Below are 383,135 nucleotides of genomic sequence, written 5' to 3' on the forward strand. Positions count from 1 at the left end.
CGCGCCCGTCGTCTCGCAGGAGCCGGCACCCGTCCTCATGGCGCAGGCCAGCGACGGCGGTGTCCGCATCTCGCAGATGGAAGAGGAGATGCGGCGGCTGACCGGCAAGGTCGAGGAGCTGTCCTTCCTCGTGCTCCAACTCCAGGAGCAGCTCCGCAAGTCGCAGGAGGACAACGAGTTCCGCTTCCAGGACCTGGAAGGCAAGGGCTCGGGCAGCGCGGCCAAGCCTGCCGAGCGCCGCACCGAGATCACCCCGGCGGTGCCGACCGGCGGCGACCGCGTGGCCTCCGCCGCGCCGCCGAGCGCCAACGATGCGACGGCGCCCGCTTCCGCCGCGCCGCAGACGGACGAGATCGGCGCGCTGCTCGGCGATACCAGCTTGAACGAGCCCGCAGCGCCCGCCACGCCACTGCCCGGCTCGTCCCAGGTCGCCTCCATCGCCACCAACGGCCCGGTGGAGATGTATTCGCTCGGCTACAACTACATGCTGGCGGGCGACTACCAGCTCGCCGAGAACACGTTCCGCCAGTACACCCAGACCTATCCGAGCTCGCAGGACGCGGCCGACGCGCAGTACTGGCTGGGCGAGGCCCTCTACGCCCAGAAGAAGTACCGCGACGCCGCCGAGGTCTTCCTGAACGCGCAGAAGGCGCATCCCAAGAGCGGCAAGGCGCCGGAGATGATGCTGAAGCTCGGCATGTCGCTCGCCCGCCTCAACAATCGGGAGACGGCCTGCGTCACCTATGCCGAGGTCGGCAAGCGCTATCCGGAGATGAGCTCCAATGTGAAGCGCAAGCTCGAGGGCGAGGAAAAGGCCGCCAACTGCGCCTGACGCCCCGGCGTCCCTTGCCATGACATCCGAAACGGCCGAGGCGATCCGCATCGCGCTCGGCCGTTTCGCGTCGGCACGGGCGCCGCTCCGCCGCATCCTTCTCGCGGTCTCGGGCGGCCCCGACTCCCTGGCGCTTCTGCTCGCCTGCGCCGATCGCGCGCTCCCTGCCGAGGTGGCGGTCGCAACGGTGGATCATGGGTTGCGGCCCGGCTCGGCTGCGGAGGCAGCATTCGTCGCGGGCCTTTGCCGCGATCTCGGTCTGCCGCATCGCACGCTTGTCTGGCGCGAGGCGGCCTGCGCGCGCGGCAACCTGATGGAGGCCGCTCGCGACGCGCGATACGCGCTGTTGGCGTGCGAGGCCGCGCGGGTCGGCGCCGATGCGATCCTGGCCGCTCACCATGCCGACGACCAGCTCGAAACGCATCTCCTGGCACGTGCCCGCGGTGCGGTGGGGGCCGGCCTCGCCGGCATGCGGCCCTGGCGGGATCTCGAACCGGGCCTCGCGCTGTTGCGCCCTTTCCTCTCGCTTCCCAAGCGCGTGCTCGAAGAGGCCGTGGCCCGCGCCGGGCTGGACCCGGTGCGCGATCCGACCAACGCGGACGAGCGCTATCGCCGCGCCAGGGTCCGTCGGGAGCTTGCCGACGGCCTTCACGACACCTTGGCGCTGGCGGGGTCCATCGCTTCCGCCGGCCGCCTGCGCGAGGCCGAGGATGCCAAACTCGGCGAGCGCATCGACCGAGCCGCCTGGGACGGGCGGCTGCACTCGGACGATGCCGGGGTCGTGACCTTCCGGCCGGAGGGCGACGATGGGATTCTCTGGGCGAGGCTCCTGACGGCGGCGGGCGGGGCGGCCCGCCCGCCGGACCGATCGGCGGTGGCGCGCCTGATCGCCCGCTTTTCCACGGAGGGCGCTTCGGCGGCCACGCTGAACGGCTGCCGGATTGAGCGGGGGGAGGGCACGTTCCGCCTGACGCGGGAGTTCGGACGCACCGGGCCACCGTCCCTGGAGCTTGGAGCCGCCGATGCGCGATGTTTCGACCATCGCTTCGATCTTACAGGCTCTCCGCCTCCCGGCGCCGCGCGTGTCGTCGCCTTGGGACGCCTCGGCCTGGGAGGCGACGTTCAGCGCACGCTGCCCGTCTGTGTCGATGCGGCGGGTGATCCGGTCGCCACCCATCCGGCCCTCGGCGAGCGCTTCGCATCGCTGCCCGCGCTCGCTCTGCGGCAAAGGGTCGGATGGCGTATCGCCATCGATCTGCCGGGCTTTCCGGGGACTCGATTAACCGCCGAACCCCAAATTGCCGCAAATCCGTTGAAGCCTGTTGGCAAGGATTTGGCGGCCACCTATCTTCGATGCCGTGTCTAGGTTCGGCCACCGTAAATGGATGGGCGTATCGAGGCGTCATCCCAGGACGGATAATGAACCAGAACTTCCGGAATTTCGCCCTTTGGGCGATCATCGCGCTTCTGCTGATCGCGCTGTTCCAGCTGTTTTCGAACGGCTCGCAGAACGCGAACACGCGGGAGATTCCCTATTCGCAGTTCCTGTCGGACGTCGATTCGGGCCGTGTGCGCTCCGTGACGATCCAGGGACAGCGCATTTCCGGGAGCTATACGGACGCGTCCAGCCCGTTCCAGACCTTCTCGCCGGGCGATCCGCAGCTGATCCAGCGCCTGGAAGGCAAGAACATCACGATCAACGCCAGCCCGCCGTCGGACAATACCAACCCGATCTGGTCGATGCTGCTGTCCTTCGGCCCGATCCTCCTCATCCTCGGCGTCTGGATCTTCCTGATGCGGCAGATGCAGGGCGGAGCCGGCGGCAAGGCCATGGGCTTCGGCAAGTCCAAGGCCAAGCTTCTGACCGAGGCGCACGGGCGCGTCACCTTCGCCGACGTCGCGGGTGTGGACGAGGCCAAGCAGGACCTCGAGGAGATCGTCGAATTCCTGCGCGAGCCGCAGAAGTTCCAGCGCCTCGGCGGCAAGATTCCGCGCGGCGTGCTGCTCGTCGGCCCTCCGGGCACCGGTAAGACGCTGACGGCACGCGCCGTCGCGGGCGAGGCCAACGTGCCCTTCTTCACCATCTCGGGCTCCGACTTCGTCGAGATGTTCGTCGGCGTCGGCGCCAGCCGCGTGCGCGACATGTTCGAGCAGGCCAAGAAGAACGCGCCCTGCATCATCTTCATCGACGAGATCGACGCCGTCGGCCGCCATCGCGGCGCGGGCCTGGGCGGCGGCAACGACGAGCGCGAGCAGACCCTGAACCAGCTCCTCGTCGAGATGGACGGCTTCGAGGCGAACGAGGGCATCATCCTCATCGCAGCGACTAACCGTCCGGACGTGCTCGACCCCGCTCTCCTGCGTCCCGGCCGCTTCGACCGTCAGGTCATGGTGCCGAACCCGGATGTCGGCGGGCGCGAGAAGATCCTGAAGGTGCACGTGCGCAACGTGCCACTGGCTCCGAACGTCGATCTGCGCACCATCGCGCGCGGCACGCCGGGCTTCTCGGGCGCCGACCTCGCCAACCTCGTCAACGAGGCGGCGCTGATGGCGGCCCGCCGTTCCAAGCGCCTCGTGACGATGCTGGAGTTCGAGGACGCCAAGGACAAGGTCATGATGGGCGCCGAGCGCCGGTCCATGGCCATGACCGAGGAAGAGAAGAAGCTCACCGCCTATCACGAGGCGGGCCACGCCCTCGTCGGCATCTACGTCCCGCACAACGATCCGCTGCACAAGGTCACGATCATTCCGCGCGGCCGGGCGCTGGGCGTCACCATGAATCTGCCGGAGCGCGACCGCTACGGCATGCGCAAGATCGAGATGGAGGCGCGCCTCGCCATGATCTTCGGCGGCCGTGCCGCCGAGGAGATCATCTACGGGCTCGACAACGTCACGACGGGCGCGTCCAACGATATCCAGCAGGCCACCAACATGGCCCGCGCGATGGTCATGGAATACGGCATGAGCGACAAGCTCGGCCGCCTGCGCTACCGCCAGAACCAGGAAGAGGTCTTCCTCGGCCATTCGGTCTCGCAGCAGCAGAACATGTCGGAGGAGACGGCGCGGCTGATCGACTCCGAGGTGCGCGGCATCATCGAAGTCGCCGAGAACCGGGCGCGCGCGGTTCTGCGCGAGCACATCGACGATCTCCATACCCTGACCAACGGGCTTCTCGAGTACGAGACCCTGTCGGGCGACGAGGTGCGCGATCTCCTGGCCGGCAAGACGCTGGCCCGCGACATGGGCGACGACACGCCGCCCTCGCGCGGCTCGGCGGTGCCTAAGGCCGGTTCGGTCCGTCCGTCCGGTCCGCGCGACGACAAGGAAGGCGGGCTGGAGCCCCAGCCGACCGCCTGACGCCGGCAGGCGCCGGAGCGAACGATACGAGGCGGGCCTTCGGGTCCGCCTTTTTCGTGCCGATGGTGCGCTGCTCGCGGCTCGACGGCACACTGACATTCTTTTTTACTTTCTGAGCCATGCTCGCGACTCTACAGCGAAGCGAACGGACCAGCGGGGACGACATCCATGACGAAATCCTACTTCGGGACGGACGGCATCCGGGGCCTCGCCAATCGGCACCCCATGACGCCGGAGATCGCGATGAAGGTCGGCATGGCGGCGGGCCTCGCCTTCAAGCGCGGCAACTACCGGCACCGGGTGGTGATAGGCAAGGACACGCGCCTTTCCGGCTACATGCTGGAGCCCGCGCTCTGTGCCGGCTTCACCGCCGTGGGCGTCGATGTGCTGATGCTCGGCCCGATGCCGACCCCGGCCGTCGCCATGCTCACGCGGTCGATGCGCGCCGACATCGGCGTCATGATCTCCGCCTCGCACAACCCGTTCGAGGACAACGGCATCAAGCTCTTCGGGCCGGACGGCTACAAGCTGTCCGACGAGCTGGAAGCCGAAATCAATCGGCTCATCGACGAGGACCTGTCCTCGCGCCTCGCGGTCGGTGCCCATCTCGGCCGCGCCAAGCGCTATGACGACGGCGGCCGCGACCGCTATGTCGAGTTCGCCAAGCGCACGCTGCCGCGCGAGATGTCTCTGGACGGCGTGCGGGTCGCGATCGACTGCGCCAACGGCGCGGCCTATCGCGTGGCTCCGGACGTTCTCTGGGAGCTCGGCGCTGAGGTCGTGAAGATCGGCGTCGATCCCAACGGCACCAACATCAACCTGAACTGCGGCTCCACCAGCCCGGCGACGCTCTGCGCCAAGGTGCAGGAAGTGCGCGCCGACATCGGCATCGCGCTCGACGGCGACGCCGACCGCGTGCTGATCGTGGACGAGCGCGGCGAGGTCGTGGACGGCGACCAGATCATGGCCGTGATTGGCGAGGCCTGGGCGCAGGACGGGCGTCTGGCGGCCGGCGGCATCGTCGCCACCATCATGTCCAATCTCGGGCTGGAGCGGTTCCTGGGCGAGCGCCAGATCCAGCTCGCCCGCACCAAGGTCGGCGACCGCTACGTGGTCGAGCACATGCGCCAGCACGGCTACAATGTCGGCGGCGAGCAGTCCGGCCATATCGTCCTGTCCGACTTCGGCACGACGGGCGACGGCCTCGTGTCGGCGCTGCAGGTGCTGGCCGTCGTGCGCGGCGCGGGCGGCACGGTTTCGGAGGTCTGCCGCAAGTTCACGCCGGTGCCGCAGGTGCTGAAGAACGTCCGCTTCGCCGGCGGCGCGCCGCTGGAGAAGCAGCGGGTGCAGGACGCCATCAGCGCCGGCCGCGACCGGCTGGGCGAGGGGGGGCGCCTGGTGATCCGACCCTCGGGCACCGAGCCCCTGATTCGCGTCATGGCGGAAGGCGACGACCCGCAGCTCGTCGATTCCGTCGTCGACGAGATCATCGGCGCGCTCAAGCGCGAGGCGGCCTGAAGCAAGGGCCGTTTACCATTCCGCCGCGGTAAACGGTCTTTTAATCATTAATCTTTAGATTTCTCATCATTGCGGAACCCAAGCCGCGACCTGTCGTGAAATCTGGAGAGAACGATTATGCTACGGCTTGCGCTTGGCCTCCTGGCCTCCGCCGCACTTCTTCCGACGCTGGCCCAGGCGGCCGACATCATTGAGCCGATCCCGGTCGTCGAGGAAGTGCCCTATAGCGGTTGGTACATCCGCGGCGACGTCGGATACAACTTCGAGTCCAAGACCGAAGGCAAGTGGGCCTTCTACAACATCTATCCGGGCGTCGAGGGCATCGACGACCACTACCGCTACGACGAGCTGCGCCTGTCGGATGCGGCGACCTTCGGCGTCGGCGCCGGCTATCGCTTCACCGACTCCTTCCGCGTGGACGCTACGGTCGACTACTTCCGCGCCGACGCGGACGGCAAGACCAAGTGCCCGCTCATGATCCTGACGGACAAGGCGCACGGCCTCGGCCCGTTCGACGAGTGCAACTACCAGGACAGCTCGAAGGCCGACGTCTGGACGATCATGGCGAACGCCTATGTCGACCTGCCGAGCTTCGGCATCGTCACGCCCTACCTCGGCGCCGGCGTCGGCACGGCCTACGTGAAGTACGACGACGTGAAGTCGCAGGAAGTCTGCCCGCCCTGCAAGGCCGGCTACACGCCCTATTCCGGCAGCCACGAGGGCCTGGACGACTGGCGCTTCGCTTCCTCGCTCATGGCCGGCGCGAGCGTCGACCTGACGAGCCAGCTGGCGCTCGACATCGGCTACCGCTTCACCAAGGTCTGGGAAGGCGACTCCTGGTCCTACGACAAGCAGGACAAGCAGTACGGCGCCACCGGCGTCCAGACACGCGACGACGGCTTCGACATCCACACCGTCCGCGCCGGTCTGCGCTACAGCTTCTTCTAAGCCGCAGCCGAACGAGACATTCAGAAAGGGCCGTCCCTCGGGGCGGCCCTTTCTGCGTCTGGCCGCCTGCCCGGAAAGGGCAAAAGCTTCGCCAAAGGTTAAGCGACATGGTTAACCGGGGATTAACGGATGGCGGCGATGCTGGGCTTCGAGACGCCCGGCCTGGAATGCGCGGGGCTTCTCCCATTCGCATCAGGAAACCGTTGCCATGCGCGTCGCCCGTATCCTTCTCGCCGGAAGTCTCCTGGCCGCTTCCGGCCATGCCCTGGCCGCAGACATGGACATTCTCGACGCGCCCGAGATCGCCATCGTGACGCCGAACACCGGCTTCTACCTGCGCGCCGACGTCGCCTACGGTTTCGATGCCTCCTTCGGGGGGACGCAGCGCCTTTCGCGCTTCGGCAGCACGATCACCGATCGCACCCGCGGCTGGGATCTGGACGGTGGGTTCGGGGCGGGGGCCGGCATCGGCTATAAGGCCAGCGACCTCCTGCGCTTCGACGCGACGATCGACTACTGGCGGCGGGATGTCGAGGCCGCCAACGGCGCCGGCTGGTTCTGCGGTTTCGGCCCGGCCTGCGGCGCGCGCGACCGGGGCGAGATCGAAGCGGTCGAGCTGATGGGCAACGCCTATCTCGACCTCGGCACCTTCGCCGGCTTCACGCCCTATGTCGGCGGGGGCGTCGGCGCGGTGCACGTGAGCTATTCCGACGTGACGGGCGCGGCGACCTGCCCGGGGGGCTTGACCGCCTGCCCGGCGCTGGGCGCCGGCGCACGCTACGGCGGCGAGGACTCCTGGCGCTTCGCCTATGCGCTCTCGGCCGGCGTCTCCTACGACGTTACCGAAAAGATCGCCATCGACACCGGCTATCGCTACCTCAACGTCCAGGACGGCGACGCCTATCGCTTCGAGCCGGCCGCCGGCACGCTTCTGGCCAGCGACGACGACGGCTTCGACCGGCACACGATCCGTGCCGGTCTGCGCTTCCGTTTCGACTGACCTGGGAATCAGGCCCGGTTGTCGCGCGCCCCTTGCGCGTCGCGGACGAACTGTGACACGCGGCCGGCTTCCATCGGGCTGCCGATGCGCTGCGCCTTCTCGTTCTCGACGGGGTTCATCCCCCCATGCGCGGTGCGCCCGGAGCTCGGCCGCCGGGCGCTGCGCGACGCGTTGGCGCGCTTGAGCTTGAGCGCGCGCCGGGCGTTCCTCTGGAGGGCGGTCGATGCCTCCTGATGCTCGCGCCGCGTCCGCTCCTTGTTGAGGCGTGCCAGCGCTTCGGACAGGACTCCGGCCTTCTGCCGCATGCCGGAATTCTCCGGCTCGCCCGGCCCCTGGCCCCGGCGGGCCGCGCCGCGCCGGCGGTTGGCGATCTCGCGCGCGCGGTCGCGGCGCTCGCGCAGGCGCTGGGTGAGTTCGTTGATCTCGGTGTGGCCGAGTTCGCGAAGGGCCGGGTAGTGGGTCTCCGCCACGAGCTCCAGTTCGTCCTTGTCCAGAACCCGTCGCTCGAGGCTACGTCCTGCTGCCATGGTGATCCTCCGTTCCGGTGATTGGCGAAGGCAAAACCGTCGGGAACCGCTCCCGTTTCATAGATTAGGTGTGATCGTCGCGTGACCGTCTTGCGATTGTCACTTGACCCTCGGTCGTGACGGGCATATCCGCACACTTGGGACACGCCTCCCCAACGAGGCGCTTCTATCTGTAAGGATAGCTTTTGATGGCGACTATCGCACCGCCGGCCGCTCGTCCGGCCAATCCCCGCTTTTCCTCTGGTCCTTGCGCCAAGCGTCCCGGCTGGACGCTGGATGCGCTGAGCGACGCGCCGCTCGGCCGTTCGCACCGCGCCAAGGTCGGCAAGACCAAGCTCGCCCAGGCGATCGACGACACTCGGGCCGTTCTCGGCGTTCCCGCCGACTACCGGATCGGCATCGTGCCGGGTTCGGACACCGGCGCGGTCGAGATGGCCATGTGGTCGCTTCTCGGCGAACGCCCGGTGGACATGCTGGCCTGGGAAAGCTTCGGCGCCGGCTGGGTGACGGATGCGGTGAAGCAGCTGAAGCTCGCCGACGCCCGCGTCTTCGAGGCGCCTTACGGCGAGATCGTCGATTTCGGCCAAGTCGATTTCGACCGCGACGTAGTCTTCACCTGGAACGGCACGACGTCCGGCGTGCGCGTGCCGAATGGCGACGCCATCCCGGCGGACCGCAAGGGCCTGACCATCTGCGACGCGACTTCGGCCGCCTTCGCGCAGGACCTTCCCTACGACAAGCTCGATGTCGTGACCTTCTCCTGGCAGAAGGTTCTGGGCGGCGAGGGCGCGCACGGCGTCCTGATCCTCAGCCCCCGCGCCGTGGAGCGTCTCCAGACCTACAAGCCGGCCTGGCCGCTGCCGAAGATCTTCCGCCTGACCTCCGGCGGCAAGCTGATCGAGGGGATCTTCAAGGGCGAGACGATCAACACGCCGTCCATGCTCTGCGTCGAGGACTATCTCGACGCGCTCCAGTGGGCGAAATCGATCGGTGGCCTGGAGGCCCTGAAGGCCCGCGCCGACAAGAACCTGGCCGTCATCGACCGCTTCGTCGCGCAGAACGACTGGATCGGCTTCCTCGCCAAGTCCGCCGACATCCGCTCCAACACCTCCGTCTGCCTCCAGTTCACGGCGCCCGAGATCTCGGGTCTGTCGAAGGACGAGCAGGACGCCTTCGCCAAGGGCGTCGCCTCCAAGCTGGAGAAGGAGGGCGTCGCCCTCGACATCGGCGCCTATCGCGACGCGCCTCCGGGCCTGCGCATCTGGGCCGGCGCGACGGTGGAGGCTTCGGACCTCGAAGCGCTCATGCCCTGGATCGCCTATGCCTACGAGGCGCAGCGCGCGACGCTGGCGCAAGCCGCCTGAGCTGACGGCACGGCCCGCCTCGACGAGGGGCGGGCGCTTTCCCCATCTTTCGTTTTCAAAGCGCTTTCGGGCGCCCATGCTGCAGGAGAAGCCTGATGGCTCCGCGCGTTCTCGTTTCCGACAAGCTGTCCCCGACCGCCGTCCAGATCTTCAAGGACAAGGGCGTCGAGGTCGACTACCTGCCCGACCTCGGCAAGGACAAGGACAAGCTCCTCGAAGTGATCGGCCAGTATGACGGCCTCGCCATCCGCTCCGCCACCAAGGTGACGGAGAAGGTGATCGAGGCCGCGCCGAACCTGCGCGTCATCGGCCGCGCCGGCATCGGTGTCGACAATGTCGACATTCCGGCCGCCAGCCGGAAGGGCGTCATCGTGATGAACACGCCCTTCGGCAACTCCATCACCACGGCCGAGCATGCCGTCGCGATGATGTTCGCCGTCGCCCGCCAGCTTCCCGCCGCCGACGCCTCGACGCAGGCCGGCAAGTGGGAGAAGAACCGCTTCATGGGCGTCGAGATCACCGGCAAGGTGCTGGGCGTCGTCGGCTGCGGCAACATCGGGTCGATCGTTGCCTCGCGCGGCGTCGGCCTGAAGATGAAGGTGATCGGCTTCGACCCGTTCCTGTCGGAGGAGCGCGCGGCCCAGCTCGGCATCGAGAAGGTCGAGCTGGAGGACCTCTTCAAGCGCGCCGACTTCATCACCCTCCACACGCCGCTGACCGACAAGACGAAGAACATCATCGACGCCAAGGCGCTCGCCACGATGAAGAAGGGCGTGCGCATCATCAACTGCGCGCGCGGCGGCCTGATCGTCGAGAAGGACCTCGCGGACGCGATCAAGTCCGGCCATGTGGCTGGCGCCGGCATCGACGTGTTCGAGACGGAGCCGGCGACCGACAGCCCGCTCTTCGGCCTCGACAACGTCGTCTGCACGCCGCATCTCGGCGCCTCCACCACGGAGGCGCAGGAGAACGTCGCTCTCCAGGTGGCCGAGCAGATGGCGGACTATCTCGTGAAGGGTGCGGTGTCCAACGCGCTCAACATGCCCTCGATCACCGCCGAAGAGGCGCCGATCCTGACGCCCTACGTCAAGCTCGCCGAGATCCTCGGCTCCTTCGCCGGCCAGCTCACCGAAGAGCCGATCGACGCGGTGGAGATCCTCTACGACGGAGCGCCGGGCAACATGAACATCCGTGCCCTCTCGGCCGCGGCGATCGCGGGCCTTCTGAAGGCGCAGGTGCAGACGGTCAACATGGTCTCGGCGCCCCTGATGGCCAAGGAGCGAGGCATCGCCGTGTCCGAGGTGCGCCGCGACAAGTCGGGCGTCTTCGACGGCTACATCAAGGTGACCGTCACCACCAAGAAGCAGACGCGCTCGGTGGCCGGCACGACCTTCTCGGACGGCAAGCCGCGCTTCATCCAGATCAAGGGCATCAACATGGAGGCCGATGTCGGCCGCTACATGCTCTACACGGCCAACAAGGACGTGCCGGGCGTCATCGGCCAGATCGGCACCGCCTTCGGCAAGGCCGGCATCAACATCGCCAACTTCCATCTCGGCCGCGACGAGCAGGGCGGCAGCGCGATCGCCATCATCTATCTCGACGGGCCGCTGACCGAGGACTTCCTCGAAGAGCTGCGCGGCCTGAACGCCATCGGCCAGGCGAAGATGCTGACCTTCGACGTCTGACCGTTCGGCAGGAACATAGGGGGGCGGAGCGGGAAGACGCTTCGCCCCTTTTTGCGTCAGGCCGCGCCGCTCGCCCCCCGCTTGCCGCGCTCGGCAAGCGCGATGCCGCCGAGCACCATCGCCAGCGCCGCCAGGTGGTAGGCATGGAAGGGCTCGGCGAGGACCAGCACCGCGAGGATCGCGCCGAAGACAGGCACCGTGTTGACGAAGAGATTGGCGCGGTTCGCCCCGATCAGCTCGATGCCCCGAATATAGAGCGCCTGGCTGAGGATCGACGGAAACAGGATCGAGAAGGCGAGGACGGCGAGCCCCTGAGCGTCCGGCACCGTGGTTCGCCCTGCCCAGAACTCGACGGCCAGAAGTGGCACCGCGCCAAGCGCGCCCCCGAGACTGACCGCGAAGATCGAACTCAGCCAGTGGACGCGCGGCTTGCGCGACAGAAGGATGGTGTAGGACCCGAAGACCACGGTCGCCGCGAGGATCAGGGCGTCACCCCGGTTGAGGTCGAGCAGCAGGATCGTCTCGAGATGGCCGTGCGAGGCGACCAGCAGCACGCCGACGAGCGTCAGCAGGAAGCCGACGACCTGCAGCGGTGTCACGCGGACGTGGAAGAAGAGGAACATGCCGACGAACACGACCAGCGGCATCGAGGCCTGGATGATCGTGGCGTTGATGGCGCTTGTGTAGCTCATCGCGATGTAGAAGAGCGCGTTGAAGCAGGTGAAGCCCAGGAAGCCGATTCCGACGAAATAGGGCAGGTGCCGCCTGATGATCGGCGCCTCGCGCCGCAGATGCGGCCATGCGAAGGGCAGAAGCACGAGAATGGCGCCGACCCAGCGCAGAAGCGTCAGCATCATCGGCGAGATGTGGCCGACCGAGAGCTTGCCCGCCACCGCGTTGGCGCCCCAGATCAGGGCGGTGACGAGAAGCAGGAGGTAGGGGTGACCGAGGCGCTTGAGCATGCCGAATGCTTTCGCGGATCGCAGCGCCACAGGCAATCGTTTGTCCGACTTAAATATCGTGGGCGTTTGGGAAAAAGCCTTGCCGCGACCTCGCGCGGCGCACGCGGCTTGACTATAGTCCGCCGCGTTTGCGCCGCCGGACCCCCGACGGGTCCTTCGCGCGCCCGAAGTTCGGCATCACAGGGGCAGGAAGCCCCGAGGAGACTGCATGGCTAACGTCGTCGTCGTCGGATCCCAGTGGGGAGACGAAGGGAAGGGCAAGATCGTCGATTGGCTCTCGGAGCGGGCCGACGTCGTCGTGCGATTCCAGGGCGGCCACAATGCCGGACATACGCTGGTCGTCTCCGGCGTGTCCTACAAGCTCTCGCTGCTGCCCTCCGGCGTGGTGCGCTCGGGCAAGCTGTCGGTGATCGGCAACGGCGTCGTCTTCGATCCGCACGCCTTCGTCGCCGAGAAGAAGCGGATAGAGGGGCAGGGCGTCTCGATCACGCCGGATTCCCTGCGCATCGCCGACAACGCCGCCTTGATCCTCTCGCTCCACCGCGAACTCGACGCCGCGCGCGAGGCGGCAGCCGCTGGCACCAAGATCGGAACCACGGGGCGCGGCATCGGCCCGGCCTACGAGGACAAGGTCGGCCGCCGCGCCATCCGCGTCATGGACCTCGCCGAGCCCGAAGCTCTGCCCGAGCGCATCGAGCGCCTGCTGGCGCACCACAACCCGCTGCGCAGGGGCCTCGGCCAGCCCGAGGTCGAGGCATCTGCGATCCTGGAGGAGCTGACCTCGGTCGCCGCCGAAATTACGCCCTATATCGACCGCGTCTGGCGGCTTCTGGACGAACGCCGCAAGGCCGGCGACCGCATCCTGTTCGAGGGCGCGCAAGGCACGCTGCTCGACATCGACCACGGCACCTATCCGTTCGTCACCTCGTCCAACACGGTGGCGGGCCAGGCGGCGGCGGGCTCCGGTCTCGGGCCGTCCAGCCTCGGCTTCGTGCTCGGCATCACCAAGGCCTACACGACGCGCGTCGGCGAAGGCCCGTTCCCGACGGAGCAGGACAACGAGGTCGGCGAGTTCCTGGGCACCAAGGGCCACGAGTTCGGCACGGTGACGGGCCGCAAGCGCCGCTGCGGCTGGTTCGACGCGGTTCTGGTGCGTCAGGCCGTCGCGATCAACGGGATCCACGGCCTCGCCCTCACCAAGCTCGATGTGCTCGACGGCATGGACGAGATCCGCATCTGCACGGCCTACGAACTGGACGGCGAGCGGATCGACTACTTCCCGGCGAGCCTTGCGGCGCAAAAGCGCGTGAAGCCGGTCTACGAGACCTTCGAGGGCTGGAAGGGCACCACGGCGGGCGCCCGCTCCTGGGCGGACCTTCCGGCCCAGGCGGTGAAGTACGTGCGCCAGATCGAGGAACTCGTGGGCGCGCCGGTCACGCTCCTGTCCACCTCGCCCGAGCGCGACGACACGATCCTTGTCCGCGATCCGTTTCAAGATTAATGAAAGCTTGATATAAGGTCGCTAGGTTCGTTCGAACTTTCGGCTGCGCCGTGCGGCCCTCGCGTCTCCATGCGAGGATCGTCCACAACCGGGAGGGGAGGCGACCCGCCTTCCTTCCGCCGGTCCTTTCCCGTAGCGATTCCCTGGCAGGCGGGATCGACCTGCGAGATGGGCCGGACGGGTGCTGGATCGCCGCTCTGGCTCGATCCGTTCCCGGTACCGACCTCGAGTGAGTGCAGCGCTTCATGGCGAATCTGACCGCCGTCCTCCGCAAGACCATCGACGGCTTGCCGAATGCCACGCCGCAACTGCGGGCCAAGGTCTACGAAAAGGCCCGGGCGGCCATCACCCGCCAGATCCAGTCCGCCGATCCGCCGCTGGCCGAGCACGTGGCGGAGCAGCGCTACCGCGTGCTGGAGGAGGCGATCGCCGAATCTGAGGCGCATTACCTGGCGCTGAGCGGGGAAGGGGTGGCGCAGGACGCGCCGTCGCCCCCGCCCGAGGCGCCGGAGCCGCCGCGCGCCGCACCCGCCGCGCCGCCGCCGCCCGCGCCGGTGCGCGAACCCCCGCCGCCTCCGTTTCCGCGCGCGACGCCCACGATGCGGCCGCCGGCCGCGCCCGCGCAGACCTTTGCGCCGTCGCAGCCGGAGCGTGCTTCGCCTCCGGCTCCCGAAGCGCCGCGTTTCGAGCGCTCGAGCGAGGCACAGCGGCCTTCCGGCCTGGAGCCGTCCGTTCCCGTGGAGCCGCGCGCGTCGGACGAGATGGATGCGCCCGTCGGCGTGATCGGTCCGGCACCGGCCGAGCCGCCGCTGCGCCAGACGCGCCCCGACGCCGCCGCCGAGCGGCTGCCAGTGCCCGACCGCGCGCCCCGCACCAACCTTCGCCCCGCAAGCCCCATGCCGGCGCCGGCGGAGAGCCGCAGCGCCTCGCCCTCGCCGGGCGCCATCCTGTCCGGCATTCCGGAGGCCGATCTCGCCGCTCCGCGCTATCCCGCACGGCGTGCGACCGCCCGCAACCGCACGCCGCTGATGGCGGCCGTCGCCGTGGTTGCGCTGCTCGGGCTCGGCGCCCTCGGCTGGGCCTATCTCGACGACATCCGTTCCGTGGTGCTCGGCTCGCCGCAGACCGCCTCCGCGCCTGTGGGAACCGGACAATCGACGGACAGCGCCGAGGCGCCGGCCCCGACCGACGGCACGGTGCCCGAAACGGCCGCGCCGCCGAGCGGCACCGTGACGGACGTGGCGCCGGCCACCCCGACCACGACGCCGCCCGCGCCGGGCGGACGCCAGTTCACGCAGCGCCTCCTGCCCGACGGCACCGAAGTGGACGAAGGTCCGGGGGCGAGCGCGCCCAACGCCTTTGAGGAAGGTACTGACGTCGCGGCGGCCACCATTGCCGCGCCGACCGAGACGGCGCCCCCAGCCGCCGCGGCGCCCGCCACGGTGCCGGAGGCCGCACCCGCTACGCAGCCGCCCGCCAATGCGCCCACGGGAACCCCGGCTGCCGTGCCCGTCGGCCAGCGCGCGGTCTTCTACGAGGAGCGGTCGGCCGACCGCGAGGGTACGCAGCAGAGCGGCAACGTGGTCTGGAGCCTGGCCAGCGAGCCGCCCGCCGACGGGCAGCCGCCCGAACCCGCCATCCGGGCGAGCGTCGACGTGCCGGACTCCAACCTGCGCATGACCATGACCATCCGGCGCAACGCCGACGCGACCCTGCCCGCCAGCCACGTGATCGAGATCATGTTCGACACGCCCGCCGGCTTCCCCGGCGGCGCGATCGAGAACGTCCAGCGTCTCGCCCTCAAGCCGACGGAGCAGGCGCGCGGCGAGCCGCTGATCGGCGTCGCCGGCAAGATTTCCGACGGCTTCTTCATCATCGCGCTGAACGATCTGCCGCAGGCGGTCCAGAGCAACCTCGCCCTTCTCGGCCGCGAGGAGTGGATCGACATCCCGATCGCCTACGCGTCGGGGCAGCGGGCGCTGATGTCGATCGAAAAGGGCATCACCGGCGACCGGATCTTCCGCGAGGCCATCGAAGCCTGGAACGGGCGCACCTGAACGAGAAAAGGCCGGTCCCGCGAGGGACCGGCCTTTTTGTTTCGCCCTGCGCCGCCAGCGTCAGGCGTGGGCGTCTTCCACCACGCGCAGCGAACGGCGGGCGGCCTCGGCCGTGTCCTGCACGGCCTTCTGCACCTTCTCGAAGGCGCGCACCTCGATCTGACGCACGCGCTCGCGGCTGATGTCGAACTCGCCCGAAAGCGCTTCCAGCGTCAGCGGATCCTCCGCAAGGCGGCGAGCCTCGAAGATGCGCCGCTCGCGGTCGTTGAGCACGTCCATCGCCTGGTGCAGCATGCCGCGACGCTGCTCCAACTCGTCCTGCTCGACCAGGATATCCTCCTGGCTCTCGGACTGATCGACCAGCCAGTCCTGCCACTCGCCCGACTCACCCTCCGTGGCGCGGATTGGCGCGTTGAGCGAAGCGTCGCCCGACAGGCGGCGGTTCATCGAGACCACTTCCTCCTCGGACACGCCGAGGGAGGTCGCGATCTGCTGGACCTGATCCGGACGGAGGTCGCCCTCGTCCAGCGCCTGGATGCGGCTCTTCATCTTGCGCAGGTTGAAGAACAGGCGCTTCTGGTTCGCGGTGGTGCCCATCTTCACGAGGCTCCACGAGCGCAGGATGTATTCCTGGATCGACGCCTTGATCCACCACATCGCATAGGTCGCCAGCCGGAAGCCGCGGTCGGCGTCGAAGCGCTTGACCGCCTGCATCAGACCGACATTGCCTTCCGACACGACCTCGCCGATCGGCAGGCCGTAGCCGCGATAGCCCATCGCGATCTTCGCCACGAGGCGCAGATGGCTCGTCACCAGCTTGTGCGCCGCGTCACGGTCGTCGTGCTCGGCATAGCGCTTGGCCAGCATGTATTCTTCGTTCGGTTCCAGCATCGGAAAACGCCGGATCTCGTCGAGATAGCGGCTGAGGCCGCCTTCGCCCGACGCGATGCTGGGAAGATTGGCTCTCGCCATATGGAACCCTCCTTCTGCCTGGATCGCTCGTATCCCGAGCCAATCGGCCGCGAGGTGCCCTGAAGGCGCACCCCGCCGAGCTTCGATATGGTGACTCTATGCCCCGATTACACGGCCTGAACGGGGCGAACGAAGGTTACATTTCGTTCACTTGAAGAAGACGGCCACAGGACGGTCGCGCCGGTATCGCGCGGCCGGTCACGCGTCCAAACGGGCCAAGGCGTCCAGGAGTTCCTGCATGTCGTCCGGAAGATCGGTCTCGAACTCCAGCGCCTCGCCGCTGACCGGATGCTCGAACGCGAGGCGGAAAGCATGCAGCGCCTGGCGGGGAAAAGCCGAGACCACGTCGCCGACATCGCCCAGCTTCTTCGCCTTGGTGCGGAAATGCGCGCCGTAGACCTCGTCGCCGATCAACGGGTGGCCGATATGGCTCATGTGAACGCGGATCTGGTGGGTGCGGCCGGTCTCCAGGATGCAGGCGATTAGCGAGGCGTTGGCGCCCTCGGTGCCGAAGCGCTCCAGCACTTCGAAATGGGTCACGGCATGGCGGGCATCCGGCCGGCCCTCCGGCACGACTTGGCGCTTCGTGCGGTCGGAGTTGGAGCGCCCGAGCGCGGCCTCCACCGTGCCGACGGGCCGTGACGGCACGCCCCAGACCACGGCCTGGTAAGCGCGCTCCATGCGCCCGTCCTGGCCATGGGCGGCGAACTGCTTGGCGAGCGAGCGGTGCGCGGCGTCGGATTTGGCGACCACCATGACGCCGCTCGTGTCCTTGTCGAGCCGGTGAACAATGCCCGGCCGCTTCACCCCGCCGATGCCCGACAGCGTGTCGCCGCAATGGAAGAGGAGCGCGTTGACCAGGGTGCCGGTCCAGTTGCCGGGGCCGGGATGGACGACGAGGCCGGCCGGCTTGTCGAGGATGACGAGGTGCTCGTCCTCGAAGAGGATGTCGAGAGGGATGTCTTCGGGGGTCGGTTCGGGCGCCTCGGCCTCCGGCAGTTCCAGACGCACCGTCTCGCCGGCGACCACCTTGCGCTTCGGAAGGAGGACCGGTGCGTCATCGATCCGCACCTGTCCGTCCTCGATCAGGGACTGGAGGCGCGAGCGCGACAACTCGCCGCCGAGCGCTGCGGCCAGGAACTGGTCGAGGCGGCGGCCGGCGTCCTCTTCGCCGACGCGGAACTCGCTTGCGTCGGTTTCGTCTCCCCCTGTACCAACGATCGACATCTGACACTCCAGCGGCGCGGGAAAAACGTGACGGGAAACCTAGACAGCGGCAGTGCGCCGAACGATCCGGCCTTCGAGAAGGTGCGGCGCAAGATGGTCCGCCTGCTGGCGATCTCCATCGCGGTCCTGTTCGTCGGGCTTATCGCGGTTCTCAGCGCCGTTGTCTATCGCACCTCGGACGGCGAGGGCGCCCGCCGGGCCGGCGGCACGCTGCCGCCGGTCGCGATCGGGGTCGGCGCCCGAATCACGAATGTCGCGCTCGACGGAAACAACGCGCTCCTGACCGTGGAGCGGGCCGACGGCGGACAGGATCTGATCCTCCTCGACCTCGCGACCGGCACTGTGGCCTCGAGATACCCCGTCCAGGCGGCGGAGCCGGCGCCCGCCAACTGAACGGCAGATTCCGCTTGCCAAGCCGGAACGGGCTGGCTATATCCCCGATCACTGGTTCGCGCCCATCGTCTAGCGGTTAGGACGGCGCCCTCTCACGGCGCAAACAGGGGTTCGATTCCCCTTGGGCGTACCAGTCGATCTTCCTGCGATTAGAATGGTTCGAGCGATCCGGCGGCTTCCGTCCGACGAACCTCCTGCATTTGCTTCCCACACTGCGAACCGTTTTCCGCGCATGGGCGTCGAATCGCACCGTGCTCTTGGGGGCCGTCTCGAACGGTAGGGCAGGGGATGAAGCGGGTGGATCGAATTGCCGGATGGGCGGTGATGGCGGCCGCCGTGGCGGGTTGCCGGACCGCCGAACAGGTCGAGCAGGACCGGAGCGCGTCTGCGAGTTTTCCAGGGACGCACGATGGCGGACTTCAGCAACGAGACTGGCCCGACGCCCCCGACCTTCCAGGCGATCATCTGCGGGCGCGTGTACGTCGTGACGGTCCGCCCGTCGTCTCGAGCTACGGCGGCTATTCCAAGGTCACGGCCTGCCGCCTGCTCATCCAGACCAAGCCGACCGGGACGGCTGATGCGTGGACGATCGGCGAGACGACCCTTACCGGCCCGTGCGGCCTGCTTCCGATCTGAGGGACGCCCCATACCGGTGCCGTGTGCGACGCGGACGCAAAAAATGGCCGCACGTAGCGGCCCCTCCTTTATCGGCTCCAAGACGATCGTTCAGTCCCGCATCTCGGCTGGCACCGTGCCGTCGTTCTCGACGGCCTTCTTCATCAGCGCCTTCTGAAGCCAGACGTTCATGATCGCGCTGTCGCCTGGATCGCCGGTGTAGCCCAACTCGGGCGCCAGCTCCTTGCGCTCGGTCTGGCTGCTGTCGAGCCCGAGCGCCTTCACGGTGTCGCCGACCGAATGGCTCCATTCAAGCTTCCCGCCACTATCCCTTACGGCCTTGTCGAGCGTGGCGGCGGCGTCGACGCCTCGCGCCAGCGTCAAAACGGTGGATGCGCTGCCGCCCGACGTCGGTGCCGTCGTCTGCGGTGACACCGGCGCCGAAGACGTTGGTGCACCTGCCGCAGGGGGGCGGAGCTGATAGGTGCCTGCGGCTCGGGTAACGAACCGGACGGAGCCGCATCGGTCCGGTCCGCATGACGAGGGCAAGCGGTCCGATTGAGCAGGCTGTCTGGACGACAATAGACGTTTGCGCCCTCGACGTTTCGACCCTGTTTTTCCTTAGCCGAAGGCGCAAGCGACCGTCTCCTAACGGGACGGTGATGATCGGCTGATAGGAACGAGGCTCCCAACCGGAGGCCTTCCGTGATCCCTTCGCCCCTCAGCGACCGCATGTATCGGCTCATGGTCGAGGCTGTGACGGACTACGCGATCTACATGCTCGATCCCGATGGCGTGGTGCTGAACTGGAACGCGGGGGCGCAACTGGCGAAAGGCTACCAGGCGCACGAGATCGTCGGATGCAATTTCGCGACCTTCTACCCGCAGAAGGAGCGCGACCGAGCCATTCCCGAATTAAACCTCGCGCACGCTCGCGAGCACGGACGATTTGCAGACGAAGGCTGGCGACTGCGCAAGGACGGCACGCAGTTCTGGGCGCATGTCGTGATCGATGCGATCCACGATGAGGCCGGGGGGCTGATAGGCTTCACCAAGATCACCCGCGATATGACGACGCAGCGCGAGACCGAGCATCGCCTGGCGCATCAAGCCGGCCACGATGCGCTGACGGGGCTCTTCAACAGAGCGAACTTTCTCGAACGTCTCGACAACGAAGCCCCGCAACTCATCTACGGCGGAAGCCTTGCGGTGCATTACATCGATCTCGACCGGTTCAAACCCGTCAACGATTCCTTCGGACACGCCGTCGGCGATCATGTCCTTCGAACGGTCGGGGCGCGGCTGAAGGCGGTCATCCCAGCGAAGAGCATCGTTGCCCGTCTCGGAGGCGACGAGTTCGCGGTCGTCCAACTCGGTTCGCCGACAATGGAGGATGCGTTAGCGCTGGCCGGTCGCATCGTGGAGACGCTGTCTGAACCTATTCCCGTTCGCAATGCCATCGTCGTCATCGGGGCAAGCGTCGGCGTTGCCCATGCACCGAGCCATGGACACGAGGCCGCGGACCTCCTTCGGAACGCAGACTTGGCCCTCTACGCCGCAAAGGAGAAGGGACGGGGACGCTTCGAGGTCTACGATGAGAGCATGAGTGCGCAGGCTCTGTCGCGCGGCGTGATGGAACTAAAGCTACGACAGGCCCTGAAGCTGCACGACTTCGACGTCCACTACCAGCCTGTCGTCGATGCCAGGACGCTGCAGACGGTCGGCTACGAAGCTTTGCTGCGCTGGCAGGACCAGACAGGCACGCAGATCTCGCCAGCGGAGTTCGTTCCGCTGGCGGAAGAACTCGGGCTGATGCCGGAGCTCGGCGCATGGGTGCTGCGAACGGCCTGCCGCGACGCGGTCAACTGGCCTGGGGAGACATCGGTCGCGGTCAACGTGTCCACGACCCAACTGCGCGACCGCAGCTTCATTGAGGTCGTCAAGGCGACCTTGGCCGCCTCACAGCTTCCTCCGCACAGGCTGGAGCTGGAAATCACCGAAACGGCCGTCCTCTCGGACCCGGATCTCGCCAACGAGATTCTGACGGAACTTCGTGCCCTGGGTGTCGGGATCGCGCTCGACGACTTCGGAACCGGTTTCTCGTCGTTGCGGATGGTGAAGGAATTGCCGCTGACGCGCATCAAGATCGACCGCAGCTTTGTCACGGGCATCAACGAGACGAGCAAGTCGACGAGCGTCGTCCGCTCGGTGATCACGCTTTGCGAAGCCTATGGTCTTTCCACGACGGCCGAAGGGGTCGAGACGGAGGAACAGCTGGCCGCCCTCCAGATGCAGAACTGCGGCCACTTGCAGGGCTATCTTCTCGGCCGCCCGCAACCCGAGGCGTATTGGCGCCGGTCGGGTTCTGACCGTTCCAAGTCTCTCGGCGGCGGCTAGCAGAACCAGAATCGGCACCGCTTCATCCACCGCTGCGCCTTCCACTGCGCGAGATCCTACCGGTCCATCATCTCGATCGGGAAGAAACACGCGCTGTTGGCCGGTCCTCGGGCTCCTTGAGCCGCTTCTCCTGATCGGACTTCAGGCCGCCGCACATCTCGTGCCAGCGAAGTCAGGTGAACCGCGTCACGTCGATCGTGCGGATCACCTCCGCCACCGGTCGCCCTTGCGACACCAGAACGTCCACCTGCCGGGGCTTCGCGACGATCTCTCCGGGATGGTGCTTCTTCCTTGGCATTCCTGGCATCTCCGAAGACTCAAAAAGCCGACTTCAGGGAGGGCCGCTCTGCAGGGGCAGACCAGTATCGCTTGTCTGCACGTTCAGTTTGTCGGATTGGGCGGGGCGGCGCTCGTGCGGAGATAAGTGATGACTGGGAATGGCACCGGCAGTCCTGCCGTGATCGACATCACCGATCCGCAGGACGAGCGAATCGCGGGCTTTCGCGACGTGCGCGAGCGCGACCTGACCCGTGCAGGACAGTTCATCGCCGAAGGCTCGGTGGTGCTCGACCAGATCCTCGCCTCCCGCCGCTTTCGAGCGGTATCGCTCCTGGTGCTGCGCGAGCGGCTGGCCGGCCTCGTGCCGCGCCTCGGCGCGCTGCCGGCCGGGGTGCCGATCTACTGCACGGAGCGCGCGGTGTTCGACCGGATCGCCGGCTTTCCCGTGCATCGCGGGGTGATGGCTCTGGCGGAGCCGGTCGCCTCGACGGCTGCGGCCGACCTCGATGCGGCGCTGGCCGCGACGCTGGCTGCGAGCGGCAGCGTCGTTGTCGCCTGCGGCCTGTCCAACCACGACAACATGGGTGCGATCTTCCGCAATGCGGCGGCGTTCGGGGCGGGGGCGGTGATCCTCGACGAGCGCGCCTGCGACCCGCTCTACCGCAAGGCCATCCGGGTGTCGGTCGGAACCGTGTTCACGGTGCCCTTCGCGCGCTGGGGCGGCGCTTCCACCATAGTTGAGCGGCTCGGCGGGCTGGGCTTCGAATGCCTGGCGCTGTCGCCGGGCGCGGCCGAGCCGCTGCGCGGCATCGGTGGCCGGCAGGCGCGGGCGCTGTTTCTCGGAGCGGAAGGCGAAGGGCTGGACGCAAGGGTCATGGCGCGTTGCCGGCCGGTGCGCATCGAGATGGCACCCGGTCTCGACAGTCTCAACGTCGCGACTTCCGCCGCGCTCGTCCTGCACCACCTGTTTTCGCCGGCGTCGTCCTGACCGGCTTCTCTTCGTCCTGAAGGCGGCGGACGCGGTCTGCGAGGAGCGGCTCGCCCGCATCGGCCGCAGGCGGGGGCGCATCGGCGATCATCCGGGCGAGCTGCGAATCGGCGCCTTCGACCTTGATGCGCTCGTGGATGACGCGGGCGGCGATATCGCCGATCCGCTCCCGGATCTCCGCATGTTCGGCGTGGGAGGCAGGCGTCTTGTCCGCGCTGCCGCGCGCGATGGCGGCTCGCAGGCGGCTGTTCCCCGAAGGCGCGGCATCCGGCTCGGAGACGGGAGCCGGGGCGTCGAGTTGGGGCTCGGCCAGCGGCTTCGGCAAGGCCATTGCGGCCACAAGGGGCATGGTGGCCGCCGCGCCTGGGGCCTCGGCCGGGGCAGGTGGAAGGGGGGCGGGCGTCAGCTCGACGATGCGCGCCTCGGCTGTGGCCAGGCGGAACCGCTGCTCGTCGAAGGCCTGGCTGAGGCGCTGGAACTTGGCGTCCAATGCGGCGAGCTCGCTTTCGCGTCGCTCAAGCCTCCCCCGAAGATCCTGCCGTGTGGCAAGAAGGGCGTCGCGCTCGGCGACGAGCACGCGCAGATCCTCCTCCAGGCGACCGGCGCGACCGGCGCTTTCCGCGATCTCCCGTTCCAACTCGGCTTGCCGGGCGCGGAGCTGGCCGTTCTCCAGGATCGCGCGCCCGGCCTCGGCGCGCTCGCGCACGGCCGCATCCTGCACGGCGCGGTGGCGCATGGCGTCGCGATGGATGTCGAAGGCGGCGCGGGCCCGGACGGCGTCGAGTTCGCCGCGCATCTCGCGCACCGTTGCGGGGATCGTCGCGTGGAACTCCCGCCGCGCCAGGCGTTGCGCGTTGCTCCAGAGGATGGGTGCGAAGATCAGGGCGACGAAGCTGGCGACCAGCGCGCCGAGCGCGAAGACAAGCGCGGTTGCGATCATGGACTACTCGACCTCGTGCCTGGCTCGCGCGATCGAAGACCGAGCCGCCGCCGCGAAACGGCAACGGTGCGCCAAAGGGTCCCCACCCGACTTCTTACGTCAAGTCCGCCCGGTCTGCCTAGAAGGTCAGAACGGGTTCCAGGTCGCCGAAGGTGTCAGCTTGAGGTAGCCGACGTTCACGCCGAGCCGAGCGCCGACGCCGGTGCGGATCGGGACGAGCGTGATCGCGTTGCGCTGAAGGAAGGTCATGCCGACGCCGCCGACGAGATAGGCGCTGCCGCTGACGCCGATATAGCGGCCGTAGACGCCCTCGACGGACGGCAGGTTGTAGACCAGCATCATGGTGCGCGCGCCGTCGCCTCCGGCGTCGAACCCGACGGACGGCCCCTGCCAGAAGATGCGGTGCTCGCCCGCGTTCTTGGTGAAGAGCGTGCCCTCGCCGAACCGGAGGCCGCCGATAAAGGCGCCCGAGCCCTCTTCGCCGAGGATGTAGCCGTTGGGCAGTCCGCGTTCCTGGAAGGCCCGCTCGATCACGGTGGCGAGGCCGCCGGCTGTGGCGCCGAAGAAGCGATGCCCCTCGCCGACGATCTCCTCCATCGTGTAGCCGCCGCTCTGCTGCGCGGCGGCCGGCGTCGGGGCGAGCACGACGGCGGCGGGAAGGGCGGCTGCGGCCATGGCCGCGAAGGCGAGGCGGCGGACCAGCCGGATCGTGCGTTTCATCGGTCGAATCCTTCCGAAAGCTCTGGGTGCCTGGACGCAGGTCTCTCCACAACTTGCGCGCTCCATGGTTTCCGCTTTGCTAACGCGTCGCGAAAGTCGGTCGCGCGGGTGTCGTTCCGGCGCCACAGGCGTCGGAAAGGCTGCGATCGCCGCGCCTATGCCTCGCGGGGACGGCGGACGCGTGATAGTGCGATCGTGTCGAATTTTCATCGAATGTTAACCAAGACGGAACGCCGATGACGAACCTGCCCGCATTGTCCGCGCCGGATCTGGCGGCCCTCCTGGCCAGCCGCCTCTGCCACGACATCATCTCTCCGGTGGGGGCGATCCAGAGCGGGCTCGAGCTTCTGGACGACATGCCGGACGATCCGGAATCCATGGCCCTCGTCCGCAGCTCGACGAAGAGCGCGGTCGCAAAGCTCCAGTTCGCCCGCATCGCCTACGGCGCTTCCGGCTCGTCCACCGCGCAGATCGACATGGGCGACGCCAAGACGGTGGCCGAAGGCCTCATGTCCTTCGAGAAGGCGAGCCTCCAATGGACGGGCGAGCGGGCCTATGTGCCGAAGAACATCGCCAAGCTCGTGCTGAACCTTCTGGTCGTCGCCAACGCCTCGGTGCCGCGCGGGCGCGAGGTGGAGGTGACGATCGAGCAGTTGGAGCCGGTCGCCCGCTTCACCATCGCCGCGCGCGGCAAGCCGCTGCGCGTGCCGGCCAAGTTCCGTGAGCTCCTGGCCGGCGACGCGACCCCGGATTCGATCGACGCCCATGGCATCCAGCCTTACTACGCGCTGCTCCTCGCCCGTGAGGCAGGGCTGACCGTCTCGCTGGAGCAGGGCGAAGAATCGGTCCTCTTCCGGGTGGAGCCGGCCGCGCAAGCCGCGGAGCCTTCGCTCGAAACCGACGGACCGCGTTGAGGAAACGTTCGCCTTCCCTGTGAACCGCTCCCTAAAGAACGGCTGCTAGGCTCCATTCGAAGTGCCGGATTGGGTCCGGCGGATCGGAGCCGCGTCATGTCCACCTGCCTCGTCATCGACGAATCCAGCATCGTCGCCAAGGTCGCCAGCCGCATCCTGTCGGGTCTCGATCTGCAGACAGTCGCGGCGTCCACGGTCCTGGACGCCTCGCGGCTCCTGGCCGAGCCGGCGGCGGCAGCGCCGGCGCTGGTGCTCCTGTCCGCCTCGCTGCAGGGGACGACGGTGGACGCAAGCGTCAAGGCGCTGCGGGCCAACCCGAAGACCGCCAGGGCGAAGATCCTGGTCTCGCTGGTAGAGTCCAACCTTGGCACCATGACGCGGGCCAAGCGCGCGGGGGCCGATGGCTTCATCTTCCGCCCATTCGACCGCGCCTCGCTGATCGCCTGGGTGGAGCCCTTCCTCGAGGCGAAGGAGCCGGTCGCGGCCTGACGCCGGCACCGTTCCCGACAAGCGAAAGCCCGCCGTCCGGTAGGAGGCGGGCTTTCGTCGATGCGTGTTCGGATGGGATCAGGCGGCGCGGGTGTCCGATTCCGGCTCGCGCAGCACGTAGCCGCGGCCCCACACGGTCTCGATGTAGTTCTTGCCCTCGGTGGCGGTGGCGAGCTTCTTGCGCAGCTTGCAGATGAAGACGTCGATGATCTTCAGCTCGGGCTCGTCCATGCCGCCGTAGAGGTGGTTCAGGAACATTTCCTTGGTGAGCGTCGTGCCCTTGCGGAGCGAAAGGAGCTCCAGCATGGCGTATTCCTTGCCCGTCAGGTGGACGCGCTGGCCGTTGACCTCGACCGTCTTGGCGTCGAGGTTGACCGTCAGGTCGCCGGTTACGATGACCGACTGGGCGTGACCCTTCGAGCGGCGGACGATGGCGTGGATGCGGGCGACCAGCTCGTCCTTGTGGAAGGGCTTGGTCATGTAGTCGTCGGCGCCGAAGCCCAGGCCCCGCACCTTGTCCTCGATGCCGGCCATGCCCGACAGGATGAGGATCGGCGTCTTGACCTTGGCTAGGCGCAGCGTGCGCAGCACCTCGTAGCCCGACATATCAGGCAGGTTCAGGTCGAGAAGAATGATGTCGTAGTCGTAGAGCTTCCCAAGGTCCACGCCCTCCTCGCCGAGGTCGGTCGTGTACACGTTGAAGCTCTCGGACTTCAGCATGAGTTCGATGCTTTGCGCGATCGCGCTGTCATCCTCAATCAAAAGAACGCGCATCAGTTAAATCCTCTGCATCAGCCCGGCCGGGGCGGGTCTTCCGACTGGGTTGGAGTTCGTCTCGAAGCTGAAGGCATCGTGCCAGTGAATGGTTAACAATGCCTTCCGTCCCGATCCTCTGTTCAACCGAGTCTTTCGATCTGTGTCCGCATCGCGGCGAAGGTGTGGGATTGCGATCCGTGTGATGACCCTGTCCCCCTTGCGTCGCTTTGAACCCGATCGATTTACCCTGCCTTAAATCATCCATGGCTATGATTAACGGCACGCGTAAACAGACGGTTAAGGTCTAGCCGACGAGGCTTGCCCGAAGCCGCCGATGCACCGCGAAACGGGGGCTCATGTTCCAGAACCCCTATGGAACAAGGAGGTGAGGGCGTCATGGCCAAACGTGATAATCTGGTGCGGCTGACGCGCTTCAAGGTCGCCGAGAAGCGCAGGCAGGTCGACCAGTTGCAGATGATGCACAACGAATTCGAGCGGATGGCTGGCGAACTCGACGCCCAGATCGCGAGCGAAGAGAAGAAGTCCGGCATCACGGACATCAACCATTTCGCCTATCCGACCTTCGCCAAGGCCGCGCGCACCCGCCGCGACAACCTGACGAATTCGGTCGGCGATCTGCGCATCCAGATGAACGCCGCGCGGATCGCGCTGGAAGAGGCCGAGGCCGAACTCGTCAACGCCGAGAAGCTGGAGCAGCGCGACGCAGGCGAGGATCGCCGCACCGCCGTCGCCTGAGGCGACCGCCAAGACTTCAACGAAAAAAGGCCCGAGCGCTTGGCGCCGGGCCTTTTTCTTTTGTCCTGTCGACACGCAAGCAGGATGCGGCCACGAAAAAGGCCGGCACCTTTCGGGCCGGCCTGATCTCGTCTCACCGAAGTCGGATCGATCAGTGGAAATCGATCTTCTTGCGGTATTCCTGGAGCTGCGTCGTGCGCAGACCCGCAAGGCCGTGGCTGTCGATCGAGGCCTGCCACGAAAGGAACTCTTCCACGGTCAAGGTGTATCGCGAGCATGCCTCGTCGAGGCTGAGCAGCCCGCCGCGCACCGCCGCGACCACTTCCGCCTTGCGGCGGATCACCCAGCGCCTCGTATTGGAGGGGGGGAGGTCGGCGATCGTCAGCGGACTTCCATCGGGTCCAATGACGTATTTCACTCTTGGTCTAACCTGATCGGTCATTGAACTCTCTACATTACGCAAAGACCTAATCGCCATCCGAAGCTAGACCAGCGGCTCTAAACATTCCGCTAAGCCCTTAGTAGCAATTCGATAACAGGTTGAATCAAGCTTCCCCTGCGCCCAGATGGAACGGCGGAACACGGCGCCCGTGCCTGTCCGGCCCAAGCAAAACCAAGTGGTTGGCACGCCGGGGCGGGCGCATTAGAAGAAAACGAACTGCCGGCCCGGCCGGCGCAGCCGAGTTTGCCTGCCATGCTGAACAGCCTCGACCTGCACAAGGCACCCGCCGAGACGCGTGTCGTGGTCGCCATGTCCGGCGGCGTCGATTCGTCGGTGACGGCCGCGATTCTGAAGGACGAGGGCTACGAGGTCGTCGGAATCACGCTCCAGCTCTACGACGGCGGCGCCACGCCCAAGCGCGCCGGCGCCTGTTGCGCGGGCCAGGACATCGCCGACGCGCGCCGGACGGCGGAGATCCTCGGCATCCCGCACTACGTTCTCGACTACGAGCAGCGGTTCCGCGAAGCGGTCATCAACCCGTTCGCCGAAAGCTATCTTGCAGGCGAAACGCCGATCCCCTGCGTCGCCTGCAACCAGACGGTCAAGTTCCGCGATCTTCTGGCCACCGCGCGCGATCTCGGCGCCGATGCGCTGGCGACGGGGCATTACATCCTGTCGCGGCCCAACGGCGGACATCGGAGCCTCTACCGCCCGGCCGACCTCGACCGCGACCAGAGCTATTTCCTCTATGCGACGACGCAGGAGCAGGTCGATTTCCTGCGCTTTCCGCTCGGCCGGCTGACCAAGCCGGAAACGCGCGAGATCGCCGCCCGCTTCGGCCTCGGCGTCGCGTCGAAGCCCGACAGCCAGGACATCTGCTTCGTGGCCAACGGGCGCTACAGCGACGTCATCTCGCGGCTGCGGCCGGACGCCGGGGAGCCGGGCGAGATCGTCCATGTGGATGGGCGGTCGCTGGGGCGGCACAGCGGCATCGTTCATTTCACCATCGGCCAGCGGCGCGGCCTCGGCATCGCGTCGGGCGAGCCGCTCTATGTCGTGGGCATCGACGCGCGGACCAACCGCGTGACCGTCGGCCCGCGCGCGGCGCTCCAGACGCGGCGGCTCGCGCTTCGTGCGGTGAACTGGCTCGGATTCGCGCCCATGCCCGCCGCCGGCGGGGAGGGAATCGACCTCTTTGTGCGCATCCGCTCCACGCGGCCGCCGGCACCCGCTCGCCTCGTCGCCAGCGAGGACGGGATGCCGGTCGTGGAACTCCTGGCGGGAGAGGACGGCGTGTCGCCCGGTCAGGCCTGCGTCTTCTATGCGGGAGAAGGCGAGGGCGCGCAGGTGCTCGGGGGCGGCGTCATCGCCCGCACCGAGCGCGGCGCCCTCGTCGATGCCGCGGCCGGCGAAAGCCTCGTCGCCTAAGGCTGAACAGCGCGCGGCGAGGCGGTCTGGAGAATGCGGACCGTTTCGACCGCCTCGTCCGCCCCCGTGCGGGGCGCCTCGCGCGTCTCCACGCAGTGGAGGAAATGGCGCAGCTCGCGGTCGAGCGGCAGGCCGGGCTCGGTTTCCAGATAGTCCGGGTCCGCCGCGCGGAAGGCGAAGGCGTCACCCTCGCGCCAGACGCGGTGGCCATGGAACGCGAGCTTCTGCCCCTCGGGCGCGAGGTCGTCGAAGGTCAGCATGCCTTCCGTGCCGATGACGGAGAACCGCCGGTCGCGGAAGGGCGAGACGCGTGAGACGTGGATCTCGGCGGCAATACCGGATGGGAACCGCAGCACGATGTCGGCCGCGTCGGTCTCGTCGCTGAGGACCGTGCGGCGCAGGGTCTCGATCGAGGCGGGATGTTCGCCCGCGATCCGCAGCACCAGCGACAGGTCGTGGGGCGCTAGGTCCCACACCGCGTCCATGCCGAGAAAGCGGCCGAGGCCGAGACGCGTCGAGACGATGTGGCGCACCGCTCCGACGCGTCCCTCGCGCACCGCCGCGTCCAGCCGCTCGAACACGGGATGGAAGCGAAGGACATGGCCGACCATGAGGATACGTCCCGCCTCGCGGGCCGCCTCGGCCGTGCGCGCCGCATCGGCCGGGTCGAGGCCGATCGGCTTCTCGATCAGGACGTCCTTGCCGGACGCGAAGGCGCGCCGCGCGCTCGGCCCGTGCAGCGAAGGGGGCAGGGCGAGGACGAGCGCATCGATAGAGCTGTCCGCGAGCACCGCGTCGAGATCGAGCGCAGGCACGGAGAAACGGGCGGAAAGCTCGGCGGCCTTGGACGGGTTGGCGTCGGACAGGGCGGCGAGGGCGCCGATCTCCTTCAGGGTGCGCACATGGTTCTGGCCCCAGTGCCCACAACCGACGACGGCGACGCGCGGTGTCATGACAGCTCCATCCGCATTCCTCATGGGCGCGTGCCTATCGCCCGGCGGAGGCCTCCGCAAGCGCGGCCGGAACGGGGACTTTCTCCGGCGCGGTCGTCAGGTCCGCCATCCAGTCGAAAAACGCGGCCGGCGGCATCGGCCTGGCGATGAGGTATCCCTGCAGGGCATCGCAGCCGGCCGAGCGCAGGAACTCCCGCTGTTCTTCGGTCTCGACGCCCTCTGCGATGCAGGGGAGGTCGAGCGAGCGGCACATGGCGATGATGGCGCCGAGCAGATCGCGTCGCGCGAGCGCGTTGTCGCCCGATACGAAGCTCCGGTCGATCTTGACCCGCCCGATCGGCAGTTCTCGCAGGTAGCTGAGGCTGGCGTGACCCGTGCCGAAGTCGTCGATCGCGACCTGGGCACCCATCGCATTGAGCAGGCCGAGCGATTCGCGCGCGGCTGCGAAGTCGCGCAGCATGGCCGTTTCCGTCAGCTCGAAGACGATGCGCGCGGGCGCGATGCCCGATTGGCGCAGGCGCGAGACGAGCGACAGGATCGTGCCGGGCGAGGTAAGGTCGTGCGCCGAGAGATTGAAGCAGATGCTGACCGTTTCGGGCAGGCGCGCCGCGCCCTCAAGAGTCTTCTCGAAGAGCTTCACCGTCAGGCGGTGCACCAGGCCCGCCCGCTCCGCGACGGGAATGAACACGGCCGGGCTGATCGCGCCGAGCGTCGGCGACGACCAGCGCGCGAGCGCCTCGACGGCCGAGACCCTGTGCGTTCGCGCGTCGATCACGGGCTGGAGATGGACGCAGAGTTCACTGTCGAGGTCGGCGCCCTGAAGCGCGGCCTCGATGGCCCGGTCGGAGCGCACGGCCGCCTCGTGGGCGGCGGAGTAGAGCGTCGGCTGACCACGCCGCGCACTCTTGGATTGGTAAAGCGCGTAGTCCGCGCGCTCGTAGAGCGAATCCGTCATCTCGTTCGGGATGTCGGCCAGCGCGACGCCGCAGGACGCGCCGATCGAGACCGAGACGTCGTCGCGGCAATAGGGCTCCGACAGGCGTCGGCAGAGTTCGTCGAGCCGCCGCATCGCCGTTTCGCCGTCGGCTTCGATCAAGAAGGCGAACTCGTCGCCGCCCACGCGTGCGACACTCTCAGTTCGTGAAAACTCGGCCGTCAGGCGCTGGCCGACCTCGGTCAGGATGCGGTCGCCGATGATGTGGCCGAACGTGTCGTTGGCGGCTTTGAAGCGATCGAGGTCGATCACGCCGAAGGCGAGCGGCGGACTGGCCGCCGTGCGGCCGGCCAGGCGCGCCTCCACCTCGGAGAAGAAGAGCCGGCGGTTCGGCAGTCCGGTCAGCATGTCGGTATGCGCGAGCACGGTCACCTCGCGGTTCAGCCGGTCCATCTCGGTCTGGCTGCGTACGAGCTTGGCGAAGGCCGAGAATCCATTGAGCAGCACGCGGAGCGCGACCAGCGACACCAGGAGGATGTTCAGGGCGATCGCGATATAGACTGGGCTCGGGGACAGGACGAGGTAGTAGAAAAAGTAGGGGACGGTCGTCGATGCGGCGACCAGGATCGCCCCTTGCGGGAGGTGGGAGAGGCAGAAGATGCAGCCGATCACCGTGATCCCGACGAACATGGCCACGTGCGCGCGCTCGTCCGGCCCGCCGAACCGCGTCAGGCCCAGCGCCCACACGATATAGGCCACCGACAGCAGGCAGCCGAGGAGGATGGTCCGCCGCAGGATCCGCAGGACGGCGGCGCGGTCGAAATCGAGCGGGTCGTAGCGCAGCCAGGTAACGGCGCGGATCCCGCTCACCGCGGCCAGCGCGCCCGGAACCCATACCGACATCCATGCCGGTGCGACGCCCATATGCGTATAGCCAAGGGCCATCGCGTTGACGCTGAGGAGGGCATAGAGCAGAGGCACCTGCGAGCGAAGCTCGTCGAACTGCTTCGCCGCCACGTCCGGATCGACCGAGGACAACGTCAGCCACTGGAATGCGCGAAGGACCATGAGGTGCCCGGTGCCGATAATCACATTCACGACATTGTCGGGCAGGTCTTGAGATTCCATGATTCGAGCGCCGAAAAGCGCTGTCGAATCAAACGAACGTCTGAAACGTACAAAGGCGCGGGGATGTCGTGGTCGGTGAGAGAAGGCTTGGTAGCAGTGGGCAGATTTGAACTGCCGACCTCCGGGTTATGAATCCGGCGCTCTCACCAACTGAGCTACACTGCCACGCGGATGACGGGTCTTTGCCACATCCGAAGCGCCCGCCGTTGTGCAACGGCGGGTTGGGGGCGATATACGGACGCTCCGGCGCGCCTGTCAAGACGGATCGGCGGCGGGGCGTGGCGTTTCCGGGCGAGGGGTAGATGCAGAGCTTGCCGGTCGGGTTCTTCGAGCAGGACGCCGTGTCGCTGGCGCGGGCGCTGATCGGCGCCGAACTCTATGTCGAGGGGGCGGGCGGTCGGATCGTCGAGACCGAAGCCTACCGCGCGGACGATGCCGCGTCCCATTCGTTCCGCGGCGTGACGCCCCGGAACCGCGCGATGTTTGGGCCGGTCGGGCACGCCTATGTCTACCGGTCCTACGGCATCCACTGGTGCCTCAACATCGTGTGCGACGGGGCGTCGGCGGGCAGCGCCGTGCTCCTGCGTGCGATCGAGCCGCTCGCCGGTCTCGACGCCATGAGCCGCCGGCGAGGGACGCGAACCGCCCGGCTCCTGTGCTCCGGCCCTGGACGGCTGACCCAGGCGCTCGGCATCGACGGCGGGCATGACGGCCTGGCCATCGACCAGGCGCCCTTCGCCTTCGCGCCATCGGCCGTGGCGCACCCCGTGCAGGCCGGCCCGCGCATCGGCATCACCAAGGCGGTGGACGAGCCCTGGCGCTTCTGCCTGGCGGGCTCGCCCTGGCTCAGTCGCCCCGTCCGCATCGCGGCGGGATAGTCGCTCGTTTGTCATGGACGGTGCCCGCGAGGCCCTGTAGGTCCTCGGCGTTCCATGCCCGTAGTCCGTGATCAGCGAGTCACCATGTCGCCGCGACCCGCCCCCACCGCCGTTTCCCGTCGGTCCGCCCTTCTCGGCGTCGGGTTCATGCTGCTCGGCTGCTTTATGTTCTCGGTCAACGACGCGATGGGCAAATGGCTGGTCGGCACCTATTCGGTGGGCCAGGTGCTGCTCCTGCGCAGCATTTCGGCGCTTCTGATCCTCGTCTACTTCCTTCGCCGGGTGGACCTGCGCAGCGTCGTTCGGCCGGAGCGGCCCGGCCTTCATTTCCTGCGCGCGGCGGGCTCGGCTTTGGAGACGGGCTTCTTCTATTGGGCGCTGAGCTATCTGCCGCTGGCCAACGTCATGACCTTCTATCTCGCGGGGCCGATCTACGTGACGGCGCTTTCGGCCCTGATCCTGAAGGAACGCGTCGGCTGGGTGCGCTGGAGCGCCGTGCTGGTGGGGTTCGGCGGCGTGCTGATCGCCCTGGGGCCGGATCTCGCGAGCGCCGGCTGGCCGGCGCTGATCGCGGTGGCCGGCAGCTTCTGCTACGCACTGCTCATGATCTCGACCCGCATTCTTTCCGGTGCGGGCGAGACGACGCTGATCACCTGGCAGACGGTGATGGCGCTCCTGTTCGGCGCGATCCTGGCGCCGATGCACTGGGTCGCGCCCACGAGCTTCGACCTCGGCTTTCTGTTCCTGCTCGGCATCGTGGCCATGGCCGCGCACGCCGCCGTCAACCGCTCGCTGCTCCTGGCGCCCGCCTCGACGGTGGTGCCCTACCAATACACGCTGATCGTCTGGGCGCTCCTGTTCGGTGTCGTGATCTTCAACGAGACCCCGCGCACCTCCATGCTGATCGGCGCGGCCGTCATCACCGCTTCGGGCGTCTTCATCTTCCTGCGAGAGCAGCGGTTGAAGGCCGGCGGGGCGACCGAAGCGGCGGCCGGCACAGCGGGGGCGCCGGACGACATCCAGATTCCGCCGGCCAAGGGCTGAGCCTTCCACAACGAAAACCGCCGACCCGCGTGAGCGGGCCGGCGGTCGTTGACGGAGGCGAAACCGGGCAGGCGACCCGCCTCCGCATCCGGCCCCCGGCGGCAGGACATGTGTGCCGGGGACCGAACGGTTCGATCAGTTGAAGCGGAACGAGGCCTTGGCCCAGACCGTGTGGAAGTCGAAGTCGTCGTCGGAGACGACGCCGAGATCGCCGTAGTCGGCATTGTTGAAGGTCTGCGCGAGATCCTTCGACCCGAGGTTGGTGTAGAGATATTCGAGCCCGAGGCTGAAGTTTTGTGCCACCAGGAAATCCGCGCCGGCGCCGACGGCATAGCCGACGCGCGTGTCGGAGTTGGAGACCCCGCCGACGAAGGAATTGACGATCGTGGTCTCGACATCGCCGAAGGCGACGCCGCCGGTGGCATAGACGAGAACCCGGTCGAAGCCCGCGCCGGCCCGGAGGCGGGCGGTGGCGAGGTAGTCGAGTTCCTGGCGCGCGGCGATGGTGTTGACGCCGTCGGTCAGGCCGCCGTAGCGCTCGACATCGACATAGGACAGGTCGGCCACCGCACCGATCACGAAGGTGCCGCCGCCGAGCGAGGCGGCGAGCTCGTAGTCGTAGCCGATATGGACGCCGCCGATGAAGCCGTCGCTGTCGTCGTTGAAGCTCGACACGCCGGGCAGCGAGGCGAAGGGGACGCGCTGCTCGGGCGTGGCGGGGATCGCCTCGACGGCCGGGGAACCGGACGTCGCCGGCTGGTCAGGCGTCGCCGGGACCGGGTCCACGGCGGGCGAGCCGGGATTGGCGGGGATGACCGTCGTGCGGCCGGGGATCTCCACCGCGACGGCCGCACCGAGCGCGGCGTTCGGGTCGCCGCCGGCGGCCGCGATCGCGGCCGAGAGTTCGGCGCGCGTCAGTTGCTGCTGCGTCACCACGCCGCCGGATTCGATCGCGCCCGAACAGGCGGCGGCCGGGCCAGCGCCGGCGCAGGCGAAGGAGAATTCGGTGCCGGGCAGGGTCACCGTCTGCTCAGGCGTCGCCGGGACCGCCGGGCGACCGGGCGAACCGGGATTGCCGGGAATGAAGGGCGTCGCGGGCACCGCGTCGCGGCCGGGACGGCCGGGCGAGCCGGGGATCACCACGAAGATATCCGGAAGGCCGGAATTGCCGGCATTGAAGGCGCCGCCGAGCTGGCCGCCCACATAAAGGCCGGTCCAGGTGGGCGCGGCGACGAGCACGGGCTCTTCGGGGGGCGGGACGTAGTCGACGATGTCGGCGGCCAAAGCTTGGGTCGTGGCCGCAGCCGACAGCGCCAGGAGGGCTGCGAGCTTCTTCATGGAAATCTCCGAAAGGTCGGCGGAAGGAAAGAGGGCGGGTCCGGGCGCGCCTGGGGAAGGGCGCGCCCGGCTGGATCGCTCGCGCGATTACGGCGTGCCGGCGTTGCCGTTCGAGCCCGAGCCACCGGTGGTGGTCGTATTGTTGTTGGTCGTGGTGGTCGACGAGGTGTCGCCAGCGACGATCGTGATCGAGCCGGGCAGGCCGTTCGTGATCGTGCCAGTGTTGACCGCGCCGATGGCCGTGGTGGCCGTGCCGGCGATCGCGACCGAGGTCGCGCCCGAGATCGTCACGCTGCCGTCGACGACGGCGTTGTTGACGGCCAGGTTCGCGGCCACGATGGCGGCCGGACCCGAGGCCAGGCTGTCGGTGACGTTGTTCGCGATGTCGGACGTGGCGCCGTCGATCAGCAGTGACGTCGCGGCGGCAGCGGCGCTGGCCTCCGTGTTCGACGTCGAGGCGGCCGAGTTGGCGGCTGACGACGAGAAGTCGACATTCGCGCCGACGGTGTCCTCGGTGGACGTGTCCGAGAACTCGCGGGTCGACAGCGCGGCGAGCGAGGTGACGCCGGTGCTGACGGCACCGATCGCCGTGGTCTGGATTACGTCGGTCGAAGCGATGCTGGTGCCCAGGATCTCGAGGCCGAGGTCGACCGCTGCGGAGGCGCCGACGCCGACCGCCGGGATGATGCCGGTGCCCGGGGTGATGGCGAGAGACGCGGCCGTCGATGCATCCACATCCAGGCCGATGCGCTGCGCGTTCAGCGCAACGTCGACGCCGAGAACGTCGATGTCGAGCAAGCCCTCGGTGGAGAGATCGACGCTGCCGTCTACCGTGTTGTTGTTCACGGCCGCGTTGATGTAGACGCCGCCCAAGCCGTCCGTGTCGGCAGCAACGTCAGCCAACGTGCCGTCGAGGTCGATGATGACGTCCACGGCCTGGGCGTTGGCGCCCGTCGCGAAGGCGAGAATCGCGAGTGTCGAAGCGCCCGCGAGAATGATCTTCTTCATGCCATAACTCCAATTTATCTCTGGAGCCGCCCGCTCCCTGACCTGGCGGCGTGGTAATTGGACAGGTGTCTTCGATGGGGGACCTGTCGTCTTCGGCGGGGCGTTGCAGCGCTCCGCCGAAATCCTGTCAGTTGGTGAGGACGGCCTGCGCCTTGGCGCGCTCGATCGCGCTCTTGTCCTCGCCGTTGGATGCCGGGAACGCGCCGCGGCTGTCCGGATTGGGATTGTCGGCGGGCGGCGTGCCGGGGCTCGCGGCATCGGCCGCCGCCTGCATGGAGGCCGCCGCGGCCGCGCGCGTCTCGGGCCGCGAGGGCACGGTGATGGGCGCGGCGACACCTGGTAGCGACGCCGCTGCGGCCTGCGCCGTCTTGGTGTGGTCGATCTGGCCGTGCGCCCGGTCGATGTAGGAGCGGCACTCGGCGTAAGTGCCGGGCTTCATCACCTGCGTCAGCAGCTCGAAGGTCGCGAGATAGACCATCTGGCGCAGCGCGAAGTGGATCGCCTCGCGCTCGCGCCCCCCGATGTCGGCCGAGACCAGCTTGTCGCCGACGAAGCGGCCGACGCCGATGCCCGCTTCCGACGAGAAAATCTGCTTGTTGAGCGGCACGTTGGCGACGATCCGGCCCGAGCCGGCTTCGGTCAGCGACACGTCGAGCCCGACCAGGATGCGGTTCTGGCGGTAGCGGCCGCCGACGCCCGCGACCTCCACCTCGGCACCCGAGCCGGGGATGAAGTCGAGCGAGTTGATCGAGCCCGTGATGTAGAAGTTCGCCGGAACGATGCGCCTCTGGTCGCGGATGCGCCACTCCACCTCGACCGTGGTGATGCGCGGATCGCGCCGGTTGACGACGGTGGTGCCGGCCTTGAACAGAGCCGATTGGACCATGTCGCCGGCTCCTTGCGTGATGAACTTGCCGACGCCGCCGTCGGTGAAGCTCTCCTTGCCGGTCTGGTCGGAGACCGCCCCGACGGCGAAGACGAGGTTCGGCGCGATCTTCCCCTTCAGGCAACTGAGCGCCTTGTCGAAGGGCGTGACGATGTCCGAGATCGGCGGCCCGTCGACCAGAACCGCGTTGCTCTTCACGCTGGCGAGGCCAGGGGCACCGGCGCAGCCGGCGAGAAGGGACGTCGCGACGAGAGCTGCGACGAGGCGAGACGCGCGCACCGGTCGAGCCCTCAGTTGCACGTCGATGCACCGACGTCGCGCGGCCGGCTGTCGATGCTGACCGAGCCGTTCAGGCAGCCGTGGTTGGACGACGTGTTGCTGAGGTTCAGCCCGATATCGACGGCGTCCTTCACGTCGATGTTGTTGGTGGCCGTGTTGACCGAGCCGATCGTCGTCGTCTGCTGCCCGATCTCGGTCGAACTGGAGCTGTTGTTGGTGACGTTGTACTGCGGCGCCTTGCTGATGCTGTCGTAATAGTCGCCTTCGCCCTTGCGGATGATATCGGCTTGCAGCAATCGCAGGTTGCGATCGGCATTCGACTTGAACCCGTAGCTGCCGCTCCAGTCGACGGCCGCGTTGTTGGTGGTCTGCGCGTTCGCGGCTGCGACTGGAAGACCGAGAAGAATGACGGAGCCGAGGCAGGCGCTGCCGATCGATCGCAACATGGTCGTTTGCCCTTTTCCGGCCAAGCCGCGGCGTTCCCCGCGATCCGAGATCCCGAGAGTGCGTCTGCTGCTGGCTTGTTCTCTGGTGCTCGGCCAATCCCCCGGCCGTTCCCTCGAAGGGAGCTATCCACGGACTGCTCTCGACCTGCAACTATAAAGTGCAACCTTGTCTCAAGAATGCAACCTGTGTTGCTCGGTAGGCACAACCTTCGAGGGTGTTGGGAGGTGGGGTGGCGGAAGGGTTTCTTTGCCCCGTTTTTCCCCTTCCGGCCGCGTGCCGACACGATCTCCCCCTCACCGGAGATCGCTCGCCATGTCCCAATCGCCCCGCCTGTCCCTGCCGCTGCTGATGCCCCAGCAGGCGCAGCGTCACCTCACCCTGAACGATGCCTTCCGCCTGCTGGACGTGCTGGTGCAGACCGCCGTCGTCTCGGCCACCCGGAGCGACGAGCCTTCGTCACTCGTGGAAGGCGAGCTCTACATCCTTCCGCCGAGCGCGGCCGGCGCCCATTGGGGCGAGATGGAGCCGGGCTCGCTGGCGCTAGTCGAGAACGGCGGCTTCGTGGAGATTGCACCCGTGAAGGGGCAGATCGCCTATGTCGCCGATACGAGGACGCTGCTCCTCTTCGACGGTGCCGCCTGGGATCCCGAACCCTTCGCGCGGGACGAGTGGCCGGCGATCGGCATCAACGCGGAGCCCTCGACCGCGAACCGCCTGACCGTCGCGGCCGATGCGGAACTCCTCACATACGACGCGCGCACGCCGGGCTCGGGCGACGCGCGCAAGGTCGTCAACAAGCAGGCGGCGGAGCGCACGGCGTCCGTCCTGTTCCAGACCGGCTTTTCCGCCCGGGCGGAGCTCGGGCTGATCGGCGAGGACCGGCTCGCCCTGCGCGTCTCGGCGGATGGAGAGACGTTCCGGTCGGCCCTCAAGGCCGATGCCGCGCAGGGGTACGTTTCGGTGGCGCAGGAAGCGGCGCCGGTCTGTGCCCTCGACGTGGGTGGCGCGGTGCGCGTCGCGGCCTATCTGAAGAGCGCGCTGCCGCCGGCCAGCGCGGGGGCGGGGCAGGTCGTCTTCGTGTCCGACGAGGCGGGCGGCGCGGTTCTGGCCTTCAGCGACGGCGCGGCTTGGCGAAGGGTCACGGATCGCGCCATCGTGACCTGAGGCGCGCGGTCGGGACTGGCCCGCCAGCTTGGCGCCGGGCAAGGCATGCCACAGCCTTGGGCCGGCGACCGGCGAATCGTCGCCGGGCATGCTTTGGAGTGATGATCGAATGTCGATGTGGGCGATCGGGTTGATGACCGGAACGGTGCTCGACGGCAATGTCGACATCGCCATGCTCTGCACGGACGGCGAGACGATCCACGAATTCGGTCCGACCCTGCTGGCGCCGTATCCAAGGGACATCCGCCCGCTCCTGAAGGAGACGCTCGCCGCCGCTGCGCGCTGGAGCTTCGAGGGTCCCGAGCCCGCCATCTTCGATACGGCCGAGGAGGCGCTGACGGTCGCCCAGTCGGACGCGGTCGCCGCCTTTCTGGAGGACGAGGGCCTGCCGAGCGTCGACTGCGGCGTGATCGGCTTCCATGGCCAGACGGTGCTCCATCGCGCGCCTGCGGGCGACCGCCCCGGCGACACCCGCCAGCTCGGCGACGGAGAGGAGATGGCGCGACGGCTCGGCATCACCGTGGTCTACGATTTTCGTAGCCGCGACGTGGCTTTCGGCGGCCAGGGCGCGCCGCTCGCCCCGATCTATCACAAGGCGCTGCTCGCCCGGATCGGGGCCGGCGAGGACACCGCCTTCCTCAATCTCGGCGGTGTCGCGAACATCACCTGGGTTTCGGCCGACGGCGAGATGCACGCCTTCGACACCGGCCCGGCCAACGCCCCGCTGAACGACTGGGTGCAGGCGCATGCGAAGCGCGACATGGACCGCGACGGGCTCCTCGCCGCCGCCGGCCATGTGGACGAGGCGCGGCTGGCCAAGCTGCTGGAGCACCCGTATCTCTCGGCGCCATACCCTAAATCCCTGGACCGAAACGACTTTACGTCTCACATGGCCGACGGGCTGTCGCTGGAGGACGGTGCTGCGCTCCTCACCGCCTTCACGGCAGGCGCCGTCGGAAAGGCGCTGGACCGCCTGCCGCGGCGCCCGCGCAGGCTGGTCGTCGGCGGCGGCGGACGGCGCAATCCCGTGCTGATGCGCGAGATCGCGAAGCGGTCGGGCGCCGAAGCGGTGGATTGCGATGCGCTCGGTCTTCGCGGTGACGCGATCGAGGCGGAGTGCTTCGCCTTCCTGGCGGTGCGCGTGCTGCGCGGCCTGCCGATCAGCTTTCCCTCCACGACGGGCGCCCCGCAGCCGCTCACCGGCGGGCGCATCGCGCGCCCGGTCGGGGTTCCCAGCGCGTCCTAGGCGCGCGAAAAGCACGCATCCCTTCCTTTCCACGCATCCAAGCCGCCCCAACTGCGTTCCCGATTTGGAAACGTTACAGGAAGCGGACGACGATGCGACTGAAGGTCAACGGATCGGAGCACGATCTCGACGTGGATATCCGCACGTCGCTGCTCGATGCCCTGCGCGATCATCTCGCGCTGACGGGATCCAAGAAGGGCTGCGACCATGGCCAGTGCGGCGCCTGCACGGTGCTGGTCAACGGGCGCCGCGTGAACTCCTGCCTCACGCTTGCGGTCATGCACGAGGGGGACGAGATCACCACGATCGAGGGCCTCGGCGCCCCCGGCCACCTGCATCCGATGCAGGAAAGCTTCCTCCATCATGACGGTTACCAGTGCGGCTACTGCACGCCCGGCCAGATCGTCTCCGCCGTCGGCATGCTGGGCGAAGCGCGCGACAACTGGCCGAGCCATGCGTCCGAGGCGCTGGACGGCCCGGTCGAACTCACGGACGCCGAGATCTCCGAGCGCATGAGCGGCAATCTCTGCCGCTGCTCGGCCTATCCCAACATCGTGGACGCCATCCGCGATGCCAGCGGAAAGGGCGCGGCATGAAGACCTTCGACTACCAGCGCGCCACCAGCGCCGCCCAAGCCGCCTCCGTGGCCGCCGATGCCGCGACGAAGTTCATCGCCGGCGGCACCAACCTCCTCGACCTCATGAAGCTGCAGGTGGAGACGCCGAGCCGCCTGGTCGACATCACACGGCTGCCGCTCAAGACGATCGAGGCGGACGGGGAGGGGCTACGGATCGGCGCCCTCGTCACCAACAGCGATCTCGCCGCCGACGAGCGCATCCGCCGCGACTACGCCGTCCTGGCGCGCGCGCTGCTTTCGGGCGCCTCAGGCCAGCTCCGCAACAAGGCGACGACCGGCGGCAATCTCCTCCAGCGCACGCGCTGCGGCTACTTCTACGAGACGAGCGCCCGCTGCAACAAGCGCGAGCCGGGCTCGGGCTGCGACGGACGCGGCGGCTTCAATCGCATCCTCGCCATTCTCGGCACGTCCGAGCACTGCATCGCGACCCACCCGTCCGACATGGCGGTGGCTATGCGCGCGCTGGATGCCGAAGTGCTGACGATCAAGGCGGACGGCACGGAGCGGCGCATTCCGATCGCAGATCTGCACCGTCTGCCGGGAGATGCGCCCCATATCGAGACGAACCTCGAGCCGGGCGAGCTGATCACCGCCATCCGCCTGCCGAAGCCGCTCGAAGGGCGGCATCTCTACCGCAAGGTCCGCGACCGGGCATCCTATGCCTTCGCGCTCTTCTCCGTGGCGGCCGTTGTCCGGATGGACGCGGGGCGGATGGCCGACGTGCGGCTCGCCTTCGGCGGGATCGGCACGGTGCCCTGGCGCTCGAAGAGCGTCGAGGAGGTGCTGATCGGCGAGGAGCCGGGCGAAGTCGTCTTCGCTCGGGCGGCCGATCTCCTTCTCTCCGATGCCCAAGGCTACGGCAACAACGACTTCAAGATCGACCTGGTGCGCCGGACGCTTCCGGCGGTGCTCGCCGACGCCGCGCAGGGAGGGGTATGATGGACACGACCAACAGCTTCAAGATGGACGAGCCGATCGGCGAGACGCGGCTCGACCGCAACGTCCAGAACGTCATCGGCAAGGGCGTCGACCGGTTCGAAGGGCCGCTCAAGGTCTCGGGCCGGGCGCCCTATGCCTATGAGAACCTTCCCGGCGAGCGCGTGGCCTACGGCTACATGGTGCTGTCCACCATCGGTTCGGGCAAGGTGAAGTCGATCGAGACGATGCGCGCGCGCTCGGCGGCCGGTGTTCTCACCGTGATCGTCGACAAGCGATCCCCGCGGGCCGCCGCCGATCCCAACGACGCCGCGCCCAAGCCCGCGGCGGGCGAGGTGACCCATTACGGCCAGCCGCTCTGCCTCGTGGTCGCGGAAAGCTACGAGGTGGCCCGCGACGCGGCCAGGCTCGTGGAGGTCGAGTACGAGAGGGAAGAGGGGCGATACGATCCGATCGCCGACCAGGACAAGGCGCATCGCCCGCCGGACGGTGCCACGCCCGCGACCACGGAGAAGGGCGACTTCGAAACCGCCTTCTCCCAGGCCGCAGTCACGCTGGACGCGACCTACACGACGCCGAGCCAGAGCCACTCGGCCATGGAGCCGCACGCGGCCGTCGCGCACTGGGAGGGGAAGAAGCTCAAGCTCTACGGCTGCTACCAGCTCGTCTCCACCAATGTCGGGCAGCTCGCCAAGGCGCTGGGCATTTCCAAGTCCGATGTCGAGATCGTCGCGCCCTATATCGGCGGCGGCTTCGGCGGCAAGCTCGGCATCGGCCCGGAATCGGTCTTCGCGGCCATGGCGGCGCAGGAAATAGGGCGCCCGGTCAAGATCGCCCTCACGCGGCAGCAGGTGTTCCAGACCACCTCGCGCCGCTCCGACACGATCCAGCGCATCCGCCTCGGCACCACGGCGGACGGCGTGATCACGGCCATCGGCCACGACACGATCGCGAGCAACACGCCGGGGGACGAGTTCTTCGAACCGGCCGGTATTTCCACCGTCTTCCTCTACGGCGGCGAGAACCGGCGGATCACCCATCGTAAGACCGACGTGAACATCCTTCTGTCGTCGTCCATGCGGGCGCCCGGCGAGGCCGTCGGCATGCTGGCGCTGGAGAACGCGATGGACGAGATGGCCGAGAAGCTCGGCCTCGACCCGATCGAGTTCCGCAAGCGCAACGAACCGGAGGTCGATCCGCAGGACGGCCTGCCCTTCTCCTCGCGCAAGCTGGTGGAGTGCATGGACGTCGGCGCGAAGCGGTTCGGCTGGGACAAGCGCAACAAGGAGCCCGGCACGCGTCGCGAGGGCGAGTGGCTGGTGGGCATCGGCATGTCCACGGCCTCGCGCAAGAACCTCCTGCAGCAGTCGTCGGCGCGCGTCACCTTGTCGGCCGCCGGCGAGGCGCTGGTCGAGACCAACATGACCGACATCGGGACGGGCACCTATACGGTTCTCCAGCAGATCGCGGCCGAGATGCTGGGCCTGCCGCTGGAGAAGGTGAGCGTGAAGCTCGGCCATTCCGGCGACCCCGACGCGCCGGGCTCGGGCGGTTCCTGGGGCGCCAATTCCTCGGGCTCTTCGGTCTTCGTTGCCTGCGAAGGCATCGTCGAGGCGATAGCCAAGAAGCTGAAGGTGAAGCCGGACGAGCTGACGCTGAAGGACGGCACGGCGATCGCCGGCAACCGGCAGACGAGCTTCGTCGACATCCTCGCCGGCGAGCCCATCTCGGTGACCGGCACGTTCAAGCCCGGCAAGGCCTTCCAGAACACGCATCAGGCCAGCTACGGCGCGCATTTCTGCGAAGTGGCGGTCAACGCCTATACCGGCGAGACGCGGGTCCGACGCCTCCTGACCGTGGCGGCGGCGGGCCGCATCCTCAACGAGAAGACCGCGCGTTCGCAGTGCCTCGGCGGCCAGATCTTCGGCATCGGCACGGCGCTGACCGAAGAGCTGGTGGTCGACAAGCGCTCCGGCCTCATGGTCAACCACGACCTCGCCGAATACCACGTGCCGGTGAACGCCGACGTGCCGCAGCTCGATGTGGTGTTGCTCGAGGAGCGTGATCACGCGGCGAGCCCGCTAGCCGGCAAGGGGATCGGCGAACTCGCGATCAGCGGCGTCGGCGCGGCCGTCACCAACGCCATCTACAACGCCTGCGGCGTGCGCGTGCGCGACTACCCGATGACGCTCGACAAGGTGCTGCGAGGGATGCCGCGCGCGAGCGTGTCGCAGGCGGCGGAGTGAGATCGCCGCGCCGTTTCAGATAGAGAGGCTGCGGCGCTGAGAGGCGCCGTGGCCTGCTCGATATGGACGCGGCCTCAATCCCCCGCACCCGTCATCCTCGGGTCAAGCCCGAGGATGACGGCTTTCCGGGGTGGGGTACCAATTGGAAACCCGGCCCCTGCCAACCAGCTCCGAGGCTCGTTGGCCCTCACCCAAGCGGCCCCTCCGCCCACATCGTATTCTCCCGCGCGACGATGGCGCCGTATTCGCCGATCACGGCGGAGGCCATGCGGTGGCCGGCTTGCGCCGCCTTTTCGAGCGATCCGCCCTTCAGCACTACCGCCATGGCCGCGCCGTTGAAGCTGTCGCCGGCGGAGGTCGTGTCCACGATGCGCTGCGCCTTCCGGCCCGCGACCTCGCGGAGCTTGCCGGGCTCGGCCACCACGGCCGGATCGCCGCCGGACTTCACGATGGCGGCCGAGGCGCCGAAGCCGAGAAGGCGCTCCGCCGCGGCATGGGCGTCGCGGTCGCCAAAGAGCGCCTGCTCGTCGTCGAGCCCCGGCATGGTCAGGGTGGCGGCGCCGTGGGCGCCGGCGATCGTCTCGCGCGCGGCGTCGAGGCTCTCCCACAGGCGGGGGCGGTAGTTGCCGTCGAAGCCGACGATGCGCCCGGCCGCCTTCATCGCGCGGGCGAGCGAGAGGAGGCGCTCGCGGCCCGCGGGCGGAAGGATGGCGAGCGAGATGCCGGTGAAGTAGAGCGCGTCGAAGCCGGAAAGGTCCCGTGCCAGCGCTTCCTCGCGTCCGTCGGTGAACAGCCGGCGCGCGGCCGCCGCCGAGCGCCAGTAAGCGAAGGACCGCTCGCCTTGGCTGTCGCGGCTGATGGCGTAGAGACCGGTCGTTTCGCCGGGGGCGAGGTGGACGTGCTCCGTCTCGACGCCCTCGGCCTCGATGAAGGCCGGGATCTCGCGGCCGAAGGGATCGTCGCCAAGCCGGGTGACGTAATGCACCGCGACGGCCCTGTCCGATCCGAGGGCGCGGCGGCAGTAGACGGCGGCGTTCAGCGTATCGCCGCCGACCGTCCTGTGCATCGTGCCGGGCGCCTCGCCGGGCTTCTCGTAGAGTTCGATCATGCACTCGCCGAGAAAGGCGATGCGAGCGGCGGCCATCAGTTCGCCTCCGCCAGGAAGGCGTCGATGCGCTCCGCGCTCGGCATGGCGCTGCGGGCGCCGAAGGACAGGCAGGCGAGCGAGGCGGCCGCTACGGCGCGCCGGATCGCCTCGGCCATGTCCAGCCCGGCGTCGAGCCCGGTCGCCAGCACGCCGCACAGCGTGTCGCCGGCGCCCGTCGTGTCCACCGGCTCGATACGCGGCGCGGCGAAGCGCTCGACAGCGCCTTCGCGGGTCACGAGGAGGGCGCCGGCACCGCCAAGCGTCGCCAGGACGGACAGGTCCGTCGCAGCCGCTACGGCCTTTGCGGTCTCCTCCGGCTCGCTCGGCGAAAGACCGAGGATGCGGGCCGCTTCGTCCAGCTCGTGTTCGTTGACGATCAGGAGGTCGGTGGACTGAAGGAGGTCCTTCAGCCGCGCCGCTTCGACGCCTTGCGGCACGGGCGCGAGGTTCAGGATGACGCGCGCGCCGACGCCTCGTCCGGCGCGCGCGGCGGCCACCGTCTCGTCGAAGGGCAGCTCCATCTGGAGGACGAGGACGGAGGAGCCGTGCTCCCAGCGGCCGGTGAGCTGGCTGGCGACCACCGCGCGGTTGGCGCCGCTCGCAACCGTGATGGCGTTCTCGCCGTCGGCGGCCACCGAAATGAAGGCGCAGCCCGTCGGCTCGTCCAGTCGGGCGAGGCTGGCGACGTCGATCCCCTCGTTCGCGAGCGCCTCGGCCTCGCCGTTCCCGAAGGCGTCGCGCCCCACGGCGCCGACGAAACGGACCCGCCCGCCGGCGCGGGCGGCGGCTACCGCCTGGTTCGCGCCCTTGCCGCCCGAAAGCTGCTCGTAGCCCGGCGCCAGGACCGTCTCGCCGGGCTTCGCGATCGCGGCCACCTTGCAGACGAGATCGACATTTACCGATCCGAACACGACGATCATGGCGCAGCTTCTCCCTTGGCTCTTCCTGCTCCGTAGCGAAGAGGCGGGAGGGGAACAAGCGCGGCGCTGGACAAGAGCGTATCGCGCGTCGACAAGACGTCATGACCATCGATCGAGCCCCGTCCGACCTCGACCGCGTGCCGCGCCTGCGCCTCGTCTTCGGCGAGCGGCGCATCGTCGGGCCGGGGCGGGCGGACCTTCTGGAGGGCATCGCCGAAACCGGGTCGATCGCCGGGGCCGGACGGCGCATGGGCATGAGCTACAAGCGCGCCTGGAGCCTGGTCGAGGAGCTGAACGCGACCTTCGATGCGCCGCTGGTCTCCATGAGTCGCGGCGGCAGCGGCCATGGCGGCGCGGCGCTGACCGAACTCGGCGGAGAGGTGCTGGAACGCTATCGCCGGATGCAGCGCCTCAGCGACGCGGCCATCGCGGACGATCTGGAAGCCCTGGCGCGCCGGTTGGGGCCTGGGACAGGCGATATGTCCGATCGGAAATAACGCTTGCCGAGCGGGCGGGCGCCTAGCTAGCCTAGCGATATGTCCTCTTGGCCATATCGGTGCGCTCCATGATTCGCAGCCTTGCCCATGCCGTTTCGCTGTCGGTTCTCGGCCTCGCGCTCCTGCCGCCCAGCGCCCTCGCGGCTTCGACGCAGGTCGCGGTCGCCGCCAACTTCGCGGACGCCGCCAGGGAGATCGCCGAGGCCTTCAAGGCGATGACGGGCGACGAGGCGGTGCTCTCCTTCGGCTCGACCGGTCAGTTCTACACGCAGATCACGCAGGGCGCTCCGTTCGAGGTCTTCCTGGCCGCCGACGACGCGCGGCCGAAGCGGGCGGTGGACGAGGGCTACGGCATCGCGGGCACGGTCTTCACCTATGCGATTGGCCAGCTCGTCCTTTATTCGACCGAGGCCGGAAAGGTGACCGGCGAGGATACGCTGAAGGCGGACGGCTTCGCCAAGATCGCCATCGCCAATCCGGAGGCCGCGCCCTACGGCGCCGCTGCGATCGAGGCGATGAAGGGATTGGGGGTCTACGAGACGCTGCAACCCAAGATCGTGCAGGGCACGTCGATCGCCCAGGCCTACCAGTTCGTGGAGACCGGCAATGCCGAACTCGGCTTCGTCGCGCTGGGGCAGGTGATCCGAGCGCAAGGCGGCTCGCGATGGGACGTGCCGCAATCGCTCTACACGCCGATCCGGCAGGACGCGGTGCTCCTGAAGACGGGCGAGGGGAACGCGGCGGCCAAGGGCTTCCTGGAGTTCCTCCGCTCGCCGGAGGCCGTCGAGATCATCCGCAGATACGGTTACCGCACGGGCGAGTAGGGCTGGATGGACTGGAGCGAACTCTGGTCGCCGATCCGGCTGACGCTGGAACTGGCGACGCTGACGACCTTGCTTCTTCTAGTGATGGGGACGCCGATCGCCTGGTGGCTGTCGCGCTCGCGCGCCTGGTGGAAGGAGGCGGTGGCGGCCGTCGTCGCCCTGCCGCTCGTGCTGCCGCCGACGGTTCTGGGCTTCTATCTCCTGATCGCGCTGGGGCCGAGCGGCCTCGGCGGCTGGTTCGGCCCGTTCTTCGGACTGCGCACCTTCGCCTTTTCCTTTCCCGGCCTGGTGCTGGGCTCGGTGGTCTATTCCATGCCCTTCGTGGTCCAGCCGATCCGCAACGCCTTCGAGGCGGCGGGCGAGCGGCCGTGGGAAGTGGCGGTTACCTTGCGCGCCTCTCCGTGGGACCGGTTCTGGAGCGTCGCCGTGCCGCTCGCACGGCCGGGCTTCCTGACGGGCGCGGTGCTCGGCTTCTCCCACACGGTCGGCGAGTTCGGCGTGATCCTGATGATCGGCGGCAACATTCCCGGCACGACCAAGGTCCTGTCGGTCGCGATCTACGACTATGTCGAGACGCTGCAATGGCAGAAGGCGCATGTCCTGGCGCTCGGCATGCTGGTCTTCTCCTTCCTGGTAATCTTTTCCGTCTCGATGCTGGAGCGCCGGCGCGGCGGTCTCCTGCGATGATCGCGGCGGCGTTCCAGGGGCGGCTCGGCGGCTTCTCGCTGGACGCCGCGTTCCACGCGCCGATGCGCGGTGTGACGGCGCTGTTCGGCCCGTCCGGCTGCGGCAAGACGACGATCCTTCGATGCGTCGCCGGGCTCCAGCGGCTGGACGGTGTTCTACGGATCGGCGGCGAGGTCTGGCAGGAGGGGGGGACCTTCCTCGCGCCGCATCGGCGCCCGGTCGGCTACGTCTTCCAAGAGGCGAGCCTCTTCGCGCACCGCTCGGTGCGCGGCAACCTCCTCTACGGCTTCGAGCGCGCCACCCGCGGCGCGAGCGGACCTCCGGCGATCGGCTTCGACGAGGTCTGCGACCTTCTCGGCCTCGACCGGCTGATCGACCGGTCGCCGCGCCATCTGTCGGGCGGCGAGCGGCAGCGGGTGTCGCTCGGCCGGGCGCTCCTTTCGCAGCCGCGCCTCCTCCTGATGGACGAGCCGCTCTCGGCGCTCGACGCGATGGCCAAGGCGGAAATCCTGCCCTACTTCGAGCGGCTCCACGCGCGGCTCGACTTGCCGATCCTGCTCGTGACGCACGACATCGCCGAGGTCGAGCGTCTGGCGGACCGGCTGGTCCTGCTGCGGGCTGGACGTGTCGAGGCCGAGGGGCCGCTCAACGATCTCCTGACCGATCCGGCCTTGCCCTTCGCCCGCACGCGCGGCACCGCCGCGGTTCTGGTCGCGCGGGTTCTCGGGAAAGAGCCGGGCGATGGATTGCTGCGGCTCGATCTCGACGGACAGGCGGTGCTGGTCGCGGGCGTCTCACCGGAAGCGGGCACCGCCGTCCGGCTGCGGGTGGCGGCCTCGGACGTCAGCCTAACTCTGGACCGGCCCTCGCGGTCCACGATCCTCAACGTTCTCGCGGCGCGGATCGTGACGGTCGCCGAGGCGGGGGAGGCGGAGGTCGCCGTGTCGCTGGCCCTGCGCGACGGGGCGGGGCAGCGGCTCCAGGCCCGCATCACCCGCCGCTCGCTCGACGCGCTGGCGCTCGCGCCCGGCATGGACGTCTTCGCCCAGATCAAGGGCGCCTCGCTCAGCGCCTCGCCGAGCGGCTGCGCCCCTGAGTGACGGGCCGGTCAGTCGATATAGAACGACCGCCGGCCCTCGCGCAGGGCTTCGTCGCGCGTGACGCCGATATCGCGCAACTGATCGTCCGAGAGGTCGAGCAGCGCGCGACGGCTGCGACGCAAGCCGGCCTCGCGCTTCAGGCGGGCGAGCGAGCGGAGAGCTGCCTCCCAAGGCGAGATAATCCTCGCAGGGCGATCGCACCGCGATCCGATTGTACCCCTCGAATACCAAAGCTTCAGCCAGGCGGCCATGATTGTACCCCAATTTATCATTCGGGATGGGTTACAATCTGTACCGTTGACCCTGATTGTGAGGCAAGATACGTTCTTGTCACCATGACAAATTGGCTTCCCACGATTGTCGCCGGTGACGGTCCGTACTATGCGCGGCTCGCGGACGCGATCGAGACGGCCGTGGACGATGGCGTCTTGGCGCCGGGTGCGCGTCTGCCGCCTCAGCGGAACCTCGCCTTCGACCTAGGGGTGACAATCGGTACAATCGGGCGAGCCTATGCGCTCCTGCGAGAGCGAGGCCTGGTGAGCGGCGAGGTCGGGCGCGGCACCTATATCCTCGATCAAGGGAGAGGCCAGGCGGATCGTCCCAGCCTGGCCTTTTCGTCCTTCGGCGGCACGCGGCTCACAGACGCGCCGCCGGGCAAGCTGCGGATGGACACGACCGCCGCGCCCGATCTCGGGCAGGACGCCGTGGTCGGCCCCTTGTTCGCCGAGATCGCGCGGGAGAACCCGCTGGAGATCGCCAGCTATTCGCGCACCCATCTCAACTCCTGGCTGGAGGCTGGCGTGCGCTGGCTGGGGCGCAACGGCTGGAGGCCACAGCCGGACGACATGGTGCCGACCCACGGCGCGCACGCGGCCGCGCTCGCGGTGATCGCGGCGATGACCGCGCCGGGCGACCGGGTCGCCTTCGAAACGCTGACCTACAGCCAGATCAGCCGCAGCGCCCGGCTGATCGGCCGGCGAACGGTGTCGATGGAGATGGACGAGCACGGCCTCGTTCCCGACGACTTCGAGCGCGTCTGCGCCCAGCAGCACCCCAAGCTCGCCTTTCTGATGCCGGCCGGGCACAACCCGACGCTCGCGATCCTTCCCGAGGACCGACGCCGCCAGATTGCGGACATTGCCCGGCGGTACAATGTCTGGCTGATCGAGGACGAGGTCTATGGCGGAACCACGGGCGATCCGACGCCGCTCCTGGCGAGCCTCGCCCCGGAGCGCACCTTCGTCGTCGGGGGGCTGTCGAAGAGCGTGGCGGCGGGCGTTCGCGGCGGATGGGTGGCTTGTCCACCCAACGTCGCACAGCGCTTGAAGGTGACGCACAAGCTGACGACCGGAGGGCTGTCCTTCATCCTCGCCGAGGCCGGCGCGCGCCTCGTGCTGTCGGGCGCGGCGGCCGAGCTTCGGGATCGCGTCACGGGCGAGATCGCGGCGCGTGAGGGCCTGGCGCGTCAGATCCTGGCCGAACACGAGTTCACCTCGCACCCGCATCTGCCGTTCCTGTGGCTGAAGCTGCCGTCGCCTTGGCTGTCAGGAACATTCAAGGCGGCGGCAGCGCGCGACAACGTGCTGATCGACGACGAGGACGAGTTCAAGGCCGACCGGCTGGAGCGCAGCTTCCACCGCGTGCGGATCGCCTTCTCCTCCGTCGATCGGGCGGCGATCGTGGCAGGCTTCCGGCGTGTCGGAAGCCTTCTCGAGTCGGGCGCGGCCGGCTACGACGGCGAGGTCTGAGCGCAAAAAGGGCGCCTCGCGGCGCCCTTTTGCTGCACATCCTCAGTGGGCGGGCTTCGCCTCCGGCGGCGTGGAGCCCGCGTCCTTCGTCTTCGGCTTCTTGTCGCGCGCGAGCAGCTTGTAGAACAGCGGCACGAAGAAGATCGCGACGAAGGTCGCCATCAGCATGCCGCCAATCACGCCCGTGCCGATCGAATGCCGGCTGGCCGAGCTGGCGCCGGTGGCGATGGCGAGCGGCACGACGCCGAGGATGAAGGCCATCGACGTCATGACGATCGGGCGGAAGCGCAGCTTGGCCCCTTCGAGTGCGGCGTCGAAGGCCGATAGACCTTCCTCGCGCTTCAACTGCGCGAATTCCACGATCAGGATCGCATTCTTGGCCGCAAGGCCCACCAGCGTCACCAGACCGATCTGGAAGTAGGTGTCGATCTCGAGCCCGCGCAGCCAGATGGCGAGCAGCGCACCGAACATGGCGAAGGGCACGGCGAGGATCACCGCGATCGGCAGCGACCAGCGTTCGTACTGCGCCGCCAGGATCAGGAACACCATGACCATGCCGAAACCGATGGCGATGGCACCCGTACCGCCGGCCTGGATCTCCTGGTAGGCGGAGCCGGTCCAGGCGATCTCGTAGCCCTCGGGAAGGGCCTCGGCCGCCGCTTCCTGCATCGCCTGGAGCGACTGCCCGGACGAGTATCCGGGAGCCGGGCCGCCCGAGACCTTGGCTGCGTTGAAGGCGTTGAAGCGCTCGATCAGATCCGGGCCGACGATGCGCTTGGTGATCAGGAGTGAATCCAGCGGCACCATGGAGCCGTTGGAGGCCTGGACATAGACGAAGCGCAGGTCCTCGGGCTTCTCGCGGAAATCGGACTCCGACTGAAGCGAAACGCGGTAGTTGCGGCCGAGCAGGGTGAAGTCGTTGACGTAGAGCGAGCCGAAGGTCGACTGCATGGTCTCGAAGATGGAGGCGATGGGAACGCCGAGCGCCTTCGCCTTCTCGCGATCGACGTCGATCTGGTACTGCGGCACGTTGGCCTCGAACGTGGTACGCACGCCCGAAAGCTCCGGCCGTTTGGCGGCCGCCGCGACGAGGGACTGCGTCGCCTCGATGAGCCCTTGGCTGCCCTGGCCGGTCCGGTCCTGGACGAAGAGGTCGAAGCCGCCCGTGGTCGAGAGGCCCTGGATCGGCGGCGGCGAGAAGGCGAGCACCATGCCGTCCTGGATGCCTGCGTTCATGCCGATGAAGGCGCCTGGCAGGTTCCGCGCGTCCATCGACGGATCGGTGCGCTCGGACCAGTCCTTGAGCGTCACGAAAGCCGCGCCCGCGCTGGACTTCTGCGAACCGGACAGGAGGTCGAAGCCGGCAAAGGCGACGACATCCTCGACCGCCGGGTGCTGGCGAATGTTGGCCGACACCTGGTTCATCACGTCGGTTGTCCGCGACAGCGAGGCGGCCGGCGGCAGCATGGCGACCGCGAGGTTCGTTCCCTGGTCCTCGTCCGGCACGAGCGAGGACGGAATGGTCTGGAAGAGATAGACCGTGCCGCCGATCAGCGCGAAGAACAGGACGAGCGACAGGAACGCCCGGCGCATGAAGAAGGCGACGCCGTGGCCGTAGGCGTTCGTCAGCTTGTCGAACATCCGGTTGAACCAGCGGAACGGCGCCAGCGGCTCCTTGTGCTCCTTGCGCAGGATCAGGCCGCAGAGCGCGGGCGTCAGCGTGAGAGCCACGATGCCGGAGATCGTGACCGAGGTCGCGATGGTCACGGCGAACTGCCGATACATCGTGCCCGTCAGGCCACCCAGGAAGGCGACGGGGATGAAGACGGCGCAGAGCACCAGAACGATGGCGATGACGGGCGAGGTGACCTCGCTCATCGCCTTGGCTGTCGCGTCCTTCGGGTTCAGTCCCTCGTCGCGCATGATGCGCTCGACGTTCTCGAGCACGACGATCGCGTCGTCCACGACGATGCCGATGGCGAGAACGAGCCCGAACAGCGTGAGGAGGTTGATCGAGAAGCCGAGAGCCAGCAGGACGCCGAAGGTGCCGATGATCGAAACGGGCACCGCGATCATCGGGATCAGCGTCGCGCGGAAGCTCTGGAGGAAGAGGTAGACCACGACCAGGACGAGCACCATCGCCTCGATGAACGTGTGGATCACCGATTCGATGGAGGCGTTGATGAACTTCGTCGTGTCGTAGGGGATCGCGTAGGTGATGCCGTCCGGGAACGACTGCGACAGCTCCGACATGCGCGTATTGACGGCCTCCAGCACGTTCAACGCGTTGGCGCCCGGCTGGAGATAGAGGCCGATCGGGATCGTCTCGTTGCCGTTGTAGGTGGCGTTGAAGGCGTAGTCCTGCGCCCCCAGCTCGACGCGCGCGATGTCCTTGAGAAGCAGCGAGGCGCCGTTGGCGTCGGAGCGGATGATGATGTTCTCGAAGGCCTGCGCGTCCGGCAGGCGGCCGGCGGTCGTCACCGAATAGGTGAAGGCCAGCGGCGTGTTGGATGGCTGGGCGCCGAACTGGCCGGCGGCGAACTGGGCGTTCTGCTCGCGGATCGCGTTGGCGACGTCGCCGGGCGTGAGCTGGTACTGGGCGAGCTGGTCGGGGCGCAGCCAGATGCGCATGGAGTAGTTGCGCTGCCCGAAGAGCTGCGCGTTGCCGACGCCGGGCACGCGCTTCAGCTCGTCCAGCACGTAGAGGAGTGCGTAGTTCGAGACATAGGTCGCGTCGTAGCGCGGGTCGGACGAGGACATGGTCGCGACCGCGAGGATCGACGAGGACTGCTTCGTCACGGTCACGCCGAGGCGCTGCACCTCGGCGGGAAGGGACGAGATCGCCTGCTGCACGCGGTTGTTGACGTTGATGGTCGCCTGGTCGGGATCGGTACCCGATTGGAACGTGACGTTGATGGTCGAGGTGCCCGCCGAGGAGTTCGACGAGTTCATGTAGATCATGTCCTCGACGCCGTTGACGACCTGCTCGATCGGGGCCGCGACGGTCTGCGCCACGGTTTCGGCGGAGGCGCCGGGATAGGTCGCGGCGATCTGCACCTGCGGCGGCACGAGCTCGGGATACTGCTCGATCGGCAGCGAGCGCATGCCCGCAAGGCCGGCCAGAAGGATGATGATCGAGATGACGGCCGCAAAGACCGGCCGGTCGACGAAGAAGCGGTTCACTGAGCGGCTCCGGCCTGGGGCGCGGCGTCGGCGGCCGCCTGCTGGGGCGCGGCGCCCTCGGCGCCCGCCTGCGGCTGGCCTTGCTGGGGCGCCTGGCCCTCGGTCGGGGTCACCGGCGAGCCAGGGCGAACCTTGATGACGCCGATGGTGACGATGCGGTCGCCGTCCTTCAGGCCGTCGGAAATCAGCAGTCGGCCCTCAAGCTCGCGCCCCACGGTGACCGGGCGCACCGCCGCGACGTTCTTGTCGTCCAGCGTGTAGACGAAGGTGCCCTGCGGACCCTGCATCAGCGCCTCGGTCGGGATGGTCACGGCGTTGGGGACGACGATGCCCTCGATCTCCACGCGCACGAACTGGCCGGGCAGGAGCTGACTGTCCGGATTGGGCAGAACGGCGCGCGACAGGATCGTACCCGTCGACTGGTCGATGTTGGAGGAGGTGAAATCGATCGTGCCGGTCTGATCGTAGTTGGTGCCGTTGCCGAAGCGAACGGTGACGCGCAACTGATCGAGCGAACCTTCGGCCTGCCCGGACTCGATCATGTTGCGGATGGAGAAGGCCTCCGAATCGGCGGCCGAGAAATTGACATAGGCCGGGTCGAGCTGGGTGATCCGCGTCAGGAGATCGCCGGTGTTGAGGAGCGAGCCCTCCGGCACCTGTTCGAGGCTGGTGATGCCGCTGGCCGGCGCTTCGACGGAGGCGTAGTCGAGCGAGAGCGTTGCGGTCTGGAGCTGCGCCTCGGCGGCGGCGACCTGCGCGTCGGCCAGGAGGCGCTGCGAGGTCGCGTCGTCGAGCGTCGCCGTGGAGGTCGCGCCCGAGCGCACGAGGGCCTGGGTCCGCTCCTGCGTGCGGACGGCGTTGGCCTGCGTTGCCTGCGCCTGCTGCAGTTGCGCCTCCGCCAGGGCCACCTGCGCCTCGAACGGGCGACGGTCGATCTCGAACAGGAGGTCGCCCTCGTTGACGCGCGAGCCCTCGTTGAAGGCGCGCCGAAGCAGGATGCCGCCGACCTGGGCGCGGACTTCGACCTCACGCGACGAGGCGACGCGCGCGGGATACTCGAAAGTGACCGGCACGTTCTCCGCCTTCACGGTCGCCACCGTCACGGCGGGGGGAGGGGGAGCGGCACCGCCGCCGGGCGCCTGCGCCAGCGCCAGCGCGGGGGCGACGAATGCCAGAAACACTGCCGTCGACAGGAGAAGGGAAGAACGAGGCATCGGGAACTCCGGGAGGCCGGACCGCGCAATCCAGCTTGAAGATGCGGCTACATACATTCATATATGGATGTATTCAAGGAGGCGATGGTGCGGCGAACCAAGGCAGAAGCTCTCGAGACGCGAAGCGTGATTCTGGATGCCGCCGAGCAGGAGTTCTTCGAGCGGGGGGTAAGTCAGACAAGCCTCACCCACATAGCGTCGCGGGCCGGACTGACGAGGGGCGCGATCTACTGGCACTTCTCGGGCAAGAGCGACCTGTTCCTGGCCATGCACGAGCGCGCCTACCTGCCGCAGCGCGTCTTTCTCGACAGCCAGAACCTCCTCTCCGACGAGCGCCCGCTGGCGGCGCTGGAGCGCACGATGCTGGAGAGCATGCGCCGGTTCGTCGCCGACGAGCGGGCCAAGCGGGTCTATTCGATTTTGGTTCTGCGCTGCGAGTATGTGGGAGAGATGGAAAACGTCATGTGCGCCCATCGCGAGGGCGAAGACCACATGATGGCGGTGATCGTCGCGGCCTTCGAAAAGGCGCGCGACCGGGGAGAACTGCGGGCGGGCCTCTCGCCGGCGCTCGTGACCAACGTGTGCATGGGCGCGATGACCGGCCTTCTGACCGAGTGGCTCCGACAGAACGAGAGCTTCGACCTCGTCGCGGCCGCCGAACTAGCCCTGAGCGGCCTGTTCGACGGCCTGCGAACGGTGCGGCTGGCCAAGAGCGCCTGATCTAGAACGGCATGGCTGGCACGGCTCGAAGGGCCATCAGGCGGCGGACCGCGATGTGGCGATTGAGGTCGTAGCCGGGGTCGCCGCTCCGCGCCCTGCGCCGAAGGCGGGCATCCTCCGCCGCCAACGCCTTCCATGCCTCAATGGAATAGGGGTTCGCGCCGGCGGCCGCGGTGTCGGGTGTCAGATGCCGCCGCAGCCCTTCGCCGAAGCGACGCACCTCCTGTCGGAGGCGTTTCTCGAATCGCAGGATCGCTTCGTCGCTCGGATGCATGTTGAAAATCCACGTTGAAGCCGCAGCTTCGACGCCGCCGCTGCCGCGTGGACTGAATTCCTAGAGCCGGCTGTGGATTCCGGGGATATCTGACGTGCGAGGTCAGCCGTCTCGGGCTTTGCGAACGGTGGCGTTAAAGAAAATATTCCTACACCCGTTCCGGCCTTGTTAGCGTTCGCTCATCGCAAGCCACGGAGTCCCGTCATGTCCCCCCGTTTCGACCGAGCCACTGTCGCCCATCTCCCTCCGCCCGCCGGCCGCGGCAACTTGGGCGGACAGGGGCGGCTCCAGTGCCGTGTCGCGATCGATATCGTTTCGGCGTTCCTGGGCGTGCCGGCCGCCGACATCCTGTCCGAGCGGCGCGCGCAGGCACCCATCGCCCGTGCACGGCATGTCGCGATGTATCTTGCCCATGTCAGCTTCCAGCTTTCGCTGAACGCGGTGGCGAACGGCTTCGGGCGCGATCGCAGCAGCGTGTCCTACGGGGTCGCGCGGGTCGAAGACGGGCGCGACGACCGCGCCTTCGACGCCATGCTCGGCCGGATGGAGGCGCTTGCCCTGTCCTGCCGCCGCCTGATGATCCCCGGCGCCGCCGACGAGGACTTCTGACCGATGGCGGCGAGCGACGAATCACCGCTCACCCGGCTTGCATCCCGCAAGGGCACCGACGGAAAGCCGTACCTTTCCGCACCCGAAGTGGCGGCAGGCGAGCGTCTGCGGATCGACTTCACCCGCGGGGGCCTCAGCCCCAGCGTCACCCAGCGCTGGGACGACGCGCCGCGCACAGGCGGGCGGGCAGGGCCGACCGACCTGTCGGACGCGGTTCTGGATTGCCGGCGTCGGGTGGAACTGGCGCTGAAGGCGGTCGGCCCGGAACTGTCAGGCGTTCTGCTCGACGTCTGCTGCTTCCTGAAGGGGACCGAGCGGGTCGAGGCCGAACGGCAGTGGCCGGCGCGGTCGGCCAAGCTGATGCTGAAGGCCGGCCTTTCGGCCCTCGCCCGGCACTACGGGCTGGTGCACGAAGCGGAGGCGGGGCGCGGAGCGATCCGCGCCTGGAAGGGCTGACTGGTCAGGCGGCTTCCATCGCGGCACGGGCGTCGGCCTGGATGCGCCGGACCATGGAGCGAAGGCCGTTGGAGCGCTGCGGGGTCAGGTGATCCTGGAGGCCGATGCGCCCGAAGAGGGCTTCGGCGTCGAGCGTCAGAATCTCCGGCGCCGTGCGCCCGGAGTAGAGCGAGAGCGCGACGGCGACGAGGCCCTTCACGATATGCGCGTCGGACTGGCCGGCAAAGGTGACGTGCGGAGGCGAGGCGTCGTCGGTCCGGCTGGTAAGCCAGACCTGGCTGACGCAGCCGGGCACCTTGGTCTGCTCGTTGCGATCCGCCTCCGGCATGTCCGGAAGTTCGCGTCCGAGTTCGATCAGGTAGCGGTAGCGGTCTTCCCAATCGTCGAGAAGCTCGAAGTCGGAGACGATCTCGTCGATGTCGCGCATGATGTCCTCTTTGCCCGGGCCTCATATAGGCCGGCGGACAGCGCTTGTCAGGCGGGACTCAGCCGGCGGGGGCGACATAGGGGCGCGGCGGCGGCACGGCGAACCCGTGCGCCGGATGCGGGCGCTCGTGCGGCACCCCGCCGGACGCCGGCTGTGCGACTTCCGCGGTCGCGGCCGGCAGCACGGGACCCGGCTCCGTCGCTGGGGCGGCGACGCTGCCGGCCGCGAGCCCGTAGACGAAGGTCATCCCGTCCACGATGCGCGCGCCGGCGAACCGGATCGCGTCGCGCCCGCTTTCGCAGGCCATCGGCGCGCGATCGCAGAAGCCGCCGATGTCGGCGGCCGCCTGTTGCGCGGCGAAGGCGAGGGCGCCGGCCGAAAGGCCTGCCGGCACGCCCGCTTCGTCGCCCGGTCGGGGGGCGAGGAAGAAGAGCGCGAGGCCGATCAGGAAGGCGAGCTTCAGGAGGAGGCGCATTTCAAACCCGATGTCTCCGCATTGTCCCGTCGCCCCACGTTCCGAACGCATGGGCGTCGTATCGGCACAATGGGGCCGCGCTCCTTGGCGGCTGCTTCAGGACTTAACTCAAATTCGATCGATCCGTTTCGAACGGTCGCCCGCCCGGCCCGTGCCGTGGCCTCCGGCACAGCCTCCAAACCCTTGTGAACAAGGGATTTTCGGTCGGATCGGATCGTTAACCACGATCCCAATCGACGCATCGGGCATCGCGACGGCGGGCGAGGGCGGGCGTTTGCCTGCCCGGCTTATGGCTTCCTTAAAAGGTTAAGCCCAATCTCCCATCCATGGTGATTGACGGTTCGGAGGACCCATGAGGGGTCCGTTGATCGAACCGCCGCATGTGGATTGACGATGGCGCATACGCGAAACAGCCGGGAAACCGGACCATCGACCGGCTTCTGGAGCGGTGTCGGCCAAGGGCTCGACCGCGTGTCGGAAACGGTCGGCGCTTCGGTCGGGACGCCGGGCATGCGCCGCAACGGCCGGCTGGCCGCCGGCCTGATCGGCGCGAGTCTTCTGGCCGCCGTCCTGTCGCCCCTCGCGCTGGTCGTGCCGGGCGGCGCCGCCGCCCTGCCGGTTCTGCTCGGCACGGCCGTGGCGTTGCTCGCGCTCGCGAGCGCGCTGGCCGCCGGCGCGGAACTCGACCTCGTGCTGGTCGGCCTCCACCTCGTCGCCTCCGTGGTGCTCGGTCTCGTGGCGATCGCGCTGGACAGCCTGTGGCCGCTGGTCCTGGTGGCCGTCGGCCCGATCGAGGCCTGGAGCGCCGGCGCCGGCGTGCGTGCGCGGCTGATGGCACCCGCGGTTCTTGCCGCGATCGGCCTGACGGGGTTCCTGTCTCTCCACGGCATGGGGCCGGCGGGGCAGGGGCTGGCCGGATACACGCTCGCCCTGCCGCTCTGCGCGGCCTATGCCACCTTCGTCGCCTGCCGCGCCGTCTTCGGCGCGCGGGCCGAAGGGGCGGCCGACGGCGAAATCCTGGCGACGCTCGACGTGGACGGGATGACCGTGCCGCACGGCGGTGCCGCGTCCCAGGCCTTCGTGCACCGGCTCCACCTTCTCGACCGCGTGGCGTTCCTGCGCGCCCTCGACGACCTGCGCGCCGGCGCGCCGACCCGATCGCTGTCGCTTCGGCTGCGGGTGGACGGCGAGACCTTCCGCGCGGCGGACCTGCTGATCGAGCCGGTTCGTGGCAAGACGGGCGCTCTGGAGGCGATCCTGGTGCGCGAAACCCAGAGTTCCGGCGCTCCGTCCGGCGAAGGGCAGACGGACGCAGGCCGTCAGGCCGCCTTCATCGCGACCGTCTCGCACGAGCTGCGCACGCCCCTCAACGCGATCGTCGGCTTTGCCGACATGCTGGACCAGGAACTGTGCGGCCGCCTGACGGACCCCCGCCAGAAGGAGTATGTCGGGCTGATCCGCCGGTCGAGCGAGCACCTGCTCGGCGTGGTCAATGGGCTTCTCGACATGTCCAAGATCGAGGCCGGACGCTACGAGCTGCAGCTCGAGGCATTCTCGCCGGCCGAGATCGTCGCGGCGTCGGCCGAGATGGTGCAGGGCCTGGCCGAGCGGAAAGGGCTCCGGCTCACGGTCCACGCGCCCGACACGGCCGGAACGCTCATAGCGGATCGTCACGCCTGCCGGCAGATCCTCGTCAACCTGCTTTGCAACGCGGTGAAGTTCACGGATCGCGGAACGGTCTGCCTGACCGTGGTCCAAGACCCCGACTTCCTGACCTTCACGGTCAGCGACACGGGCATCGGCATCGCGCAGGAGGACATCGCGCGCCTCGCGCAGCCCTTCGTCCAGCTTTCCCAGGGCGCCTCGCGGCGCTACGAGGGAACCGGGCTCGGCCTGTCGCTCGTGAAGGGGCTTGCCGAACTCCACCACGGCAGCCTCCACATCCGTAGCCAGCCGGAGCGCGGCACCACCGTCACCGTCCGTATTCCGACCGACTGCGCCGAACGGATCCAGGCCGCCCGAACCCATTCCGACAATATCGTAGCGTTGACCGATGCCCGCAAGAAAACCAGCCTCCTCCGCCAAGATGCGCAAGCCCTCCGCACGGCGTGACCCTGCCGGCGGTCTCGCCGGGCAGGTGGCGCTGCTGGCCGCCCGCGCGTCGCTGGCCGGACTGGCCGCCGGCGCGCGGATCGTCGCCGCGCGCCCGGCGTTGTTCGGCGGCATCGCGGTGTTCTCCATTTCGGCGGGTCTCGTCGCCGACAACGCGCTGAACCGGCAGGCCGGCCCGCACCGGCATCCCATGCTGGTGACGCGCGGCTTCGAGCCGCAGGCGCCGGCCGTCCGCCCCGTTCGCGAGGCGGCGGCCAAGCCCGCGCCGATCGGCAACGACCCCCGCATCCTCGCTTTTCCCCTCGTGCGCGAGGTGCAGTCGCTCCTCGCCGAACAGGGTTATTACTCGGCCGAGGTGGATGGGCGTGCGGGCCAGGCCACGGACCTCGCGATCCGCGCCTTCCAGAAGGATCGGGGCCTGCGCGTCGACGGCATGGCGACCCCGCTTCTCCTGACGCAGATCCGCGCGGCGGGTCAGGTCGAGGAAATCGATCCGACGCAGGTGGCGAGCCTGGAGAGCCCGGACGTCGCGTCCGACGCGTCGGGCGGCGGCGGCAGCGAACTCGTGCGGCAGATCCAGGCGGGGCTGTCGGACGCCAAGGTCGCCGACCTTCGGGCGGACGGCATTCTCGGCGAGCGTACCAGGGCCGCGATCCGCACCTTCCAGGCATTGGAAAGCCTCGACGTGACCGGCGAACCCTCTCAGGAGGTGCTCGACCGTCTGCGCGCCATCGCGGCGCGCTGACCGACGGGATGCGCCTGACGAGCGAGATGTTCGCGGCCTATCTGGTGCGCCGCGTGTTTTCGGATGGAGGCTTCGCGGCCGTGGTCCGCAAAGGGGCGGACGCGGCCGGCGCGGTGTTCCTGGTGCTGCGCGACCGGACGGGAGGCATCCGCCTTCTCGGCCCGGCGCCCCAATCCATGGCCGACGAGAAGGGCGACCGGCGCTTCGTGGTCGAGGACATCGCCGACGAGACGGCGCTCGACGCCCGCTTAACGCGGGAGGCGCGCTTCGACCCCGACTTCTGGGTTGTGGAACTCGAGACCGACCGGCCCGAGCGCTATCTCACGATCGTCGAGGCCGACTGACGGTCTCGCGTCAGTTGCCCGTCTTGCGGGCCGCCGGCTGCTCGGTGCGGCGGCCGAACTCGCGGCGGACGGGCTCGAAGGAGCGGATTCCCTCGGCGGCGCCGAGGCGCGGCGCCGGCTGAAGCCGCGCGGCGTTGACCATGGAGCGGCAGTCCTCGCTCTTCAGGGTCCGGTAGAAGAGCGCCAGCTTGTCGAAGGCCGACACGTCGAGGCCGATGAAGGGCTTGAGCATCATCAGGATGCTCATGGCGTCGGCGGACGTCACCTTCAGCGCCTTGAGAGCGACCGCCAGCCGTTCGCCGGTGGCATCGGCCGCGATTTCGAGCACCGTGCGCGCGTCGATCGGCAGGGCCTGTGCCAGCATGTCGTAGAAGGCGGCTTCCTGCCGCTCCATCGCGAGAAGCATCAGGGCTTCCAGGTCGAGCGGCTGGGTCGGGGGCGGCGTGCGGCCCGTCAGCGCGAGACGACGAAGGGCCTCGCGGACGCCATCGACCGAGGGGCCGGGGCGGCGCTTGGGCGGCGCGGGCTCGAGGAGCGGCGTCTCGGCCAGAAACTCGGGCGAAAGAGAGGGGCTGGCAGAGGACGCCGGAGCGGCGGCGGGGCGCTCGCCGGCGGTATCCGCCTCGGCCGCGGCCGGCTCGGCCGGGGCGGGGGCGACGCGCTGTTCGGGGCCCTCGGCGCGGCGGACGCGGTTGTCCAGAAGACGCAGGACACGCTCGTCGCCCGAGCGGCGCAGCCGGGTGATGTCGGCGTCGTCCAAAGCCGGGCTCGAGATCAGGAAGGGGGCGGAGACCTCGATGGATTCGCCGAGGAGGAGATCCACCAGCGCGCGCGGCACGCGCATGGAATGCGACAGCGCGGCCGCCACGTTGCGGCGCGTGTCCGTGTCGATCCGTGTCCAGAGGGGAACCACCAGCCGGGCCATCTCGTCGGCCTGCCGCTGGCTTGGGTGGCGCAGGGCGCCGTAGGCCGTGATGGCGGCCGTCACCACCGTGTCGAACTGCTGGACCGACTGACGTTCGAGGGATCGGAAGATCCGCGGGGCGGCGTCCTTCATGGGGCTCCAGGCGTATGTGCGGGTGAGAACCGGCGTCCGGTAGAGTTAGACGGAATCTCTTAGCAACCTGTTAACCCTGCGAAGCCTGCCCCCGGCTTGCGCAGCCCCTGGAACGCCGCGAAACCGGTCTCTGTTCGACGACGTTTCATCCACACGTTGCGCGGTCAGCGCCGGACAAGGCGACTGCGACAAGGTGGCGGCGGGAGGCGATGCGAGTCTTGCGGATCGCCCGGCGGAACCGGAAATGGAACGTCGGCGCCTCCCGGTCATATCGGAATGGGCTTCGGGAAGGGGGCGAGGGAATGAACAACGTGCATCGGCTCGTCGTCCCAAAGCGGGACGAGACCCGCCGGACATCGACTCCGCTCACCCAGCGGATGGGCGAGGTGCTGATCCTGCCCTGCGTGCGATACGAGCGGATCGAGACGCCCTCGACCTGGCGCGCGTCGACCGGCGCCGTCGGCCACGAAGGCCGGCTCCAGGACCTCACGGCCTGACCCCACCAAGCCTCAGCCCGCGGGGCGGCCCGCTTCCTCGTCCGTCGCGGGGCGGCAGGTGATGGAGCGCACGAAGCGGTCCACGAAGGGGCGCTCGCTTTCGCTGCCCACCAGCGAGCGGACCATGACGTATCCTTCCTGCGTCGGCAGTTCGACCGAAATGGTCTGATCGGGAAGTTCCGACCCTTCCACGCGAGCGAGATCGAGCTGTTCGCGCGTGCCGACGAGGAGGTCGAGCGCGCCTTCCAGCGCGACGCGCTCGCTGATGCTGTAGAGGTTGTCGCCGTTGCGGGCATAGACCGATGCGGTCCAGAAGCCGGTGCGCTCGTCGGCCATGATGCGCGCCGGGCCCCCTTGCAGCGAGAAGCGGCAGGCGGCGTCGATGAAGGCGGGATCCACGAAGGTGAAGCCGGCCGCCTGGGCCGCGCCGTCGGGCTGGCCGGGCCTGTCCTCGATGCGGACCACGGCAAACAGGTCTCCGAGCCGCGACAGGCGGCCCCAGGCGTCGTTTTCGGCCTGCATGGGGATCGAGAAGATGATCGCGATATGGACGATCGCCGCGCCGACCAAGCCGACGAGCAGCGCAAGAAGGAGCTTACCCATCCGCCAGGCACCCCGTGCGCACGATAAAGGGCATGGCGATGGGAGCGGCTCCGATATCCGTGCTGATCGGGGTGTCGTAGAAGGTGAGGGCGAGAACGAAGCCGCCGGTGCCTTCCACCGCGAGCCAGTTGCCGGGCTGCGCGCGCGGGCCGACCGAGATCACGGTGCGGTTGTCGTCCGAGCGCATCCAGTTCAACGACACCAGCCGGGACGGGCGCCCCTCCGCGACGGGGATCGGGCGGCCGTCGAAGTCGAAGGCGGACAGGGTGGCGATACGGGCGGGCGGGTAGGCGCCCTCCAGCCGGTAGTCGCATTCGCGGCGAAGCTCGCGCCCCTGCGTATCCACCCTGGCCTGGAAGGCGACGCCTTCGCCGAGGCCGAGCGTCAGGTCGCCCGTGCGGGCTAGACGAGCCTTCGAATAGGGGTCGGCGGCCGGCGAGCCCGCCGTGCGGTTGGCGTGCCAGGGGCCGACGACCTGAATGTCGGCGCCCTCGAAGCTTTCCAGCATGCGGGCGGCCGACCAGGTGCCGAGACCGAGGGCCACGCCGATCGCCAGAAGGGTGAGGAGGATGAAACGCATGGACGGTGTATGACCCCGATCCGACAAGGGCACCAGAGGGAGCGACGGTTCGGTGCCGCCACTCCCCTGCCGACTTGGCGCCTCAGCGGCTGACGCTGGGAACCGAAGTTTCGGGACGGGAGGCTGCGAACTTTTCCAGACCGGCCGGCTCCAGCGTGATCAGGAGCTTTTCGAGGTCGGACAGGACGCGCCGAGTGTTGTTGTTGATGAGGCTCGGCCGGGCGATCTGCGGCGCCGCCTCGCCCTCGGGCTTCGGCACGTCGATCGAGCCGGGAGCCGGGATCGGATCGTCGATGAACGGGATGGGTCTGAGGTCGATGCCCTGATGGGCGGCTTCCATGAAGCGCTGCCAGGTCATGGCGGGCAGGCCGCCGCCGGTGAGCTTGTTGGTCGGCCGGAAACTGTCGTTGCCGTACCAGACGGCGGCGGTGAAGTTGCCGGTGAAGCCGACGAACCAGGCGTCGCGATAGCTCTGGGTGGTGCCGGTCTTGCCGCCGGCGCGGGTCATCGACAGGCGGGCGCGGCGGGCGGTGCCGACCTCTGGAATGCGCACGAACATCTCGTTCATGCTCTTCACGGCCTGTTCGGACAGGACGCGGCGGCGTGGCGGCATGTCGCGCTCGGCGTCCCAGAGCACATGGCCCTCGGCGTCGCTGATCTGCTGGATCGCATGGCGGTTGGAGGTGAGGCCGCCGGCGGGGAAGACCGAGTAGCCGGTCGCCTGATCGAGGATGGTCACCTCGTTGGTGCCGAGCGCGATGGTCTTGTCGCCGCGCAGTGGGGTCTCGACGCCCATGTTGCGGGCGAGCTCGGCGACCTTGCCCGGCCCGGACTCCTGGCTGAGCTTGACGGCGACGGTATTCAGCGAGCGGGCCATCGCATCTTGGATCTGCAGGCGGCCGGCATATTTCAGGCCGTAGTTCTGCGGCGACCAGTTGCCGACGCTGACCGGCCCGTCGACGATCATGTCGGTCGGCTTGTGGCCGTTCTCCATGGCCAGCGCATAGACATAGGCCTTGAAGGACGAGCCCGGCTGGCGAAGCGCGCGGGTGGCGCGGTTGAACTGGGAGAGGCCGTAGTCGCGGCCGCCGACCATGGCGACAACGCCGCCGTCGTCGGCGATCACGGCCATGGCGCCTTCGTCCACGCCAAAGGTCTTGCCGAACTGGCGCAGGTGGAAATCGACCGATTCGTCGGCGAGCTGCTGGAGGCCCATGTCGATCGTGGTGCGCGCGACGAAGGTGCGCTGGGGCAGGTCGGCCGCGATGCGCTGGATCTCCTCGAAGGCGAAGTCGAGGAAGTAGTCCGGCGACTTGATGACGGAGCGATCCACCGCCGTCGCCGGATGGCGACGGGCGGCGACGACCTGACCCTCGGTCATGAAGCCGGAATCCACCATGGCGCTGAGAACCACGTTGGCACGGGCGCGGGCGGCCGGCAGGTTGTTGTGCGGGGCGTACTGCGTCGGCGCCTTGAAGAGGCCGGCGAGCATGGCGGCCTCGGCGAGGTTCACGTCGCGGATGTTCTTGCCGAAATAGAACTCGGCCGCCGCCGCCGCGCCGTTGGCGCCGCCGCCCATGTAGGCGCGGTCGAGATACATGCCGAGGATCTGGCGCTTGGTGAGATTGGCCTCGAGCCAGAGCGATAGGAAGGCCTCGTTGATCTTGCGCTCGAGCGAGCGCTCGTTGGACAGGAAGACGTTCTTGGCGAGCTGCTGGGTGAGGGTGGAGCCGCCCTGCACGACGCCGCCGGCCCGCGCGTTCTGGCCGAGCGCGCGACCGAGGCCGATGAAGTCGATGCCCCAATGCTCGAAGAAGCGGCGGTCCTCGGTGGCCAGCACCGCCTTGACGAAATGGTCGGGCAGCTCGTCGATGGGCACGGCGTCCGCCTTCAGGATGCCGCGGCGGCCGATCTCGTTGCCGTGCCGGTCGAGGAACAGGACGGAGTAGTCCGCCTGCTGCGGCAGGCCGGCGACCGTCTTCTTCATGGCGGGCTGGGCGAGGACGAGGAGAACGACGAAACCCGCGAGGCCGATGGTCAGCGTCTCGCAGCAGAGCTCGACCACCACGCGGTTGAAGCCGCGCACGCGCAGGCGGCGCGAAGCGATCGTGACGCTTTCCCATGTGCCGGAAAGGCCATGAAAAATCCGCCAGAGCGTGGTATCGAGCCAAGCATCGACTTCCATCAGTCGAGACGGGGCGCGCCGGCCCTTCGGCTTGGACGAGAACAGTTTCGGCACGGTCAGCCTATCCCCCGGCGCGCCGCCGCGACGCGTCGGGCCATCTTACAAGAACCTGTCGGCGAGACAATCAGCCACCGGCGCCGCCGGTCCCGAAAGACTGCCCATTCCAACATTAAATGGGCGGATCCGAGGCGCGGTCGACGGGGTCCATGGATCGCAGAGCAAGATGAACGAAACACCCTTCTGGACGCGGAAAACGCTGGAGGAGATGACGGCGGAGGAGTGGGAGCGGCTGTGCGACGGCTGCGGCCGCTGCTGCCTGAACAAGCTCGAGGACTGGGATACGGGCGAGATCGTCTGGACCAATGTCGCCTGCCACATGCTGGACGGCCAGAGCTGCCGCTGCGCCGACTACGAGAACCGGCACGCGACCGTGCCGGACTGCGTCACCCTCAACCCCGAACTCGTGCGGTCCATCGCCTGGCTGCCGCCGACCTGCGGCTACCGCCTCGTGGCGGAAGGGCGGCCGCTCTACTGGTGGCACCACCTCGTGTCGGGCGATCCGGACACGGTGCATGCGGCCGGCATTTCGGTGCGCGGGCGCACGGTAAGTGAGGAGGGCATGCAGCCGGAGGACTACGAGGACCACCTGGCGGCATGGCCGGGCGAGGACCCCGAAGAGGGCGAGATGGGGGCGGATAGGAAAATCGTCTGAATTAGGAAAATAGTCATTGACAGCGTGACGGTGCCGCGATAGGTTTAAGGCACAGTCGAATTGGTGCGCTTCAAGGGCGGTCGCTTCCCGAACGGGAACGGCCGCCCTTCGCGTTTCGGGGGATGGTCGCATGGGGAAGCCGGACGAGACGCTGCTGTCGGAGCGCCTGTTCGCGGCGCTGACGGCAGAGGTCGGGGCGCTGGAGAAGCGGCCGCGGCGCGTGTCGGAGACGCCGGGCGAGCCGGTGCCGAAGAAGACGGCGGCGGAGCGCGCGGCGGAAGCCAAGGCGCGGGTCGAGGCGATCTCGCAGCTCACCCGCACGCTGGAGAAGCTTCTGGAACTGCGCCAGCTGGAGGCGCTGTCGCGCGAGACCGGGCGCCGCGAGGACGAGGCGGAGGCCGAGCACTTGCGAGCCGAGATGATGAAGCGCCTCAGGGCGATCGACGCGCGGCGGGACGGGGAGGCCGGACTGGTCGAGGCGGTCGCGTCGGGCGCCGGGGCACTCGGCTGATGGACGGCGACTTCTGGACGGAGATCGAGCGGGAGCTGGAGGAGCGGCCGGCGCATGTGCTGCGGCGCGCGCTGCCGCCCTGGACAGCCTTCGCGCGGGCCGCACAGCTTCCGCCGCCGGGCGACTGGCGGCAATGGCTGCTGATCGGCGGGCGCGGCTCGGGCAAGACGCGGGCAGGCGCGGAATGGGTGCGGGCCATGGCGTTGGGCGAGGGGCCGCTGGCACGATGCGTCCACGGGCGCATCGCGCTGGTGGCCGAGACTCTGGGCGACGCGCGCGAGGTGATGGTGGAGGGCGAAAGCGGGCTGCGGTCGCTCGACTACGCGACGCGGCCGGTTTTCGAGGCGTCGCGGCGGCGGCTGGTCTTCGCCAACGGCGCGGTGGCGCAGGTGTTCTCGTCGGAGGACCCCGACGCTCTGCGCGGCTATCAGTTCGACGCGGCCTGGGGCGACGAGCTCGGCAAGTGGACCCATGCCGACGGCTGCTTCGACAACCTGCAGCTGGCGCTGCGGCTGGGGGAACAGCCGCGCATGGTGCTGACCACGACGCCGCGCGCGGTGCCGATCCTGAAGCGGCTCCTGGCGGAAGAGGGGACGGCCGTGACGCGGATGCGGACAGTCGAGAACGCCGGCAACCTCGCGGCCGGCTTCGTGGCGGCCATGGAGGCGCGCTACGGCGGCTCGCGGCTGGCGCGTCAGGAACTCGACGGCGAGATGATCGAGGCACGCGAGGACGCGCTGTTCGACCGGGCGGCGATCGATCGGCTGCGGGTGCGGGTCGCGCCCGAACTCCGGCGCATCGTCGTCGCGGTGGATCCGCCGGCCTCGTCCGGCCGGGCGTCCGACGCCTGCGGGATCGTGGCGGCGGGGCTGGCGGGGGACGGCACGATCTACGTGATCGCCGATCGGAGCCGGCGCGGGCTGAAGCCGCCGGAATGGGCGCAGGCGGCCGTTTCGCTCTATCGCGAACTCGAAGCCGACCGGATCGTCGCCGAGGTGAACCAGTGCGGCGAGATGGTGGAGGCAGTCCTGCGGGCGGTGGCGCCGGACGTGCCCGTCTCTGCCGTGCGGGCCAGCCGAGGCAAGTGGGTGCGGGCGGAGCCCGTGGCCGCGCTCTACGAACAGGGGCGCGTGCGGCACGCCGGCAGCTTCGCCGACCTCGAGGACGAGCTGTGCGACTTCGGGCCGGACGGCCTGTCCAACGGCCGCTCGCCGGACCGGCTCGACGCCATGGTCTGGGCGGTGACGGCGCTGAGCCGGCCGCAAGCCGAGCCGCGCATCCGGCGTCTGTAGTTCCAGAGCTTTACATTCTTCCGTTCAACGGAGACTTGAGATGGGTTTGACGACGAGGCTGAGAGCCCTGGCGGGGCTGGCGCCTGCGCCGCCGGGCGCGCCGGAAGTGCGATCCGGGTCGGCCGGCGGGGCGCTGGTGTTTGCCGGGGCGAGCGACGAGGCTGACTGGACGGAGCGATCCTACGGGTCGCTGGCGCGGGCGGGCTTCATGCGCAACCCGCTGGTCTATCGCTGCGTCCGGCTGATCGCTGAGACGACGGCAGCGGTGCCCTTCGTGCTCTATGAGGGGCGGCGCGAGGTGGAGGCGCACGCGATCCTCGATCTCCTGCGCCAGCCGAACGGTTTGCAGGACGGGGCGGGACTGGTGGAGACACTGGTCGGACACTTGCTCCTTTCGGGCGCGGCGCATGTCGAGGCGAGCGTGCTCGACGGCGTGCCGCGCCAGATCCATGCGCTGCGGCCGGACCAGGTCCGCACGGTTTCTTCGGCCGACGGCTGGCCGGAGGCGTTGGAGCATCGGGTCGGCGGGCGGGTGCGGCGCATTCCGCTGGACGGGGACGGTGGGCGGCCGGCGCGGGTGCTGGCGATCCGCCTGTTCCACCCCTTGAGCGAAGCCGACGGGTTCGCGCCCGTCGGTGCGGCGCAGACGGCGCTCGACCTGCACAACGCGGCGACGCGCTGGAACAAGGCGCTGCTCGACAATTCCGCCCGGCCGTCCGGCGCGCTGGTCTATCAGCCCGGTGACGGCGGCAACCTGTCGGGCGACCAGTTCGAGCGGCTGAAGACGGAGCTGGAAAGCGGCTATGCGGGCGCGGCGCGCGCCGGGCGGCCGATGCTGCTCGAAGGCGGTCTCGACTGGAAGGCGATGGCGCTCTCCCCGCGCGACATGGATTTCATGGAAGCGCGCAACGGGGCGGCGCGGGACGTCGCGATCGCCTTCGGCGTGCCACCCATGCTGCTCGGCATCCCGGGCGACAACACCTATGCCAATTACGCCGAGGCCAACCGCGCACTGATCCGGCTGACAGTGCTGCCGCTGGTGGCGCGGCTGTCGGCGGCGCTCGGCAACTGGCTGGGCGGGTTCTTCGACGGCGAGGCGGGGCTGCGGCTCGGCTTCGACGCGGACCGGATCGAAGGCCTGTCGGTCGAGCGCGAAGCGCTCTGGGCGCGGCTCGGGGCGGCAGGTTTCCTCGACGACGACGAGAAGCGCGAGGCCGTAGGCTACGGCCCGCGTGCTTCGCGAACACGGGGGTGACGGGATCATGGATGCGATGACGGGGGACGTGGCGTCCCCGCTGGCGCTGTTCGGCGCCAAGCTGGCGGGCGCGGTGGGAGGCTCGGTGATCTCGATCGCCTACCTTCTTCCGAAGGGACGGAGCGAGGCGCTGGCGCGGTTCTTGACCGGGGCGGTGACGGGCGTCGTGTTCGGCGGGCCGGCGGGGATCGCGCTCGGCGATCACCTCGGCCTCACCGGGCGGATCGGCGCGGCCGAGCTGCTCCTGATCGGGTCGGCGGGGGCGAGCCTCTCGGCCTGGTGGGCGCTGGGCGCGCTGCAGCGCTTTGCCGAAGGGCTCTGGGTGCGCCCGGCGCGGAGGGCGGAGCGATGACGCGGGTGCCTTCGATCAAGCGGACGATGCCGCTGCCGACCGCCGCCGACGACGAGCCGGGGGTGATCCGGGGTTATGCGAGCCTTTTCGATCGAACCGACCGGGCGGGCGACCGCATCCAGCGGGGTGCCTTCGCCCGCTCGCTGGAGGAGCGCACGGCGGCGGGCGTGCGCATGCTCTGGCAGCACGATCCGGGCGAGCCGATCGGGCGCTGGACGACCCTGCGCGAGGACGCGAGGGGGCTCTATGCCGAAGGGCGGATCGAGCTCGGCAGCCAGCGCGGGCGCGAGGCGCTGGCGCTTATGCGCGGCGGGGCGATCGACGGCTTGTCGATCGGCTTCCGCACGCGGCGCGCCCAGCCGCTGCGCGACGCGGCGCGTCGGCTCCTGACCGACATCGACCTTTGGGAAATCTCGCTCGTGACCTTTCCCATGCAGGAGGCCGCGCGGGTTCGCGAGGTGCGCGGGCTGGCGCTCGACTGGGCCAAAGCCCTGCGCGAGGCGGCGCGGCGGATCGCGCCGCGCGGGTTCGCGGCCGGGACCTGAGGGGTTTCCCCTTTCGACTTTTCCTTGAACCCCGCGGCCGGCCCCCGGCGCGGGGTTCGCTTTTTCCAGCCTGAGGAGACGACATGCAGACCAATATCCAGGGTGCTCCCGAGACCAAGGCCGAGGGCGGTCGCGAGGGCGCCGAGGCGCTGAACGATCTCATGGGGGCCTTCGAGGCCTTCCGCGAGGCCAACGAGGAGCGCGTCGCCAAGCTCGAGAAGCGCATGAGCGCCGACGTGCTGATCGGCGAGAAGGCCGACCGCATTTCCAAGGCGATGGACGAGCACGAGCGGCGCCTGGAGCGCCTGGTGCTCAAGGGCATGCGCCCGCCGGCCGGCGGCGGGGAGACCGCGAGCGGCGAGCCGAGCGAGCACCGTTCGGCCTTCGAGGCCTATGTGCGCGGCGGCGACGAGACGCGGCTGCGCCGGCTGGAGGAGAAGGCGATGTCGGGCCTGGTGGGTGCCGACGGCGGCTTCCTGGTGCCGGCCGAGACCGAGACCGAGATCGGCCGACGGCTAGCGGCCGTCTCGCCCATCCGCGGGATCGCCAGCGTTCGCACGGTCTCCTCGGCCGTGCTGCGCAAGCCCTTCGCGGTGAACGGGGCGCAGACGGGCTGGGTCGGCCAGACCGACGCCCGGCCGCAGACCAGCGCGCCGGAGCTGGCCGAGCTGAGCTTCCCGACGATGGAACTCTACGCCATGCCGGCCGCAACCAACGCGCTGCTCGACGACGCGGCGGTCAACATCGACGCCTGGATCGGCGAGGAAGTGGAGCAGGCCTTCGCGGCGCAGGAAGGCGCGGCCTTCGTGACGGGCGACGGCGTTTCGAAGCCGAAGGGCTTCATGACCTATCCGACTGTGGAGGAGACAGCCTTCGCCTGGGGCAGCGTCGGCACGGTCTCGACCGGCGCGAACGGCGGCTTCCTGGCGGGCGCGGCGGGCGATGCGCTGATCGACCTGATCTATGCGCTGAAGGCCGGCTACCGGCAGAACGCCAGCTTCGTGATGAATCGCCGTACGCAGAGCGCGGTGCGCAAGCTGAAGGACGGGGACGGAAACTACCTATGGGCGCCGCCCTCGGCCGTGGGCGCGCGGGCGACGCTGATGGGGTTCCCTGTCGTAGAGGCCGAGGCGATGCCCGACATCGAGACGGGAGCCAAGGCCATCGCCTTCGGCGACTTCGGGCGGTTCTATCTCGTGGTGGACCGGCAGGGCGTGCGTGTGCTGCGCGACCCCTACAGCGCCAAGCCCTATGTCCTGTTCTACACGACCAAGCGCGTGGGCGGCGGCATCCAGGACTTCGACGCCGCCAAGCTCCTGAACTTCGCGGCCTGACGACGGGCGGGGCCGGGCGGGCGGGCGGCCGCCCGGCTCCTTCTCCATGCGAACCCAGGATGGGACACGAGATGATCTGGATCGACGAGGGGGCGGCTGGCGCCGAGCCCGTGACGCTGGCCGAGGCCAAGGCGCATATCCGCGTGGATCGCGCGGACGAGGATGCGGGCATCGCGGGTTTCGTCCGCGCCGCGCGCGAGACGATCGAGGCCCGCACGGGACTGGTGTTGGCGAAGCGACGGTTCCGGCTGTGCCTGGAAAGCCCCGGCATGGCGGACCTAGCGCTGACACGCCGGCCGACGCGCGTGGTGGTCGCCGCGCGCATCTTCGGCGAAGACGGCGTGCCGGAGGATGTGGACGCGGCGACCATACGGATCGCCGCGGGCGGATCGGCCCTGCGTCTGCCGCCGGCACTGACGGGCCGGAACGGGCGTGACATCGAGATCGAACTCGACATGGGCGTGCCGACGGTGCCGGACATGCTGAAGCTGGCAGTGCTTCATCTCGTCGCCGTATCCTACGAGATGCGCGGTGCGGCGCCCGCCGCCATGCAGCCGGCCGTGCTGCCGCCATTGGTGCGCGGGCTGCTGGCGCCCTATCGGCGGGTCGGCTTGTGATGGTGCCGCTGTTTCTGGACGCGGGGCTGCTGCGCCACTGCGCGGCGATCGAGCGCAACGAGATCGTGGCCGATGCCTTCGGTGGCGGACGGGATAGCTGGGTCGAGATCGGCGAGACCGCCGTGCGGCTGGAGCCGCTGGACGTGGACAGCGAGGAGCGGCTGGGGCAGCGGGTGGGCATTGCCACTCATCGCGTGACACTGCGGGCGCGGCCCGGTCTCGACCGGGGCATGGCGTTCCGTATCCGTGGGCGGCGCTTCGTGATCCGCACGCTGCACGACCCGGACGAGACGGGGCGATACCTCGTGTGCCGTTGCGAGGCGGAGGCATGATCGCGCACGTAGACCTGCGGCTGCGGCGCGAGGCGTTGCGGGGGCGGATGTGCGACGCGCTTCGGCGCAAGATCCTGCGCAAGGCCGGCGAGGCGCTGGACGAGACCGAGGGCGCTCGGCCGGACCTGGTTCCTGACGAAAAGTTAACGGGCGATCGGCCGCCCGACGGGTTATCACGCAATGTATGAGATTGTATATTCCTGTGACCCGAGGAGCGAAGAGGACTGAATGCCATGGCGCATCCCAGCGCTGAACTCCAGACGACCATCGTCTCGACCCTGACCGGCGACCCGGCGCTTCTGGCGCGGCTCGGCGGACCCAAGGTCTTCGACCGCGTGCCCGAACGGGCGGCGTTTCCCTATCTTACCCTCGGCCGCACCGCGGTGGTGGACTGGTCCACCGGTACCGAGGACGGCGCCGAGCACATCCTGACGCTGCACGTCTGGGCCAAGGGCGGCTCGAAGCAGGACACCTACGAGATCATGGATCTCGTCTCGAACAAGCTGCACGACCAGGCGCTGCCGCTCAACGGCCACCGGCTGGTCAACCTGCAGCTCCAGTTCGCCGAGGCGCGGCAGGAGCCGGACAGCCCGGCCTATCACGGCATCCTGCGCTTTCGCGCGGTGACCGAGCCGCTGGCCTGACATCACCGACATCACTGCAGTTTTCGCGAAGGGCGGTCCGAAGGGGCCGCCCTTCTTCGTTTGGCCGACAGGAAAGGAACGATCATGGGCGCGCAAAGGGGCAAGGATCTCCTGTTGAAGGCGGACCCGGAGGGCGACGGCACGTTTTCGACGCTGGCGGGCCTGCGCTCGCGGCGGATTTCGTTCAACGCGGAGACCGTGGACGTGACCGATGCGGAGAGCGCCGGGCGCTGGCGCGAGCTGCTCGGCGGGGCAGGCGTGCAGCGGGCTTCGCTCTCGGGCTCAGGGATATTCAAGGACGCGGCCTCCGACGCCTCGCTGCGCCGACTGTTCTTCGAGGGAAAGGTCGCGGCCTTCCAGGCGGTGATCCCGGACTTCGGTACGGTTACGGGGCCCTTCCAGGTGACGGCGCTGGAATATGGCGGCGAGCACAACGGCGAGGTCTCGTTCGAGGTGTCGCTGGAATCGGCCGGCGCGCTCGTGTTCGCGGCGCTCTGAGATGGCGGCGAACCGGAGACGCGGCGAGGTGGAGGCCGTGCTGGACGGGCGGGCGCACCGACTCTGCCTGACGCTGGGGGCGCTGGCCGAACTGGAGGACGCCTTCGCGCTGGACGACGTTTCTAGCCTGGCGCAACGCTTCGGCTCGGGCCGGCTGTCGGCGCGGGACCTGACGCGTATCATCGGCGCTGCCCTGCGCGGCGGCGGCACGCCGGCGACCGACGAGGAGGTCGCCGCCATGGCGATCGACGGCGGGGCGGCGGGCGCGGCTCGGATCGCGGCCGACCTCCTGACGGCCGCCTTCGGCGGGCCGGAGGAGCCGGCCGCCCGCCCTTGAGCGCCGCCGCGCCGGACGAGGCCTCGAGCGCGGCGGCTTTTCCCTGGGACGAACTGTTCGCAACGGCGGTGTGCGTCCTGCGCATGACGCCGGACGCGGTTTGGCGGGCGAGCCCGCGCGAGCTGGCGCTGGCGCTGAGGCCCTTCGCCGCCCTCTCGGAGCCGCCCAGCCGGGCGCGGCTCGACGAGCTGATGCAACGCTTTCCCGACCGGAGGTGAGACATGGTGGACGAGGTGGACGCGCTCCGCATTTCGGTGGAAGCCGACACGGGCGGCTTCGAGCGGGCGCTCAACGATCTTTCGACGCGCGCCAACGCGTTCGGCGCGGCGCTGACGGCGGCCTTTCGCGGGGCGGCTGGGGGCGGGCGCTCCCTCGAGGGCGTGCTGCGGCAGCTCGGCGGGCGGATTTCGGCGATCGCGCTGGACGCCGCGCTGAAACCGCTGACGCAGATGGCCGGCGGCCTGTTCGGGCAGGTTCTGTCCGGCATCGGCGGCGGGGCGGCGCGCGGCGGCAGTTCGGCGCCGGGCGGTATCGTGCCGTTCGCCAAGGGCGGAGTCGTGCGGGCGCCGACATATTTTCCGAGCGGCGGGCGGATCGGGCTGATGGGCGAGGCAGGCGCGGAGGCGATCCTGCCGCTTCGGCGCGGGCCGGACGGCTCGCTCGGCGTCGCTGCACCCGGCGGAGCGCAGGGTCGGGCGGGGCCGTCGGTGGTCTTCAACGTGACGACGCCGGACGCGCCGAGCTTCAAGCGCGCGGAGGTGCAGATCCAGGCGATGCTCGCCCGCGCGGCGATGCGCGGTCAAAGGGGGCTCTGACGATGATCGCCTCGTTCAGCGAAGAGCGGTTTCCCTTGCGCGTCGCCTTCGGCACGACGGGCGGGCCGGAGCGGCGGACGGACATCGTGCGCCTGTCGAGCGGCTACGAGAACCGCAATCAGCGCACGCGCCATTCCTGGCGGCGCTACGATGCGGGCTCGGGCGTGCGCAGCGTCGAGGACCTTGTCACGGTGCTCCACTTCTTCGAGGCACGGCGCGGGCGGCTCGTCGGTTTCCGTTTTCGCGACCCGTTCGACGCGTCTTCGGCGGTCGGCGGTGCGACGCCCTCGGCCGGGGATCAGCCGCTCGGGGTCGGAGACGGCACGACGAAAGAGTTTTCGCTCGCCAAACGCTACGGCTCGGGCGCGGCTGAGTATCTGCGGCCGATCGAGAAGCCGGTGCCGGGGAGCGTGCGGGTCGGCGTGGACGGCGCGGCCGTCATGGCAGGGATCGTGATCGATGCGGCGAAGGGGACGGTGACGTTCGCCACCGCCCCGGCAGAAGGTGTCGTGCTCACGGCCGGGTTCGAGTTCGACGTGCCCGTGCGCTTCGACTTGGACCATCTCTCCATCAACGTCGCCGCCTTCGAGGCCGGCGACATTCCCTCGATCCCGCTGGTGGAGATCCGGCCATGACCGGGATGTCGGACGCGTTTCGAGAGCGGCTGCGCCGGCCGGCGACGACGCTGGCGCAGGCCTGGCGCGTGAAGCGCACGGACGGGCGGGTGTTCGGCTTCACCGACCACGACGAGGACCTCACATTTGCGGGCACGACATTCTCGGCCCGGACGGGGTGGACGGCCGGCGAAGCGGAGGCGGCGCTGGGGCTGGCCGCCGGGACGCAAGGTGTCGAGGGCGCGCTTTCGTCGGAGGCTGTCTCGGGTGCGGACATCGCGGCTGGGCTCTTCGACGGCGCGAGCGTCGAGGTGTTCCGCGTCGATTGGCAGCGGCCGGAGCAGCATCTGCTCGTCGAGGTCGCGGACTTCGGCGAGATCACGCGGACCGATACGGGGATGACGGTGGAACTCCGGGGACTTGCGGCGCGGCTCGACCGGCAACGCGGGCGGTTCTATCGCCGCCGCTGCGACGCGGCGCTCGGCGACGCCCGGTGCCGGGTCGACCTGGGGCCCTGGACGCGGATGGGGGCGATCGTCTCCGTCGGCGACGGCAAAGTGGTGCTGGACGGGCTCGGGAGCTTCGACCTCGGCCCTTTCCGCGAGGGGCGGCTTCTGGTCGGCTCGGAGCCGGCGCGCACCGTGGCGTCGCTGCGGACGGGCGAGGGCGGGGCGCTGGTGGTGGATCTCGTCGAGGCGCCGTCGCCGGACTGGGCGGCGGGGGACATAGCGCGGCTGGTGGCTGGATGCGATCGGAGCTTTACGATCTGCCGCGAGCGGTTCGACAACGCGCTGAACTTCCGGGGTTTTCCGCATATCCCCGGCACCGACGCGGCGCTGGCGGTGGCCAAGAGCGACGGCCGGCACGACGGTTCGGCGGTGGTGCCGTGAGCGCGCGGGAGCGGGCGCTCGCTGCGGCGCGCGGGTTTCTTGGTACGCCCTACCGGCACCAGGGGCACCGGCGGGGCGTGGGGTGCGACTGCCTCGGGCTGGTGCGCGGCGTCTGGCGCGAACTCTACGGGCGTGGGCCGGAGGCGCCGGGACCCTATTCGCCGGACTGGGCGGAGACGGGCGACGGCGATCCACTGATGGAGGCGGCGCGCCGGCATTTCCGCACGGTGCCCATGGGCGGGGGGCTGGCCGGCGATGTCGTGCTGTTTTGCTGGCGGAACGCCGGTCCGGCACGCCATTGCGGCATCCTGGACGAGGCGGATGCGGCCGGGCCGCGGCTGATCCATGCCTACGAGGGCACGTCGGTCGTGTCCTCGCCGCTGACGCCCGGCTGGGCCGGGCGGATCGCGGGCACCTTTCGCTTTCCCGACGAGGTCTGAACCATGGCGACCATTCTTCTGCAGGCGGCGGGCGGCGCGCTCGGCGGACTGATTGGCGGTCCGTTCGGCGCGGTCGCGGGCCGGGCGCTCGGGGCGCTCGGCGGCTATGCGATCGACAACCGGCTGATGGGCGGCACCGGACGGCAAGAGCGCGGGCGGCTGCACGCGAGCCGGGTCATGGAGGCGGACGAGGGCGGCGGCGTCGCGCGGGTCTACGGCACGGCGCGGGTGGCGGGGCAGGTCATCTGGACGACGCGGTTCGAGGAGGTCAGCCAGACGGAACGGCAGGGCGGAAAGGGCGGCGCGGCGCGCGGGCCGGCGACCACGGTCTACAGCTATTACGGCAACGTGGCGGTGGCGCTCTGCGAGGGGCCGATCGCCTCTGTCCGGCGCATCTGGGCGGACGGGGAGGAACTCGACCTTTCGCAGATCCCGTGGCGGCTGCACCGCGGCACGGAGACCCAGGCGCCCGACCCGCTGATCGAGGCGAAGCAGGGCGCAGGACGGGCGCCGGCCTATCAAGGGCTCGCCTATCTCGTGTTCGAGCGCCTGCCGCTGGAGCGCTGGGGAAACCGCATCCCGCAGATCTCCTGCGAGGTGATCCGCCCCGTCGGCGCGTTCGAGAGCCGCATCCGGGCGATCACCATCATTCCCGGCGCCACGGAGCACGGGCTCGACCCGCTGGTGGTGCGCGAGCGGATGGGGCCGGGGCAGGATCGGCTCCTGAACCGGAACATGCTGCACGATGAAAGCGACTTCTCCGCCTCGCTCGACGAGCTGACGGCGCTCTGCCCGAACCTCGAACGGGCGGCGCTGGTCGTGGCTTGGTTCGCGGACGACCTGCGAGCCGGGCGGGCCACGTGCCGGCCGGGTGTCGAGACGGTCCTGTGCGACGAGACGGAGGTTTGGAGCGTCGGCGGGACGGGGCGCGGCGGAGCCCGGGTCGTCAGCCAAGTCGACGGCGGTCCGGCCTACGGGGGCACGCCGTCGGACGCGGGGGTGATCCGCGCGATCGGGGCGCTGCGGGCAAAAGGGTTGAAGGTGACCTTCTATCCCTTTCTCCTGATGGACGTTCCGCTCGGCAACGGGCTGGCCGATCCCTATGGCGCGGCAGAGCAGGCGCCGTTTCCCTGGCGCGGGCGGATGACGCTGGATCTGGCCGAGACGCAGGCCGGCACGGCGGATCGAACGGCGGCGGCGCGCACGGATATCGAGCGGTTCGTCGGTTCCGCGCAGGTGGCGGACTTTTCGAGCGACGGCGAGGTCGTCGCCTATGGGGGGCCGGTGGAATGGTCGTACCGGCGGATGATCCTGCACCAGGCGCATCTCGCTCGCGCGGCCGGCGGCGTGGACGCCTTCGTGATCGGCTCGGAAATGCGCGGGCTGACGCGATTGCGCGACGAGGCCGGGCGGTTTCCCTTCGTGGAGGCGCTGGTGGTCCTGGCGCGGGACGTGAAGGCGATCCTGCCCGGCGCGCTGGTGACCTATGCCGCAGACTGGAGCGAGTATTTCGGCTACCTGCCGGGAAACGGCGACGTATTCTTCAACCTCGATCCGCTCTGGGCGGAGCCGGCGATCGGGGCGGTCGGCATCGACAACTACCTGCCGCTGACGGACTGGCGGGACGAGGCGGGCGACAGCCTCCAGGACGGCATGGCTTCGCCCTACGATGTCGAAGGGCTCGTCGCCGGAATCACGGGCGGGGAACATGCCGACTGGTTCTACGCCGACGGTGCGGCGCGGGTGGCGGGCGAGCGGAGCGCGATCACGGACGGGCTCGGCAGGCCCTGGGTCTTTCGGGCAAAGGACATCCTCTCCTGGTGGAGCGAGCCGCATCGCGAACGGCGGGCGGGCGTCGAGGCTGCGGCGCCGACGCCATGGGTGCCGCGATCGAAGCCGATCTGGTTCACCGAGCTCGGCTGCCCGGCGATCGACAAGGGAGCGAACCAGCCCAATGTCTTCGTCGATCCGAAATCGGCCGAGAGCGCGCTTCCGCATTTCTCGACGGGAGCGCGGGACGACCTCCAGCAGCGGCGCTTTCTCGAAGCGCACCAGCGGCACTGGGACGAGGCGGTGCCGGGTTTCCAGCCGGAGCACAATCCGCTCTCGCCGCTCTATGGCGGGCGGATGGTGCCTGCGGGCGCGGTTCATCTCTGGACCTGGGACGCGCGGCCCTTTCCGGCCTTTCCCGAGCGTGGCTCGCTCTGGCGCGACGGGGACAACTGGCAGCGCGGCCACTGGCTCAACGGCCGGCTCGGTCGTGCACCGATGGACGGACTGATCGCCGCGCTGCTGCGCGACCATGGGTTCGAGGCGTTCGATGTTTCCGAGGTGGACGGGATGGTCGGTGGGTTCGTGGTGCCCGGACCGGGTTCGGCCCGCGGCGAACTCGAGGAGCTGATGCGGCTGACGGGCGTCGAGGCCTTCGCGCATGCCGGGGTACTGCGGTTTCGATCGACGGCGCGACGGAGCCGACAGGGCGAGGCCGTGGCGCTGGTCGATGCGGACGACGAACCGATCTTCGAGGTCCGGCGCGTCGAGGACGGCGCGGCACCGGGCGAGGTCGTGGTGGGTTTCAGCGACGGCGAGCGGGCCTATCGGCCGGCCGCAGCCGAGGCCGTGCTGCCCGGCCAATCGCAGCCGGGGCAGGCGAGTGTGGACCTGCCGGTGGTGCTGACGGAAGGCGAGGCGCGAGGCCTGGCGCGCGGGCTGCTCGATCGGGAGGCGGGCGAGCGAGAGATGGCACGCTTCGCGCTGTCGCCGGCCGCCATCGAGGTCGGAGCGGGTGACCGGCTGGCGATCGATGGGCGGCCGGGCGTGTGGCAGGTGACACGGATCGAGGACGGCCTGTCGCGCCGGGTGGAGGCGCGGCGGATCGGGCGGCGGGGCACGGCTTCGGCGATTGCCCCGTCCGAGCGCCCGGCCGAAGGGCCGGGACCGGTCTTCGCCTCGCGGCCCGTGGTGGCGCTGCTCGACCTGCCCGTGATCGACGGGGGTAGGGGCGGCGCGGCTGTGGCGGTCTCGGCGCGGCCATGGATGCCCTATGTTGTGATGGCTTCGGCGACGGGATCGGGACATGCGGCGAGGGCAACAGCTTCGGTATCCGCCACGCTCGGACATCTGGCGGCGGCGCTGGGACCGGGGCGCGAGGAGATCCTCGACCGGACGCACGCGCTCGTCGTGGACCTCGTGGCGGGAAGCGTTTCCTCGCTGGCGCCCGCGCTGGTGGACGCCGGCGGAAACACTGCGGCCGTGCGGGCGTCGAACGGCGCCTGGGAGGTGCTGCGTTTCCGCGAGGCGGAAGAGATCGCGCCCTCGCGCTTCCGCCTGAGAGGCCTGTCGCGCGGGATAGGCGGGACGGGCGAGGAGGCGGCGGCGGGAGCCGCGGCCGGCGCGCTCTTCGTTCTCCTCGACCATGCGGTGGAGAGTCTCGGCATCGCGGATGGCGAAGCGGGGACGGCGATCGACTGGCGCACGGTGCCGCTCGGTCGGACGCTGGACGACGCGGCGGCCGACCGGCGCACCGCCGCGCTCGGTCGGCGGGCACTGCGGCCGCTGTCTCCGGTGCACCTGCGGGGGCGGCTGGACGGGTCGGGCCTCCGACTCGTCTGGATCCGGCGGACGCGTTCTGCGGACCCGGCCTGGGACGGCACCGACGTTGCGCTGGGCGAGGAAAGCGAGGCCTATCGCGTCACTTTGATGGGGGGAACGACGGGGGCGGAGCTGACGGTCGGCGCGCCCGGCCTGACGCTCTCGGTCGCCGAACTCGAAGCGCGTCTCGGCGGACTGCCGGACACGATCGCCGTGGAGGTGGCCCAGCTCGGGCAATCCTACGGCCCAGGGGCGCCGGCGCGGCTCATGCTGGCGCGGCGCCCGTAATCACCAGAAGGAGTGGAAGCATGGACGAGATCAAGAACTGGTATCAATCGCGGACCGTCTGGGGCGCGGCGCTGGCGCTGACGGCTTCGCTGGCCGGGCTGTTCGGCGTCGAAGTCGTGGGCCTCACCAGCGAGGAGGCGGTTACGGCGTTGACCGCGGCGGCGAGCGCCGTCGGCGCGGCGGTCGCGATCTTCGGGCGCTTCGACGCGCGCACGCGGATCCGCTGAGGCGGCGGGGCGCCCGCGAGGCGGGCGTCCCGTTCATTCGACATTCAGCACGCGGTCCCTAGTGTTGCAGCCAACAGAGCCTTGGATGTGCCATGACCCGCCCCGCACCCCGCCGTCTCGTCGCGGCCACTCTCCTCGCCATCGCCCTGTCGGCCACGACAGCCTCGGCGCTGCCGATGCGACCGACCGAGGGAGGATCGGTTGCGGCCTGGGACGATCCGGGGGCCGTGCTAATGGCGCAAGGGGGCGGATGCTCGGCCGCCGCCGCCCAGGCCTCCGCTCAGTCGGGCGGACAGGTCCTTTCGGTGAGGGCGACGCAGCAGGGCGACAGGACGGTCTGCGTCGTCACCGTGCTGATCCCCGCGAGCGACGGAAACCGGCCTCGCCGTCAGACCATCACGATCGAGCAGTAGACCGCTCTTCATGACGGCAAGCAGTTTCGGGACGAGACCACCATGCGCATCCTGATCGTCGAGGACGACGCGAACCTGCGGCGGCAGCTTGCCGAGGCGCTGGCTGGGGCCGGCTACGTCGTCGACCAGGCATCGGACGGCGAGGACGGGCACTTTCTCGGCGACACCGAAAGCTACGACGCCGTGATCCTGGACGTCGGCCTGCCCAAGATGGACGGCATCAGCGTGCTGGAGCGCTGGCGGCGGGAAGGACGGGCGATGCCGGTTCTGCTCCTGACGGCGCGCGACCGCTGGAGCGACAAGGTGGCGGGGATCGATGCCGGCGCCGACGACTACGTCGCCAAGCCCTTCCACATGGAGGAGGTGCTGGCGCGGGTGCGGGCGCTGATCCGGCGTGCGGCCGGCCACGCCTCGTCGGAGATCCACTGCGGGCCGTTGCGGCTCGACACGAAATCCTCGAAGGCCAGCCTCGACGGCACGCCGCTGAAGCTGACCTCGCACGAATATCGGCTCCTGTCCTACCTCATGCACCACCAGGGCGAACTGGTGTCGCGGACGGAGCTGATCGAACATATGTACGATCAGGATTTCGACCGAGATTCCAATACGATCGAGGTCTTCATCGGCCGGCTCCGACGCAAGATCGGCGGCGACATGATCGAGACGGTGCGTGGACTCGGCTACCGCATGCAGCACGGCGGCTGACCTTGGACGAGGCGGCGGCACCGATCGAGCGACCCGCGCCGCCCTCGCGCTGGGGGCGGCTGGCGCAGAGCCTGACCTTTCGCGTCGTGTCGCTGTCGAGCGTCTGGGTGGTGGCGGCGTTCCTGGTGGTCGCTGGGCTGATCTCCGGCCTCTACGAACGGACGGCGCAGTCGGGCTTCGAGGCCGTGGTGCGGGCGCAGCTCTACAACCTCATCAACTCGGTGACGGTTGACGAGGCGGGGACGCTGTCGGGCGTGCCGAACCTCGGGGACCTGCGCTACTCGCAGCCGCTGTCGGGATGGTACTGGGAGGTGATTCCGGCGAGCGCCAACACGGACGGACGGCTCGCCTCGTTCTCGCTCGGGCCGCGCAAGATCGCGGCGCAGCCGACGGAGCTCGTGCCCTTCGACATGCAGTATCGCCGCGACTACCGGACCGAGGGGCTCGACGGCGAGACGCTCTATGTCGAGGAAGCGGAGGTCGTCCTCGATCAGGACAACCACGCCGCGCGCTTTCGTGTCATGGGAAATGCCAGCGTGGTGGAGTCCGACATCGCGGCCTTCGACCGCAAGATGGCGCTCTATCTCGGCTTCTTCGGCCTCGGCTCGATCCTCGTCAACGCGCTCGCCATTCTCGTGGGCCTGCGTCCGCTGACGGGCGTGCGCCGCGCGCTGGCGGACGTGCGCGCGGGGCGTGCCGAGCGGTTGAAGGGAAATCTGCCGACGGAAATCCGTCCGCTGGCGTTGCAGATGAACGCGCTGATCGACAACAACCGCCGGATCGTGGAGCGGGCGCGCACGCAGGTCGGGAACCTCGCCCATTCGCTCAAAACGCCGGTCGCGGTGCTCTTGAACGAGGCGGCGGCGATCGGCGGGGAGAAGGGGCGGATCGTCGGCGAGCAGAGCGAGATCATGCGCCGGCAGGTTCAGCATTACCTAGACCGCGCGCGCGTGGCGGCGACCGACGGCGCGATCGCGCGCACGCCCGTCGTGCCGGTTCTCGACCGCTTGCTGCGGGTCATGCGGCGGCTGAACCCTGGCATCGCCTTCGACCAGCGCTGGGCGGGCGACGCGGGGGGCATCGTCTTTTCGGGCGAGCAGCAGGACCTCGAAGAGACGGTCGGCAACATCCTGGAAAACGCGGCCAAGTATGGGCGCGGGCGGGTCGTCCTTCGGCTCGACGCGGCCGACGACGACCGGTTCCGCATCGTGGTGGAGGACGACGGTCCGGGACTCTCGGACCAGGAGATGGCGGAAGCCACGCAGCGCGGCCGCCGCTTCGACGAGCAAAGCGCAGGGAGCGGGCTCGGCCTCTCGATCGTGGCTGATACCGTTTTGCAATACCGGGGATCTTTTCGCCTGTCGCGATCCGAAATCGGAGGATTGCGGGCGGAGGTGACCTTGCCTCGCGCGCCCGGCGCGCCGATGTCCTGACGCGACGAGTTGTTCTGGCAGCATGGGCCGCGCAGGCGGCGGACGGACGAATGCCGAGATTTTGGACCATCTGTGTCGTTGCCGCCGCCCTGCCGATCCTGTCGGGATGCCTGACCAGCGCGCCGCGCACGGCCCCCGAGCCGCTGTCCGAACGCGCGGCGGCGCTGCGAGGCAGCATCGCGCCGACAAGCAGCGTCAAGCTCAGCACCTCGGCCGAACAGCGCGCGCTGCAGGCGCAATATCAGGCGCTCCAGTTCGGAACGGTGGGCCAGCCCGTCGGCTGGGAGGCGGACGGCTTCAAGGGCGAGATCACGCCGACGCAGCTCTACCGGGTGGGATCGCAGGATTGCCGCGGCTACACCCATGTGATCTCCCGCGGGGCATCGAAGGTGCGCCAGGTCGGGAGCGCCTGCCGCTCGGGCAGCGATCTCTGGACGCCCGTCGCCTGATGTCGATTTGAATGGGATTTGTCGTCGAGGGTTGTTAGAGCGGTCCTAAACGGGAGCCGGACTATCCGGCCTCGGTTGCCGGGGGCTGTCCGCATTGCGGATCCCGGTTTTTCCGCATGCTTCGACCGCCGGCAGGCTTGCCGGTTCCTGGGAGCCTCGATGCTGTTCTGGCTCATCGCCTTCGTCCTCGCTACCGTCGCGACGCTTGCCATCGTCTTCCCGCTGTTGGGACGTGCTCCGCGCACGACTGCTGCGCGCGACGCCTATGACGAGGAGGTCTACCGCGCGCAGCTCGAGGAGTTGCGCGAGGACGAGGCGCGCGGAGCCGTAGGGCCGCAGGAGGCCGCCGCATCGCGTGCGGAGATCGGTCGGCGACTTCTCCGGGCGCACGAGGCTGCGGAAGCGGCAGGCCCGGCGCGCTCCCACAACCGGACCGCGGTCATTGCCGGACTGACTGTCGCACTTCTCCTGCCGGTTGGGAGTTTCCTCTTCTACGACCGCTGGGGGTCGCCCGAGGTTCCGGACCAGCCCTTGGCAATGCGCGAGCCGAGCGGGGGAGAACTGAACATCGAGACCGCCGTCGCAGAAATCGAGCGACGCCTCGCGGAAGAGCCTGACGACGCCGCCGGGTGGAGCGTCGTGGCGCCGGTCTATCTGCAGATGGGGCAAGGACAGAAGGCGGCGACCGCCTTTCGCAACGCGCTCCGGCTCAATCCGCCGACCGCGCAGACGGTGGCAGGCCTCGGGGAAGCGCTGGTGCAGGCCGCCGACGGACGGGTGACGCCGGAAGCCGAGGCGGAGTTTCGACGCGCGCTGACGCTGGATGCCGGATGGGTTCCCGCACGCTTCTTCCTCGCCCTGGCGCTGTCGCAGCAGGGCCGGTCGGCCGAAGCCGTGGATGCCTGGAGCGAGCTGCTGAGGACCGGGCCGCCGGACGGCGCCTGGCGTCCGGTCGCGGAAGCGGCGCTCGCCGACGCGCGCTCCAGTCTCGCGGCGCCCCCCGTCCCGGGCGCTCCGGGGCCGACGCCGGACGACGTGCGGGCGGCCGAAGGGCTTTCGGACGGAGATCGGCAGGCCATGGTGCAGGGCATGGTGTCGGGTCTGGCCGAGCGGTTGAAGGCAGAGCCCCACGATCCGGACGGATGGAAGCGCCTCGTGCGGTCCTACGTGGTATTGGATCAGCGAGACCAGGCGCTTGCGGCACTCAGCCAGGTGCGCGCCGTATTCCCGGCGGCTTCGCCTGAGCTTATGGATATCCTGAGCTTCGCACGAGGGCTCGGGCTTGAGCCGGACACGACATCACCATGACGCGGAAGACGAAACGCCTTGCCGGCCTGTTCGGTATCCTGGCCGTGGTCGCGACGGCGGCAGGGCTCGTGCTGACGGCGCTGTCGGACAGCGTCGCCTTCTTCAATTCGCCGACCGACGTCGTCGCCCGCCTGCCGGGCGACGGGCAGCGGATCCGTCTCGGCGGCATCGTCGAGGCGGGCACCGTGCAGCGCGGCGAGGACCAGCGCGTGACGTTCCGCGTGACCGATACGCTGCAAAGCGTGCCGGTGGTCTATTCCGGGCTGCTGCCGGACCTCTTCCGCGAGGGGCAGGGCGTCGTGGCCGAGGGGCACCTCGGAAGCGACCGCGTGTTCGTCGCCGACACGGTGCTTGCCAAGCACGACGAGACCTACATGCCCAAGGAAGTCGTGGACGACCTGAAGGCGCGCGGCCTGTGGAAGGACGGGGCCATCGTCTCGTCGACGGGCGCGCCGGCGACCGGGGGAGCCGGGCTGTGATCGTCGAACTCGGGCATTTCGCGCTGGTGCTGGCGCTGGGCACCGCGCTGGTCCAGTCCGCGCTGCCGCTCCTGGGGGCACGGATCGGCGATGCGCGGTTGATGGAGACCGGGTCGGCGACCTCGGTCACCGGCCTCGCGCTCCTCGCCTTCGCCTTCGGCGCGCTGACGGCCGCCTATGCGACCTCGGACTTCTCGGTGCTCAACGTCGTCGAGAACTCCCATTCCGCCAAGCCCATGATCTACAAGATCACCGGCGTCTGGGGGAACCACGAGGGTTCCATGCTGCTCTGGGTGCTGATACTGGCGCTGTTCGGCGCGCTGGTGGCGCTGTTCGGCCGGGATCTGCCGCCCAGCCTCAAGGCGACCGTGCTCTCGGTGCAGGGCTGGATCTTGACGGCCTTCCTGCTGTTCATCCTCCTGACGTCCAACCCGTTCACCCGCGTCGTGCCGGCGCCGTTCGAGGGCAACGACCTCAATCCGATCCTGCAGGACATCGGTCTCGCGATCCATCCGCCGCTGCTCTATCTCGGCTATGTCGGCTTCTCGATCGCCTTCTCCTTTGCCGTGGCGGCCCTCATCGAGGGACGGCTCGACGCCGCCTGGGCGCGCTGGGTGCGCCCGTGGACGCTGCTGGCATGGCTGTTCCTGACGGGCGGGATCGCGATGGGCTCCTACTGGGCCTATTACGAGCTCGGCTGGGGCGGCTGGTGGTTCTGGGACCCGGTCGAGAACGCCTCATTCATGCCCTGGCTCTCGGGCACGGCGCTGCTGCACTCGGCCGCGGTGATGGAGAAGCGCTCGGCGCTCAAGGTCTGGACCGTGCTCCTGGCCATCCTGACGTTTTCACTCTCGCTGCTCGGCACGTTCATCGTGCGTTCCGGCATCCTGACGTCGGTTCACGCCTTCGCGGTCGATCCGGCGCGCGGCGTGTTCATCCTGATCATCCTGTGCCTCTTCATCGGCGGCTCGCTGGCGCTTTTCGCCTTCCGGGCGGGCGAGTTGGAGAGTGGCGGCCTGTTTGCGCCGATCTCGCGCGAGGGGGCACTGGTCTTCAACAACCTCTTTCTGACGACGGCGACGGCGACCGTGCTGATCGGGACGCTGTATCCCCTGTTCCTGGAAGTGTTCACCGGCACGAAGATTTCGGTCGGTGCACCGTTCTTCGATCTGACCTTCGGGCCGCTGATGGTGCCGCTTCTTTTCGCACTGCCGTTCGGCCCGCTGCTCGCCTGGAAGCGCGGAGACTTGCTTGGTGTCGCGCAGCGGCTTTATGCGGCGGTCGGTGCGTCGCTGTTCGTCGTGATCGTGGTGATCGCGATGAATCACGGCACGAAGATTCTCGCCGCCTTCGGCATCGGGCTCGCGGTCTGGGTCATGGCGGGGGCGCTTGTCGATCTCGGCGCGCGCGCGGGATTTGCCAAGGTCGGCCTGCGCACCGGATGGTCGCGGCTCGTCGGCCTGCCCCGGTCGGCCTTCGGCACGGCGCTCGCGCATTTCGGGGTGGGCGTGACGCTGCTCGGCGTCGTATGCGTCAGCGCCTTCGACTCGGAGACCGTGACGACCATGGCGCCGGGACAGACGGTGCCTGTTGCCGGGTACGAGCTGCGCTACGAGGGGCAGACGCAGCGCGAGGGGCCGAACTATCGCGAAGATGTCGGCCATTTCACGCTGCTCGACGGCGATCGGGAAGGCGCCGTCATCAACAGTGCCAAGCGCTTCTATCCCGCCCGTCAGATGCCGACCACGGAAGCGGGCATCCACACGCTCGTCTTCAGCCAGATCTACGTGTCGCTGGGCGACACGGCGGCCAATGGCGGGGCGACCGTCGTGCGCATCTGGTGGAAGCCGATGGTGACGCTGATCTGGCTCGGCTGCGTGGTGATGGCGCTCGGTGGCCTGGCGTCCTTGAGCGACCGGCGTCTGCGGGTCGGCGCGCCGGCACGGCGCCGTGCGGCAAAGGCGGCCTGACATGCGGAGCGCAACGCTCCTCGGCGCCTTGGCGATCGCGGCGTCCACCGTGTGGGCCGGGCCGGCCGCGGCGGTGCAGCCGGACGAGATCCTGCCAGACGCGGCGATGGAGCAGCGGGCGCGCGACCTTTCGGCGGGGCTGCGCTGCATGGTCTGCCAGAATCAGTCGATCGACGAATCGGACGCGCCCTTGGCGCGCGACCTTCGCCTCCTGGTTCGCGAGCGGATCGAGGCGGGCGACAGCGACGAGGACGTTCTCGACTATCTCGTGGCGCGCTACGGGGACTTCGTGCTTCTGCGCCCGCGCGTGCGGTGGGATACGGCGCTTCTCTGGGGGACGCCAATCCTGCTTCTCGGCGCCGGGATCGTGCTTCTGCGGCGGTCGAGCCGCCGACAGGCGCATAGTCCGCAAGTCGCCGGCCTGAGCGCCGGGGAGGAGGCGCGGCTGGCCGAGATCGTGGGCGACGTCGGCGCCGGCGCCGGCAAGGCCTCCTGAGCCCACAACCTTACCAAGCTTTCATTCGCGCGAAAACTTGCCGTAACGTTGCGACCCCTAGTTTCCAGCCATCAGACGGGCCGAACGGTCCTTGTCGGCGGAATTCAACGAGGGTCTCGCAAATGAGCATGAACTTCAATCAGAGCAAGCGCCGCCTCTCCACGGCGGTCCTCGCAGCCGGCGTGGCCGGCGCCGTCCTTGCGGGCGGTGTGATGTCCGGCGTCGGCCCGAGCTTCGCTGAGCCCGTGACGGTGCAGCCGACCGGTCAGAATCCGGGATTCGCCGACGTCGTCGAGAAGGTTTCGCCCGCTGTCGTGTCGGTGCGGGTGCGCGAGCAGGTTCGCCCTGCGAGCGACGACGGCAGCCGCGCCGAATCGCCCTTCGACAACCTGCCCGAGAATCATCCGCTGCGCCGCTTCTTTGAATTCGGCAATCCCGGCATGCCGGGTTCGCCGGACCGCCAGGCGCCGCGCCGCAGCCCGCGCCAGGGTATGGCGCAGGGGTCGGGCTTCTTCATCTCGGACGACGGCTATCTCGTCACCAACAACCACGTGGTCGAGGGCGGTAGCGACTACACGGTCGTGCTCGACGACGGGACGGAGCTGAAGGCCGAGCTCATCGGCGCCGACTCGCGCACCGACCTCGCCCTGTTGAAGGTGGACGGGGGTGATCGGAAGTTCACCTACGTGAACTTCGCCGACGACTCGAAGGTCCGCGTCGGCGAGTGGGTGGTGGCTGTCGGCAACCCGTTCGGCCTCGGGGGCTCGGTGACGGCGGGCATCGTCTCCGCGCGTGGCCGCGACATCGGCGCCGGCCCCTACGACGACTTCATCCAGATCGACGCGGCGGTGAACCGCGGCAACTCGGGTGGGCCGGCCTTCAACCTCGAAGGCCAGGTGATCGGTGTGAACACGGCGATCTTCTCGCCTTCGGGCGGCAATGTCGGGATCGCCTTCGCGATTCCCGCCTCCACCGCCAAGAGCGTGGTGCAGTCGCTGCGCGAGAACGGCAACGTCCAGCGCGGTTGGCTCGGTGTCCAGATCGCGCCGGTAACGGAGGACATCGCCGAGGCGTTGGGCCTCAGCGCCGACGAAGGGGCGATCGTCACCCTTCCCGACACGAACACGCCGGCCGTGAAGGCGGGCATTCAGACGGGCGACGTGATCACGGCCGTCAACGGTCAGACGATCAAGGGTCCGCGCGAGCTGGCGCGTAAGGTGGCCGAGTACCGGCCCGGCACGACGATCGACGTCAAGGTGTGGCGCAACGGCGAGGCGCGTGACATCAAGGTCGAGCTCGGCAACCTGTCCAGCCTCGACGAGGCCTCGAACAGCAGCGGCAGCAGCAATGTCCCGGTCAACCCGTCCTCGCTGCGCGGCTACGGCCTGACGCTCACCCCGTCGGATCAGGGCGACGGTGTCGTGATCACCGAGGTCGATCCGGACTCCGAAGCCGCCAACCGTGGTGTCTCTGCCGGTGACACGATCGTGGCCGTGAACGGCACGTCGGTGAAGTCGCAGCGCGAGGTCGAGGAGGCGATCAAGAAGGCGGGCGAGGCGGGTCGCAAGGCGGCGCTGTTCCAGCTCCGCAGCGGCGACCAGAACCGCTTCGTCGCACTGCCGATCAGCGGCAGCTGATCGCCCGGCGCCTCATGACACGTAATGGGGCGGCGCGAGCCGCCCCTTTCCGTCAGCCCCTTTGAAGGAATATGACGATGACGATGTCCGCGCCGTCCCCTAGATCGGATCTCATGCGCATCCTCATCATCGAAGACGACCGGGAGGCCGCCTCCTATCTCATCAAGGCGCTGCGCGAGTCGGGCCATGTTCCCGATCATGCCGCGGACGGGGAGACCGGCCTGCACATGGCTCTCACCCAGGCCTACGACGTTCTTGTCGTGGACCGCATGCTGCCGCAGCGCGACGGGCTTTCGGTGATCTCGGCCCTGCGCGAGAAGGGCAACGCGACGCCGATCCTGATTCTCTCGGCGCTCGGCCAGGTGGACGACCGGGTGACCGGCTTGCGGGCCGGCGGCGACGACTACCTGACGAAGCCCTATGCCTTTTCCGAGCTTCTGGCCCGGATCGAGATCCTCGGGCGCCGGCGCGGTACCAAGGATGTCGAGACCGTCTATCGCGTCGGCGACCTCGAGCTCGACCGCCTGTCCCACGAGGTGCGGCGCGCCGGCAAGCCGATCACGCTTCAGCCGCGCGAGTTCCGACTGCTCGAATACCTGATGAAGCATGCCGGGCAGGTGGTGACCCGGACCATGCTGCTTGAGAACGTGTGGGACTACCACTTCGACCCGCAGACCAACGTGATCGACGTGCATATCTCTCGGCTTCGGTCGAAGATCGAGCGCGACTTCGGCGAGCCGCTGCTGCATACGGTGCGCGGGTCGGGATACATCGTCCGCGCCGGGGACTGAGGGTCCTTGCGCCGACCCACAATCCTTCGCATCCGCGAGCTGATGCGCGTGACCGCCGTTCGGCTCTCGGCGGTCTATCTCCTTCTCTTCGCGCTCTTCGCTGCGATCCTCCTCGTCTACGTGACGGAGACCGCGACCTCGATCCTGCAGACCCAGAGTCGTGACGCGATCGCCGACGAGATCGAGGTTCTCGACCGCATCTACCAAACGACGGGAATTTCGGGGATCGTGCGGGCGATCGACCGCCGCGCCCGCCAGCCCGGTGCGCCGCTGTATCTCGTGACCGACGGTACGGGATTGATCCTCGCCGGCAACGTCCAGAGCCTCGAGGCCGGCGTCCTCGACAAGCCGGGCTTCAAGACCACGCCCTTCCGCTACGCACGCTTCACCGAGTCGGAACAGGACCGCTACCACATGGCGGTCGCCGAGGTGGTGCAGCTTCCCAACGGCCTGCGCCTGCTCGTCGGTCGCGATCAGACGGACCAGGAGCGCATCCGGCTGATCGTGCGCAACGCCCTGATCCTCGCGCTGCTTCTCATGAGCTTCGGGGCGCTTCTCGCCTGGTTCCTGGTCGGGCGCACGGCTCTGCATCGGCTCGATCGGATGTCGGCGGCGACGGCGCGCATCATGGCCGGCGACCTTTCGGAGCGGCTTCCTGTGACCGGAACCGGCGACGAGTTCGACCGCCTGTCGGAAAAGCTCAACGTCCTCCTCGCGCGCATCGCCCTCTTGCAGGAAGGGCTGCGGCAGGTATCCGACAACATCGCCCATGATCTGAAGACGCCGCTGACGCGGCTGCACAACCGCGTAGAGGCGGCACTCGGCGACGAGACGCCCGAGCGCACCGCGCGCCAGGCGATGGAAGCCGTCCTGTCGGAAGCGGACGGCATGATCCGCACCTTCGACGCGCTTTTGATGATCAGCCGCGTCGAAGCCGGCTCCCACCCCGCGTTGAAGACGGAGGCCGACCTGTCGGCGATCGTTGCCGAAGTCGCCGAACTGTACGAGCCGTTGGCCGAGGATGTGGGCGGACGGCTAATCGCGGAGGCCCCCGAGCCGGTGGTGGCGCCGGTAAGCCGCGAGCTGATGGCCCAGGCTGTCTCGAACCTCCTCGACAACGCGCTGAAATACGGGCTGTCCGATCGGCCGCTGGAAATCCGCGTCTCGGTCGAGACGCGGGAGGCGCATTGCCTGGTCACGGTGGCGGACAACGGCAACGGCGTGCCCGTGGACAAGCGGGGACGGGTGCTGGAACGCTTTTACCGCCTCGACGAAAGCCGGTCCAAGCCAGGCTCGGGCCTCGGGCTCTCGCTGGTGCAGGCGATCGCCTCCATCCACGGCGGCAGCCTTTCGCTTGACGACGCGGGTCCGGGTCTCAAAGTCACCCTGGAGATTCCGCTGGAAAGGGTGGCGCAGACGCATGACGGAGCCCGCGCGACGTGAGTTGAGGATCGGCGGAACCGCCGCCCTTCGTCCGACCTCCGAGGAAGAGGCGAAGCGCCGGCTTGCCGAGCTTGGACTGCGCGCGCGGGAAGAGGGGCTCGACCGGCTCGCCGGCTGGCTGGACGTGGGGAAGGACACGGACGCTTGGCGTCTCGGTGCCGCCCTGTCCCTTTCTCCCCATCTGACGGCGCTTGCCGAACGCACACCGGCTGTGCTCGACCGGCTCTTCGAGGAAGACGCCGGGGACCGCATCCGCGCGATCATCGACGAGCTGGGCCACGCCGTGCCGCCCGGAGCCTCGGAAGCGGCGGAGATGACGCTGCTGCGACGGGCCAAGGCCGAAGCGTCCCTGTTGATCGCGCTCCGCGACCTCTTCGGAGTCGCCGACGCCGCGCGCACGACGGCCGATCTGTCCGACCTCGCGGAGGCGGCGATCCGCCGGGCACTGCGCTTCTGCCTCGCCGACCTCCATGCTCGTGGCCAACTCGCGTTGCCCGATCCCGACGAGCCCGAGACGGGCTGCGGCCTGACGGTGCTCGGCATGGGAAAGCTCGGCGGGCGCGAGCTGAACTATTCCAGCGACATCGACGTCATCCTCTTCTTCGAGCCCGACGCGCCTGCCATCCGCGACCCGATGGAGAGCGTCGAAATGTTCTCGCGGCTCGGCCGTCGCCTGGTGCGCATGATCGGAGAACGCACCCGGGACGGCTACGTCTTCCGGACGGACCTCCGCCTCAGGCCGGACCCTTCCGCCATGCCGCTGGCGATCCCCATTCCCTCGGCCCTGATCTACTACGAAGGGACGGGGCGCGACTGGGAGCGCGCCGCTATGATCAAGGCGCGGCCGGTCGGCGGAGATCCGGAGGTCGGCGCCGCCTTCCTGCGCGACATCGCGCCCTTCGTCTGGCGGCGCTATCTCGATTTCGTCGCCATCGCCGACATCCAGGCGATGAAGTCCAAGATCGATCGCCATCGCGGCTTCGAGGGGATCGCGACGGCGGGCCACAACGTGAAGCTCGGCCAGGGCGGGATCCGCGAGATCGAGTTCTTCGCGCAGGCCCAGCAACTGATCTCCGGCGGCCGGCTCCCCGCGCTGCGCACGCGGCGGACCGACGAGGCGCTGGCGCGGCTGGCGAGCGAAGGGTGGGTGGCGCCCGACGTGGCGGCGGAACTGACGGAGGCCTATTGGTTCCTGCGCCGGGTCGAACATGCGATCCAGATGGTCGCCGACGAGCAGAGCCACACGCTGCCGACGATTGCCGAAGAGCTGACCCGCATCGGGCGGCTCTGCAACTTCGACGGCCTCGCCGATTTCGAGGCCGCCCTCCTGAAGCGGCTTCGTCTTGTGCAGAGCCGCTTCGCCCAACTGTTCTCGGAAGGCCGGGCCAAGCCCGAGGACGAGACGGTGGTCGACGCCCTCCTGGAGGACGAAGGCGACGAGGCGGCCTTGGCGTGGCTCGGCGAGCGCGGTTACGCGCGGCCCGCGGATATCGGGCGGATCGTCCATCGCTGGGGGTCGGGGCGCTATCGCGCCATGCGCTCGGACGCGGCGCGCGAGCAGTTCGTCGTCGTCCTGCCGTCGCTCCTGGAAGCCTTTTCCGGCGGCGCCGATTCCGACGGGGCGCTGGCCGCCTTCGACCGGTTCCTCGAAGGACTGCCGTCCGGCCTGCAGTTCTTCTCGCTGATCGCCTCCAACCCGCGCCTTCTCGACCTTCTAGCCCGCATCATCACGGCGTCGCCACGACTGGCCGAGACGATCGCGCGCCGGCCGCATGTCTTCGACGCGCTGCTCGATCCGGCCTTCTTCTCCGAACTTCCGACCCGCGATCTGATTCACGAGCGGCTGACCGCCTTTCTCGCCGACGCCCGCTTCTTCGAGGAGCGGCTGGATCGCCTGCGCATCTTCGCGTCCGAACAGCGCTTCCTCGTGGCGGTCCGGCTGCTCTCCGGCGTCCTGGAGGGCGAGGCGGCGGGACTTGCGTTCTCCGACCTTGCCGAGGCCATCCTGCGTGAGGTGTTGAAGGCGGTGGACGGCGAGTTCGTGCGAATGCACGGGCGGGTGGCGGATGGGCGCATCGCCGTCCTCGGCCTCGGACGCCTCGGCTCGCGCGAGCTGACGGCGAACTCCGACATCGACCTGATGCTTCTCTACGACCACGACCCAGAGGCAGAGGCTTCCGACGGGCCGAGGCCACTGCCCGTTTCGACCTACTATGCCCGGCTGACCCAGCGGCTGATCTCGGCGCTTACTTCGCCCACCGCCGAAGGGGTTCTCTACGAGGTCGATTTCCGGCTTCGGCCTTCAGGCAACAAGGGGCCGCTCGCCACGCAGATTGGCGCGTTCCGAAAATACCAGGCCGAGGCCTGGACCTGGGAGCGCATGGCTTTGACGCGCTCGCGCCCCGTCGCGGGCGAGGAGGGGCTTTGCGAGGAGATCGAAGAGGCGGTGCGCGAAGCGATCCGAGCGCACCAGGACGATCCGCTCCTGACCGACGACGTCGCCGACATGCGTGCCCGGCTCGATGTCCAGAAGCCGCCCCGCGGGGCGCTGGACCTCAAGCGCATCCCCGGCGGGCTGACAGATCTCGAGTTCCTGGCGCAATGGGGCATCCTGACCGGACGCGTGCCGCTGGGTCTCGTCGGTCAGCCGACGGTCGCGGCGCTGGAGGTGCTTCGCGCGGCGATGCTGGAGGCGGAGCCGCGCGTGGATGGTCTGGTCGAGGCGATGAGCGAGATGACCCGCATCATGCAGATCCTGCGTCTCGGCGGCGACAAGGCGTTCGGCGTGGCGGACCTGCCCGGTCCGCTCGCCGACCGCATCGCCGCCGGGCTCGACCTTGCCGACCGTTCGGGCATCGAGCCGCAGGTGGCACAGAGGGCGCAGGATGTGCGCGAGGTGTTTGCGGCACTGATCCCCTATCGCAGGGACGCCGGAAGCTGATCCAGTTCAGGCCGCGCGCGAGAGGGCGGCGGCGGGTTCGGCCGAGGCTTCGAGGCAGCCGGGGCAGGGCAGGCGGAAGCTCACGGCGGTGCCACGGCCCGGTCGCGACGTGATCGACATGGTTCCGCCCTGCAGCTCGATCAGCGAACGGGCGATCGCGAGGCCGAGGCCGGTGCCCTTGTGGGTGCGCGTCAGCTCGTTCTCGACCTGCTCGAACGGCTTGCCGAGACTCTTGAGCGCCTCGCGCGGGATGCCGATACCGTTGTCCACGATGGTGATCACGGCGTGCTGCCCGCGTAGGCGGGTGCGGACGCGCACCTCGCCGCCCGGTGCGGTGAACTTCACCGCGTTGGCGAGGAGGTTGAGCATGATCTGCTTAGTGGCGCGGCGGTCGCCCATCAGCGGCAGCGCGTCCGGGATCGCGACGCCGATCGCGAGCGACTTGGAATGGGCCGGCACCTCGACGATCCGGATCGCTTCGGCGACGATGGCGGGCAGGTCGATCTCCTCGTGGGCCAGGACCAGCCGGCCGGCCTCGATCTTCGACATGTCCAGGATGTCGTTGATCAGCTTCAGAAGATAGTGGCCGCTCTGATGGATGTCGGCGGCGTACTCGGTGTACTTGCCGTTGCCGATCGGGCCGAAGCTCTCCTCGCGCATGATCTCGGAGAAGCCGATGATGGCGTTGAGCGGGGTGCGCAGCTCGTGGCTCATGTTGGCGAGGAAAGTGGTCTTCGCCTGGTTCGCGCTCTCGGCGCGCTCCTTCTCGATCATGTAGTTCCGGTTCAGCTCGGCGAGCTGGCGCGCCTTCGCCTCCGCGTCGCGGCGGGCGGTGGAAAGGTCGTTGATCGTCGCCATGAGGCGGCGCTCGGAATCGGACAGGCGCTCCTGGTGCACCTTGAGCTGCGTCACATCCGTGCCGATCGAGACGTGGCTTCCGTCGCCTGTCACGCGCTCCGAGACCTGGAGCCAGCGCCCGTCGGCCAGCAGCGTCTCTGTGGCCCGCTCGCCGTAGACGAAGCTCGGGCTGGTGAGCTTGCGCTCCTCGATCGGCCGGCGCGCCTTGGCGCGGACGGCCTCGAAGGGCGTGCCCGGACGCACGTCCTGGTCGGTGAGGCCGAAGACTTCCTGGTACTTGGTGTTGCAAAGGACGAGCCGGTGATCGGCGTCCCACAGCACGAAGGTCTCGGAGATGTTCTCGACGGCGTTCTGGAGGCGGATGTTCGCCTCGTCGGTCATTCGGGCGAGGAGATGGTTCTCGCTGATGTCGACGGCGACGCCGATGAGGTGGATCTCGTTGTCGGCGTTGCGCACCACTTCGGCGCGGGCGCGCAGCCAGATGTACTGGCCGTCCACATGGCGCATCCGGAACGAGCGCTCGATGTTGCCGACGCTGCCCGAGGCGATCTGGCGCGCGAACTCGAAGAAGGAGCCGTCGTCGGGATGCAGGAGGTTGGAAACCTCCGCAAAGGACAGGACGCCGTCGCGCGGCGCGAGGCCCAGCATCTCGTACATGGAACGCGACCAGAACATGCGCCCACGCGACAGGTCCCAGTCCCACAGGCCGCATCGGCCACGCGAAAGCGCGGTTTCCACCCGCTGATGCTGTTCGGTGAGAAGGCGGTCGGCCGCCACCGCGCGCGTCGCCTGGCGGAAGTAGGCGACGAGAATGGCGAGGAGCACCAGCGCGGTCACGCAGAATAGCGTCACGTTCAGCGAGACCGACCGGCGCCAGTCGGCGAAGACGTGGGACTCCTCGCGCACCAGAACGACGCTGCCGAGCGGGCCTGAAAGGAGAGCGGAAGCCGCCATCGCAGCCTTGCCGGCCCAGCGCACTTCCAGGACGCCCGCGCGCTCGCCGAAGACGAGAAGCGGCTGGCCGCCGTCGACCAAGGTGTCGATCTCGCGGCCGAGCGCCGTCTCGTGTCCCGGGGTCGTGGCGACGACGCGCCCGCCCTTGTCGGCGATCAGGGCGACGAGGCCGTTCGCCTTCACGAAGAGAGGCAGGGCGCTGTTGACGAGGATCTGCGCACGGGTCGTCGGATCCTCCGTGCGCGCGTCCAGGGCCGCATCCTCGGCACGCAGGAGGCTGGAGGCGATCTGCAGCCCTTCGCTCGCGCGTTGCTCCAGCGTGTCGTGTTCCTCGACGACGAAGGCGAGGCGCGCCATCGCGAGGACAACGAGAAAGGCGACCACGAAATAAGGAATCGCGCTGCGGAGCATGGGCTCCAGCTCGGCGATCCGGTCGAGGGCAGGGGTCGTGATACGCAGGCGCTGGCGCCGGAGGAGGCTCGTCAACTTCTCCGAAGCGAGGGATGAATCATCCCTAGCCGGAGCGCTTGTCGCGTCCGAACCCATCAAATCGACCCCTCGTCGCCGCATCTGACCCGAGCGCCGCAAGCTCGAATCCGACCCGTAATGAATCAGACGGGGACTCCGATGTCCAGAAGCGCGAGACGAGCTTCGCGCTTCCGATCAATCCCGATTTCTGATTGTTGCACGACTTCAACAGGGGTTTTCCAGAGCTTTCGCCTGTTGTGGTTAACAAACCATTTCGAGCGAAAATTTCAATCGGATGTCATGCAAGCGTGCGTTCCAGGATGTCGCTGAGGTCGCGCGAGAGGCTCGGCCGGGCGGCTAGGTCTGTGAGCGCGGCCCGTGCCTGCTCCCGGCGCACGGGCTCGAAGGAGCGCCAGGAGCGGAAGGCCGTCGCGAGCCGCGCCGCCGTCTGCGGGTTGAGACGGTCGAGTTCGGCCAGCCGCTCGGCGGTCCAGCGATAGCCTTCCCCGTCGGCGCGATGGAAGACGCGCTGGTTGCCCGTGGCGAACCCTCCGATCAACGCCCGTGCCCGATTGGGATTGGCGAGGCTGAACTTCGGATGGCCTGCCAACTCGCGCACCGCATCGAGCGTGCCGGGCTCGGGCACCGTCGCGCGCAGCGTGAACCATTTGTCGAGAACCAGCGGGTCGCTCTCGAAGCGGCGGTAGAATTCGTCCAGCGCCCCGGCGGTCTCGGGCGCGTCGGGGAAGCGATGCGCGAGGATCGCGGCGGCGGCCATACGATCGGTCATGTTGTCCGCCCGGCCGAACGCCTCGCGGGCGAGAGCAGGCGTCCCCTCGGCGGCGCTGAGGAACATGAGGAGCGCATTGGACAACGCCCGTAGCCCGGCACTTTCGGCGTCGGCGCTGAACGCTTCGCCCGGCCGAGCCAGCGCGTCCCGCACCCTACGGAACGTGTCGGCACCGTTCCGCGCCACCGCGCGGATCATCGCCTCGCGCGCGGTATGGACCGCTTCCGGATCGACATTGGTCCCGACCAGCCGGGCGATCTCGGACTCGCCGGGCACGGCGATCATCTGAGCCCGCAGGGCCGGCTCCAGCCGCTCCTCGGCCGCACAGTCGACCAGGATCTCGATGAGACGCGGATCGAATTCGGCCGAGGCTCCGGCGGCGGCGTCACGAAGCGCCTCGCCCGTGAGGTCGGTCAGCGCGCGCCAGCGGCCGAAGGCGTTGGGGTCGAGGCGGGCGAGTGCCAGGCGGTCCTCGCGGCTCTGTTCGTGGCGCAGCGTCACGGGCGCCGAGAAGTCGCGCAGGATCGACAGGCGCGGCCGCTCGGACAGGTTCTCGAAGACGATCTGCGCTTCGGCCGTCGTCAGGTGGATGACGTCGCCCTCGACCTCCGCCGTGCCGGCCGACGGCTCTGCCGCGAGGTCGGTCCCGTCCCGCCCGACGAGACCGAAGCGGACGGGCATGTGCAACGGTTCGGTGCCGGTGCCGGCCGCGCCCTTGGCGAGGCTCTGGCGCAGCGTGATCGTCAGCCTCCCGTCGGAGAAGCTTTCGCGCACCTCCAGTTCCGGTGTGCCGGCCTGGTCGTACCAGAGGGCGAACTGTTCGAGGTCGGCGCCGGTCGCCTCCGCGAAGCAGGCGAGAAAGTCCTCGATGGTCGCCGCGTCGCCGTCGTGCCGGTCGAAGTAAAGGTCCATTCCGGCGCGGAAGCCTGCTTCCCCGAGGATGGTGGCGAGCATGCGGACGAGTTCGGCGCCCTTCTCGTAGACGGTCGCCGTGTAGAAGTTGTTGATCTCGCGATACTGCCGGGGGCGCACGGGGTGCTGCAGCGGCCCCTGGTCCTCGGGGAACTGCTGCGCCTTGAGCCCGTGGACGGAGGCGATGCGCTTGACCGTGCGCGAGCGCTCGTCGCCGCTGAACTCCTGGTCGCGATAGACGGTCAGCCCTTCCTTCAGGCAGAGCTGGAACCAGTCCCGGCAGGTGATGCGGTTGCCCGTCCAGTTATGGAAGTACTCGTGGGCGATCACCGTCTCGACGCCGGCATAGTCGCCGTCGGTGGCGGTGTCGGGCGCCAGCAGCACGTATTTGTGGTTGAAGACGTTGAGGCCCTTGTTCTCCATCGCCCCCATGTTGAAATCGGAGATGGCGACGATGTTGAACACGTCGAGATCGTATTCGCGGCCGAAGCGGCGTTCGTCCCAGATCATCGAGCGCTTCAGCGCGTCCATCGCGTAGGTCGCGCGGTCGGCAAGGCCGGGTTCGGTATAGACCGCGAGATCGACGGGGCGCCCGCTCGCCGTCTCGAACCGGTCCTTGAGGACGTCGAGCCGTCCGGCCACCAGCGCGAAGAGATAGGACGGCTTGGGATGCGGGTCGTCCCAGACGGCGAAGTGCCGCCCGTCGCCGAGGTCGCCGCTCTCGGACGGATTGCCGTTGGCGAGGAGGATCGGCGCCGCCTCGCGCTCCGCCTCCAGCCGAACGCGATAGGTCGCCAACACGTCCGGCCGGTCGAGGAAATAGGTGATGCGGCGGAAGCCTTCGGCCTCGCACTGCGTGCACCAGATCCCGTTGGAGCGGTAGAGCCCCATGAGTTCGGTGTTCGCCTCCGGCTGGAGACGCGTCTCGATCCGGAGCACGAAGGGCTGCCCGGCGGGCGGCAGGTCGCGGACCGCAAGCCTGTCGGGCGTTGCGGAGAAGCGCCCTGCATCGGCCGGCGCGCCGTCGATCTCGAGCGAGACCAGCGTCAAGGCGTCGCCGTCGAGCTCGAGCGGGACGGCCGGGTCCGCATCGGCCGCGCGTTCGGCGTGGATCGCCGTCACGACGTCGGCCCGGCCTTCCGTCAGCGAGACGAGCATCTCGATATGCCGGATCCGGAAGGCGGGCGGGCAATAGTCGGAAAGGCGGATCACTTGGCCGTCGTCGGTGCGCTGCATGGCGGAGGCGTCTCCCGTTTCGTCGAAGACTGGGATAGTCGCCGCGACGATGGTTGCCAACCGGCGCCGGCGCTCACGCATCTCTCCGGTTCGTCGCGAAAGGTGAGGCGGACTTATGGTTTCTTGCCTCGACGCTCGGGAATCGGCCGCCTAAGAAGGTTGCGACGCCGCCACGCCTGCCGGCCAGCGACGGTGCCAGATTCGTCCGAAGGCGTGGCCGCGCCATCCCCAGCCGAAGCCGATCCGTCGTCATGAATGCCTTGCCTGCCGACTCCTCCACCCTGAGACCCATGCTCGGCATCGGCCTCAAGGTGATCTCCGTCACCGTCTTCGTCGCCATGCAGACATCTCTGAAGGGGCTGGGAACCGAGATCCCCGCCGGGCAGCTCGTGTTCTTTCGCTCGTTCTTCGCGCTGGTGCCGGTGCTTCTCTATCTCTGGTGGCTCGGCACCTTGAAGACGGCGCTGGATACGCGGGACGTCGGCGGCCACTTCCTGCGCGGGGCCATCGGCGTCACCTCCATGGGTTTCGGCTTCTACGCGATCGGCCGGCTGCCCTATCCGGAATGGGTGACCCTGTCCTATGCCGCGCCGCTCCTGACGGTGGTCTTCGCCGCGCTGTTCCTGCGCGAGCAGGTCGGGCGCTTCCGATGGACGGCCGTCCTCGTCGGCCTGTGCGGGATCATCGTCGTCATCGCGCCCACCCTGTCGCTGGAAGTGGGCTCCCTTTCCGGCGAAGAGCGGCTCGGCATGATCGCTTCGCTGGCAGGCGCCGCCTTCGCCGCGGTCGCGATGATCCAGGTGAGGCGGCTGGTGCGCACCGAACCGACGGCGACCATCGTCGTCTATTTCTCCATCTGCAGCAGCGTCATTGCCCTCGCGAGCCTTCCCTTCGGCTGGGTCTGGCCCTCGCCCGCCCAGGCGGGACTGCTGATCCTCGCGGGCCTGTTCGGCGGGATCGGCCAATTGCTGCTGACCGCCTGCTACCGCTATGCCGAGGCGTCCACCATCGCGCCGTTCGAGTACACGTCGATGCTCCTCGCGGTGCTGATCGGAGCGCTGCTCTTCGAGGAGGTCGCGAGCCCGACCACCGTGCTCGGCGGAGCCATCGTCGTGTCCGCCGGCGTCTTCATCATCCTGCGAGAGCACCGGCTCGGACTCGAGCGGAAACGGGCACGGCGCGTGTCTCCGTCGCAGAACTGAAAAGGGCGCGGACCTTTTGGCCCGCGCCCTTGATTGCCTGCCGGAAATTCAGGCCTCAGTAGCCGTAGGCCCACGACTTGTTGCTGGAGTCGTAGGAGTACATGGCCGCATCGGAACCCGGCACCGAGAAGTTGCTCGGAGCTTCGGTCACTGCCGCCTCGCCCGCGTCCGACCGGCCGAAGCTCTGGCGGTTCGGGGCGCCGAACGTGCTGCTCTCCGCAGCTTCGCCGCGCTGCATGCGCTGTTCGTCCCAGGCCTTCTGGCGCTGGTCTTCCTGATAGCGCACGGCCTTCTCCTGGCCGGTGAGCATGGGCTGGGTCTGCTGCGCCTGGGCGACCGTTCCGAGCCCGGCGGTGGCGATCAGCGTGGCGGCGATCATGGTCATGGTCTTCATGATCGGTGTTCCTCATCCTTCGGTTTGGCGCCGACCGTCCCGTTAGGCGGTCGGCTTCACCATCGGTTCGGCGGACTAACGCCCGACGCCGGCCATGGTTTCAACAAACCGTAATACAGGCTTCCGATCGTGCGGTCTGAGCTGATGCCCTGCATCAGACAGTCTCGCCAAGCCTCTGGCGGAGCGTCTGGAAATCGCGCCACGCCAGGCGCTTCTGCCCGGGTTGACGCAGGAGAAAGGCCGGATGGAGCATCGGCATCACCGGCACCTCCGTGCCGTTGGGTGTCGTCAGCGACAGCCAGCGGCCGCGCAGCCGCGTGATGCCCTCGTCCGCCCGCAGGAGCGCCCGGCAGGAGGAGGACCCGACGCAGACGACGATCCGCGGCTTGACCAGTTCCACATGGCGCAGCGTGAAAGGCAGGCAGGCTTCGGTCTCCGCGGGCGTCGGCGCCCGGTTGCCGGGCGGGCGCCAGGGCACAGTGTTGGTCACGCGCACCGCCTCGCGTTCGAGGCCGATCGCGGCGAGCATGCGGTTCAGGAGCTGGCCGGACTTGCCGACGAACGGTTCGCCCGCCAAGTCCTCGTCGCGCCCCGGCGCCTCGCCGATGAACATCACCGCCGCGTCTTCCGCACCGTTGCCGAAGACGAGGTTCTTGGCGGTCTGGCGCAGGCCGCAGCCGGTGAAGGCCGCGAGCATTTCCCGCAACTCGTCGAGCGAGGCGGCCCGTGCCGCCTGTTCGCGCGCGGAAGCCGCGGAGGCCGCATCGGCGTCGGGCGGAATCAGCGAAGCACGGGGTGCGACGGCGGGCCGCGTCGCTTCCACCGCGCCCTGAACCTCAGCCGGCTTCGTGTCCGCGACCGGCGCGCGCCGACGGCTCGCCTCCGCTTCCGTCTCGGCGAAGCGGTCGCGCGGCATGTCGCCCACGAAGGTGGAAACGCCGGCCAGTTCGTACCAGGCGAGCAGGGCGCTCCATTCGTTCGGTGCGGTTGTCGCGTCGGTTATAGACATGGCCCAGCATAACGGCCATCCGATCGAAACGCACGCGCATCCCTGCTCGGATGACGTTTACGTAAGAAATCGAGTGTCGCGGCCGCGCGAATTCCTATATGTGCGGCATGGATTTGTTGGACTCGTTCCAGATACCGCCAGGACGGAGGACCTTGCCCGTGTCAGAAGCAGCCGCGCAGCGCGAGTCGATGGAGTTCGACGTGGTGATCGTCGGGGCGGGTCCTGCGGGTCTGTCCGCGGCGATCCGGCTGAAGCAGGCGAACCCGGATCTGTCCGTCGTGGTGCTGGAGAAGGGCTCCGAGGTCGGCGCGCATATCCTGTCCGGCTGCGTCCTCGATCCGTCCTCGCTCGATGTCCTGCTTCCCGAATGGCGTGTCGAGGAGACGCCGATCCGCCAGCGCGTGACGGCCGACAAGTTCTACGTCTACGGCCCGCACGGCTCCGTGCGCCTGCCGAACTTCGGCCTGCCGAAGCTGATGGACAATCACGACAACTACGTCGTCTCGCTCGGCCTCGTCTGCAAGTGGCTGGCCGAGAAGGCCGAAGCTCTGGGCGTCGAGATCTATCCGGGCTTTGCCGCGACCGAACTCCTGTTCGACGAAGCGGGCGCGCTGCGGGGCGTCGCGACCGGCGACATGGGCATCGAGCGCTCCGGCGAGCCGGGGCCGAACTACCAGCCGGGCATGGAACTGATCGGCAAATACGTGCTGATCGGCGAGGGCGTGCGCGGCTCGCTCGCCAAGGAACTGATTGCCCGCTTCAATCTGGCGAAAGAAGCCGACGCGCCGAAGTTCGGCATCGGCATCAAGGAGCTGTGGCAGATCGATCCGGCGAAAGCCAAGCCGGGTCTCATCCAGCATTCGTTCGGCTGGCCGCTCGACATGAAGACCGGCGGCGGCTCGTTCCTCTATCACCTGGAAAACAACCAGGTTTACGTCGGCTTCGTCGTCCACCTGAACTACGCCAACCCCTATCTCAACCCGTTCGAGGAGTTCCAGCGCTTCAAGACGCATCCGGACATCGCCGAGCTTCTGGAGGGGGCCAAGCGCCTGTCCTACGGCGCGCGGGCCATCTCGGAAGGGGGCTACCAGTCGGTGCCCAAGCTCGTCTTCCCCGGCGGCGCGCTGATCGGCTGCTCGGCGGGCTTCGTCAACGTGCCGCGCATCAAGGGCGTGCACAATGCGATCTCCAGCGGCATGCAGGCGGCCGATGCGGCTGTCGAGGCGATCGCTGCGGGCCGGGCGCAGGACGAGCTGGCGCCCTACGAAGCCGGCTGGCGCGCTTCGCCGATCGGGCGCGACCTCTTCCGGGTGCGCAACGTCAAACCGCTCTGGTCGAAATACGGAACGGCGCTCGGCATCGTGGCGGGCGGGCTCGACATGTGGGCGCATCAGCTCATGGGCCGTTCGCTCTTCGGCACCTTGAAGCACGGCAAGACGGATGCGGCCTCGACCGAGCCGGCGGCCAAGCACAAGCCGATCGCCTATCCGAAGCCCGACGGGGTGCTGACCTTCGACAAGACCTCGTCGGTGTTCCTGTCCAACACCAACCACGAGGAGGACCAGCCGGTCCATCTCAAGGTGAAGGACATGCGCCTCCAGAAGACGTCGGAGCACGACGTCTATGCGGGCCTCAGCCAGCGCTACTGCCCGGCCGGTGTCTACGAGTGGATCGAGGAGGGAGCGGACGCGCCGCGCTACCAGATCAACGCGCAGAACTGCGTCCACTGCAAGACGTGCGACATCAAGGACCCGAACGGCAACATCACCTGGGTGCCGCCGCAAGGCGCCGAAGGGCCGGTCTACGGCACGATGTGAACGAACGCCGCGCGCTATCCGCGCGCGGCGACCGCCGTCTGCGGCGCATCGTCCGGGGGCGTCACCGAAAACCGCACCAGCACCGGCAGGTGGTCCGAATCTGTGGCGGCCGGGCGCTCGATGCCGTGGATGGTGACGGTCGGCGATACCAGGAGGTTGTCGATCCCGACGCCGACATAGCGCGCGACCTCGCCCGGCAGGGCTTCCAGCATCCAGGTCGGCCCGATGCCGGGCACCACCCGCGTGCCGGTCGTCTCGGCATAGGTCTGAAGAAACGCGCTCCAGCCGACGGCGTTGAAATCGCCCGCCAGGATCAGCGGGGCCGGCAGTTGCGCCAGCGTGTCGCGCACGCTCGCCAGCCGGCGCCACTGGCCGCGCGGCCATGGCCAGAGCTGATGGTGCGAGGCGACCGTCACGGCGACGCCGTTCAGGTCGATCCGCGCGGCGGCCAGCGAATCGCCGACATTGCAGAGCGGCTTCGACCCCTCCACGAAGGGGCGGCGCGAGAGGATGGCCGAATCGCCGTGGAAGCCGTCCGCCTCCAGGCAGACCGCCTGGAAGGGATACATCGCCTCCAGCGGCGCCAGCGATTCCCGCCAATCCCCCGTCAGTTCCTGCAGCGTCACGATGTCGGGACGCGCGTCGGCGATGCGGCGGATCGCTTCCGCATGGTCGCCCGCGTTCCACAGGAGGTTCATCTGCAGGAGCGTGTAGGTCGGCGCGCCGTCCGGCGCCGGGTCGCGCATCGGCAGCAGGTAGGGCAGGGTCGAGTAGAGCGCCACGCCGGCCACGAGGGCTCCGGCCAAGCCGCTCGCCCAGTGGCCGAGGAGAAGGGCGAGCGCCGACAGCACGAGCAGTCCGGCGGCCAGATGCGCCCGAAAATGCGACAGCGTGTCGAGCGGCTGCGCCCAGCGGCCGCCGAAGCCAAGCACGAGCGCGAGGGCGGCACACAGGATCAGCGCGTTCAGCACGAGGCGTCCTTGAGGCGGCAGGATTCGAGCGGTCATCGGGCGCTTACTGGAAGGCCGACTCGAAGAAGGACCGCAGCTTGCGCGAATGGAGGCGCTCGACCGGCATGTCGGCGAGGCTCTGCATCGCCCGGATGCCGATCTCGAGATGCTGCGCCACCTGCCGCTTGTAGAACTCGGTCGCCATGCCCGGCAGCTTCAGCTCGCCGTGCAACGGCTTGTCGGAAACGCAGAGGAGCGTGCCGTAGGGCACGCGCAGCCGGTATCCGTTGGCCGCGATCGTCGCCGATTCCATGTCGAGCGCCACGGCGCGCGACTTCGACAGGCGCTCCACCGGCTCGGTCTGGTCGCGCAGCTCCCAGTTGCGGTTGTCGATCGTGGCGACCGTCCCGGTGCGCATGATGCGCTTGAGGTCGTAGCCCTCCAGCCCGGTCACGTCTGCGACCGCCTGCTCCAGCGCCACCTGCACCTCCGCGAGCGGCGGGATGGGCACCCAGGCGGGAAGGTCGGCGTCCAGCACGTGATCCTCGCGCACATAGGCGTGGGCGAGCACGTAGTCGCCGAGCGCCTGCGTGTTGCGAAGGCCGGCGCAGTGGCCGAGCATCAGCCAGGCGTGCGGACGCAGCACGGCCACATGGTCTGTGATCGTCTTGGCGTTGGACGGGCCGACGCCGATGTTCACCATCGTGATGCCGTTGGAGCCCGGCCGGGTCAGGTGATAGGCCGGCATCTGCGGCAGGCGCGGGGGGCTGAGACCCCGCTCCGGCTCGCTCGAACCCGCCAGCGTCACGACGTTGCCTGGCTCCACGAAGCTCTCGTAGCCCCGGCCGCCGTCTCGCATCAGGAGCTGCGCCATGGCGCAGAACTCGTCCACGTAGAACTGGTAGTTCGTGAACAGGACGAAGTTCTGGAAATGCTGCGGGCTGGTCGCCGTGTAGTGGGCGAGGCGCAGGAGCGAATAGTCCACGCGCTGGGCCGTGAAAGGGGCGAGGGGCAGCGGCTCGCCGGGCTTGGGCACGTAGTTGCCGTTGACGATCCGGTCGTCGGTCGCCTCGAGATCGGGCACGTCGAAAATGTCGCGCAGCGGCTTGTCGAGCTTTTCCGCCAGCGCCCCGTCGACATAGGTGCCCTCGGGCAGTGCGAAATGGAGCGGGATCGGCGTCTTCGACAGGCCGACCTCGATCGGCTGGCCATGGTTCTTCAGAAGCTGCTCGAACTGCTGGACGAGATAGTCGCCGAAGAGCTCCGGCCGCGTGATCGTGGTGGCGTAGTGGCCGGGGCCGGGCACGAAGCCGAAGGACAGGCGCGAATCCACCCGCGCATGGCCGGCGGTGCGGATCGCGACCTGCGGATAGAAGGCCCGGTAGCGGCGCGACGTGTCGCTCGTCTCCAGCACCTCGTCGAAGCGTTCGCACAGGAAGTCCACCGAGGCCGCGTAGATGCGCTTCAGGGCATCGACGGCCGCCACCGCGTCGGTGAAGGCCTCGGCCTTGATCGGCTTGGGGGTGAGCGGTTCGGGGGCGGGCGGTGCGAAACGTTCTGTCATGGCCCTGTTTAGCGGAGGACCGTGACAGGCGAAATGGGGACTATCGAACGCAGACCGCGCCCTTCTCGAAACAGCCCTGGCTCGCCGTGGCGAAGTGGCTGTGGCCGGCCCGGTCCGCCGAGACCAGCGCGGAGAAACTCAGCGCGAAGAGGGCCATGAGCGACGTGACGATGGACAGGCGGACGATCATGGCGGTCTCCTCGGTTCTCCCTGTGCCCATCCTTGCCCACCCTAGCTGAATCTGGGCTGGAGCCGCCGTTCAGCCTCCATTCACGCAGCGTTCGGTGAGCGATCGTTCCGGGGACGCGGCCCCGGACTTGCCGGAGCGATACGACGGCACCCGCACGCCGACGAACGCCTTGACCCTCACGGGACGTGAGGGCGTATCGGGTGGTCCTGCGGACAGGCGCGGGAGGAGGAGAATGGCGGCGTACACGGTCAGCGACGTGGCAGCGATGGCGCGGGTCTCGATTCGCACGCTGCACCACTATCACGAGATCGGCCTGCTTCTTCCCGCGTTCACGGGCGCGAACGGATATCGCTACTACGGGCGCGCAGAACTGCTGCGGCTTCAGCAGATCCTGATCCATCGAGAACTCGGCATTCCCCTGGCCGAGATCGGTGCGATCCTCGATGCCGAGGGCTTCGATCGTTTGACGGCCCTGAAGGCGCAGCGCGAACGCATCACCAGGCAAGTGGCCCGATCCGCCGAGATGTTGAGGACGATCGACCGCACGATCGCCGAACTGGAAGGAGATCGCATCATGAAGAACGAGGACCTTTATTCGGGGATCGTCGATCCCGACCGGCAGGCCGAATACGAGGCTTGGCTGGAAAAGACCTACGGCGCGGAGCTGCGGGAGCCGATCGAGACGAGCCGGCGGCGGGTGTCGAGCCTGACCCCGGCCGAGCGGGAAGCCCTGATGGCCGAACTGAGGGGGATCGAGACCGAGCTGGCCGAGGAAATGCGCAAGGGAACGCCCCCGGACTCGGAGACGCTCCACCCGTTGATCGCGCGTCATCGCGCGTGGGTGGAGGCGAACTGGGGTCGGTCGGCGTCTCCCTCGGCCTATGCCGGGCTGGCGGACCTTTATCTGTCCCATCCCGATTTCGAGGCACGTTTCGAGCGCATCGAGCCCGGCTTCGCCCGCTTCCTTGCCGGCGCGATGAAGAGCTGGGCCGCTCGGCCGTAGCCCCGCTGCGGCCCGCGCGTCCCTTCGCGAGGATCGGCCGGCCAGGACGGACAGAGCCGGGTACGATTTACGATCCGATGCTCTAGGTTGGGCTTCATCGCAATGCCCGGAGGCTCGCCCCATGGTCGAACAGACGAAGCCCATCGAACTGCACTACTGGCCGACGCCGAACGGATGGAAGGTCTCGATCCTCCTGGAGGAACTCGGCGTTCCCTACGAGCTGAAGCTCGTCAACATCGGCGCCGGCGACCAGTTCAAGCCGGAGTTCCTCGCGATCTCGCCCAACAACCGGATGCCGGCGATCGTCGATCCCGAAGGACCGGGCGGCCAGCCGATCTCGGTCTTCGAATCCGGGGCGATCCTTCAGTATCTCGCGCGCAAGTTCGGTCGCTTCTACCCGACCGACGAGCGCAAGCGCGTCGCGGTCGACGAATGGCTGTTCTGGCAGATCGGCGGCCTCGGGCCGATGGCCGGCCAGGCACACCATTTCCGGCAGTACGCGCCGGAAAAGATCTCCTACGGTATCGACCGATACACCAACGAGGTCAACCGCTTGTACGGCGTCATGAACAAGCGGCTCGAAGGTCGGGAGTTCCTGGCCGACGAATACTCGATCGCCGACATGGCCTGCGTCGGCTGGATCGTGCCGCACAAGAACCAAGGTCAGGACCTCGACGACTTCCCCAACCTCAAGCGCTGGTTCGAGACGCTGAACGCCCGCCCGGCGGTGGAGCGGGGGCTCGCCGTCGGCAAGGCGGAGCGCGAAAAGCTCAACCTCGCCCAGGACAAGAGCGCGCAGAGCGTCCTGTTCGGCCAGCGCGCCCGCTGACCGCTCAGTCCTTGAACAGGAAGACGAAGGCGATCGCGAGGTAGACGCCGACATAGATCCACGCCCAGCGGCGGAAGCTCTCGGGCGTGGATCGGTCCGAGCGCTTGCGCAGCCAGGCGTAGAGGCGGATGTCAAGCATGCCGAGCGGGATGGCCAGCAAGAGGGCGCCGATCACGGTGGCGAACCACATCGCCACCGGGCCGAACGGCAGGTAGGTGTGCATCCCCATGATGACCGGCACGTGGCAGAGATAAAGCGCGTAGCTCCAGTCCCCGAGCTTGGTGGCGATGCGCGTGAAGACGGTGTCGCGCTCGCCCCGAAACTCGGGGCTCATCGCGAGGCCCACCAGCACCACGGCGGCGGCGGAGGCGAAGAGGCGCGGGACGCCGAGGCCGTCGGCTTGCGCCGCGATGGCCGATAGCGCAACCGCCACGGCGGCCAGCGCCGGCTGGAACGTGTGCCGGCGCGCGAGCGAGGGAATGAGGAGGCCGCCCGCGAATGCGGCGCTCGCCGCCACGAAGGGCATCTCGTAGATCCACAGAACCAGCCGCGCCTGCTGCTCCGGCGCGAAGAGCGCGCCGCCGACCGCCAGCATCAGCCAGACGACCGCGATGGCGTTGAGATGCCGCGTCCAGCCGGCGACGGCGATCAGGAACAGGACGACGTAGAAGAACACCTCGAAGACGAGGGTCCATTCCACCGCGAGGCGGTAGTTCGCGTTGGTGCCGACCGGGACGAGCGACAGGGCGCGCGAATCGACGCCGGCATCGAGCCCGAAGGCGAAGGGCAGGACGATCGCGGCCAGAATGAAGATCGGATAGATCCGCAGGACGCGGTGGATGATGAAAGGTCCGGGCGCCGTGGTCTTCAGGATTTCCGCCATCAGCGCGCCGGATATGGCGAAGAAGATCGCGACGCCGATCAGCCCGAATTCGTGGTTGAAGACCTTCGCGAACCGATCGTCCTTGAAGGTGAAGTTGATGTAGGTCGAGGCGTGGTAGAGCAGCACGAAGAGCGCTGCGACGCCGCGGAGCCATTGCAGGTTGCGGTTGCGCGCGCGACGCTGCGTTACCGGCTCGTGAACCGTGTCGACGCTTTCCGGCGACGATGCGGCGCCGGTCGAGGGCACATGGGTGCTCGCGATCATCAGCCGGCCTTTCCGACGCGCGTCCAGGTCTGGGACCGGCAGAAGACCTTGGCGACGCAGCCCGTCAGCACCAGCTGGCCGCCCTGGATCTCCACCCGTCCCTCGTAGGACTTGTCGCTCGACGGATCGACCACGGTTCCGTCGTAGCGGCTGCCGCTGCCTTCCATCGTGCCGACGGTCTTGCCCTTGTAAGGGCCGGAATTGACGGTGGAACAGTATTTCGAGCCGCAGGGACGGTAGTCCACGGTCTCGCCGTTCGACAGGCGCCAGGTGCCGACGATCGGCTCGGCGGCCAGGGCCGGGCCGCAGGCGAGTGCCAGCGCGGCCACAAGGACGAACGGTTTCATGTTCGGCGGACTCCCGATTGGTTCGCGGCGAGCGATCCCCCGAAAGGGACCGCCCGTCAAGGCCGCCGGGGTAGGCGCTCTAGAGCCGGGTCAGGGACTGGGACCGGCAGATCAGGCCCCCGAGCACGCAGCCCGAGACCGACAGCGTGTCGCCCGTCAGCTTGCCCTTGCCGGAATATTCCTTGCCGCCCTTGGTATAGTCCGTCACCGTGCCCTGGTAGGCGCCGCCGCCCGACGGCTTCATGGTGCCGAAGGTCTTTCCCTTGTGCGGGCCGTTCACATAGGCCAGGCAAAAGCCGCCGGAGCAGGGGGCGATCTTCGCGTCGTTGCCCGAAGGCATGCGCCAGGTGCCCTCGATCGGGTCCGCCAGTGCCGCACCCGTCATTGCCGCCAGCGCCAGAAATGTCGCAGCCAAACGTTTCATCCGATCCTCCCGGCCGCCCCGTCTTGATCGCGGGCCACGCGGCTTACGCAAACGTAAATGGAAACGCGAACCTCGCCAAGAGGGCTCGGTGAGAAGGCGTTCGTCGCACATGCTGAAGGGAATGCCACCGAAGATGATGAAGCGAGTTTGAATCGAATCGGGCAAACGCCGTGTTTCCAGGGCGTTCCGGCGCGGCAGCCTCAAGAATTTCCGACAGATGAACGCGGCATTCAACTTGAATTAGCCAAGCATTTTAAGCGCCGGTTCAAGGGCCGCTGGCAATCTCGTCTCAACAGCCCGAGGGGGCGCAAAGAGACAGAAGGACAGGGACCATGGCACGCTTCGAACTTCAGGACGGCGATTTCGGCACCGCGCTCGGCCTTGCGGCCCCGATGGGCGAGACGCTTTTCGCGATGGCGCTTCGCCACGCTTCGGGCCGCGACGGCGAGACGGATCTCGTCTCCGCCCATATGTATTTCAACCTGGCCGCCCAGATGAGCGTCGAGGACGCCGCCGACCATCGCCAGGACGTGGCGGCGATGATGACGAAGGCCGAGATCGGCCGCGCCCTGCGCCTTGCCCGCCAGTGGCTCTCCCGCAACTGAGCCGGACGCTCAGCGTCCGGCCTCGGCCAGCGAGGCGTCCAGCGCCTCTGCGAAGCGGTCGAGTTCCTCGTCCCGGCCGACTGTCACGCGGATCATCCGATCCAGCGGCGCGACGCCCGGCATTCGGATGAACACCCGGCGCTCGAGGACGCCCTCCAGCACGCGGCGCGCATAGGCACCGTCCCGCCCGCAGTCGATCGCCACGAAGTTGGTGGCCGAGGGCAGGGGCCGCAGCCCGGCGGCTTCCGCGATGCCGGCAAGTTTCGTCCGCGCGCGCACGATCCGTTCCACGACGTCCCGCAGATAGTCCTGGTCGCCCAGCGCCGCCACGGCGCCCGCCTGCGCCATGCGCGAGACGCCGAAGTGATTGCGCACCTTGTGGAAATGCGCGACCGTTTCCGCAGCGCCGAACACGAACGCCACCCGCACGCCCGCCATGCCGTAGGCCTTGGAAAAGGTGCGGAAGCGCAGGACGTGGGGCCGGATCTCACCTGCATCCGGCAGCGCCGAGGGCGGCGCGAGATCGCTATAGGCCTCGTCCAGCACCAGGATCGTGCCGTCCGGCACCGCGTCCATCAGGCGACGCACGGCGTCCGCCTCGTGCCAGCTTCCGGTCGGGTTGTCCGGGTTGGCGAAGTAGACGAGCTTCGGCCGCGTCTCCACCATCCGCCCAATTAGCGCGTCGATGTCCTCGCGGTCGTCGCGATAGGGTAAGAAGTCCAGCACCCCGCCGTGGCCCGAGACATGGTAGTTGAAGGTCGGATAGGCGCCGTGGGAGGTCAGAACCCGGTCGCCCGGCTCCAGCACGATCTGCGTCAGCAGGCCGAACAGGCCGTCGATCCCCTCGCCGACGATCACCTCCTCGAAGCGGACGCCGAGATGCGCCGCGATCGCTTCGCGCAGGGCATGGTGCTCCGGGTCGCCATAGGCCCAGCTTTCCCCCGCCGCCCGGGCCATGGCCTCCACCACTCGGGGCGAGGGGCCGAAGACGCTTTCGTTCGCGCCGAGCCGCGCCAGGAAGGGGCGGCCGAACCGGCGCTCCAGCGCCTCCGGGCCGACGAAGGGAATGGTCGCTGGCAGCGCCAGCGTGCGGGCGTTGAAGGGCATGCGGACTCTCTTGGCAACGGCGACCCGCCCGTTCTAGAGGCTGCGGCCGCGCTTGGACAGTCTTGCCCGACACTCGCGGAAAACCGTTGATAAACCATGGCTTGCCCCGGTTTCTCCTTGAATCGCGGGCGCCGCCTTCCCACGCTCCGCCCATGCTCACCCGTTCGCGTGCCCCTTCCCGATGATCCGCTTCGTCCACACCGCCGACTGGCAGATCGGCAAGCCCTTCGGCGGCTATGCCGACGAGACGCGGGCCGAACTGCGCGCCGAGCGGTTCAACGCCGTGCGACGCTTGGCCGAACTCGCGCAGGCGCGGGGCGCCGCCTTCGTGGTGGTGGCGGGCGACGCCTTCGATGGCAACACGGTGTCCGACCGGGATATCCAGCGCACGCTCGACGCGATGGCGTCCTTCGCCGGTCCCTGGATCATGCTGCCGGGCAATCATGATCCGGCGGTCAGCGTGTCGGTCTGGTCGCGGCTCGCGCGGTTCGAAAGCCGCGCTCGCGTTGTGGTGGCCGACAGGCCGGCACCGATCGAGCTTTGCGAGGGCCGCGCCGTGGTTCTGCCCGCCCCGCTGCTGCGCCACCGGGAAGGCGCCGACCTGACGGACTGGTTCGACGGTGCCCCGACGCCGGCTCACACCGTGCGCGTCGGCCTTGCCCATGGAGCCGTCGCCAACCGCCTGCCCGCCTCGGCCGAAAGCGGCAACCCGATCGCCGACGACCGCGCGAACCGGGCAAAGCTCGACTATCTCGCGCTCGGCGACTGGCACGGCTTCCTGGAGATCGCGCCGCGTACCTTCTATTCCGGCACGCCCGAGGCCGACCGCTACCCCGCCAACGAGCCGGGCTTCGTCGCGCTGGTCGAGATCGACGGGCCGGGCGCCGCGCCGCGCGTCGAGAAGGTCCGCACCGCGCGCTTCGACTGGCGGGCGATCGGCCTCGACATGCACGGCGAGATCGATGCGCTGGATGCCGCACTGGCCTCCGTCCCGTCGCCCGGCGAGGCTCTGGTGGACCTGACGCTTCGCGGCACGCTGTCGCTGCGCGACCGGATCGCGCTGGACGAGGCGCTGGCGTCCTGGGAGACACGCTTCTTCGACCTGCGCGTCCGAGACGACGAGCTTCTGGACGAGCCGGACGAGGAGGACCTCGATCGGATCGACGCCGCCGGCTTCGTGCGCACGGCGATCGATCGCCTGCGCGCCAAGGCCGCCGACGGAACCGACCCCGAGCGCGCGGCCGCGGCTCTCGCCCTGCGCATGATGTTTGCCGAGCACGCCCGCCTCGGCCGGCGGGAGGGCTGACCCATGTATCTGCGATCCCTCAGCCTGCGCGAGTTCGCCGGCGTGTCCGCCATGACGCTCGACCGGTTCGAGGACGGGCTCAACGTCGTCGTCGGCGACAACGAGGCCGGCAAGTCCACCGTCCTGACGGCGCTTCGCGCGGCCTTCTTCCAGAAGCACCGGTCCAGCGGGGAGGCGACGCGCGCGCTTCTTCCCTACGGCCGGCAGGTGCGCCCCGAGGTCGAGATCGCCTTTTCGCTGGGCGGCACCGACTACGAGCTGCGCAAGGCCTTCCTTCAGAAGCCCGAGGCCGAGCTGGTCTGGCCCGGCGGGCGGCTGCAGGGCGACGCGGTGGAGGAGCGGCTGGCCGAACTCCTGCGCTTCACCCATTCGGGCGCGCGCAAGCCGAAGGAAGGCGACTTCGTCGGAACGTTCGGCCTTCTCTGGGTCGACCAGGGGCGCTCCACCGAAGGGCTCGACCTCGGCGCTGGCCGCGATGCCGTGACGGCCTCCCTGGAAGGCGAGGTCAGTCATGTCCTCGGCGGCGAGCGCGGCCGTGCCCTGCTCGCCGCGTCCCGCGCGCGGCAGGACCGGTTCTTCACCGAGACCCTGCGGGTGAAGGGCAACTCGCCCCTGTGCGAGGCCGAAGAGCGGCTCGAAAAGCTGCGGGAGGAACTCTCGCAGCGCCGTGCGAGCCTTGCCGACTATCGCGGCAAGCTCCAGCGCCTGTCGGACCGCCGCTCCGTCCTGCGCTCCTACGAGGAGGAGGACGCGGTCGGGCAGGCCGCCGCCGCTCTCGCCAGGGCCGAGGCCGACCAGCGCGCGCTCCTGGACCTGCGCCGCGACTGCGCGGAGGCCGAGCGCGAGCTGAAGCATGCCCTGAGCCTTCGCGAGCACGCCGGCGAGCGGCTGAAGCAGCGTGAGACGCTGCTGAATGCCGCCGCGCGATCGGCCGGTCAGGGCGAGGAAGAACGCGCGCGGCTTGCCGAGCACCGGGCGACGGCCGAGCGCGACCGGCGGCATCTCGCGGAACTCGAAGGGGCGCATGCAGCCGCGCGCGAGGCCCTCGCGCAGGCGGAAAGCCGCGCGGAGGCCGCTCGCGTCGCCGACGAGCGCAACCGCCTGATCCGCGATATCGACCGGCTCGACGCCCAGCTCGCCGAAGGGCGGCGACTGGCCGAACGGCTGGAGGCGATCTCCCGCGAGGGCGCCCGGCGTGCCCCGACCCGGCGGGAACTCGGCGAGCTGGAAGAGATCGAGCGGAGCCTCCGCGAGGCCGAGATCCGCCTCTCCGCGGCGTCGCCCACCGTCACCTTCGCGCCCGACGAGCCGGGCGCGCGGATCGAGATCGACGGCGCGGCGGTGAACCCCTCAGAAGCCCTCACCGTCGCGGCGCGCACGACCTATCGCCTCACCGGCTTCGGCCTCGTGACGGTGGAGCCCGGCGGCGGCTCGGCTGCGCTGGCCGACGAGGTGGCGCGCGGACGCGCCAAGCTCGCGGCCCGGCTTGCCGCTCTGTCCTCGGCGAGCGTCGACGAGGCGCGACGGGCCACGGGCGAGGCCGAGGAGCGGACCGCGGAGGCGACTCGCCTGCGCGAGCTGCTGGCGGCGCGGCTGCCTGCGGGTTTGGAGCGCGCGGAGGCGGAACGGCGTTCCCTCGGCGAGGCGGCCGACCGTTTGGCGTCGCCGGATCCAGCCGTCGCGCCGGGCGACCTCGAGCCGGCGCGCCTGGCGGCCCAGGCCGCGCGAGAGCGCGTGTCGCGTGCGGACGGAGCGCTCGAAGCGGCGCGTCGCGACCTGCGCGCCACCGAGGCCGAGCTGGTCGGACGGGAGGCACGCGCCGCCCATCTCGACGCGGAGGCGCACCGCCTGCGCGCGGAGGCCGATGCGGCGGAAGCCGCGCGCACGCTGTCGGCCTTGAAAGAGGATCTGGCCGCCGCCGAACTCGAACGCGCGGCACGAGAGGTCGTGGCCGAAGCGCGGCGGCGCGCGCTGGCGGAAGGCGACCCCGAAACCGTGGAGCGCACGGTCGCCGCCAAGCGGCGCGCGCGCGAGGAGATCGAGCGCGCTCTGGCCGCCCTGCGCGCCGAGATCGCCACGCTGGAAGGCGAGCTGCGCGTGCAAGGCGCCAACGCGCTGGACGAGGAGATCGCCCGACTCGAAGGCGAGATCGAGCAGGCCGAGCGGCTCCGGTCGCGCCTCGCGCTGGAAGCGGACGCTTCGCGGCTTCTTCATCAGACCTTGCTGCAGGCGCAGCGCGAAGCGCACGAATCCTGGCTCGCACCGATCAAGGCCCATGTCGCGCCCTATCTGCGGCTGATCCATCCCGATTCCGACATCGCGCTCGACGAGGCGACGCTGGAGCTGACCGGCGTCCGGCGCCGGGGCGTCGACGAGGACTTCCGCCGCCTGTCGGCCGGCGCGCGCGAGCAGGTGGCCGTGGTGACACGTCTCGCGCTTGCCGACGTGATCAAGAAGGGCGGGCATCCCGCCGCCGTGATTCTGGACGACGCGCTGGTGAATACCGACGAGCGCCGGCTGGAGCGGATGCACGATGTCCTGCGCAAGGCGGCCGAAGGACTCCAGGTTATTATCCTGACCTGCCGCGAGCGAGACTTCCGCACCATCGGGGCGCCCATCTTTCGCCTTTGATATGGCGCGCCTGCGGCGCTTGCCCGGTGCTGCGCTGCGGCGGCGGAGGTCCGGCCGGGGCGCGCAGGGCGGCCTGCGGAGATTGCTCCAACCTTTGCAAGGCCCTGCAACGGAAGGCTTTGGTCAGGCTCGCGCAGGCTTTCACTCGAAACGGCCGCAATTCGTCGCGTCGCATCAACCAGATCGTGTCGCCGGTGCAACAGCGGTGTGACCAACACGCCGCCAAGGCGGCCTTATGTCCTTTCCGTGATTGCATCCCAAGCCAGCCTGAATATTCTCACGGTCAGAAGAGCGGGGGACGACCCGGACTTCTGCAGGGGATGGGGCAGGGAAGGCTGTCCTTCGAAACAAAAGCCCAACCCTAACCTATAACTTGACTGGAGGTCAGGACATGAACATCAAGAGCCTTCTTCTCGGCTCCGCTGCGGCCCTCGTCGCAGTTTCCGGCGCTCGCGCGGCCGACGCCATCGTCGCCGTCGAGCCCGAGCCGGTCGACTACGTCCGCGTTTGCGACGTCTACGGCAAGGGCTTCTACTACATCCCCGGCACCGAGACCTGCCTTTCGGTCGGCGGTTACGTCCGCTTCCAGGTGAACGTCGCCGGTGACCCGGCCGTCAACCTCGAAGGCGACGACTACCAGCTCGCCACCCGCGTCCGCGCCCGTCTGAACTTCGACGCTCGCGAAGAGACCGAGCTCGGCACCCTGCGCGGCTTCGCCCGTCTCCAGGCCACCAACACCTCGGGCGCGTCGAATGGCGTTGCGATCGACCAGGCCTACATCCAGCTCGGCGGCCTGCTCATGGGCTACCGTGACACCCTCTGGTCGTCGGGCATCGGCGGCATCGAGGACGGCCTGCTGACCGACACCGACCTCGTGGTCGGCGACTTCAACACCAACCAGGTGTCCTACACCTTCGCCGCGGGCGGCTTCTCGGCCACGATCGGCCTCGAAGACGACGGCACCGGCGACGTGGTTCCGGACATCCACGGCAAGCTCGTCTACTCGGGCGCCTGGGGTGGTGCGTACCTGTCGGCCGTCTACGACGAGACCTTCAACCGCGAAGACCTGCAGTCGATCTTCGGCTCGAACTTCAACTTCCTGACGCTCACGGGCTTCTTCCCGACGCTGCTGGAAGACGGCAACAACGACGCCTTCGCTCTGAAGGGCGGCGTGCTGCTGAAGGACCTGATCGCGGCCGACTCGCAGCTCAAGATCGAGGGTCACTACGCCTTCGACCCGACGGTCTACGCCACGATCGACGGTCTGGCCAAGGTCAACACCTTCTCCGCCAACAACCCGAACATCCTGAACCCGACCCCGGGCTCGGTTCCGATCGTTCTCGAGTGGGCCGCCGGTGCTGGCTACGCCCAGGCGTTCGGCAAGCTCGGCCTCGCGGTCTCCGGCCAGTACGGCGAGACCTTCGACACGCGCTTCCTGACCCTCGCGCCGAACGGCCGTGTCGTTCCGGTCGATCTGTCGGGCGAGTACTACGCTCTGGTCGGCAACGTCGGCTACCAGATCACCAACAACTTCGCGACCCTCGCGGAAGTCTCCTACCGGAACGTCGACTTCGGCGGCCCGATCGGCGACACCGACCAGGTTTCTGGTTTCCTCCGCTTCCAGCGCGACTTCTAATCCGAGCGATCGGATCGGAAACGAGAGGCCCGGCGAAAGCCGGGCCTTTTTCGTTTGGGCCGCAGTCAGGCGGAAGCCGTCCCCCGAAAGTTCGTCCATCGCCGATACGCTGAAGATTTGCGCCGTTCTGCTTCGCCGGTCTGGTGATACGGGGGACATCCTTGCCTTCCGCTTCCCCGTTGGCCGAGGCGCAGCGCGTCAAGGGCGGGATCGAAGCCGGGACGAGCCGCAAGGCTGCGGCTATCCGGGAGTTGCGGGAAGAGAGTGGCGTGACGACGTCCGCCATGCCGCACTGCCTCGGCAGTCCCCCGTCGGAATGCGGCCCATCGTCCGGCATTTCGTCGCCGTCAAGAAGGCGTCTACATAAGGAAAGACCCGGCCTCCTTCCGAAAGCCGGGTCTTCGTCTGCTCGCAAGGTGCGCCCCGGTTCAGCCCCGGCGACCAAGGGTCAGGTCGCGCTCGATGTCGAAACCGGCGCCGAGACGCATCTTGTAGACCTGATAGTTCTCCATCACCCGCTGGACGTAGTTGCGGGTCTCGGTGAAGGGGATCAGCTCCACCCAGTCCACCACCTCGTCGATCGACTTGCGGCGCGGGTCGCCGAACCGATCGATCCACTCGCGCGCGCGGCGCGGCCCGGCGTTGTAGGCCGCGAAGGTCAGGATGTAGGATCCGTCGAAGTTCGAGATCTGCTGGCCGAGATACTGGGTGCCGAGCAGCGTGTTGAACGACACGTCGTTCTGCAGCTTGGAGTCGGAGTAGGAAAGGCCGGCATTCTTGGCGAGGCTCCGGCCCGTCGCCGGCATGACTTGGAGGAGGCCCAGCGCGCCGACCGGCGACTTCGCCGTTGGGTTGAAGGCGCTTTCCTGCCGCGCGATCGCGTAGGCCAGCGCTTTGCCGGAGGCGGAGATGTTGGCGCTGGCCGGGATCACGCCGATGGGGAAGGCGAGGGCGGGCGCGTCGACGCCGCGCGAATAGGCGGCCTTGCCGACGCCGAGCGCCAGGCTGTGGTCGCCGCGCCGTTCGGCCATGGAGGCGAGGATCGCAAGTTCCCCGGGGCTGTCGAGTTCGTCGGCGAGCGCGCGGTAGAGGCTGTCGGCGCGCCAGGGCGAGCCGATCGATTCCAGACGCTTGATCGCCTGCACCGCCTCGCGGTTCTCGAAGGTGCGGCGCTCGCCCGCGGAGGGGCTGGGATAGTCGATCGCCCCGGGCGCCCGGCCGAGCTTGGCCGCCGCGAGCTGGCCGTAATAGGTCGCGCCGTAGCGCGCCGCGCGGCCGTAGTATTCGCGGGCGTTGCCCGGCCCGCCGGCTTCCGCCGCGCGGCCCATCCAGTAGAAGGCGCGGGACTGCGTGAGCGGGCGCGAGGAGATCTGCGCGATTTTCGCGAAGTGCTTGGATGCGGTGCCGGCATCGTTGAGGTAGCGAAGGGCGTACCAGCCGGAATGGAACTCGGCCTCCACCGCTTCGGTCACGCCCTCGGCGGAGTGCGCGGCGACGAGACGGTAGGCGGCGCGGCGCTCGCCCTTCTCCAGAAGCATGCGCGAGATGATGCGCCGCTCGTTCCACCAGGCGTCGGCATCCACAAGCGCGGTCCGGTCGCGCGGCGCCTTCTCCAGGATCGCCGCGGCCTCGACGATGCGGTCCTTCTTGCGCAGGTTCTCGGCGGCGGTGAACAGGTAGCTCGGGTCCGACTTCAGGCTCGGATGCACCGCCGCCAGAAGCGCGTCGGCATTGCCCGCGCCCTGGATCGAGGCGGCGCGCGCCTTGAAGAGCGATTCTGCGTTGGCGAGCTTGGCGACGCGCGAGGCGTCGCCCACGCGGTCGGCATAGAGCAGCTTGTCCATGCGGAACTTGTGGTCGGCGCGGGTCAGCAGCGCGCCGAAGCTGGAAAGCATGCGGCTCTCCAGCGACTTGTCCAGCCGGTCGTTGCGCCAGGAGCGCACGATCAACTCCTTGGCCTTGCCGGCTTGGCCGAGCGCCAGATAGGCCTGGGCGAGAGCCATCGCGCCTTCGGGCGTGCGCGGCGCGTCGCCGGCAAAGGCCGACACGACGTCGCGCGCCGGCATCGGATCGCGCAGGAGGGCGCGCTCCAGGTTGGCGCGGATGGTGGACATGCCCGGCCAGCTGCGAAGCTCCAGCGCCGTATGCGCGATCTCGGCCGCCGGCACGTCGCTGGTGCCGCGCAGCGCGATGGCCCAGGACAGGATGTGACGGTCGAGCGAGCCGGGCGTCATGCCCTCGCGGATGGCGAGCGCGCGCGGGATGTCGCGATGGGTGGCGTCGAGCCCGGCCTGGAGGTCGCCTCGGATCGGCGCGACCTTGGACGCGCGCGAGCCCATGGCGGCGATGGACGAGGTGAAGGCCATCGCGTCCGTCGGGGCGGCGCCGGGCCGGGCCGCGGGCGCCGGCGCCTGGGGCCGGCGCACCAGCGGGTTGGAGGACGGGGCGGCGGCCGGCGGCGCGCCGAAGCGGCCGGGATCGGGCTGCGCTTCCTTGCGGCCGAAGAGCTTGGGCATCTTCACCTCGGGCAGCCCGAGGCGCGGCATCTCGAACGAGGCGACGGGCGCGGTTCCCGTCAGGAGGACCGACACAAGGACGGGCGCCAGAATCAGTCGGGCTCGGGTCGAACGTGTCATCTGGCCTCCTGCTGCAATGCTGCCACACCCGCGCGAACACGGGCGCCATGGTTGACCAAAGCTTGCCCGAACGCGGTGAAGAAGGCGTAAACCCTTCCCAACTCGTACCATCCCCTTCGCTTGTTTCGTCGTGATGGCTTCTTTATGGTGCGCCCGTCCGCGCGGACGATCGGTCACGTCTCCGGCCGTCCAGCGTGCGGCGGGGACTCCGATCCCATCGCCCGACCCGAGCACGCCCGACGTCGCTTCGGCACCTTCATCCGCACGTCGACGGGAGTGACGACATGACCTTCAAGGGTTCGATGACGGCCTTGGTAACGCCGTTCGCCGAGGACGGCAGCCTGGACGAGGCCGCCTTCCGCGCCCTGGTCGAATGGCAGATCGGCGAGGGCACGCACGGGCTCGTGCCCGTCGGCACGACGGGCGAGAGCCCGACGCTCTCCCATGCCGAACACAAGCGCATGGTCGAGCTCTGCATCGAGACGGCGGCGGGCCGCGTGCCGGTGATCGCGGGCGCGGGCTCCAACAACACGGTGGAGGCGATCGACCTCGCGCGCTCCGCCGAGGAAGCGGGCGCCGACGGCGTGCTCGTGGTCACGCCCTACTACAACAAGCCGACCCAGCGCGGCCTCTACGAGCACTATGCCGCGATTGCCCGCGCGGTGACGCTGCCGATCATCATCTACAACATCCCCCCGCGCTCTGTGATCGACATGACGCCGGAGACGATGGGGCGTCTGGCGCACGACTTTCCCAACATCATCGGCGTGAAGGACGCGACGGCCAAGCTCGACCGGGTTCCCGAGCAGCGCATCACCTGCGGCAAGGATTTCATCCAGCTTTCGGGCGAGGACGCGACGGCGCTCGGCCACATGGCGCATGGCGGTCGCGGCTGCATCTCGGTCACCGCCAACGTCGCGCCGCGCCTGTGCTCCGCGTTCCAGGAGGCGTGTCTCACCGGCGACTTCGCCAAGGCTCTGGAATACCAGGACCGTCTGATGCCCCTCCACAAGGCGATCTTCATGGAGCCGGGCGTTTCGGGCACCAAATACGCCCTGTCGCGCATCGGCCAGGGCCGCAACCGCGTGCGGCTGCCGCTGGTGCCGGTGGAAAGCGCGACCGAGCAGGCGATCGATGCGGCCCTGCGCCACGCCGGCCTCCTGAATTGATAAAGCGGCCCTTCCGGCCCATCTAGAGAAGGTGCCGCCCACGGCGCCTTCCTTTCCTTCCGGGCATTTTCCGAGATCCATGGCCAAGCTGCCGAAATCCAAGTCCAACATCGCCGCGGAGAACCGCAAGGCGCGCTTCCACTACGAGATCGTGGACACGCTGGAGGCCGGCATCGTGCTGACGGGCACGGAGGTCAAGGCGCTGCGCCTCGGCAAGGCGACGATCGCCGAGTCCTACGCCACGGAGGAGGACGGCGAGATCTGGCTGATCAACTCCTACGTACCGGAATATCTCCAGGCCAACCGCTTCAACCACGAGCCCAAGCGCCGCCGCAAGCTGCTGGTCCACAAGACGCAGCGCAACCGGCTGGCCGGCGCCGTGCAGCGCGACGGCATGACCCTCGTGCCGCTCAAGATCTACTTCAACGACCAGGGCCGGGCGAAGCTGGAACTGGCCGTCGCGCGCGGCAAGAACGCGCCGGACAAGCGCGAGTCCATGAAGGAGCGCGACTGGAACCGCCAGAAGCAGCGCGTGATGAAGGAAGCCAGCCGCGACTGACGAGGGCTCTTGCGCTCGCGCGCACGCGGTCTAACCTCCCCTCCAAAAGGGAGGTTCGTGCGATGACCGAATTCACCACCCTGCCGGAGGGGCTCGAACCGCCGACCGACGACGGCGGCGCGTCCCACCTCGTCGGACGCCGGCTCCCGGCGGTCGCCCTGTCGTCCACCGCCGGCGGCCGGGTCGACCTGTCCGCGATCCGGGGCCTCTGCGTCGTCTATGCCTATCCCATGACCGGGCGTCCCGGCGCGCCCCTGCCGGGCGGCTGGAACGAGATCCCCGGCGCGCGCGGGTGCACGCCGCAGGCCTGTTCGTTCCGCGACCACTGGAACGATCTGCGCGAACTCGGCGTCTCCGCCGTCTACGGCGTCTCGACCCAGACCACGGCCTATCAGCGCGAGGCGGCCGAGCGCCTTCACCTGCCGTTCCCCCTTCTCTCGGATGCGGCTCTCGAGTTCCAGGAGATGCTGGATCTGCCGACTTTCGAGGCCGATGGCGAGACCCTCCTGAAACGCCTGACCATGATCGCGCGCGACGGGGAGATCATAGCCGCCCTCTACCCGGTGTTTCCGCCCGACCGCAGCGCCGCCGACGTGGCAGAGTGGCTGCGACGACAAGACAGGGCGGAACGAAACAGGCACTGACCTGCGAGGCTTCTCTCTTGCCAACCGGCGATCGGAGTCGTCCGGCGCTCGCCTGCGCTGCCGAAGGCGAGCGCCGGTCCTTGCTACTTCGATTGGCCGCCCAACAATGGCCTGCGAGCATCCGCCCTCACGACGGCCCGGTCGCCGAGGGCGGCCAGTGGAGCGTGCGCAGGAGTTCGAGAGCATGGGTCTCCCATCGTGGGCTGAGGTCAGGCGGCGGTGGCTGACCCGTGCGCTCGTCCTGCGTTCGGTGCCGATCGGCATCGTCATTCTAGCGGGCGTCGTGGCAACGACCTGGACGCACGATCTTCTCGGCGATCATCGCGACCTCGTGGTCCATACCTATCGCGTGATCGAAACGACCAAGGATGTTCTGATCGGACTTGACGATGCCGAGACCGGCGAGCGCGGCTTCCTGATCAGCGGCGATCGCCGCTTCCTCGACCCTTACGAGAAGGCCCTTAGGCGGCTCGAGCCGATACGCCGTCAGTTGCGCGGCCTCGTGTCCGACAATGCCGGACAGCTCGCGCGGATCGATCGGCTCGACGGGCTGATCGACACAAAACTCGGCGAACTCGCGCAATCGGTGGTGCTCTTCGAGCGAGACGGCTTTCCCGCCGCGCAGCAGCAGGCTGTCGCGATGATGGAGCGCGCAACGATGGACGAGATCCGTCACGTGATCGGCGAGATCACCGAGACGGAGAAGTCCCTGCTGGCGGTGCGAGACTCGTTGGTCGATCGCGATGAGAACCGGGTTCGGCTCGTTGCCCTGTCCATCGCACTCGCTTCGCTTGCTGTCCGCACGGGAGTGGAGATCCATCTGGCGCGCCGGGAGCGGCGCAAGATGGGAAGCGCATAGGGCTCGAAAGCGAGAACCTGCCGAGACGTCTCGATGCCAGCGGAGTCAGGGGAGGCTCCAGGTTGTCAGGCCGTATAACATTGACGCCGGACGTGTGAAGAAACCTCAGGTTCTGTCGATTCATCGGAATTTAATTGAAGCTGGCTAAATCACGGAGCCCTGCAGGAGGTTTCATGGTCACTCGCCGCGTCCTGGTCCAGGGTCTTTCCCTTTCGTTGCTCGGTCTCGCGAGTCGGCATTCCAATGCGGCGTCGGAAACCCCTTTCCTGCGTGTCAGCGGTGAGATCGGAGCTGGAGAGGGGCCTGGCGAGCGGGTCTTCGACGCGGTCAGTTTCGCCGCTCTGCCGCAGACCCATATCCGCACGGCGACGCCATGGCACCAGGACGCCGTCGACTTCTCGGGCGTATCGGCCAAAAATCTCTTCACGGCCGTGGAAAGGCGAGGTGCGAACGCCCAGCTCATCGCTCTCAACGACTACATGGTCGAGGCTTCGATCGATGAGGTCGTCGCGGCTGATGGCCTGTTCGCGACCCATCAGAACGGCGTCGCCATGCCGATCAGCGACAAGGGTCCGATCTTCCTCCTCTTCCCCTTCGACGATCGGCCGGAACTCAGGCATCAGGCCTATTACAGCCGTGCCGTATGGCAATTGTCCGAAGTTGTCGTCACAACATGACCGCGCTTGCACGGTTGCCGCTTCCCAGCCGCTTCGCGCGGGTGCGCTTCGGGCTCTTGACCGTCACGGCTCTGCTGGCGGCGGGGGTCCTAATCGCGAGCGTCCTCGCGGCTGGCTACCTCAATCGCATCGACGAGGCCTCGCGCTACAACCGCACGTTCGACGCGGGACAGACCCTCGCCGAACTCCTGCGCTTGCAGATCGCCTTCGCGACGGCCAACGAGGCGACGGGGATCGACGGTCTGAGATTGCGGGCGGACATCTTTAAGAACCGGGTCAGCCTTCTGGGCAGCGGAACATTTCCCCATCCCGAGATGAAGGGCGAACTCTACCCGCGACTGGTCGAGGCGGAGCGGCAGATAACCACGCTGCTCGGCGAGATGCCGAGTGACGCTGCGGCAGCGAAGGCGGTGGCCGTACTCGAGCCGCTGGTCCAGCCGCTGGCACGCATGACCTCGCGTTCGCATGCGATGGCGGGCGACAACGTCGCGCAGACCCAGACGCGGTTGCGCAACATTTTCGGTGCCCTCACCGGCGTGACCCTCATCCTGCTCCTGTTCGGTGCAGCTCTGATCGCATTCGTGCTACGCCAGAACAACCGCCTCGACCGGACTCTCCGGACCGACTCCCTGACGGGACTCGCCAACCGGCTGGCGTTCGGGACCTATCTCGAGCGCCAGCGCATAGATCGCAGCCGGAGCATGATCTTGGTCGATGTCGCCAACTTCAAGGCGCTCAACGATCTTCATGGCCATGACTTCGGCGACAAAGTGTTGCGCGGCATTGCCGACTGTCTGTCCGCCGCCGCACCCGACGCCTCGCTGATCGCTCGCATCGGCGGCGACGAGTTCGCGGTGCTCTTCGAGGGTGTCTATGCGCGGCAGCGAAGCCTGGCGGCCTGCGCGCGTATCGAAGAGGACATGTCGCGGCCCGTCATGGCGGACTGCGGACATATCCACGTTTCCGTGACGATAGGCTTCCGGGCGCTCAAGGCATCCGACGCAGCCCATACGGCCGAGATGTTCCTGAAGGAGGCGGACCTCGCTCTGCACGAGGGAAAGTCGGCGGGGCGAGGCGGCGTCACGGAGTTCCGGCCGGCGATGATGCAGGCCTTTCTCGACCGCCGCCGGCTCCAAAGCGAACTCCGGGGCTCGGCCGAACGTGGCGAGACCTATCTGGAATTCCAGCCCGTGGTGGATCTGCGCACGCATCGCACCCTCGGCTTCGAGGCGCTTCTGCGCTGGGAGCATCCGGAACTCGGACTGATCTCGCCCGCGACCTTCATTCCGCTGGCTGAGGAAAGCGGCCTGATTCAGGACATGGGTCGCTGGGTGCTGAGCCGCGCGATCGAGGAGGCGGCCTCCTGGAATGCCGATATCTTCGTCGCCGTCAATGTGTCGGCTCGCCAACTGGCCGACCGGGGCCTCGTCGCCTTCATAGCGCAGGCGCTGGCCGCCCATCGGTTGCCGTCGGAGCGTCTGGAGATCGAGATCACCGAAACGGCCCTCGTCGACAACGATGGCGTCGCCATCGAGACGCTGCAGGGCTTACGAGCTCTCGGTTGCCGGATCGCGCTCGACGATTTCGGCACGGGCTACGCGTCGTTGAGCTATCTCCAACGCTTTCCCTTCGACAAGTTGAAGATCGACCGGTCCTTCGTGGAAGGATGCCGCATCGACAAGAACAGTTCGGCGATCATCGCCGCCGTCTGCGATTTGGCGAGCCGCCTGCGGCTTGGGATCGTCGCCGAGGGCATCGAAACGGCAGAGCATCGAGATTTCGTGGCGCAGGCTGGCTGCGGCCTCGGGCAGGGCTACCTCTTCGACCGCCCGCTGCCGGTCGCCCGTGTCCTTGAACGGCTGGCGCGGGAGGCCTCGCAGCCCGCAGGCCTGTCTCCTACGATCGCCAACGAAGCCTTCCGCGCGGAGTGCGTCGCCTGAGATCAGGCTGCGCGAGCCTCGTCGAGATGCTCGCGCACGGTTCGGAACACGTCCTCGAACATGGCCGTGGTCAGCACCCCCGTGTTCGTATTGTAGCGCGAGCAGTGATAGCTGGAGACGACCCGCAGACCGTTCAGGTCGTGCGCGCCGCCATGGCTGAACGGCGCGTCCTTGAGGCGCACGCCGAGTGCCCGCAACGTTGAATCATGCGCGATGCGGCCGAGCGTGACCAGCGCGCGAAGTCGCGGCAGCCCTTCCATCGTGGGCGTCAGGAAGCGCCGGCAGGTGTTGATCTCGGGGCCGGTCGGCTTGTTCTCCGGCGGCACGCAGCGCACCGCGTTGGTGATGGCGGCGCCCTGCAGCTCGAGGCTGTCGTCCGGCCGCGCCTCGAACTCGCCCGTTGCGAAGCCGAATTTCTTCAAGGTCGTATAGAGGAGATCCCCGGCATAATCGCCGGTGAAGGGGCGTCCCGTCCGGTTGGCACCGCGAACGCCCGGTGCGAGGCCCACGACGAGGAGTTCCACGGTCTCGGCCCCGCCGCGCGGCAGGAACGTGTCGACAGGCGCATTGTACCAGTCCGGCTCCCTGGCCCGCCATTCGTGGCGGAAGGCGGCAAGGCGCGGGCATAGCGGGCAGTCCTCCGGCGGCCTCGCGCCGGGCAGGGACGGGGAGTGCGTGAAGGGTCTGGTCAAGCCTCGTCCTCGCTCGCCGCGTCGGCCTCCATTTCCGCGCGGCGGGCCAGCCTGGCCTCGCGCTCGGCCTGGCTGCGGCCGATCTCCGGCTGGAGCGTGCGCAGGTCGATGAACTGGTCGGCTTGGCGGCGCAGGTCGTCGGCGATCATCGGCGGCTGGGTCGAGAGCGTCGAGACCACGGAGACCTTGCGGCCCTTGCGCTGAAGCGCTTCCACCAGCGAGCGGAAGTCACCGTCGCCGGAGAAGATCACGAAATGGTCCACCGTGTCGGCGAGGCTCATCGCGTCCACCGCCAGCTCGATGTCCATGTTGCCCTTGATGCGCCGCCGGCCCTGCGCGTCGGTGAACTCCTTGGCGGGCTTCGTCACGACGCGGTAGCCGTTGTAGTCGAGCCAGTCCACGAGCGGGCGGATGGAGGAGTATTCCTGGTCGTCGATCAGCGCCGTGTAATAGTAGGCGCGTAGGAGGTAGCCGCGCTTTCCGAAGGCGAGGAGCAGCTTCTTGTAGTCGATGTCGAAGGCGAGGGCGCGGGAGGCGGCATAGAGATTGGCGCCGTCGATGAAGAGGGCGATCTTCTCGCGGTTGTCGAACATGAGGGAACCTTCGCGGCATGGGGCGGGGCGGCGGGCAGGGCGCGCCCGTCGGTCGGGGCTGGTCGGCGCGGTTCGGGGCGGCTGCGCCCCGCCTGCGAGCATTATCGGTCGGTGGATCGCGGCGTCAAACGCGGCTGCCCCCTTGTGCTCCAGAAGTCAAGGGGTTACACGGGCGGTTCAGCTTACTGCGTCCGTTCCCAAGGAGACAGGCATGGCCCGCGTCACCGTAGAAGATTGCGTCGATAAGGTCGAGAACCGGTTCGAACTGGTCCTGCTCGCCAGCCACCGGGCTCGCCAGATCGCGCAGGGTCAGCCGATCACCGTGGACCGCGACAACGACAAGAACCCGGTCGTCGCGCTGCGCGAGATCGCCGACGAGACCCTGTCGCCCGACGACCTGAAGGAAGACCTGATCCACTCGCTGCAGAAGCATGTCGAGGTGGACGAGCCCGAGCCGCAGGCGCCCGTCGCCGGCGCCATCACGGAGAGCGCCGAGGACGGTTCGACCGCGACGGCCGCCGCGTCCGACGACGACGACAACGTCGCCTTCGACCGCATGTCGGAGGACGATCTCCTGGCCGGCATCGAAGGCCTCATCCCGCCGGAAAAGAACGACGATTTCTGATTCCTGCGACGCGTTGGGCCTTCCGGTTCTACCGCAATGCAACCTATATTGAAGGGGCGCCCGGCGACGAGCCGGGCGCCCTTCCTTTTTGCGCGAGCGGTCCAGGCATTCCGGCATGATGCGTCAGTATGAACTCGTCGAGCGTGTCGCGGCCTACAAGCCGAACCTCGACGAAGGCCTCCTGAACCGCGCCTATGTCTACGCCATGCAGAAGCACGGCGCGCAGAAGCGCGTGAACGGCGACCCGTACTTCTCGCACCCGCTGGAAGTGGCGGCCATCCTCACCGAGCTGCACCTGGACGAGGCGACCATCGCCACAGCCCTCCTGCACGACACGATCGAGGACACGGACGCCACCCGCAAGGAACTCGACCAGCACTTCGGCCAGAAGATCGGCACGTTGGTGGAGGGGCTGACCAAGATCAAGCGGCTCGACCTCGTGTCGCGCAAGACGGCCCAGGCGGAGAACCTGCGCAAGCTCCTGCTCGCGATCGCCGACGACATCCGCGTCCTCCTCGTCAAGCTCGCCGACCGGCTGCACAACATGCGCACGCTTCATCACATGAAGCCGGAGAAGCGCGCGCGCATCGCCGAGGAGACGATGGAGATCTATGCGCCGCTCGCCGGGCGCATGGGCATGCACGACATGCGCGAGGAACTGGAAACGCTGTCGTTCCAGTATCTCAACGCCGAAGCCTTCGCGACCGTCACGGCGCGCCTTGCCGAACTGCGCGAGCGCCATGCCGAGACCATCGCCCAGATCGAGACGACCCTGACCGAACGGCTGAAGGAGAAGGGGATCGTCGCGAGCGTTTCCGGCCGGCAGAAGAAGCCCTATTCGGTCTTCAACAAGATGCAGCGCAAGGCGCTGTCGCTGGAGCAGCTTTCCGACATCTTCGGCTTTCGCGTGATCGTGGCCGACGAGGAGGACTGCTACCGGACGCTCGGCATCGTCCACCGCACCTGGCCGCTCGTGCCGGGCCGTTTCAAGGACTACATCTCGATCCCCAAGCAGAACGGCTACCGGTCGATCCACACCACGATCGTCGGCCCGTCCCGCCAGCGCGTCGAGCTGCAGATCCGCACGCGCTCGATGCACCACGTCGCCGAATACGGCATCGCCGCGCACGAGCTCTACAAGGACGGGCAGGTCGCCCTGTCGACCGAGTCCGAGGCCTATTCCTGGCTTCGGCGCACGATCGAGATGCTGTCGGAAGGCGACACGCCCGAGGAGTTCCTGGAGAACACCAAGCTCGAGCTGTTCCAGGACCAGGTCTTCTGCTTCACGCCCAAGGGGCGCCTCATCGCCCTGCCGCGGGGAGCGACGCCGATCGACTTCGCCTATGCGGTCCACACCGACGTCGGCGACACCTGCGTCGGCTGCAAGATCGACGGGCGCATCATGCCCGTCGTGACGGAGCTGACGAACGGTGACGAGGTGGAGATCATCCGTTCCAAGGCCGCGACGCCTCCGCCGGCCTGGGAGAGCGTCGCCGTCACCGGCAAGGCGCGCTCGGCCATCCGCCGAGCGGCCCGCAACGCCATCCGCAAGCAGTATTGCGGCCTCGGACAGCAGATCCTGGAGCGGACCTTCCACCGCGCCGGCAAGACCTTCACCCGCGACGGGCTGAAGCCTTACCTTGGCAAGATCGGGCACCGCGAGCTGGACGACGCTCTGGCCGCGGTCGGGCGGGGCGAGCTGTCCTCCGCCGACGTGTTTCGCGCCGTCCATCCCGACTTCCAGGACAGCCGGGCCGCCAAGACCGTGCTTCACGCCGAGAAGGACGGCTGGTTCAACATCCGCTCGGCGATCGGCCTCGTGTTCCGCGTGCCGGAGGAGATGGGCGGCGACGACAGCCTCGTGCAGCTTCCGATCCGGGGCGCGGTGGGCGATCTGCCGGTGCGCTTCGGGCCGGACGGCGCGGTGCCGGGAGACCGGATCGTCGGCATCTTCGAGGCGGGCAAGGGCATCACGATCTACCCCATCCAGTCGCCGGCGCTCACCGAGTTCGACGAGTCGCCCAACCGCTGGATCGACGTGCGCTGGGACCTCGACGCCGAGGCGACCGCACGCTTTCCGGCCAAAATCCGCGTCGCCGCGCTGAACGAGCCGGGCACGCTGGCCGAGATCGCAGAGACCATCGCCCTCAACGACGCCAATATCCACAACCTTTCGATGACCCAGGCGGCCCCGGACGTCACGGTCATGGTGCTGGATCTCGAGGTCTGGGACCTCCAGCACCTCACCCGCACGCTCAATCAGTTGCGGGCGAAGTCTTGCGTGACCGACGCCATTCGTGTGAACGGCTGATCTCCGAAGGCATTGCGCACCAGCAGGAACCGTCGGACATGCAGACCGAAGACGTCATCGAGATCTTTCGCAAGGCCGGCGCCTATCTCGAGGGACACTTCATCCTGACGTCCGGGCGCCGCAGCCCGGTCTTCCTGCAGAAGGCCCGCGTCTTCATGCACCCGCAATATACCGAGGTGCTCTGCAAGGCTCTGGCCGAGAAGCTGCGGGCACGGATCGACGGGCCGATCGACTACATCGTCGGTCCCGCCGTCGGCGGCCTGATCCCGTCCTACGAGACCTCGCGCCATCTCGGCGCCCCCGCAATCTACGTGGAGCGCGAGAACGGCGTGTTCCGTCTGCGCCGCTTCGAGATCCCGCGTGGAGCGCGGGTCGTCATCGTCGAGGACATCGTGACGACGGGCCTCTCGATCCGCGAGACGATCGAGTGCCTGTGCGATCTCGGCGCCGAGGTGCTGGCCGCCGGCTGCGTGGTGGACCGCTCGGCCGGAAAAGTCGATGTCGGCGTGCCGCTCGTGTCGCTCGCCGAATACGAGGTGCCGAGCTACGCCCCGGACGAACTGCCGCCCGAACTTGCCGCAATTGCGCCCATCAAGCCCGGTAGCCGCTCGCTCTAGCCCCGGCATGGCACGCTCGGGCGACGGGGCGCCCCGCGCTCCTCGATCCGACGAGTGCCTGCCGTTCCCAGGAACCGGACGTCCATGCTCTTCAGGCGCCGCCAGCCCGAGACCTTTGCGCAGAAGCTGCGCGCCGCGCTTTGGCCGCGCCGCTCGTGGCGGCGCTCGCTCCTCTACATGAAGAAGCGCGTGCTCCGCCTGCGTGCGACGCCCCATGCGATCGCGGCCGGCGTCGCGGCCGGCGTCTTCGCGACGTTCACGCCCCTGCTCGGCTTCCACTTCGTCATGGCTTGCGTCATCGCCTATCTTCTGCGCGGCAGCCTGCCGGCGGCGGTGCTGGGATGCCTGATCGGCAATCCCGTGACCTATCCGCTGATCTGGGGCGCCACCTTCGAGGCGGGTCGCTTCATGCTGGCCGCCGAAATCCCCGACGGACACGCCCCCGAAAGCCTCGGGGCCGCCCTGTCCCACGGCGACATCGCAGCGATCTGGGCTCCCTACCTCAAGCCCATGCTGATCGGCTCGATCCCGCTGGGCCTCGTCTTCGCCGTCCTCGCCTACGGGCTAGTCCTGGTCGGCGTCCGCAGCTTCCAGGCGGCGCGCGCCCATAAGGCATCCGGCGCGCCCGCCGCGGAGCCGGCACCATGATCGTCGGCATCGGCAGCGACCTGATCGACATCCGGCGCATCGAGAAGACGCTGGAGCGGCACGGGACCCGCTTTCTCGACCGCGTCTATACGCCCGTCGAGCGCGCCAAGTCCGACCGCCGCGCCCAGCGTGCGGCCTCCTACGCCAAGCGCTTCGCCGCCAAGGAGGCCTGCGCCAAGGCGCTCGGCACCGGTCTGGCGCACGGGGTCTTCTGGCGCGACATGGGCGTCGTCAACCTGCCCGGCGGCAAGCCGACCATGGCGCTGACCAACGGGGCGGCCGCGCGTCTCTCGACCCTGATCCCGGCGGGCCATCGTGCGGTGATCCACGTCACCATCACCGACGATTTCCCGCTGGCCCAGGCCTTCGTCATCATCGAGGCGCTGCCGGAAGGGGCGTGAGGGCTCGCGAGCCCGTTGCCCAAATCTGAACAAGACATTACTAGAGCCGTGGTGCGGCCAGGGGCGCGCACGGCAATCGGGAACGAAAAGCGCATGGTCGATCGCGCCGTCAGCAAGGACAAGGGTGGCTTCGGGGAGACGGTGAAGGTCGTCGTCCAGGCGCTGCTGCTCGCGCTGGTCATCCGAACCTTCCTGTTCCAGCCCTTCTCGATCCCTTCGGGCTCGATGATGCCGACGCTCCTGATCGGCGATTACCTCTTCGTCTCGAAGTGGTCCTACGGCTTCTCCAAATACTCGTTCCCGCTGTCGCCGGACCTCTTCGACGGCCGCATCCTCGGCTCTCAGCCCGACCGCGGCGACATCATCGTCTTCCGCAAGCCGAACGAGGTGCAGACCGACTACATCAAGCGTCTCGTCGGCCTGCCGGGCGACCGCGTGCAGATGCGCGACGGCGTGCTCTTCATCAACGGCCAGGCCGTGCCCAAGGTGCCGGACGGGTTCTTCACCACCGAATCGGGCACCCAGATCCCGAAGTACCGCGAGACCCTGCCGAACGGCGTCACCTACGACACGCTGGACGCGGAGCCGAACTCTGTGGGCGACAACACGCGCGAGTTCGTCGTCCCGGCCGACCACTATTTCATGATGGGCGACAATCGCGACAACTCGCTCGATAGCCGGTTCGACGTCGGCTACGTGCCCTTCGAGAACCTCGTCGGCAAGGCGCAGGTGATCTTCTTCTCCATGGAGAACGACGCGTCGCCGCTCGAAGTCTGGGAGTGGCCGTCGAGCCTGCGGCCCAGCCGCATCTTCACATGGCTCGGGTAAAGGCCGGCGCCGAGGCCCTGGACCGGCTGGAGGCGCGGCTCGGCCTGGCGTTCACAGACCGCGCGCGCCTCCAGCGCGCGCTCACCCATTCCAGCCTCAAGCGCTCCGCGACGGACGCGAGCTACGAACGCCTGGAGTTTCTGGGCGACCGGGTGCTCGGCCTCGTGATCGCGCAGAAGCTCTTTGAGACGCATCCGAAATCCGACGAGGGCGATCTCTCGCTTCGGCTCAACACGCTCGTCAGCGCCCAGACCTGCGCGATCGTGGCCGACGAGATCGGCCTCGCCGAATTCATCCGCCACGGCGCCGACCTGAAGCGCGCGGCGGCCGGCAAGAACCGTTCGATCCGCGCCGACGTGGTCGAGGCGCTGATCGCCGCGATCTACCTGGAGCACGGCCTGGAGGTCGCCCGCGCCTTCGTGCTGGAGCGCTGGGCGCCTCATCTCGCGGGGCCGCAGGTGGCCCGCCGCGATCCCAAGACCGAGCTTCAGGAATGGGCGCACAAGCGCGCGGGCACCCCGCCGCGCTACGAGCTCCTGGATCGATCCGGCCCCGACCACGAACCCGTCTTCACCGTGCGCGCCGCCATCGAGGGGATCGAGCCCGCCGAAGGGCGCGGCCCGTCCAAGCGCGTGGCGGAACAGCAGGCCGCGGAAGCCATTCTCCTGCGCGAAGGCGTGTGGGAGCCCGAACCGGCTTGAGAGCCGATCCTCCGATTGCATACCCTGCGCGCTCTGCGCCCTTTTGAAAGAGATCCGATTTGACCGACGACGCGATGACCCCAGACGCCGACACCCCGACGACCGAGCCCCAGGGGCCGACGCGGTCGGGCTTCGTCGCGCTTCTGGGCGCGCCCAATGCCGGCAAGTCCACGCTGGTCAACCAGCTCGTCGGCACCAAGGTCTCGATCGTCACCCACAAGGTGCAGACGACCCGCGCCCTGGTGCGCGGCATCGCCATGCGCAACCGCACGCAGATCGTCTTCGTGGACACGCCGGGCGTCTTCAACCCGAAGCGCCGGCTCGACCGCGCCATGGTCAAGACCGCCTGGGGCGGCGCCAAGGACGCCGACATCGTCCTGCCGATCATCGACGCCGATCGCGGCGTCAACGAGGAGGTCGAGGCGATCCTCGGTCGCCTCGCCGAGGTGAAGCAGCCGAAGGTCCTCCTTCTCAACAAGGTGGACCGGATCAAGCGCGACAAGCTGCTCGGGCTGACGCAGGAGGTCACCGCCAAGGCCGAGTTCGAACGCGTCTTCATGATCTCGGCGCTGACCGGTTCCGGCTGCGACGACCTGATGGACTTCCTGGCCGAACGCCTTCCGGAAGGCCCCTGGTACTACCCGGAGGATCAGATCTCCGACCTGCCGCTGCGCCAGCTCGCGGCCGAGATCACCCGCGAGAAACTCTATCTGCGCCTCCATCAGGAGCTGCCCTATTCCTCGACCGTCGAGACCGAGCTCTGGGAGCAGCGGCCGGACGGCTCGGTGCGCATCGAGCAGACGATCTATGTCGAGCGCGACAGCCAGAAGGCCATCGTGCTCGGCCACAAGGGCGAGACGATCAAGGCCATCGGCTCGGCCGCCCGCAAGGAGATCACCGAGGCCGCCGAGCAGAAGATCCACCTCTTCCTGTTCGTGAAGGTGCGCGAGAACTGGGGCGACGACCCCGAGCGCTATCGCGAGATGGGCCTCGACTTCCATAGCTGAGGGCGTGCGGGCAGGGGCTCGCATGCCTATATTCAGGGGACAGTCAGCCGCAACGGAACCCCTGGTCGTCCATGGAATGGCGTGAAGAAGGTATCGTCCTCGGCGTGCGCCGCCAGGGCGAGACGAGCGTCGTCGCCGAGGTGATGACGCGCTCGCGCGGCCGCCATCTCGGCCTCGTGCGGGGCGGGCGCTCGCGCAAGCTTCAGCCCGTCCTCCAGCCCGGCAACACGGTCGAGGTGAACTGGCGGGCGCGGCTGGACGAGCATCTCGGCTTCATGACGGTGGAGCCCGTCGCCTTGCGCGCCGCGCGGCTGATGGAAAGCGCGGTCGGTCTCTACGGCATCCAACTCCTCGCCGCGCATCTGCGTCTCCTGCCCGAGCGCGACGCCCACCCTCGTCTCTTCGATACGCTGGCCCTCATCGTCGAGCATCTCGACGATCCCGTCGCGGCCGGTGCGCTGATCCTGCGCTTCGAGATCGCGCTCCTCGAAGAGCTCGGCTTCGGCCTCGACCTCTCGACCTGCGCTGCGACCGGCGGGAGCGACGATCTTGTCTATGTCTCGCCCAAATCCGGCCGCGCCGTGAGCCGCGAGGCCGGCGAGCCCTGGCGCGACCGACTGCTTCCGCTGCCCGCCTTTCTGAAGGGCGGCGAGGCCGCGCCGGTCCTGTCCGACGTCGCGGACGGCTTCCGGATGACCGGCTTCTTTCTGGCGCGCCACGTCTGGGAGCCGCGCGCGCTGAGGGAGCCCGATGCGCGCATCGGCGCGCTCGGCGTCATCTCGCGGGCTAGAGCTTCAGCGGCAGGATGAAGGGCGTGCCGGAAAAGGCGTCCGCCCCGCGTCCGATGGCGGCGATCGCCTTCACCATCCGGCCGCCACGTCCGAGCTTCTCGTCCGCCAGGCTCACCAAGAGCGGGTTGGGCGTCGCCGACGGCGCGCGGCGGCGCAGCTCCTGCGCCAGTTCCGCCTCGTCCAGCTCGGGATTGATGGCGAGCGCCAGGATGTAGGCCGCCGCCGTCGAACGGCTGATGCCGGCCCAGCAATGCACGGCCAGCGGCTTGTCCCGGTCCCAGCGGCGGCCGAAGTCCAGAAGCTTGTCGAGATGCTCGGCGGCCGGATGGGTCATTCCCTCGGCCGGCGCGGCGATGTCGTTCATACCGAGGAACAGGTGCCGCTCGGGCGCGATGGAGGAGGGCCGCTCGACCACCGTGTCGGCGTTGATCAGCGTCACCACATCGGCGGCGCCGTGGGCGGCGACGGTGGCGTGGAGGTCGGCGAGCGAGGACACGACGAGGTAGCTCATGGAACCTTTGCCTTGATGCCGCCCGCGAGCGCGTCGAGGAAGCGGAACCGTTCGAGATAGCGGCGTCCGACTTCGGCCGCGGGCTGGGGCACGAAGCGGTCGGCGGCCGGAGGGTTGCCGCTCGGCCGTCCGAACAGGGCCTGCGCCTCGGCAGGCTGGAATCCGGCAAGAAGCTTCGCCTCGAAATAGGCCGACACGCGATCCGCCGCCTTGATCGCGCGCTTGACGCTTGGCGGCACCTCCGCCGGCAGGCCGAAGCGCCGGTGAACGGCCGCCTGCAGCCGCGCCTCGACGCCCTTGTAGTCGCCGCCGAGCACGGTCTTGAAGGGCGAGATCATGTCGCCGATGACGTACTCGGGCGCGTCGTGCAGCAGCGCCGCGAGGCGCCAGCGCGGGTCCGCCTCGCGCGCGCCGACGATCTCCTCGACGATCAGCGAATGCTGCGCGACCGAGAAGGCATGGTCGCCCGTGGTCTGCCCGTTCCAGCGCGCCACCCGGGCGAGCCCGTGCGCAATGTCCTCGATCTCGATGTCGAGCGGGGAGGGGTCGAGAAGGTCGAGCCGCCGTCCCGAGAGCATCCGCTGCCAGACGCGCGGCGGCTTGGCCGGTTTGGCCGCTGCGGACACGCTCAAGCCTCGTCGCCGGCGCCCGGCTCGGGCAGCGCATAGCCAGCCCAGGACGGAACTTCCGCCTCCAGCGGCACGCCGTCGGCCGAAAGAGCCGCGCCCGCGCCGAGCGCATCCACCAGCCGGTCGATGCGCACCATGCCGATACCGAGGCTCCCCGAGGCCGAGAGTACGGTGCCGATCGTCTTCCCCCCGGCATCGAGGTTCACGCCCGGCGTCAGATGCCCTTCCGCGCGCAGCACCATCACGCGCCGGCGCGCCGTGCCCCGATGCTGCATGCGCGAGACGACCTCCTGACCGACGAAGCATCCCTTCTTGAAGGAAACTCCGCCGTTCTGGTCGAGCAGCACGTCGTGCGGGAAGACGTCGGAGCCGGGGAAGTCGCGCTCGGCTTCGGCGATCCCGAGCGAGAGCCGCAGCGCCTCGAACTCGGCCGGATCGCCTTCGACGCCGTCCGCGCCGTAGAGCCGGAAGACCCGGCCGGGAAAGCGCCGATCGACCAGCGCGCCGTCGGGAGCATCCTCCTCCCAGACGGCCGCGACCGTCTCGTCGCTCGGCGCGATCATGAACTTGGCGCGCAGCTTGTAGAGCGTCAGCCGCTTGGCGAGGTCGCCCCGCGCGCCTGCCGCCACGTCGAGCCGCAGCCCGCCGGCGATGCGGCTCACCAGGAAGTCGAAGAGGATCTTGCCCTGCGGCGTCAGGAGGGCCGCCGGACGCGCTTCGCCTTGTCCGAGCGCGGAAAGGTCGGCCGTCACGAGGTTCTGCAGGAAGGGCTCGGCCTCGTCGCCCGTCAGGTGGAGCGTCGCACGGTCCGAAAGGCGGGCACGGGGCATGGCATCTGTCCAAGGGTTCGACCGGCAAGATCGGTCTCGAACCCTATGTGCCGACCCCGCAGACGAAGACAAGGGGCGCCGGGCGCTCTCAGTCGCCGTCGACGAAGAACTCGAACCGACCTTCGGGCGAGATGCCGACACGGTAGAAATCGTAGGAGCCGTTGGCGACCATGCGCTGGTAGTCGCCCGCCGTCACCAGCTCGAACAGCTCCACGAGCTGCGGCTTGGTCAGCGCGCCCAGATCGACCTGCGTGAAATAGGGCCAGACATAGATCTCGTTCTCGCCGCCGGGATCGAGCCGGACATGGCCGGCTTCCAGCGTCTCCAGGAGGATGGCGAGAAGCTCGACGCCCTCGCCGTCGCCGGACGCTTCCTTGAGCGTCGTGATCGGATCCTGCTCGGGCTGGGTGGCGGAGACGACGGTCGGGTCGGCGCCCGTCTGGAGATAGGGGCGCAGCTTCTCGATCTCGCCGGTCCGGGCGACCTCCATCAGCTTGGCGCGCAGGTCGCGCACCGGCTGGGGCAGGCCTTCGTCGCCGTAGCGGATCTCGATCGGCGGCAGTTCGGAGGCAGGGGCCTGTTCGGCGCCTTCGTCGGCCGGTGCCTCCTGCGAACCGGGCGCGACCGCCGGAGCGGCGGCATCCGGCGCGGGTGCGACAGGTGCGGCCGGCGTCGTAGCGGCGGGAGCCGAGGGCGCTGCATCGGCGGGCGGAGCCGCCTCGGCTGGCGCGGGCTGGCCCGGCACGGGGGGTAGCGGCACGGCCACGATGCCCTCGCGGCCCGGCAGCACGTTGCCGTCCTCGCCGGTGATCTGCGACAGGGCGAAGGCGGGTGCGGCGGCCATGCCGCCCCAGGCCAGGATGGAGAACGCGAGAAGTGCGCGTCGGAAACCGGTCATGTCACCCATCGGACGAGCGGCGCCCGTCCCTGCCTCACTGGAAGGAGCGGACGGCGCGGAACTCGCCGTACTCGACGCGGCGGCGCAGGGTGTCGAGCATTTCGAGCACCTCGGCCTCGCCATGGTGGCGCACCAGTTCGGTGACGGCGGTCGCCATCGCGGTCTCGGCGAGGATGTCCGCCTCGATCCCGTCCGAAATGCCGTCGGCCCAGGCTTCGTTGTGATACTCGCTGGCGACTTGCTTCTTTTCGGCGACGATCATCTCGTCGAGTTCGGAACCGTGCAGATCGATCATCGAATAGTCCTTCTTCCACTGTCCGAGGCGGCAGCGGGCCTCTGGGCGGGGAAGGCGGGTCGCGGACGCAAACCACCCTCTATACAAATCGTTAACTTCCGTACCTTGCGCTGATCTCTCGCGAAAGGTCGGCGCCTTCCTTGGCGTATCTTTCCACCGCGACCGTCGCAGCCGGGGTACACTTCCGGTAGGTGGATTCGAAGGCTCGATACCCCTGGTTGAAGTGCGCCACAAGGGTCCGTCGATCGGCCTCGCCCGGCGCTTGGGCTTCGAGAATGGCGTTCATCTTGGCCCGCCACACGTCGGCGTTCGGGTCACCGCAGATGCCGCGCAGGAAATGCAGCGAGCCGAGAACGGTGGCGAGGCGCGACAAGGGCTTCATGTAGGGTGCGTTGGAGGGCTTGGCGGCCGGCTCCTCGGCAGCGGGCTTTTCCTCCGCGGGGGGCTTGCCGTCCTGGGCGGACGCGGCGGTGCCGGCCAGTGCCAGGGCGACGCCGGCAACCCCAAGAATTTTCAGAAAATTGTCCGCGAAAGCCATAAGCGAGGTTTGCAGCCGGATTGGGGTGAATGCAAGACGCGCGAAAGGGGCGGGGCCTCCTGCCGCGCGTTAAGGTTAGCGGCGCGCCGCGTCCTGCACGATGGCCGCGAGCCCCGGTGTCGTGCGTCCCTCCGCCTCCATGCCCCCGACCTCGGAGACCGGGAAGAACCGCGCGTCCGCCGCGCCGTCGGCGGCCGCCACCGCGTCGCCGTTCCATTCGGCCAGCGAGCGGAACACGGCGATCACGGCATGCGCGTCGTGCGCCGGATCGATCGCCTCGTGCAGCCGCAGGAGTTCGATCGCCTCCAGCTCGACGCCGGTCTCCTCGCGCATCTCGCGCCGCGCGGCGTCCTCCAGCCGCTCGCCGAACTCGACGCGCCCGCCCGGCAGGCTCCAGGCGCCAGCCCAGGGCGCGCGGCCCCGGCGCACGAGGCAGACGTCGGTGCCCTTCAACAGGCAGACGGAAACACCGAGAAGCGGGCGGGGCGTGCTCATGGCGCGGCATAGAGTGCGATTCCGCCTCCGGGCAAGTCTTGCGGCGCGCCGTCCGGTCCCCCATCCTCGCCGCCATGTGCGGACGCTTTGCCCTGACCGCGACACCGGACGCGGTGCGCGACGCCTTCGACCTCGACGCGGTGGACCCATTCCCGCCGCGCTACAACATCGCTCCGACCCAGCCTGTGCTGCATGTCGCGCTGTTTCCCGCGCGCGGCGGTTTGCGGCGCGAGGCGCGCCTCGGACGCTGGGGCCTGATCCCCGGCTGGGCCAAGGACCCGGCGCATCTGCCACTCCTGTTCAACGCGCGGGCGGAAACGGCGGCCGAGCGTCAATCCTTCCGCGGCGCGATGCGCCATCGCCGCTGCCTCGTGCCCGCCACCGGCTTCTACGAGTGGCGCCGCGCCGAGGGTGCCAAGCCCGAGCCCTTCCTGGTTCGCCCGGCGGGCGGCGCCGTCGCCGCTTTTGCCGGCCTGCACGAGACGTTCCTCGCTTCCGACGGCAGCGAGATCGACACGCTGACGATCCTCACCGCGCCCGCCGGCCCGCGCCTGTCGGCCATCCATGCGCGCGCGCCGGTGGTCGTGTCGCCCGATGCCTTCGAGCGCTGGCTCGATGTCGGCGGCCGGCCGCCGGCCGCCGTCGCCGATCTCCTCCATGCCGGGCTGACCGACGCCTGGGAGGCTCTGCCGGTCTCGACCCGCGTCAACGCGGTTGCCAACATGGGGCCGGAGGTTCAGGAACGGGCGGCGGCGCGGCCCGCTCCCGAAGGGCCGGGCCAACTCTCCCTGTTCTGAACGACCAACCGGACGGATCCCATGAACATCGATCTCCTGAAGCGGCTGTGCGAGACCCCCGGCGTGCCGGGCCACGAGCACCGGGTGCGCGACCTGATCGCGGCGGAAGCCGCCGACCTCTTCGACACGATCGAGACCGACGTGATGGGCTCCCTGGTCTGCACGCGAAAGGGCGAAGGCGACGACCCCGAGCGCATCGTCCTCGCCTGCCACATGGACGAGATCGGCTTCCTCGTGAACTACGTCTCGGACAAGGGCTTCATCCACGTCTCGCCGGTCGGCGGCTTCGACCCGCGCAACCTGTTCTCGCGCCGCGTTCTCGTCTGCACCGACGAGGGCGACTATCGCGGCATCATGAACGCCGAGGGCAAGCCGATCCACATCTCCTCGCCTGAGGACCGCAAGAAGGTGCCGGAAGCGACCGACTTCTTCGTCGACATCGGCCTCGGCGCCGCGGCCAAGGAAAAGGTGCGCGTCGGCGATTTCGTCGTCATGGACGAGCCGCTGGTCGAGATGGGCGATCGCATCGTCTCCAAGGCGCTCGACAACCGCATCGCCTGCTGGCTCGGCCTCGAAGTGGTGCGCAAGCTCCTGGCCGACGGCCGGTCGCACAAGTGCCAGCTGACTGTCGCCTTCACGGTGCAGGAGGAGGTCGGCCTTCGTGGCGCGCGCACTGTCGCCCACGACATCCGCCCGCATATCGGGATCGGCATCGACACCACGCTCGCCTGCGACACGCCGGGGGTCCCTGAGCGCGACAAGACGACGGAGCTCGGCGCCGGCTTCGGCCTTCACATGAAGGACAGTTCCTTCATCAGCGATCGCGAGCTGGTGCGCGAGTTCGAGGCGCTGGCCAAGGCGAACGACATTCCCTGGCAGCGCACGATCCTGGCGGCCGGCGGGCAGGATGGGGCCGCGTTGCAGCAGGCGGCGGCCGGCGCCCGCGCGATCGGCATCGTGGTCGGCACGCGCTATATCCACACGGTCTGCGAGATGATCGACCGCCGCGACCTCCTGGCCGCACGCGACATCCTCGCGGCCTTCGTCGCCCGGCACTGAGGGGCGCCCAAACGAAAGAGCCCGCCGTGAAGGCGGGCTCGAAGCGGCTCGATCCGGCGGGGCCGGAGAGCCGGGCACTACTGCCGGATCAGTCGCGCGCGTTGGCGTTGGCCACGGTGCGCTGTGCGGTGGCCTTGCTCAGCGCGCCGTGCTGGGTCGCCTTGGCGGCGAGCACGGCCGCGATGCCGATCTCGCGATAGTTGCTGACGAGCTTGCTGTCGCGCTCGCGCTCTTGCTTGGAACGAAAGTTGAACTGCTGCTTGGTCATTTCCGTATGCCTGCGGTGTTTTACTGGGTGCCAGGGTTGGCGTGATGGTCGTAGAAAGCCAGACGAATGCGTCTTCTTAGCGGCGCAAATCTGAAAAGACGACGAATCTATACTTAACAAATGGTTGCCACGGCGACATGTTGCGTGATTGCATCATGTTGCAATGCAGAAGCCACGTTGACGTTATCGTCAATACTTAACGGAAGATGAACGAAGCGGGGCGGCTCGCGCCGGTTTGAACCGGATCGGAATTGCCTGTAGCTCTGCTGCGCCGCCGCACGGGCGGCAGACCGAGGACCGACATGACCGACGAGACGCCGCGCCTGTTCCTGACCAACACGCTGACCCGCCGGAAGGAGGCCTTCCGTCCGCTCGACTGGCACGGCGAGGGCGTGGCGGAAGCCGACCGGCGCGTGCGCATGTATGTCTGCGGGCCGACGGTCTACGACTTCGCCCATATCGGTAACGCGCGGCCCGTGATCGTCTTCGACGTCCTGTTCCGCCTGCTGCGTCAACTCTACGGGTCCGAGCGGGTGACCTATGCCCGCAACATCACGGACGTGGACGACAAGATCAACGCCCGCGCCGCGCGCGACTTCCCCGACCTTCCGCTCAACGACGCCATCGCGCGGGTGACGGAGAAGACCGCCGCGCAGTTCCACAAGGACGTGGCGGCGCTCGGCTGCTTGTCGCCGACGGTCGAGCCGCGCGCCACGGCCTTCGTCGCGCCGCGGGCCGACGGCCTGCCGGACATGATCTCGATGATCCGGACGCTGATCGAGAAGAACCACGCCTATGTCGCGGGCGGCGAAGTCCTGTTCGATGTCGCCTCCATGCCGGCCTATGGCGCGCTGTCGCATCGCAGGCTCGAGGACCAGCAGGCCGGCGCGCGCGTCGCTGTCGAGGCGCACAAGAAGAATCCGGCCGATTTCGTCCTTTGGAAGCTCTCGGGCGACAACGAGCCAGGCTGGGACAGCCCTTGGGGTCGGGGACGGCCCGGCTGGCACATCGAGTGCTCGGTCATGTCGGCGGCCTATCTCGGCCAGACCTTCGACATCCACGGCGGCGGGCTCGACTTGATCTTCCCGCACCACGAGAACGAGATCGCCCAGTCCTGCTGCGCCCACGGCACGGAACGCATGGCCGAGGTCTGGATGCACAACGGCTTCGTGCAGGTCGAGGGCCGCAAGATGTCGAAGTCGGAGGGCAACTTCGTCACGATCGCCGACGTCTTGGAGACCGAAAAGGTCGGCGGCCGTCGCTGGCCGGGCGAGGCCGTGCGCCTCCTCATGATGAAGACCCACTACCGCGAGCCGATCGACTTCACCGCCGCCAAGCTGGACGAGGCCGTGCGCGAACTCGACAAGTGGGAGCGCCTGGCGCGCGCGGCTGGCGAGGGCGTCCCGGCCGATGCCGCACCCGAACCCGAGTTCCTGGCCGCCGTCTGCGACGATCTCGCGCTGTCGCCCGCCATCGCGCGCGTCCACGCGCTGTTCGACGAAGGCCGCGCGGCCGAGGCGCTCGCTTCGCTGCGCCTTCTCGGTCTAGACCCCGTTCGCGAGCAGGGCTTGAGCGCCGACGTCGCCGATCGCATTTCTCGCCGCCTTGATCTCCTGAAGGCTCGGGACTTCGCGGCCGCCGACGCGCTGCGCGACGAACTCGCGGCCGAAGGCGTGCTCCTCAAGGACGGCAAGGATCCTGCCACCGGCGAACGCGTCACCACCTGGGAGATCAAGCGTTGAGCGAGACGCGCCGGCAGCTTTATCCGACGATCCAACCCTACCGGACGGGCCAGTTCGACGTCGGCGACGGCCACGTCCTCTACTTCGAACTGTGCGGGAACCCCGACGGCAAGCCGGTGATCTTCCTGCACGGCGGACCGGGAAGCGGCTGCAACCCGACCCATCGCCGCCTGTTCGATCCCGAGCGCTACAACGTCCTCCTGTTCGATCAGCGCGGCTGCGGCCGTTCCTCGCCGCTCGGCGCTCTCCATGCCAACACCACCCCGCATCTTGTGGAGGATGTGGAGCGCCTGCGCCGCATGGTCGGCTTCGAACAGGTCATGCTCTTCGGCGGCTCCTGGGGCTCGACCCTGGCGCTCGCCTATGCGGAGGCCTATACCGCCCATGTGACCGAGATGGTGCTGCGCGGCATCTTCACCGGCCGCCGCTCCGAACTCGACTGGTACTACCGCGAGGGCGCGAGCCGGCTCTTTCCGGATGAGTGGGAGCGCTTCCTCGCGCCGCTGCCCGAAGAGGCGCGGGCCGATCCGGTCGCCGGATACCGGCCGCTTCTCCTCGACCTCGACCGCAACGTGCGCTCGCGCGCGGCTCGCGCCTGGACCGACTGGGAGGCGCGCACCGTGTCCATGCGCACGCTGCACGACGTCGCCGGCGGCTTCGGCGCCAGCGACCATGCCATCGCCTTCGCCCGGATCGAGAACCACTACTTCTTCCACGATCTCTGGCTGGACGAGGGGCAGCTCATCCGCGATGCCGGCCGTCTCGCCGGCATTCCCGGCGTGATCGTCCAGGGGCGCTACGATGTCGTTACGCCCCCCGTCACCGCCTGGGACCTCCACAAGGCCTGGCCGGGCTCGGAGCTCCAGATCGTGGAGGATGCCGGCCATGCCTTTTCCGAGCCAAACACCCTGGACCGACTGATCCTCGCCACCGACCGCTTCGCGACCCATAACGGAGGGAGTGTCCCGCGAACGAGGAGCGTTCGGTCATGACCCTCGACAACAGGCCCTTCCGCACCGGCGGCTGCCAATGCGGCGCCGTGCGCTTTCGCATTCACGGCGCGCTCGGCCGCGCCTCCGTCTGCCACTGCCGCATGTGCCAGAAGGCGTTCGGTGCCTTCTACGCGCCGCTGGTCAATCTGGGTTCAGCCGAACTCGTCTGGACCAGGCGCGAGCCCAAGCGCTTCCGCTCGTCCAACCAGGTGCAGCGCGGCTTCTGCCCGGACTGCGGCACGCCGCTGACCTACGAGGCGCCGGACGGCACGGCGCTGGCCATCGGCGCCTTCGACGACCCGACGGCGCTGGCGCCCGAGATCCAGTTCGGCACCGAGAACAAGCTGCCCTATGTCGACGGCGTACCGGGCCTTCCCGTGCGCACGACGGAACAGGATGCGGACGCCGCCTATCTCTCCGACATCGTCTCGCTGCAGCATCCGGACTGCGAGATGCCGGGCGACCGGCCGGGCGACGCGCACCAGGCGTGACCGCTCGCATCACGGAAACGAATGGCTGCCATCAACGAAACTAAGGTGCAGTGATGGTCGGGGATTGCTAGAAGCAGGCCGGACCCCGGAGCCGATCCCATGCCCGCATCCCAAGCCGAGCCCGCCAGCGGCTATGCCTACGGCATCGCCGCCTATTCGATCTGGGGCCTCGTCCTGCCGCTCTACATGAAGGCCCTGGCGCACGTGCCCTCCATGGAGGTGATGGCACAGCGCATCCTGTGGTCGTGGCTGCTCACGCTCGGAATTCTGGCCGCGGCCGGGGGCCTCAAGGGTCTCGCCGCCGTTCGCAGCCCGCGCGTCCTTGGGACGCTCGTCCTCACAGCCGCGCTGATCTCGGTGAACTGGGGCGTCTATGTCTGGGCGATCGCGACCGGCCATGGGCTCGACGCCGCGCTCGGCTACTACATCAACCCGCTGATCAACGTCCTGATGGCCGGCGTCTTCCTGCGCGAGCGGCTGAACCGGCTGCAGACCATCGCGGTCGGCATCGCTACCGCCGGCGTCCTCGTGCTGACGTTGGAGAGCGGCGGCCTGCCCTGGGTCTCGCTGGCGCTGGCGCTCTCGTTCGCCTCCTATGGCCTCTTGCGCAAGACGGTGAAGATCGGCGCGACGGAGGGCTTCTTCGTCGAGGTGACGATCCTGTTCCTGCCGGCCCTCGCGCTCGCGGTCTGGCTGGTGCGGGACGGCGGCGGGCATTTCGGCATCGGCGCGACGGAGACCGCGCTGCTTGTCGGTACCGGCGTGATCACCGCCGTCCCGATGATCCTGTTCTCGCTGGCCGCGCGCCTCCTGCGCTACACGACCGTCGGCCTTCTCCAGTACATCGCGCCGACGCTGATCACGCTCACCGCGATCTTCATTTTCGGCGAGCCCTTCGGCCCCTGGCAGGCCGTCGCCTTCGGCTGCATCTGGACGGCGCTCGGCCTTTACAGCTGGTCCATCCTGCGCGATCGCCGGGCCGCCGGCCGGGCTGTCCCGGCCGTCGAACCCGCGCACTGAGCAGTCAGAGCTTCTCGATCACCTCGGCGACGCCCTCGCTCTCGCGCTTGGGGGCGGCGGCTTCCAGGGCGGGCAGGAGGTCTTCGATCCGGTCCACCACGATCGGCTTGACCATGTGGCCGGTGTGGATGAAGCCGGCCTCGCGCATGTGGTCGAGCAGCGCGGCGAACGGGTCCCAGAAGCCGTTGATGTTGGCGATGGCGATAGGCTTCTGGTGCCGGCCAAGCTGGCTCCAGGTCATGATCTCGACCAGTTCCTCCAGCGTCCCGATGCCGCCCGGCAGCGCCACGAAGGCGTCGGCCCGTTCGAACATCAGGTGCTTGCGCTCGTGCATGTCCTTGGTGACGACGAGCTCGTCCAGCCGCTTGAGTTCGCTCTCGGTCGCCTCCATGTCGATCAGGAAGCGCGGGATGATGCCCGTCACGCGCCCGCCGGCCGCGATCACGGCGTCGGACACGGCGCCCATGATGCCGCGCGTTCCTCCGCCATAGACGAGGTGCATGCCGGCCCGCCCCATGGCGGTGCCGAGCGCCTCGGCGGACTGGCGGTAGATGGGATCGCGGCCCGCCGAGGAGCCGCAGTAGACGCAAAGGGATCGAATCGAAGTCATGGCGTCAAGGTCGGTCGAACGGGGTGCCCGGTCAAGCCGGACGCGCCGGTTTTCGCTGCACTGCGTCAGCTCCGCGCCTCGATCGCCTCCGCCACCTCGTCGGCCATCTTGAGCGTGCGCACGACCAGCGGCACGGCGAGCGCGAGCGGGTGCCGGTCGAGCCCGCGCGCCTCCTGCGCCTCGCGGATGTCGGAAAGGACCGTGCCCAGTGCGGGGATGAACCGGATCGCCAGCGAGATCGCCAGACTGACGCGCGCCGGATCGACGCCGAACCGCCGCAGCGGTCCGAGCGCGCGCTCCAGCGTATCGACCGTGTCCGACACCCGCGTCGTCAGCGTCACGAGCGACGCAAGCAGGAGAAGCGCGGCGAGCCGCATGGTGATCAGCGCGGCCGACGCCGCGTCCGCCAGCCAGAGCTGCGCCAGGAACAGGAGGAGGAGGATCGGCAGCGCCGGCCGGAGCTGCCGGAACGCCTCGGCCGCCGAAAGGCCGGCGAAGGGAAACAGCGCGAGCGAGCCGACGAGAAGCGCCGCCATGGCGAAGGGGTTCGAGACCAGCACGGCAAGCGTGCCCGCCGCCGCCAGGAACAGAAGCTTCGCCCCTGCCGGCAGCCGGTGCAGGCGGCTGTCGCCGGGCCGGTAAAGACCCCCCATCATGCGCAGAGGCTCCGATAGGCGCCGATCGCCTCGGCGGGCGGTCCGTCGAAGGCGAGGCGCCCGGTTTCGAACACGAGGACCCGATCGAAGCCCGACAGGAGGTCGAGGTCGTGCGTCACCATCACGACCGTCTGCTGCAGCGCGTCGATCCGGGCCATCACCCGGCGCTTGTTGCGAAGGTCGAGAAGCGTCGTCGGCTCGTCGAGCACGAGGATTTCGGGCCGTGCGATGCCGACGCCGGCCAGCGCGACCATCTGGCGCTCGCCGCCGGAAAGCTCGTGCGTCAGCCGGTTCTCGAAGCCGGCCAGGCCCGCCTCGGCGAGGGCAAACGACACGCGTCGGGCCAGTTCCCCGCGATCGAGCTTCAGCGGCTTCAGCCCGAAAGCCAGGTCTTCCCCGACCGTCGGATAGACGATCTGGTTGTCCGGGTTCTGGAACACGAAGCCGACGCGCCGGCGCACGGCACGCCCGTCAGCCGCCGTGTCGAGGCCGAACACCCGGACCGTTCCCTCCGTCGGCAGGAGGAGCCCGTTCAAGAGGCGCGCGAAGCTCGACTTGCCGGAACCGTTGGCCCCGATCACGCCGATCCGCCGCTCGGCGAGCCGGAGGTCGAGGCGGGAGAGGACGTCTCGTCCGCCCCGAGCCAGCGAGACGCCCAGCAACTCGATCATGCCCGAGCCGGACCTTTCGTCAGGCGCGTGCCGCGCCGGTCCGGCCCTGCCCGATCAGCGGGTAGGATCGCTTGACGATGACGATCGCGGCGCTCGCCACGGTCGCCTTCACGAGATCGCCGGGAATGAAGGCCATGGCCGAGCCGGCGAAGGCTTCCAGAAGGCCGAGGCCCGACATGGCCGCGAACCAGGGCACGCCGACGGCATAGACCACCCCGATGCCGCCCGCGACGCAGAAAGCGAAGGCCGAGACGGGGCCGAGCCGGTCCCAGAAGCGCTCCGTCAGCCAGCCGATGAGGAGGGCGGCCAGCACCCAGCCGTAGATGAAGCCGGACCAAGGCCCGACGAAGGGTGCAAGGCCGCCGCGCCCGCCCGACAGAAGCGGAAGGCCGACGGCGACGAGCACGAGGAAGAGGAGCATGGAGAGGACGCCGCGCTTCGCCCCGAGAATGCCGCCCATCAGCATCGGCCCCATGGATTGGGCGGTGACGGGGATTGCGATGATCGGCAGCATCAGCGGCGGAAAGGCGCCGAGCACCGCCATCACGGCTGCGAAGAGGGCGATCAGTACGAGGTCGCGCGTGGACATGCCTGTCGTTCCCTAAAAGCCTGCACCCTTCTGGAGGGCCGGCGGAAGATTCCCTGCGTCCATTCCCGGGGTGGCCCGGACCGATTCGACGGATCCCCGAGCTTGTGGCGTCCCGCCGGCCTTGCGTCAAATCGACTGGGCGATCGCCGCCTCGAGATAGGCGGTGCGCAGCCGACGCGCGATCGGTCCGGGCTTCCCCTCGCCGACGGGAGCGCCGTCGATCTCGACCACCGGCGTGACGAAGGCGCCGGCCGACGTGATGAAGGCCTCCCGCGCGCCCTGCGCTTCGGCGATCGTGAAGGGCCGCTCCTCCACGGCGAGGCCCAGCTCCCCCGCCACCGTCATGATCGCGGCACGGGTGATCCCGTGCAGGATGTCGTGGCCGAGCGCCCGCGTGCGGATCGTGCCGTCCTGCGTCACGATATAGGCGTTGTTGCTGGTACCCTCTGTGACCTCGCCGTTCTCCACGAACCAGGCGTCGTCCTTGCCCTGGCGCTTGGCCTCCATCTTCGCCATCGAAGGATAGAGGAGCTGAACGGTCTTGATGTCGCGGCGGCCCCAGCGAAGGTCGGGCACGGAGACGACCCGCAGCCCCGCTTCGGCCTCCCGCGTTTCGATCGCGTCGCGCTTCTGCGTGAACAGGACGAAGGATGGCGCGGTGTCCGCCTTCGGAAAGGCGAAGTCGCGATCCGCCTCTCCTCGCGTCACCATGAGATAGACATGGCCGTGATGAAGGGCGTTGCGTCGGACGAGTTCGCGATGGATCGACAGGATTTCCTCGTCCGTCGCGGGCGAGGGCAGGTCGAGTTCCCTCAGTGAGCGGCGCAGGCGCGCGCAATGGCCGGGAAAGTCGATGAGCTTGCCGCCGATCACCGCCGTCACCTCGTAGACCGCGTCGGCGAACAGGAAGCCGCGATCGAAGACCGAAACCTTGGCGTCGGTTTCGGGGTGGTAGGCGCCGTTGACGTAGACGATGCGGGTCATGGATGCCGTGGTCCTCGATGCGTTCGGCGCTGCTTCTAGCGCATAAGGACCGGTGGGACGAGACGATCGGGCGCCATGTCCCGTCTTGCCGGTTGAAGACGACGGGCTTCCGACGTTACCTGTTGGGTCTCGGGAGAATCGCCGCCGTGCGCCGCGCCTCCCGTCGGAGGGGGACTGAAAGCGTATGGGCCACTATCTCGGGCTGGATCTGGGCACGTCGTCGCTCAAGGCCCTGATCGTCGACGAGGACCAGACCCCCGTCGCGACCGCCAGCGCCCCGCTGCATGTGACGCGCCCGGCCTTCGGCTGGTCCGAGCAGGAGCCGGGCGATTGGATCGCCGCCTGCGAGAGCGTCCTGGCGCAGCTCCGGGCCGAGCATCCCGCCGCGCTTGCCTCCGTTGGCGGCATCGGCCTGTCCGGCCAGATGCACGGCGCGACGCTGCTGGACGAGGCCGACGAGGTCCTGCGCCCCTGCATCCTCTGGAACGACACCCGTTCTCACGAGGAGGCCGAGGAACTCGACGACGAGGAAGCGCGCGGCATCACGGGCAACATCGTGTTTCCCGGCTTCACCGCGCCCAAGCTTCTCTGGGTCGCGCGCAACGAGCCGCGCATCTTCGAGCGAGTGCGCCGCGTGCTCCTGCCGAAGGACTATCTCCGCCTATGGCTGACCGGCGAGGCCGTTTCCGATATGTCGGATGCCGCCGGCACCGCGTGGCTGCGCACCGGCGAGCGCCGCTGGTCGTCCACCATGCTCCGCCGGACCAGGCTGTCGGAAGCCGAGATGCCGCGCCTCGTGGAAGGCACGGAGGCTAGCGGCACCCTGCGCGCCGAACTCGCGCGCCGCTGGGGCCTGCCCGACGGGGTGGTCGTGGCAGGCGGCGGCGGCGACAACGCGGCCTCGGCCTGCGGCGTCGGCGTGACCCGGCCAGGCACCGGCTTCCTGTCGCTCGGCACCTCGGGCGTCCTGTTCACCGCGAGCGCCGGATACGATCCGGTGCCCGACACCGCGCTCCACACCTTCTGCCACGCCCTGCCGGGCCTCTGGCACCAGATGGGCGTCACGCTCTCGGCGGCGGGGTCGCTGGAATGGCTGTCCGGCGTCCTCGCCGAGAAGCCGGGCGACCTCGTCGCAGGGGCGGGCACGGAGCTTCGCGCGCCGAGCCGCCTCCTGTTCCTGCCCTATCTCTCGGGCGAGCGCACGCCGCACAACGACGCGTCGGTTCGCGGCGCCTTTATCGGCCTCCAGGCCGATACCAGCCGGGCCGACATGGTCCGCGCGGTTCTCGAAGGCGTCGCCTTCTCCATCCGCGACTGCCTCGACGCCGCGCCCCATGCCTCATGGGTGCGCCAGCTCATTGCGGTCGGCGCCGGCTCGCGCTCCGAACTCTGGCTGAAGATCATGGCGAGCGTCCTGGAGACGCCCGTCGCCCTGCCGGCGGCGGGCGATTTCGGCGCGGCCTTCGGCGCGGCCCGCCTCGGCATCTGCGCCGCGACCGGTGCGGACCCCGATTCGGTCATGACCGAGCCGCCGATCGCCGCGCGCTACGAGCCCGACGAAAAGCTGGTCGAATCCTTCGCCGACGCGCATCACCGCTATCAGGCGCTCTACCCCGCGCTGATGGCCGCCGGCCGGAGCTGACCCCGAGCGCCCTCAGGGACGCAGGAGGTAGAGCGCCGCGTACTGCAGAAGCATGATCGTCTTGCCATCGCGGATGGCGCCGGTGGCGATCATGCCGAGCGCCTCGTCGATCGGAAGCTCCAGGACGTCGATGTCCTCTCCCTCCGCCTCGTTGCCCCCGCCGGCCGACGCGCGGTCGCCCGGCGCGTATTCCGCCACGAAGAAGTGCAGCCGTTCGGTAACGGAGCCGGGGCTCATGAAGGCGTCGAAGATCGGCCGGACCTCCCCGATCGCGAACCCGGTCTCTTCCGCCGTCTCCGCACGAATGCGGGCCTCGGGCGTCGCATCGTCCAGGAGACCTGCGGGCGCTTCGATCAAGAGGTCGTCATGTCCGTTGACGAAGGCGGGATATCGGAACTGCCGCGTCAGGATCACCGTCCGCCGCCGTGGGTCGTAGAGCAGGATCGTGGCGCCGTTGCCGCGGTCGTAGGTCTCGCGGGACTGCCGCTGCCAGCGCCCGTCGCCGCGCCGATAGGAAAACACCGTCTTTTTTAGAACGTACCAGTCGTCCGACAGGGTGGTGACGCTCTCCACGCGGATGCGCTCGGCGATGCTCATGGTCACGTTGCTCCCCTCCGGCCATCCCGGCCGCTTGGCAGGCGTCATTCATCCGTGCATATTCGTGCAACGTCAAGAATTTTCGTGCAGGGTTGCGATGCTGACTTCGGAACGCAAGGCGTTGATCCTCGACACGTTGCGCCGGGAAGGGCGTGTGGTCGCCAAGGAGGTCAGCCATCGGCTCGGCCTGTCGGAAGACACGATCCGCCGCGACCTGCGCGAACTGGCGGGCGAGGGCCTTTTGCAGCGGGTGCACGGGGGAGCCCTGCCGTCCTCGCCGGCCGTGGCGGATTACGCCGCACGCGAGCGGATCTCCCTCTATGCCAAGGCGAGGCTCGGTCGTGCGGGCGCCCGTCTGATACGCCCCGGCCAGGTGGTTTTCCTCGACGGCGGCACAACCAACGTCGAGGTGGCGCGGCACCTGCCGCCGGACCTTCGGCTGACCGTCGTCACCCATAGCCCGAGCATCGCCGTCGAACTGGCCGATCACCCTGGAGTGGAGGTGGAACTCGTCGGCGGTCGCCTGTTCAAGCACTCGGTCGTCGCCATGGGCGCGGGATGCGTCGAGGCATTGCGGCGCATTCGGGCAGATCTCTTCGTCATGGGGGCGACGGGCGTCCATGCCGAACTCGGGCTCACCACCGGCCACGCCGAGGAGGCGGCGCTGAAACGGCTGATCGCGGAACAGTCGGCCGAGATCGTGGTGCTGGCGACGCGCGACAAGCTCGGCGCCGCTTCGCCCTTCGGCATCGTGCCGCTGGCCGAGATCGGCACCCTCGTGGTGGAGCCCGACCTTTCCGCCGACCTTCTCGATCCGCTCGCCGCATGCGGCATCGACATCGTCGCGGCCTGAGAGCCCGTCCTGCAAACGAAACGGCCCGGCATGTCGCCATGCCGGGCCGCCGAGACGTCGGACGTCCGTCGCGCTTACTGCGCGGCGGCAGTCTGGATGTAGTCGTACTTGCCGTTCTTCCACTCGTAGATGACGTAGCCGGGCAGGGTCACGTCGCCCTTGTCGTCGAACTTCAGGTCGCCGATCACGGTGGAGAAGGTGTCGGCGTCGAGCGCCTTGACGACATCCTCGTACTCCGTGCCGCCGGCCTTCTTGGCCGCGTCGACCCAGGCCTGAATGGCGGCGTAGGTGTAGAGCGCGTAGCCCTCGGCGCTCTTGCCCGAGCCCTCGATCGCCTGCACCACCGGCGCGGCGGTCGGGTTCTTGCGCGGGTCGGGCGAGAAGGTCATGAGCGTGCCTTCGCCCGCGTCACCCGTGATCGCCCAGTACTCGTCGGTGACGATGGCGTCGCCCGACATGATCTTGGCGTCGACGCCCTGTTCCTTCATCTGGCGGGCGATGAGGCCGGCCTCGGTGTGGTAGCCGCCGATGTAGACGAGCTTGATATCCGCCTGCTTCAGCTTCGAGACGAGGGCGGTGTAGTCCTTTTCGCCGGCCGAATAGGACTCGGTCAGCGTCGGCTTCTTGCCGTTGGCTTCCATCGCCTTGGCGGTCTGCTCGGCGAGACCCTTCCCGTAGGCCGACTTGTCGTCGAGGACGGCGACGTTCTGGTCCTTGAAGTTCTCGGCGATGTAGGCGCCGGCGACCTCGCCCTGCTGGTCGTCACGACCGCAGACGCGGTAGATGCCGTCCGACGGGCGCTTGTCGGTGAAGTCCGGGTTGGTCGAAGCCGGCGAGATCTGGACGATGCCTTCTTCCGAATAGACCTGGCTGGCCGGGATCGAGGAGCCCGAGCAGAAGTGGCCGGCCACGAAGGGCACGCCCTGCGAGGCGAACTGGTTGGCGACCGCCACGGCCTGCTTCGGGTCGCAGGCGTCGTCGCCCACCGACAGCTTCAGCATCTCGCCGTTCACGCCGCCCGCGGCGTTGATGTCCTTCACGGCCTGCTCCGCGCCGACGCGCAGCTGCTCGCCGAAGGTCGCGTACTGGCCCGTCATCGGACCCGCGACGCCGATCGTGATGTCGGCGAAGGCGGCGCCGCCCAGCACGACGTTGAGGGCCACACCGGCCAGAAGCGCTTTCATCATCTGTCTGTTTTCCCTGTTGATTCCCGATCCGTCTTGCGCGGAGCGGAGGGTTCGCGCGTTTCGTCCCCGAGGCGAGTAAAGACCAACGTTCGCGTAAGCGGAATAGGCATTTTCGCGCACAGGCGAGGTTATGCCTAATTTTTTCGGCTTCCGGCGAATTGCCGAAGTTTTATGCCCTTTCGAAGCGGTACTGGCGGGCCATTTGGCTCGCCCGCGTCCTGGTCCGCCCGAGGGCCGCGAAGGCGACAATCACGGCGAAATCGATCACGCCGTAATGGAGCGCCGTCGGCAGCGTCTCGGGCGGCAGGAAGAAGGTGCCGTGGAACAGGCTGAAATGCAGGAAGCGGATCGCCGCCGTCAGCAGCAGGCAATAGAAGACCATCAGTCCCCAGCCGCTCCAGGAGCGAGCCGTGGAGCGTCCGATCGCGTAGGCCAGCGCGCCGCCGATCACGACCGTGACGATCAGGAACTCGACGAACGTCACCTCCCAGAGGAGGGCCATTTCCTTTTCCATCAGTGATGCCCCCCTTCGAGATAGGCGCTGCGCACTTCCTCGCGGGCGAGAAGCTCGCGGCCCGTGCCGCTCATGGTGATGCGGCCGTTGACCATAACGTAGCCGCGATGGGCGAGGCGGAGAGCGTGGAAGGCGTTCTGCTCGACCAGGAACACCGTCAGCCCCTCGTTGCGGTTCAATTCGCGCACGGCCTCGAAGATCTGCTTGACGATGAGCGGCGCGAGGCCGAGCGACGGCTCGTCGAGGAGCAGCAGCTTCGGCCGGCTCATCAGCGCACGACCGATCGCCAGCATCTGCTGCTCGCCGCCCGACAGCGTGCCGCCGCGCTGGCCGGCCCGCTCCTTGAGGCGGGGGAACAGCTCGAAGACCTTGCGCAGATCGTCCTCGAAATGGTCCTGCCCGACCAGCGTCGTGCCCATCTGCAGGTTTTCCATGACGGTCATGCGCCCGAAGATGCGCCGCCCTTCCGGCGACTGCGCGATCTGGCGGGTCATGATCGTGTGGGTCGGCAACTGCGTGATGTCCTCGCCGCGATAGAGGATCTGCCCCGAGCGCGCGCGCGGATTGCCGCAGATCGTCATCATCAGCGTCGACTTGCCGGCGCCGTTGGCGCCGATCAGCGTCACGATCTCGCCGTCGCCGACGTCGAGGTCCACGCCCTTCAGGGCCTGGATCTTTCCGTAGAAGGTCTCGACGCCCCGGATCGACAGGAGCGGATTGAGCGTCGCCGGCGCAGCGGCATGTGCTTGGGTCACCGTCGCGCTCATGCGCCCGCTCCTCCCGGCAGTCCGGCGGTCGCGACCGCCCCGTCGATGTCGCCCTGGTCGAGCTTGGCCTCGACCGCCTCGACCTCCTCGTCGTCGACGCCGAGATAGGCGGCGATGACGCGCGGGTCGTTGCGGACTTGCGTTGCCGTGCCGTCCGAGATCTTGGTGCCGTAGTCGAGCACGACCACGTGGTCGGAAATCTCCATCACGACGCCCATGTCGTGCTCGATCAGGAGGATCGAGACGCCGAAGTCGTCCCGCAGCGAACGAAGCAGCGTGTTGAGCTCCGCCGATTCGCGCGGGTTGAGACCCGCCGCCGGCTCGTCGAGGCACAGGAGCACCGGGTCCGTGCACATGGCGCGGGCGATCTCCAGCCGGCGCTGGTCGCCGTAGGAGAGATCGGCCGCCGGATCGTCGGCGCGATGGAGGAGGGCGGTGCGCTTCAGCCAGTCCACCGCCCGGTCCTGCGCCGCTTCCTTGGCGCGCCGGTAGCCGGGCAGGCCGAGAAGGCCGCCGACCGTGAAGCCGGACGCCGCCATCAGCTTGTTGTGCTGGGCGACCAGGAGGTTCTCGAACACCGTCATGCCGCCGAAGAGCCGGATGTTCTGGAAGGTGCGCGCGACGCCCGCCACTTCGGTGATGCGAAAGTCGCTCATCCGCTCCAAGAGGAAGACCTCGCCGCCCGAAACCTTGCGGCTCTGGGCGCCGGAGCGGGTGAGGGCAACGACCTCGTCCTGGCTGATTCCGGAGCCGCGGCGAAGCGCGATGCGCCCCTCCGTCGGCTTGTAGAAGCCGGTCACGCAGTTGAACACGGTGGTCTTGCCGGCCCCGTTGGGGCCGATCAGGGCGGTGATGTCGCCGCGCCCGACCTGGAAGGACAGGTCGTTGATGGCGACGAGGCCGCCGAAGCGCATGGTCAGGTGCTCGACGGTGAGCACCGGGTCGCGCGTCCAGCGACCCGCCGTTTCGATCATTTCGGCCATGGTCAGTGTCCCTCGCCCTGGGCGACCATGTCGGCGCCGATCGCCTTGCGTTCCTTGTAGACGGCGGAGGGCTGGCGGGAGGAGACGAGCCCGCGCGGCTTCCAGACCATGATGGCCACCATGGCGACGCCGAAGATCAGCATGCGGTACTGGGTCGGGTCGAACCCGGCGCCGAAGACGACCTGCAGGAAGCCGAGGTTGCGCAGGAGCTCGATGCCGCCGATCATGACGATCGAGGCGATCACGACGCCGATCTGCGAGCCGAGGCCGCCGAGAACGACGATGGCGAGGATGATCGCCGATTCGAGGAAGGTGAAGCTTTCCGGCGAGATGAAGCCCTGGCGCGTGGCGAAGAACGACCCGGCGAAGCCGCCGAACATGGCGCCCGTGGCGAACGCTGTGAGCTTGACGTTGGTCGTGTTGATGCCGAGCGCCCGGCAGGCGATCTCGTCCTCGCGCAGCGCTTCCCAGGCCCGGCCGACCGGCATCCGGCGCATGCGCAGCGTCACGAAGTTGGTGAGGAGGGCCAGCGCCAGAATGATGTAGTAGAGAAAGATGAAGCGGTGGATGCCGTCGTAGGGAATGCCGAAATAGTCCGAGAACGATCCTTCGCCGCGCCCGAAGTCGAGGCCGAAGAGGGTCGGCCGCGGGATACCGAGAAGGCCGTTCGGGCCGCCCGTCACCTGATACCAGTTGAGGAGCACCACGCGGATGATCTCGCCGAAGGCGAGCGTCACGATGGCGAGGTAGTCGCCCCGCAGGCGCAGCACCGGGAAGCCGAGGACGATGCCCCAGAGCGCGGCGAAGAGGCCGGCCATCGGAAGGCAGACCCAGAAGCCGAGCTCGAAGTTGATCGCGAGCAGCGCGAAGGAATAGGCGCCGACCGCGTAGAAGGCGACGTAGCCGAGGTCGAGAAGACCCGCGAGGCCGACCACGATGTTGAGGCCCCAGCCGAGCATGACATAGGTCAGGATCAGGATGGAGAGGTCGATCAGGTAGCGGTCGCTGGACGGCGCGACCAGCCGGATCAGGAAGGGCAGAACCAGCGCGAGGGCCAGGAGGCCGACGCCGAGGAAGCGGCCGAGGCCGGCGCCCTTGGTCGAGACGGTCTTGCCGCCCTTGGCGGAACCGGCCCCCTTCGCCCGGCGCTGGAAGAGCACGAGGCTGAGCACGAGGCGCACGCCGAAGGCGATCGCGATCGCGATGAACCAGAGGTCCCAGCGGATCGAGAGGACGAGGCCGCCCGGCGCGATGTCGGTGCGCACGAGGAGGAAGAACAAGGTGAGCGCGCCGACGATGGCGGCGGTGATCACCGCCTCGCGCAGCGCGACCGCGAAGCTCGGGCCCGAAGTGGGCTCGGCCGCGAAGGGCGGCTCGCCCCGCATGGCGTCGCGGCGGGTCTCGTCCTCGATCTGCGCGCCTTCCGGCGTCGTGGACGGGGTCTGAATGCCGGCCATGGTCAGACCTTCTCCACTTCGGGCCGGCCGAGCAGGCCGGAGGGCAGGAAGATCAGCACGATCGCCAGGATCGAGAAGGCCGCGACGTCCTTGTATTCGACCGAGAAATAGCCGGACCAGAAGGTCTCGATCAGGCCGATCGCAAGCCCGCCGAGCATCGCGCCGGGGAGGGAGCCGATGCCGCCGAGAACGGCCGCGGTGAAGGCTTTCACGCCGGCCAGGAAGCCGATGTAGAAGTCGATGACGCCATAGTAGAGAAGGTACATGGTGCCCGCGACGGCCGCGAGCGAGGCGCCCATGACGAAGGTCAGCGAGATCGTGCGGTCGACGTTGACGCCGAGCAGCGCCGCCATCTTGGAGTCCTGCTCGCAGGCGCGCTGCTGGCGGCCGAGCGGGGTGCGGGCGATGATCAGCGAGAACACCGTCATCAGCACCAGCGTCACCACGATGATGGTGATCTGCATGTAGGAGATCTGGACGCCGGGAATGACGTTCACCGCGCCCTGGATCTGCGGCGGCAGCGGCTTCACGCGCGCGCCCTGCGACACCTGCACGAAGTTCTGCAGGAAGATCGACATGCCGATGGCGGTGATCAGCGGCGCGAGACGGAACGAGCCGCGCAGCGGGCGATAGGCGATCCGTTCGATCGACCAGCCCCAGAGGGCGGTGAAGAGCATCGCGACAACGATCATCAGCAGGAGCACGATGGGCAGGAACGTCAGTCCCGCGGCCACCAGCAGGAGGAACGTGGTCAGGGCGATGAACGAGCCGATCATGAACACCTCGCCATGGGCGAAGTTGATCATGCCGATGATGCCGTAGACCATCGTATAGCCGATGGCGATCAATCCGTAGATCGATCCCAGCGTCACGCCGTTGATCAATTGTTGGAGGAAGTATTCCATGGAGCCTCTTCGATTCGAGCGGCTTCGGGTGATGGCCTCGGCAATTCCGTCGCACAACCCTCATGCATGGCGAATTTCTTAGCAACTCGAAAAGGTTTCGCCAACGAGGCCCTTGCGCGAGAACGTGGATAAGCCAAACGCCGGAGGCGCGCGGGCAAGAGGAGCCCCATTTCCCATCCGCTTGGAATTGTTCTAAGGAAACACCATCTCATCGGCAGCCCGCCCGGGGGAGGACCTCATGCGTCTCACGCGCCAGACGAACTACGCCATCCGGCTTCTGATGTATTGCGCCGTCAACACGGGGCGCCTCAGCCGCGTCGGCGACGTGGCGGCCGCCTACAACGTGTCCGAACTGTTCCTGTTCAAGATCCTGCAGCCGCTGGTCGAAGCCGGGTTCGTCGAGACCGTGCGCGGACGCAACGGCGGCATCCGGCTGGCACGCGCGGCGTCCGCCATCACGCTGCGCGAGGTGGTCGAGACCACCGAGGAAAGCTTCGCCATGGCCGAATGCTTCGAGACGGGCGCGGTGGACTGCCCGCTGATCGACAGCTGCGCCCTGAACGCGGCCCTGCGCGCCGCCCTCGACGCCTTTCTCTCGACCCTCGGGAACTACACGATCGAGGGTCTCGTTTCCTCCAGCGGCGCGATCCGCAACCGGCTGGGGCTCGGAGAGCTTGCCGCTCCCGTGGCCCCGCCCGCCGCGATGATGGCGAACTGATCAGCCGAGCATCCGGCCGATCAGATTGAGCTGGGCCGGCAGGCAGACCCGTTTCAGATCGTAGTCCCGCACGATCGTGCGCCGCGCCTCGCGGCGCATCTCGCGATACTTCTCGGGCTGGCGCAGCGCCTCGACCACCGTTTCGGCGAGCTCCTTGGGATCGAAGAAGTCCACGAGAAGACCATTCTCGCCATGGCGCACGACCTCCTCGACCGGCGCGGTGCGCGAGCCGATCAGAAGGCATTCGGTCGACATGGATTCGAGCATCGACCACGACAGGACGAACGGGTAGGTCAGGTAGACGTGCGCGTCCGACACCTGCAGCAGCTTCTTGAAGTCGTCGTACTCGACCCGGCCGACGAAATGGACGCGTGATTCGTCCAGCGGGTTCTCCTTCAGGAACCGCGCCTTGTAGGTCTCGCCCTCCGGCAGCCGCTGCCCGTAGGACACGCTGTCGCCACCAACGATCACGACCCGCGCTTCCGGCACCTTTTCCAGGATCCGGTTGACCGCCCGGAAGAAGATGTGGGAGCCGCGATAGGGTTCGATGTTGCGCGCGACATAGGTCACGACGGGCGCGGACTTGTCGTAGGTGCGCCCGTCCAGCGTCACCGAGGGCGCGTCGCTCGGCACCAGCTGATCGGTGTCCACGCCGTCGTGGATCACCTTCACCTTGGGCTGGAAGATCTGCGGGATGCGGCTGTGCTGCCAGCGCGTCGGCGACAGGCCGTAGTCGGTTGCCTCCAGGCAGGACAGGATCACCTGATTGCGGCAGCGGAGCTGGAACTTCAGCTCGGGCTGACTGGGATATTCCGGATCGAAGCCGACGTCGGCGCCGACCGCGCTGTAGTAGAACTCGATGTAGCTGAGCAGCGGAACGTCGGGGAAGATGTCCTTGACGAACTGCGTCTCGCCCCAGCCGCTATGGCCGATGATGATGTCCGGCCGCACGTTCTCCTTCTGCATCTGAAGAAGCAGCCGCGCGACGGCCTGGCCGTGGAGGATCGCGTCCTCGGTGGTGCGCAGGTAGTTGTGGATCTCGGGATTGGGCGCACGGTGCAGCGAGTATTCGACCAGCCGGACGCCGGGCAGGCGGTTCCGCGTCGGCTTGGTGAGAAAGAACAGGCGGTTCTTCTCGCCGAGCGCCCGGCACAGGTGCAGGAACTGGCCGGGGAAGTTCTGGTGGATGAAGAGGAGCGTCTTGTTCTGGATCATGATCGGCGCAACGCGGGAACGGGAAGACATCCCTTCACGCTTCGACGATCGGGACGGCGGGCGGCGGCGCGCCGGACGACGCGCCGCCGTGGTCTGCCTTACTCTTCCCGGAAGGCGCGGTCCATGGAGCGGGTGATCGGCGACAGGATGTAGTCGAGCGCCGTGCGCTCGCCAGTCGGGATGATCACCTCGGCCGGCATGCCGGGGTAGAGGCGGATGTCGTGGGCGAGATGGGCGAGGGCGCCCGGCTGCACCTCGACATCGGCCTTGAAGTAGGCGGTGCCGTTTTCGAGCATCAGGCGGTCGGGCGAGACGCGCAGGATCTTGCCTTCCACGGAGGGCGTCGTGCTCTGGTTGTAGGCCGTGAGCTTGACCATCGCGGTCATGTCCGGCTCGACCTTGGCGATGTCCTGCGGCTGCACCATCGCCTCGATGATGAGCTGCGTGTTGTCGGGCACGATGTCGAGGATGCGCTCGCCGGGGCCGAGGACGCCGCCGTCGGTGAACTGGGTGAGGCCGATCACGGTGCCGGTGACGGGCGCGCGCACTTCGGTGAGCGCCAGCGTCGCCTTGGCCGACTGGAGGCGGGGCACGATGTTGGCCATGTCGGACTGAACCGTGCTCAGGCCCTCGTTGGCTTCGGTCAGGCGATCCTGGCGCAGACGGTTGATCTGCATCTCGGCCTCGCCCTGCGTTTCGCGGGCCTCGGCGATCTGCGACTTGAGGGAACCGGTCTGACCGCCGAGATCGACGGAGGCGCGCTCGAGCGCGAGGACCTGCGTCTTGGGCGCGAGGCCCTTGGCGAGAAGCGAGGACACGCCCTTCTTCTCTTCCTCGATCAGTTCCTGCTGGCGATCGATCGAGTTGATCTGGATCTGGTAGCCGTTGATGCGGGTTTCCAGCTGCTGGCGGCGCTGCTGGAGGATCTCGACCTGCGTCTCCAGACCCATCTTGCGGGTCTGGAAGAGGGTGGTCTGGTCCGTGATCAACTGCTCGACGGCCGGGTCGTCGCGGCGCTCCAGGAGTTCGGGCGGGAAGGTGATCTCCGCCTCGCCCTTGCTCTCGGCCGTGAAGCGGGCGCGGCGGGCGAGGAGGTTCATGAGCTGGTTGTCGTAGACCTCGTAGGCCGAACGCGCCTGCACGTCGTCCATGCGCAGGAGGATGTCGCCCGCCTGCACCTTCTGGCCGTCGCGCACCATGACCTGGCGCACGATGCCGCCGTCGCGGTTCTTCACGACCTTGCGGCTGTCTTCGACCTTGACGACGCCGCCGGCGAGCACGGCGCCGGACAGCGGCGCGAAGGCCGCCCAGGTGCCGATGCCGACGATGAAGACGCCGACGATGACCGAGCCGATCATGATCGGGCGGCGCAGGCCGAAGTCGAAGCCGCCGTCCTCGGGGCCGGCTTTGGGCGCCGGCTTTGAGGCGTCGGTGATGGCGGGTGCGTCTTCCGGCTTCTTCCTGAAGGCGATCACGGACATGACTTAATCTTTCAACCGTTCAGGATCAGGACGAGGCCGGGATGGCCTTGGGCTCCGCGCCGGCGGCCACGGCCTGCTGGGGCTGGGACTGCGGCTGGGCGGGCGGGGCGCCGGTCGGGGCGGGGGCGACGACGCGGGCGAGGACCTCGTCGCGCGGACCGAAGCGCTCCACCATGCCGTCGCGCAGGAGCAGGATCTTGTTGGAATAGTTCAGCGCCGACATGCGGTGCGAGATGACGACCACCGTCGAGCCCATGCGGCGCAGCGCCACGATGGCGGCGAGGAGCGCCTGCTCGCCGTCGGAATCCAGCGAGGCGTTGGGCTCGTCGAGCACGACGAAGGACGGGTTGCCGTAGACGGCGCGGGCGAGCGCCACGCGCTGGCGCTGGCCGACGGAGAGCATGGCGCCGCCCTCGCCGAGCTCGGTGTCGTAGCCGTCGGGCAGGCGCAGGATCAGGTCGTGGCAGCCGGCCATCTTGGCGGCCGCGAGGACAGCTGCGTCGTCGGGCTCCTTGGCGAAGCGGGCGACGTTCTCGCGCACCGTGCCGGAGAAGAGCTCGACGTCCTGCGGCAGATAGCCGATGTGGCGGCCGATGTGGTCGCGGCCCCAGGAATGCATCTCGGCGCCGTCGAGGCGGACGGAGCCCGAGGTCGGGCGCTGGACGCCGATCAGGAGGCGGGCCAGCGACGACTTGCCGGCGCCGGACGGGCCGATGAGGCCGAGGCAGTCGCCGGGCTCCAGGCCGAAGTTGAGGTTCTTGAGCAGCGCCTTGTTGGTGCCGGGGAAGGCGTAGAAGCAGCCCTCGACGGTGAGGCGGCCGGCGGGACGCGGCAGCTCCATGCCGCGCTCGGCGGCGGGGAACTCCAGGAGCAGGGCGTTGAGGCGCTCGAAGCTCTGGCGCGTGGCGACGATGGTCGACCAGGAGCCGACCGCGCGCTGCACCGGGGCGAGCGCCTTGGCGACCAGCATGACGGCGGCGAAGAGGACGCCGGGGCCGGCGAGGCCCTCGATCACGAGAAGCGCGCCGCCGGCGAGCATGGCGACCTGGAGGAAGTTGTTGAGGAAGCGGATCGCCGCCTGGACCGAGCCGCCGCGCTCGGAGGCCTCTTCCTGCGCGCCGAGCATGGCGAGGCGGTCGCGGTTCCAGCGATGGGTCAGGCCGGGCAGCATGCCCATGGCGTAGATGACCTCGGCGTTGCGCAGGCCCGAGTCGGTCGCGGAATAGGAGCGCTGGCCGGCGATGTTGGCTTCGCGCAGCGCCGGCTTGGTCACGTATTCGTTGAGGATCGCGAGGCCGAAGAGCAGGATCGCGCCGACCGTCGCGGCCATGCCAAGCCGCCAGTCGATGAAGGCGATGACGAGGAGGAAGATCGGCGTCCAGGGCGCGTCGAGGATGGTGTTCGTCACGTTGCCTGCGATGCCCTGGCGGAACGTGTCGAGATCGCGCAGCGCGGCGGAGCGGGCCGGGCGGCCGGCGCGAAGGCCGGCGTTGACCACGGCGTCGAGGAGGCGGGGCGCCATCTTGCGGTCGAGCATCGTGCCGATGCGGATCAGGATGCGGCCGCGCAGCTCCTCCAGGGCGACCATGACGATGAAGGCCATGATCACGGCGAGGGAGAGGTAGATCAGCGTCGATTCGGAATGCGAGGTGATGACGCGGCTGTAGACCTGCGTCATGTAGAGGGGCATCGCGAGGAAGAGCAGGTTCGATCCGAAGGAGAACAGCGCGGCGAAGGCCATGGGCTTGGTGCCGGCGCGGAGGGCATCGCGCATCTCGGGCGCGAGGGTCACTTTGGTCTGCATGGATCGCCTTTGCGGACGGACGCTGCGGAACTACGAAGCGTCCGCACGCATGACCGCTCCCAACAAGCCAAAGACGGCTTCTTGAGGGCAAATGCGGCCGGGGCGCGGGGACGCCGAGGCCGGACCATACAGACAATGGATCGGATTTTCTACTTATCCGCGCGTCACACGCGCGTGGGCGGCCGAGGACGGACGCGCCAAAGCGCCCGCACCGCTGATCGCGGCCGGGGTGATGGGATGGTTCCGCTTCGTGCCGCCGTTCCTTGGAACGGGCGACGGGCCGCCGGAGGCGAACCTCCGTGGGTAGTCAAGTGTATGTGGTCCGCCTCCGGCGACCCGCGCGGTGGTTGCGGTTCCGGACCGGGATGCGAAGCCGGCCCTGGCCTTTTGTTCGAGGATTACGCAGGGCGTCTCGGCCCGATGCGGCGGCGGTCTGTCACACCGCCTGCCTTGGGCTGTCTCCAACGCCGAGTTGTCGAAGAGCCGCCTCGTTTTGGGCAGCCAACCCCCATGTGCCTATCAGGAACCGTCCGGGCCACGCCTCCTCCGGCAGGAGACGCGTCGCGGACACCGCTCGCCACCCCTCCGAACGATCCCGGTGATCATTCGCGCCCATTCGATGGGGCGGCGATGGGAGGAAGGTTAGACGCGGCGCGGGAGGGCGGGGAGAAGCGGGGCAGAGAAAAGCGGTCAGGCGGCCTTGTCGGCGCGCGCCCAGAGATCGAAGCACTCGCCCTTCGTCACGGTGACCTTGGCGAAGCCGGCGCGATGGAGGCGCTGGCCCAACGTCTCGCTGGTGTAGCCGGTGCGATGGGCCATGAAGTGGTTGCCGCGCGCGATGGACGGGCGATAGCCGTAAAGGATGTCGAGCGGGGTGATGGGGCCGGCGGGGGCTGTGTATGCCGCATCCTCCAACTTGCCCTCGGCCGAGAGCTGCCCGATCGACTGAAGGTCGGGACAGGTGATCACGGCGAAGCCGCCGGGCTTTAGCGCGCGCAGGAACTCGGCGAAGGCGACAGGCACTTCGAGGTCGTAGAGGTGTTCGACGTTGTGAGAGGAGTAGAGCGCGTCCATCGATCCGGTTTCGACGGCCGACATGTCGATCATCGTGCCGATGATGTCGGGTCGAACGTCGGTATCGATGTTGTCGATGTTGAAGCGAATCCCGCGCCAGTCTGATCTACGAAACCCAGCAGGCAATTTCTCATGGCTAGAGGTACCGCAACCCAGATGTAGAAGAGCTTCGATTATCGAGATCGACTTCATTCCCACTACTTCAAACAAAAAAGGGCAGCCTTTCGGCTGCCCTCTCTGTTCTGAATGCGACGTATTAAACGAAGTCGGAGACGTCGAGCGTGCCGGTGACGCCAGTCACCTGAAGCACGAGGTCATCGCCCGCCGTGAACGTCGTGCTGTCCGCACCGTTGCCGTCCACGATCAGGTAGGTCTGGCCACCGATGGTGAACAGGCCGGCCTCGTTCTGGGCGAGCGCCGCGAAGGCAGCGTCGAAGTCAGCAGCGGCAGTAGCCACACCGCCGTTGGCAACGCTGGTCGGGATCGTCGCGAGGTCGATCACGTCCACGCGACCGCCGACCACGGCCGTTCCGAGGTTGAGGTCACGGATGAAGTCCACGCCACCAGCGGTGCCGTTACCCGCATCAGCGAGGTTCGTGTAGTTGAACGTGTCGCTGCCGGCTCCACCGAAGATGGTGTCGACGCCAGCGCCCGTCACGAAAGTGTCGTTGCCGGAGTTGCCAACGAGGAAGTCGTTGTTGGCGGTTCCGATCACGTTGGCAGCGGTGCCGCTCGTGACGATCGTCAAGTTGCCGTCGTCAGCGGTGACGCCGTCGCCAGTCGCGTCGACCCGACCGTTGATCTGCGCACCGAGAGTGCCGGTCACGTTCAGCGTCAGGGCGTTCGGAGCCGTGCCGCCGGTGAGCTGAACAGCCGTCGTGCTGGCGCTGGCCGAGGTGACGACGCCGAGCTGCGCGGCATTCACCACGAGAGTGTCTGCACCGACGCCGTAGTCGCTGACGATCTTCGTGCCGAAGCCGGTGATGCGGAACTGGTCGTCGCCAGCGCCACCGAAGAGCGTGTCGTTACCAGCGCCCGACACGATCGTGTCGTTGCCACCGTTGCCGTAGATCAGGTCGTTCGACGCACCGCCGATGATCGAGTCCGCACCGTCGGCCGAGTCGTTCACGCCCGTGCCACCGTAAATGGTGGACGCGGCGCCAGCGGAAAGGCCAGCAACCGAGATGTTCTCGGTCGTCCCAGCAGCGTTCGGGCCGCCGAAGATCTGGACCGCAGCGGTCGTCGCAGCCGTCGCGCTGCTGACGACAATGTTGTCGGTGCCCGTGCCACCGTAGATCGAAGCAGTGCCATCCGTCGTGAGGGTGATCACGTCGTTGCCAGCATTGCCGTAGATGAACGCCGAACCGGTGGTCTGCGTGACGGTGATGGTGTCAACGCCGTCGTTGGTGTCGGTGATGCCGACGCCACCGAAGATCGTTACGTTCGAAGCGCCCGTCGCCGTAAAGCTGATCGTGTCAGCATCGGTGTTGCCAGCCGAGGAGCCACCAGCGATCAGGTGATTGCCGCCGGTCGCGGCGACCGTGATCGAATCAGCACCAACGCCGCCGTAGATCGACGAGGTACCGGAAAGACCGGTCACGTTGATGGTGTCGTTGCCGGCGTTGCCGGTGACGAAAAGCGTGCCGGTGCTGCCAGCGATGTTGATGACGTCGGCACCATCGACCGTGTCGGTGAAGCCGCCGCCGCCGTAGACCGAAGCGGTGCCGGTGAGCGCATTTGCCGTGATCGTGTCGGAGCCGATGCCGCCAAACACGATGTCCGCGCCGCCGCCCGACACGATCGTGTCGTTGCCGGCATTGCCGTAGATCGTGTCGTTGCCGGTGCCGGTCGTGATCTGGTCAGCGCCGTCAGCAGTGTCGGTCTGCGCGGAGCCGCCAAACACAAGGTTGTTGCCGTTGCCGGCGTTGATCGTGTCGCCGCCGCCGAGGCCCATGAGGATGTCGGCGTTGGCAGTGCCGGTGAGGGTGTTGCCGAACTGGTCAGCAATGGCGTCGACGGTGCCGTCACCGAAGGTCACCACGCCGCCGCCCTGGTAGGCGAAGTTGCCCGTGGCGAGCTGAGCGAGCGTGACGCCGGCGATGGTGAGGGAGGTCGCGCCGGTCTGGATGACGACGTTGGCGCCCTGCTGGGAGATGTTCGTGACGGCGCCCGGCGCGATCGCGAGCGTGTAGATGTCGGAAGCAGCGTACGTCGTCGTCTGCGACGTGGTGCCGTTGTAAATCAAGCTAGCCATGGTGTCTCCTGGAGCCCCAAAAATGGACAGGATGCGAGCGTGCACACTGCGCACCCTCCCCTGCAGCGAGACCATTCCCTATCGGCAATGGAATCTGCTGGTGAGGTATGCATGTGGAGGATATAGGAGGCAAGTCGCAAAACAGCGTTTGAAGCTGGCGCCGGGAAAAGGTGATGCCCGAAGGCCACAGACCGGAAGGCTGCGAGGCCATTTTGCCGTCGCCACGGGCAAGTTTCACGCAAGATCAACGAGTTCACGCCATGTCCCTCAACCCCTACCACGACGATTTCTCGGCTCGTCTCAGCCTTCCCAAGGGCCATCGGGACATCATCGGAGGGCTGTGGGACGAAATGGGTGTGTTGCAGCGCGACTACCTTCTCGCTCACGGAATGCGCGGCTCTGATTTTATTCTTGATATCGGCTGCGGCTCGCTGCGGGCCGGGGTGCAGATCGTGCCGGTGCTGGAGCCCGGTCATTACTACGGGATCGACATGCTGCAGGACCTGCTCGACGCCGGGTGGCGCGAGGAGATCCTGCCGGCGGGGCTCGAGGGAAAGCTGCCGCGCGGCAACCTCGCCCTATCGGAAGAGTTCGTGATCCCGTTTCCGGGCGTCTCCTTCGACATCGCGCTGGCGCAGTCCGTCTTCACGCACCTGCCGATCAACCACCTGCGCCTGTGCCTCTACCGGCTGCGCCCGCGCATGGCGCCGGGCGGCCGGTTCTTCTGCACGTTCTTCGTGGCCCCGCCGAGCCTGCCGCGCGACGCCTCGATGCGGCACAAGCCGCGCGGCGAGGTGGAGAGCTTCGGCTGGAAGGACCCGTTCCACGTCTGGCGCGAGGATATCGAGTTCGCCGTCGAGGGCATGGACTGGCGGTTCGAGGGGCTCCACGACTGGAACCACCCGCGCGGCCAGATCATGGCGCATTTCCACGCCGTCTGAGGGTCGGGGGCGGTCCATCCCGTTGCCTGCGCCGCCGACCTTCGGTTGACAAGGCGGGGCGGCGGAACCACAGAAGAGCGACCGGCGGGGCCTCGTGTCCCGCCGAGGCGGTCGCGCGGCCGCAGCTCAGCCGATTCTCGCGAAAGGGCCGCCGCCCCTTCGCCCTTCAGAAGCGACCTCAGCCCTTGGTTCTCGAGTCCGACCGTTCGTCGTCCGCCCCCCTCGGCCTTCTCGTCTTCGGCATGCACAGGAGCGGGACCTCCGCGCTGACCGGCGTCCTGGAGCGGCTGGGCATTCCCGTTTCGGGCGAACTCCTGCCGGCCGAGACCTACAACGAGAAGGGCATCTTCGAGAATCGCGCCGTCAACGCGTTCCACAACGACCTGCTCGCCCATCTTGGCTCGGGATGGGACGACCCGATGCCGGTCTCCAACGCCTTCGTGGAGACGCCGGCGGGCGAGGGCTTCGTGCGGCGGCTGGCGGACATCATCCGAGACGAGCTTCTGGCCGATGCGCCGATCTTCGCGGTGAAGGACCCGCGCATGTCGCGCTTCGTGCCCTTGTGGCGCGCGGCGATGGCCCGCGTCGGCGCCGAGCCGCTGGCGCTCCTGCCGTTGCGCCACCCGCTGGAGGTCGCCGCCTCGCTGGCGCGGCGCGACAAGTTTCCGCGCGCCAAAAGTCTGCTGCTCTGGCTCGACCATACGCTCGCCGCGGAAGCCGAGACGCGGGCGCTTCGGCGGACGGTGCTCTTCTACGACGCGCTGCTCGCCGACTGGCGCGCGGCGAGCGAGGGGATCGCGGCCGACCTCGAACTCCAGTGGCCGCGCGAGCGCGCGCGCGCGGAGGCGGAGATCGACGCGTTCCTCACCCGGGATCTGCGCCACCATGCCGAGCACGGCGCGATCGGCGAGGGCACGCGGCTCGACGCGCTCGTGCAGGAGGCGTGGGACGCCCTGGCCGGTCTCGTCGAGGATGGGGCGGACGAGGGCGCGCGGGAGCGGCTCGACCGGGTGCGCGACGAGGTCGCCCGCGCGAGCGCCGTGGTCGCACCCTATGTCGCCTGGGAGTATCGGGCGCTGGCCGACACGGAGCGGCGGGCGCGGGACCTCCAGTTCTATCTCGACGCGCGCGACAACGAGATGGCCGCGGCGCGCGAGGTGGCGGCGGGCGACGTGCGGGCGGTGCGGTTCGAGCTGCAGGCCGAGCAGATGGAACACGCGCGCACCCGCAACGAGATGGCCGCGATCGCCGCCGAGGCCGAGCGGCTGCGGCCGCTGGTCGGCCAGCTCCACGGCGCGGAGGTCGAGAAGGCCCAGCTCCGCCACGAGATCCACCGCCAGGCGGTGACGATCGACACGATCATGAATTCCACCTCCTGGCGCGCGCTCCAGCCGGTGCGCCGATTGGGGCAGAGCCTGCCGCCCGGCGCGCGCTCGGCGCTGCGCGAGGGGGCTCGCAGCCTCTGGTGGCTCGTCACCCCCTGGCGGATGGAGGCACGGCGCGAGGTGATGCGCGCGCGCGAGGCGCTGGCCGCGCCGCCGCCGCCGATCCCCGCGCTGTCGCCTTCCGTCGACGCGGGACCTCATCCGGTCGTGCGTCCGCGCATCGGCCAGCCGCCGCTCCTCGTCTTCGAGGCGCCCTCGGACCGGCCGCGCGTCTCCATGGTGACCGACAGCATCAACGAGGGGAGCCTCTTCGGCGGCGTCGCGACGGCGCTGATCTTCTCGGCGCTCTTCGCCCAGCGGACCGGACGCCGGCTGCGCATCGTCACCCGCACCCAGCCGCCCGCCGCCGAGAACGTCGCCGCCGTGTTCCGGGCGCACGGGATCACCTACGACGACAATATCGAGTTCGCCTTCGCCGACATCGGCAAGTCGAGCGCCGAGGTCGAGGTCGCGCCGGACGAGCTGTTCATCACCACGAGCTGGTGGACGACCCACTCGACCCTCCAGTCGATCGCCGACAGCCGCGTGATCTACCTGATCCAGGAAGACGAGCGGATGTTCTATCCGTTCGGAGACGAGGGGCTGCTCTGCGCCGAGACGATGGGGCATGCCGGCATCGCCAAGGTGATCAACTCGGGCCTCCTGCACCGGCACCTCGTGGAGGCCGGGCTGATCGCCGAGGACGTGCCGTTCTTCGAGCCGGCCTTTCCCGAGCGCATCTACCACCCCGAGCCGGGGGCGGGGCCGAAGAAGACGTTCTTCTTCTATGCCCGGCCGAACAACCCGCGCAATCTCTACACGCGCGGGCTCGAGGTCATCGAGCGGGCGGTCGTGGAGGGCGTGCTCGACCCGGCCGCGTGGGAGATCGTCTTCGTCGGCAAGGACCTCCAGCCGATGACGCTCGCGGGCTCCGTGCAGCCGACGATCCGCCAGAACATGGCCTGGGAAGAGTATGCGGCGCTGACGCGTTCGGTCGATCTCGGGCTGACGCTGATGTACACGCCGCATCCGAGCTATCCGCCGCTCGACATCGCGGCCTGCGGCGGCATCGCCGTGACCAACCGCTTCGGCGTGAAGACGGACCTGTCGAACTACAGCCGCTCGATCCTGTGCGTCGACGGCGACGTGAAGTCGCTGCTCGACGGCCTGCGCGAGGGTGTGCGCCTCGCCTCCGACCGGGACGAGCGGCGCCGGCGCTTCGAAGCCGCCGGGCTCGGGCGCGACTGGGCGACCTCCTTCGCCGCCGTGATCGAGACGCTGGCCGAGAGCGCGCCCCGTGTTCGTTGACCTCCCGCCGAGCGAGCCGCACGCCGACCCCTGGCACGCCTCGTTCTCCTACCGGCTGCACCAGTTGCGCCGGAAGGGATACCGCATCGCCTATTTCTACGAGCGGCCGGACAATTCGACCTTCCGCTACCGCATCTTCAACATGATGGAGGTGATCGAGGCGAACTGGCCGGAGGCCTCCGCCTCGTACTTCCATCTCGGCGACGCGGCGCACCTGAAGACGATCGTCCAGTCGGCGGACGTGATCGTGATCTGCCGGGCGCGCTACGGCGACGTCGTGGCCTCGCTGCTGCTTCTCGCGCGCCAGCGGGGCATCCCGGTCCTGTTCGACGTGGACGACCTCGTGTTCGACACGCAGTATGTCCACCTCCTGACCAAGAGCCTGGCCCAGCCCATGGCCGCCGAGGTAGATTGGGACTTCTGGTTCGCCTATGTCGGGCGCATCGGCGCCACGTTGCGCCACTGCGACGGGGCGATAGCGACCAACGCCTATCTGGCCGAGCGCATCTCCGACGCGTCGCAGGTGCCGACCGCGATCATCCCGAACTTCCTCAACGAGAAGCAGGTCGCACGCTCCGGCCGCATCGTGGAGGCCAAGCGCGCCAGCGGGTTTGCGCGCGACGGGCATGTCCATATCGGCTATTTCAGCGGGTCGCCGACCCACGCCAAGGACTTCGAGCAGGCGGCGAGCGCGCTCGCCCGCATCCTCGACCGCTATCCCGTGGCGCGCGTGCGCATGGTCGGCTATCTCGACGTGCCGCCGCAGCTCCAAGCCTATGAGACACGGATCGACCGCGTCGGCTTCCACGACTACGTCAACCTGCAGGGGCTGATCGGCTCGACCGAAATCAACATCGCGCCACTGCAGGACAACCGCTTCACCAACTGCAAATCCGAGCTGAAGTATTTCGAGGCGGCGATCGTCGGGACGGTGACGATTGCCTCGCCGACCCACACGTTCCGGGACGCGATCCGCCACGGCGAGAACTCGTATCTGGCGCGGGCGCACGAGTGGGAGCAGGCGATCGCCACCGTGCTGGAGACGCTGGTGGAGGACCCGGCCGCCTATGCCCGTGTCGCCGAGGCGGGCATTTCCGACGCCGAGGAGAAGTTCTGCTGGCGGCGGCAGACGGACCGCATCAAGGCGGCTCTCCTCGACGGCGTCGCATCCTTCTCGTCGTCCGGGAGCGGATCTGGGAACAGCGCCCCCCGGCCGGGCGGCGAGCCCCGCGCCGACGCGCCGAGACCGGCCGAGCGGGCGGTTTGATTTTCCGATTTGGTGTTCCCGGCTGGGAATGGCAGATTACGCCAATTGTCTGATGACACCAGCGAATCGCGGGAGCAGCCATGGAGACGGGGGAGTGAACGCGCCCGCAATCGCCGTTTCCCGAGGGCGCACCCAGCGGCTGCACGGGTCGATCGCGCAGGACATCGGGACGGCGATCCTGACGGGTCGCTACGCGCCGGGCGATCTCCTGGCCAACGAGGTCGAGTTCAGCGAGCGCCTCAGCGTGTCGCGAACAGCCTATCGCGAGGCGGTGCGCATCCTGGCGGCCAAGGGCCTGGTCAGCAGCCGGCCCAAGGCGGGCACGCGGGTGAACCCGCGCAGCAACTGGAATTTCCTCGATCCCGACATCCTGCGCTGGATCTTCGAGAACGGCCCGCCGACGCCCGCCTTCGTGCGCGAACTGTTCGAGCTGCGCCAGATCGTGGAGCCCTCCGCCGCGGCGCTGGCCGCGCTGCGCCACACTCGCGCGGAGATCGTGGAGCTGCGCATGGCGCTCGATCTCATGGGCCGGCATGGCCTGGGCGTCGAGGAAGGGCGCAATGCCGACCGGGTGTTCCATGAGACCATCCTGCGGGCGACACGTAACGAGGCGCTCGGAACCCTGGCGAGCGGTATCGCCGCCGCGGTCCGCTGGACGACGCTGTTCAAGGCCCGCGACGGGCGCATGCCGCGCGACCCCGTGCCGGAGCACGCCAAGGTGCTGGCGGCCATCGAGGCCGGCGACGCGAACGGGGCGAAGCAGGCGATGGAGAATCTCGTCGGGCTCGCTTTCCAGGACATCCGGTCGGTCGATCCGCGCCTGATCGACGAGACGGTCTGACGCCGGAGCGGTGCGGCCGGCGCCCGCACGGGGCGCGGCCAGGTCCGGTCCGGCTGTCGCCGTCTTCTAGAGGGCGGCGAGACGGGCTGCGAGGCGATGCGCCTGCGCGCGGATGTCGGGGACGGCGGTGATTTCCCAGAACCGGGCCTTGGTCACGGGACCGATCGCATGGATGCGGCGCGACGGGAGGCCCGCACGGCCGATCAGGGCGCAGCCGTCGCTGACGTCGAGACCCAGCCCCAGCGCATCCTTGCGCGCCGCGCCGGTCGACAGAAGTTCGGCGACGAGGCCGGTCGCGTCGGCCTCGATCGGCTTCAGGAGGCCGGTGCAGTGGATGACGCGGTCGACCATGACGGTTTCGTCCGCGCCGCCGCGCCAGTGAATGACCGCGCGATGTCGTCCGCCCTTGGAGGTCTCGTCCTTCAGGCGCCCGGCCTCGATCCTCAGAAAGCCGTCCGCAAGGGATTCCTCGAGGATGGAGGCGAGTTCGGGCGGCATGCGGTGGCGGTGGATGTCCCAGAGCGTGCGCCCATGCCGCAGGAAGCGCGCCCGGCCAGAGGGCGGCATCGCCTGCCACAAGGCCGCGGTGTGGGGGCGCAGCGCGTCCATCACGTCGCGCCAGTCGCGCCCCTGCGCCTCGGCCCAACGGACGGTGCGGCGGAGCCAGCGCAGGACATAGGCCGGGCCGGTGCCGAAGGGGATGTCGGCGGGGTCGAGCTGCAAAGGCCTGGTCGGTGCGTGGACACGCGGAAGGAGCCCGCGACGCGACACGGCAATGATCCGTCCGCGATGGCCGCGTAATCGGAGGGCGACGACCTTGTCCACCATGGACAGGCCGGTGCCCAGGATCAGGATGTCCTCCTCGGGACGGATGCCGAGCTCGTCGGGCGAGGCCCAGGCGTGATCGTAGGGCGAGTGGCCGACGGCCGGCGCATGGCCGATCGCCAGAACGGCGAGAGCCGCCGTCTGCGCGGTGCCGGAGGCAAGCGCGGCGTTGACGCCGCGTGCCGTTTCGGACAGGCCTGTGCAGGTGTCGCGCAGGATGCGCAGCCGCCCGTCGCCCGTCTCGGGCAGCCAATGGCGCAGGAGATCGCGCAGATACTCGCGATAGCGCAGGCGCGGCGCGAAGGAGAAGGGGCCGTCCGGCGCGACGTCGTCGGACCGTCCGCTTTCCTGGAGCCAGCGCCAGAAGTGCGAGGGATCGTCCTCGAAGGCGCTCATGTTGCCGGCGCGCGTGTTGAGAAGAAGGGCTGGGTCGTCCGTGCCGTAAGCGAGCCCCCGGCCGATATCCTCGTCGGGCTCGACGATCATCACGGTGAAGCGGCGGCCGGGAAGGCGCAGGAGATGCGCCGCCATCAGCACGCCGCTGGCGCCCCCGCCGACGACCACGACGTGATCGGCCATCAGGGTGCCCGCGTCCGGGCCGGGGAATCGTGTCTGCTCGCCATCGTCATCCGCCGCTGCTTCATCGTGAAGATGATAGGGGCCGGAGTTGCGGCAGGCGACGAATGCCGTTTCTAAATCTACCGTATCACTGGAAATTCAGCCCCTGGCTGTGCAAGGAGGACTGTCCGCTGATGCCTCAGCCCTTGAAGGCCACCGTGGTGCGGGCGGGTTGCACCAGAGCGGCCAGCGCCTCCGCATCCCAGTTGGTCAGCCGCACGCAGCCATGGCTCGCGGTCTTGCCGACCTGCGACGGTTCGGGCGTGCCGTGGATGCCGTAGGTCGGCTTGGACAGGTCGATCCACATGGAGCCGACCGGGCCGTTGGGACCGGCGGGAATCGTCAGCTTCTTCCGGTTCTTGCCCTGCTGGAAGTTCTTGTCCGGGTCGTATTCGTAGGTCGGCTCGGGGGCGCTGCCGTTGACCTTCATCTCGCCGCTCGGCGAGGGCGTGTCGTCGGAGCCGATCGTGGCGGGGGCGGCGAGGAGAAGCCGGTCTTCGGCGTCGTAGGCGAAGAGCTCGCCCTTGGACTTGTCCACCACGATATGCGCGACCTTGCCTTCGGGCGCGGCGCCGGGATCGGCGACGAGGATCGTCGTGCCCTCGGTCTCGAAATCGGCGCCGGGATTGAGGGTGCGCAGGAGGTCCTCGTCCATGTGGAAGCGCTCGGCCAGCATCTCGGCGGGGCCGCGATAGCCGAGATGGTCGAGCTCGGCCATCTTGCCGTAGTCGCTCGGGATTTCCTTCACGTAGCGGCCGTCCACGTCCTCACGCGTGAGCTGATAGGTCTTCACCACAGGCGCGCCGTCGCCGGACAGCGCCTGCCAGAGCGTCTCGTCGATCGTGCCGTCGCCTTCGATGTCGCGGATCGCCTCGAAGGCGCGGATCGCCTTGTCCGTGTTGCCGCCTTCCCGCCCGTCGATCACGCCGGGCGAGGCGTGGGCGCGGTCGAGCAGCACCTGGACGCGGATCAGGAAGGGGTCGGGGGCGTCGTCCTCCGGCTTGTCGTCCGCCTGCGGCTCGGCGCCGTCTGTGGCGGGCGCCTCGGGCGTCGCCGCCGTCTCCGTTGCGGCCTTATCCTCGTCCGTGGCTTTCTGCCGCGCGGTCCAGTCGGCGAAGGTCGCGGCGTTGATGGCGACCTCGGATAGGTCAGGCTCGGGCGGCATGGCCTGCGCGAACGCGGTGCCGCCGGCTGCGAGGATCAGGAACGACGTCGTCAGCCACAACTTGCCCATGTCATACTCCCTCACGCCGGTTGGGGAAGGCAACGTGCCAGCCGGCAAGAAGCTCCACCCCGCCGAGCCGACTTTTCGAGGTCAGAGCGGAAGCGCGAACTGCGCCGTCTCCGCCGGGCTTTCGGCGGCGTTGCCGAGCGCCGAGAGCGTGACGCCGAGAAGGCGGACGCCGCGCGGGTCGGGCGGCAGGTCGGCAAGCAGCCGGAAGGCCGCGCGCTCGATTTCGGCCCGGCTCGTCACGGGCTGGGGCGAGGAAAGGGCGCGGGTGATCTGGCGGAAGTCGGCGTATTTCACCTTGAGCGTGACGGTGCGCCCGCGCGTGCCGTTGGCGTCGCAATGGCGCCAGACCTTGTCGAGGATCGGCGCGAGGGCCTCGCGCATCTCGTCCGGCGTGTGGAGGTCGGTCGAAAAGGTGTTCTCGGCGCCGACCGACTTGCGGATGCGGTTGGCCCGGACGGGACGCTCGTCGATGCCGCGCGAAATGCCGTAATAATACGGCCCAATCTTGCCGAAATGCTGCTGGAGGAAGGCGAGGGACTGCGCCTTGAGGTCGGCCCCGGTGTGGATGCCGAGCCGTTCCATCTTGGCGGCGGTGGCGGGACCGACGCCGTGGAAGCGGCCGACGGGGAGCGTCTCCACGAAGGCGCCGCCCATGGCCGGCGTCACCACGAAGAGCCCGTCGGGCTTGCGGTGGTCGGAGGCGAGCTTGGCCAGGAACTTGTTGTAGGAGACGCCCGCCGAGGCGGTGAGGCCGGTCACCTCGCGGATGCGACGGCGGATTTCCTCTGCGATGGCCGTGGCGGAGGCGATGCCCTGCTTGTTCTCGGTCACGTCGAGATAGGCCTCGTCGAGCGACAGGGGCTCGATGATGTCGGTATGCTCGGCGAAGATCTCGCGGATCTGGAGCGAGACGGCCTTGTAGACGTCGAAGCGCGGCTTGACGAAGAGAAGCTCGGGGCAGCGGCGCTTGGCGGTGACCGAGGGCATGGCCGAGCGCACGCCGAAGGCCCGCGCTTCGTAGCTCGCGGCCGCGACGACGCCGCGCTGGGCGGAGCCGCCGACGGCCAGAGGCTTGCCGCGCAGGGACGGGTCGTCCCGCTGCTCCACGGACGCGTAAAAGGCGTCCATGTCGACATGGATGATCTTGCGCGGACGGCCCGAAGCCGGCGCGGCGCCCGAGCTGTCGTCCACGGCGCTGTCGGGAGCCGCCATCGCCCGCCCCTGTTCTCCGTCCTTCGAGTCTCTCGGATATGGACAGAACAGAAAGAGAACGACGGCGCAAGCCGGAACGGGCGCTCGTGCCGGTTTATCCCATGCGCTCGGACGCGTGCTCGCCAGGCGAGGCTGGGAAGACGATGGTGCGATCGCCGTTCATGAAGGTGCGGTGGTGGATATGCGCGTGGATGGCGCGCGAGAGCACCTGCGCCTCGACATCCCGGCCGATCGAGACGTAATCGGAGGCCGACTGCGCATGCGTGACGCGGGCGACGTCCTGCTCGATGATCGGGCCTTCGTCGAGATCGGCGGTGACGTAGTGGGCCGTGGCACCGATCAGCTTCACGCCGCGCTCGTAGGCCTGCTTGTAGGGGTTGGCGCCCTTGAAGCTCGGCAGGAACGAGTGGTGGATGTTGATGATGCGGCCGGACATGCGCTGGCACATCGCATCCGACAGGACCTGCATGTAGCGGGCGAGCACGATCAGCTCGGCGCCCGTGCTTTCCACGATCTCCATGATCCGCCCCTCCGCCTCGGGCTTGTTGGCCTTGGTGACGGGGATATGGTGGAAGGGAATGTCGTGGTTCACGACGACCTTCTGGTAGTCGAGGTGGTTGGAGACGACGCCGACGATCTCGATCGGAAGCGCGCCGATCTTCCAGCGGTAGAGAATGTCGTTCAGGCAATGGCCGAAGCGCGACACCATCAGGAGCACCTTGGCCCGGCGGCTGGTATCATGGAACCCGTAGGTCATGGCGAAACGCTCGGCGAGGGCGGTGAACTCGGCCTCGATGGCCTCGAGGCTCGAACCCTGCTCGGAATCGAAGCCGACGCGCATGAAGAAGCGGTCGCCCTCGCGATCCACGAACTGCGCGGAGTCGAGGATGTTGCAGCCCTTCTCCGAGAGGTGGCTGGCGACGGCCGCGACGATGCCACGGGTCGAGGGGCAGCTTGCGGTGAGGATGTACTGGCTCATGGGCTGGGGGTCCTGAAACGCGCGGGGCAACGGAGGGAAGGGGTGAAGAAGGACGGATGCGGCGGGTCGCGGGGCGTCGAGCGTCCGCCCGCGCTGCGGGGCGAGCGTCGTCCGGGGGCCGGTGTCGGCCGAAAATTCTAGGCGAAGCGCGTCCGCTTCGCCCGATGGGAGTGTCAGGCCCGGCGAGCAGGCCTGATGAAGCGGCGCATCAGCATTCCGGCAGGTTGACGGCGAGGCCGCCAAGGCTGGTTTCCTTGTAGCGGTGGTCCATGTCGCGCCCGGTCTGCCGCATGGTCTCGATGCAGTTGTCGAGGGGCACGAAGTGGAGGCCTTCGCCTTTGAGGGCGAGCGAGGCGGCGGTGACCGCCTTGACCGCGCCGAAGGCGTTGCGCTCGATGCACGGCACCTGGACGAGGCCGCCGATCGGGTCGCAGGTCATGCCGAGATGGTGCTCCAGCGCGATCTCGGCCGCGTTCTCGATCTGGGACGGCGTGCCGCCCATGATCGCCGCGAGGCCCGCCGCAGCCATTGCCGAGGCCGAGCCGACCTCGCCCTGGCAGCCGACCTCGGCGCCCGAGATGGAGGCGTTGCGCTTGATCAGACCGCCGATCGCCGCAGAGGTGAGGAGGAAGGTGCGCATCTCCTCGCGGCCCGCGTCGATGTGGAAGTGCCTGATATAGGCCATCACCGCCGGCACCACGCCCGCCGCGCCGTTGGTCGGCGCCGTGACGACCCGGCCGCCGCAGGCGTTCTCCTCGTTGACCGCCATGGCGTAGACCGACAGCCAGTCGTTGGCGAGAAGCGGCTGGAAGACGTTGCGCGCCTCGTCGGCCACCAGCTTGTCGTGGATGCCCTTGGCACGGCGGCGGATCTTGAGACCGCCGGGCATGATGCCGTCCTGCCGGATGCCGCGCTTGACGCAGTCCTCCATCGCGCCGGCGACCGCGTCGAGCCGCGCGTCGAGCTCGCGGGCTGGGAGGAAGACCAGCTCGTTCTCGCGCTGCATCTCGGCGATCGACAGGCCCGTGCGATCGGCCATGCGCAGCATTTCGGCCGCCGAGCGGAACGGGTGGGGCACGGGGGGCGCGTCGTCATGGGCCGGCGCGCCGATCTCCTTGCGGGCGAGCTCCTCCTCGTCCACCACGAAGCCGCCGCCGATCGAGTAGTAGACGCGCCGCAGGAGAAGGCGCCCGGTGCGGTCCAGCGCCTCGAAGGCCATGCCGTTGGCGTGGCCGGGCAAGGGCGCCTTGCGGTCGAAGACGAGGTCGTGCGCCGGCTGGAAGCGGTAGGCGGGATGGCCCTCCGGGCGCACCTCGCCGCGCGCCTCGACGGCGGCGACCAGTTCGTCCACCCGGTCGGGATCGACGGTGGAGGGCAGGAAGCCGCAGAGGCCGAGAACCACCGCGCGGTCCGTCGCATGGCCGACGCCGGTGAAGGCGAGCGAGCCGTGGAGGTGAACCCGGAGTTGCGACACGGTCGCCCCCGTCGGGCGCGGCCAGCTACCGTCCTTAAGTTCGGCCAGAAAGCGCGCGGCCGCCGTCATCGGTCCCATCGTGTGGGAGGAGGAGGGGCCGATGCCGATCTTGTAGAGGTCGAAGACACTCAGGAACATGGGAACCGCCCTCCGGACAGCGAGGCGTCAGCGATAGATCGGGAAGCGCCGGGTCAGTTCGTGGACCTCGGCGAGCACCCGCTTCTCCACGGCCGGATCGCCTTCCGGGCCTGCCGCCGCCATGGCGTCGATCACTTCGAGGATCAGCGCGCCGATCTTCTCGAACTCGGGCACGCCGAAGCCGCGCGTCGTGCCGGCCGAGGTGCCGAGCCGGATGCCGGAGGTGACGGCCGGCTTCTCCGGATCGAAGGGGATGGCGTTCTTGTTGCAGGTGAGGCCGGCGCGCTCCAGCGCCCGCTCCGTGTCGCGGCCGGTGACGCCCTTGGGCCGCAGGTCCACCAGGACCATGTGGCAGTCGGTGCCGGGCGACACGATGTCGAGCCCGCCCGCCACCAGCATGGCGGCCAGCGCCTTGGCGTTGGCGACGACGCTCTTCGCATAGTCGCGGAAGGCGGGCTGCAGCGCCTCGCCGAAGGCCACGGCCTTGGCGGCGATGACGTGCATCAGCGGGCCGCCCTGGTTGCCGGGGAAGACGGCCGTGTTGAACTTCTTGGCGAGAGCCTCGTCGTTGGTGAGGATCATGCCGCCGCGCGGGCCGCGCAGCGTCTTGTGCGTCGTGGTGGTGACGACATGAGCGTGCGGCATCGGGTCGGGATAGGCGCCGGCGGCGACGAGGCCGGCATAGTGGGCCATGTCCACCATCAGGATCGCGCCGATCTCGTCGGCGATGCGGCGGAAGGCGGCGAAGTCGATGTGGCGGGGATAGGCCGAGGCGCCCGCGATGATCAGCTTCGGCCGGGTCTCCAGCGCCTTGGCGCGCAAGGCGTCGTAGTCGATCGTCTGGTCGTCGGCGCGCACCTCGTAGGACACGACGTCGAACCACTTGCCGCTCATGGTGACCGGCGAACCGTGGGTCAGGTGGCCGCCATGGGCGAGCGACATGCCCATGATGCGGTCGCCCGGCTGGAGGAGCGCCAGGAACACGGCCTGGTTGGCCTGTGCGCCCGAATGCGGCTGGACGTTGGCGAAGCCCGCGCCGAACAGCTTCTTGGCGCGCTCGATCGCCAGCGTCTCGATCTCGTCGACGAAGTCGCATCCGCCGTAGTAGCGGCGGCCGGGATAGCCTTCGGCGTACTTGTTGGTGAGAATCGAGCCCTGCGCCTTGAGCACGTCGGCGGAGACGATGTTCTCCGAGGCGATCAGCTCGATGCCGGTCTTCTGCCGGGTCATCTCGCGATCGATGGCGGCGAAGACGTCGGCATCGCCGAGCGGAGCGTCGAGAGCGAAGTTCAGCATGGCGTCGGTCCCCCCAGGGTTTCGTCAGACGTCGAGACGGATCTCGGTGTGGGCGCAGGCGAGCAGTTCCCAGACATGGCTCGCGAAGGAATTCCAGACCTCGATCCGGTAGTGGTCGGGGCCGTGCTTGACGAGGATCGCGGTGGCCTTGTCCAGAATGGTGCGCGTCACCGAACCGGATGGCATGGCGTCGAGGTCGAGCGCGCAGAAGCCCGACAGCGCGAGGGTCGCGGCCGAGCCGCGGACCTCGATGCCGAGCTCGCGGTGCGACACGTCCACCACGCTGCAGCGATCCCGCAGCGGTTCGAGGCGCGACTGGATGGCTTCGACCTCGGCCTCCGGCACCAGGATCTGCCACTCGTCCGGCCCGAGGCAGGCGGCGAGCGTCTGTCCGGCGACATGGAGGTCGCCGATCTCGGCGGGGAGGGCGAAGCCGAGGGCCTCGCTTAACCTCTGACGGTCGCTTTCGGCCGCGCGGAGCGCGATGCGCCCGCACTGCGGGGCCAGCGACACCGCGAGGCGATTGCCCAGAGGGCTCAGCGTCGCGCCGTGGAGGGCGCCGCGTTCGGTGATCGTGTCCATGGTCAGAGCCCCAGCCGCTTGTTCTCGGGATCGAAGAAGATCGTGCCGCCGACCGTCGCGGCATGCACCGTGTCGGGCATCGGCACGAAGATCTTCTGGCCCTGCCGCGCCTTGCCGCCGGCGATCACCGCCATGGCGATCGAGCGGCCGAGCGTCTCGCTCCAGTAGGAGGACGTGACGTGGCCGATCATGGCCGCCGGGATCTGCCCGGTGTGCTCGGCGACGATCTGCGCGCCCTCTTCCAGCACGACCTTCGGGTCCTCCGTCAGAAGGCCGACGAGGTGCTTGCGGTTGGGGTCCAGCATGTCGGTGCGCGACAGGGAGCGCTTGCCGACGAAGTCCGGCTTCTGCTTGCCGACGGCCCAGCCGAGGCCGGCGTCGTCGGGCGTCAGCGTGCCGTCCGTGTCCTGGCCGACGATGATGTAGCCCTTCTCGGCACGCAGGACGTGCATGGTCTCGGTGCCGTAGGGCACGATGCCGTAGGGCTGGCCGGCGGCGTGGATCGCCTCCCAGACGGCCCGGCCATAGCGCGCCGGCACATTGACCTCGAAGCCGAGCTCGCCGGTGAAGGAGACGCGGAAGAGACGGGTCGGCACGCCGCAGATTCGCCCTTCCGCCAAAGCCATGTGCGGGAAGGCGGCGGCGGACAGGTCGACGCCCTCCACCAGCGGCTCCAGCACCTTGCGGGCCTTCGGGCCGTTCAGCGCGATCACCGCCCACTGTTCGGTGGTCGAGGTCAGCCAGACCTTAAGGTCCGGCCACTCGGTCTGGAGGTAGTCCTCCATCATGTTCAGGACGCGCGCCGCGCCGCCCGTCGTGGTGGTGACGTGGAAGCGATCCGGCGCGATGCGTCCGATGACGCCGTCGTCGCGGATGAAGCCGTCCTCGCCGAGCAGCACGCCGTAGCGGCAGCGGCCGGGCTCGAGCTTGGTCCAGGCGTTGGTGTACATGCGGTTCATGAAGGTCGCGGCGTCCGGGCCGACGACCTCGATCTTGCCGAGCGTCGAGGCGTCGAACATGCCGACGCTGGCGCGCGTCTGCCTGCACTCGCGGTTCACCGCCGCGTGCATATCCTCGCCCGCCTTCGGGAAGTAGCGGGCGCGGCGCCACAGGGCGACCGGCTCGTAGACCGCGCCGTGCGCCTCGGCCCAGCCGTCGATCGGCGTCTTGCGCGTCACGTCGAAGAGCGAGCCGCGGCTGTAGCCGGCGAAGGCGCCGAAGGTCGTGGGCGTGTAGGGCGGGCGGAAGGTGGTGAGGCCGACCTTGGGCGCCTCGGAGCCCAGCGCCTGCGCCGCGATGCGAAGCCCGTTGATGTTGGACGTCTTGCCCTGGTCGGTCGCCATGCCGTTGGTGGTGTAGCGCTTGATGTGCTCCACCGAGCGGAAGCCTTCGCGCACCGCGAGCTTGATGTCCTTGGCGAGGACGTCGTTCTGGAAATCGACGAAGGCCTTGGCATAGGACGGGTCGCGGTCGGTCGGCAGGTCGTTGCGGCTCTCGCCCGACAGCGGCCCTTCGCCGGACACGGCATAGGTCGCGCCCGTCGCGGTGTGGCCCGCGTCGGTTGCGGCCGCGGCGCCCGCCGCCGAGCCCTCGGCCAGCGCGGCGCCCAGCCCGATCTGGCCGGCGCCGGCGCCCGCCACGCGGCAGGCCTCCGTGGCCTGGCCGGGCAGGAAGGTCTGCGCCGCCTCGTCCCACACGAGCTTGCCGCCGGTATGCGAGAAGAGGTGGAGGCTCGGCGTCCAGCCGCCGGACATCAGGAGCACATCGCAGGGCACCCAGCGCGTGGCGCCGACCTTGCCCGAGCCGTCGACGGAACCGACGCAGACGCTGGACACGCGCAGGCGGCCCTTGGTGCCGGTGACGGTGCCGCCGAGAAGGGTCTCGATGCCGAGGCTGCGCGCCTTGGAAACGAGCTCTTCGGAAACGGTGCGACGGGTGTCCACGATCAGCGACACCTTGGTGCCGGCGGCCGCGAGATCGAAGGCGGCGGCCCAGGCGCTGTCGTGCGAGGTGACGACCACGGCCTCCGCGCCGACGCGCACGCCGTAGCGGTTGAGATAGGTGCGCGCGGCACCCGCCAGCATCACACCCGGACGATCGTTGCCGGCGAAGACCAGCGGCTTCTCGATGGCGCCCTGGGCCAGCACGACCTGTTTGGCGCGGACCTTCCACATGCGCTCGCGCGGGGTGCCGTCCTGAACGTGGGCCTGGTGGTCGGTCAGGCGCTGGCAGAGGCCGACGAAGTTCTGATGGTAGTAGCCGAAGGCCGTGGTGCGGGTGAGGACGGTGACGTTGGGGCGCGCCTCGAGGGTGGCGAGCGCCTCGCGCAGCCAGTCCCAGCTGCCCTTGCCACCGACCGCGACGCCCGGCTCCGACAGGAGCCAGCCGCCGGCTTCGGCCTGCTCGTCCACCAGGATGACCTTGGCGCCGCTCTCGGAGGCGGCAAGGGCCGCGGCGAGGCCCGCCGCGCCGGCGCCGACGACCAGGACGTCGCAATGGGCGTGGCGCGAGGCGTAGGTGTCGGGATCGACCTCCGTCGGCGAGGCGCCGAGGCCGGCCGCGCCCCGGATCAAGGGCTCGTAGACCTTGTTCCAGAAGCTCTTCGGCCACATGAAGGTCTTGTAGTAGAAGCCGGCCGAGAACAGCATGTAGAGGCTGTCGTTGACGGCGCCGACGTCGAAGCGAAGCGACGGCCAGCGGTTCTGGCTGTCCGCTCGGAAGCCTTCGAAGACCTCGGCGATCGTGGCGCGCGTGTTGGGCTCGAAGCGGCCGGGGCCGCGGGTCGTGCCGACCAGCGCGTTCGGCTCCTCGCAGCCGGCCGAAAGGATGCCGCGCGGCCGGTGGTACTTGAAGGAGCGGCCGACGAGATGGACGCCGTTGGCCAGCAGGGCGGAGGCGAGCGTGTCTCCCTCCCGGCCGGTCAGGCGCTGACCGTCGAAGGTGAAGGAAACCGCGCGGGCGCTCGCGAGGCGACCCTTGCCGGCGACGCGCATCGGCTCGCGCGCGGCCGACGCGTCGGGCTGGAAATGCACGGCTGCCGGCGCCGTGACGTTTGCGGGGGCGGTCGGGTTCATGCTCATGCCTGGTCTCCCCCGGCCGGAGCCTCGAGCGGACGCGGCTCGCCCGCCTTGTAGGTGGTCTCGAACTTGTCGGTCACGGTGTCGCGGATCGCGTTGAAGAAGCGTCCGCAGCCGTGGATGTGCCGCCAGCGCTCGAAGTGCCGGCCGCGCGGATTGGTGCGGATGTAGAGGAAGTCGCGCCACTCGGACTCCGACAGCGCGGACGGGTCGAGCGGACGCGCGATATGCGCCTCGCCGGCATAGGCGAACTCGACCTCGGGCCGCTCGGCGCGGCAATAGGGGCAGGTGATGAGGAGCATGGCCGGAATCCTCAGTGCGCGACGGCGGCGGCGGCCGCCTCGTCGATCAGGCGGCCCGTGGCGAAGCGCTCGATCGTGAAGGGGGCGTTGATCGCGTGCGGTTCGTCGCGGGCGATCGTGTGGGCGAAGACGTGGCCGGAGCCCGGCGTCGCCTTGAAGCCGCCGGTGCCCCAGCCGCAGTTGACGTAGAGGCCGCCGACCGGCGTCTTGGCGATGATCGGCGAACGATCGGGCGTGACGTCGACGATGCCGCCCCATTTGCGCAGCATGCGCATGCGGTTGAAGATCGGGAACACCTCGACGATGGAGGCCAGCGTGTGCTCGATCAGCGGCAGGCCGCCGCGCTGCGAGTAGCTGACATACTGGTCGGTGCCCGAACCGATCACGAGTTCGCCCTTGTCGGACTGCGACAGGTAGGCATGCACCGTGTTGGACATGACGACGCAGGGGAAGATCGGCTTCACCGGCTCCGACACCAGCGCCTGGAGCGGATAGCTCTCCAGCGGCAGGCGCACGCCCGCCGTGTCCATCACGACGGAGGTGTTGCCGGCGGCCGAGACCGCGACCTTCTTGGCCTTGATGAAGCCCTTGGCTGTCTCGACGCCCGTGACGCGGCCGTTGGCGTCCTGGCGGATGGCGAGCACCGGGCAGTTCTGGATGATGTCGACGCCGCGCGCCGCGGCGCCGCGCGCATAGCCCCAGGCCACCGCGTCGTGGCGCGCCACGCCGCCGCGTCGCTGGAGGGCGGCCCCGACGACGGGATAGCGGGCATTGGCCGCGATGTTGAGCGGCGGGCAGTAATCCTTGGCTTGGCTCGCCGTCAGCCACTCGTTGTCGATGCCGTTGAGGCGGTTGGAGTGGATGTGGCGCTTGAAGCTTTGCTCGTCGTGCACCGTGTGCGCCAGCATCATCACGCCGCGCTGCGAGAACATGACGTTGTAGTTCAGCTCCTGGGAGAGGCCCTCCCAGAGCTTCATCGCATGCTCGTAGAGATGCGCGCTCTCGTCGTAGAGGTAGTTGGAGCGGACGATCGTGGTGTTGCGGCCGGTGTTGCCGCCGCCGAGCCAGCCCTTGTCGATCACCGCGACCTTGGTGATGCCGTGCTCCTTGGCGAGGTAGTAGGCCGCCGCGAGGCCGTGTCCGCCGGCGCCGACGATGATCACGTCGTACTCGGCCTTGGGCTCGGCCGCAGGCCACTGCGGATCCCAGGTCTTGTTGCCTTTCATGGCCTTGGCCAGAAGCGTCGGGAGTGAAAAGCGGCTCATGGAGGACCTCTTCGCAGGATCGAGCGACGGTATGACGCGGCGACGGAGAGCGAACAGGATCGTTGCGCCACCCTTCAAGATGTTTGCGCCAAACCGTGTCGAGCGCGAGGCGGCAAGGCTTCGTCGCTCCTGATTTTCGAAGATGCCGGCCTTGCTGCGGCGGCGCGTCAGGCGCCGAGCGTCTGCCGGATCCAGTCCGCGATCCGGCGGGCCAGCGGCTCCGTCGTGCCCGGCGAGCGGAGGTCGCCGGCGATGACGTGCTGGCTGGGGTCGGTGCTGTCCTCGACCGGGACCAGTTCGTGCGGTCCGCCCCAGCGGCCGGCGAGGGCGACCGTGCGCTCGGGATCGACCACTTCGTCGCGCGGGCTGTAGAGGAAGAGGGCGGGTGTCTGGATCGTGGACAGGTCGAGACGGTTCGCGACCTCCACCAGCCGCGCCATGGGCAGGAGGGCGGCGGTCGGGTAGCTGCGCGTCCAGACACCGTCCGGCGCACCCTCGGACACATCCGACGCGTAGGTCTCGGGGCCGAGCCAGGGCAGGAGGTCCCGCGCGAAGGGGACGGTCAGGAGGAACGAGCGCCAGTTCCGTAGGCCGAAGTTCGGAGAAATCTCCACAAGGGCGGCCAGACCTTCCGAAAGGTCCGGCCGGCTGGCGCCGACGGTCGCAAGGGTCGCGCCGGTGGAGGTGCCGATCACGACGACGCGCTCGCCGATCCGGCGGCCGATCGCCATGGCCTCGGCGAAGTCGTCGATCCAGTCCCCGACCGTCGGCTCGGCCATCGCGGCGGCGTCGCGGCCGTGCCCGGCTAGCCTGACATAGAAGAGGTTCGCGCCCAGTTCGCGCGCCACAGCGTCGGCGAGCGGCCGCGTCTCGCCTTTCGACGCCGAGAAGCCGTGGATGTAGACGATCGCGAGCGGCGTCTTGGCGCGCGAAGCCGGATAGGCCCAGACGATCTCCTTCTCGGCTTCCGGGCGCAGATTCGGAACATTGGCTTCCTCCCCCGCGAGATAGCGCGCCGGGTCGGCGCCGATCACCGCCGGGCCGAAATCCGTCGTCAACCGCGCGGGCTCGCGCGGGCCGAAGACGAAGGCGAGGGCCAGAGCGAGGAGCGCGAGCCCCAGAAGCACCAGGACGAGGCGCCAGACGAGGCGGCGCTTCGGTTTGGCCGGGGGCGAGGCGGGCTCAGTCGTCGTCATAGGCGGCCGTCGTGACTTCGCGGGTGGAAACGGGACGGAAGCCCATCTTGCGGTAGAGCGGAAGGGCGGCGGGGTGGTCCAGCGTGTTCGTCTCGACGGTCAGCGCACTCGGCATCTCCTCGAAGCCGGCTGATATGGCTTGGCTGAGAAGATGACGGGCGAGACCCTGGCCGCGGAACTCCGGCATGATGCCGAAATGGACGAGCCGCGTCTCGCGCGGCGCTCTCCCGGCGTCGAGCTCGAACCAGCCGGCGGGCGCGCCGTCGCAGTAGAGGATGCGCATGCGCACGTTGGGCGCGTGGATCTCGCGCGCCAGCGCCTCGTCGCCGAGGTTCCGCGAGGTCCAGTGATGGCCCCGCCCGACCGCGGCATAGAGAAAGCGATAATAGGCCAGCGGGATCTGGCGCACCTTGAGGACCTCGTAGGCCCGGCCGTTTCTGGGCGCAGGCACGGGCGGCTCGGGAAGCTGGTGCATCACGAGCTGCGTGACGGTGGTCCTCAGAATGCGCATGGAGGTCGGTTCAAGTCCTTCGGGAAGCGGGTCCGCCTTCCACAGGCGTGTCGGGGCGCGAGCCCCATTCGGTCCAGGAGCCGTCATAGAGCTTCACGTCGCTCTTGTGGAGCGAGGCGAGCGCGAAATTGATGGTCGCCGCGGTGACGCCCGAGCCGCAGGAGGTGACGACCGGGGCGTCGAGATCGACGCCCGCTTCTTCGAAGAGGCGCTTGAGCTCCTCCGGCGACTTCAGCCGGCCGCCGTCCGAGAGGTCCGAAGCGGGCAGGGAGCGCGCGCCGGGCATGTGGCCGCCGCGAACGCCGGGGCGAGGCTCCGGCGCCTCGGCCGAGAAGCGGGCGGCGGGACGGGCATCGGCGATCTGGCGCGAGCCGCTGTCCACGATGGCGCGCATCTCGTCGAGCGACGCCACGGCATCGGCGTCGAACACGGCATGAAACTCGGCGGGGGTGACGTCGGGCTCGCCGGTCTCGACCGGGCGGCTTTCCGCGATCCAGGCGGGATAGCCGCCGTCGAGGATGCGCACGTCCTTCGCGCCGAAGGTGCGAAGCATCCACCAGACGCGCGGCGCGCTGAAGAGGCCCATGCCGTCGTAGACGACGATCGTGTCCGTCTCGCTCAAGCCGAGAGCGCCTGCGGCCTCGGCGAAGCGCTCGGCGGAGGGAAGCGTGTGCGGCAGGTCGAAGGTTGGATCCACCACGGCGTCCTGGTCGAAGAACACGGCGCCGGGAATGTGTCCGACGAGATACTCGGCATGGCCGAAGCGCTTCTGCGCCGGCAGGTACCAGGAGGCATCGACGATCGAGAGGCCTGGGTGGCCGATCTCGGCGGCGAGCTGTTCGGCGGAGATCAGGAACGGGTTCTGGCTCATGGTGTGCCTCGGAGGACGGTCATGTCAGGTGGCAGGGGCACCGAGGCGGAGACGGAAGCGACGGTTGGTGCGCCCCTTCTTCTCGATCTTGGCCACGTGGATCTCGCCGATTTCCTGCGTTTCGCCGACATGCGTTCCGCCGCAGGGCTGGGAATCCACCGCGCCGTCCTGGCCGATCGCCACAACGCGCACGCGCCCCGTGCCGCGCGGCGGGCGCACGTTGGCGGACTTCACGAGCCCTGGATTGGCGTCGAGCTCTTCGTCGGTGATCCAGCGGGTGAAGACCTTGTGGTTCTCTGCGACGAGCTTCGCCAGGGCTCGGGTCACCTCGTCCTTGTCGGTGTCGGCTTCGGGCATGTCGAAATCGAGGCGCCCCTCGTCCTCACCGACCGCCGCGCCCGTCACCGGGAAGGGGCAGACCACGGTCAGCAAATGGAGCGCCGTGTGCATGCGCATCAGCTTGTAGCGGCGAGCCCAATCGACATGGAGCACCACCGTCTCGCCCGCCGCTGGCACATCGCCTTCGCCCAGGTGAAGGACGATGGCCGAGCGGTCCTCGCCATAGCGGGTGTCCGTCACCGCGATCTGCTGGCCGTCGGGAAGCTCGATCACGCCCGTGTCGCCGGGCTGGCCGCCGCCCGCGGGATAGAAGTTGCAGCGATCCACGACGATGCCGCGCTCGCCCTCGTGTGCGACGACGCGCGCTTCGAGGGTCGAGAGATAGGCGTCGTCGAGATAGGCGGGCTCAGTCCGACCGGCCATGGTCAGACGGCCTCGTAGGGAATGTCGATGGCCGGCTTGCGCTCCAGCCATTCGGGCACGGGCAGGTTCTTCTCGCGCAGGAACGCGGGGTTGAAGAGCTTCGACTGGTAGCGGTTGCCGTAGTCGCACAGGATCGTCACGATCGTGTGGCCCGGTCCCATCTCCTTCGCCATGCGGATGGCACCCGCGATGTTGACGCCCGACGAGCCGCCGAGGCAGAGGCCCTCCTCGCCGATCAGGTCGAAGATGATCGGCAGCGCCTCCTCGTCGGGGATCTGGTAGGCGAAGTCCGGCGCGAAGCCTTCGAGATTGGCCGTGACGCGGCCCTGGCCGATGCCCTCGGTGATGGAGCCGCCCTCCGAGGCGAACCGGCCGGTCGTGTAGTAGCTGTAGAGCGCGGCGCCCATCGGGTCGGCGATGCCGATCTTGATGTGGCCGGAGTGGCGCTTCAGGCCCATGGCCGTGCCGGCCAGCGTGCCGCCCGTGCCCACGGCGCAGATGAAGCCGTCCACCTGGCCGCCGGTCTGCTGCCAGATCTCCTCGGCGGTGGTCACGACATGCCCGTCGCGGTTGGCCGTGTTGTCGAACTGGTTGGCCCAGATGGCGCCGCCGGGCGCCGTGCGGGCGAGCTGCTCGGCAAGGCGGCCGGAGAGCTTCACGTAGTTGTTGGGGTTCTTGTAGGGGACGGCCGGAACCTCGATCAGCTCGGCACCCCAGAGGCGCAGCGCGTCCTTCTTCTCCTGGCTCTGCGTCTCGGGGATCACGATCACGGTCTTGTAGCCGAGCGCGTCGGCCACCATCGCGAGGCCGATGCCGGTGTTGCCGGCCGTGCCCTCGACGATTGTGCCGCCGGGCTGGAGGAGGCCACGCGCCTCCGCGTCGCGGATGATGAAGAGGGCGGCGCGGTCCTTGACCGACTGGCCGGGGTTCATGAACTCCGCCTTGCCGTAGATCTCGCAGCCGGTCAGCTCCGAAGCCTTGGCGAGGCGGATCAGCGGCGTGTTGCCGATGGCGTCGATAACGGCATTGTATCTGGGCATGAGGTCCTGGCGGCCGGATTCGTTTGTTCGGACGGTAAGGTGCGGCGCCGGGCGAGACAAGGAAGGGCTTGCTGGGGGAAAGACATCCGGCGCAACGCGATTTCAGATCGGCTGGCGTCAAGCGCGTCCGGCCGGCTCCAGGGCGCGGAGGTCGGGCAGCCCGCGCGGCGCCGGCCCCGCTCCGTCGCGGAGCGCCTTGGCGAGAACCGTCAGGTCGTCGTCGGCGGGCTTCCAGCCGCAGGGGCAGCCGGCGGGATCTCGATGCGCGCGGGCGATGTCGCGATAGACGGTGCCGAGGGCCTTGGCGAGGAGTTCCAGGGCTTCCCGCGGCGGCGTGCGCCCGTCCCGCATCGCCAGCTCGAACAGCCGAGCCAGCCCGCAGCCGATCTCGAAGCTCTTTTCCGACGAGGCCCCGCTCACCGCGGGCCGTCCAGGGGTTCGGTCGCGACCAGAAGATCGACGACCCGGCGCATGCGCCCGTCGAGGCCGGCATAGGCCTCGAAATCGTCCATCTCGCCATGACGCAGGCGGCGGAGCGCGTCGCGCAGTTCCGCCCCGGACACCCGGCTGCGCACCATCTCGTGGACCACGATCGCGCTGACCGGCCCGAGGACGGCGAGCACTTCGACCGGTGTGACGACGCTCATGGCTTGTCTCCCGCACGACCCTTCGTGCGAGAGCGTTCGTAACACTTCAGAAAATCAGCGCAAGATGCTGAAATCCGATGATAATTATTCCAATTCCAATCTGCCGTTCAGCCAAGCGCGGCGAGGGCGGCGGCGATCACGCGGTCCTGCGTCGGCTCGTCGAGATAGGCGTGCATCGGCAGGCTGACGACCTCGGCGCAAAGCTGGTCGGTGACCGGCAGGCCGTTGCCCCCGACCGGCCAGTGCTTGTAGGCGGTCTGACGGTGGAGGGGTTTTCCGTAATAGATCACCGTGGGTACGCCGGCTTCCTTCATGGAGGACATGAAGGCGTCGCGACGCCCGCCGGGCACGCGGATCGTGTACTGCGCCCAGGTGGATACGACGTCATCGGCGATGGTCTGCGGGGCGACGTGGCCGGAAAGCGCTGTCGTGTAGCGGGCGGCGATGCGCATGCGTGCCTCGATCTCTTCCGGGAAGAGCGCCAGCTTCTCGACCAGGACGGCCGCCTGGAACGTGTCGAGCCGGCCGGTGAGGCCGAGGCGCACGTTGTCGTACTTGTCGCTGCCGCCGCCATGGACGCGGATCGAGCGCAGGACGTCGGCGAGGGCTGCGTCGTCGGTCTGGATCGCGCCGCCGTCGCCGTAGCAGCCGAGGGGCTTGGCCGGATAGAAGCTCGTCGCCACCACGTCGGCCCAGGCGCCGGCCATGCGACCGTCCAGCGTCGAGCCGTAGCCCTGCGCGGCGTCCGACATCAGGCGCAGGTCGAACGCGTCGGCCACGCCACGGATGGCGGGATAATCGGCGATCTGGCCGAAAAGATCGACCGCGATGATCGCACGAGGCTTCAGGTCGCCCTTGGCGACGGTCTCCTCGACCGTGCGGCGCAGGTGCTCGGGGTCCATGTTGAACGTGCCGGGCAGGACGTCCACGAAGACAGGCGAGGCGCCGACGAGGCCGACGACTTCGGCCGTTGCCGCGAAGGTGAAGCTCGGCACGAACACGGCGTCGCCCGGCCCGATGCCCCAGGCCATCAGCGGCATCAGCAGCGCGTCGGTGCCCGAGGCGCAGGAGATCGTATGCGCCAGGCCGCTGAAGGCGGAAAGCTGCGTTTCGAGCTCCGCGACGTCCGGCCCCATGATGAAGGAGCCCTGGTCCATGATGCGCGAGAAGCGGGCTTCGACGCGTGTGCGGATGCGATCGCGCTGGGTGGCGAGGTCGATGAAGGGAATGGTCTGGCTCATGGAGCGTCCTCGGCTTCGCGCCCTCGTGCGGCGGGCCGCGCGGCCCGTCCGGCCGGTCGCGGTCGGAAAATTCGGTGAGCGGCAGGGCTACCGGTTCGCGCCGGCAAATCAAGCGCCTTGCCGATTTGCCGCATCACGTTTGGCGTTCGAAGCGGGCGGCGCGTGATCGGACAGGGCTTTCGTCAGCGCAGGAGAGAGCGGTAGACGTCCTCGATCCGTGCCATCACGTCGGCTTCCGTGAACCCGTCGCGTACGCGCGCCGCCGCCGCCGCGCCCATGCGTTCGGCGAGCGACCGGTCGGCGGCGAGGCGGCCGATCGCATCGGCCAGCGCCGCCGCGTCGTCCACCGGCACGACGAAGCCGTCCACGCCGTCGCGCACGAAGCTGCGGCAGCCCGGCACGTCGGTGGTGAGCGACGGACGACCGCAGGCCGCCGATTCCAAAAGCGTGCGCGGCAGGCCCTCGCCGCCGCGCGAGGGCAGGCAGGCGGCATGATGCTCGCGCCAGACCTTGGCGACCGAGCGCGTCGGGCCGTGCCAGGCGATACCCGAGCGGCTCGACCAGTCTCGGAGGGTTTCCAGTGGGATGGCCTTGGGGTTGGACGGATCGGGCGCGCCAAAGAGGGAGAGCGTCGCATCCACCCCGCGCGCCCGGGCGGCGGTGACGGCCTCGACGGCGGTGTCGATGCCCTTGGACCAGAGCATGCGGGCGACGAGCGCAATCCGCAGCGTTTCGCCGGGCGGCAGGGGCGATGCGGGATACGCGGCGGGATCGATCCCGGCGCCGCCGAGGATCGTCACGTCCCGCGCCGCCGGGTCGAGGCCGAGGAGCTTCGGGTCGTCCTCGTTCTCGAAGACGAAATGCGTGCGGCGCGAGGACAGGGGGCCACGGATGAGGCGGCGGAGCGCCCAGCGCGCGGCGCGGCCCGTCCGGTCCGCCTTGGCGCCGAGAAACCCCATGCCGGTGAGGGCGAAGACACGGGCCGAGAGGCCCGCCAGCGCGCAGGCCGCGCCGCCGACGAGGATGGATTTGAGCGAGATGCAGTGGACGATGTCCGGCCGCTCGGCCCGCAGGATGGCGGCGAGCCTGGCCACGGTCGCGCCGGCCGCCAGCGGGTTGAGGCTTCGCCGCTCGGCTTCCAGCGGGCGCACCCGCGCGCCCGTCGCCTCGATCGCCGCCGCATGGTCACGCACCCGCGCGATCACCACGACCTCCAGCCCCATCCCGACGGCGGCGCGGGCCATGGGCAGGAAGTGAGAGGCGAAGAACCAGTCCTCGGTGACGACGAAGGCGAGCTTGGGCAACGGGCTGCGGGTCCCTGCGGGCGATGGCCAGGGGTTAGCGGGCGGAGCGGCGAATGGAAAGGGCGGGCGTGGAGCCCTATCCTTCGGGCGAGCGAACGGGACATTTCGGATGACGCTGAACGACGGTCTAATTCTCCTGGGGTTCGTGGCCCTGTCGGGTCTCGTCGCCACGAGCGGCATCCTGTTCAAGCCGGGGCCGTGGTATGCGGGCCTCCGGAAGCCGGGGTGGACGCCGCCCAATCGCGCCTTCCCCATCGTCTGGTCGATCCTTTACCTTCTGATCGCAATCTCCGGCTGGCTCGTGTGGCGGGCGGCGGGTTGGGTCGCCGGGCCGTTCGCGCTGTTCGGCGTCCAGATGCTCCTGAACTTCCTCTGGTCCTGGCTGTTCTTCGGCCTGCGCAAGCCGCTCTGGGCGCTGGTCGATATCGGGCTTCTGGCGCTGGCCGTCGCGGCGACGGCGCTGGCCTTCGCGCCCTTTAGCGCGACGGCGGCGTGGCTTCTCGTGCCGTATCTCGCCTGGGTCTGCGTCGCGTTCGGTCTCAACCTCTCGGTCTGGCGGCTGAACCGCGACCGCGGCGTGTTCGCATGAACGCAGATTTGTCTGCGTTATCTGCGATCCCAGCTTGACCGGTCCGGGGCCGGCGGCGCAAAGCCGCGAGCGAAACGGGGCGATCTGCCCGCCGGGAGACAGTTCATGAGCTTTGCCATCTATCCGAGCCTCAAGGGTCGCACGGCCTTCGTCACGGGCGGCGCGTCGGGTATCGGCGCCGACGTGGTGCGGGCCTTCGCCGAGCAGGGCACGCGCGTCGGTTTCGTCGACATCGACGCCGGGCGCGGCGAGGCGCTGGCGGCGGAATTCGGCCCGGAGGTCGCCTTCGAGGCCTGCGACCTGCGCGACATCGACGCCTTGAAGGGCGCCTTCGAGCGGCTGAAGGGGCGGGTCGGCGCGGCCAACATCCTCGTCAACAACGCCGCGCGCGACGACCGGCACGGCTGGGAGACGGTGACGCCCGAGTACTACGACGAGCGGATCGCGGCGAACCTTCGCCACATGTTCTTCGCCACCCAGGCCGTCGCGCCGGACATGATCGCCGCCAAGGGCGGCTCGATCGTCAATTTCGGCTCCAATTCCTGGATGCAGGCGAGCGGCGGGATGCCGGTCTACACGACGTCCAAGTCGGCCGTTCACGGCATGACGCGCTCCTTCGCGCGCGATCTCGGCCCCCACGGCATCCGCGTCAACACGGTGGTGCCGGGCTGGGTGATGACGGAGCGCCAGAAGGAGCTCTGGGTGACGGAGGAGAGCCTCAACGCGCAGCTCGAACGCCAGTGCCTGCCTGTGCCGGTGGAGCCGGTCTACCTCGCGCGGATGGTGCTTTTCCTGGCTTCCGACGATTCGGCGATGTGTACGGCCAACAACTTCATGGTGGAGGGCGGCGCGCTCTGAGCGCGTCCGCCAGACGCTTCTCCACCATTGCGCGCGGCCGCCCTAACGGGCGGCCGTTTGCGTTCGGGCCGGACGCAAGGCTCGCGCGGGCTGCAAGAGTTAACCCTCGGTTAAGCCTGACGCGCTTAGATCGGCTGGCAACGAAACGTTAATGAAGATGACCGAAGCCTTACCCACACGCAAAGCGGTCCGCCTTCGCGGACGGTCCTTCCTGGCCCTGGTCCTCTCGCCCGAGCTTCCCTTCGGCGAATGGCTGACCCAGTTGGACGACCTCGCGCGCCGCTCGACCGGCTTCTTCCTCGGGCGGCCGATCGTGCTGGACGTGGCGGGCCTGCCGATCACGCGCGAACAGCTCGCCGACCTTCTGGCCGAGCTCACCAAGCGCAACGTGCGGGTGATGGGCATCGAGGGCGCGCTGCCCTCCATCCTGGCGCCGGGCATGCCGCCCGAGATGAAGGGCGGCCGCAACGCCGCCGACATCGAGGTGCCGGAGACGCCGGAAGGCGGAGCCCCGGCGGCTTCGCAGGCCAAGACGACGACGGACGCGCCCAAGACGCCCGATCCCGTCCGGGCGACGCATGTGGCGACGACGCCTTCGCTCCTGATCGAGGAGCCGGTTCGTTCCGGCCAGTCGATCATCTTCCCGGAAGGCGACGTGACCGTTCTCGGCTCCGTCTCCTCCGGCGCCGAAGTCATCGCCGGCGGCTCCATCCACGTCTACGGCGCGTTGCGCGGCCGGGCGCTGGCGGGCTCGGCCGGCAACGCCAACGCCCGCATCTTCTGCCGCAAGCTGGAGGCGGAGCTCATCGCCATCGACGGTCTCTACAAGACCGCCGAGGACATCGACCCCAAGATGCGCGGCCAGGCGGTTCACGTCTGGCTCGACGATACCGTTTTGAGGACGGTCGCCCTCGCAAACTGATCGCCATGAGGGCGACGGCGGGACGATCGGGAAACCCAAGGAAGAGGACAGGCCCCCATGGCTGAAGTGATGGTGGTGACATCGGGCAAGGGAGGCGTCGGAAAGACGACCTCGACAGCCGCGCTCGGCGCCGCGCTGGCACAGAACGGCCAGAAGGTGGTGGTCGTCGATTTCGACGTCGGCCTGCGCAACCTCGATCTCGTGATGGGCGCCGAGCGCCGCGTGGTCTACGACCTCATCAACGTGGTCCAGGGCGACGCAAACCTCAACCAGGCGCTGATCCGCGACAAGCGCGTCGATACGCTCTGCCTGCTGCCCGCGTCGCAGACCCGCGACAAGGACAACCTGACCCAGGACGGCGTCGACCGCGTCATGGACCAGCTCCGGTCGATGTTCGACTGGGTGATCTGTGACAGCCCGGCCGGCATCGAGCGCGGCGCGACGCTCGCCATGCGCCATGCCAACGTGGCGGTGGTGGTGACCAACCCGGAAGTCTCGTCGGTGCGCGATTCCGATCGCATCATCGGCCTTCTCGATTCCAAGACGCTGCGCGCCGAAAGCGGCGGGCGCATCGACAAGCACCTGCTGCTGACGCGCTACGACACGGCCCGCGCCGAGCGCGGCGACATGCTGAAGGTGGACGACGTCCTTGAGATCCTCTCGATCCCGCTCCTCGGCATCGTGCCGGAAAGCCCGGAAGTGCTCCGCGCCTCGAACCTCGGCACCCCGGTCACCCTGTCGGACGCCGCGAGCGCGCCGGCCCGCGCCTACATGGACGCCGCCAAGCGCCTCATGGGCCAGACCGTCCCGATGAACGTTCCCTCCGACAAGAAGGGCCTCTTCGGGAAGTTCTTCGGCCGGAGGGCCGCATGAGCCTGTTCGGTTTCTTCCAGCGGCGCTCCACCACGACGGCTCCGGCCGCGCGTGAACGCCTGCAGGTCCTTCTCGCGCACGAGCGCGCCGAGATCGGCCAGAACGACCTCGTCGCCGTGCTGCGCGAGGAGATCCTCGCGGTGATCGCCAAGCACATGCCGGTGAACCGCGACAAGGTGAAGGTGAAGATGGACCGGGGCGAGCAGATCTCGACCCTCGAGGTCGATATAGAGCTGCCGCAGCTCGCCACCGCCACCGCCCACTGATCGGCCCGGCGGCACCCCGCCGCCGGACCGCATACGCCATCGCGAAAAGGAGATAGCGATGAACCGAGCCGAACTCCTCGTCCGCCTCCAGCGAGTGCAGCAACTGCCGCAGATGCAGGGGCGCAACATCCGCTCCATCGCGGCCGTGCTCTCGACCGAGGCGCTCCTGAAGCATGTCGAGGTCTGCGAGGCGCAAGCCGAAAAGGCCGCGACCCGGCAGTAGGGAAAAAGAAGAGGCCCGGCAGCGATGCCGGGCCTTTTCGCATGTCGGCGCAATAGCCTGTGGGGTCTACTTCAACAGGTTCTTCGAGCGCAGGTAGTCCTCGGCCACCGCCTTGGCGGGCTCGCCGCCGACCTGCACGCGGCCGTTCAGCTCCTGGAGCGTGACGAGGTCGAGGCCCTCGAAGACGGGCTTCAGGAGGTCGGCGATCTGCGGATTGGCCTGGAGCACCGCCTCGCGCACGATGGGCGCCGGCTGGTAGACCGGCTGGACGTTCTTGTCGTCCTCCAGCACCACGAGGCCGGACGGGGCGATTCCGCCGTCGGTGCCGTAGACCATGGCGACGTTGACGCCGTTGGTGCCCTGGGCGGCCGCCGCGATCGTCGCCGCCGTATCGCCGCCCGAGAGCGTCAGGAGCTGGTCGGGCTTCAGCTGGAAGCCGTAAGTCGTCTGGAACGAGGGCAGCGCCGAGGCGGAATTCACGAACTCCGCGGAGGCCGCGAGCTTGGCCGCGCCGCCGCCCGACACCCATTTGCCGAAGTCCGACAGGGTGACGAGCTTGTTCTCGTCCGCCACGTCCTTGCGCGCCGCCATGCCCCAGGTGTTGTTGGCGGGCGAGGGCGTCAGCCAGACGATCTTGTTGGCGTCGTAGTCGAGCGTCTTGGCCTCCTCGTAGGCCTTGGCCGCGTCCTTCCAGAGCGCGTCGTCCGCCTTGTTGAAGAAGAAGGCCGCGTTGCCGGTGTATTCCGGATAGATGTCGATCTCGCCGGCGGTGATCGCCTGGCGTACCACGGGCGTGCCGCCGAGCTGGATGCGGTCGGTGGTCTCGATCCCTGCATTCTGCAGGACGAGCAGGATCATGTTGCCGAGGACGCCGCCCTCCGTGTCGATCTTGGACGACACGACGACGGGCGCGGCGAGCGCTCCGTGCGAGGCGAAAGCCGCCAGAGCGGCGGCGAGCGCGAAAGATTTGAGACGCATGATTCCGACAACCCCCTTGCGCCTTGCGCCGTGAGCGGCTGCGCGCGTGTCGGATTCTGTCGCCTTGAGGGGCGTTCTCAAGGGGCGAGGCGCCGGGAAGTTCCAGGTTCGATAGCCGGTGCGCCGCTTTGCCGCCCTAAAATCTTAACAAAGTCGGAACCGAACCCTGATCCGCGGATTCCGCGAACTGGACGAAGGAAGGGTGGGACAATGAGCACGACCGATATCATCGAGGCCTACGAGGCCGGTCTGATCACGCGCGGCGAGGCCGTCGAGCAGGGGCTCGTCGACACGATCGACGCGCTTTACGAGAAGTCGGCGCGCGCGCCGGAGTGGGCTCGGCGCGGGCGCTTCGCAAGCGAGCGCCGCTACGCCGGCCGCTGAAGGCCCGCCTGTCCAAGCACCGCATCAGCCTCTAAGAAGCTCTCGCGAAACCGAACGATTCGGAGAGTTTCATGAGCATTCGTCGTATCGAGCCCGGCCGCCGCATGAGCGCGGCCGTGGTCCATGGCAACACGGTCTATCTCGCCGGTCAGGTCGGGAACCCCGGCGAGGACGTCTCGGCGCAGACCAAGACCGTTCTGGCGGAGATCGACCGCCTGCTGGCCGAGGCCGGTTCGGACAAGTCGAAGATCCTGTCGGCGACCATCTGGCTTGCCGACATGAAGGACTTCGCCGCGATGAACGCGGTGTGGGACGCCTGGGTCGACCCGGCGAACCCGCCCGCGCGCGCGACCGGCGAGTCGGCCCTCGCGGCCCCGGAATACCGCGTCGAGATCATCGTCGTCGCGGCGATCTGACGACAGGGCGGCGGGGTCCGAAGGGGCTCCGCCGCCGCTTGCCGACCCGTCAGACGATCAGCCCGTACTGGCGGGCCTTGTTGCGCAGGAATGGCAGGCCCTCGCCGAGCACGATCTCGCGCGCAGGTGCAACCGGCCGCCAGACGGACAGAGCGGACGCCAGAAGCGGCGGCACCGTGATGAAGCTTTCCATCGCCATGCCGCCCTTGAAACCGATGGCGGCGAGGGTCGCGAAGACTTCGTCCCATGCCACGGTGTCGGCGCCCGGCGTGCCTCGGTCGCTGGCCGAAAGGTGGATGTATTTGAGGTGCTCGCGCGCGGTGAGGATGCCGTTGGCGATGCCGCGCTCCTCGATGTTCATGTGATAGGTGTCGAGGTGGACGAAGAGGTTGGGCGCGCCAACGCGCTCGACCATGTCCACCGCCTGGCGCGCGGTGTTGAGGATGTGGTTCTCGTAGCGGTTCACCGCCTCGAGTCCGTAGAGCATGCCGAGGTCGTTGGCGTAGTTGGCGGCCTTCTCCACGATCCGCGCCGTCGCGTCGATCTCTGCTTGCGTCGGCGGGAAGCCGGTGCGCTGGCCGATGCCGCCGTAGACGACGCCGCTCAGAGCCTTGGCCCCGATCGCCTTGGACTTGTCGAGCGCGATCTTGAGGTATTCCCAGGCGCCCTCGGGGTTGTCGGTGGGCAGGCGGTCCAGCGGCATGCCGAGCGAGCACACGCAGTCCACCTCGTGCCGCTCCAAGAGCGCGCGCGTGTGCTCGGCGTCGATGGCGCGCGGGTCGGGGATGGTGATCTCCAGGAAGTCGATGCCGTACTGCACCGCTTCCGGAATGGCGAATTCCGCCGCCGCGTGGTCCCATTCCATGGACCACATCGCCGTATGCACCCCGAATCCCTGCACGCTCATGATCGCTCCTCCTCGCGAGTCCGCCAGCTATGGCACGGACCCGCGCGGCGGTGAACGGCGTATCGCCGTCAGTAGGCGCCCTCCTTGCGGAACAGGCTGAAGGGCGTCGCGAAGAGGATGTAGAGATCGAAGAGCAGCGACCAGTTCTCGATGTAGTAGAGGTCGTGCTCGAAGCGCTTCTGCAACTTGACGTCGTCGTCGATCTCGCCGCGCCAGCCGCGCAGCTGAGCATAGCCGGTGATGCCCGGCTTCACCTTGTGGCGCCCGAAATAGCCGTCCACGATCTCGGTGAAGGTGACATGCGCGCTGGAGCGGGCGTGCACGGCGTGGGGGCGCGGGCCGACCAGCGACAGGTTGCCGATCAGGACGTTGAAGAGCTGCGGCAGCTCGTCGATGGAGGAGCGGCGGATGAAGCGGCCGACGCGGGTCACGCGCGGGTCGCCCTTGGTGACCAGCTTGCGCGCGGTCGGGTCGGCCATGTCATGGCGCAGCGAGCGGAACTTCCAGACGAGGATTTCCTCGTTGTTGAAGCCGTGGCGCTTCTGACGGAAGAAGACGGGGCCGGGCGTGTCGAGCTTGATGGCGGCGGCGGTCAGAAGCATCAGCGGCGAGAAGGCGACCAGCGCCGCGATGCCGAACAGGAGGTCGAAGCCGCGCTTGGCCACCTTGTTCCAGTCCGCGATGGGGCGATCCATGACGTCCAGCATCGGCACGTCGCCCATGTAGGAATAGGAGCGCGAGCGGAAGCGCAGGTTCTGCGACAGCGCCGAGATGCGGATGTCGAGCGGCAGCACCCAGAGTTCCTTCAGGATCTGCAGAATGCGCGCCTCGGCCGACAGCGGCAGGGTGACCACCAGCATGTCGATCTTGGCGATGCGGGCGAACTCGGTCAGTTCCGCGATCGTGCCGAGCTTCGGATAGCCGGCGACGATCGGCGGCGAGCGGTCGTCCTCACGGTCGTCGAAGATGCCGCAGATGCGGATGTCGCTGTCGGGAAAGGTCTCGAGCTGGCGGATGAAGCGCTCGGCCGCGCCGCCGCCGCCGACCAGCACCACGCGCCGCTCCAGCCGCCCCGTGCGGCTCCAGACGCGGATGCGGCCGGCCAGCACGCGGCGACCGATGGTCAGGGTGGCGAGAGAGGCAGCGGTTTGCGACGCCACCGCCGTCATCAGCGCCGCGTCGAGGTCGCCCGCCCACATGGTGATTCCGAGACTGACAAGCGCGCCCGAGCCGAGCGAGATGACGAGGCGGAGCGCCTGCCGGCGCTGCGAACGAAGCTGAGACGGTTCGTAGCCGTGGAGGAAGGCGAGCGCGGCCGTGGCCGCCAGGGCGAAGGGCAGGGCCAGAAGAGGCGTCGCGGCGGGAGCGAGAAGCGTCAGGGCCGCAAGGCCGAGCCCGAGGAGCAGGACGAACTCTCCCAGGCCGAACAGGCCGGAAAGAAGGCGCGGCGACAGGACGTTCTTGTTGAACTGCTCCGCGATGCGCCGGGCATGTGCGTTGAGCACGCTCGGTTCGGCGGGACGAAAGGAGCGCTCGTGCTGGAAGGTGCGGATCGCCTCCCGCGCGAAAAGCGCCTGCTCGCTCTGATTCACAGACATGCCGAGTTTCCCGTGCTTGGGCCGGCGCATGGCGCGCCGCAGCGGGACCCTCTCACGGATAGGCTAATGAACACTCACGATGTCGGCTGTCATTCGAAGGATTGCCGACAAATGTGACGCAGCGTCAGAACAGGCGTTCCCGGATCGTGATCGTGTCGCCCGGCAGAACCGGATCCGACAGGAGCACTCGGCCGGTGATGACCTTGCCGTTGACCTGACGCGTGATGTCCACGGTGCGCTTCTCGGCCCGGGCCGAGAAGCCGCCCGCGATGGCGACGGCGTTCTGCACGGTCATGCCGGGGACGTAGGAATACTGGCCGCCGGTCGTCACTTCGCCCATGACGAAGAAGGGGCGGTACTGCTCCACCTGCACCGACACGTCGGGATCGCGCAGGAAACCGTTGCGCAGGGCCGCGGTGACGGCCGCGCGCACCTCGTCGGGCGTCTTGCCGCGTGCGGGCACCGAGCCGATCAGCGGAAGCGAAAGGTAGCCCGCCTTGTCCACGGCATAGATGCTGGTGAGGCTTTCCTGCTCGAACACCGTGATGCGCAACCGATCGCCGGCGTCGAGGCGGTAGTCCTGATTGAGCGCGGCGTGGAAGGCGGGGGGAGGCGGCGCCGACGTCACGCAACCGGCCAGCAGGCATGCCGTGAGCGCCACTGAGGCTGCGCGTGCGACTCGCATGATGGTCTCCAGAAGCGGGTCAGGGTGGGCTCGGGTCGTCTCAACCGCCTACTAGAGCTAGCTTCCTCATGGTTAATTAACCGTAAAACCGGTGTCGTATTGCGGCCAAATCCTTCACTCTTATCTTGCGATGCGGGGACGCTCGCTGCGAAGGGAGTCGAGTCGCATTGCGTGGAGAGCGGCATGGTGCAGGTGGAGGCGTCGATCGATCGGGGAGCGGGCGCGCTGGACATCTTTCGCTCCAATAGCGGCCGGATCCTCGGGTCCACCGTCGCCCTGGGCCTCGCGGCTTATCTGGCGGGATCGCTCGTGCCGCCGATGCATCGCGTTTCGCTGCGGCTGACGGGCGAGCCGACCCTGGCGGCGCGCTGGACCGACGAGGCGGTGCGCGATGCGGCGGCCCGAACCTCTGCCGATGCGCCGCAGGATGCGCCCAGCGGCGTCCTCGCCGTCTGGGACGAGCTGATCGAGACGGTCGCGCCGTCGCGTCCCGACCTGGGTTCCGAGCGCGCCCCGGACGGCTCGCTCGTGATCTGGGCCGAAGCGCAGGACGCCGACGCCGCGCGGCGGCGTGTGGAGGCCGTCGCGGCGATCGTCATCGGCGAAACCGAACGCACCGTGACGCCTGCCCCCATCGTGCCGCCCGCGACCGAACCGCCGGCCGCAACCGTTTCGCCCGCGGCGCCGGACGCCACGATCGAGGCTCTGAAGGCGAGCATCGCCGAAGCCAGGGTTTCCCTCGCCGCTGCGGAGGATAGGCTGGCCAAGGCTCCTGTTCCCGATGCCGACCCCTCGGACAGCCGGTCGTCCCTTGCCGAAGACCGGCGCGACGCCGCCGCCGCCAAGCAGGAACTCGCGCGGGTCGAGCGCTTCGCGCGCAACCTGCGCAACGTCGCGCCCGCGCAGGCACCGGCCTCGGTCCAGGCCACCGAGGAATGGGCCGCCTGGCGCGATGCGCGCGCCCGGCGCGATCAGATCGCCCGCCAGGCGGCGGATCTGTCTCGCACGCTTCTCGACGGGCATCCGCGCATGGCCACCGTCCGCCTTCGACTGTCCGAACTCGAGCAGGACCTCGTGGAGGCGCGTCAGCGCTTGAGCACCGCGCTTCAGCGTCGCGTGACCGCGCTGCGCCGCCAGGCGGACCGTCTGGACCGGCAGGTCGCCGATGCGATGGTGGCCGAGGGTGCAAGCAACGCGGCCGCCCAGGCGGCGGCCAAGGCGTCCTCGGAAGTGGAAGCGGCGCGTGGGACGCTGGCCGCGCTGGAGGAAGCGTTGGCGCAGGCCGAGCGCGCGGTCGCGGAGATGCCGGCGACCGCTCCTCCCGCGCCTGCTGCCGAACCGGTCGCGCCGCCCGTGCCTGCGCCCGCGCCACTGGCCGTGGTGACCGAGATTTCGACCACCCAGCATCGGCCGACCATCTGGCCGATCGTGGCGGGTGCCGCGCTTTTCGGATTCCTCGGCTCCTCCATCGTGACCCTTGCGGGCGTCGTGAGGCGGCGCGAGCCGCGCGAGCCGGCAGCCGCTGCGGCTCCCCGGCGCGTCTTCGCCCGAGCACCGGCGCCGGCTGGGCCGGCCGCCGCGCGGCCGGAGGAGACCTCGCGCTTCTCGATCACCGCGCCGGACGAACTGATCGGCGGCATCCTTGCCAGCGACGTGACCCGGCTGGTCGTGGTCGCACTCGGTCCCGACGATCGCCCGGCTGCGGTCGAGATCGTCCGCCGCCTCGCGCTTCGCGGCCGGCAGGGCGCGCTCGTGGACCTCAGCGGCGGGCAGCTCGCGGCCCGAGCCATGGGGGTTGCGCCCGACTCGCTCGGCGTGTCCGACATGATCGCGGGCGAGGCCACCTTCGCCGAAATCGCCCGTTCCGATTTCGCGACGCGCGCCGAAGCCTTCGGGGCGGGGCGCGCGACGGTCGAGGAGGCGGCGTTCCTCGCCATGGAGCGGCGCAACGTGCTCGAGTTCATCGAGCGCAACTACGAGGTGCTGATCGTCGTCTGCGGCGACATGGAGCCGGAAACCGTCAAGGCTCTGCTGACGCCCGATGCCGCACTGGTCCTGACCGTCGATGGGGCGGACGACGCGCGCGTCGGCGCCGGGGTCGAGCGCCTGCGTGCGGCCGGCCTTGCCGACATGATCCTCGTGGACGGCCGGCAGCTCGCGTCTTAGGCCTTCGGCTCGCGCTGCATCCAACTGATCACGAACATGGCGGGCACGATCCAGAACAGGCCGGTGACCAGGAAGTAGAGAAGCTGCACCCAGCCGGCCGCGTCGCCGAGATAGAGCGAGGCGAAGGCAGTGGCGAAGACGGCGTAGACGACGACCAGCGCGAGCAGGATCACGACGCCGATGAGCTTCTTGATACGAACGGGCATGCGCTTCTCGCTAATGTGGCGCCGGCTTCCTCGCAAGTTCCGTCCCGCCGGGCAAGGCGGTAGGACAATATGAACCTTGCCATTCCCGCCGCTTCGTAACACATCAGCCGCACGATGCCCGGCGGTGCCGGCCCGGACGGGCCGCGCGCCGGGCGGCCACTCCGACGAAGGGGCGGCGCTGCGGCAGGGCGCCGGGCGCGGCCGGCGGGCACCATGACCACGATCACCGAAGCTTCAGCGCTATCGCCACGCATCGCCGACAACCGGCGCGCCATCCGCATCTGGCTCTACGTCATCGCCGCCATGGTGATGGCGCTGGTCGTCGTGGGGGGCGCGACGCGGCTGACGGAATCGGGCCTGTCCATCACCGAGTGGAAGCCGATCCACGGCGTCGTGCCGCCGCTCTCGGCCGCCGAATGGCAGGAGGAGTTCGACCTCTACCGGCAGATTCCGCAGTACCAGCAGATCAACCGCGGCATGTCGCTGTCGGACTTCAAGACGATCTATTGGTGGGAATGGTCGCACCGGTTCCTGGCGCGCGCCGTCGGCGTCGCCTTTGCCCTGCCGCTCCTGTTCTTCTGGGTAACCGGCCGCATCGAGCCCTGGCTGAAGCCGCGCCTCGTCGGTCTCCTCGCGCTCGGCGGCTTTCAGGGCGGGATCGGCTGGTGGATGGTCGCCTCCGGTCTCGTCGAGCGGACGGATGTCAGCCAGTATCGGCTCGCCGTGCATCTCACGATCGCCTGCATCATCCTGACCGCGACGCTCTGGATCGCGCGCGGCCTCGTCAACCGGCCGACCGCACGTGCGCCGACCGAGCATTCCTATCTCGTCGGGCTGCTGCTGGTCGGCATGGTGCTGGTGCAGATCTACCTCGGCGGCCTCGTCGCGGGACTGAACGCGGGTCTCGCCTACAACACCTGGCCGTTGATGGATGGGCAGGTCGTGCCGGCCAATCTGCTAGCGATGACGCCCGCTTGGCGGAATTTCTTCGAAAATCCGATGACGGTGCAGTTCGTTCATCGCCTGGGTGCCTATATGCTGCTGGCCGTCGCGATCGCGCATGCGATCGCCGCCCATCGCATCGCGCCGGGCACGCATCATGCGCGCGGCGCGCGGTGGCTGGCCGCCGCGGTGCTGGCGCAGGCGGCGATCGGGATCACGACCCTGCTCCTGCATGTGCCGATCGATGCGGCGCTGATGCATCAGGCGGGAGCGCTGGTGGTGCTGGCGGGCGCGGTGTTCCACGCCCGCGGGCTGTTCGGTCGCTACCCGGTGACGGCAGCGGCCGCAGGCTGACGGCACATCAGGCCGACAGCATCAGGTCCATGTTCTGGACGGCGGCGCCCGAGGCGCCCTTACCCAAATTGTCGAGGATCGCGACGAGGTTGGCGCGCTCGCCGTCCTTCGATCCGAAGACATGGAGCTTCATCCGGTCGGTGCCGGCGAGCTCCGTCGCGTCGATGCGCGTCAGCGCGGCGCTCTCGGCGAACGGCGTGACCGTCACGACGTCGCTTCCCGCGTAGTGTTCGGCCAGGGCGTCGTGCAGCGCCTGCGCGGTGACCGTGCCGTCCAGCAGGAGCGGAACCTGCACGATCATCCCTTGCGGGAACTTGCCGACCGAGGGGGTGAACAGCGGATCGCGCGGCAGGCGGCCGTAGACGCGCATCTCGGGCAGGTGCTTGTGCTTGAGGTCGAGCCCGTAGAGGAAATGCGGCGCGGTGATCCGGTCCTCGCGCGTCTCGTCCTCCATCTGCGCGATCATCTGCTTGCCGCCGCCGGTATAGCCCGTCACCGCGTTGATCGTGATCGTCTCGCCCTCGGGCAGGAGGCCCGCGTCGCGCAAGGGGCGCACGAGGGCGATGGCGCCCGTCGGATAGCAGCCCGGATTGGCGACGAGCCGCGCCGAGCGGATCGCCTCCGGCTGATCGCGCGTCAGTTCGGCAAAGCCGTAGGCCCAGCCCTCGGCCGTGCGATGGGCGGTGGACGTGTCGATCACGCGCGCGCGGTTGTTGCCCGACAGGAGCTGAACGGCCTGACGCGCCGCGTCGTCCGGCAGGCAGAGGATCGCGATGTCGGCCGAGTTGAGGAGGTCCTCGCGCATCGCCTCGTTGCGCCGCTCGGCCTCCGGGATCGACAGGAGTTCGACGTCCTGGCGGCCGCCCATGCGGGAGCGGATCTGGAGACCCGTCGTACCGTGCTCGCCGTCGATGAAAATGCGGGGCTTCATGTCGCGCTCCGTGGTTGGAATGGCGTTCGGCGAGCCGGGATTCAGCGCGCCTTCTTCTCGGCCAGGAGGCCGAGGACGTACATGGCGATCGTCGCGCCCGCCACCGCCGTGATGTCGGCATGGTCATAGGGCGGCGAGACTTCCACGAGGTCGGCCCCGACGATGTCGAGGTCCTTCAGGTGGTGAAGCACGGCCAGCATCTTGGCGCTGCTGGGGCCGCCGGCCACCGGCGTGCCCGTGCCGGGCGCGAAGGCGACATCCAGGCAGTCGATGTCGAAGGTGAGATAGACCTTGGTGCCGCGCGTGCGCTCGGCGATCCGCCGGGAGATCTCCGCCGACGTGAGGTCCTCGACCTCGTAGCCGTGCAGGATCTCGACGCCGCCGGTCTCGGGCGCATGGGTGCGGATCCCGACCTGGATCGAGGTCGCCGGATCGATCAGTTCGTCCCGGAGCGCCGCCGACAGGAACGAGCCGTGATCGACGCGCGGCCGGCCGTGCGTGTCCGTCGCCAGCGGCCAGGTGTCCTGGTGGGCGTCGAAATGGACGAGGCTGAGCTTGCCGTGCCGGGCCGCATGCGCCTGGAGCAAGGGGTAGGTGATCGAATGGTCGCCGCCGAGCGTCAGGAGGAAGCCGGTCTTCTCCAGGAGCGCCTCGGCCTGGGCACGCATGGCGAGGTGCGCACGCTCGGGCAGCCGGTAGTCGAGCAGGCAGTCGCCGTAGTCGACGACGCTCAAGTGCTCGAACAGGTCGGCATGGAACGGGTACTGCGGATCGTTGTCGAAGATCGCAGAGGCGCGCCGCATCGCCTGCGGTCCGAAGCGCGTGCCGGGCCGGTTGGAGACGGAGGCGTCGAAGGGGATGCCCCAGACCGTGACGTCGGAACCGGCCACGTCCTTGGTGAAGCGCCGCCGCATGAAGGACAGGGCGCCCGCATAGGTCGGATCGCTCGCGGCGCCGAGCGAACCGGCTGCGGTGAAGGCGTGGTCGATGGATTGTCCGGCCATGTGTCGTCGATCCCTGTGCTCGGCCCGAGAGATAGTGGACAAGCGCGACGGCTTGAAGAACGAAAAAAGGCCCCGGTTTCCCAGGGCCTCCGATCTTCTGTCCAGAATGGGAAGCGATCAGCGCTTCGAGAACTGGAACGAACGACGGGCCTTGGCGCGGCCGTACTTCTTGCGCTCGACGGTACGCGAGTCGCGGGTCAGGAAGCCGCCCTTCTTGAGCACCGAGCGCAGGCTCGGCTCGTAGTAGGTGAGGGCGCGCGAGATGCCGTGACGGACAGCACCGGCCTGGCCGGAGAGGCCGCCGCCGGCAACGGTCACGACGATGTCGAACTGGCCGTCGCGGTTGGCGGCGACGATCGGCTGACGGAGCACCATCTGCAGAACCGGACGGGCGAAGTAGTCCGCGAAGTTCTTGTCGTTGACGGTGATCTTGCCGGAGCCCGGCTTGACCCAGACGCGGGCGACCGCGTCCTTGCGCTTGCCGGTCGCGTAGGCGCGGCCGTGGGCGTCGAGCTTCTGGACATGCACCGGAGCGGAGGTCTCGGCGACGTTTGCGGAGCCAAGATCCTGCAGCGAATTCAGATCGGCCATTATGCAGCCCTCGCGTTCTTGGAGTTCAGCGCCTTGACGTCGAGCGTCTCGGGCGACTGGGCGGTGTGCGGGTGCTCGGCACCGGCATAGACGCGCAGGTTCTTGAGCTGGCGACGGCCGAGGGGGCCGCGCGGCAGCATGCGCTCGACGGCCTTCTCGAGCACGCGCTCGGGGAAGCGACCCTCGAGGATCTCGCGCGCCTTGCGCTCCTTGATGCCGCCGGCGTAGCCGGTGTGCCAGTAGTAGGTCTTGTCCTGGTACTTCTTGCCCGTGAACACGACCTTGTCGGCGTTCACGATGATGACGTTGTCGCCATCATCGACATGCGGGGTGAAGGAGGGCTTGTGCTTGCCGCGAAGGCGAAGCGCGACGAGCGAGGCGAGGCGACCGACAACGAGCCCTTCGGCGTCGATGATGATCCACTTCTTCTCCACCGTCTCGGACTTCTGCGAGAAGGTCTTCATGGGGTTTTCCTTGGGTCGTTCATTGCGCGGGGCTGGGCGAAACCCGCCCGCAGCGGAAAAAGTGTGGACGCGGCCGCACTCCTTGGCCGGTTCCATACACAGGCAGACCCGTTCGGGCAAGAGCGTGACGCAGGATCGGCGCGACCGCGTGCCAGGAAAATCCTTTTAAAAGCATGGACTTGGAATTGTGGTTCCATGGTACCGCAAAATTGGTATCATGATACCCCATCTTTCTGACGCGTGTGATCGACGCTAGATCGGAGGCATGGACCGAAACGGAAGGCCGCCATGTCGAACGCAATCGCCGTCGTCATAGAGGGAATGGAGCCGGAGGTCGCCCGGCCGCTGCCCGAAAAGGTCCTAGCGGGCGATCCCGTGCACCGCACCTGGAACGTCGAGGAGGCGGAGGGCGGTCTCTATGCCGGCGTCTGGGAATCGACGCCGGGCGAATGGCGCGTCTCCTACGACGAATGGGAGTTCTGCCAGATCCTCGAAGGGCACTCGGTGCTGACGGAGGAGGGCGGGGAGGACCGACACCTGCGCCCCGGCGACGCCGTGGTGATCCGCCCTGGCTTCCGGGGGACGTGGCGCGTGGTGGAGACGACGCGCAAGACGTATGTCATCACGGTCTGAGGCTTGGCGGCGCCAGACCGCCTCGGTGGCGGCCACGACGCCTTGCGGCGCTCGCGCTTCGCATTCCCCAGGTCGTCATCTTCGGGCTCGACCCGAGGATCTACGACGTAGAGGACGGCCGCAACGCGGCAGACCCTTGGGTCAAGCCCATAGGTGACGATTGCGGTGAGGGCGGCACCCCCCGAACGAAAAAGGCGCCCGCCGGAGCGAACGCCTTTCGTATCGCAATGGCGACCTGATGGTCAGCGCTCGACTTCGATCAGGATCTCGTTGCGCTTCAGGAAGCCCGGGGTCCAAGGCGCGTCGTAGAACGCGTAGATCGGGTCGCCCTTCTGCTTCAAGTTCTCGTCGGCGATGTAGTTGTAGAGCGTCATCAGCTTCTTCGACGCCGTGGTGGCGGTGAAGTTGCCGCTGAAGCGGATGGCGACGACGCGCTTGGCCGGGACCTCATGGATGGTCACGTCGTTGGAGTTCGGCGTCGGAAGGCTCGACTTGGTGTACTTCTTCGGCATGATGAAGCGGATCGCCCAGCCCTTGGTGCGGCCTTCGCCTTCCGAAAGCTGCTGAAGGACCGGCACCGTCATCGCGATCTTCTTGCCCGAACGGTTGTTCGAGGCGATGTAGTCGTAAAGGCTCTCGAAGCCGCGGCGGCGGGCCTTCTCATGGTAGCCGGTCTTGATCGTCTCGGCGACGACGAGCCCGTCGTAGTCGCGGATCTCGATGTCGCCGTCCTTGCGGACGGTGTCGTAGTCCGGCTCTTCGGCATGGTCGGCGATCTTCTTCGTGACGTAGATCGCCCCGGCCACCGCCAGAATTGCGCCGCCCGCGATCAGCGCCGTGGAGACGTTGGGGTTCTCGCGCAGGTAGTCCTTGCTGCGCTGGTAGCCGCGGCCGGTGCGGAAGCTGGCCTGATGACCCCAGGACGGAAGGAAGGAGGCGCTCGACGGAAGGTAGCGGCTGAGGCCAGAGATCTGGTCCTGCGCTTCGTAGGCGCCCTCGGCGAGCGAGCGGCGGGCGCTGTGGAGGCTGGAGCGCGCATCCTGCGCCGACGGCAGCGACCAGCCGGTGAGGAAGCCCGGCAGGTATCGCGCATAGGACGGCTCGGACGACGCGTAGAGACGGTTGACCTCGCGCTCGACCGCGCGGCGCAAACGCTCCGCCTTGGACGGACGGGGATGGATCCGCTCGACGAGACGCGACTCGATGTCCGAAAGCCGCTCGCCGATGTCTCCGATCACGTCGCTCAACCGATCGTAGGCCGAAGGCTTCTCTCGGAACATCTCGTTCTCCTAACATCTACCAACAAGGCGCCGCGACAGAACACGCCTCGATCGACGAGCGCGGCGCCGACGTAACGTCGCCGGAGATGCTTGGTTGCGACCCGGGGCACATTCTGTGCCGGGGCGCGCTGCTTAAATTTCTGTAAGTTTCGTCGCAACCTTCGGACGGAATGACCAATTAGGGTGCATCGGGTTTCTTCATGACCTGATACTCCAGCCAAACTTGGGCGGCCCTCGGGCCGCCCCTTTTTTGCGCCCTATCCGGCAGCGGGTTGGTCCACGGCGTCGAGCATCGTGCGGGCGGCGACGAAGCGCTCGGCCACCGTCTCTCCGCCCTGCGGCGAGACCAGCTTGGTGTCCGACCATTTCCACCCGTTCGGCAGACGGCGCGTGGCGTGGCGCGCCGCATCGTCCTTGGTGCGGAACGTCGCGGCGGTGCCTTTCGGACCCGCCGCCAGCTTTTGGATGCCGAGTTCGCGGCAGCGCAGGCGCAGCTCCGCCGCCTTGAGCAAGACCTTGGTCGGCGACGGGATCGGGCCGAACCGATCGCCGATCTCGTCCACCAGGAGTTCGAGGTCGGAGCGCTCGCGCAACCGGTCGATCCGGCTGTAGAGATTGATGCGCGCGGCCGCGTCGGGCACGTAGTCGGCCGGGATCGCGCCGCTGGCGCCGAGCGCGATGTCGGGCGTCCAGTCGTCCGCCACCGGCCGGCCCTCGGCCACGGCCAGCGCCCGCTCGATGAGGTGCCGGTAGAGGCTGAGGCCCACGAGCTGCAGATGGCCCGCCTGCTCCTCGCCCAGAAGCTCGCCCGCGCCGCGCAGATCGAGGTCGCGCGTCGAGATGGTGAAGCCGGCGCCGAGACCCGACAGCGATTCCAGCGTGCGCAGCCGTTGCTCGGTCGTCTCGGCGAGTTCGCTCTCGGGATCGGTGAGGAGATAGGACGTGCCTCGCCGCGTGCCGCGGCCGACGCGTCCGCGCAACTGGTGGAGCTGCGCGAGGCCGAAGCGGTCGGGACGCCAGACGATCATCGTGTTGGCGGCGGGCACGTCGAGGCCGCTCTCGATGATGTTGGTCGCGAGGAGCACGTCGCCGACGCCGTCGCCGAAGCCCAGCATCACCTCGTCGATCGTTTCCACCGGCAGCTTGCCGTGGATGACGGCGAGCTCGAGTTCGGGAACCAGCGCGCGCAGGCGCTCGGCCATCGGCTCGATGTCCTCGACGCGCGGGCAGACCACGAAGCTCTGCCCCTCGCGCCTCTTCTCGCGCAGGAGCGCGTCGCGGACCAGGTCGTCGTCGAAGGGCTGGAGGATCGTTCGGATCGGCCGGCGCAGCATCGGCGGCGTGGCGATCACGCTGATATCGTTGAGGCCGACGAAGCTCGCCTGCAGGGTCCGCGGGATCGGCGTCGCCGTCATGGTGAGGACGTGGCCGCCCGGCCCGAGTTCGCGCAGCCGCGCCTTGTGCCGGGCGCCGAACCGCTGCTCCTCGTCGATGACCACGAGGGCGAGGTCCTCGAAGGCGATGCCTTCGCCGCACAGCGCATGCGTGCCGACGACGAGCCGGATTTCGCCGCTCTTCAGACCGGCCTTGATGCGTTTCCCCTCGTCCGGCGGGGTGAGGCGCGACAGGTGCGCCACCTCGACGCCCATGGCGCGGAAGCGCCGCAAGGCGGTTCGGGTGTGCTGCTGGGCGAGGACCGTGGTCGGCGCGACGATCGCGGCCTGATGTCCGGCCGACACGGCCGCCGCCGCCGCGCGCAGGCCCACTTCCGTCTTGCCGAAGCCGACATCGCCGCAAACCAGGCGGTCCATCGGGCGCCCTGAGGCGAGGTCGGCCAGCACGGCATCGACGGCGGCGGCCTGGTCGGGCGACAGCGCATAGGGGAAGCCGGCACAGAAGCGCTCGAAGGCACGCCGTTCGGGGCGGATCGCGCGCGCCTTGGCCTTTCGACGCACGCTCATCAGGTCGACCATGCCGCGCGCGGTGTCCTGCACGCGCTGGAGGAGGTCGTTGCGGCGATTCAGCCAGCCCTCACCCTTGAGCCTGTCGAGCTTCAGGTCGCCGGGGTCGGCGCCATAGCGCCACAGTGCGCCGATCTCCTCCAGCGGCACAAGGAGCGAGGCGTCGTCGGCATAGTCGAGCCGTAACGCATCGAGCGTGCGCCCGTCGCGCTCGATGGTCTCGAGGCCGCGCAGGACGCCGACGCCGTGGTCGATATGCACGACGGCGTCGCCGATCTCGTAGTCGTCGAGATGGCCGAGAAGGGCGGCCGAGCCGCGGTCGGAGGCGCCTGTCGCGGCCTGACCTCCGAGGTCCTGGGGCGTGACCACCACGACGCCGCGATCGCGCAGCACGAAGCCTTCCGTGATCGGCAGCAGCATCGACCAGCGGCTGCCCTCGGACGAGTCGGCGACGGTGGCCCAGCCGCTGGCGCGCTCCCAGTCGCCGCCGAGATTGCGCCGGGCGCGGCGGTGCCAGTCGTTGAGGAGCGGCTTGGAGCCGGCGGCCAGGACCAGTCGGAGCCGATCGCCGGCGTGCGCGAGAAAGGCGCGCAGGGCCGCCCAGGGCGCCGCTTCGGCCGCGAAGTTCGGAAGCCCCGCGACGGCATCGGGCTCGTCGCCGGCGGGCTCCACGATCACCGCGTCGAGGCGCGCGGCCACAGCCTCGCGCCACTCGGCAGGCGCGAGGAGCAGCTTGTCGGGCGCGGGAAGGTCGGCCTTCGCCTTCGGACGCGTGCCGTCCTGCGCCTCCTCGAAGGCGGCATGCGCGGCTTCCAGGAAGGCGTCCGCTCGGCGGTCGGAGCCTTCCTCGAGAAGGAGCGGCGCGCCGTCGAGATAGTCGAAGACGGTTTCCAGCTTGCGCCGGCTGCGGGCGAGGCGCGCGTCCGTGACGGGCTCCGGCGCGCTCTCGTCCCCGACGATTTCGCTGGCGGGGTCGACGATGAGGCACGCGATCTCGGCGATGGTGCGCTGGGTGACGGGATCGTAGGAGCGGATGGAGGCGATGCGGCCCTTCTCGTGCTCGATCCGGCAGGGCAGTTCGCCGCCCGCGGGAAAGAAATCCACCACGCGGCCGCGGATCGCCGCCTCGCCGGGCTCGTCCACCCGGTCGTCGAAGAGATAGCCGAGGCTCTGGAGGAAGGGACGCATCTCTTCGAGGTCGAGGGCGTCGCCGGCCCTGAACTCGCGGTGCAGCTTCTTCCAGACCGTGCGCGGCGGCACCCGGCGGACGAGAGCCTCCGCCGTGGTGACGAGAATTTCGGGAAGGTTCGCGCGGTTGGTCAGCCAGCGCAGCACGCCCATCCGCTGACCCATGACGGCGCGCGAGGGCGACAGGCCGTCATAGGGCAGGCAGTCCCAGGGGGGGAAGTAGGCGACCTTCGCCTCGGGCTCCAGGGCCTTGAGAATGGCGGCGATGTCGCGGGCGCGCCGCGCCGTCTGCGCCACGAAGACGAGCGGCCGCCCGCCGCCCTCGGCCTTCCGGTCGATCAGCCGGACGGCTGTGGCCCCCACGGGATGGAGCGGGGAGATCGTCTCGGCATTGGAGACGCGGGTGTCGAGGTCGACGGACTGGAGCATATTACGCATCACTCATGCCGGCGGAGCGCCGGGTTCGGGACAAACGCGCGATCCCGGACTCCGATCCTTTCGCGCGGAGCCTGGTTCAATGTGTCGCCAACGGCCCGTCGTCCGGCGGGCGTGCAGGCAGGAAAAGAGGGACGAATGGCCCATCAAGGGAACGACCACGGCAAGGTGCACCGCCCGCTCGGGCGCCTCGACATGACCAAGGCGATCGGGAAGGAAGAGTACGAGGAGCGGCTGAAGGCGGTGCAGGTCCGCTTCATGAAGATCCACCAGGCCTATCTCCATACGGGCGACGCGGCGGTCTGCGTGTTCGAGGGGTGGGACGCTGCCGGCAAGGGCGGCACGATCCGCCGCATGTCCGCCGTGATGGACCCGCGCGGCTTCAAGGTCTGGCCGATCGCCGCGCCCTCGCCGGAGGACCTTCGCCACCACTACCTTTCACGCTTCTGGGAGCGATTGCCGGGCAAAGGGGAAATCTGCGTCTTCGACCGGTCCTGGTATGGCCGCGTCCTGGTGGAGCGGGTCGAGGGGTTCGCCAAACCGGCCGAATGGGGGCGGGCCTACGACGAGATCAACGGGTTCGAAAAGCTCCTGACGGATTCCGGCACGAGGATGACCAAGGTCTTCCTGTTCATCACTCCCGACGAGCAGTTGAAACGCTTCAAGGACCGGATGGAGGATCCGTTGAAGCGCTGGAAGCTCTCCTACGAGGATTTCCGCAATCGCGAGCGCTGGTCGGACTACGAGGACGCCGCCAACGAGATGCTGGAGCGCACCTCGACCACCTGCGCGCCCTGGCTGGTGGTGCCGGCCAACGACAAGCGCTTCGCGCGCATCACGGTGCTGGAGCATATCGCCGAGCGTCTGTCGGCGGGCGTCGATCTCACCCCGAGGCCTGTCGGCAAGGATATCGAGAAGCAATTCGAGAAGCTGAAGAAACTGGAAAAGGCCGGGGGGTGAGGGGCAGGCGGCAGGCCCCCTTCCGCGATGTCATTCTCGGGCTTGACCCGAGAATCTGCAGCGGGGCGGCTCCTCGACATGGGTAGATCCTCGGCTCAAGGCCGAGCATGACGCGGTGCACGTGGACGGGTTCGGGGAGCTTCCTTCAAGGTCGGCGCTCAGTCCAGCCCGGAGCGGCGCATGGGCATCGCATCCACCACGGCGTTGATCTCGTCCAGCGAGGTCGGGCTCTTCGCCACCCATTTCACCCCGCCGTCCAGGCCGGTCAGGACCGCGGCGAAGGAGGCGTCGCCGATGGCAGCCTTGGCGCGGAGGTCGGCGGCGGACAGGCCTGGGACCGTGTTTCCGGCGAGGAAACGAACGTCGTCGCCTTGGACGGCGATCACCGTCATCCGGCGCTCGGCGAGATCGCGCTCGCGGCCGCGGAGGAGTTCCTTCTGCCGTTCGGCCTCCGCCGCTCCTTCCGGACTGGAGACGATCAGAAGGACGCGGCTCTCCCAGCGCAGCGCGTCGAGACCGACGGCGGAGGCGGCGACGGTCGATGCCAGGACGATCGGGGCAAGGAATAGGGGATCCATGGTCGGGGCTCCGTGCTGTCTCCGGTCAACGAAGCGGCGCGAGGTCGCGTTCCTTGGCAGGAACATGGCGAGCCTTTAGCCTCCGCCGCGACGGAATCGTTTGAACGGAGAACCGGGTCCATGCGGCAGGTGATCGGCGGGCGCGACGCCCTGATCGTGGTGGATGTGCAGAACGACTTCTGCCCCGGCGGTTCGCTGGCGGTCGACGACGGCGACGCCGTGGTGCCCGTGGTCAACGCTCTCGCGCGGCGGTTCGCGATCGTGGCGCTGACGCAGGACTGGCACCCGGCCGGGCACATCTCTTTCGCCAGCACGCATGACGCCGAGCCCTTCACCACGATAGACGTCGCCTATGGCCGCCAGGTGCTCTGGCCCGACCATTGCGTGCAGGGGTCCGAGGGGGCGGCGTTCCATCCGGGTCTCGACGTGCCGCACGCGCAGGCGATCCTGCGCAAAGGGCACCAGCCGGGGATCGACAGCTATTCGGGCTTCCGCGAGGCCGACCGTGCGACTGCGACGGGTCTCGGCGGGTACCTGCGCGAGCGCGGTGCGGAGCGTGTCTTCGTCTGCGGCCTCGCCACCGACTTCTGCGTGGCCTGGACGGCCTTCGACGCGGCGGAAGCGGGATGGCCGGTCTTCGTGGTGGATGACGCCTGCCGGGCCATCGACCTCGACGGCTCGCTGGAGCGAACCTTCGCCGAGTTCGAGCGGCGCGGCATCGGACGGGTGGCGGCCTCCGAACTCGGGTGAGCCGGAGGCCGGAGGCTCAGTTCGTGCCGTTGGCGTCGGCCTGGGCCGAGGTCTTGGGTTCGGAGGTCCGCTCGATCCATTTCACGAAACGGTCGACATAGCGCTGAAGGAACTCGCGCGTGTGGTCGTTGACGATCGTGCCGTCCTCCGCGAAGTCCTCGGCCTTCCAGGTGAGGTAGACCTCGGGCTGCCCCATCAGGACCACGTCCACCACGTTGAGGACGCTCTTCAGGTGGTTCTGCCCGGCCGACGCGCCGGTGGCGCCGGGCGACGTGCCGACGAGGCCGCCGGGCTTGGCGCTGAAGGAGTTCTTGCCATAGGGGCGGGTGCCCCAGTCGATGGCGTTCTTCAGGACGGCCGGAAAGGAGCGGTTGTATTCGGGCGAGACGAAGAGCACGGCGTCCGCCGCCTCGATCTCGCGCTTCAAACGTGCGACCGGGGCGGGCAGGTCGTGAATGAGGTCGTCGTTGTACATCGGCACGTCGGAGAGATCGACGAGCCGGAAGTTCAGGCGCGGCGCGGCGAGCTGGCCGAGTGCCAGCGCGAGCTTGCGGTTGATGGAATCGCGGCGCAGCGAGCCGACAAGGACGGCGACGTCAGTCATGGGAACCTCCGATTGCGTTGATCCCTATGTGCATCGTCGTCGCTGCAGCGCAACCGCCGAAAGGGCCCGCGACGGTGAACGGAGCGTCGCGCCGTTCAGGTGGCCACGAGTTCGCGCGTCTCGTCGAAGCGCAGGTCCGGGTTGCGCTCGCGAGCGTAGCGCAGTTCCCAGTCGCCCTTGGGCAGGAAGACCGGGCGGCTGTCCCGGTCCTCGGCGACCGCCATCTTGTTCTCGTCGATGAAGGTCTTGAGCTTCTTCTCGTCCGGCGAGGAGATCCAGCGCGCGGTGGAATAGGGCACCGGCTCGAAGCCGATGTCGGTCTTGTATTCCTGCTTGATCCGTGAGGCGAGAACGTCGAGCTGGAGCGGACCGACGACGCCGACGATCCAGTTGGAGCCGATGATCGGCTTGAAGACCTGCACCAGACCTTCTTCAGCCAGATCCTCAAGAGCCCGGCGCAACTGCTTCATCCGCATGGTGTCTTCGAGCCGGACGCGACGCATGACTTCGGGTGCGAAGGAGGGCAGGCCGGTGAAGCGGAAGTTTTCGCCTTCCGTCAGCGTGTCGCCGACGCGCAAGGTGCCGTGGTTCGGAATGCCGATCACGTCGCCGGCGAAGGCTTCCTCCGCGAGGTCGCGCTCCTGGGTGAAGAAGTAGATCGGGTTGTTGACGGCGAGCGGCTTGCCGGAGCGCACGTGGTTGAGCTTCATGCCGCGCTTGAAGTGACCGGAGCAGAAGCGGACGAAGGCGACGCGGTCGCGGTGGTTGGGGTCCATGTTGGCCTGGACCTTGAACACGAAGGCCGACACGGAACTGGTGCGGGGATCGACGGGACCCTTGTCGGATGGCTGCGAGCGTGGCGGCGGCGCGAAGCGCGCGACGATGCGCAGGAGCTGATCTACCGAGAAGTCGCGCAGCGCGCTGCCGAAGACGACGGGCGTCAGGTGCCCCTGGCGATAGGCCTCTCCGTCGAAGGTCGCGTAGCCCTCGCGCGCCAGCTCGGCCTCCTCGCGGAAGCGGGTCAGTACGTGCTCGGGCACCATGGCGTCCAGCGCCGGGTCGTCGATGCCCGTCATCTGCTTGACCGTGTCGCAGGCGCCGCCCGCCCGCACGGAAGAGTAGAGGTATTCGTCGGTGGCGAGGTCGTAGCAGCCGTGGAAGTCGGAGCCCATGCCGACCGGCCAGACCTGGGGCGAGACGCTGAGCTGGAGCGCTTCCTCGATCTCGTCCATCACTTCGAAGGCGCTGCGGCCCTCGCGGTCCACCTTGTTGGCGAAGGTGATGATCGGGATGTCGCGCAGGCGGCAGATCTCGAAGAGCTTGCGCGTCTGGCTCTCGATGCCCTTGGCGACGTCCACGACCATGATCGCGCTGTCGACGGCGGTGAGCGTCCGATAGGTGTCTTCGGAAAAGTCGCTGTGGCCGGGCGTGTCGAGGAGGTTGAACGTGATCCCCTCGCGTTCGAAGGTCATCACCGAGGAGGTGACGGAGATGCCGCGCGACTGCTCGATCTCCATCCAGTCGGAGCGCGCGCGACGGTTCTCGCCGCGCGCCTTGACCGCGCCCGCCATGTTGATGGCGCCGCCGGCGAGCAGCAACTTTTCCGTCAGCGTGGTCTTGCCGGCGTCCGGGTGGGAGATGATCGCGAAGGTCCGCCGGGCGGCGAAACCCTTGGGGGCCGGCGAATCGCTCTTGGAGGCGGAGGCGGCGATGTCCGTTGCGGCGCTCATGGCACGCCCTTTCAAAGTCTGTGCGGGCGGATGGAGGGTCCGCCAAAACGATGGCCCTTCCAATGACGACTTGTCCGAACGATCGCAAGGGCTTCGCTGTCGGCAGGGACCGAGGCGGGTCCAAGGTGCCGCAGTGCAGCACATGCGACCAATTGACAGACAAATGCGCGACTGAAAGGCTCGACTGGTCCGCTGGTCGTGCCAGTGGTCAGGGGTCCACGCCATGTCGCTGTCCGAATTCGTCCTGGAGAACGCTCCCGAGCTGCGCGAGGCTATCGTGCGTCGGAACGTGCGGGACGTTGTGGCGGAGAAGATCGCGATGCTGATCGCGTCCGGCATCTTCCAGGTGGGGGACGACCTGCCGAGCGAGCGGGACCTGGCCGCCGCCTTGCAGGTGAGTCGCGAGTCGGTGCGCGGCGGAGTGCAGATCCTGGCGGCCAAGGGGCTGCTCGCGGTTCTGCACGGCGCGCGCACCCGCGTTCGCTCCGACGAGGTGGGACCCGAGTTCCGGCGCTCGCGCGAGGCGCGCCTCATCAACCGCTACGGGCTCGACGACGTGCATGCGGCCCGGCTGCTGAACGAGCGCGTCGTGGTGGGCGACGCCGCCGAGCGGATGGACGAGGAGACGCTGCGCTTCCTTCGGCAGTCGCTGGTCCTGCAGGCGAGCACGCTGGAGGACCCGGTGCGGTTTCTCGTGCTGGACCGCGAGTTCCATCTCGCGATCTATCGGCGCTGCGCCAACCCGGTGCTGGCCGACCTCGTGAGCGACCTCTTCGGCTACATGATGCAGCAGCGCCATCGCGCGGTGTCCGAGCCCGGCGCGATCGCCCGCAGCCATGCCGACCACGCCGCCATCCTGCGCGCGCTGGAGGGGCGCGACCGCGAGGCGACGGTGCGGGCCTTCGACGTGCATATCCAGCGCATCTACGAGACAACGTTGCGCGTGATGGGCCTACCGCCCGTCGCGGGCGGCAAGACGCAAGCCCGCCAGACGGGCTGAGCCCCGGTTCTTCGCGAGGAGGCGAGGACCGGCGGCAGGGGAGGAGAAGACGCATGAAGGTGCTCATCATCGGCGCGGCCGGGATGATCGGGCGGAAGCTCGCGGAGCGGATCGCCAGGGACGGAGCCCTCGGGGGCAAAGCGGTCGATCGCCTGGTGATGGTCGACGTCGTCGAGCCGAAGGCGCCCGACGGCAAGATCGCCGATGTCGCGACACAGGCGATCGACGTCTCGGCGCCGAAGGCGACCGAGGCGCTGATCGCCGAGCGGCCGGACGTCGTGTTCCACCTCGCCGCCATCGTCTCGGGCGAGGCCGAGGCCGATTTCGACAAGGGCTACCGCATCAATCTCGACGGCACGCGCGACCTGTTCGACGCGATCCGGCACGAGCACGGGCGATCGGGCTACTGCCCGCGCGTAGTCTTCGCCTCGTCCATCGCCGTGTTCGGCGCGCCCTTCGCCGATCGCGTGCCGGAGGACTTCGCACTGACGCCGCTGACGAGCTACGGCACGCAGAAGGCGATCGGCGAGCTGCTTCTCGCCGACTACACGCGTCGCGGCTTCCTGGACGGCGTGGGCCTGCGCCTGCCGACGATCTGCGTGCGGCCCGGCGCGCCCAACAAGGCGGCCTCCGGCTTCTTCTCCAACATTCTGCGCGAGCCGATGTCGGGCAAGGAAGCGGTGCTTCCGGTGGCCGACACGGTCCGACACTACTTCGCGAGCCCCCGGGCGGCGGTCGGCTTCTTCCTGCACGCCGCGACCATGGATACCGCCCCCATCGGCCCACGCCGCAACCTCAACATGCCCGGATTGTCGGCCACGGTCGGCGACGAACTGGAGGCGCTGCGGGCCGTGGCCGGCGAGAAGGCGCTGGCGCTGGTCAAGCGCGTGCCGGACGAGACGATCATCCGCATCGTGGACGGCTGGGCGCCGGACATCGAGGCGAAGCGCGCCCGCGACCTCGGCTTCACGGTGGAGGATTCGTTCGAGGAGATCGTGCGGGCGCATATCGAGGACGAACTCGGCGGCAGCGTGCAGGCATGACGGAGGCATCGGGGATGACAGGTGAGCGGAGCCGGATCGCACTCGTGACAGGCGGCGGGACCGGGGTCGGCAAGGCGATCTCGACCGCGCTGGTCGGTGCCGGATGGACGGTCGTGATCTGCGGGCGGCGCAAGGACGTGCTGGAGAAGGCGGCGGGCGAGCTCGGACACGGCACGGTGCCGATGGTCGCCGACATCGGCGATCCCGCGTCGGTCGCGGCGCTATTCGACGGCATTCGCGATCGCTTCGGCCGTCTCGACCTTCTCGTCAACAATGCCGGCTCGGTCGCACCGGCGATCCCGCTGGAGGATCTCAGCTTCGAGCAGTGGAACACGGTGGTCTCGGCCAACCTCACCGGTGCGTTCCTTTGCACGCAGCAGGCCTTCAAGGTGATGAAGGCGCAGGAGCCGCGCGGCGGGCGGATCATCAACAACGGCTCGATCTCGGCGACCACGCCGCGGCCGAACTCGGCGCCCTACACGGCCACCAAGCACGCGATCGCGGGCCTGACGAAATCGACCTCGCTGGACGGTCGCAAGTACGACATCGCCTGCGGCCAGATCGACATCGGCAACGCGGCGAGCGACATGACCGCCGCCATGTCGGCCGGCGTGATGCAGGCCGACGGGCGGATCGCCTCGGAGCCCACGATGGATCCGGCCCATGTCGGCCGTGCGGTTGCCCACATGGCCTCGCTGCCGCTGGAGGCGAACGTGCTGACCATGACCGTCATGGCGACCAAGATGCCGTTCGTCGGCCGCGGCTGAGCCTTTGCATTCGGCCCCGAGGGGGCCGCGGACTTCAACGGGCGCGCTGGCGCCCGCAACGGAAACAAGGTGCGGGATCGGGGAAAACCGGCGGGACAAGCCGGGCCTCCGGGTCTTCGACCTTCGGGAGGACACCACATGGCGTCAGTCGATATCGTCGACGTTCGCAAGTCGTTCGGCTCGCATCCTGTGATCAAGGGCGTCAACGTCCAGATCGAAGACGGCGAGTTCGTGATCCTGGTCGGGCCGTCGGGTTGCGGCAAGTCCACGCTGCTGCGCATGCTGGCCGGCCTGGAACATGTGACGAGCGGCGAAATCCGCATCGGCAACCGCATCGTCAACGACGTGCCGCCGAAGGACCGGGACATCGCCATGGTGTTCCAGAACTACGCGCTCTATCCGCACATGTCGGTGGCCGACAACATGGCCTTCTCGCTGGCACTGAAGAAGGCCTCGCGCGAGGAGATCGAACGGCGGGTCAAGCCGGCGGCCGAGATCCTCGGCCTGTCCCATCTTCTGGATCGCTTCCCGCGCCAGCTCTCCGGCGGCCAACGCCAGCGCGTGGCCATGGGCCGGGCCATCGTGCGCGACCCGCAGGTGTTCCTCTTCGACGAACCCCTGTCGAACCTCGACGCCAAGCTGCGCGTGTCGATGCGCACGGAGATCAAGAACCTCCACCAGCGTCTGACGACGACCACGGTCTACGTCACGCACGACCAGATCGAGGCCATGACCATGGCCGACAAGATCGTGGTCATGCACGATGGCATCGTTGAGCAGGTCGGCGCGCCGCTGGAGCTCTACGACCGGCCGAACAACCTCTTCGTCGCCGGATTCATCGGCTCGCCGGCCATGAACATGCTGCACGGTCGGCTGGACGCCAACGACCCGACCCGCTTCGTCACGTCCGACGGCGTCGTGCTGCCGGTCAGCGGCCGGCACGAGGCGGCGAGGGGGCGGGACCTCGTCTACGGCGCACGGCCGGAGGCGATCAGCCTCGGCGGCCCGATCCCGATCAAGGTCGTGGTGATCGAGCCCACCGGCTTCGAAAGCCAGGTCATGGGCGAACTCGGCAAGACGGCGGTGACCTGCGTCTTCCGTGAGCGCGTGACTCTGAAGCCGGGCGAGACGCTCAACGTCTCGATCGATCCGGAGGCCGTGCATCTCTTCGACGCGGCCACGGGCCAACGGCTCTAAGCGTTCGGCGTATCGGCGCGGGCGGCAACGGGGCACGACCGGCGCGAAATCATCAAAGAATGCCCCGACCTTGAGGAGGACCACCCGTGATCAACCGTAGACAGATCCTCGCCGGCACGGCCGGCATCGTGGCCGGCGCGGCGCTCGGCGGCCGGCTGGGCGTCGGCCCGGCCTTCGCTCAATCGGCCGCTCCGACCTTCACCCCGGAAGCCGGCGCGTCCCTGCGTCTCCTGCGCTGGGTGCCCTTCGTGCCGGCCGAGGAGGAGGCGTTCCTCGCCAACACCAAGAAGTTCACCGACGCGACGGGCGTCCAGGTGCGTGTCGACAAGGAAAGCTGGGAGGACGTGCGTCCGAAGGCGGCGGTCGCCGCCAACGTCGGCTCCGGCCCGGACATGGTCATGAGCTGGTTCGACGACCCGCAGCAATATCCGGACAAGCTGGTGGACGTGACCGATCTCGGCACCTCCATCGGCGCGGCGAACGGCGGCTGGTATCCGGGCCTGGAGTCCTACGCCAAGCGCGGCGACAGCTTCATCGCCCTGCCGCTCTGCGCCATCGGCAACGCGGTGGTCTATCGCGACAGCCACATGAAGGCGGCGGGCTTCCAGGAATTCCCGAAGGACACGGCCGGCTTCCTCGAGCTCTGCAAGGCGCTCCAGGCCAAGGGCACCCCTGCCGGCTTCCCGCACGGCAAGGCGGTCGGCGACGGAAACAACTACGCCCACTGGCTGCTGTGGAGCCACGGCGGCCGGATGGTGGACGAGAACGGTACCGTCACCATCAACAGCCCGGAGACGCTGGAGTCCGTCAAGTACGCGATGGAGCTCTACAAGACCTTCATCCCGGGCACCGAGAGCTGGCAGGACGTCAACAACAACCGCGCCTTCCTGGCCGGCCAGGTCTCGCTCACCGCCAACGGCGTGTCGGTCTACTACGCCGCGCTCAAGGACCCGGCGATGAAGGAGATCGCCGATGACATGCGCTCGGTGAACCTGCCGATCGGCCCCGTGGGCCAGTCGGTGGAACTGCACCAGGCCTCGACCATCTCGATCTTCAAGCATACGAAGTTCCCGGAAGCCGCGAAGGCCTATCTGCAGTTCCTGTACCAGCCCGACAACATGAACGCCTGGATCCAGGGCGCCAGCGCCTATTGCTGCCAGCCGCTCAAGGCCTTCGAGAACAATCCGGTCTGGACGTCGAACCCGATCCATGCGGCCTATGCCAAGGCCTCGGCGAGCCTCAGGCCCAACGGCTATGCCGGCCCGCTGGGCGCGGCCTCGGCCGGCGTCATGGCGGACTACGTGCTGGTCGACATGTACGCCGAGGCGGTGACCGGCCAGTCCTCGCCGGAGGACGCGATCAAGAACGCCGAGCGTCGGGCCAACCGCTACTACCGCGTCTGACCTGACGACCTCCGCCGCGTCCGCTACCCCGGCGGGCGCGGCTCCACACTCCTCGCGCGATCGGGATTTGCCATGTCCAGCCTCACGGCGGGCGATCTGCCGCCCAAACCGTCCTTCTTCGAACGGCTGTCGCAGAGCCGGAACGGGCTCGGCCTCCTGTTCATGCTGCCGGCCGCCATCTTCCTTCTCTGCTTCCTGACCTACCCGCTAGGTCTCGGCGTCTGGCTCGGCTTCACCGACACGCGGATCGGCCGGCCCGGCATCTTCATCGGCCTGGAGAACTACCAGTACCTCATGGAAGACCGGGTCTTCTGGCTCTCGGTCTTCAACACGATCGTCTACACGGCGGTCGCGTCGATCCTGAAGTTCGCGCTGGGCCTCTGGCTCGCGATCATTCTGAACGAGCACCTGCCGTTCAAGACTTTCTTCCGCGCGGTGATCCTCTTGCCCTGGGTCGTGCCGACCGTGCTCTCGGCGCTGGCCTTCTGGTGGATCTTCGATTCACAGTTCTCGATCATTTCCTGGGTGCTGATGTCGGCCGGACTGATCGACGCGCCGATCAACTTCCTCGGCGATCCGACCAATGCGCGCCTTTCGGTGATCGCCGCCAATGTCTGGCGCGGCATTCCCTTCGTCGCGATCTCGCTGCTGGCCGGCCTCCAGACCATTCCCGCCTCCCTGCACGAAGCCGCCGCCCTCGACGGCGCGACGTCCTGGCAGCGCTTCCGGCGCATCACCCTGCCGCTGCTGACCCCCATCATCGCTGTCGTGATGACCTTCTCGGTGCTGTTCACCTTCACCGACTTCCAGCTCATCTACGTGCTGACCAAGGGCGGTCCGGTGAACGCCACGCACCTGATGGCAACCCTGTCCTTCCAGCGCGGCATTCCGGGCGGCGCGCTCGGCGAAGGCGCGGCGATCGCTGTCGCCATGGTGCCGTTCCTTCTGGCGGCGATCCTGTTCAGCTTCTTCGGCCTGCAGCGCCGCAAGTGGCAGCAGGGCGGAAACGATTGAGGAGACCCGCGATGACCGCCAACACGACCGAAACCGCAGGCCACCTCACCGACGACGTCGTCGGCATGTCGCACCACGACACGCTCGCCCGGAAGATCCTCGTGATCTACCTGCCGCTCGCCGTCTTCATGTTCGTGCTGCTCTTCCCGTTCTACTGGATGGCCATCACGGCGGTGAAGCCGAACGACCAGCTCACGAACTATTCCGCCTACAGCCCATTCTGGGTGGTCGGGCCGACGCTCGACCACATCAAGTACCTTCTTTGGGAAACGTCCTATCCCGGCTGGCTGTGGAACACGGTGATCGTCGCGGTCTGCTCCACCGTGATCGCGCTCGCGGCTTCGGTCTTCGCGGCCTACGCCATCGAGCGCGTGCGCTTCACCGGCGCGCGGATCACCGGTCTGATGGTGTTCCTCGCCTATCTCATCCCGCCGTCGATCCTGTTCATCCCGCTGGCCTTCATCGTGTTCCAGCTCGGCATGTTCGACTCGCGACTGGCGCTGATCCTGACCTACCCGACCTTCCTGATCCCGTTCTGCACCTGGCTCCTGATGGGCTACTTCCGCTCGATCCCGTTCGAACTGGAGGAAAGCGCGCTGGTGGACGGGGCGACGCGCTGGCAGATCCTGACCAAGGTCGTGCTGCCGCTGGCGGTGCCCGGCCTCATCTCGGCCGGCATCTTCGCCTTCACGCTGGCCTGGAACGAGTTCATCTACGCGCTGACCTTCATCCAGTCGTCGGAGAACAAGACGGTGCCGGTGGGCGTCCTCACCGAGCTCGTGCGCGGCGACGTCTACGAATGGGGCTCGCTGATGGCCGGGGCGCTGATCGGCTCCCTGCCGGTGGTGATCCTCTACTCGTTCTTCGTCGACTACTACGTCTCCTCGATGACGGGCGCGGTGAAGGAATAAACCTCGGCCAGGGGCGGCGGGCCGAGCCGGCCGCCCTTGCCGTCGCGTCCGCCGCGCGCAGATCTCCTCGCAAGTTCCCTCCAGCGGCCGGCGGCATGCGCGCGTTCGATCTCTTCACACGGACGGCCTTCGGACTGGCCAGCCTGATCCTGATGGTGCTCGCCTGCGGGCTGATCGCCTACGCCATCGACGGCGTCTGGAAGAGCTACACCGCGGCCGATCTCGACGTCGGGGCTTCGCTGCTCGAAGCCGTCGGCTTCACCGTGATCGCCATCGCCGTCTTCGACGTCGGCAAGTACCTCCTGGAGGAGGAGGCGATCCGGGGCCGCGAGATGCGCAGCGCCGGCGAGGCGCGCCGCAGCCTCACCAAGTTCATCTCCACCATCGTGATCGCCGTCCTTCTGGAAGCTTTGGTGACCGTGTTCCAGGCCGGCAAGGAATCGATGCCGCAGATGCTCTACCCGACGCTGCTGCTCTTCGTTGGCGTGGTGCTGATCGTCGGGCTCGGCGTCTACCAGCGCCTGTCGGTCAGCGTCGAGAGCGAGGTGCAGGAGCCGCCGGACGACGACGATCCGAAGAAGCAGGACGACGGCGCCTGATACGCCACCTACGCAACAAGCCGCCCGCCGCTGCGAACGCCGGCCTCGTTTCGTCGTTGTTCCCCCTCACGAGACGAGGAGGCAGACGATGCCGGGTGGTCACGGAAGCCACAAGACGATGGGTGCCGGCGCGCAGGGCAAGGGTGCCGGCGTCGGCGCCATGACGGAGCTTCGGGACGAGATGGTCCGGAAGGAGCAGATCCTCAGCAACCGCGACAAGTCGCAGCATACGCGGGAGCGGGGGCTCGACAGCAAGGGCGTCCAGGTGGACGAATATCAGGACACGGCCGCCAACCGTCGTCCGGGGCCGGACGAGTGACTTGCACTGGACCATAAGCGCGTTGCCGGCCGCCGCGTGCGGCGGTCGGCCCGTGTCTGTGGGACGGGCTGTTCCTGAGGGAAACATGGTGGAGGAGCGGATGGGTCGAGAGATGCGTGTCACGAGCCGGACGGGGCTTCGCGCCGCGCTCGGCATGCTGGTTCTCGTCGGCGGGCTCGCCCTCTCGCCGCCCGCGCGGGCCTATACCTACACCAATCCTCTCTACGGCACGTCCGCGACGTTCCCGGCGCGGGCGTTTCCGATCATCGTGCCGGCTACGCCCGAAGGGCAGGTGTGGCGTTCGGAGGAAGGGGCGGAACTCGTGGTCTATGCCATCGAGAACCCCGAATGGTCGAGCCCGCGCGAACTCGTGCGCTGGCGCAAGGGCCTCGATCGCGTGACCTACCAGCGGACCGGCCGGAACTGGGCGGTCGTTTCGGGATACCTGCCGGACGGGCGCATCTTCTACGAGCGCTACATCTTTCGCGGCAAGCTGACTCATTCGGTCTCGGTCCGTTATCCGGAAGCGCTGCGCGACCCCTACGACGGCATGCTGAAATCGATCACGGAGAGCCTGCGCGGCCCTGCGCGCTGAAACCTCCGGGTTGCGGCAGTCTCAGGCCGCCTTGGCCGCCGCCATGGAGCGTGCGATGCGCCGCAATTGATAGATGCCGCGGCCGAGGGCGATCAGCAGCATGCCGATGGTGAAGCCTATCCAGGAGGGCATGCCGATCATCGAGAGAAGGGGAGAGCGCGGCGGTATGCCGTCCGCGAACGACGGCACCGGCTCGTTAAGAGACATGTAGTCCCCATAAGGAGCCAGCACGATCACGAGCAAGCCGACGATCTGGAGCACGATATCCGGTCGCCAGACCAGTCCGAGAACCAGAGCTGCGGGGATGATGAGAAGTATGCTCGGGTCCATGCGACGCCTCGTCGGGTCTCGTCGTGTCACCCTTCGTGTCGGCAGAGCGGCCTGTCCAGCGTGTTCTCGGCGTCTGGTTAGCGTTGTTTTACGGGCGCCAAGCCGAGTTTCCGGCTGACGAAGCCGAGCGGCGTCGCCGCGGTCAGCGGCCGGACCCGTATTTGCGGTCGAGCTTTCGCGAGGCGATGTGCAGCCAGGAATAGCCGACCACCGCCAGCACGATGCCGGCGGCGGGAAGAGCCCACGCAGTTCCCAGCAACTCGCTCATGGTTCAATCCTCGCTTCGCAGCATCCGGACGGATGCATGCGCCACCAAATGTAATGCACCCGCGATCAGAAGCCAAACGACCGGACGGGCCACCGCGGTTCCACTGATGCCCGGCAAAAGGATGCTCGCGCCGAGCGTGGTGAGAGCGACCGCGTTGACGCTCGTCGAGACGAGCTTCACATGCTCGTTGAACTTCCTCGCCGCGAGCTTCCTCGCCCGCGCCAGATCGTCGGAGCGATCCGCGGTTCGCAAGTCATGGTTCGTCGGGAAGGTCATGGCCGGAAGCTGGCGTCCCGTGGATGGTTCCGCAAGCACTCGCGAACGTACGACATCGACCCTGGGCGACTGGTGCCGGCTGAGGGGATTGAACCCCCGACCTTCGGTTTACAAAACCGCTGCTCTACCGCTGAGCTAAGCCGGCCCGAGGGCGGATCTAGCACAGGCGGGGAGGGCTCGCATCCGCATTTTTCGCGTGGGCGCGGGCGGGCTCGCACGGGGGCCGGGAAAAGGCGCAGGTGGCGCTTTCATGGCGCGCGATTTGCGGGCATAGGGTTCTGGTCCGATTTATGGGAGGAACTCGATGGATCGTCGCCAATTCATTCGCCGCGCCGGGATCGTCGCCGGCGGAACCGTCGCGGGAACGGGACTTGCCGCGCCCGCCCTGGCGCAGGACGCGCCGACGCTGCGCTGGCGCATGACGTCGAGCTTCCCGAACACGCTGGACACGCTGTTCGGCTCCTCCCGGCTCTTCGCCGAGATCGTCTCCAAGCTCACCGACGGCAAGTTCACGATCGACGTGTTTCCGGCCGGCGAACTCGTGCCCGGCCTCCAGGCGCTGGACGCCACGCAGGACGGCACGGTCGAGGCGGCGCACACCGTTCTCTACTACTATGTCGGCAAGGACCCGACCTTCGCCATCGGCAGCTCGATCCCCTTCGGCCTGAACGCGCGCCAGCAGAACGCCTGGCTCTACAACGGCGGCGGCAACGAGGCGATCAACGACTTCCTGACGGCCTACGGCGTGCGGGCGTTCCCGGGCGGCAACACCGGCACCCAGATGGGCGGCTGGTTCCGCAAGGAGATCAACTCGCTGAGCGACCTCCAGGGCCTCAAGATGCGCATCGCAGGCATCGCCGGCCAGGTGCTGGCGCCGCTCGGCGTCGTGGCGCAGCAGCTCGCGGGCGGCGACGTGTATCCGGCGCTGGAGCGCGGCACGCTGGACGCGACGGAGTTCGTCGGTCCCTACGACGACGAGAAGCTCGGCTTCTACCAGGTGGCGCCGTACTACTACTACCCGGCCTTCTGGGAGGCGGGTCCGACGGTCCACTACATGTTCAATCAGTCGAAGTACGACGAGCTGCCGGAAAGCTACAAGACGGCGCTGGAAGTGGCCGCAGCCACCTGCAACACGCGAATGCTGGCGGACTACGACGTGAAGAACATGCGCGCGATCCGCTCCCTGGTGGGCAAGGGCGTGCAGCTCCGGCCGCTGCCGCGCGACGTGCTCGACGCGGCCTTCGCCTCTTCGCAGGACCTTTATGCCAAGCTCTCGGCATCCAATGCCAAGTGGAAGGCAATGTACGACCCGTGGAGCCAGTTCCGCACACAGGTCTACGAGTGGTTCCGGGTCGCCGAGTACACGAACGACACGTACAACTACAGCCAACAGGCCGCAGGCCGCTGACACTCAAATTCATGTGATGGAAAAGGCCGGTTCCTCGCGAGCCGGCCATTTTCGTTTGGGCCTTCCGCCGCTTGCGAAGTGCTGCGGCGTGGGCTCCAATGCCGCCGTTTCGCTGGTGGGGCGAATGGGAGGACATCGCGTGGATCGCAGACAATTCATACTCAAGGCGGGGGCCGTCACGGGCGGCGCCGCAGCCGGAACCGTGCTCGCGGCACCCGCGATCGCGCAGGAACTACCCAGCATCCGCTGGCGCCTGACCTCGAGCTTTCCCAATACGCTCGACACGATCTACGGCGGTGCGGAGAAGTTGGCCGCCGCGATCTCGGAGATCACCGGCGGAAAGTTCACGATCGACGTCTTTCCCGCCGGCGAGCTGGTGCCGGGCCTCCAGGCGCTGGACGCCGTGCAGGACGGCACGGTGGAGGCCGCGCACACGGCGGCCTACTACTATGTCGGCAAGGACCCGACCTTCGCGCTCGGTGCCACGATCCCCTTCGGGCTCAACGCGCGCCAGCAGAACGCCTGGCTCTACCATGGCGGCGGCAACGAGGCCTTCGACGAGTTCCTGGCGGCTTACAACGTCAAGGGACTGCCGGGCGGCAACACGGGCGTGCAGATGGGCGGCTGGTTCCGTCGCGAGATCAACTCCGTGGCCGACCTCCAGGGCCTCAAGATGCGCATCGCGGGCCTGGCCGGCCGCGTGCTGGAGCCGCTCGGCGTCGTGCCGCAGCAACTCGCCGGGGGTGACATCTATCCGGCGCTGGAGCGCGGTACGATCGACGCGACGGAGTGGATCGGCCCCTATGACGACGAGAAGCTCGGCTTCTACCAGGTGGCGCCGTACTACTACTATCCGGCCTTCTGGGAAGGCGGGTTGACGCTGCACTTCCTGTTCAACAAGGCGAAGTACGACGAGCTGCCCGAGGCCTACAAGGCGGCGCTGGACACGGCAGCCAAGGCTGTCAACGTCGACATGATGGCGCTCTACGACGCGAAGAACATGCAGGCGATCCGCTCGCTGGTGGGCAAGGGCGTGCAGCTCCGCCCGCTGCCGCGCGACATCCTCGACGCGTCCTACGATTCGGCCATGAAGCTCTACGCCTCGCTGTCCGAGAGCAACCCGAAGTGGAAGGCGATCTACGATCCGTGGACCAAGTTCCGGGCGGAAAGCTACGAGTGGTTCCGCGTCGCTGAATACAGTTACGACACGTATGTCTACAGCCAGCAGGCGGCCGGCAAGTAGGTTCGATCGACCCCGAGAATGGAGAAGGCCGGCGGAGCGATCCGCCGGCCTTTCTTCTGCGTCACTGTTGAGGCGCAGGGGCCCCGAAGCTCGGCGCCGTCGGGGCGCCGAAGGAGGGCGGCGCGGGCGTCGCCGGAGCAGCCGGCGCAGGGGCCGGCGCCGGGGAACTTCCGGCCGGGGGCGCACCGAAGCTCGGGGCGGGCGCGCCACCGAAGCTCGGAGCCGCAGGCACGCCGAAGCTGGGTGCCGCGGGCGCGCCGAAGGAGGGCGGAGCCGCGGCGCCGCCGGGCGTCGGTGCCGACATGCCGGGCATCGGCACGTTGAGCTGGATGCTCGCCGGATCCACCGCCCGTTCCTGCTTCAGGAAATAGGTTACCGACTGCGGCCAGAGGATCAGGATCGCGACGAGCACGAGCTGCAGGCCGAGCCAGGGAATGGCGCCCATGTAGATGTCCGAGCTCTTCACGTTGGCCGGCGCGATGCCTCTCAGGTAGAAGAGCGCGAAGCCGAAGGGCGGATGCATGAAGGCCGTCTGCATGTTCACGCAGAGCAGCACGCCGAACCAGACGAGGTTGATGCCTAGCGCATCGGCTACCGGCGCCAGCAGTGGCACGATGATGAAGGCGATCTCGAAGAAGTCGAGGAAGAACGCCACGAAGAAGATGAAGATGTTGACGAAGATCAGGAACCCGACCGCCCCGCCCGGGATGTGGGACAGCAGGTACTCGATCCAGTGTCCCCCATCCATGCCTTGGAACACGAGGCTGAACACGGTGGAGCCGATCAGGATGAAAACGACCATCGCGGTGAGCCGCATCGTGGTCGCCATCGCTTGACGCGTCAGGGTCCAGCTCAGGCGGCGGTGCAGGGCGGCGAGCAGGATCGCGCCGACCGAGCCCATGGCACCGGCTTCCGTGGGCGTCGCAAGGCCCATGAACATGGTGCCCAGCACGAGGAAGATCAGGGCCAGGGAGGGAATCATGCCCTTGGCGACCTGCCAGAGCAGCTCGCGCCCGCTCTTGGTGCGCGCCTCCGGGGGCAGGGGCGGCATCTTGTGCGGCTGGAGCTTCGACAACACGAAGATGAAGCCGAGGAACAGCGCGATCTGCAGCAGCGAGGGACCGATGGCGCCCGCATACATGTCGCCGACGGAGCGACCGAGCTGGTCGGCCAGGATGATCAGCACGAGCGAAGGCGGGATCACCTGCGTGATCGTGCCTGACGCCGCGATGACGCCGGTGGCCAGACGCATGTCGTAGCCGTAGCGCATCATGACGGGCAGGGAGACGACGCCCATGGCGATGACGGAGGCCGCCACCGTTCCGGTGATCGCGCCGAGCACCGCGCCGACCAGGATCACGGCATAGGCGAGGCCGCCGGGCTTCGGGCCGAAGAGCTGGCCGGAGCCTTCCAGAAGGTCTTCCGCCAGACCGCAGCGCTCCAGAATGGCGCCCATGAAGGTGAAGAAGGGGATCGCCAGCAGAAGGTCGTTGGAGATCACGCCGTAGAAGCGCAGCGGCAGCGCGTTGAGAAGCGCCGGGCTGAAATGATCGAAGTAGACGCCCAGCGCCCCGAACAGGAGGCCGACGGCCGCCAGCGAGAAGGCGACCGGGAAACCCATGATCAGGAAGAGAATCATGCCGCCGAACATCAGCGGCGGCATCGGCCCGTATTCAAACATCCGAATTGTCCCCCACCGCGCCGCTTACTGCAGCGGCTTTTCGTACTTCGTTTCGATCGTGATCAGCCCGGCCAGAGCCGCGAACCGCTTGATGAGTTCGGAAATGCCCTGGAGGAACAGGAGCCCGAAGCCGAGCGGTAGGGTCGCCTTGGCCGGCCAGAGGATCAGGCCGCCTGCGTTCATGGACACTTCGCCACTCAGGAACGATCGAAGGAAGAAGGGCCAGGTGAGATAGAACAGGTAGCCGATCACGGGCAGGAACAGCACGACGAAGCCGAAGATGTCCACGAGAAGCCGTCCCTTGGTCGACAGCACGGAATAGATCAAGTCGACGCGGACATGCTCATTGAGCTTGAGCGTATAGGAGGCGCCGAGCAGCACGATGCCGGCGAACATGTACCACTGGATCTCGATCGCCCCGTTGGAACTGAGGTTCAACGAATAGCGAAGGAGGGCGTTGCCGGCGCTCACAAGGACCGCGACAAGGACGAGATAGTCCGCGATCACGGCAAAACCGGCGTTCAGCCTGTCGATGGCCTTGCTGACGGTCAGAAGAAATCCCATCACCCCTCCCTGGATCGGGCCGCGGGCGTCCCCCGTACCCGCGAACCCATGTGGCCTACGACAGCAAATGCTGGCAAGGCCAGAGATTTCGTCGCTCTCGCCCAGCAAACGACCGGCGGCGTGGCAGGGGATCAACAGCGCTCGATCGAGGAGGCTGCCGAGTTGACGCAGGCAAGGATCGAACGACAGGCGGCGAAGGTCGCTCGCCTCTCGCTTGAGCTGCGATTCGAGCTGCTGCTGCTCCGGCGGATGCGGTCGCGCGCGGCCGACCGAGCGGAGGACCCCGGTTCGCCGGGCGTTTTCCGTTCGGTGGCCGAAGTCTATGCCGCCGCGCTGGCGCGGCGGGACGAGGCGGCGTAGCGGCTATTTCGTCAGGTACCGGCGCGCGGCATAGAGCGAGACGGCCGCTGCGTTGGACACGTTGAGCGAGCGGATGGCGCCGGGAACTTCAAGGCGCGCGAGGACATCCACCGTCTCGCGGGTCTTCTGGCGAAGCCCCTTGCCCTCCGAACCGAGCACCAAGGCGAGCCGGCCGCCGTCCAGCGCCGGCTCCAGCTCGTCGTCGCCAGCCGAATCGAGGCCGATCGTGCGGTAGCCGCGGTCCTTCAACTCGCCGAGGGCATCGGCGAGGTTGGTCACCTGGACATAGGCGATCAGCTCCAGTGCCCCCGAGGCGGACTTGGCGAGGACGCCCGACTCCTGCGGCGAATGGCGCGAGGTCGTCACCACCGCGCCCGCGCCGAAGGCCACCGCCGAGCGCAGGATCGCGCCGACATTGTGGGGATCGGTCACCTGATCCAGAACCAGCACGAGGTCGGCCTCGCCGAGATCGGACAGGCGCGCAGGCTGGAGCGGCGCGGTTTCCAGAAGGACGCCCTGGTGCACGGCGTCGGAGCCGAGCTCCTGATCCAGGAAGCGCGGCTCGACGATCTCGATCGGGCAGGGCGGAGCGGCTTCGTCGAGTTCCAGCCGGTTGAGCGCGTTGCGCGTCACGTAGAGCTGGACGAAGCGGCGGCGCGGGTTGGCGAGCGCCGCCTGCACGGTATGGATGCCGTAGAGCCGCACGCGGTCGGCGGGCGCCGGCTTGCCGGCATGCTGCGGCTTGCGGGGGCGCGGTGTCTGCGCGCCCGGTCCCCCGGCCGCCTGGTCGCGATGCGCCCGACGCAGCCGCGCGTAGTGCGAGTCCTTGGGGGTGTGGCTCTTGGGATGATCTGTCATGGGGCGGATGTAACGGAGTTCGGGGACGCCGCAAAGCCGCGCGCCGAAACTCCGCGATTTCGGGTGTCATCCATGTGTTGACATAGGACCGGCCTGTCGCCATAACGCCGCTCGAAGCGCACGGGACTTCCCGCCGCTTCCAGCGCTCCGCAAGGACGCAGGGTGACCTGGAGGGATGCCCGAGTGGTTAAAGGGGACGGACTGTAAATCCGTTGGCTTAGCCTACGTTGGTTCAAATCCAACTCCCTCCACCATTCACCCATCCGGCGCGGGTATAGCTCAATGGTAGAGCAGCAGCCTTCCAAGCTGAATACGAGGGTTCGATTCCCTCTACCCGCTCCAGCTATCTGCTCGTAACGGCGAAGCTTTTGGAACTGTCATGCAGGCCGTTTAAGAGGCGTTTCACCCGCGCGGGGTAGGCCGCGCCTTGGCGGTGGCCCGGTTGCTCTCAAGCACCGGATTGCGAACGCCTACATCATCAAGGCTGCCAACTGCCCTTCTCCAACCATACTCCGAGCGGTCCCGACGGTGACCGTGCAAGCGCCCCATAAGGCGTGCTTCCGGTCAGCCGTCTTTCGCAATGTGTCGACGGCCAGAACGTCAAGGTTTCTACCCATAAGTAAAAACCCTCAACCATAAGTTCCGCACACGCCTCGCGTGTGATGATCGTTCGTCAGATAATGTCTGGAGCGATCAAATGTTGCCCAACCGGAAAGCTACCCTCCTTAGCACCGCACTCGCCGGCGGACTTCTGCCCCTCCAAGCCTCCGCCGCCACGGGTACCGTGACGTTCACCGGCTCCGTCACCACAACTTGTGCGGTTGCAGTCGTCAACGGCACGGGCGCCCTGACGACCAACGGGACGTTGAGCACCCTCAGTTCGAAGAACCCCGGTGGCGCCCCCGCAAAGGTCGATGTTACCACGACCGGCGGCGTGCGCGTCAGTCTCGACGCCGTCTCTTCCGCGACCGCGCCGGCGACCGACACGACCAGTACGGTCTGGACCCCGACCTATTCCATGAGCGGTGCCCAGACTGTCGCCGAAACGGGCCTTTCGACGCTGATGACCGGCGCCGGCACGCGCAACGTCGACATCAACCTCACCGGCACGAAGTCGGGGATGGATACGTTCATGGGCGGCAACTATGCCGCAACGGTCACTGTCCGATGCGAGTAGTGCGTTTTCCTCTGGCTGCCATTGCGGCAGCGACGGTTGGCGCCGGAGCGCTGACGGCGCCCGCATCGGCACAGTCCCTTTCGCCGATGCGCGGGGAGATCGTCAGCATGGCGGATGCCTTCGCGGTACGTGTCTTTCCGTCCAACCCTTACGACCGTCCGATTCGCATCGAAGTCCGCGTCTACGACCAAGACTTCGAACCGGTTGACGGGGTGCGCGTCTCGTCCAGCCCGATGATGCTGGCCTCTGGCGCGTCGCGACCGGTGATCGTCGCCATCCCCTTCGAGGGGCGGCGCGAGCGCAAGGTTCGGGTCTGCGCCGAAAGCATTCCCTTCCCCAATTCCCAGACGCAAGTGAGGGCTCAGATATGCGGCAAGTTCCTCGGCAAGCGCGCGTCCTGACGGCGTCGCTTCTCGTCTGTCTCGCTGCGACGCCGTCGCTGGCGGAAGACATCTACTACCTCAACCAGAGCCAAAGTGGCTTCAACCTGCCGGGCGTCTCCCTGCCGCAGGGCCAGGACGAAGTCCGGGCAGCGGACGGCACGACCTGCCGCTCGGCAGTCGGCGGGTCCGGCGCCTATCTCGATGTCGGCGCCATCAACGGCTCGAACAACCGGAACGGCGACGTCGCGACCTACGGACGGGTGGTGATCCCCCTCGGCGGCGGATCCAAGCGGCTCAACTGCTCCGAGCTCTACGAGCTTGAGATCGCCCGGCTGCGGGCGGAGCTGAAGCTCCTGCAGATGGGCATGGCGAGCGGACAATCCGATGCGACGGTGGCTGCCGCCAACATGGACATGAAGCCGAAGGATGTGCAATGGGCCGATACGGGGTGGACCGATGGATCGAAGAAGGGCCGGTAATATCGGGCGGCAGCGCTCCGAACGCTTGTTCGCCGTCTCGCTGGCGCTGCTCGGTGCGGCCTGCGTCCCCGCCGCCGCCCTTGTGGACGTGCGCATCGGCTCCTGCACGATCATGGTTTCGTCGCCAGGCGTGCTGACCGCCTCGGCGGACCTTCGGACGCTGTCTTCGACCAACCCCGGGGGCCGAGCTGCGCGCATCAGCGTCACGACCGTGATCAACGGCTCCTTCCCACATCTCACTTGCAGCTTGGCCGCACAGGTGAACTGCTTCCGCGTCACCTACGTGCCGCCGGTGAACTTCACTTCCGCGCCCTCGGGTGGCGATGCCAACGTCACCTTTTCCGGACAGATCGTTCCGCAGGGCAGCTCGGCGCTGCTGGACCTCCTGTCGGCGGTGATCGTCAACGGGACCCAGTCGATCGACCTCAGTCTCACCGCCGTCAAAACGCAAGGCTCGTTCACCGCCGGCACCTTCCAGGCGATGCCGACGGTTCGCTGCGAATAGGGGCGTCGTGACCGCGTCGGCGCATGCTGTGACGCTTCCCGTAGAGCAAAAGGCGACCCACCCAAATCTGCTAGGTATCGAGCAGATCTACCTACCTATCGTTCGTCTCGGCGCTCGTCGCCGGGCCTGATCGTCAGGCGAACATTTCCCCGATCTCTCCGCGTCCTCCGCTTCGGGTGCATCCTGCCTCCGTTCAAAGGAGGACAGCATGCCTGCTCAAGACCTGTATCTCTACACCGCCACCACCGCCGCTGGGCCGGCGACGCGCGTCCTGGCCGTGGTGCCGAGCGATGCCGACGATCTGCCGTTCGTCACGACGGGGCTCTATATCGGCGTCGGCGGCGACGTTGCGGTCAAGGACCGCGTGTCCGGCGACACGGTCGTGTTCAAGAACGTCGCCAGCGGCTCCGGGCTGCCGATCCGGGTCGCGCGCGTGCTGGCGACGGGGACCACCGCCTCGGCGATCGTGAGTCTCGCCTGATGCCCCGGATCGGTATCGGTATCGGCACGAGCTTTCTCGGAGAGCGGCTCGGCATCGGGATCGGCGCCGGAGGGAGCGACGGTACGCCGCTGTCCGGCGTCGGCGCCCTCAAAGGCGAGGCCGGCGACGGGTTGGTCGATCCCAGCGGCAACCGGCTCGTCGGCACCTTCGCCAACGACAATCCCGGGCTGACCGTGCGGGACATCGCGCGGCGCCAAGGCATCGCCTTCGGCACGTCGATCCAGTCGCCCGCGCTGATGAACGCGCCCGGCCCGGCCGGCTTTCCGACGCGGATCGACTGGCTGTCGGCGAACACCGACGTCTTCGTGCCGGGCTTCGTGATGATGCCCGACAACTTCAACCCCTCGCTCGGCACGTTCCAGACGGGGGCCGCCGCCGCCTTCGTCGCCGACGCGCGGGCGAGGGGGAAGGCGTGGCGCGGGCACTGCGCCTACTACCCCAAGCGCGACATCGGCAGCTGGGTCGACAGCTACCTGCAGGCCAACCCCGGCCAGTGGCAGGCGCTGCAGCACGCCCGCATCGATGCGCTCGCCAGCGTGCCGGGCATCAAGACGGCGTCGAATTTCGACGTCATCAACGAGGTCTTCTCGCCGGGTTCGACCAATCCGGGCGGGTGGCGCAACTCGCCCTGGACCGTGGCGGCCGGCAGCTTCACCACGCCGGCCGTCTCGGCCTTCCAAAAGATGCGAGACGTGCTGCCGAACGTGAAGCGCTACTGGTGCCAGGATGCGAGCGAGCAGCTCGCGTCCACGACGTTCCTCAACCATGCCAACAACATCGTTGCCGGCATCGAGAGCTGCATGAACCTCGGCGCACCCGTGGATGGCTACGCCATGCAGGCGCACCTGACCTACCGGCTCGGCTTCGACAACCAGAGCGCCACGCGTCTGCGAGCCTTCTGCCGGTCACTGACCGAGACGCTGGGGCTGGAGCTGATCGTCTCCGAACTCGACCTGCGCACCGGCTACGGCGACGGGATCCTGGACCCTTACGGCCAGATCGATACGCGTCCGCCGAGCGGCTACACGGTGCCGCAATACGACATGATCGGGCAGGACATCACCAAGCGGTTTCTCGACACGGTGCTGCCCTTCGTGAAGGCGTCGGGCGGCAATCAGTTCCTGAGCTGGACGCTCGACGACGGCTACAACTCCTGGACCGAGGCCTATGGCCAGCCGCCGGGCGAGCGGCCCTGCCCCTATACCGACACCTTCCAGCCGAAGCCGCAGCTTGCGGCGATCCGCAACGCGCTTCTGGAGTGCTGATCCATGGCCGACATCAAGAACACGCTGAACGGCACCGCCGATCCGACCTTCGCCAACGACGCGAGCCAGGGCTATGCGATCGGATCGAGCTGGTTCAACCGCAACACGGGCGAGCTCTGGAAGTGCGCCAACGCCACGACGGGCTCGGCCGAGTGGATCCTCGCCGCCTTCGACGACACGCTCTGGCCGCCGGGGCACGCGAGCTTCGCGCCGGGAATCACGGCGCTGGCGGATGGGCAGCCGAACCCGAACAAGCTGATCATGCAGAAGTTCACCTTCCATCGGAAGGTGATGATCGAGGCGATCGGTATTCATCTGGTGACGCCACAGGCGGGAGCGGCGGTTCGGCTCGGCCTCTACGGCTACAACCGGCAGACGCAGTGGGTCGGCAACCGCATCGCCGACGGCGGCGAACTGCTGCTCGACCCGACCACCTACTCCGGTGAGACGCGCGCCTTCGTCCAGGGGCTCACGGTCTACCTCAACCCCGGCATCTACTTCGGCGCGGCGGTGCTGAAGACCCCGACGGGAACGCAGGCCACCGTCAAGCGCATCAGCACGGGGACGATGGGCGTCTACACGCGGCCGAAGGGGCAGGACCTCGCCTCGCCGGGTCGCTACCTCTCAGGCGCTCTGACCTACGGCGCGTTGCCCTCCGTCCCGCCGACCATGGCGTTCGACAGCGGAACGGACGGGGTTGCGATCATGCTCGCCAAGGGCTGATCGGGTCTCTCGCATCTAACGATCGAGGAGTCCGGCCGCAACGCCGGGCTCCTCATTGCCAGAGACGGACCGAAGCCGTCGGCCGGCATCACCAAAAGAGGAGGTGGATGCCGATGCCGGCCGTCAGGATCGTCAGGGCATAGGCGACGACCATCAGCGCGCCGTCGCGGACCAGCATGGCGAGGCCGAAGGCGGCGACGGCGGCCATCGGCGCGGTGCTGGCGAAAGGGACGAGTTCGAGCGGGGGAACGGTAAAGGCCAGAAGGACGCACGCGAGGGCCGCGCCCTTCATGAAGGGCGTGCTCGTCAGCAGCGGGAGGCGGCCGTGAAACCAGCGGTCCATGAAACGCGCGAGCGGTCGAAGCTTGTCGATCGCCTTGTGGAGCCTGTCGGACGACAGCCTCCGCGAGCCGAGGAACCCGGGCAGCCACATGGCTTTTTGGCCGAAGAGGATCTGCGCGGCGAAGAGGGCGATGATGGCGGCGATCACGGTCGGCACGCCCGGAATGCCGCCGATGGGCGAGATTTCGAGGAGTGCCGGGACAAGGAGGAAGGCGCCGTAGCTCCGGCTGTCGAAGGCGTCGATGACCGTCCGGATCGTCACCGTGTCCTTTCCGTCCGCCGACCGCTTCAACTCGTCGAGCGTCTCGCCGACGCTCCCCTGTTCGCCAGCCCTGCCGGTCTGCGGACGCGACTCGGGTCCGACGCTCAAGCTTCAGGACCGGGAACCAAGCTTCGCCGCTTCCGCTGCGCCGTCCTTGGCCGCGTTGGCATGGCCTCGCTCCGCGATGTGGCGCTTGGCCTCTTCGAGGCTGATGCCGTGCTTGGCGGCCAGCTCTTCAGCTTCCGTGTCGGGGCGGGCGGGCCCGCCGGTCTCGATGGGGATGTTCGACATGGTTATCTCCCGGACGTTTCGGGAGGCGCAACGCGCGGCCGGCGACAAAGTGCCCTGCCGGGCGCGATCGAATCGGCCATCTGGTTCACGCTTGCGCGACCCATGTGCCGGGGGCCGCTTGTGTTTCCCTTTGTCACTCGCTATGTCGCGGCCCTGTCCGTGCTAGGCGCAAGGTAGAGATCATGGCGAAGAGCAAATTCGAGCGTAACAAGCCGCATGTGAACATCGGGACGATTGGTCACGTTGATCACGGGAAGACGTCGCTGACGGCGGCGATCACGAAGTACTTCGGCGAGTTCCGCGCGTACGACCAGATCGACGCGGCGCCGGAGGAGAAGGCACGCGGCATCACGATCTCGACGGCGCACGTGGAGTACGAGACGGAGAACCGTCACTACGCGCACGTGGACTGCCCGGGTCACGCCGACTACGTGAAGAACATGATCACGGGCGCGGCGCAGATGGACGGTGCGATCCTGGTCTGCTCGGCGGCCGACGGCCCGATGCCGCAGACGCGCGAGCACATCCTCTTGGCGCGCCAGGTCGGCGTTCCCGCGATCGTGGTGTTCCTGAACAAGGTCGACCAGGTCGACGACGCCGAGCTTCTCGAGCTCGTCGAGCTGGAGGTGCGCGAGCTCCTGTCGTCCTACGACTTCCCGGGCGACGACATTCCGATCGTCAAGGGCTCGGCGCTGGCCGCCCTCGAGGACTCCAACAAGGAGATCGGCGAGGACGCGGTGCGCAAGCTGATGGCCGAGGTGGACGCCTACATCCCGACGCCGGAGCGTCCGGTCGACCAGCCGTTCCTGATGCCGATCGAGGACGTGTTCTCGATCTCGGGCCGCGGCACGGTGGTGACGGGTCGCGTGGAGCGCGGCATCGTGAAGGTCGGTGAGGAAGTCGAGATCGTGGGCATCCGCGATTCGAAGAAGACGACGGTGACGGGCGTCGAGATGTTCCGCAAGCTTCTGGACCAGGGCCAGGCGGGCGACAACATCGGCGCGCTGGTTCGCGGTGTGGACCGCGAGGGCGTGGAGCGCGGTCAGGTTCTGTGCAAGCCGGGTTCGGTGAAGCCGCACACGCGCTTCATGGCCGAGGCCTACATCCTGACGAAGGAAGAGGGCGGCCGCCACACGCCGTTCTTCACGAACTACCGTCCGCAGTTCTACTTCCGCACGACGGACGTGACGGGCGTGGTGACGCTTCCTGAGGGCACCGAGATGGTGATGCCGGGCGACAACGTGACGATGGACGTCAAGCTGATCGTTCCGATCGCGATGGAAGAGAAGCTGCGCTTCGCTATCCGCGAGGGCGGCCGTACCGTCGGCGCCGGTATCGTCGCCAGCATCGTCGAGTAAGTTCAACCATCCGACATCGCATGCGAGCGGGCCCTTCGGGGCCCGTTTTCGTTTGGGGTCGCCGGGTCAGATTGGAGGCGTTCTTGCTTGTCGCCGCCGGGGCGCGGCTCTAGAAGCGTCTGCGAACGGAAAGGGAAGCGTCCATGGCTGCCGACATCGCACGGGTCTTCATCGGGTTCGATTCCAAGGAGGTCGTGGCCTATCACGTGCTCGCCCAGAGCATCATCGAGCATGCCTCGATGCCCGTGATGTTCTGCCCGATCGTGCTGCCGCACCTGGAAGGCACGTTCACGCGCGAGCGCAACGCCCTGCAGTCGACCGAGTTCTCCTTCTCGCGCTTCCTGGTTCCCTATCTCTCGAACTACGAGGGGTGGAGCCTGTTCATGGATTGCGACATGCTGATGCGCGCCGACATCGCTGAGCTTTGGGCGCTGCGCGACGAAAGCGCGTCGGTCATGTGCGTCAAGCACGACTACCAGCCCAAAGTGGAGACCAAGTTCCTCGGCCAGGTGCAGACCAAGTACGAGAAGAAGAACTGGTCGAGCGTCATGCTCTTCAATAACGCCAAGTGTCGCGCCCTGTCGCCGGACTTCGTGAACACGGCGACGGGCCTCGAGCTGCACCAGTTCAAGTGGCTGGAGAACGACGGGCAGATCGGCGAGCTGCCGGCGGCCTGGAACTGGCTGGTCAACGAATACGATCACGACCCGGCGGCCAAGAACGTCCATTTCACCGATGGCGGTCCCTATTTCGACGAGTATCGCAACGACGACTACGCCGACGAATGGTTCGCCATGCGCGAGCGCACGCTCCACGTGACGCAGCGCGCGCCGAAGGACTGAACGCCTTGCGCGATGGGTTGCCGCAGGAGGGAGAAGCGGGGGCGGCCGAACGCTGGGCCGAAGTCTTCGGCGCCTACGAGACGGTGGTGCTCGTCGCCAACAGCGACGCCGTGCGGATCGCCGACCTGCGGCTGCGCTACGGCGAGGGCGCTCTCTTCGTCTTCTTCAACAAGGTCTACAAGGTGCTGGACGCGCCGTTCGACGGCGAATGCCTGCTGGTCGCTCGCTCCAGCCGCGCCGGGGTCAACATCGTCTACCGCCGCGAGGTCGAGGACGTCCTGCGGCTCGTGAGAAACCCAAGGTTCCAGGGCATCTGCAACCTGCGGGCGGGGCACCACGAGCGGTTCAGCGCGCCCGCGGAGTTCGGCGGAAGCGTTCCGGTCGGCCATCTCGACATGGCGGGGGGGATGGAGGGGTTCTACCCGTCCGATCAGGTGGCGACGAGCGGTTTCGCGCTGGCGCTGTTCCTGGTCGAGCGCTGCCCGGCGAGCCGAATCGTCCTGGCCGGTTTCACCGCGCGCCGCTCCAAACGCTGGAAGCTCTTCACCGATCACGACTGGACCTTCGAGCAGATCGTGCAGCGCCTCCTCCTGCGCGCGGGCCGAATCGAGACGGCGGGCGTTGCGAGCGACGATCTGTTCGGGACGGTGGCGCGGCGCTTTCCCGACGTGTCGCGCGCGGATGTTGCGCTGGTCTCCGCCGAGGTCTTGGCCGAGCGGCTCGACGGGGCGAACGCAGCGATCGACGATCTCCTGCGCGCGACGCGCCCGCAGCGCCGCCTCGGCGACTGGCTGCGTTCGATCAAGCCGAAGACCCGCAAGGCCAGGATCGCCGAACAGGACGCCGCCAAAGGCGGGGGATAAGACTTGCAAACCGGGCGCGTCCGCATTATTCGGAAGCCGCTTCGGCACACAGGGGTATAGCTCAGTTGGTAGAGCGGCGGTCTCCAAAACCGCAGGTCGGGGGTTCGAGCCCCTCTGCCCCTGCCATGGATCATCTTAGCAAATTGTCCACCCCTTGCCCCTTGTGAATCACGGGGGGTCCGGTTATGTAGGGCTTAACAGACACGTGGCGCGTGGGGCTGGCCGTCCAGCTTTTGCGCGCCCGCAGTCGTGAGCGGTACATGGCCTCCAAGACTAATCCCTTCACGTTCATCCAGCAGGTCCGCTCCGAGGTCGCCAAGGTGACCTGGCCGACCCGCCGCGAGACGCTCATTTCGACGGTGATGGTCTTCATCATGGTCGCCTTCGCCGCCGCGTTCCTCTTCGTGGCGGATCAGCTGATCGCCTGGGTGATCGGCTACATCATGAGCGCCGGCCGCTGATTGCTGGATAGAAGCAGGAATTCAATGACCGCTCGCTGGTACATCGTCCACGCCTATTCGAACTTCGAGAAGAAGGTCGCCGAATCGATCGAGGAGCAGGCGCGCCAGAAGGGCCTGACCGACAAGTTCGAGAAGATCCTCGTTCCGACCGAGAAGTTCGTCGAAGTGCGGCGCGGCCGGAAGGTCGATTCCGAGCGCAAGTTCTTCCCGGGCTACGTGCTGGTGAAGGCCGAGCTGACGGACCAGGTGTTCTCGCTCATCAAGAACACGCCGAAGGTCACCGGCTTCCTGGGGCCTGATAACCGCCCGGTGCCGATCTCGGAGGCCGAGGCGAACCACATCCTGAACCAGGTTCAGGAGGGCGTGGAGCGCCCGAAGGCCACCGTGCTCTTCGATGTCGGGGAGCAGGTGCGCGTGTCCGACGGACCCTTCGCCTCGTTCAACGGCGTGGTCCAGGAAGTGGATCAGGAGCGGGCGCGGCTCAAGGTGGAGGTTTCCATCTTCGGGCGTGCGACGCCGGTGGATCTCGAATTCGGTCAGGTCGAAAAGGTCTGACCGGGACGGGCGGCTTGGTCGCCCGAACCCCGTGCGGGAGGTGGATGAGGCTGAAGCCGGCCTCGTCGAGATCCGTACCGCACTCCTGCATGGCCGCGTCAGTGGCCGAACGACCGGCTCGCCGGTCCAACATAGAGGCAGAAGCTTATGGCTAAGAAAGTAGCGGGCCAGCTCAAGCTGCAGGTCAAGGCCGGCTCGGCGACCCCGTCGCCCCCGATCGGTCCTGCGCTGGGTCAGCGCGGCATCAACATCATGGAGTTCTGCAAGGCGTTCAACGCGCAGACCCAGGAGATGGAGAAGGGATCGCCGGTTCCGGTCGTGATCACCTACTACGTCGACAAGTCCTTCACCTTCGTGATGAAGACGGCTCCGGTGAGCTTCTTCCTCAAGAAGGCCGCGGGCCTGACCAGCGGCTCCAAGGAGCCCGGCAAGGTCAAGGCCGGCACGGTCACGCAGGCCCAGGTCCGCGAGATCGCCGAGAAGAAGATGAAGGACCTGAACGCGAACGACGTCGATGCGGCGATGGCGATGGTGATGGGCTCCGCCCGTTCCATGGGCCTGGAAGTGGTGGGCTGAAGACCATGGCGAAGATTGGCAAGCGCATTGCGAAGGCTCGTGAGGGCATCGACCGCGAGAAGCTCTACGACCTGTCGGAGGCCGTGTCGCTCCTGAAGGACCGCGCGTCGGCGAAGTTCGACGAGACGATCGAGGTCGCCATGAACCTCGGCGTCGATCCGCGCCACGCCGACCAGATGGTCCGCGGCGTCGTCAACCTGCCGAACGGCACGGGCCGCACGGTTCGCGTCGCGGTGTTCGCGCGCGGCGACAAGGCCGAAGAGGCCAAGGCCGCCGGCGCCGACATCGTTGGCGCCGAAGAGCTGGTCGAGAAGGTCCAGGGCGGCCAGATCGACTTCGATCGCGCCATCGCGACCCCCGACATGATGGGTCTCGTCGGTCGCCTGGGCAAGGTGCTCGGCCCCCGCGGCCTGATGCCGAACCCGCGCGTCGGAACCGTGACGCCGGACGTCGCGGCCGCCGTGAAGGCGTCAAAGGGCGGCGCCGTCGAGTTCCGCGTCGAGAAGGCTGGTATCGTCCATGCCGGCATCGGCAAGGCGAGCTTCGGCGCCGAGGCGCTGCTCGAGAACATCCGCGCCTTCGCGGACGCCGTGCAGAAGGCCAAGCCGACGGGCGCCAAGGGCAACTACGTCCAGCGCGTCGCCGTGTCCTCGACCATGGGCCCCGGCATCAAGATCGACCCGGCCACCGTTCGCGCGGCCGAGTAGTTTGAATTCGGGAGGCGGCCGACCTATGTCGGCGGCTTCCCTCAAAGTTTCCGCGGGGCTTCGGCCCTGCGGAAAGGGACGAACGGCTCCGGCCTTTCGTCTTCCTGTCCGAGATTGCGGGCGACGGAGCGGCTTGCCAGCCAGTCCATCTTAATCGCCAAGCCCGCATGAGACGGGGAAAGATCCGAATTCGTCGGCCATCCGTGTCCGATACCTTCGGTTCGAACCTCTGAATGCCTTGCTGCGACTGCCGGTTCCATTGCGGATCCCAGAAGCCAAGGGGACAGGATCCTCGAGCGTCGCCCGACCCGTCGGGCGGCAAACGGCAACCGGAGTGCAGCCGCAAGGGTGCGCTCCAACTGGAGAGTGGCAGTGGACAGAGCGGAAAAGCGCGAGTTCGTCACGGAGCTGAACGAGACCTTCAAGGCCTCGGGCGCGATCGTGGTGGCTCGTTACGCCGGTCTCACCGTCGCGCAGATGAACGACCTCCGGTCGAAGATGCGCGCGCAGGGTGGCACCGTCAAAGTCGCGAAGAACCGCCTCGCCCAAATCGCTCTTCAAGGCACGGACGCCGAGAAGATCCAGGGATTGTTTCAGGGCCAGACCCTGATCGCCTATTCCACGGATCCGATCGCGGCGCCGAAGGTGGCCAACGACTTCGCCAAGGGCAACGACAAGCTCGTGATCCTCGGCGGTGCGATGGGCACCACCGCTCTCGATGCGGAAGGGGTCAAGGCTTTGGCCGCCCTTCCGTCGCTCGACGAACTGCGTGGCAAGCTGCTGGGTATGATCCAGACCCCGGCGACCCGCATCGCAGGCGTCGTTGCAGCGCCCGCGGCTCAGCTCGCGCGCGTTTTCGCGGCGTATGCCAAGAAGGACGAAGCGGCGTGAGGCTCGTTCCTCAGCTAATTCAGAACATTCGAACCGTAAAGGAAGACTACAATGGCTGATCTCGCCAAGATCGTTGAAGACCTGTCGGCCCTGACCGTCCTCGAGGCCGCCGAGCTCTCGAAGATGCTCGAAGAGAAGTGGGGCGTCTCCGCCGCCGCTCCGGTCGCCGTCGCCGCCGCCGGCGGTGCTGGCGCCCCGGCCGCCGAGGTCGAGGAGAAGACCGAGTTCGACGTGATCCTCGCCGACGCCGGCGCGAACAAGATCAACGTCATCAAGGAAGTCCGTGCGATCACGGGCCTCGGCCTCAAGGAAGCCAAGGACCTCGTCGACGGCGCTCCGAAGCCGGTCAAGGAAGGCGCGTCGAAGGACGAGGCCGCCAAGATCAAGGACCAGCTCGAGAAGGCTGGCGCGAAGGTCGACGTCAAGTAAGACCGCCGTCCGGCGTCTTACGTCTGAAATTGGCGGGCGGGACGGCAGTTTGCCGTTCCGCCTTCCGTGCTCGGAACGAGCGGGCCGCCATGACGGCGTCCTCCCTTCCGGCGCCCACGTGTTCCGAGGCCATGATCTGCGTGGCTTTGGGAGACGCGGGCAGGGCGCCTCGACGGCGCTGACGGCCCCGCTTCCGTTCGCGGCGGAAGCGGATGTCCTCACTCCGAGGACACGAAATTCGAGCCCTTCGGTCAAGGGCGATGACGAGAGCAAGGAGCGACGATGTCTCAGACGACGACGTTTAGCGGTCGCAGGCGGGTGCGCAAGTTCTTCGGGTCGATCCCCGAAGTCGCCGAAATGCCGAACCTCATCGAGGTTCAGAAGGCCTCCTACGACCAGTTCCTGATGGTGGACGAGCCCGAGGGCGGGCGCCCGGACGAGGGGCTGCAGTCCGTCTTCCGTTCCGTGTTCCCGATCTCCGACTTCGCCGGCAACTCGATGCTGGAATTCGTCAAGTACGAGTTCGAGCAGCCGAAGTTCGACGTCGATGAGTGCCGTCAACGCGACCTGACCTTTGCCGCGCCGCTGAAGGTGACCCTGCGCCTCATCGTGTTCGATGTCGACGAGGACACCGGCTCGAAGTCCATCAAGGACATCAAGGAGCAGGACGTCTACATGGGCGACATGCCGCTCATGACGTCCAACGGCACGTTCATCGTGAACGGCACCGAGCGCGTCATCGTCTCGCAGATGCACCGCTCGCCGGGCGTGTTCTTCGACCACGACAAGGGCAAGTCGCACTCGTCGGGCAAGCTGCTGTTCGCCGCGCGCGTGATCCCCTATCGCGGTTCCTGGCTCGACATCGAGTTCGACGCCAAGGACATCGTGTTCGCGCGCATCGACCGCCGCCGCAAGATCCCCGTGTCGAGCCTCCTCATGGCACTCGGCATGGACGGCGAGGAAATCCTCTCGACCTTCTACAACGTCATCCAGTTCCAGAAGGACAAGGCCGGCTGGCGCATTCCCTTCTCGGTCGAGCGCGTGCGCGGCCAGAAGGCGCTTACCGACCTCATCGACGCGGACTCGGGCGAAGTGCTGGTCGAGGCCGGCAAGAAGGTCACGGCCCGCCAGGCCCGCCAGATGAAGGAAAAGGGCGTCGTCGCGCTGCGCGCCACGGAGGAGGACCTCTACGGCAACTACCTCGCCGAGGACATCGTCAACTATCAGACGGGCGAGGTCTATCTCGAGGCCGGCGACGAGATCGACGAGAAGACGCTCAAGGTCCTGCTCGACGCGGGCCATGAGGAGATCCCGGTCCTCGACATCGATCACGTGACGGTCGGCGCCTACATCCGCAACACGCTGGCGGCCGACAAGAACGAGAACCGTCAGGACGCGCTGTTCGACATCTACCGCGTCATGCGTCCGGGCGAGCCCCCGACCATGGAAACCGCGGAGGCGATGTTCCAGTCGCTGTTCTTCGACGCGGAGCGCTACGACCTCTCGGCCGTCGGTCGCGTGAAGATGAACATGCGCCTTGACGTCAACGCCGAGGACACCGTGCGCGTGCTGCGCAAGGAGGACATCCTCGCGGTCGTCAAGACTCTGGTGGACCTGCGCGACGGCAAGGGCGAGATCGACGACATCGACAATCTCGGCAACCGCCGGGTGCGCTCGGTCGGCGAACTGATGGAGAACCAGTACCGCGTCGGCCTACTTCGCATGGAGCGCGCGATCAAGGAGCGCATGTCCTCCGTCGAGATCGACACGGTCATGCCGCAGGACCTGATCAACGCGAAGCCCGCGGCCGCGGCCGTGCGCGAGTTCTTCGGTTCCTCGCAGCTCTCGCAGTTCATGGACCAGACCAACCCGCTGTCCGAGATCACGCACAAGCGCCGTCTCTCGGCGCTCGGCCCCGGTGGTCTGACCCGCGAGCGCGCCGGCTTCGAGGTGCGCGACGTTCACCCGACGCATTACGGCCGCATCTGCCCGATCGAGACGCCGGAAGGCCCGAACATCGGCCTGATCAACTCGCTGGCGACCTTCGCGCGCGTCAACAAGTACGGCTTCATCGAGAGCCCGTACCGGCGCATCGTCGACGGCAAGGTGACGCAGGACGTCGTCTACCTTTCCGCCATGGAAGAGGCCAAGCACCACGTCGCGCAGGCGAACGCGGTGCTCGCCGAGGACGGCAGCTTCGCCGAGGATCTCGTGATCTGCCGCCATGCGGGCGACGTCATCATGACGCCGCGCGAGAACGTCGACCTGATGGACGTGTCGCCGAAGCAGCTCGTTTCGGTCGCCGCGGCGCTGATTCCGTTCCTCGAGAACGACGACGCGAACCGCGCGCTCATGGGCTCGAACATGCAGCGTCAGGCCGTGCCGCTGGTGCGCGCCGAGGCGCCGTTCGTCGGCACCGGCATGGAGCCGATCGTCGCCCGTGACTCGGGCGCGGCCATCGCCGCGCGCCGGACCGGCATCGTCGATCAGGTGGACGCGACGCGTATCGTCATCCGCGCGACGGAGGACCTCGAGTCCGGCCGTTCGGGCGTCGACATCTACCGCCTGATGAAGTTCCAGCGCTCCAACCAGTCGACCTGCATCAACCAGCGCCCGCTGGTGAAGATGGGCGACCGGGTGCGCAAGGGCGACATCATCGCGGACGGCCCGTCCACCGATCTCGGCGATCTGGCCCTCGGCCGGAACGTGCTCGTCGCGTTCATGCCGTGGAACGGCTACAACTACGAGGACTCGATCCTCCTTTCCGAGCGCATCGTCGCCGACGACGTCTTCACCTCGATCCACATCGAGGAGTTCGAGGTCATGGCGCGCGATACCAAGCTCGGCCCCGAGGAGATCACGCGCGACATTCCGAACGTCTCGGAAGAAGCGCTGCGCAACCTCGACGAGGCGGGCATCGTCTATATCGGTGCCGAGGTTCAGCCGGGCGACATCCTGGTCGGCAAGATCACGCCGAAGGGCGAAAGCCCGATGACGCCGGAGGAAAAGCTCCTGCGCGCCATCTTCGGCGAGAAGGCCTCGGACGTTCGCGACACGTCGAACCGCATGCCTCCGGGCACCTACGGCACGGTCGTGGAAGTGCGCGTCTTCAACCGGCACGGCGTCGAAAAGGACGAGCGCGCCATGGCGATCGAGCGCGAGGAGATCGAGCGCCTCGCCAAGGACCGCGACGACGAGCAGGCGATCCTGGACCGCAACGTCTACGGCCGCCTGGTCGAGATGCTGTCGGGCAAGGTTGCCATCGCCGGGCCGAAGGGCTTCCGGAAGGGCGGCGAGCTGTCGGCCGAGGTGATGAACGAGTACTCGCGTTCGCAGTGGTGGATGTTCGCCGTCGAGGACGAGCGTCTGCAGGGCGAGCTCGAGGCTCTGCGCCAGGTCTACGACGACTCCAAGAAGCTGCTCGAAGCGCGCTTCATGGACAAGGTCGAGAAGGTCCAGCGCGGCGACGAGCTGCCTCCGGGCGTCATGAAGCAGGTGAAGGTCTTCGTCGCCGTCAAGCGCAAGATCCAGCCGGGCGACAAGATGGCCGGCCGTCACGGCAACAAGGGCGTCGTCTCGCGCATCGTTCCGGTCGAGGACATGCCGTTCAACGCGGACGGCACGCATGTCGACATCGTTCTGAATCCGCTGGGCGTGCCGTCGCGCATGAACGTCGGCCAGATCCTGGAGACGCATCTCGGCTGGGCCTGTGCCGGCATGGGCAAGAAGATCGGCGAGATGCTGGAAGCGTACCAGCAGTCGCACGACGTCCAGCCGCTGCGGCAGGAGATCGCCGGGCTTCTCGGCGACAGCGACCGCAACGAGCGCGTGGCCAACTACGACGACGAGTCGGTGCTGACGCTCGCCAAGCAGATGAAGCGCGGCGTGTCGATCGCGACCCCGGTCTTCGACGGCGCGGTCGAGCCGGACATCGTCGAGATGCTGGAGAAGGCCGGGCTGAACGGCTCGGGCCAGGTCACGCTCTACGACGGGCGTACGGGCGAGCCGTTCGATCGTCAGGTCACGGTCGGCTACATCTATATGCTGAAGCTGCACCACCTGGTGGACGACAAGATCCACGCCCGCTCGATCGGCCCGTACTCGCTGGTCACCCAGCAGCCGCTGGGCGGCAAGGCGCAGTTCGGCGGCCAGCGCTTCGGCGAGATGGAGGTCTGGGCGCTGGAAGCCTACGGCGCCGCCTACACGCTGCAGGAGATGCTGACGGTGAAGTCGGACGACGTCGCGGGCCGCACCAAGGTCTACGAGTCGATCGTGCGCGGCGACGACGCGTTCGAGTCCGGCATTCCCGAGAGCTTCAACGTGCTCGTCAAGGAAATGCGCTCGCTGGGCCTCGACGTCGATCTGTCGCAGTCGGTTCCCGACCAGCTTCCGTCGAGCGCGGGCCCGCTCCAGGGCCTTCCCGACGCGGCCGAATAGGCCGCCACGCAAAGGTCGCCTTGTGCGGCCATGGTCGGCGCCACGGTTTTGGGGCGCCGATCGGACTTTGCGGATGATCTTGGCGCCGGCTCCGCCCGGCGCGTTGCGGGGCGCGAGGCCCTGAAAAGGAGACAGCACCATGAATCAAGAGGTCATGAATCTCTTCAATCCTCAGGTGCAGGCGCAGACGTTCGATTCGATCCGGATCTCGCTCGCGAGCCCGGAGAAGATCCTTTCGTGGTCGTTCGGCGAGATCAAGAAGCCGGAGACGATCAACTACCGCACGTTCAAGCCGGAGCGCGACGGCCTGTTCTGCGCGCGCATCTTCGGTCCGATCAAGGACTACGAATGCTTGTGCGGCAAGTACAAGCGCATGAAGTACAAGGGTATCATCTGCGAGAAGTGCGGCGTCGAGGTCACCCTCTCGCGCGTGCGCCGCGAGCGCATGGGCCACATCGAGCTGGCGGCCCCCGTCGCGCACATCTGGTTCCTGAAGTCGCTCCCGAGCCGCATCGGCACGCTGCTCGACATGACGCTGAAGGACATCGAGCGCGTCCTCTACTTCGAGAACTACATCGTCACCGAGCCCGGTCTCACCGCCCTGAAGGAGCACCAGCTCCTGACGGAGGAGGAGTACATGATCGCCGTGGACGAGTACGGCGAGGACTCGTTCACCGCGCTGATTGGCGCCGAGGCGATCCAGGAGCTTCTCGGCTCCATGGAGCTCGAGCGCATCGCGGGCGATCTGCGTGAGGAGCTGGCGACCACCACGTCGGATCTGAAGCAGAAGAAGCTGATGAAGCGGCTGAAGATCGTCGAGAACTTCCTGGAGTCCGGCAACAAGCCGGAATGGATGATCATGCGCGTCGTGCCGGTGATCCCGCCGGACCTGCGCCCGCTGGTCCCGCTGGACGGCGGCCGCTTCGCGACGTCCGACCTCAACGACCTCTACCGCCGCGTCATCAACCGCAACAACCGCCTGAAGCGGCTGATCGAGCTGCGCGCGCCGGGCATCATCATCCGCAACGAGAAGCGCATGCTTCAGGAGGCGGTGGACGCGCTGTTCGACAACGGCCGGCGCGGCCGCGTCATCACGGGCGCCAACAAGCGCCCGCTGAAGTCGCTCTCCGACATGCTGAAGGGCAAGCAGGGCCGCTTCCGCCAGAACCTGCTGGGCAAGCGCGTCGACTATTCCGGCCGCTCGGTCATCGTGACGGGTCCGGAGCTGAAGCTGCACCAGTGCGGCCTGCCGAAGAAGATGGCGCTCGAGCTTTTCAAGCCCTTCATCTACGCGCGCCTCGACGCCAAGGGCTTCTCCTCTACGGTGAAGCAGGCGAAGAAGCTCGTCGAGAAGGAGCGTCCGGAGGTCTGGGACATTCTGGACGAGGTCATCCGCGAGCATCCGGTGCTGCTCAACCGCGCGCCGACGCTGCACCGCCTCGGCATCCAGGCGTTCGAGCCGATCCTGATCGAGGGCAAGGCGATCCAGCTTCACCCGCTGGTCTGCACGGCCTTCAATGCGGATTTCGACGGCGACCAGATGGCGGTGCACGTTCCGCTGTCCATCGAGGCGCAGCTCGAAGCGCGCGTCCTGATGATGTCGACCAACAACATCCTGCATCCCGCGAACGGCGCGCCGATCATCGTGCCGTCGCAGGACATGGTGCTGGGCCTCTACTACCTCTCGATCATGAACGAGAACGAGCCGGGGCAGGGCATGGCCTTCTCCGACATCGGCGAGATGGAGCAGGCGCTCTTCACCAAGGCGATCACGCTGCACACCAAGATCAAGGGTCGTTTCAAGACGGTCGACGAGAAGGGCAACCCCGTCTCGAAGATCTACGAGACGACGCCCGGTCGCATGCTCATCGCGCAGCTGCTGCCGAAGACGCACAAGATCCCCTTCGACATCGCCAACGACCTGATGACGAAGAAGAACATCTCGCGTCTGATCGACCAGGTGTACCGTCACTGCGGTCAGAAGGACACGGTGATCTTCTGCGACCGCATCATGCAGCTCGGTTTCAAGCACGCCTGCACGGCCGGCATCTCCTTCGGCAAGGATGACATGGTCATCCCCGAGACCAAGCCGAAGCTGATCGGCGAGACGCAGGCGCTCGCGAAGGAATACGAGCAGCAGTACAACGACGGCCTGATCACCCAGGGCGAGAAGTACAACAAGGTGGTCGACGCCTGGGCCAAGTGCACGGACAAGATCGCCGAAGAGATGATGGGCCGCATCAAGGCGGTCGAGTTCAACCCGGAGACGGGCCGGCAGAAGCCGATGAACTCGATCTATATGATGTCCCACTCCGGTGCGCGCGGTTCGCCCACGCAGATGCGCCAGCTCGGCGCGATGCGCGGCCTGATGACCAAGCCTTCCGGCGAGATCATCGAGACGCCGATCATCTCGAACTTCAAGGAAGGCCTGACGGTTCTCGAGTACTTCAACTCCACCCACGGCGCCCGCAAGGGCCTCGCGGACACGGCACTGAAGACCGCCAACTCGGGCTACCTGACCCGCCGCCTCGTCGACGTCGCGCAGGACTGCATCATCACGCAGGCCGACTGCGGCACCGACAACGGCCTGACCATGCAGCCCATCGTGGATGCCGGTCAGATCGTGGCGACGCTGGGCCAGCGCATCCTCGGCCGCACGGCGCTCGAGGACGTGGTGAACCCGGCGACGGGCGACGTCCTGGTCAAGGCCGGCACGACCGTCGAGGAGCGTGACGTCGAGGTGATCGAAAAGGCCGGCGTCCAGTCGGTGAAGATCCGCTCGGCGCTGACCTGCGAAGTGCGCACCGGCATCTGCGCCGTCTGCTACGGCCGCGACCTCGCGCGCGGCACGCCCGTCAACTTGGGCGAGGCCGTCGGCGTCATCGCGGCTCAGTCGATCGGCGAGCCGGGCACGCAGCTCACCATGCGCACCTTCCACATGGGCGGCACCGCGCAGGTCGTGGACTCGTCGTTCCTGGAAGCGTCGTACGAGGGCACCGTCCAGATCCGCAACCGCAACGTGGTTCGCGATTCCGACGGGCGTCTCGTGGCGATGGGCCGCAACATGGCGATCCTGATCCTCGATCCGTCGGGCAAGGAGCGTGCGTCGCACCGTATCACCTACGGTTCGCGCATCTTCGTGGACGACGGCGACCAGGTGCGTCGCGGCCAGCGTATCGCGGAGTGGGATCCGTATACCCGTCCGGTCCTCACCGAGCTCGACGGCACGGTGGAGTTCGAGGATCTGGTCGAAGGCCTTTCGGTCTCCGAGCAGGCGGACGAGTCGACCGGCATCACCAAGCGCCAGGTCATCGACTGGCGGGCCAACCCGCGCGGCGCCGACCTCAAGCCGGCCATGGTCATCCGTGCCAAGGACGGCTCGGTCGCCAAGCTCGCGCGCGGCACCGACGCCCGCTATTTCCTGTCGGTGGACGCGATCCTCTCGGTGGAGCCGGGTGCGACGGTCCGCGCCGGCGACGTCCTGTCGCGTATTCCGATGGAAAGCGCGAAGACCAAGGACATCACGGGCGGTCTGCCGCGCGTGGCCGAGCTGTTCGAGGCCCGCAAGCCGAAGGACAACGCGGTCATCGCCGAGATCGACGGCACGGTGCGGTTCGGACGCGACTACAAGAACAAGCGCCGCATCATCATCGAGCCGCACGAGGACGGCGTCGAGCCGGTCGAGTACCTGATCCCGAAGGGCAAGCCGTTCCATCTCCAGGAAGGCGACGTCATCGAGAAGGGCGACCACATCCTCGACGGCAACCCGGCACCGCACGACATCCTGGCCATCCGGGGCGTCGAGGCGCTGGCGAGCTACCTCGTGAACGAGATCCAGGAAGTCTATCGCCTCCAGGGCGTCGTGATCAACGACAAGCACATCGAGGTGATCGTTCGCCAGATGCTGCAGAAGGTCGAGATCGTGGAGTCGGGCGACAGCGGCTACATTCCGGGCGACCATGTCGACCGGATCGAACTGGCCGAGGTCAACGAGCGCCTTGAGGAAGAGGGCAAGAAGCCGGCTTCCGGCAATCCGGTGCTGCTCGGCATCACCAAGGCCTCGCTGCAGACGCCGAGCTTCATCTCGGCGGCGTCCTTCCAGGAGACCACCCGCGTCCTCACCGAGGCGGCGGTCGCCGGCAAGATGGACACGCTGCAGGGTCTCAAGGAGAACGTCATCGTCGGCCGTCTCATCCCGGCCGGCACGGGCGGCATGATGACCCAGGTCCGCCGCATCGCGACCTCGCGCGACGACCTGATCCTGGACGACCGTCGCAAGTCGTCCAACGCGGTCGAAGCCGACCGCATGCTGACCAACCTGACCAACGCCGCCGAGTAAGGCGGAACTGTCGGAACCGACGGGGAGGGGCCGCCACGCTGGCGGCCCCTTTTCATTTGAACATCGTGCCCCAGCAAGCCCGGAGCAGGGTTGACGCGCGGAGACGGAATCGTTAAACACCCGCCAACAGAGCCGATGTGAGGCATCGCTTTCCTGACGACGCGTCGGGGACCAGCGCTTCAAACAAGGCTTCGTTCAACGAGACGTACCATTGCTGGACGCATGATTGCGGTTTCGCCCGTGATCCTCTGCTTCAATGCCGGGCAGACCTCTTACTAGGTGAGGTCGATGCCCGGTTTCGTGCATGAGCCGTAGGCTTGGTGCGCCGTGGTGCCGAACGTTCCGAACCGAGATTTGAAGAGAAGGAAGGTTGGAATGCCGACCATCAACCAGTTGATCCGGAAGCCGCGCGTTCGTCCCAGCGAGCGCAACACCGTTCCGGCGCTCCAGGCCAATCCGCAGAAGCGCGGCGTTTGCACCCGCGTCTACACCACGACCCCGAAGAAGCCGAACTCGGCTCTGCGTAAGGTCGCCAAGGTCCGTCTGGTCAATGGCTTCGAGGTCATCGGCTACATCCCGGGCGAGGGTCACAACCTTCAGGAGCACTCCGTGGTCATGATCCGCGGCGGCCGCGTGAAGGATCTTCCGGGCGTTCGCTACCACATTATCCGCGGCGTGCTCGACACGCAGGGCGTCAAGGACCGCAAGCAGCGTCGTTCGAAGTACGGCGCAAAGCGTCCGAAGTAAGCCCGAACGACCGTCCGAGATTGAGAGACTAAAAGATGTCCCGTCGTCACTCTGCAGAGAAGCGTGAGATCAACCCGGATCCGAAGTTCGGCGATCTCGTTGTCACGAAGTTCATGAACGCCGTCATGTACGACGGCAAGAAGTCGGTCGCCGAGACCATCGTGTACGGCGCCTTCGACGTCGTGAACCAGAAGACCCGTCAGGACGCGATCGCGATCTTCCACCAGGCGCTCGACAACGTCGCGCCGCACGTCGAAGTGCGCTCGCGCCGCGTCGGTGGTGCGACCTACCAGGTCCCGGTCGACGTTCGCCCGGAGCGCCGCCAGGCTCTCGCCATCCGCTGGCTGATCACGGCCGCCCGCAACCGCAACGAGACCACGATGGTGGATCGTCTGTCGGGCGAGCTGATGGACGCCGCCAACAACCGCGGCACCGCCGTGAAGAAGCGCGAAGACACGCACCGCATGGCGGAAGCGAACCGCGCCTTCTCGCACTACCGCTGGTAAGACACTCTCTTCGAAAGGCGACGCCCCATGGCCCGCGAATACAAGATCGAAGACTACCGCAATTTCGGCATCATGGCCCACATCGATGCCGGCAAGACGACCACGACCGAGCGTATCCTCTACTACACCGGCAAGTCCCATAAGATCGGCGAAGTCCACGACGGCGCCGCGACCATGGACTGGATGGAGCAGGAGCAGGAGCGCGGCATCACGATCACGTCCGCTGCGACCACCACCTTCTGGGAAGGTCGCGACGGCAAGAAGCGCCGCTTCAACATCATCGACACCCCGGGCCACGTCGACTTCACGATTGAGGTCGAGCGCAGCTTGCGCGTGCTCGACGGCGCGATCGCGCTCCTCGACGCCAATGCCGGCGTGGAGCCGCAGACGGAGACCGTCTGGCGCCAGGCCGACAAGTACCACGTGCCGCGCATGATGTTCGTCAACAAGATGGACAAGACGGGCGCTGACTTCTACCGCTGCGTCGAGATGGTCAAGACTCGCCTCGGCGCCAAGCCCATCGTCGTCCAGCTGCCGATCGGCGCCGAGAACGAGTTCAAGGGCGTCGTCGACCTGATCGAGATGAACGCCCTCATCTGGCGCGACGAGTCGCTCGGCGCCCAGTGGGACGTCGTCGAGATCCCGGCCGACCTGCAGGACCGCGCCGCCGAGTATCGCGAGCTCATGATCGAGACCGCCGTCGAGGTCGACGAGGCCGCGATGGAGGCCTACCTCGAGGGCAACATGCCTTCGAACGATCAGCTCCGCGCGCTGATCCGCAAGGGCACCTGCGAGGTGACCTTCACGCCGATCTTCTGCGGCTCGGCCTTCAAGAACAAGGGCGTCCAACCGCTGCTCGACGGCGTGGTGGAGTTCCTGCCGTCGCCGGTCGACGTGCCCGCCATCAAGGGCATCGATCCGAAGACCGAGACCGAGACCAGCCGCGTGTCGTCGGACGACGAGCCGCTCTCCATGCTCGCCTTCAAGATCATGAACGACCCGTTCGTCGGTTCGCTTACCTTCTGCCGCATCTACTCCGGCAAGCTCACCAAGGGCACCGGCGTCCAGAACACGGTGAAGGAGAAGAAGGAGCGCATCGGGCGTATGCTGCAGATGCACTCCAACTCGCGCGAGGACATCGAAGAGGCCTATGCCGGCGACATCGTCGCCCTGGCCGGCCTCAAGGAAGTCACCACGGGCGACACGCTCTGCGACCCGCTGAAGCCGGTCATCCTGGAGCGCATGGAGTTCCCCGATCCGGTCATCGAGATCGCGATTGAGCCCAAGACCAAGGGCGACCAGGAGAAGATGGGCCTCGCGCTCAACCGTCTCGCGGCCGAGGACCCGTCCTTCCGCGTCAAGACGGACGAGGAGTCGGGCCAGACGATCATCGCGGGCATGGGCGAGCTTCATCTCGACATTCTCGTCGACCGCATGAAGCGCGAGTTCAAGGTCGAGGCGAACATCGGCGCTCCGCAGGTGGCCTATCGCGAGACGATCACCCGCGCCGCGGATGTCGACTACACGCACAAGAAGCAGACCGGTGGTACCGGCCAGTTCGCCCGCGTGAAGCTGCACATCGAGCCGGGCGAGCCGACCACGGGCTTCGTCTTCGAGTCGAAGATCATCGGCGGCGCCGTTCCGAAGGAATACGTGCCGGGCGTTCAGAAGGGTATCGCCTCGGTGATGACCTCCGGTCCGCTCGCTGGCTTCCCGATGGTCGACATCAAGGCCGAGCTCATCGACGGCGCCTTCCACGACGTCGACTCCTCGGTCCTGGCCTTCGAAATCGCCTCGCGCGCCGGCTTCCGTGAAGCCATCGCCAAGGCCGGTCCGAAGCTGCTCGAGCCGATCATGAAGGTCGAGGTCGTGACGCCGGAAGACTACGTCGGCGACGTGATCGGCGATCTGAACTCCCGCCGTGGCCAGATCCAGGGCACCGAGGCTCGCGGCATCGCGACCGTGGTGAACGCGATGGTGCCGCTGGCGAACATGTTCGGCTACGTCAACACGCTCCGCTCGATGTCCCAGGGCCGCGCGCAGTACACGATGCAGTTCGACCACTACGAGCAGGTGCCGAACCAGGTCGCCGAAGAAATCCAGAAGAAGTACGCCTGAGGCCTTTCGGCCTCGGCGACCACCCTCTGAAGCCCATCCGGGCACATGAATTGGAGAGCCTACCATGGCGAAGAGCAAATTCGAGCGTAACAAGCCGCATGTGAACATCGGGACGATTGGTCACGTTGATCACGGGAAGACGTCGCTGACGGCGGCGATCACGAAGTACTTCGGCGAGTTCCGCGCGTACGACCAGATCGACGCGGCGCCGGAGGAGAAGGCACGCGGCATCACGATCTCGACGGCGCACGTGGAGTACGAGACGGAGAACCGTCACTACGCGCACGTGGACTGCCCGGGTCACGCCGACTACGTGAAGAACATGATCACGGGCGCGGCGCAGATGGACGGTGCGATCCTGGTCTGCTCGGCGGCCGACGGCCCGATGCCGCAGACGCGCGAGCACATCCTCTTGGCGCGCCAGGTCGGCGTTCCCGCGATCGTGGTGTTCCTGAACAAGGTCGACCAGGTCGACGACGCCGAGCTTCTCGAGCTCGTCGAGCTGGAGGTGCGCGAGCTCCTGTCGTCCTACGACTTCCCGGGCGACGACATTCCGATCGTCAAGGGCTCGGCGCTGGCCGCCCTCGAGGACTCCAACAAGGAGATCGGCGAGGACGCGGTGCGCAAGCTGATGGCCGAGGTGGACGCCTACATCCCGACGCCGGAGCGTCCGGTCGACCAGCCGTTCCTGATGCCGATCGAGGACGTGTTCTCGATCTCGGGCCGCGGCACGGTGGTGACGGGTCGCGTGGAGCGCGGCATCGTGAAGGTCGGTGAGGAAGTCGAGATCGTGGGCATCCGCGATTCGAAGAAGACGACGGTGACGGGCGTCGAGATGTTCCGCAAGCTTCTGGACCAGGGCCAGGCGGGCGACAACATCGGCGCGCTGGTTCGCGGTGTGGACCGCGAGGGCGTGGAGCGCGGTCAGGTTCTGTGCAAGCCGGGTTCGGTGAAGCCGCACACGCGCTTCATGGCCGAGGCCTACATCCTGACCAAGGAGGAGGGCGGCCGCCACACGCCGTTCTTCACGAACTACCGTCCGCAGTTCTACTTCCGCACGACGGACGTGACGGGCGTGGTGACGCTGCCCGAGGGCACCGAGATGGTGATGCCGGGCGACAACGTGACGATGGACGTCAAGCTGATCGTTCCGATCGCGATGGAAGAGAAGCTGCGCTTCGCCATCCGCGAGGGCGGCCGCACCGTCGGCGCCGGTATCGTCGCCAGCATCGTCGAGTAAGTTTCGGCCTCTTGAAGTCAAGAGCGCGGCGGTATACACCGCCGCGTTCTCTTTGCCCTACGGGGCGGTTCGGGCGCCGTTCAGGCGTCCGGTTTGATCGGCTGAAGACTATTTAGCGATCGGAAAGCGCCGGCACTCCGGCATGGCTCCGACGGAAGGACGAATGCAATGAACGGCCAGAATATTCGCATCCGCCTGAAGGCGTTCGACCACCGCGTGCTCGACGCCTCTACCCGCGAGATCGTATCGACGGCAAAGCGCACCGGCGCCAACGTGCGCGGGCCTATCCCGCTGCCGACCCGTATCGAGAAGTTCACGGTCAACCGCTCGCCCCACGTGGACAAGAAGTCCCGCGAGCAGTTCGAAATGCGCACCCACAAGCGGCTCCTCGACATCGTCGACCCGACGCCGCAGACGGTCGATGCGCTGATGAAGCTCGACCTCGCCGCAGGCGTGGACGTCGAGATCAAGCTCTAACGAGCGGACATGAACCGGCCGGGCCGCCAAGGCTCCTAAGGTTCCTCTGAAGAAAGAACCAAGAATGCGTTCAGGTGTGATTGCACAGAAGGTCGGCATGACCCGCATCTACAATGATGCGGGCGAGCACGTGCCGGTCACGGTTCTCAAGATCGAGAACCTCCAGGTCGTGGGTCAGCGGACCCAGGACAAGAACGGCTACACCGCCGTTCAGCTCGGTGTCGGCACCGCCAAGGTGAAGAACACCTCCAAGGCGATGCGCGGCGTGTTCGCGCAGGCCTCCGTCGAGCCCAAGCGCAAGGTTGCCGAGTTCCGCGTGTCGGACGACAACCTGATCGACGTGGGCGCCGAGATCACGGCCGACCACTTCGTCGCGGGCCAGCTGGTGGACGTCACCGGCACCTCGATCGGTAAGGGCTTCGCCGGCGTCATGAAGCGCCACAATTTCGGCGGTCTGCGCGCCACGCACGGCGTGTCGGTCTCGCACCGCTCGCACGGTTCGACCGGTCAGCGCCAGGATCCCGGCAAGGTCTTCAAGAACAAGAAGATGGCCGGCCACATGGGCCAGACCCGCGTCACGACCCAGAACCTCGAAGTTGTCCGCACGGACGCCGACAAGGGCCTGCTCCTGATCCGCGGCGCCGTGCCGGGCTCGAAGGGTGGCTGGATCTACGTGCGCGACGCCGTCAAGGCGAAGCTCCCCGAGAACGCCCCCAAGCCGGCTGCCCTGCGCCAGGCCGCCAACAACGGCGCTTCGGCCGCTTCCGAGGGAACCGAGTAATGGACATCAAGATCAAGACCCTCGCCGGCGCTGAGGCCGGCTCGGTGACCCTGGCCGACGAGATCTTCGGTCTCGAGCCGCGCGAGGACATCCTCCAGCGCATGGTTCGCTACCAGCTCGCCAAGCGTCAGCAGGGCACGCACCAGTCGCTCGGCCGCGCCGAGATCGCTCGTACGGGCGCCAAGCTCTACAAGCAGAAGGGCACCGGTCGCGCCCGTCACGGCTCGGCCCGCGCTCCGCAGTTCCGCGGCGGCGGCAAGGCCCACGGCCCGGTGTCGCGCAGCCATGCCCACGACCTTCCCAAGAAGGTCCGTGCGCTCGCTCTGAAGCACGCCCTCTCGGCCAAGGCCAAGTCGGGCGGTCTGATCGTCATCGACGACCTGACCTCTGCGGACGGCAAGACCAAGGCGGTGCTCGCCCAGTTCGCGGGCCTCGGCCTGACGAACGCGCTGATCATCGGCGGCGCGCAGCTGAACGAGAACTTCGCTCGCTCGGCCCGCAACATCCCGAACATCGACGTGCTGCCGGTTCAGGGCATCAACGTTTACGACATTCTGCGCCGTCAGACGCTTGTCCTGTCGAAGGCTGCCGTCGAGGCCCTCGAGGAGCGCTTCAAATGAGCGATCTGCGCCACTACGACGTCATCACGAGCCCGGTCATCACTGAAAAGTCGACGCTGGTCTCCGAGTTCAACCAGGTGATCTTCAACGTTGCGAAGACCGCGACCAAGCCGCAGATCAAGGCGGCCGTCGAGTCTCTGTTCGGTGTCAAGGTCACTGCCGTCAACACCCTCGTCCGCAAGGGCAAGGTGCGGCGCTTCCGCGGCCGTCCGGGCCGCCAGAGCGACCAGAAGAAGGCGATCGTGACGCTGGCCGAGGGCCAGTCCATCGACGTCTCGACCGGTCTCTGACGGCTGGCTGCGAGGAATAGAAGATCATGGCACTGAAGAACTTCAAGCCGGTCACCCCGAGCACCCGCCAGCTGGTGCTGGTCGACCGCTCGGGCCTCTGGAAGGGCAAGCCGGTCAAGCAGTTGACCGAGGGCCTGCACTCCAGCGGCGGCCGCAACAACATGGGTCGCATCACCGCCCGCTATCAGGGGGGCGGTCACAAGCGCACCTACCGCATGATCGACTTCAAGCGTCGCAAGCTTGATGTCGTCGCCACGGTGGAGCGCCTGGAATACGACCCGAACCGCACCGCGTTCATCGCGCTGCTTCGCTACGAGGACGGCGAGCTGTCCTACATCCTGGCGCCGCAGCGCCTTGCTGCCGGCGACAAGGTGGTGGCCGGTCTCACCGGCGTGGACGTGAAGCCCGGCAACGCGATGCCGCTTTCGGCGATGCCCGTCGGCACCATCATCCACAACGTGGAGATGAAGCCGATGAAGGGCGGGCAGATCGCCCGCTCCGCCGGCGCCTATGCGCAGCTCGTCGGCCGCGACCAGGGCATGGCGATCCTGCGCCTGAACTCGGGCGAGCAGCGCCTCGTCTCGGGCTCGTGCTTCGCCACGGTCGGTGCGGTGTCCAACCCGGACCACGGCAACATCAACCTGGGCAAGGCCGGTCGCTCGGTCTGGCTCGGTCGTCGCCCGCACGTTCGCGGCGTCGCCATGAACCCGGTCGACCACCCGCACGGCGGTGGTGAAGGCCGCACCTCGGGTGGCCGTCATCCGGTCACCCCGTGGGGCAAGCCGACGAAGGGCAAGCGCACGCGCCAGAACAAGGCGACCGACAAGTTCATCATGCGCTCGCGCCATCAGCGCAAGAAGTAAGGGAAACACTCCATGACACGTTCCGTCTGGAAAGGTCCGTTCGTTGATGGCTACCTGCTGAAGAAGGCCGAAAAGGTCCGCTCCGGCGGTCGCAACGAAGTCATCAAGATCTGGAGCCGTCGCTCCACGATCCTGCCGCAGTTCGTGGGTCTCACGTTCGGCGTCTACAACGGCAACAAGCACATCCCGGTCTCGGTCAACGAGGACATGGTCGGACACAAGTTCGGCGAGTTCTCCCCGACCCGTACCTATTACGGCCACGGCGCCGACAAGAAGGCGAAGAGGAAGTAACATGGGCAAGGCCAAGGCCGAGCGCGTGCTCAAGGACAACGAGGCGAAGGCAGTCGCCCGTACGATCCGCGTGAGCCCGCAGAAACTGAACCTCGTCGCGCAGATGATCCGCGGCAAGAAGGTGGACCGCGCCCTCGCGGACCTGACCTTCTCGCGCAAGCGGATCGCCGAGACGGTGAAGAAGACGCTGGAAAGCGCCATCGCGAACGCCGAGAACAACCATGACCTCGACGTCGACGCCCTCGTCGTCGCCGAGGCCTTCGTCGGCAAGTCGATCACGATGAAGCGTTTCCACGCCCGCGGTCGCGGTCGTGCGAGCCGGGTCGAGAAGCCCTTCTCGCACCTGACGATCATCGTCCGCGAGAAGGCCGAAGAGGAGGCCGCGTAATGGGTCAGAAAGTCAATCCGATCGGCCTGCGCCTCGGCATCAACCGGACCTGGGATTCGCGTTGGTTCGCCAACACGGGCGAGTACGGCCAGCTGCTCCACGAGGACCTTGCGATCCGCAAGTACCTCCTCAACGAGCTCAAGCAGGCGGCGGTCTCCAAGATCGTCATCGAGCGTCCGCACAAGAAGTGCCGCATCACGATCCACTCGGCGCGTCCGGGCATCGTGATCGGCAAGAAGGGCGCCGACATCGAGAAGCTCCGCAAGAAGCTCTCGTCGATGACCAACGCCGAGACGCACATCAACATCGTCGAGGTCCGCAAGCCCGAGACCGACGCGACGCTGGTGGCGCAGTCCATCGCGCAGCAGCTGGAGCGCCGCATCGCGTTCCGCCGCGCCATGAAGCGCGCCGTGCAGTCCGCCATGCGCCTCGGCGCGGAAGGCATCCGCATCAACTGCGGCGGTCGTCTCGGCGGCGCCGAGATCGCCCGCATGGAATGGTACCGCGAGGGCCGCGTTCCGCTGCATACGTTGCGCGCGGATGTTGACTACGGCACCGCCGAAGCCCATACGGCGTACGGTGTCTGCGGCGTGAAGGTCTGGATCTTCAAGGGCGAGATCCTGGAGCACGATCCGATGGCTTCCGAGCGTCGGGCGGTCGAGGGCGACGGTTCGAACTCCGGTGGCGGCAATAACCGTCGTCGCGAGCGCGAGCGCGAGCACGCCTGATAGGCGAAGTTTCGGAGTAATAGGAAATGTTGCAACCAAAGCGCACGAAGTTCCGGAAGGCGTTCAAGGGACGCATTCACGGGAACTCCAAGGGCGGCTCGTTGCTCAGCTTCGGGACCTTCGGCCTGAAGGCACTCGAGCCAGAGCGTGTTACGGCCCGCCAGATCGAAGCGGCTCGCCGCGCGATCACCCGTCAGATGAAGCGCCAGGGCCGCGTCTGGATCCGGATCTTCCCGGACCTGCCGGTCACCGCCAAGCCGACGGAAGTCCGCATGGGTAAGGGCAAGGGTGCGATCGAGTACTGGGCGGCGCGCGTCGCCCCCGGCCGCATCATGTTCGAGATCGACGGCGTGGCGGAAGACGTCGCTCGCGAGGCCCTGCGCCTCGGCGCGGCCAAGCTTCCGATCCGCACGCGGTTCATCCAGCGCATCGCCGAGTAAGGAGAAGTTCGATGAAAGCCTCCGATCTCACCACCAAGACGCAGGACGAGCTGACCACCGAGCTCGGCAAGCTCAAGAAGGAGCAGTTCAACCTGCGCTTCCAGCGTGCCACCGGCCAGCTCGAGAACACGTCTCGAGTCAAGGAAGTCCGTCGCGACATCGCCCGGATCAAGACCATTGCCCGCCAGAAGGCCGGCACGGCCAAGGCCTGAAGGTAGTCAACTATGCCGAAACGCGTTTTGCAGGGGACCGTGGTCTCCGATAAGAATGACAAGACGGTCGTCGTGCTCGTGGAGCGTCGCTTCACGCATCCGCTCTTCAAGAAGACCGTTCGCCGGTCGAAGAAGTATAAGGCGCACGACGAGTCCAACCAGCACAAGGTCGGCGATATCGTCTCCATCGAGGAGACCAAGCCGATCTCGAAGGACAAGACTTGGATCGTCGTTGCCTCCCAGGCTTCGGCTCAGTGAATATAGGCTCGGGTGCAGCGCATGATCCTGCGCTCCCCGGCTGCTCGTGATTTGAAGGCGGCCTGACATGATTCAGATGCAAACAAACCTCGATGTGGCGGACAACTCCGGCGCCCGTCGTGTCATGTGCATCAAGGTGCTGGGCGGCTCGAAGCGGAAGTATGCCTCGGTCGGCGACATTATCGTCGTTTCGATCAAGGAGGCCATTCCGCGCGGCCGCGTGAAGAAGGGTGACGTGATGAAGGCGGTCGTGGTTCGCACGGCCAAGGACATCCGCCGCCCGGACGGTTCCGTGATCCGCTTCGACCGCAATGCGGCGGTGCTGATCGACAACAAGAAGGAGCCGGTTGGAACTCGTATCTTCGGACCCGTGCCCCGCGAGCTGCGCGGCCGGAACCACATGAAGATCATTTCCCTGGCCCCGGAAGTGCTGTAAGGAGCCGGACCGATGCAGAAGATCAAAAAGGGCGACAACGTCGTCGTGCTGGCCGGCAAGGACAAGGGCCGCTCGGGCAAGGTGCTCCAGGTCATGCCGAAGGAGGACCGTGCGGTCGTCTCCGGCGTGAACATGGTGAAGCGCCACCAGAAGCAGACCGCGAGCCAGGAAGCCGGGATCGTCTCCAAGGAGGCTCCCATCCACCTCTCGAACCTCTCGGTCGCCGACCCGAAGGATGGCAAGCCGACCCGCGTCGGTTTCAAGGTTGTCGGCGAAGGCGAGAACGCGAAGAAGGTGCGCGTCGCCAAGCGTTCGGGAGAACAGATCGATGGCTGAGACCAGCTACACGCCTCGGCTCAAGGCCGTATACCGCGACGAGATCCGCAAGCAGCTTCTCGAGGAGTTCAAGTACTCCAACGAGATGCAGGTGCCGCGGCTCGACAAGGTGGTGATCAACATGGGCGTCGGTGAGGCCACCGGCGATTCCAAGAAGCCTTCCATCGCGGCCGAGGACCTGGCGAAGATCGCCGGTCAGAAGCCCGTCATCACGCGCGCCCGCAACTCGATCGCCGGGTTCAAGGTGCGCGAGAACATGCCGATCGGCGCGAAGGTCACCCTTCGCAAGGAGCGCATGTACGAGTTCGTGGATCGCCTGGTGCAGATCGCTCTGCCCCGCGTGCGCGACTTCCGCGGCCTCAACCCCAAGAGCTTCGACGGCCGTGGCAACTTCGCCATGGGTCTGAAGGAGCACATCGTGTTCCCCGAGATCAACTACGACAAGGTTGATCAGATGTGGGGCATGGACATCATCGTGTGTACGACGGCGAAGACCGACGAGGAAGCCCGCGCCCTTCTGAAGGCGCTGAACTTCCCGTTCCGCCAGTAACGGCAGGCGAAAGGAAAAGCTTATGGCCAAGAAGAGCGCCATCGAGAAGAACAAGCGCCGGCAGAAGCTGGTCGCGAAGTATGCGGCCAAGCGCGAGGCGCTGAAGGCTGTGACCACGAACCAGGAGGCCTCAATGGAGGAGCGTTTCCGCGCTCAGCTCCAGCTGGCCGAGTTGCCGCGCAACTCCTCCAAGGTTCGCGTTCGCAACCGCTGCGAGGTGACGGGTCGTCCGCGCGCCTACTACCGCAAGCTCAAGATGAGCCGTATCGCCCTGCGCGATCTCGGCAACACGGGGCAGATCCCCGGCGTCGTCAAGTCGAGCTGGTAAGGAGGCACTGCAATGGCACTTTCCGATCCTCTCGGCGATATGCTCACCCGCATCCGCAACGCCACGATGCGGAACAAGTCGTCCGTCGCCACGCCGGCGTCCAAGCTCCGCGCGCGCGTCCTCGACGTGCTCAAGGACGAGGGCTACATCCGCGGTTACTCCGAGACGAAGTTCGAGAACGGCACGGCCGAGTTCAACATCGAACTCAAGTATTACGAGGGCGCTCCCGTCATCAAGGAGATCGCCCGCGTGTCGAAGCCGGGCCGCCGCGTCTACGTTTCGGCGAAGACCATCCCGCACGTCGCCAACGGCCTGGGCATCTCGGTGCTCTCGACCCCGAAGGGCGTCATGGCGGACCACGCCGCTCGCGAACAGAACGTCGGTGGCGAGATCCTCTGCCGCGTCTTCTGACGCGGCATCGAGGTCTCCCAAGCGATCAACGGACAGGTTCTCAGATGTCTCGTATTGGCAAGAAGCCGGTTGCCGTCCCGGGCGGTGTCACCGCCTCGGTCGACGGCCAGACCGTCCGGGCCAAAGGCCCGAAGGGCGAGCTTTCCTTCGTCGTCAACGACGAAGTACTCGTGAAGATGGAAGACGGGTCGATCAAGGTCGATCCGCGTGACGACTCGAAGGATGCTCGGTCGAAGTGGGGCATGTCCCGCACGATGATCGTCAACATCCTCTCGGGCGTGAAGGACGGTTTCGAGAAGCGTCTCGAGATCTCCGGCGTCGGCTACCGTGCCTCGATGCAGGGCAAGAACCTGCAGCTCGCGCTCGGCTTCAGCCACGACGTTCTCTACCCGGTTCCGGAAGGCATCCAGATCGCCGTTCCGAAGCCGACGGAGATCGTCATCACCGGCATCGACAAGCAGCAGGTCGGTCAGGTGGCGGCGGAGATCCGCGAGTATCGCGGCCCCGAGCCCTACAAGGGCAAGGGCGTGAAGTACGCTGACGAGAAGATCGTCCGCAAGGAAGGCAAGAAGAAGTAAGGCTCGGGACATGGCAACGCAGAAGGAACTCCTCCGGCGCCGCGCATCCCGCGTCCGCCGTTCTCTCAAGGCGGTGGCGAACGGGCGTCCGCGCCTTTCGGTCCATCGTTCGTCCAAGAACATCTACGCCCAGATCATCGACGACGCCGCCGGCCGTACGCTGGCCGCGGCCTCGACGCTGGACGTCGGCCTTCGCGGCGAGCTCAAGACGGGCGCCGACGTGGCGGCCGCCGCTGCGGTGGGCAAGCTTGTCGCGGAGCGCGCTAAGGAAGCCGGGGTGACCGACGTCGTGTTCGATCGCGGCGCGTTCATCTATCACGGCCGCATCAAGGCGCTGGCCGAGTCCGCTCGTGAGGGCGGCCTGAATTTCTGATCGCTGGCCTTCGGGCCACCGATCTTCGGCATGAACGCGGTCCGGTGGGTTTACCCGCCGGCCGTGTCGTGCTTTACGGGCCGCGACGACCCCGAGGGGCAACGTCGCTGCCTTTTGCCAGGTGCCGCATGGCCGGCACCTTCCCTAGGACGCCTCCGGAAAAAAACAAGGACAGGATATGGCGCCTCGCAATGAACGTAACGACCGCGAAGAGCGGGATGACGGCTTCGTCGACAAGCTCGTCCACATCAACCGCGTCGCCAAGGTGGTGAAGGGCGGCCGTCGCTTCGGCTTCGCCGCGCTCGTCGTCGTTGGCGACCTGAAGGGCCGCGTCGGCTTCGGCCACGGCAAGGCACGCGAAGTTCCCGAGGCCATCCGCAAGGCCACGGAAGCCGCCAAGCGCGACCTGATCTTCGTGCCGCTGCGCGACGGGCGCACGCTCCACCACGACGTGGCGGGCCGCCACGGCGCCGGCAAGGTGCTCCTGCGCACCGCCGAGGCCGGTACCGGCATCATCGCCGGTGGTCCGATGCGCGCCGTGTTCGAGGCCGTCGGCATGCACGATGTCGTCGCCAAGTCGCTCGGCTCGTCGAACCCCTACAACATGGTTCGCGCCACGTTCGACGCCCTGAAGGGTCAGATGCATCCGAAGGATGTCGCTGCCCGTCGCGGCATCAAGTATTCCACGCTCCAGGCGCGTCGCCGCGACCTGGTCGGCGCTGAGGACTGATGGTCGAGCGCGAGCGCAAGGATTTGCGCTCCGCCCCCGTCGTCCCCACTCAAGGAGCCGAATGATGTCCAAGACTGAAGTCCAGGGCTCGACGATCACCGTCGAACAGATCGGAAGCCCGATCCGCCGTCCGAGCGACCAGCGTGCCACGCTGATCGGCCTCGGGCTGAACAAGATGCACCGCGTTCGGACGCTGGAGGATACGCCTTCGGTCCGTGGCATGATCGCCAAGGTCAGCCACCTCGTCCGCGTCGTCGACGGCAAGTAAGCCGGGAGTGAACGAGATGAAGCTCAACGAGATCGCCGACAAGGACGGCGCCACCCATTCGCGCAAGCGTCTGGGCCGCGGCATCGGCTCCGGCTCCGGCAAGACCGGTGGTCGCGGCGTGAAGGGTCAGAAGGCCCGTTCCGGCGTCGCCATCAACGGCTTCGAGGGCGGCCAGATGCCGCTCTACCGTCGCCTGCCGAAGCGCGGCTTCGTGAACATCTTCGCGAAGGACTTCAACGTCGTCTCGCTCGACAAGATCGCCAAGGCGATCGAGGCCGGCAAGCTCGACGCGAAGTCCACGATCGACCTGGCCGCCCTTCAGGCCGCCGGCGTCGTTCGCCGCGGCCGCGATGGCGTGCGGATCCTGGGCGACGGCGAAGTAACGGCCAAGCTGACCATCGTAGCCGACGGCGCCTCGCGCTCCGCGGTCGAAAAGGTTCAGAAGGCCGGTGGCACGCTCACCGTTCCCGAGAAGCCTGCGGCGGAAGCCTGATAACCGCCACCCGCGGTTGAAGAACGAAAGCCGCCCCTCCGATGAGAGGGCGGCTTTTTTCGTGCGGGACGTTTCTGTGACCGAATTTGTCTTGTAATTCGCGTCGGCAGGCCGTTCTACATACCGTCACGAACGTGTCGGAATCGTCCGCGCGGCCCGAAGATTTCGGGCTGCCCGTGTCGGACCATCCGGAGAGAGCGCAGACATGGCATCGGCCGCGGAACAACTCGCCGCAAACCTGAACTTCTCAGCCTTTTCGAAGGCGGAAGACTTGAAGAAGCGCATCTGGTTCACCCTCGGCGCTCTCCTGGTCTATCGTCTGGGCACCTACATCCCGATGCCCGGCATCGATCCGGATGCGCTGGCGCAGGCGTTCCATCAGCAGTCGACCGGCATTCTCGGCCTTTTCAACATGTTCGCCGGCGGAGCCGTCGGCCGCATGGCGATCTTCGCGCTCGGCATCATGCCGTACATTTCCGCGTCGATCATCATCCAGCTGATGACGTCGGTGATCCCGTCGCTCGAAGCCCTCAAGAAGGAGGGCGAGTCCGGGCGCAAGGTCATCAACCAGTACACGCGCTACGGCACAGTGCTGCTCGCCACGGTGCAGGCCTACGGCATCGCTGCCGGCCTCCAGTCCACAAGCAGCATCGTCACCAATCCGGGTGCCTTCTTCCTCCTGTCCAGCGTCATCACGCTGGTCGGCGGCACGATGTTCCTGATGTGGATCGGCGAGCAGATCACCGCGCGCGGCATCGGTAACGGCATCTCGCTGATCATCTTCGCGGGCATTGCGGCCAACCTGCCGTCGGCTCTGGCGAACCTCCTCGAGCTTGGCCGCACCGGCGCGCTTTCGACGGCCATCATCCTGATCGTCGTGGTCGTGGTCGTGGTCTGCGTCGCTGGCGTCGTGTTCTTCGAGCGTGCGCAGCGGCGGCTTCTGATCCAGTATCCGAAGCGCCAGGTCGGGAACCGCATGTTCCAGGGCGACACGTCGCACCTGCCGCTGAAGCTCAACACCGCCGGCGTCATCCCGCCGATCTTCGCATCCTCGCTGCTGCTCCTGCCGGTGACGATCGCGAACTTCTCGGACACCTCGACGCTGCCAGGCTGGGCGACGGCGATCATCGCCTCGCTCGGCCACGGCCAGCCGCTCTACATGCTGCTTTATGCCGGCATGATCGCCTTCTTCGCCTTCTTCTACACGGCCATCGTCTTCAATCCGAAGGACACGGCCGACAACCTGAAGAAGCATGGCGGCTTCATTCCCGGCATCCGTCCGGGCGAGCGCACGGCGGACTACATCGATTACGTGCTCACCCGCATCACGGTGGTCGGCGCGATCTACCTCGTGGTGATCTGCCTTCTGCCGGAAATTCTGATCTCGGCGGCCGGCATTCCGTTCTATCTCGGCGGCACGTCGCTCTTGATCGTCGTTTCGGTGACGATGGACACGGTGGCCCAGGTGCAGGGACACCTGCTGGCCCATCAATACGAAGGCCTCGTCAAGAAGGCGAAGCTGCGTGGAGGAAGGCGAGGAACTCGATGAGGGTCATACTGCTGGGCCCCCCTGGAGCGGGGAAGGGGACTCAGGCGCAACGTCTTGTCGAGCGGCATGGGACTCCCCAGCTTTCGACCGGCGACATGCTTCGGGAGGCTGTCGCCAAGGGAACCGAGATCGGACGTCGTGCGCAGGCCGTGATGGACGCCGGGCAACTGGTGTCGGACGAGATCGTGATCGGCATCGTCGCCGACCGGATCGACCAGGACGACGCGCGCAAGGGGTTCATCCTCGACGGATTCCCGCGCACCGTCGCGCAGGCCGAGGCGCTCGACCGGATGCTCGACGATCGCAAGCTCGCGATCGACGCGGTGCTCGAGTTCAAGGTCGATGAGCAGAAGCTCGTCGAACGGATCGAGAAGCGTGCACGCGAGACGGCCGAGGCCGGGCTTCCAGTGCGGAAGGACGATACGCCGGAGGTGTTCCACCGTCGGCTGAAGGAGTTCCGGCAGGCGACAGCGGCCGTTTCTCCCTATTATCGCGAGCGCGGCCTGCTTCGGCAGATCGACGGCATGGCGCCGGTGGACAGCGTCACGGCGGAGATCGAGCGCGTTCTCGAAGCGAAGGTCACGGCCTGATCGGCCGTGCATGGTTGACGAACGGGCCGGGAATCTTATAAGGACCCGTCCAATTCGCGCATCATCAGGCGATCGGCGCATACGCAGAAGCGTTTGCGGTCGGTCGTTTGGCGTTTAGAGCGGCTCGCGAGGGCCGTGAATTCAGTGTCGTGGCGGATCCGCGACCAAAGGAGGCTCATCTTGGCCCGTATTGCAGGCGTCAACATTCCGACCAACAAGCGCGTCGTCATCGCGCTTCAGTACATCCACGGCATCGGCCCGCGCTTCGCGCAGGAGATCATGGACAAGGCGAATCTCGCGGCCGAGCGCCGCGTGAACGAGCTGTCCGACGCCGAGGTTCTCCAGATCCGCGAGCTCATCGACCGCGACTACCGCGTCGAGGGCGACCTGCGTCGCGAGACCTCGATGAACATCAAGCGTCTGATGGATCTCGGCTGCTACCGCGGCCTGCGTCATCGTCGCGGCCTGCCGGTTCGCGGCCAGCGCACGCACACGAACGCGCGCACCCGCAAGGGTCCGGCCAAGGCGATCGCCGGCAAGAAGAAGTAAAGGGCCGCGCCCGGCGCTTCCTGCCGGGCGGGTCGTGTGTTTGATGGCCGGGGGGCGTTCCGCTTTCCGGCCGGTGGAGCCGCCGGCATTACGGCGGTGTCGAGATCCAAGGATAAGAAAATGGCCAAGGAAGCGCAGCGCGTCCGTCGTCGCGAGCGGAAGAACATCACCTCGGGCGTCGCCCACGTGAACTCGTCCTTCAACAACACCCTGATCACCATCACGGATGCGCAGGGCAACACCATCGCCTGGTCTTCGGCCGGCGCGCAGGGTTTCAAGGGCTCGCGCAAGTCGACGCCCTTCGCCGCGCAGATCGCCGCCGAAGACGCCGCCAAGAAGGCGCAGGAGCACGGCATGCGGACCCTCGAGGTCGAAGTGTCCGGCCCGGGCTCCGGTCGCGAGTCGGCCCTTCGCGCGCTCCAGGCCGCGGGTTTCACGATAACGTCGATCCGCGACGTGACGCCGATCCCGCACAACGGCGTTCGCCCGCGCAAGAAGCGCCGCGTCTAAGCGCCGACGCATTCGAGAAGACGCCGCGTAGCCCAGGTGGGCTGCGCGGCTTTCGCCGTATTCGGGAAGCCGATCCTTCCCACAAGAGACCTATCGCCACGATTGGATGGTGGCGAGGTAGCTGAAAGGCAAGCGACATGATCGCCAGCAACTGGCAGAACCTCACGAAGCCGAACCAGGTCGTCTTCAAGAGCGGCGGGAGCCGCACGAAGGCCTCGCTGGTGGCCGAACCCCTGGAGCGCGGCTTCGGTCTGACGCTCGGCAACGCGCTGCGCCGCGTTCTTCTCTCGTCGCTGCAGGGCGCGGCGGTGACCGCCATCCAGATCGATGGCGTGCTGCATGAATTCTCCTCCATCGCCGGCGTGCGCGAGGACGTGACGGACATCGTCCTGAACGTGAAGGAAGTCGCCATCGGCATGCAGGGCGACGGCCCGAAGCGCATGGTGCTCCGCAAATCCGGCCCGGGTGTCGTGACGGCCGGCGACATCCAGACCGTCGGCGACATCGAGATCCTGAACCCCGAGCACGAGATCTGCACCCTCGACGAGGGCGCCGAAATCCGCATGGAGTTCACGGTCAACACCGGCAAGGGCTATGTCCCGGCGGACCAGAACCGCGCCGAGGATGCGCCGATCGGCCTCATCCCAGTCGACGCCCTGTTCTCGCCGGTGAAGAAGGTGTCCTACAAGGTCGAGAACACCCGTGAGGGTCAGGACCTGAACAAGGACAAGCTGACCATGGAGATCGTCACCGACGGCTCCATCAGCGGCGAGGACGCCGTGGCCTATGCCGCGCGCATCCTGCAGGACCAGCTCTCGGTCTTCGTCAACTTCGAGGAGCCGCAGCGCGAGGTGCGCGGCGCCGAGGAGCAGATCGCCGAGCTCGCCTTCAACCCGGCGCTGCTCAAGAAGGTGGACGAGCTGGAGCTTTCCGTCCGTTCGGCCAACTGCCTGAAGAACGACAACATCGTCTATATCGGCGACCTGATCCAGAAGACCGAGGCGGAGATGCTCCGCACTCCGAACTTCGGCCGCAAGTCGCTGAACGAGATCAAGGAAGTGCTGGCCTCAATGGGTCTGCACCTCGGCATGGAAGTCAGCGCCTGGCCGCCGGAGAACATCGACGACCTGGCCAAGCGCTACGAGGATCAGTACTGATCCGACACGACAACGGCGCTCGCCGCGCAAGCGGCGGGCGCTTTGCACACCCTAAAGATTCAAAGGCACATGCACCGGCGCCGAGCCGGGTTGCGAGGATGCCGTCCCCGGCGCCAAGCCGGACCTGACCTGAGGAGATACCCATGCGCCACGGTAATGCCGGCCGCAAGCTCAACCGCACCCACGAGCACCGCAAGGCGATGTTCGCCAACATGGCGGCCTCGCTCATCACGCACGAGCAGATCGTGACGACCCTGCCGAAGGCCAAGGACCTTCGTCCGATCGTCGAGAAGCTCATCACCCTCGGCAAGCGCGGCGACCTCCATGCTCGCCGTCAGGCGATCAGCCAGATCCGCGACGAGGCGGCCGTGCGCAAGCTGTTCGACACGCTGGCTTCGCGCTATGCGGGCCGCAACGGCGGCTACTGCCGCGTTCTGAAGGCCGGCTTCCGTCGCGGCGACAACGCCCCGCTGGCGGTGATCGAGTTCGTCGAGCGCGACGTCAACGCCCGCGGCGCCGCCGACCGCGCCCGTCTCGAAGCCGAGGCAGAAACCGAAGCGGCTTGATCACAGACGCTTTGACGACGTTGAAAAGGGGCCGCAGGGCCCCTTTTTTATTGCGGTGACAGAGGGGATAGCCGGATGGCGCGTGACAGGGTTCTGGTGACGGGCGCCTCGGGCTTCATTGCCAAGCATATCGTGATCGCCCTGCTGCGCGACGGCTTCGATGTCCGCGGCACGGTTCGGGGCGCGGCGCGTGCCGACGAGGTGAGGCGGGTCGTTCGCGAGGCCGGCGAGGACGCAAATCGCTGCGAATTCGCGAAGGCCGACCTCCGATCCTCGGACGGCTGGCTCGCTGCCGCCACCGGCTGCCGCTACGTGCTGCATACGGCCTCGCCCTTTCCGCTAGCGGGCCAGCGCGGCCCAGTGCTGATCGAGACGGCGCGGGGCGGGACGGACTTCGCCTTGCGCGCGGCTGCGCAGGCCGGCGCCGAACGCGCAATCGTTACGGCCTCGGTCGCGTCCGTCGCCTATGGGCACGACGGCTCCCGCACGAGCCCGTTCGGCGAGGACGACTTCACCAATCTCGAAAGCCGCGACGTTTCCGCCTACGCGCGATCCAAGACGGTCGCGGAGCTGCTGGCCTGGGACGTCTCCAGAGAGACAGGCCTCGCTCTTTCGACGATCCATCCCGGTCTTGTCTTCGGACCGGTCCTTGACCCGCGCATGGGCAGTTCGGTGAAGATCGTGGCCATGATGCTCGGCGGCCGGGTGCCGCTTCTGCCCGACATCACCATCCCCGCGGTGGACGTGCGCGACGTGGCGCTGGCGCATGTGCGGGCGATGACGGCACCGGACGCGGGCCGACGGTTCATGGTCGTGGCGCCGGACACCCCGAGCTTGCCTCAGATCGCGGCGATCCTCGCGGACGCCTTTCCCGAACGGCGGTCGAAGATTCCGCTTCGCCGCCTGCCGTCCTGGGTCCTGCGACTGGTCGCGAAGGTCTCGTCCGGCGCAGCGATGCTGACGGCCGATTCGGGCAAGGCCCGGACCTTCGACACGAGGCCGGCGCACGAGACCCTCGGCCTCTCGTTCATCCCGGCGCGCGAAGCGGCGGTGGCCACCGCCGAGAGTCTGTTGCGCCACGGTTGCGTCTGACGACACGAGCCGGAAACGAGGCTCCTCTACAACACAGTGCATATCCCATGGGTGTTGCCCGGCCGCGATAGCGGCTCCCGCCGCGCCCATGCGATAGGAGGCTCCAAGGCAGCCCCGCACAAGTTTCGAGAATGACCCGCAACCTTTGAGTGTTTGCGGCGTTTTCCAGGCGAATGGGGCAATCGCCGGACGGGCGCTGCGGCGAATTTATACGGATTAAACGAATCTCATGGAAAATCGAACCGCTTCCACACCCACGAGCGAGTTCTCGATGCGTCGTACTATGCTGACCCTTCTGGGCGCCGTATTTGCTTTCGGTATCCTCACCGCAAGCTATGCGACCGCGGAGCTGCCGGCATCCGCGTCCGTCGATGTCCGCCAGGACGTCATGGCGCGCTGAGCCGTATCGAAGAGAATGAAGGAAAAAGGGCCGCGAGGCCCTTTTTTCGTTGGATGGCGGCGCGATACCACTGGTCCGATTCGATCTTCGAGGCGAACGAGAATGCAGTACGGCAGGTTGATTCTGGGCTCGGGCGTCGCCGCGCTGGCCCTTTCGGCGACCCTTTCGCTCTCCGGCGCGCAGCCGGCGGGGACACCCGCGCCCATCGCGCCCGCGACGTCCGGCGAGCGGGTGCCGGCTTCCGAAGCCGAGGTGAAGCTCAGTTTCGCGCCGCTGGTGAAGAAGAGCGCGCCGGCCGTGGTCAACGTCTACGCCGCGCGGAACGTGCCGGTGCGCACGCCCTTCGCGGGCGACCCGTTCTTCGAGCAGTTCTTCGGGCGGGGCGAGGGGCGCACGCGCCGCGAATCGTCCCTGGGCTCGGGCGTGATCGTCGATCCCGCCGGGCTGGTGGTGACCAACCACCATGTGATCGCCGATGCGGAGGAGGTTCGCGTCGCGCTGGCCGATGGGCGCGAGTTCGATGCCCGCGTGCTCCTAAAGGACCAGCAGGCCGATCTCGCAGTTCTCAAGATCGAGGACGACGAACCCTTCCCGAGCATCGCGATCGCCGATTCGGACACGACTGAGATCGGGGACCTCGTGCTCGCCATCGGCAACCCGTTCGGCATCGGCCAGACCGTGACCAACGGCATCGTCTCGGCCCTGGCGCGCACGCATGTCGGCGTCAACGACGTCGGCTACTTCATCCAGACCGATGCGGCCATCAATCCCGGCAATTCGGGCGGTGCGCTGATCGACATGCGCGGCGAGCTCGTCGGGGTGAACACGGCGATCTTTTCGCGCTCGGGCGGCTCCAACGGTATCGGCTTCGCCATCCCCTCCAACATGGTCCGCGCCTTTACAGATGCCGCGCGCGAGGGGCGGCCGTTCGAGCGGCCCTATGTGGGCGCCGGCTTCGTGCCCGTGACGGCCGACATGGCGGAGGCGCTGGGGCTCGATCGCCCGACCGGCGCGCTGATCCAGACCGTCCGGCGCGGCACGCCGGCGGAGGAGGCGGGTCTGCGCGAGGGCGACGTGGTGCTTTCGATGAACGGTTTCCCCGTCGATAATCCCGATACGCTGGGATACCGGCTGGCGACGGCCGGGCTCGGCGGCCAGGCGACGATGGTGGTCATGTCCAGCGACGGCAAGCGCGAGACCGTGCGCCTCGCGCTGGAGCCCGCGCCGGAGAACCCGCCGCGCGACACGCGCACGCTGGACGGGCGCACTCCTTTTGCCGGGGCCACGGTCGCCAACCTCTCGCCGCGCCTCGCGGGCGAATTGGACATGCCGCAGACGGACATGGGCGTCGTCGTGACGGAGGTGGAGCGCAATTCGCCGGCCGCCCGCTTCGGTCTCCGCCCGAAGGACATCATCTACAGCCTCAACGGCCGCGAGGTGGAATCCACGCGCGAACTGGAGGAGGACGCCTCGAACGGGCGCGGCGGATGGCGCATCGAGGTAGACCGGAACGGGCAGCGCCTCGTCCAGACGGTTCGCTGAGGATCCCGGTGGCCGATCTCTTCGCAAGCGCCGAGCCGCCGCCGCGCCGGGAGCGCCCGGCCGACGAGTCCGCAGCCGCCGGTCCGCTGGCCGAGCGGCTGCGGCCGCGCCGGCTGTCCGACGTGGTCGGCCAGGAGCACCTGACCGGGCCGGAAGGCGCGCTGACGCGCATGCTGGAGAGCGGCTCGCTCGGCTCGGTGATCCTCTGGGGCCCGCCGGGCTCGGGCAAGACGACCGTGGCGCGGCTCCTTGCACGCGAGGTGGACTACGCGTTCGAGCAGGTCTCGGCGATCTTTACCGGCGTCGCCGACCTGAAGAAGGTGTTCGAAGCCGCGCGGCTGCGGCGCACGAGCGGCCGGCAGACGCTTCTCTTCGTGGACGAGATCCACCGCTTCAACCGGGCGCAGCAGGACTCCTTTCTGCCCGTGATGGAGGACGGCACGATCGTCCTGATCGGCGCGACCACGGAGAACCCGTCCTTCGAGCTGAACGCGGCGCTCCTTTCCCGCGCCCGCGTCCTGACCTTCCGCGCGCACGACGCCCAGAGCCTCGGCCAGCTCCTCGCCCGCGCCGAGGAGGCGATGAAGCGGCCGCTGCCGCTGGACGAGGCGGCGCGCGAGATGTTGATCCGCATGGCCGACGGAGATGGGCGGGCGGTGTTGACGCTGGCGGAGGAGGTCTGGCGGGCAGCGCGGGCGGGCGAGGTGCTGGACGGCGAGAGCTTCCGCGCTGTCGTGCAGCGGCGCGCGCCGATCTACGACAAGGGGCAGGACGGGCATTACAACCTGATTTCGGCGTTGCACAAGTCGGTGCGCGGCTCGGACCCGGACGCCGCGCTCTACTATCTCTGCCGCATGCTCGATGCGGGCGAAGACCCGCTCTATCTCGGCCGGCGCATCGTGCGCATGGCTTCGGAGGATATCGGCCTCGCAGACCCGCGCGCGCTCCTCGTCGCCAATGCGGCCAAGGACGCCTACGACTATCTCGGCTCGCCCGAGGGCGAACTGGCGCTGGCTCAGGCGGTCGTCTATCTCGCCTCGGCGCCGAAATCGAACGCCGTCTACGTCGCCTACAAGGCGGCCATGCGGGCGGCCAAGGAGCACGGCTCGCTGCTGCCGCCGCGCCACATCCTGAACGCGCCGACCAAGCTGATGAAGGAGGAGGGCTACGGCGCGGGCTATGCCTACGACCACAACGCGCCCAACGCCTTTTCCGGCCAGGACTACTTTCCGGAAGCGATGGGCCGCATGAGCTTCTACCAGCCGACCGGGCGCGGCGAGGAAGCGCGCATCGCCGAGCGGATGGAGCGCTGGGCGCGTCTGCGCCGCGAGCGAGGGGAATGAGCCCGTGCTGAACGTCGCGCTGGTGGCCCTCGGCGGCGCGCTCGGCAGCATGGCGCGCTATGGCGTGGCCGTGGCGGCCGCACGCTGGCTCGGGCTCGGCTTTCCCTACGGCACGCTGTTCGTCAACGTGACGGGCTCGTTCGCGATGGGCGTCCTGGTCGAAGTGCTCACCCGGCATCTCGCCGCGACGCCGGAGCTGCGCGTGTTCCTCGCCGTCGGGGTGCTCGGCGGCTACACGACCTTTTCCTCCTTCAGCCTCGATGCGATCGCCCTGTGGGAGGGTGGGAACCAGGGGGTCGCCGTCCTGTATGTCGGGCTGTCGCTCGTCGTCGGCCTTCTGGCCTTGGCCGCCGGCATGGCCCTCGTTCGGCACCTCGGCTGAACAATCGCCGCCCGGTGTTCCGGCGGAAGCCCGAATGCTGTATCGCCGGGGCAGGAACGATAGGAAGAGACGATGTCGGCAGTCGAGCAGATCAGGGTCGAACCGGACGAGACGGGGCTGCGCCTCGATCGCTGGTTCAAGATCCATTACCCCGGGCTCGGCTTCGGCCACCTGCAGAAGCTCCTGCGCTCGGGCCAGGTACGGATCGACGGCGGGCGGGCCAAGACCGACACGCGTCTCGAAGCCGGCCAGATGATCCGCGTGCCGCCGATGGGCGTCGACGCCGGCCGGCCGCGCACGGCGGTGCTCACCGCCAACACGATGCGCGACAAGCACGACGGCGACGTGCTCGGCCAGATGCTGATCTACGAGGACGAGAAGGTCTTCGTCTTCAACAAGCCGGCGGGCCTGGCCGTGCAGGGCGGCTCGGGCGTCAACCGGCATGTCGACGGCATGCTGGAGGCCTGGCGCAACAAGAAGGGCGAGAAGCCGCGCCTCGTCCACCGCATCGACCGCGACACGTCGGGCATCCTCGTCGTCGCCCGCACGCGCGGGGCGGCGGTGTCGCTCACCAAGGCCTTCCGCGAACGCGACACCAAGAAGCTGTATTGGGCGCTGGTGAAGGGCGTTCCGGCGCCGCACGAGGGCCGAATCTCCACTTATCTGGTCAAGGAGCAGACGAGCGACGGCGACCGGATGCGCATCGCCAAGCATGGCGAGGAGGGCGCCGACCACGCGCTCTCGCACTACCGCGTGGTGGATCAGGTCGCGCAGGCCTTCGCCTGGATCGAGATGGAGCCCTATACCGGCCGCACGCATCAGCTTCGCGTTCACGCCGCCCATATCGGGCATCCGATCCTCGGCGACCCGAAGTATTTCGAGCACGACACCAACTGGGAGTTTCCCGGCGGCGTGCAGCAGCGCCTTCACCTCCATGCGCGCCGCATCATCATCCCGCATCCCGACGGCGGGCGCCGCATCGACCAGATCGCGCCGCTGCCGCCGCACATGGTCCAGACCTGGAACCTCTTCGGCTTCGACGAGGCGGCCGAAAACGACTGATGAAGGCGATACTCTTCGACTGCGACGGCACGCTGGCCGACAGCTTCGGCCTGATCTGCGGCACCATGCGGCGCTGTTTCGCGATCGCCGGCCTGCCGGAGCCCGACGACGCGGCGACGAGCGGCGTGATCGGCCTGTCGCTCGATCTCGCGATCCATCGCCTCGCGCCGACCGTGCCGGCCGAACAGCTCCCGGCGTTGGTCGAGACCTACCGGCAGGCGTTCCATCAGATCCGCGCCGAGGGCACCTATCCCGAACGGTTGTTCCCCGGCGTCGAGGCGATGCTGCGGCGCCTGGCGGCGCGCGACGACGTGCTGCTCGGGATGGTGACCGGCAAGTCGCGCCGGGGCGTTCGCCATGTGGTGGAAGCGCATGGGCTGGAGGGCGTCTTTCCCGCCGTGCGGACGGCCGACGACTGCCCTTCCAAGCCGCATCCGGCCATGGTCCTGGAATGCTGCGATGTGCTCGGCGTGCGGCCTGCCGACGCCCTTGTGGTGGGCGACGCGATCTACGACATGCAGATGGCTGTCACGGCCGGGGCCACGGGATGGGGTGTCGCCTGGGGAGCGCAGCCCGCGGAAGCGCTGATCCTGGCGGGCGCCAGCGGTGTCGCGACCACCGTCGCCGAGCTGGACGCGTCGCTGGACCTCTGGCTCGCCGGCGAGAGAGAGATGATTCTGCCGGCATGAGAGACGAACTGCAACGAGGCTTCGAGGCCATGTCCAACCCGATTCAAAAGCCCGAGCTGCCGAAGCGGTTCTACACGGATGTGACGGTCGAAGAGACGGCGGAGGGTTTCGAGATCCGCCTGGACGGGCGCCCCGTCCGTACGCCCGCGCGCACGCTCCTAGCGCTGCCGGCTCGCGCACCCGCGGAGGCCGTCGCGGCCGAATGGGCCGGGCAGGGCACACATATCGACCCGGCGACCATGCCCGTCACGCGGCTCGTCAACACGGTGCTGGACGGCGTCGCCAACGATCCGAACGCGACGCGCGCCGATCTCGCCCGCTACGCCGAGACCGATCTCATCGCCTATCGCGCCGACGAGCCCGAGCGGTTAGCGAAGCGGCAGGCCGAGGCCTGGGACCCGTTGGCTGCGTGGCTCGAGGAACGCTTCGGCGTGCGCATCGCGACGGCGGCGGGGGTCATGCACGTCGCCCAGCCGCCGGAGACGCTGGAGGCCTTGCGGGCGCGCCTCGGCGAAGAGAGCGATCCCTTCCGGCTCGCCGCCATCCACCAGATGACGACGCTCACCGGCTCGCTGATCCTGGCGCTGGCGGTGGCCGCGGATCGACTCGACGCCGCCGAGGCGTGGCGCCTCGCGCATGTGGACGAAGACTGGAACATCTCGCTCTGGGGCGAGGACGAGGAGGCGAAGGCTCGGCGCGAGGCGCGCTTTGCCGACATGCGGGCGGCCGATCTTCTTCTTCGCGGCTGATCAGATTCCGGCGAACCACTCGTAGCCGCGGTCTTCCCAGAATCCGCCCTTGCCTTCGCCATAGGCGACCAGCGAATCCGTGACCACGATGGCGCGGATGTATTTCGCCATCTTGTAGCCGAGCTGCCGCTCGACGCGCACGCGCAGCGGCGCGCCGTTCGAGACCGGCAGCGCGGCGCCGTTCATGCCGTAGGCGAGGATCGTCTGCGGATGGCGCGCGTCGAGAAGGTCGATCGATTCGTAGTAGCGGATCGGGCCGTTGAAGCCGTTCGCGAGCGAATCGAAGCACAGGAACACGACATAGCGGGCCGAGGGCAGGACGCCGGCCTGATCGAGCACGAGGCCGAGGGGTGCGCCGATCCATTCGGCGATGCAGCTCCAGCCTTCCACGCAGTCGTGCCGGGTGATCTGCGTGCGCGCCGGCATGGCCTGAAGGTCGGCGAGCGACAGGGAGAGGGAGCGCTGGATCATGCCCGTGACGGGCAGGCGCCAGGTCGAGAAGCTCTGCCGCGCGAGCGCGAGATAGGGCTCGTCCTGCGGATTGGTGGAACCGTTGGGTCGCATGGGCTGACGGATGTCGGCGCGGGTGAACTCGCGCGCGAGATGGTCCGAGCCGAGCAGGAGACGCTGCGCCCGATAGGTCAGCGGATTCGCGCTCTCAAGCACCTCGCGCACGCCCGAGCCGCTCTGAACCAGCGGATCGAAGCACCCCGACAGCGGCAGGGCGGAGGCGGCGGCGAGCCCGCCGAGAAAACGGCGCCGATCGAGAAACCGCGTCATCGCTCGTCCTCCTTGCCATCGACGCGCATCCAGCCGGTGATCATGGAGCGCATCTCGTTGAACGGGCCGGCCAGAAGCACCATGCCCAAGTGCACCACCACGAAGGCGACGAGGACCAGCATCAGCACGAAATGAAGGGTGCGCGCCGTCTGGCGTCCGCCGAAGAGGTCGAGCATCCACGGCGCGTAGGCGTTGATGCCGGGCGACATGGTGAGCCCCGTCGCGACCATCAGAGGCAGGACCAGGATCAGCACAGCGAAGTAGGATAGCTTCTGAAGCGGCCCGTAGCGGCGCTTGTGATGGAGGTGCAGCCTCGCGTGGTCGGCGATGTCGCGCGGCAGCGCGGCGAGATCGCGCCCGCGCGGCAGGATGTCGCGGGTGAGATGCCGGTTCACGAGGCTTGCGAGCAGCCAGACCGCCAGCGTCCCCACCAGCGCCCAGGCGAAGAAGAAGTGCACGACGCGCCCCGTCGCGAGGTCGCGATAGGAGGGAATCGTCATCCAGCCGGGAAAGGTTTGCGGGCGGAAGTCGCCGTTTTCGTCGGCGACGACCCCGAGCGCGCCGGTCGTTTCGAAGCTGCGGCCGAAGACGGTCGTCACGCCCTGAAGCTCGCCCTGGTCGAAGGCCGCCCCAATGCTGAACACCGTGTTGTCGAAGGCGAAGCCCGACTGCTGGCCGATATAGAGGTCCGGCCGCGCCATGAAGATCTGGAGGCCCGACAGGAGTAGGAAGAACAGGCAGACGACCCAGACCCAATGGGTCAGGCGCGTGGAGAAGGCCTGCCGGAACACCAGCGGTCCGTTGCGGTCGGCGAAAAGCTTCATGTCCCGTCCATCCGAGAGCGTCGGGTGAAGATACGGCCGAAGGCGCCGTCCGGACGCATCACGAGGCGATGATGGCGCGGCGGAGGATCCGGTCCAGTTCCGCCCGGAAGCGGGACCGGTCGGCCGGCGCGAAGGGCTTGTTGTAGGTGTTGGTCGTGCCGCTTTCGCGCAGGTGCTGGTTGAAGGAGCGGAAGGACAAGGCGGCACCGATGTTCTCGAGCGTGAACGGGCGCCCGTCCGGCCCGAGCACCGCGGCGCCCTTTTCCAGCGCGCGGGAGGCGAGCGGGATATCGGCTGTTATCACCACGTCGGCCGGCGTCGCCTCCTCCGCGATCCAGTCGTCCGCGGCGTCGAACCCGTCGGACACGCTGACGATCCGCGCGCCGGGATAGCGCGAAGGGCGCATGCCCCCGTTGGAGACGAGGACGACGCCCGCGCCGCGGCGTCCCGCGACCTCCAGCACCTCGTCCTTCACCGGACAGGCGTCGGCATCCACGATGACCCGCACGCCGCTCATGCCGCCTTCCCGGCGGCCGGCGACACGGCGGTCGGGCCGAACACCGTCTCGAACTCCCGGCGCATCACGCCGTCGACCTCCGGCATCGACACGACGATCCCGAGATCGAGAAGACTCGTCACGCCATAGCCGCGTATGCCGCAGGGCACGATGCCGTCGAAATGGGTGAGATCGGGATCGACGTTGAGGCTGATGCCGTGGAACGTCACCCATTTGCGCAGGCGGATGCCGATCGCCGCGATCTTGTCCTCGGCCGTGGCGCCGCCGGGCAGGGACGGTCGCTCCGGCCGCCGCACCCAGACCCCGACACGATCCTCGCGCCGCTCGCCGCGAATCTGGAACTCCGCCAGCGTCGCGATGACCCAGGCTTCCAGCGCCGCCACGAAGGCGCGCACGTCCTGCCGCCGTCGTTTGAGGTCGAGAACGACATAGGCCACGCGCTGGCCCGGTCCGTGATAGGTGTATTCGCCGCCGCGCCCTGTCCGAAACACCGGAAACCGCCCGGCGTCGAGGAGATCGCCAGCCTCGGCGCTGGTGCCGGCGGTGTAGAGCGGCGGGTGTTCGAGCAGAAAGACGGCCTCGGGCGCCATGCCCTCCGACACGGCCGCGACGCGCTCCTCCATCAGGACGACGGCGTCGGCATATTCGACCGTTCCGTCGATGACGATCCACTCGACGGGCGGGCTGCCCGCTTGAGGAAAGAAGCGGCCGGTGTCGAGCGCGTCGCGGGGCGTCGGAGTATCCATGAGGCCTGAGATAGCGTTGCGGACATGCGCGCGCAAAGGTCTTTGCCACGTCCCGAACCCGTCACGAAAAAAGAATATGCGGCGACGAGCGAAAAGGCTTGTGCGCCTCCGGGGCGTTTGTTACATCGCCGCCACCGGTCGAGACAGACCGGCCGGTCCTCGGATCGGAACACGGCGTGCGGTCGTGGCGGAATTGGTAGACGCGCAGCGTTGAGGTCGCTGTGGGGCAACCCGTGGAAGTTCGAGTCTTCTCGACCGCACCAGCCTTCTCCTGAGAACCCTGATTAATCGGTTCCTTGCATCTGCCTCCTTCGGCGGATCCGGCGCTTTTTGCCGGCTCAATTGACTTTTACGTCAATCTGGTTTGTGTCAGTTCCGAGAGGGCTGACGGCATGCGCGACTACTACACCATCACCGAATTGACGCGGGAGTTCGACATCTCCACGCGCACGATCCGCTTCTACGAGGACGAGGGGCTGATCGCTCCGATTCGGCGTGGGCGCACGCGGCTATTCCGGCATTCGGACCGCCAGCTTCTCAAGATGATTCTGCGCGGCAAGCGGCTGGGCTTCTCCATCGCCGAGATTCGCGAGATCATGGGCATGTACCGCACGCCGCCGGGCGAGGCGGGGCAGTTGCGCACCATCATCCGCCGCGTCGGCGAACGCCGCGTGGAACTCGAACAGAAGCGCCGCGACATCGAGGACCTTCTGTCCGAACTGGATCAGGCCGAAGAGGCCTGCCTGACGCGCATGGCGGAACTCGGCGTTTCTCCCTCGAACTGATCGATCAGGGCTCCGCGGAGAAGGAGCACTGGTCTACCGTCCGGCGGACGGTATCCTGCTGCGCGTCGTCCAGACGTCCGCTGAGCAATGCGCCGAGGAGATCCTGCGATTGGAGTTCGCTGCGTACGCAGCCGCAGTATCGCTGGCAGAAGCCCTCGTCGCGCGTTTCAGCGCAGGTTCTCCGGCAACTCTGGTCGAAGGCGGCGGTCTGGTCCGGCGGGTAGAGATAGGCAAAGCCCGCGATAAGGCCGATCGAGATCGGCTGGTGGACGAGGTAGAACATCAGCGAGTGCCGCCCCAGCCGCTCGAGATGGCGCGCCGGCCCCAGGCGGCCGTTGAGACGGCGCAGACGCGGCCAGAGGCCGAAGCGTTCGGCCATCTGCGCGAGCGCGATGCCTACTATCACCGGCGCAAGCCAGGGAATCAGGGGCACGAAGTCGTTGGAGATGGGCGCGCGCTCCGACATCCCGATCCAGGCGAGCCAGCGCGAATCGGTCAGCGGGGTCGAGACGACGAGGGGAAGGGCGACGAGGAGCGCCGCCAGCGCGAGATTGACCGCGAAGGGCAGGCGAATGAAGAGGAGCCCGAGCACGCTGGCGACGGCGATCAGGTGCAGGATGCCGAAGAAAACGAAGCTGTCGGGGGTGAAAGCGTAGGTCGCGATCGAGATGACCGCGGCGCCGGCTGCGATCTGGCCGAGACGCCTGGCGAAGGCCGGCCAGCGCACCTCCTGCCGATGGGCGAGTACGAGGCCGATGCCGACGAGCACCAGGAAACTGACGGCGATCGAGCGGGCGAAAAGGCGCCAGCCGCCGACCTGGGCGTATCCCGGCGGCAGATAGCCGAAGAACTCGAGATCCCAGGTGAAATGGTAGACGAGCATGGCGAGGAGAGCGACGCCGCGCGTGACGTCCAACAGCTCGACCCGCGACCCGAAGCGAACGGCCTTGGTTTCCTGCATCGACTTTTCCTCTGGTCCCCGCCGCTTCCCGCCTATCTGAAAGCCAGAGCGATGGCGACCAGTCCCGGCGCCGCAACGCATCCGGCAGGACGGACCATTCCCATGAAGATCATCGAAGCGGCCGGCGCCCGCATCCCCGCCATCGGCCTCGGCACCTACCGCCTGGAAGGCGACACCTGCGTGGCGATGGTGAGCGAGGGCATCCGCGTCGGATACCGCCATATCGACACGGCGCGCATGTACGGCAACGAGAGGCAAGTCGGCGAGGGCCTGCGCGCCAGCGGCGTCGCGCGCGACGAGATTTTTGTGACCACCAAGGTCTGGACGGACGACCTCGCGCCGGCCGACTTCTTGCGCTCCGCGGAAGCGGCGGTCCAGGCGCTTGATGTCGGCGCCGTGGACCTCATCCTGATCCACTGGCCCAATGCCGCGATCCCGCTGCAAGGCACGATCGATGCGCTGAACCAAGCCCGGGAGAAGGGACTAACGCGCCATATCGGCGTCGCCAACTTCACCGCCGCACTGATGGAGGAGGCGGCCTCGCTAACCCGCCACCCGCTCGCCTGCAACCAAGTGGAATACCATTCGCGTCTGTCGCAGGAGACCGTCCATGCCGCCTGCGAGCGGCTCGGGATGGCCATGATCGCTTATTCGCCGATCGGGCAGGGCAAGGACCTCCTGTCCGACCCCGTGGTGACGGACATGGCCGAACGCTATGGGCGCACGCCGGCGCAGATCGTCCTGCGCTGGGAGGTGGAGCAGCCGATGGTCGGCGCCATTCCCCGCACCTCGAACCCGGATCGGCTGGCCGAAAACCTTGACGTCTTCGGCTTTGAGCTTCAGGACGAAGACCGTCGCCGCCTTCACGAGATGTCGCGCAGCCGCCGCCGGCTCGTCGATCCGTCCTTCGCGCCGCAATGGGACGCTCGTTGAATCATCGACCCGTGCCCAACCCGTTTCCGCTTCGCGAGGACGGGCCGGCGATCGCCCGAGACGAGTTCCGCCATGTTCTTCCTTGCGTCCAAGATCCTCTGGTTCCTCGTCCAGCCGATCGTCATCATCCTGCTGATCGGGACGTCGGGGGTGCTGGCCCTCCTCATGAAGATGCCGCGCCTCGGTCTCGGACTGGTCGGCACGTCATTTCTCGTGATGGCGATCGTCAGCCTCACGCCGCTCGGCCTGCTGATGCTCGGCGTTCTGGAGAATCGTTTCCCCAAGCCCCAGTTGCCCGAGGACGTTACGGGTATCGTGGTGCTCGGCGGCTCGTTTGACACCCGCATCGGTCGTACGCGGGGCGAACTGGAGCTGAACGACGCGGCCGATCGGATCACCACGACCCTCGCGCTGGCCCGGCAGTTTCCGAACGCGCGCGTCATCTTTAGCGGCGGCGCGGCGTCCATTCTGGAAGAGGACATCACCGAATCGTCGATGGCGCAGAAGCTGTTCGACGCGCTCGGTCTTCCAGCGGAGCGGCTGGAACTTGAGGACCGTTCCCGCAACACGGTTGAAAACGCGGTCTTCACGCGTGAGATCGCCCAGCCGAAGCCTGGCGAGACATGGCTGCTCGTGACGTCGGCGGCCCACATGCCGCGCTCCGTTGGCTGCTTCCGTGTCGCCGGCTTCGACGTGCTGCCTTATCCGACGGACTACCAGACGCCATCGGGCGATGCGCTTCTTCGACCCTCCGCGACCACGATCCGTAATGTCGAGAAGGTGCACTTCGCCATTCGCGAATATCTCGGGCTCGCGGTGTATCGCCTGACGGGAAAGACCGACGCCCTGTTTCCCGCGCCGTCCGCTTAGGGCTCGCCGGGAAGAGACAGGCGGTAGATGCCCTTGAGGTCGGCCGGCGCGACCGGTCGGCCCTTGCGCTTGATCACGACCCGGCCCTCCTCGACGAGCGAGACCGCCGCACGGCGGATCGGCTGCATCAAGAGACGCCAGACCTTCTCGTCCGGCCCGGCAAGCGTACGGGCGACTTCGGAAGGGCATACGGTCTTGCCTATGCCGCGCTCGTGGACGGCCCTCAGGATTTCGGCGCGCAGGGCTTCGTGTGTCGGCTGGCTGGGCATCAGGGTTTCCGGAGGGAGAGGTTGGCGTCCGAGAAGAACTGCCGGTGCCCCAGGATGAGGATGACGAGAACCGTGGTTCCGACCAGCACCGTGGGGCCGACGAACCAGCCGAGATAGGCCAGTCCGAAGAAGATGCCGCGCAGCCCCGCATTGAAGTGGCGCGCGGCGATGCGGTTCATGGCGAGCGCCCGCTGCATGGCGGCTTCGGCGGCATCCGGGTCGGCGTCGGCTTCCCGACACATCGGGATCGCGCCGATCAGGATGGAGCAATAGTTGAAGAGCCGATAGGACCAGCCGAACTTGAAGAAGGCATAGGCGAAGATCGTCACAAGCCCGAGGAGCTTGGCCTCCACCAGCGCCCGGTCGAAGCTGCCTTCCAGCGGCAGGTCCGTGACGATCAGCGCGATCTGCTCCGCCGAGCCGATCAGCGCGAAACAGCCGCCGATGGCGAAGATGCAGGCCGAGGCGAAGAAGCCGGTGCCCTGCTGCAACCCGGTCATGATGGCCGTGTCGATCATCCGCAGGTCGCGCCGCAGGAGCGTGCGCATCCAGACTTCGCGCTCCCGGTTCATCTGGCGGCTCAGGCCATGCCGCGCGAAGATGGGGAACTCGACCACGAACGAGTAGCCGACCCAGCCGCCGAGAAAGGCGACGAAGGCGAGGAGGTCCGGCAGGTCGAAGATCTCGGCGATGCGCATGGCGGCTCGGGTCGGCGGTGGATCGGTCGCGCGCAAAGGTTCGCACCCTCGCGCCGACACTTCGTCGTCTTGACGCCGTTCGGCGCGGCGAGCAAACACCGCGCATGCCGCTTCATATGATCAAGCTCTGCGTGGGTGTCGACAGCGTCGAGGATCTGGAGGCCTGGGTTCGCACTCGTCTCTCGGCCGCGCCGGGCACGGAACAGTCGCATGTCACGCGCGTGATGCCCAAGCGCGCCGCCGAAATGGTCGGCGAGGGATCGCTGTTTTGGGTGATCAAGGGACAGGTGCAGGTCCGCCAGCCCATCCTGCGCTTCGACGCGATCCGCACCGAGGATGGGATCGAGCGCTGCCGCATCGTGCTCCAGCCGGAGTTCATCCGCACCCGGCCGCTCCCGAAGCGGCCGTTCCAGGGCTGGCGCTATCTCACCGCGGAAGACGCGCCGCCCGATCTGGGCGAGAGCATGGACCTGTCGGACCTGCCCTCCGCCCTTCGGCGCGAACTGGCGGAACTCGGCTTGCTCTAGGCGTCGGCGGAGCGGCCGAAGGCGATGCGCACCGCCTGGGAGCCGGACGACGAGGTGACGACGAGGCGCGTCTGCGTGCGCGGCTGCGATGCGCGCCAGGCGCGTGCGCCGTGGCACAGGAGCATGCCGACGAGGTCCTTGGCCCGCAGACGCGACCGGCCGTCGCGGTAGTCGGACAGGCGCGAGGCCGCCTGCTGCAGGGGGTGCAGACCGATCACGGTCGATTTCTGCTCGGTGGAGGGCAGAAAGGCGCTTTCGGTTTCAAACGACATGACAACCTCGGTTACGCGGGGAAACGGCAGGCAAGGGAGGGGCGTTCGGGGCGCGAGCCCCGCACGGACGACGGACGAAGAAGCGTTGCTTACGGTCGGTCAGTTCGCCGCGATGGCGTAGCAGGCGTAGGCCTTGCTCTTGAGCACCTCGCAGGCCGCGTTGGCGGCAGCCTTGTCGGCGAAACCCGAGAAGCGGGCACGGTAGAGCGTCTGCGAGCCGCTGGCGACCGCCTGGGTGAAGGGGCGGGCTCCGGCGAGGGCCGAGCCGGCGCGCTGCTTGGCTTCCGACAGGATGTCGTAGGCGGTGGCCTCGGCAGGCGTCGCGGCGATCTGAACCACCCAGCCGGACACGGCATCGCGGCTGGACGTGGGAGAGGCGGCGGAGGCCTGCGTCACGACGTTGGGGATCGAAGCGCGGGGAACGGGAGCGGCGGCCAGGGCGGTCGCGACGCTCGGCGCGGCGCGGTCGTTGGCCTCCAGGGCCTCGCGGATCGCGTCACGACCCACGACCGGCCGGCGGCTCGGCGCCGTGATGGCATTCATCGCGCCCGTCGCATTGGAGCCGTAGGCCTCGGCCACGCGCTGGTTGATGCTGGACGCGCGGCGCGTGGGCACCGGTACAGCGGTCGGAAGCGATGCAGCGACCTGCGTCTCCGCATGGTTGGTGACCGACGGGCCGCGGGCGCTCGGGCTGTAAGCCGCGATCAGGCCGCCGGACGCCCGCCCGCTGGTCTGCGGCAGATACTGCTTCACCAGCTCGGCCATGTGGTCGTCGCGCGAACGGCCCGAGCGGCCGCCCATCACCACCGCGACCAGCTTGCGGTCGCCGCGAACGACGGAGGTCACGAGATTGAAGCCGGACTTGTTGATGTAGCCGGTCTTGATGCCGTCGACGCCGTCCACGCGGCCGAGGAGCCGGTTGTGGTTGCCGATGGTCTGGCCGCGGAAATTGAAGCTGCGCGTGCTGAAGTACTTGTAATATTGCGGGAAATGCTCGCGCAAGGCGATGCCGAGCGTGGCCATGTCGCGGGCCGTCGTCATCTGCTCGTCATTGGGCAGGCCGTTGGCGTTCCGGAACGTGGTGCGCGACATGCCGAGCTTGCGGGCCTTGGCCGTCATCATCTCCGCGAAGCGGCTTTCGGTGCCGCCCAGGAACTCGCCGATCACGACCGACGCATCGTTGGCCGAACGGGTGACGAGGGCCTTGATGCCCTCCTCGACCGAGATCGTCGAACCGGTCTTCAGCCCGAGCTTGGAAGGCGGACGCGCCGCGGCGTAGGCTGAGACCTTCATCGGGGTGGACAGGGTCGCGCGCCCGCTCTCCAGCGCATCGAACAGGAGGTAGAGCGTCATCATCTTGGTGAGCGAGGCGGGATAGCGCCGGTCGTCGGCGTTGCGGGCGAACAGGACCTTGCCGTTGTTCGCGTCGATCACGAAGGCGGCGTAACGCTCGTTCGATTCCTGCGCCGCCGCCGGTGCTGCCGCAGCCACCACGCCACCGACCAGGGCCATAGCCATGAGGCCCTTGGTAACGCGTTTCGCCATGGCGGTGATCGTCGACAAGGTCAGCGGCATAGGCGGCACTCTCGTGTTCGTGTGTCGAGATGCTGCCCCCGATCGCAGCGCACGCTTGCACGCCGGTCCGGGTCCCAAGACTGTGTCTTCGCGATCTCTTCTTGAGGGGAAAGATACGCAGGGCGGTCTTACCAATCCGTTTATGGTTGCCGGAACCTTGTGATCGAGTTGTGGCATTCCTCTCCAATTTTCGTGATCGGATACGCGCGGAGATTGCGATAATGCGGCGCACAACACCCTTGCGGATTTTTGTGCGGTGCAATATATGCTGGTGAAAGACGGATGGATCTTCGTTGCCCGCCGTCATCCAACATCCAAGGGAGAGTTCGATGAACGCATTCGCTGACACCAACAAGATCGGCAAGGACAACATGGACAACGCGCTGCGTTCGATCTCAGCCGTGACCAAGGGCTTCCAGCAGATCGCTGCGGAGACCACCGAGTTCACCAAGAAGTCCTACGAGCAGTCGGCCCAGATGTTCGAGCGCCTCGCTCAGGTCCGCACCCTCGACAAAGCGATCGAGCTGCAGTCCGAATACGCCCGCTCCGCCTACGAGGCCTGGGTGTCGCAGGCCAACAAGATGGGCGAGATCTACACGGAGATCGCGCGCGAGGCCTATCGCCCGATCGAGAGCTCGGTTCAGCAGAACCAGCAGTACGCGCAGAACATGGCCAACCAGGCCAACTGACCGCATCCCATTCGCGACCGCCCCTCGGGGCGTGTCCCAGGAAGGCTCGGCTCATGCCGGGCCTTTTTTGTTGCGCGCGACGCGGTGCGGGTGACTATGGCGCGCAGGCGACGGGACGATTCCGAGGCGCCGCGGCGGGTGGTCGCGCCCGGCGGGAACGAAATTTCGCCGCATCGGGAAGGCGTCTTAAATTGTCGATCGGCGCACATACATATCGAGCGATGGCGAACGTGAACTCCTTCAACGAACGGACGGCCGCGACCGCGGCCCGTCCGATGGCGACCCGGTCGCAGGGCTCGGACGACGAGCGTCCGGGCGGCCCCGATCGCGGGACATCCGTGATTACGCGGACCAAGCCCAAGACCAAGAAGCCGAGTCTTTACAGGGTCCTGCTTCTGAACGACGATTACACGCCGATGGAGTTCGTCATCCACGTCCTCGAACGCTTCTTCCAGAAGGACAGGGAGGCGGCCACGCGCATCATGCTCCACGTGCACCAGCACGGGGTGGGTGAGTGCGGGGTCTACACCTACGAAGTGGCCGAGACGAAGGTGACCCAAGTGATGGATTTCGCACGCCAGCACCAGCATCCGCTTCAATGCGTGATGGAAAAGAATTGAGGTGAAGCTTGCCGACATTTTCGCAAAGCCTGGAGAAGTCCCTCCATCAGGCGCTCACCTTCGCCAACGAACGGCACCAGGAGTTCGCGACGCTGGAGCACCTGCTCCTCGCGCTGCTTGAAGACAAGGATGCCTCCGCGGTCATGCGGGGGTGCAGCGTCGACATCGACGTCCTGCGTTCGTCGCTGACGGAGTATATCGACACCGAACTCGCCAATCTCGTCACCGGTCACGACGAGGATTCCAAGCCGACCGCCGGGTTCCACCGGGTGATTCAGCGCGCGGTGATCCATGTCCAGTCGTCGGGCCGCGAGGAAGTGACGGGCGCCAACGTGCTCGTCGCCATCTTCGCCGAGCGCGAGAGCCACGCGGCCTTCTTCCTGCAGGAGCAGGAGATGACGCGCTATGACGCCGTGAACTTCATCTCCCATGGGATCTCGAAGCGACCTGGCGCGTCCGAAAGCCGCACCGTGCGCGGGGCGGAGGACGAGCAGTCGGTCATGGGCAACGAGGAAGAAGGGCGCCGCAAGACGGCTCAGGACGCGCTGACGGCCTACTGCGTCAATCTGAACGAGAAGGCCAAGACCGGCCGGATCGACCCGCTGATCGGGCGGGCGAACGAGATCAACCGCACGATCCAGGTCCTGTGCCGCCGCTCGAAGAACAACCCGCTCTATGTCGGCGACCCCGGCGTCGGCAAGACGGCGATCGCTGAAGGACTCGCTAAGCGGATCGTCGAGGGTGACGTGCCGGAGGTTCTGGCGGACGCCACGATCTTCTCGCTCGACATGGGCACGCTGCTCGCCGGCACGCGTTATCGCGGCGACTTCGAGGAGCGCCTGAAGCAGGTGGTCAAGGAACTCGAGGAGTATCCGGGCGCCGTCCTGTTCATCGACGAGATCCATACGGTGATCGGCGCCGGCGCGACCTCCGGCGGCGCGATGGACGCGTCCAACCTCCTGAAGCCCGCGCTCTCGTCCGGTGCGATCCGCTGCATCGGTTCGACCACCTACAAGGAATACCGCCAGTTCTTCGAGAAGGACCGGGCGCTCGTCCGGCGCTTCCAGAAGATCGACGTCGCGGAACCGACGATCGAGGACGCGATCGCGATCCTGAAGGGCCTCAAGCCCTATTTCGAGGACTTCCACCACGTGAAGTTCTCCAACGACGCGATCAAGTCGGCGGTGGAGCTGTCGGCGCGCTATATCAACGACCGCAAGCTGCCGGACAAGGCGATCGACGTGATCGACGAGACGGGAGCCTCGCAGATGCTGCTGCCCGAGGCCAAGCGGAAGAAGAGCATCGGCGTGAAGGAGATCGAGGCGACCGTCGCCACGATGGCCCGCATCCCGCCCAAATCCGTGTCGAAGGACGACGAGGAGGTTCTGTCGAACCTGTCCGAGCAGCTCAAGCGCGTGGTCTACGGCCAGAACGCCGCGATCGAGAGCCTGACGACCGCCATCAAGCTGGCGCGCGCCGGCCTGCGCGAACCGGAGAAGCCGATCGGCTCCTACCTGTTCTCCGGCCCGACCGGCGTCGGCAAGACGGAGGTGGCCAAGCAGCTCGCGTCCGCGCTCGGCATCGAGCTCCTGCGTTTCGACATGTCGGAATACATGGAGCGCCACACGGTCTCGCGGCTGATCGGCGCGCCTCCGGGCTATGTCGGCTTCGACCAGGGCGGGCTGCTCACCGACGGTGTCGACCAGCATCCGCACTGCGTCCTGCTGCTCGACGAGATCGAAAAGGCCCATCCCGACCTGTTCAACATCCTCCTGCAGGTGATGGACCACGGGAAGCTGACGGATCATAACGGCAAGCGGATCGACTTCCGCAACGTGATCCTGATCATGACGACCAACGCGGGCGCCTCCGAGTCGCAGAAGGCTGCGATCGGCTTCGGCTCGACCAAGCGGACGGGCGACGACGTGGAGGCGATCAACCGCCTGTTCACGCCGGAATTCCGGAACCGCCTGGACGCGATCATCCCGTTCGGTGCCCTGCCGACGCCGGTGATCCACGAGGTCGTCCAGAAGTTCGTCATGCAGCTCGAAGCCCAGCTCTCCGAGCGCGGCGTCACCTTCGACCTCGACCAGGAGGCGATCGCCTGGTTGGCCGACAAGGGCTACGACGAGCACATGGGCGCGCGACCGCTGGGCCGCGTGATCCAGGAATACGTCAAAAAGCCGCTGGCCGACGAGGTCCTGTTCGGCAAGCTCAAGCGCGGCGGAACCGTCAAGGTGACGGTGGTGGACGGCGAGGACGGCCGGAAGCTTCACCTCGAGTCCATTCCCGAGGAAAGCTACGCCAAGCCGCGCAGGGCGGACGAGGCGCGCGGCAAGGTGCGCGTCGGGCCGGACGGCGAGGAGATCGACGAGGCGACGGCCTTCGACGAGGACGACGAGCCGGAGGACGAGCCCGAGGCGGCGCCCGTCAAGGAAACGGCGTCGGCCAAGGACAAGGCGGAGAAGCGGGCCGGGGCCGTGCCCAAGGTCCCCCGCAAGCCCACCGAGTGAAGCCTCGGCGAGGCGTATCCGCTTCGCCCGGAAATGCTCTAGAAGGAGGCCGCTCGCGAGAGCGGCCTTTTCCTTATCCGGCAATCATGGAACCGCGGATCGATGACCGAAAATGCCGAGGCGGGGGGTGACCCTGCCTCCAAGTGGATCCTCCTGGGCATGCGGCAGGTCGTCAGTGCCCCAGCGCTCATCCTCGTGATCGCCCATCTCGGTTTCGCAGGTCTGGCTCGCGAGGCTGGGATCAAGTGGACGGAGGCGACCTTCATGGTCGCAACGATCTGGGCCTTGCCGGCGAACCTGATCCTGCTCGGCGCCGTGACGGCGGGACTGTCGCTGGCGGCGACGGCTCTGGCGGTCTGCCTGTCGTCGCTGCGGATGATGCCGATGGTGATCGCGCTGCTGCCCGACCTGAAAGGCCCGGAGACGCGCCGCTCGACGCTGCTGCTCCTGTCGCACTTCGTGGCGGTGACGGCCTGGGTCGTGGCGCTGGAGAAGCTGCCGAGCGTCCCGCGCCGGCACCGCACTCACTTCTTCGGCGGCTTCGCCGTCACGCTGACGGTGATCAACACGACGGCCGTCGCCTTCGCCTTCAACCTGATGGGGCAGCTCCCTGCGCTGGCGACGGGCGCCTTCGCCTTCTTCACGCCAGTCTACTTCCTAACCTCGCTCTATGGCTCCGCGCGCGAATTCTCCGGACGTCTGGCGCTTTTGACCGGCCTCCTCGCCATTCCGCTCGCGCACTGGCTGACGCCCGAGTTCGACATTCTCGTCGCAGGAATCGGCGGCGGTCTCGTCGCCTTCCTGATCGGCCGGCTCAAGGCGAGACCGGAGGCCGACGCGTGACGGGGTTTGGCTACAACGGGGTCGACGCCGCTTGGTGGCCCTATGTCTTCATTCTTCTCGCCGGCTGGCTGCCGACCGACATGTGGCGTTGGCTGGGCGTCCTGTCGGCCGGGCGCCTGGACGAGCGCTCGCCGGCAGTCGCCCTGGCGCGGACCATCGCCACGTCGCTCGTGGCGGCCGTGATCGGCCGCCTCGTTCTCATGCCCGGCGGCTCGCTGGAGGCGATCCCGCTCCCGATCCGGATCGCGGCGCTCGCGACCGGCTTTGCCGCCTATTACTGGCTCGGCCGCAAGACCCTGATCGGCATCCTGTTCGCGGAGGTCGTGCTGCTCGGCGTGCCCTGGGCGCTGGGGATCATCTGACGATCATGCCAGATGCGCGCGGATCGCCTCGGCGTGCTCGCGCAGCACCGCCGGATCGGCCATGCCTCCGCCCGCATGGCGCACGAGCTCGACGCCTTCGTAGCGCGGCACGACATGGAAATGCAGGTGAAACACCGTCTGTCCGCCGGCTTCCTCGTTGAACTGGCTGATCACGACGCCATCGGCCGCGAAAGCCGCCTTGGCGGCGCGGGCGAGACGCGCGAGTTCCGGCAGCGCCTTGGAAAGTGTCGCGTCGTCGGCGTCGAGCAGGTTGCGCGAGGGCGCCTTCGGCAGAAGCAGGCAGTGCCCTTTGGACTGGGGCATCACATCCATGATCGCCGTGAAGTCGTCCGTCTCGAAGATCTTGGCCGCGGGGATCTCGCCGCGCAGGATCTTGGCGAAGATGTTGCCGTCGTCGTAGCCGCTCATGCGCGTCCTCCGGGTTTGGACGTTGGTCGTGAGCCGCCGGTCTAGCTGCGGCTTCCGCTCGCGTCTACTCGGGCTCGCCCTTGCGGAAAGGGGTGGCGGCGGCGAGCTCAGGCTGCGCCAGGAGCACATGCCGGCGCTCGCGCTCCAGATAATCCTCGATCGCCGAGCGCAGGCCGGAATGCGCGATAGCGTGGGCGGAATGGGTGATCACCGGCTCGTAGCCGCGCGCCAGCTTGTGCTCGCCCTGCGCGCCGGCCTCCACCACTGCGAGACCGTGCTCGATCGCGTAGTCGATGGCCTGGTGGTAGCAGACCTCGAAATGCAGGAACGGGTGGTCCTCGATGCAGCCCCAGTAGCGCCCGAAGATCCGGTCGCCGCCCACGAAGTTCAGCGCGCCCGCGATGTAGCGACCCTCGCGCCGTGCCATGACGAGCACGATGGCTTCGGGCATGCGCTCCGCGATCAGCCGGAAGAAGGCGCGGTTGAGATAGGGGCGGCCCCACTTGCGGCTTCCGGTATCCATGTAGAAGCCGAAAAAGGCGTCCCAGGCCTCCTCGCTGATCTCGGTGCCGGACAGGCGCTCGATCGCGATGCCGGCGGCCAGCGCCTCGCGACGCTCCTTGCGCAGGCCCTTGCGCTTGCGCGATGCCAGCGTTTCCAGGAAGTCGTCGTAGGTGGCGTAGCCGCGGTTGACGAAGTGGAACTGCTGGTCGGTCCGGTGCAGGAAGCCGGCCTCCAGCATGGGCTGGAGGTCCGCCTCGTCCAGAAAGGTGGCATGGGCCGAGGAGATCTTCGTCTGCGCGACATAGGCGGGGATGGCCGAGACCATGGCGGCGCGGCGCATCTCGGCGTCCGGCCCGGCACCCACGAGAAGCCGGGGGCCGGTCACCGGCGTGAAGGGTACGCTGATCTGGAGCTTCGGGTAGTAGCGCCCGCCCGCGCGCTCGAACGCGTCGGCCCAGCCATGGTCGAAGACGTATTCGCCCTGGCTGTGGCCCTTGAGATAGGCCGGGGCGGCGGCGAGAAGCCGACCGTCGCCGTCCTCCAAAAGGAGATGCTGCGGCAGCCAGCCCGTGCGACCGCCGACGCAACCGGCATCCTCGAGCGAGGCAAGGAAGGCGTGGCGCGTGAAGGGATGGGGCAGGGCGCCCGGCGGCCCGCCGGGGTCGGCCAGCGCGTCCCAGGCGGCCGGCTCGACCGCGGCGATGTCTTCGGCCACCCGCACGGTGAAGTCCGCCCCGTCGTCGCCGGAAGGTTCACCGTTCATGCTCGTCTATCCTGCGTTCGCCGCCGTCAGGGCGTGAACCCTTCGAACGTCATCTGGTCGGCATGGGCCTGGCTGCGCTCGACGTCGGCGGGCGTGCGCACCGTCCAGCTGATGACCGGCGCCCGCCGTTCGCCTCTCACCCAATCCACGAATGCGTTGGGAAGATGGTGGACATTATAGGACACGAAGGCGCAGCGTCGCTCGAAGACGACACGATGTCGCTCCAGGATATCCGATCGCGTGCCCTCGGCCGTGAGGCCGATCGGCAGATCGAGGCCGTCGGTCTGGTCGAGCAGCCATTCGTCGAAAGACATGATCGCCAGGGGGCCGCGATAGCCCACTACCACCGGGGCGACGTCGGCCATGAAGCCGGCATCCGCCGCAGGGTCGATGCCCTTGGCCTCGACCACGAGCGGAACGCGCCCGCCCACGAGATCGAGGAGCGCCGCGAGCGTCGGCGGGGCTTCGTCGGTGCCGAGCAGCCGCAGCTTGGAGGCCTCGTCCGCCGTCAGGGCGTCGATCGTGCCGCCTTCGCCGGTCAGCCGACCGAGGTCGTGGTCGTGGAACACGATGGGCACGCCGTCGCGCGTGCGGTGGATGTCGCACTCGATGGCGAAGCCGCCGGCGATGGCTGCGCGAAAGGCGGCCATCGAGTTTTCGGGAATGCCGCGCTTGGCGTCGTGCAGCCCGCGATGGGCGATGGGGCGGGCGCTCAGCCAGCCGAGGTCGGGTGCGGCATCGCTCATGGCGTCAGGCGATCTCGAACAGGGCCTCGATCTCCACCGCGGCATCGAGCGGCAGCGACGGAACGCCGACCGCCGAGCGCGCGTGGCGGCCGCGCTCGCCGAGGATGTCGGCCAGGAAGTCGGACGCGCCGTTGGCGACCTTGTGCTGTTCGGTGAAGCCGGGCGCGCTCGCCACGAAGATGGTGAGCTTCAGGAGGCGGCCGATCGACTCGAGGTCGCCCAGCGCCGCCTTGGCCTGCGCCAGGATGTTGATCGCGCAGAGCCTGGCCGCGCGCTGGCCGTCCTCCACCGAGACGCCTTCGCCGAGCTTGCCGGTCACGCCGACCTTGCCGCCTTCCATGGGAAGCTGGCCGGACGTCTGCAGAAGAGAGCCGAACCGGATCGTGGCCACGTAGTTGGCCACGGGTGCCGCAGCGTCCGGCAGGGTGACGCCGGCCGCGGCAAGACGCTCGTTGATCGATTCGGTCATGTTCTTCTCCGCATAGGAATTTGCGCCGCACACGGCTATCAGGTTTTATCCGCAGGTTCGATCGTCGAACCGACGCCTCATGATGGGACGCACACGCTTTGATGCAACATGCTTTGGCATTTTCGGCGGCGGCGATCGTGCTCGCCGTGTCCCCCGGGGCGCGGGCGATCGAACTCCAGCCGCACGAGGCGGTGTACGACCTTTCTCTCGTCTCCCAGAGCTCGAACTTCTCGAGCATCGACGGGCGGATCGCCCTCCAGCTCAAGCCGGACGCCTGCGCCGGTCTGTCGATCGACTACCGGTTCCTTGCACGCTTCCACCAGGACGACGAGGTGACGGTGACGGACCAGCAGACCGTGGCCCGGGAATCGCGCGACGGCAAACGCTACGAGTTCCGCACCCGGACGGTGGTGGACGGTACCGAGCAGAGTCTGGTCGAGGGCGTCGCGGTCAACGAAGGCGACAAGACCAAGGTCTCGTTCGAATCGCCGGTCAAGCGCGAGACCGAGCTGCCGCTGTCCGTCTTTCCGCTCGGCCACACCGCGGAGCTTGTGGAGAAGGCGCTGGCGGGAGAGCGCCTGGTGCAGGCCAACCTGTTCGACGGCGACGAGGAAGCCGACAAGCTCCTCACCACCACCTCGCTCATTCTGCCCGCCAAGCCGGAAACCCGACCGGAAAACCCCGAGGTCGCCAAGACGCTGGAGGGGCTTCGCTCCTGGAACGTCGTCGAATCCTACTACAACACCGACAGCGACGGGGACGGGCTACCGGTGTTCGAGACGCGCTACCGGCTCTACGAAAACGGCGTTTCGGACGAGCTGCGGCTCGACTTCGGCGAGTACACGCTGGCGGGCGGCCTGGATCGGCTCCAGTTCTACGACCGGCCGACGGATTGCCCGGCCTCGCAGTAGGCCTCCGACGCCGGTTCGACTTGCCGGGGCGGCGCATATGGTGTATGCGCGCCGACATTCCACACACGGAAGTTGGGCATCGGAAGAACGCGAGTTCTTTCTTTCCTCCGGTGGCGGCCCAAGGCCGCTTCTTTCCGTGGAGGCATAAACCGGTCAAGGAAAACGATCATGGCTCTGCCAGACTACTCCATGCGCCAGCTCCTCGAGGCGGGCGTCCACTTCGGTCACCAGACCCACCGCTGGAACCCGAAGATGGCCCCCTTCATCTTTGGCGCGCGTAACAACATCCACATCATCGACCTCGCGCAGACGGTGCCGATGCTGCACCGTGCGCTGCAGGCGGTGTCCGACACCGTGGCCAAGGGCGGCCGCGTGCTGTTCGTCGGCACCAAGCGCCAGGCTTCGGAGATCATCGCCGACGCCGCCAACCGCTCGGCCCAGTACTACGTGAACGCCCGCTGGCTCGGCGGCATGCTCACCAACTGGAAGACCATCTCCAACTCGATCCAGCGCCTGCGCAAGCTGGACGAGCTCCTCTCCGGCGAGGCCCAGGGCTTCACCAAGAAGGAGCGCCTCACCCTGCAGCGCGAGCGCGACAAGCTCGACCGCGCGCTGGGCGGCATCAAGGACATGGGCGGCGTGCCGGACATGATCTTCATCATCGACACCAACAAGGAAGCGATCGCGATCGACGAGGCCAAGCGCCTCGGCATTCCGGTCGTCGCCATCGTCGATTCCAACTGCGATCCTTCCCGCATCGACTTCCCGATCCCGGGCAACGACGACGCGGCCCGCGCCATCTCGCTCTACTGCGACCTGATCGCCCGTTCGGCGGTCGACGGCATTGCCCGCCAGCAGGGCTCCATGGGCGTCGATCTCGGTGCGATGGAAGAGGCGCCGGCGGAAGAGGGTCTCGACGAGGTCGAGGGCGCGTCCGACGAGCAGACCGCTTCGGCCGCCTGATCCAGACCCAACCATCGATGTGACGGCGTCACCGCGCCGTCACAAGACTGGCGCACTCCTTCCCGCAGAAGCCGTGCGCCGATTTTTTTGATAGAGGCCAATTCATGACGATCTCCGCTTCGATGGTGAAGGAACTGCGCGAGAAGACCGGCGCAGGCATGATGGACTGCAAGACCGCGCTCGCCGAGACCAACGGAGACATGGAAGCCGCGATCGACTGGCTGCGCGCCAAGGGCATCGCCAAGGCCGACAAGAAGTCCAGCCGCACGGCGGCCGAGGGCCTCGTCGGCGTCGCCGGCGGCGACAACGCGGCCGTGGTGGTCGAGGTGAACTCCGAGACCGACTTCGTGGCCCGCAACGACGCCTTCCAGGCGCTGGTGCGCAACGTGGCCCAGGCCGCGCTCGGCACCGACGGCTCCGTCGAGGCGGCCGGCGCCGCGACGCTGTCCGACTCGGGCAAGAGCGTCGTCGACACGATCAAGGACGCCGTCGCCACCATCGGCGAGAACATGAACCTGCGCCGCTCGGCCAAGCTCACGGTCTCCAACGGCGTGGTCGCGACCTACATCCACAATCAGGTCGCCGAGGGTCTCGGCAAGCTGGGCGTGCTGGTCGCCATCGAGTCGGCCGGCGACAAGGCCGCGCTCAACGCCTTCGGCCGCCAGGTCGCGATGCACGTCGCCGCGACCAACCCGCTGGCCCTTACCGAGGGCGAGGTCGATGCCGCGACGGCCGAGCGCGAGAAGGCGATCTTCTCCGAGCAGGCGCGCGAGTCCGGCAAGCCGGAAGCGATCATCGAGAAGATGGTCGAGGGCCGCATGCGCAAGTTCTACGAGGAGGTCGTCCTCCTGAAGCAGAACTTCGTCATCAACCCCGACCTCACCGTCGAAAAGGCGCTGGAAGCCGCCGCCAAGGACTTCGGCGCCCCCGCCAAGATCGTCGGCTTCGTGCGCTTCGCTCTCGGCGAGGGCATCGAGCGCGAGCAGAGCGATTTCGCGGCGGAAGTCGCGGCGGCCGCCGGCAAGAAGTAATCCTTTCCAGGCCATCCGCTCCCTCGGGGAGCCAACGGGGGGCGTCCGCTTGAGAAGCGGGCGCCCTTCCTGTATCGCAGGCCGGCATCATCCGAAGGACATGACATGACGATCCGTTTCAAGCGCGTTCTTCTCAAGGTTTCCGGCGAAGCCCTGATGGGCGGGCAGGGGTTTGGGATCGACGTCGCCGTTGCCGATCGGATCGCAGCGGACATCAAGGAAGCTCGCGACCTCGGGGTCGAGATCTCGGTCGTCATCGGCGGCGGGAACATCTTCCGCGGGGTGGCCGTCGCGTCCAAGGGCGGCGACCGTGTGACCGGCGACCACATGGGCATGCTCGCCACCGTCATCAACGCGATGGCGCTGCGCACCTCGCTGACCAAGCTCGGTGTCGACGCCATCGTCCTTTCGGCCATCGCCATGCCCGAACTCTGCGAGAGCTTCTCCCAGCGCGCCGCTCTCGCCCATGCCAGCGCCGGCCGGGTCGTGATCTTCGCCGGCGGCACCGGCAACCCGTTCTTCACCACCGATTCCGCCGCCGCGCTGCGTGCCGCCGAAATGGGCGCGACCGCGCTCTTCAAGGGAACGCAGGTGGACGGCATCTACAGCGCCGATCCCAAGCTGGTGCCCGATGCCACGCGCTTCGACACGCTGACCCATGACGATGTCCTGTCGCGCGGTCTTGCCGTGATGGACGTCACGGCTGTAGCGCTGGCGCGCGAGAACGATATTCCGATCGTTGTGTTCTCCATCCACGAAAAGGGCGAGTTCGCTCGCATCCTGAGCGGCGGTGGGCGTTCGACGATCGTCATCGACTGACCGTCCGCACCCGCGAATTTCTCAGAAAGGAACCGAAATGGCCGCACTCGACCTCAACGAACTGAAGCGCCGTATGGATGGGGCGGTCACGTCGTTCAAGGGCGACCTCGCCGGCCTTCGCACCGGCCGCGCCTCGGCCAACCTGCTCGACCCGATCGTCGTGCAAGCCTACGGCTCGGCCATGCCGCTGACCCAGGTCGCCAATGTCTCGGTTCCCGAGCCGCGCATGGTGGCCGTGTCGGTCTGGGACAAGTCGATGGTCGGCGCCGTCGAGCGCGCCATCCGCGAGTCCAGCCTCGGCCTCAACCCAATCACCGACGGCACGACGCTGCGCATCCCGCTGCCGGAGTTGAACGAGCAGCGCCGCAAGGAACTGGTCAAGGTCGCGCACACCTATGGCGAGAACGCCCGCGTCGCGGCCCGGCATGTCCGTCGCGACGGCATGGACACGCTCAAGAAGGCCGAGAAGGATGGCGACATCAGCCAGGACGACAGCCGCGTGATCGCTGAGAAGGTCCAGAAGATGACCGACGAGACGATCGCCGAGATAGACAAGGCGCTTTCCGTGAAGGAAGCGGAAATCATGCAGGTCTAAGCTGTCCGGAATCGGCGGCATCGGTTTCGAGGCGGGCAAGGACGATGACTGAACAGGTGCGACATCCCAAGCATGTCGCCATCATCATGGACGGCAACGGTCGCTGGGCGAAGGCTCGCGGCCTGCCGCGTACCATGGGGCATCGACGCGGCGTCGAGGCCGTGCGCCAGGCCGTGCGCACGGCGCGCGACCTCGGCATCGAGTACCTGACCCTGTTCGCCTTCTCGTCCGAGAACTGGAAGCGGCCGCAGGAGGAGGTGGGCGAGATCCTCCGCCTCCTGAAGTTCTTCATTCGCCGCGACTTGGCCGAGCTTCACCGCGAAGGCGTCTGCGTGCGCGTGCTCGGCGAGCGGGAGACGCTTCCGCCCGACATCCGCGGACTTCTCGAGGAGGCGGAGCAACTGACGGTCGACAACGACCGAAACACGCTTCTGATCGCCTTCAACTACGGCGCGCGGGACGAGATCGCGCGCGCGATGCGGCGGATCGCCGAGAAGCTCGTGTCCGGCGAGACGACTGTGGACGCCGTGACGCCCGAGCTTCTGGACGCCCATCTCGACACGGCCGGCATTCCCGACCCCGACCTCATCATCCGCACCAGCGGAGAGCTGCGGCTGTCGAACTTCCTCCTATGGCAGGCCGCCTATTCGGAATTCGCTTTCCTGCCCTGCTACTGGCCCGACTTCGACACGGCGATCTTCACCGAGACCGTCCGCGAATATTCCCTGAGAGACCGGCGCTTCGGCGGCCTCTCGCAAGAGATCGCGTCCTGAGGCGATGGGGCTGGGACTCGGACGTCTCGTCGCCAATGCGAGCTGGATCGACCTCAAGTCCCGGCTCATCTCGGCCCTGATCCTCGGCGTCGCCATCCTGGCGCTGACCTTCGCCGGCGGCGTCGCGTTCCGGCTCCTGTGCTGCGCCACCTGCATCATCGTCTTCGACGAGTGGATGCGCATGACGCGCGGAAAGCGCGCCGGCGACATCTATCTCTTCGCGCGGCGGGCGCTCTTCGTCAGCCTCGTCGCCTTCTTCTTCGGCTTCCATGCCGTGGCCGTGGCCGTGGTGCTCCTGTCGATCGGGTTCATCGCACTGGTCGACCGGGGCGAGCGCAAGGCGGACTGGGTGATGGCCGGGCTTGGCTATTCCGCGCTTGCCGGCATCGCGCCCGGCCTCCTGCGCGAGGACGGCGCCGACGGGCTCGCGGTGTTGGGGCTGATCATCTGCGTCGTCTGGTCGACCGACGTCTTCGCCTATTTCAGCGGTCGCATGATCGGCGGTCCGAAGCTTCTGCCGATGGTCTCGCCCAAGAAGACGGTCGCGGGCGCGGTCGGCGGGCTGGTCGCCGGCGTCGCCCTCGGCAGCCTCTATGCCTACTGGCTGACCGGTTCGGTGACGTGGCTGGTCGTGGTTCTCTGCGTCATCCTCTCGATCGTCGGACAGGCGGGAGATCTCTACGAGTCCTGGGTGAAGCGTCGCTTCGGTGTGAAGGATTCCGGACGTCTGATCCCCGGCCATGGGGGCCTTATGGATCGCATCGACGCTCTTATCTTCGCAGCCGGTGCCGCCTGGATCTTCGGCATGCTGATCGGTGGTGCGGAGCATCCCGCCGGAGCCATATTCCGGTTCTAGCGGCGTGGTGCACGACGGGTTCGGGGCGCTTGCGCTTCCGACACGCAAACTTGCTTGGTCCACGGTGAGCGGGCGTTCACCGCTTCGGGTACAGGATGCCGGGAATTTCCTGGCGGACGCCGCTATGCGCCCGCCGGAACAGCTTGGATGGATGGAATGAGTATGGAGAGCTGGTGGACCACGATCTGGGGCTCGGGGCTGACCTACATCGTCCCGTTCCTCTTCGTCCTGACCGTCATCGTGTTCTTCCACGAGCTCGGCCACTATCTCGTCGGCCGCTGGTCCGGCATTCGCGTCCTTGCCTTCTCGGTCGGGTTCGGGCCGGAACTCGCCGGCTTTACCGACCGCCGCGGCACGCGCTGGAAGCTCTCGGCCATTCCGCTCGGCGGCTACGTCAAGTTCTTCGGCGACGAGAACGCTGCCAGCGTGCCCGACCATGCGGCGCTCGGCCGCATGAGCGAGGCCGAGCGGGGCGGGGCGTTCCATACGGCCAGCGTCGGCCGCCGCGCCGCGACGGTGGCGGCCGGACCGATCGCAAACTTCATCCTGGCCGTCGTCCTCTTTGCGCTGACGGCATTTTCCACAGGTTTGGTGGTCGGCGATCCCGTGGTCTCCGAAGTGCGGCCTGGATCGCCCGCCCAGGCGGCGGGGTTGCAGCCCGGCGACCGGATCGTCAGCGCCGACGGGGAGACGATCGAGTATTTCGGCGATCTCCAGCGCTACGTCTCGACCCGTGCCGGCGTGCCGGTCAGCCTCGGCGTCGATCGCGGCGGTCAGACGATCGCTCTGACGGTGACACCACAGGAGCAGACGCAGACCGACAATTTCGGGAACGAATTCAAGACGGCGGTGATCGGCGTCGTCGCCAATGCCGAACAGAGCGGGTTCCGCACGCGTGAACTCGGACCGCTGGAAGCGCTGTCCTACGGGGTGTCGCAGACCTGGTTCGTCACCGAGCAGACCGTGTCCTTCATCGGCGGCATCTTCAAAGGATCGCAGTCCAGCGACCAGATCGGCGGCCCGATCCGCATCGCGCAGGTCTCCAGCCAGGTCGCGACGCTCGGAATCGCCCCGCTGCTTAACCTTGCCGCGCTTTTGTCGGTCTCGATCGGCCTCCTCAATCTCCTGCCGATCCCCATGCTGGATGGGGGGCATCTCCTGTTCTACGCAGCGGAAGCCGTGCGCGGAAAGCCGCTGAGCGAGCGGGTTCAGGAGTTCGGCTTCAGGATAGGCCTCGCGCTGGTGCTGATGCTTATGGTATTCGCGTTCTGGAACGACCTCTCCAGCCTCGGCTGAGAGTCGTCAGGGGACATTCGAGGGGGTTTGCGGTTCGTTAACCACAACGAGGGCCGGCGTGGCCAGCGTGCAACGGTTTTCCGATTCCTAAACGGAATCCGACCAGTTTGGTTGAACGGCTCCGCAAAGCCGATAGAAACGCTCGGGTATGTCGAGCATCGGACTTCGTGCCGTCGGCGGAATGAGAAAAGGTAATAGCCCTATGAAGGCTGGATCGAAGCTTTTGAACGCCGTGTCGGCGGCCGCCCTTTCGTCCACGGTTCTGGCAGCTTCGGTCATCACCATTGAGCTGGGGAGCATGCCCCAAGCTTTCGCTGCGGTGGTCAACCGGATCGAAGTGCGCGGAAACCAGCGCGTGGACGCCGAGACTGTGCGCAACGTGACGCAGATCCGTGCGGGCCAGAACGTCAGCGACGCCGATGTCGACGCCGCCGTGACGCGGCTGTTCGGAACGGGTCTCTTCTCGGACGTCCGGGCGCGCCAGTCGGGCGGCACCCTGGTGATCGAGGTCGACGAGAACCAGATCGTCGGCGAGGTCGTCTTCCAGGGCAACAACAAGATCAAGAACGAGCAGCTCTCCGCGACGGTCCAGACCGCGACGCGCGAGCCTTACAACGCCTCTACCGCGCAGGCCGACGTCGACGCGATCCGCGCTGCGTACACCCGCATCGGCCGCTCCGATGCGGTGGTTTCCGTGCGCACGGTTCCGGCCGAGGGCAATCGCGTCAACGTCGTCTTCGACATCCAGGAAGGCGACCGCACCCGCGTCGAGAGCATCAACTTCGTCGGCAACAACGCGTTCGGCGACGGCCGCCTGAAGGAGGTCATCTCGCTGCGCGAGTCGGGCCTCTTCAGCTTCCTGCAGCGCAACGACATTTACGACGAGGATCGCCTGCGCGCGGACGAGGAGGCGCTTCGCCGCTTCTACTTCAACCGTGGCTATGCGGACTTCCGCATCGTGTCGTCGGTGGCCGAGCTCGATGCCGCCAAGAACCAGTACTTCGTCACCATCACGGTGGACGAGGGCGAACGCTACACCTACGGCAACATCAACATCGACTCGACGGTGCCGGGTATCGACGGCGAGGCGCTGCGCGGCGAGCTGAAGACGCGCTCGGGCGACGTGTACAGCGCCGAGGATGTCGAGGAGTCGCTGGTTTCGCTGACCAACGCCGTGGCCAACAACGGCTATGCCTTCGCGCAGGTGACCCCGCGCGGCGACCGTGACTTCGCCAACAACACGATCTCGATCGACTACGTGATCGATCAGGGTCCGCGGGCCTATGTCGAGCGCATCGAGGTTCGCGGCAACACCAAGACCCGCGACTACGTGATCCGTCGCGAGTTCGACGTGTCCGAGGGCGACGCTTTCAACCAGGTCCTCGTGCAGCGCGCCAAGAAGCGCCTCGAAGGCCTGCGCTTCTTCAAGACGGTCAACGTCTCGACCGCTCCGGGCAGCCAGCCCGACCGCGTGGTCGTGATCGTGCAGGTGGACGAGCAGTCGACCGGCGAGTTCTCCGTCGGCGGCGGCTACACCACGGGCGGCGAGAACGCGGGTCCGGTGGCCGAGGTCAGCGTCACCGAGCGCAACTTCCTGGGCCGCGGCCAGTTCGTGAAGGTCTCGGCCGGCTTCGGCGAGGACACGCGCAGCTACAACCTGTCCTTCACCGAGCCCTACTTCCTCGGACGCCGCCTCGCGGCCGGCTTCGACATCTACCGCACGGAAAACTCGTCCTCGACGGCCTACGACATCACGCGCCAGGGCGGCACGCTGCGCCTCGCCGCGCCGATCACGCAGGATCTCACCGCGCAGGTGGCCTACAACTACAAGGAAGAGACGTTCGGCGACGACCAGGGCATCCTGGTCCGCGACGCCTTCGGCATCCCGGTCTTCGCGAACGGCGTGCCGCAGTACGCGACCTGCGGCAACTCGGTCGTCGCACCGCTCTACACGCTCTCGCCGATCATCAACCAGGCGATCTGCGACAGCCCGTACACGACCTCGTCGGTCTCCTACGCGTTGACCTACAACACGCTGGACAGCCAGCAGGACCCGCGCGACGGCCTGTTCGCCCAGGTCGGCCAGGAAGTGGCGGGCCTCGGCGGCGACGCGCAGTTCCTGCGCACGACGGCGCGCGCCTCCTACTTCAGCCTCCTGTCGGAAGAGTTCGATCTCGTTGGCCAGCTCAGCGGCGGCGCCGGCAACGTGACGGCGCTTGGCGACGACTTGCGGGTGTTCGACAACTTCTTCAAGGGTCAGGACATCGTCCGCGGCTTCAAGTACCAGGGCCTCGGCCCGCGCCAGAACGGCGTGGCGATCGGCGGCACGAACTACGCGAACGCTTCGGCCGAAGTGACCTTCCCGCTGCCGCTAGTCTCGCGCGACTTCGGCTTCCGCGGTGCGGCCTTCGCCGATGCCGGCTCGCTGTGGGGCCTCGACAATGTCGACGGCCAGTTCGGCATCCAGGGCGAGGACTTCTCGCTGCGTGCCTCGGCGGGCGTCGGTCTCATCTGGGCCTCGCCCTTCGGTCCGCTGCGCGTCAACTACGCCGCGCCGCTGGCCAAGGAAGACTTCGACCGCACCCAGGAGTTCTCCTTCGGCTTCTCCTCACGGTTCTGATCGGCGAAGCGCCGCCGGGATGGCCAACTCGTTCTTTCAGCTCGGCAGGGGCATGACCCTTGCCGAGCTCTCTTCCGTATGCGGTGCGAGCGTTTCGCCGGAGCACGCAGGTCGGATCGTTCGCGGCATCGCCTCGCTGGACGAGGCCGGCCCCGAGAGCCTCAGCTTCTTCGACAATCTGCGCTACGAGTCGGCCCTTCGCGCTTCGCGCGCCGGAGCGGTCGTCGTGGCGCAGCGTTTCGCAGCGCTCGTGCCGGAAGGCATCGCGACGCTGATCGCAGCCAAGCCTGGGCTGTGCCTCGCGCATGCGGGGCGCGCGCTGGTACCGGAAGCGATCGCGCCCGGTTCCGACTTCGAATCGGGAAGCATCTCGGCTCAGGCGAGCATTCACGCCACAGCGCAACTCGAGGACGGCGTGACCGTAGAGCCGTTCGCGGTGATCGGACCGAACGTTTCGATCGGGCGCGGCACCATCGTGGCGAGCGGTGCGAGCATCGCAGCAGGCTGCCAGATCGGCCGGGACTGCCGGATCGGCCCGCAGGTGAGCATCCAGCACGCTCTGATCGGCAACGGGGTCATTCTCCATCCCGGCGTGCGGATCGGACAGGACGGTTTCGGTTACGTGGCCGGTCCGCAGGGGCTGCTGAAGCAGGTGCAGGTCGGCCGCGTGATCATCCAGGATCACGTCGAGATCGGCGCGAACACGACGGTCGATCGCGGCGCGGTTCGCGACACGGTCGTGGGCGAGGGGACGAAGATCGACAATCTCGTGCAGATCGCCCACAACGTGGTGATCGGGCGTCATTGCGTGATCGTGGGCCAAGTCGGCATCGCCGGCAGCGTGACGATCGGCAACGGTGTCTCGGTGGGCGGCCAGACGGGGTTCAACGGCCACGTGACGGTGGGCGACGGGGCGCAGATCGCGGCCGTCAGCGTCGTCGCGACGGACGTTCCGGCCGGCGCTCGCTGGGGCGGTGTTCCGGCGCGGCCGGTGAAGGACTGGTTGAGGGACATGGCGGCGCTGACACGGCAGCCGCGAGAGAGACGGAAGACGGCGGGACGAGATGACGGAAACGACGACGCTTGAGAGCATCGACATCCAGGGGATCCTGAAGCTCCTGCCGCATCGCTACCCGTTCCTGCTGGTGGACCGCATCGTCGAGATCGACGGCGACCGCAAGGCGCGGGGCCTGAAGAACGTGACGGCTAACGAGCCGCATTTCCAGGGGCATTTTCCCGACTATCCGGTGATGCCTGGGGTCCTGATCATCGAGGGCATGGCCCAGACGGCTGGTGCGATCTGCCAGAAGGCGACGGGCGGCGACGCGAACTCGATCGTCTATTTCATGACGATCGACGGCGCGAAGTTCCGCAAGCCCGTCGTGCCTGGCGACCTCCTCGAGTATCACGTCACGCAGACCAAGAAGCGCGGCAACATCTGGAAGTTCGACTGCGTGGCGATCGTCGACGCCAACAAGGTGGCCGAAGCCACTATCAGCGCCATGCTGGTCGCTGGCGACGCCAAGTGAGCGGCGCATCGTTCCAGGTCCACCCGTCCTCGATCGTCGAGGACGGCGCGGTGATCGGCGAAGGCTGCGAGATCGGCCCGTTCTGCCATATCGGCCCGCGTGTCGTGCTCGGCGCCGGATCGCGCCTGAAGTCGCATATCGTGCTGGCCGGCAACACGGTGATCGGCGAGGGCGCGCGCATCCACCCCTTCGCCTCCATCGGCAACGAGCCGCAGCACCTGAAATACCAGGGCGAGGACACCCGCCTCGTGATTGGGCGCAACTGCCTGATCCGGGAGCACGTCACCATGAACCCCGGCACGATCCAGGGGCGGTCCGAGACCACGGTCGGCGACAACTGCGCCTTCTTCACCGGCTCGCACGTGGCGCACGACTGCGTGCTCGGCGACAACGTGACCTTGATCAACAATGTCATGCTGGCCGGCCATTGCGTCGTCGGCGAGTTCGCGACCATCGCGGGCGGCTCGGGCATTCACCAGTTCACGCGGATCGGCCACCACGCCTATATCGGCGGCCTCGCGGCGGTCGAAGGCGACGTGATCCCGTTCGGCATGGTGCTCGGCAACCGGGCCTATCTCAGCGGCCTCAACGTCATCGGCATGAAGCGCGCCGGCTTCAATCGCGACGCCATCCGCAACGTGCGCAAGGCCTACCGGATGCTGTTTTCCGACGACCTGACGTTCCGGGAGAATCTCGACGAGGTCGAGACGGAATATCCGGACGATCCGCTCGTGCAGGACCTTCTCGGCTTCATTCGGGCCGGCGGCGATCGCGCGATCTGCTTCCCGCGCAGCGTCCGGCCCACTTGATCATATCGCCTCCGAACGCCGTCGCGCCGGGCACGCCGCTCGGCATCGTCGCCGGAGGCGGGGTCCTGCCGCGGCTGGTGGCCGAAGCGGCTGAGGCGGCGGGCTACGCCCCCTTCGTGGTCGCGATCGCCGACGGCTTGCGCGCGGACTGGTCCCCTTATCCCTTCGTCAGGCTGCCTTGGTCGCGCACTGGCGACGTGTTCTCCGTGCTGGCCACAAAGTCGATCCGTCAGGTCGTGTTCTGCGGAACCATCTCGGTTCGGCCGGACTATCGCTCCATGGTTCCGAGCCTCCGCACACTGGCCAACCTGCCCGAGATCCTGCGCATGGTGCGCGGCGGCGACGACAGTCTGCTTCGCGCGGTTGCCGGCGCCTTCGAACGGCGCGGGATCGAGGTCCTGGCCGTCCACGCGATCCTCCACGACGTGCTGACGCCGGAAGGCGCGCTGACCCGAGCGCGCCCCGGCGATGCCGAACGGCGCGCGCTGCGGCGTGCCGCGCATGCCGCGAGCGAGATCGGTCGGCTCGACATCGGCCAAGCGGTGGTGGCCTCGCCCGACCGCATCATCGCGCTGGAGGGAATCGAGGGCACACGGGCCATGCTGGAGCGGGTCGGAAACCTGGCTGCAGACGGCCGGATCGGCCGAGGCGAGCCCTGCGTCCTCTTCAAGGCGTTCAAGCCGCAGCAGGACGAACGCTTCGATCTGCCGAGCATCGGACGCGAGACGATCGCGCAGGCCGCCGCGGCCGGGCTGCGCGGCATTGGCCTCACCGCGGGCCGATCGATCGTCATCGAGGCGGGTCAAGTGGTGGAAGCCGCCGATGCCGCGGGACTGTTCGTGGTCGGCGCGACGCAAGGACCGGAGGCGGAATGAAGGTCGCGTTCGTTCTTGGCGAAGAGTCGGCCGATCGGATCGGGGCCGACCTCCTGCGCCACCTGCATGCCCGGTCGTCGCAACCGATAGAAGCGATCGGGCTCGGCGGCGCGGCCATGCGCGAGGAGGGACTGGCGTCGCTTTTCGATATCGAGGAACTCTCGATCATCGGGATCGGCGCAATCCTGGCGCGCCTGCCGAAGCTGCTCGGGCGCTTGAACCAGACGGTCGCGTTCCTGCGGGAGGCGCAGCCGGAGGTGGTCGTCACCATCGACAGCTTCACCTTCACCAACCGCGTCGCGGCAAAGCTGCGCGCGGCGTCACCCCGCAGCCTGATCGTCAACGTCGTGCCGCCGGCGATCTGGGCCTATCGGCCCGAGCGCGCGCAAAAGCTTTCGGCCGCGGTCGATCACACGCTCTGCCTGTTTCCCTTCGAGCCGGAGGCGCTGGCGCGACATGGCGGCCCGCCGGCGAGCTATGTCGGACATCCCATCATGTCCGAGCCGCATCTCGCCCGCATCATGGAGCGCGACGCCCAGGCCGGGCCTCGCTCCGCGGCGGCGGAACCGACGCTCCTGATCCTGCCGGGCTCGCGCCGCGGCGAGATCGCGCGGCTGATGGACGATTTCGGGCGCACCTTCGCCGAGCTTTCGGCTCGCATGCCCCAGTTGCGCGGCGTGCTGCCGGCCGTCGCGCGCGTGCGCCCGCTGATCGAGGAGAAGCTCGCGTCCTGGCCGGTCAAGCCGCTGGTGGTGGACGGAGAGGCGGCGAAGTGGCAGGCCTTCGCCGAAGCCGACGCCGCGCTGGCCGCGTCCGGCACCGTCGCGCTGGAACTCGCGCTCGCGGCGATGCCCATGGCGCTCGCCTACCGGCTGGACCCCGTGTCCTATCGCCTGCGGCAACTGATGACGGGATGGACCGCGGCCCTGCCGAACTTCATCGCCGGCCATCCGCTCGTGCCCGAGCACTTCCACGACATGATCCAGCCCGAGCACCTGGCCCGGCGACTGGAGCGGCTGATGACGGACACCCCGGAGCGCGCTGCGCAAATGCGCGGGTTCGAGGACATTCGCCGGAAGATGACCGTGCCGGAGGCGCCCGGAGCGGCAGCGGCGCGGATCATCCTCGATCTCGCCGCCCGAAAGAAAACGGGCGCCGAAGCGCCCGTCTGAAACCATCGGAAATCGCGCGGCTCAGCCGCGCGCCTCAACCGGCGTATAGTCGCGCTGGGCCGCGCCGGTGTAGAGCTGGCGCGGGCGGCCGATGCGCTGGTGCGGATCCTCGATCATTTCCTTCCACTGGGCGATCCAGCCGACGGTGCGCGCCACGGCGAAGAGCACCGTGAACATCTCGGTCGGGAAGCCGAGCGCCTTCAGGGTGATGCCGGAGTAGAAGTCGACGTTCGGGTAGAGCTTCTTCTCGATGAAGTATGGATCGTGCAGCGCGATCTGCTCCAGCTCCATCGCGACTTCGAGCAGCGGATCGTCCTTGATGCCGAGCTCGGTCAGAACCTCGTGGCAGGTCTGCTGCATGATCTTGGCGCGCGGGTCGTAGTTCTTGTAGACCCGGTGGCCGAAGCCCATGAGACGGAACGGATCGTTCTTGTCCTTGGCGCGGGCGATGAACTCGGGGATCCGGTCCTTCGAACCGATCTCGGCCAGCATGTTGAGCGCCGCCTCGTTGGCGCCGCCGTGGGCCGGACCCCAGAGGCAGGCGATACCAGCCGCGATGCAGGCGAACGGGTTGGCACCCGACGAGCCGGCCAGACGCACCGTCGAGGTCGAGGCGTTCTGCTCGTGGTCGGCATGGAGCGTGAAGATGCGGTCCATGGCGCGGGCGAGGACCGGGTTGATCTGATAGGGCTCGCAGGGCACCGCGAAGCACATATGCAGGAAGTTTTCCGCGTAGGAGAGGTCGTTGCGCGGATAAACGAAGGGCTGGCCGATGTGGTACTTGTAGGCCATCGCCGCCAGCGTCGGGGTCTTGGCGATCATACGGATCGAGGCCACCATCCGCTGGTGCGGATCGGCGATGTCGGTCGAGTCGTGATAGAAGGCCGAGAGCGCGCCGACCGAGCCGACCATGACCGCCATCGGATGCGCGTCGCGGCGGAAGCCCGTGTAGAAGCGCGACATCTGCTCGTGCACCATCGTGTGGCGCGTCACGCGGTAGGAGAAGTCGCCCATCTCCGCGGCCGTCGGCAGTTCGCCGTAGAGCAGGAGATAGCAGGTCTCCAGGAAGTTGCCGCGCTCGGCGAGCTGGTCGATCGGGTAGCCGCGATGGAGCAGCACGCCTTCGTCGCCGTCGATGAAGGTGATCTTCGATTCGCAGGAAGCGGTCGAAGTGAAGCCGGGGTCGTAGGTGAAGAGCCCCGTGTCCTTATAGAGTGCCGCAATGTCGACGACATCGGGACCGATCGTCCCGTGGCGCAATTTAAGCTCCGTCTCCTTCGCGCCCAAGGACAGTTTCGCCGAATCGGTCATGCGTTAACCCCTTCTCGAAAAACCGCGCCGACGAAGCCGGACGGAAGACTCAAGGCGAGGAGGGCGCATGGTGTCCTCCTCGCCGATTCACGGGGAATATTGCACCGCACTTTATGAAGTGCCAGTGCACTCCCGTCGTTCATGCAGCCTGATCGCGCAGTCTGGCCAAGGTTTCATCACGTCCGAGCACGTCGAGCACGTCGAACACGCCCGGCGAGGTCGTCTTGCCGGTCAGCGCGGCGCGCAGCGGCTGCGCCGCCTTGCCGAGCTTCAGGCCTTCGCGTTCCGCATAGTCGCGCACCGCCGCTTCGATAGACGCGGCGTTCCAGTCCGCCACCTTCTCGAGCTCCGGCAGGAGACCCGAGACGACCTCACGCCCGCCGCCGGCCAGGATTTCCTCGGCCTTGGGCTCGATGGAAAGGGGGCGCGCGGCGAAGAGATAGGCTGCGCTCTCGGTGAGCTCGACCAGCGTCTTGGCCCGCTCCTTGAGGCCCGGCATCGCACGCAGAAGGCGATCTCGCACCACCTCGTCCGGCCCTGAGCGCAGGATGGCGCCGTTCGGCAGATGATCGCGCACGTCCAACAGCATGTCGGTAAGCTCGGCGTCGCCGCTCATGCGGATCCAGTGCCCGTTCACGGCGTCGAGCTTGGCGAAGTCGAAGCGCGCGGCGCCGCGATTCACGTCGTCGATGTCGAACCAGGCGATCATGTCCTCCGGCGAGATGATCTCGTCGTCGCCGTGGCTCCAGCCGAGGCGGACGAGATAGTTCTTCAGACCGACCGGCAGATAGCCCATCTCGCGATAGGCCTCGACGCCGAGCGCGCCGTGACGCTTCGAGAGCTTGGCGCCGTCCGCGCCGTGAATCAGCGGGATATGAGCGAAGACGGGCACATCCCAGCCCATCGCCTTGTAGATCAGCGTCTGCCGGCCGGCATTGGTCAGATGGTCGTCGCCGCGGATGATGTGGGTCACGCCCATGTCGTGGTCGTCGACCACCACGGCGTGCATGTAGGTCGGCGTTCCGTCCGAGCGCAAGAGGATGAAGTCGTCGAGGTCCTTGTTCGGGAAGCGGACCTCGCCCTGCACCCGGTCCTGAACCACCGTCTCGCCGTCGAGCGGCGCCTTGATGCGAATCACCGGCTTGACACCCTCCGGCGCCTCCGAGGGGGCGCGGTCGCGCCAGCGCCCGTCGTAGCGCGGCGGGCGCTTCTCGGCCTTCGCCTTTTCGCGCATCTCGTCGAGTTCGGCCGGGGTGGCGTAGCAGTAGTAGGCCTTGCCGGAAGCCACCAGTTCTTCGGCGACCTCCCGGTGCCGCGCGGCCCGGGCGAACTGCGAGACCGGCGGCTCGTCCGCTTCGAGGCCTAGCCAGCTCAGGCCGTCGATGATGGCGGTGACGGCGGCCTCCGTGGAACGCTCGCGGTCCGTGTCCTCAATGCGCAGCAGCATCTTGCCGCCTGTCTTGCGGGCGTACAGCCAATTGAAGAGCGCCGTCCGCGCGCCGCCGATATGCAGATAGCCCGTCGGCGACGGCGCGAACCGAGTAACCACGCGGTCGGTCATCCAAGATCCTCGAAGATGAGCGTTCCGGCTTGCGGTCCCGCAGGTGAGCGGAGACACGCGATGCGAGCCGGAAGAGACTGTCTTTTTCGGCCCGTGGTGTAGCATAGAGGACAGGGGAGACAAGCGAAGCGAGCGGTCGTGACGGCAGGTGACGAAAGCTTCGCGACACAGGCCGCCGACGCGGCGGCGAAGCGCGGCGCTGCAGACCGGCTCGCTCCGCTTCGGGCGTGGCTGGAGACGGCCGTGGAACGCGAGGCGGCGGCCCGCAGCGGCTTCGCCCTGTTTCCGATTGGGATGCTCGTCGCGGTGGCGGTCATCTATCGCGGTGCCCTCCGACCGGACGCCTGGAACATCGGCGTGCTGGCCCTGCTCGCCGCGCTGCTCCTGTCTCCTTGGGTCGGCGCGCGTGTCCCCCGACTCTTCGGCGTGCTGGTCCTGGGCCTCGCCCTCGGCTTTCTCGCCTGCCGGATCGAACTCGGACGCACCCAAACGACGGTCTTCTCCGGCGAAGCCACGGTGCGGCTCACCGGCACCGTGATCGCCCGAGAAACGGACGAGCGTGGGCGCATCCGCTACGGGATCGAGATTGCCTCGACCGATCGTCCGGTGCTGTCTCGACCTCCGGAGCGCGCCCGCATCCTCGTGTCGAGCCGGCACGAGCCCTTGCCGATCGGCTCGACGTATAAGGGCCTCGTCCGTTTGCGCCCGCCGGCCGGCCCCGCCTTTCCCGGCGCGCACGACTTCGCCTATGCCGCCTATTTCGACGGGCTCGGCGCCTACGGCTTCGCACTGGGAGCACCCGAAGCGCCCGGTGCCGTTCGATCGCCGACTTTCGGCGATCGCATCGCCGCGCTTCGGCTCTCCATGAGCGAGACGATCCGCGCGGCGCTGCCGGGGCCGACGGGCGCCGTGGCCGCCGCCTTGATTACCGGGGAGCGCGCCGGCATCCCGGACGACATCAACGAGGATCTGCGCGTCACGGGCCTTTCGCATGTCCTGTCCATCAGCGGCTTCCACATGGCGCTCGTCGCCGGCTTCTTCATGCTGGCGACGCGCTCGGTCCTCGCCGCCGTTCCCGCCATCGCCCTGCGCTGGCCGGTGAAGAAGCTCGCGGCTCTCTTCGCCCTCGCCGCGACAGGATTTTACTTCCTGCTGGCGGGCGACAACGCGGCCACCGAGCGGTCTTTCGTGATGATCGCGATCATGCTGGGGGCAATCCTTCTCGATCGTCCGGCGCTTACGCTGCGCAACGTCGCGCTCGCGGCCGTGGTCGTCGTCGCGCTCGCGCCCCATGTCGTGCTCACGGCGACCTTCCAGATGTCCTTCGCCGCGACGGCCGCGCTGGTCGGCGCCTATGGTGCCTATGCGCGGTGGCGGGCCACGCGCGGAACGCCCTCGCGCGGCTGGCTCGATCCGCGCTGGATCGGCATCCTGATCCTCGGGACGGCCCTGTCGTCCCTGATCGCAGGCGCTGCGACCGCGCCCTTCGCGGTCTACCATTTCCAGCGGGCCGCGCCCTTCTCCCTGATCGCCAATGTCGTGGCGACCCCGATCTTCAGCTTCTGGATCATGCCGCTCGGCATGCTGTCCGTGCTCGCCATGCCGTTCGGCCTCCAAGGGCCGCCGCTGCAGGCCATGGGCTGGGGGCTGGATCTTGTCTTCGCGCTCGCCGCGCGCTTCGCCGACGCCTTTCCCGACTATCCGACCGGGCTGATGAGCGGAGCGGCCTTGATCGCCTTCTCTGCGGCGATCCTGATCGCCTCCTTCTGCGCCAGTACCCTGCGCTGGACGGCCCTCGTCCCGGTCCTCGTCGGCCTCGCCACTCTGAGCGCCGGACCGCCGCCCGAACTGCTCGTCTTCGAGAGCGGGCGAGACCTTGCTTTGGTGAATGAGGACGGCGCGCTTCGTTCGATGCGGCCCCGACCGTCGGCCTTCGTCTGGGACCAATGGCGGCGGGCCTATCCCGCGGCGGCAGAAGACGACGATCCTGCCGCTGTTCCGCAGCCGCCATATGGCAGGCCCGAAGCCCCCTTCGTCTGCGAGGGCACGTTCTGCCGTGCCACCACGCGCTCCGGGATCCGGATCGGCTGGAGCGACGACTACGAGCGGCTGGACGAGCTTTGCCGCACCAGCGACGTGGCGATCATGGCCCGCGCCGTCCGAGCCACGACCTGCCGGGACGGCGGCACCTTGGTGACGCTCCGCAACTTGCGGCAGAGCGGTTCGCTGGCCGTCTCGCGAGACGAGGACGGCGGCGTCCGGGTTTCCGCCGCGATCCCGCCGGACCCGCAGGAGTGGAACCGGCACCGACACGCACCCTGGCCGGAATATTGGCGCCGGGAACAGCAGGAGCAGGCCGGCGGAACGCCCGGCGCTGCGCCGGACGAAACCGCTAGTGATAGCGCCGGATCAGCCCGACCAGCTTCCCCTGAACCTTGACGCGATCCGCGCCTAGGAGACGGGTCTCGTAGGCAGGGTTGGCCGCTTCCAGCGCGACCATGCCGCCCTTGCGACGGAAGCGCTTGAGCGTCGCCTCCTCGTCGTCCACCAGTGCGACGACGATTTCGCCCGCGCTCGCCGTATCGGCCTTCTGGATCACCACCGTGTCGCCGTCGAGGATCCCGGCCTCGATCATCGAATCACCCTTCACCTCGAGGGCGTAGTGCTCGCCAGGGCCGAGCATCTCGGGCGGCACGATGATGTCATGGGTGTTCTGTTGGATGGCGGAGATCGGAACGCCCGCCGCGATGCGCCCCATGACCGGGACGGACGAGGCGTCGCGCTCCACCGCGCGCGGCTTCTTGAAGAGCGGCTCGACATTGGACGGGCGCGGCGCCGGAGCGGGGGCCTTGGCAGCCGATTCCGGCATCTTGACCACTTCCAACGCGCGGGCCCGATTGGGGAGGCGGCGAATGAAGCCGCGCTCTTCGAGCGCCGTGATCAGGCGGTGGATGCCGGACTTGGAGCGCAGGTCCAGCGCATCCTTCATCTCGTCGAACGACGGCGGCACGCCGACCGACTGCAAACGCTCGTGAATGAACATCAGGAGATCGTGCTGCTTGCGGGTCAGCATGGGGTGATTCCTCGAAACAAAACCTGAACAAAACTAGCTGTTCCGTTTGTGTTCCGCAAGGATCATCCCGGCGTCAGCGCGACATACTCGCATTCGTCGCCGATTCGTCCGGCAGGCGCATGAGCTGGGCGTACGAGAAGCACCTTGGCGCGGGCGAAAACGGTGAGGAGAGACGAGTCCTGCCGGTCGAGCGGAGCGATGCGGGGAAGGGCGTCGTCGACCCCTCGTTCGATCGTGGCGCGCAGGAAGTCGGTCCGGTGGTCGTTAGCCTTGACCGATGCGGCGAGCAAGCCGCGCCGGCGCCTGGCGGCTGTCTTCCGTCCCGCGAGGCGCTCCACCAGGGGCCGCAGAAAAAGTTCCGCCGTCACCAGGCTCGACGCCGGATTGCCGGGCAGGCCGAGAATGCGCATTGGGCCGAGCGCGCCCGCCATCAGCGGCTTGCCCGGCCGCATGGCGACCTTCCAGAAATCGAGCGCGGCGCCCTCGGCCTTGAGGACCGGGCCGACGAGGTCGTGATCGCCGACGGAAGCCCCTCCGATCGTCACCAGGACGTCCGCACCCCTCGCGCGCGCCTCGGCAAAGGCGGCGGCCAGTGCCTCGCGCCGATCCGGCACGATGCCGAGGTCCAGCACCTCGCCGCCGGCCGCGCGGACGATCATCGCGATCGCGAGGCTGTTGGAGGCGACCGTCTGCGCCGGGCCGGGCAGGGTGCCGGGGGCGACGAGCTCGTCGCCGGTGGCCGCGAGGGCGACGCGCGGGCGCCGCCGCACCTCGACCGAGCCGTACCCGGCGCTCGCCGCGAGCGCGCAAGGGGCGGGGCCGAGCGCCGTGCCGGCGGGGAGGAGCGTGTCTCCTTCGGAGAAGTCGTTGCCCGCGCGCCGGATGTTCGCGCCCTCGACGGCCGGCTCGATCACGCGCACGCGGCCCTCGTCGGCCGCCTCCGTGTTCTCTTGGATGACGACCGTGTCGGCGCCCTGAGGCAGCGGCGCGCCCGTGAAGATGCGCACGGCCTTGCCGGGCCCCACCTCGCCGGCGAAAGCATGCCCGGCCGAGGATTCGCCGATGACGGAGAACTCGGCGGGAAGTAGCGCGAGGTCGGCCGCACGCAGCGCGTAGCCGTCCATGGCGGAGGCATCGAAGGCCGGCTGCGTGCGGCGAGCAACGAGGTCTTGCGCGAGAATGCGGCCGAAGGCGTCGACGAGACCGCCCTTTTCGGTTTCGACCACCGACGCCGCGTCGCGGAGAAGCCGGTCCAGCGCTTCCTCGAACGGGACGAGGCTCACGTCGCCGACCAGTCGCCCGAGCGGCCGCCGGACTTCTCCAGAAGCCGGATGCCGGTGATCGACATGCCGCGATCTACGGCCTTCGCCATGTCGTAGATCGTGAGACAGGCGACGGAAACGGCAGTCAGCGCCTCCATCTCGATGCCGGTCTTGCCGGAGACGCGCGTCGAGGCCGTCACGCGGATGCCGGGCAGGGCGGGCTCGAACTCGAGGTCGACCGACACCTTGTCGATCAGAAGCGGATGGCAGAGCGGGATCAACTCGTGCGTCCGCTTGGCCGCCATGATGCCGGCGATGCGCGCGATCGACAGCACGTCGCCCTTCTTGGCTGCCCCGCTGCGGATCATCTCCAGCGTATCCGGGGCCATCATCACCAGGCCCTCGGCGGTCGCTTCCCGCCGTGTCACAAACTTCTCCCCAACATCGACCATGGCGGCGTTGCCGGCGGCGTCGAGATGGGTGAGGCGGTCGCCGCTCATCGCGCGGCCGCCGCTTCGCCGGCGAGGAGCGCGCGGGTTGCGGTCTCCACGTCGGCCTGCCGCATCAGGCTCTCCCCGATCAGGAAGGTGGAGATGCCCGAGCGGCCGAGGCGCACGCAGTCCGCGTGGTTCGAAATGCCGCTTTCGCCGACGAGGACGCGGTCCGGACCAACCATGCCGGCCAGCCGCTCGCTGGTGGCGAGATCGACGTCGAAGGTGCGAAGGTTGCGGTTGTTGACGCCGATCAAGGCCGAGCGCAGTTTCAGCGCGCGTTCCGTCTCGGCTTCGTCGTGGACCTCGATCAGGGCGGCCATGCCGAGATCGAAGGCTGACGCTTCGAGGTCCGCCGCCAGGGCATCGTCCACCGACGCCATGATGATCAGGATCGCGTCGGCGCCCCAGGCGCGGGCTTCCAGCACCTGGTAGGTGTCGAACAGGAAGTCCTTGCGTAGCGCGGGCAGGGCGGTCGCCGCGCGGGCCGCGGTCAGGAATTCCGGGGCGCCCTGGAAGGACGGCGCGTCCGTCAGGACGCTGAGGCATGCGGCGCCGCCGCGCTCGTATGCCCTGGCCAGAGCCGCCGGCTCGAAGTCGGCACGGATCAGGCCCTTGGAGGGGCTCGCCTTCTTTACCTCGGCGATCAGCGCGAAGCCGCCGGCCGCATGCTTCGCCCGCAAGGCGCTTTCGAAGTCGCGCGCCGGGCCGCCGGCCGCGATGCGCTCGCGCAAGTTCGCTTCGGAAACGCTCGCCTTGGCCTTGGCGATCTCCTCGCGCTTGTAGGCTTCGATACGGGCGAGGATATCGGACATGGTTCAGGCCCTTTCCTTGCGAGACGTGGCCGCCACCAAGCGGTCGAGGGCCGCGCGGGCGCCTCCTCCGGCGATCGACTGCGTCGCCTGGGCGATGCCAGTTTCAAGGTCGGCCGCGCGTCCGGCGACGACCAGCGCGGCGCCGGCGTTGAGGAGCACGATGTCGCGATAGGCGCTCGGCTCGCCTGCGAGGACGGAGCGCAGCGCCGCTGCATTCTGTGCCGCGTCCCCGCCGACGATCTCCTCGGGGCGCCGTCGGGAAAAGCCGAGGGCTTCCGGCTCGATCGTGAACTCGCGGATCGCCCCGTTGCGGATCTCGCAGACCGCCGTCGGCCCGCAATTGGTGATCTCGTCCAGCCCGTCGCCGTGGACGATCCAGGCCGCGTCAGTGCCGAGCTCCAGCAGCGCCTCGGCGACCGGCCGGACCCACTCGGCGGCATAGACGCCGACCAGGAGGCGCCGTACGCCCGCAGGGTTCGCCAAAGGCCCCAGCATGTTGAAGATCGTGCGCGTTCCGAGTTCGACGCGCGAGGGGCCGACGAAGCGCATGGCGGCATGGTGCGTCGGCGCGAACATGAATCCGAGGCCGGTCTCGGCGATCACTTCCGAGATCCGGTCGGGCTTGATGTCCACGTCGACGCCGAGCGCGGCGAGCACGTCGGCCGAGCCGGAGCGGGAGGACAGCGCGCGGTTGCCGTGCTTGGCGACGGGCACGCCGCAGCCGGCGACCACGAAGGCGGCGCAGGTCGAGACGTTGTAGGTACCCGCATGGTCGCCGCCGGTGCCGACGATATCCACCGCGTCGGCGGGAGCGCTCACGCGGGCCATGTTGGCGCGCATCACGTCCACCGCTCCGGCGATCTCGTCCACCGTCTCGCCGCGCACGCGCAGCGCCATCAGGAAACCGCCGATCTGCGAAGGCGTCGCCTCGCCCGACATCAGGATGCCGAAGGCTTCCCGCGCCTCATCGCGCGACAGGGCGTGCCCGTTCGCGACCTTTGCGATCAGCGGCTTGAGCCCTGCGCTCATCGAATGGCGACCTTCGCCTGGTTGAGCGCCGTATTGTTCAGCGTGACCGGGATGGTCTGCTGGAGATAGGCGACATAGCTCTGGAAGAGGTCCTCGCGGATCGTCTCGTCCAGGTTCTGTCGCGCCGCGGCCGGCACGTTGGCGGCCGGATCCGCCGCGTCGGCGACTTCCGTCACCTGCAGCACCACCGCCTCGCCCGACTGGAGGGCCGGCGCTTCGGCCACCGTGCCTTCCGGACCGGAGAAGGCGGCGCGGGTGGCCGCTTCGCCGATCTCCGCGCGGCCGCTCTCGCGGGTGATGGACGCGGCCCTCTCGACGGTCAGGCCCTCGGTGGCCGCGACATCCGCCAGCGTCTGGCCGCCGCGCACGCGCTCGGCCAGGGCTTCGGCGCGCTCGGTCATCAGCCGTTCGGCCTCGTCCACCTTCCAGTCGGCGACGACGCGGTCGCGCACCTCCGCCAGGGGACGATCGCGGGCCGGGACGACCTCGCCGAGTTCGAAGAACACGTAGTTGTTGCCGCCATAGTTGACGGGCTGGGCCGGCATGCCCGGCTGGGCGGCGAAGACGGCGGCCAGAAGCTGCGCCTGGGCCGGCAGCTCGCCGACGGGCGTTTCGTCCTGGCGGTTGCCGCTCGCGTCCACCGGCTGGACGCTCTGGAGCGTGTAGCCCGCTTGTTGCGCGGCTTCCGCCAGCGAGGCGCCGCTCAGCATCGCGTCGGAGATCGCGGTGTAGGCCTCGGTCACCTTGGCGTTCGCGGCTTCCAGCGCGATAGCGGTGCGAACCTCGTCCCGGACCTCGTCCAGTGGCCGCACCACTTCGGGCTCGACGCGCTCGACCAGCATGATCACCGGCCCGAACGGCCCGTCCACGACCGGCGAGGGCGTGCCGGGCACGGCCGAGAAGGCGGCGTCCGCCAGCGTCGCGTTGGGGATCGCCAAGCGTGGGATCAGGCCGAGATCGGCGACCTGCCGGCCTTCGGCCTTCGCGGCGTCGGCGAGGCTGGTGCCGGCGGCGATCGCCTGCGCCGCGCGGTCGGCCGCGGCGCGGTCGGCGAAGACCACCTGCGCGACCTGCCGGCGCTCGGGCGTCGTGTAGCGGGCACGGTTGGCCTCGTAGTAGGCGGCGATCGCGTCGTCGGTGACGGCGCCGGGGTCCGAGAGGCTCTGGGCCGAAAGCGAGAGATAGGAGAAGCCGCGATATTCGGGCGCGCGGTAGCCGTCCTGCCCCTGCGTATAGAAGTCGTCCAGCGCCTCGTCGGTCGGTTCCTCGACGCTGTCCACCGGCGGCGGCTGGAGGCGGATGAAGTTCACGGTGCGCCGCTCGCCATTGTAGGCACCGAGCGCCTCCACGAAGACGGCCGGCACGGCGGCGCCTTCCGAGAGGGGGGCGATCAGCTGGTTGCGCGTGGCGCTGCCGCGGAGATCCTCGAGGTAGGACTGCTCGGTAATCTGCGCGTTGGCGAGCACCGCGCGCATGGTGTTGCGCGAGAAGTTGCCCGACTGGTCCTTGAAGGCCGGCTCGTTCTGGATGAGTTGGATCAGGCCGTCGTCCGACAGGCCGAGACCGAGACGACGCGCCTGTTCGTCGAGCAGGGCGCCGGCCGTGAGCTGCGAAAGGACGGCGCGGTCGAGGCCGAAGGCTTCCGCCTCGTCGGCGCTCGGGCGGCGTTGGAGCTGCTGGCCGAGGCGGTTGAGGCCCTGGCGATAGGCGAGCTGAAACTGCGGCACGGTCACGCGCGTGTCGCCGGCGGACAGGACGGTGCTGCCGCCGTCGCGGTCGCGCAGAACGTCGGTGATGCCCCAGCCGACGAAGCTCACGGCCAACGCGCCCAGAAAGATCCTGGCCACCCAGCTCGACGCGCCGCGCCGCATCCGATTCAGCATCACTCGTCTCCCGAAATTCGTTCGTCGGGACAGGGGAATAGGCATTTTGCCGGCCGAAGGAAAGCGCCGGACGCGCGCCGCGCTGCTTGATTTTCGGGTGCCCGCCGGTAGAGCGTCGAAGCGTGAGGGCTTGCGATGGGCGAGCGACGACGCAAACGGGAGAACCGCTATGAGCCGCAGACCGCTGATCGCCGGCAACTGGAAGATGAACGGCTCGCGCGCCGCGCTGGCCGAACTCTCGGCCATGGTGGACGACCTTCGCACGACGCCCGACGAAGGGTTCGACGTGCTGGTCTGCCCGCCCGCGATCCTGGTGGCGCAAGCCGCGGAGATCGCGCAGGGCGTGGTCGCGGTCGGCGGGCAGGACGCCCATGCCAAGGCGAGCGGCGCTCACACCGGCGACGTTTCGGCCGCCATGCTGAAGGATGCAGGCGCGAGCCATGTGATCCTCGGCCACTCCGAGCGCCGCACGGATCACGGCGAGGCGAGCGAGCTGGTGGCGGCGAAGACCGAAGGCGCCTGGGCTGCCGGGCTGGTCGCGGTCGTGTGCATCGGCGAGACCGAGGCGGAAAAGAACGCCGGACGCACGCTCGACGTTCTCGCCGACCAGATCCGCCGTTCGCTGCCCGAAGGCGCGACGGCCGACAATACGGTCGTCGCCTACGAGCCGGTCTGGGCGATCGGAACCGGGCGCACGCCGACGGTCGCCGAGGTCGGCGAGACCCACGCCTTCATCCGCGCGCGTCTCGCCGAACGGTTCGGCGCCGATGCGGCAGCCGGGATGCGCGTTCTCTATGGCGGGTCGGTCAAGCCCTCCAACGCGGCCGAACTCCTGGCGCTGGAGGATGTCGACGGCGCCCTCGTCGGCGGGGCGAGCCTCAAGGCGGCCGACTTCCTGCCGATCTGCCGGGCCGCCCGAAACTGACGGGATCAAAAGCGGTTGGAATAGTCGAACGCCTCCTATAGAAGACGCGCAACTTGTGAAAGATTGCGCCTCGAGGCCATGCAGACCGTTCTGATCGTCATCCATCTCCTGATCGTGCTGGCCCTCGTGGTCGTCGTTCTGCTCCAGCGTTCCGAAGGCGGCGCGCTGGGCATGGGCGGCGGTGGTGGAGGCGGGCTGATGACGGCCCGCGGTGCCGCCAACGTGCTGACGCGCACCACGGCGGTTCTCGCCACCGGCTTCTTCATCACGTCGATGGCGCTCGCCATCCTCGCCCGCTACGGCTCGGACGGTCTCGACATTCTTGACCGCGTGCCGGCTCAGACCGCTCCGGCGACGGGCGGCGCGGCGGGAGGGGCCGCCGGAGGCTCGCTGCTCGACCAGCTCGGCGGCCTGCCGGAAGACCAGCCGCAGGGCAACGCCCCGGTGGACGTGCCGTCGGGCGCGACGCCCGGTACGCCGACAACCGCCCCGAGCGCGCCGGCACCTGCCGCCACGCCGGCTGCGCCTGCCAACGCCGAAGGCGTCCCGACCGGTGCGTCGAACGCGGTGCCCGCCATTCCCGCCAACCCGGCGCCGGAATCCTCGCAGTCGCCCGACGTGCCGACGGTTCCGCCCGTCGAGACGCCTCCGGCCGGTGCGACGACCGAGCAGCCGGCCGCGACGACCACCGCTCCGGCCACGACGGCGCCCGCCCAGCCGGCGCAGTGATCGGCTAGCCCGACGGCATCATCCGAGGGGCGCTGCGGCGCCCCTTTTTCTTTTCGGCCAGAAGGGGACTGGTCGAATCCTGCTTGAGCGAGTATCGGGAAGGCCCATGGCGCGATACATCTTCATCACCGGCGGCGTGGTTTCATCTTTGGGGAAGGGCATCGCATCGGCGGCCCTCGGCGCGCTGCTGCAGGCGCGCGGCTACCGCGTCCGCCTCCGCAAGCTCGACCCCTATCTCAACGTCGATCCGGGCACGATGAGCCCGACGCAGCACGGCGAGGTCTTCGTGACCGACGACGGCGCGGAGACGGACCTCGACCTCGGCCACTACGAACGCTTCACCGGCCGCTCCGCGAACCGGATGGACAATATCACCACCGGCCGGATCTACCAGGAGATCATCGCCAAGGAGCGTCGCGGCGACTATCTCGGCGGCACGGTCCAGGTGATCCCGCACGTCACCGACGCGATCAAGAACTTCGTGCTCGAAGGCAACGAGGACTACGACTTCGTGCTGTGCGAGATCGGCGGCACGGTCGGCGACATCGAGGCGATGCCCTTCATGGAGGCGATCCGCCAGCTCGGCAACGACCTGCCGCGCAACGGCGCCGTCTACGTCCACCTGACGCTGATGCCCTACATCCCGACGGCGGGCGAGCTGAAGACCAAACCGACCCAGCATTCGGTCAAGGAACTCCGCTCGATCGGCATCCAGCCGGACATCCTCCTCGTGCGCGCCGACCGTCCTATCCCGAAGGAGGAGCGGCGCAAGATGAGCCTCTTCTGCAACGTGCGGGAGACGGCGGTCATCCAAGCGCTGGATGTGGCGACCATCTACGACGTGCCGATCGCCTACCACAACGAAGGGCTCGACACGGAAGTGCTCGCCGCCTTCGGCATAGACCCTGCGCCGAAGCCCAAACTCGAGCGCTGGCTCCAGGTGGTCGAGAGCGTCGCCCGGCCCGAGGGCGAGGTTACGATCGCCGTCGTCGGCAAGTACACGGGCCTCAAGGACGCCTACAAGTCGCTGATCGAGGCGCTGCAGCACGGCGGCATTGCCAACCGGGTGAAGGTCAATCTCGACTGGATCGAGTCGGAGGTCTTCGAGAAGGAGGACCCGACGCCGTATCTGGAGAAGGTCGGCGGCATCCTGGTTCCCGGCGGCTTCGGCGAGCGGGGCTCCGAAGGCAAGATCAGCGCGGCGCGCTTCGCGCGCGAGCGCAACGTGCCGTATTTCGGCATCTGCTTCGGCATGCAGATGGCGGTAATCGAGGCGGCCCGCTCGCTGGCCGGTGTGTCCGAGGCCAGCTCGACCGAGTTCGGGCCGACCAAGGAGCCGGTCGTCGGCATCATGACGGAGTGGATGCGCGGCAACGAGCTGGAGCAGCGCGCGGCCGAGGGCGACCTCGGCGGCACCATGCGCCTCGGCTCGTATGAGGCGCATCTCGCCGGCGGCTCGCGCATCGCCGACATCTACGGCTCGACCACGATCAACGAGCGCCACCGCCACCGCTACGAGGTGAACAGGACCTATCGCGAGCGGCTGGAAGAGGCGGGCATGATCTTCGCCGGCATGTCTCCCGATGGCCTGCTGCCGGAAACGGTGGAGCTGCCGGATCATCCCTGGTTCATCGGCGTGCAGTATCACCCCGAGCTGAAGTCGCGGCCCTTCGAGCCGCACCCGCTCTTCGCTTCCTTCATCGCGGCGGCGATCGAACGCTCCCGCCTGCTCTGACCTGTCCCGAAAGGCATTCCATGCTCGCTCCGAATTCTACGATCCGACTTCGGGGCGCCGAGTTCGCGCAGGACAAGCCGTTCTCGCTGATCGCCGGACCGTGCCAGATGGAAAGCCGCGATCACGCCATGATGATCGCCGAGCGGATGAAGCGGATGACGGCCGATCTCGGAATCGGCTACGTCTTCAAGGCGAGCTTCGACAAGGCCAACCGCACCAGCCGCGAGGGCCGGCGCGGCATCGGCCTCGAAGGCGCGCTGCCTGTGTTCGACGAGATCCAGGCGCAGTTCGACGTGGCGGTCCTCACCGACGTTCATGCGGCCGAGCAGTGCGAGCCGGTCGGCGAGGTCTGCGATGTCCTGCAGATTCCTGCCTTCCTGTCGCGGCAGACCGACCTTCTCGTCGCCGCCGCCCATACGGGGCGGGTCGTCAACATCAAGAAGGGTCAGTTCCTGGCACCTTGGGACATGCGCCACGCGGTCGACAAGGTGACGGGAAGCGGCAACGCCAACGTGCTTCTCACCGAGCGCGGGGCGTCCTTCGGCTACAACACGTTGATCAGCGACTTCCGCGCGCTGCCGATCATGGCCGAGACCGGCGCGCCCGTCGTCTTCGACGCGACCCATTCTGTCCAGCAGCCCGGCGGGCAGGGCGGCTCGTCGGGCGGCGAGCGCCGCTTCGTCGCGACGCTCGCCCGGGCGGCCGTCGCCGTCGGCGTCGCCGGCCTCTTCATCGAGACGCACGAGGACCCGGACAACGCCCCGTCCGACGGTCCCAACATGGTCGCTCTCGACGACATGCCCGAGCTCCTCAAGCGGCTGCGCGATCTCGACGCCGTCGCCAAGGGCGTCTGACACAAGGCATCCCCGGCCGATGCCCTTGCAGGGCCGGCCGTTTCAACCCGGCACGAGCCACTAGCCAAGGGACGGATCATGACCGCCATCATCGACATCATCGCGCGCGAGATTCTCGACAGCCGCGGAAACCCGACCGTCGAGGTCGACGTGGTGCTGGAAGACGGCTCGATGGGCCGCGCGGGCGTGCCATCCGGCGCGTCCACGGGTGCGCACGAGGCCGTGGAACTGCGCGACGGCGACGAGCGCTACGGCGGCAAGGGTGTCCAGCAGGCGGTCCAGGCGGTTAATACCGACATTCTGGAGGCCCTGGTCGGCTTCGAGGCGGAGAACCAGATCCGCATCGACTCGGTGCTGAAGTCGCTGGACGGCACGGCCAACAAGAGCCGCCTCGGCGCCAACGCCATTCTCGGCGTGTCGCTCGCCACGGCCAAGGCGGCGGCCGAAGCCGCCGGCCTGCCGCTCTACCGTTATGTCGGCGGCGCCAGCGCCCATGTCCTGCCGGTGCCGATGATGAACATCATCAACGGCGGCGCTCATGCCGACAACCCGATCGACTTCCAGGAATTCATGATCATGCCGGTCGGCGCGGAGACCTTCGCCGAAGGCCTGCGCATGGGCGCCGAGGTGTTCCACACGCTGAAGAAGGCGCTGAAAGCCGCCGGTCACAACACCAATGTCGGCGACGAGGGCGGCTTCGCGCCGAACTTGGAGTCGGCCAAGGCCGGTCTCGACTTCGTCATGGCCTCGATCGAGAAGGCCGGTTACAGGCCGGGCGAGGACATCTACCTCGCGCTCGACTGCGCCTCGACCGAGTTCTTCAAGAACGGCGTCTACGACCTCGAAGGCGAGAAGCGGAAGCTTTCGGCCGACGAGATGGCTGGCTATCTCGCCGAGCTGTCCGCCGCCTATCCCATCATCTCGATCGAGGACGGCATGGCCGAGGACGACTGGGCCGGCTGGAAGAGCCTGACGGACAAGGTCGGCAGCCGCGTCCAGCTCGTCGGCGACGACCTCTTCGTGACCAACTCGGCGCGCCTGCGCGAAGGCATCGAGAAGAAGGTGGCCAACTCGATCCTGGTGAAGGTCAATCAGATCGGAACGCTGACCGAGACGCTGGACGCGGTGAACGTCGCCCATCGCGCCGGCTATACGGCCGTGATGTCGCACCGCTCGGGCGAGACCGAGGACTCCACCATCGCGGACCTCGCCGTCGCCACCAACTGCGGACAGATCAAGACGGGCTCGCTCGCGCGCTCCGACCGGCTCGCCAAGTACAACCAGCTCCTTCGCATCGAGGAGGAACTGGGCGACCAGGCGGTTTATGCCGGGCGCTCGATCCTGCGCCGCTGACCCGATGAAGCGAGGGGCGCTCCGGCGCCCCTTTCTTTTGCCGATGGTCCGACAGGCTTAACGGGCTGTAAACGCGGACGGGGCTAGGGTGGTGGAGATTCGGAGATCTCCCATGCACACGAAGCAGAAGCGCCGGTCCTGGCTTTCGCGGCTCGTCGTTCCCGCCATCACCTTGCCCTGTCTCGCCTACTTCGTGTCCCACGCGCAGACCGGACGCTACGGCACGGAAGCCAGTGTCGCGTTGAAGGAGGACCTCGCGCGTAAGCAGATCGCCTATGCCGAGCTGGTCGAAGCGCGTCAGGCCCTCGAAACCCGCGTCCGCCTTCTGAGCGATGGCACCTTGGAGCGGGATATGATCGACGAGCGAGCACGGCGCGCCCTCAACCTGTCAAACGAGGACGAGGTGACCATCCTGCTCCACGACAAGGACCGGAATTAACCGGACATGAGTTGAAAGACGCTGCAAGCGGCATCTTAACTCGCGCAGGGTTAAGGGTATATCGGGCGCTTGCGTGCCTATGTCTTGTCCATATACTTGCCCAAAACTTGCCCGCCGGACTGAGGGCGTCAAGGGATGGGAGTCGAAATGGCCGCACTGAAGAAACAAGGCACGGGCGGCGAAGGCGGCGTCCCGGCGCCGGGCGCGGGCGAGATCGAGAAGACGCTCAAGCAATTCACGGCGCCGGCCCCGTCCGAGTTCAGCAAGGACGAGGACACACGCGCCTATCGCGACATGCTCCTGATCCGCCGCTTCGAGGAAAAGGCCGGCCAGCTCTACGGCATGGGCTTCATCGGCGGCTTCTGCCACCTCTATATCGGCCAGGAGGCCGTGGTGGTGGGCATGCAGATGGCGATGAAGGAAGGTGATCAGGTCATCACCGGCTATCGCGACCATGGCCACATGCTGGCCACGGGCATGGAATCGCGCGGCGTCATGGCCGAGCTCACGGGTCGCCGTTCCGGCTACTCGAAGGGCAAGGGCGGCTCCATGCACATGTTCTCCAAGGAGAAGCATTTCTACGGCGGCCACGGCATCGTCGGCGCCCAGGTGTCGCTCGGCACCGGCCTTGCGTTCGCCAACCGCTACCGCGGGAACGACTCCGTCTCCATCACCTATTTCGGCGACGGCGCGGCCAACCAGGGCCAGGTTTACGAGAGCTTCAACATGGCTTCCCTGTGGAAGCTGCCGGTCATCTACGTGATCGAGAACAACCGCTACGCCATGGGCACCTCGGTCAACCGCGCCTCGGCGGAGACCAATTTCGCCCATCGCGGCCTGTCCTTCAAGATTCCCGGCATCCAGGTCGACGGCATGGATGTGCGCGCCGTGAAGGCAGCCGGCGACCTCGCAGTCCAGCATTGCCGCAGCGGCGAGGGTCCGATGATCCTCGAGATGCTGACCTATCGCTATCGCGGCCACTCGATGTCGGATCCCGCCAAGTACCGCACGCGCGATGAGGTGCAGAAGATGCGCGCCGAGTCCGATCCGATCGAGCAGGTGCGCCAGCGCCTGGTCGAGGCGCACGGCGCCTCGGAGGACGATCTCAAGGCGGTCGATCGCGAGGTGCGCGACATCGTGGCCGACGCGGCCGAGTTCGCCCAGAACGATCCCGAGCCGGATGTCTCGGAGCTGTGGACCGACATCTATGCGGACACGGTTCCGCAGGCTTCGAAGTAAGGGGAGGGGCGCATGCCGACCGAAATCCTGATGCCCGCCCTGTCTCCGACCATGGAGGAGGGCACCCTTTCCAAGTGGGTCAAGCAGGAGGGCGATGCGGTCGCCCCCGGCGACGTGATCGCCGAGATCGAGACCGACAAGGCGACCATGGAGGTCGAAGCCATCGACGAGGGCAAGATCGGCAAGATCCTGGTCGCCGCCGGAACCGAGGGCGTGAAGGTCAACACGCCGATCGCCATTCTGCTGGCCGAGGGCGAGAGCGCCGACGATGCCGTGGCGTCCGCGCCGAAGGCGGCGCCCGCTTCCTCCGCCCCGACGGAAGCGAAGCCCGACGCGGCCGAAGGCGACAAGTCCAAGCCGGCGCCCGTGCCCGCCCAGGGCCTGTCGCATCCCGAGCCGGACGATGCCGACGGCGACTTCGCCGAGGAGATCCCGGCCGGCACCAAGATGGTGACGAAGACCGTGCGCGAGGCGCTCCGCGAGGGGATGGCCGAGGAGATGCGCCGCGACGAGACCGTCTTCCTGATGGGCGAGGAGGTCGCCGAGTACCAGGGCGCCTACAAGATCAGCCAGGGCCTTCTCGACGAGTTCGGCTCGCGCCGCGTCGTCGACACGCCGATCACCGAGCACGGATTTGCGGGCCTCGGCGTCGGCGCGGCCTTCGCGGGCCTCAAGCCCATCGTCGAGTTCATGACCTTCAACTTCGCCATGCAGGCGATCGATCAGATCATCAACTCGGCCGCCAAGACGCTTTACATGGCCGGCGGCCAGATGGGCTGCCCGATCGTGTTCCGTGGCCCGAACGGCGCCGCCGCGCGCGTGGCCGCCCAGCACAGCCAGGACTACGCCGCCTGGTACAGCCAGATTCCCGGCCTGAAGGTCATCCAGCCCTATTCGGCGGCCGATGCCAAGGGCCTGATGAAGGCCGCGATCCGCGATCCGAACCCGATCGTCTTCCTCGAGAACGAGATCCTCTACGGCCATTCCTTCGAGGTGCCCGACACCGACGACTGGATCGTGCCGATCGGCAAGGCGCGCATCCACCGCAAGGGCAAGGACGTGACGATCGTCTCCTTCGGCATCGGCATGACCTATGCCGTGGTGGCCGCCGAGCAGCTTGCCAAGGAAGGCATCGACGCGGAGGTGATCGACCTGCGCACGATCCGCCCGATGGATGTCGACGCGATCGTCCGCTCGGTGAAGAAGACCAACCGCTGCGTGACGGTCGAGGAAGGCTGGCCGCAGAGCTCCGTCGGCTCCCACATCGCCTCCGAGCTGATGGTGCGCGCGTTCGACCATCTCGACGCCCCGGTGCTCAAGGTCTGCGGCAAGGACGTGCCGATGCCGTATGCGGCGAACCTCGAGAAGCTGGCGCTGCCTTCGGCCAAGGAAGTCGTCGAGGCGGTCAAGGCGGTCTGCTACCGCTGAGCGGGAGGAGGCTCCGGCACGTTTTGCCGAGGCCTTGGAACTTCTGGACGGGCGTTCTCGCCCGTTCCTCATGCCGCGATGCGGCAACGATGGCCGCTTGACGCGGCGGTCGCGCAGGCAAGTCTTGATGCCGGCCGAACGGTCCCTCGCTCGGCGGATCGTGGCTCATAGAAGTATCGATGCCCGTCGAATGGGCGACTGAGGAGACGTTCGCCGATGCCGATCAACGTCACGATGCCGGCCCTTTCGCCGACGATGGAAGAGGGCAACCTCGCGAAGTGGCTGGTGAAGGAGGGCGACAAGGTCTCCTCCGGCGACGTCATCGCGGAGATCGAGACCGATAAGGCCACCATGGAGGTCGAGGCGGTGGACGAGGGCACGGTCGCGAAGATCGTGGTTCCGGCCGGCACCGAGGGCGTCAAGGTCAACGCCGTGATCGCGATCCTGGCCGCGGAAGGCGAAGATGCCTCGGCGGCCGCATCGGGCGGCGGCGGCGCGCAAGGCGCCGGCTCGCCAAAGGCCGACGACGCCGTGAAGGGATCGATGGACGACGCTAAGGACGTCGACAAGCGCGGCTACGAACGCGCCGCCGAGACGGCCTCCGCTGCGGAAGGGGGCTCGTCCGCCAAGCCGTCCGGCGGATCGGACGCGGGCAAGAGCGGACGCGTCTTCGCTTCGCCGCTGGCCCGTCGCCTCGCCAAGGAGCAGGGCGTCGATCTCTCCGGCGTTCAGGGCAGCGGCCCGCACGGCCGCATCGTGAAGGCCGATATCGAGACGGCGGCCAAGGGCGGAGCGCCGAAGCCGGCGGCGTCGCAGGCGCCGTCCGCGGCTCCGGCCGCCGCCGCGTCTGCGCCGGCCGGGGCGCCGAAGCCCGCGAGCGACGATGCGATCCTGAAGCTCTTCGCAGAAGGCTCCTACGAGAAGATCCCCCACGACGGCATGCGCAAGACCATCGCCAAGCGGCTGGTGGAATCCAAGCAGACCGTCCCGCACTTCTACCTCTCGGTGGACTGCGAGCTTGACGCGCTTCTTGCATTGCGCAAGCAGCTCAACGGCGCCGCGCCGACCGTGAAGACCGAAGCGGGCGAGCGCCCGGCCTACAAGCTGTCGGTCAACGACATGGTGATCAAGGCGATGGCTTGCGCGCTCAAGGCCGTGCCGGATGCCAACGTCTCCTGGACCGAGAGCGCGATGCTCAAGCACCGCAACGCCGATGTCGGCGTGGCCGTGTCGATCGAGGGTGGCCTGATCACGCCGATCATCCGCAAGGCGGACGAGAAGACGCTGTCCACCATCTCCAACGAGATGAAGGATCTCGCCAAGCGCGCCCGTGCCCGCAAGCTGAAGCCCGAGGAGTATCAAGGCGGGACGACCGCCGTGTCCAACCTCGGCATGTTCGGGATCAAGGACTTTTCGGCCGTCATCAACCCCCCGCACGCGACGATCCTTGCGGTCGGGGCCGGCGAGGAGCGTGCCGTGGTCAAGAACGGCGCGGTGACGGTCGCCAACGTCATGACCGTGACCCTCTCGACCGACCATCGCGCGGTGGACGGGGCGCTGGGCGCCGAGCTGATCTCGGCCTTCAAGCGCTTCATCGAGAACCCGATGAGCATGCTGGTCTGAGCGGTCTCGGAGCCGCTCGGTGAAGACCGTTCTCTGCTACGGCGACTCCCTGACCTGGGGCTACGATGCGGCTGGCCCCGGTCGGCATCGCTTCGAGGATCGCTGGCCGAGCGTCGTGGACGAACGGCTCGGCAAGCGGGGGCGGGTGATTGCCGAAGGGCTGAACGGCCGCACCACGGCCTACGACGACCATCTGTCGCCGGCGGACCGCAACGGCGCGCGGCTACTGCCGACGATCCTCGCGACGCACGAACCGGTAGACGTGCTGGTGATCGCGCTCGGGTCGAACGACCTCAAGAAGCACACGGGCGGTGGCCGCGCGGCCGAGGCGGCGTTCGGGATCGAGCGGCTGGTGCAGATCGCACGGAGCTATCCGTCCTCGTTCGGCTTCCGGATCGGCGAGATCCTCGTCGTTTCGCCGCCGGCGCTGGTCGCGACCGCCGACCCCGACTTCGACGCCATGTTCGGGCACGCCCTGGAGGAGTCGAAGCGCTTCAAGGACGCCTATGCCCGAGTGGCGAAGGCGACCGGATGCCGGCATCTGGCCGCGTCCGACCATTGCGTCGCCACGCCTCTCGACGGCGTGCATCTCGACGCCGCCAACACACGATCGCTCGGTGACGCGATCGCTCAGACGCTGATTCCGCTGATCTAGCGACGAAACCCATTCGACGGAGACACGTGCATGGCCGATACCTATGACATCCTGATCATTGGCGGCGGGCCGGGCGGCTATGTGGCGGCCATCCGTGCGGCGCAGCTCGGCTTCAAGACGGCGGTCGTCGAGCGCGAGCATCTCGGCGGCATCTGCCTCAACTGGGGCTGCATCCCGACCAAGGCGCTGCTGCGCTCGGCCGAGGTGTTCCACTATGCCGAACACGGCGAGAACTACGGCCTCAAGATCGCCAAGCCCGACTTCGACATCGGGGCAGTCGTGAAGCGCTCGCGCGGCGTTTCGGCCCAGCTCAACGGCGGCGTCGCCGGGCTGATGAAGAAGAACAAGATCGATGTGATCTGGGGCCAGGCGAAGCTCACCAAGGCCGGAAAGGGCGGCCCGGTCGAGGTCGAGGTCGGGGAGCCGACCAAGCCCGCGGTGCAGCCGCAGAACCCGGTGCCCAAGGGCGTCCTCGGCCACGGTACCTACAAGGCCAAGCACGTCATCGTCGCCACCGGCGCGCGCCCGCGTGTGCTGCCCGGCATCGAGGCCGACGGCGAGCGGATCTGGACCTATTTCGAGGCGATGAAGCCGCAGGCTATGCCGAAGTCCCTCATCGTCATGGGCTCGGGGGCCATCGGCATCGAGTTCGCCTCCTTCTACCGGACCATGGGCGCCGAAGTGACGGTGGTCGAGCTGCTGCCGCAGATCCTGCCGGTGGAAGACGCCGAGATCGCGGCTGTCGCGCGCAAGCAGTTCGAGAAGCAGGGCATGAAGATCCTGTCCGACGCCAAGGTCGCGAAGGTCGCCAAGACGGGCGAGGGCGTCGAGGTGACGGTCGAGCAGGGCGAGAAGAGCCAGGTGCTCAAGGCCGAGAAGCTGATCTCGGCCGTCGGCGTGCAGGGCAACACAGAGGGGCTCAATCTCGAGGGCGTCGGCGTGGCGGTCGAACGCGGGCTCGTGAAAGTCGACGCCTACGGGCGCACCAATGTCGAGGGCGTCTATGCGATCGGCGACGTCGCCGGCGCGCCGATGCTGGCGCACAAGGCCGAGCACGAGGGCACGATCTGCGTCGAGAAGATCAAGGGCCTCGACGCCCATCCGATGAAGCGCGAGCAGATCCCCGGCTGCACCTATTGCCAGCCGCAGATCGCCTCCGTGGGCCTCACCGAGGCCAAGGCCAAGGAAGCCGGGCGCGAGGTCAAGGTCGGACGCTTCCGGTTCCTCGCCAACGGCAAGGCGATTGCTCTCGGCGAACCGGACGGCATGGTGAAGACCGTGTTCGACGCCAAGACTGGCGAACTCCTCGGAGCACACATGGTCGGCGCCGAGGTGACGGAACTGATTCAGGGCTTCGTGATCGCCATGGGCCTGGAGACGACGGAGGAAGACCTGATGCACACCGTCTTCCCGCATCCGACGCTCTCCGAGATGATGCACGAGAGTGTGCTCGACGCCTACGGCAAGGTCATCCACATGTAGGAGACGAAAAACGCAGCGAGCGGCCCGCGGAGGTCTTGTCCACATTTTCGCCGCACTATCTCAAATCTCGGTATTTGTACCGTAGGAGATACGTATGGGTTGGCTCGCTGCAATTATCATCGGCGGTATCGCCGGATGGCTCGCAGAGCAGGTCATGAAGAGCAACATGGGGCTCTTCCTGAACATCATTCTCGGCATCGTCGGCGCCGTCTTCCTGAACTTCCTGCTCGGCATTCTGGGCGCGACGGATCTTCAGGCGGGCGCGAGCTTCTCGATCCAGTACCTGATCGTCGGCTTCATCGGCGCCTGCCTGCTCATCTTCCTCTTCCGGGCAGTCCGCGGCCGCCGCGTCTAGGCGAGATTGCGTGACTGTCGAACCGAGCTTAAATGACGGTCAATGGTCACGATCCTAGACGCCCGAACCTCGTCGCCGAGCGCGAGGCCCCGCCATCCTGAAAAGGCGCACCGCCCCGATACGGCGGTGCTCCCCAAGCCTGACTGGATCCGGGTGAAAGCCCCGGTCTCCGCGGGCTATATGGAGACCCGGGAGATCGTTAAATCCAACCGCCTCGTCACCGTGTGTGAGGAGGCGGGATGTCCCAACATCGGCGGATGCTGGGAGAAGAAGCACGCGACATTTATGATCATGGGCGGCATCTGTACGCGCGCCTGCGCCTTCTGCAATGTCGCCACCGGCCTGCCGCATGCGCTGGACCGGGACGAGCCGGCCAGCGTCGGCCGTGCCGTCGCTTCGATGGGCCTGTCGCATGTGGTCATCACTTCGGTGGACCGCGACGACTTGCCGGACGGCGGCGCGCAGCATTTCGTCGAGACGATCGAGGCGATCCGTGCCTCGGCGCCGGGAACCACGATCGAGATCCTGACGCCGGACTTCCTGCGCAAGCCGGGCGCGCTGGAGAAAGTCGTCGCGGCTCGGCCCGACGTCTTCAACCACAATCTCGAAACAGTGCCGTCGAACTATCTGACGGTGCGGCCGGGTGCGCGCTATTTCCACTCCATCCGCCTCCTGCAGCGCGTGAAGGAGCTGGACCCGACGATCTTCACCAAGTCCGGCATCATGGTCGGCCTCGGCGAAGAGCGGAACGAGATCCTTCAGCTCATGGACGACCTGCGCTCGGCCGACGTCGACTTCATGACGATCGGCCAGTACCTCCAGCCGACGCGCAAGCACCACCCGGTGATCCGCTACGTGCCGCCGGAGGAGTTCAAGTCCTACGAGACGATCGGCCTGACCAAAGGGTTCCTGGTCGTGGCCTCGAGCCCGCTGACGCGCTCCTCGCACCATGCGGGCGAGGATTTCGAGCGGCTCAAGGCGGCGCGCCTGGCGAAGGTCGCGGCCTGATCCATGCCGAAGTTCGAGAATGCCCGCGTGGTTCGGCACTCGCCCGACGAGATGTTCGAGCTTGTGGCCGACGTCGAGCGCTATCCGGAGTTCCTGCCGCTCTGCCAGAACCTCGTGGTGCGCTCGCGGCGCGAGCGCGACGGCAAGACGCTGCTGATCGCCGACATGACGGTGGCCTACAAGATGATCCGGGAGACCTTCGCCTCCCAGGTCCTCCTCAAGCCCGCCGAGCGCCAGATCGACGTGAAATACGTGGATGGCCCGTTCCGCTATCTCGAGAACCGCTGGACCTTCGAGCCGCATCCGGACGGGTGCGAGGTGCGGTTCTTCATCGACTACGAGTTCAAGAGCCGCACGCTCGGCCTGCTGATGGGCTCTATGTTCGACTATGCCTTCCGCCGCTTTGCCACCGCGTTCGAGGAGAGGGCGGCCAAGGTCTACGCGACGCCGGCCTGACGCAGGCGTTTGAGCGCTTCGTCCACAAGCTCCAGCGCCGCTACGGTGCTGGAATGGCGGACCGCGCCGCGTCCGGGCGCGCCGAACCGGCGTTCGGCATGAACGGTGCCGAGGCGTGTCGCGCAGGCAAAGTGGACGAGCCCGACAGGCTTGGCCTCCGATCCGCCGCCCGGTCCGGCGATGCCGGTGATCGCGACGGCGACGTCCGATCCAGCCGTCCGTAGCGCGCCTTCGGCCATGGCCAGGGCGACCTCGCGCGAGACCGCGCCGTGGCGCTCCAGAAGCTCGGCGGGAACGCCGAGAAGGCGAGCCTTGGCCTCGTTCGAATATGTCACGAAGCCCATGCCGAACACGGCCGACGAACCGGCCACATCGGTGATCGCCGCGGCCACGAGCCCGCCTGTGCAGGATTCGGCCGACGCGACCGTCCAGCCGCCCGCCTGCGCCTTGGCGACGACCGCGGCGGCCAAGTGCTCGAGCCCGAAGGCGTCCGACAGATCAGCCGCCATAGACGACGCTCACGGTGGCGATGGCCGCGATGCCCTCGCGCCGACCTATGAAGCCGATCGTCTCGTTGGTGGTGGCCTTGATCGAGATGCGGTCCGGATCCAGCCCCGTGACCTTGCCGATCACGCCGACCATCGCGGCGCGATGCGGGCCGACCTTGGGCGCCTCGCAGATCAGCGTCACGTCGACATTGCAGATGCGGCCCGACTTCTCGCGCACGATCTCGACCGCCTTCTGAAGGAAGATCCGCGAGGGAGCGCCGCGCCACTGTGGGTCGCTCGGGGGGAAGTGGGTGCCGATGTCGTCGGCGCCGCAGGTGGCCAGCAGGGCGTCGGTGAGGGCATGGAAGCCGACATCGGCGTCGGAATGGCCGAGCAGCGCCTGATCATGCGGGATCCACACGCCGCAGAGCGTCACGCCGTCGCCGGGGATCAGCTTGTGGACGTCGTAGCCATTGCCGGTGCGAACGTCGATCATGGGCAGGTCTCCTCGGAACCGCTCGGCGGCGAGCGTCAGTTCGCGCGCGAGCGTCAGCTTGACGTTTTCTGGATCGCCCGCCACGAGGCGGACGGGGATGCCCGCCCACTCTGCGATCGAGGCGTCGTCGGTGAAGGCGGTCCGGGTCTCGCGCGACGCCTTGGCGTGGGCCTCGCGGATCAGCCCGAACGGGAATCCCTGCGGCGTCTGCGCGCCGAAAAGGCCCGTTCGGTCCACGGTGACATCGATGAGATCGCCGTCCGAACGCTTCAGCGTGTCCGCGACCGGCAGGGCCAGGATGGCGCCCGTCCGCTCATCGATCTCGGCGACAACGCGCAGAATCGCCTCCGACGATACGAAGGGGCGAACGGCATCGTGGATCAGGACGACGTCGGGGCGGATGTCGGCCAGCGCCTCCAGCCCGCAACGCACGGACGCCTGGCGCGTCGCGCCGCCCTCAACGATCATCAAGTGGTCGAGCAGGCCGTCGAGTGCCTTTCCGGCCATCGCGTGGTCGTCTGGATGGATGACCACCACCACATGCGTCACGCCTTGTGTCGCCAGGAAACGCTCGGCCGTACGCCAGAGCACGGGCCGCCCGCCCAAGTCGAAGTATTGTTTGGGACCATAGGGCGTGAGCCCCGCTCGCGACCCGCGGCCCGCGGCAACCAGGATCGCTGCGACCTTCATCCACCACCCGTTCTCAGCATCGTCACGCCCGTGGTCAGCACATCCGACGGTCGGCGGCAAGAGCGAGCCTACGCGATCATGCATTGCAGCATGTCGCTGCTTTGCACACTCATTTTGATTGTCTTTTGAGCATATGCCGATATGCTGCTTCAATGTGCTCTCATTCCGCCGAAAAGCGCAATCCCTGTGCGCCGTCCGCGCAGACGAATGACCTGTCGATAGGCAGTCTTGCCGTGCGTTCGCGCGTGTTCCTCGCGCCGCTCTCGGGAATCACCGACATTCCCTTCCGACGCCTCGTCCGCTCCTTCGGCACGGAGATGGTCTATTCCGAAATGGTGGCGAGCGGCGAACTCGTGCGCGACGACGCCGAGAGCCGGCAGCGGGCGGGCGCGGACGGCGCGGGGCTCCACGCCGTTCAACTTGCCGGGCGGGATGCGCAGGCGATGCGCCGCGCCGCTGAGATCGTGGCGGACGCCGGAGCGGACCTCATCGACATCAACATGGGCTGCCCCGCGAAGAAGGTCGTCGGCGGCCTGTCCGGTTCGGCCCTGATGCGCGATCTCGACCACGCGTTGCGCCTCGTGGAAGCGACGGTCGCCGGGGCCGGCGGAGTTCCTGTGACGCTGAAGATGCGCCTTGGCTGGGATCGCTCGTCCCTCAACGCCGCCGATCTCGCGCTGCGCGCCGAAGGCGCCGGCGTCCGGCTCGTCACGGTCCATGGCCGCACCCGTGACCAGTTCTACACGGGCCAGGCCGACTGGGTGGCGATCGCCGACGTCTCGCGCGCAGTGTCCATCCCCGTCGTCGCCAACGGCGATCTGCAGAGCTGTTCGGACCTCGCGCCCATGCTGCGCGCGAGCGGGGCGGACGCGGTGATGATCGGCCGGGCGAGTTGCGGCCGGCCCTGGTTTCCGGCCCTGGTCGCCGGCGTTCTCGACCCGGCGGCGATGCGCATGCGCCTGGCCGAACTGGTGCTGGACCACCATGCGGCCATGCTCGACTTCTATGGCGCGGCGGCTGGCCTTCGCCATGCGCGCAAGCATCTTGGCTGGTATCTCGACCGATTCGAAGCGGGAACCGGCGCGGACGTTCGTGCCGAGCGGGCGGAATTGATGCGTGCAGGCGACCCGGCCTCCGTGCACGCCACGGTCCGCGCCCTGTTCGGCGATGTCCGCCTGGCCGACGTCGAGCCCGAACTCGCGCCCGCGGTCCGGCAGGCCGCTTGACCGATGAAGGAAAGGGACGCCGCCTTGCCGCTCGACCAGTTCTTGCTGTTGAACGCGCTGCCGCACCCGGTCGTGGCGCTGGATGACGGCGGACGCTTCACCTTCGCCAATTCCGATGCCGAGCAGTTCTTTTCCGCCAGCGCCGGCCACCTGGCCAAGCGCAGGCTGGCCGACTTCGTGCCGCATGACAGCCCGGTGCTCGGCTTGGTCGAGCAGGTGATGCGCGACCAGTCGCGTATCAGCGAATACCGCGTCGACGTCTCGTCGCCGCGGCTCGGCATGGATCGTCTGGTCGACGTCTACGTCTCCAGCCTTCCGGAACCGGCGGGGCATGTGCTGGTCATGTTCCAGCTTCGCTCGATGGCCGACAAGATGGACCGGCAGCTTACGCATCGCTCGGCCGCTCGCACGGTCACGGGGCTTGCCGCCATGCTGGCGCACGAGATCCGCAACCCGCTGTCCGGCATCAAAGGCGCGGCGCAGCTCCTGGAGGCGGAGGCGAGCGACGACGACCGGGTGCTGACGCAGCTTATCCAGGACGAGAGCGAGCGGATCGTGAAGCTCGTGGACCGGATGGAGGTCTTTTCCGACGAGCGGCCGGTGGAGCGCTCGGCGGTCAACATCCATTCGGTGCTCGAGCATGTGAAGACGCTGGCCAAGAGCGGATTCGCGCGCGACATCCGCATCTCGGAAGCCTACGACCCGTCGCTGCCCTCCGTCTTCGCCAACCGCGATCAGCTCGTGCAGGTCTTCATCAATCTCGTGAAGAACGCGAGCGAGGCGGTGGCCGGACGGCCGGACGGCGAGATCCGGCTCGCGACCGCCTTCAAGCCCGGCGTGCGCCTTTCGGTGCCCGGGGCACGCACGCGCATGACGCTGCCGCTGGAGTTCGTCGTCGAGGACAACGGCCCCGGCGTGCCCGACGACATCCGCGAGAACATCTTCGATCCGTTCATCACCACAAAGCCGAGCGGCACGGGCCTCGGCCTCGCGCTGGTCGCCAAGATCGTGCGCGACCACGGCGGGGTGATCGAATGCGATTCGCATCCCGGACACACGATCTTCCGCGTGCTGATGCCGGCTTGGACGGAGCCGGGCGAGCCCGACACCGAGGGAACGACCTTGAAACGCAGGCGAACGCGCTGATGGCCACCTCCCAGATTCTCGTTGCAGACGACGACGCGGCGATCCGCACGGTCATTTCGCAGGCCCTGATGCGCGCCGGCTTCGAGGTGCGCGTCACCTCCAACATCGCGACGCTATGGCGCTGGATCAGCGTGGGGGACGGCGATCTCGTCGTGTCCGACGTTCTGATGCCGGACGGCAACGTCTTCGACGTCCTGCCCAAGATCCGCAACACGCGACCCGACCTGCCGGTCATCGTCATGAGCGCGCAGAACACGTTCATGACGGCGATCCAGGCCTCGGAGAAGGGCGCCTACGACTACATTCCCAAACCCTTCGACCTGACGGAACTCGTCAGCATCGTGCGTCGCGCGCTGGCCGAGCCGAAGGCCGATGCGCGGGCGAAGGCCATGGAGGAGGGGACGGAATCCATTCCCCTCATCGGCCGTTCGCCGGCGATGCAGGACATCTACCGCGCCCTCGCGCGCATGATGCAGACCGATCTCACCGTTACGATCACCGGCGAATCGGGCACCGGCAAGGAACTCGTCGCCCGGGCGCTGCACGACTACGGCCGGCGCCGGAAGGGGCCGTTCGTCGCCATCAACATGGCGGCGATCCCGCGCGACCTCATCGAGTCGGAGCTCTTCGGCCACGAGAAGGGCGCCTTCACCGGCGCGCAGACGCGCGCCAGCGGCCGCTTCGAGCAGGCCGAGGGCGGAACGCTGTTCCTCGACGAGATCGGCGACATGCCGATGGAGGCGCAGACGCGCCTCCTGCGCGTGCTCCAGCAGGGCGAATACACGGTGGTCGGCGGCCGGACGCCGATCGCGACGGACGTGCGCATCGTCTCGGCGACCAACAAGGATCTGCGCCAGCTCATCCAGCGTGGCCTCTTCCGCGAGGACCTGTTCTACCGGCTCAACGTCGTGCCCCTGCGGCTGCCGCCCCTGCGCGAGCGCATCGAGGATCTGGTCGACCTTACCAACCACTTCTTCGGGCTGGTGCAGAAAGAAGGCCTGCAGCGCAAGACGCTGACGTCCGGGGCGCTCGACGTGATGCGCCGCTATTCCTGGCCGGGCAACGTGCGCGAGCTGGAGAACCTCGTCCGTCGTCTGAGCGCGCTCTATCCGCAGGACGAGATCAGCGCTGAGGTCATCGAGCACGAACTCGCCAGCGAACAGTCCAAGCCCATCGGCGCCGACAGCGACGGCTCCAAGCCGATCGACCTCTCGGCCGCCGTCGAGCGCTACCTGTTCGAGTATTTCGGATCGTTCGGCAACGAGCTTCCGCCGCCGGGCCTTCACGGGCGCATTCTGCGTGAGGTGGAATACCCGCTGATCGCGGCGGCGCTGGCGGCGACGCGGGGCAATCAGGTGAAGGCCGCCGACCTTCTGGGTGTCAATCGCAACACTCTGCGCAAGAAGATTCGCGATCTCGACATCTCGATCGTTCGCTCGATCCGTTAGGTTTTTAGTAATTCTTCGTTGCAATCTGGACACAATGCGTTGCAAGTGTGCCACGTGAATGGTTCACAGGTGGCGGATGGCAGCGCAAACCACGGTGATGGACGGAGACGTTCCCGCGCTCGGCGAGCGGCGGCGCTTCATGCTGGTGCCCGGCATTCTGGCCGTGATCGGCGCCCTTGTGACGGGCGCGATTTCCTTCGTCGTCCTGATGGGGCTCACCCCGATCGCACCGACCGCGACGGTGGTGAAGACCGCCACCTTCGTGAACGGCATCTTCGTCGTGCTCCTCTGCGTGCTGATTGCACGCGAGGTTCTGCGCATGATCAATGCGCGGCGGCACGGCAAGGCGGCCTCGCGCCTGCATGTGCGCATCGTTCTCCTGTTCTCGATCGTGGCGGCGCTGCCGGCGCTGCTGGTCGCGATCGTCGCCGGCATCACGCTGGACCTCGGACTCGACCGCTGGTTCGAGATCCGCACGCGCACGATCATCGACTCCTCGATCAACGTGGCGGAAGCCTACGTCAACGAGAACGCCCGCAACCTCCAGGGATCGACGCTGTCCATGGCGCAGGAGCTTCGCGGCCAGCGCCAGCTCTTCAACCTCGACCGGACCGGGTTCCAGGATCTCCTGACCGAGCAGGCCAGAGGCCGTTCGCTTCTCGGCGCGCAGCTCCTCGCCGGTGACGGCACGCCGTTTCTACGCGCCGATATTCCCGTCGAGCGTCCGCTTCCCGTTCCGCCGGCCGACGCCTTGCAGCAGGCGGCCGAGGGCAACCTCGTGTTCATTCCGCCGGGAGTGACCAATCTCGTCGGCGCCGTGATGCGGCTGCGCGAGTTCGGCGACGTCTACCTCTACACGATCCGCGTGGTGGACCCCGAGGTGATCGGCGCGCTGCGGCTGATGCGCGAGCGGACGGCGGAGTATTCGAGCCTCGCCGACAACCGCTTCGGGCTGCAGATCGCCTTCGCGCTCCTTTATCTCGGCATCACGCTGATCGTGCTCCTTTCGGCCATCTGGACCGGCATCGGCGTCGCCGACCGGCTGGTGCGACCGATCCGGCTCTTGATCTCGGCGGCCGACGAGGTGAGCGAGGGCAATCTCGGGGTATCCGTACCGGTACGCGTGTCGGACGGCGACGTCGGCTCCCTGTCCAACACGTTCAACAACATGATCCGGCAACTGCGCAGCCAGCGGCACGAGCTCGTCAACGCCAAGGATATGATCGACGAACGCCGTCGGTTCACCGAAGCGGTGCTGTCGGGCGTCACCGCCGGCGTCCTCGGCGTCGACCGCCGGGGCGAAATCTCGATGCTCAACCCGTCCGCCGAGCGAATCCTGTCGATCCACGGCGCGGACGTCGTTGGCCGGCCGGTGGCCGACATCCTGCCGGCGATCAGCGACGTCTACGCCGCCGCCCGGCAGTCGCGGCGCCGCGAGCACCAGGAGCAGATCAAGCAGCGGGTGCGCGACCGCGAGCGCGTGCTCGACGTGCGCGTGACATCCGAGGAAGAGGAGGGTGCTGGGCTCGGGGCGAGCGTGGTGACGATCGACGACATCACGGACCTTGTTGAAGCGCAGCGCTCCTCGGCCTGGGCCGACGTCGCCCGCCGCATCGCCCACGAGATCAAAAACCCGCTGACGCCGATCCAGCTTTCGGCCGAGCGCATCCGCCGCCGCTATGGCAAGTTCATCGAGACCGACCGCGAGATTTTCGACCGCTGCGTCGATACGATCATCCGGCAGGTGGCCGACATCGGCCGCATGGTGGACGAGTTCTCCCAGTTCGCCCGCATGCCCAAGCCCACGCTCGAGGAGCGCGATTTGCGCGAGGCGTTGCGCGAGGCGGTCTTCATGCGCGAGCTGGCCGCGCAGGGCATCTCCATCGAGGGCGAGCTGGGCGACAGGGCGCTGATGGGCTCCTACGACCTCCGCCTCCTGTCCCAAGCTTTCGGCAACCTCGTGAAGAACGCGGTGGAGGCGATGGAGTCGCTGGAGAACCACGCGGGCCGCATCGTCGTTCGGGCTTTCCCGGAGGACGGCATGAACGTGGTGGAGATCGAAGATAATGGCCTAGGGTTCCCGAAGGAGGATCGCGATCGCCTTCTCGAGCCCTATATGACGACCCGCGAGAAGGGGACGGGCCTCGGCCTCGCCATCGTGCGCAAGATCGTGGAGGAGCACGGGGGCACGATCGCGCTGGACGATGCGCCCGGCGCCGAGCGCGGCGCGCTCGTCCGCATCCGGCTCCAGGCAAACGACGTGACCAAGCCTGCCCCGACGACGAACACAGAAGAACACGGTGAAGACTGATGGCAGCGGATATCCTGATCGTTGACGACGAAGCCGACATCCGCGAGCTGGTCGCCGGCCTGTTGGACGACGAGGGCTACGAGACGCGGACGGCAAGCAATTCGGACATGGCGCTCCAGGCCATCGCCGACCGCGTTCCGCGCCTGATCTTCCTCGATATCTGGCTCCAGGGCAGTCGCCTCGACGGGCTCGACGTGCTCGACGCGATCCGCGCCCAGCATCCCGAAGTGCCCGTCGTCATGATCTCGGGCCACGGCAACATCGAGACCGCCGTCTCGGCCATCCGGCGTGGCGCGTACGACTATATCGAGAAGCCCTTCAAGGCCGATCGCCTCGTGCTGATCGCTGAGCGCGCGCTGGAGACGTCGAAGCTCAAGCGCGAGGTGTCGGAGCTGAAGCGGCGCTCCAGCGACTCGCCCGACCTTCTCGGCAAGTCGCATCCGATGAACCAGCTTCGCGCCACGATCGAGCGCGTCGCGCCGACCAACAGCCGCGTCATGATTCTCGGCCCCTCGGGCTCGGGCAAGGAGATGGTCGCGCGCGCGATCCATGCCGCGTCGTCGCGCGCCAAGGGTCCGTTCATCGCGCTGAACGCGGCCGCGATCACGCCCGAGCGCATGGAGATCGAGCTCTTCGGCACCGAGACCCCGCCGGGCGTCGAGCGAAAGGTCGGCGCTCTAGAGGAGGCGCATGGCGGCGTGCTCTACCTCGACGAGGTCGGCGACATGCCGCGTGAGACGCAGAACAAGATCCTGCGCGTCCTGACCGAGCAGACCTTCGAGCGCGTCGGCGGTGCCAAGCGCGTCAAGGTCGACGTGCGCGTCATCTCGTCGACCTCGCAGAACCTCGAATCGCTGATGGCCGACGGGTCGTTCCGCGAGGACCTCTTCCATCGCCTCGCGGTCGTTCCGATCTCGGTGCCGCCGCTCGCCGATCGGCGCTCGGACATTCCGATCCTGATCGAAGCCTTCATGAAGCAGATCGGCGAACAGACCGGCATCCGCCCGAAGGCCCTGAGCCCCGAGGCGCTCGCCGTGCTCCAGTCGAGCGACTGGCCGGGCAACATCCGCCAGCTCCGCAACAATATCGAGCGGCTGATGATCCTGTCGCGTCAGGACGGCGCCGAGGCGATCTCGGCCGACATGCTGCCGCACGAGGTCAGCGACATGCTGCCGAGGACGCCCAGTCAGTCCGACGGGCGCATTCTCGCTCTGCCGCTGCGCGACGCGCGCGAGGTCTTCGAGAAGGAATATCTCGTCGCCCAGATCAACCGCTTCGGCGGCAACATCTCTCGCACCGCCGAGTTCGTCGGCATGGAGCGCTCGGCCCTCCACCGGAAGCTGAAGTCGCTGGGCATCTGAGCGTACGCCGACCATGCCCATGAAGATCGTGATCTGCGGCGCCGGCCAGGTCGGCTACGGCATCGCCGAGCGGCTGGCCGGCGAGCGCAACGACGTGTCGGTGATCGACACCTCGCAGACGCTGATCGCCAACATCCGTGAGAATCTTGACGCCAAGGGCATCGTCGGCCACGGCGCCTTTCCCGATACGCTGGCCGAGGCGGGCGCCGCGGAAGCCGACATGCTGATCGCCGTGACCTTGCACGACGAGGTCAACATGGTCGCCTGCCAGGTGGCCCATTCGCTCTTCAACGTGCCGACCAAGATCGCGCGCATCCGCTCCCAGGCCTATCTCCAGCCGCATTGGCAGGACCTCTTCTCGACCGACCATATGCCGATCGACGTGGTGATCTCGCCCGAGGTCGAGGTGGCGCAGATGGTGCTGCGGCGGATCGCGCTGCCGGGCGCGGTGGATACGGTTCGCTTTTCCGACGGTGCGATCTCGCTGATCGCGATCGAGTGCGGGGAGGAATGCCCGGTGCTCGGCACGCCGCTCGGCCAGCTCTCGGAACTTTTTCCGGACCTCGGCGCGACGGTGGTCGGCATCCTGCGCGACGGCGCGATCTTCATCCCCAACGGGGTGGATATGCTCTATGCCGGCGACCTCGCCTACGTCATCGTCGAACAGTCGCAGGTGCGCCGCACCCTGACGATCTTCGGCCACGAGGAGCCGGATGCCGGACGCATCGTGATCGCCGGCGGCGGCAATGTCGGCATCACCGTCGCGATGGAGATGGAAAGCCGCAACCTCGCTTCCCGTCTCCGCCTGGTCGAGGCCGACGGCGGCCGGGCGCTGCATGTCGCCGACAAGCTCAAGCGCACCATCGTGCTCCAGGGCAGCGCGCTCGACCCGGCCATCCTTCAGGAAGCCGAGATCGGCGAGGCCGACCTCATGGTGTCGCTGACCAACGACGACCAGATCAACGTCCTCAGCTCCGCCATGGCCAAACGCCTTGGCGCGAAGTCGAACCTCGCGCTGATCAACAGCCCGACCTTCCAGGATCTCGCCAAGTATCTTGGCATCGACGCGGTGCTGAACCCGCGCTCGGTCACCATCTCGCGCATCCTCCAGCACGTGCGGCGCGGACGCATCCGCGCCGTGCATTCGGTGCAGAACGGCATGGCCGAGGCCATCGAGGCCGAGGCGCTTGAAACTTCGCCCCTCGTCGGTCAGCCTCTTCGAGACCTCGAAATCCCCGACGGGATGCGAATCGGCGCAGTGACGCGCAACGGCGTCTTCATCCGGCCGACCGGCCAGACGCGGATCCGGCCGAAGGATCGGGTCGTCCTGTTCGTCCGATCCGACACGGTGCGTCAGGTGGAGCAGTTTTTCCGGGTCAGCCTCGAGTTCTTCTGATGTGGCGATGCAACGGCGCAATGCCTATCTCTGTCTCGGTCCGCCCGATCGATCCTATCGTATTGAACGCACCGCCCCGCTGAAGGACAACCTTCTGCGACGGAGCGTGCGGGTGGGCCGCAGTTTCCGTCTCGTCGCGCGTTTCCCGCGCGAGCACGGCAAGAACAATAACAGGACAGTCCGATGGCCGAACGTGCGCAGAACCTCCAGGATCTCTTCCTCAACACCGTCCGCAAGCAGAAGATCTCGCTGACGATCTTCCTCGTGAACGGCGTCAAGCTCACCGGGGTCGTGACCTCGTTCGACAATTTCTGCGTGCTTCTGCGGCGGGACGGCCATTCGCAGCTCGTCTACAAGCACGCCATCTCCACGATCATGCCGTCCCAGCCCGTCAACATGAACGAGGCGGGGGACGAGGACAGGAAGGTCTGATTGACCGAATATACCGAAGAACACGAACACGAGCCGCGCACCCCGATCGAGCACGAGCGCGTTCCGACGCGCGCGGCGGTCTTCGTGCCGATCGTGCGTCAGCGCAATCCGGCGGACGAGATTTCGGAGGCGGTTAAGCGCGGCGACGAGGAGCGGCTGGTCGAGGCGGAAGGCCTAGCGCTCGCCATCGAGCTCGATGTCGTGGCGCGCGGCATCATCCCGGTTTCCAAGATCCAGCCGGCGACCCTGATCGGGTCGGGCAAGGTCGAGGAACTCGCCGGGCTGATCGCGGCCGAGAAGATCGGGCTGGTGATCATGGATCACCCGCTGACGCCCGTTCAGCAACGCAACCTCGAAAAGGAGCTGAACGCCAAGGTTCTCGACCGCACGGGCCTGATCCTCGAGATTTTCGGCCGGCGGGCGCGCACCAAGGAAGGCCGGCTCCAGGTCGAGCTTGCGCATCTGAACTACCAGCGCGGCCGCCTCGTGCGCTCGTGGACCCACCTTGAACGCCAGCGCGGCGGCGCGGGCTTCCTCGGCGGTCCCGGCGAGACGCAGATCGAGGCCGACCGCCGGCAGCTGCAGGAGAAGATCAAGCGCCTCGAAAAGGAACTGGAGCAGGTGCGCCGAACCCGCGCCCTGCACCGCGCCAAACGCAAGAAGGCGCCGCACCCGATCGTGGCGCTGGTCGGCTACACCAATGCCGGCAAGTCTACCCTGTTCAACAAGGTGACCGGGGCCGAGGTGCTGGCGAAGGATCTTCTCTTCGCCACGCTCGACCCGACCCTGCGCCGGATCAACCTGCCGCACGGGACGGAGGTCATCTTCTCCGACACGGTCGGCTTCATCTCCGACCTGCCGACGCATCTCGTCGCCGCCTTCCGCGCCACGCTGGAGGAGGTGGTCGAGGCCGACATCGTGCTCCACGTGCGCGACATCGCCAACCCCGACACGGCGGCCCAGGCCGCCGACGTGCGCAAGATCCTCGCCGATCTCGAGATCGACGCGGACGATCCGGAACACGTGATCGAGGTCTGGAACAAGGCGGACCGGCTGAACGAGCAGGCGCGGGCGCAGGTGGAGCTCTCCGCCGCCTCGCATCCGCGCGGCCAGGCGGTGCACATCGTCTCGGCGCTGACGGGCGAGAACGTGCCGGCGCTGCTGGCGGATATCGAGGGCCGCATCGCGGGACTCGCCGAGCCGGTGTCGCTGAACGTGCCGGCCGACGCTCTCGGCATCCTGCCCTGGGTCTACGACAACAGCGTGGTGCGCGAGCGCGAGGACCGCGAGGACGGCAGCGTCCAGCTCGCCATCGACCTGACGCGCGCGGCGCGGTCCGACCTCCTCCGGTTGAAGCATCGGCACCCCGACGTCCATATCGAGGGACTGCCGGTTCTGGAAGAGATCGACGATTGAGGGTTTGGGCGGGAGGCGGTCAGCCTTCCGCCCTTATCCCGTCGAGCGGCTCTCCGCGCCCTTGGCGCGCTGCCATAGCGCTTCCTGATCCTCGAGGCTCATGTCGGCCAGCGTCCGGCCTTCGCTGGCCGCCTGCGCTTCCATCGCGGCGAAGCGCGCGCGAAATTTGGCGGTGGTTCGGCGTAGCGCCGCATCGGGATCGATCTCGTAGCGCCGGGCGAGATTCACCACTGTGAAGAGCACGTCGCCGAGTTCCGCCTCCTGCGCATCGCGGTCGTCGCCTGCCGCCTCGAACTCGTCGGTCTCCTCGCGTAGTTTGGCGAGGATGGGCGCCGCCTCGGTCCAGTCGAAGCCGACGGTGGCTGCCTTCTCCTGGATCTTGCGCGACAGCACCAGGGCGGGCAGGGCGCCGGGCACGCCGTCGAGAAGGCCGGACTTCGCTTCGTCGCGTCCGGGGGCCCATTCTCCGGCCGCGCCGTCCGCCAACGGTGCGGCGCGCAGGCGCTCGCGCGCCTCGCGCCGCTCGCGCTTCTCCTCCGCCTTGATGCGCTCCCACTGGCCCTTGGCCGAACGGGACGAGCGCGCCTCGACATCGCCGAAGACATGCGGATGGCGGCGGATCATCTTGGTGGTGATGCCCTCGACCACATCCTCGAACGTGAAGAGGCCGATCTCCGAGGCCATCTGCGCGTAGTAGACCACCTGCAGCAGAAGGTCCCCGAGCTCCTCCTTCAGATCGGGCGCGTCGCGGCGTTCGATCGCGTCCACGACCTCGTAGGTCTCCTCGATCGTATAGGGAACGATCGAATCGAAGCTCTGCTCGACATCCCAGGGGCAGCCGGTCTCCGGCTGCCGCAACGCGGCCATGATCTCGACCAGACGAGCGATGTCGCGGGATGGCTGCATGGTGTCACCGGAAAGGAATGGTGAGCGCGCTGGGACTCGAACCCAGGACCTACAGATTAAAAGTCCGTTGCTCTACCAACTGAGCTACGCGCTCGAACGCCGAAAGAGATCCGGCGGAAAGCGGGCGGACCATAGAAAGGCCGGCCCGGCGGGTCAACCGGTCGGCGCCGCATTTGCCCGGATTTCGCCGCTGCGCTAGGACAGGCTGACCTGCCGATCCCTTGAGCCCGAGTTCCGCACGCCCTTGCTCCCCGATCCGACCTTCTCGGCCGCGCTGGCCGCGGGCGCCCTGTCGTTCCTGAGCCCCTGCGTCCTGCCGCTGGTTCCGCCCTATCTCTGCTACATGGCGGGCGTCTCGGTGGAGGACCTGCGCGCCTCCTCTCCGGCGGCTGGAAGCGGGAAAGGGCGGATCGTCGCAGCCGCACTTCTCTTCGTGCTCGGCTTCTCCACCGTGTTCGTGGCGCTGGGGGCGGGCGCCAGCTCGATCGGCTATCTCCTGCGCACCAATCTCGACTGGCTGAGTGTCGTCGCTGGCCTCGCGATCATCGCGATGGGGCTGAACTTCCTGGGTGTCTTCCGCATCGCCTTCCTGTCGCGCGAGGCGCGGTTCCAAGCGCACTCGGAGCGCGGCAGCCTCCTCGGCGCCTATGCAATGGGCCTCGCCTTCGCCTTCGGCTGGACGCCCTGCATCGGGCCGGTGCTCGGCGCCATCCTCGGCGTCGCCGGCTCGACGCAGACGCTCGGCAGCGGGGCGGGCCTTCTGGCCGTCTATTCGCTCGGCCTCGGTATCCCGTTCCTTCTGGCCGCCGTCTTCTCCGGCGCCTTCCTGCGCGCGCTGCACGGGTTTCGCGCCCATCTCGGCATCGTCGAGAAGGTGATGGGCGGTCTTCTCGTCGTCACCGGAATCCTGTTCCTCACCGGCGGCATGCAGGCCATGGCCTTCTGGCTGCTCGAAACCTTCCCCGCCTTCCAGCAAATCGGCTGACGCCCCTCGACGCCCGCCCCGCGAGGCCGGCCGGAGAACCATCCATGACGAGAACCTGTCTTTCCGTGGTCCTGGCCGCAGGCGAGGGCACCCGCATGAAGTCACGCCGAACCAAGGTGCTGCACGAGGTCGCCGGCTTGCCGCTCGTTTCGCACGCGCTGGCGAGTTCCGTCGAAGCGGGCGCCGACACCGTGGCGCTCGTCGTCGGCCGCGACGCCGAGGCGGTGACGGCGCTCGGGCAGGCCGCCGGCGCTTCGGTGCAGTCTTTCGAACAGACCGAGCGGCTCGGCACCGCGCATGCCGTTCTGGCCGCGCGCCAGGCGATCGCCGAGGGTTACGACGACGTCGTCGTCCTGTTCGGCGACACGCCGCTCCTGTCGCCGGACACGTTGCGCCGGGCGCGCATCCACATCGCGGACGGCGCCGCCGTCTGCGTCGTCGGCTTCGAGGCGGCCGATCCGGCAGGCTACGGCCGGCTGCTCATGGAGGGCTCCAGGCTCCTGGCGATCCGCGAGGACAAGGACGCGAGCGCCGACGAGAAGCGCATCCGGCTCTGCAACAGCGGCGTGATGGCGCTGGACGGGCGCAAGGCGCTCGAACTCCTCGACCGGGTCGGCAACGCCAACGCCAAGGGCGAGTATTATCTCACCGACGTGGTCGAGATCGCGCGCGCGGACGATCTCGATGTGCGGGTGGTGCTGGCCGACGAGGTCGAGACGCTCGGCGTCAATACGCGGGCCGACCTCGCGCGCGTCGAGCATCTCTGGCAGGAGCGTCGCCGGGCCGAGATGATGGTGGCAGGCGTCACGCTCGTCGCCCCTCAGACCGTGTTCTTCTCGCACGACACGGCGATCGAGGCCGATGTCGTGATCGAGCCGAACGTCGTATTCGGACCCGGCGTCAGCATCAGTGCCGGCACGGTGATCCACGCCTTTTCGCATCTGGAAGGCGCGCGGATCGCGTCGGACGTCTCGATCGGTCCCTTCGCGCGGCTGCGGCCGGGCACGGAGATCGAGCCCAAGGCGCGAGTCGGCAACTTCGTGGAGACCAAGAACACGAAGCTCGCCGCCGGCGCGAAGGTCAACCACCTGACCTATCTTGGCGACGCTTCCGTCGGCCCGCGTGCCAACATCGGGGCCGGCACGATCACGTGCAACTACGACGGCTTCAACAAGTACCGCACGTCGATCGGGGCGGATGCCTTCGTCGGATCGAACTCGGCGCTGGTCGCTCCGGTCGTGATCGGCGACGGTGCCTATGTCGGTTCGGGCAGCGTGGTGACGGAGGACGTACCGGACGAGGCGCTGGCGATCGGCCGCGCGCGGCAGGTGACCAAGCCCGGCCGCGGCGCCGAGATCAACGCCCGCAACGCCGAGCGCAAGGCGGGGCGATCCTGACAGGCCGACATCAACTGTGACCCGAACGTTAAGCGGTCGCTGTCCAGACCCGTGCTAACGCAGGGGCAAGATCGAATCGAGGGCTCGGATCATGTGCGGCATCATCGGGATCGTCAGTCGGGAGCCGGTCGCCCTGCGCCTGGTCGAGGCGCTGAAGCGGCTGGAATATCGGGGTTATGATTCCGCCGGCATCGCGACGCTCGACGGCGGGGTGCTGGATCGCCGCCGCGCCGAGGGCAAGCTGCGCAACCTCGAAGCACGGCTGGCCGCCGAACCGCTCGCCGGCACGATCGGCATCGGTCATACGCGCTGGGCGACGCACGGCGTGCCCAACGAGACCAACGCGCATCCGCATTTCGCCGAGGGTGTCGCCGTCGTCCATAACGGCATCATTGAGAACTTCGCCGAGCTGAAGCGCGAGCTTCAGGCCGAGGGCGTCCGGTTCGCCAGCCAGACCGACACCGAGGTCGTCGCCCATCTCCTGGCGCACTGGCGCCGCGAGGGCGTCGGCCGGCGCGAGTCGATGGAGAAGCTTCTCAAGGCCATCACCGGCGCCTATGCGCTGGCGGTGATGTTCGAGGACGACCCGTCCACCATCATGGCCGCGCGCTCGGGGCCACCGCTCGCCATCGGCTACGGCGAGGGCGAAATGTTCCTCGGCTCCGACGCCATCGCGCTTTCGCCCTTCACCGACGAGGTGAGCTACCTGGAGGACGGCGACTGGGCCGTGATCGGGCGTGAGGGCGCGCAGGTCTTCGACGCGGACAACCGGCCGGTGGAACGCCCGCGCCGCCGCTCCGTCGGCAAGCAGCACTATGTCGACAAGGGCAACCACCGCCACTTCATGCAGAAGGAAATCTACGAGCAGCCCGAGGTGATCGGGCACACGCTCGGGGCCTTCGTGGACATGACGACCGGCCGCACGCGCATCCCCGCGGGCGCCGAGCTCGACTTCACCGACGTCCGGCGCATGGCGATCTCCGCCTGCGGCACCGGCTTCTACGCCGGCATGGTGGGCCGCTACTATTTCGAGCGCTACGGGCGCATCGCCTGCGACCTCGATGTGGCCTCCGAGTTCCGCTACCGCGAGAGCCCTCTCGGCGACGTCGACCTGTCGCTCTTCGTCTCGCAGTCCGGCGAGACGGCCGACACGCTCGCCTCGCTCCGCTATGCAAAGGCGGAAGGGCTGAAGACGGCTGCCATCGTCAACGTGCAGGGCTCGACGATCGCGCGCGAGGCCGACGCCGCGCTCCCGACGCTGGCGGGGCCGGAGATCGGCGTCGCCTCGACCAAGGCCTTCACCTGCCAGCTCACCGCGCTCGCCGCGCTGTCGGTGCGGGCCGGCGTCCAGCGCGGCGTGTTGTCGGCCGAACAGGAAGCCGAACTCACGCAGGCGCTCGCCGAAGCGCCGCGCATGGTCAATGCCGCGCTGCATGTCGAGGACCAGATCGAGGCGCTGGCGCGCGAGATGGCGACCTATCGCCATGCGCTGTTCCTGGGGCGCGGCTTCTCCTTCCCGCTGGCGATGGAGGGGGCATTGAAGCTCAAGGAAATCAGCTACATCCACGCGGAAGGTTACGCGGCGGGTGAGCTGAAGCACGGGCCGATCGCCCTGATCGACGAGACCATGCCGGTCGTCGTCGTGGCGCCCTTCGACCGCGTGTTCGAGAAGACCGTCTCCAACATGCAGGAGGTCGCCGCGCGGGGCGGGCGGATCATCCTGTTCACCGACCGGCAAGGAGCCGAGGCCGGCAAGGGTGTCAACGCCCACACGATCCTGCTTCCCGAAATGCCCGAGATCCTGACGCCGATCGTCTACAGCGTGCCGCTGCAACTCTTGGCCTACCATACGGCCGTGCAGATGGGCACGGACGTCGATCAGCCTCGCAACCTCGCGAAGTCCGTCACGGTCGAGTAGCAGCTAGCCGGCCCGCAGCAGGCGGATCGCGTCATCCTTGCCGAAGAGGTAGAGGAGGTTGCGGATTGCCTGGCCGCGCGGGGAGGCCAGTTCCTTGTCCGTGGCGAGCAAGAGCCGCGCGTCGTCGCGCGCAATCTCAAGGAGGTCGGCATGCTCGTCCAGCCGCGCGATGCGGAAGGTCTGCATGCCGGACTGGCGCGTGCCGAGGAGGTCGCCTTCGCCGCGCAGGCGTAGGTCTTCTTCCGCGATGCGGAACCCGTCGTTGCTCTCGCGCATGACGGCGAGGCGCGCCTTGGCCGTCTCGCCGAGCGGCGCCTTGTAGAGAAGCACGCAGGACGAGGCCTTCTCGCCGCGACCCACGCGCCCGCGGAGTTGGTGAAGCTGCGACAGGCCGAAGCGCTCGGCATGCTCGATCACGATGATCGAGGCGTCCGGCACGTCGACCCCGACCTCGATAACGGTGGTGGCCACGACGATGCGCGTCGCGCCCGTCTTGAAGTCCGCCATCACGCGGTCCTTCTCCTCGGCGTTCATGCGGCCATGGACGAGGCCGACCCGATCGCCGAAGAACTGGCGCAGCACTTCGGCGCGCTCCTCGGCCGCCGTCAGTTCGCTCTTGTCGCTCTCCTCGACCAGCGGGCAGACCCAATAGAGCTTGTCACCTTCCTCGATGGCACGCCGGGCGCGCGAGACGATCTCGTCCATGCGATCGAAGGGGATGGCAACGGTGGTGATCGGCTTGCGGCCGGCCGGCTTGCCGTGAAGGCGCGAGACGTCCATGTCGCCGAAGGCGGCCAGCACCAGCGTGCGCGGGATCGGCGTTGCCGTCATCACCAGGAGGTCCGGCGCGCGGCCCTTGCGGGTCAGGCTCAGACGCTGGTGGACGCCGAAGCGGTGCTGCTCGTCCACCACGACGAGGCCGAGGTCGTGATAGGCGACGTCGTCCTGGAAGAGCGCGTGGGTGCCGACGACGATGTCGGCCTCGCCGTTGGCAATCGCCTCCAGCTTGGCAGTGCGCACCCGGCCGTTGTCGCGGCCTGTCAGGAGAACGATCGAAAGGCCCGCCGCTTCGCAATAGCGCGCGAGACCGGCGAAGTGCTGACGCGCCAAAATTTCGGTTGGGGCTAGCAGGGCGGATTGCGCGCCCGACTCCTTGGCCGCCGCCATCGCGAGAAGGGCCACCACCGTCTTGCCGGCGCCGACATCGCCTTGGAGGAGGCGCAGCATGCGGACGGGCTTGCTCATGTCCGCGTGAATTTCTGCGAGCACCTCGCGCTGACCGTCCGTCAGCGCGAAGGGCAGGGCGGCCTCCGCCCGCGTCCGCACTCCGCCGTCGCCTCCGAGGCTTCGGCCGGGCTTGCGCCTTGCCCGCTCGCGAGCGAGCGCCAGGGCCATCTGGCTCGCCAGAAGCTCGTCATAGGCGAGGCGGCGGTAAGCCGGCTTGCCGGGCGCGAGGTCGGCAGGATCGGCCGGCCTATGAAGCTGGACCAGCGCGTCCGCGAAGGCCGTAAAGCCCTCCCGGGCGAAGACCCCGGGCTCGATCCATTCGGGCAGCGAGGGCAGCCGCTCCAGTGCGCTGTCGACGCTCCGCCGCAGCACCTTGCCCGAGAGACCCGCCGTCAGGGGATAGACCGGCTCGACCAACGGCAGGGAAGCCGCATCTTCGGCGCGGCCGACGAAGTCGGGATGCACCATGGAGGCGCGGCCGTTGAAGCGCTCGACCTTCCCCGAGACGAGCAGCGTCTCGCCGAGCGGCAGGAGCTTTTCCAGCCATTGCGGCTGCGCGCGGAAATAGGTGAGGGCGATCTCGTCGGTCGCGTCGAACGCGATGACCCGCGTCGGATGGTTGCGCGCCTCGCGCGACGGGAACTGGTAACGATCGATCCGCACTTCCAGCGTCACCAGGGTGCCGTCGGGCGCGCCCCGGATCGTCTCGCGCCGCCGCCGGTCGATCACACCGCTCGGCAGATGGAACAGGAGGTCGCGCACCTTCGCCCCGTCCTGCGCGCCCGGCGGCGAGACGAGGCCGTCGAGGAGCTTGGAGAGCTTGGGGCCGACACCCGGAACGGTGGCGACCGAGGCGAAGAGCGGATCGAGTTCGGCAGGGCGCATGGGCGGTGTTTATCGTCTGTTCTCGGCCACGGATAGGCTGACACCGCCGCGCGCGGAGCCTATATCGGGTGCGAACGGGCAGGGCGCGAGAGGCGTCCGGCCTTCTTGCTGTTGAAGATGCGGGCAGATAGCGATGACCGGTACGACGCGATCCTCCTCCGACCTCGACCCGCGTCGCCGCAAGGCGCTGTTCCGCTCCTGGCACCGGGGCACGCGGGAGATGGACCTCGTCCTCGGCCGCTTCGCCGATGCGGAGATCGACAAGCTGACCGACGAGGAACTGACCGTCTTCGAGCACCTGATGGAAGCGCCGGACAGAGACCTCTTCACCTGGCTGACCGGCTCGGCGGAGACGCCGGCCAACTATGACACGCCGGTCTTCCGCCGCATCCGCTCCTATTATGAACTGAACGACGAGGCTCGGGCGTGAGTTCGGCCGCGATCCTCCAGAAGCAGCTCAAGAAGGGCGGCGGCATCCGCATCGGCAACGTGCTCGACGGCTACGAGCCGTTCCTGCTCGCCGAGATCGCCCGCCATCGCGGCGGCTCGAAGCCGGTCGTCTTCGTGATGCGCGACGGCAACCGGATGGGCGAGCTGGAAGACGCGCTGCGCTTCGTCGCGCCCGACATGCCCGTGCTCACCCTGCCGGCCTGGGACTGCCTTCCTTACGACCGCGTCGGCCCCTCGTCCGAGGCGGCGGCGCGCCGCCTTTCGGCCATGTCCGCCATAGCGGCGCTGCGCCGCGATCCGCATCGCGCGATCATCCTGACCAGCGCCAACGCGCTCCTGCAGAAGATGCCGCCGCGACAGGTGCTGGAGGACGAGACGATCTCGGCCAAGGCGAGTGGCCGCATCTCGATGGACCACATCGTTCGCGTCCTCCAGCGCGGCGGTTTCGAGCGGCAGACCACGGTGCGCGAGCGCGGCGACTTCGCCGTGCGCGGCGGTATCCTCGACCTGTTCGCGCCCGGCGACGAGGAGCCGTTGCGGCTCGACTTCTTCGGCGACACGCTGGAATCCATCCGCAGCTTCGATCCGGCGAGCCAGCGCACGACCGGCCAGCGCAAGAGCTTCGAGCTGGCGCCGGTCTCAGAAGTGACCCTGACTGAGGAGACCATCTCTCGCTTCCGGACTAACTATGTCCGACGCTTCGGCGCCCCGTCGCGCGACGACGCGCTCTATACCTCGATCAGCGACGGCCGCCGGTTCAGCGGCATGGAGCACTGGCTCCCACTCTTCTACGAAAACGTCGAGACGCTGTTCGACTATGTCGAAGGCTTCCCGATCGTGCTCGACCACCTCGTGGTGGAGGCGATCGGCGAGCGCCGCAAGCTGGTCCTCGACTACTACGAGGCGCGCCGCCGCGGCATTGCCGAGGCGAGCGCCGGCTCTGTGCCTTACAACCCGCTTGGGCCGCAGGAACTCTATCTCACCGAGGACGAACTGAACGGCCGCATCGCGAGCGCCGACCCCGTTCGCCTCTCGGCCTATGCGATCACCGACGCAGGCTTCCAGACGGAGGTCGTGAACCTCGACGTCCATCGCGGCCGCAACTTCGCGGCCGAGCGGCAGGCCGAGGACGTGAACGTCTTCAAGGTGGCAGTCGACCATATCTCGCGCCTTCGCGCGGGCGGCAAGCAGGTGATCCTCGCGGCCTGGTCGGAGGGCTCGCGCGAGCGCCTGACCCAAGTCGTGGAGGAGCACGGGCTCGGCAACATCAAGCCGGTCGAGAGCTATGCCAAGGCCCTCGAGGTCGGAAAGAACATCATCGCGACGGCGGTTCTCGGCATCGAGGCGGGTTTTGAGACCGACCGCATTGCGGTCGTCGGCGAGCAGGACATCCTCGGCGACCGTCTTGTCCGGCGCGGGCGCAAGAAGAAGCGGGGCGCCGATTTCATCTCCGAGGTGACGGGCCTCGACGAGGGCGACATCGTCGTCCACGTGGACCATGGCATCGCGCGCTTTGTGGGCCTGCGGAAGATCGAGGCGGCCGGCGCGCCGCATGACTGCCTGGAGCTGCGCTACGCCAACGACGACCGGCTGTTCCTTCCCGTGGAGAACATCGAGCTTCTCTCGCGCTACGGCGGCGAAGGGTCGGAGGCGATTCTCGACAAGCTCGGCGGCGGCGCGTGGCAGGCGCGCAAGGCCAAGCTCAAGAAGCGCCTGCTCGACATGGCTGGCGGCCTCATCCGCATTGCCGCCGAACGCGAGATGCGCGGTGCGCCGAAGCTCGTGCCGCCTGAGGGGCTCTGGGGCGAGTTCCAGGCTCGCTTCCCCTACGAGGAAACCGAGGACCAGCAGAACGCCATCGATTCCGTCGCCGACGATCTTTCGGCCGGCAAGCCGATGGACCGGCTGGTCTGCGGCGACGTCGGCTTCGGCAAGACGGAGGTCGCGCTGCGCGCCGCCTTCATCGCGGCCATGAACGGGCTTCAGGTCGCGGTCGTCGTGCCGACGACGCTGCTGGCCCGCCAGCACTTCAAGACCTTCTCCGAGCGCTTCCGCGGCCTGCCGCTGAACCTCGCGCAGGCCTCTCGTCTCGTCACGACCAAGGAGCTGAACGAGACGAAGAAGGGCTTGAAGGAAGGGCAGATCGACATCGTCGTCGGCACGCACGCGCTTCTCGGCAAGGCGGTGGACTTCAAGAACCTCGGCCTCCTCATCATCGACGAGGAGCAGCATTTCGGCGTCAAGCACAAGGAACGGCTGAAGGAGCTGAAGTCGGACATCCACGTCCTGACGCTCTCCGCGACGCCCATCCCGCGCACGCTGCAGCTGGCGCTGACGGGAGTTCGCGAGCTCTCGCTGATCACCACCGCGCCGGTGGACCGAATGGCCGTGCGCACCTTCGTCGCGCCCTTCGACCCGCTCGTTGTGCGCGAGACGCTGCTACGCGAGCGCTATCGCGGCGGCCAGAGCTTCTACGTCGCGCCGCGCCTGTCGGACCTCGCCGGCATCAAGGATTTCCTGGACGAACAGGTGCCCGAGCTGAAGGTCGCCATCGCCCATGGGCAGATGCCGGCCGGCGAGCTCGACGACATCATGAACGCCTTCTACGAGGGGCAGTACGACGTGCTCCTGTCCACGACGATCGTGGAATCGGGCCTCGACATCCCCTCGGCCAACACGATGATCGTGCATCGCGCCGATATGTTCGGCCTCGCCCAGCTTTATCAGCTCCGCGGGCGCGTCGGCCGCTCCAAGCAGCGCGCCTATGCGTTGATGACCATTCCTGCCAACAAGACGCCGACGGCGGGCGCCGACCGGCGCCTCAAGGTGCTCCAGTCGCTGGATACGCTGGGCGCCGGCTTCCAGCTCGCCAGTCACGACCTCGACCAGCGCGGCGCGGGTAATCTCCTTGGCGACGAGCAGAGCGGCCACATCAAGGAGGTCGGCTTCGAGCTCTACCAGCAGATGCTGGAGGAGGCGGTGGCCGAGATGAAGGGCGTCGAGGTGGAGAGCGACGGTTCCTGGTCGCCGCAGATCACGCTCGGCACCGCCGTGATGATCCCGGAAGGCTACGTGCCGGACCTCCAGCTCCGCATGACGCTCTACCGGCGCCTCGCCGAGCTGACGGAGGCGCGCGAGATCGACGCCTTCGGCGCCGAGCTGATCGACCGCTTCGGGCCGATGCCGGTGGAGGTGGAGCACCTGCTCAAGGTCGTGTTCATCAAGGCGCTGTGCCGACGGGCGAACATCGAGAAGCTGGACGCCGGTCCGAAGGGCATCGTCATCCACTTCCGGGACAAGAGCTTCGCCAATCCGGCGGCGCTCGTTCGCTACATCTCAGAACAGGGCGTCTCGGCCAAGATCCGGCCCGACCAGTCCATCGTACTCATGCGCGACTGGCCGAAGCCGGAGCAGCGCCTGAACGGCGCGGCCTCGGTCGCCACGCAGTTGGCGCGGTTCGCGGACGAGACGATGAAGAAGGCGGCGTAGGGCGCGCCTTCGGTTCGTGAGTTCGAGACATCGCTCACCCCGCCGTCATCCTCGGGCTTGAGCCGAGGATCTACGTCGGAGCGGCGCCACGACGTGAATAGATCCTCGGCTCAAGACCAAAAATGACGACCTTTGGGTGATGCCTTGGAGGCGCAGCCCGGCCGCCTTCAGCTCTTCTCGTCCGAAATCCAGAAGGCCGGCAGGTAGAAGCCCGTCAGCGGCGTCACCTCCGGGTGGCGCACATTGGACCAGCGCGCCATCCACTGTTCCGGCATGTAGTAGAGCGGGACGACGTAGAAGCCGGAGATCAGCAACCGGTCATAGGCGCGCACGGCCGAGACGAAGTCTTCCCGGGAGCGAGCGGCGACCATCCGGGCGATAAGGGCATCGACGGCCGGATCGGCGACACCGGCATAGTTGAACGAACCGGGACGATCCTTGGCGGCGGAGCCCCAGCGGTTGATCTGCTCGGCACCTGGCGAGAGCGTGCCGGAGAAGGCCGAGATTAGCACATCGTAGTCGAAGCTCTGCTTGCGCTTTTGGTACTGCGCATCGTCCACCTGGCGGACGGGGGCGGTCACGCCGATGCGCGACAGGGTTCGCGACCAGGCGAGCGCGATGCGCTGCTGGTCTGCGGACTGGACCAAGATCTCGAAGGCGAGCGGCGCACCGTCCGGCCCGACCATGCGTGTGCCGTCGAGCCTGAAGCCCCGCGCACCCAAGATGTCGAACGCCTCGCGCAGAATCGTGCGGTCGGCGCCCGTGCCGTCGGCCACCGGCTGGCGGAAGCTGCCGTCGAGGATCGCGGGATCGATGCCGGCGGCGTAGGGCGCCAGGATCTCCCGCTCCAGCGCGTCCGTAGGCCGGCCAATGCTCGACAGCTCGCTGTTGTCGAAATAGCCGCTCATCCGGGTGTAGGCGCCGTAGAAGAGGTTGGCGTTCGCCCATTCGAAATCGAACACCATGCCGAGCGCACGCCGGACCTGGGGATCGGCGAAGACCGGGCGGCGGGCGTTGAAGAAGAAGGCGTTGAGGTTCGCCGGGCGCCCGGTCGGGAACACGTCCTTCACCACCTTGCCCTCGGCCACCGCCGGGAAGTCGTAGGCCGTGCGCCAATGGCGCGGGTTGGGCTGCTGGTAGAGATAGACCGACGACAGGCCCTTCTTGAACGCCTCGAACTGCGCGTTCTGGTCCCGGTAGTACTCGACGACGATCTCGTCGTGGTTGTCCATGCCGCGCTTGGAAGGAAGGTCCTTGGCCCAATAGTCCGGGTTGCGTTTGTAGACGATGCGCTGGCCGGGCTCGACGCGATCGACGAGATAGGGGCCCGAGCCGACCGGCGCCTCCAGCGTGGTCTGGGTGATCGTGGTGGCATCGAAGTCGCACGCCGGCAGCACGGGGAGGCCCGCTAGGAGCAGCGGCAGTTCACGATCCGCTTTGTCGTTGAAGGTGAAGCGGACGCCGTTCGGCTCGGCGCGTTCGACCGTCGCCACTTTGGAGAGCCAGTTGGAATACTGCGGCCGGACGCTGCCCTGGACCTTCAGGAGGTCGGTGGTGGCGATCACGTCCTCCGGACGGATCGTGCGTCCGTCCGAGAAGCGGGCGGCGGGGTCGAGCTGAAACTCGACGAAAGTCCGCTCCTCGTCGGTCTCGACGGTCCTGGCGATCAGCGGATAGAGCGTGAAGGCCTCGTCCATCGAGCGCTGCATCAGCGGTTCGTAGACGAGATTGCCGAATTCCTGATCCCCGAAGATGCCGCGCGCCGTCGTTAGCGCGCCACGCACGCTGACCGGGTTGAGATTGTCGAAGTCGCCGAACACGCCGTAGACCATGCGTCCGCCCTTGGGGGCCGCCGGGTTGGCATAGGGGAAGTGGTCGAAGCTTGCGGGGAGCTTCGGCGTGCCCTGCATGGCGATTGCGTGGGCGGGTTCTGCCCGGGCGCCCGGCACGGCCAGCGCGAAAAGCAGCGCGCACAGACCCGCGAGAGCCAGGCGCTTTCGCCGAAGCGGAGCCGTCGGTCGCTGGTTCATGGTCGCGGGCACTCCATCCATTGCGAGCGGGAAACTAACGAAAGCCTCGACTCTTGCCTACCTCCCGCAGAGCTTGCGCAAGCTTCGCGCATGTCTTCAAAAGGGCGCATTTGCAGACGACCGCACAGGTCGCTATGGAAGGCGCCGACCGGACAGAGCCATTCCGCCAAAGAAGGATGCACAACCCGTGAGAACCCGCTTTTCCGCCCGCCAGCGCGCCGCCACGATCGCCGGCCTCGCCCTCCTGGCAGTCGCTCCGGCCACGGGCGCTATGGCTCAGGCCCAGCAGGTCCCCGCCGAGTGGTTCAAGGTCTGCTCGAAGCAGGGCGACAACGAGATCTGCAACACGCAGTACACGATGATCGCCGACACGCGTCAGCTCATCACCGCCGTCAACCTCATCAACGTATCGGGCAAGGTGAGCCAGAAGGTTCTCCAGGCCGTGGTGCCGACCGGCCGCGTGATCCCGGCGGGCGTGCAGATGCAGATCGACGGCAACAAGCCGCAGACGCTGAACTATTCGGTCTGCTTCCCCGATCGCTGCATCGCCGAGGTCGAGCTGTCCGACGCCGTCGTGACCGCGATGAAGAAGGGCACGAACCTGAAGGTCACCTCGGTGAACTTCCAGCGCCAGCCCAATCCGATCACCATCACGCTCACCGGCTTCACCGGCGCCTACGACGGTCCGGCCCGCGCCGAGCCCGAGCTCGCCCAGCGTCAGCAGCAGCTGAACGAGGCGCTTCAGAACCAGGCGGAAGCCCGCCGCCAGCGCTTCGAGGAAGCGCAGACCAAGGCCAAGGAAACCGCCGCGCAGTAAGGCGGCGGCGACCCTCCGACGACTTTTCGAAACGGCGGCCGAAAACGGCCGCCGTTTTCGTTCACAGCGTCAGTTGAGGTTGGATTCCTTCAGCACATAGGCGCCGTTCACCGGGCCGTCGAAAATCTCGGCGATCTGCGGATGGCGCACCGGCGCGCCGTCCTCGTCGGGCAGGAGGTTCTGCTCCGAAACGTAGGCGACGTATTCCGTTTCCGCGTTCTCGGCGAAGAGGTGATAGAAGGGCTGGTCCTTGCGCGGCCGCATCTCTTCGGGAATGGATTCGTACCATTCGTCCGTGTTGTCGAATTCCGGATCGACGTCGAAGATCACGCCTCGGAACGGAAAGATCCGGTGGCGGACGATCTGGCCGATGGAAAAGCGGGCGGTCTTGGACTCAACGGGGCTCATTCCAGCCGATTAGCCAGAAGCGCGCCGTCCCGGCAAGAGTTTGCGGGCGCGCCCGAGCACGGCTCCCAGGGCGGAGCCCGGTTCGACGCCTTCGCGCATTAGCACATGGCGAAGCGTGGGAACGGTCGCGAGCGCGCCGAGGCCGACTGCCCGGATCGCCTGGATCGGCAGGAGGCTCGTCAGGAGCGAGCGATTCAACATGTCGACTGCTGCCGTGCGTGTCGCCACATCCGTCTTCCGTCGTGCCTCGTAGGCGGCAAGCATAGCGACGCCGCCGGGATCGTCGCGATGGGCCTCGACGCTGGCCAGTAACGCTTCGACGTCCCGCAATCCGAGATTCAGCCCTTGGGCCCCGATCGGCGGAAAGACATGCGCCGCTTCGCCCACCAGCGCGCAACGCTGGCCCGAAAGGCGCTGGACCGAAGCGCCCGACAGCGGAAAACTCTGCACCGGTTCCTCCACCTCGACGGCACCGAGGATGGAGTGCATCCGCCGCTCCACCTCGGCCGACAGGCGATCGGCCGGCAGATCCTTCAGGACGGCCGCGTTCTCCGGCGTCTCGACCCAGACCAACGACGAGCGGCGACCGGGCAGGGGAACCTGTGTAAAAGGGCCCGTCACGGTGTGGAATTCCGTCGACACCCCTTCGTGATCCCGTTGGTGCCGAAAGTTCAGCACCAGGGCGACTTGCGGATACGTCCAGCTGCGCATCGGCACCTGCATGGCCGTGCGGACTACGGATTGCCGCCCGTCCGCCCCCACAACGAGGCGGCACGATACGGTCCGACCACTTTCCGTGCGTACGGTTGCGCGATCCTCGCCCAAGGTGACTTCGACCGCCGGCTCCTCGATCCTTTGCACGCGTTCGCCCAGTGCAGCCCCCGACGCCCGCAGCGCTTCGAGAAGTTCGTGGTTGAGGACGTTCAGCCCGAAATAGGGAAGTTCGATCTCCGCGGCGCGAAACTCCACCGGCGCGGCGCGCAGCAGGCGACCGGTATCGTCGATCAGCCGCATGGCGAACATAGGCTGCGTACGGTCCTCCAGCCCAGAGAGGACACCTAGACGCTCCAGAAACCGGATGGAAGGTCCGATCAGCGCCGTCGATCGTCCGTCCATGCGAGCCGGTGCGGCGATATGAACTGCATCGAAGCCGGCCTGCGCGAAAGCCAAGGCCGCAGTGGCCCCCGCCAAGCCGCCCCCCACGATGCCTATGTCGTGACGCGATGAATTCAACCGTCGCACTCCCGTCGCCCCGGTACCGGAAAAAGCCCGATACGTGGCACCTTTCAACACATTCTGGAGATACGTCCGCCGGAGCGGATGGCAATGCCGGGACGGCTGCGTTACTTCACGATGATGTCGATTGAAGAAGCGAAGCGCGTGGCAGGTTTTGATTTCAGGCAGTGGCGCCCGTTCACCGTTCATCTTCTGACGGCGAGCGGGGCGTTCTGGGCCTTCATGGCGATCATCGCCGCCGCGGAGCGCCACTGGGTCGACATGTGGGCCTGGCTCGGGCTCGCGCTTTTCGTGGATGGGATCGACGGGCCGCTGGCGCGGCGCGTCGACATCAAGCGTCGCCTGCCCAACTGGTCCGGCGACATGCTGGACGCGATCATCGACTACTCGACATACGTACTGATCCCGGCGTTCGCGCTCTATCAGTCCGGCATGATCGGACGCCCACTCTCCTTCGTCGCGGCGGCGCTGATCGTCATCACCAGCGCGGTCTACTACGCCGACACGCGGATGAAGACGAAGGACAACTTCTTCCGCGGCTTCCCCGTCACCTGGAACATGGTCGTCTTCACGCTGTTCGCCGCGACGCCGAACGAATGGACCGCGTTCCTGTTCGTGCTCCTTTGCTCGGCGACGACCTTTCTGCCGATCAAGTTCCTGCATCCGGTGCGGGTGGTGCGGCTGCGCGCACTCAATCTCGCCGTGCTGGGCCTCTGGTGCGCTTTCGGCATCCTCGCGATGTTCTATGCCTTCGATTCACCGACCTGGCTGCGTGCGGGAATTCTCCTTTCGGCGCTCTATCTCTTCTCCATCGGCGCGATTCTCCAGCTGATCGATCGCATCCAGGGCCGCGAGCCCGAAACGGAGTCCTACGAATGACCCACGCGATCGTCGTCGACGCTATCGGCGGACCGGAAGCCATGCATTGGCGCCCGCATGATCCCGGCGCTCCGGGGCCGGGCGACCTCCGAGTGCGACAGGCTGCGGCGGGGCTGAACTTCATCGACGTTTATTTCCGCAATGGGACCTACAAGGCGCCCGCCTTTCCCTTCGTGCCCGGCAAGGAAGGGGCTGGCGTCGTTATTGCAGTGGGGCAGGACGTCCAGGGCTTTTCCGTCGGCGATCGCGTCGCCTACAGCGCGGCCAGCGGCACCTACGCCCAGGAGGTCAACGTTCCCGCTGCGGTCGCCGTCCATATCCCGGAGGGGATCTCCGACGAGGTCGCGGCCGGCATCATGCTCAAGGGCATGACAGCCGAATATCTCCTGCGTCGAACTTTTCCGGTCGGCCCCGGCCATACAGTGCTGATACAGGCTGCCGCTGGCGGCGTCGGGCTGATCGCGGGCCAGTGGGCCAAGCATCTGGGAGCAACCGTGATCGGGACGGCGGGGTCGGACGAGAAGGTCCGATTGGCTCTGGAGCACGGTTACGATCATGTCGTGAACTACCGCAACGAGAACTTCGTCGAGCGTGTTGCCGAGCTGACGGGCGGCGCGAAATGCGATGTCGTATACGACTCTGTCGGCCAGGATACTTATCCTGCCAGCCTCGACTGCCTGAAGCGCCGAGGTCTCTTCGTCAGCTTCGGCCAGTCGTCGGGAACGATCAAGAATTTCGATCTCGCCCTGCTCAACCAGAAAGGCTCGCTCTACGCGACTCGGCCCAGCCTCTTCGGTTATACGGCGACCCGGGAGGAACTCGACCAGAGCGCGAAGGCGCTCTTCGACGTGGTGCGCAGCGGGGCGGTCAAGGTTCGGATCGACCAACGTTATCCGGTGGAGGAGGCTGCACGGGCCCATCAGGATCTGGAAGGGCGGCGGACCACCGGGATTTCAATCCTGACGATCGACTGATCGGAATCAGATCGTACGGTTCAGCAGCCATAGCGCGATGGCGATATTGCCGAGGATGCCGACAGCGGCAACGATTCCAATGACCAGCCAAACGACTGAGCGTCGGCGCGAAGGGTGATCGGTCAAGCTGCAACTCCACGTCTCCGGGATCATCCGGCCGAGCCGACGATCGAACTCGCCATCGCATAAAGGGAAGCCGGCGGTGACGGCAAGCCAGGCATTCCGGTTGACGCTCGCGTCCGGCAGGCGTTAAAGCCCAATCTCCGATGCCGAACGGAACAGGCGCCAGTCGTCCCTACCGCGCTCGGATGGGTGGCCGAGTGGTTTAAGGCAGCGGTCTTGAAAACCGCCGTGCGGGGAACCGTACCGTGAGTTCGAATCTCACCCCATCCGCCAGCTCTTGCCTTGAATGGATGGCGATGTCGCCTGCCGAACGCTGAGGGCGTCCCCTGCGGCGCGGTGGCAACAGGGGGGCGGCAATCAAGCTTCGGGGCGTACGGGCGAGCGTTTGCGCCCTGTCGCGCGGTTCCCATCTCGCGCGTGGTTCTCATGGGCCGGCGGAAGCGCGCCGGATGGAGGAGACGCTTCGCATAAGCCGCGCCGTTCTGGCCGCCGCAACCGCCGTTCTTTTGGGCGCAACCGCGCTGCCGGCGCTGGCGCAGGTCGGCGGACCCGTGATCAGCTTCAGCGATTCCCTGTCCGACAGCGGCAACCTCTTCCTCGTGTCGCGCACCCCGGCGTCGCCGCCCTATTTTCAGAGGCGCTTCTCCAACGGCCCCGTCTTCACCGAGTTTCTGAACGGTGGCTCGATGCAGCCCGCGGGCGCGGCGTCGCTCGGCGGGGTGCGCATCAATACCGAGCTCTCGCAGAACTACGCCTTCGGCGGCGCGCGCACGGATCGGGTGGACGGCCTTCAGCCGCCCGGGATACCGACGCAGATCGACTTCTTCGTGCGGCAGGACGGCCGCTTCGGAGCGAGCGACGTGGTGACGCTCTACGGCGGCGCGAACAACATCTTTCAGGCCATCAACGCGACCGGCGCGACGGCGGCCTCGGTCGGCGCGGATGCGGTCGCGGCCGCTGGAGACATCTCGGCCTCACTTGCGCGCCTCGGTTCTTTTGGGCGCCCCGACCGTCGTCGTTCTGAACCTGCCCGACATCGGTGCGACGCCGGCCTTCTCCTCGACGCTTCAGGGCTCCGTTGCGGGGACGCTCGCCACCAACGCCTTGAACTCCGCCCTCCAGGCTGGCGTCACGCGCGTCGCGGCGACGCTTCCGGGGACCGATGTGGTGCTGGTCGACGTCCAGCGTCTCGGCTCGCTGATCGCAAGCGACCCGGCGCGCTTCGGCATCGTCAACACACGAGACGGATGCCTCCTGACGCCCGCCTGCGCGAGCGCTCCGGCCAGCGTCCAGAATACCTATCAGTACTGGGACGGCGTCCATCCGACCACCACGGTCCACCGTCTGTTCTCGCAACTTGTCGAGGACTATCTCTCGGTCGGCACCAGCGCGGCGGCCGTGGGCTCGCTGACTGAAACGGCGCTGCTCGACCGCATGACGTCGAACGATGCGCTGCGCGAGCGCGCCCGCCTGGCGGCGCTGAATGTCCCGGCCCCGGCGACCGGATCCGACGCCGCGATCGCGGTTCCGTTCTCCAGCCTCTATGTCTCGCTCGGCGGCAGCCGCTTCGAGCGCGACGGGGTCAACGACTATCGCTTCGACAACGGTACGGTGCGGATCGGCCTCGACCACCGCCTGAACGACTGCTTTCTCGTCGGCGGCGCGCTGTCCGCTTCGGTGGGTGAGGTGGACGACGCGCGCCTGACCTACGACACGCAGTCGTTTGCCGCCGATCTCTATGCGACGGCGCTGTTTGGCTCGGCTTATCTGACTCTCTCCGGCGGCGTCGCGCACCAGGACTACGAGCATCTCGACCGTCGGACGCTTGTCGATACGGTGACCAATCGCGGAACGGGTTCCAACGGCGTGTCGGCCAATCTCGGCATCGAGGCGGGATACGGTTTCCAATTCGGTGCCCTGACCGTGACGCCGGCGCTCGGGCTTGATTACCTCTATGCCGATGCGGACGGCTATGCGGAGACGGGTGCGGCGGCGAAGATCGTCTACGGCGATACCGAGCGAAACGCGCTGCTGGGTTCGGCCAACCTTCATCTCGCCTATGTCACCGAACTCGGGAGCCGTCCGCTCGCGCTGACCGGTCGCGTCGAATACGAGGACATCCTGACCGAGGACGACGCCCGCGTCTCGGCGCGCATCGCCGGCGGCATCAGTCGCGCCCGATCGGCGTGTCTCGAGGATCTGGCGGCGCGGGGCTTCGTGGCCGGCGTCGGGGTCGATGCGGGATTGACAGACAGGCTGTCGCTTACCGGTCGCTACTCCGTGGTCACCGGATCCGAAATCGACGTCAGTCATGTCGGCGAGGTCGGCCTGAAGCTCCGTTTCTGACGGAAGGGCAGCGGGAGGAGGCGAGGGGCAGGGCGGGGCGCCTCGCCCTCCGAATCGGCGTCATCCAGGGAATGTTTTTAGCCGTCTCATGAGTTGGCAGTCCGTTTAAGGGGTCTGCGTCCGTCAGGCTGAGGTCAGGCGGTTGCGGCAGGGTGTTTTCCACAAGGAGACGTCATGCACGACATCATCGACATCGAATCCGTGACACATCGTTTGATGCAGACACTCGCCCAGATCCAGGCGATGCTCGGCGACGATCGCGACGCGGAAGAGCGCCAGCAGGCCGACTATTTCGACATGCTGCGGCGCAAGGCGTCAGGCGAACTCGACGGAAACGTGACGGCCCAGTTTTTCAGTTGAGCTTGCGACGACGACTCGGGGATCGCCTCCATCCCGGGCCGGAAGGGCGGGCCTTCGCGGCCCTCGACGCCACACGTTCTCCCTCTCTCGCTTTCGCCAGAAATTTAAATCCTTCAGGGTTGGATGCACCCGGCAAGAGTCTTCTGCATCGCAAAGACAGTTGGTGCGAGGCTCCGGTGCAGTATAGGTGATCGATCCGTTCCAGCAGGACTCTTCCCTAGCTGGAGAAATTGTCGCCTCACGCGAATGTGGCAAGATTCTGGCAAGGACTATCCTTCAGACTGTAGCGACCCGAATCGCTCGCACTTGCTTTCGCTTCATCCGTTGGTAACTTCTCCCGCGGATATGGTGGGGTGGACGTCGTCGATCGCGCGCGACGAATTGTGAGAGTTGGGGGCACGAATGATCTCTGGAGCCGGATGCAGCCGGAAGATCGGGCTCGGTCTGGCTTTCGGATTGTCGCTGGCGCTGGCAGGGTGTCAGTCCACGGCTTCTTCCACGCACCAGGGCCAGGACGAACTGGCCCCCGAAGACGACGCGCCCATCTTCAGCTCCAGCATCTTCGGCGTGAAGGCCAGCCCGCGCGTGACGCGGCTGAAGAAGGTGCCGAAGGGCGGCGGACGTGACCAGACCGGCAAGCCCTACATGGTCCGGGGCAAGTGGTACTATCCGAAGGAGGAGCTGGGCTACGTGAAGACCGGCACCGCCTCCTGGTACGGCGCCAATTTCCACGGACGCCTGACGGCGAACGGCGAAGTCTACGACATGTACCACCTCTCGGCAGCGCATCCGACCTTTCCGCTGCCGTCCTATGCCCGGGTGACCAACCGCAAGAACGGCAGCTCCGTGCTGGTGCGCGTCAACGACCGCGGACCCTACATGCACAACCGCGTTCTCGACGTATCCTCCAAGGCCGCCGAGATGCTCGGTTTCCAGAACGACGGCATCGCCGACGTGAAGGTCGAGTATGTCGGCCGTGCGCCGCTCGAGGGCGACGACACGCCCATGCTGATGGCCTCCTACCGCCCTGGCGGCGCCCGCGCGGTCGATGACGGACTGCCCAGCGGCGTCATGATCGCCGGGCGCGAGGAGAAGTCGCCGCTCATGATGGCGGCGGCCTTCCTCCAGCCGCGCCCGGCCGCGCCGGCGCCTCTGCCGAGGGCCGTGCCCCAGCGCACGCCCTCCATCGAAGACCTGATCGAAACCTACGATGCTGCCCCTTCGGGACCGGTTCCCGTGCCCTTGCCGCGCGGCGCGCTTCTTTCTTACGCGCCGGCGCCGGCGCCGGGCGCCAGCGGCGCGCATGCCGCGCTGTCGGCGCTGGCCGCTGCGCCGGAGACGATCGAACTCGGAGCGGTGGACGACCTGTCGCTGTTGATGCGCGTCGCCAGCCTGGCGGATGGTCGGGCCGACATGAGCGAGACCGCGTCCGAGGGCAAGACTTCGCTCGCCCTCAACCTGCGGCCGGGCCAGGACGCCGACGCTCTTCTAAAGGCAGTCTGGGATGCCGGCCTTACCGATGCCTTCGTGGTTCGGGCGGACGAGCGCTGACGGCGCCGATATACGCGGCGACCGGCATGCACTATGCTCGGCGGCAGCGAACGTTCTGCCGGTTTTCCTTCATGCCCCATGCCATGCGAAGTCTGCGGACCGCCGTCCTTCTCGTCGCGGCCTTGTCCGTCGCCCAGGCAGGCGCGCAGGGGCGGGAGCCCGGAGTCTTTCCCGAAACCGCCGCCAAGGTGGCGGTGGTCGTCGATGGGAAGACGGGCGGCATCCTCTTCGACAAGAACGGAACAGCGCCGTTTCCGCCCGCTTCGCTCGCCAAGATCCTGACCGCCGAGATCCTGTTCGAAGCCCTGGCCTCCGGTGAACTCGCGCCCGATGCCGCGTTGCCCGTGTCGAACCACGCCTGGCGCACGGGCGGCGCCCCGTCGCGCACGGCTACCATGTTCGCCTCCGTTCGCTCCGAGGTTCCCGTCGATGCGCTGGCGCAAGGGCTTGTGGTGCAGGCGGCCAACGATGCGGCAATCATCATCGCCGAGGGCCTCGGCGGATCGGAGAGCGCCTTCGCCCAGCGGATGACCGAGCGCGCCAAGGCGCTCGGGATGGTGGACAGCCGCTTCGTCAATGCGACCGGCCTTCCCGCGGAGGGTCAGGAAGTGACCGCCCGCGACATGGCGGTTCTGGCACGCCATGTGCGCTTCGCGCATCCCGACCGCTATGCGCTCTACGCCCAGCCCGATTTCGAGTGGAACAAGATCCTCCAGCGCAACCGCAATCCGCTTCTCGGCGCCAAGCCTGGCGCCACGGGCATGGCCACCGGCTTTTCGCCGGAGGGCGGGTATTCGATCGTGGGCGTCGTGGAAGGCGAGGGCGGCCGGGTGACGATCCTGGCGCTCGCGGGCCTCGACAAGGAACAGACCCGCATCCGCGAGACGGTAAGCCTCGCCGACTGGGCGGCCACCGCCTTCGAGGAGAAGGTGGTGTTTCCGTCGGCCGTACCAGTGGCCGTCGCGCCGGTCTTCGGGGGAACCGAGTCCTCCGTACCGCTGGTCCTGGAAGGCGATCTCGTCGCCATGGTGCCGAAGCATCATGCCGACAGCGTGACAGCGGCCGTCCATTATGACACCCCTCTGCGGGCACCCATCCGCAAGGGCGACAGGATCGGCACCGTGGAACTGAAGATCGACGACAAGTTCTCGCTGGCGCGGGACCTGCATGCGGGCGCCGACGTGGAGGAGGGCACCTTCTCCAGCCGCGCCGCCGACGCCGTGCACGAACTCGCCTTCGGGTGGATCCGGAGCCTTTGAGGTGATCGGACAGGCTTCCAGCGCGCTCCGGCGCGGATGCTTCATCACGTTCGAGGGGCCGGACGGCAGCGGCAAGACGACGCAGATCGCGCGGCTGGCCGAGCGTCTGAAGACTCGCGGCATTCCGGTCGTGACGACCCGTGAGCCCGGCGGGTCGCCCGGCGCCGACGCCATCCGCCATATCGTCCTGTCCGGCGCTGCCGAAGGGCTCGGCGTCGAGACCGAGGCGCTGCTGTTTGCGGCCGCGCGCTACGACCACATCCGCACCGTGATCGCGCCGGCCCTCGAGCGCGGCGCCTTCGTGCTCTGCGACCGGTTCCTGGACTCGACCAGAGCCTATCAAGGCTCCGCTCCGGGGCTAGACAGAGCCTTTCTCGAGGAACTGGAGGCCGCCACCACGGCCGAGGCCCAGCCGGACCTCACGGTGATCCTGGACCTGCCGACCGAGATCAGCCTGCGCCGCATGGCCGAACGTAGCAGGACGGACAGCAAGGACCGCTTCGAGAAGGATGGATTTGCCGTCCACGAGGCGCGTCGCGAGGCGTTTCTGGCGATCGCCGCGGCGGAGCCGGATCGCTGCGTGGTGATCGAGGCCGTCGGGACGCTAGACGACGTGTCCGGTCGCATCGAACGCGCCGTGCTCGTTCGCCTCGGCGACGAGATCGACCGGGCCGCAAGGGCCGGAACCGAAGCCACGGTCTGAACATCGTGGAGCAGCGGCCCGGACACGACGACCTCGACGACATCCTGCCTCCGGCGGGGACGCCCTATGTCGTCGGTCACGAACGGGCCTGGGGCGAGCTTGTGGAGGCGTCGCGCAGCGAACGGATGCACCATGCCTGGTTGATCCAGGGCGCTCGAGGCATCGGAAAGGCGACGCTCGCCTTCGCGTTCGCACGCCAACTCGTGGGCGCGCAATGGTCGGGGCCGGGCAGGGCCGGCGCCGTCGATTTCGACCCGAACGACGCCGCCGTCCGCCAGATCGCTGCCGGAGCGCATCCCAACGTCATCCATATCCAGCGCGCCGAGGCCGAGCGCGGGCCCGGCTTCAAAACGCAGATCACGGTGGAGGAGATCCGACGCCTCCAGGCCTTCTTCCGCGCGACGGCGACGCCGGGCTGGCGCGTCGCCATTCTGGATCCCGCTGACGATCTCAACCGCAACGCGGCCAACGCCCTCCTGAAGATCCTCGAGGAGCCGCCGGCGCGCGCCGTCTTCCTGATCGCCAACCATGCGCCGGGACGGCTGCTGCCGACCATCCGCTCCCGCTGCCGCACGCTGCGTCTCTCTTCCCTGGACGACGCTGCTCTGGCGGAGGGGCTGGCCCGCAAGCTGCCTGATACAGAAGAAAGCGAGCGGCGCGCGGCGGCCGCGGCCTCGGGCGGGAGCCTGCGGCAGGCCCTGGTGATCCACCAGGGCGGCGGCGCGGACCTCCTTCGCGAGGCCGATCGTCTTCTCGGCGGCGGGTCCTTCGACTGGCAGGCCGTCCATGCGCTGCTCGACGGTCTCGGCCAGAAAGGCCGCGAGGCGGCCTGGGATCTCTTCCGCGATCGCCTGTTCGACAAGCTGGCCGACGACGCGCGTGAAGCCTCGGCCGCCGGCCGGTCTCGGCAGGCCGCAGCACTCGCCGCCTTCTGCTTGTCGGAGCAGGCGCGCTGGCGCGAGGCGGCGGCCTACAATCTCGACCGCAAGCAGACCATCTTGAGCTTTCTCGACCGCTTCCAGGCGCTTCGATCGACCGCTGCCGGCTGAACGGGCGGGGACGAGCTTCGTTGAGCCCGGACGGCCGATGGGCTATTGCCCCTTGAAACCGATCCGCAGAAGCACCGCCATGGCCGAACGATTCTATACGACGACCGCGATCTCCTATCCGAACGGTAGCCCACATATCGGGCACGCCTACGAACTGATCGCGACCGACGTCATCGCGCGCTTCAAGCGACTGGACGGCTTCGACGTCCTGTTCCTGACGGGCACGGACGAGCACGGCATCAAGATGTTGCAGACGGCCCGCAACCTCGACATTTCGCCGATCGAACTCGCCGACCGGAACTCGGCCAAGTTCCGCGAGATGGGGCAACTCCTGCAGAGCTCCAACGACGACTTCATCCGCACGACGGAAGCGCGCCATCGCGAGGCAAGCCAAGAAATTTGGCGGCGGATGCAGGAGTCCGGCGACATCTACAAGGGCTCCTATGCGGGCTGGTACTCGGTCCGCGACGAGGCCTATTACGCCGAGGACGAGACCCGCCTCACAGACGACGGCAAGCGTCTAGGCCCGCAGGGCACGCCCGTCGAATGGGTCGAGGAGGAGAGCTACTTCTTCCGTCTCTCGCAGTTCGCCGAGCGCCTGCTCGCCCACTACGAGGCGCATCCCGACTTCATCGGCCCGGCCGAGCGGCGCAACGAGATCGTCTCCTTCGTGCGCTCGGGCCTGAAGGATCTCTCGATCTCGCGCACCACGTTCGACTGGGGCATCCCGGTGCCCGGCGACGAGCGGCACGTGATGTATGTCTGGGTCGATGCGCTCACCAACTACCTCACCGCCACGGGTTTCCCGAATGGCGGCGAGCGCGCGGACTTCTGGCCGGCCGACCTTCACGTCATCGGCAAGGACATCGTGCGCTTCCACACGGTCTATTGGCCGGCCTTCCTGATGTCGGCGGGGCTGCCGATCCCGAGGCGGGTCTTCGTCCACGGCTTCCTCTTCAATCGCGGGGAGAAGATGTCGAAGTCGGTCGGCAACGTGATCGACCCGGCCGCGTTGGTCGCGACCTACGGTCTCGATCCGTTCCGCTACTTCCTCCTGCGCGAGGTGCCCTTCGGCCAGGACGGCAACTATTCGCACGAGGCGATCGTCGGCCGGATGAATTCCGAACTCGCCAACGACCTCGGCAATCTCGCGCAGCGCTCGCTCTCGATGATCGCCAAGAACTGCGAGGGCCGGCTTCCCGTGCCCGGCGAGCTGACGGATACCGATCATGCCATCCTCCAGGCGAGCGGCCAGCTGCTTCAGCGTTGCCGCGCGGCCATCGACCGCCAGGAGTTGCACCTCATGCTGGCCGCGATTGTCTCGGTCGTCTCCGAGACCAACCGGTATTTTGCGGGCGAGGAGCCCTGGGTGCTGCGCAAGACCGATCCGGCGCGCATGGGAACCGTCCTCTACGTGACCGCTGAAGTGCTGCGGCGCGTGGCGATCCTGCTGCAGCCGGTGATGCCGGAATCGATCGGCAAGCTCCTCGATCTTCTTGCTGTCGAGGAACACGAGCGGGGCTTCGATCGTCTCGACACGGGCGTCGTCTTGGAAGGCGGTCGGGCGCTGCCCGCGCCCGCCGGCGTCTTCCCGCGCTACGTCGAACCCGCCGAAGAAGCCTGATGACCCGCTGCCTGCTCGTCGACAGCCACTGCCATCTCGATTTTCCCGACTTCGATGCGGATCGCGACGCGCTGATCGAACGGGCGCACGCGGCGGGCGTCGGGCTGATGGTCAGTATCTGCACGCAGGTCGTGAACCGAGACCGCGTTCTGGCGATCGCCGAGCGATATCCCTCTGTCTATGCCTCGATCGGCACGCACCCGCTGAACGCGGCCGAAGAGGACGAGGTGCCCGCTGCTGAACTCGTTCGCCTGTCGCAGCATCCGCGGGTCGTCGCGATCGGTGAGGCCGGCCTCGACTACCACTACGACCGAGCGCCGCACGATCGCCAGGAGCGCGTCTTCCGCCAGCACATCGCGGCCGCGCGCGAGACCGGCCTGCCGCTCGTGATTCACGCCCGCGACGCCGACGCCGATGTCGAGCGGATCCTGCGGGACGAGACGGGGAAGGGGGCCTTCCCCTTCGTTCTCCACTGCTTCACCGCTGGCCCCGAGCTGGCAGCCGCGGGGATCGAACTCGGCGGCATGGTCTCCTTTTCGGGCATCGTCGCCTTCAAGAACTCGGCCGAGCTGCGGGCGATCGCGGCTTCTGTTCCGCTCGATCGGATCCTAGTCGAAACAGATGCACCATATCTCGCGCCGCCGCCGTATCGCGGCAAGCGCAACGAGCCGGCCTTCGTGAGGAACACGGCGGAGGCTCTGGCCGATGCGCTGGGGATCGAGTTCGAACGGTTCGCGCGGCAGACGACCGATAACTTCTTCCGCCTATTCTCGAAAGTGCCCGATCCGCGCGGAGATGCGGCCGAGTGACCAAGCGCCTGCGCCTCACGGTCCTCGGATGCGGTTCATCGCCGGGCACGCCGCGGATCACCGGCGACTGGGGCCAGTGCGATCCGGGCAACCCGCGCAATCGGCGCACGCGCTGCTCGGCCATGGTCGAACTGATCGACGGCGACGACGTCACCCGCGTCGTGATCGACTGCGGACCCGACTTCCGCGAGCAGATGCTGGCGGCCTCGGTGCGACGGATCGACGGGTTGCTGATCACCCATCCACACGCCGACCACATCCACGGGCTCGACGACGTGCGCGGCTATGTCATCGACCATCGCAAGCTCGTCGATCTCTATGCCGATGCCGCCACCTATGAGCGGCTGTTCGAGGCCTTCGCCTACTGCTTCCGCACGCCTGCAGGCAGCTCCTATGCGCCGATCGTACGCTACAAGCCGATCGAGGCCGGCGTGCCGTTCGAGGTCGAAGGCCCGGCCGGATGCCTTTCAATCGAGCCCTATGCCCAGACCCACGGAAGCATCCAGTCGCTCGGCTTCCGCATCGGCCCCTTTGCCTACTCCAGCGACGTCTCGGATTTCCCGCCGCCGGCGATCGAAGCGATCCGGGGCGCTGACGTGCTTCTGGTCGACGCGCTCCAGTACCGGCCGCATCCCAGCCACCTGTCGCTGGATCAGGCGCTGGAGTGGATCGAGCGCCTCGGCGTGCCGAACGCGGTGCTGACCCATATGCACACGCCGCTGGACTATGAGACCTTGCGCCGGACGTTGCCGGCTCATATCTCGCCAGCCTTCGACGGCATGCGGATCGAACGCGACGCCTGAGCTGAGCCGTGCGAGCGGATTTCTTGAGACGTTTACAAGCGGGGCAAGCGATCGGGCCTCCGTGCTCCAGCCGAACGATGCCAGCGAGAGTTCCAAACACCGACATCAGGCCAACTGGCTAATGAGACGGCTCGACGCCCACGCGAGCTACGGCCTGCAGGCTCGAAGGCCGGGCCCTGTAGTGTGGCCATATATGTTCCATAATCCATATTATGCCATCAAGCCTTCTATTGCTTTATGAGTGCACTGACGTGTCCCGCTCGTCAGCGTACACGGTCTTCTCTAGGTCAGCCCGGCCCGGTCGAAGAAGCGCCAGGGCGTGCCGATCCCGACCATCAGCCGCGGTTTCGGCCAAACGCCTTTGCATCTCCTGCATCGTGATGTCGCTCCCGCTGTCGACCGGCCTTTGAGAAACTTGGCCCCTGCCTTCAATTCAACCTGAGCGCTGATCTCCGCCTATTGGTCGCGGATCGCTCTGCCCGCCAAGTTCTGCGAGCGCCAGAGCAACTCCCGTGGCAACCGCGATCGCAACTCGCAAAACCCGATACCCGTGATCGATCGACAATGCTCTCGCCACTGCGGCCTCCCGGC

At 67.8% G+C, this 383,135-nt stretch carries 385 protein-coding genes, 9 tRNA genes and 2 pseudogenes (1 of these 396 cut by a window edge); 257 read left to right on the plus strand and 139 right to left on the minus strand.

Annotated features, from left to right (window positions below; all coding sequences use genetic code 11):
• From ybgF to O5O54_RS00570, 6 genes are all read left to right on the plus strand, one after another.
• Positions 1 to 832, plus strand: partial view of a tol-pal system protein YbgF gene (gene ybgF, locus O5O54_RS00545; protein WP_279477697.1) — the 3' portion only. It extends 107 nt beyond the left edge of the window; 832 of the gene's 939 nt are visible here — the last part of the coding sequence; its start codon lies off the left edge, out of view; it ends in the stop codon at positions 830 to 832.
• A gap of 19 nt (positions 833 to 851) precedes the next feature.
• Positions 852 to 2,198, plus strand: a complete 1,347-nt coding sequence (gene tilS, locus O5O54_RS00550; RefSeq protein ID WP_279477699.1) for a tRNA lysidine(34) synthetase TilS — start codon at positions 852 to 854, stop codon at positions 2,196 to 2,198.
• Positions 2,199 to 2,251: 53 nt separating this feature from the next.
• Complete coding sequence (gene ftsH / locus O5O54_RS00555) at positions 2,252 to 4,189, plus strand: ATP-dependent zinc metalloprotease FtsH (protein WP_279477701.1); 1,938 nt, start codon at positions 2,252 to 2,254, stop codon at positions 4,187 to 4,189.
• A 168-nt stretch (positions 4,190 to 4,357) separates the two neighbouring features.
• Entirely contained in the window at positions 4,358 to 5,707 is a 1,350-nt protein-coding gene (glmM, locus tag O5O54_RS00560) for a phosphoglucosamine mutase (RefSeq protein ID WP_279477703.1), read from the plus strand.
• 117 nt (positions 5,708 to 5,824) lie between these two features.
• Positions 5,825 to 6,655 carry an outer membrane protein gene (locus tag O5O54_RS00565; protein WP_279477704.1) on the plus strand — a complete coding sequence of 277 codons (831 nt, stop codon included), beginning with the start codon at positions 5,825 to 5,827 and terminating at the stop codon, positions 6,653 to 6,655.
• A 208-nt stretch (positions 6,656 to 6,863) separates the two neighbouring features.
• On the plus strand, positions 6,864 to 7,655 hold the full coding sequence (locus O5O54_RS00570) for an outer membrane protein (RefSeq protein WP_279477707.1): 792 nt from the start codon (positions 6,864 to 6,866) through the stop codon (positions 7,653 to 7,655).
• A gap of 8 nt (positions 7,656 to 7,663) precedes the next feature.
• Here O5O54_RS00570 and O5O54_RS00575 read toward each other — a convergent pair whose 3' ends face one another.
• Complete coding sequence (locus O5O54_RS00575) at positions 7,664 to 8,182, minus strand: hypothetical protein (RefSeq protein ID WP_279477709.1); 519 nt, start codon at positions 8,180 to 8,182, stop codon at positions 7,664 to 7,666.
• 188 nt (positions 8,183 to 8,370) lie between these two features.
• On the opposite strand from O5O54_RS00575, the gene O5O54_RS00580 reads away from it, so the two are divergent.
• Both O5O54_RS00580 and serA read left to right on the plus strand, forming a co-directional pair.
• A complete protein-coding gene (locus O5O54_RS00580; protein ID WP_279477711.1) occupies positions 8,371 to 9,546 on the plus strand; it encodes a phosphoserine transaminase in 1,176 nt (391 codons plus the stop codon).
• Positions 9,547 to 9,641: 95 nt separating this feature from the next.
• Complete coding sequence (serA, locus tag O5O54_RS00585; protein WP_279477713.1) at positions 9,642 to 11,234, plus strand: phosphoglycerate dehydrogenase; 1,593 nt, start codon at positions 9,642 to 9,644, stop codon at positions 11,232 to 11,234.
• 56 nt (positions 11,235 to 11,290) lie between these two features.
• On the opposite strand, the gene O5O54_RS00590 is transcribed toward serA, so the two are convergent.
• Positions 11,291 to 12,196, minus strand: a complete 906-nt coding sequence (locus tag O5O54_RS00590; protein WP_279477715.1) for a DMT family transporter — start codon at positions 12,194 to 12,196, stop codon at positions 11,291 to 11,293.
• Positions 12,197 to 12,404: 208 nt separating this feature from the next.
• Between O5O54_RS00590 and O5O54_RS00595 the strand changes: the two genes are divergently transcribed.
• Both O5O54_RS00595 and O5O54_RS00600 read left to right on the plus strand, forming a co-directional pair.
• Positions 12,405 to 13,697: an adenylosuccinate synthase gene (locus O5O54_RS00595; RefSeq protein WP_279477716.1), complete on the plus strand. Its 1,293-nt coding sequence runs from the start codon at positions 12,405 to 12,407 to the stop codon at positions 13,695 to 13,697.
• 245 nt (positions 13,698 to 13,942) lie between these two features.
• A complete protein-coding gene (locus tag O5O54_RS00600) occupies positions 13,943 to 15,754 on the plus strand; it encodes a hypothetical protein (RefSeq protein ID WP_279477717.1) in 1,812 nt (603 codons plus the stop codon).
• 60 nt (positions 15,755 to 15,814) lie between these two features.
• Here O5O54_RS00600 and rpoH read toward each other — a convergent pair whose 3' ends face one another.
• Complete coding sequence (gene rpoH, locus O5O54_RS00605) at positions 15,815 to 16,726, minus strand: RNA polymerase sigma factor RpoH (RefSeq protein ID WP_279477719.1); 912 nt, start codon at positions 16,724 to 16,726, stop codon at positions 15,815 to 15,817.
• A gap of 198 nt (positions 16,727 to 16,924) precedes the next feature.
• Positions 16,925 to 17,953: an RluA family pseudouridine synthase gene (locus O5O54_RS00610; protein WP_279477721.1), complete on the minus strand. Its 1,029-nt coding sequence runs from the start codon at positions 17,951 to 17,953 to the stop codon at positions 16,925 to 16,927.
• 27 nt (positions 17,954 to 17,980) lie between these two features.
• Here O5O54_RS00610 and O5O54_RS00615 point away from each other — a divergent pair, with 27 nt between their 5' ends.
• The 3 genes from O5O54_RS00615 to O5O54_RS00625 all read left to right on the plus strand — a co-directional run bounded on the left by O5O54_RS00615 (position 17,981) and on the right by O5O54_RS00625 (position 18,982).
• Complete coding sequence (locus O5O54_RS00615) at positions 17,981 to 18,346, plus strand: hypothetical protein (RefSeq protein WP_279477722.1); 366 nt, start codon at positions 17,981 to 17,983, stop codon at positions 18,344 to 18,346.
• A gap of 58 nt (positions 18,347 to 18,404) precedes the next feature.
• Positions 18,405 to 18,479, plus strand: a tRNA-Glu gene (locus O5O54_RS00620).
• Positions 18,480 to 18,634: 155 nt separating this feature from the next.
• Complete coding sequence (locus O5O54_RS00625) at positions 18,635 to 18,982, plus strand: hypothetical protein (RefSeq protein ID WP_279477724.1); 348 nt, start codon at positions 18,635 to 18,637, stop codon at positions 18,980 to 18,982.
• Between the two features lie 90 nt (positions 18,983 to 19,072).
• Here O5O54_RS00625 and O5O54_RS00630 read toward each other — a convergent pair whose 3' ends face one another.
• The gene (locus O5O54_RS00630; RefSeq protein WP_407061632.1) at positions 19,073 to 19,396 is read right to left on the minus strand and encodes a DUF3597 domain-containing protein; all 324 of its coding nucleotides are present in this window, start codon (positions 19,394 to 19,396) and stop codon (positions 19,073 to 19,075) included.
• 270 nt (positions 19,397 to 19,666) lie between these two features.
• On the opposite strand from O5O54_RS00630, the gene O5O54_RS00635 reads away from it, so the two are divergent.
• The gene (locus O5O54_RS00635) at positions 19,667 to 21,358 is read left to right on the plus strand and encodes a bifunctional diguanylate cyclase/phosphodiesterase (RefSeq protein ID WP_279477727.1); all 1,692 of its coding nucleotides are present in this window, start codon (positions 19,667 to 19,669) and stop codon (positions 21,356 to 21,358) included.
• 106 nt (positions 21,359 to 21,464) lie between these two features.
• Here the strand turns inward: O5O54_RS00635 and O5O54_RS00640 are convergent.
• A pseudogene (locus tag O5O54_RS00640) lies at positions 21,465 to 21,656 on the minus strand (IS3 family transposase); the annotation flags it as partial.
• A gap of 129 nt (positions 21,657 to 21,785) precedes the next feature.
• Between O5O54_RS00640 and O5O54_RS00645 the strand changes: the two are divergent.
• The gene (locus tag O5O54_RS00645; protein ID WP_279477729.1) at positions 21,786 to 22,625 is read left to right on the plus strand and encodes an RNA methyltransferase; all 840 of its coding nucleotides are present in this window, start codon (positions 21,786 to 21,788) and stop codon (positions 22,623 to 22,625) included.
• On the opposite strand, the gene O5O54_RS00650 is transcribed toward O5O54_RS00645, so the two are convergent.
• Both O5O54_RS00650 and O5O54_RS00655 read right to left on the minus strand, forming a co-directional pair.
• The gene (locus O5O54_RS00650) at positions 22,564 to 23,565 is read right to left on the minus strand and encodes a hypothetical protein (RefSeq protein ID WP_279477731.1); all 1,002 of its coding nucleotides are present in this window, start codon (positions 23,563 to 23,565) and stop codon (positions 22,564 to 22,566) included. The genes O5O54_RS00645 and O5O54_RS00650 overlap by 62 nt on opposite strands.
• A gap of 126 nt (positions 23,566 to 23,691) precedes the next feature.
• On the minus strand, positions 23,692 to 24,285 hold the full coding sequence (locus O5O54_RS00655; RefSeq protein WP_279477734.1) for a DUF1134 domain-containing protein: 594 nt from the start codon (positions 24,283 to 24,285) through the stop codon (positions 23,692 to 23,694).
• Between the two features lie 236 nt (positions 24,286 to 24,521).
• On the opposite strand from O5O54_RS00655, the gene chpT reads away from it, so the two are divergent.
• Both chpT and O5O54_RS00665 read left to right on the plus strand, forming a co-directional pair.
• Positions 24,522 to 25,199: a histidine phosphotransferase ChpT gene (gene chpT / locus O5O54_RS00660; RefSeq protein WP_279477736.1), complete on the plus strand. Its 678-nt coding sequence runs from the start codon at positions 24,522 to 24,524 to the stop codon at positions 25,197 to 25,199.
• A 96-nt stretch (positions 25,200 to 25,295) separates the two neighbouring features.
• On the plus strand, positions 25,296 to 25,688 hold the full coding sequence (locus O5O54_RS00665; protein ID WP_279477738.1) for a response regulator: 393 nt from the start codon (positions 25,296 to 25,298) through the stop codon (positions 25,686 to 25,688).
• A gap of 78 nt (positions 25,689 to 25,766) precedes the next feature.
• Here the strand turns inward: O5O54_RS00665 and ctrA are convergent, their stop codons facing one another.
• Positions 25,767 to 26,462: a response regulator transcription factor CtrA gene (gene ctrA / locus O5O54_RS00670; protein WP_119541111.1), complete on the minus strand. Its 696-nt coding sequence runs from the start codon at positions 26,460 to 26,462 to the stop codon at positions 25,767 to 25,769.
• 378 nt (positions 26,463 to 26,840) lie between these two features.
• On the opposite strand from ctrA, the gene O5O54_RS00675 reads away from it, so the two are divergent.
• Positions 26,841 to 27,200 carry a flagellar FliJ family protein gene (locus tag O5O54_RS00675; protein WP_279477744.1) on the plus strand — a complete coding sequence of 120 codons (360 nt, stop codon included), beginning with the start codon at positions 26,841 to 26,843 and terminating at the stop codon, positions 27,198 to 27,200.
• A 151-nt stretch (positions 27,201 to 27,351) separates the two neighbouring features.
• Here the strand turns inward: O5O54_RS00675 and O5O54_RS00680 are convergent, their stop codons facing one another.
• Entirely contained in the window at positions 27,352 to 27,642 is a 291-nt protein-coding gene (locus O5O54_RS00680; RefSeq protein ID WP_061934010.1) for a DUF1153 domain-containing protein, read from the minus strand.
• Between the two features lie 252 nt (positions 27,643 to 27,894).
• Here O5O54_RS00680 and mnmA point away from each other — a divergent pair, with 252 nt between their 5' ends.
• Positions 27,895 to 29,070 (plus strand): tRNA 2-thiouridine(34) synthase MnmA, encoded by a 1,176-nt coding sequence (gene mnmA, locus O5O54_RS00685; RefSeq protein ID WP_279477748.1) that lies wholly within the window; start codon positions 27,895 to 27,897, stop codon positions 29,068 to 29,070.
• On the opposite strand, the gene O5O54_RS00690 is transcribed toward mnmA, so the two are convergent.
• From O5O54_RS00690 to O5O54_RS00700, 3 genes are all read right to left on the minus strand, one after another.
• Positions 29,067 to 30,023: a Gfo/Idh/MocA family oxidoreductase gene (locus O5O54_RS00690; RefSeq protein ID WP_279477749.1), complete on the minus strand. Its 957-nt coding sequence runs from the start codon at positions 30,021 to 30,023 to the stop codon at positions 29,067 to 29,069. The genes mnmA and O5O54_RS00690 overlap by 4 nt on opposite strands.
• Before the next feature lie 34 nt (positions 30,024 to 30,057).
• On the minus strand, positions 30,058 to 32,085 hold the full coding sequence (locus O5O54_RS00695; protein ID WP_279477751.1) for a bifunctional diguanylate cyclase/phosphodiesterase: 2,028 nt from the start codon (positions 32,083 to 32,085) through the stop codon (positions 30,058 to 30,060).
• 88 nt (positions 32,086 to 32,173) lie between these two features.
• Positions 32,174 to 32,250, minus strand: a tRNA-Met gene (locus O5O54_RS00700).
• Between the two features lie 137 nt (positions 32,251 to 32,387).
• Between O5O54_RS00700 and O5O54_RS00705 the strand changes: the two genes are divergently transcribed.
• Both O5O54_RS00705 and O5O54_RS00710 read left to right on the plus strand, forming a co-directional pair.
• The gene (locus tag O5O54_RS00705; protein ID WP_279477753.1) at positions 32,388 to 32,963 is read left to right on the plus strand and encodes a DNA-3-methyladenine glycosylase; all 576 of its coding nucleotides are present in this window, start codon (positions 32,388 to 32,390) and stop codon (positions 32,961 to 32,963) included.
• Positions 32,964 to 33,047: 84 nt separating this feature from the next.
• A complete protein-coding gene (locus O5O54_RS00710; RefSeq protein ID WP_279477754.1) occupies positions 33,048 to 34,007 on the plus strand; it encodes a DMT family transporter in 960 nt (319 codons plus the stop codon).
• A 135-nt stretch (positions 34,008 to 34,142) separates the two neighbouring features.
• Here the strand turns inward: O5O54_RS00710 and O5O54_RS00715 are convergent, their stop codons facing one another.
• The 4 genes from O5O54_RS00715 to O5O54_RS00730 all read right to left on the minus strand — a co-directional run bounded on the left by O5O54_RS00715 (position 34,143) and on the right by O5O54_RS00730 (position 37,964).
• Positions 34,143 to 35,345, minus strand: coding sequence for an outer membrane protein (locus O5O54_RS00715; RefSeq protein WP_279477755.1), 1,203 nt, complete (start codon positions 35,343 to 35,345; stop codon positions 34,143 to 34,145).
• Between the two features lie 87 nt (positions 35,346 to 35,432).
• Complete coding sequence (locus O5O54_RS00720; RefSeq protein WP_279477757.1) at positions 35,433 to 36,278, minus strand: hypothetical protein; 846 nt, start codon at positions 36,276 to 36,278, stop codon at positions 35,433 to 35,435.
• Between the two features lie 202 nt (positions 36,279 to 36,480).
• On the minus strand, positions 36,481 to 37,518 hold the full coding sequence (locus O5O54_RS00725; RefSeq protein ID WP_279477759.1) for a CsgG/HfaB family protein: 1,038 nt from the start codon (positions 37,516 to 37,518) through the stop codon (positions 36,481 to 36,483).
• An 11-nt stretch (positions 37,519 to 37,529) separates the two neighbouring features.
• A complete protein-coding gene (locus O5O54_RS00730) occupies positions 37,530 to 37,964 on the minus strand; it encodes a hypothetical protein (RefSeq protein ID WP_279477761.1) in 435 nt (144 codons plus the stop codon).
• A gap of 313 nt (positions 37,965 to 38,277) precedes the next feature.
• Here O5O54_RS00730 and O5O54_RS00735 point away from each other — a divergent pair, with 313 nt between their 5' ends.
• From O5O54_RS00735 to O5O54_RS00755, 5 genes are all read left to right on the plus strand, one after another.
• Complete coding sequence (locus O5O54_RS00735; RefSeq protein ID WP_279477762.1) at positions 38,278 to 39,129, plus strand: DUF2793 domain-containing protein; 852 nt, start codon at positions 38,278 to 38,280, stop codon at positions 39,127 to 39,129.
• Between the two features lie 109 nt (positions 39,130 to 39,238).
• Positions 39,239 to 40,375 carry an anhydro-N-acetylmuramic acid kinase gene (locus tag O5O54_RS00740; protein WP_279477763.1) on the plus strand — a complete coding sequence of 379 codons (1,137 nt, stop codon included), beginning with the start codon at positions 39,239 to 39,241 and terminating at the stop codon, positions 40,373 to 40,375.
• Positions 40,376 to 40,467: 92 nt separating this feature from the next.
• Positions 40,468 to 40,971, plus strand: a complete 504-nt coding sequence (locus tag O5O54_RS00745; RefSeq protein ID WP_279477764.1) for a 2Fe-2S iron-sulfur cluster-binding protein — start codon at positions 40,468 to 40,470, stop codon at positions 40,969 to 40,971.
• Positions 40,968 to 41,951, plus strand: a complete 984-nt coding sequence (locus tag O5O54_RS00750; protein ID WP_279477766.1) for a xanthine dehydrogenase family protein subunit M — start codon at positions 40,968 to 40,970, stop codon at positions 41,949 to 41,951. The genes O5O54_RS00745 and O5O54_RS00750 overlap by 4 nt, the downstream gene beginning before the upstream one ends.
• Positions 41,951 to 44,194 (plus strand): xanthine dehydrogenase family protein molybdopterin-binding subunit, encoded by a 2,244-nt coding sequence (locus O5O54_RS00755; protein WP_279477768.1) that lies wholly within the window; start codon positions 41,951 to 41,953, stop codon positions 44,192 to 44,194. Before O5O54_RS00750 ends, O5O54_RS00755 begins: the two co-directional genes overlap by 1 nt.
• Positions 44,195 to 44,381: 187 nt before the next feature.
• On the opposite strand, the gene O5O54_RS00760 is transcribed toward O5O54_RS00755, so the two are convergent.
• Together O5O54_RS00760 and O5O54_RS00765 are read right to left on the minus strand one after the other, a co-directional pair.
• Positions 44,382 to 45,338, minus strand: a complete 957-nt coding sequence (locus tag O5O54_RS00760; RefSeq protein ID WP_279477771.1) for a sugar kinase — start codon at positions 45,336 to 45,338, stop codon at positions 44,382 to 44,384.
• Positions 45,338 to 46,261 carry a ribokinase gene (locus O5O54_RS00765; protein ID WP_279477773.1) on the minus strand — a complete coding sequence of 308 codons (924 nt, stop codon included), beginning with the start codon at positions 46,259 to 46,261 and terminating at the stop codon, positions 45,338 to 45,340. Before O5O54_RS00765 ends, O5O54_RS00760 begins: the two co-directional genes overlap by 1 nt.
• A 101-nt stretch (positions 46,262 to 46,362) precedes the next feature.
• On the opposite strand from O5O54_RS00765, the gene O5O54_RS00770 reads away from it, so the two are divergent.
• The 4 genes from O5O54_RS00770 to modC all read left to right on the plus strand — a co-directional run bounded on the left by O5O54_RS00770 (position 46,363) and on the right by modC (position 49,369).
• The gene (locus O5O54_RS00770) at positions 46,363 to 46,758 is read left to right on the plus strand and encodes a winged helix-turn-helix domain-containing protein (RefSeq protein ID WP_279477775.1); all 396 of its coding nucleotides are present in this window, start codon (positions 46,363 to 46,365) and stop codon (positions 46,756 to 46,758) included.
• 68 nt (positions 46,759 to 46,826) lie between these two features.
• Positions 46,827 to 47,582, plus strand: a complete 756-nt coding sequence (modA, locus tag O5O54_RS00775) for a molybdate ABC transporter substrate-binding protein (protein WP_279477776.1) — start codon at positions 46,827 to 46,829, stop codon at positions 47,580 to 47,582.
• A gap of 6 nt (positions 47,583 to 47,588) precedes the next feature.
• A complete protein-coding gene (modB, locus tag O5O54_RS00780) occupies positions 47,589 to 48,269 on the plus strand; it encodes a molybdate ABC transporter permease subunit (RefSeq protein ID WP_279477777.1) in 681 nt (226 codons plus the stop codon).
• Positions 48,266 to 49,369 (plus strand): molybdenum ABC transporter ATP-binding protein, encoded by a 1,104-nt coding sequence (gene modC, locus O5O54_RS00785; RefSeq protein ID WP_279477779.1) that lies wholly within the window; start codon positions 48,266 to 48,268, stop codon positions 49,367 to 49,369. Before modB ends, modC begins: the two co-directional genes overlap by 4 nt.
• An 8-nt stretch (positions 49,370 to 49,377) precedes the next feature.
• Here the strand turns inward: modC and O5O54_RS00790 are convergent, their stop codons facing one another.
• On the minus strand, positions 49,378 to 49,620 hold the full coding sequence (locus O5O54_RS00790) for a DUF1127 domain-containing protein (protein ID WP_279477780.1): 243 nt from the start codon (positions 49,618 to 49,620) through the stop codon (positions 49,378 to 49,380).
• Positions 49,621 to 49,704: 84 nt separating this feature from the next.
• Between O5O54_RS00790 and O5O54_RS00795 the strand changes: the two genes are divergently transcribed.
• Positions 49,705 to 51,117: a PLP-dependent aminotransferase family protein gene (locus O5O54_RS00795; RefSeq protein ID WP_279477782.1), complete on the plus strand. Its 1,413-nt coding sequence runs from the start codon at positions 49,705 to 49,707 to the stop codon at positions 51,115 to 51,117.
• Between the two features lie 42 nt (positions 51,118 to 51,159).
• Here the strand turns inward: O5O54_RS00795 and O5O54_RS00800 are convergent, their stop codons facing one another.
• Positions 51,160 to 54,300: an efflux RND transporter permease subunit gene (locus O5O54_RS00800; protein ID WP_279477783.1), complete on the minus strand. Its 3,141-nt coding sequence runs from the start codon at positions 54,298 to 54,300 to the stop codon at positions 51,160 to 51,162.
• Entirely contained in the window at positions 54,297 to 55,514 is a 1,218-nt protein-coding gene (locus O5O54_RS00805; protein ID WP_279477785.1) for an efflux RND transporter periplasmic adaptor subunit, read from the minus strand. Before O5O54_RS00805 ends, O5O54_RS00800 begins: the two co-directional genes overlap by 4 nt.
• Before the next feature lie 84 nt (positions 55,515 to 55,598).
• Here O5O54_RS00805 and O5O54_RS00810 point away from each other — a divergent pair, with 84 nt between their 5' ends.
• On the plus strand, positions 55,599 to 56,234 hold the full coding sequence (locus O5O54_RS00810) for a TetR family transcriptional regulator (RefSeq protein WP_279477788.1): 636 nt from the start codon (positions 55,599 to 55,601) through the stop codon (positions 56,232 to 56,234).
• A gap of 1 nt (position 56,235) precedes the next feature.
• Here the strand turns inward: O5O54_RS00810 and O5O54_RS00815 are convergent, their stop codons facing one another.
• Positions 56,236 to 56,508 carry a hypothetical protein gene (locus O5O54_RS00815; RefSeq protein ID WP_279477790.1) on the minus strand — a complete coding sequence of 91 codons (273 nt, stop codon included), beginning with the start codon at positions 56,506 to 56,508 and terminating at the stop codon, positions 56,236 to 56,238.
• Between the two features lie 204 nt (positions 56,509 to 56,712).
• On the opposite strand from O5O54_RS00815, the gene O5O54_RS00820 reads away from it, so the two are divergent.
• Both O5O54_RS00820 and O5O54_RS00825 read left to right on the plus strand, forming a co-directional pair.
• Positions 56,713 to 57,117 (plus strand): helix-turn-helix domain-containing protein, encoded by a 405-nt coding sequence (locus tag O5O54_RS00820; protein ID WP_279477792.1) that lies wholly within the window; start codon positions 56,713 to 56,715, stop codon positions 57,115 to 57,117.
• A gap of 3 nt (positions 57,118 to 57,120) precedes the next feature.
• Positions 57,121 to 57,573, plus strand: a complete 453-nt coding sequence (locus O5O54_RS00825; RefSeq protein WP_407061633.1) for a DUF6456 domain-containing protein — start codon at positions 57,121 to 57,123, stop codon at positions 57,571 to 57,573.
• Positions 57,574 to 57,577: 4 nt separating this feature from the next.
• Here O5O54_RS00825 and O5O54_RS00830 read toward each other — a convergent pair whose 3' ends face one another.
• Together O5O54_RS00830 and O5O54_RS00835 are read right to left on the minus strand one after the other, a co-directional pair.
• Positions 57,578 to 58,000 (minus strand): SufE family protein, encoded by a 423-nt coding sequence (locus O5O54_RS00830; RefSeq protein ID WP_279477793.1) that lies wholly within the window; start codon positions 57,998 to 58,000, stop codon positions 57,578 to 57,580.
• Between the two features lie 58 nt (positions 58,001 to 58,058).
• Complete coding sequence (locus O5O54_RS00835) at positions 58,059 to 58,475, minus strand: DUF5330 domain-containing protein (protein ID WP_279477795.1); 417 nt, start codon at positions 58,473 to 58,475, stop codon at positions 58,059 to 58,061.
• A gap of 393 nt (positions 58,476 to 58,868) precedes the next feature.
• Between O5O54_RS00835 and O5O54_RS00840 the strand changes: the two genes are divergently transcribed.
• From O5O54_RS00840 to O5O54_RS00850, 3 genes are read left to right on the plus strand one after another with little or no spacing between them, the layout of a single operon-like run.
• Positions 58,869 to 60,587, plus strand: coding sequence for a HAMP domain-containing sensor histidine kinase (locus tag O5O54_RS00840; protein ID WP_279477796.1), 1,719 nt, complete (start codon positions 58,869 to 58,871; stop codon positions 60,585 to 60,587).
• A complete protein-coding gene (locus O5O54_RS00845; protein ID WP_279477798.1) occupies positions 60,562 to 61,332 on the plus strand; it encodes a peptidoglycan-binding protein in 771 nt (256 codons plus the stop codon). Before O5O54_RS00840 ends, O5O54_RS00845 begins: the two co-directional genes overlap by 26 nt.
• A gap of 8 nt (positions 61,333 to 61,340) precedes the next feature.
• Positions 61,341 to 61,676, plus strand: a complete 336-nt coding sequence (locus O5O54_RS00850; RefSeq protein ID WP_279477799.1) for a DUF1491 family protein — start codon at positions 61,341 to 61,343, stop codon at positions 61,674 to 61,676.
• Positions 61,677 to 61,686: 10 nt separating this feature from the next.
• On the opposite strand, the gene O5O54_RS00855 is transcribed toward O5O54_RS00850, so the two are convergent.
• Positions 61,687 to 62,733, minus strand: coding sequence for a hypothetical protein (locus O5O54_RS00855; protein ID WP_279477801.1), 1,047 nt, complete (start codon positions 62,731 to 62,733; stop codon positions 61,687 to 61,689).
• 302 nt (positions 62,734 to 63,035) lie between these two features.
• On the opposite strand from O5O54_RS00855, the gene O5O54_RS00860 reads away from it, so the two are divergent.
• Positions 63,036 to 63,230, plus strand: a complete 195-nt coding sequence (locus O5O54_RS00860; RefSeq protein ID WP_279477802.1) for a hypothetical protein — start codon at positions 63,036 to 63,038, stop codon at positions 63,228 to 63,230.
• 12 nt (positions 63,231 to 63,242) lie between these two features.
• Here O5O54_RS00860 and O5O54_RS00865 read toward each other — a convergent pair whose 3' ends face one another.
• From O5O54_RS00865 to O5O54_RS00875, 3 genes are all read right to left on the minus strand, one after another.
• The gene (locus O5O54_RS00865; protein WP_279477804.1) at positions 63,243 to 63,833 is read right to left on the minus strand and encodes a DUF1254 domain-containing protein; all 591 of its coding nucleotides are present in this window, start codon (positions 63,831 to 63,833) and stop codon (positions 63,243 to 63,245) included.
• Positions 63,826 to 64,413, minus strand: a complete 588-nt coding sequence (locus O5O54_RS00870; protein ID WP_279477805.1) for a DUF1214 domain-containing protein — start codon at positions 64,411 to 64,413, stop codon at positions 63,826 to 63,828. Before O5O54_RS00870 ends, O5O54_RS00865 begins: the two co-directional genes overlap by 8 nt.
• An 82-nt stretch (positions 64,414 to 64,495) precedes the next feature.
• Positions 64,496 to 66,598, minus strand: a complete 2,103-nt coding sequence (locus tag O5O54_RS00875; protein WP_279478684.1) for a PBP1A family penicillin-binding protein — start codon at positions 66,596 to 66,598, stop codon at positions 64,496 to 64,498.
• Between the two features lie 223 nt (positions 66,599 to 66,821).
• On the opposite strand from O5O54_RS00875, the gene O5O54_RS00880 reads away from it, so the two are divergent.
• The 32 genes from O5O54_RS00880 (at position 66,822) to O5O54_RS01035 (ending at position 95,957) form a co-directional block, all read left to right on the plus strand.
• Positions 66,822 to 67,310, plus strand: coding sequence for a YcgN family cysteine cluster protein (locus O5O54_RS00880; RefSeq protein WP_279477807.1), 489 nt, complete (start codon positions 66,822 to 66,824; stop codon positions 67,308 to 67,310).
• A gap of 130 nt (positions 67,311 to 67,440) precedes the next feature.
• Positions 67,441 to 67,821, plus strand: coding sequence for a hypothetical protein (locus O5O54_RS00885; protein ID WP_279477809.1), 381 nt, complete (start codon positions 67,441 to 67,443; stop codon positions 67,819 to 67,821).
• Positions 67,821 to 69,113, plus strand: a complete 1,293-nt coding sequence (locus O5O54_RS00890; protein ID WP_279477811.1) for a DNA-packaging protein — start codon at positions 67,821 to 67,823, stop codon at positions 69,111 to 69,113. Before O5O54_RS00885 ends, O5O54_RS00890 begins: the two co-directional genes overlap by 1 nt.
• A 40-nt stretch (positions 69,114 to 69,153) precedes the next feature.
• Positions 69,154 to 70,368 carry a phage portal protein gene (locus O5O54_RS00895; protein WP_407061634.1) on the plus strand — a complete coding sequence of 405 codons (1,215 nt, stop codon included), beginning with the start codon at positions 69,154 to 69,156 and terminating at the stop codon, positions 70,366 to 70,368.
• A gap of 16 nt (positions 70,369 to 70,384) precedes the next feature.
• Positions 70,385 to 70,720, plus strand: coding sequence for a DUF6107 family protein (locus O5O54_RS00900; protein WP_279477813.1), 336 nt, complete (start codon positions 70,385 to 70,387; stop codon positions 70,718 to 70,720).
• Positions 70,717 to 71,265 (plus strand): HK97 family phage prohead protease, encoded by a 549-nt coding sequence (locus O5O54_RS00905; RefSeq protein WP_279477814.1) that lies wholly within the window; start codon positions 70,717 to 70,719, stop codon positions 71,263 to 71,265. The genes O5O54_RS00900 and O5O54_RS00905 overlap by 4 nt, the downstream gene beginning before the upstream one ends.
• 83 nt (positions 71,266 to 71,348) lie before the next feature.
• Positions 71,349 to 72,599, plus strand: coding sequence for a phage major capsid protein (locus O5O54_RS00910; protein ID WP_279477816.1), 1,251 nt, complete (start codon positions 71,349 to 71,351; stop codon positions 72,597 to 72,599).
• A gap of 71 nt (positions 72,600 to 72,670) precedes the next feature.
• Positions 72,671 to 73,216 carry a phage head-tail connector protein gene (locus O5O54_RS00915; protein ID WP_279477818.1) on the plus strand — a complete coding sequence of 182 codons (546 nt, stop codon included), beginning with the start codon at positions 72,671 to 72,673 and terminating at the stop codon, positions 73,214 to 73,216.
• Positions 73,216 to 73,548, plus strand: coding sequence for a phage head closure protein (locus O5O54_RS00920; protein WP_279477820.1), 333 nt, complete (start codon positions 73,216 to 73,218; stop codon positions 73,546 to 73,548). The genes O5O54_RS00915 and O5O54_RS00920 overlap by 1 nt, the downstream gene beginning before the upstream one ends.
• Positions 73,545 to 73,736: a hypothetical protein gene (locus O5O54_RS00925; protein WP_279477821.1), complete on the plus strand. Its 192-nt coding sequence runs from the start codon at positions 73,545 to 73,547 to the stop codon at positions 73,734 to 73,736. The genes O5O54_RS00920 and O5O54_RS00925 overlap by 4 nt, the downstream gene beginning before the upstream one ends.
• Positions 73,737 to 73,781: 45 nt before the next feature.
• Complete coding sequence (locus tag O5O54_RS00930) at positions 73,782 to 74,192, plus strand: DUF3168 domain-containing protein (RefSeq protein WP_279477823.1); 411 nt, start codon at positions 73,782 to 73,784, stop codon at positions 74,190 to 74,192.
• An 84-nt stretch (positions 74,193 to 74,276) separates the two neighbouring features.
• Positions 74,277 to 74,690 (plus strand): phage major tail protein, TP901-1 family, encoded by a 414-nt coding sequence (locus tag O5O54_RS00935; RefSeq protein ID WP_279477825.1) that lies wholly within the window; start codon positions 74,277 to 74,279, stop codon positions 74,688 to 74,690.
• 1 nt (position 74,691) lies between these two features.
• Positions 74,692 to 75,027 (plus strand): gene transfer agent family protein, encoded by a 336-nt coding sequence (locus O5O54_RS00940; protein ID WP_279477826.1) that lies wholly within the window; start codon positions 74,692 to 74,694, stop codon positions 75,025 to 75,027.
• Positions 75,024 to 75,245, plus strand: a complete 222-nt coding sequence (locus O5O54_RS00945; protein WP_279477827.1) for a phage tail assembly chaperone — start codon at positions 75,024 to 75,026, stop codon at positions 75,243 to 75,245. Before O5O54_RS00940 ends, O5O54_RS00945 begins: the two co-directional genes overlap by 4 nt.
• A gap of 3 nt (positions 75,246 to 75,248) precedes the next feature.
• Complete coding sequence (locus tag O5O54_RS00950; RefSeq protein WP_279477828.1) at positions 75,249 to 75,842, plus strand: phage tail tape measure protein; 594 nt, start codon at positions 75,249 to 75,251, stop codon at positions 75,840 to 75,842.
• Between the two features lie 5 nt (positions 75,843 to 75,847).
• Positions 75,848 to 76,477, plus strand: coding sequence for a TIGR02217 family protein (locus tag O5O54_RS00955; protein ID WP_407061646.1), 630 nt, complete (start codon positions 75,848 to 75,850; stop codon positions 76,475 to 76,477).
• A complete protein-coding gene (locus O5O54_RS00960) occupies positions 76,474 to 77,346 on the plus strand; it encodes a DUF2163 domain-containing protein (RefSeq protein ID WP_279477831.1) in 873 nt (290 codons plus the stop codon). Before O5O54_RS00955 ends, O5O54_RS00960 begins: the two co-directional genes overlap by 4 nt.
• Positions 77,343 to 77,786, plus strand: coding sequence for an NlpC/P60 family protein (locus O5O54_RS00965; RefSeq protein ID WP_279477833.1), 444 nt, complete (start codon positions 77,343 to 77,345; stop codon positions 77,784 to 77,786). Before O5O54_RS00960 ends, O5O54_RS00965 begins: the two co-directional genes overlap by 4 nt.
• 3 nt (positions 77,787 to 77,789) lie before the next feature.
• Positions 77,790 to 81,665: a glycoside hydrolase/phage tail family protein gene (locus O5O54_RS00970; protein WP_279477835.1), complete on the plus strand. Its 3,876-nt coding sequence runs from the start codon at positions 77,790 to 77,792 to the stop codon at positions 81,663 to 81,665.
• A 20-nt stretch (positions 81,666 to 81,685) separates the two neighbouring features.
• Positions 81,686 to 81,892, plus strand: a complete 207-nt coding sequence (locus O5O54_RS00975) for a hypothetical protein (protein ID WP_279477836.1) — start codon at positions 81,686 to 81,688, stop codon at positions 81,890 to 81,892.
• 92 nt (positions 81,893 to 81,984) lie between these two features.
• Entirely contained in the window at positions 81,985 to 82,305 is a 321-nt protein-coding gene (locus O5O54_RS00980; protein ID WP_279477838.1) for a hypothetical protein, read from the plus strand.
• Between the two features lie 42 nt (positions 82,306 to 82,347).
• Positions 82,348 to 83,010 (plus strand): response regulator transcription factor, encoded by a 663-nt coding sequence (locus O5O54_RS00985; RefSeq protein ID WP_279477840.1) that lies wholly within the window; start codon positions 82,348 to 82,350, stop codon positions 83,008 to 83,010.
• A gap of 92 nt (positions 83,011 to 83,102) precedes the next feature.
• On the plus strand, positions 83,103 to 84,443 hold the full coding sequence (locus O5O54_RS00990; protein WP_407061647.1) for an ATP-binding protein: 1,341 nt from the start codon (positions 83,103 to 83,105) through the stop codon (positions 84,441 to 84,443).
• Positions 84,444 to 84,493: 50 nt separating this feature from the next.
• Complete coding sequence (locus O5O54_RS00995; RefSeq protein ID WP_279477842.1) at positions 84,494 to 84,892, plus strand: hypothetical protein; 399 nt, start codon at positions 84,494 to 84,496, stop codon at positions 84,890 to 84,892.
• Positions 84,893 to 85,051: 159 nt separating this feature from the next.
• Entirely contained in the window at positions 85,052 to 86,200 is a 1,149-nt protein-coding gene (gene ccmI, locus O5O54_RS01000; RefSeq protein ID WP_279477844.1) for a c-type cytochrome biogenesis protein CcmI, read from the plus strand.
• The gene (gene ccmE / locus O5O54_RS01005; RefSeq protein ID WP_279477846.1) at positions 86,197 to 86,679 is read left to right on the plus strand and encodes a cytochrome c maturation protein CcmE; all 483 of its coding nucleotides are present in this window, start codon (positions 86,197 to 86,199) and stop codon (positions 86,677 to 86,679) included. The genes ccmI and ccmE overlap by 4 nt, the downstream gene beginning before the upstream one ends.
• Positions 86,676 to 88,649 carry a heme lyase CcmF/NrfE family subunit gene (locus O5O54_RS01010; protein ID WP_279477848.1) on the plus strand — a complete coding sequence of 658 codons (1,974 nt, stop codon included), beginning with the start codon at positions 86,676 to 86,678 and terminating at the stop codon, positions 88,647 to 88,649. The genes ccmE and O5O54_RS01010 overlap by 4 nt, the downstream gene beginning before the upstream one ends.
• Before the next feature lies 1 nt (position 88,650).
• Positions 88,651 to 89,145, plus strand: a complete 495-nt coding sequence (locus tag O5O54_RS01015; RefSeq protein WP_279477850.1) for a cytochrome c-type biogenesis protein CcmH — start codon at positions 88,651 to 88,653, stop codon at positions 89,143 to 89,145.
• A 122-nt stretch (positions 89,146 to 89,267) separates the two neighbouring features.
• Positions 89,268 to 90,782, plus strand: coding sequence for a Do family serine endopeptidase (locus O5O54_RS01020; RefSeq protein WP_279477851.1), 1,515 nt, complete (start codon positions 89,268 to 89,270; stop codon positions 90,780 to 90,782).
• 113 nt (positions 90,783 to 90,895) lie between these two features.
• The gene (locus tag O5O54_RS01025) at positions 90,896 to 91,573 is read left to right on the plus strand and encodes a response regulator transcription factor (protein ID WP_279478689.1); all 678 of its coding nucleotides are present in this window, start codon (positions 90,896 to 90,898) and stop codon (positions 91,571 to 91,573) included.
• 42 nt (positions 91,574 to 91,615) lie between these two features.
• On the plus strand, positions 91,616 to 93,016 hold the full coding sequence (locus O5O54_RS01030) for an ATP-binding protein (protein ID WP_407061648.1): 1,401 nt from the start codon (positions 91,616 to 91,618) through the stop codon (positions 93,014 to 93,016).
• Entirely contained in the window at positions 92,994 to 95,957 is a 2,964-nt protein-coding gene (locus O5O54_RS01035; protein ID WP_279477853.1) for a bifunctional [glutamine synthetase] adenylyltransferase/[glutamine synthetase]-adenylyl-L-tyrosine phosphorylase, read from the plus strand. Before O5O54_RS01030 ends, O5O54_RS01035 begins: the two co-directional genes overlap by 23 nt.
• A gap of 6 nt (positions 95,958 to 95,963) precedes the next feature.
• Here O5O54_RS01035 and O5O54_RS01040 read toward each other — a convergent pair whose 3' ends face one another.
• The gene (locus tag O5O54_RS01040) at positions 95,964 to 98,255 is read right to left on the minus strand and encodes a PAS domain-containing sensor histidine kinase (RefSeq protein WP_279477855.1); all 2,292 of its coding nucleotides are present in this window, start codon (positions 98,253 to 98,255) and stop codon (positions 95,964 to 95,966) included.
• A 280-nt stretch (positions 98,256 to 98,535) separates the two neighbouring features.
• Positions 98,536 to 101,175, minus strand: coding sequence for an aminopeptidase N (pepN, locus tag O5O54_RS01045; RefSeq protein ID WP_279477858.1), 2,640 nt, complete (start codon positions 101,173 to 101,175; stop codon positions 98,536 to 98,538).
• A 251-nt stretch (positions 101,176 to 101,426) separates the two neighbouring features.
• On the opposite strand from pepN, the gene O5O54_RS01050 reads away from it, so the two are divergent.
• On the plus strand, positions 101,427 to 102,377 hold the full coding sequence (locus tag O5O54_RS01050) for a DMT family transporter (protein ID WP_279477859.1): 951 nt from the start codon (positions 101,427 to 101,429) through the stop codon (positions 102,375 to 102,377).
• 55 nt (positions 102,378 to 102,432) lie between these two features.
• On the opposite strand, the gene O5O54_RS01055 is transcribed toward O5O54_RS01050, so the two are convergent.
• Positions 102,433 to 102,771 (minus strand): hypothetical protein, encoded by a 339-nt coding sequence (locus O5O54_RS01055; RefSeq protein WP_279477861.1) that lies wholly within the window; start codon positions 102,769 to 102,771, stop codon positions 102,433 to 102,435.
• A 154-nt stretch (positions 102,772 to 102,925) separates the two neighbouring features.
• Complete coding sequence (locus tag O5O54_RS01060) at positions 102,926 to 103,780, minus strand: uracil-DNA glycosylase (protein WP_279477863.1); 855 nt, start codon at positions 103,778 to 103,780, stop codon at positions 102,926 to 102,928.
• 188 nt (positions 103,781 to 103,968) lie between these two features.
• Between O5O54_RS01060 and O5O54_RS01065 the strand changes: the two genes are divergently transcribed.
• Complete coding sequence (locus tag O5O54_RS01065; RefSeq protein ID WP_279478694.1) at positions 103,969 to 105,597, plus strand: electron transfer flavoprotein-ubiquinone oxidoreductase; 1,629 nt, start codon at positions 103,969 to 103,971, stop codon at positions 105,595 to 105,597.
• A 14-nt stretch (positions 105,598 to 105,611) separates the two neighbouring features.
• Here O5O54_RS01065 and O5O54_RS01070 read toward each other — a convergent pair whose 3' ends face one another.
• Genes O5O54_RS01070 through O5O54_RS01080 form a run of 3 tightly spaced genes read right to left on the minus strand, consistent with a single transcriptional unit; the run spans position 105,612 to position 108,301 of the window.
• Positions 105,612 to 106,568 carry an endonuclease/exonuclease/phosphatase family protein gene (locus tag O5O54_RS01070; RefSeq protein WP_279477865.1) on the minus strand — a complete coding sequence of 319 codons (957 nt, stop codon included), beginning with the start codon at positions 106,566 to 106,568 and terminating at the stop codon, positions 105,612 to 105,614.
• 43 nt (positions 106,569 to 106,611) lie between these two features.
• On the minus strand, positions 106,612 to 108,111 hold the full coding sequence (locus O5O54_RS01075; RefSeq protein WP_279477867.1) for an AMP nucleosidase: 1,500 nt from the start codon (positions 108,109 to 108,111) through the stop codon (positions 106,612 to 106,614).
• A gap of 40 nt (positions 108,112 to 108,151) precedes the next feature.
• Positions 108,152 to 108,301, minus strand: coding sequence for a hypothetical protein (locus O5O54_RS01080; RefSeq protein ID WP_279477869.1), 150 nt, complete (start codon positions 108,299 to 108,301; stop codon positions 108,152 to 108,154).
• A gap of 232 nt (positions 108,302 to 108,533) precedes the next feature.
• Here O5O54_RS01080 and O5O54_RS01085 point away from each other — a divergent pair, with 232 nt between their 5' ends.
• Together O5O54_RS01085 and O5O54_RS01090 are read left to right on the plus strand one after the other, a co-directional pair.
• Positions 108,534 to 109,304 (plus strand): MerR family transcriptional regulator, encoded by a 771-nt coding sequence (locus O5O54_RS01085; protein WP_279477872.1) that lies wholly within the window; start codon positions 108,534 to 108,536, stop codon positions 109,302 to 109,304.
• A gap of 121 nt (positions 109,305 to 109,425) precedes the next feature.
• Positions 109,426 to 110,133 carry a glutathione S-transferase family protein gene (locus tag O5O54_RS01090; RefSeq protein ID WP_279477873.1) on the plus strand — a complete coding sequence of 236 codons (708 nt, stop codon included), beginning with the start codon at positions 109,426 to 109,428 and terminating at the stop codon, positions 110,131 to 110,133.
• Between the two features lie 4 nt (positions 110,134 to 110,137).
• Here O5O54_RS01090 and O5O54_RS01095 read toward each other — a convergent pair whose 3' ends face one another.
• The 3 genes from O5O54_RS01095 to O5O54_RS01105 all read right to left on the minus strand — a co-directional run bounded on the left by O5O54_RS01095 (position 110,138) and on the right by O5O54_RS01105 (position 112,051).
• A complete protein-coding gene (locus O5O54_RS01095) occupies positions 110,138 to 111,280 on the minus strand; it encodes an acyltransferase (protein ID WP_279477874.1) in 1,143 nt (380 codons plus the stop codon).
• On the minus strand, positions 111,280 to 111,627 hold the full coding sequence (locus O5O54_RS01100) for a DUF2147 domain-containing protein (RefSeq protein WP_279477877.1): 348 nt from the start codon (positions 111,625 to 111,627) through the stop codon (positions 111,280 to 111,282). Before O5O54_RS01100 ends, O5O54_RS01095 begins: the two co-directional genes overlap by 1 nt.
• 79 nt (positions 111,628 to 111,706) lie before the next feature.
• Complete coding sequence (locus O5O54_RS01105; RefSeq protein ID WP_279477879.1) at positions 111,707 to 112,051, minus strand: DUF2147 domain-containing protein; 345 nt, start codon at positions 112,049 to 112,051, stop codon at positions 111,707 to 111,709.
• A 332-nt stretch (positions 112,052 to 112,383) separates the two neighbouring features.
• Between O5O54_RS01105 and O5O54_RS01110 the strand changes: the two genes are divergently transcribed.
• Positions 112,384 to 112,656, plus strand: a complete 273-nt coding sequence (locus O5O54_RS01110) for a sel1 repeat family protein (protein WP_279477881.1) — start codon at positions 112,384 to 112,386, stop codon at positions 112,654 to 112,656.
• Between the two features lie 9 nt (positions 112,657 to 112,665).
• Here the strand turns inward: O5O54_RS01110 and O5O54_RS01115 are convergent, their stop codons facing one another.
• Complete coding sequence (locus tag O5O54_RS01115) at positions 112,666 to 113,763, minus strand: pyridoxal phosphate-dependent aminotransferase (RefSeq protein WP_279477882.1); 1,098 nt, start codon at positions 113,761 to 113,763, stop codon at positions 112,666 to 112,668.
• A 181-nt stretch (positions 113,764 to 113,944) separates the two neighbouring features.
• On the opposite strand from O5O54_RS01115, the gene O5O54_RS01120 reads away from it, so the two are divergent.
• The 4 genes and pseudogenes from O5O54_RS01120 to O5O54_RS22405 form a co-directional block, all read left to right on the plus strand.
• Positions 113,945 to 115,069 (plus strand): DNA repair exonuclease, encoded by a 1,125-nt coding sequence (locus O5O54_RS01120; protein WP_279477885.1) that lies wholly within the window; start codon positions 113,945 to 113,947, stop codon positions 115,067 to 115,069.
• Positions 115,070 to 115,072: 3 nt separating this feature from the next.
• Positions 115,073 to 117,700 carry an AAA family ATPase gene (locus O5O54_RS01125; protein WP_279477887.1) on the plus strand — a complete coding sequence of 876 codons (2,628 nt, stop codon included), beginning with the start codon at positions 115,073 to 115,075 and terminating at the stop codon, positions 117,698 to 117,700.
• A gap of 391 nt (positions 117,701 to 118,091) precedes the next feature.
• A complete protein-coding gene (locus O5O54_RS01130; protein ID WP_279477889.1) occupies positions 118,092 to 119,336 on the plus strand; it encodes a porin in 1,245 nt (414 codons plus the stop codon).
• A 143-nt stretch (positions 119,337 to 119,479) separates the two neighbouring features.
• Positions 119,480 to 119,626: pseudogene (locus O5O54_RS22405) on the plus strand (NUDIX domain-containing protein); the annotation flags it as partial.
• Positions 119,627 to 119,764: 138 nt separating this feature from the next.
• On the opposite strand, the gene O5O54_RS01135 reads toward O5O54_RS22405, so the two are convergent.
• Complete coding sequence (locus tag O5O54_RS01135) at positions 119,765 to 121,972, minus strand: lytic transglycosylase domain-containing protein (protein ID WP_279477891.1); 2,208 nt, start codon at positions 121,970 to 121,972, stop codon at positions 119,765 to 119,767.
• Between the two features lie 284 nt (positions 121,973 to 122,256).
• On the opposite strand from O5O54_RS01135, the gene dapA reads away from it, so the two are divergent.
• The 6 genes from dapA (at position 122,257) to O5O54_RS01165 (ending at position 127,820) form a co-directional block, all read left to right on the plus strand.
• Positions 122,257 to 123,141: a 4-hydroxy-tetrahydrodipicolinate synthase gene (gene dapA, locus O5O54_RS01140; protein ID WP_279477894.1), complete on the plus strand. Its 885-nt coding sequence runs from the start codon at positions 122,257 to 122,259 to the stop codon at positions 123,139 to 123,141.
• A gap of 79 nt (positions 123,142 to 123,220) precedes the next feature.
• Entirely contained in the window at positions 123,221 to 123,700 is a 480-nt protein-coding gene (smpB, locus tag O5O54_RS01145) for an SsrA-binding protein SmpB (RefSeq protein WP_279477895.1), read from the plus strand.
• Between the two features lie 62 nt (positions 123,701 to 123,762).
• Complete coding sequence (locus tag O5O54_RS01150; RefSeq protein WP_279477898.1) at positions 123,763 to 124,344, plus strand: peroxiredoxin; 582 nt, start codon at positions 123,763 to 123,765, stop codon at positions 124,342 to 124,344.
• A gap of 184 nt (positions 124,345 to 124,528) precedes the next feature.
• Positions 124,529 to 125,203: a CHASE3 domain-containing protein gene (locus O5O54_RS01155; protein WP_279477900.1), complete on the plus strand. Its 675-nt coding sequence runs from the start codon at positions 124,529 to 124,531 to the stop codon at positions 125,201 to 125,203.
• A gap of 173 nt (positions 125,204 to 125,376) precedes the next feature.
• A complete protein-coding gene (locus tag O5O54_RS01160; protein ID WP_279477902.1) occupies positions 125,377 to 125,880 on the plus strand; it encodes an oxidoreductase in 504 nt (167 codons plus the stop codon).
• Positions 125,877 to 127,820 (plus strand): bifunctional diguanylate cyclase/phosphodiesterase, encoded by a 1,944-nt coding sequence (locus O5O54_RS01165; RefSeq protein WP_279477905.1) that lies wholly within the window; start codon positions 125,877 to 125,879, stop codon positions 127,818 to 127,820. Before O5O54_RS01160 ends, O5O54_RS01165 begins: the two co-directional genes overlap by 4 nt.
• 2 nt (positions 127,821 to 127,822) lie before the next feature.
• Here O5O54_RS01165 and O5O54_RS01170 read toward each other — a convergent pair whose 3' ends face one another.
• Positions 127,823 to 128,512 carry a uracil-DNA glycosylase gene (locus O5O54_RS01170; RefSeq protein WP_407061635.1) on the minus strand — a complete coding sequence of 230 codons (690 nt, stop codon included), beginning with the start codon at positions 128,510 to 128,512 and terminating at the stop codon, positions 127,823 to 127,825.
• Positions 128,509 to 129,105 carry an NYN domain-containing protein gene (locus O5O54_RS01175; RefSeq protein ID WP_279477907.1) on the minus strand — a complete coding sequence of 199 codons (597 nt, stop codon included), beginning with the start codon at positions 129,103 to 129,105 and terminating at the stop codon, positions 128,509 to 128,511. Before O5O54_RS01175 ends, O5O54_RS01170 begins: the two co-directional genes overlap by 4 nt.
• Positions 129,106 to 129,316: 211 nt before the next feature.
• On the opposite strand from O5O54_RS01175, the gene rpoZ reads away from it, so the two are divergent.
• The 9 genes from rpoZ (at position 129,317) to recO (ending at position 137,052) form a co-directional block, all read left to right on the plus strand.
• Positions 129,317 to 129,730, plus strand: coding sequence for a DNA-directed RNA polymerase subunit omega (gene rpoZ / locus O5O54_RS01180; protein ID WP_279477909.1), 414 nt, complete (start codon positions 129,317 to 129,319; stop codon positions 129,728 to 129,730).
• 115 nt (positions 129,731 to 129,845) lie between these two features.
• Positions 129,846 to 132,041, plus strand: a complete 2,196-nt coding sequence (locus O5O54_RS01185) for a bifunctional (p)ppGpp synthetase/guanosine-3',5'-bis(diphosphate) 3'-pyrophosphohydrolase (protein WP_279477910.1) — start codon at positions 129,846 to 129,848, stop codon at positions 132,039 to 132,041.
• A 38-nt stretch (positions 132,042 to 132,079) separates the two neighbouring features.
• A complete protein-coding gene (pyrE, locus tag O5O54_RS01190; protein ID WP_279477911.1) occupies positions 132,080 to 132,658 on the plus strand; it encodes an orotate phosphoribosyltransferase in 579 nt (192 codons plus the stop codon).
• 84 nt (positions 132,659 to 132,742) lie between these two features.
• The gene (locus O5O54_RS01195; protein WP_279477912.1) at positions 132,743 to 133,306 is read left to right on the plus strand and encodes a DUF2062 domain-containing protein; all 564 of its coding nucleotides are present in this window, start codon (positions 132,743 to 132,745) and stop codon (positions 133,304 to 133,306) included.
• Positions 133,303 to 133,707, plus strand: a complete 405-nt coding sequence (acpS, locus tag O5O54_RS01200; protein ID WP_279477913.1) for a holo-ACP synthase — start codon at positions 133,303 to 133,305, stop codon at positions 133,705 to 133,707. Before O5O54_RS01195 ends, acpS begins: the two co-directional genes overlap by 4 nt.
• A 93-nt stretch (positions 133,708 to 133,800) precedes the next feature.
• The gene (lepB, locus tag O5O54_RS01205) at positions 133,801 to 134,535 is read left to right on the plus strand and encodes a signal peptidase I (RefSeq protein ID WP_279477914.1); all 735 of its coding nucleotides are present in this window, start codon (positions 133,801 to 133,803) and stop codon (positions 134,533 to 134,535) included.
• Entirely contained in the window at positions 134,523 to 135,236 is a 714-nt protein-coding gene (gene rnc / locus O5O54_RS01210) for a ribonuclease III (RefSeq protein ID WP_279477915.1), read from the plus strand. The genes lepB and rnc overlap by 13 nt, the downstream gene beginning before the upstream one ends.
• Positions 135,237 to 135,310: 74 nt before the next feature.
• Positions 135,311 to 136,243, plus strand: coding sequence for a GTPase Era (gene era / locus O5O54_RS01215; protein ID WP_279477916.1), 933 nt, complete (start codon positions 135,311 to 135,313; stop codon positions 136,241 to 136,243).
• 71 nt (positions 136,244 to 136,314) lie between these two features.
• Positions 136,315 to 137,052: a DNA repair protein RecO gene (recO, locus tag O5O54_RS01220; protein WP_279477917.1), complete on the plus strand. Its 738-nt coding sequence runs from the start codon at positions 136,315 to 136,317 to the stop codon at positions 137,050 to 137,052.
• Here the strand turns inward: recO and O5O54_RS01225 are convergent.
• From O5O54_RS01225 to O5O54_RS01255, 7 genes are all read right to left on the minus strand, one after another.
• Positions 137,030 to 137,545 carry a tyrosine protein phosphatase gene (locus O5O54_RS01225; RefSeq protein ID WP_279477918.1) on the minus strand — a complete coding sequence of 172 codons (516 nt, stop codon included), beginning with the start codon at positions 137,543 to 137,545 and terminating at the stop codon, positions 137,030 to 137,032. The genes recO and O5O54_RS01225 overlap by 23 nt on opposite strands.
• Complete coding sequence (locus tag O5O54_RS01230; protein WP_279478697.1) at positions 137,542 to 138,123, minus strand: HD family hydrolase; 582 nt, start codon at positions 138,121 to 138,123, stop codon at positions 137,542 to 137,544. The genes O5O54_RS01225 and O5O54_RS01230 overlap by 4 nt, the downstream gene beginning before the upstream one ends.
• A 50-nt stretch (positions 138,124 to 138,173) precedes the next feature.
• Complete coding sequence (locus O5O54_RS01235) at positions 138,174 to 139,004, minus strand: folate-binding protein (protein WP_279477919.1); 831 nt, start codon at positions 139,002 to 139,004, stop codon at positions 138,174 to 138,176.
• Positions 139,005 to 139,092: 88 nt separating this feature from the next.
• Positions 139,093 to 139,902 (minus strand): hypothetical protein, encoded by an 810-nt coding sequence (locus O5O54_RS01240; protein ID WP_279477920.1) that lies wholly within the window; start codon positions 139,900 to 139,902, stop codon positions 139,093 to 139,095.
• A gap of 34 nt (positions 139,903 to 139,936) precedes the next feature.
• Positions 139,937 to 140,197 carry a hypothetical protein gene (locus O5O54_RS01245; protein WP_279477921.1) on the minus strand — a complete coding sequence of 87 codons (261 nt, stop codon included), beginning with the start codon at positions 140,195 to 140,197 and terminating at the stop codon, positions 139,937 to 139,939.
• 91 nt (positions 140,198 to 140,288) lie between these two features.
• Entirely contained in the window at positions 140,289 to 140,735 is a 447-nt protein-coding gene (locus O5O54_RS01250) for a TIGR02301 family protein (protein ID WP_279477922.1), read from the minus strand.
• A gap of 75 nt (positions 140,736 to 140,810) precedes the next feature.
• Entirely contained in the window at positions 140,811 to 141,230 is a 420-nt protein-coding gene (locus tag O5O54_RS01255) for an NUDIX hydrolase (protein ID WP_279477923.1), read from the minus strand.
• Between the two features lie 74 nt (positions 141,231 to 141,304).
• On the opposite strand from O5O54_RS01255, the gene O5O54_RS01260 reads away from it, so the two are divergent.
• Positions 141,305 to 142,027 (plus strand): SOS response-associated peptidase, encoded by a 723-nt coding sequence (locus tag O5O54_RS01260; protein ID WP_407061649.1) that lies wholly within the window; start codon positions 141,305 to 141,307, stop codon positions 142,025 to 142,027.
• Between the two features lie 21 nt (positions 142,028 to 142,048).
• The gene (locus tag O5O54_RS01265) at positions 142,049 to 143,086 is read left to right on the plus strand and encodes a M42 family metallopeptidase (protein ID WP_279477925.1); all 1,038 of its coding nucleotides are present in this window, start codon (positions 142,049 to 142,051) and stop codon (positions 143,084 to 143,086) included.
• 88 nt (positions 143,087 to 143,174) lie between these two features.
• On the opposite strand, the gene O5O54_RS01270 is transcribed toward O5O54_RS01265, so the two are convergent.
• On the minus strand, positions 143,175 to 143,354 hold the full coding sequence (locus O5O54_RS01270; protein WP_279477926.1) for a hypothetical protein: 180 nt from the start codon (positions 143,352 to 143,354) through the stop codon (positions 143,175 to 143,177).
• Positions 143,355 to 143,656: 302 nt separating this feature from the next.
• Here O5O54_RS01270 and cysS point away from each other — a divergent pair, with 302 nt between their 5' ends.
• The 4 genes from cysS (at position 143,657) to rarD (ending at position 147,599) form a co-directional block, all read left to right on the plus strand.
• A complete protein-coding gene (gene cysS, locus O5O54_RS01275) occupies positions 143,657 to 145,096 on the plus strand; it encodes a cysteine--tRNA ligase (RefSeq protein ID WP_279477927.1) in 1,440 nt (479 codons plus the stop codon).
• A complete protein-coding gene (gene pip / locus O5O54_RS01280; protein WP_279477928.1) occupies positions 145,093 to 146,088 on the plus strand; it encodes a prolyl aminopeptidase in 996 nt (331 codons plus the stop codon). Before cysS ends, pip begins: the two co-directional genes overlap by 4 nt.
• Positions 146,085 to 146,579, plus strand: a complete 495-nt coding sequence (locus O5O54_RS01285; protein WP_279477929.1) for a GFA family protein — start codon at positions 146,085 to 146,087, stop codon at positions 146,577 to 146,579. The genes pip and O5O54_RS01285 overlap by 4 nt, the downstream gene beginning before the upstream one ends.
• Positions 146,580 to 146,678: 99 nt before the next feature.
• On the plus strand, positions 146,679 to 147,599 hold the full coding sequence (gene rarD / locus O5O54_RS01290) for an EamA family transporter RarD (protein WP_279477930.1): 921 nt from the start codon (positions 146,679 to 146,681) through the stop codon (positions 147,597 to 147,599).
• A 4-nt stretch (positions 147,600 to 147,603) separates the two neighbouring features.
• Here rarD and O5O54_RS01295 read toward each other — a convergent pair whose 3' ends face one another.
• The 5 genes from O5O54_RS01295 to O5O54_RS01315 all read right to left on the minus strand — a co-directional run bounded on the left by O5O54_RS01295 (position 147,604) and on the right by O5O54_RS01315 (position 151,109).
• Positions 147,604 to 148,209: a TIGR00730 family Rossman fold protein gene (locus tag O5O54_RS01295; RefSeq protein ID WP_279477931.1), complete on the minus strand. Its 606-nt coding sequence runs from the start codon at positions 148,207 to 148,209 to the stop codon at positions 147,604 to 147,606.
• Positions 148,210 to 148,274: 65 nt separating this feature from the next.
• Positions 148,275 to 148,865: an energy-coupling factor transporter transmembrane protein EcfT gene (locus O5O54_RS01300; protein WP_279477932.1), complete on the minus strand. Its 591-nt coding sequence runs from the start codon at positions 148,863 to 148,865 to the stop codon at positions 148,275 to 148,277.
• On the minus strand, positions 148,862 to 149,536 hold the full coding sequence (locus tag O5O54_RS01305) for an ABC transporter ATP-binding protein (RefSeq protein WP_279477933.1): 675 nt from the start codon (positions 149,534 to 149,536) through the stop codon (positions 148,862 to 148,864). Before O5O54_RS01305 ends, O5O54_RS01300 begins: the two co-directional genes overlap by 4 nt.
• Before the next feature lie 19 nt (positions 149,537 to 149,555).
• On the minus strand, positions 149,556 to 150,125 hold the full coding sequence (locus tag O5O54_RS01310; protein ID WP_279477934.1) for a biotin transporter BioY: 570 nt from the start codon (positions 150,123 to 150,125) through the stop codon (positions 149,556 to 149,558).
• Between the two features lie 126 nt (positions 150,126 to 150,251).
• The gene (locus O5O54_RS01315; protein ID WP_279477935.1) at positions 150,252 to 151,109 is read right to left on the minus strand and encodes a D-amino-acid transaminase; all 858 of its coding nucleotides are present in this window, start codon (positions 151,107 to 151,109) and stop codon (positions 150,252 to 150,254) included.
• A 184-nt stretch (positions 151,110 to 151,293) separates the two neighbouring features.
• On the opposite strand from O5O54_RS01315, the gene xylB reads away from it, so the two are divergent.
• Positions 151,294 to 152,751: a xylulokinase gene (gene xylB / locus O5O54_RS01320; RefSeq protein ID WP_279477936.1), complete on the plus strand. Its 1,458-nt coding sequence runs from the start codon at positions 151,294 to 151,296 to the stop codon at positions 152,749 to 152,751.
• A gap of 12 nt (positions 152,752 to 152,763) precedes the next feature.
• Here the strand turns inward: xylB and O5O54_RS01325 are convergent, their stop codons facing one another.
• Positions 152,764 to 153,348 carry an NUDIX domain-containing protein gene (locus tag O5O54_RS01325; RefSeq protein ID WP_279477937.1) on the minus strand — a complete coding sequence of 195 codons (585 nt, stop codon included), beginning with the start codon at positions 153,346 to 153,348 and terminating at the stop codon, positions 152,764 to 152,766.
• 97 nt (positions 153,349 to 153,445) lie between these two features.
• Here O5O54_RS01325 and O5O54_RS01330 point away from each other — a divergent pair, with 97 nt between their 5' ends.
• Positions 153,446 to 154,201 carry a DeoR/GlpR family DNA-binding transcription regulator gene (locus O5O54_RS01330; protein WP_279477938.1) on the plus strand — a complete coding sequence of 252 codons (756 nt, stop codon included), beginning with the start codon at positions 153,446 to 153,448 and terminating at the stop codon, positions 154,199 to 154,201.
• 74 nt (positions 154,202 to 154,275) lie between these two features.
• Here O5O54_RS01330 and O5O54_RS01335 read toward each other — a convergent pair whose 3' ends face one another.
• The 6 genes from O5O54_RS01335 to O5O54_RS01360 form a co-directional block, all read right to left on the minus strand.
• On the minus strand, positions 154,276 to 155,388 hold the full coding sequence (locus O5O54_RS01335; protein WP_279477939.1) for a branched-chain amino acid ABC transporter substrate-binding protein: 1,113 nt from the start codon (positions 155,386 to 155,388) through the stop codon (positions 154,276 to 154,278).
• Between the two features lie 169 nt (positions 155,389 to 155,557).
• Entirely contained in the window at positions 155,558 to 155,890 is a 333-nt protein-coding gene (locus O5O54_RS01340) for a DUF6867 family protein (RefSeq protein ID WP_279477940.1), read from the minus strand.
• 11 nt (positions 155,891 to 155,901) lie between these two features.
• A complete protein-coding gene (locus tag O5O54_RS01345; protein WP_279477941.1) occupies positions 155,902 to 156,669 on the minus strand; it encodes an ABC transporter ATP-binding protein in 768 nt (255 codons plus the stop codon).
• Positions 156,666 to 157,643, minus strand: a complete 978-nt coding sequence (locus O5O54_RS01350) for an ABC transporter ATP-binding protein (protein ID WP_279478698.1) — start codon at positions 157,641 to 157,643, stop codon at positions 156,666 to 156,668. The genes O5O54_RS01345 and O5O54_RS01350 overlap by 4 nt, the downstream gene beginning before the upstream one ends.
• Before the next feature lie 11 nt (positions 157,644 to 157,654).
• On the minus strand, positions 157,655 to 159,037 hold the full coding sequence (gene livM, locus O5O54_RS01355; protein ID WP_279478700.1) for a high-affinity branched-chain amino acid ABC transporter permease LivM: 1,383 nt from the start codon (positions 159,035 to 159,037) through the stop codon (positions 157,655 to 157,657).
• Between the two features lie 74 nt (positions 159,038 to 159,111).
• Complete coding sequence (locus tag O5O54_RS01360; RefSeq protein WP_279477942.1) at positions 159,112 to 160,014, minus strand: ABC transporter permease subunit; 903 nt, start codon at positions 160,012 to 160,014, stop codon at positions 159,112 to 159,114.
• Between the two features lie 238 nt (positions 160,015 to 160,252).
• Here O5O54_RS01360 and rirA point away from each other — a divergent pair, with 238 nt between their 5' ends.
• Positions 160,253 to 160,732 carry an iron-responsive transcriptional regulator RirA gene (gene rirA, locus O5O54_RS01365; protein WP_279477943.1) on the plus strand — a complete coding sequence of 160 codons (480 nt, stop codon included), beginning with the start codon at positions 160,253 to 160,255 and terminating at the stop codon, positions 160,730 to 160,732.
• On the opposite strand, the gene O5O54_RS01370 is transcribed toward rirA, so the two are convergent.
• From O5O54_RS01370 to O5O54_RS01390, 5 genes are all read right to left on the minus strand, one after another.
• Positions 160,733 to 161,977: a glycosyltransferase family 4 protein gene (locus tag O5O54_RS01370; protein ID WP_279477944.1), complete on the minus strand. Its 1,245-nt coding sequence runs from the start codon at positions 161,975 to 161,977 to the stop codon at positions 160,733 to 160,735.
• Positions 161,978 to 162,045: 68 nt separating this feature from the next.
• A complete protein-coding gene (locus O5O54_RS01375) occupies positions 162,046 to 163,428 on the minus strand; it encodes an HlyD family type I secretion periplasmic adaptor subunit (RefSeq protein ID WP_279477945.1) in 1,383 nt (460 codons plus the stop codon).
• Positions 163,429 to 163,453: 25 nt separating this feature from the next.
• A complete protein-coding gene (locus O5O54_RS01380) occupies positions 163,454 to 165,232 on the minus strand; it encodes a type I secretion system permease/ATPase (protein WP_279477946.1) in 1,779 nt (592 codons plus the stop codon).
• A 690-nt stretch (positions 165,233 to 165,922) separates the two neighbouring features.
• Entirely contained in the window at positions 165,923 to 166,498 is a 576-nt protein-coding gene (locus O5O54_RS01385; RefSeq protein ID WP_347814864.1) for a methyltransferase domain-containing protein, read from the minus strand.
• Between the two features lie 64 nt (positions 166,499 to 166,562).
• A complete protein-coding gene (locus O5O54_RS01390; protein ID WP_279477947.1) occupies positions 166,563 to 168,560 on the minus strand; it encodes a calcium-binding protein in 1,998 nt (665 codons plus the stop codon).
• A 260-nt stretch (positions 168,561 to 168,820) separates the two neighbouring features.
• On the opposite strand from O5O54_RS01390, the gene O5O54_RS01395 reads away from it, so the two are divergent.
• The 4 genes from O5O54_RS01395 to O5O54_RS01410 all read left to right on the plus strand — a co-directional run bounded on the left by O5O54_RS01395 (position 168,821) and on the right by O5O54_RS01410 (position 174,341).
• On the plus strand, positions 168,821 to 169,501 hold the full coding sequence (locus tag O5O54_RS01395; RefSeq protein WP_279477948.1) for a class I SAM-dependent methyltransferase: 681 nt from the start codon (positions 168,821 to 168,823) through the stop codon (positions 169,499 to 169,501).
• 185 nt (positions 169,502 to 169,686) lie between these two features.
• Entirely contained in the window at positions 169,687 to 172,233 is a 2,547-nt protein-coding gene (locus O5O54_RS01400) for a hypothetical protein (RefSeq protein ID WP_279477950.1), read from the plus strand.
• Entirely contained in the window at positions 172,223 to 173,500 is a 1,278-nt protein-coding gene (locus O5O54_RS01405; protein ID WP_279477951.1) for a glycosyltransferase family 4 protein, read from the plus strand. Before O5O54_RS01400 ends, O5O54_RS01405 begins: the two co-directional genes overlap by 11 nt.
• Positions 173,501 to 173,594: 94 nt before the next feature.
• Positions 173,595 to 174,341 (plus strand): FadR/GntR family transcriptional regulator, encoded by a 747-nt coding sequence (locus tag O5O54_RS01410; RefSeq protein WP_279477952.1) that lies wholly within the window; start codon positions 173,595 to 173,597, stop codon positions 174,339 to 174,341.
• Positions 174,342 to 174,407: 66 nt separating this feature from the next.
• Here O5O54_RS01410 and O5O54_RS01415 read toward each other — a convergent pair whose 3' ends face one another.
• The 19 genes from O5O54_RS01415 to O5O54_RS01505 all read right to left on the minus strand — a co-directional run bounded on the left by O5O54_RS01415 (position 174,408) and on the right by O5O54_RS01505 (position 194,915).
• Positions 174,408 to 175,745 carry an FAD/NAD(P)-binding protein gene (locus O5O54_RS01415; RefSeq protein ID WP_279477953.1) on the minus strand — a complete coding sequence of 446 codons (1,338 nt, stop codon included), beginning with the start codon at positions 175,743 to 175,745 and terminating at the stop codon, positions 174,408 to 174,410.
• Positions 175,746 to 175,923: 178 nt separating this feature from the next.
• On the minus strand, positions 175,924 to 177,018 hold the full coding sequence (locus O5O54_RS01420; protein WP_279477954.1) for a L,D-transpeptidase family protein: 1,095 nt from the start codon (positions 177,016 to 177,018) through the stop codon (positions 175,924 to 175,926).
• A gap of 81 nt (positions 177,019 to 177,099) precedes the next feature.
• Positions 177,100 to 178,230, minus strand: a complete 1,131-nt coding sequence (gene dinB / locus O5O54_RS01425) for a DNA polymerase IV (RefSeq protein ID WP_407061636.1) — start codon at positions 178,228 to 178,230, stop codon at positions 177,100 to 177,102.
• Positions 178,231 to 178,324: 94 nt separating this feature from the next.
• Positions 178,325 to 179,209 (minus strand): formyltetrahydrofolate deformylase, encoded by an 885-nt coding sequence (purU, locus tag O5O54_RS01430; protein ID WP_279477955.1) that lies wholly within the window; start codon positions 179,207 to 179,209, stop codon positions 178,325 to 178,327.
• A gap of 208 nt (positions 179,210 to 179,417) precedes the next feature.
• Positions 179,418 to 180,821: an L-serine ammonia-lyase gene (locus O5O54_RS01435; protein WP_279477956.1), complete on the minus strand. Its 1,404-nt coding sequence runs from the start codon at positions 180,819 to 180,821 to the stop codon at positions 179,418 to 179,420.
• Positions 180,822 to 180,848: 27 nt separating this feature from the next.
• A complete protein-coding gene (gene glyA, locus O5O54_RS01440) occupies positions 180,849 to 182,117 on the minus strand; it encodes a serine hydroxymethyltransferase (protein ID WP_279477957.1) in 1,269 nt (422 codons plus the stop codon).
• Positions 182,118 to 182,141: 24 nt separating this feature from the next.
• Positions 182,142 to 182,699 carry a sarcosine oxidase subunit gamma gene (locus tag O5O54_RS01445; protein ID WP_279477958.1) on the minus strand — a complete coding sequence of 186 codons (558 nt, stop codon included), beginning with the start codon at positions 182,697 to 182,699 and terminating at the stop codon, positions 182,142 to 182,144.
• Between the two features lie 2 nt (positions 182,700 to 182,701).
• Positions 182,702 to 185,692: a sarcosine oxidase subunit alpha gene (locus tag O5O54_RS01450; protein WP_279478705.1), complete on the minus strand. Its 2,991-nt coding sequence runs from the start codon at positions 185,690 to 185,692 to the stop codon at positions 182,702 to 182,704.
• 83 nt (positions 185,693 to 185,775) lie between these two features.
• On the minus strand, positions 185,776 to 186,078 hold the full coding sequence (locus O5O54_RS01455) for a sarcosine oxidase subunit delta (protein WP_279477959.1): 303 nt from the start codon (positions 186,076 to 186,078) through the stop codon (positions 185,776 to 185,778).
• Positions 186,079 to 186,089: 11 nt separating this feature from the next.
• Entirely contained in the window at positions 186,090 to 187,343 is a 1,254-nt protein-coding gene (locus O5O54_RS01460; protein ID WP_279477960.1) for a sarcosine oxidase subunit beta family protein, read from the minus strand.
• A 167-nt stretch (positions 187,344 to 187,510) separates the two neighbouring features.
• Complete coding sequence (locus O5O54_RS01465) at positions 187,511 to 188,539, minus strand: carboxylesterase (RefSeq protein ID WP_279477961.1); 1,029 nt, start codon at positions 188,537 to 188,539, stop codon at positions 187,511 to 187,513.
• Complete coding sequence (locus O5O54_RS01470; RefSeq protein WP_279477962.1) at positions 188,526 to 189,050, minus strand: GNAT family N-acetyltransferase; 525 nt, start codon at positions 189,048 to 189,050, stop codon at positions 188,526 to 188,528. Before O5O54_RS01470 ends, O5O54_RS01465 begins: the two co-directional genes overlap by 14 nt.
• A gap of 10 nt (positions 189,051 to 189,060) precedes the next feature.
• The gene (gene sseA / locus O5O54_RS01475; protein ID WP_279477963.1) at positions 189,061 to 189,921 is read right to left on the minus strand and encodes a 3-mercaptopyruvate sulfurtransferase; all 861 of its coding nucleotides are present in this window, start codon (positions 189,919 to 189,921) and stop codon (positions 189,061 to 189,063) included.
• 24 nt (positions 189,922 to 189,945) lie between these two features.
• Positions 189,946 to 190,683, minus strand: a complete 738-nt coding sequence (locus O5O54_RS01480) for an alanyl-tRNA editing protein (RefSeq protein WP_279477964.1) — start codon at positions 190,681 to 190,683, stop codon at positions 189,946 to 189,948.
• A gap of 2 nt (positions 190,684 to 190,685) precedes the next feature.
• Positions 190,686 to 191,723, minus strand: a complete 1,038-nt coding sequence (locus O5O54_RS01485; RefSeq protein WP_279477965.1) for a cysteine synthase A — start codon at positions 191,721 to 191,723, stop codon at positions 190,686 to 190,688.
• Positions 191,724 to 191,840: 117 nt separating this feature from the next.
• Entirely contained in the window at positions 191,841 to 192,143 is a 303-nt protein-coding gene (locus O5O54_RS01490) for a hypothetical protein (RefSeq protein WP_279477967.1), read from the minus strand.
• A complete protein-coding gene (locus O5O54_RS01495; protein ID WP_279477968.1) occupies positions 192,140 to 192,370 on the minus strand; it encodes a hypothetical protein in 231 nt (76 codons plus the stop codon). The genes O5O54_RS01490 and O5O54_RS01495 overlap by 4 nt, the downstream gene beginning before the upstream one ends.
• 107 nt (positions 192,371 to 192,477) lie before the next feature.
• Entirely contained in the window at positions 192,478 to 193,611 is a 1,134-nt protein-coding gene (locus O5O54_RS01500; RefSeq protein ID WP_279477969.1) for a DegT/DnrJ/EryC1/StrS aminotransferase family protein, read from the minus strand.
• A 182-nt stretch (positions 193,612 to 193,793) separates the two neighbouring features.
• Positions 193,794 to 194,915, minus strand: a complete 1,122-nt coding sequence (locus tag O5O54_RS01505; protein ID WP_279477970.1) for a glycosyltransferase family 4 protein — start codon at positions 194,913 to 194,915, stop codon at positions 193,794 to 193,796.
• Positions 194,916 to 195,024: 109 nt separating this feature from the next.
• Between O5O54_RS01505 and O5O54_RS01510 the strand changes: the two genes are divergently transcribed.
• The 6 genes from O5O54_RS01510 (at position 195,025) to O5O54_RS01535 (ending at position 198,646) form a co-directional block, all read left to right on the plus strand.
• On the plus strand, positions 195,025 to 195,504 hold the full coding sequence (locus O5O54_RS01510) for a tryptophan-rich sensory protein (RefSeq protein WP_279477971.1): 480 nt from the start codon (positions 195,025 to 195,027) through the stop codon (positions 195,502 to 195,504).
• A 105-nt stretch (positions 195,505 to 195,609) separates the two neighbouring features.
• The gene (locus tag O5O54_RS01515) at positions 195,610 to 196,362 is read left to right on the plus strand and encodes an SDR family NAD(P)-dependent oxidoreductase (protein WP_279477972.1); all 753 of its coding nucleotides are present in this window, start codon (positions 195,610 to 195,612) and stop codon (positions 196,360 to 196,362) included.
• 157 nt (positions 196,363 to 196,519) lie between these two features.
• Positions 196,520 to 197,284, plus strand: coding sequence for a septum site-determining protein MinC (gene minC / locus O5O54_RS01520; RefSeq protein WP_279478706.1), 765 nt, complete (start codon positions 196,520 to 196,522; stop codon positions 197,282 to 197,284).
• A 57-nt stretch (positions 197,285 to 197,341) separates the two neighbouring features.
• Positions 197,342 to 198,157 (plus strand): septum site-determining protein MinD, encoded by an 816-nt coding sequence (gene minD / locus O5O54_RS01525; RefSeq protein WP_279477973.1) that lies wholly within the window; start codon positions 197,342 to 197,344, stop codon positions 198,155 to 198,157.
• Complete coding sequence (gene minE, locus O5O54_RS01530; protein ID WP_119539632.1) at positions 198,154 to 198,423, plus strand: cell division topological specificity factor MinE; 270 nt, start codon at positions 198,154 to 198,156, stop codon at positions 198,421 to 198,423. Before minD ends, minE begins: the two co-directional genes overlap by 4 nt.
• A 58-nt stretch (positions 198,424 to 198,481) precedes the next feature.
• Positions 198,482 to 198,646, plus strand: coding sequence for a hypothetical protein (locus O5O54_RS01535; protein ID WP_279477975.1), 165 nt, complete (start codon positions 198,482 to 198,484; stop codon positions 198,644 to 198,646).
• A gap of 66 nt (positions 198,647 to 198,712) precedes the next feature.
• Here the strand turns inward: O5O54_RS01535 and O5O54_RS01540 are convergent, their stop codons facing one another.
• Positions 198,713 to 199,624: an ABC transporter substrate-binding protein gene (locus O5O54_RS01540; RefSeq protein WP_279477976.1), complete on the minus strand. Its 912-nt coding sequence runs from the start codon at positions 199,622 to 199,624 to the stop codon at positions 198,713 to 198,715.
• 210 nt (positions 199,625 to 199,834) lie between these two features.
• Here O5O54_RS01540 and O5O54_RS01545 point away from each other — a divergent pair, with 210 nt between their 5' ends.
• Both O5O54_RS01545 and O5O54_RS01550 read left to right on the plus strand, forming a co-directional pair.
• Positions 199,835 to 200,008, plus strand: coding sequence for a hypothetical protein (locus O5O54_RS01545; RefSeq protein WP_279477977.1), 174 nt, complete (start codon positions 199,835 to 199,837; stop codon positions 200,006 to 200,008).
• A 71-nt stretch (positions 200,009 to 200,079) separates the two neighbouring features.
• A complete protein-coding gene (locus O5O54_RS01550; RefSeq protein ID WP_279477978.1) occupies positions 200,080 to 200,424 on the plus strand; it encodes a RidA family protein in 345 nt (114 codons plus the stop codon).
• A 49-nt stretch (positions 200,425 to 200,473) separates the two neighbouring features.
• On the opposite strand, the gene O5O54_RS01555 is transcribed toward O5O54_RS01550, so the two are convergent.
• The 3 genes from O5O54_RS01555 to O5O54_RS01565 form a co-directional block, all read right to left on the minus strand.
• The gene (locus tag O5O54_RS01555; RefSeq protein ID WP_407061637.1) at positions 200,474 to 201,331 is read right to left on the minus strand and encodes a sugar phosphate isomerase/epimerase family protein; all 858 of its coding nucleotides are present in this window, start codon (positions 201,329 to 201,331) and stop codon (positions 200,474 to 200,476) included.
• Positions 201,332 to 201,399: 68 nt separating this feature from the next.
• On the minus strand, positions 201,400 to 202,929 hold the full coding sequence (locus O5O54_RS01560; RefSeq protein ID WP_407061638.1) for an undecaprenyl-phosphate glucose phosphotransferase: 1,530 nt from the start codon (positions 202,927 to 202,929) through the stop codon (positions 201,400 to 201,402).
• Between the two features lie 124 nt (positions 202,930 to 203,053).
• The gene (locus O5O54_RS01565; RefSeq protein ID WP_279477980.1) at positions 203,054 to 203,614 is read right to left on the minus strand and encodes a polysaccharide export protein; all 561 of its coding nucleotides are present in this window, start codon (positions 203,612 to 203,614) and stop codon (positions 203,054 to 203,056) included.
• Positions 203,615 to 203,797: 183 nt separating this feature from the next.
• On the opposite strand from O5O54_RS01565, the gene O5O54_RS01570 reads away from it, so the two are divergent.
• Positions 203,798 to 205,780 (plus strand): hypothetical protein, encoded by a 1,983-nt coding sequence (locus tag O5O54_RS01570; protein ID WP_279477981.1) that lies wholly within the window; start codon positions 203,798 to 203,800, stop codon positions 205,778 to 205,780.
• On the opposite strand, the gene O5O54_RS01575 is transcribed toward O5O54_RS01570, so the two are convergent.
• Positions 205,777 to 205,986: a DUF2842 domain-containing protein gene (locus O5O54_RS01575; RefSeq protein WP_279477982.1), complete on the minus strand. Its 210-nt coding sequence runs from the start codon at positions 205,984 to 205,986 to the stop codon at positions 205,777 to 205,779. The genes O5O54_RS01570 and O5O54_RS01575 overlap by 4 nt on opposite strands.
• Positions 205,987 to 206,199: 213 nt before the next feature.
• On the opposite strand from O5O54_RS01575, the gene O5O54_RS01580 reads away from it, so the two are divergent.
• Positions 206,200 to 207,282, plus strand: coding sequence for a COX15/CtaA family protein (locus O5O54_RS01580; RefSeq protein WP_279477983.1), 1,083 nt, complete (start codon positions 206,200 to 206,202; stop codon positions 207,280 to 207,282).
• Between the two features lie 7 nt (positions 207,283 to 207,289).
• Here O5O54_RS01580 and argC read toward each other — a convergent pair whose 3' ends face one another.
• From argC to rplM, 4 genes are all read right to left on the minus strand, one after another.
• Positions 207,290 to 208,213: an N-acetyl-gamma-glutamyl-phosphate reductase gene (gene argC, locus O5O54_RS01585; protein ID WP_279477984.1), complete on the minus strand. Its 924-nt coding sequence runs from the start codon at positions 208,211 to 208,213 to the stop codon at positions 207,290 to 207,292.
• 41 nt (positions 208,214 to 208,254) lie between these two features.
• A complete protein-coding gene (gene speB / locus O5O54_RS01590) occupies positions 208,255 to 209,217 on the minus strand; it encodes an agmatinase (RefSeq protein ID WP_279477985.1) in 963 nt (320 codons plus the stop codon).
• 117 nt (positions 209,218 to 209,334) lie between these two features.
• Positions 209,335 to 209,808 (minus strand): 30S ribosomal protein S9, encoded by a 474-nt coding sequence (gene rpsI, locus O5O54_RS01595; RefSeq protein ID WP_279477986.1) that lies wholly within the window; start codon positions 209,806 to 209,808, stop codon positions 209,335 to 209,337.
• The gene (gene rplM / locus O5O54_RS01600; RefSeq protein WP_279477987.1) at positions 209,808 to 210,272 is read right to left on the minus strand and encodes a 50S ribosomal protein L13; all 465 of its coding nucleotides are present in this window, start codon (positions 210,270 to 210,272) and stop codon (positions 209,808 to 209,810) included. Before rplM ends, rpsI begins: the two co-directional genes overlap by 1 nt.
• A 288-nt stretch (positions 210,273 to 210,560) precedes the next feature.
• Between rplM and O5O54_RS01605 the strand changes: the two genes are divergently transcribed.
• Positions 210,561 to 210,905 (plus strand): cupin domain-containing protein, encoded by a 345-nt coding sequence (locus tag O5O54_RS01605; RefSeq protein WP_279477988.1) that lies wholly within the window; start codon positions 210,561 to 210,563, stop codon positions 210,903 to 210,905.
• Positions 210,906 to 211,147: 242 nt separating this feature from the next.
• On the opposite strand, the gene O5O54_RS01610 is transcribed toward O5O54_RS01605, so the two are convergent.
• Together O5O54_RS01610 and O5O54_RS01615 are read right to left on the minus strand one after the other, a co-directional pair.
• Entirely contained in the window at positions 211,148 to 212,185 is a 1,038-nt protein-coding gene (locus O5O54_RS01610; protein WP_279477989.1) for a heme-binding protein, read from the minus strand.
• 257 nt (positions 212,186 to 212,442) lie between these two features.
• A complete protein-coding gene (locus O5O54_RS01615; RefSeq protein ID WP_279477990.1) occupies positions 212,443 to 215,763 on the minus strand; it encodes a helicase-related protein in 3,321 nt (1,106 codons plus the stop codon).
• Positions 215,764 to 215,907: 144 nt separating this feature from the next.
• Between O5O54_RS01615 and O5O54_RS01620 the strand changes: the two genes are divergently transcribed.
• The gene (locus O5O54_RS01620) at positions 215,908 to 216,729 is read left to right on the plus strand and encodes a polyphosphate kinase (protein ID WP_279477991.1); all 822 of its coding nucleotides are present in this window, start codon (positions 215,908 to 215,910) and stop codon (positions 216,727 to 216,729) included.
• Positions 216,730 to 216,887: 158 nt separating this feature from the next.
• On the opposite strand, the gene O5O54_RS01625 is transcribed toward O5O54_RS01620, so the two are convergent.
• Positions 216,888 to 217,307, minus strand: coding sequence for a DUF4174 domain-containing protein (locus tag O5O54_RS01625; RefSeq protein WP_279477992.1), 420 nt, complete (start codon positions 217,305 to 217,307; stop codon positions 216,888 to 216,890).
• Between the two features lie 120 nt (positions 217,308 to 217,427).
• Here O5O54_RS01625 and pncA point away from each other — a divergent pair, with 120 nt between their 5' ends.
• Complete coding sequence (gene pncA / locus O5O54_RS01630; protein WP_279477993.1) at positions 217,428 to 218,057, plus strand: bifunctional nicotinamidase/pyrazinamidase; 630 nt, start codon at positions 217,428 to 217,430, stop codon at positions 218,055 to 218,057.
• Positions 218,058 to 218,073: 16 nt separating this feature from the next.
• On the opposite strand, the gene O5O54_RS01635 is transcribed toward pncA, so the two are convergent.
• Together O5O54_RS01635 and O5O54_RS01640 are read right to left on the minus strand one after the other, a co-directional pair.
• The gene (locus O5O54_RS01635) at positions 218,074 to 218,661 is read right to left on the minus strand and encodes an NAD(P)H-dependent oxidoreductase (protein WP_279477994.1); all 588 of its coding nucleotides are present in this window, start codon (positions 218,659 to 218,661) and stop codon (positions 218,074 to 218,076) included.
• Between the two features lie 95 nt (positions 218,662 to 218,756).
• Positions 218,757 to 220,391 carry a peptide chain release factor 3 gene (locus O5O54_RS01640; protein WP_279477995.1) on the minus strand — a complete coding sequence of 545 codons (1,635 nt, stop codon included), beginning with the start codon at positions 220,389 to 220,391 and terminating at the stop codon, positions 218,757 to 218,759.
• Positions 220,392 to 220,614: 223 nt separating this feature from the next.
• On the opposite strand from O5O54_RS01640, the gene O5O54_RS01645 reads away from it, so the two are divergent.
• The 10 genes from O5O54_RS01645 (at position 220,615) to O5O54_RS01690 (ending at position 229,239) form a co-directional block, all read left to right on the plus strand.
• Positions 220,615 to 221,391, plus strand: coding sequence for a FadR/GntR family transcriptional regulator (locus O5O54_RS01645; RefSeq protein WP_279477996.1), 777 nt, complete (start codon positions 220,615 to 220,617; stop codon positions 221,389 to 221,391).
• Positions 221,392 to 221,444: 53 nt separating this feature from the next.
• Positions 221,445 to 222,434, plus strand: a complete 990-nt coding sequence (denD, locus tag O5O54_RS01650; protein WP_279477997.1) for a D-erythronate dehydrogenase — start codon at positions 221,445 to 221,447, stop codon at positions 222,432 to 222,434.
• Positions 222,435 to 222,448: 14 nt separating this feature from the next.
• A complete protein-coding gene (locus O5O54_RS01655) occupies positions 222,449 to 223,201 on the plus strand; it encodes an SDR family NAD(P)-dependent oxidoreductase (protein ID WP_279477998.1) in 753 nt (250 codons plus the stop codon).
• Between the two features lie 138 nt (positions 223,202 to 223,339).
• On the plus strand, positions 223,340 to 224,398 hold the full coding sequence (locus O5O54_RS01660) for a sn-glycerol-3-phosphate ABC transporter ATP-binding protein UgpC (RefSeq protein ID WP_279477999.1): 1,059 nt from the start codon (positions 223,340 to 223,342) through the stop codon (positions 224,396 to 224,398).
• Between the two features lie 86 nt (positions 224,399 to 224,484).
• A complete protein-coding gene (locus O5O54_RS01665) occupies positions 224,485 to 225,801 on the plus strand; it encodes an ABC transporter substrate-binding protein (protein WP_279478000.1) in 1,317 nt (438 codons plus the stop codon).
• A gap of 72 nt (positions 225,802 to 225,873) precedes the next feature.
• Positions 225,874 to 226,815, plus strand: coding sequence for a sugar ABC transporter permease (locus O5O54_RS01670; protein ID WP_279478001.1), 942 nt, complete (start codon positions 225,874 to 225,876; stop codon positions 226,813 to 226,815).
• An 11-nt stretch (positions 226,816 to 226,826) separates the two neighbouring features.
• Positions 226,827 to 227,726 carry a carbohydrate ABC transporter permease gene (locus O5O54_RS01675; RefSeq protein ID WP_279478002.1) on the plus strand — a complete coding sequence of 300 codons (900 nt, stop codon included), beginning with the start codon at positions 226,827 to 226,829 and terminating at the stop codon, positions 227,724 to 227,726.
• Between the two features lie 95 nt (positions 227,727 to 227,821).
• Positions 227,822 to 228,325: a GNAT family acetyltransferase gene (locus O5O54_RS01680; protein WP_279478003.1), complete on the plus strand. Its 504-nt coding sequence runs from the start codon at positions 227,822 to 227,824 to the stop codon at positions 228,323 to 228,325.
• Between the two features lie 88 nt (positions 228,326 to 228,413).
• Positions 228,414 to 228,644, plus strand: coding sequence for a hypothetical protein (locus O5O54_RS01685; protein WP_279478004.1), 231 nt, complete (start codon positions 228,414 to 228,416; stop codon positions 228,642 to 228,644).
• A 112-nt stretch (positions 228,645 to 228,756) separates the two neighbouring features.
• On the plus strand, positions 228,757 to 229,239 hold the full coding sequence (locus tag O5O54_RS01690) for a hypothetical protein (RefSeq protein WP_279478005.1): 483 nt from the start codon (positions 228,757 to 228,759) through the stop codon (positions 229,237 to 229,239).
• A 21-nt stretch (positions 229,240 to 229,260) separates the two neighbouring features.
• On the opposite strand, the gene O5O54_RS01695 is transcribed toward O5O54_RS01690, so the two are convergent.
• From O5O54_RS01695 to O5O54_RS01710, 4 genes are all read right to left on the minus strand, one after another.
• Positions 229,261 to 229,500: a hypothetical protein gene (locus O5O54_RS01695; RefSeq protein ID WP_279478006.1), complete on the minus strand. Its 240-nt coding sequence runs from the start codon at positions 229,498 to 229,500 to the stop codon at positions 229,261 to 229,263.
• Between the two features lie 211 nt (positions 229,501 to 229,711).
• Positions 229,712 to 229,837, minus strand: coding sequence for a hypothetical protein (locus O5O54_RS01700; RefSeq protein ID WP_279478007.1), 126 nt, complete (start codon positions 229,835 to 229,837; stop codon positions 229,712 to 229,714).
• Between the two features lie 3 nt (positions 229,838 to 229,840).
• Complete coding sequence (locus O5O54_RS01705; RefSeq protein ID WP_279478008.1) at positions 229,841 to 230,113, minus strand: hypothetical protein; 273 nt, start codon at positions 230,111 to 230,113, stop codon at positions 229,841 to 229,843.
• 70 nt (positions 230,114 to 230,183) lie between these two features.
• Positions 230,184 to 230,258 (minus strand) — tRNA-Thr (locus O5O54_RS01710).
• A gap of 159 nt (positions 230,259 to 230,417) precedes the next feature.
• On the opposite strand from O5O54_RS01710, the gene O5O54_RS01715 reads away from it, so the two are divergent.
• On the plus strand, positions 230,418 to 231,521 hold the full coding sequence (locus tag O5O54_RS01715; protein ID WP_279478009.1) for a TRAP transporter substrate-binding protein: 1,104 nt from the start codon (positions 230,418 to 230,420) through the stop codon (positions 231,519 to 231,521).
• A gap of 124 nt (positions 231,522 to 231,645) precedes the next feature.
• A complete protein-coding gene (locus O5O54_RS01720) occupies positions 231,646 to 232,764 on the plus strand; it encodes a TRAP transporter substrate-binding protein (RefSeq protein ID WP_279478010.1) in 1,119 nt (372 codons plus the stop codon).
• Between the two features lie 61 nt (positions 232,765 to 232,825).
• On the opposite strand, the gene O5O54_RS01725 is transcribed toward O5O54_RS01720, so the two are convergent.
• Complete coding sequence (locus tag O5O54_RS01725; RefSeq protein WP_279478011.1) at positions 232,826 to 234,445, minus strand: TRAP transporter large permease subunit; 1,620 nt, start codon at positions 234,443 to 234,445, stop codon at positions 232,826 to 232,828.
• Positions 234,446 to 234,469: 24 nt separating this feature from the next.
• A complete protein-coding gene (locus O5O54_RS01730) occupies positions 234,470 to 235,009 on the minus strand; it encodes a TRAP transporter small permease subunit (protein ID WP_279478012.1) in 540 nt (179 codons plus the stop codon).
• A gap of 120 nt (positions 235,010 to 235,129) precedes the next feature.
• Between O5O54_RS01730 and O5O54_RS01735 the strand changes: the two genes are divergently transcribed.
• Positions 235,130 to 235,369, plus strand: coding sequence for a hypothetical protein (locus O5O54_RS01735; RefSeq protein WP_279478013.1), 240 nt, complete (start codon positions 235,130 to 235,132; stop codon positions 235,367 to 235,369).
• 3 nt (positions 235,370 to 235,372) lie between these two features.
• On the opposite strand, the gene rlmB is transcribed toward O5O54_RS01735, so the two are convergent.
• Positions 235,373 to 236,227, minus strand: a complete 855-nt coding sequence (gene rlmB / locus O5O54_RS01740; RefSeq protein ID WP_279478014.1) for a 23S rRNA (guanosine(2251)-2'-O)-methyltransferase RlmB — start codon at positions 236,225 to 236,227, stop codon at positions 235,373 to 235,375.
• A gap of 169 nt (positions 236,228 to 236,396) precedes the next feature.
• Here rlmB and O5O54_RS01745 point away from each other — a divergent pair.
• The 9 genes from O5O54_RS01745 to O5O54_RS01785 all read left to right on the plus strand — a co-directional run bounded on the left by O5O54_RS01745 (position 236,397) and on the right by O5O54_RS01785 (position 241,261).
• Positions 236,397 to 236,481 (plus strand) — tRNA-Tyr (locus O5O54_RS01745).
• Positions 236,482 to 236,495: 14 nt separating this feature from the next.
• A tRNA-Gly gene (locus tag O5O54_RS01750) sits at positions 236,496 to 236,569 on the plus strand.
• Positions 236,570 to 237,092: 523 nt separating this feature from the next.
• Complete coding sequence (locus O5O54_RS01755; RefSeq protein ID WP_279478015.1) at positions 237,093 to 237,404, plus strand: hypothetical protein; 312 nt, start codon at positions 237,093 to 237,095, stop codon at positions 237,402 to 237,404.
• 107 nt (positions 237,405 to 237,511) lie between these two features.
• On the plus strand, positions 237,512 to 237,805 hold the full coding sequence (locus O5O54_RS01760; RefSeq protein WP_347814865.1) for a hypothetical protein: 294 nt from the start codon (positions 237,512 to 237,514) through the stop codon (positions 237,803 to 237,805).
• Positions 237,772 to 238,266, plus strand: coding sequence for a hypothetical protein (locus tag O5O54_RS01765; RefSeq protein ID WP_279478017.1), 495 nt, complete (start codon positions 237,772 to 237,774; stop codon positions 238,264 to 238,266). The genes O5O54_RS01760 and O5O54_RS01765 overlap by 34 nt, the downstream gene beginning before the upstream one ends.
• The gene (locus O5O54_RS01770; RefSeq protein WP_279478018.1) at positions 238,244 to 238,771 is read left to right on the plus strand and encodes a hypothetical protein; all 528 of its coding nucleotides are present in this window, start codon (positions 238,244 to 238,246) and stop codon (positions 238,769 to 238,771) included. The genes O5O54_RS01765 and O5O54_RS01770 overlap by 23 nt, the downstream gene beginning before the upstream one ends.
• Positions 238,772 to 238,979: 208 nt before the next feature.
• Positions 238,980 to 239,252: a hypothetical protein gene (locus O5O54_RS01775; RefSeq protein WP_279478020.1), complete on the plus strand. Its 273-nt coding sequence runs from the start codon at positions 238,980 to 238,982 to the stop codon at positions 239,250 to 239,252.
• Positions 239,252 to 240,538 (plus strand): endo-1,4-beta-xylanase, encoded by a 1,287-nt coding sequence (locus O5O54_RS01780; RefSeq protein ID WP_279478021.1) that lies wholly within the window; start codon positions 239,252 to 239,254, stop codon positions 240,536 to 240,538. Before O5O54_RS01775 ends, O5O54_RS01780 begins: the two co-directional genes overlap by 1 nt.
• A gap of 3 nt (positions 240,539 to 240,541) precedes the next feature.
• Positions 240,542 to 241,261: a hypothetical protein gene (locus O5O54_RS01785; protein ID WP_279478022.1), complete on the plus strand. Its 720-nt coding sequence runs from the start codon at positions 240,542 to 240,544 to the stop codon at positions 241,259 to 241,261.
• 88 nt (positions 241,262 to 241,349) lie between these two features.
• Here O5O54_RS01785 and O5O54_RS01790 read toward each other — a convergent pair whose 3' ends face one another.
• Positions 241,350 to 241,973, minus strand: coding sequence for an exopolysaccharide biosynthesis protein (locus O5O54_RS01790; RefSeq protein WP_279478023.1), 624 nt, complete (start codon positions 241,971 to 241,973; stop codon positions 241,350 to 241,352).
• Between the two features lie 3 nt (positions 241,974 to 241,976).
• Positions 241,977 to 242,156 carry a hypothetical protein gene (locus O5O54_RS01795; protein ID WP_279478024.1) on the minus strand — a complete coding sequence of 60 codons (180 nt, stop codon included), beginning with the start codon at positions 242,154 to 242,156 and terminating at the stop codon, positions 241,977 to 241,979.
• Positions 242,157 to 242,338: 182 nt separating this feature from the next.
• On the opposite strand from O5O54_RS01795, the gene tuf (O5O54_RS01800) reads away from it, so the two are divergent.
• The 50 genes from tuf (O5O54_RS01800) (at position 242,339) to O5O54_RS02045 (ending at position 284,256) form a co-directional block, all read left to right on the plus strand.
• Positions 242,339 to 243,514, plus strand: coding sequence for an elongation factor Tu (gene tuf, locus O5O54_RS01800; protein WP_279478025.1), 1,176 nt, complete (start codon positions 242,339 to 242,341; stop codon positions 243,512 to 243,514).
• 143 nt (positions 243,515 to 243,657) lie between these two features.
• A complete protein-coding gene (locus O5O54_RS01805; RefSeq protein WP_279478026.1) occupies positions 243,658 to 244,356 on the plus strand; it encodes a glycosyltransferase in 699 nt (232 codons plus the stop codon).
• Positions 244,357 to 244,361: 5 nt separating this feature from the next.
• Entirely contained in the window at positions 244,362 to 245,219 is an 858-nt protein-coding gene (locus O5O54_RS01810) for a 3-deoxy-manno-octulosonate cytidylyltransferase (RefSeq protein WP_279478027.1), read from the plus strand.
• 50 nt (positions 245,220 to 245,269) lie between these two features.
• Positions 245,270 to 245,345, plus strand: a tRNA-Trp gene (locus O5O54_RS01815).
• A gap of 134 nt (positions 245,346 to 245,479) precedes the next feature.
• Entirely contained in the window at positions 245,480 to 245,680 is a 201-nt protein-coding gene (gene secE / locus O5O54_RS01820) for a preprotein translocase subunit SecE (RefSeq protein WP_279478028.1), read from the plus strand.
• Positions 245,681 to 245,704: 24 nt separating this feature from the next.
• Entirely contained in the window at positions 245,705 to 246,235 is a 531-nt protein-coding gene (nusG, locus tag O5O54_RS01825; RefSeq protein ID WP_279478029.1) for a transcription termination/antitermination protein NusG, read from the plus strand.
• Between the two features lie 147 nt (positions 246,236 to 246,382).
• On the plus strand, positions 246,383 to 246,811 hold the full coding sequence (gene rplK / locus O5O54_RS01830) for a 50S ribosomal protein L11 (protein ID WP_279478030.1): 429 nt from the start codon (positions 246,383 to 246,385) through the stop codon (positions 246,809 to 246,811).
• Between the two features lie 5 nt (positions 246,812 to 246,816).
• Positions 246,817 to 247,518: a 50S ribosomal protein L1 gene (gene rplA, locus O5O54_RS01835; RefSeq protein WP_279478031.1), complete on the plus strand. Its 702-nt coding sequence runs from the start codon at positions 246,817 to 246,819 to the stop codon at positions 247,516 to 247,518.
• A 372-nt stretch (positions 247,519 to 247,890) separates the two neighbouring features.
• Positions 247,891 to 248,409 (plus strand): 50S ribosomal protein L10, encoded by a 519-nt coding sequence (gene rplJ, locus O5O54_RS01840; RefSeq protein ID WP_279478032.1) that lies wholly within the window; start codon positions 247,891 to 247,893, stop codon positions 248,407 to 248,409.
• Positions 248,410 to 248,460: 51 nt separating this feature from the next.
• On the plus strand, positions 248,461 to 248,838 hold the full coding sequence (rplL, locus tag O5O54_RS01845) for a 50S ribosomal protein L7/L12 (protein WP_090966815.1): 378 nt from the start codon (positions 248,461 to 248,463) through the stop codon (positions 248,836 to 248,838).
• Positions 248,839 to 249,120: 282 nt separating this feature from the next.
• Positions 249,121 to 253,275: a DNA-directed RNA polymerase subunit beta gene (gene rpoB, locus O5O54_RS01850; RefSeq protein ID WP_279478033.1), complete on the plus strand. Its 4,155-nt coding sequence runs from the start codon at positions 249,121 to 249,123 to the stop codon at positions 253,273 to 253,275.
• Between the two features lie 139 nt (positions 253,276 to 253,414).
• The gene (gene rpoC, locus O5O54_RS01855; RefSeq protein WP_279478034.1) at positions 253,415 to 257,614 is read left to right on the plus strand and encodes a DNA-directed RNA polymerase subunit beta'; all 4,200 of its coding nucleotides are present in this window, start codon (positions 253,415 to 253,417) and stop codon (positions 257,612 to 257,614) included.
• Positions 257,615 to 257,989: 375 nt separating this feature from the next.
• A complete protein-coding gene (gene rpsL, locus O5O54_RS01860; RefSeq protein ID WP_149300277.1) occupies positions 257,990 to 258,361 on the plus strand; it encodes a 30S ribosomal protein S12 in 372 nt (123 codons plus the stop codon).
• A gap of 35 nt (positions 258,362 to 258,396) precedes the next feature.
• Positions 258,397 to 258,867: a 30S ribosomal protein S7 gene (gene rpsG / locus O5O54_RS01865; RefSeq protein ID WP_055889358.1), complete on the plus strand. Its 471-nt coding sequence runs from the start codon at positions 258,397 to 258,399 to the stop codon at positions 258,865 to 258,867.
• Positions 258,868 to 258,894: 27 nt separating this feature from the next.
• Positions 258,895 to 260,985, plus strand: a complete 2,091-nt coding sequence (gene fusA / locus O5O54_RS01870; protein WP_279478035.1) for an elongation factor G — start codon at positions 258,895 to 258,897, stop codon at positions 260,983 to 260,985.
• A 64-nt stretch (positions 260,986 to 261,049) separates the two neighbouring features.
• Complete coding sequence (gene tuf / locus O5O54_RS01875) at positions 261,050 to 262,225, plus strand: elongation factor Tu (protein WP_279478025.1); 1,176 nt, start codon at positions 261,050 to 261,052, stop codon at positions 262,223 to 262,225.
• Between the two features lie 168 nt (positions 262,226 to 262,393).
• On the plus strand, positions 262,394 to 262,702 hold the full coding sequence (rpsJ, locus tag O5O54_RS01880; protein ID WP_006205468.1) for a 30S ribosomal protein S10: 309 nt from the start codon (positions 262,394 to 262,396) through the stop codon (positions 262,700 to 262,702).
• Between the two features lie 64 nt (positions 262,703 to 262,766).
• Positions 262,767 to 263,483: a 50S ribosomal protein L3 gene (gene rplC, locus O5O54_RS01885; protein WP_279478446.1), complete on the plus strand. Its 717-nt coding sequence runs from the start codon at positions 262,767 to 262,769 to the stop codon at positions 263,481 to 263,483.
• Positions 263,483 to 264,103 (plus strand): 50S ribosomal protein L4, encoded by a 621-nt coding sequence (gene rplD / locus O5O54_RS01890; protein WP_055885488.1) that lies wholly within the window; start codon positions 263,483 to 263,485, stop codon positions 264,101 to 264,103. Before rplC ends, rplD begins: the two co-directional genes overlap by 1 nt.
• Positions 264,100 to 264,393: a 50S ribosomal protein L23 gene (locus tag O5O54_RS01895; protein WP_182084598.1), complete on the plus strand. Its 294-nt coding sequence runs from the start codon at positions 264,100 to 264,102 to the stop codon at positions 264,391 to 264,393. Before rplD ends, O5O54_RS01895 begins: the two co-directional genes overlap by 4 nt.
• A gap of 26 nt (positions 264,394 to 264,419) precedes the next feature.
• Positions 264,420 to 265,256: a 50S ribosomal protein L2 gene (gene rplB, locus O5O54_RS01900; protein ID WP_279478455.1), complete on the plus strand. Its 837-nt coding sequence runs from the start codon at positions 264,420 to 264,422 to the stop codon at positions 265,254 to 265,256.
• Between the two features lie 12 nt (positions 265,257 to 265,268).
• Complete coding sequence (gene rpsS, locus O5O54_RS01905; RefSeq protein WP_061936381.1) at positions 265,269 to 265,547, plus strand: 30S ribosomal protein S19; 279 nt, start codon at positions 265,269 to 265,271, stop codon at positions 265,545 to 265,547.
• A 1-nt stretch (position 265,548) separates the two neighbouring features.
• Positions 265,549 to 265,935 carry a 50S ribosomal protein L22 gene (rplV, locus tag O5O54_RS01910; RefSeq protein WP_279478459.1) on the plus strand — a complete coding sequence of 129 codons (387 nt, stop codon included), beginning with the start codon at positions 265,549 to 265,551 and terminating at the stop codon, positions 265,933 to 265,935.
• On the plus strand, positions 265,935 to 266,663 hold the full coding sequence (rpsC, locus tag O5O54_RS01915) for a 30S ribosomal protein S3 (RefSeq protein WP_119539726.1): 729 nt from the start codon (positions 265,935 to 265,937) through the stop codon (positions 266,661 to 266,663). The genes rplV and rpsC overlap by 1 nt, the downstream gene beginning before the upstream one ends.
• A 26-nt stretch (positions 266,664 to 266,689) precedes the next feature.
• Entirely contained in the window at positions 266,690 to 267,103 is a 414-nt protein-coding gene (rplP, locus tag O5O54_RS01920) for a 50S ribosomal protein L16 (protein ID WP_055885507.1), read from the plus strand.
• Positions 267,104 to 267,114: 11 nt separating this feature from the next.
• On the plus strand, positions 267,115 to 267,315 hold the full coding sequence (gene rpmC / locus O5O54_RS01925) for a 50S ribosomal protein L29 (protein WP_279478464.1): 201 nt from the start codon (positions 267,115 to 267,117) through the stop codon (positions 267,313 to 267,315).
• A gap of 12 nt (positions 267,316 to 267,327) precedes the next feature.
• Entirely contained in the window at positions 267,328 to 267,573 is a 246-nt protein-coding gene (gene rpsQ, locus O5O54_RS01930) for a 30S ribosomal protein S17 (protein ID WP_279478465.1), read from the plus strand.
• A 67-nt stretch (positions 267,574 to 267,640) separates the two neighbouring features.
• On the plus strand, positions 267,641 to 268,009 hold the full coding sequence (rplN, locus tag O5O54_RS01935; RefSeq protein WP_055885514.1) for a 50S ribosomal protein L14: 369 nt from the start codon (positions 267,641 to 267,643) through the stop codon (positions 268,007 to 268,009).
• A 12-nt stretch (positions 268,010 to 268,021) separates the two neighbouring features.
• Positions 268,022 to 268,345, plus strand: coding sequence for a 50S ribosomal protein L24 (gene rplX, locus O5O54_RS01940; RefSeq protein WP_119539729.1), 324 nt, complete (start codon positions 268,022 to 268,024; stop codon positions 268,343 to 268,345).
• Entirely contained in the window at positions 268,338 to 268,895 is a 558-nt protein-coding gene (gene rplE / locus O5O54_RS01945; protein WP_279478467.1) for a 50S ribosomal protein L5, read from the plus strand. The genes rplX and rplE overlap by 8 nt, the downstream gene beginning before the upstream one ends.
• Positions 268,896 to 268,917: 22 nt before the next feature.
• Positions 268,918 to 269,223, plus strand: a complete 306-nt coding sequence (gene rpsN, locus O5O54_RS01950) for a 30S ribosomal protein S14 (RefSeq protein ID WP_279478469.1) — start codon at positions 268,918 to 268,920, stop codon at positions 269,221 to 269,223.
• Between the two features lie 12 nt (positions 269,224 to 269,235).
• Complete coding sequence (gene rpsH, locus O5O54_RS01955) at positions 269,236 to 269,634, plus strand: 30S ribosomal protein S8 (protein WP_279478471.1); 399 nt, start codon at positions 269,236 to 269,238, stop codon at positions 269,632 to 269,634.
• A 44-nt stretch (positions 269,635 to 269,678) separates the two neighbouring features.
• The gene (rplF, locus tag O5O54_RS01960; RefSeq protein WP_279478473.1) at positions 269,679 to 270,212 is read left to right on the plus strand and encodes a 50S ribosomal protein L6; all 534 of its coding nucleotides are present in this window, start codon (positions 269,679 to 269,681) and stop codon (positions 270,210 to 270,212) included.
• A 10-nt stretch (positions 270,213 to 270,222) separates the two neighbouring features.
• Positions 270,223 to 270,585, plus strand: coding sequence for a 50S ribosomal protein L18 (rplR, locus tag O5O54_RS01965; RefSeq protein ID WP_279478475.1), 363 nt, complete (start codon positions 270,223 to 270,225; stop codon positions 270,583 to 270,585).
• A 178-nt stretch (positions 270,586 to 270,763) separates the two neighbouring features.
• Positions 270,764 to 271,315, plus strand: coding sequence for a 30S ribosomal protein S5 (gene rpsE, locus O5O54_RS01970; RefSeq protein ID WP_055885533.1), 552 nt, complete (start codon positions 270,764 to 270,766; stop codon positions 271,313 to 271,315).
• A 64-nt stretch (positions 271,316 to 271,379) separates the two neighbouring features.
• A complete protein-coding gene (rpmD, locus tag O5O54_RS01975; protein ID WP_407061639.1) occupies positions 271,380 to 271,583 on the plus strand; it encodes a 50S ribosomal protein L30 in 204 nt (67 codons plus the stop codon).
• A 16-nt stretch (positions 271,584 to 271,599) separates the two neighbouring features.
• Positions 271,600 to 272,076: a 50S ribosomal protein L15 gene (gene rplO / locus O5O54_RS01980; RefSeq protein WP_279478479.1), complete on the plus strand. Its 477-nt coding sequence runs from the start codon at positions 271,600 to 271,602 to the stop codon at positions 272,074 to 272,076.
• Positions 272,077 to 272,281: 205 nt separating this feature from the next.
• A complete protein-coding gene (secY, locus tag O5O54_RS01985) occupies positions 272,282 to 273,625 on the plus strand; it encodes a preprotein translocase subunit SecY (protein ID WP_279478480.1) in 1,344 nt (447 codons plus the stop codon).
• The gene (locus tag O5O54_RS01990; RefSeq protein WP_279478482.1) at positions 273,622 to 274,215 is read left to right on the plus strand and encodes an adenylate kinase; all 594 of its coding nucleotides are present in this window, start codon (positions 273,622 to 273,624) and stop codon (positions 274,213 to 274,215) included. The genes secY and O5O54_RS01990 overlap by 4 nt, the downstream gene beginning before the upstream one ends.
• 180 nt (positions 274,216 to 274,395) lie before the next feature.
• On the plus strand, positions 274,396 to 274,764 hold the full coding sequence (rpsM, locus tag O5O54_RS01995) for a 30S ribosomal protein S13 (protein WP_279478484.1): 369 nt from the start codon (positions 274,396 to 274,398) through the stop codon (positions 274,762 to 274,764).
• 120 nt (positions 274,765 to 274,884) lie between these two features.
• Complete coding sequence (gene rpsK / locus O5O54_RS02000; protein ID WP_039192607.1) at positions 274,885 to 275,274, plus strand: 30S ribosomal protein S11; 390 nt, start codon at positions 274,885 to 274,887, stop codon at positions 275,272 to 275,274.
• 137 nt (positions 275,275 to 275,411) lie between these two features.
• On the plus strand, positions 275,412 to 276,431 hold the full coding sequence (locus tag O5O54_RS02005; protein ID WP_061936335.1) for a DNA-directed RNA polymerase subunit alpha: 1,020 nt from the start codon (positions 275,412 to 275,414) through the stop codon (positions 276,429 to 276,431).
• A 143-nt stretch (positions 276,432 to 276,574) separates the two neighbouring features.
• Complete coding sequence (rplQ, locus tag O5O54_RS02010; protein ID WP_279478494.1) at positions 276,575 to 276,997, plus strand: 50S ribosomal protein L17; 423 nt, start codon at positions 276,575 to 276,577, stop codon at positions 276,995 to 276,997.
• A 75-nt stretch (positions 276,998 to 277,072) separates the two neighbouring features.
• On the plus strand, positions 277,073 to 278,089 hold the full coding sequence (locus tag O5O54_RS02015) for an NAD-dependent epimerase/dehydratase family protein (RefSeq protein ID WP_279478495.1): 1,017 nt from the start codon (positions 277,073 to 277,075) through the stop codon (positions 278,087 to 278,089).
• A 517-nt stretch (positions 278,090 to 278,606) separates the two neighbouring features.
• A complete protein-coding gene (locus tag O5O54_RS02020; protein ID WP_407061650.1) occupies positions 278,607 to 280,031 on the plus strand; it encodes a DegQ family serine endoprotease in 1,425 nt (474 codons plus the stop codon).
• Positions 280,032 to 280,039: 8 nt separating this feature from the next.
• Positions 280,040 to 281,374 carry a replication-associated recombination protein A gene (locus O5O54_RS02025; protein WP_407061640.1) on the plus strand — a complete coding sequence of 445 codons (1,335 nt, stop codon included), beginning with the start codon at positions 280,040 to 280,042 and terminating at the stop codon, positions 281,372 to 281,374.
• Between the two features lie 4 nt (positions 281,375 to 281,378).
• Positions 281,379 to 281,756 (plus strand): fluoride efflux transporter CrcB, encoded by a 378-nt coding sequence (gene crcB, locus O5O54_RS02030; RefSeq protein ID WP_279478498.1) that lies wholly within the window; start codon positions 281,379 to 281,381, stop codon positions 281,754 to 281,756.
• 72 nt (positions 281,757 to 281,828) lie between these two features.
• The gene (locus O5O54_RS02035; RefSeq protein ID WP_279478500.1) at positions 281,829 to 282,818 is read left to right on the plus strand and encodes an RluA family pseudouridine synthase; all 990 of its coding nucleotides are present in this window, start codon (positions 281,829 to 281,831) and stop codon (positions 282,816 to 282,818) included.
• Positions 282,818 to 283,507 carry an HAD-IA family hydrolase gene (locus O5O54_RS02040; protein ID WP_279478501.1) on the plus strand — a complete coding sequence of 230 codons (690 nt, stop codon included), beginning with the start codon at positions 282,818 to 282,820 and terminating at the stop codon, positions 283,505 to 283,507. Before O5O54_RS02035 ends, O5O54_RS02040 begins: the two co-directional genes overlap by 1 nt.
• Positions 283,504 to 284,256 carry an ATP12 family chaperone protein gene (locus tag O5O54_RS02045; RefSeq protein WP_279478502.1) on the plus strand — a complete coding sequence of 251 codons (753 nt, stop codon included), beginning with the start codon at positions 283,504 to 283,506 and terminating at the stop codon, positions 284,254 to 284,256. The genes O5O54_RS02040 and O5O54_RS02045 overlap by 4 nt, the downstream gene beginning before the upstream one ends.
• Here O5O54_RS02045 and O5O54_RS02050 read toward each other — a convergent pair whose 3' ends face one another.
• The 4 genes from O5O54_RS02050 to lipB are packed head-to-tail and all read right to left on the minus strand — an operon-like array spanning position 284,257 to position 287,123.
• Complete coding sequence (locus tag O5O54_RS02050; protein ID WP_279478504.1) at positions 284,257 to 285,036, minus strand: molybdopterin-dependent oxidoreductase; 780 nt, start codon at positions 285,034 to 285,036, stop codon at positions 284,257 to 284,259.
• Positions 285,033 to 285,860: a cytochrome b/b6 domain-containing protein gene (locus O5O54_RS02055; RefSeq protein ID WP_279478505.1), complete on the minus strand. Its 828-nt coding sequence runs from the start codon at positions 285,858 to 285,860 to the stop codon at positions 285,033 to 285,035. The genes O5O54_RS02050 and O5O54_RS02055 overlap by 4 nt, the downstream gene beginning before the upstream one ends.
• A gap of 58 nt (positions 285,861 to 285,918) precedes the next feature.
• Entirely contained in the window at positions 285,919 to 286,377 is a 459-nt protein-coding gene (locus tag O5O54_RS02060; RefSeq protein WP_279478507.1) for a YaiI/YqxD family protein, read from the minus strand.
• The gene (lipB, locus tag O5O54_RS02065; RefSeq protein ID WP_279478509.1) at positions 286,374 to 287,123 is read right to left on the minus strand and encodes a lipoyl(octanoyl) transferase LipB; all 750 of its coding nucleotides are present in this window, start codon (positions 287,121 to 287,123) and stop codon (positions 286,374 to 286,376) included. The genes O5O54_RS02060 and lipB overlap by 4 nt, the downstream gene beginning before the upstream one ends.
• Before the next feature lie 178 nt (positions 287,124 to 287,301).
• On the opposite strand from lipB, the gene O5O54_RS02070 reads away from it, so the two are divergent.
• Positions 287,302 to 287,386 (plus strand) — tRNA-Leu (locus O5O54_RS02070).
• A gap of 129 nt (positions 287,387 to 287,515) precedes the next feature.
• Entirely contained in the window at positions 287,516 to 287,908 is a 393-nt protein-coding gene (locus O5O54_RS02075; RefSeq protein WP_279478510.1) for a MerR family DNA-binding transcriptional regulator, read from the plus strand.
• A gap of 4 nt (positions 287,909 to 287,912) precedes the next feature.
• Here O5O54_RS02075 and O5O54_RS02080 read toward each other — a convergent pair whose 3' ends face one another.
• Positions 287,913 to 288,869 (minus strand): heparan-alpha-glucosaminide N-acetyltransferase, encoded by a 957-nt coding sequence (locus tag O5O54_RS02080; RefSeq protein WP_279478513.1) that lies wholly within the window; start codon positions 288,867 to 288,869, stop codon positions 287,913 to 287,915.
• Positions 288,870 to 288,971: 102 nt separating this feature from the next.
• Between O5O54_RS02080 and O5O54_RS02085 the strand changes: the two genes are divergently transcribed.
• Both O5O54_RS02085 and O5O54_RS02090 read left to right on the plus strand, forming a co-directional pair.
• Positions 288,972 to 289,802, plus strand: coding sequence for an aldo/keto reductase (locus tag O5O54_RS02085; RefSeq protein ID WP_279478514.1), 831 nt, complete (start codon positions 288,972 to 288,974; stop codon positions 289,800 to 289,802).
• Between the two features lie 150 nt (positions 289,803 to 289,952).
• Complete coding sequence (locus tag O5O54_RS02090) at positions 289,953 to 290,672, plus strand: YdcF family protein (protein ID WP_279478515.1); 720 nt, start codon at positions 289,953 to 289,955, stop codon at positions 290,670 to 290,672.
• Here the strand turns inward: O5O54_RS02090 and O5O54_RS02095 are convergent.
• Both O5O54_RS02095 and O5O54_RS02100 read right to left on the minus strand, forming a co-directional pair.
• On the minus strand, positions 290,669 to 290,941 hold the full coding sequence (locus tag O5O54_RS02095) for a DUF3253 domain-containing protein (RefSeq protein ID WP_279478518.1): 273 nt from the start codon (positions 290,939 to 290,941) through the stop codon (positions 290,669 to 290,671). The two genes, O5O54_RS02090 and O5O54_RS02095, sit on opposite strands and share 4 nt — an antisense overlap.
• A complete protein-coding gene (locus O5O54_RS02100) occupies positions 290,941 to 291,639 on the minus strand; it encodes a DUF599 domain-containing protein (RefSeq protein WP_279478519.1) in 699 nt (232 codons plus the stop codon). The genes O5O54_RS02095 and O5O54_RS02100 overlap by 1 nt, the downstream gene beginning before the upstream one ends.
• A gap of 104 nt (positions 291,640 to 291,743) precedes the next feature.
• On the opposite strand from O5O54_RS02100, the gene O5O54_RS02105 reads away from it, so the two are divergent.
• Complete coding sequence (locus tag O5O54_RS02105) at positions 291,744 to 292,166, plus strand: DUF1489 domain-containing protein (RefSeq protein WP_279478521.1); 423 nt, start codon at positions 291,744 to 291,746, stop codon at positions 292,164 to 292,166.
• On the opposite strand, the gene O5O54_RS02110 is transcribed toward O5O54_RS02105, so the two are convergent.
• Together O5O54_RS02110 and O5O54_RS02115 are read right to left on the minus strand one after the other, a co-directional pair.
• A complete protein-coding gene (locus tag O5O54_RS02110; RefSeq protein WP_279478523.1) occupies positions 292,163 to 292,438 on the minus strand; it encodes a hypothetical protein in 276 nt (91 codons plus the stop codon). The two genes, O5O54_RS02105 and O5O54_RS02110, sit on opposite strands and share 4 nt — an antisense overlap.
• A 99-nt stretch (positions 292,439 to 292,537) precedes the next feature.
• Entirely contained in the window at positions 292,538 to 293,983 is a 1,446-nt protein-coding gene (locus O5O54_RS02115) for a serine hydrolase (protein WP_279478525.1), read from the minus strand.
• A 359-nt stretch (positions 293,984 to 294,342) separates the two neighbouring features.
• Here O5O54_RS02115 and O5O54_RS02120 point away from each other — a divergent pair, with 359 nt between their 5' ends.
• The 5 genes from O5O54_RS02120 to O5O54_RS02140 all read left to right on the plus strand — a co-directional run bounded on the left by O5O54_RS02120 (position 294,343) and on the right by O5O54_RS02140 (position 299,040).
• Positions 294,343 to 294,702 (plus strand): phasin family protein, encoded by a 360-nt coding sequence (locus O5O54_RS02120; RefSeq protein ID WP_279478527.1) that lies wholly within the window; start codon positions 294,343 to 294,345, stop codon positions 294,700 to 294,702.
• Positions 294,703 to 294,977: 275 nt separating this feature from the next.
• The gene (gene clpS / locus O5O54_RS02125; RefSeq protein WP_279478712.1) at positions 294,978 to 295,322 is read left to right on the plus strand and encodes an ATP-dependent Clp protease adapter ClpS; all 345 of its coding nucleotides are present in this window, start codon (positions 294,978 to 294,980) and stop codon (positions 295,320 to 295,322) included.
• Between the two features lie 8 nt (positions 295,323 to 295,330).
• Positions 295,331 to 297,835 carry an ATP-dependent Clp protease ATP-binding subunit ClpA gene (gene clpA, locus O5O54_RS02130; protein ID WP_279478529.1) on the plus strand — a complete coding sequence of 835 codons (2,505 nt, stop codon included), beginning with the start codon at positions 295,331 to 295,333 and terminating at the stop codon, positions 297,833 to 297,835.
• Between the two features lie 102 nt (positions 297,836 to 297,937).
• Entirely contained in the window at positions 297,938 to 298,678 is a 741-nt protein-coding gene (locus tag O5O54_RS02135) for an AzlC family ABC transporter permease (RefSeq protein WP_279478530.1), read from the plus strand.
• A complete protein-coding gene (locus O5O54_RS02140; protein ID WP_279478532.1) occupies positions 298,675 to 299,040 on the plus strand; it encodes an AzlD domain-containing protein in 366 nt (121 codons plus the stop codon). Before O5O54_RS02135 ends, O5O54_RS02140 begins: the two co-directional genes overlap by 4 nt.
• A 3-nt stretch (positions 299,041 to 299,043) precedes the next feature.
• Here the strand turns inward: O5O54_RS02140 and O5O54_RS02145 are convergent, their stop codons facing one another.
• The 4 genes from O5O54_RS02145 to O5O54_RS02160 all read right to left on the minus strand — a co-directional run bounded on the left by O5O54_RS02145 (position 299,044) and on the right by O5O54_RS02160 (position 301,951).
• On the minus strand, positions 299,044 to 299,469 hold the full coding sequence (locus O5O54_RS02145; protein ID WP_279478534.1) for an HIT family protein: 426 nt from the start codon (positions 299,467 to 299,469) through the stop codon (positions 299,044 to 299,046).
• A 64-nt stretch (positions 299,470 to 299,533) separates the two neighbouring features.
• Complete coding sequence (locus O5O54_RS02150; RefSeq protein WP_279478537.1) at positions 299,534 to 300,736, minus strand: GNAT family N-acetyltransferase; 1,203 nt, start codon at positions 300,734 to 300,736, stop codon at positions 299,534 to 299,536.
• Positions 300,737 to 300,762: 26 nt separating this feature from the next.
• A complete protein-coding gene (locus O5O54_RS02155) occupies positions 300,763 to 301,482 on the minus strand; it encodes a glycerophosphodiester phosphodiesterase family protein (protein ID WP_279478539.1) in 720 nt (239 codons plus the stop codon).
• Between the two features lie 4 nt (positions 301,483 to 301,486).
• Positions 301,487 to 301,951, minus strand: a complete 465-nt coding sequence (locus O5O54_RS02160) for a RidA family protein (protein ID WP_279478541.1) — start codon at positions 301,949 to 301,951, stop codon at positions 301,487 to 301,489.
• Positions 301,952 to 302,052: 101 nt separating this feature from the next.
• Between O5O54_RS02160 and O5O54_RS02165 the strand changes: the two genes are divergently transcribed.
• The 14 genes from O5O54_RS02165 to lpxB all read left to right on the plus strand — a co-directional run bounded on the left by O5O54_RS02165 (position 302,053) and on the right by lpxB (position 316,200).
• The gene (locus O5O54_RS02165; protein ID WP_279478543.1) at positions 302,053 to 302,862 is read left to right on the plus strand and encodes an EipB family protein; all 810 of its coding nucleotides are present in this window, start codon (positions 302,053 to 302,055) and stop codon (positions 302,860 to 302,862) included.
• 168 nt (positions 302,863 to 303,030) lie between these two features.
• Positions 303,031 to 303,825 carry a 30S ribosomal protein S2 gene (gene rpsB, locus O5O54_RS02170; RefSeq protein WP_279478544.1) on the plus strand — a complete coding sequence of 265 codons (795 nt, stop codon included), beginning with the start codon at positions 303,031 to 303,033 and terminating at the stop codon, positions 303,823 to 303,825.
• 104 nt (positions 303,826 to 303,929) lie between these two features.
• The gene (gene tsf, locus O5O54_RS02175) at positions 303,930 to 304,856 is read left to right on the plus strand and encodes a translation elongation factor Ts (RefSeq protein WP_279478547.1); all 927 of its coding nucleotides are present in this window, start codon (positions 303,930 to 303,932) and stop codon (positions 304,854 to 304,856) included.
• A gap of 105 nt (positions 304,857 to 304,961) precedes the next feature.
• Entirely contained in the window at positions 304,962 to 305,675 is a 714-nt protein-coding gene (pyrH, locus tag O5O54_RS02180) for a UMP kinase (protein WP_279478548.1), read from the plus strand.
• A gap of 37 nt (positions 305,676 to 305,712) precedes the next feature.
• Positions 305,713 to 306,270, plus strand: a complete 558-nt coding sequence (frr, locus tag O5O54_RS02185) for a ribosome recycling factor (RefSeq protein WP_279478551.1) — start codon at positions 305,713 to 305,715, stop codon at positions 306,268 to 306,270.
• 44 nt (positions 306,271 to 306,314) lie between these two features.
• Positions 306,315 to 307,043, plus strand: coding sequence for an isoprenyl transferase (locus tag O5O54_RS02190; RefSeq protein ID WP_279478554.1), 729 nt, complete (start codon positions 306,315 to 306,317; stop codon positions 307,041 to 307,043).
• A 4-nt stretch (positions 307,044 to 307,047) separates the two neighbouring features.
• Complete coding sequence (locus O5O54_RS02195) at positions 307,048 to 307,899, plus strand: phosphatidate cytidylyltransferase (RefSeq protein ID WP_279478555.1); 852 nt, start codon at positions 307,048 to 307,050, stop codon at positions 307,897 to 307,899.
• 156 nt (positions 307,900 to 308,055) lie between these two features.
• The gene (rseP, locus tag O5O54_RS02200) at positions 308,056 to 309,195 is read left to right on the plus strand and encodes an RIP metalloprotease RseP (RefSeq protein WP_407061641.1); all 1,140 of its coding nucleotides are present in this window, start codon (positions 308,056 to 308,058) and stop codon (positions 309,193 to 309,195) included.
• Between the two features lie 202 nt (positions 309,196 to 309,397).
• The gene (gene bamA, locus O5O54_RS02205) at positions 309,398 to 311,815 is read left to right on the plus strand and encodes an outer membrane protein assembly factor BamA (RefSeq protein WP_279478558.1); all 2,418 of its coding nucleotides are present in this window, start codon (positions 309,398 to 309,400) and stop codon (positions 311,813 to 311,815) included.
• Positions 311,816 to 311,867: 52 nt separating this feature from the next.
• Positions 311,868 to 312,902 carry a UDP-3-O-(3-hydroxymyristoyl)glucosamine N-acyltransferase gene (lpxD, locus tag O5O54_RS02210; protein WP_279478559.1) on the plus strand — a complete coding sequence of 345 codons (1,035 nt, stop codon included), beginning with the start codon at positions 311,868 to 311,870 and terminating at the stop codon, positions 312,900 to 312,902.
• Positions 312,880 to 313,344 (plus strand): 3-hydroxyacyl-ACP dehydratase FabZ, encoded by a 465-nt coding sequence (gene fabZ, locus O5O54_RS02215; protein ID WP_279478561.1) that lies wholly within the window; start codon positions 312,880 to 312,882, stop codon positions 313,342 to 313,344. Before lpxD ends, fabZ begins: the two co-directional genes overlap by 23 nt.
• Positions 313,341 to 314,153: an acyl-ACP--UDP-N-acetylglucosamine O-acyltransferase gene (lpxA, locus tag O5O54_RS02220; RefSeq protein WP_279478563.1), complete on the plus strand. Its 813-nt coding sequence runs from the start codon at positions 313,341 to 313,343 to the stop codon at positions 314,151 to 314,153. Before fabZ ends, lpxA begins: the two co-directional genes overlap by 4 nt.
• Positions 314,150 to 315,028 carry an LpxI family protein gene (locus tag O5O54_RS02225; protein WP_279478565.1) on the plus strand — a complete coding sequence of 293 codons (879 nt, stop codon included), beginning with the start codon at positions 314,150 to 314,152 and terminating at the stop codon, positions 315,026 to 315,028. Before lpxA ends, O5O54_RS02225 begins: the two co-directional genes overlap by 4 nt.
• Positions 315,025 to 316,200 carry a lipid-A-disaccharide synthase gene (gene lpxB / locus O5O54_RS02230; protein WP_279478567.1) on the plus strand — a complete coding sequence of 392 codons (1,176 nt, stop codon included), beginning with the start codon at positions 315,025 to 315,027 and terminating at the stop codon, positions 316,198 to 316,200. Before O5O54_RS02225 ends, lpxB begins: the two co-directional genes overlap by 4 nt.
• A 21-nt stretch (positions 316,201 to 316,221) precedes the next feature.
• On the opposite strand, the gene gltA is transcribed toward lpxB, so the two are convergent.
• Positions 316,222 to 317,511: a citrate synthase gene (gene gltA / locus O5O54_RS02235; protein ID WP_279478569.1), complete on the minus strand. Its 1,290-nt coding sequence runs from the start codon at positions 317,509 to 317,511 to the stop codon at positions 316,222 to 316,224.
• 139 nt (positions 317,512 to 317,650) lie between these two features.
• On the minus strand, positions 317,651 to 319,072 hold the full coding sequence (gltX, locus tag O5O54_RS02240; RefSeq protein WP_279478571.1) for a glutamate--tRNA ligase: 1,422 nt from the start codon (positions 319,070 to 319,072) through the stop codon (positions 317,651 to 317,653).
• Between the two features lie 138 nt (positions 319,073 to 319,210).
• Between gltX and O5O54_RS02245 the strand changes: the two genes are divergently transcribed.
• Positions 319,211 to 321,511, plus strand: a complete 2,301-nt coding sequence (locus tag O5O54_RS02245) for a ComEC/Rec2 family competence protein (RefSeq protein WP_279478573.1) — start codon at positions 319,211 to 319,213, stop codon at positions 321,509 to 321,511.
• Here the strand turns inward: O5O54_RS02245 and lexA are convergent.
• From lexA to O5O54_RS02275, 6 genes are all read right to left on the minus strand, one after another.
• A complete protein-coding gene (lexA, locus tag O5O54_RS02250; protein ID WP_279478575.1) occupies positions 321,465 to 322,145 on the minus strand; it encodes a transcriptional repressor LexA in 681 nt (226 codons plus the stop codon). The genes O5O54_RS02245 and lexA overlap by 47 nt on opposite strands.
• Positions 322,146 to 322,207: 62 nt before the next feature.
• Complete coding sequence (glp, locus tag O5O54_RS02255; RefSeq protein WP_279478587.1) at positions 322,208 to 323,428, minus strand: gephyrin-like molybdotransferase Glp; 1,221 nt, start codon at positions 323,426 to 323,428, stop codon at positions 322,208 to 322,210.
• A complete protein-coding gene (moaC, locus tag O5O54_RS02260; RefSeq protein ID WP_279478588.1) occupies positions 323,425 to 323,907 on the minus strand; it encodes a cyclic pyranopterin monophosphate synthase MoaC in 483 nt (160 codons plus the stop codon). Before moaC ends, glp begins: the two co-directional genes overlap by 4 nt.
• Complete coding sequence (gene trpC, locus O5O54_RS02265; protein ID WP_279478590.1) at positions 323,904 to 324,713, minus strand: indole-3-glycerol phosphate synthase TrpC; 810 nt, start codon at positions 324,711 to 324,713, stop codon at positions 323,904 to 323,906. Before trpC ends, moaC begins: the two co-directional genes overlap by 4 nt.
• 3 nt (positions 324,714 to 324,716) lie before the next feature.
• Positions 324,717 to 325,742, minus strand: coding sequence for an anthranilate phosphoribosyltransferase (trpD, locus tag O5O54_RS02270; protein ID WP_279478593.1), 1,026 nt, complete (start codon positions 325,740 to 325,742; stop codon positions 324,717 to 324,719).
• Entirely contained in the window at positions 325,739 to 327,625 is a 1,887-nt protein-coding gene (locus O5O54_RS02275) for a SurA N-terminal domain-containing protein (RefSeq protein WP_279478596.1), read from the minus strand. Before O5O54_RS02275 ends, trpD begins: the two co-directional genes overlap by 4 nt.
• A 169-nt stretch (positions 327,626 to 327,794) precedes the next feature.
• On the opposite strand from O5O54_RS02275, the gene tpiA reads away from it, so the two are divergent.
• The 14 genes from tpiA (at position 327,795) to O5O54_RS02345 (ending at position 341,906) form a co-directional block, all read left to right on the plus strand.
• Positions 327,795 to 328,550, plus strand: coding sequence for a triose-phosphate isomerase (gene tpiA / locus O5O54_RS02280; RefSeq protein WP_279478599.1), 756 nt, complete (start codon positions 327,795 to 327,797; stop codon positions 328,548 to 328,550).
• 78 nt (positions 328,551 to 328,628) lie between these two features.
• Positions 328,629 to 329,279, plus strand: coding sequence for a preprotein translocase subunit SecG (secG, locus tag O5O54_RS02285; RefSeq protein ID WP_279478602.1), 651 nt, complete (start codon positions 328,629 to 328,631; stop codon positions 329,277 to 329,279).
• Positions 329,280 to 329,385: 106 nt separating this feature from the next.
• Positions 329,386 to 331,014 carry a CTP synthase gene (locus O5O54_RS02290; RefSeq protein ID WP_279478603.1) on the plus strand — a complete coding sequence of 543 codons (1,629 nt, stop codon included), beginning with the start codon at positions 329,386 to 329,388 and terminating at the stop codon, positions 331,012 to 331,014.
• A gap of 20 nt (positions 331,015 to 331,034) precedes the next feature.
• On the plus strand, positions 331,035 to 331,868 hold the full coding sequence (gene kdsA / locus O5O54_RS02295; protein ID WP_279478606.1) for a 3-deoxy-8-phosphooctulonate synthase: 834 nt from the start codon (positions 331,035 to 331,037) through the stop codon (positions 331,866 to 331,868).
• A 78-nt stretch (positions 331,869 to 331,946) separates the two neighbouring features.
• Complete coding sequence (eno, locus tag O5O54_RS02300) at positions 331,947 to 333,221, plus strand: phosphopyruvate hydratase (protein WP_279478608.1); 1,275 nt, start codon at positions 331,947 to 331,949, stop codon at positions 333,219 to 333,221.
• Between the two features lie 112 nt (positions 333,222 to 333,333).
• Positions 333,334 to 333,660 (plus strand): septum formation initiator family protein, encoded by a 327-nt coding sequence (locus O5O54_RS02305; protein ID WP_279478610.1) that lies wholly within the window; start codon positions 333,334 to 333,336, stop codon positions 333,658 to 333,660.
• Positions 333,661 to 333,807: 147 nt separating this feature from the next.
• Positions 333,808 to 334,899: a pyruvate dehydrogenase (acetyl-transferring) E1 component subunit alpha gene (pdhA, locus tag O5O54_RS02310; protein WP_407061642.1), complete on the plus strand. Its 1,092-nt coding sequence runs from the start codon at positions 333,808 to 333,810 to the stop codon at positions 334,897 to 334,899.
• Between the two features lie 12 nt (positions 334,900 to 334,911).
• Positions 334,912 to 336,327, plus strand: a complete 1,416-nt coding sequence (locus tag O5O54_RS02315; protein WP_279478612.1) for a pyruvate dehydrogenase complex E1 component subunit beta — start codon at positions 334,912 to 334,914, stop codon at positions 336,325 to 336,327.
• Between the two features lie 216 nt (positions 336,328 to 336,543).
• Positions 336,544 to 337,950, plus strand: coding sequence for a pyruvate dehydrogenase complex dihydrolipoamide acetyltransferase (locus tag O5O54_RS02320; protein WP_279478614.1), 1,407 nt, complete (start codon positions 336,544 to 336,546; stop codon positions 337,948 to 337,950).
• Between the two features lie 19 nt (positions 337,951 to 337,969).
• On the plus strand, positions 337,970 to 338,605 hold the full coding sequence (locus O5O54_RS02325) for an SGNH/GDSL hydrolase family protein (RefSeq protein WP_279478616.1): 636 nt from the start codon (positions 337,970 to 337,972) through the stop codon (positions 338,603 to 338,605).
• 30 nt (positions 338,606 to 338,635) lie between these two features.
• On the plus strand, positions 338,636 to 340,087 hold the full coding sequence (gene lpdA / locus O5O54_RS02330) for a dihydrolipoyl dehydrogenase (protein ID WP_279478618.1): 1,452 nt from the start codon (positions 338,636 to 338,638) through the stop codon (positions 340,085 to 340,087).
• A gap of 94 nt (positions 340,088 to 340,181) precedes the next feature.
• Complete coding sequence (locus O5O54_RS02335) at positions 340,182 to 340,442, plus strand: GlsB/YeaQ/YmgE family stress response membrane protein (RefSeq protein ID WP_279478620.1); 261 nt, start codon at positions 340,182 to 340,184, stop codon at positions 340,440 to 340,442.
• Between the two features lie 42 nt (positions 340,443 to 340,484).
• A complete protein-coding gene (gene lipA / locus O5O54_RS02340; RefSeq protein ID WP_279478621.1) occupies positions 340,485 to 341,450 on the plus strand; it encodes a lipoyl synthase in 966 nt (321 codons plus the stop codon).
• 3 nt (positions 341,451 to 341,453) lie between these two features.
• Complete coding sequence (locus tag O5O54_RS02345) at positions 341,454 to 341,906, plus strand: type II toxin-antitoxin system RatA family toxin (protein WP_279478622.1); 453 nt, start codon at positions 341,454 to 341,456, stop codon at positions 341,904 to 341,906.
• On the opposite strand, the gene O5O54_RS02350 is transcribed toward O5O54_RS02345, so the two are convergent.
• Positions 341,888 to 342,415, minus strand: coding sequence for a nicotinamide-nucleotide amidohydrolase family protein (locus tag O5O54_RS02350; protein WP_279478623.1), 528 nt, complete (start codon positions 342,413 to 342,415; stop codon positions 341,888 to 341,890). The two genes, O5O54_RS02345 and O5O54_RS02350, sit on opposite strands and share 19 nt — an antisense overlap.
• The gene (locus tag O5O54_RS02355) at positions 342,405 to 343,580 is read right to left on the minus strand and encodes a bifunctional 2-C-methyl-D-erythritol 4-phosphate cytidylyltransferase/2-C-methyl-D-erythritol 2,4-cyclodiphosphate synthase (protein ID WP_279478624.1); all 1,176 of its coding nucleotides are present in this window, start codon (positions 343,578 to 343,580) and stop codon (positions 342,405 to 342,407) included. Before O5O54_RS02355 ends, O5O54_RS02350 begins: the two co-directional genes overlap by 11 nt.
• 152 nt (positions 343,581 to 343,732) lie before the next feature.
• Here O5O54_RS02355 and dusB point away from each other — a divergent pair, with 152 nt between their 5' ends.
• From dusB to hflX, 8 genes are all read left to right on the plus strand, one after another.
• The gene (gene dusB / locus O5O54_RS02360; protein ID WP_279478625.1) at positions 343,733 to 344,806 is read left to right on the plus strand and encodes a tRNA dihydrouridine synthase DusB; all 1,074 of its coding nucleotides are present in this window, start codon (positions 343,733 to 343,735) and stop codon (positions 344,804 to 344,806) included.
• Positions 344,807 to 344,809: 3 nt separating this feature from the next.
• Positions 344,810 to 345,952, plus strand: a complete 1,143-nt coding sequence (locus O5O54_RS02365) for a nitrogen regulation protein NR(II) (protein ID WP_279478626.1) — start codon at positions 344,810 to 344,812, stop codon at positions 345,950 to 345,952.
• Positions 345,952 to 347,400: a nitrogen regulation protein NR(I) gene (gene ntrC / locus O5O54_RS02370; RefSeq protein WP_279478627.1), complete on the plus strand. Its 1,449-nt coding sequence runs from the start codon at positions 345,952 to 345,954 to the stop codon at positions 347,398 to 347,400. The genes O5O54_RS02365 and ntrC overlap by 1 nt, the downstream gene beginning before the upstream one ends.
• A gap of 76 nt (positions 347,401 to 347,476) precedes the next feature.
• Positions 347,477 to 349,711, plus strand: a complete 2,235-nt coding sequence (locus O5O54_RS02375; protein WP_279478628.1) for a PAS domain-containing sensor histidine kinase — start codon at positions 347,477 to 347,479, stop codon at positions 349,709 to 349,711.
• Positions 349,711 to 351,072 carry a sigma-54 dependent transcriptional regulator gene (locus tag O5O54_RS02380; protein WP_279478630.1) on the plus strand — a complete coding sequence of 454 codons (1,362 nt, stop codon included), beginning with the start codon at positions 349,711 to 349,713 and terminating at the stop codon, positions 351,070 to 351,072. Before O5O54_RS02375 ends, O5O54_RS02380 begins: the two co-directional genes overlap by 1 nt.
• A 19-nt stretch (positions 351,073 to 351,091) precedes the next feature.
• Entirely contained in the window at positions 351,092 to 352,468 is a 1,377-nt protein-coding gene (trkA, locus tag O5O54_RS02385; protein WP_279478632.1) for a Trk system potassium transporter TrkA, read from the plus strand.
• Between the two features lie 183 nt (positions 352,469 to 352,651).
• Positions 352,652 to 352,900, plus strand: a complete 249-nt coding sequence (gene hfq / locus O5O54_RS02390) for an RNA chaperone Hfq (protein ID WP_061936137.1) — start codon at positions 352,652 to 352,654, stop codon at positions 352,898 to 352,900.
• A 45-nt stretch (positions 352,901 to 352,945) separates the two neighbouring features.
• Entirely contained in the window at positions 352,946 to 354,316 is a 1,371-nt protein-coding gene (gene hflX, locus O5O54_RS02395) for a GTPase HflX (RefSeq protein WP_279478719.1), read from the plus strand.
• A gap of 33 nt (positions 354,317 to 354,349) precedes the next feature.
• Here the strand turns inward: hflX and mazG are convergent, their stop codons facing one another.
• Both mazG and O5O54_RS02405 read right to left on the minus strand, forming a co-directional pair.
• Positions 354,350 to 355,222 (minus strand): nucleoside triphosphate pyrophosphohydrolase, encoded by an 873-nt coding sequence (gene mazG, locus O5O54_RS02400; protein ID WP_279478636.1) that lies wholly within the window; start codon positions 355,220 to 355,222, stop codon positions 354,350 to 354,352.
• 18 nt (positions 355,223 to 355,240) lie between these two features.
• A tRNA-Lys gene (locus O5O54_RS02405) sits at positions 355,241 to 355,316 on the minus strand.
• A gap of 150 nt (positions 355,317 to 355,466) precedes the next feature.
• On the opposite strand from O5O54_RS02405, the gene O5O54_RS02410 reads away from it, so the two are divergent.
• The 3 genes from O5O54_RS02410 to glmS all read left to right on the plus strand — a co-directional run bounded on the left by O5O54_RS02410 (position 355,467) and on the right by glmS (position 359,522).
• Positions 355,467 to 356,207 carry a cytochrome c biogenesis CcdA family protein gene (locus O5O54_RS02410; protein ID WP_279478637.1) on the plus strand — a complete coding sequence of 247 codons (741 nt, stop codon included), beginning with the start codon at positions 355,467 to 355,469 and terminating at the stop codon, positions 356,205 to 356,207.
• Positions 356,208 to 356,251: 44 nt separating this feature from the next.
• A complete protein-coding gene (gene glmU / locus O5O54_RS02415) occupies positions 356,252 to 357,604 on the plus strand; it encodes a bifunctional UDP-N-acetylglucosamine diphosphorylase/glucosamine-1-phosphate N-acetyltransferase GlmU (protein WP_279478639.1) in 1,353 nt (450 codons plus the stop codon).
• A 91-nt stretch (positions 357,605 to 357,695) separates the two neighbouring features.
• Positions 357,696 to 359,522: a glutamine--fructose-6-phosphate transaminase (isomerizing) gene (glmS, locus tag O5O54_RS02420; RefSeq protein WP_279478641.1), complete on the plus strand. Its 1,827-nt coding sequence runs from the start codon at positions 357,696 to 357,698 to the stop codon at positions 359,520 to 359,522.
• A 3-nt stretch (positions 359,523 to 359,525) separates the two neighbouring features.
• Here the strand turns inward: glmS and recG are convergent, their stop codons facing one another.
• The gene (gene recG / locus O5O54_RS02425; protein ID WP_279478643.1) at positions 359,526 to 361,634 is read right to left on the minus strand and encodes an ATP-dependent DNA helicase RecG; all 2,109 of its coding nucleotides are present in this window, start codon (positions 361,632 to 361,634) and stop codon (positions 359,526 to 359,528) included.
• 133 nt (positions 361,635 to 361,767) lie between these two features.
• On the opposite strand from recG, the gene O5O54_RS02430 reads away from it, so the two are divergent.
• Both O5O54_RS02430 and mfd read left to right on the plus strand, forming a co-directional pair.
• A complete protein-coding gene (locus O5O54_RS02430; protein WP_279478644.1) occupies positions 361,768 to 362,064 on the plus strand; it encodes a succinate dehydrogenase assembly factor 2 in 297 nt (98 codons plus the stop codon).
• Positions 362,061 to 365,573, plus strand: a complete 3,513-nt coding sequence (gene mfd, locus O5O54_RS02435) for a transcription-repair coupling factor (RefSeq protein ID WP_407061643.1) — start codon at positions 362,061 to 362,063, stop codon at positions 365,571 to 365,573. Before O5O54_RS02430 ends, mfd begins: the two co-directional genes overlap by 4 nt.
• A gap of 167 nt (positions 365,574 to 365,740) precedes the next feature.
• Here mfd and O5O54_RS02440 read toward each other — a convergent pair whose 3' ends face one another.
• On the minus strand, positions 365,741 to 367,603 hold the full coding sequence (locus tag O5O54_RS02440; RefSeq protein ID WP_279478646.1) for an extracellular solute-binding protein: 1,863 nt from the start codon (positions 367,601 to 367,603) through the stop codon (positions 365,741 to 365,743).
• Positions 367,604 to 367,874: 271 nt separating this feature from the next.
• Between O5O54_RS02440 and O5O54_RS02445 the strand changes: the two genes are divergently transcribed.
• Positions 367,875 to 368,420: an invasion associated locus B family protein gene (locus O5O54_RS02445; RefSeq protein ID WP_279478722.1), complete on the plus strand. Its 546-nt coding sequence runs from the start codon at positions 367,875 to 367,877 to the stop codon at positions 368,418 to 368,420.
• 69 nt (positions 368,421 to 368,489) lie between these two features.
• Here O5O54_RS02445 and hspQ read toward each other — a convergent pair whose 3' ends face one another.
• Positions 368,490 to 368,828 carry a heat shock protein HspQ gene (gene hspQ, locus O5O54_RS02450; RefSeq protein ID WP_279478648.1) on the minus strand — a complete coding sequence of 113 codons (339 nt, stop codon included), beginning with the start codon at positions 368,826 to 368,828 and terminating at the stop codon, positions 368,490 to 368,492.
• Between the two features lie 9 nt (positions 368,829 to 368,837).
• Positions 368,838 to 370,070 (minus strand): UbiH/UbiF family hydroxylase, encoded by a 1,233-nt coding sequence (locus O5O54_RS02455; RefSeq protein ID WP_407061651.1) that lies wholly within the window; start codon positions 370,068 to 370,070, stop codon positions 368,838 to 368,840.
• Positions 370,071 to 370,184: 114 nt separating this feature from the next.
• On the opposite strand from O5O54_RS02455, the gene pcsA reads away from it, so the two are divergent.
• From pcsA to O5O54_RS02515, 12 genes are all read left to right on the plus strand, one after another.
• Entirely contained in the window at positions 370,185 to 370,943 is a 759-nt protein-coding gene (gene pcsA / locus O5O54_RS02460; protein ID WP_407061652.1) for a phosphatidylcholine synthase, read from the plus strand.
• Complete coding sequence (locus O5O54_RS02465) at positions 370,940 to 371,917, plus strand: quinone oxidoreductase (RefSeq protein ID WP_279478653.1); 978 nt, start codon at positions 370,940 to 370,942, stop codon at positions 371,915 to 371,917. The genes pcsA and O5O54_RS02465 overlap by 4 nt, the downstream gene beginning before the upstream one ends.
• Before the next feature lie 306 nt (positions 371,918 to 372,223).
• Positions 372,224 to 372,313: transfer RNA gene (locus O5O54_RS02470), tRNA-Ser, on the plus strand.
• A 705-nt stretch (positions 372,314 to 373,018) separates the two neighbouring features.
• Positions 373,019 to 374,386 carry an autotransporter domain-containing protein gene (locus O5O54_RS02475; RefSeq protein WP_279478655.1) on the plus strand — a complete coding sequence of 456 codons (1,368 nt, stop codon included), beginning with the start codon at positions 373,019 to 373,021 and terminating at the stop codon, positions 374,384 to 374,386.
• A gap of 174 nt (positions 374,387 to 374,560) precedes the next feature.
• Positions 374,561 to 374,746 carry a hypothetical protein gene (locus O5O54_RS02480; RefSeq protein WP_279478656.1) on the plus strand — a complete coding sequence of 62 codons (186 nt, stop codon included), beginning with the start codon at positions 374,561 to 374,563 and terminating at the stop codon, positions 374,744 to 374,746.
• Positions 374,747 to 375,148: 402 nt separating this feature from the next.
• Positions 375,149 to 376,297, plus strand: a complete 1,149-nt coding sequence (locus O5O54_RS02485; RefSeq protein WP_279478658.1) for a septal ring lytic transglycosylase RlpA family protein — start codon at positions 375,149 to 375,151, stop codon at positions 376,295 to 376,297.
• A gap of 83 nt (positions 376,298 to 376,380) precedes the next feature.
• A complete protein-coding gene (locus tag O5O54_RS02490; protein WP_279478660.1) occupies positions 376,381 to 377,556 on the plus strand; it encodes a D-alanyl-D-alanine carboxypeptidase in 1,176 nt (391 codons plus the stop codon).
• A 1-nt stretch (position 377,557) separates the two neighbouring features.
• Positions 377,558 to 378,259 (plus strand): dTMP kinase, encoded by a 702-nt coding sequence (tmk, locus tag O5O54_RS02495; RefSeq protein WP_279478662.1) that lies wholly within the window; start codon positions 377,558 to 377,560, stop codon positions 378,257 to 378,259.
• A gap of 5 nt (positions 378,260 to 378,264) precedes the next feature.
• The gene (locus tag O5O54_RS02500) at positions 378,265 to 379,308 is read left to right on the plus strand and encodes a DNA polymerase III subunit delta' (protein ID WP_279478664.1); all 1,044 of its coding nucleotides are present in this window, start codon (positions 378,265 to 378,267) and stop codon (positions 379,306 to 379,308) included.
• Positions 379,309 to 379,387: 79 nt separating this feature from the next.
• Positions 379,388 to 380,932: a methionine--tRNA ligase gene (gene metG, locus O5O54_RS02505; RefSeq protein WP_279478665.1), complete on the plus strand. Its 1,545-nt coding sequence runs from the start codon at positions 379,388 to 379,390 to the stop codon at positions 380,930 to 380,932.
• An 11-nt stretch (positions 380,933 to 380,943) separates the two neighbouring features.
• Entirely contained in the window at positions 380,944 to 381,741 is a 798-nt protein-coding gene (locus tag O5O54_RS02510; protein WP_279478724.1) for a TatD family hydrolase, read from the plus strand.
• Positions 381,738 to 382,544: an MBL fold metallo-hydrolase gene (locus O5O54_RS02515; RefSeq protein ID WP_279478668.1), complete on the plus strand. Its 807-nt coding sequence runs from the start codon at positions 381,738 to 381,740 to the stop codon at positions 382,542 to 382,544. The genes O5O54_RS02510 and O5O54_RS02515 overlap by 4 nt, the downstream gene beginning before the upstream one ends.
• Positions 382,545 to 383,135: the final 591 nt, after the last annotated feature.

This window comes from Aureimonas sp. SK2 (genome assembly GCF_029813115.1).
Lineage (GTDB): Bacteria > Pseudomonadota > Alphaproteobacteria > Rhizobiales > Rhizobiaceae > Aureimonas.

Bases quoted from the DNA above. Each gene is read 5' to 3' on its own strand.
- O5O54_RS02190 (WP_279478554.1), top strand. From the start codon at position 306,315: ATGACTGAACAGGTGCGACATCCCAAGCATGTCGCCATCATCATGGAC.
- O5O54_RS01805 (WP_279478026.1), top strand. From the start codon at position 243,658: ATGGCTGCCGACATCGCACGGGTCTTCATCGGGTTCGATTCCAAGGAG.
- O5O54_RS02145 (WP_279478534.1), bottom strand. From the start codon at position 299,469: ATGAGCGGCTACGACGACGGCAACATCTTCGCCAAGATCCTGCGCGGC.
- rplM (WP_279477987.1), bottom strand. From the start codon at position 210,272: ATGAAGACCTTCTCGCAGAAGTCCGAGACGGTGGAGAAGAAGTGGATC.
- O5O54_RS01160 (WP_279477902.1), top strand. From the start codon at position 125,377: ATGGTCACTCGCCGCGTCCTGGTCCAGGGTCTTTCCCTTTCGTTGCTC.
- O5O54_RS02380 (WP_279478630.1), top strand. From the start codon at position 349,711: ATGGCAGCGGATATCCTGATCGTTGACGACGAAGCCGACATCCGCGAG.
- rpsI (WP_279477986.1), bottom strand. From the start codon at position 209,808: ATGGCCGATCTGAATTCGCTGCAGGATCTTGGCTCCGCAAACGTCGCC.
- O5O54_RS01545 (WP_279477977.1), top strand. From the start codon at position 199,835: ATGAGCACGACCGATATCATCGAGGCCTACGAGGCCGGTCTGATCACG.
- O5O54_RS01485 (WP_279477965.1), bottom strand. From the start codon at position 191,723: ATGCCCAGATACAATGCCGTTATCGACGCCATCGGCAACACGCCGCTG.
- rpoB (WP_279478033.1), top strand. From the start codon at position 249,121: ATGTCTCAGACGACGACGTTTAGCGGTCGCAGGCGGGTGCGCAAGTTC.
- O5O54_RS00980 (WP_279477838.1), top strand. From the start codon at position 81,985: ATGACCCGCCCCGCACCCCGCCGTCTCGTCGCGGCCACTCTCCTCGCC.
- trpC (WP_279478590.1), bottom strand. From the start codon at position 324,713: ATGTCCGATATCCTCGCCCGTATCGAAGCCTACAAGCGCGAGGAGATC.
- O5O54_RS01235 (WP_279477919.1), bottom strand. From the start codon at position 139,004: ATGCCCCGTGCCCGCCTTTCGGACCGTGCGACGCTCCACCTGACGGGC.
- rarD (WP_279477930.1), top strand. From the start codon at position 146,679: ATGCCCGCATCCCAAGCCGAGCCCGCCAGCGGCTATGCCTACGGCATC.
- O5O54_RS00580 (WP_279477711.1), top strand. From the start codon at position 8,371: ATGGCGACTATCGCACCGCCGGCCGCTCGTCCGGCCAATCCCCGCTTT.
- O5O54_RS01715 (WP_279478009.1), top strand. From the start codon at position 230,418: ATGGATCGTCGCCAATTCATTCGCCGCGCCGGGATCGTCGCCGGCGGA.
- O5O54_RS00705 (WP_279477753.1), top strand. From the start codon at position 32,388: ATGCAGAGCTTGCCGGTCGGGTTCTTCGAGCAGGACGCCGTGTCGCTG.
- O5O54_RS01445 (WP_279477958.1), bottom strand. From the start codon at position 182,699: ATGGACACGATCACCGAACGCGGCGCCCTCCACGGCGCGACGCTGAGC.
- rplA (WP_279478031.1), top strand. From the start codon at position 246,817: ATGGCGAAGATTGGCAAGCGCATTGCGAAGGCTCGTGAGGGCATCGAC.
- dusB (WP_279478625.1), top strand. From the start codon at position 343,733: ATGTGCTCTCATTCCGCCGAAAAGCGCAATCCCTGTGCGCCGTCCGCG.
- O5O54_RS02160 (WP_279478541.1), bottom strand. From the start codon at position 301,951: ATGACCGAATCGATCAACGAGCGTCTTGCCGCGGCCGGCGTCACCCTG.
- O5O54_RS02015 (WP_279478495.1), top strand. From the start codon at position 277,073: ATGGCGCGTGACAGGGTTCTGGTGACGGGCGCCTCGGGCTTCATTGCC.
- O5O54_RS00905 (WP_279477814.1), top strand. From the start codon at position 70,717: ATGACGCGGGTGCCTTCGATCAAGCGGACGATGCCGCTGCCGACCGCC.
- gltA (WP_279478569.1), bottom strand. From the start codon at position 317,511: ATGACCGATTCGGCGAAACTGTCCTTGGGCGCGAAGGAGACGGAGCTT.
- O5O54_RS02375 (WP_279478628.1), top strand. From the start codon at position 347,477: ATGGCAGCGCAAACCACGGTGATGGACGGAGACGTTCCCGCGCTCGGC.
- O5O54_RS00970 (WP_279477835.1), top strand. From the start codon at position 77,790: ATGGCGACCATTCTTCTGCAGGCGGCGGGCGGCGCGCTCGGCGGACTG.
- O5O54_RS01105 (WP_279477879.1), bottom strand. From the start codon at position 112,051: ATGAAACGTTTGGCTGCGACATTTCTGGCGCTGGCGGCAATGACGGGT.
- O5O54_RS01705 (WP_279478008.1), bottom strand. From the start codon at position 230,113: ATGACCTTCCCGACGAACCATGACTTGCGAACCGCGGATCGCTCCGAC.
- O5O54_RS01230 (WP_279478697.1), bottom strand. From the start codon at position 138,123: ATGCTCTCGGGACGGCGGCTCGACCTTCTCGACCCCTCCCCGCTCGAC.
- pcsA (WP_407061652.1), top strand. From the start codon at position 370,185: ATGTCGATTGAAGAAGCGAAGCGCGTGGCAGGTTTTGATTTCAGGCAG.
- O5O54_RS00730 (WP_279477761.1), bottom strand. From the start codon at position 37,964: ATGTTGCGATCGATCGGCAGCGCCTGCCTCGGCTCCGTCATTCTTCTC.
- O5O54_RS01660 (WP_279477999.1), top strand. From the start codon at position 223,340: ATGGCGTCAGTCGATATCGTCGACGTTCGCAAGTCGTTCGGCTCGCAT.
- fusA (WP_279478035.1), top strand. From the start codon at position 258,895: ATGGCCCGCGAATACAAGATCGAAGACTACCGCAATTTCGGCATCATG.
- O5O54_RS02120 (WP_279478527.1), top strand. From the start codon at position 294,343: ATGAACGCATTCGCTGACACCAACAAGATCGGCAAGGACAACATGGAC.
- ccmE (WP_279477846.1), top strand. From the start codon at position 86,197: ATGACGCGGAAGACGAAACGCCTTGCCGGCCTGTTCGGTATCCTGGCC.
- O5O54_RS00840 (WP_279477796.1), top strand. From the start codon at position 58,869: ATGGCGCATACGCGAAACAGCCGGGAAACCGGACCATCGACCGGCTTC.
- O5O54_RS01285 (WP_279477929.1), top strand. From the start codon at position 146,085: ATGACCCTCGACAACAGGCCCTTCCGCACCGGCGGCTGCCAATGCGGC.
- O5O54_RS01770 (WP_279478018.1), top strand. From the start codon at position 238,244: ATGGATCGAAGAAGGGCCGGTAATATCGGGCGGCAGCGCTCCGAACGC.
- O5O54_RS01185 (WP_279477910.1), top strand. From the start codon at position 129,846: ATGATGCGTCAGTATGAACTCGTCGAGCGTGTCGCGGCCTACAAGCCG.
- era (WP_279477916.1), top strand. From the start codon at position 135,311: ATGACCCCAGACGCCGACACCCCGACGACCGAGCCCCAGGGGCCGACG.
- O5O54_RS00845 (WP_279477798.1), top strand. From the start codon at position 60,562: ATGCGCAAGCCCTCCGCACGGCGTGACCCTGCCGGCGGTCTCGCCGGG.
- O5O54_RS02115 (WP_279478525.1), bottom strand. From the start codon at position 293,983: ATGGCGAAACGCGTTACCAAGGGCCTCATGGCTATGGCCCTGGTCGGT.
- O5O54_RS02055 (WP_279478505.1), bottom strand. From the start codon at position 285,860: ATGAAGCTTTTCGCCGACCGCAACGGACCGCTGGTGTTCCGGCAGGCC.
- O5O54_RS01895 (WP_182084598.1), top strand. From the start codon at position 264,100: ATGAGCGATCTGCGCCACTACGACGTCATCACGAGCCCGGTCATCACT.
- argC (WP_279477984.1), bottom strand. From the start codon at position 208,213: ATGAAGCCCCGCATTTTCATCGACGGCGAGCACGGTACGACGGGTCTC.
- O5O54_RS01540 (WP_279477976.1), bottom strand. From the start codon at position 199,624: ATGCGTCTCAAATCTTTCGCGCTCGCCGCCGCTCTGGCGGCTTTCGCC.
- O5O54_RS01135 (WP_279477891.1), bottom strand. From the start codon at position 121,972: ATGACACGTTCGACCCGAGCCCGACTGATTCTGGCGCCCGTCCTTGTG.
- O5O54_RS00950 (WP_279477828.1), top strand. From the start codon at position 75,249: ATGGTGGACGAGGTGGACGCGCTCCGCATTTCGGTGGAAGCCGACACG.
- O5O54_RS00895 (WP_407061634.1), top strand. From the start codon at position 69,154: ATGGGTTTGACGACGAGGCTGAGAGCCCTGGCGGGGCTGGCGCCTGCG.
- rpsG (WP_055889358.1), top strand. From the start codon at position 258,397: ATGTCCCGTCGTCACTCTGCAGAGAAGCGTGAGATCAACCCGGATCCG.
- secG (WP_279478602.1), top strand. From the start codon at position 328,629: ATGCAGACCGTTCTGATCGTCATCCATCTCCTGATCGTGCTGGCCCTC.
- rplB (WP_279478455.1), top strand. From the start codon at position 264,420: ATGGCACTGAAGAACTTCAAGCCGGTCACCCCGAGCACCCGCCAGCTG.
- rplL (WP_090966815.1), top strand. From the start codon at position 248,461: ATGGCTGATCTCGCCAAGATCGTTGAAGACCTGTCGGCCCTGACCGTC.
- O5O54_RS02195 (WP_279478555.1), top strand. From the start codon at position 307,048: ATGGGGCTGGGACTCGGACGTCTCGTCGCCAATGCGAGCTGGATCGAC.
- O5O54_RS00690 (WP_279477749.1), bottom strand. From the start codon at position 30,023: ATGACACCGCGCGTCGCCGTCGTCGGTTGTGGGCACTGGGGCCAGAAC.
- O5O54_RS01060 (WP_279477863.1), bottom strand. From the start codon at position 103,780: ATGTCTATAACCGACGCGACAACCGCACCGAACGAATGGAGCGCCCTG.
- nusG (WP_279478029.1), top strand. From the start codon at position 245,705: ATGACCGCTCGCTGGTACATCGTCCACGCCTATTCGAACTTCGAGAAG.
- trpD (WP_279478593.1), bottom strand. From the start codon at position 325,742: ATGAGCGCAGGGCTCAAGCCGCTGATCGCAAAGGTCGCGAACGGGCAC.
- rpsL (WP_149300277.1), top strand. From the start codon at position 257,990: ATGCCGACCATCAACCAGTTGATCCGGAAGCCGCGCGTTCGTCCCAGC.
- O5O54_RS01095 (WP_279477874.1), bottom strand. From the start codon at position 111,280: ATGATCGCGAGCACCCATGTGCCCTCGACCGGCGCCGCATCGTCGCCG.
- O5O54_RS01565 (WP_279477980.1), bottom strand. From the start codon at position 203,614: ATGCGAGTCGCACGCGCAGCCTCAGTGGCGCTCACGGCATGCCTGCTG.
- O5O54_RS01155 (WP_279477900.1), top strand. From the start codon at position 124,529: ATGGGTCTCCCATCGTGGGCTGAGGTCAGGCGGCGGTGGCTGACCCGT.
- O5O54_RS01420 (WP_279477954.1), bottom strand. From the start codon at position 177,018: ATGGGCAAGTTGTGGCTGACGACGTCGTTCCTGATCCTCGCAGCCGGC.
- glmU (WP_279478639.1), top strand. From the start codon at position 356,252: ATGACGAGAACCTGTCTTTCCGTGGTCCTGGCCGCAGGCGAGGGCACC.
- speB (WP_279477985.1), bottom strand. From the start codon at position 209,217: ATGGCCGGACAATCCATCGACCACGCCTTCACCGCAGCCGGTTCGCTC.
- O5O54_RS01720 (WP_279478010.1), top strand. From the start codon at position 231,646: ATGGGAGGACATCGCGTGGATCGCAGACAATTCATACTCAAGGCGGGG.
- modB (WP_279477777.1), top strand. From the start codon at position 47,589: ATGGACTGGAGCGAACTCTGGTCGCCGATCCGGCTGACGCTGGAACTG.
- lexA (WP_279478575.1), bottom strand. From the start codon at position 322,145: ATGCTGACCCGCAAGCAGCACGATCTCCTGATGTTCATTCACGAGCGT.
- O5O54_RS01680 (WP_279478003.1), top strand. From the start codon at position 227,822: ATGCGCGCGTTCGATCTCTTCACACGGACGGCCTTCGGACTGGCCAGC.
- secE (WP_279478028.1), top strand. From the start codon at position 245,480: ATGGCCTCCAAGACTAATCCCTTCACGTTCATCCAGCAGGTCCGCTCC.
- pepN (WP_279477858.1), bottom strand. From the start codon at position 101,175: ATGCAGCGCACCGACGACGGCCAAGTGATCCGCCTTTCCGACTATTGC.
- metG (WP_279478665.1), top strand. From the start codon at position 379,388: ATGGCCGAACGATTCTATACGACGACCGCGATCTCCTATCCGAACGGT.
- O5O54_RS00790 (WP_279477780.1), bottom strand. From the start codon at position 49,620: ATGGCCGCCTGGCTGAAGCTTTGGTATTCGAGGGGTACAATCGGATCG.
- O5O54_RS02445 (WP_279478722.1), top strand. From the start codon at position 367,875: ATGGCTCAGGCCCAGCAGGTCCCCGCCGAGTGGTTCAAGGTCTGCTCG.
- O5O54_RS01550 (WP_279477978.1), top strand. From the start codon at position 200,080: ATGAGCATTCGTCGTATCGAGCCCGGCCGCCGCATGAGCGCGGCCGTG.
- O5O54_RS00910 (WP_279477816.1), top strand. From the start codon at position 71,349: ATGCAGACCAATATCCAGGGTGCTCCCGAGACCAAGGCCGAGGGCGGT.
- lipA (WP_279478621.1), top strand. From the start codon at position 340,485: ATGGTCACGATCCTAGACGCCCGAACCTCGTCGCCGAGCGCGAGGCCC.
- O5O54_RS01415 (WP_279477953.1), bottom strand. From the start codon at position 175,745: ATGGCCGATCACGTCGTGGTCGTCGGCGGGGGCGCCAGCGGCGTGCTG.
- rnc (WP_279477915.1), top strand. From the start codon at position 134,523: ATGGCTCGGGTAAAGGCCGGCGCCGAGGCCCTGGACCGGCTGGAGGCG.
- O5O54_RS00815 (WP_279477790.1), bottom strand. From the start codon at position 56,508: ATGCATCCGAGCGACGAAGCGATCCTGCGATTCGAGAAACGCCTCCGA.
- O5O54_RS01255 (WP_279477923.1), bottom strand. From the start codon at position 141,230: ATGAGCACGCCCCGCCCGCTTCTCGGTGTTTCCGTCTGCCTGTTGAAG.
- O5O54_RS01345 (WP_279477941.1), bottom strand. From the start codon at position 156,669: ATGAGCGCGACGGTGACCCAAGCACATGCCGCTGCGCCGGCGACGCTC.
- O5O54_RS01130 (WP_279477889.1), top strand. From the start codon at position 118,092: ATGAACATCAAGAGCCTTCTTCTCGGCTCCGCTGCGGCCCTCGTCGCA.
- sseA (WP_279477963.1), bottom strand. From the start codon at position 189,921: ATGAGCCAGAACCCGTTCCTGATCTCCGCCGAACAGCTCGCCGCCGAG.
- O5O54_RS00875 (WP_279478684.1), bottom strand. From the start codon at position 66,598: ATGGAAGTCGATGCTTGGCTCGATACCACGCTCTGGCGGATTTTTCAT.
- rplE (WP_279478467.1), top strand. From the start codon at position 268,338: ATGGCTGAGACCAGCTACACGCCTCGGCTCAAGGCCGTATACCGCGAC.
- O5O54_RS01685 (WP_279478004.1), top strand. From the start codon at position 228,414: ATGCCGGGTGGTCACGGAAGCCACAAGACGATGGGTGCCGGCGCGCAG.
- O5O54_RS01635 (WP_279477994.1), bottom strand. From the start codon at position 218,661: ATGACTGACGTCGCCGTCCTTGTCGGCTCGCTGCGCCGCGATTCCATC.
- O5O54_RS02095 (WP_279478518.1), bottom strand. From the start codon at position 290,941: ATGCCCAGCCAGCCGACACACGAAGCCCTGCGCGCCGAAATCCTGAGG.
- O5O54_RS01305 (WP_279477933.1), bottom strand. From the start codon at position 149,536: ATGATCGAGTTGCTGGGCGTCTCGCTGGCTCGGGGCGGACGAGACGTC.
- O5O54_RS01450 (WP_279478705.1), bottom strand. From the start codon at position 185,692: ATGCGCGTCGCCGGCAAGGGTCGCCTCGCGAGCGCCCGCGCGGTTTCC.
- rpsK (WP_039192607.1), top strand. From the start codon at position 274,885: ATGGCCAAGGAAGCGCAGCGCGTCCGTCGTCGCGAGCGGAAGAACATC.
- O5O54_RS00675 (WP_279477744.1), top strand. From the start codon at position 26,841: ATGGCCAAACGTGATAATCTGGTGCGGCTGACGCGCTTCAAGGTCGCC.
- O5O54_RS01495 (WP_279477968.1), bottom strand. From the start codon at position 192,370: ATGAGCGTCGTCACACCGGTCGAAGTGCTCGCCGTCCTCGGGCCGGTC.
- O5O54_RS01620 (WP_279477991.1), top strand. From the start codon at position 215,908: ATGGCCCATCAAGGGAACGACCACGGCAAGGTGCACCGCCCGCTCGGG.
- O5O54_RS01560 (WP_407061638.1), bottom strand. From the start codon at position 202,929: ATGTCTGTGAATCAGAGCGAGCAGGCGCTTTTCGCGCGGGAGGCGATC.
- O5O54_RS00830 (WP_279477793.1), bottom strand. From the start codon at position 58,000: ATGCGCGACATCGACGAGATCGTCTCCGACTTCGAGCTTCTCGACGAT.
- O5O54_RS02035 (WP_279478500.1), top strand. From the start codon at position 281,829: ATGTCGGCAGTCGAGCAGATCAGGGTCGAACCGGACGAGACGGGGCTG.
- glmS (WP_279478641.1), top strand. From the start codon at position 357,696: ATGTGCGGCATCATCGGGATCGTCAGTCGGGAGCCGGTCGCCCTGCGC.
- pyrH (WP_279478548.1), top strand. From the start codon at position 304,962: ATGACGATCCGTTTCAAGCGCGTTCTTCTCAAGGTTTCCGGCGAAGCC.
- purU (WP_279477955.1), bottom strand. From the start codon at position 179,209: ATGAGCCAGTACATCCTCACCGCAAGCTGCCCCTCGACCCGTGGCATC.
- O5O54_RS01380 (WP_279477946.1), bottom strand. From the start codon at position 165,232: ATGCAGACCAAAGTGACCCTCGCGCCCGAGATGCGCGATGCCCTCCGC.
- smpB (WP_279477895.1), top strand. From the start codon at position 123,221: ATGGCCAAGCTGCCGAAATCCAAGTCCAACATCGCCGCGGAGAACCGC.
- O5O54_RS02135 (WP_279478530.1), top strand. From the start codon at position 297,938: ATGACCGAAAATGCCGAGGCGGGGGGTGACCCTGCCTCCAAGTGGATC.
- O5O54_RS00680 (WP_061934010.1), bottom strand. From the start codon at position 27,642: ATGACCGATCAGGTTAGACCAAGAGTGAAATACGTCATTGGACCCGAT.
- lpxD (WP_279478559.1), top strand. From the start codon at position 311,868: ATGACCCTTGCCGAGCTCTCTTCCGTATGCGGTGCGAGCGTTTCGCCG.
- O5O54_RS00855 (WP_279477801.1), bottom strand. From the start codon at position 62,733: ATGAAGGACGCCGCCCCGCGGATCTTCCGATCCCTCGAACGTCAGTCG.
- O5O54_RS01120 (WP_279477885.1), top strand. From the start codon at position 113,945: ATGATCCGCTTCGTCCACACCGCCGACTGGCAGATCGGCAAGCCCTTC.
- rpsE (WP_055885533.1), top strand. From the start codon at position 270,764: ATGGCGCCTCGCAATGAACGTAACGACCGCGAAGAGCGGGATGACGGC.
- dinB (WP_407061636.1), bottom strand. From the start codon at position 178,230: ATGGCGGCTCCCGACAGCGCCGTGGACGACAGCTCGGGCGCCGCGCCG.
- O5O54_RS01570 (WP_279477981.1), top strand. From the start codon at position 203,798: ATGGTGCAGGTGGAGGCGTCGATCGATCGGGGAGCGGGCGCGCTGGAC.
- O5O54_RS01575 (WP_279477982.1), bottom strand. From the start codon at position 205,986: ATGCCCGTTCGTATCAAGAAGCTCATCGGCGTCGTGATCCTGCTCGCG.
- O5O54_RS01605 (WP_279477988.1), top strand. From the start codon at position 210,561: ATGTCGAACGCAATCGCCGTCGTCATAGAGGGAATGGAGCCGGAGGTC.
- O5O54_RS00960 (WP_279477831.1), top strand. From the start codon at position 76,474: ATGACCGGGATGTCGGACGCGTTTCGAGAGCGGCTGCGCCGGCCGGCG.
- rplV (WP_279478459.1), top strand. From the start codon at position 265,549: ATGGGCAAGGCCAAGGCCGAGCGCGTGCTCAAGGACAACGAGGCGAAG.
- O5O54_RS02100 (WP_279478519.1), bottom strand. From the start codon at position 291,639: ATGCGCATCGCCGAGATCTTCGACCTGCCGGACCTCCTCGCCTTCGTC.
- O5O54_RS01765 (WP_279478017.1), top strand. From the start codon at position 237,772: ATGCGGCAAGTTCCTCGGCAAGCGCGCGTCCTGACGGCGTCGCTTCTC.
- ctrA (WP_119541111.1), bottom strand. From the start codon at position 26,462: ATGCGCGTTCTTTTGATTGAGGATGACAGCGCGATCGCGCAAAGCATC.
- lpxB (WP_279478567.1), top strand. From the start codon at position 315,025: ATGAAGGTCGCGTTCGTTCTTGGCGAAGAGTCGGCCGATCGGATCGGG.
- O5O54_RS01020 (WP_279477851.1), top strand. From the start codon at position 89,268: ATGAGCATGAACTTCAATCAGAGCAAGCGCCGCCTCTCCACGGCGGTC.
- O5O54_RS00570 (WP_279477707.1), top strand. From the start codon at position 6,864: ATGCGCGTCGCCCGTATCCTTCTCGCCGGAAGTCTCCTGGCCGCTTCC.
- lpdA (WP_279478618.1), top strand. From the start codon at position 338,636: ATGGCCGATACCTATGACATCCTGATCATTGGCGGCGGGCCGGGCGGC.
- O5O54_RS01625 (WP_279477992.1), bottom strand. From the start codon at position 217,307: ATGGATCCCCTATTCCTTGCCCCGATCGTCCTGGCATCGACCGTCGCC.
- frr (WP_279478551.1), top strand. From the start codon at position 305,713: ATGGCCGCACTCGACCTCAACGAACTGAAGCGCCGTATGGATGGGGCG.
- O5O54_RS02165 (WP_279478543.1), top strand. From the start codon at position 302,053: ATGCAACATGCTTTGGCATTTTCGGCGGCGGCGATCGTGCTCGCCGTG.
- O5O54_RS00600 (WP_279477717.1), top strand. From the start codon at position 13,943: ATGGCGAATCTGACCGCCGTCCTCCGCAAGACCATCGACGGCTTGCCG.
- O5O54_RS01645 (WP_279477996.1), top strand. From the start codon at position 220,615: ATGTCGCTGTCCGAATTCGTCCTGGAGAACGCTCCCGAGCTGCGCGAG.
- O5O54_RS00920 (WP_279477820.1), top strand. From the start codon at position 73,216: ATGGTGCCGCTGTTTCTGGACGCGGGGCTGCTGCGCCACTGCGCGGCG.
- rpmC (WP_279478464.1), top strand. From the start codon at position 267,115: ATGAAAGCCTCCGATCTCACCACCAAGACGCAGGACGAGCTGACCACC.
- O5O54_RS01315 (WP_279477935.1), bottom strand. From the start codon at position 151,109: ATGACCCGCATCGTCTACGTCAACGGCGCCTACCACCCCGAAACCGAC.
- rplQ (WP_279478494.1), top strand. From the start codon at position 276,575: ATGCGCCACGGTAATGCCGGCCGCAAGCTCAACCGCACCCACGAGCAC.
- glyA (WP_279477957.1), bottom strand. From the start codon at position 182,117: ATGCTGAACTTCGCTCTCGACGCTCCGCTCGGCGATGCCGACGTCTTC.
- O5O54_RS01015 (WP_279477850.1), top strand. From the start codon at position 88,651: ATGCGGAGCGCAACGCTCCTCGGCGCCTTGGCGATCGCGGCGTCCACC.
- O5O54_RS02480 (WP_279478656.1), top strand. From the start codon at position 374,561: ATGCACGACATCATCGACATCGAATCCGTGACACATCGTTTGATGCAG.
- O5O54_RS00835 (WP_279477795.1), bottom strand. From the start codon at position 58,475: ATGCGCCTCCTCCTGAAGCTCGCCTTCCTGATCGGCCTCGCGCTCTTC.
- recO (WP_279477917.1), top strand. From the start codon at position 136,315: ATGGAATGGCGTGAAGAAGGTATCGTCCTCGGCGTGCGCCGCCAGGGC.
- O5O54_RS01555 (WP_407061637.1), bottom strand. From the start codon at position 201,331: ATGAGCGTGCAGGGATTCGGGGTGCATACGGCGATGTGGTCCATGGAA.
- modC (WP_279477779.1), top strand. From the start codon at position 48,266: ATGATCGCGGCGGCGTTCCAGGGGCGGCTCGGCGGCTTCTCGCTGGAC.
- O5O54_RS00750 (WP_279477766.1), top strand. From the start codon at position 40,968: ATGAAGACCTTCGACTACCAGCGCGCCACCAGCGCCGCCCAAGCCGCC.
- O5O54_RS01465 (WP_279477961.1), bottom strand. From the start codon at position 188,539: ATGACGACGACTGAGCCCGCCTCGCCCCCGGCCAAACCGAAGCGCCGC.
- O5O54_RS01025 (WP_279478689.1), top strand. From the start codon at position 90,896: ATGCGCATCCTCATCATCGAAGACGACCGGGAGGCCGCCTCCTATCTC.
- rplC (WP_279478446.1), top strand. From the start codon at position 262,767: ATGCGTTCAGGTGTGATTGCACAGAAGGTCGGCATGACCCGCATCTAC.
- O5O54_RS01460 (WP_279477960.1), bottom strand. From the start codon at position 187,343: ATGAGCCGCTTTTCACTCCCGACGCTTCTGGCCAAGGCCATGAAAGGC.
- O5O54_RS01240 (WP_279477920.1), bottom strand. From the start codon at position 139,902: ATGACCGGTTTCCGACGCGCACTTCTCGCGTTCTCCATCCTGGCCTGG.
- O5O54_RS00925 (WP_279477821.1), top strand. From the start codon at position 73,545: ATGATCGCGCACGTAGACCTGCGGCTGCGGCGCGAGGCGTTGCGGGGG.
- eno (WP_279478608.1), top strand. From the start codon at position 331,947: ATGACCGCCATCATCGACATCATCGCGCGCGAGATTCTCGACAGCCGC.
- O5O54_RS01510 (WP_279477971.1), top strand. From the start codon at position 195,025: ATGACGCTGAACGACGGTCTAATTCTCCTGGGGTTCGTGGCCCTGTCG.
- O5O54_RS01270 (WP_279477926.1), bottom strand. From the start codon at position 143,354: ATGACCAAGCAGCAGTTCAACTTTCGTTCCAAGCAAGAGCGCGAGCGC.
- O5O54_RS01580 (WP_279477983.1), top strand. From the start codon at position 206,200: ATGACCACGATCACCGAAGCTTCAGCGCTATCGCCACGCATCGCCGAC.
- hfq (WP_061936137.1), top strand. From the start codon at position 352,652: ATGGCCGAACGTGCGCAGAACCTCCAGGATCTCTTCCTCAACACCGTC.
- O5O54_RS01760 (WP_347814865.1), top strand. From the start codon at position 237,512: ATGGCGGATGCCTTCGCGGTACGTGTCTTTCCGTCCAACCCTTACGAC.
- O5O54_RS00975 (WP_279477836.1), top strand. From the start codon at position 81,686: ATGGACGAGATCAAGAACTGGTATCAATCGCGGACCGTCTGGGGCGCG.
- O5O54_RS01395 (WP_279477948.1), top strand. From the start codon at position 168,821: ATGTCCCTCAACCCCTACCACGACGATTTCTCGGCTCGTCTCAGCCTT.
- moaC (WP_279478588.1), bottom strand. From the start codon at position 323,907: ATGAGCGGCGACCGCCTCACCCATCTCGACGCCGCCGGCAACGCCGCC.
- O5O54_RS01335 (WP_279477939.1), bottom strand. From the start codon at position 155,388: ATGATGAAAGCGCTTCTGGCCGGTGTGGCCCTCAACGTCGTGCTGGGC.
- O5O54_RS01390 (WP_279477947.1), bottom strand. From the start codon at position 168,560: ATGGCTAGCTTGATTTACAACGGCACCACGTCGCAGACGACGACGTAC.
- O5O54_RS01075 (WP_279477867.1), bottom strand. From the start codon at position 108,111: ATGACAGAACGTTTCGCACCGCCCGCCCCCGAACCGCTCACCCCCAAG.
- O5O54_RS00940 (WP_279477826.1), top strand. From the start codon at position 74,692: ATGGCGGCGAACCGGAGACGCGGCGAGGTGGAGGCCGTGCTGGACGGG.
- O5O54_RS01670 (WP_279478001.1), top strand. From the start codon at position 225,874: ATGTCCAGCCTCACGGCGGGCGATCTGCCGCCCAAACCGTCCTTCTTC.
- O5O54_RS00900 (WP_279477813.1), top strand. From the start codon at position 70,385: ATGACGGGGGACGTGGCGTCCCCGCTGGCGCTGTTCGGCGCCAAGCTG.
- fabZ (WP_279478561.1), top strand. From the start codon at position 312,880: ATGACGGAAACGACGACGCTTGAGAGCATCGACATCCAGGGGATCCTG.
- O5O54_RS01480 (WP_279477964.1), bottom strand. From the start codon at position 190,683: ATGGCCGGTCGGACTGAGCCCGCCTATCTCGACGACGCCTATCTCTCG.
- rplO (WP_279478479.1), top strand. From the start codon at position 271,600: ATGAAGCTCAACGAGATCGCCGACAAGGACGGCGCCACCCATTCGCGC.
- O5O54_RS01300 (WP_279477932.1), bottom strand. From the start codon at position 148,865: ATGATGGGGGGTCTTTACCGGCCCGGCGACAGCCGCCTGCACCGGCTG.
- O5O54_RS01730 (WP_279478012.1), bottom strand. From the start codon at position 235,009: ATGGGATTTCTTCTGACCGTCAGCAAGGCCATCGACAGGCTGAACGCC.
- O5O54_RS01455 (WP_279477959.1), bottom strand. From the start codon at position 186,078: ATGCTCCTCATCACCTGCCCCTATTGCCGCGCCGAGCGGCCCGAGGTC.
- O5O54_RS01245 (WP_279477921.1), bottom strand. From the start codon at position 140,197: ATGATCGATCTGCACGGTTCCGAACTCGACGAGATGATCGTCGCCGAA.
- O5O54_RS00820 (WP_279477792.1), top strand. From the start codon at position 56,713: ATGTCCCCCCGTTTCGACCGAGCCACTGTCGCCCATCTCCCTCCGCCC.
- O5O54_RS00915 (WP_279477818.1), top strand. From the start codon at position 72,671: ATGATCTGGATCGACGAGGGGGCGGCTGGCGCCGAGCCCGTGACGCTG.
- rplK (WP_279478030.1), top strand. From the start codon at position 246,383: ATGGCTAAGAAAGTAGCGGGCCAGCTCAAGCTGCAGGTCAAGGCCGGC.
- O5O54_RS00755 (WP_279477768.1), top strand. From the start codon at position 41,951: ATGGACACGACCAACAGCTTCAAGATGGACGAGCCGATCGGCGAGACG.
- O5O54_RS01165 (WP_279477905.1), top strand. From the start codon at position 125,877: ATGACCGCGCTTGCACGGTTGCCGCTTCCCAGCCGCTTCGCGCGGGTG.
- O5O54_RS00745 (WP_279477764.1), top strand. From the start codon at position 40,468: ATGCGACTGAAGGTCAACGGATCGGAGCACGATCTCGACGTGGATATC.
- O5O54_RS02150 (WP_279478537.1), bottom strand. From the start codon at position 300,736: ATGAACGGTGAACCTTCCGGCGACGACGGGGCGGACTTCACCGTGCGG.
- gltX (WP_279478571.1), bottom strand. From the start codon at position 319,072: ATGACCGACCGCGTGGTTACTCGGTTCGCGCCGTCGCCGACGGGCTAT.
- O5O54_RS00885 (WP_279477809.1), top strand. From the start codon at position 67,441: ATGGGGAAGCCGGACGAGACGCTGCTGTCGGAGCGCCTGTTCGCGGCG.
- O5O54_RS01260 (WP_407061649.1), top strand. From the start codon at position 141,305: ATGTGCGGACGCTTTGCCCTGACCGCGACACCGGACGCGGTGCGCGAC.
- O5O54_RS01990 (WP_279478482.1), top strand. From the start codon at position 273,622: ATGAGGGTCATACTGCTGGGCCCCCCTGGAGCGGGGAAGGGGACTCAG.
- rpsN (WP_279478469.1), top strand. From the start codon at position 268,918: ATGGCCAAGAAGAGCGCCATCGAGAAGAACAAGCGCCGGCAGAAGCTG.
- O5O54_RS01055 (WP_279477861.1), bottom strand. From the start codon at position 102,771: ATGAAGACCATGACCATGATCGCCGCCACGCTGATCGCCACCGCCGGG.
- O5O54_RS02005 (WP_061936335.1), top strand. From the start codon at position 275,412: ATGATCGCCAGCAACTGGCAGAACCTCACGAAGCCGAACCAGGTCGTC.
- O5O54_RS02080 (WP_279478513.1), bottom strand. From the start codon at position 288,869: ATGCAGGAAACCAAGGCCGTTCGCTTCGGGTCGCGGGTCGAGCTGTTG.
- O5O54_RS01080 (WP_279477869.1), bottom strand. From the start codon at position 108,301: ATGATCGTCCGCCTGTCCATCGTCACGTCGCTCATGGCCCTCTTCGCG.
- rlmB (WP_279478014.1), bottom strand. From the start codon at position 236,227: ATGACAGATCATCCCAAGAGCCACACCCCCAAGGACTCGCACTACGCG.
- O5O54_RS01370 (WP_279477944.1), bottom strand. From the start codon at position 161,977: ATGTCTTCCCGTTCCCGCGTTGCGCCGATCATGATCCAGAACAAGACG.
- modA (WP_279477776.1), top strand. From the start codon at position 46,827: ATGATTCGCAGCCTTGCCCATGCCGTTTCGCTGTCGGTTCTCGGCCTC.
- O5O54_RS01725 (WP_279478011.1), bottom strand. From the start codon at position 234,445: ATGTTTGAATACGGGCCGATGCCGCCGCTGATGTTCGGCGGCATGATT.
- O5O54_RS00870 (WP_279477805.1), bottom strand. From the start codon at position 64,413: ATGCGTTTCATCCTCCTCACCCTTCTGGCGATCGGCGTGGCCCTCGGT.
- O5O54_RS01375 (WP_279477945.1), bottom strand. From the start codon at position 163,428: ATGTCCGTGATCGCCTTCAGGAAGAAGCCGGAAGACGCACCCGCCATC.
- O5O54_RS01090 (WP_279477873.1), top strand. From the start codon at position 109,426: ATGGTCGAACAGACGAAGCCCATCGAACTGCACTACTGGCCGACGCCG.
- O5O54_RS00860 (WP_279477802.1), top strand. From the start codon at position 63,036: ATGAACAACGTGCATCGGCTCGTCGTCCCAAAGCGGGACGAGACCCGC.
- O5O54_RS01435 (WP_279477956.1), bottom strand. From the start codon at position 180,821: ATGTTCCTGAGTGTCTTCGACCTCTACAAGATCGGCATCGGCCCCTCC.
- O5O54_RS01030 (WP_407061648.1), top strand. From the start codon at position 91,616: ATGCGCGTGACCGCCGTTCGGCTCTCGGCGGTCTATCTCCTTCTCTTC.
- O5O54_RS02155 (WP_279478539.1), bottom strand. From the start codon at position 301,482: ATGAGCGATGCCGCACCCGACCTCGGCTGGCTGAGCGCCCGCCCCATC.
- O5O54_RS00995 (WP_279477842.1), top strand. From the start codon at position 84,494: ATGCCGAGATTTTGGACCATCTGTGTCGTTGCCGCCGCCCTGCCGATC.
- O5O54_RS02060 (WP_279478507.1), bottom strand. From the start codon at position 286,377: ATGAGCGGCGTGCGGGTCATCGTGGATGCCGACGCCTGTCCGGTGAAG.
- O5O54_RS01125 (WP_279477887.1), top strand. From the start codon at position 115,073: ATGTATCTGCGATCCCTCAGCCTGCGCGAGTTCGCCGGCGTGTCCGCC.
- rpsC (WP_119539726.1), top strand. From the start codon at position 265,935: ATGGGTCAGAAAGTCAATCCGATCGGCCTGCGCCTCGGCATCAACCGG.
- O5O54_RS02335 (WP_279478620.1), top strand. From the start codon at position 340,182: ATGGGTTGGCTCGCTGCAATTATCATCGGCGGTATCGCCGGATGGCTC.
- tuf (WP_279478025.1), top strand. From the start codon at position 242,339: ATGGCGAAGAGCAAATTCGAGCGTAACAAGCCGCATGTGAACATCGGG.
- O5O54_RS00890 (WP_279477811.1), top strand. From the start codon at position 67,821: ATGGACGGCGACTTCTGGACGGAGATCGAGCGGGAGCTGGAGGAGCGG.
- serA (WP_279477713.1), top strand. From the start codon at position 9,642: ATGGCTCCGCGCGTTCTCGTTTCCGACAAGCTGTCCCCGACCGCCGTC.
- O5O54_RS01310 (WP_279477934.1), bottom strand. From the start codon at position 150,125: ATGTCCACGCGCGACCTCGTACTGATCGCCCTCTTCGCAGCCGTGATG.
- O5O54_RS00590 (WP_279477715.1), bottom strand. From the start codon at position 12,196: ATGCTCAAGCGCCTCGGTCACCCCTACCTCCTGCTTCTCGTCACCGCC.
- rpoZ (WP_279477909.1), top strand. From the start codon at position 129,317: ATGGCCCGCGTCACCGTAGAAGATTGCGTCGATAAGGTCGAGAACCGG.
- trkA (WP_279478632.1), top strand. From the start codon at position 351,092: ATGAAGATCGTGATCTGCGGCGCCGGCCAGGTCGGCTACGGCATCGCC.
- xylB (WP_279477936.1), top strand. From the start codon at position 151,294: ATGGGCCACTATCTCGGGCTGGATCTGGGCACGTCGTCGCTCAAGGCC.
- O5O54_RS00770 (WP_279477775.1), top strand. From the start codon at position 46,363: ATGACCATCGATCGAGCCCCGTCCGACCTCGACCGCGTGCCGCGCCTG.
- O5O54_RS01325 (WP_279477937.1), bottom strand. From the start codon at position 153,348: ATGAGCATCGCCGAGCGCATCCGCGTGGAGAGCGTCACCACCCTGTCG.
- O5O54_RS02040 (WP_279478501.1), top strand. From the start codon at position 282,818: ATGAAGGCGATACTCTTCGACTGCGACGGCACGCTGGCCGACAGCTTC.
- O5O54_RS00610 (WP_279477721.1), bottom strand. From the start codon at position 17,953: ATGTCGATCGTTGGTACAGGGGGAGACGAAACCGACGCAAGCGAGTTC.
- O5O54_RS01780 (WP_279478021.1), top strand. From the start codon at position 239,252: ATGCCCCGGATCGGTATCGGTATCGGCACGAGCTTTCTCGGAGAGCGG.
- lepB (WP_279477914.1), top strand. From the start codon at position 133,801: ATGGTCGATCGCGCCGTCAGCAAGGACAAGGGTGGCTTCGGGGAGACG.
- O5O54_RS00645 (WP_279477729.1), top strand. From the start codon at position 21,786: ATGACTGGGAATGGCACCGGCAGTCCTGCCGTGATCGACATCACCGAT.
- O5O54_RS00810 (WP_279477788.1), top strand. From the start codon at position 55,599: ATGGTGCGGCGAACCAAGGCAGAAGCTCTCGAGACGCGAAGCGTGATT.
- O5O54_RS01150 (WP_279477898.1), top strand. From the start codon at position 123,763: ATGACCGAATTCACCACCCTGCCGGAGGGGCTCGAACCGCCGACCGAC.
- rplF (WP_279478473.1), top strand. From the start codon at position 269,679: ATGTCTCGTATTGGCAAGAAGCCGGTTGCCGTCCCGGGCGGTGTCACC.
- rplP (WP_055885507.1), top strand. From the start codon at position 266,690: ATGTTGCAACCAAAGCGCACGAAGTTCCGGAAGGCGTTCAAGGGACGC.
- O5O54_RS02490 (WP_279478660.1), top strand. From the start codon at position 376,381: ATGCGAAGTCTGCGGACCGCCGTCCTTCTCGTCGCGGCCTTGTCCGTC.
- O5O54_RS00935 (WP_279477825.1), top strand. From the start codon at position 74,277: ATGGGCGCGCAAAGGGGCAAGGATCTCCTGTTGAAGGCGGACCCGGAG.
- rpsJ (WP_006205468.1), top strand. From the start codon at position 262,394: ATGAACGGCCAGAATATTCGCATCCGCCTGAAGGCGTTCGACCACCGC.
- O5O54_RS02305 (WP_279478610.1), top strand. From the start codon at position 333,334: ATGCACACGAAGCAGAAGCGCCGGTCCTGGCTTTCGCGGCTCGTCGTT.
- minE (WP_119539632.1), top strand. From the start codon at position 198,154: ATGAGCCTGTTCGGTTTCTTCCAGCGGCGCTCCACCACGACGGCTCCG.
- rplN (WP_055885514.1), top strand. From the start codon at position 267,641: ATGATTCAGATGCAAACAAACCTCGATGTGGCGGACAACTCCGGCGCC.
- tsf (WP_279478547.1), top strand. From the start codon at position 303,930: ATGACGATCTCCGCTTCGATGGTGAAGGAACTGCGCGAGAAGACCGGC.
- O5O54_RS00930 (WP_279477823.1), top strand. From the start codon at position 73,782: ATGGCGCATCCCAGCGCTGAACTCCAGACGACCATCGTCTCGACCCTG.
- O5O54_RS01785 (WP_279478022.1), top strand. From the start codon at position 240,542: ATGGCCGACATCAAGAACACGCTGAACGGCACCGCCGATCCGACCTTC.
- O5O54_RS01690 (WP_279478005.1), top strand. From the start codon at position 228,757: ATGCGTGTCACGAGCCGGACGGGGCTTCGCGCCGCGCTCGGCATGCTG.
- O5O54_RS02320 (WP_279478614.1), top strand. From the start codon at position 336,544: ATGCCGATCAACGTCACGATGCCGGCCCTTTCGCCGACGATGGAAGAG.
- O5O54_RS00985 (WP_279477840.1), top strand. From the start codon at position 82,348: ATGCGCATCCTGATCGTCGAGGACGACGCGAACCTGCGGCGGCAGCTT.
- O5O54_RS02075 (WP_279478510.1), top strand. From the start codon at position 287,516: ATGCGCGACTACTACACCATCACCGAATTGACGCGGGAGTTCGACATC.
- O5O54_RS00715 (WP_279477755.1), bottom strand. From the start codon at position 35,345: ATGAAGAAGCTCGCAGCCCTCCTGGCGCTGTCGGCTGCGGCCACGACC.
- ntrC (WP_279478627.1), top strand. From the start codon at position 345,952: ATGGCCACCTCCCAGATTCTCGTTGCAGACGACGACGCGGCGATCCGC.
- ftsH (WP_279477701.1), top strand. From the start codon at position 2,252: ATGAACCAGAACTTCCGGAATTTCGCCCTTTGGGCGATCATCGCGCTT.
- O5O54_RS01350 (WP_279478698.1), bottom strand. From the start codon at position 157,643: ATGATCGAAACGGCGGGTCGCTGGACGCGCGACCCGGTGCTCACCGTC.
- O5O54_RS01340 (WP_279477940.1), bottom strand. From the start codon at position 155,890: ATGGCCCTCCTCTGGGAGGTGACGTTCGTCGAGTTCCTGATCGTCACG.
- O5O54_RS01195 (WP_279477912.1), top strand. From the start codon at position 132,743: ATGCTCTTCAGGCGCCGCCAGCCCGAGACCTTTGCGCAGAAGCTGCGC.
- O5O54_RS02105 (WP_279478521.1), top strand. From the start codon at position 291,744: ATGCCGCTTCATATGATCAAGCTCTGCGTGGGTGTCGACAGCGTCGAG.
- rirA (WP_279477943.1), top strand. From the start codon at position 160,253: ATGCGTCTCACGCGCCAGACGAACTACGCCATCCGGCTTCTGATGTAT.
- tuf (WP_279478025.1), top strand. From the start codon at position 261,050: ATGGCGAAGAGCAAATTCGAGCGTAACAAGCCGCATGTGAACATCGGG.
- bamA (WP_279478558.1), top strand. From the start codon at position 309,398: ATGAAGGCTGGATCGAAGCTTTTGAACGCCGTGTCGGCGGCCGCCCTT.
- O5O54_RS01100 (WP_279477877.1), bottom strand. From the start codon at position 111,627: ATGAAACCGTTCGTCCTTGTGGCCGCGCTGGCACTCGCCTGCGGCCCG.
- O5O54_RS00650 (WP_279477731.1), bottom strand. From the start codon at position 23,565: ATGATCGCAACCGCGCTTGTCTTCGCGCTCGGCGCGCTGGTCGCCAGC.
- O5O54_RS01675 (WP_279478002.1), top strand. From the start codon at position 226,827: ATGACCGCCAACACGACCGAAACCGCAGGCCACCTCACCGACGACGTC.
- O5O54_RS00575 (WP_279477709.1), bottom strand. From the start codon at position 8,182: ATGGCAGCAGGACGTAGCCTCGAGCGACGGGTTCTGGACAAGGACGAA.
- O5O54_RS01265 (WP_279477925.1), top strand. From the start codon at position 142,049: ATGAACATCGATCTCCTGAAGCGGCTGTGCGAGACCCCCGGCGTGCCG.
- O5O54_RS01615 (WP_279477990.1), bottom strand. From the start codon at position 215,763: ATGCTCCAGTCCGTCGACCTCGACACCCGCGTCTCCAATGCCGAGACG.
- O5O54_RS00625 (WP_279477724.1), top strand. From the start codon at position 18,635: ATGAAGCGGGTGGATCGAATTGCCGGATGGGCGGTGATGGCGGCCGCC.
- O5O54_RS00865 (WP_279477804.1), bottom strand. From the start codon at position 63,833: ATGGGTAAGCTCCTTCTTGCGCTGCTCGTCGGCTTGGTCGGCGCGGCG.
- O5O54_RS02430 (WP_279478644.1), top strand. From the start codon at position 361,768: ATGACCGGTACGACGCGATCCTCCTCCGACCTCGACCCGCGTCGCCGC.
- rpsB (WP_279478544.1), top strand. From the start codon at position 303,031: ATGGCTCTGCCAGACTACTCCATGCGCCAGCTCCTCGAGGCGGGCGTC.
- rpoH (WP_279477719.1), bottom strand. From the start codon at position 16,726: ATGGCGAGAGCCAATCTTCCCAGCATCGCGTCGGGCGAAGGCGGCCTC.
- pdhA (WP_407061642.1), top strand. From the start codon at position 333,808: ATGGCCGCACTGAAGAAACAAGGCACGGGCGGCGAAGGCGGCGTCCCG.
- rplX (WP_119539729.1), top strand. From the start codon at position 268,022: ATGCAGAAGATCAAAAAGGGCGACAACGTCGTCGTGCTGGCCGGCAAG.
- minD (WP_279477973.1), top strand. From the start codon at position 197,342: ATGGCTGAAGTGATGGTGGTGACATCGGGCAAGGGAGGCGTCGGAAAG.
- hspQ (WP_279478648.1), bottom strand. From the start codon at position 368,828: ATGAGCCCCGTTGAGTCCAAGACCGCCCGCTTTTCCATCGGCCAGATC.
- O5O54_RS00805 (WP_279477785.1), bottom strand. From the start codon at position 55,514: ATGCCTCGTTCTTCCCTTCTCCTGTCGACGGCAGTGTTTCTGGCATTC.
- O5O54_RS01175 (WP_279477907.1), bottom strand. From the start codon at position 129,105: ATGTTCGACAACCGCGAGAAGATCGCCCTCTTCATCGACGGCGCCAAT.
- recG (WP_279478643.1), bottom strand. From the start codon at position 361,634: ATGCGCCCTGCCGAACTCGATCCGCTCTTCGCCTCGGTCGCCACCGTT.
- rseP (WP_407061641.1), top strand. From the start codon at position 308,056: ATGAGTATGGAGAGCTGGTGGACCACGATCTGGGGCTCGGGGCTGACC.
- denD (WP_279477997.1), top strand. From the start codon at position 221,445: ATGAAGGTGCTCATCATCGGCGCGGCCGGGATGATCGGGCGGAAGCTC.
- O5O54_RS00795 (WP_279477782.1), top strand. From the start codon at position 49,705: ATGACAAATTGGCTTCCCACGATTGTCGCCGGTGACGGTCCGTACTAT.
- O5O54_RS00740 (WP_279477763.1), top strand. From the start codon at position 39,239: ATGTCGATGTGGGCGATCGGGTTGATGACCGGAACGGTGCTCGACGGC.
- O5O54_RS01795 (WP_279478024.1), bottom strand. From the start codon at position 242,156: ATGTCGAACATCCCCATCGAGACCGGCGGGCCCGCCCGCCCCGACACG.
- O5O54_RS01500 (WP_279477969.1), bottom strand. From the start codon at position 193,611: ATGAGCCAGACCATTCCCTTCATCGACCTCGCCACCCAGCGCGATCGC.
- minC (WP_279478706.1), top strand. From the start codon at position 196,520: ATGACCGAAGCCTTACCCACACGCAAAGCGGTCCGCCTTCGCGGACGG.
- O5O54_RS01295 (WP_279477931.1), bottom strand. From the start codon at position 148,209: ATGACTTCGATTCGATCCCTTTGCGTCTACTGCGGCTCCTCGGCGGGC.
- O5O54_RS02315 (WP_279478612.1), top strand. From the start codon at position 334,912: ATGCCGACCGAAATCCTGATGCCCGCCCTGTCTCCGACCATGGAGGAG.
- glmM (WP_279477703.1), top strand. From the start codon at position 4,358: ATGACGAAATCCTACTTCGGGACGGACGGCATCCGGGGCCTCGCCAAT.
- O5O54_RS00760 (WP_279477771.1), bottom strand. From the start codon at position 45,338: ATGGCCGCCGCTCGCATCGCCTTTCTCGGCGAGTGCATGATCGAACTC.
- mazG (WP_279478636.1), bottom strand. From the start codon at position 355,222: ATGCAGCCATCCCGCGACATCGCTCGTCTGGTCGAGATCATGGCCGCG.
- pncA (WP_279477993.1), top strand. From the start codon at position 217,428: ATGCGGCAGGTGATCGGCGGGCGCGACGCCCTGATCGTGGTGGATGTG.
- O5O54_RS02485 (WP_279478658.1), top strand. From the start codon at position 375,149: ATGATCTCTGGAGCCGGATGCAGCCGGAAGATCGGGCTCGGTCTGGCT.
- O5O54_RS02345 (WP_279478622.1), top strand. From the start codon at position 341,454: ATGCCGAAGTTCGAGAATGCCCGCGTGGTTCGGCACTCGCCCGACGAG.
- O5O54_RS00825 (WP_407061633.1), top strand. From the start codon at position 57,121: ATGGCGGCGAGCGACGAATCACCGCTCACCCGGCTTGCATCCCGCAAG.
- lipB (WP_279478509.1), bottom strand. From the start codon at position 287,123: ATGGATACTCCGACGCCCCGCGACGCGCTCGACACCGGCCGCTTCTTT.
- O5O54_RS01775 (WP_279478020.1), top strand. From the start codon at position 238,980: ATGCCTGCTCAAGACCTGTATCTCTACACCGCCACCACCGCCGCTGGG.
- clpS (WP_279478712.1), top strand. From the start codon at position 294,978: ATGGCGACCCGGTCGCAGGGCTCGGACGACGAGCGTCCGGGCGGCCCC.
- O5O54_RS01610 (WP_279477989.1), bottom strand. From the start codon at position 212,185: ATGTTCCGAGAGAAGCCTTCGGCCTACGATCGGTTGAGCGACGTGATC.
- O5O54_RS02275 (WP_279478596.1), bottom strand. From the start codon at position 327,625: ATGCTGAATCGGATGCGGCGCGGCGCGTCGAGCTGGGTGGCCAGGATC.
- O5O54_RS01110 (WP_279477881.1), top strand. From the start codon at position 112,384: ATGGCACGCTTCGAACTTCAGGACGGCGATTTCGGCACCGCGCTCGGC.
- O5O54_RS01470 (WP_279477962.1), bottom strand. From the start codon at position 189,050: ATGCGCATTCTGAGGACCACCGTCACGCAGCTCGTGATGCACCAGCTT.
- O5O54_RS02350 (WP_279478623.1), bottom strand. From the start codon at position 342,415: ATGGCGGCTGATCTGTCGGACGCCTTCGGGCTCGAGCACTTGGCCGCC.
- O5O54_RS00565 (WP_279477704.1), top strand. From the start codon at position 5,825: ATGCTACGGCTTGCGCTTGGCCTCCTGGCCTCCGCCGCACTTCTTCCG.
- O5O54_RS02290 (WP_279478603.1), top strand. From the start codon at position 329,386: ATGGCGCGATACATCTTCATCACCGGCGGCGTGGTTTCATCTTTGGGG.
- O5O54_RS00665 (WP_279477738.1), top strand. From the start codon at position 25,296: ATGTCCACCTGCCTCGTCATCGACGAATCCAGCATCGTCGCCAAGGTC.
- O5O54_RS02085 (WP_279478514.1), top strand. From the start codon at position 288,972: ATGAAGATCATCGAAGCGGCCGGCGCCCGCATCCCCGCCATCGGCCTC.
- kdsA (WP_279478606.1), top strand. From the start codon at position 331,035: ATGCTCGCTCCGAATTCTACGATCCGACTTCGGGGCGCCGAGTTCGCG.
- O5O54_RS01085 (WP_279477872.1), top strand. From the start codon at position 108,534: ATGGCGGCGTACACGGTCAGCGACGTGGCAGCGATGGCGCGGGTCTCG.
- O5O54_RS02045 (WP_279478502.1), top strand. From the start codon at position 283,504: ATGAGAGACGAACTGCAACGAGGCTTCGAGGCCATGTCCAACCCGATT.
- dapA (WP_279477894.1), top strand. From the start codon at position 122,257: ATGACCTTCAAGGGTTCGATGACGGCCTTGGTAACGCCGTTCGCCGAG.
- O5O54_RS00880 (WP_279477807.1), top strand. From the start codon at position 66,822: ATGAACGAAACACCCTTCTGGACGCGGAAAACGCTGGAGGAGATGACG.
- ccmI (WP_279477844.1), top strand. From the start codon at position 85,052: ATGCTGTTCTGGCTCATCGCCTTCGTCCTCGCTACCGTCGCGACGCTT.
- O5O54_RS01065 (WP_279478694.1), top strand. From the start codon at position 103,969: ATGGAGTTCGACGTGGTGATCGTCGGGGCGGGTCCTGCGGGTCTGTCC.
- rplD (WP_055885488.1), top strand. From the start codon at position 263,483: ATGGACATCAAGATCAAGACCCTCGCCGGCGCTGAGGCCGGCTCGGTG.
- O5O54_RS01035 (WP_279477853.1), top strand. From the start codon at position 92,994: ATGACGGAGCCCGCGCGACGTGAGTTGAGGATCGGCGGAACCGCCGCC.
- chpT (WP_279477736.1), top strand. From the start codon at position 24,522: ATGACGAACCTGCCCGCATTGTCCGCGCCGGATCTGGCGGCCCTCCTG.
- pyrE (WP_279477911.1), top strand. From the start codon at position 132,080: ATGCAGACCGAAGACGTCATCGAGATCTTTCGCAAGGCCGGCGCCTAT.
- O5O54_RS00655 (WP_279477734.1), bottom strand. From the start codon at position 24,285: ATGAAACGCACGATCCGGCTGGTCCGCCGCCTCGCCTTCGCGGCCATG.
- tilS (WP_279477699.1), top strand. From the start codon at position 852: ATGACATCCGAAACGGCCGAGGCGATCCGCATCGCGCTCGGCCGTTTC.
- rpsQ (WP_279478465.1), top strand. From the start codon at position 267,328: ATGCCGAAACGCGTTTTGCAGGGGACCGTGGTCTCCGATAAGAATGAC.
- O5O54_RS01050 (WP_279477859.1), top strand. From the start codon at position 101,427: ATGAATGCCTTGCCTGCCGACTCCTCCACCCTGAGACCCATGCTCGGC.
- O5O54_RS01385 (WP_347814864.1), bottom strand. From the start codon at position 166,498: ATGAAGTCGATCTCGATAATCGAAGCTCTTCTACATCTGGGTTGCGGT.
- O5O54_RS01330 (WP_279477938.1), top strand. From the start codon at position 153,446: ATGCTGACTTCGGAACGCAAGGCGTTGATCCTCGACACGTTGCGCCGG.
- O5O54_RS00595 (WP_279477716.1), top strand. From the start codon at position 12,405: ATGGCTAACGTCGTCGTCGTCGGATCCCAGTGGGGAGACGAAGGGAAG.
- rpmD (WP_407061639.1), top strand. From the start codon at position 271,380: ATGTCCAAGACTGAAGTCCAGGGCTCGACGATCACCGTCGAACAGATC.
- rpsH (WP_279478471.1), top strand. From the start codon at position 269,236: ATGGCACTTTCCGATCCTCTCGGCGATATGCTCACCCGCATCCGCAAC.
- O5O54_RS01360 (WP_279477942.1), bottom strand. From the start codon at position 160,014: ATGGAATACTTCCTCCAACAATTGATCAACGGCGTGACGCTGGGATCG.
- livM (WP_279478700.1), bottom strand. From the start codon at position 159,037: ATGCGGGGCGAGCCGCCCTTCGCGGCCGAGCCCACTTCGGGCCCGAGC.
- secY (WP_279478480.1), top strand. From the start codon at position 272,282: ATGGCATCGGCCGCGGAACAACTCGCCGCAAACCTGAACTTCTCAGCC.
- O5O54_RS01515 (WP_279477972.1), top strand. From the start codon at position 195,610: ATGAGCTTTGCCATCTATCCGAGCCTCAAGGGTCGCACGGCCTTCGTC.
- O5O54_RS01250 (WP_279477922.1), bottom strand. From the start codon at position 140,735: ATGGCTTTCGCGGACAATTTTCTGAAAATTCTTGGGGTTGCCGGCGTC.
- O5O54_RS00765 (WP_279477773.1), bottom strand. From the start codon at position 46,261: ATGATCGTCGTGTTCGGATCGGTAAATGTCGATCTCGTCTGCAAGGTG.
- O5O54_RS02465 (WP_279478653.1), top strand. From the start codon at position 370,940: ATGACCCACGCGATCGTCGTCGACGCTATCGGCGGACCGGAAGCCATG.
- O5O54_RS01640 (WP_279477995.1), bottom strand. From the start codon at position 220,391: ATGAGCGCCGCAACGGACATCGCCGCCTCCGCCTCCAAGAGCGATTCG.
- O5O54_RS00850 (WP_279477799.1), top strand. From the start codon at position 61,341: ATGCGCCTGACGAGCGAGATGTTCGCGGCCTATCTGGTGCGCCGCGTG.
- O5O54_RS02050 (WP_279478504.1), bottom strand. From the start codon at position 285,036: ATGACGCGGTTTCTCGATCGGCGCCGTTTTCTCGGCGGGCTCGCCGCC.
- rplR (WP_279478475.1), top strand. From the start codon at position 270,223: ATGGCAACGCAGAAGGAACTCCTCCGGCGCCGCGCATCCCGCGTCCGC.
- O5O54_RS01700 (WP_279478007.1), bottom strand. From the start codon at position 229,837: ATGAGCGAGTTGCTGGGAACTGCGTGGGCTCTTCCCGCCGCCGGCATC.
- O5O54_RS02365 (WP_279478626.1), top strand. From the start codon at position 344,810: ATGAAGGAAAGGGACGCCGCCTTGCCGCTCGACCAGTTCTTGCTGTTG.
- O5O54_RS01115 (WP_279477882.1), bottom strand. From the start codon at position 113,763: ATGCCCTTCAACGCCCGCACGCTGGCGCTGCCAGCGACCATTCCCTTC.
- mnmA (WP_279477748.1), top strand. From the start codon at position 27,895: ATGCTGAACAGCCTCGACCTGCACAAGGCACCCGCCGAGACGCGTGTC.
- O5O54_RS01535 (WP_279477975.1), top strand. From the start codon at position 198,482: ATGAACCGAGCCGAACTCCTCGTCCGCCTCCAGCGAGTGCAGCAACTG.
- tpiA (WP_279478599.1), top strand. From the start codon at position 327,795: ATGAGCCGCAGACCGCTGATCGCCGGCAACTGGAAGATGAACGGCTCG.
- acpS (WP_279477913.1), top strand. From the start codon at position 133,303: ATGATCGTCGGCATCGGCAGCGACCTGATCGACATCCGGCGCATCGAG.
- O5O54_RS01655 (WP_279477998.1), top strand. From the start codon at position 222,449: ATGACAGGTGAGCGGAGCCGGATCGCACTCGTGACAGGCGGCGGGACC.
- O5O54_RS02110 (WP_279478523.1), bottom strand. From the start codon at position 292,438: ATGTCGTTTGAAACCGAAAGCGCCTTTCTGCCCTCCACCGAGCAGAAA.
- O5O54_RS02355 (WP_279478624.1), bottom strand. From the start codon at position 343,580: ATGAAGGTCGCAGCGATCCTGGTTGCCGCGGGCCGCGGGTCGCGAGCG.
- O5O54_RS00695 (WP_279477751.1), bottom strand. From the start codon at position 32,085: ATGGAATCTCAAGACCTGCCCGACAATGTCGTGAATGTGATTATCGGC.
- cysS (WP_279477927.1), top strand. From the start codon at position 143,657: ATGACCGACGAGACGCCGCGCCTGTTCCTGACCAACACGCTGACCCGC.
- O5O54_RS02440 (WP_279478646.1), bottom strand. From the start codon at position 367,603: ATGAACCAGCGACCGACGGCTCCGCTTCGGCGAAAGCGCCTGGCTCTC.
- rpsS (WP_061936381.1), top strand. From the start codon at position 265,269: ATGACACGTTCCGTCTGGAAAGGTCCGTTCGTTGATGGCTACCTGCTG.
- rpoC (WP_279478034.1), top strand. From the start codon at position 253,415: ATGAATCAAGAGGTCATGAATCTCTTCAATCCTCAGGTGCAGGCGCAG.
- O5O54_RS00710 (WP_279477754.1), top strand. From the start codon at position 33,048: ATGTCGCCGCGACCCGCCCCCACCGCCGTTTCCCGTCGGTCCGCCCTT.
- O5O54_RS01225 (WP_279477918.1), bottom strand. From the start codon at position 137,545: ATGAGCTACCTCGTCGTGTCCTCGCTCGCCGACCTCCACGCCACCGTC.
- O5O54_RS00735 (WP_279477762.1), top strand. From the start codon at position 38,278: ATGTCCCAATCGCCCCGCCTGTCCCTGCCGCTGCTGATGCCCCAGCAG.